The organism is Cellulomonas timonensis, from assembly GCF_900046455.1.
GTDB classification, from domain to species: Bacteria; Actinomycetota; Actinomycetes; order Actinomycetales; family Cellulomonadaceae; genus Cellulomonas_A; species Cellulomonas_A timonensis.
In genome coordinates, this window is the sequence record NZ_FCOT01000013.1 from 575,840 (window position 1) to 1,035,468 (window position 459,629).

General features: G+C 71.9%; 406 protein-coding genes, 10 tRNA genes, 4 pseudogenes and 1 riboswitch (2 of these 421 running past the window's edge). Of the genes and pseudogenes, 249 read left to right on the top strand and 171 right to left on the bottom strand.

Features of this window, described 5'->3' with window-relative positions; genetic code table 11:
- The 13 genes from BN3788_RS16045 to BN3788_RS16105 form a co-directional block, all read left to right on the top strand.
- On the top strand, positions 1–923 hold the 3' portion of the coding sequence (locus BN3788_RS16045; protein ID WP_082813001.1) for an MFS transporter. Its footprint begins 421 nt before the window's first position; the window shows 923 of its 1,344 coding nt (coding positions 422–1,344); the start codon falls outside the window, past its left edge; the stop codon is at positions 921–923.
- A 31-nt stretch (positions 924–954) separates the two neighbouring features.
- Positions 955–1,028: transfer RNA gene (locus tag BN3788_RS16050), tRNA-Pro, on the top strand.
- A 416-nt stretch (positions 1,029–1,444) separates the two neighbouring features.
- Positions 1,445–2,491 carry a LacI family DNA-binding transcriptional regulator gene (locus tag BN3788_RS16055; RefSeq protein ID WP_234346693.1) on the top strand — a complete coding sequence of 349 codons (1,047 nt, stop codon included), beginning with the start codon at positions 1,445–1,447 and terminating at the stop codon, positions 2,489–2,491.
- A gap of 448 nt (positions 2,492–2,939) precedes the next feature.
- A complete protein-coding gene (locus BN3788_RS16060) occupies positions 2,940–3,863 on the top strand; it encodes an ABC transporter permease (RefSeq protein ID WP_066588297.1) in 924 nt (307 codons plus the stop codon).
- Positions 3,860–4,753, top strand: coding sequence for an ABC transporter permease (locus BN3788_RS16065; RefSeq protein WP_108723871.1), 894 nt, complete (start codon positions 3,860–3,862; stop codon positions 4,751–4,753). The genes BN3788_RS16060 and BN3788_RS16065 overlap by 4 nt, the downstream gene beginning before the upstream one ends.
- On the top strand, positions 4,753–5,793 hold the full coding sequence (locus BN3788_RS16070) for an ABC transporter ATP-binding protein (protein ID WP_222705428.1): 1,041 nt from the start codon (positions 4,753–4,755) through the stop codon (positions 5,791–5,793). The genes BN3788_RS16065 and BN3788_RS16070 overlap by 1 nt, the downstream gene beginning before the upstream one ends.
- Complete coding sequence (locus tag BN3788_RS16075) at positions 5,786–6,613, top strand: ATP-binding cassette domain-containing protein (RefSeq protein WP_066588299.1); 828 nt, start codon at positions 5,786–5,788, stop codon at positions 6,611–6,613. The genes BN3788_RS16070 and BN3788_RS16075 overlap by 8 nt, the downstream gene beginning before the upstream one ends.
- A gap of 95 nt (positions 6,614–6,708) precedes the next feature.
- Positions 6,709–8,268, top strand: coding sequence for an ABC transporter substrate-binding protein (locus BN3788_RS16080; RefSeq protein WP_066588302.1), 1,560 nt, complete (start codon positions 6,709–6,711; stop codon positions 8,266–8,268).
- Positions 8,269–8,372: 104 nt separating this feature from the next.
- On the top strand, positions 8,373–9,737 hold the full coding sequence (locus BN3788_RS16085; RefSeq protein ID WP_082813004.1) for an FAD-dependent oxidoreductase: 1,365 nt from the start codon (positions 8,373–8,375) through the stop codon (positions 9,735–9,737).
- Positions 9,738–9,754: 17 nt separating this feature from the next.
- Positions 9,755–10,684, top strand: coding sequence for a DUF6772 family protein (locus BN3788_RS16090; protein ID WP_066588305.1), 930 nt, complete (start codon positions 9,755–9,757; stop codon positions 10,682–10,684).
- Positions 10,685–10,719: 35 nt separating this feature from the next.
- The gene (locus BN3788_RS16095; RefSeq protein ID WP_066588307.1) at positions 10,720–11,043 is read left to right on the top strand and encodes a DUF6385 domain-containing protein; all 324 of its coding nucleotides are present in this window, start codon (positions 10,720–10,722) and stop codon (positions 11,041–11,043) included.
- Between the two features lie 6 nt (positions 11,044–11,049).
- Positions 11,050–12,516: a mannitol dehydrogenase family protein gene (locus BN3788_RS16100; protein ID WP_066588309.1), complete on the top strand. Its 1,467-nt coding sequence runs from the start codon at positions 11,050–11,052 to the stop codon at positions 12,514–12,516.
- A gap of 4 nt (positions 12,517–12,520) precedes the next feature.
- Complete coding sequence (locus tag BN3788_RS16105) at positions 12,521–13,471, top strand: carbohydrate kinase family protein (protein WP_066588314.1); 951 nt, start codon at positions 12,521–12,523, stop codon at positions 13,469–13,471.
- A gap of 59 nt (positions 13,472–13,530) precedes the next feature.
- Here the strand turns inward: BN3788_RS16105 and BN3788_RS16110 are convergent, their stop codons facing one another.
- Entirely contained in the window at positions 13,531–14,445 is a 915-nt protein-coding gene (locus BN3788_RS16110; RefSeq protein ID WP_108723872.1) for a helix-turn-helix domain-containing protein, read from the bottom strand.
- Between the two features lie 181 nt (positions 14,446–14,626).
- On the opposite strand from BN3788_RS16110, the gene BN3788_RS16115 reads away from it, so the two are divergent.
- Positions 14,627–15,211, top strand: coding sequence for a zinc-dependent alcohol dehydrogenase (locus BN3788_RS16115; protein ID WP_066588320.1), 585 nt, complete (start codon positions 14,627–14,629; stop codon positions 15,209–15,211).
- The gene (locus BN3788_RS16120; protein ID WP_066588323.1) at positions 15,208–15,672 is read left to right on the top strand and encodes a zinc-binding dehydrogenase; all 465 of its coding nucleotides are present in this window, start codon (positions 15,208–15,210) and stop codon (positions 15,670–15,672) included. Before BN3788_RS16115 ends, BN3788_RS16120 begins: the two co-directional genes overlap by 4 nt.
- A 102-nt stretch (positions 15,673–15,774) precedes the next feature.
- Here the strand turns inward: BN3788_RS16120 and BN3788_RS19395 are convergent, their stop codons facing one another.
- Together BN3788_RS19395 and BN3788_RS16130 are read right to left on the bottom strand one after the other, a co-directional pair.
- Positions 15,775–16,101 carry a DUF6385 domain-containing protein gene (locus tag BN3788_RS19395; protein ID WP_066588325.1) on the bottom strand — a complete coding sequence of 109 codons (327 nt, stop codon included), beginning with the start codon at positions 16,099–16,101 and terminating at the stop codon, positions 15,775–15,777.
- Between the two features lie 12 nt (positions 16,102–16,113).
- Entirely contained in the window at positions 16,114–17,055 is a 942-nt protein-coding gene (locus tag BN3788_RS16130; RefSeq protein WP_066588327.1) for a DUF6772 family protein, read from the bottom strand.
- A 106-nt stretch (positions 17,056–17,161) separates the two neighbouring features.
- On the opposite strand from BN3788_RS16130, the gene BN3788_RS16135 reads away from it, so the two are divergent.
- The gene (locus tag BN3788_RS16135; RefSeq protein WP_066588329.1) at positions 17,162–18,223 is read left to right on the top strand and encodes a LacI family DNA-binding transcriptional regulator; all 1,062 of its coding nucleotides are present in this window, start codon (positions 17,162–17,164) and stop codon (positions 18,221–18,223) included.
- Positions 18,224–18,267: 44 nt separating this feature from the next.
- Here BN3788_RS16135 and BN3788_RS18805 read toward each other — a convergent pair.
- Together BN3788_RS18805 and BN3788_RS16140 are read right to left on the bottom strand one after the other, a co-directional pair.
- Positions 18,268–18,513 (bottom strand): annotated as a pseudogene (locus tag BN3788_RS18805) (CNNM domain-containing protein); the annotation flags it as partial.
- A 222-nt stretch (positions 18,514–18,735) separates the two neighbouring features.
- Positions 18,736–20,130 carry an MFS transporter gene (locus tag BN3788_RS16140; RefSeq protein WP_066588332.1) on the bottom strand — a complete coding sequence of 465 codons (1,395 nt, stop codon included), beginning with the start codon at positions 20,128–20,130 and terminating at the stop codon, positions 18,736–18,738.
- Positions 20,131–20,230: 100 nt separating this feature from the next.
- Here BN3788_RS16140 and BN3788_RS16145 point away from each other — a divergent pair, with 100 nt between their 5' ends.
- A complete protein-coding gene (locus tag BN3788_RS16145) occupies positions 20,231–20,821 on the top strand; it encodes a DUF6518 family protein (protein ID WP_147525150.1) in 591 nt (196 codons plus the stop codon).
- A gap of 69 nt (positions 20,822–20,890) precedes the next feature.
- On the opposite strand, the gene BN3788_RS16150 is transcribed toward BN3788_RS16145, so the two are convergent.
- The 5 genes from BN3788_RS16150 to BN3788_RS19400 form a co-directional block, all read right to left on the bottom strand.
- Positions 20,891–21,382, bottom strand: a complete 492-nt coding sequence (locus tag BN3788_RS16150) for a nucleoside deaminase (RefSeq protein ID WP_066588334.1) — start codon at positions 21,380–21,382, stop codon at positions 20,891–20,893.
- 61 nt (positions 21,383–21,443) lie between these two features.
- Positions 21,444–22,631, bottom strand: a complete 1,188-nt coding sequence (locus BN3788_RS16155) for an ABC transporter permease (protein WP_066588336.1) — start codon at positions 22,629–22,631, stop codon at positions 21,444–21,446.
- Positions 22,628–23,317 carry an ABC transporter ATP-binding protein gene (locus BN3788_RS16160; RefSeq protein ID WP_199824799.1) on the bottom strand — a complete coding sequence of 230 codons (690 nt, stop codon included), beginning with the start codon at positions 23,315–23,317 and terminating at the stop codon, positions 22,628–22,630. Before BN3788_RS16160 ends, BN3788_RS16155 begins: the two co-directional genes overlap by 4 nt.
- Entirely contained in the window at positions 23,314–24,405 is a 1,092-nt protein-coding gene (locus BN3788_RS16165) for a peptidoglycan-binding protein (protein ID WP_066588338.1), read from the bottom strand. The genes BN3788_RS16160 and BN3788_RS16165 overlap by 4 nt, the downstream gene beginning before the upstream one ends.
- Entirely contained in the window at positions 24,402–24,863 is a 462-nt protein-coding gene (locus tag BN3788_RS19400) for a hypothetical protein (protein ID WP_147525151.1), read from the bottom strand. The genes BN3788_RS16165 and BN3788_RS19400 overlap by 4 nt, the downstream gene beginning before the upstream one ends.
- Positions 24,864–25,095: 232 nt before the next feature.
- Between BN3788_RS19400 and BN3788_RS16175 the strand changes: the two genes are divergently transcribed.
- The 3 genes from BN3788_RS16175 (at position 25,096) to BN3788_RS16185 (ending at position 28,159) form a co-directional block, all read left to right on the top strand.
- Positions 25,096–25,761 carry a response regulator transcription factor gene (locus tag BN3788_RS16175; protein ID WP_066588342.1) on the top strand — a complete coding sequence of 222 codons (666 nt, stop codon included), beginning with the start codon at positions 25,096–25,098 and terminating at the stop codon, positions 25,759–25,761.
- Between the two features lie 19 nt (positions 25,762–25,780).
- Positions 25,781–26,986 (top strand): sensor histidine kinase, encoded by a 1,206-nt coding sequence (locus tag BN3788_RS16180; RefSeq protein ID WP_147525152.1) that lies wholly within the window; start codon positions 25,781–25,783, stop codon positions 26,984–26,986.
- A gap of 261 nt (positions 26,987–27,247) precedes the next feature.
- Positions 27,248–28,159, top strand: a complete 912-nt coding sequence (locus BN3788_RS16185; RefSeq protein ID WP_082813007.1) for an enoyl-CoA hydratase/isomerase family protein — start codon at positions 27,248–27,250, stop codon at positions 28,157–28,159.
- A gap of 55 nt (positions 28,160–28,214) precedes the next feature.
- Here the strand turns inward: BN3788_RS16185 and BN3788_RS16190 are convergent, their stop codons facing one another.
- Positions 28,215–29,078 (bottom strand): LysR family transcriptional regulator, encoded by an 864-nt coding sequence (locus tag BN3788_RS16190; protein ID WP_066588351.1) that lies wholly within the window; start codon positions 29,076–29,078, stop codon positions 28,215–28,217.
- An 89-nt stretch (positions 29,079–29,167) separates the two neighbouring features.
- Here BN3788_RS16190 and buk point away from each other — a divergent pair, with 89 nt between their 5' ends.
- From buk to BN3788_RS16235, 9 genes are all read left to right on the top strand, one after another.
- Entirely contained in the window at positions 29,168–30,292 is a 1,125-nt protein-coding gene (gene buk / locus BN3788_RS16195; protein WP_066588354.1) for a butyrate kinase, read from the top strand.
- 62 nt (positions 30,293–30,354) lie between these two features.
- Positions 30,355–31,218: a BKACE family enzyme gene (locus tag BN3788_RS16200; RefSeq protein ID WP_066588356.1), complete on the top strand. Its 864-nt coding sequence runs from the start codon at positions 30,355–30,357 to the stop codon at positions 31,216–31,218.
- A 2-nt stretch (positions 31,219–31,220) separates the two neighbouring features.
- The gene (locus BN3788_RS16205) at positions 31,221–32,147 is read left to right on the top strand and encodes a phosphate acyltransferase (protein ID WP_066588359.1); all 927 of its coding nucleotides are present in this window, start codon (positions 31,221–31,223) and stop codon (positions 32,145–32,147) included.
- A gap of 1 nt (position 32,148) precedes the next feature.
- Entirely contained in the window at positions 32,149–33,354 is a 1,206-nt protein-coding gene (locus BN3788_RS16210; RefSeq protein ID WP_066588363.1) for an acetyl-CoA C-acyltransferase, read from the top strand.
- The gene (locus BN3788_RS16215) at positions 33,351–34,007 is read left to right on the top strand and encodes a CoA transferase subunit A (RefSeq protein ID WP_066588367.1); all 657 of its coding nucleotides are present in this window, start codon (positions 33,351–33,353) and stop codon (positions 34,005–34,007) included. Before BN3788_RS16210 ends, BN3788_RS16215 begins: the two co-directional genes overlap by 4 nt.
- Positions 34,008–34,018: 11 nt before the next feature.
- Complete coding sequence (locus BN3788_RS16220) at positions 34,019–34,675, top strand: 3-oxoacid CoA-transferase subunit B (protein ID WP_066589608.1); 657 nt, start codon at positions 34,019–34,021, stop codon at positions 34,673–34,675.
- An 89-nt stretch (positions 34,676–34,764) separates the two neighbouring features.
- Positions 34,765–36,096, top strand: coding sequence for an MFS transporter (locus tag BN3788_RS16225; RefSeq protein WP_066588369.1), 1,332 nt, complete (start codon positions 34,765–34,767; stop codon positions 36,094–36,096).
- Positions 36,097–36,180: 84 nt separating this feature from the next.
- A complete protein-coding gene (locus BN3788_RS16230; protein ID WP_066588371.1) occupies positions 36,181–38,073 on the top strand; it encodes an ATP-binding protein in 1,893 nt (630 codons plus the stop codon).
- Between the two features lie 8 nt (positions 38,074–38,081).
- On the top strand, positions 38,082–39,233 hold the full coding sequence (locus BN3788_RS16235; RefSeq protein ID WP_199824800.1) for a thiolase family protein: 1,152 nt from the start codon (positions 38,082–38,084) through the stop codon (positions 39,231–39,233).
- Positions 39,234–39,355: 122 nt separating this feature from the next.
- Here BN3788_RS16235 and BN3788_RS16240 read toward each other — a convergent pair whose 3' ends face one another.
- Positions 39,356–41,284, bottom strand: a complete 1,929-nt coding sequence (locus tag BN3788_RS16240) for an oxidoreductase (RefSeq protein ID WP_066588381.1) — start codon at positions 41,282–41,284, stop codon at positions 39,356–39,358.
- Positions 41,285–41,426: 142 nt separating this feature from the next.
- Here BN3788_RS16240 and BN3788_RS16245 point away from each other — a divergent pair, with 142 nt between their 5' ends.
- The 3 genes from BN3788_RS16245 (at position 41,427) to BN3788_RS16255 (ending at position 44,067) form a co-directional block, all read left to right on the top strand.
- Positions 41,427–42,281: an MmyB family transcriptional regulator gene (locus BN3788_RS16245; protein WP_066588384.1), complete on the top strand. Its 855-nt coding sequence runs from the start codon at positions 41,427–41,429 to the stop codon at positions 42,279–42,281.
- Positions 42,282–42,416: 135 nt separating this feature from the next.
- Entirely contained in the window at positions 42,417–42,707 is a 291-nt protein-coding gene (locus tag BN3788_RS16250; protein ID WP_066588387.1) for an Atu4866 domain-containing protein, read from the top strand.
- Positions 42,688–44,067, top strand: a complete 1,380-nt coding sequence (locus BN3788_RS16255) for an amidohydrolase family protein (RefSeq protein ID WP_066588389.1) — start codon at positions 42,688–42,690, stop codon at positions 44,065–44,067. The genes BN3788_RS16250 and BN3788_RS16255 overlap by 20 nt, the downstream gene beginning before the upstream one ends.
- A 115-nt stretch (positions 44,068–44,182) precedes the next feature.
- On the opposite strand, the gene BN3788_RS18810 is transcribed toward BN3788_RS16255, so the two are convergent.
- From BN3788_RS18810 to BN3788_RS16290, 8 genes are all read right to left on the bottom strand, one after another.
- Entirely contained in the window at positions 44,183–46,267 is a 2,085-nt protein-coding gene (locus BN3788_RS18810; protein ID WP_082813009.1) for an ATP-binding protein, read from the bottom strand.
- A 446-nt stretch (positions 46,268–46,713) separates the two neighbouring features.
- Positions 46,714–47,166 (bottom strand): hypothetical protein, encoded by a 453-nt coding sequence (locus BN3788_RS16265; RefSeq protein WP_066588395.1) that lies wholly within the window; start codon positions 47,164–47,166, stop codon positions 46,714–46,716.
- 161 nt (positions 47,167–47,327) lie between these two features.
- A complete protein-coding gene (locus tag BN3788_RS16270; protein ID WP_066588397.1) occupies positions 47,328–48,326 on the bottom strand; it encodes an NAD-dependent epimerase/dehydratase family protein in 999 nt (332 codons plus the stop codon).
- A 179-nt stretch (positions 48,327–48,505) separates the two neighbouring features.
- Positions 48,506–49,663 (bottom strand): N(5)-(carboxyethyl)ornithine synthase, encoded by a 1,158-nt coding sequence (locus BN3788_RS16275; RefSeq protein WP_066588398.1) that lies wholly within the window; start codon positions 49,661–49,663, stop codon positions 48,506–48,508.
- Positions 49,664–49,766: 103 nt separating this feature from the next.
- Positions 49,767–50,162: an HNH endonuclease gene (locus BN3788_RS16280; RefSeq protein WP_199824801.1), complete on the bottom strand. Its 396-nt coding sequence runs from the start codon at positions 50,160–50,162 to the stop codon at positions 49,767–49,769.
- Between the two features lie 9 nt (positions 50,163–50,171).
- A complete protein-coding gene (locus tag BN3788_RS16285) occupies positions 50,172–50,687 on the bottom strand; it encodes a cellulose binding domain-containing protein (RefSeq protein ID WP_066588400.1) in 516 nt (171 codons plus the stop codon).
- 101 nt (positions 50,688–50,788) lie between these two features.
- Positions 50,789–51,382, bottom strand: coding sequence for a hypothetical protein (locus tag BN3788_RS19405; protein WP_147525153.1), 594 nt, complete (start codon positions 51,380–51,382; stop codon positions 50,789–50,791).
- Positions 51,383–51,397: 15 nt separating this feature from the next.
- Positions 51,398–51,667 (bottom strand): hypothetical protein, encoded by a 270-nt coding sequence (locus tag BN3788_RS16290; protein ID WP_066588403.1) that lies wholly within the window; start codon positions 51,665–51,667, stop codon positions 51,398–51,400.
- A gap of 204 nt (positions 51,668–51,871) precedes the next feature.
- Between BN3788_RS16290 and BN3788_RS16295 the strand changes: the two genes are divergently transcribed.
- Both BN3788_RS16295 and BN3788_RS16300 read left to right on the top strand, forming a co-directional pair.
- Complete coding sequence (locus BN3788_RS16295) at positions 51,872–52,900, top strand: zinc-dependent alcohol dehydrogenase (RefSeq protein ID WP_066588404.1); 1,029 nt, start codon at positions 51,872–51,874, stop codon at positions 52,898–52,900.
- The gene (locus BN3788_RS16300) at positions 52,897–54,393 is read left to right on the top strand and encodes a xylulokinase (protein ID WP_066588405.1); all 1,497 of its coding nucleotides are present in this window, start codon (positions 52,897–52,899) and stop codon (positions 54,391–54,393) included. The genes BN3788_RS16295 and BN3788_RS16300 overlap by 4 nt, the downstream gene beginning before the upstream one ends.
- Before the next feature lie 11 nt (positions 54,394–54,404).
- Here the strand turns inward: BN3788_RS16300 and BN3788_RS16305 are convergent, their stop codons facing one another.
- Positions 54,405–54,896, bottom strand: coding sequence for a beta-class carbonic anhydrase (locus tag BN3788_RS16305; RefSeq protein WP_066588406.1), 492 nt, complete (start codon positions 54,894–54,896; stop codon positions 54,405–54,407).
- A gap of 82 nt (positions 54,897–54,978) precedes the next feature.
- Positions 54,979–55,140 (bottom strand): hypothetical protein, encoded by a 162-nt coding sequence (locus tag BN3788_RS19410; protein WP_159066913.1) that lies wholly within the window; start codon positions 55,138–55,140, stop codon positions 54,979–54,981.
- Between the two features lie 376 nt (positions 55,141–55,516).
- On the opposite strand from BN3788_RS19410, the gene BN3788_RS16310 reads away from it, so the two are divergent.
- Positions 55,517–57,205 (top strand): ribonuclease J, encoded by a 1,689-nt coding sequence (locus BN3788_RS16310; protein ID WP_066589615.1) that lies wholly within the window; start codon positions 55,517–55,519, stop codon positions 57,203–57,205.
- A 50-nt stretch (positions 57,206–57,255) separates the two neighbouring features.
- On the opposite strand, the gene BN3788_RS16315 is transcribed toward BN3788_RS16310, so the two are convergent.
- Positions 57,256–59,061 carry an ABC transporter ATP-binding protein gene (locus BN3788_RS16315; protein ID WP_187138396.1) on the bottom strand — a complete coding sequence of 602 codons (1,806 nt, stop codon included), beginning with the start codon at positions 59,059–59,061 and terminating at the stop codon, positions 57,256–57,258.
- A 440-nt stretch (positions 59,062–59,501) separates the two neighbouring features.
- Here BN3788_RS16315 and BN3788_RS16320 point away from each other — a divergent pair.
- A pseudogene (locus BN3788_RS16320) lies at positions 59,502–60,575 on the top strand (RNA polymerase sigma factor); the annotation flags it as partial.
- A 70-nt stretch (positions 60,576–60,645) separates the two neighbouring features.
- Complete coding sequence (locus BN3788_RS16325; RefSeq protein ID WP_066588410.1) at positions 60,646–61,539, top strand: SDR family oxidoreductase; 894 nt, start codon at positions 60,646–60,648, stop codon at positions 61,537–61,539.
- A 15-nt stretch (positions 61,540–61,554) separates the two neighbouring features.
- Here the strand turns inward: BN3788_RS16325 and BN3788_RS16330 are convergent, their stop codons facing one another.
- From BN3788_RS16330 to BN3788_RS16340, 3 genes are all read right to left on the bottom strand, one after another.
- A complete protein-coding gene (locus BN3788_RS16330) occupies positions 61,555–61,905 on the bottom strand; it encodes a VOC family protein (protein ID WP_066588413.1) in 351 nt (116 codons plus the stop codon).
- A gap of 125 nt (positions 61,906–62,030) precedes the next feature.
- Complete coding sequence (idi, locus tag BN3788_RS16335) at positions 62,031–62,603, bottom strand: isopentenyl-diphosphate Delta-isomerase (protein ID WP_066588415.1); 573 nt, start codon at positions 62,601–62,603, stop codon at positions 62,031–62,033.
- Between the two features lie 69 nt (positions 62,604–62,672).
- Positions 62,673–63,083 carry a TIGR03668 family PPOX class F420-dependent oxidoreductase gene (locus BN3788_RS16340; protein WP_066589618.1) on the bottom strand — a complete coding sequence of 137 codons (411 nt, stop codon included), beginning with the start codon at positions 63,081–63,083 and terminating at the stop codon, positions 62,673–62,675.
- A gap of 45 nt (positions 63,084–63,128) precedes the next feature.
- Here BN3788_RS16340 and BN3788_RS16345 point away from each other — a divergent pair, with 45 nt between their 5' ends.
- Both BN3788_RS16345 and hrpB read left to right on the top strand, forming a co-directional pair.
- On the top strand, positions 63,129–64,091 hold the full coding sequence (locus BN3788_RS16345; RefSeq protein WP_147525154.1) for a hypothetical protein: 963 nt from the start codon (positions 63,129–63,131) through the stop codon (positions 64,089–64,091).
- A 44-nt stretch (positions 64,092–64,135) separates the two neighbouring features.
- On the top strand, positions 64,136–66,676 hold the full coding sequence (hrpB, locus tag BN3788_RS16350) for an ATP-dependent helicase HrpB (RefSeq protein WP_199824802.1): 2,541 nt from the start codon (positions 64,136–64,138) through the stop codon (positions 66,674–66,676).
- A gap of 23 nt (positions 66,677–66,699) precedes the next feature.
- Here the strand turns inward: hrpB and BN3788_RS16355 are convergent, their stop codons facing one another.
- From BN3788_RS16355 to BN3788_RS16370, 4 genes are all read right to left on the bottom strand, one after another.
- Entirely contained in the window at positions 66,700–67,614 is a 915-nt protein-coding gene (locus BN3788_RS16355; protein WP_066588423.1) for a universal stress protein, read from the bottom strand.
- A 93-nt stretch (positions 67,615–67,707) separates the two neighbouring features.
- Positions 67,708–68,310 (bottom strand): class I SAM-dependent methyltransferase, encoded by a 603-nt coding sequence (locus BN3788_RS16360; protein WP_066588426.1) that lies wholly within the window; start codon positions 68,308–68,310, stop codon positions 67,708–67,710.
- On the bottom strand, positions 68,297–69,301 hold the full coding sequence (locus BN3788_RS16365) for a GGDEF domain-containing protein (RefSeq protein ID WP_159066914.1): 1,005 nt from the start codon (positions 69,299–69,301) through the stop codon (positions 68,297–68,299). Before BN3788_RS16365 ends, BN3788_RS16360 begins: the two co-directional genes overlap by 14 nt.
- A 272-nt stretch (positions 69,302–69,573) precedes the next feature.
- Positions 69,574–69,789: a hypothetical protein gene (locus BN3788_RS16370; protein ID WP_147525155.1), complete on the bottom strand. Its 216-nt coding sequence runs from the start codon at positions 69,787–69,789 to the stop codon at positions 69,574–69,576.
- Positions 69,790–69,963: 174 nt separating this feature from the next.
- On the opposite strand from BN3788_RS16370, the gene BN3788_RS16375 reads away from it, so the two are divergent.
- A complete protein-coding gene (locus BN3788_RS16375; protein ID WP_066588433.1) occupies positions 69,964–70,872 on the top strand; it encodes a hypothetical protein in 909 nt (302 codons plus the stop codon).
- 75 nt (positions 70,873–70,947) lie between these two features.
- The gene (locus tag BN3788_RS19130) at positions 70,948–71,862 is read left to right on the top strand and encodes a DNA-3-methyladenine glycosylase family protein (RefSeq protein WP_199824803.1); all 915 of its coding nucleotides are present in this window, start codon (positions 70,948–70,950) and stop codon (positions 71,860–71,862) included.
- A 27-nt stretch (positions 71,863–71,889) separates the two neighbouring features.
- Here BN3788_RS19130 and BN3788_RS16385 read toward each other — a convergent pair whose 3' ends face one another.
- Positions 71,890–73,269, bottom strand: coding sequence for an NAD(P)/FAD-dependent oxidoreductase (locus BN3788_RS16385; protein ID WP_066588436.1), 1,380 nt, complete (start codon positions 73,267–73,269; stop codon positions 71,890–71,892).
- A gap of 157 nt (positions 73,270–73,426) precedes the next feature.
- Here BN3788_RS16385 and BN3788_RS16390 point away from each other — a divergent pair, with 157 nt between their 5' ends.
- The 3 genes from BN3788_RS16390 (at position 73,427) to gtfA (ending at position 76,370) form a co-directional block, all read left to right on the top strand.
- Positions 73,427–73,810, top strand: a complete 384-nt coding sequence (locus tag BN3788_RS16390; RefSeq protein WP_066588441.1) for a DUF1622 domain-containing protein — start codon at positions 73,427–73,429, stop codon at positions 73,808–73,810.
- On the top strand, positions 73,807–74,760 hold the full coding sequence (locus tag BN3788_RS16395; protein WP_082813012.1) for a DUF72 domain-containing protein: 954 nt from the start codon (positions 73,807–73,809) through the stop codon (positions 74,758–74,760). Before BN3788_RS16390 ends, BN3788_RS16395 begins: the two co-directional genes overlap by 4 nt.
- Positions 74,761–74,834: 74 nt before the next feature.
- Complete coding sequence (gene gtfA, locus BN3788_RS16400; RefSeq protein WP_066588444.1) at positions 74,835–76,370, top strand: sucrose phosphorylase; 1,536 nt, start codon at positions 74,835–74,837, stop codon at positions 76,368–76,370.
- On the opposite strand, the gene BN3788_RS16405 is transcribed toward gtfA, so the two are convergent.
- The 3 genes from BN3788_RS16405 to BN3788_RS16415 form a co-directional block, all read right to left on the bottom strand.
- Positions 76,362–77,897 (bottom strand): APC family permease, encoded by a 1,536-nt coding sequence (locus tag BN3788_RS16405; protein WP_066588447.1) that lies wholly within the window; start codon positions 77,895–77,897, stop codon positions 76,362–76,364. The two genes, gtfA and BN3788_RS16405, sit on opposite strands and share 9 nt — an antisense overlap.
- Positions 77,898–77,906: 9 nt before the next feature.
- Positions 77,907–79,295 carry a glutamate decarboxylase gene (locus BN3788_RS16410; RefSeq protein WP_066588450.1) on the bottom strand — a complete coding sequence of 463 codons (1,389 nt, stop codon included), beginning with the start codon at positions 79,293–79,295 and terminating at the stop codon, positions 77,907–77,909.
- Positions 79,296–79,609: 314 nt separating this feature from the next.
- A complete protein-coding gene (locus BN3788_RS16415; RefSeq protein ID WP_066588457.1) occupies positions 79,610–80,626 on the bottom strand; it encodes a magnesium and cobalt transport protein CorA in 1,017 nt (338 codons plus the stop codon).
- Positions 80,627–80,768: 142 nt separating this feature from the next.
- Between BN3788_RS16415 and BN3788_RS16420 the strand changes: the two genes are divergently transcribed.
- Complete coding sequence (locus tag BN3788_RS16420) at positions 80,769–81,281, top strand: mycothiol transferase (protein ID WP_108723895.1); 513 nt, start codon at positions 80,769–80,771, stop codon at positions 81,279–81,281.
- A 4-nt stretch (positions 81,282–81,285) separates the two neighbouring features.
- On the opposite strand, the gene BN3788_RS16425 is transcribed toward BN3788_RS16420, so the two are convergent.
- From BN3788_RS16425 to BN3788_RS16440, 4 genes are all read right to left on the bottom strand, one after another.
- Positions 81,286–81,759, bottom strand: coding sequence for a YbjN domain-containing protein (locus BN3788_RS16425; protein ID WP_066588458.1), 474 nt, complete (start codon positions 81,757–81,759; stop codon positions 81,286–81,288).
- 2 nt (positions 81,760–81,761) lie between these two features.
- Entirely contained in the window at positions 81,762–84,110 is a 2,349-nt protein-coding gene (locus BN3788_RS16430; protein ID WP_066588459.1) for an eCIS core domain-containing protein, read from the bottom strand.
- Between the two features lie 121 nt (positions 84,111–84,231).
- On the bottom strand, positions 84,232–86,238 hold the full coding sequence (locus BN3788_RS16435; protein WP_066588461.1) for an ATP-binding protein: 2,007 nt from the start codon (positions 86,236–86,238) through the stop codon (positions 84,232–84,234).
- Between the two features lie 138 nt (positions 86,239–86,376).
- A complete protein-coding gene (locus BN3788_RS16440; RefSeq protein ID WP_066588464.1) occupies positions 86,377–87,861 on the bottom strand; it encodes an SDR family oxidoreductase in 1,485 nt (494 codons plus the stop codon).
- 169 nt (positions 87,862–88,030) lie between these two features.
- On the opposite strand from BN3788_RS16440, the gene BN3788_RS16445 reads away from it, so the two are divergent.
- The 5 genes from BN3788_RS16445 (at position 88,031) to BN3788_RS16465 (ending at position 91,206) form a co-directional block, all read left to right on the top strand.
- The gene (locus BN3788_RS16445) at positions 88,031–88,414 is read left to right on the top strand and encodes a VOC family protein (protein ID WP_066588467.1); all 384 of its coding nucleotides are present in this window, start codon (positions 88,031–88,033) and stop codon (positions 88,412–88,414) included.
- 34 nt (positions 88,415–88,448) lie between these two features.
- Positions 88,449–89,075 carry a nucleoside/nucleotide kinase family protein gene (locus BN3788_RS16450; protein WP_066588470.1) on the top strand — a complete coding sequence of 209 codons (627 nt, stop codon included), beginning with the start codon at positions 88,449–88,451 and terminating at the stop codon, positions 89,073–89,075.
- Between the two features lie 51 nt (positions 89,076–89,126).
- Positions 89,127–89,594, top strand: a complete 468-nt coding sequence (locus BN3788_RS16455; RefSeq protein ID WP_066588473.1) for an NUDIX domain-containing protein — start codon at positions 89,127–89,129, stop codon at positions 89,592–89,594.
- A 204-nt stretch (positions 89,595–89,798) separates the two neighbouring features.
- Positions 89,799–90,386 carry a DoxX family membrane protein gene (locus tag BN3788_RS16460; RefSeq protein WP_066588480.1) on the top strand — a complete coding sequence of 196 codons (588 nt, stop codon included), beginning with the start codon at positions 89,799–89,801 and terminating at the stop codon, positions 90,384–90,386.
- Between the two features lie 61 nt (positions 90,387–90,447).
- Positions 90,448–91,206 carry a YqjF family protein gene (locus BN3788_RS16465; protein WP_108723877.1) on the top strand — a complete coding sequence of 253 codons (759 nt, stop codon included), beginning with the start codon at positions 90,448–90,450 and terminating at the stop codon, positions 91,204–91,206.
- A 44-nt stretch (positions 91,207–91,250) separates the two neighbouring features.
- Here the strand turns inward: BN3788_RS16465 and BN3788_RS19415 are convergent.
- From BN3788_RS19415 to BN3788_RS16480, 4 genes and pseudogenes are all read right to left on the bottom strand, one after another.
- Positions 91,251–91,354 (bottom strand) — tRNA-Val (locus BN3788_RS19415).
- 425 nt (positions 91,355–91,779) lie between these two features.
- Positions 91,780–95,571 (bottom strand): YobI family P-loop NTPase, encoded by a 3,792-nt coding sequence (locus BN3788_RS16470; RefSeq protein WP_147525156.1) that lies wholly within the window; start codon positions 95,569–95,571, stop codon positions 91,780–91,782.
- 164 nt (positions 95,572–95,735) lie between these two features.
- A pseudogene (locus tag BN3788_RS20260) lies at positions 95,736–96,098 on the bottom strand (IS1634 family transposase); the annotation flags it as partial.
- A 294-nt stretch (positions 96,099–96,392) separates the two neighbouring features.
- Positions 96,393–97,280, bottom strand: a complete 888-nt coding sequence (locus tag BN3788_RS16480) for a hypothetical protein (protein WP_147525157.1) — start codon at positions 97,278–97,280, stop codon at positions 96,393–96,395.
- Between the two features lie 721 nt (positions 97,281–98,001).
- Between BN3788_RS16480 and BN3788_RS16485 the strand changes: the two genes are divergently transcribed.
- On the top strand, positions 98,002–100,743 hold the full coding sequence (locus BN3788_RS16485; protein WP_066588508.1) for an ATP-dependent DNA helicase: 2,742 nt from the start codon (positions 98,002–98,004) through the stop codon (positions 100,741–100,743).
- Between the two features lie 234 nt (positions 100,744–100,977).
- Here the strand turns inward: BN3788_RS16485 and BN3788_RS16490 are convergent, their stop codons facing one another.
- From BN3788_RS16490 to BN3788_RS16520, 8 genes are all read right to left on the bottom strand, one after another.
- Entirely contained in the window at positions 100,978–101,736 is a 759-nt protein-coding gene (locus BN3788_RS16490; RefSeq protein ID WP_066588510.1) for a hypothetical protein, read from the bottom strand.
- Positions 101,737–102,386: 650 nt separating this feature from the next.
- Positions 102,387–102,710, bottom strand: coding sequence for a hypothetical protein (locus BN3788_RS19420; RefSeq protein WP_147525158.1), 324 nt, complete (start codon positions 102,708–102,710; stop codon positions 102,387–102,389).
- Between the two features lie 261 nt (positions 102,711–102,971).
- Entirely contained in the window at positions 102,972–103,745 is a 774-nt protein-coding gene (locus BN3788_RS19425; RefSeq protein ID WP_147525159.1) for a hypothetical protein, read from the bottom strand.
- A gap of 328 nt (positions 103,746–104,073) precedes the next feature.
- Positions 104,074–104,430 (bottom strand): hypothetical protein, encoded by a 357-nt coding sequence (locus BN3788_RS16500; RefSeq protein WP_066588516.1) that lies wholly within the window; start codon positions 104,428–104,430, stop codon positions 104,074–104,076.
- A 75-nt stretch (positions 104,431–104,505) separates the two neighbouring features.
- The gene (locus tag BN3788_RS16505; protein ID WP_066588518.1) at positions 104,506–105,987 is read right to left on the bottom strand and encodes a type I restriction-modification system subunit M; all 1,482 of its coding nucleotides are present in this window, start codon (positions 105,985–105,987) and stop codon (positions 104,506–104,508) included.
- A 40-nt stretch (positions 105,988–106,027) separates the two neighbouring features.
- A complete protein-coding gene (locus tag BN3788_RS16510) occupies positions 106,028–106,993 on the bottom strand; it encodes a restriction endonuclease (RefSeq protein ID WP_066588521.1) in 966 nt (321 codons plus the stop codon).
- On the bottom strand, positions 106,990–108,324 hold the full coding sequence (locus BN3788_RS16515) for a restriction endonuclease subunit S (RefSeq protein ID WP_066588524.1): 1,335 nt from the start codon (positions 108,322–108,324) through the stop codon (positions 106,990–106,992). Before BN3788_RS16515 ends, BN3788_RS16510 begins: the two co-directional genes overlap by 4 nt.
- Positions 108,321–111,080 carry a type I restriction endonuclease subunit R gene (locus tag BN3788_RS16520; protein WP_066588527.1) on the bottom strand — a complete coding sequence of 920 codons (2,760 nt, stop codon included), beginning with the start codon at positions 111,078–111,080 and terminating at the stop codon, positions 108,321–108,323. Before BN3788_RS16520 ends, BN3788_RS16515 begins: the two co-directional genes overlap by 4 nt.
- Positions 111,081–112,170: 1,090 nt before the next feature.
- Here BN3788_RS16520 and BN3788_RS16530 point away from each other — a divergent pair.
- From BN3788_RS16530 to BN3788_RS16545, 5 genes are all read left to right on the top strand, one after another.
- Positions 112,171–113,886 (top strand): site-specific integrase, encoded by a 1,716-nt coding sequence (locus tag BN3788_RS16530; protein ID WP_066588533.1) that lies wholly within the window; start codon positions 112,171–112,173, stop codon positions 113,884–113,886.
- 671 nt (positions 113,887–114,557) lie between these two features.
- Positions 114,558–115,817 (top strand): hypothetical protein, encoded by a 1,260-nt coding sequence (locus BN3788_RS16535; protein ID WP_066588535.1) that lies wholly within the window; start codon positions 114,558–114,560, stop codon positions 115,815–115,817.
- A 142-nt stretch (positions 115,818–115,959) separates the two neighbouring features.
- Positions 115,960–116,283, top strand: coding sequence for a transposase (locus BN3788_RS18815; RefSeq protein ID WP_082813013.1), 324 nt, complete (start codon positions 115,960–115,962; stop codon positions 116,281–116,283).
- A 334-nt stretch (positions 116,284–116,617) separates the two neighbouring features.
- Positions 116,618–117,181 carry a DUF4365 domain-containing protein gene (locus BN3788_RS16540; RefSeq protein WP_066588536.1) on the top strand — a complete coding sequence of 188 codons (564 nt, stop codon included), beginning with the start codon at positions 116,618–116,620 and terminating at the stop codon, positions 117,179–117,181.
- Complete coding sequence (locus BN3788_RS16545) at positions 117,181–118,521, top strand: hypothetical protein (RefSeq protein WP_066588538.1); 1,341 nt, start codon at positions 117,181–117,183, stop codon at positions 118,519–118,521. Before BN3788_RS16540 ends, BN3788_RS16545 begins: the two co-directional genes overlap by 1 nt.
- Before the next feature lie 56 nt (positions 118,522–118,577).
- Here BN3788_RS16545 and BN3788_RS16550 read toward each other — a convergent pair whose 3' ends face one another.
- From BN3788_RS16550 to BN3788_RS18820, 3 genes are all read right to left on the bottom strand, one after another.
- Positions 118,578–119,855 (bottom strand): tyrosine-type recombinase/integrase, encoded by a 1,278-nt coding sequence (locus BN3788_RS16550; RefSeq protein ID WP_066588543.1) that lies wholly within the window; start codon positions 119,853–119,855, stop codon positions 118,578–118,580.
- Complete coding sequence (locus tag BN3788_RS16555) at positions 119,852–121,333, bottom strand: site-specific integrase (protein ID WP_066588545.1); 1,482 nt, start codon at positions 121,331–121,333, stop codon at positions 119,852–119,854. The genes BN3788_RS16550 and BN3788_RS16555 overlap by 4 nt, the downstream gene beginning before the upstream one ends.
- 276 nt (positions 121,334–121,609) lie before the next feature.
- Positions 121,610–121,954, bottom strand: a complete 345-nt coding sequence (locus BN3788_RS18820) for a helix-turn-helix domain-containing protein (protein ID WP_082813015.1) — start codon at positions 121,952–121,954, stop codon at positions 121,610–121,612.
- 115 nt (positions 121,955–122,069) lie between these two features.
- Here BN3788_RS18820 and BN3788_RS16560 point away from each other — a divergent pair, with 115 nt between their 5' ends.
- From BN3788_RS16560 to BN3788_RS16585, 5 genes are all read left to right on the top strand, one after another.
- Complete coding sequence (locus tag BN3788_RS16560) at positions 122,070–123,512, top strand: tyrosine-type recombinase/integrase (RefSeq protein WP_159066915.1); 1,443 nt, start codon at positions 122,070–122,072, stop codon at positions 123,510–123,512.
- A gap of 185 nt (positions 123,513–123,697) precedes the next feature.
- Positions 123,698–123,955, top strand: a complete 258-nt coding sequence (locus BN3788_RS16565) for a hypothetical protein (RefSeq protein WP_147525160.1) — start codon at positions 123,698–123,700, stop codon at positions 123,953–123,955.
- Between the two features lie 102 nt (positions 123,956–124,057).
- Positions 124,058–125,310 (top strand): IS3 family transposase gene (locus BN3788_RS16575; protein ID WP_108723879.1). Its coding sequence is split into 2 segments (ribosomal slippage): positions 124,058–124,340 and positions 124,340–125,310, totalling 1,254 coding nucleotides; the frame shifts between segments, so codons are not numbered across the junction.
- A gap of 196 nt (positions 125,311–125,506) precedes the next feature.
- A complete protein-coding gene (locus BN3788_RS16580) occupies positions 125,507–126,313 on the top strand; it encodes a leucine-rich repeat domain-containing protein (RefSeq protein ID WP_147525161.1) in 807 nt (268 codons plus the stop codon).
- A gap of 261 nt (positions 126,314–126,574) precedes the next feature.
- A complete protein-coding gene (locus BN3788_RS16585; protein ID WP_066588555.1) occupies positions 126,575–126,775 on the top strand; it encodes a hypothetical protein in 201 nt (66 codons plus the stop codon).
- A 789-nt stretch (positions 126,776–127,564) separates the two neighbouring features.
- On the opposite strand, the gene BN3788_RS16590 is transcribed toward BN3788_RS16585, so the two are convergent.
- The 3 genes from BN3788_RS16590 to BN3788_RS16600 form a co-directional block, all read right to left on the bottom strand.
- A tRNA-Val gene (locus tag BN3788_RS16590) sits at positions 127,565–127,639 on the bottom strand.
- 12 nt (positions 127,640–127,651) lie between these two features.
- Positions 127,652–127,722 (bottom strand) — tRNA-Cys (locus BN3788_RS16595).
- 44 nt (positions 127,723–127,766) lie between these two features.
- Positions 127,767–127,838: transfer RNA gene (locus BN3788_RS16600), tRNA-Gly, on the bottom strand.
- 166 nt (positions 127,839–128,004) lie between these two features.
- Between BN3788_RS16600 and BN3788_RS16605 the strand changes: the two genes are divergently transcribed.
- Together BN3788_RS16605 and BN3788_RS16610 are read left to right on the top strand one after the other, a co-directional pair.
- Positions 128,005–128,325, top strand: coding sequence for a hypothetical protein (locus tag BN3788_RS16605; RefSeq protein ID WP_066588558.1), 321 nt, complete (start codon positions 128,005–128,007; stop codon positions 128,323–128,325).
- 58 nt (positions 128,326–128,383) lie between these two features.
- Positions 128,384–129,076: a DsbA family oxidoreductase gene (locus BN3788_RS16610; RefSeq protein WP_066588560.1), complete on the top strand. Its 693-nt coding sequence runs from the start codon at positions 128,384–128,386 to the stop codon at positions 129,074–129,076.
- A gap of 216 nt (positions 129,077–129,292) precedes the next feature.
- Here BN3788_RS16610 and ilvD read toward each other — a convergent pair whose 3' ends face one another.
- On the bottom strand, positions 129,293–131,170 hold the full coding sequence (ilvD, locus tag BN3788_RS16615) for a dihydroxy-acid dehydratase (protein ID WP_066588562.1): 1,878 nt from the start codon (positions 131,168–131,170) through the stop codon (positions 129,293–129,295).
- 216 nt (positions 131,171–131,386) lie between these two features.
- Here ilvD and BN3788_RS16620 point away from each other — a divergent pair, with 216 nt between their 5' ends.
- Entirely contained in the window at positions 131,387–131,920 is a 534-nt protein-coding gene (locus tag BN3788_RS16620) for a flavodoxin domain-containing protein (protein WP_066588565.1), read from the top strand.
- A 65-nt stretch (positions 131,921–131,985) separates the two neighbouring features.
- On the opposite strand, the gene BN3788_RS16625 is transcribed toward BN3788_RS16620, so the two are convergent.
- The 3 genes from BN3788_RS16625 to BN3788_RS16635 all read right to left on the bottom strand — a co-directional run bounded on the left by BN3788_RS16625 (position 131,986) and on the right by BN3788_RS16635 (position 132,276).
- A tRNA-Val gene (locus BN3788_RS16625) sits at positions 131,986–132,060 on the bottom strand.
- A 17-nt stretch (positions 132,061–132,077) separates the two neighbouring features.
- Positions 132,078–132,148 (bottom strand) — tRNA-Cys (locus BN3788_RS16630).
- 56 nt (positions 132,149–132,204) lie between these two features.
- A tRNA-Gly gene (locus BN3788_RS16635) sits at positions 132,205–132,276 on the bottom strand.
- Positions 132,277–132,446: 170 nt separating this feature from the next.
- Here BN3788_RS16635 and BN3788_RS16640 point away from each other — a divergent pair.
- The gene (locus BN3788_RS16640) at positions 132,447–133,535 is read left to right on the top strand and encodes a chorismate-binding protein (RefSeq protein ID WP_066589626.1); all 1,089 of its coding nucleotides are present in this window, start codon (positions 132,447–132,449) and stop codon (positions 133,533–133,535) included.
- Positions 133,536–133,580: 45 nt separating this feature from the next.
- Positions 133,581–134,456: an aminotransferase class IV gene (locus BN3788_RS16645; RefSeq protein WP_066588566.1), complete on the top strand. Its 876-nt coding sequence runs from the start codon at positions 133,581–133,583 to the stop codon at positions 134,454–134,456.
- Between the two features lie 13 nt (positions 134,457–134,469).
- Here BN3788_RS16645 and BN3788_RS16650 read toward each other — a convergent pair whose 3' ends face one another.
- Both BN3788_RS16650 and BN3788_RS16655 read right to left on the bottom strand, forming a co-directional pair.
- Positions 134,470–134,772, bottom strand: coding sequence for a DUF1905 domain-containing protein (locus BN3788_RS16650; protein WP_066588569.1), 303 nt, complete (start codon positions 134,770–134,772; stop codon positions 134,470–134,472).
- Positions 134,773–134,800: 28 nt separating this feature from the next.
- The gene (locus tag BN3788_RS16655; RefSeq protein WP_066588571.1) at positions 134,801–135,229 is read right to left on the bottom strand and encodes an SsgA family sporulation/cell division regulator; all 429 of its coding nucleotides are present in this window, start codon (positions 135,227–135,229) and stop codon (positions 134,801–134,803) included.
- A gap of 193 nt (positions 135,230–135,422) precedes the next feature.
- Between BN3788_RS16655 and BN3788_RS16660 the strand changes: the two genes are divergently transcribed.
- A tRNA-Val gene (locus BN3788_RS16660) sits at positions 135,423–135,497 on the top strand.
- 13 nt (positions 135,498–135,510) lie between these two features.
- On the opposite strand, the gene BN3788_RS16665 is transcribed toward BN3788_RS16660, so the two are convergent.
- Complete coding sequence (locus BN3788_RS16665; RefSeq protein WP_066588573.1) at positions 135,511–136,392, bottom strand: helix-turn-helix transcriptional regulator; 882 nt, start codon at positions 136,390–136,392, stop codon at positions 135,511–135,513.
- A gap of 101 nt (positions 136,393–136,493) precedes the next feature.
- Here BN3788_RS16665 and BN3788_RS16670 point away from each other — a divergent pair, with 101 nt between their 5' ends.
- Complete coding sequence (locus tag BN3788_RS16670; protein ID WP_066588576.1) at positions 136,494–137,366, top strand: oxidoreductase; 873 nt, start codon at positions 136,494–136,496, stop codon at positions 137,364–137,366.
- 11 nt (positions 137,367–137,377) lie between these two features.
- On the opposite strand, the gene BN3788_RS19915 is transcribed toward BN3788_RS16670, so the two are convergent.
- Positions 137,378–137,530: a hypothetical protein gene (locus BN3788_RS19915; RefSeq protein ID WP_187138409.1), complete on the bottom strand. Its 153-nt coding sequence runs from the start codon at positions 137,528–137,530 to the stop codon at positions 137,378–137,380.
- On the opposite strand from BN3788_RS19915, the gene BN3788_RS18825 reads away from it, so the two are divergent.
- From BN3788_RS18825 to BN3788_RS16770, 20 genes are all read left to right on the top strand, one after another.
- Positions 137,465–137,830, top strand: coding sequence for an SDR family NAD(P)-dependent oxidoreductase (locus BN3788_RS18825; protein WP_234346694.1), 366 nt, complete (start codon positions 137,465–137,467; stop codon positions 137,828–137,830). The two genes, BN3788_RS19915 and BN3788_RS18825, sit on opposite strands and share 66 nt — an antisense overlap.
- Before the next feature lie 79 nt (positions 137,831–137,909).
- Positions 137,910–139,913 (top strand): threonine--tRNA ligase, encoded by a 2,004-nt coding sequence (gene thrS, locus BN3788_RS16680; RefSeq protein WP_066588580.1) that lies wholly within the window; start codon positions 137,910–137,912, stop codon positions 139,911–139,913.
- Between the two features lie 7 nt (positions 139,914–139,920).
- Positions 139,921–140,505, top strand: coding sequence for an HIT family protein (locus BN3788_RS16685; RefSeq protein ID WP_066588581.1), 585 nt, complete (start codon positions 139,921–139,923; stop codon positions 140,503–140,505).
- A gap of 7 nt (positions 140,506–140,512) precedes the next feature.
- The gene (pgsA, locus tag BN3788_RS16690; RefSeq protein ID WP_066588583.1) at positions 140,513–141,124 is read left to right on the top strand and encodes a phosphatidylinositol phosphate synthase; all 612 of its coding nucleotides are present in this window, start codon (positions 140,513–140,515) and stop codon (positions 141,122–141,124) included.
- A complete protein-coding gene (locus tag BN3788_RS16695; RefSeq protein WP_066588585.1) occupies positions 141,121–142,119 on the top strand; it encodes a phosphatidylinositol mannoside acyltransferase in 999 nt (332 codons plus the stop codon). Before pgsA ends, BN3788_RS16695 begins: the two co-directional genes overlap by 4 nt.
- Positions 142,120–142,154: 35 nt before the next feature.
- Positions 142,155–143,354: a glycosyltransferase family 4 protein gene (locus tag BN3788_RS16700; RefSeq protein ID WP_187138404.1), complete on the top strand. Its 1,200-nt coding sequence runs from the start codon at positions 142,155–142,157 to the stop codon at positions 143,352–143,354.
- On the top strand, positions 143,351–144,022 hold the full coding sequence (locus BN3788_RS16705; protein WP_066588590.1) for a hypothetical protein: 672 nt from the start codon (positions 143,351–143,353) through the stop codon (positions 144,020–144,022). Before BN3788_RS16700 ends, BN3788_RS16705 begins: the two co-directional genes overlap by 4 nt.
- Before the next feature lie 78 nt (positions 144,023–144,100).
- Entirely contained in the window at positions 144,101–145,024 is a 924-nt protein-coding gene (gene pdxS, locus BN3788_RS16710) for a pyridoxal 5'-phosphate synthase lyase subunit PdxS (RefSeq protein WP_082813018.1), read from the top strand.
- Positions 145,018–145,590, top strand: a complete 573-nt coding sequence (locus BN3788_RS16715; RefSeq protein WP_066588593.1) for an NUDIX hydrolase — start codon at positions 145,018–145,020, stop codon at positions 145,588–145,590. The genes pdxS and BN3788_RS16715 overlap by 7 nt, the downstream gene beginning before the upstream one ends.
- Before the next feature lie 79 nt (positions 145,591–145,669).
- Complete coding sequence (locus BN3788_RS16720) at positions 145,670–146,869, top strand: pyridoxal phosphate-dependent aminotransferase (RefSeq protein ID WP_234346695.1); 1,200 nt, start codon at positions 145,670–145,672, stop codon at positions 146,867–146,869.
- Between the two features lie 23 nt (positions 146,870–146,892).
- Positions 146,893–147,504, top strand: a complete 612-nt coding sequence (gene pdxT / locus BN3788_RS16725) for a pyridoxal 5'-phosphate synthase glutaminase subunit PdxT (protein WP_066588603.1) — start codon at positions 146,893–146,895, stop codon at positions 147,502–147,504.
- 53 nt (positions 147,505–147,557) lie between these two features.
- A complete protein-coding gene (locus BN3788_RS16730) occupies positions 147,558–148,313 on the top strand; it encodes a YebC/PmpR family DNA-binding transcriptional regulator (protein ID WP_066588606.1) in 756 nt (251 codons plus the stop codon).
- A gap of 63 nt (positions 148,314–148,376) precedes the next feature.
- Positions 148,377–148,946 carry a crossover junction endodeoxyribonuclease RuvC gene (gene ruvC / locus BN3788_RS16735; protein WP_066589635.1) on the top strand — a complete coding sequence of 190 codons (570 nt, stop codon included), beginning with the start codon at positions 148,377–148,379 and terminating at the stop codon, positions 148,944–148,946.
- A gap of 91 nt (positions 148,947–149,037) precedes the next feature.
- Complete coding sequence (ruvA, locus tag BN3788_RS16740; RefSeq protein ID WP_066588609.1) at positions 149,038–149,646, top strand: Holliday junction branch migration protein RuvA; 609 nt, start codon at positions 149,038–149,040, stop codon at positions 149,644–149,646.
- Between the two features lie 22 nt (positions 149,647–149,668).
- Positions 149,669–150,691 carry a Holliday junction branch migration DNA helicase RuvB gene (gene ruvB / locus BN3788_RS16745; RefSeq protein ID WP_066589640.1) on the top strand — a complete coding sequence of 341 codons (1,023 nt, stop codon included), beginning with the start codon at positions 149,669–149,671 and terminating at the stop codon, positions 150,689–150,691.
- 171 nt (positions 150,692–150,862) lie between these two features.
- Positions 150,863–151,285 (top strand): preprotein translocase subunit YajC, encoded by a 423-nt coding sequence (gene yajC, locus BN3788_RS16750; protein ID WP_066588612.1) that lies wholly within the window; start codon positions 150,863–150,865, stop codon positions 151,283–151,285.
- Positions 151,286–151,427: 142 nt separating this feature from the next.
- Entirely contained in the window at positions 151,428–153,308 is a 1,881-nt protein-coding gene (secD, locus tag BN3788_RS16755; protein ID WP_066588615.1) for a protein translocase subunit SecD, read from the top strand.
- Complete coding sequence (gene secF / locus BN3788_RS16760) at positions 153,308–154,408, top strand: protein translocase subunit SecF (RefSeq protein ID WP_066588618.1); 1,101 nt, start codon at positions 153,308–153,310, stop codon at positions 154,406–154,408. Before secD ends, secF begins: the two co-directional genes overlap by 1 nt.
- Before the next feature lie 7 nt (positions 154,409–154,415).
- On the top strand, positions 154,416–154,964 hold the full coding sequence (locus BN3788_RS16765) for an adenine phosphoribosyltransferase (RefSeq protein ID WP_066588620.1): 549 nt from the start codon (positions 154,416–154,418) through the stop codon (positions 154,962–154,964).
- Positions 154,965–155,016: 52 nt separating this feature from the next.
- A complete protein-coding gene (locus BN3788_RS16770; protein WP_066588623.1) occupies positions 155,017–157,344 on the top strand; it encodes a RelA/SpoT family protein in 2,328 nt (775 codons plus the stop codon).
- Here BN3788_RS16770 and BN3788_RS16775 read toward each other — a convergent pair.
- The 3 genes from BN3788_RS16775 to BN3788_RS16785 form a co-directional block, all read right to left on the bottom strand.
- Positions 157,331–157,921 (bottom strand): hypothetical protein, encoded by a 591-nt coding sequence (locus tag BN3788_RS16775; RefSeq protein WP_147525162.1) that lies wholly within the window; start codon positions 157,919–157,921, stop codon positions 157,331–157,333. The genes BN3788_RS16770 and BN3788_RS16775 overlap by 14 nt on opposite strands.
- 144 nt (positions 157,922–158,065) lie before the next feature.
- Complete coding sequence (locus BN3788_RS16780) at positions 158,066–159,349, bottom strand: DUF349 domain-containing protein (protein ID WP_234346696.1); 1,284 nt, start codon at positions 159,347–159,349, stop codon at positions 158,066–158,068.
- Positions 159,350–159,754: 405 nt separating this feature from the next.
- Positions 159,755–160,495 carry a peptidylprolyl isomerase gene (locus BN3788_RS16785; RefSeq protein WP_066588629.1) on the bottom strand — a complete coding sequence of 247 codons (741 nt, stop codon included), beginning with the start codon at positions 160,493–160,495 and terminating at the stop codon, positions 159,755–159,757.
- Positions 160,496–160,662: 167 nt separating this feature from the next.
- On the opposite strand from BN3788_RS16785, the gene BN3788_RS16790 reads away from it, so the two are divergent.
- The 4 genes from BN3788_RS16790 (at position 160,663) to BN3788_RS16805 (ending at position 164,984) form a co-directional block, all read left to right on the top strand.
- A complete protein-coding gene (locus tag BN3788_RS16790; RefSeq protein ID WP_066588631.1) occupies positions 160,663–161,379 on the top strand; it encodes an MBL fold metallo-hydrolase in 717 nt (238 codons plus the stop codon).
- A 6-nt stretch (positions 161,380–161,385) separates the two neighbouring features.
- Positions 161,386–162,765, top strand: a complete 1,380-nt coding sequence (hisS, locus tag BN3788_RS16795; protein ID WP_066588633.1) for a histidine--tRNA ligase — start codon at positions 161,386–161,388, stop codon at positions 162,763–162,765.
- A 57-nt stretch (positions 162,766–162,822) separates the two neighbouring features.
- Positions 162,823–163,917: an Rv2578c family radical SAM protein gene (locus BN3788_RS16800; RefSeq protein ID WP_066588636.1), complete on the top strand. Its 1,095-nt coding sequence runs from the start codon at positions 162,823–162,825 to the stop codon at positions 163,915–163,917.
- A 161-nt stretch (positions 163,918–164,078) separates the two neighbouring features.
- On the top strand, positions 164,079–164,984 hold the full coding sequence (locus tag BN3788_RS16805; protein WP_147525164.1) for a hypothetical protein: 906 nt from the start codon (positions 164,079–164,081) through the stop codon (positions 164,982–164,984).
- Here BN3788_RS16805 and BN3788_RS16810 read toward each other — a convergent pair.
- On the bottom strand, positions 164,920–165,387 hold the full coding sequence (locus BN3788_RS16810) for a PPOX class F420-dependent oxidoreductase (RefSeq protein WP_066588640.1): 468 nt from the start codon (positions 165,385–165,387) through the stop codon (positions 164,920–164,922). The genes BN3788_RS16805 and BN3788_RS16810 overlap by 65 nt on opposite strands.
- A gap of 86 nt (positions 165,388–165,473) precedes the next feature.
- Here BN3788_RS16810 and BN3788_RS16815 point away from each other — a divergent pair, with 86 nt between their 5' ends.
- Together BN3788_RS16815 and aspS are read left to right on the top strand one after the other, a co-directional pair.
- Complete coding sequence (locus BN3788_RS16815) at positions 165,474–167,117, top strand: MFS transporter (RefSeq protein WP_066588642.1); 1,644 nt, start codon at positions 165,474–165,476, stop codon at positions 167,115–167,117.
- A gap of 90 nt (positions 167,118–167,207) precedes the next feature.
- The gene (aspS, locus tag BN3788_RS16820) at positions 167,208–168,983 is read left to right on the top strand and encodes an aspartate--tRNA ligase (RefSeq protein ID WP_066588645.1); all 1,776 of its coding nucleotides are present in this window, start codon (positions 167,208–167,210) and stop codon (positions 168,981–168,983) included.
- A 111-nt stretch (positions 168,984–169,094) separates the two neighbouring features.
- On the opposite strand, the gene BN3788_RS16825 is transcribed toward aspS, so the two are convergent.
- Positions 169,095–170,243, bottom strand: coding sequence for a 5'-3' exonuclease (locus BN3788_RS16825; protein WP_066588658.1), 1,149 nt, complete (start codon positions 170,241–170,243; stop codon positions 169,095–169,097).
- A gap of 22 nt (positions 170,244–170,265) precedes the next feature.
- A complete protein-coding gene (locus BN3788_RS16830) occupies positions 170,266–172,560 on the bottom strand; it encodes an MMPL family transporter (protein ID WP_066588661.1) in 2,295 nt (764 codons plus the stop codon).
- A 77-nt stretch (positions 172,561–172,637) separates the two neighbouring features.
- On the opposite strand from BN3788_RS16830, the gene BN3788_RS16835 reads away from it, so the two are divergent.
- The 27 genes from BN3788_RS16835 to nusB all read left to right on the top strand — a co-directional run bounded on the left by BN3788_RS16835 (position 172,638) and on the right by nusB (position 199,471).
- Complete coding sequence (locus BN3788_RS16835) at positions 172,638–174,068, top strand: replication-associated recombination protein A (RefSeq protein WP_066588662.1); 1,431 nt, start codon at positions 172,638–172,640, stop codon at positions 174,066–174,068.
- Positions 174,069–174,309: 241 nt separating this feature from the next.
- On the top strand, positions 174,310–174,936 hold the full coding sequence (gene rpsD, locus BN3788_RS16840) for a 30S ribosomal protein S4 (protein ID WP_066588665.1): 627 nt from the start codon (positions 174,310–174,312) through the stop codon (positions 174,934–174,936).
- 149 nt (positions 174,937–175,085) lie between these two features.
- A complete protein-coding gene (locus BN3788_RS16845; RefSeq protein WP_066588668.1) occupies positions 175,086–175,454 on the top strand; it encodes a DUF948 domain-containing protein in 369 nt (122 codons plus the stop codon).
- Complete coding sequence (locus tag BN3788_RS16850) at positions 175,451–175,819, top strand: hypothetical protein (RefSeq protein ID WP_066588670.1); 369 nt, start codon at positions 175,451–175,453, stop codon at positions 175,817–175,819. Before BN3788_RS16845 ends, BN3788_RS16850 begins: the two co-directional genes overlap by 4 nt.
- Positions 175,820–175,916: 97 nt before the next feature.
- Entirely contained in the window at positions 175,917–178,622 is a 2,706-nt protein-coding gene (gene alaS, locus BN3788_RS16855) for an alanine--tRNA ligase (protein WP_066589643.1), read from the top strand.
- Positions 178,609–179,238: a Holliday junction resolvase RuvX gene (ruvX, locus tag BN3788_RS16860; RefSeq protein WP_066588671.1), complete on the top strand. Its 630-nt coding sequence runs from the start codon at positions 178,609–178,611 to the stop codon at positions 179,236–179,238. The genes alaS and ruvX overlap by 14 nt, the downstream gene beginning before the upstream one ends.
- Complete coding sequence (mltG, locus tag BN3788_RS16865; RefSeq protein ID WP_066588674.1) at positions 179,231–180,403, top strand: endolytic transglycosylase MltG; 1,173 nt, start codon at positions 179,231–179,233, stop codon at positions 180,401–180,403. The genes ruvX and mltG overlap by 8 nt, the downstream gene beginning before the upstream one ends.
- Positions 180,404–180,429: 26 nt before the next feature.
- The gene (locus tag BN3788_RS16870) at positions 180,430–181,278 is read left to right on the top strand and encodes a shikimate dehydrogenase (protein WP_234346697.1); all 849 of its coding nucleotides are present in this window, start codon (positions 180,430–180,432) and stop codon (positions 181,276–181,278) included.
- A 117-nt stretch (positions 181,279–181,395) separates the two neighbouring features.
- On the top strand, positions 181,396–183,075 hold the full coding sequence (locus tag BN3788_RS16875; protein ID WP_066588679.1) for a GspE/PulE family protein: 1,680 nt from the start codon (positions 181,396–181,398) through the stop codon (positions 183,073–183,075).
- 255 nt (positions 183,076–183,330) lie between these two features.
- The gene (locus tag BN3788_RS16880; RefSeq protein ID WP_234346698.1) at positions 183,331–184,530 is read left to right on the top strand and encodes a type IV pilus twitching motility protein PilT; all 1,200 of its coding nucleotides are present in this window, start codon (positions 183,331–183,333) and stop codon (positions 184,528–184,530) included.
- Positions 184,530–185,753, top strand: a complete 1,224-nt coding sequence (locus BN3788_RS16885; protein WP_066588681.1) for a type II secretion system F family protein — start codon at positions 184,530–184,532, stop codon at positions 185,751–185,753. The genes BN3788_RS16880 and BN3788_RS16885 overlap by 1 nt, the downstream gene beginning before the upstream one ends.
- Before the next feature lie 169 nt (positions 185,754–185,922).
- The gene (locus tag BN3788_RS19920; RefSeq protein WP_082813021.1) at positions 185,923–186,381 is read left to right on the top strand and encodes a prepilin-type N-terminal cleavage/methylation domain-containing protein; all 459 of its coding nucleotides are present in this window, start codon (positions 185,923–185,925) and stop codon (positions 186,379–186,381) included.
- Between the two features lie 115 nt (positions 186,382–186,496).
- Positions 186,497–187,576 carry a type II secretion system protein gene (locus BN3788_RS16895; protein WP_108723898.1) on the top strand — a complete coding sequence of 360 codons (1,080 nt, stop codon included), beginning with the start codon at positions 186,497–186,499 and terminating at the stop codon, positions 187,574–187,576.
- Positions 187,573–188,325 carry a PilW family protein gene (locus tag BN3788_RS16900; protein WP_234346699.1) on the top strand — a complete coding sequence of 251 codons (753 nt, stop codon included), beginning with the start codon at positions 187,573–187,575 and terminating at the stop codon, positions 188,323–188,325. The genes BN3788_RS16895 and BN3788_RS16900 overlap by 4 nt, the downstream gene beginning before the upstream one ends.
- Complete coding sequence (locus BN3788_RS16905; RefSeq protein WP_066588688.1) at positions 188,322–190,235, top strand: hypothetical protein; 1,914 nt, start codon at positions 188,322–188,324, stop codon at positions 190,233–190,235. The genes BN3788_RS16900 and BN3788_RS16905 overlap by 4 nt, the downstream gene beginning before the upstream one ends.
- 43 nt (positions 190,236–190,278) lie before the next feature.
- Positions 190,279–191,082: a prepilin peptidase gene (locus tag BN3788_RS16910; RefSeq protein WP_066588692.1), complete on the top strand. Its 804-nt coding sequence runs from the start codon at positions 190,279–190,281 to the stop codon at positions 191,080–191,082.
- Between the two features lie 89 nt (positions 191,083–191,171).
- Positions 191,172–192,236, top strand: a complete 1,065-nt coding sequence (pilM, locus tag BN3788_RS16915; RefSeq protein WP_066588695.1) for a type IV pilus assembly protein PilM — start codon at positions 191,172–191,174, stop codon at positions 192,234–192,236.
- A 53-nt stretch (positions 192,237–192,289) separates the two neighbouring features.
- Entirely contained in the window at positions 192,290–192,928 is a 639-nt protein-coding gene (locus BN3788_RS16920; protein WP_234346700.1) for a fimbrial assembly protein, read from the top strand.
- 1 nt (position 192,929) lies between these two features.
- Positions 192,930–193,718, top strand: coding sequence for a hypothetical protein (locus tag BN3788_RS16925; protein WP_066588703.1), 789 nt, complete (start codon positions 192,930–192,932; stop codon positions 193,716–193,718).
- A gap of 121 nt (positions 193,719–193,839) precedes the next feature.
- Positions 193,840–195,030, top strand: a complete 1,191-nt coding sequence (gene aroC / locus BN3788_RS16930) for a chorismate synthase (RefSeq protein WP_066588706.1) — start codon at positions 193,840–193,842, stop codon at positions 195,028–195,030.
- Positions 195,030–195,590: a shikimate kinase gene (locus tag BN3788_RS16935; protein WP_066588709.1), complete on the top strand. Its 561-nt coding sequence runs from the start codon at positions 195,030–195,032 to the stop codon at positions 195,588–195,590. Before aroC ends, BN3788_RS16935 begins: the two co-directional genes overlap by 1 nt.
- Positions 195,587–196,720 carry a 3-dehydroquinate synthase gene (aroB, locus tag BN3788_RS16940; protein WP_066588712.1) on the top strand — a complete coding sequence of 378 codons (1,134 nt, stop codon included), beginning with the start codon at positions 195,587–195,589 and terminating at the stop codon, positions 196,718–196,720. Before BN3788_RS16935 ends, aroB begins: the two co-directional genes overlap by 4 nt.
- A 25-nt stretch (positions 196,721–196,745) precedes the next feature.
- On the top strand, positions 196,746–197,201 hold the full coding sequence (locus BN3788_RS16945) for a type II 3-dehydroquinate dehydratase (protein ID WP_066588715.1): 456 nt from the start codon (positions 196,746–196,748) through the stop codon (positions 197,199–197,201).
- Positions 197,202–197,253: 52 nt separating this feature from the next.
- A complete protein-coding gene (locus tag BN3788_RS16950; protein WP_066588718.1) occupies positions 197,254–197,889 on the top strand; it encodes a hypothetical protein in 636 nt (211 codons plus the stop codon).
- Between the two features lie 44 nt (positions 197,890–197,933).
- Positions 197,934–198,374: a hypothetical protein gene (locus tag BN3788_RS16955; protein ID WP_234346701.1), complete on the top strand. Its 441-nt coding sequence runs from the start codon at positions 197,934–197,936 to the stop codon at positions 198,372–198,374.
- Positions 198,375–198,489: 115 nt separating this feature from the next.
- A complete protein-coding gene (gene efp, locus BN3788_RS16960; protein WP_066588726.1) occupies positions 198,490–199,053 on the top strand; it encodes an elongation factor P in 564 nt (187 codons plus the stop codon).
- Between the two features lies 1 nt (position 199,054).
- The gene (nusB, locus tag BN3788_RS16965) at positions 199,055–199,471 is read left to right on the top strand and encodes a transcription antitermination factor NusB (protein WP_066588729.1); all 417 of its coding nucleotides are present in this window, start codon (positions 199,055–199,057) and stop codon (positions 199,469–199,471) included.
- A gap of 66 nt (positions 199,472–199,537) precedes the next feature.
- Here the strand turns inward: nusB and BN3788_RS16970 are convergent, their stop codons facing one another.
- On the bottom strand, positions 199,538–201,751 hold the full coding sequence (locus BN3788_RS16970; RefSeq protein ID WP_066588732.1) for a putative bifunctional diguanylate cyclase/phosphodiesterase: 2,214 nt from the start codon (positions 201,749–201,751) through the stop codon (positions 199,538–199,540).
- Positions 201,752–201,937: 186 nt separating this feature from the next.
- Between BN3788_RS16970 and pyrR the strand changes: the two genes are divergently transcribed.
- The 24 genes from pyrR (at position 201,938) to BN3788_RS17090 (ending at position 226,437) form a co-directional block, all read left to right on the top strand.
- Positions 201,938–202,546: a bifunctional pyr operon transcriptional regulator/uracil phosphoribosyltransferase PyrR gene (gene pyrR / locus BN3788_RS16975; RefSeq protein WP_066588734.1), complete on the top strand. Its 609-nt coding sequence runs from the start codon at positions 201,938–201,940 to the stop codon at positions 202,544–202,546.
- Positions 202,543–203,535 (top strand): aspartate carbamoyltransferase catalytic subunit, encoded by a 993-nt coding sequence (locus BN3788_RS16980; protein ID WP_066588736.1) that lies wholly within the window; start codon positions 202,543–202,545, stop codon positions 203,533–203,535. The genes pyrR and BN3788_RS16980 overlap by 4 nt, the downstream gene beginning before the upstream one ends.
- The gene (locus tag BN3788_RS16985; RefSeq protein ID WP_066588739.1) at positions 203,532–204,875 is read left to right on the top strand and encodes a dihydroorotase; all 1,344 of its coding nucleotides are present in this window, start codon (positions 203,532–203,534) and stop codon (positions 204,873–204,875) included. Before BN3788_RS16980 ends, BN3788_RS16985 begins: the two co-directional genes overlap by 4 nt.
- An 11-nt stretch (positions 204,876–204,886) precedes the next feature.
- Positions 204,887–205,411: a PH-like domain-containing protein gene (locus BN3788_RS16990; protein ID WP_234346702.1), complete on the top strand. Its 525-nt coding sequence runs from the start codon at positions 204,887–204,889 to the stop codon at positions 205,409–205,411.
- Positions 205,408–206,598, top strand: a complete 1,191-nt coding sequence (gene carA / locus BN3788_RS16995) for a glutamine-hydrolyzing carbamoyl-phosphate synthase small subunit (protein WP_066588748.1) — start codon at positions 205,408–205,410, stop codon at positions 206,596–206,598. The genes BN3788_RS16990 and carA overlap by 4 nt, the downstream gene beginning before the upstream one ends.
- Entirely contained in the window at positions 206,598–209,930 is a 3,333-nt protein-coding gene (gene carB / locus BN3788_RS17000) for a carbamoyl-phosphate synthase large subunit (protein WP_066588751.1), read from the top strand. Before carA ends, carB begins: the two co-directional genes overlap by 1 nt.
- Complete coding sequence (gene pyrF, locus BN3788_RS17005; RefSeq protein ID WP_066588754.1) at positions 209,930–210,790, top strand: orotidine-5'-phosphate decarboxylase; 861 nt, start codon at positions 209,930–209,932, stop codon at positions 210,788–210,790. Before carB ends, pyrF begins: the two co-directional genes overlap by 1 nt.
- A gap of 78 nt (positions 210,791–210,868) precedes the next feature.
- Entirely contained in the window at positions 210,869–211,180 is a 312-nt protein-coding gene (mihF, locus tag BN3788_RS17010) for an integration host factor, actinobacterial type (protein WP_066588755.1), read from the top strand.
- Between the two features lie 50 nt (positions 211,181–211,230).
- A complete protein-coding gene (gmk, locus tag BN3788_RS17015) occupies positions 211,231–211,800 on the top strand; it encodes a guanylate kinase (protein WP_066588758.1) in 570 nt (189 codons plus the stop codon).
- A 40-nt stretch (positions 211,801–211,840) separates the two neighbouring features.
- Positions 211,841–212,107 carry a DNA-directed RNA polymerase subunit omega gene (rpoZ, locus tag BN3788_RS17020; RefSeq protein ID WP_066589652.1) on the top strand — a complete coding sequence of 89 codons (267 nt, stop codon included), beginning with the start codon at positions 211,841–211,843 and terminating at the stop codon, positions 212,105–212,107.
- A gap of 40 nt (positions 212,108–212,147) precedes the next feature.
- Positions 212,148–213,353, top strand: a complete 1,206-nt coding sequence (coaBC, locus tag BN3788_RS17025) for a bifunctional phosphopantothenoylcysteine decarboxylase/phosphopantothenate--cysteine ligase CoaBC (protein ID WP_066588760.1) — start codon at positions 212,148–212,150, stop codon at positions 213,351–213,353.
- 26 nt (positions 213,354–213,379) lie between these two features.
- Positions 213,380–214,588 carry a methionine adenosyltransferase gene (gene metK, locus BN3788_RS17030; RefSeq protein WP_066588763.1) on the top strand — a complete coding sequence of 403 codons (1,209 nt, stop codon included), beginning with the start codon at positions 213,380–213,382 and terminating at the stop codon, positions 214,586–214,588.
- An 89-nt stretch (positions 214,589–214,677) separates the two neighbouring features.
- The gene (locus BN3788_RS17035; protein WP_234346703.1) at positions 214,678–216,903 is read left to right on the top strand and encodes a primosomal protein N'; all 2,226 of its coding nucleotides are present in this window, start codon (positions 214,678–214,680) and stop codon (positions 216,901–216,903) included.
- Complete coding sequence (locus BN3788_RS17040) at positions 216,900–217,550, top strand: HAD family hydrolase (RefSeq protein WP_234346704.1); 651 nt, start codon at positions 216,900–216,902, stop codon at positions 217,548–217,550. Before BN3788_RS17035 ends, BN3788_RS17040 begins: the two co-directional genes overlap by 4 nt.
- 83 nt (positions 217,551–217,633) lie before the next feature.
- Positions 217,634–218,644 carry a methionyl-tRNA formyltransferase gene (locus tag BN3788_RS17045; RefSeq protein ID WP_066588766.1) on the top strand — a complete coding sequence of 337 codons (1,011 nt, stop codon included), beginning with the start codon at positions 217,634–217,636 and terminating at the stop codon, positions 218,642–218,644.
- Positions 218,641–220,167 carry an RsmB/NOP family class I SAM-dependent RNA methyltransferase gene (locus tag BN3788_RS17050; RefSeq protein ID WP_066588768.1) on the top strand — a complete coding sequence of 509 codons (1,527 nt, stop codon included), beginning with the start codon at positions 218,641–218,643 and terminating at the stop codon, positions 220,165–220,167. Before BN3788_RS17045 ends, BN3788_RS17050 begins: the two co-directional genes overlap by 4 nt.
- A gap of 55 nt (positions 220,168–220,222) precedes the next feature.
- Positions 220,223–220,897: a ribulose-phosphate 3-epimerase gene (rpe, locus tag BN3788_RS17055; RefSeq protein WP_066588770.1), complete on the top strand. Its 675-nt coding sequence runs from the start codon at positions 220,223–220,225 to the stop codon at positions 220,895–220,897.
- A 69-nt stretch (positions 220,898–220,966) separates the two neighbouring features.
- Positions 220,967–221,100: riboswitch (FMN riboswitch) on the top strand.
- A gap of 101 nt (positions 221,101–221,201) precedes the next feature.
- Positions 221,202–222,299, top strand: coding sequence for a bifunctional diaminohydroxyphosphoribosylaminopyrimidine deaminase/5-amino-6-(5-phosphoribosylamino)uracil reductase RibD (gene ribD, locus BN3788_RS17060; RefSeq protein ID WP_066588772.1), 1,098 nt, complete (start codon positions 221,202–221,204; stop codon positions 222,297–222,299).
- Positions 222,299–222,910: a riboflavin synthase gene (locus BN3788_RS17065; RefSeq protein ID WP_066588774.1), complete on the top strand. Its 612-nt coding sequence runs from the start codon at positions 222,299–222,301 to the stop codon at positions 222,908–222,910. Before ribD ends, BN3788_RS17065 begins: the two co-directional genes overlap by 1 nt.
- Positions 222,907–224,304, top strand: coding sequence for a GTP cyclohydrolase II (ribA, locus tag BN3788_RS17070; RefSeq protein WP_066588777.1), 1,398 nt, complete (start codon positions 222,907–222,909; stop codon positions 224,302–224,304). Before BN3788_RS17065 ends, ribA begins: the two co-directional genes overlap by 4 nt.
- Positions 224,301–224,777 carry a 6,7-dimethyl-8-ribityllumazine synthase gene (gene ribH, locus BN3788_RS17075; RefSeq protein ID WP_066588779.1) on the top strand — a complete coding sequence of 159 codons (477 nt, stop codon included), beginning with the start codon at positions 224,301–224,303 and terminating at the stop codon, positions 224,775–224,777. The genes ribA and ribH overlap by 4 nt, the downstream gene beginning before the upstream one ends.
- Complete coding sequence (locus tag BN3788_RS17080; protein ID WP_066588781.1) at positions 224,774–225,037, top strand: phosphoribosyl-ATP diphosphatase; 264 nt, start codon at positions 224,774–224,776, stop codon at positions 225,035–225,037. The genes ribH and BN3788_RS17080 overlap by 4 nt, the downstream gene beginning before the upstream one ends.
- Positions 225,038–225,091: 54 nt before the next feature.
- Positions 225,092–225,943, top strand: a complete 852-nt coding sequence (hisG, locus tag BN3788_RS17085) for an ATP phosphoribosyltransferase (protein ID WP_066588783.1) — start codon at positions 225,092–225,094, stop codon at positions 225,941–225,943.
- A complete protein-coding gene (locus BN3788_RS17090) occupies positions 225,940–226,437 on the top strand; it encodes a PH domain-containing protein (RefSeq protein ID WP_082813022.1) in 498 nt (165 codons plus the stop codon). The genes hisG and BN3788_RS17090 overlap by 4 nt, the downstream gene beginning before the upstream one ends.
- A 15-nt stretch (positions 226,438–226,452) precedes the next feature.
- Here BN3788_RS17090 and BN3788_RS17095 read toward each other — a convergent pair whose 3' ends face one another.
- The gene (locus BN3788_RS17095) at positions 226,453–227,628 is read right to left on the bottom strand and encodes a DUF3866 family protein (RefSeq protein ID WP_066588786.1); all 1,176 of its coding nucleotides are present in this window, start codon (positions 227,626–227,628) and stop codon (positions 226,453–226,455) included.
- Between the two features lie 33 nt (positions 227,629–227,661).
- Between BN3788_RS17095 and BN3788_RS17100 the strand changes: the two genes are divergently transcribed.
- The 10 genes from BN3788_RS17100 (at position 227,662) to BN3788_RS17145 (ending at position 239,486) form a co-directional block, all read left to right on the top strand.
- Positions 227,662–228,690, top strand: coding sequence for a helix-turn-helix transcriptional regulator (locus BN3788_RS17100; protein ID WP_066589665.1), 1,029 nt, complete (start codon positions 227,662–227,664; stop codon positions 228,688–228,690).
- Complete coding sequence (locus tag BN3788_RS17105; protein WP_066588789.1) at positions 228,683–229,666, top strand: helix-turn-helix transcriptional regulator; 984 nt, start codon at positions 228,683–228,685, stop codon at positions 229,664–229,666. Before BN3788_RS17100 ends, BN3788_RS17105 begins: the two co-directional genes overlap by 8 nt.
- A 54-nt stretch (positions 229,667–229,720) precedes the next feature.
- Positions 229,721–230,047, top strand: coding sequence for a hypothetical protein (locus BN3788_RS17110; protein WP_066588792.1), 327 nt, complete (start codon positions 229,721–229,723; stop codon positions 230,045–230,047).
- 88 nt (positions 230,048–230,135) lie between these two features.
- Complete coding sequence (tatA, locus tag BN3788_RS18835) at positions 230,136–230,435, top strand: Sec-independent protein translocase subunit TatA (RefSeq protein WP_082813023.1); 300 nt, start codon at positions 230,136–230,138, stop codon at positions 230,433–230,435.
- A gap of 44 nt (positions 230,436–230,479) precedes the next feature.
- Positions 230,480–231,304: a twin-arginine translocase subunit TatC gene (tatC, locus tag BN3788_RS17120; protein WP_066589667.1), complete on the top strand. Its 825-nt coding sequence runs from the start codon at positions 230,480–230,482 to the stop codon at positions 231,302–231,304.
- Positions 231,301–232,215, top strand: coding sequence for a diacylglycerol/lipid kinase family protein (locus tag BN3788_RS17125; RefSeq protein ID WP_066588794.1), 915 nt, complete (start codon positions 231,301–231,303; stop codon positions 232,213–232,215). The genes tatC and BN3788_RS17125 overlap by 4 nt, the downstream gene beginning before the upstream one ends.
- A 22-nt stretch (positions 232,216–232,237) precedes the next feature.
- A complete protein-coding gene (locus BN3788_RS17130) occupies positions 232,238–235,084 on the top strand; it encodes a DEAD/DEAH box helicase (RefSeq protein ID WP_066588797.1) in 2,847 nt (948 codons plus the stop codon).
- Between the two features lie 20 nt (positions 235,085–235,104).
- Positions 235,105–236,748: an amidohydrolase gene (locus tag BN3788_RS17135; RefSeq protein WP_066588799.1), complete on the top strand. Its 1,644-nt coding sequence runs from the start codon at positions 235,105–235,107 to the stop codon at positions 236,746–236,748.
- 366 nt (positions 236,749–237,114) lie between these two features.
- The gene (gene lnt / locus BN3788_RS17140; protein ID WP_066588801.1) at positions 237,115–238,680 is read left to right on the top strand and encodes an apolipoprotein N-acyltransferase; all 1,566 of its coding nucleotides are present in this window, start codon (positions 237,115–237,117) and stop codon (positions 238,678–238,680) included.
- On the top strand, positions 238,677–239,486 hold the full coding sequence (locus BN3788_RS17145; protein WP_066588803.1) for a polyprenol monophosphomannose synthase: 810 nt from the start codon (positions 238,677–238,679) through the stop codon (positions 239,484–239,486). Before lnt ends, BN3788_RS17145 begins: the two co-directional genes overlap by 4 nt.
- Before the next feature lie 84 nt (positions 239,487–239,570).
- Here BN3788_RS17145 and BN3788_RS17150 read toward each other — a convergent pair whose 3' ends face one another.
- The 4 genes from BN3788_RS17150 to BN3788_RS17165 form a co-directional block, all read right to left on the bottom strand.
- Complete coding sequence (locus BN3788_RS17150) at positions 239,571–239,915, bottom strand: RNA polymerase-binding protein RbpA (RefSeq protein ID WP_066588806.1); 345 nt, start codon at positions 239,913–239,915, stop codon at positions 239,571–239,573.
- Between the two features lie 204 nt (positions 239,916–240,119).
- A complete protein-coding gene (locus tag BN3788_RS17155) occupies positions 240,120–240,665 on the bottom strand; it encodes a hypothetical protein (RefSeq protein ID WP_147525165.1) in 546 nt (181 codons plus the stop codon).
- Positions 240,666–240,774: 109 nt separating this feature from the next.
- Positions 240,775–242,925, bottom strand: coding sequence for an ABC transporter ATP-binding protein (locus tag BN3788_RS17160; protein ID WP_082813076.1), 2,151 nt, complete (start codon positions 242,923–242,925; stop codon positions 240,775–240,777).
- Positions 242,926–243,041: 116 nt separating this feature from the next.
- The gene (locus BN3788_RS17165; protein WP_066588815.1) at positions 243,042–243,788 is read right to left on the bottom strand and encodes an alpha/beta fold hydrolase; all 747 of its coding nucleotides are present in this window, start codon (positions 243,786–243,788) and stop codon (positions 243,042–243,044) included.
- Between the two features lie 73 nt (positions 243,789–243,861).
- Between BN3788_RS17165 and BN3788_RS17170 the strand changes: the two genes are divergently transcribed.
- On the top strand, positions 243,862–244,560 hold the full coding sequence (locus BN3788_RS17170; RefSeq protein WP_066588818.1) for a helix-turn-helix transcriptional regulator: 699 nt from the start codon (positions 243,862–243,864) through the stop codon (positions 244,558–244,560).
- 33 nt (positions 244,561–244,593) lie between these two features.
- On the opposite strand, the gene BN3788_RS17175 is transcribed toward BN3788_RS17170, so the two are convergent.
- From BN3788_RS17175 to BN3788_RS17185, 3 genes are all read right to left on the bottom strand, one after another.
- Positions 244,594–245,460, bottom strand: a complete 867-nt coding sequence (locus tag BN3788_RS17175; RefSeq protein WP_066589672.1) for a putative protein N(5)-glutamine methyltransferase — start codon at positions 245,458–245,460, stop codon at positions 244,594–244,596.
- A 13-nt stretch (positions 245,461–245,473) separates the two neighbouring features.
- Positions 245,474–246,586 carry a carboxylate-amine ligase gene (locus tag BN3788_RS17180; protein WP_234346706.1) on the bottom strand — a complete coding sequence of 371 codons (1,113 nt, stop codon included), beginning with the start codon at positions 246,584–246,586 and terminating at the stop codon, positions 245,474–245,476.
- Positions 246,587–246,781: 195 nt separating this feature from the next.
- The gene (locus BN3788_RS17185; RefSeq protein ID WP_066588821.1) at positions 246,782–247,264 is read right to left on the bottom strand and encodes a heme-degrading domain-containing protein; all 483 of its coding nucleotides are present in this window, start codon (positions 247,262–247,264) and stop codon (positions 246,782–246,784) included.
- 187 nt (positions 247,265–247,451) lie between these two features.
- On the opposite strand from BN3788_RS17185, the gene BN3788_RS17190 reads away from it, so the two are divergent.
- The 3 genes from BN3788_RS17190 to BN3788_RS17200 all read left to right on the top strand — a co-directional run bounded on the left by BN3788_RS17190 (position 247,452) and on the right by BN3788_RS17200 (position 251,200).
- Positions 247,452–249,842, top strand: a complete 2,391-nt coding sequence (locus tag BN3788_RS17190) for an ATP-binding cassette domain-containing protein (RefSeq protein WP_066588824.1) — start codon at positions 247,452–247,454, stop codon at positions 249,840–249,842.
- 111 nt (positions 249,843–249,953) lie between these two features.
- Positions 249,954–250,259 (top strand): RNA polymerase sigma factor, encoded by a 306-nt coding sequence (locus BN3788_RS17195; protein WP_066588825.1) that lies wholly within the window; start codon positions 249,954–249,956, stop codon positions 250,257–250,259.
- Positions 250,256–251,200, top strand: coding sequence for a CU044_5270 family protein (locus tag BN3788_RS17200; RefSeq protein ID WP_066588827.1), 945 nt, complete (start codon positions 250,256–250,258; stop codon positions 251,198–251,200). The genes BN3788_RS17195 and BN3788_RS17200 overlap by 4 nt, the downstream gene beginning before the upstream one ends.
- 133 nt (positions 251,201–251,333) lie before the next feature.
- Here BN3788_RS17200 and BN3788_RS20135 read toward each other — a convergent pair whose 3' ends face one another.
- A complete protein-coding gene (locus BN3788_RS20135) occupies positions 251,334–251,573 on the bottom strand; it encodes a cellulose binding domain-containing protein (RefSeq protein WP_315969772.1) in 240 nt (79 codons plus the stop codon).
- Positions 251,574–251,589: 16 nt separating this feature from the next.
- Positions 251,590–252,699 (bottom strand): endo-1,4-beta-xylanase, encoded by a 1,110-nt coding sequence (locus BN3788_RS17205; RefSeq protein WP_315969773.1) that lies wholly within the window; start codon positions 252,697–252,699, stop codon positions 251,590–251,592.
- A 1,193-nt stretch (positions 252,700–253,892) separates the two neighbouring features.
- Between BN3788_RS17205 and BN3788_RS17210 the strand changes: the two genes are divergently transcribed.
- Both BN3788_RS17210 and BN3788_RS17215 read left to right on the top strand, forming a co-directional pair.
- Positions 253,893–255,035 carry an aminotransferase class III-fold pyridoxal phosphate-dependent enzyme gene (locus BN3788_RS17210; protein WP_066588829.1) on the top strand — a complete coding sequence of 381 codons (1,143 nt, stop codon included), beginning with the start codon at positions 253,893–253,895 and terminating at the stop codon, positions 255,033–255,035.
- 137 nt (positions 255,036–255,172) lie between these two features.
- Positions 255,173–255,904, top strand: coding sequence for a class I SAM-dependent methyltransferase (locus BN3788_RS17215; protein WP_066588832.1), 732 nt, complete (start codon positions 255,173–255,175; stop codon positions 255,902–255,904).
- Positions 255,905–255,984: 80 nt separating this feature from the next.
- On the opposite strand, the gene BN3788_RS17220 is transcribed toward BN3788_RS17215, so the two are convergent.
- The 5 genes from BN3788_RS17220 to BN3788_RS17240 form a co-directional block, all read right to left on the bottom strand.
- Positions 255,985–256,497: a hypothetical protein gene (locus BN3788_RS17220; RefSeq protein WP_066588834.1), complete on the bottom strand. Its 513-nt coding sequence runs from the start codon at positions 256,495–256,497 to the stop codon at positions 255,985–255,987.
- A 16-nt stretch (positions 256,498–256,513) separates the two neighbouring features.
- Positions 256,514–257,011 carry a GNAT family N-acetyltransferase gene (locus BN3788_RS17225; RefSeq protein ID WP_066588838.1) on the bottom strand — a complete coding sequence of 166 codons (498 nt, stop codon included), beginning with the start codon at positions 257,009–257,011 and terminating at the stop codon, positions 256,514–256,516.
- 72 nt (positions 257,012–257,083) lie between these two features.
- Positions 257,084–257,305 carry a hypothetical protein gene (locus tag BN3788_RS17230; RefSeq protein WP_066588846.1) on the bottom strand — a complete coding sequence of 74 codons (222 nt, stop codon included), beginning with the start codon at positions 257,303–257,305 and terminating at the stop codon, positions 257,084–257,086.
- A gap of 92 nt (positions 257,306–257,397) precedes the next feature.
- Positions 257,398–258,051 carry an MBL fold metallo-hydrolase gene (locus BN3788_RS17235; protein WP_066588848.1) on the bottom strand — a complete coding sequence of 218 codons (654 nt, stop codon included), beginning with the start codon at positions 258,049–258,051 and terminating at the stop codon, positions 257,398–257,400.
- A 73-nt stretch (positions 258,052–258,124) separates the two neighbouring features.
- Positions 258,125–261,526 (bottom strand): pyruvate carboxylase, encoded by a 3,402-nt coding sequence (locus BN3788_RS17240; protein WP_066588850.1) that lies wholly within the window; start codon positions 261,524–261,526, stop codon positions 258,125–258,127.
- 167 nt (positions 261,527–261,693) lie between these two features.
- Here BN3788_RS17240 and BN3788_RS17245 point away from each other — a divergent pair, with 167 nt between their 5' ends.
- Positions 261,694–262,470, top strand: coding sequence for a ParA family protein (locus tag BN3788_RS17245; protein WP_066588851.1), 777 nt, complete (start codon positions 261,694–261,696; stop codon positions 262,468–262,470).
- Between the two features lie 30 nt (positions 262,471–262,500).
- Here the strand turns inward: BN3788_RS17245 and BN3788_RS17250 are convergent, their stop codons facing one another.
- The 8 genes from BN3788_RS17250 to BN3788_RS17285 all read right to left on the bottom strand — a co-directional run bounded on the left by BN3788_RS17250 (position 262,501) and on the right by BN3788_RS17285 (position 268,131).
- Positions 262,501–263,091 (bottom strand): MerR family transcriptional regulator, encoded by a 591-nt coding sequence (locus BN3788_RS17250; protein WP_066588853.1) that lies wholly within the window; start codon positions 263,089–263,091, stop codon positions 262,501–262,503.
- A gap of 187 nt (positions 263,092–263,278) precedes the next feature.
- Entirely contained in the window at positions 263,279–263,791 is a 513-nt protein-coding gene (locus tag BN3788_RS17255) for a bifunctional nuclease family protein (protein ID WP_066588856.1), read from the bottom strand.
- Between the two features lie 77 nt (positions 263,792–263,868).
- Positions 263,869–264,672: a transcriptional regulator FtsR gene (gene ftsR, locus BN3788_RS17260; protein ID WP_082813027.1), complete on the bottom strand. Its 804-nt coding sequence runs from the start codon at positions 264,670–264,672 to the stop codon at positions 263,869–263,871.
- A 14-nt stretch (positions 264,673–264,686) separates the two neighbouring features.
- Positions 264,687–265,208: an FHA domain-containing protein gene (locus BN3788_RS17265; protein WP_066588859.1), complete on the bottom strand. Its 522-nt coding sequence runs from the start codon at positions 265,206–265,208 to the stop codon at positions 264,687–264,689.
- Positions 265,209–265,329: 121 nt separating this feature from the next.
- Positions 265,330–266,163, bottom strand: coding sequence for a DUF881 domain-containing protein (locus BN3788_RS17270; RefSeq protein ID WP_066588861.1), 834 nt, complete (start codon positions 266,161–266,163; stop codon positions 265,330–265,332).
- The gene (locus BN3788_RS17275) at positions 266,160–266,492 is read right to left on the bottom strand and encodes a small basic family protein (protein ID WP_066589682.1); all 333 of its coding nucleotides are present in this window, start codon (positions 266,490–266,492) and stop codon (positions 266,160–266,162) included. The genes BN3788_RS17270 and BN3788_RS17275 overlap by 4 nt, the downstream gene beginning before the upstream one ends.
- Entirely contained in the window at positions 266,489–267,529 is a 1,041-nt protein-coding gene (locus tag BN3788_RS17280) for a DUF881 domain-containing protein (RefSeq protein ID WP_066588863.1), read from the bottom strand. The genes BN3788_RS17275 and BN3788_RS17280 overlap by 4 nt, the downstream gene beginning before the upstream one ends.
- The gene (locus tag BN3788_RS17285; RefSeq protein ID WP_066588865.1) at positions 267,526–268,131 is read right to left on the bottom strand and encodes a CDP-alcohol phosphatidyltransferase family protein; all 606 of its coding nucleotides are present in this window, start codon (positions 268,129–268,131) and stop codon (positions 267,526–267,528) included. Before BN3788_RS17285 ends, BN3788_RS17280 begins: the two co-directional genes overlap by 4 nt.
- 147 nt (positions 268,132–268,278) lie before the next feature.
- Here BN3788_RS17285 and BN3788_RS17290 point away from each other — a divergent pair, with 147 nt between their 5' ends.
- The 3 genes from BN3788_RS17290 to BN3788_RS17300 all read left to right on the top strand — a co-directional run bounded on the left by BN3788_RS17290 (position 268,279) and on the right by BN3788_RS17300 (position 270,971).
- Positions 268,279–268,452, top strand: a complete 174-nt coding sequence (locus BN3788_RS17290; RefSeq protein WP_066588867.1) for a CsbD family protein — start codon at positions 268,279–268,281, stop codon at positions 268,450–268,452.
- Between the two features lie 32 nt (positions 268,453–268,484).
- Positions 268,485–268,904, top strand: coding sequence for a CoA-binding protein (locus BN3788_RS17295; RefSeq protein ID WP_066589688.1), 420 nt, complete (start codon positions 268,485–268,487; stop codon positions 268,902–268,904).
- Positions 268,905–269,129: 225 nt separating this feature from the next.
- Positions 269,130–270,971, top strand: coding sequence for a DEAD/DEAH box helicase (locus tag BN3788_RS17300; RefSeq protein WP_066588869.1), 1,842 nt, complete (start codon positions 269,130–269,132; stop codon positions 270,969–270,971).
- 77 nt (positions 270,972–271,048) lie between these two features.
- Here BN3788_RS17300 and BN3788_RS17305 read toward each other — a convergent pair.
- A pseudogene (locus BN3788_RS17305) lies at positions 271,049–271,969 on the bottom strand (PAS domain-containing protein); the annotation flags it as partial.
- Positions 271,970–272,076: 107 nt separating this feature from the next.
- Positions 272,077–273,693 (bottom strand): substrate-binding domain-containing protein, encoded by a 1,617-nt coding sequence (locus BN3788_RS17310; RefSeq protein ID WP_234346707.1) that lies wholly within the window; start codon positions 273,691–273,693, stop codon positions 272,077–272,079.
- A gap of 130 nt (positions 273,694–273,823) precedes the next feature.
- On the opposite strand from BN3788_RS17310, the gene BN3788_RS17315 reads away from it, so the two are divergent.
- The 3 genes from BN3788_RS17315 (at position 273,824) to BN3788_RS20265 (ending at position 276,803) form a co-directional block, all read left to right on the top strand.
- Positions 273,824–274,870, top strand: a complete 1,047-nt coding sequence (locus tag BN3788_RS17315; protein WP_066589691.1) for a LacI family DNA-binding transcriptional regulator — start codon at positions 273,824–273,826, stop codon at positions 274,868–274,870.
- Positions 274,871–275,076: 206 nt separating this feature from the next.
- Positions 275,077–276,591, top strand: a complete 1,515-nt coding sequence (locus BN3788_RS17320) for a glycoside hydrolase family 6 protein (protein WP_199824804.1) — start codon at positions 275,077–275,079, stop codon at positions 276,589–276,591.
- Positions 276,543–276,803 (top strand): cellulose binding domain-containing protein, encoded by a 261-nt coding sequence (locus BN3788_RS20265; protein WP_187138405.1) that lies wholly within the window; start codon positions 276,543–276,545, stop codon positions 276,801–276,803. The genes BN3788_RS17320 and BN3788_RS20265 overlap by 49 nt, the downstream gene beginning before the upstream one ends.
- 226 nt (positions 276,804–277,029) lie before the next feature.
- Here BN3788_RS20265 and BN3788_RS17325 read toward each other — a convergent pair whose 3' ends face one another.
- From BN3788_RS17325 to ku, 5 genes are all read right to left on the bottom strand, one after another.
- Positions 277,030–278,082 carry a threonine aldolase family protein gene (locus BN3788_RS17325; protein ID WP_066588872.1) on the bottom strand — a complete coding sequence of 351 codons (1,053 nt, stop codon included), beginning with the start codon at positions 278,080–278,082 and terminating at the stop codon, positions 277,030–277,032.
- Positions 278,083–278,120: 38 nt separating this feature from the next.
- Entirely contained in the window at positions 278,121–278,570 is a 450-nt protein-coding gene (locus BN3788_RS17330; RefSeq protein WP_066588873.1) for a Fur family transcriptional regulator, read from the bottom strand.
- A 188-nt stretch (positions 278,571–278,758) separates the two neighbouring features.
- On the bottom strand, positions 278,759–279,043 hold the full coding sequence (locus tag BN3788_RS17335) for an HU family DNA-binding protein (protein ID WP_066588874.1): 285 nt from the start codon (positions 279,041–279,043) through the stop codon (positions 278,759–278,761).
- Positions 279,044–279,209: 166 nt separating this feature from the next.
- Positions 279,210–280,259, bottom strand: a complete 1,050-nt coding sequence (locus BN3788_RS17340; RefSeq protein WP_066588876.1) for a PHP domain-containing protein — start codon at positions 280,257–280,259, stop codon at positions 279,210–279,212.
- A 6-nt stretch (positions 280,260–280,265) separates the two neighbouring features.
- On the bottom strand, positions 280,266–281,315 hold the full coding sequence (gene ku, locus BN3788_RS17345) for a non-homologous end joining protein Ku (protein ID WP_066588880.1): 1,050 nt from the start codon (positions 281,313–281,315) through the stop codon (positions 280,266–280,268).
- 99 nt (positions 281,316–281,414) lie between these two features.
- Here ku and BN3788_RS17350 point away from each other — a divergent pair, with 99 nt between their 5' ends.
- The 4 genes from BN3788_RS17350 to BN3788_RS17365 are packed head-to-tail and all read left to right on the top strand — an operon-like array spanning position 281,415 to position 284,539.
- Entirely contained in the window at positions 281,415–282,341 is a 927-nt protein-coding gene (locus tag BN3788_RS17350; RefSeq protein WP_066589692.1) for an ATP-dependent DNA ligase, read from the top strand.
- Positions 282,338–283,222 carry a non-homologous end-joining DNA ligase gene (ligD, locus tag BN3788_RS17355; protein WP_066588883.1) on the top strand — a complete coding sequence of 295 codons (885 nt, stop codon included), beginning with the start codon at positions 282,338–282,340 and terminating at the stop codon, positions 283,220–283,222. The genes BN3788_RS17350 and ligD overlap by 4 nt, the downstream gene beginning before the upstream one ends.
- Positions 283,223–283,274: 52 nt before the next feature.
- Complete coding sequence (locus BN3788_RS17360; RefSeq protein WP_082813078.1) at positions 283,275–283,967, top strand: DUF4126 domain-containing protein; 693 nt, start codon at positions 283,275–283,277, stop codon at positions 283,965–283,967.
- Positions 283,967–284,539, top strand: a complete 573-nt coding sequence (locus tag BN3788_RS17365; protein ID WP_066588886.1) for a Dps family protein — start codon at positions 283,967–283,969, stop codon at positions 284,537–284,539. Before BN3788_RS17360 ends, BN3788_RS17365 begins: the two co-directional genes overlap by 1 nt.
- 133 nt (positions 284,540–284,672) lie before the next feature.
- Here the strand turns inward: BN3788_RS17365 and BN3788_RS17370 are convergent, their stop codons facing one another.
- A complete protein-coding gene (locus BN3788_RS17370; RefSeq protein WP_066588888.1) occupies positions 284,673–284,882 on the bottom strand; it encodes a hypothetical protein in 210 nt (69 codons plus the stop codon).
- A gap of 173 nt (positions 284,883–285,055) precedes the next feature.
- Here BN3788_RS17370 and BN3788_RS17375 point away from each other — a divergent pair, with 173 nt between their 5' ends.
- Together BN3788_RS17375 and BN3788_RS17380 are read left to right on the top strand one after the other, a co-directional pair.
- Positions 285,056–287,800, top strand: a complete 2,745-nt coding sequence (locus BN3788_RS17375) for a cellulose binding domain-containing protein (RefSeq protein ID WP_082813028.1) — start codon at positions 285,056–285,058, stop codon at positions 287,798–287,800.
- A 134-nt stretch (positions 287,801–287,934) separates the two neighbouring features.
- The gene (locus BN3788_RS17380) at positions 287,935–288,900 is read left to right on the top strand and encodes a pirin family protein (protein WP_066588891.1); all 966 of its coding nucleotides are present in this window, start codon (positions 287,935–287,937) and stop codon (positions 288,898–288,900) included.
- Between the two features lie 16 nt (positions 288,901–288,916).
- On the opposite strand, the gene BN3788_RS17385 is transcribed toward BN3788_RS17380, so the two are convergent.
- The 4 genes from BN3788_RS17385 to BN3788_RS17400 all read right to left on the bottom strand — a co-directional run bounded on the left by BN3788_RS17385 (position 288,917) and on the right by BN3788_RS17400 (position 292,980).
- Positions 288,917–289,993 carry a sulfate/molybdate ABC transporter ATP-binding protein gene (locus BN3788_RS17385; RefSeq protein WP_066588894.1) on the bottom strand — a complete coding sequence of 359 codons (1,077 nt, stop codon included), beginning with the start codon at positions 289,991–289,993 and terminating at the stop codon, positions 288,917–288,919.
- Entirely contained in the window at positions 289,990–290,856 is an 867-nt protein-coding gene (locus BN3788_RS17390) for an ABC transporter permease (RefSeq protein ID WP_082813029.1), read from the bottom strand. Before BN3788_RS17390 ends, BN3788_RS17385 begins: the two co-directional genes overlap by 4 nt.
- Positions 290,853–291,716, bottom strand: a complete 864-nt coding sequence (modA, locus tag BN3788_RS17395) for a molybdate ABC transporter substrate-binding protein (protein ID WP_082813030.1) — start codon at positions 291,714–291,716, stop codon at positions 290,853–290,855. Before modA ends, BN3788_RS17390 begins: the two co-directional genes overlap by 4 nt.
- Positions 291,717–291,831: 115 nt before the next feature.
- Entirely contained in the window at positions 291,832–292,980 is a 1,149-nt protein-coding gene (locus tag BN3788_RS17400) for a glycosyltransferase family 4 protein (RefSeq protein WP_234346708.1), read from the bottom strand.
- A gap of 170 nt (positions 292,981–293,150) precedes the next feature.
- Here BN3788_RS17400 and glgX point away from each other — a divergent pair, with 170 nt between their 5' ends.
- From glgX to treZ, 3 genes are read left to right on the top strand one after another with little or no spacing between them, the layout of a single operon-like run.
- Complete coding sequence (glgX, locus tag BN3788_RS17405) at positions 293,151–295,343, top strand: glycogen debranching protein GlgX (RefSeq protein WP_066588897.1); 2,193 nt, start codon at positions 293,151–293,153, stop codon at positions 295,341–295,343.
- On the top strand, positions 295,340–297,889 hold the full coding sequence (gene treY / locus BN3788_RS17410) for a malto-oligosyltrehalose synthase (RefSeq protein WP_082813032.1): 2,550 nt from the start codon (positions 295,340–295,342) through the stop codon (positions 297,887–297,889). Before glgX ends, treY begins: the two co-directional genes overlap by 4 nt.
- Positions 297,889–299,682: a malto-oligosyltrehalose trehalohydrolase gene (gene treZ, locus BN3788_RS17415; RefSeq protein ID WP_066588899.1), complete on the top strand. Its 1,794-nt coding sequence runs from the start codon at positions 297,889–297,891 to the stop codon at positions 299,680–299,682. The genes treY and treZ overlap by 1 nt, the downstream gene beginning before the upstream one ends.
- A gap of 16 nt (positions 299,683–299,698) precedes the next feature.
- Here treZ and zapE read toward each other — a convergent pair whose 3' ends face one another.
- On the bottom strand, positions 299,699–300,733 hold the full coding sequence (gene zapE / locus BN3788_RS17420) for a cell division protein ZapE (protein WP_066588900.1): 1,035 nt from the start codon (positions 300,731–300,733) through the stop codon (positions 299,699–299,701).
- A 372-nt stretch (positions 300,734–301,105) separates the two neighbouring features.
- Here zapE and BN3788_RS17425 point away from each other — a divergent pair, with 372 nt between their 5' ends.
- The 11 genes from BN3788_RS17425 to BN3788_RS17470 all read left to right on the top strand — a co-directional run bounded on the left by BN3788_RS17425 (position 301,106) and on the right by BN3788_RS17470 (position 311,395).
- Positions 301,106–302,764, top strand: a complete 1,659-nt coding sequence (locus tag BN3788_RS17425) for a nitrite/sulfite reductase (RefSeq protein WP_066588901.1) — start codon at positions 301,106–301,108, stop codon at positions 302,762–302,764.
- Positions 302,761–302,925: a hypothetical protein gene (locus BN3788_RS19565; RefSeq protein ID WP_187138397.1), complete on the top strand. Its 165-nt coding sequence runs from the start codon at positions 302,761–302,763 to the stop codon at positions 302,923–302,925. Before BN3788_RS17425 ends, BN3788_RS19565 begins: the two co-directional genes overlap by 4 nt.
- Entirely contained in the window at positions 302,922–303,614 is a 693-nt protein-coding gene (locus tag BN3788_RS17430) for a phosphoadenylyl-sulfate reductase (protein WP_066588902.1), read from the top strand. Before BN3788_RS19565 ends, BN3788_RS17430 begins: the two co-directional genes overlap by 4 nt.
- Entirely contained in the window at positions 303,611–304,564 is a 954-nt protein-coding gene (gene cysD / locus BN3788_RS17435) for a sulfate adenylyltransferase subunit CysD (RefSeq protein WP_066588904.1), read from the top strand. Before BN3788_RS17430 ends, cysD begins: the two co-directional genes overlap by 4 nt.
- On the top strand, positions 304,564–305,922 hold the full coding sequence (locus BN3788_RS17440; RefSeq protein ID WP_082813033.1) for a sulfate adenylyltransferase subunit 1: 1,359 nt from the start codon (positions 304,564–304,566) through the stop codon (positions 305,920–305,922). The genes cysD and BN3788_RS17440 overlap by 1 nt, the downstream gene beginning before the upstream one ends.
- Positions 305,923–305,958: 36 nt before the next feature.
- Positions 305,959–307,077 (top strand): ABC transporter substrate-binding protein, encoded by a 1,119-nt coding sequence (locus BN3788_RS17445; protein ID WP_066588906.1) that lies wholly within the window; start codon positions 305,959–305,961, stop codon positions 307,075–307,077.
- 71 nt (positions 307,078–307,148) lie between these two features.
- Positions 307,149–307,880 carry an ABC transporter ATP-binding protein gene (locus BN3788_RS17450; protein ID WP_390620167.1) on the top strand — a complete coding sequence of 244 codons (732 nt, stop codon included), beginning with the start codon at positions 307,149–307,151 and terminating at the stop codon, positions 307,878–307,880.
- Positions 307,870–308,790 (top strand): ABC transporter permease, encoded by a 921-nt coding sequence (locus BN3788_RS17455; protein WP_066588908.1) that lies wholly within the window; start codon positions 307,870–307,872, stop codon positions 308,788–308,790. Before BN3788_RS17450 ends, BN3788_RS17455 begins: the two co-directional genes overlap by 11 nt.
- Before the next feature lie 29 nt (positions 308,791–308,819).
- Positions 308,820–310,082 carry a uroporphyrinogen-III C-methyltransferase gene (gene cobA, locus BN3788_RS17460; RefSeq protein ID WP_234346709.1) on the top strand — a complete coding sequence of 421 codons (1,263 nt, stop codon included), beginning with the start codon at positions 308,820–308,822 and terminating at the stop codon, positions 310,080–310,082.
- Between the two features lie 9 nt (positions 310,083–310,091).
- Positions 310,092–310,910, top strand: coding sequence for a dihydrofolate reductase family protein (locus BN3788_RS17465; RefSeq protein WP_066588912.1), 819 nt, complete (start codon positions 310,092–310,094; stop codon positions 310,908–310,910).
- A complete protein-coding gene (locus tag BN3788_RS17470) occupies positions 310,907–311,395 on the top strand; it encodes a hypothetical protein (protein WP_066588915.1) in 489 nt (162 codons plus the stop codon). Before BN3788_RS17465 ends, BN3788_RS17470 begins: the two co-directional genes overlap by 4 nt.
- Before the next feature lie 66 nt (positions 311,396–311,461).
- On the opposite strand, the gene BN3788_RS17475 is transcribed toward BN3788_RS17470, so the two are convergent.
- Complete coding sequence (locus BN3788_RS17475) at positions 311,462–312,700, bottom strand: carboxylate--amine ligase (RefSeq protein ID WP_108723882.1); 1,239 nt, start codon at positions 312,698–312,700, stop codon at positions 311,462–311,464.
- Positions 312,697–314,154 carry an NADP-dependent phosphogluconate dehydrogenase gene (gene gndA, locus BN3788_RS17480; protein ID WP_066588921.1) on the bottom strand — a complete coding sequence of 486 codons (1,458 nt, stop codon included), beginning with the start codon at positions 314,152–314,154 and terminating at the stop codon, positions 312,697–312,699. The genes BN3788_RS17475 and gndA overlap by 4 nt, the downstream gene beginning before the upstream one ends.
- A 152-nt stretch (positions 314,155–314,306) precedes the next feature.
- Between gndA and BN3788_RS17485 the strand changes: the two genes are divergently transcribed.
- The 5 genes from BN3788_RS17485 to BN3788_RS17505 all read left to right on the top strand — a co-directional run bounded on the left by BN3788_RS17485 (position 314,307) and on the right by BN3788_RS17505 (position 320,472).
- Entirely contained in the window at positions 314,307–314,891 is a 585-nt protein-coding gene (locus BN3788_RS17485) for a DUF3000 domain-containing protein (RefSeq protein WP_066588924.1), read from the top strand.
- Positions 314,892–315,042: 151 nt separating this feature from the next.
- Complete coding sequence (locus BN3788_RS20020) at positions 315,043–315,570, top strand: helix-turn-helix transcriptional regulator (RefSeq protein ID WP_261797947.1); 528 nt, start codon at positions 315,043–315,045, stop codon at positions 315,568–315,570.
- A gap of 92 nt (positions 315,571–315,662) precedes the next feature.
- Positions 315,663–316,979, top strand: coding sequence for an HRDC domain-containing protein (locus tag BN3788_RS17495; RefSeq protein WP_082813034.1), 1,317 nt, complete (start codon positions 315,663–315,665; stop codon positions 316,977–316,979).
- Between the two features lie 128 nt (positions 316,980–317,107).
- Complete coding sequence (locus BN3788_RS17500; RefSeq protein ID WP_066588927.1) at positions 317,108–318,355, top strand: thiolase family protein; 1,248 nt, start codon at positions 317,108–317,110, stop codon at positions 318,353–318,355.
- A complete protein-coding gene (locus BN3788_RS17505) occupies positions 318,352–320,472 on the top strand; it encodes a 3-hydroxyacyl-CoA dehydrogenase NAD-binding domain-containing protein (protein ID WP_066588930.1) in 2,121 nt (706 codons plus the stop codon). Before BN3788_RS17500 ends, BN3788_RS17505 begins: the two co-directional genes overlap by 4 nt.
- Positions 320,473–320,547: 75 nt before the next feature.
- Here BN3788_RS17505 and pflA read toward each other — a convergent pair whose 3' ends face one another.
- The 3 genes from pflA to dxs all read right to left on the bottom strand — a co-directional run bounded on the left by pflA (position 320,548) and on the right by dxs (position 325,845).
- Positions 320,548–321,444 carry a pyruvate formate-lyase-activating protein gene (gene pflA, locus BN3788_RS17510; RefSeq protein WP_066588932.1) on the bottom strand — a complete coding sequence of 299 codons (897 nt, stop codon included), beginning with the start codon at positions 321,442–321,444 and terminating at the stop codon, positions 320,548–320,550.
- 90 nt (positions 321,445–321,534) lie between these two features.
- Entirely contained in the window at positions 321,535–323,802 is a 2,268-nt protein-coding gene (gene pflB, locus BN3788_RS17515; RefSeq protein ID WP_066588934.1) for a formate C-acetyltransferase, read from the bottom strand.
- Positions 323,803–323,961: 159 nt separating this feature from the next.
- Positions 323,962–325,845, bottom strand: a complete 1,884-nt coding sequence (dxs, locus tag BN3788_RS17520) for a 1-deoxy-D-xylulose-5-phosphate synthase (RefSeq protein WP_066588936.1) — start codon at positions 325,843–325,845, stop codon at positions 323,962–323,964.
- 171 nt (positions 325,846–326,016) lie between these two features.
- On the opposite strand from dxs, the gene BN3788_RS17525 reads away from it, so the two are divergent.
- The 6 genes from BN3788_RS17525 to BN3788_RS17550 all read left to right on the top strand — a co-directional run bounded on the left by BN3788_RS17525 (position 326,017) and on the right by BN3788_RS17550 (position 332,830).
- The gene (locus tag BN3788_RS17525; protein ID WP_066589706.1) at positions 326,017–327,471 is read left to right on the top strand and encodes a GuaB1 family IMP dehydrogenase-related protein; all 1,455 of its coding nucleotides are present in this window, start codon (positions 326,017–326,019) and stop codon (positions 327,469–327,471) included.
- 38 nt (positions 327,472–327,509) lie between these two features.
- Positions 327,510–328,190 carry an NUDIX hydrolase gene (locus tag BN3788_RS17530; RefSeq protein ID WP_066588939.1) on the top strand — a complete coding sequence of 227 codons (681 nt, stop codon included), beginning with the start codon at positions 327,510–327,512 and terminating at the stop codon, positions 328,188–328,190.
- Between the two features lie 78 nt (positions 328,191–328,268).
- Positions 328,269–329,165, top strand: coding sequence for an aminoglycoside phosphotransferase family protein (locus BN3788_RS17535; RefSeq protein WP_066588941.1), 897 nt, complete (start codon positions 328,269–328,271; stop codon positions 329,163–329,165).
- Between the two features lie 164 nt (positions 329,166–329,329).
- Complete coding sequence (locus BN3788_RS17540) at positions 329,330–330,421, top strand: NADH:flavin oxidoreductase/NADH oxidase (protein WP_066588945.1); 1,092 nt, start codon at positions 329,330–329,332, stop codon at positions 330,419–330,421.
- A gap of 296 nt (positions 330,422–330,717) precedes the next feature.
- Positions 330,718–331,608 carry a site-specific integrase gene (locus tag BN3788_RS17545; RefSeq protein ID WP_066588947.1) on the top strand — a complete coding sequence of 297 codons (891 nt, stop codon included), beginning with the start codon at positions 330,718–330,720 and terminating at the stop codon, positions 331,606–331,608.
- Positions 331,609–331,651: 43 nt separating this feature from the next.
- On the top strand, positions 331,652–332,830 hold the full coding sequence (locus BN3788_RS17550) for an RtcB family protein (protein WP_066588949.1): 1,179 nt from the start codon (positions 331,652–331,654) through the stop codon (positions 332,828–332,830).
- A gap of 56 nt (positions 332,831–332,886) precedes the next feature.
- Here BN3788_RS17550 and BN3788_RS17555 read toward each other — a convergent pair whose 3' ends face one another.
- Together BN3788_RS17555 and BN3788_RS17560 are read right to left on the bottom strand one after the other, a co-directional pair.
- Entirely contained in the window at positions 332,887–335,706 is a 2,820-nt protein-coding gene (locus BN3788_RS17555; protein WP_066588952.1) for an aconitate hydratase, read from the bottom strand.
- A 167-nt stretch (positions 335,707–335,873) separates the two neighbouring features.
- Positions 335,874–336,053, bottom strand: a complete 180-nt coding sequence (locus BN3788_RS17560) for a translation initiation factor 2 (protein ID WP_066588954.1) — start codon at positions 336,051–336,053, stop codon at positions 335,874–335,876.
- Positions 336,054–336,270: 217 nt separating this feature from the next.
- On the opposite strand from BN3788_RS17560, the gene BN3788_RS17565 reads away from it, so the two are divergent.
- Together BN3788_RS17565 and BN3788_RS17570 are read left to right on the top strand one after the other, a co-directional pair.
- A complete protein-coding gene (locus BN3788_RS17565; RefSeq protein ID WP_066588955.1) occupies positions 336,271–337,191 on the top strand; it encodes a DUF4349 domain-containing protein in 921 nt (306 codons plus the stop codon).
- A gap of 95 nt (positions 337,192–337,286) precedes the next feature.
- Entirely contained in the window at positions 337,287–339,218 is a 1,932-nt protein-coding gene (locus BN3788_RS17570) for a glycoside hydrolase family 127 protein (protein ID WP_066588956.1), read from the top strand.
- A gap of 6 nt (positions 339,219–339,224) precedes the next feature.
- Here the strand turns inward: BN3788_RS17570 and BN3788_RS17575 are convergent, their stop codons facing one another.
- Positions 339,225–339,920 carry a helix-turn-helix transcriptional regulator gene (locus tag BN3788_RS17575; protein WP_066588958.1) on the bottom strand — a complete coding sequence of 232 codons (696 nt, stop codon included), beginning with the start codon at positions 339,918–339,920 and terminating at the stop codon, positions 339,225–339,227.
- 186 nt (positions 339,921–340,106) lie between these two features.
- Between BN3788_RS17575 and BN3788_RS17580 the strand changes: the two genes are divergently transcribed.
- The 3 genes from BN3788_RS17580 (at position 340,107) to BN3788_RS17590 (ending at position 343,660) form a co-directional block, all read left to right on the top strand.
- Positions 340,107–341,483 (top strand): tryptophanase, encoded by a 1,377-nt coding sequence (locus tag BN3788_RS17580; RefSeq protein WP_066588960.1) that lies wholly within the window; start codon positions 340,107–340,109, stop codon positions 341,481–341,483.
- 110 nt (positions 341,484–341,593) lie between these two features.
- Entirely contained in the window at positions 341,594–343,039 is a 1,446-nt protein-coding gene (locus BN3788_RS17585; protein ID WP_082813037.1) for an amino acid permease, read from the top strand.
- A gap of 105 nt (positions 343,040–343,144) precedes the next feature.
- Complete coding sequence (locus BN3788_RS17590) at positions 343,145–343,660, top strand: RidA family protein (protein ID WP_066588962.1); 516 nt, start codon at positions 343,145–343,147, stop codon at positions 343,658–343,660.
- A gap of 70 nt (positions 343,661–343,730) precedes the next feature.
- Here BN3788_RS17590 and BN3788_RS17595 read toward each other — a convergent pair whose 3' ends face one another.
- The gene (locus BN3788_RS17595; protein WP_066588963.1) at positions 343,731–344,978 is read right to left on the bottom strand and encodes a class I SAM-dependent RNA methyltransferase; all 1,248 of its coding nucleotides are present in this window, start codon (positions 344,976–344,978) and stop codon (positions 343,731–343,733) included.
- A gap of 10 nt (positions 344,979–344,988) precedes the next feature.
- Positions 344,989–346,992 (bottom strand): APC family permease, encoded by a 2,004-nt coding sequence (locus BN3788_RS17600; RefSeq protein ID WP_066588964.1) that lies wholly within the window; start codon positions 346,990–346,992, stop codon positions 344,989–344,991.
- A gap of 137 nt (positions 346,993–347,129) precedes the next feature.
- Here BN3788_RS17600 and BN3788_RS17605 point away from each other — a divergent pair, with 137 nt between their 5' ends.
- Both BN3788_RS17605 and BN3788_RS17610 read left to right on the top strand, forming a co-directional pair.
- Positions 347,130–347,780, top strand: a complete 651-nt coding sequence (locus tag BN3788_RS17605; protein WP_066589712.1) for a potassium channel family protein — start codon at positions 347,130–347,132, stop codon at positions 347,778–347,780.
- Positions 347,777–348,451, top strand: coding sequence for a potassium channel family protein (locus BN3788_RS17610; RefSeq protein ID WP_066588965.1), 675 nt, complete (start codon positions 347,777–347,779; stop codon positions 348,449–348,451). The genes BN3788_RS17605 and BN3788_RS17610 overlap by 4 nt, the downstream gene beginning before the upstream one ends.
- Here BN3788_RS17610 and BN3788_RS17615 read toward each other — a convergent pair.
- From BN3788_RS17615 to dut, 4 genes are all read right to left on the bottom strand, one after another.
- Positions 348,384–349,133 (bottom strand): DUF3159 domain-containing protein, encoded by a 750-nt coding sequence (locus BN3788_RS17615; protein ID WP_066588966.1) that lies wholly within the window; start codon positions 349,131–349,133, stop codon positions 348,384–348,386. The two genes, BN3788_RS17610 and BN3788_RS17615, sit on opposite strands and share 68 nt — an antisense overlap.
- Positions 349,126–349,494, bottom strand: coding sequence for an OB-fold nucleic acid binding domain-containing protein (locus BN3788_RS17620; RefSeq protein ID WP_066588971.1), 369 nt, complete (start codon positions 349,492–349,494; stop codon positions 349,126–349,128). Before BN3788_RS17620 ends, BN3788_RS17615 begins: the two co-directional genes overlap by 8 nt.
- Positions 349,491–350,213, bottom strand: coding sequence for a DUF3710 domain-containing protein (locus BN3788_RS17625; protein ID WP_066588973.1), 723 nt, complete (start codon positions 350,211–350,213; stop codon positions 349,491–349,493). Before BN3788_RS17625 ends, BN3788_RS17620 begins: the two co-directional genes overlap by 4 nt.
- Positions 350,214–350,306: 93 nt before the next feature.
- Positions 350,307–350,783 carry a dUTP diphosphatase gene (gene dut, locus BN3788_RS17630; RefSeq protein WP_066588974.1) on the bottom strand — a complete coding sequence of 159 codons (477 nt, stop codon included), beginning with the start codon at positions 350,781–350,783 and terminating at the stop codon, positions 350,307–350,309.
- A 69-nt stretch (positions 350,784–350,852) separates the two neighbouring features.
- Between dut and BN3788_RS17635 the strand changes: the two genes are divergently transcribed.
- Positions 350,853–351,320 carry a DUF3093 domain-containing protein gene (locus BN3788_RS17635; protein WP_066588976.1) on the top strand — a complete coding sequence of 156 codons (468 nt, stop codon included), beginning with the start codon at positions 350,853–350,855 and terminating at the stop codon, positions 351,318–351,320.
- A 125-nt stretch (positions 351,321–351,445) separates the two neighbouring features.
- On the opposite strand, the gene BN3788_RS17640 is transcribed toward BN3788_RS17635, so the two are convergent.
- The 3 genes from BN3788_RS17640 to BN3788_RS17650 all read right to left on the bottom strand — a co-directional run bounded on the left by BN3788_RS17640 (position 351,446) and on the right by BN3788_RS17650 (position 353,447).
- Positions 351,446–351,745 carry a DUF4193 domain-containing protein gene (locus tag BN3788_RS17640; protein WP_066589715.1) on the bottom strand — a complete coding sequence of 100 codons (300 nt, stop codon included), beginning with the start codon at positions 351,743–351,745 and terminating at the stop codon, positions 351,446–351,448.
- A 160-nt stretch (positions 351,746–351,905) separates the two neighbouring features.
- Positions 351,906–352,766 carry an inositol monophosphatase family protein gene (locus BN3788_RS17645; RefSeq protein WP_234346710.1) on the bottom strand — a complete coding sequence of 287 codons (861 nt, stop codon included), beginning with the start codon at positions 352,764–352,766 and terminating at the stop codon, positions 351,906–351,908.
- A 42-nt stretch (positions 352,767–352,808) separates the two neighbouring features.
- Complete coding sequence (locus BN3788_RS17650; protein ID WP_066588983.1) at positions 352,809–353,447, bottom strand: trimeric intracellular cation channel family protein; 639 nt, start codon at positions 353,445–353,447, stop codon at positions 352,809–352,811.
- A 110-nt stretch (positions 353,448–353,557) separates the two neighbouring features.
- On the opposite strand from BN3788_RS17650, the gene sepH reads away from it, so the two are divergent.
- Entirely contained in the window at positions 353,558–354,727 is a 1,170-nt protein-coding gene (gene sepH / locus BN3788_RS17655; protein ID WP_066588986.1) for a septation protein SepH, read from the top strand.
- Positions 354,728–354,755: 28 nt separating this feature from the next.
- Here the strand turns inward: sepH and BN3788_RS17660 are convergent, their stop codons facing one another.
- The 4 genes from BN3788_RS17660 to BN3788_RS17675 form a co-directional block, all read right to left on the bottom strand.
- The gene (locus tag BN3788_RS17660; RefSeq protein ID WP_066588988.1) at positions 354,756–355,433 is read right to left on the bottom strand and encodes a thymidine kinase; all 678 of its coding nucleotides are present in this window, start codon (positions 355,431–355,433) and stop codon (positions 354,756–354,758) included.
- A gap of 19 nt (positions 355,434–355,452) precedes the next feature.
- Positions 355,453–356,592, bottom strand: coding sequence for an alkaline phosphatase family protein (locus tag BN3788_RS17665; RefSeq protein WP_234346711.1), 1,140 nt, complete (start codon positions 356,590–356,592; stop codon positions 355,453–355,455).
- A gap of 109 nt (positions 356,593–356,701) precedes the next feature.
- A complete protein-coding gene (locus BN3788_RS17670) occupies positions 356,702–357,277 on the bottom strand; it encodes a DUF5998 family protein (protein WP_066588991.1) in 576 nt (191 codons plus the stop codon).
- 29 nt (positions 357,278–357,306) lie between these two features.
- The gene (locus tag BN3788_RS17675; RefSeq protein WP_066589003.1) at positions 357,307–360,033 is read right to left on the bottom strand and encodes a bifunctional acetate--CoA ligase family protein/GNAT family N-acetyltransferase; all 2,727 of its coding nucleotides are present in this window, start codon (positions 360,031–360,033) and stop codon (positions 357,307–357,309) included.
- 180 nt (positions 360,034–360,213) lie between these two features.
- Here BN3788_RS17675 and BN3788_RS17680 point away from each other — a divergent pair, with 180 nt between their 5' ends.
- Positions 360,214–362,679, top strand: a complete 2,466-nt coding sequence (locus BN3788_RS17680; RefSeq protein ID WP_066589005.1) for a DNA gyrase/topoisomerase IV subunit A — start codon at positions 360,214–360,216, stop codon at positions 362,677–362,679.
- Positions 362,680–362,698: 19 nt separating this feature from the next.
- Here the strand turns inward: BN3788_RS17680 and BN3788_RS17685 are convergent, their stop codons facing one another.
- The 3 genes from BN3788_RS17685 to BN3788_RS17695 all read right to left on the bottom strand — a co-directional run bounded on the left by BN3788_RS17685 (position 362,699) and on the right by BN3788_RS17695 (position 366,779).
- Positions 362,699–363,445, bottom strand: a complete 747-nt coding sequence (locus tag BN3788_RS17685) for a lysoplasmalogenase (RefSeq protein ID WP_199824806.1) — start codon at positions 363,443–363,445, stop codon at positions 362,699–362,701.
- 119 nt (positions 363,446–363,564) lie between these two features.
- Positions 363,565–364,596 carry a GNAT family N-acetyltransferase gene (locus tag BN3788_RS17690; protein WP_066589007.1) on the bottom strand — a complete coding sequence of 344 codons (1,032 nt, stop codon included), beginning with the start codon at positions 364,594–364,596 and terminating at the stop codon, positions 363,565–363,567.
- A gap of 56 nt (positions 364,597–364,652) precedes the next feature.
- Positions 364,653–366,779 (bottom strand): DNA gyrase/topoisomerase IV subunit B, encoded by a 2,127-nt coding sequence (locus tag BN3788_RS17695; RefSeq protein WP_066589009.1) that lies wholly within the window; start codon positions 366,777–366,779, stop codon positions 364,653–364,655.
- 141 nt (positions 366,780–366,920) lie between these two features.
- On the opposite strand from BN3788_RS17695, the gene BN3788_RS17700 reads away from it, so the two are divergent.
- Entirely contained in the window at positions 366,921–367,142 is a 222-nt protein-coding gene (locus tag BN3788_RS17700; RefSeq protein WP_066589011.1) for a DUF7455 domain-containing protein, read from the top strand.
- 82 nt (positions 367,143–367,224) lie between these two features.
- Here the strand turns inward: BN3788_RS17700 and BN3788_RS17705 are convergent, their stop codons facing one another.
- From BN3788_RS17705 to BN3788_RS17720, 4 genes are all read right to left on the bottom strand, one after another.
- Positions 367,225–367,572, bottom strand: coding sequence for a hypothetical protein (locus tag BN3788_RS17705; protein WP_066589014.1), 348 nt, complete (start codon positions 367,570–367,572; stop codon positions 367,225–367,227).
- A gap of 165 nt (positions 367,573–367,737) precedes the next feature.
- Positions 367,738–369,249: an RNA polymerase sigma factor gene (locus BN3788_RS17710; protein WP_066589017.1), complete on the bottom strand. Its 1,512-nt coding sequence runs from the start codon at positions 369,247–369,249 to the stop codon at positions 367,738–367,740.
- A gap of 254 nt (positions 369,250–369,503) precedes the next feature.
- The gene (locus tag BN3788_RS17715) at positions 369,504–369,902 is read right to left on the bottom strand and encodes a universal stress protein (RefSeq protein ID WP_066589024.1); all 399 of its coding nucleotides are present in this window, start codon (positions 369,900–369,902) and stop codon (positions 369,504–369,506) included.
- Between the two features lie 169 nt (positions 369,903–370,071).
- Positions 370,072–371,205, bottom strand: coding sequence for a DUF4192 domain-containing protein (locus BN3788_RS17720; protein ID WP_066589026.1), 1,134 nt, complete (start codon positions 371,203–371,205; stop codon positions 370,072–370,074).
- Positions 371,206–371,338: 133 nt separating this feature from the next.
- On the opposite strand from BN3788_RS17720, the gene BN3788_RS17725 reads away from it, so the two are divergent.
- Both BN3788_RS17725 and BN3788_RS17730 read left to right on the top strand, forming a co-directional pair.
- Complete coding sequence (locus BN3788_RS17725; RefSeq protein WP_147525166.1) at positions 371,339–371,923, top strand: hypothetical protein; 585 nt, start codon at positions 371,339–371,341, stop codon at positions 371,921–371,923.
- Between the two features lie 21 nt (positions 371,924–371,944).
- Positions 371,945–373,060, top strand: a complete 1,116-nt coding sequence (locus tag BN3788_RS17730; protein WP_066589040.1) for a polyprenyl synthetase family protein — start codon at positions 371,945–371,947, stop codon at positions 373,058–373,060.
- Between the two features lie 58 nt (positions 373,061–373,118).
- Here BN3788_RS17730 and BN3788_RS17735 read toward each other — a convergent pair whose 3' ends face one another.
- Complete coding sequence (locus BN3788_RS17735) at positions 373,119–373,532, bottom strand: Rv2175c family DNA-binding protein (RefSeq protein ID WP_066589043.1); 414 nt, start codon at positions 373,530–373,532, stop codon at positions 373,119–373,121.
- Positions 373,533–373,696: 164 nt separating this feature from the next.
- Here BN3788_RS17735 and BN3788_RS17740 point away from each other — a divergent pair, with 164 nt between their 5' ends.
- Positions 373,697–374,914, top strand: coding sequence for a LysM peptidoglycan-binding domain-containing protein (locus BN3788_RS17740; RefSeq protein ID WP_066589046.1), 1,218 nt, complete (start codon positions 373,697–373,699; stop codon positions 374,912–374,914).
- Positions 374,915–374,962: 48 nt separating this feature from the next.
- The gene (pknB, locus tag BN3788_RS17745) at positions 374,963–376,924 is read left to right on the top strand and encodes a Stk1 family PASTA domain-containing Ser/Thr kinase (protein ID WP_066589055.1); all 1,962 of its coding nucleotides are present in this window, start codon (positions 374,963–374,965) and stop codon (positions 376,922–376,924) included.
- A gap of 87 nt (positions 376,925–377,011) precedes the next feature.
- On the opposite strand, the gene BN3788_RS17750 is transcribed toward pknB, so the two are convergent.
- The 3 genes from BN3788_RS17750 to BN3788_RS17760 form a co-directional block, all read right to left on the bottom strand.
- Entirely contained in the window at positions 377,012–378,364 is a 1,353-nt protein-coding gene (locus tag BN3788_RS17750; RefSeq protein WP_066589058.1) for a class II 3-deoxy-7-phosphoheptulonate synthase, read from the bottom strand.
- A complete protein-coding gene (locus tag BN3788_RS17755) occupies positions 378,361–379,581 on the bottom strand; it encodes a pyrophosphate--fructose-6-phosphate 1-phosphotransferase (protein WP_066589061.1) in 1,221 nt (406 codons plus the stop codon). The genes BN3788_RS17750 and BN3788_RS17755 overlap by 4 nt, the downstream gene beginning before the upstream one ends.
- Before the next feature lie 114 nt (positions 379,582–379,695).
- Positions 379,696–380,496: a lysophospholipid acyltransferase family protein gene (locus tag BN3788_RS17760; RefSeq protein WP_234346712.1), complete on the bottom strand. Its 801-nt coding sequence runs from the start codon at positions 380,494–380,496 to the stop codon at positions 379,696–379,698.
- Positions 380,497–380,571: 75 nt separating this feature from the next.
- Here BN3788_RS17760 and BN3788_RS17765 point away from each other — a divergent pair, with 75 nt between their 5' ends.
- The gene (locus BN3788_RS17765; protein ID WP_066589065.1) at positions 380,572–381,120 is read left to right on the top strand and encodes a hypothetical protein; all 549 of its coding nucleotides are present in this window, start codon (positions 380,572–380,574) and stop codon (positions 381,118–381,120) included.
- Positions 381,121–381,175: 55 nt separating this feature from the next.
- Here BN3788_RS17765 and BN3788_RS17770 read toward each other — a convergent pair whose 3' ends face one another.
- The gene (locus tag BN3788_RS17770) at positions 381,176–382,120 is read right to left on the bottom strand and encodes an ROK family glucokinase (RefSeq protein ID WP_066589067.1); all 945 of its coding nucleotides are present in this window, start codon (positions 382,118–382,120) and stop codon (positions 381,176–381,178) included.
- 241 nt (positions 382,121–382,361) lie between these two features.
- On the opposite strand from BN3788_RS17770, the gene BN3788_RS17775 reads away from it, so the two are divergent.
- Complete coding sequence (locus tag BN3788_RS17775; protein WP_066589070.1) at positions 382,362–384,182, top strand: AMP-dependent synthetase/ligase; 1,821 nt, start codon at positions 382,362–382,364, stop codon at positions 384,180–384,182.
- A gap of 127 nt (positions 384,183–384,309) precedes the next feature.
- On the opposite strand, the gene BN3788_RS17780 is transcribed toward BN3788_RS17775, so the two are convergent.
- The gene (locus BN3788_RS17780; protein ID WP_066589072.1) at positions 384,310–385,725 is read right to left on the bottom strand and encodes an NYN domain-containing protein; all 1,416 of its coding nucleotides are present in this window, start codon (positions 385,723–385,725) and stop codon (positions 384,310–384,312) included.
- Between the two features lie 83 nt (positions 385,726–385,808).
- Here BN3788_RS17780 and BN3788_RS17785 point away from each other — a divergent pair, with 83 nt between their 5' ends.
- Together BN3788_RS17785 and BN3788_RS17790 are read left to right on the top strand one after the other, a co-directional pair.
- A complete protein-coding gene (locus BN3788_RS17785) occupies positions 385,809–387,665 on the top strand; it encodes a DEDD exonuclease domain-containing protein (RefSeq protein WP_066589073.1) in 1,857 nt (618 codons plus the stop codon).
- A gap of 7 nt (positions 387,666–387,672) precedes the next feature.
- Positions 387,673–387,954 (top strand): Lrp/AsnC family transcriptional regulator, encoded by a 282-nt coding sequence (locus tag BN3788_RS17790; protein WP_066589722.1) that lies wholly within the window; start codon positions 387,673–387,675, stop codon positions 387,952–387,954.
- Between the two features lie 56 nt (positions 387,955–388,010).
- Here the strand turns inward: BN3788_RS17790 and trpD are convergent, their stop codons facing one another.
- A complete protein-coding gene (gene trpD / locus BN3788_RS17795; RefSeq protein ID WP_066589076.1) occupies positions 388,011–389,063 on the bottom strand; it encodes an anthranilate phosphoribosyltransferase in 1,053 nt (350 codons plus the stop codon).
- Positions 389,060–389,497: a response regulator gene (locus BN3788_RS17800; RefSeq protein ID WP_066589078.1), complete on the bottom strand. Its 438-nt coding sequence runs from the start codon at positions 389,495–389,497 to the stop codon at positions 389,060–389,062. The genes trpD and BN3788_RS17800 overlap by 4 nt, the downstream gene beginning before the upstream one ends.
- 172 nt (positions 389,498–389,669) lie before the next feature.
- On the opposite strand from BN3788_RS17800, the gene ctaE reads away from it, so the two are divergent.
- The 5 genes from ctaE (at position 389,670) to BN3788_RS17825 (ending at position 394,674) form a co-directional block, all read left to right on the top strand.
- Positions 389,670–390,317 (top strand): aa3-type cytochrome oxidase subunit III, encoded by a 648-nt coding sequence (ctaE, locus tag BN3788_RS17805; RefSeq protein ID WP_082813038.1) that lies wholly within the window; start codon positions 389,670–389,672, stop codon positions 390,315–390,317.
- Positions 390,318–390,384: 67 nt separating this feature from the next.
- The gene (gene qcrC, locus BN3788_RS17810; protein ID WP_066589082.1) at positions 390,385–391,170 is read left to right on the top strand and encodes a cytochrome bc1 complex diheme cytochrome c subunit; all 786 of its coding nucleotides are present in this window, start codon (positions 390,385–390,387) and stop codon (positions 391,168–391,170) included.
- Positions 391,167–392,207 (top strand): cytochrome bc1 complex Rieske iron-sulfur subunit, encoded by a 1,041-nt coding sequence (gene qcrA, locus BN3788_RS17815; RefSeq protein WP_082813039.1) that lies wholly within the window; start codon positions 391,167–391,169, stop codon positions 392,205–392,207. Before qcrC ends, qcrA begins: the two co-directional genes overlap by 4 nt.
- Positions 392,204–393,919: a cytochrome bc1 complex cytochrome b subunit gene (gene qcrB / locus BN3788_RS17820; RefSeq protein ID WP_066589085.1), complete on the top strand. Its 1,716-nt coding sequence runs from the start codon at positions 392,204–392,206 to the stop codon at positions 393,917–393,919. The genes qcrA and qcrB overlap by 4 nt, the downstream gene beginning before the upstream one ends.
- 128 nt (positions 393,920–394,047) lie before the next feature.
- Entirely contained in the window at positions 394,048–394,674 is a 627-nt protein-coding gene (locus tag BN3788_RS17825) for a superoxide dismutase (RefSeq protein WP_066589088.1), read from the top strand.
- Positions 394,675–394,786: 112 nt separating this feature from the next.
- Here the strand turns inward: BN3788_RS17825 and BN3788_RS17830 are convergent, their stop codons facing one another.
- Positions 394,787–397,447 carry a helix-turn-helix domain-containing protein gene (locus BN3788_RS17830; RefSeq protein ID WP_066589091.1) on the bottom strand — a complete coding sequence of 887 codons (2,661 nt, stop codon included), beginning with the start codon at positions 397,445–397,447 and terminating at the stop codon, positions 394,787–394,789.
- 225 nt (positions 397,448–397,672) lie between these two features.
- Here BN3788_RS17830 and BN3788_RS17835 point away from each other — a divergent pair, with 225 nt between their 5' ends.
- The 5 genes from BN3788_RS17835 (at position 397,673) to BN3788_RS17855 (ending at position 400,932) form a co-directional block, all read left to right on the top strand.
- A complete protein-coding gene (locus BN3788_RS17835; RefSeq protein WP_066589725.1) occupies positions 397,673–399,241 on the top strand; it encodes a phage tail sheath family protein in 1,569 nt (522 codons plus the stop codon).
- A gap of 62 nt (positions 399,242–399,303) precedes the next feature.
- A complete protein-coding gene (locus tag BN3788_RS17840; protein WP_066589093.1) occupies positions 399,304–399,783 on the top strand; it encodes a phage tail protein in 480 nt (159 codons plus the stop codon).
- A 2-nt stretch (positions 399,784–399,785) separates the two neighbouring features.
- Entirely contained in the window at positions 399,786–400,295 is a 510-nt protein-coding gene (locus tag BN3788_RS17845) for a hypothetical protein (RefSeq protein WP_066589095.1), read from the top strand.
- Between the two features lie 3 nt (positions 400,296–400,298).
- The gene (locus tag BN3788_RS17850) at positions 400,299–400,478 is read left to right on the top strand and encodes a DUF6760 family protein (RefSeq protein ID WP_066589098.1); all 180 of its coding nucleotides are present in this window, start codon (positions 400,299–400,301) and stop codon (positions 400,476–400,478) included.
- Positions 400,465–400,932: a phage tail protein gene (locus BN3788_RS17855; RefSeq protein WP_066589100.1), complete on the top strand. Its 468-nt coding sequence runs from the start codon at positions 400,465–400,467 to the stop codon at positions 400,930–400,932. Before BN3788_RS17850 ends, BN3788_RS17855 begins: the two co-directional genes overlap by 14 nt.
- Positions 400,933–401,911: 979 nt before the next feature.
- Here the strand turns inward: BN3788_RS17855 and BN3788_RS17860 are convergent.
- Positions 401,912–402,508 (bottom strand): hypothetical protein, encoded by a 597-nt coding sequence (locus tag BN3788_RS17860; protein WP_066589102.1) that lies wholly within the window; start codon positions 402,506–402,508, stop codon positions 401,912–401,914.
- A gap of 142 nt (positions 402,509–402,650) precedes the next feature.
- Between BN3788_RS17860 and BN3788_RS17865 the strand changes: the two genes are divergently transcribed.
- Genes BN3788_RS17865 through BN3788_RS17895 form a run of 7 tightly spaced genes read left to right on the top strand, consistent with a single transcriptional unit; the run spans position 402,651 to position 409,812 of the window.
- Positions 402,651–403,874, top strand: coding sequence for a hypothetical protein (locus tag BN3788_RS17865; protein ID WP_066589105.1), 1,224 nt, complete (start codon positions 402,651–402,653; stop codon positions 403,872–403,874).
- The gene (locus tag BN3788_RS17870; RefSeq protein WP_066589108.1) at positions 403,874–404,530 is read left to right on the top strand and encodes a CIS tube protein; all 657 of its coding nucleotides are present in this window, start codon (positions 403,874–403,876) and stop codon (positions 404,528–404,530) included. Before BN3788_RS17865 ends, BN3788_RS17870 begins: the two co-directional genes overlap by 1 nt.
- Positions 404,527–406,344, top strand: coding sequence for a phage baseplate assembly protein V (locus tag BN3788_RS17875; protein ID WP_066589115.1), 1,818 nt, complete (start codon positions 404,527–404,529; stop codon positions 406,342–406,344). The genes BN3788_RS17870 and BN3788_RS17875 overlap by 4 nt, the downstream gene beginning before the upstream one ends.
- Positions 406,344–406,781, top strand: a complete 438-nt coding sequence (locus BN3788_RS17880; RefSeq protein ID WP_066589117.1) for a GPW/gp25 family protein — start codon at positions 406,344–406,346, stop codon at positions 406,779–406,781. Before BN3788_RS17875 ends, BN3788_RS17880 begins: the two co-directional genes overlap by 1 nt.
- Positions 406,781–408,727, top strand: a complete 1,947-nt coding sequence (locus BN3788_RS17885; protein WP_066589118.1) for a putative baseplate assembly protein — start codon at positions 406,781–406,783, stop codon at positions 408,725–408,727. Before BN3788_RS17880 ends, BN3788_RS17885 begins: the two co-directional genes overlap by 1 nt.
- Positions 408,728–408,736: 9 nt before the next feature.
- Entirely contained in the window at positions 408,737–409,297 is a 561-nt protein-coding gene (locus tag BN3788_RS17890; protein WP_066589120.1) for a phage tail protein, read from the top strand.
- On the top strand, positions 409,294–409,812 hold the full coding sequence (locus tag BN3788_RS17895; RefSeq protein ID WP_066589124.1) for a hypothetical protein: 519 nt from the start codon (positions 409,294–409,296) through the stop codon (positions 409,810–409,812). The genes BN3788_RS17890 and BN3788_RS17895 overlap by 4 nt, the downstream gene beginning before the upstream one ends.
- Before the next feature lie 27 nt (positions 409,813–409,839).
- Here the strand turns inward: BN3788_RS17895 and BN3788_RS17900 are convergent, their stop codons facing one another.
- The 9 genes from BN3788_RS17900 to ctaC all read right to left on the bottom strand — a co-directional run bounded on the left by BN3788_RS17900 (position 409,840) and on the right by ctaC (position 425,662).
- Positions 409,840–414,762, bottom strand: coding sequence for a carboxypeptidase regulatory-like domain-containing protein (locus tag BN3788_RS17900; RefSeq protein ID WP_159066916.1), 4,923 nt, complete (start codon positions 414,760–414,762; stop codon positions 409,840–409,842).
- Between the two features lie 289 nt (positions 414,763–415,051).
- Positions 415,052–418,567, bottom strand: coding sequence for a carboxypeptidase-like regulatory domain-containing protein (locus BN3788_RS17905; protein ID WP_066589128.1), 3,516 nt, complete (start codon positions 418,565–418,567; stop codon positions 415,052–415,054).
- 1 nt (position 418,568) lies between these two features.
- The gene (locus BN3788_RS17910) at positions 418,569–420,758 is read right to left on the bottom strand and encodes a carboxypeptidase regulatory-like domain-containing protein (RefSeq protein WP_147525167.1); all 2,190 of its coding nucleotides are present in this window, start codon (positions 420,756–420,758) and stop codon (positions 418,569–418,571) included.
- 7 nt (positions 420,759–420,765) lie between these two features.
- Positions 420,766–421,431 (bottom strand): DUF4255 domain-containing protein, encoded by a 666-nt coding sequence (locus BN3788_RS17915; protein ID WP_066589135.1) that lies wholly within the window; start codon positions 421,429–421,431, stop codon positions 420,766–420,768.
- Between the two features lie 158 nt (positions 421,432–421,589).
- Entirely contained in the window at positions 421,590–421,961 is a 372-nt protein-coding gene (locus tag BN3788_RS17920; protein WP_234346713.1) for a DUF4280 domain-containing protein, read from the bottom strand.
- Between the two features lie 21 nt (positions 421,962–421,982).
- Positions 421,983–422,471, bottom strand: a complete 489-nt coding sequence (locus BN3788_RS17925) for a septum formation family protein (protein ID WP_147525168.1) — start codon at positions 422,469–422,471, stop codon at positions 421,983–421,985.
- A gap of 91 nt (positions 422,472–422,562) precedes the next feature.
- A complete protein-coding gene (locus BN3788_RS17930; protein ID WP_066589145.1) occupies positions 422,563–422,961 on the bottom strand; it encodes a cytochrome c oxidase subunit 4 in 399 nt (132 codons plus the stop codon).
- Positions 422,958–424,769, bottom strand: coding sequence for an aa3-type cytochrome oxidase subunit I (ctaD, locus tag BN3788_RS17935; protein WP_066589148.1), 1,812 nt, complete (start codon positions 424,767–424,769; stop codon positions 422,958–422,960). The genes BN3788_RS17930 and ctaD overlap by 4 nt, the downstream gene beginning before the upstream one ends.
- Positions 424,769–425,662: an aa3-type cytochrome oxidase subunit II gene (gene ctaC, locus BN3788_RS17940; RefSeq protein WP_066589154.1), complete on the bottom strand. Its 894-nt coding sequence runs from the start codon at positions 425,660–425,662 to the stop codon at positions 424,769–424,771. Before ctaC ends, ctaD begins: the two co-directional genes overlap by 1 nt.
- Positions 425,663–425,976: 314 nt before the next feature.
- On the opposite strand from ctaC, the gene BN3788_RS17945 reads away from it, so the two are divergent.
- A complete protein-coding gene (locus BN3788_RS17945) occupies positions 425,977–427,149 on the top strand; it encodes a cysteine desulfurase family protein (RefSeq protein ID WP_082813041.1) in 1,173 nt (390 codons plus the stop codon).
- The gene (locus BN3788_RS17950; protein WP_066589157.1) at positions 427,146–427,391 is read left to right on the top strand and encodes a sulfurtransferase TusA family protein; all 246 of its coding nucleotides are present in this window, start codon (positions 427,146–427,148) and stop codon (positions 427,389–427,391) included. Before BN3788_RS17945 ends, BN3788_RS17950 begins: the two co-directional genes overlap by 4 nt.
- A 152-nt stretch (positions 427,392–427,543) precedes the next feature.
- On the opposite strand, the gene erpA is transcribed toward BN3788_RS17950, so the two are convergent.
- Both erpA and BN3788_RS17960 read right to left on the bottom strand, forming a co-directional pair.
- Entirely contained in the window at positions 427,544–427,894 is a 351-nt protein-coding gene (gene erpA / locus BN3788_RS17955) for an iron-sulfur cluster insertion protein ErpA (RefSeq protein WP_066589160.1), read from the bottom strand.
- Positions 427,895–428,018: 124 nt separating this feature from the next.
- Positions 428,019–429,215, bottom strand: a complete 1,197-nt coding sequence (locus tag BN3788_RS17960; RefSeq protein WP_066589162.1) for a glycerate kinase family protein — start codon at positions 429,213–429,215, stop codon at positions 428,019–428,021.
- A 76-nt stretch (positions 429,216–429,291) separates the two neighbouring features.
- On the opposite strand from BN3788_RS17960, the gene nadA reads away from it, so the two are divergent.
- The 3 genes from nadA to BN3788_RS17975 all read left to right on the top strand — a co-directional run bounded on the left by nadA (position 429,292) and on the right by BN3788_RS17975 (position 431,885).
- Entirely contained in the window at positions 429,292–430,497 is a 1,206-nt protein-coding gene (gene nadA / locus BN3788_RS17965; RefSeq protein ID WP_066589164.1) for a quinolinate synthase NadA, read from the top strand.
- A gap of 35 nt (positions 430,498–430,532) precedes the next feature.
- On the top strand, positions 430,533–431,132 hold the full coding sequence (locus tag BN3788_RS17970) for a DJ-1/PfpI family protein (RefSeq protein WP_066589168.1): 600 nt from the start codon (positions 430,533–430,535) through the stop codon (positions 431,130–431,132).
- 120 nt (positions 431,133–431,252) lie between these two features.
- Positions 431,253–431,885 (top strand): acyl-CoA thioesterase, encoded by a 633-nt coding sequence (locus BN3788_RS17975; RefSeq protein ID WP_082813042.1) that lies wholly within the window; start codon positions 431,253–431,255, stop codon positions 431,883–431,885.
- Here BN3788_RS17975 and BN3788_RS17980 read toward each other — a convergent pair.
- A complete protein-coding gene (locus BN3788_RS17980; protein WP_234346715.1) occupies positions 431,859–433,202 on the bottom strand; it encodes a dipeptidase in 1,344 nt (447 codons plus the stop codon). The two genes, BN3788_RS17975 and BN3788_RS17980, sit on opposite strands and share 27 nt — an antisense overlap.
- 73 nt (positions 433,203–433,275) lie before the next feature.
- On the opposite strand from BN3788_RS17980, the gene BN3788_RS17985 reads away from it, so the two are divergent.
- Positions 433,276–433,881 carry a DUF3043 domain-containing protein gene (locus BN3788_RS17985; RefSeq protein ID WP_066589173.1) on the top strand — a complete coding sequence of 202 codons (606 nt, stop codon included), beginning with the start codon at positions 433,276–433,278 and terminating at the stop codon, positions 433,879–433,881.
- Between the two features lie 20 nt (positions 433,882–433,901).
- Positions 433,902–434,912, top strand: coding sequence for an aldo/keto reductase family protein (locus tag BN3788_RS17990; protein ID WP_066589176.1), 1,011 nt, complete (start codon positions 433,902–433,904; stop codon positions 434,910–434,912).
- Between the two features lie 75 nt (positions 434,913–434,987).
- Here the strand turns inward: BN3788_RS17990 and yczE are convergent, their stop codons facing one another.
- Genes yczE through BN3788_RS18010 form a run of 4 tightly spaced genes read right to left on the bottom strand, consistent with a single transcriptional unit; the run spans position 434,988 to position 437,564 of the window.
- On the bottom strand, positions 434,988–435,638 hold the full coding sequence (gene yczE, locus BN3788_RS17995) for a membrane protein YczE (protein WP_066589177.1): 651 nt from the start codon (positions 435,636–435,638) through the stop codon (positions 434,988–434,990).
- Complete coding sequence (locus tag BN3788_RS18000; RefSeq protein ID WP_066589728.1) at positions 435,635–435,841, bottom strand: hypothetical protein; 207 nt, start codon at positions 435,839–435,841, stop codon at positions 435,635–435,637. Before BN3788_RS18000 ends, yczE begins: the two co-directional genes overlap by 4 nt.
- A gap of 10 nt (positions 435,842–435,851) precedes the next feature.
- Entirely contained in the window at positions 435,852–436,937 is a 1,086-nt protein-coding gene (locus BN3788_RS18005; protein ID WP_066589180.1) for a quinone-dependent dihydroorotate dehydrogenase, read from the bottom strand.
- Positions 436,938–436,961: 24 nt separating this feature from the next.
- On the bottom strand, positions 436,962–437,564 hold the full coding sequence (locus BN3788_RS18010) for a YdeI/OmpD-associated family protein (RefSeq protein ID WP_066589732.1): 603 nt from the start codon (positions 437,562–437,564) through the stop codon (positions 436,962–436,964).
- Positions 437,565–437,869: 305 nt separating this feature from the next.
- Between BN3788_RS18010 and BN3788_RS18015 the strand changes: the two genes are divergently transcribed.
- The 3 genes from BN3788_RS18015 to BN3788_RS18025 all read left to right on the top strand — a co-directional run bounded on the left by BN3788_RS18015 (position 437,870) and on the right by BN3788_RS18025 (position 439,820).
- Positions 437,870–438,907: a LacI family DNA-binding transcriptional regulator gene (locus BN3788_RS18015; protein WP_066589182.1), complete on the top strand. Its 1,038-nt coding sequence runs from the start codon at positions 437,870–437,872 to the stop codon at positions 438,905–438,907.
- 145 nt (positions 438,908–439,052) lie between these two features.
- The gene (locus tag BN3788_RS18020) at positions 439,053–439,256 is read left to right on the top strand and encodes a hypothetical protein (RefSeq protein ID WP_066589184.1); all 204 of its coding nucleotides are present in this window, start codon (positions 439,053–439,055) and stop codon (positions 439,254–439,256) included.
- A gap of 132 nt (positions 439,257–439,388) precedes the next feature.
- A complete protein-coding gene (locus BN3788_RS18025; RefSeq protein ID WP_066589735.1) occupies positions 439,389–439,820 on the top strand; it encodes a VOC family protein in 432 nt (143 codons plus the stop codon).
- 111 nt (positions 439,821–439,931) lie between these two features.
- On the opposite strand, the gene BN3788_RS18030 is transcribed toward BN3788_RS18025, so the two are convergent.
- The 3 genes from BN3788_RS18030 to BN3788_RS18040 form a co-directional block, all read right to left on the bottom strand.
- Entirely contained in the window at positions 439,932–441,500 is a 1,569-nt protein-coding gene (locus BN3788_RS18030; RefSeq protein ID WP_066589186.1) for a pectate lyase family protein, read from the bottom strand.
- 421 nt (positions 441,501–441,921) lie between these two features.
- The gene (locus BN3788_RS18035; protein WP_108723886.1) at positions 441,922–442,776 is read right to left on the bottom strand and encodes an alpha/beta fold hydrolase; all 855 of its coding nucleotides are present in this window, start codon (positions 442,774–442,776) and stop codon (positions 441,922–441,924) included.
- Between the two features lie 52 nt (positions 442,777–442,828).
- The gene (locus BN3788_RS18040) at positions 442,829–443,251 is read right to left on the bottom strand and encodes a GNAT family N-acetyltransferase (RefSeq protein WP_066589196.1); all 423 of its coding nucleotides are present in this window, start codon (positions 443,249–443,251) and stop codon (positions 442,829–442,831) included.
- A 174-nt stretch (positions 443,252–443,425) separates the two neighbouring features.
- On the opposite strand from BN3788_RS18040, the gene BN3788_RS18045 reads away from it, so the two are divergent.
- Entirely contained in the window at positions 443,426–443,794 is a 369-nt protein-coding gene (locus BN3788_RS18045; protein WP_066589198.1) for a cupin domain-containing protein, read from the top strand.
- Between the two features lie 267 nt (positions 443,795–444,061).
- Here the strand turns inward: BN3788_RS18045 and BN3788_RS18050 are convergent, their stop codons facing one another.
- On the bottom strand, positions 444,062–445,024 hold the full coding sequence (locus BN3788_RS18050) for a HEPN domain-containing protein (RefSeq protein WP_147525169.1): 963 nt from the start codon (positions 445,022–445,024) through the stop codon (positions 444,062–444,064).
- Positions 445,025–445,074: 50 nt separating this feature from the next.
- Entirely contained in the window at positions 445,075–446,343 is a 1,269-nt protein-coding gene (locus tag BN3788_RS18055; protein WP_147525170.1) for a DUF262 domain-containing protein, read from the bottom strand.
- A 314-nt stretch (positions 446,344–446,657) separates the two neighbouring features.
- Here BN3788_RS18055 and BN3788_RS18060 point away from each other — a divergent pair, with 314 nt between their 5' ends.
- Positions 446,658–449,864: a hypothetical protein gene (locus tag BN3788_RS18060; protein WP_066589214.1), complete on the top strand. Its 3,207-nt coding sequence runs from the start codon at positions 446,658–446,660 to the stop codon at positions 449,862–449,864.
- Positions 449,865–450,198: 334 nt separating this feature from the next.
- A complete protein-coding gene (locus tag BN3788_RS18065; RefSeq protein WP_066589216.1) occupies positions 450,199–451,044 on the top strand; it encodes a DUF5677 domain-containing protein in 846 nt (281 codons plus the stop codon).
- A gap of 710 nt (positions 451,045–451,754) precedes the next feature.
- Here the strand turns inward: BN3788_RS18065 and BN3788_RS18070 are convergent.
- Positions 451,755–451,837 (bottom strand) — tRNA-Leu (locus BN3788_RS18070).
- A gap of 238 nt (positions 451,838–452,075) precedes the next feature.
- On the opposite strand from BN3788_RS18070, the gene BN3788_RS18075 reads away from it, so the two are divergent.
- Positions 452,076–453,245 (top strand): AI-2E family transporter, encoded by a 1,170-nt coding sequence (locus BN3788_RS18075; RefSeq protein ID WP_234346716.1) that lies wholly within the window; start codon positions 452,076–452,078, stop codon positions 453,243–453,245.
- 48 nt (positions 453,246–453,293) lie between these two features.
- On the opposite strand, the gene BN3788_RS18080 is transcribed toward BN3788_RS18075, so the two are convergent.
- The 4 genes from BN3788_RS18080 to BN3788_RS18095 form a co-directional block, all read right to left on the bottom strand.
- Positions 453,294–454,187 (bottom strand): dihydrodipicolinate synthase family protein, encoded by an 894-nt coding sequence (locus tag BN3788_RS18080; RefSeq protein WP_066589222.1) that lies wholly within the window; start codon positions 454,185–454,187, stop codon positions 453,294–453,296.
- 44 nt (positions 454,188–454,231) lie between these two features.
- Complete coding sequence (dnaE, locus tag BN3788_RS18085) at positions 454,232–457,753, bottom strand: DNA polymerase III subunit alpha (RefSeq protein WP_082813043.1); 3,522 nt, start codon at positions 457,751–457,753, stop codon at positions 454,232–454,234.
- A gap of 142 nt (positions 457,754–457,895) precedes the next feature.
- Positions 457,896–459,113: an endo-1,4-beta-xylanase gene (locus BN3788_RS18090; RefSeq protein ID WP_066589225.1), complete on the bottom strand. Its 1,218-nt coding sequence runs from the start codon at positions 459,111–459,113 to the stop codon at positions 457,896–457,898.
- Between the two features lie 138 nt (positions 459,114–459,251).
- Positions 459,252–459,629, bottom strand: partial view of a DNA polymerase Y family protein gene (locus tag BN3788_RS18095; protein ID WP_066589229.1) — the 3' end only. 1,227 nt of this gene lie beyond the right edge of the window; the window shows 378 of its 1,605 coding nt (coding positions 1,228–1,605); its start codon lies off the right edge, out of view; it ends in the stop codon at positions 459,252–459,254.

Consider the following 459,629-nt stretch of genomic DNA (forward strand, 5'->3'; position numbering starts at 1 on the left):
CCGACAAGGCCGGTGACGACCCGCGTGCGGGCGCCCGGCGCGCGTCGCTCGCCCTGACCCTCGGGTTCCTCGTGGGCGCCGGTGTCGCGAGCGTGCTCGCCCAGTGGGGCCCGTGGCCCGCCCACACCGCCTACGTGCTGCACGCCCTGCTGACCCTCGCCTCCGGCGCCTGGCTCCTGAGGGCGCCCGAGACCCGGCCGGCGGCGGACGCCGCACGAAGGCCGCTGCGGGACGACCTGCGCATCCCCGCGGCCGGCCACCGCCGGTTCCTCCGAGTCGTGCTGCCGCTCGCCCCGTGGGTCTTCGGCTGCGCCGGCTCCGCCTACGCCGTGCTGCCCAGCCTCATGCGGGAGCACTCCGGGGGGATGCCCATCGCGTTCTCCGGGCTGCTCACCGTGCTCACGCTCGGCTGCGGCATCGGCATCCAAGTGCTCGGGCGGGCCATCGACAGCGAGCACAGCGCCCGCGCCTCGGTGGTCGCCCTGGCGATCATCGCCGTCGGGATGGGGCTCGGCGCCTACGCCAGCGCCCGGCTCACCCTGGTGGGCACACTCCTCGCCGCCGCCGTCCTCGGCATGGGGTACGGGCTCGCGCTCGTGGCGGGGCTCAACGAGGTGCGCCGCATCGCCGGCCCCGACGATCTGGCCGGGCTCACCGCCGTCTACTACTCCGTCGCCTACGTGGGCTTCTTCATCCCCGCGGCCCTGGCCGTCCTGGCCGGGTGGTGGAGCTACCCGCAGATGTTCGCCGGGGGATTGGCCATCGCGCTCGGCTGCCTCGCCGTGGTCGCCACCGCGTGGCGGGCCCACCTGCCCGCCGCAGCCCCCGTGACGCTGGCCACACCCGACGTCGTGACCAGCATGGGGATCAGCGGGGGAGACGCCCACAGCACGGGCGGCGGACGAGAGACACCCGTTCGGTGAGGTAGAGTCTCCGTGTTCCCACGGGAACGTTCGGGCTGTGGCGCAGCTTGGTAGCGCACTTGACTGGGGGTCAAGGGGTCGCAGGTTCAAATCCTGTCAGCCCGACAGAGAAAGTCCAGGCCAGCGGCTCCTCGGAGGTATCCGAGGAGCCGCTGGCCTTTTGTCGTTGATGACCTCCGCGCGCGGTCGCCCGTCGGCGGCATCGTGGCCGAGGCGGCTCTCGCTGGGCCCATGCGCGGACCGGACGCGCGGCGCCCCACCGACGGGGACGGGCGTGCGGTCGCGCCGACCACCGGGTCTCTCGCCCAGGGCTCTCGGGGCCCTGCTGGACTGGTCGCGCGTCGGCGCCGAGTGCCAGGGGCGCTGGGAATGCGCTTCCACCGGGGTGATACCGGTGTCATACTGGCGGGCCTCGAACGGCGTCCCGCCCACCAGGGTCCACCGATACCATCGGGGCGTGGCCGGAGTTGGCACCGCTCGGCTTGTGCTGCTAACAGGGCTCGACAGGAGGTCGGACACCGATGTCAGAAGCGTCTCGTGAACCGCGCTACGCGACGATGCGCGACGTGGCGGCGGTGGCCGGAGTCGGCGTCAAGACGGTCTCGCGCGTGCTCAACGGCGAGCCCAATGTCTCGGACGAGCTGAGGGAGCGCGTGAAGCGTGCCGCGGAGGCGCTCAACTACGAGCTCAACGTCTATGCGGGGGGGCTGCGCCGTTCGGGTGCTCGCACCAACGCGATCGGGCTCATGCTCGAGAGCGTGGACGACGCGTTCTCCGCCGCGATCCACCGCGGTGTCGAGACGGTGATGCGGCGGCACTCGATCATCGTGCTCGCGCAGAGCTTCGAGGAGGACGCGGACCGCGAGCGCACCGTGGTCAAGGAGTTCTTGCGGCGGCGTGTCGACGGGCTCATCCTCACCACCGTCTCCCGTGACCAGGCGTACCTGTCGGCGGAGGCGGCGCGGGGCACGTCGATCGTCTTCGTCGACCGGCCGGCCGTGTCCGTCGCCTTCGACTCGGTGGTGTCGTGCAACTACGACGGCGCCGTCGCGGCGACGCGCCACCTGTTGCAGCACGGGCACCGCCGGCTCGCCTACGTGGGCGGTGATCACGAGATCTGGACCCTGCGGGAGCGTCAGCGCGGCTTCTTCGCCGAGCTCGACCGGTGGGGCGTGCCCCCGACGGAGGCCATCGGACTCACCGGCGTCCTCGGCGAGGAGGGCGCGCGGATGGCCGTGCACAGGATGCTCGACGGCGCGCAGCCGCCGACGGCGATCTTCGCGGCACACAACCGCATGATCGTCGGGACCCTGCGCGCGCTCCATGAGCGCGGAGCGCAGCACGAGGTGGCGTTGGTCGGGTTCGACGACGTCCAGCTGTTCGACCTGCTCGAGCCTGGCGTGAGCGTCGTGGCGCAGGATCCTCATCGGCTGGGCGAGCTCGCTGCGGAACGGCTCCTGGCGCGGATGGCGCGGAACCAGCTCGAGCTCGCGACGCTGACTGTCCCGACCACGCTGATTGAGCGCGGTTCGGGCGAGATCCCGGGGCCGTTCGCCCCCGACGCCTGAGCACCTGACCGCCCGCATGTGAGCCTCGCGCTCGCCGGGCATGCGCGTCAGCCCTCGGGAGCCGGCGTCCGGCGCGGGGGTCCCCTCGCGGCCGCGTCCGCCTTCGCGTCGCTTTGGCGCCCGTGCGCGCCCGTGTCGCTCGCTCGCGCGAACGCCGTCGCGGCAGCGTGGCCTCGTCCTCATCGCGCCCGGGCCCCTGCTCTGACACCGCTGTCAATGGGTAAGTCACGGTTGGCATGCTTTGCGATGAAATGCCGTGCCTCTGAGTTCGGAAGTTTGACATGCGAGCCTCGCGGGGTAATCTCGCTCCTGCATGACACCGTTGTCAGTCCCACGGTCGCGAGGTTGCGGCTTCGGCGGGATGGCGATCTATGAGGCGTCCTGCGGTCAGTGAAGACCCGAAGGACTCGGGGATCGATGCGGATCCCGGGAGGAGAGGTGACGTTTCATGGTCGGCTATCTCGTCAGGCGGCTGTTCTTAGCCGTCTTCGTGTTGTGGGGCGTCGCCACGGTGGTCTTCCTCATCGTCCGGGTCGTCCCCGCCGACCCGGCGCTGCTCATCGCCGGCTCGGACGCGCCAGCTGAGCAGCTGGCCCAGATCCGTCAGGACCTCGGCCTCGACCAGTCGCTGCTCGTGCAGTACGGCAGGTTCCTGGGCGGCGCCGTCACCGGCGACCTCGGCCAGTCGTACTCCATGAAGCAGCCGGCGGTGAGCCTCATCGGGCAGGTGCTGCCGAACACCGCGCTGCTCGCGGTCCTGGCCTGTGCGGTGGCCCTGCTGCTCGCGTTCCCGCTGGGCCTGATCGCGGCGCTCCGCGCGAACCGCGCCGTCGATCGCGTGGTGACCACGGGCTCGCTCTTCACCCAGGCGCTGCCGAACTTCTGGATCGGCGTGGTGCTGCTGCTGGTGTTCTCCCGGACGCTCAAGTGGCTGCCCAGCGTCGGGCTCGACGGGCCGAAGAGCTTGATCCTGCCGACGATCGTGCTGGCCCTGCCGTTCGTCTCAGTCCTCACCCGGATGATCCGCAACGGCCTGCTCGAGGTGATGGGCGAGAGCTACATCCAGACCGCACGCGCCAAGGGCCTGCCGGAGCGGATCGTGATCTTCCGGCACGCCGTCCGCAACGCCGCGATCCCCGTCATCACGATCGTCGGCCTCCAGTTCGGCACCCTGCTCGGCGGAGCAGTCGTCACCGAGTCGGTGTTCTCGTTCCCGGGCATCGGCCGGCTCCTCGTGACGTCCATCCAGCTGCGTGACTACAACGTCGTGCAGGCCTGCGTCCTGGTGATCGCCGCCGTCTTCGTCATCATCAACCTCGTCGTGGACCTGATGTACGGGTTCCTCGACCCTCGAGTGAGGCTCGCCAAGTGACCGCCGCCGCACCTGTCCTCGCCGTCAACGCGACGATGCGCCGGGCCCGTCGGGCCCGGCGGGGCGTCAAGACCCGGATCATCGCGCCGCTCGTCGTGATCGGCCTGATCATCGTCGGCGCCATCGCGGTGCCGATCGCCTTCGCCTTCGACCCCTTGCAGGCGGACCTTCTGGCGCGTCTGGCGCCACCCGGGGCCGTGATGTCGGACGGCAGCACCGCCCTGCTCGGCACCGACCAGATCGGGTCAGACCTGTTCGCGCAGATCATGGCCGGAGCCCGCGTCTCGCTCCTCGTCGGCGTCGCGACGCTCGCCATCTCGGGCCTGGTCGGCGTCGCCCTGGGGCTGCTCGCCGGCCACTTCGGCGGATGGATCGACGCGACGCTGATGCGAGTCGCCGACATCCAGCTGGCGTTCCCGTCCATCCTGCTCGCGATCCTCATCGCCTCGGTGCTCGGCCAGGGCGTCGGGAACATCATCATCGTCCTGTCGATCTCCAACTGGGTCGTTTTCGCCCGGGTGGCCCGCAGCCAGGTTCTCTCGCTGAAGAACCGCGAGTACGTCGAGGCGGCGCGCACCCTCGGCGCCGGCAATTGGCACCTGATGTTCCGCACGTTGCTGCCGGGGTGCATGGCGCCCGTGATCGTCGTGGCGACCACCCAGTTCGCCCAAGTGATCCTCACGGAGGCGTCCCTGTCGTTCCTCGGCGTCGGCGTCCCGCTCGGCACCCCGAGCCTGGGCAGCACGATCTTCAACGGCACGCAGTACCTCTCCACCGCCTGGTGGATCTCCACCCTCCCCGGCGTCGTGCTCGTGATCCTCATGCTGGCCTTCGGGATCCTCGGCGATGCCCTCCGCGACAAGTACGACCCGACGCTCCGGAGCGCATGATGACGACCACACAGACAGGCCCCCTCAACCCCAGCACGTCCATGAGCGGCGCCCCGCTACTGAGCGTCCAGGACCTGACGGTCGAGTTCTCCACCGCCGCGGGCGTGGCCCGCGCCCTGGACGGGGTCAGCTTCGAGGTCAGCGCGGGGGAGACCCTCGCCATCCTCGGCGAGTCCGGCAGCGGCAAGTCGACGACCGCGCAGGCGATCATGGCGCTGCTGCCCAAGCCGGCCGGCGCGATCACCGGCGGGAAGATCCTCTACGCCGGACGCGACCTCGCCGCCGAGCCGGCGTCCAAGGTGCGCGAGGTGTGCGGCACCGAGATCGCGATGATCTTCCAGGACCCGCTGTCCTCGCTGAACCCGGTGTTCCGGGTCGGCGCCCAGGTGGCTGAGCCCTTCCGCCGGCGTCGCGGCATGGGTCGCCGTGATGCCTGGGCGCGGGCGCTCGACCTGCTCAAGCGCGTGGGCATCCCAGACGCGGAGACGCGGATCAACGACTACCCGCACCAGTTCTCCGGCGGGCAGCGGCAGCGGATCATGATCGCGATGGCGCTCGCGCTCGACCCGAAGGTGCTCATCGCCGACGAGCCGACCACAGCCCTGGACGTCACCGTGCAGAAGCAGGTGATGAACCTCCTGGCGGACCTGCAGGCCGAGACCGGGATGGCGATGGTCCTCATCAGCCACGACCTCGGCGTGGTCGCGGAGGTCGCCAAGCGCGCCGCCATCATGTACGCCGGCCGGATCGTCGAGACCGGCCCGATCCGGGACATGTACGACCACCCGGCGCACCCGTACACGAGCGGCCTGCTGGATTCGATCCCGAGCCAGAGCAGCGTCGGCGGGCGGTTGAAGCCCATCGTCGGCTCGCCGCCGAACCTGCTGAACCTGCCGAGCGGCTGCGCCTTCAACCCGCGCTGCCCGTTCGCGATCGACCGGTGCCGGGAGCTGGCGCCCACGCTGCGCACGCCGGAGGGGTGGTCGGAAGGCCACCAGGCAGCGTGCCACCTGTCCGAGGAGATGCTCGCCCATGTCTAGCGCCGGGACCACGCCCCTGTTGAGGGTCACGAACCTGAAGGTCGCCTACCCCATCCGCTCGTCGCTGCTGCAGCGGAAGATCGGGGAGAACGTCGCCGTCGACGACGTGACGTTCGACATCAACCCGGGGGAGACGGTCGGCCTCGTCGGCGAGTCGGGCTCCGGCAAGTCGACAGTCGCGCGCGCCGTGATCGGGCTGGTGAAGAGCGACGGCGGCCGGATCGAGTTCGAGGGGAATGACATCACCCGTCACTCCCCGCGGCAGCTCAAGCCCGTGCGCCGGGAGATGCAGATGGTCTTCCAAGACCCGTACGCGTCGCTCAACCCGCGGCTGACGGTCCGGGACCTGATCGCCGAGGCCTGGCGCGTGCACAGCGACGTCGTGCCGCGCGACCGGTGGACGGCCGAGGTCAAGGAGCTGATGGAGCGCGTCGGACTCAACCCCGACTACTCCGACCGCTACCCCCACCAGTTCTCCGGCGGGCAGCGCCAGCGCATCGGGATCGCCCGGGCGCTCGCGCTGCGACCGAAGCTGATCATCTGCGACGAGCCCGTCTCCGCACTCGACGTGTCGGTCCAGGCGCAGGTCCTCAACCTGCTCGACGACCTGCAGGACGACCTCGGCCTCGCTTACCTGTTCATCTCGCACGACCTGTCGGTCGTCGAGCACCTGTGCGACCGGGTGCTGGTCCTGCACCACGGCGTCGTCGCCGAGGAGGGCTCCGCGCGAGAGGTCTTCGACCACCCGCGCGACGACTACACCCGCGCGCTGCTAGCCGCCGTGCCCGTGGCCCGCCCCTGGCTGGAGCCCTCGTCCTGAAGCAGTGCCCGAGTTCGAGCGAGCTGTGAGGGACGGCTTCACCAACGCACTTTCAACGCATGTCAACAGATGTCACAGAGTCAAAGGAGATGGGAATGACATCCTTCCGCAGAGGGTGGGGCTCAGTCGCAGGCGTTGCGGCCGTCCTCGCCCTGGTTCTCACGGGGTGCGGCACGGACGGCTCCGGGAGCACTGGCGATGCCAGTGGCCCCGGCGCCGTCGGCGCGGCGCTGCCCGATGACCAGCAGCACCTCACGTATGTCCTGAACTATGGCTGCACCTCCCTGGACCCCACGGAGAACTTCGACAACTGCCGCATGCAGGTCGACAGCAACGTCCTGCAGGGCCTGGTGTCGCTGGACAGCGACTCCCAGCCGCAGCCGTTGCTCGCGAGCTCCTGGGAGTGGACCGACGACACGACGCTCGTCTTCACGCTCCGCGATGACGTGACATTCAGCGACGGCACGCCCTTCACCTCGGCGGATGTCGCGGCCTCCTTCGACCGCTACATCGCGATGCAGTCGGTGCTCGCGACCCAGCTGGCGGTCATCGAGTCCTACACCGCCGATGACCCGACCACCTTCACGATCAAGACGAAGAACCCGACGGGGACCCTGATCGGCGTGCTGTCGATGATCTTCATCGGCCAGGCGGACAACGCCGCCGACGACGCCTACTGGGCCAAGCCGATCGGCACCGGTCCGTTCGCAGTCACCGAGTTCGTGACGAACTCCCACGTCACCCTCACCCGGAACGACACCTACTGGGGTGAGCCGGCGAAGCTGCAGACGGTGACGTTCAAGCAGATCACCGACACGAACGGCAAGGTCACGGCGCTCGCCAACGGCGAGGCCCACGTGATCGCGGGCGTGCCGAGCGACCAGATCTCGACCGTCCAGAACCTGTCGGGCGTCTCGCTCGAGCAGATCCCCAGCTTCACCTACACGTTCCTGTGGTTCCAGAACAGCCGCGAGCCGTTCACGGACCCGAAGGTGCGCGAAGCCATGTGGGCGGCCCTCGACCTCGACACGATCGTCACGTCGCTGCTGGGCGAAACGGCCGAGACGATGACCTCGCTCTGCCCTGAGGCGGCCTTCGGGTGCCTCCCGGCGACAGGCGCGCCCTCATATGACCCGGAGCGCGCCAAGACCCTGCTCGCTGAGGCTGGCTACGCCAAGGGCTTCACCACCACGATCGACTACAGCACGGCCAACCCGGGCTACGACCAGATCGTGTCCGCGATGGTCTCGTACTGGAAGGCCGTCGGCATCACCGTGGAGCCGAAGTCCGACGACCAGGCGACCTTCCTGGCCGCCATCGCCAAGCCGGGCAACTACGACATGATCGTCAACTCGAACCTGACGAGCACCGGTGACGCCGACTTCACACTCAACCGCCTGTACACCTGCGCCGCAGACCGTCTCGGCTACTGCAACGAGGACCTCGACGGCCTCCTGGCCCAGGCTCAGCAGACGGTCGACGCGACCGAGCGCTTGGCCGTCTACCAGGAGATCTCCGACCTCCTGGCAACCGACGTCCCCGCCATCGGGCTGTTCCAGCAGAACACCAACCTGGCGTTTGCCAACACCGTGCAGGGCCTCACGCTCATCCCCAGTGAGAACTACGACTGGAGCACGGTCTACCTGACCGAGTAGGCCCGGTCGACGGGCGTGGGGACTGTCGCGTCAGCCGGCGTCCCCACGCCCGGGACCGGACGCAGGCAGTGCATCCCCGCTGGTCGAGCAAAGGAAGTCGCAGCGTGTTCGTGTCAGAACCCGGCCGTCAGGCGCCGGTGGTAGGAAGCTACGACGTCATCGTGTGCGGTGGCGGTCCGGCCGGCCTCGTCGCGGCGACAGCCGCTGCCCGGAACGGGGCCAGAACACTGCTCATCGAGCGGTACGGGTTCGTCGGCGGCATGGCGACGAGCGCCCTGGTCACCCCGATCAGCGAGTTCCGCCACTACGGCAAGCAGCACATCGGGGGGATCCCCTTCGAGCTGATGGTCGCGGCGGCCGAGCTAGGCGGCGCCGAGGTCTCCCGCGAGAGCGGGAACTACCCGGTGAACGACGAGATCCTCAAGTTGGCCGCGCAGCGCATGCTGCTCGACAGCGGCGTGACGCTCCTCTACCACTCGTGGTTCTCCGACTGCGTGACACAGGACGGCAAGGTGACGCACGTCATCGTGCAGAACAAGGCGGGCCGTGTCGCGTACGAGGGCAAGGTCTTCATCGACTGCACCGGCGACGCCGACCTGGTGCGCGCGGCGGGCTACGAGACGGTCAAGGGCGATGTGCTGCAGCCGGCGTCGCTCTGGTTCCAGTTGGGCGGGGTGGACACCGACGCGTTGGAGTACCTGTTCGGTGACGCGGTCGACGCGATGCTGCCGGTCTCCGCGGTGATCCGAGACCGGCTCACCGAGCTCCATGGGCAGGGCGTCATCCCGATCTTCGGGGGCCCGTGGATCAACAGGTTCTTCCATGACGGCATGGTCAGCATCAACCTGCTGCGCGAGGCGACGGACGCGAGCGACCCCGAGTGGTTCACCCGCACCGAGTGCAGCATGCGCGAGACCCTGCACCTGATCATCGAGGTGCTGCGAGAGAACTTCCCCGAGTTCAAGGACTGCTGGCTCGCGAAGTCCGGCATCCAGACCGGGGTGCGCGAGACGTACCACATCGTCGGCGAGTACACGCTGGTGAAGGACGACATCGTGACGCCGAAGGCGTTCCCGGACACGATCGCCAAGGGCGCCCACGTCATCGACATCCACGCCACCGACAGCACCGAGCAGAACGACATGGTGATCCCGCGGCAGGAGTACAACGTGCCGCTCCGGTGCCTGGTGCCGCGGGGGAGCGTCAACCTCGTGACGGCAGGGCGATGCCTGAGCGCCGACGGCCCGGGCTTCGGCTCGGTACGCGTCATGGCGACGTGCATGGCCATGGGCCAGGGCGCGGGAACTGCCGCGGCACTGAGCGTGCGGCACGGCTACAGCATGTCCGCGATGGACGACGCGCTGCTGCGGGAGACGCTCGTCGCGCAGGGAGCCATCGTCGATTTCGACAACACAGTCAACCCCGGGCAGCCCGTCGCGGTGACGGTCTACCCGGGCGTGCAGAACTAGTCAAGGAGAGAGCAAAGATGCAGAAGTTCCTCAGCTACGACCGCGGCCTCGAGCGGTTCAACCCGCTCGCCCGGGTCATCTGCTACGACGACTTCGACACGGGGTTCAACGGCTGGCTCGACCTCACGCCGAACTACGTCGAGGAGAACTACGAGTCCTTCGACAGCGTCGTCGACCTGTCGAGCTGGGCGCCGAACCAGCTGAGCTCCGCCTCGATGCGCTTCGCGTCGTCGCACGGCTCGATGGAGGGCACCTACTCGCTGAAGGTCACGACGGCGCCGACGGGCGGCCCGCACACCGAGCCGCCGCGCAACGGGTCCATGGGGCACGCGATCAAGCGGCTGTCGCGGTTCGGCAACCCCAAGCTCATCCAGATCGAGGCCTGGTATTCCTACACCCCGGTGCAGGACCGCGAGGGCAAGGGCGAGGAGGACATCCGCGCGATCGGGTTCTTCTTCGACGTGCAGGACTCCGAGTACCGCTACATGCCGGGCGTGCGCTACGTGAACTCCCTGGGCGGCAAGCTCGTCAAGAAGTGGCAGTACTACCAGGTCGCCGAGGGGGTCACCCCCGAGGACTGGAACTTCGGCGTCAAGGACGGCTGGTGCGTCCCAGGCGTCGACAACCAGTGGTACGGCCGGCGGTTCGAGGACGGCTCGGGCGACGGCTACCAGTGGCTGCCGGGCGGTGAGCAGGACCTCGTCTACAACGAGAGCCCCGACAAGATCAACTGGATGTACCTGCGCCTGACGGTCGACATCGAGAAGCGCGAGTACGTCGAGCTGCAGAGCGGCGACCAGGTCTTCGACATGCGGGGCATCAAGCCGACCCTCACGGAGGGCTACGCCTCGATCGACAACCTCATCAACCCCATCTTCTTCATCGAGACCGACTCCGAGCGCTCCGTGAACCTCTACCTCGACTCCGTCGTGTACTCGGTCGAGTGACGACGCACCCCTGACGACACCTGAGAGACGAAGACATGCAGACAACGAACACCTCCGTCATCGCACGACGGGTCAAGATCTCCGACGACTACGCGACCCTTCCCTACGAGGCCGGCTGGGCGAGCGAGGCGGTGACCTTCATTCAGGCCGAGGGCGACCACCCCGACCTGGCCATCGCGGTCGAGGTCTCGCCCGACGGCATCAACTGGGTCCGACGCACCGGCGCGACGCTGTCCGCCTCGCAGCAGATCGTCGACCTGCCGCTGGCGCAGTTCGGCAACTGGCTCCGGGTCGTCATCACCGGCGCGACGAGCGAGCAGCCCGCGCGGGTGCTCGTCCACCTCAACCTCAAGGGCTGAGCGGCCATGGAACGTCTGGGAGCCCGGGCGCTCGGCTCCCTTCCGCCCGCGGTGGAGGTTCCGGGCTATCTCGACGAGGACTTGCGGATCGGGATCGTGCACTTCGGGGTGGGGAACTTCCACCGCTCGCACCAGGCGATGTACGTCGAGCGGCTGCTCAATGCCGGGACCGCCCGCGACTGGGCGATCTGCGGGGTCGGGCTGCTGGACCGCGACGCCCGGATGCGTGACGCGCTCGCCGCGCAGGACGGCCTCTACACGCTGACGCTGCGCGAGCCGGATGGCTCCAACCGGTTCAGTGTCATCGGGGCGATCCGGCGCTTCATCTACGCGCCCGACGACCCGGCGGCCCTGCTTGAGCAGCTCGCGTCACCGGACGTGCGCATCGTGTCGTTGACGGTCACCGAGGGCGGCTATGTCAGCGACCCGACGACGGGGCGGTCGCCCCAGGACGACCCCCTGGTGATCGAGGAGGTCGCGGGCGGGCTCGCGCAGCCCCGCACGGCGTTCGGGTGGATCGTCGCAGCGCTGCGCGAGCGCCGGCGACGGGGCACCGCCCCGTTCACGGTGATGTCCTGCGACAACATCCAGGGCAACGGCCGCGTCGCGCGGCTGAGCGTCGAGGGCGTGGCACGTCTCGTGGACGCGGAGCTGGCCGACTGGATCGCCGCCGAGGTGTCGTTCCCGTCCACGATGGTGGACAGGATCACACCGGTGACGACGCAGGCGGACATCGACCGCATCGCGACCGAGCTGGGCGTCGAGGACGCCTGGCCGGTGTCGAGCGAGCCGTTCACGCAGTGGGTGATCGAGGACGTGTTCGCCCACGGGCGGCCGCCTTTCGAGCAGGCGGGCGCCGTGCTGGTCTCCGACATCGACCCCTACGAGGCGATCAAGCTCCGGCTGCTCAACGCGTCGCACCAGGCGCTCGCGTACATCGGGCAGCTGCTCGGCTACGAGTACGTCCACGAGGCTGTGGCGGACCCGCGCATCGCCGGGTTCGTGCGGGCCTACATGGAGCAAGAGGCAGTCCCGACGCTCGTGGTGCCCGAGGGCTTCGAGATGGAGGCGTACATCGACGAGCTGTTCGTGCGTTTCGGGAACCCCCATGTGCAGGACTTCCTCGCGCGGCTGTCCGTCGACTCGTCGAACCGGATTCCGAAGTTCCTGGTCCCCGTGCTCGCCGATGCCGTGGCGGCGGGCGCGGCGAGCGGGGTCGGCGCGTCGATCATCGCCACGTGGCGCGCATGGTGCCGCGGCGTCGGTGCGGGGCAGTTCGCTATCGACGACGTGGACGGGGAGGTGCTGGTCTCGGCCGCCGCGCAGGAGCCCCTCGGCTTCCTCCGGGGCGTCCCGACGCTCACCCCGTTCCTGGACTCGCCCGGCTTTGTCGACGCGTATGCGCGCGCCGCCAACGCGCTGGAGCAGGAGGGTCCCGGGGCTTTCCTCGGAGCCGTCCTGGTGCAGGAGTAGGGCGATGGTCAGCGGCAGAGACGCGAGGATCCCCGGGCTGGCGCAGGCCGTCTTCGTGGTCGGCGAGGCGCTCGTCGACGTGACCGTCGACGCTGACGGCGTCGAGCGTCGACAGCCGGGCGGCAGCCCGATGAACGTCGCCTTCGGGCTGGCGCGGCTGGGCGTGCCCGCGCGGCTGTTGAGCTCCATCGGCGACGGCCTCGACGGCCAGCGCATCGCCGCGCACCTGCGGTCGGCCGGGGTCAAGCTCGACGACGTGTCGGTGGAGCCCGGAGCGGTGACGTCCACGGCCTCCGCGACGCTGGACGCAGAGGGCATCGCGTCGTATTCGTTCGATCTGCGGTGGGACCTTCCCACCGGCGGCAGCGTGCCGACCGAGTGCGGTGTGATCCACACGGGGTCGATCGGAGCGGTGCTCGCGCCAGGCGCCGATCGCGTGCTGGAGCTCTTCAGGTCGGCGTGCGCCGATGTGATCCGCTCGTTCGACCCCAACGTCCGCGCGGCCATCACTCCGGATCGCGTGGCGGTGCTGGAGCGCGTCGAGCAGTTCGTCAGCATCACCGACGTGCTCAAGCTCAGCGACGAGGACGCGCAATGGCTCCACCCCGGCAAGGACGAGGAGTTCGTCGCGGACTGGGCTCTCGGCCTGGGAGTCAAGCTCGTCGTCATGACGCGGGGCGCGCGGGGGTGCACCGTCTCCACCCCGTCGCACCGGATCACGCAGGACGCCATCCCCACCCAGGTGGTGGACACCATCGGGGCAGGCGACGCGTTCATGTCGGGGCTCTTGGCCGGGCTGTCCCGGTGGGGCTTGTTCGACGCGCTGCGTGGCGACGGCGTCAGCGTCGGCGACCTCAGCAGGCTCGCCGAGCTCGCCACGCGAGTCGCGTCGCTGACGGTCGCGCAGGCAGGCGCGCAGCCGCCGACCTGGGCTGAGGTCCGCTCGGCTGCCTGAGCACGCGCACGACGCCGCGTCGTCCCCGAGGGCGGTGCGGCGTCGTGCTGTCGTGGCGCCTACGCGCGGGCCGACGCGCGGTGCTGGCGGGGCGTGACGCCGTACGCCTGGAGGAACTGCCGGTTGAAGTTCGACAGGTTGCTGTACCCGACGGCTCCCGCGATCGCGGCGACTGTGTCGTCGGTCCGCTCGAGCAGCCGGCAAGCCTGGGTGAGCCGCAGCTGACGGACCATGTCGGTGAACGTCTGACCGCTGCCCGCCTTGAAATAGCGAGAGAACGCGGACTCGCTCATCGCGGCCCGCCTCGCGGCCTCGTGCAGGCTCACTCCGCTGGTGAGGTTGTCGAGGATGTAGTCGATCGCGCGGCTGATGAGCTCCGAGTCGGCTCCTCCCAGGGGCGGCAGCCAGCCGCGGACGACAGGCTTCTGCTCGCCCGCCGGGCCTGCGGCGAGGATGCGGAGCATGTCGAGCACGCGCACGACGCGTTCCATTCCAGGATCGGCGTCGCGGACCGCCAGGAGGGCTGTGGCTCCACGCGCGGCCGTGTCGCCCTGGAACTCGATGCCGTGCGCGGATCGGCTGAGCAGCGAGTCGAGTGTCCGCAGCTCGGGCATGGCGGCCTGGCATCCCCGGATCCACGTGTCGCTGAAATGCAGCACGGCGTGCGTGTCGTCCAGCACCTCGTTCTCGCCGTGGTCGGCGATCCAGTGGTGCGGCAGGTTCGGGCCGACGAGCACGAGCTGCCCGGGGTGGTAAGCGTCGACGACGTCGCCGAGGACGTAACGACCACTCGACCGCAGGATGAGGTGGAGCTCGTACTCGGGGTGGAAGTGCCAGCCCGCGAAGGGGTGCGGGTCTTCGTGGACATAGAAGCGGAACGACGCGACGGGGTCGCCAGCGATCACCTCGCGCACAGCCCTGCGGCGCAGCGTTCCCACGGCGCGTGACTCGAGGGCCGTTGCGGTGGCATTCATGGTGCGATTCTTCACTGATGCCGTCTCGCCAGCAGCGACGACTGGCCGCAACGGCGCAAGAGAGTATCGGAAGCGCGCATCGTGGAGCGATGCGCGGTAGCGCCCACGCAGCCACGATGTGAGGACAGGCCCTCAGAGATGTGGGCGGGTCGTGTCACAGCGAGAACAGGTTGGGTGAGATATGAGCGCGACGATGCGCCAGGTGCTGGTCGCACGGTTGAACGAGGTCACGGTGATCGACTCCGCGATCCCCGAGCCGGGCCCGGGCGAGGTGCGGGTGGCGGTCGCGCTCGCGGGCATCTGCGGCTCCGACACCCACGCGGTCGCGGGGCACCACCCGCTGCTGGGCCCGCCGTACCTGCCGGGCCACGAGCTCGTCGGGAGGGTCGAGGAGGCCGGCGCCGGCGCGGACGCCTCGCTCGTCGGCAGTCGCGTGGTCGTCAAGCCCAACGTCGACTGCGGGGAGTGCGTCAACTGCCGTGCCGGGCGCAGCAACGCCTGCCAGGAGCTCCAGTGGATCGGCTGCGACCCCTCGGGCGCCCTGCCCGGCGGGATGGCCCAGTATGTGGTGGTCCCGGAGCGCAACGTCTTCCCGGTGCCGGACGAGGTCTCTGACGTGGACGCCGTGCTCGTCGAGTGCCTCGCGACGCCCGTCCACGCCGCGCGCATTGCGGGCGACCTCACCGGCGCGAAGGTCGTCGTGATCGGCGCGGGACCATCGGGCTCTTCTCGGTCATCGCGGCGCGTCGTGCTGGCGCGGGCGTGATCGTCGTCTCTGACCCCGTGCCCGCCAAGCGCGACCGCGCGTTGGGCCTCGGCGCGGACGCGTCCGTCGACGCGGCGGCGCCCGACTTCACCGCAGCGGTGCACGAGGCGCTCGGCGGGCTGGCAGATGTCGTCTTCGACTGCGTCGGCATCGAGGCGTCGATCCGGCAGTCGGTCGAGGTGCTGCGGCGCGCGGGCACGCTGCTCATCGTCGGCGTGCCGCCGCGGGACGGCGTCGTGCCGTTGCCACTCTTCCAGGACTGGGAGCTGCGGATCCAGGGGTGCGCCAACTACACGCCCGAGGACATCGAGACTGCTATCGCGATCGCCGTGGACGGCGGCCTGCCGGGCGATGACATGGTCAGCGCCACCTCCCCGGTCGAGGAGGCCGTGGCGGCCTTCGCGGCGGCTGCCCTCGGCCCCGCGGGCAGGGTCGTGATCGCGCCCGACCCCTCGTCCTGACGCGGCCCGCCCGGGCGCCCGCCGCGCCCGGGGTGCTCACACGCGACAGGGCCGTCTCGTCCGGACGAGACGGCCCTGTCGTCATGTGTGCGTGCTGGCGCGTCAGCCCTTGAGTTCTAGGCGGATCAGCACTGTCGCCGGCTCGTCCGGAGTGGCGCCCTCGAGGCGCAGGCGGATCCAGGTGCCGAACCGCGCCATCTCGACGTCGATGAGGTCCTGGTCGGCCCGGAGCGTCACAGGGTCGCCGCGGTCGAGCCAGTCGACGCCGTCCGGCGACACCTGCGGCTGGATGGCCAGCTGTGGGTGCGGTCCCTCCGTGCGGACGAAGAACAGCGCCTCGGACGCCCAGGCGGCCTCGTAGGGGTGGGTGCCGAACCCGGCGGTCAGGACTGCTCGGCGCTCGACGAGCGTGGTGGCGGAAGTCAGCATGGTGATCTCCTCTCAGGCGTGGGGCGCGCGACCGGTCGAGTACACGACGGAGTCGAGGTACATGAAGACGCGGCGGTCGGTGTCGGTCTCGATGAAGAAGACGGGGTTGATCAGGTTCGTGATGCCGTCGTACGGGGCCGCTGGCGTCGTCGGCACGCCGCGCATGTCGAAGGTGCGGCCCAGGCTCTGGAACTCGACGTACTCGCGCAGCTCGAGGTCGACGAGGAGCCGCATGTACAGCCAGTTGAGCTTGTCGGGGCTCTCGTTGTAGACCAGCTTCTGGTCGCCGTCGGGAACCCACCGGAACCCGTCCGCCGAGCCGTCCGGGTAGCGCCGGCCGCACCAGATGGCGTCGATTCCCGGGGCCTCCCACCCCTCGGGGCTGCCGGTCCACTGCTCACGGGTGACCTCGTCGGGGGTGTGGAAGTACTGCCACCGCTTGACCTTCGTCCCGTTGACGGAGTTGACGTAGCGGATGCCCGGCTGCCACCGGTGGCTCTCGTCCTGCACGTCGAACCACATCCCGAACGCGCGGATGTCCTCCTCGCCGGTTCCCCAGCGGTCCTGCTCGGGTGTGTAGGAGTACCAGGCCTCGAGCTGGATGTACCGATGGTCGTCGTCGGTCCGCGAGAGCCGCTTGATCACGGTGCTCATGGCGCCGTTGACCGGGGGCTGCTCGTACGGCCCGGCGCTCGGCCGGGTCGCGAGCTTGAGCGAGTAGTTGCCCTCCATCGAGCCGTGCCCGGCGGCGAACCGCATCGGGGCCGCGCTGATCATCGACGGCCCCCATGAGCCGAGGTCGAGCTGGGACGGCTGGGACTGGAATCCCTCGCGGACGAAGTTCGGCGTGAGGTCGAGCCAGCCGTTGAACCCGCGGTCGAAGTCGTCGTAGACCATGACCTTCTCCAGCGGCTTGAACTTCTCGAGTCCTCGTTCGTGGACGATGAGCGCCATCGCTCGGTCTCCATTGCTGTCGGTAAATGGATTTACTTGTCAAAGTACAGAGAGCCCGACAACAGTGTCAACCGCCGGGCCGCGGGCCTGGGGGAGCGGAGAGGCTATGACGTCGGTGCAGGGCAAGGACGGAATCGGCGAGGGCCGGCGTCCCGCGCGGATCCGGGATGTGGCGGCCCGCGCGGGGGTGTCCCCGGGGCTCGTGTCGCGCCTGCTGAACAACGACCCGACCCTCACCGTGCGGCCGGAGACGCGCGCGCAGGTGATGGAGGCGGTGCTGGAGCTCGACTACGTGGCCAGCTCGGCAGCGGCATCGCTCCGGCGCAACCGGGCCGACGCGCTCGGGCTCGTGCTGGACCGCGTCACCAACCCCGTCTTCGCCGACGTGGTCCATGGTGCGGAGGAGGCCGCCACCGAGCTCGGCTGCGGGCTGCTCATCCTCGACGCGGAGGAGGTCGCCCGCGATCCGGCCTTTCTGACAGAGGTCGTCAAGTCGCGCCGGGTCGACGGGCTCCTCCTCCAGGGCGGGTACGGCCCGGACGCCGGTCTCCTCGCGCGGTTCTCGGCCGAGATCCCCAGCGTCATCGTCAACAGCCCGGGGAACGACGCCGCGTCCGGCGTCAGCCTGGAGGACGAGGCGGCGACAAGGCTCGCCACCAGCCACCTGATCCAGCTCGGCCACGGGGAGATCGCCTTCGTCGCCGGCGCGCCGGGCGTCGCGTCCGACACCCGCCAGCATGGCTTCACGGAGGCGCTCCGGGATGCCGGTCTGGAGGCCCGACCGGACAGGATCCTCGGGGGCGGGTGGCATGCGGAGGACGGCCTCCAGGCCGTCAGGGCGTCGCTCACGTCCTCGAGCCCGGTGACCGCCTACGTCGCCGCCTCGCCAGTCGTCGCGCTCGGCGTCGTGTCCGCGCTGGTCGAGGCGCACGTCCGGGTGCCCGAGGACGCGTCAGTCGTCGGGATCCACGACCCGTGGTTCGCCCCGTACCTGATCCCGGCGATGACCACTGTCGCACTCCCGCTCTTCGAGCTCGGGCGGCGGTCGGTGCTGCAGCTGATGGCGCACCTGCAGTCCGGGAAGCCTCCGGAGGTCGTCATCACGGACCCGGCGCCACGGCTCGTCGTCCGTGGCTCCACGGCTCCTCCGAGATCTGCTCGGGCGTGATCACGGGGCGCGGCCAGCTCTTCTTCCGTCATCACCTCGGATGTCGCCGCGGGGTCCCCACCGAGCAGGCGGACGACGGCGTTGGTGGAGGCTGACAGGATCCAGACCACCGGGCGCATCAGGGTCGCGAAGCGGTCCATGGGCTGCCCGACCAGCAAGGCGACGATCTCGGAGTGTTGCAGCGCGAACCTCTTGGGCGCCAACTCGCCTAGGACCAGTGACAGATAGGCGATGACCAGGGTGAGGCCGATCAACGCGATCGGTTGCGCCGGCGGGGACGCCTCCGACAAGGATGAACACCAGGACCAGCCTGACGTTGAACAGCGTGTCCGCGTCCATCAGGCGTCCACCCGCGCACACCGCGGCTCGTGGTGGACGCGCGGACCGCTGGGGCCATCCATGGCATGCAGGTCAACGAGACGCGCAGCATGCCGTCAACCGAGTGGGGGAGCGGGCGGCGTGGCGCCGTGCGGATGCCCCAGGTGAACGGGTGGACTGGTCGCGCGGCTGGGTCAGGTGATGCGGGGAGGGCGCGGAACCGCGATGAGGGAGACTGCCGCCGCGACGGCGGCGGCCCCCGCGGCGAAGCCGAAGGCCTGCTGGAATCCGGTGTCGCCGCCTGCGACCAGGCTGAGCGCGGCGATGCTGGACACGGTGGCGACGCCGATGGAGGCGCCGAACTCGTGGAATGTGCTGAGCAGGCCTGAGGCGATCCCCGCCTCCTCGGGGCCGATCTGGCCGAGGGCCGTGGCCGACGCCACCACGAACAGTGCGCCGATGCCGAGGGCCCCGAAGCTGACCCCGAGGGTGATGGCCGCCGTGTGGGGCCAGATGGCTGGCACGAGCAGGCCGGCGGCGGCGATCACCATGCCGAGGGCCCCGAGTGCGCGGGCGCCCAGGCGGGCGATGAGGCGTCCGGCGAGACTCGCGCCCGCCATGGTGGCCACCGCGATGGGCAGGAACAGCGCGCCGGTCGCCAGCGGGCCGTGTCCGGCGGACTGCTGGAAGAAGAAGGTGCCGAGGAAGAACACGGCGACCCTCAGGGCGGTGGCGATGAGGATCACGAACACCCCCGCGGCCACGGGGCGGCGGGTCAGCAGGCCGAGGTCCATGAGCGGGGAGGCCGCGGTCTTCTGCCGCCAACCGAACAGCAGGTACAGCACCACTGCGGCGACAACCGCGAGGAGCGTCTGCGCGTCCGCCCATCCCGCCTCGCCCACGGTGGTCAACGCGTAGATCGCCGAGCCCGTCGCCCCGGTCACCAGCAGGGCGCCCAGGATGTCGAGCGCGGGCCGTGGGCCAGCGGCGCGCGGCAGCGGCGGGAGGACGCGGGGGAGCGCGGCCAGCACGAACAGGCCGAGGGGGATGTTGAGGAAGAACACCCACGGCCAGCCCGGGCCGGCAGTGATGAGCCCGCCCAGCAGCACGCCGACAGCCGCGCCGCCGCCGCCGAGGGCGGACCAGATGCCCAGGGCCCGGTTGCGCTCGTCACCAGAGAACAGCCGCACCACCACCGCGAGTGCGGCGGGCGAGAGCATCGCCGCGCCGAGGCCTTGGGCGACGCGGCCGGCGAGCAGCGCAGTGCCGTTGTCGGCGACTCCCGCCAGCAGCGAGCCAGCCGTGAAGGTGAGCAGCCCGGCGTAGACGATCGGCTTGGAGCCGAACAGGTCCGCGCTGCGCCCGCCCAGCAGCATGAGCCCGCCGAAGGTGAGGGTGTAGGCGGCGACCACCCATGTCGCCGCCTCGCGTGACAGGTCGAGGTCGGCGCTCATCTGCGGCAGGGCGATCGCCACGACTGTGACGTCCAGGATCAGCATGAACTGCGCGACGCCCAGCAGCGCGAGCGCCAGCCAGCGCTTGGGGTCAACCCCTTCGCGGGCCACCGCTTGCGTCCTCGTGGTCGCCATCGCTCCTCCTAAGCCGTACGGATGTGTCCGAGTTCCTCTCACCGTAACTCAGACACTGATGTACGGGAAGTGGTTGCGCGGCGGCCACTACACTCTCCGGATGCCACAGCGCCATGCCCTCGTCGCCGGTCTCGCGCCGATCGGAATCGGACTCGGGGTCGGGTCGCTCACCTCGCTACTCCAGACGAGTGCGGACTTCCCCTGGCTCGCCCTCGTCAACGCGGTCAGCCCGTGGCTGACGACGGCCTTCGCCGCCGGCGCCCTCCAGCGGAGGCTGTCCGCCGCGACGTGGGCCGGACTGGCCGCGACGGTCATGCAGGTGATCGGCTACTACGCCACCGCCGAGGCCCGGGGCTTCGGCGTCAATCTCGAGTGGGTGGCGATGTGGGCCGTGTGCGCCATCGTCGGCGGCCCGCTGTTCGGCGCAGCCGGGCACGCCTGGCGGCGTGGCCGCCCGTTCGGCCTCGGGGCCGCCGCCCTGGTCGCCGCATGGGCCAGCGAGGCGGTGATCGCGTACCAGCTCCGCCTGGGCTACACGTCGAGCGCCGTGCTGTTCGGCGTCATCGCCGTGGTCCTCGCGCTCGCGCTCGGGAGGCATCGGGCCCAGTACGGCCGCATGGCGGCGTGGCTCGTGCCCGCGCTCATGGCCGGCGCGGCCGGGCACGCGGTGCTGGGCGTTGTCGCGGGCTGAGTCTGAACTGGAGTAGGTGGTCGGTGGCGCGCGACGGCCGCCTCGGGAGGCCGACGCGGGCCGACCGGGTCAGGCGAGGTGCGGGAACCGTGCACGGTGCAGTGCCTTGACCTCCTCCGTGAGCTCGTCGGCCGGGCCGTCGACCACGGCGCCCGGGACCACCTGCGTGATCGGCAGCGGCGCCACGGGCCCGGCGCGGCAGCCCCACTCGGTGAGCCACTGGGTGAGCTGCTGGGAGGACGCCGCGTAGACGATCCTGCCGAGCCCGACCCAGCCGTGGCTCGCCGCGCACATCGGGCAGTGCTCACCGGAGGTGTAGACCGTGGCCGCCGCCCGCTCGGCGGGGGTCAGGTGGGCGGCGGCCCAGCGGGAGATCTCGAACTCGGGGTGGCGGGTCTCGTCGCCGCCCTTGACCCGGTTGCGGTCCTCGAAGAGGGTCTCGCCCGCGGCCGAGACGAGCACCGAGCCGAAGGGCTCGTCGCCGTCTTCGAGCGCCTCCCTGGCCAGCTCGACGCAGCGGCGCAAATTTCGCAGGTCATTCGTGTCGATGTTGATGCCCATCGGGCCATCCTCGCCTGAGCCGCGCCGCATCCCGGATTGGAATCGCTGGAGCGGGCGTCGCTCAGGCGCTGAGCGCCGCGGTGGGCGAGGTGCGGGCCGCCCGGACCGCCGGCAGGAGGCCGGCGATCGCCCCGACGGCGACCGTGACCGCGACGGCGGCGACGAGCACGGCAGGGGGGATCGCCACCCGCCAGCCGTTGGCCTGCGCCGCGACCAGCGTCACGACCCAGCCCAAGACGACTCCGGCCAGCCCGCCGTACGCCGACAGCAGGACCGCCTCGAGGAGGAACTGCAGCCGGATGTGCCGCCGGGTCGCGCCGAGCGAGCGTCGCAAGCCGATCTCGCGGCGGCGCTCCAGGACGGAGATGACCATCGTGTTCGCCACGCCGATCCCGCCGACGACCAGCGCGATCGAGCCGACGCCGATGAGCAGCCCGGTGAAGGCCTGATCGACGGTGTTCTTCGCGGCCAGCGCGTCGGAGGGGCGGCTGACCTTGACCTCGCTCGGAGAGCGCGGGCTGAGGGTCGGGGGCAGGAGCTCCCGCACCTCGGCGACGGAGGCGTCGAGCGACCGCTCATAGACCGTGGTCGGCTGGCCGGTGTGCCCGAAGAGCTCCCGGGCGATCGGCTCGCCGATGAGCGCCGTCGAGTCGAGCTCAGGAGCCAGGGGTGGCGAGTCGAGGATGCCGACGACGGCGAACCGGTGCTCGCCGAGCCAGACGAGCTGCCCGGGGCCCTGGACGCCGAGCCGCTCGGCGGTGGTCCGGCCGAGCACGGCAGTGGGGAACTGCGCCGTCGCCTCGTTGAACCATGCCCCGTTGAGGATCTGGGCGCCGGTCGCCTCGAGCAGGTCCAGATCCGCTGCCACGACGCTCAGGCCACCGGTGCGCGAGCGCTCGATGTGCTCACTCCGGTAGACGTTGACGGAGTCGAGGGTGGTGGTGGAGCCCGCGTGGAGCACGCCGGGAACTCGGCGGATCAGGGCGAGGGACGTCTCTGGCAGAGGCGCCTCCTGGCCGAGCAGGTCCGTTCCGCCCTGCACGGTGAGCAGGTTGGTGCCGAGCTCCGCCAGCTTGTCTTTGACGAGGGCCTGGCTGGACGTCGAGATGCCGATCACCGAGATCATCGCGGCGATCCCGATCGCGATCCCCAGCGACGAGAGCACGGCCCGCATGGGCCGCGCGCGCAGGCCATGGGAGCCCAGGGCGAGCAAGTCGCGCGGGCGCAGGCGAGAACGGGGGGCGCTCATGCGGCGACGCCCCTCTCGTCGGCGACGACCTCGCCATCGCGCAGGCGCACGCGACGTGGCATCCGCGCGGCGAGCGCCAGGTCGTGGGTGATCACCACGACAGTGGTGCCGGCGTCGGCGAGCTCGCCCAGCACCTGCATCACCGCGTCGCCTGATCTCGTGTCGAGGCTGCCGGTGGGCTCGTCGGCGAGAAGCAGCCGGGGGTCGCCGATCACCGCGCGCGCGATCGCCACCCTCTGGCGCTCGCCTCCGGAGAGCTGGTGCGGGTGGTGGTGCAACCTGTCGCCGAGGCCGACGCGCTCCAGCGCGGACGCGGCACGCCGCCGGCGCTCACGGCGCGGCGTCCCGGTGTACAGCAGCCCGGTGGCGACGTCGTCGAGCGCGGTGACGCCGTCCGAGAGGTGGAACTGCTGGAAGACGAAGCCGATGGTGTGGGCGCGCAGCGCTGACAGGTCGGCGTCGTCCATGCGTGTCACATCGTGGCCGGCGATCCGTGTGGTTCCCGACGTGGCCTGGTCGAGCGACCCGACGATGTTGAGCAGGGTGGTCTTGCCGGAGCCGCTCGGCCCGACGATCGCGAGGATCTCACCCTCCTCGACCATGAGGTCGACGCCGTTCAACGCCACAGTGGGCGGGGAGCCGTAGCTGCGGGTCACCCCGCGGAGCTCGACGATGGCGTCGCTCACTTCGCCACCACCACCGTGTCGCCCTCGGAGAGATCCCCGCCCACCACCGCGACGAGCCCGTCGGCGAAAGCCCCGAGCTCGATCGAGACCCGCCGGGAAGCCGTCCCGTCCTGGGACGCGTCGCCGCGTGTGACCTCTACGGCGAACCCGCCGCCCGGCTCGGCGAGGAGGGCGATGACGGGCACGAGCAGCAGGTCGGCACCCTTGTTCTGGGTGAGCAGGACGGTCACGGAGACGTTGTCGAGCCCGTCGGCGGCCTGTGGATCGTCGAGCGCGATGGTGAGCGGGATCTTCAGCGACGTCCCGGTGGCGCCGTCGCGCTCGACGGGCGCGCCCGCCGCGACGACCACGCCGGTGGCCGGCGCCCCGCCAGGAAGCGCGAGCGTCACCGCGGTCCCCAGCGGGGCCAGGGCCTGCTGCGACGTGTCGAGGAAGACCTGCACCTCTTTGACCGTCTTGGTGACGGCGAGGAGCTCGGGCCCGGCCTCGTCCCCGACCTGTGCCTTCGCCTCCTGGACCCGCACATCGGCGGGGGAGAAGACGACCTGGCCGACGTCGATCGTCCCGGTCTGCTCCAACCCGAGGGACTTCTGCCACCGCTTGACCGCTGTGGCCGTGGCGTGGGTGAATTTCTGGTCGGGCGACTGGCGGAGGAACCCGAGCGCGGACAGGTTCTCCTCGAGTTGGCGCACGTCCGCCCCGTCCTTCATCCCGCTGGCGAACGCCCGCCATGCGGGCTGCTCCCCACGCATGAGGACGACGGGCGCGTCGTTGACGCGGAAGAGCTCCCCGCCGGGGGCGACGGTCGTGCCGACGGCCGGCAGGGCGGTCACGACTCCGGTGAGCGACGTGCCCAGCTCGCGAGGGGAGCCATGTGCCAACGTGCCTGGCACGCGCACCTGCTCGACCAGGTCGCCGCGGGTGACGGTGGCGGTCTCGACGGCGATCGGCTCGGCGCGCGGCGGCGCGGCGGGTGTGCGGGCCATCATGGCGGCCGTCGTCACGGCGGCGACAGTCACGACGCCCACGACGACGAGGACGGGGGCACGCCGCGACCGACGTCGCGTCGGGGTGAGGTCGCGCGTCATCTGGACGAGTCCTGCGCATTCGCCTCAGCGGAGCATGCGTCGACGATCTCTGGGTCGACGTCGGAGGAGAACGCCGACGTCATGCCGGAGCCCTTGACCGGGTCGGGGAAGTCGATGCCGGCCTCGCGCATGCAGGAGGCGAAGACGAGCTGGGACTCGAACACCTCCTCCTCGGTCGGCAGGGTGTCGTCGACGGGCGCGTCGCCCACCTCCTCGACGCAGGCCGCGTACGCGAGGTCGAGTTCCGCCACGTCGAATTGTGAAATATCCACCGACGGGACGGAGCCGCCTTCTTCGGCGCCCTGTGTCAGATCGAATCCCGCGTCATTCATGCAATCGTCGAAATCCTCTCGCCATTCATTGATCGACATCTCGAAAGAGCCGCTATCGGTTTGCCCACCCGTCTCCTCAGCGGGGGAGCAGGCGGCCAGGCCCATGGCGAGGACCGCGCCAGACACGACTGCGAGAGAGCGGTCGATGGCACGGCGGCGGGACGGGGAGGGGCGGAATCTCATGGCGCGTGATCCTCGGGTAGAGGGAGCCGAGGCCGGTCGGCCAGGGCGGGCCCACTCCATCAGGCGCGCGGTTGCGGGAAGGTAAAGCGGGCGCTTTACCTTCCCTTAACCCCCTGCTTGTTAGAATTCGAGGCCGTCGGCGACCGCCGACGAGTCGTGAGCAAGGAGTCAATGCGTGCGGGTCCTGATCGTCGAGGACGAGGAGTTCCTCGCCGACGCGCTCCGCGCGCGCCTGGCGATGGACGCGATCGCCGCCGACGTGGTGGGCGACGGAGACGCCGCGCTGGCCGCCGTCGAGGTCAACGACTACGACGTGGTGCTGCTCGACCGCGACCTGCCGGGCGTGCACGGCGACGACGTCTGCCGCGCGCTCGCCGCCGACCCCCAGAGCCCGGCTGTCCTCATGCTCACCGCAGCGGGGCGGCTCGACGATCGCGTGGGAGGGCTCGAGATCGGCGCCGACGACTACCTGGCCAAACCGTTCGAGTTCGCCGAGCTCATCGCCCGGCTGCGCGCGCTCAACCGTCGCCAGTTCACCTCGCGCCCCCCAGCGCTCGAGCGGCGGGGTGTCCGGCTCGACCCCTTTCGGCGCGCGGTGGTGAGGGACGGCAGGCCCGTGCTGCTCACACCCAAGGAGTTCTCGGTGCTCGAGCTGCTGTTGCGCGCGGACGGCGGAGTCGTGAGCGCCGAGCGCCTCCTCGAGAAGGCCTGGGACGAGAACGCGAACCCGCTCACCCAGTCCGTCAAGGTGACGATCAGCACCCTGCGCCGCAAGCTCGGCGACCCCACGATCATCACGACAGTCCCGGGGGCCGGCTATGCCGTCGCCGACCACGACTGAGCCCCGGGGTGCGGCGCCGGTGACGCGCCGCTACCGGGCGACGGTGCGCACGCGGCTCGCGCTGACCTGCGCGGCGCTGCTCACCGGCGCCGGTGTCGTCATGCTGGCCATCGTCAACCTCTTCATGCGCGTCGTGCCCACCTACGACCTCGTCTCGGCGACATCGTCGACACCCGCGTTGACGGCCCCGCCCAGCGTGACGGAGCCGGTTCCCGACGGTGTGGAGCCGACGGCGGCGGCGATCGCGACACCGGCGAACGAGCTGGTCGTCACGTCGACCGACCAGCTCCTGAACGTGCTCCTCATCGCGTCCGTCGTGGTGCTCCTCGTGCTGGCGGTCATCGGCGTCGCGGTGGGCTGGGTCGTCGCCGGGCGGATGCTCAAGCCGCTGAAGCACATCAGCGGCGCCGTCCGCCAAGCAGCGCGCGGGGATCTGCGGCACCGCATCAGAATGACCGGGCCCCGCGACGAGATCTCCGAGTTGGCCGCGGACTTCGACGACATGCTCGCCCAACTCGAACGCTCATTCGCCGCGTCGACCAGGTTCGCCTCGAACGCCTCCCACGAGTTGCTCACACCGCTCGCCACCACGAGGGCGATGCTGGACGTCGCGATCGCGCAGCAACCGGCCGCCGCGGACGCGCAGCCCGACACGGGCGTCGACCGGGCGTTGCTCGGCCGGCTCAGGGCCATGAACGAGCGGAGCATCGAGACAGCCGAGGCGCTGCTCGACCTCGCCCAGATCGAGACGTCGACCGCGAAGGCCGAGCAGGTCGACCTCGCACAGGTGGCTGCGGAGGTCGCGCAGGCCTGCGCCCACGAGGCCGCCGCGAAGGGGATCACGGTCACCCTCGACCTCGGACCCGCACTGATCGACGGGGAGCCCGTCCTGGCGCGCCAGCTCCTCACCAACCTCCTGCAGAACGCGATCCGCCACAACGCGCCCGGGGGGTTCGCCAGCGTCACCACGGGACCCGCCGGGCCAGGCCTGGGCGCCAGCGTGCGCGTGGAGAACAGCGGCCCCCGCCTCGAGGCCGACGCCGTGGCGGCGCTGGCGGAGCCCTTCGCCCGCGCGGGACGACGCCCCTCGGCCTCGTCGACGCGCGGCCATGGGCTGGGCCTGTCGATCGTCTCCGCGATCGTCACCCGGTTCCAAGGGGACCTCGTGCTCGAGGCGCGATCTGCCGGAGGGTTGCTGGTCGTCGCGACCTTCCCGGCGCGCTGAGGCCCCACCGCCTGCGGGGCGCGTCGGTCCCAGATCGTCACCCGGCATTCCGGCCGCGCTCGGGATCGAGGCGCCGACTCATGCGCTTTCGGCATTTCCTCATGCCATTGCGCGGTTCCTAGATTCGAGCCAGCAGATCAGGCCGGGCATATCTCGGGTCCGGGCGCCCCGACGGCGGGGCGGTCGAATCGGGCAGAACAGCCTGATCGCGAAGTGGATGTCACCGCAGACGTCCGGATCGATTCGAGAGGAACCCGGCAGATGCCTAACACCAATTTCGTGAACTGGCCGAACTTCGCCCAGATCAAGGAGATGTTCAAGGAGCACTTCGTCATGGACCAGCGCGAGGACGGAGTCGTCACCGTGCGCATGCACGTGAATGACGGCCCGTTCATCTGGTCCATGGAGCTCCACGACGCGATCGGCAAGATGTGGCGGATGCTCGGCACCGACCGCTCGACGGAGATGATCATCTTCACGGGCACCGGCGACGTCTGGGTCACGGACTTCGAGAAGGAGAGCTGGCTCCCCGAGGGCAACGACACGGTCAACACGCGCTACGACCACATGTTCGTCGACGGCCGCCGGATGCTGATCGCGCAGATCCAGGACGTCGAGGTCCCGACGCTCGGCGTGCTGAGCGGCTCGGGCGGGCACACCGAGCTCGCGCTGTGCTGCGACCTCGCGATCGCCGCTGACGACATCACGATCCTCGACCCGCACATGCTGGTCGGGAACGTGCCCGGCGACGGCATCCACTCGTGCTTCTTCCAGCTCATGCCGTACCGCCAGGCCGTCTGGTACCTGCTCACCGGCGACAAGATGACCGCCGAGCAGGCGCTGCAGTTCGGGCTCGTCTCCGAGCTGGTGCCGCGTGAGCGCCTCATGGACCGCGCGTACGAGATCGCCGACATCCTCATGGCGCAGAACCGCTTCACGCGGCGGCTCGCCACGCAGGTCATGCGCCGCGGCTGGAAGCAGCGCATCGTCGACGACCTGGACATGACGTTCGGCACCGAGTGCTTCGGAATGTACTGCGACTCGCACGAGCACTCGAACATGCAGTCGATGAACGACTACATCGGCATCAAGCCGGATTACAAGGGCAATGTCGCCCTGCCGGCGGACGTGGACGTCGAGGCGATCGCCAAGCGGGCTCGCGAGGCCAACTGACCCGTGGCTCGGGGGCGGTCCTGCCACCGCCCCCGGGTCCCGAATCGGGCCACATTCATTGGCTGATCATTGTCAGGAAGTTGGCGAGCGTCTGCTGCTCGTTGTCCTTCCGGTAAATACCGACGATGTCGAACCTCGTGTCGGCGTCGGCCAGCTCGAACACGCGGAAACGGAAGTCGCGGTGGGAGGAGTCGATCATGACTTTGGGGACGATTGTCACCCCGGAGCCCAGGTCCACCCGCAGCACAGCCGTGTGGGTGTTCGGGACGAGCTCCACCGAGGTCGCCTGGCCCGCCGCCCGCAGCTTGGCCAAGACCGGGGGGTCGACGTGACGCGGCACGATCAGCGGCAGCCGCGCGAGCTCGGCGACGGGCATCGGGTCGGGTCCCGTGTACGGGTAGTCGTGGCTCATCACCACCACGAAGTGGTCGGTGCTGATGGTCCTCTGCACGATCAGGTCGTTGTGCGGGACGCCGAAGTCGAGCGTGATCGCGAGGTCGTAGACGCCGTGCACGATGCTGTCGCACAGGTCGTCGAACGGGATGTCGTCGATGCGCGTGTTGACGTTCGGGTAGGCGGCGGCGAACTTCTTCGCGACCGGCGCGAACGCCGGCCCGAAGTTCGCGACGGTGGCGATGCCGAGCTGTCCGACGGCCCCCGACTTGGCGGCCTCCATGAGCTGGCGGACGTTCTCGTGGTGGCGCAGCAGCAGGTCGCAGTGCTCGAACAGCAGGTTGCCGGCGTCGGTGAGGCTCACGTTGCGGGTGTCCCGGACGAAGAGCTGGACGCCGAGCGACCTCTCCAGGCTGGCGATCTGCCGGCTCAGCGCGGGCTGGCCGATGTAGAAGTGCTCCGCCGCGCGGCTGAAGTTCCGGTAGATCGCGACGAACTGGAAGTACCGCAGGGCCATCAGGTCCATCACTTGCTCCTTGCTCTCCCGCGATGCCGGGTCAGCTCTGTCCCCGGCAGCGCGCCGCGCGCCGCCACATCTGCCGGAAGGTTCCCCCGATGAGCCGGATCCTCACCATCAACTGCGGGTCCACGTCGACGAAGGTCGCCGCCTTTGACGACGACGTCCTGCTGGCGAAGACCTCCCTGGACGTCCCACTGGCCGATTTGGCGACGATGCCGAAGGTGCTCGACCAGACCGGGTACCGCACTGCCCAGGTCCGAGAGTTTCTCGCCGCCCACGACCTCGATCCCGGGACGATGGACCTGGTGGTGGCCCGTGCGGGCACGATCCAGCATGTCCGCCACGACGGGGCGTACGAGGTCAACGACCTCATGGTCGCCTCGCTGACGCACGCCCCCGCGGCGCAGCACGCCTCGACCCTGTCCTGCCTGATCGGCCGCGACCTGGTCGAGGGCACGGGCGTCCCGGTGATCGTCTACGACCCGACATGCGTGGACTCGGTGGACCCGATCGCCAAGGTCACCGGCGTCCCCGGCATCGTCAACCTGCCCGTCTACCACCTGCTCAACCCGAAGGCGGCGGGCCACACGTACGCCGCGTCGATCGGACGCTCCTACGCGGACCTCAACCTGGTCATCGTCCACCTCGGTGGCGGCGTGACGATGGCGTTCCACGACCACGGCCGCGTCGCGGACTGGATCTACGACGACGGCGGACCGATGTCCCCGACGCGGGCGGGCGCCATCCCCACCCGGCTGCTGGCCGACTTCGTGCACACGTCGGGCATGTCGCACTCCGAGCTGCGGATGTTCCTCGCCGGGCGCTCGGGACTCGCCGCGCACCTCGGCACGAACGACGTCCGCGAGGTCGAGGCCCGCATCGCCGCGGGGGACGCCGAGGCCGAGCTGGTCTACCGCGCGATGGCGTACGGCGTGGCCAAGGGCATCGGTCAGCTCTCCGTGATCCGGGCCGGGCAGGTCGACCAGGTCATCCTCACCGGCGGGATCGCCCACTCCGAGATGTTCACCGGCTGGGTCCGCGACCTCGTCTCCTGGATCGCCGGCGTCACCGTCCTACCGGGCGAGCAGGAGGCCGAGGCGCTGGCCGCCGGGGGGCTGCGGGTGCTGCGCGGCGAGGAGGACCTGCACCCCTACGACGTGTACCCGCCGGGCTACAGCTCCATCGAGGAGCTCGTGGCGCGCCCGACCTTCCTGGCCTAGCGCGCCGGCGCGCTCCCACCCCCACTCATCGCGCTACTCGAACTCACACTGAAGGAATCCCCGTGGACATCAGCGACAAGGTCGTCCTGACCGCAGCGCTCACCGGCGCCGTCACCCCCAAGGCCGTCAACGAGAACATCCCCATGACCCCGGAGGAGATCTCCGAGGACGCGTACCGCGTGTGGCAGGCGGGCGCCTCGGTCGTGCACTTCCACATGCGCGACGACGAGGGCCTGGGGACGATGGACAAGGAGCGCTTCAAGCGCACCCTCGACCTGCTCGCGACGAACCACCCCGACTGCGACGTCGTCGTCAACTGCACCACCGCGGGCGACAACCGCGCGGGCTACGCCGAGCGCCTCGCGCACCTGCCGTACGTGCTGCCGGAGATCGCGACGTTCGACGCCGGCTCGTTCAACTGGACGCCCGACGGCATCTTCGACAACGGGCCCGCGTTCCTCGACGAGCTGGGCCGGCTGACGAAGTCGCTCGGCATCAAGCCCGAGTACGAGATCTTCGACACGGGGATGATCGGCAACGTCGCCTACTACGCGAAGCAGGGGCGACTCGAGGCGCCGTTCCACTTCCAGTTCGTCCTCGGCGTGCTGGGCGCCATGAGCGCGACGGTGGAGAACCTCGTCTACCTCAAGGGCCTGCTGCCCGCGGACTCCACCTGGTCGGCTTTCGGCATCGGCCGCGACCACCTCAAGATCATGTACGCCACGCTCGCGCTCGGCGGGCATGTGCGGGTGGGCCTCGAGGACAACGTGTACTACTCGCGGGGCGTCAAGGCCACCAACGTGTCGCTCACCGAGCGGGCCGTGCGGGTCATCCGCGAGTTCGGCAAGGAGGTCGCCACCCCCGACGAGGCCCGCCAGATCCTCTCGCTGCCGCGGCCCGCGCTGCGCGACCAGCAGGCCCGCTGAGCATGTTCACGACCTTCGCCGAGCTCAAGGCCCACGCCCTCGCCACCCTGCCCGCGCAGCGGTGCGCGGTGGCGGGGGCCGCCGACGACCACGCCCTCGAAGCCGTCTTCGCGGCGGCGGGGGAGGGCTTCGTGTCGCCTGTCCTCATCGGGCCCGCCGACGAGGTCCGCGCGAAGGTCGAGGCGCTCAACCCCGCGTCCGAGCACCAGATCGTCGACTGCCCGGCCGACCAGAACCCGGCCGCCATCGCCGTGGAGCTCGTGCGGGCGGGACAGGCCGACTTCATCCTCAAGGGCAGGATGCAGACGCCTGACCTGCTGCGCCCGATCCTCCACAAGGCCACCGGGCTCAACGACCACGGGTTCATCACCCACTTCGGGCTCATGCAGATCGCCGGCTACCCGAAGTTGCTGGGGATGAGCGACAGCGCCGTCATCCCGCACCCCTCGCTCGCGGACAAGAAGCGGATCGTCGAGGTCGGCGTCGCGACGCTGCGCAGGCTCGGGGTCGCCCGGCCCGTGGTCGCGGCCCTCTGCGCGAGCGAGACGGTGTCCGAGAAGATGCCCGAGACCCTCGACGCGCGGGCGCTCGCGGACATGTCCGCGGCCGGCGAGTTCGGGGACGCGGTCGTGCTCGGGCCCATCTCGTACGACCTGGCCACGAGTGCCGCGTCGGCCGCCATCAAGGGCTATGACAGCCCGCACAGCGGCGACGTCGACATGCTCCTGGTTCCCCAGATGGTCGCGGGGAACATCATGAGCAAGATCTGGAACGCCGACGAGCGCAACGTCCTCGCCGGCTGCCTGGTGGGCGCCCGGGCGCCGGTGGGGCTCACGTCCCGCAGCGCCTCGATGGCCGAGAAGCTCGCCTCCCTCCTGCTGTGCAGCATCCTCGCGGCTGCCGGCCCCCTCCCGACATCGGAGTCGTGACATGACCCTGCCCGCACCCGACGACGTGGTCGTCGTCGGCGCCGCCCGCACCCCGAACGGACGCCTCAAGGGCGCGCTCGCCTCGGTCTCCGCCGTGGAGCTCGGCGCCGTGGCCATCCGCGCGGCCCTCGCGCGGGGCCGCGTCGAGCCGGACGAGGTCGACGCCGTGGTCATGGGCCACGTGCTCCAGGCCGGGCTCGGCCAGGCGCCCGCCCGGCAGGCGGCGATCGCCGCCGGGCTCGGCTGGGACGTGCCTGCCGTCACGGTGAACACCGTCTGCCTGAGCGGCCTCACCGCGATCATCGACGCCGTCCGCAGGATCCGGTGCGCCGACGCCGACGTGGTGGTGGCCGGTGGCATGGAGTCCATGAGCCAGGCGCCCCATCTGCTGATGGGATCGCGCGCCGGCTGGACCTTCGGGGACGTGACGGCCGTCGACTCGATGGCCAACGACGGGCTGTCCGACGCGTGGAGCCACGAGGCGATGGGCCTGGACACCGAGCGCCGTACCGCCGAGCACCCCGCGAGCCGCGAGGAGCAGGACGCGATCGCGGCCCGCTCCCACCGGCTCGCCGCCCAGGCATGGGCCGATGGGGTCTTCGACGCCGAGATCGCCCCCGTGGTGGTCGTGGGCCGCCGGGGGGACACGGTGGTCGACACCGACGAGGGCATCCGCCCGGACACCACCGTGGAGGCGTTGGCGCGGCTGCGCCCCGCGTTCGCGCCCGACGGCACGCTGACCGCCGGCAACTCGTCCACGATCAACGACGGGGGCGCCGCGGTGGTGCTCACCACCCGGGGGGTCGCCGCGGCGCGCGGCTGGGACGTGCTCGCGACGGTGCGGGCGCACGCGCAGGTCGCCGGGCCCTCGCCCGCGCTGGCCCCGCAGCCCGGGAACGCGATCCTGCGCGCGCTCGACCTCGAGGGCTGGACGCCACGGGACCTGGACCTGCTCGAGGTCAACGAGGCCTTCGCCGCCGTGGCGGTGCACGCCGTCCGGCAGCTCGGCGTGCCGCTCGAGAAGGGCAACGTGCACGGCGGCGCGATCGCCCTCGGCCACCCGCCCGGGCAGTCCGGTGCGCGCCTCGTCGTGCACCTTGCCCATGAGCTGGCGCGGCGCGGCGCGGGGCGCGGCGCGGTGGCGCTGTGCGGCGGCACCGGGCAGGGCGACGCGCTGCTGCTCGAGGCCTGTGGGGCCGGGCGATGACCAAGCAGATCTCGCGGGAGGGCGCGGTCGCGCTGCTCCACGACGGCATGACGGTGATGATCGGCGGGTTCATGGGCTGCGGCAACGCGCACCACCTGGTGCAGGCCATGGTCGACTCCGGCGTCGGCGACCTGACGCTCATCGCCAACGACGCCTCGATGCCCGGGTACGGCCTCGCGAAGCTCGTCGAGCACGGGCGGCTGCGCAAGCTCATCGCCTCCCATGTGGGGCTCAACCCGCAAGTCGCCCTGCTCATGAACTCCGGCGGCCTGGAGGTCGAGCTGGTGCCGCAGGGCACGCTCGCCGAGCGGATCCGCTCCGGGGGAGCCGGACTGGGCGGGGTGCTCACGCCCACCGGCCTCGGGACGCCGGTGGCCGAGGGCAAGCCCGTGGTCGAGGTGGACGGGCGCCAGTACCTCCTGGAGGCCCCGCTCCGCGCGGACGTCGCCCTCATCAACGGGTACCGCGTCGACCCGGTGGGCAACGTCTGGTACCGCGGCGACGCGCGCAACTTCAACCCCGTCATGGCGACGGCGGCAGACCTGGTCATCGTCGAGGCCGACCACCTCGTGGGGCTGGGCGACATCCCGCCAGAGGACGTCGTCACCCCCGGCGTGCTCGTCGACCACATCGTCGAAGGGGGCGCGCTGTGAGCGTCACGACCATGGACCGCACCGCCCTCAAGGAGTTCATCGCGCGCCGCGTGGCCCGCGAGCTGCGCGACGGCGACTTCGTGAACCTGGGCATCGGGCTGCCGACGCTCGTCCCGGACCACCTCCCGGCCGGGGTGCGGGTGACCTTGCAGGCCGAGGTCGGGATGGTCGGCGCCGGGCCCGCGCCCGCGACCGACGACGACAAGCGGTACGTCGTGGACGCCGGCGGGCAGCCCGCGTCCCTCAACATCGGCGGCGCGTACATCGACTCGGCGACCTCCTTCGGCCTCATCCGCGGCGGGCACGTCGACGCCACGGTGCTCGGGGCCCTGCAGGTGGACGCCGAGGGCAACCTCGCCAACTGGATCATCCCCGGGAAGATGGTCCCGGGGATGGGCGGCGCGATGGACCTGGTGGTCGGCGCCCGCCGCGTGATCGTGGCGATGGAGCACACCCAGCGCGGCGCCCCCAAGATCCTGCGGCGCTGCACGCTGCCGCTCACGGCCGTCGCCTGCGTCGACCTGATCGTCACCGAGCTGGGCGTCTTCGACGTGGGAGACGCGGGCTTGGCCCTCGTGGAGATCAACCCCGACGTGTCAGTCGACGACGTCAGAGCCGCCACCGCCGCCCCCTTCCGGGTGGCTGAGCCACTGGTCTCGATGGTGTGACCAGCCCGCCCTCGGGCAACCCAGCGCCGGGACCCCCATCCCGCAGACAACGCCAACGCCTCTACAACGAAGTGGAAAGGGAATCCCCCATGTCAGTAGCCCCTGCGACGAAGGCCCCGCCCTCGCGGGACACGTCACTGAGTTTCGGAGCGCGGCACTGGTCGATCATCGGCATCGAGGGCCTGCTCATCTGGCTCGCCGCCGGCGCCCAGGTGCACGGCCTGAACGTCATCACCCCGACGCTGTCGGCTGAGTACGGCATCGACAACAACACACTCCTCGCCTGGGCCACCCCCGCGGCCCTCGGCGGCGTCCTCGGCGGCTACGTCGTCGCCAAGACCTGCGAGCGCAAGGGCGCGAGGCTCAACATCCTCGCCTCGCTGCTCGTCTGCGGTCTCGCGTTCGGCCTCATCGGCGTGCTCGGCGGCACGATCCCAGGCTTCTTCGCGATGTTCTTCCTGGTGAACTTCTTCGGCTCGGGCTTCGGCTATGTCGGCGGGCTCAACCTCATCAGCAACTGGTTCCCGCGGAAGAAGAACCTCGCGCTGGGCTTCGTCACCATGGGCCAGACCATGTCGACGGCCATGTTCGTCCCGATCCTCGCGTGGGCGCTGGGCCTGTTCGGGGTCAAGGGCGGCTTCTGGTTCATGGCCGCGATCATGTTCGTGATGATCCCGATCGTCTACTTCTTCGTGCGGGACTACCCGGAGCAGTACGGCAGGACGCCGGACAACCTGCCGATGACCCCCGAGCAGATCGAGGCGTCCCGCACGTCCGTCACCACGGCCCGCCCGTCCTTCAGCACGCGCCAGCTCCTGAAGATGAAGGACGTGTGGCTCATCGCCCTGGGCTCCGGCGGCGTCTACATCATGCTCACCGGCATGCTCTCGCAGATGGTGCCGCGGCAGATCGCCATGGGCATCGAGCAGGGCCAGGCCATCACGAACCTGTCGATCGCGGCGTTCATCGGCGTCCCCGGCGCGTTCATCTGGGGCTGGCTCGGCCAGCGGTTCAGCTCGCGCAACATCCTGCTCGTCTACACGAGCTGGTGGATGACGGCGATCCTGATCAACACCTTCTTCGCGCTGAACCCCGTCACGCTGTGGATCTCGCTGATCATGATCGGCTTCAGCTTCGGCGGCGCCACGAGCCTGACCACGTCGATCGTGGCGGACAAGTTCAAGCGGAGCGACTTCGTGGGCGCCTTCGGCGTCATCCAGCCCCTGCAGGGCTGCCTGCGCTCGTGCTCGTTCGCGATCCTCGCCTTCGGCATCGCGAACCTGGGCGGCTACACCGGCGCCTACAGCCTGCTGCTGGGCATCGGCGTCCTCACGTTCATCTTGTTCTTCCTGGTCAAGCCCGCCCCGATCTCGCAGGACGAGCTGGAGACCGACGTGGCCGTCGAGGCCGCCGCGGTCTGACCGCACCTGGTCCGACCACAGCACCACCCGCTCGCCGGCGGCCCCTCGCGGCCGCCGGCGAGCGCCCCAGCAAGAGGAGCACCCATGACCTCCCACACCACCACCCTCGCCGCGCAGACCGGAACCCTCGCGGTGGACGGCGGCAACCTCTTCACGATCCTCAAGGAGTCCCTCTACGAGGAGAGCGACATCGTCTTCCGCGAGCTCGTCGCGAACGCCGCCGACGCCATCGCCAAGCGCCGGGCGGCCGGGGCCGACATCGCGGGCACGGTGGTCGTGGGCATCGACCCCGAGGCGGGGACGATCACCGTCGAGGACGACGGGATCGGGATGGACCGCGACGAGGTCGACAGGTACATCAACCAGATCGCCCTGTCCGGCACGCAGCAGTTCGTCGCCGAGAACCAGGGCGAGGCGGTCACCATCGGCCACTTCGGCGTGGGCTTCTACTCGGCCTTCATGCTCGCGGACACCGTGGAGATCCACTCCCGGCCCGCCAGCGGCGCCCCGGCGGTGCGCTGGACCGGCAAAGCCGACATGACGTGGCGGATCGACGCGGGCGAGCGCGCGGCCACGGGCACTGCCGTCGTCCTGCGCGCGGGGCCCGCGTCCCCGTACCTCGCCGACCCGCAGCGCGTCGTGGCGGCACTGGAGAAGTTCTTCCCGTTCCCGCACGTGACGATCCTGGTGCGCGGCCCCGGGCTGGAGGCGGTCGTCGGGGACGCCAGCCCGGTGTGGCGACGCCCCGCCGAGCTCGTCGCCGACGAGGAGATGCGGGCCTTCTACCGCGCGCACTTCGACGAGCCCGCCGACCCCGTGGGATGGGTCCGCGTGGAGTCCGTCGACCTGGGCCTGCGCGGCGTCGTGTTCTACCGGGACACGGCCGGCGGCGCCGAGGCCATCGACGGGCGCGCGAGCGTGCTCAGCCGCGGCGTGCGGATCGAGGCTCCCGCGGGGATGATCCCCAAGTTCGTCGGGCTCCAGCACCTCGTCCTCGAGTGCGACAGGCTGCCGCTGGTCGTGTCCCGCGCCCAGGTGCGCTCGGGCTCCGGCGATGACGACGTGCCCGCCCTGGTGAGCGAGTGCCTGAGCCAAGAGCTGGCGATCGCCCTGCACGACCTGTTCACCGGCGATCGCGCGCGGTACGAGGCGCAGTGGGACGAGCTCGCCCCCTTCGTGAAGTACGGGGTGCTCACCGACCGCGTCTTCGCCTCCGTGATGACCCGCAAGGTGCTGTTCACGACGCTCACCGGGCAGCGCGTCACCGTCGGGGAGTACCTCGACCGCGTGACGGAGCGGTTCACCGGGACGGTCTTCTACACGTCCGACCCCATCGGGCAGGCCCCCTACGTCAGCGCCTTCCGCTCCGCGGGCGTCCCCGCGCTCGTGCTCGACCACGTCATCGACTCCGCGATGATGCAGCGGCTCGAGCTCGTGACCAAGGACATCGTCTTCATGCGGCTCGACGCGGACGTCGCCCGGGTGCTCGCCACCGGGTCGCAGGTCGAGTCGCAGGCCGAGTCGCAGGCCGACGACCGGGCGGCCGCCGCGCGCGTCGTCGCGCTGTTCGAGGAGGTCGCCCAGCGGCGACTGCCCCAGGCGACGGTCACCGCCCTGCGCCTGCTGGCCCCGGAGCTGTCGGTGCTGCTCACCGTCGACGAGGTGCAGCGCCGCATGGACGAGCTCCGCCAGATGAACAGCCTGGTCACCGGGCGCCTGGGCGACGGCCCCGCCGCGCCGCGCACGCTGCTGGTGAACCTCGCCAGCCCGCTCGTCGGCGGGCTCGCCGCCGCTGACCCGGCACGCGCGGCGCTGGTCGCCGAGCACCTCGTCGACCTCGCGCTACTCGGGCAGGACGAGCTCACCTCCGACGACCTGCTGGCCTTCCTGGCCCGCAGCGAAGACCTGCTGGCGGGCCACCTGCGCGCGCCGGCCCTCGCACCCGCACCCGCCTCCGCCTCCGCAGAACAGGAATGAGAAGCACCATGAGAGACGCCGTCATCGTCGGCTACGGCCGGTCCGCCATCGCGAAGGCCGGCAAGGGCAGCCTCGCCGCGGTGCACCCCGTGGACTTCGGCGCCGAGGTGCTGCGCGCCGTGATCGAGCGGGTCGAGGGGCTCGACCCGGCGGACATCGACGACGTGGCCGTCGGCTGCGCCATCCCCGAGACCACCATGGGCCTCAACGCCGCGCGCCACATCGTGCTGCGGGCCGGGCTGCCGCACACGGTGTCCGGCTCCACCGTCAACCGGTTCTGCTCGTCCGGGCTGCAGGCCATCGCCCACGCGACGGCCCTGGTCCGCTCCGGCATGGCCGACGTCATCGTGGCCGGCGGCGTCGAGCACATGACCACGCCCGTGCTGAGCGACGCGCCCCAGTACGCCAACCCGTGGCTCGTGGAGAACACCGACGCCTACATGTCGATGGGGGAGACGGGCGAGAACGTCGCCGCGCGCTACCGGCAGTCCCGTGCCGAGCTCGACGCGCTCGCCGTGCAGAGCCACGCGCGCGCCGCCGCCGCGGTCGCCGACGGCCGCTTCGCCGAGCAGATCGTGCCGGTCACCGGGCGCCGCCCGGACGGCTCCGCGTTCGAGCTGACCACTGACGAGGGCATCCGCCCCACCACGAACCTGGAGTCCCTCGCCGGGCTGCGGCCCGCCTTCGCCGAGGACGGGCTCCTCACCGCGGCCACATCGTCACAACGCAGCGACGGCGCGGCCTTCGCCGTGGTCATGTCCGCGGAGCGCGCCGCGGCGCTCGGCATCCGCCCCATCGCGCAGATGACGGGGTTCGCGGTGGCCGGCCTCGACCCCGCGTACATGGGCATGGGGCCCGTCCACGCGATCCCCAAGGCCCTCGACCAGATCGGCCTGCGGACCACCCAGATGGACGTGATCGAGCTCAACGAGGCGTTCGCCTCGCAGGCGCTCGCGGTGGTCCGCGAGCTGGACCTGGACCCGGAGGTGGTCAACCCGAACGGCGGCGCGCTCGCGCTGGGCCACCCGCTGGGCGCCACGGGCGGGGTCCTCACCTGCAAGGCTCTGGCCGAGCTCGAGCGGACCGACGCGACGCATGCGCTGGTCACCATGTGCGTGGGCGGCGGGATGGGCGCCGCGGGGGTGTTCGAGCGGCTGTAGGGGCATGGCAGCCGGCGCGACCCGCCTCGGGTGTGCGGCCCGCACGTGCCCATGACGACGAGGCCCGGACCGATCGGCCCGGGCCTCGTCGTCATTCGGCGGCTCGCGCCGCGGTGATCACGTCAGATCGCCAGGCCCGCCTGGAAGCCCGTGTGCACGGCCTCGGCGACCTTCGCGGGCTGCACCGCGTCGCCGACGACGTGCAGCTCGGCGACCCGGCCGGCCAACGCGTCGGCGAGGGCTGTGTTCGAGCGCACCCCGAACGCGGTGATGACGGTGTCCGCCTCGATGCGCTCGTCGCCGTCCGGTCCCTTGACCTGCACGGCGCCCGGCTCGACAGCAGTGACCACGTGGCCGGTGAGGAGCCGCACGCCCTGCTCGGCGAGCTGGCGCAGCAGGGCGACCCGGTTGTAGACGACCATCGTGGGAGCGATCGCCTCGGCCATCTCGACGACCGTCACCTGGTGGCCGTCGCGGGCGAGCTCGAGCGCGGAGTCCACGCCGGAGAGGCCGCCGCCGCACACCACCACGCGCTTGCCCACGGGCGCCCCGCGGTGGAAGGCGAGCACGTCGACGACGCCCGGGGAGTCGATGCCGGGGATGCCGGGCGCCATGGGCGTCGAGCCGGAGCCGACCACGACGGCGTCCGCCTCCAGGATCTCGGGGGAGTCGGGGCCGAGCTCGCGCTCGAGGTGGACGCGCACGCCCAGCTCGTCGAGCTCGCCACGCCACCAGTCGATCATCCGGTGCAGCTCGCGCTTGAAGTCGGGCGTCGCGGCGGGCTCGAGCACCCCGCCGATGGCGTCGGTGCGCTCGTACACGTCGACGTCGTGGCCGCGGACGGCGGCCACCCGGGCGGCCTCGAGCCCGGCGGGGCCGGCCCCGACGACGGCGACCCTGCGCCGCGTGGGCGCCGGCAGCAGCACCCGGTCGGCCTCATGGCCGGCCTGTGGGTTCACCGCGCACTCGACGCCGCAGCCGCGCACGACGTTCCCGATGCACAGCTCGTTGCAGCGGATGCAGGGCCGCACCGTGGACGCGCGGCCGGCGCGCACCTTCGCGGGCAGGTCCGGGTCGGCGATGAGCATGCGGCCGAAGCCGATGAAGTCGGCGATGCCGTCCCGCAGCGCCTGCTCGCCGAGTTCCGGCGTGAGGTTGCCGCAGACCGCGACGGGGATGTCGAGGTCGGGCTTCACGGCGGCCGCGTCGGGCAGGTAGACGCCGTCGCCCATGTAGTACGACGGGAACGACCAGTCGACGGCCTCGTAGGAGCCGGCGTCGACCAGCAGCACGTCCAGGCCCGCGTCCTGCAGGATCCGGGCCATCTGGCGGGACTCCTCGACCTCGCGGCCGCCCGGGAACTGGTGCCTGACGGTGATGCGCATGGACAGCGGGAACGCGTCGCCCGCCTCCTCGCGCACGATCCGCATCATGTCCGTGGGGAACCGCAGGCGATTCTCCAGGCTGCCGCCGTACTCGTCGGTGCGGCGGTTCCACGTCGAGGACATGAACTGGTCGGTGAGGTAGCCGGTGTGGGCGTGCAAGTCGATCGCGTCGAACCCGCATTCCAGCGTGCGGCGCACCGCGGCGCGGAACTGCTCGAGGATCGCCCCGATCTGGTCAAGGCTCAACTCGCGGCAGCGCTGCGACGGGTCCGCCAGGATCGTGTTGTCCGACGCGGAGAACGACGGGCCGCCGTCGGGCCCCACGGGCATGACCCGGCCCATGCCCGGGGTGAGGTTGGCGGCGATGAGTGCGCCCGCCTTGTGCACCTGCGCCACCGCGTCGCGCAGAGGCGCCACCTGGTGGTCCGCCGAGATCGAGATCACCGACGGGTTGGCGATCTCCGAGACCGTCTGCGTCTGGATGGACTCGGTGATCAGCAGGCCGACGCCGCCCCGCGCCCGGGCCAGCCAGTAGGCCAGCCCCACGTCGGAGATGGTGCCGTCGGGGTGGGTGGTGTGCGTGCCCATCGGGGGCATGAACATGCGGTTCGGCAACTCGAGGGAGCCCCAGCGGGCCGGCTCGAGGAGCCGCGGGAAGTCAGACATCGTGTGCGCCTTTGCGAACGGGGACGTGATGCTCCTCATCGTGCTCGGCGTACGCCCAGGCCAGGCCGGACCTTCGTCCGTGCGGCGTGACTGGGTGTGCCGCACCCTCCCTTCCGCACGGGGATCGCCGTAGGTTGCTGCCATGACAGCGCCGACCCTCGCCGATTTCCTGCGTGCGCGACGCGACGCCACGACGCCCGCGAGCGTGGGCCTGCGCAGCGGCGAGCGGCGACGCGTCCCCGGCCTGCGCCGCGAAGAGGTGGCGATGCTCGCCGACATGAGCGTCGACTACTACATCCGCCTCGAGCAGGGCCGGGAGAGCGGTCCGTCCGGGCAGGTCCTCGACGCCCTCGCCGCAGCCCTCGACTTGGACGACGACGGACGCGGGCACCTCTACCGGCTTGCCGGGCTCGCGCCGCGCCCGCGGGCGGACCGCTTCGCCGAGCGCGTCGACCCCGAGCTGCTCCGCCTCATGGACTCCTGGACCGGGACGCCCGCCCTCGTCATCAACTCCGCCTACGACGTGATCGCGGGGAACCGGCTCGGCAACGCCCTGTTCGGCGGCTTCCCCGTGAGCCGCAACCTGATGGAGAAGGTGTTCCTGGACCCGGACTCCCGCAGCTTCTATGCCGACTGGGAGGCGGCAGCCGCGAACGCCGTCGCGGGATACCGGCTGGCGGAGGGCCGGTCACCGGACCATCCCCGGATCCGCGCGGTCGGCGACAGGCTGCTGGTGACGAGCCCCGACTTCGCCCGCCTGTGGACCGAGAACCGCGCTCGCGGCAAGCGGCTCGAGACCAAGCGGTTCGTCCATCCCGCCGTGGGGGAGATGACGCTCTCGATGCACACCTTCGACGTCGCGGCCGCGCCCGGGCAGCAGCTGCTGTGCTACCAGGCTGAGCCGGCCAGCCGCAGCGCCGACGCGCTCAGCCTGCTCGGCACGATCGCCGCCTCGGGCGCCCCCGGGTGGGCGGATGCCCGCTCGTCCGCCTCGTAGCGGCTACAGGCAGGCCGAGGGCGGTCCGGTCACCAGGGTGCGGCGCTCCTAGTCACGGGGCGGCCTTCATCGCCGGCCGGGGCTCGGTGACAGTGGAGGGGCACGACCTAGCCCACCACCAGCGAAGGAACGGACATGACCGCACATCCCTATCCAGGCCTCTGGTCGACCGACGACGGGCACATCCGCCACCGGTTGCTTCCGGACGGCCGCTACGACGAGGCGCGCGGCGACCGCGAGCACGCCTACCGGGGCCAGTACTGGATCGAGGGCGACCACATCGAGTACCTGGACGACACGGGGTTCACCGCCGACGGCGACTTCATCGACGGCGTGCTGCACCACGCCGGCATGGTGCTGCGCCGGCAGTCGGACCTCACCACGACCACCGACGAGGGGACCCGCCATGCCGGCACCGCTTCCTGACCTCACCGGGGCGCCGACTCCCACGCTCCTCTTCACCGGCGGCGCCGTGATCACCGGCTCAGCGACCGTCCCCGACCTCGAGCGCGGTGACGTGCTGGTGCACGACGGCGCCATCGTCGCCGTCGGAGAGGACCTGCGACGGCGGCCCGAACTAGCCGGCCTCGTCGGCGAGGCGCTGAGGGTCGACGCCCGCGGCCGGATCATCGCGCCCGGCTTCGTCGACACGCACCGCCACGCCTGGCAGGCGCAGATGCGCCGCAGCATCCCCGACGTCACCGACCTGATGTCCTACGTCACCACGACGCTGGCCCGTACCGCCCCGGCCTACACGCCTGAGGACATGCTCGTCGGGACGCGGCTGGCGGCGCTCAGCGCGATCGACTGCGGCATCACCACGCTGCTCGACTTCTCGCACAACTCCCGCAGCGCCGCCCACACCGACGCCGCGATCCAGGCGCTCGCCGACAGCGGCATCCGCGGGGTCCACGCGTCCATGGCCCCGCACTTCGGCGACTGGGACGAGCAGTGGCCCGGCGACCTGGAGCGGGTCGTCTCCCGGTACCAGGGCAGCGAGGGCGGCCGGCTCACGGTGCGGCTGGCGGCGTTGGCCACGGACGAGATCGCCGGGCAGCGCCTGGCGTACGGGTCCGCGCTCGGCGCTGTGGCGCGGAGCCTCGACATCGGGGTCAGCATCGACGCCGTCTTCGGGGACGCCTCGTCGGCCGCCATCCTGGACTGGGCCCGTGACGGCCTACTCGGTCCGTCCGTGACCCTGATCCACGCCACCGGGCTGAGCGACGACGCGTGGAAGGCCATGGGGGACCTCGGGGCCACGGTGTCGCTGGCCCCGACGTCCGAGCCGCAGATCGGCCTCGAGTCGGGCGTCCCGGCCATCGACGAGGCGCTGGCCGCGGGCATCCGGCCAGGGCTGAGCATCGACGTCGAGGTGGCGCTCTCCGGCGACATGTTCACGCAGATGCGCACGCTCCTGGCGATCCAGCGCATGCGGGCCGTCGAGAGCTCGATGGGCGCCCCCGCCCAGCGCATCACCACGCGTGACGTGCTCGACTTCGCCACGCTCCAGGGGGCACGCACCCTCGGGCTCGGCGACCTCACGGGCTCGATCGAGCCCGGCAAGCGCGCCGATCTCCTGCTGGTCAACGCCCAGTCGATCAGCATGATGCCGCTGAACGACGCGATCGGCGCCCTCGTGCTCGGGGCTGCCGCAGGGGACGTCGAGGCCGTGCTCGTCGACGGGATCCCCCGCAAGTGGGCCGGTCGGCTCGTCGGCGTCGACCTCGACGCGCTCGTCGAGGACGTCGAGGCCTCCCGCGACCGCATCGTCCGACGAGTCGGCTGACGGCGTGCGTCCGGTCGGGCCCCGGCTCGACCGGACCTCCGTTGCCGCCCACACACCTCCGCTAGTAGTGGGGCGATAAGCGCTCGTGCTCAGAGCCCAGCAATAACTAGTGATTTCAGCTCAAGTAGGTCGACAGGTAGTTTGTGAGGTCCTTTTCCACGAGGACACGCCAGTGCTCGACGATATCCTTGTCATAGTAGTCAGACAAGGTCTTTTTGAGGCGGCTCAACTCAACCTGCGACGGGACGTCCTTCCGCTCGAATAGTTCGATTGGCGAAGCGCCAGCGATCTCTCGGCCTCGGTTGAGGTGGCGTATCATGGGGTTCAGAACGCCTTCGATGATGTAGTTGTGCAGAGAAGCGGTCAGTTCGATAGTATTCGTCGATCCGAGCAGCGTCACTTCTGACTTGCCGTTCGTCAGGAACCTTGGGATGGACGCGAAATCCATATTCAGTTTGAGATACTCGCTCACTGAGCGGGTGGCCCATCCTGCGCCCCCCTCAAACAAGCAGAACTCGCTCTTAAGGAAGTTCTTGCTGGTCATGTAGAAGATTAGCGTGTTCGAGCTTGTAATGCTCTCTTTAATTACGCTACTCAACGATCGTTCGTCGAGCGATTGCTCGATGGCCCCGATGCGTGACGTAAAGAAGATCTCGTCCAAAGTCGCGCCGCGAGCACGTAACACTTCATCGATGAATTGCGCAAAGGCCTTGTCGGCGCTCGCGTGCGATATGAACACCCGAAAATCTTGTTTGACAGGCAGGTCTCCCTGGATTTTGTTCGTTATCACCACTTGGAGTTCATCCCTGGTCGCCTCGGGTATCTCCGGATGGTGCGCAAGGTCCTGTTGGAGTTGGTCCGAAAAGTGGCGCTTCGCTACTGACCCTTGGCGTGCCTTTTCCTCGGAGACCTCAGCCGATATCTTCGCTGCCAGGGCGGTTCTTCGTTGGATCAATGCCCGCACAATTGGCCGAACGAGGGCCTTTAGGAGTGTGATTCGACCGTCGGTTTCGTCGAAGTCCTGTCGGTTTGAGGTCGCTATGTCCGGCAATGAATCGTCGTCCAGCAAGTCGAAGGAAATCTCGCCCTCGATGTAGTTTGCGTATGTTCCAGTGATGCCCAACTGGGTGAGTAGTCGGTCGCTCGCGAGTTTACCCCGAACGTACACGCGAATCTGGGCGGGATTGTAGTACTTGTTCTTTGTGAAGCGCGGGTCGTTCCGCTTGGCGTCCTCGTTCTCAATGGTGGCGTGTACTCCGATCCATCCAGTGAGGGTGTATTTAACCTCGTCGTACGTCTGGTTTGACCGATCAACGAGTTGCGCAATCTCGCTCCACGCCTCATCATCGGGCGGGTCTGAAGGAAAACCGCTTAGCGATTGCCCGCACTCGTATAGCCCGCCGGGTAGCCCGCGTGCTGGTACCTGTACCGAGGCGGAGGTGCTTGAAAGTTCCGGTGGCCTGACCGTGGTGTCTGGGAAATGTCGCGCTATCTCTACAAGGTTGCCGTAAGCTACGCTCTTCTCAACAGCCTGATAGCCAGGCTTCGAATTGGCTGTGCGTACCCATAGAAGTATCTGCGGCAACGTATTCGAGGGTAGTAGAAACTGGTTTGCCAGACGTGAGCCTAGAGAACTCATAGACTGTGGGCCGTATCCCGTAAGGTCAACATCCAACATTAGTAGGCGGGTGCCAGACTTTAGGGAGAGCCAGAGGTCATCATTTTCGGTCGCTGGTGTCGTGGCGCTTGCCGTGAGTTTGGGGCTCTCGCTGTCACTGACCACCCCCTCGCGAGCGTCGAGTTCCCAAGAGCTTGAGCCGCCCTCCAGGTGTCGCGTCTGTAGATAGAACCGGCGAGACAAGAACAAGGCTGCGAGCTTTCCGATGCCTTTGCGCCCTTTAACTGTGCTAGCGCTCGTGTTCCCGCCCATCCTTGCGTGTTCGCGTTTGTTGAAGCCAACCTTCACGTAGTTTGAGATGTCCGCACGGCTCATCCCTGACCCGTCGTCGATCACCTCGACGATTGCTTTGGATTTGTCCCTAACGTCGATATAGACGTATACGTTCCGCGCTCCGGCGTCGAGTCCATTTGCAACGAGTTCAGATAACGCGCTCCATGGATTGGAGTAAAGTCCGCGTCCGAGCAGTTTGAGCGCGAGCCAACTGAACGTGAACGTGGCCTCGTCGTTGACACTCTCCACGGTTCCTCCTCGGTCTGTCCTATTCGGCCTTCGTCAGCCTACTGGCGTGCGTCGGCGTAGGGGCAAGGTTTGCGCGGTCGGGTTCGCACAAGGCGGGTCGGTGCTCGCGCCGGTTTCCGCTGCGATGGTGAGGAGTTCCGGTCGACGTCGTGCATTTGCTGCACGTCCCGACGCTCGTGAATCTCTGTGTGCGGCTCGACACGGCTTAGCCCTCGCAGCGCGGCCGACCGCGCTTTGGCCTACGCGCGCTGGCGAGGGTTGTGGAGTTCGAGTCCACGGCTGACGCAAAGGGAGATGGCAGGTTCCGTTGGTGTGAGGCGCAGAATCCCGCAGCCGCTGTCCAGGCGCCGGACTCGTCGCGCCCGCCGCGATTACGTCACGCTGTCGAGCCCAGCCCGGTAGTCCGGAATGGGCTGGGTGGCGAGGTGGGAAGGCTCGTGCCCGGCTCAGCCGGCGTCCCTCCGAGCGCTGGCCAGGGCCCGGGTGATGAGGCCGCTGATGGCGCCGATCGCCGCGCCTGTGACGGTGCCGCTCACCATGGCCGCGAACCGCGGGATGAGAGTCGAGCCGCCGACAACCGGGAGGGCGCCCTCGAACGCCGAGTCCCAGAGGAGTTGGTGGGTGACCGCCATCAGCAGGCCGCTCATGATCCCGATTGTCAGGACCGTCAGGAACGGGCGTGGCGAGCGGACACGGAGGGTCACGAAGATCCAGGCCGCGATGGGGATGAGGGCCAGCGGCCAGTTCGCCAGGGCGAACCCGCCGTCGATCAGCTGGAGGTCGTGGAGGACCACCCGGGGGAGGACCAGGGCCGCGAGCCCGACCATGGTGAGCAGCGGGATGCCGAAGTGCCGCTGCGAGGCGCGAGTGGGGTTCTGGGTTGCGATGTCTGGAGTCATGCCACCGACGCTAGGAAGCGCGAGGCCTTGGCCGCGTCGGCGTGGGGCGTGACCTGACGTCGCCGTCAGTCGACACGCGACATCGCCCCGCGGCAACCGTGCCGGTCCTGGCGGAGGCGCGGCGCCGGCGATCCCGCGCGGGCGGGATCGCCGGACTGCGGTCAGGCCGTGGCGGCTCGTGCCTCGATGTCGAGGCAGGCCTGGATCGTCTCGACGATCGCGGCCGGCACGTCGGCGTCGGCGTACCGCAGCGCGGGCTGGCTGAGCGCCGGGTCGGACACGGCGTCGCGGGCGTTGAACCGCGTGGAGTCGCTCACGTGGATCCCATGCTCCTTGCCCGCCGCCGCAGCTGCGGCGTCGTGCTGGGCGGCCACCGGCAACATCACCTCGAGCGGCACCACGCCGACCTCGTCGGGGTTGCGGCCGATCAGCTCGCAGATGGTGCGGTGGAACTCGACGTACGTCAGGTTGTAGCCGTTGATCGGGTACCTGCCCCCGTGCTCGCCGTGCTCGATGGCGCCCACGGCCGCCTGGGCGACCTGGTCGACGGTCACCGACGACGTCGAGCCCGCGCCGACGCCCACGAAGCCCGGCTGCGCGCGGATCAGGTCGATGAACATCTGCCACAGCGGTGTGCGGCCGGGCATCGTGCCGAAGATGTACGGCAGGCGCAGCGACATCACGTCCATCGCCCCGTCGCCCTCGAGGTACGCGATCTCCTCCTGCGCGAGCCGCGTGCGCGGGTAGCCGTTGTGGGTCCGGTAGCCCAGGTCCGGCCACTGCTCGGCGAACTCGGCGGTGTAGGAGTTGAACAGCACGAACTTCTTGACCCCGGCGGCCCGCGCGAGCCGCGCCACCCGCTGCACGGGGCGCACGTTCGCCTCGTAGAAGAAGTGGGCGGACGGGGCGTCCGGGGTGACGCGCTCATCGGCGCCCGCGGCGTAGACCACCGCGTGCCGTCCCGCGAGGAGCGTCCCGAGCTCGTCGTCGGACAGCGCGCTGACATCGGCCAGGACGTTCTCCACCTCGGCGGGGAACAGGTCCTCGACGGGCATGGGCGGCAGAGCCAGCGACGTCACGGCGTAGCCCCGCCGCAGCAGCTCGAGCGTGGTGTGGTAACCGAGGAGGCCGGTGCCTCCGATGACGAGGACCGAGTCCATGATGTGGCTCCCTACAGTGCTCCGGCGCCCCCGGCGCCGTGACGGCCCGTGCCGCCGTGACCAGTCTGTTCGGGGGCGTCCGAGGCCGATGAGGGCCTAGGTCCTGCGCAGGTCAGGCCCTAGGTCCTGCGAACGGGCTCGCGGCCGGGAGCCACTTGCGGAGCGGTGCCGCACCCGCCCTAAGCCGCGCGGACGTGCGGGTACTGCGCGGCCCGGCCCTGGAAGTCGAGGATCGCCGGGTTGACCACGGACCCGTCCCGCACCTCGATGGCCCGGCCGATCGTCTGGTCCTGGTCCCACGCCGCGGGGCCCGCCATGACCGTGGGCAGGAAGGGGAGCAGCGCCTCGCTGATCTCCCAGGTGGCCGACGCCCACAGGTAGGTCGGGCTGTGGTCGACCCCGTAGTAGTGCACGCGGTCCCCGACATCGAACGTCGGCGACGCGAACGTGGTGGTGCGCGCCCACGTGAACCCCATGCCCTCGTCGCACGAGACGTCCACGACCAGGCTGCCCGGTCGGAACCCGCCCAGCTGGGCCTCGCTGAGGTAGGTGAGCGGGGCGGCGGGATCCTGCAGTGTGCAGTTGACGACGATGTCGAACGTCGCGAGGAACGGCGCGAGCGGCTCGCGCCCGGTCTCGGTGAGGACGTGGCTCACGAACGGCGCGACCTCGTCATGGTCGAGCTGCGAGATGCGCACCGAGTGGATCGGGGACCCGACGGCCGCGACGCCCCGCTGCGTGAGGACATGGACGTCGTGCACGCCGTGCGCGTTGAGCGCCGTCACCGCACCGCGCGCGGTCGCGCCGAAGCCGATCACCACTGCGCGCAGTCGCCGCCCGTAGTCGCCGGTCGCCCCGTTCAGCTCGAGGGCGTGCAGCACCGAGCAGTACCCCGCGAGCTCGTTGTTCTTGTGGAACACGTGCAGCCCGAATCCGCCGTCGTGGCCCCAGTGGTTCATGGCCTCGAAGGCGATCAGCGTGAGCCGCCGGTCCACGGCCACCTGGGTCAGCGCGGCGTCTTGCACGCAGTGCGGCCAGCCCCACAGCACCTGGCCCTCGCGCAGCTCGGCGAGGTCGGCCGCCTGCGGCTTGGGCAGCAATACGACGTCGGAGCGCGCCAGCAGCTCGTCGCGCGAGCACACGTCGCCCACCAGGCTGCGCAGGTGGTCGTCGGTGGCCCCGAAGGCGGCGCCGTAGCCGTGCTCGAGGATGATGCGGGCGCGGAGGCCGGGGTCGATCCGCTCGAGATGCTCGGGGTGGATCGGGAGCCGGCGCTCGTCCTGCTTGCGGGACGTGGCCGGCACTCCGAGGTGGATAGCGCCGGACCTGGCGGTCATCGTGGCTCCCTCGTGCGGACCACGTGGTCCGCGCCTCGACAGTACGGCATCGGGTCGGGGGCACTCCCGGGGCCGCCGCGCGCGGGACCGTGGCGGCGCGGCGCTAGGCCGGGTCGACGGGCGCCGAGGCGGAGGCGGGATCCGGCTCGGCGGGGAACTGCCCCGCGAGCGCGGTCTGGATCTCCAGGTGGCGCACGAGGAATGCCCGCTCGTCGAGCCGCTTGCGCCGCAGCCACGCGGTGACCTCGTCATTGCACTTGCTGGCGTTGCACGAACGACATGCCGGTGCGATGTTGTCCAGCGTGTAGCGCCCGCCGCGGGAGATCGGCAGCACGCAGTCACGTTGGAGCGGCTTGTCCGTGGCGCCGCAGTAGGCACAGCCGCCCCAGAGCTCCTGGAGCGCCGTCCACTGCTCACCGCTGAGGTCGTGCTCGACGTTGTCCATGCGGCGCTTGCGCTTGCGGGCCGCCCTGGCCTTGCGGCTTCGGATGACGGCCATCGGCCCAGGCTACGTCCCCCAGTCTGCGGTGCTCGGGAGGTGCCTGGGCCGATGTGCTGGGCGTGGCGGCCGCTCAGCCGGTGGCGCAGGTCGCGAAGAGGGCTCCCGCGGAGCCAGTGGCCTGGAGCCGAACTCCGTGGCCTGCCCGGCGGCCTGCGAGCCGTTGTAGGCCACGTTCGTGAGCTGCACCGGCCCGCTGCTCGCGCTGCGGGTCACGCTCCACGAGTTCGTGATCGTGGCGCCGGGCGGCAGCGTCAGGCCGACGTTCCAGCGGTTGATCGCGGCGGCCCCCGCGGTCACCCGCACCGCCGCGACGAATCCGCCATTCCACTGGCTGACGGTCACCGTCGCGGAGCAGGCGCCGGCTGGCGGTGTCGTCGGCGTCTGCCAGTCGCGCCACTCCGAGAGCTGGCCCTGCGCCCAGCTCGAGATGCGGATCGCGCCGGGCGCGTCGGCCGTGCCCAGCAGGAGATTCTGGATGCTCTGTCGCAGGGGCGCGCGCCATTCGGAGCTGGCCGGCGCCAAGTGCCTTGTACACCTCGGCGCCGCCCAGGGCCGCCACGCAACTGTCGAGCGCCACGCAACTGTCGAGCAGAGCCCGGGGCGGCGTCACCTGATGAATCACTTCAGCCACGGCGGCCCGATCGGCCCCCCTCCCGCGCCGGGGGAGCCGCCCGCCGGTCGTCGCCGTCCTGGCCCAGCCCCCGGGCCCCGAACGGTCGTGGCTCGTCGCCGTCCGCGCGCGTGAGCCCGGGCGGGTGGGCGCGCGGATCAGGCGCGTCGCCCGAGGGGCTGTGGCCGAGTGGCTCGACAGCCTCGCCTCCGGTGAGCGGTCCGGCGTCGGGGTGGGCGCGTGGGTCGCCCTCCTCGTCAGGGCGGACGTCTGCGCCCAGTGGCGCGCCGTCCGAACCCTCGGAGCCTTCTTGCCCTCCCGCGCGGGAGGAGCCCGCATCCCCGTCCGGAAGAGCGCGGTCGGTTCCGTCGTGCTCATCCGCGGGATCGGCGCCCCAGGGGGCGACAGCCTCGTCAGCGCGCTCGAACGGCCCTCCCGGGACGGCCGGCTCGTCGTGGCCCGCAGCTTCGACGCGCGCCCCGACGGGCTGCTCGGCTTCCCCGGCGCCGCCCGTGCCCCGACTTGGATCGCCGGGACGGGCGCGAGCGTCGCCCAACGACTCGTCCACAGGGGCGTCGAACGGCGCTCCCACCAGTGGCTCAGTCATGGTCGAGCCCTCCCGTCACTTCGTCTGGATGGCGGTGATCTCCGCGAGGCCGCCAGGCCCGCTGCGCAGCGTCGCCCGGAGGCGGACCGCCCACCGGTTCGCCTTCGCGGCCGTCGCCACCCCCAGCAGCTGCACGAGCTGGTGCTGGTCGTCCACGCGCAGCCGACGCCACCCCACGTACCAGATCGAGTACCGGTACTCGATCCACGCGTGGGTCCCCGAGCTGAACACGTTGATGATCTCGGCGTCGTAGTCGATCCACTGGCTCTCGTCCCACGCAGACATGGCATCCCCCCGCGGCCTCGGGCCGCCATCGCTGCGGCGGCGCTCAGTCCTATCGGACACCCGCTGCGCCGAGTGCGACACCGGACAGCCCGGCCCTGGCGCCACCGCCGCTGACCGACGTCCCGCTGGGCCGCCAGGACGGATCGATACGATCGAGCCGGCCCGGGGCGTCCCGGGCCGGGAGACGAAGGTGGTGGCGCACCGATGAAGGTCGCGCGGTTGCACGGAGTCGGCGACATCCGGCTCACGGACGAGCCGGACCCGGTCCCCTCCGAGGGCGAGAGCCTCGTACGGGTGACCGCTGTGGGGTTGTGCGGCTCCGACCTGCACTGGTTCACCGACGGGGGCATCGGCGACGCCGGGCTGACGAGCCCGCTGGTGCTGGGCCACGAGATGGCCGGGGTGGTGGTCGGCGGACCGGATGACGGCCAGCGGGTGGCGATCGACCCCGCGGACCCGTGCGGCGTGTGCGAGCACTGCCTGGAGGGCAACCGCAACCTGTGCCCGACTGTCAGGTTCGCCGGGCATGGGAAGACCGACGGCGGGCTGCGCGAGCTCATGGCGTGGCCGAGCCACCTGCTCCACCCCGTGCCGGACACGCTGTCCGCCGCGGACACGGCGGTGCTCGAGCCGCTCGGCGTCGCGCTGCACGCGATGGACCTGGGCAAGCCCCGCCTGGGCGCCACCGTCGTGGTGGTCGGCTGCGGCCCCATCGGCCTGTGCCTGGTGCAGCTCGCCCGGGTTGCCGGCGCGGGGCGGGTGATCGCTGTGGAGCCGCTGGCCCACCGCCGAGCCGCCGCCGACGCGCTGGGCGCCGACCAGTCGCTCGACCCGCGCGACCCCCAGATCCTCGACCTGGTCAGCGCGGCCACCGGCGGCGGGGGAGCGCACCTCGTCATCGAGGTCGCCGGAACCGACGACGCGGTCGACCTCGCGATGCACGCCGCCCGGCCCGGCGCCCGGGTCGTCCTCGCGGGCATCCCGTCGGAGGACAGCACGACGTTCCCCGCGTCCGTCGCCCGCCGCAAGGGGCTGACGATCCTGATGTCGCGCCGCATGAAGGAGATGTACCCGCGCACCATCGCCCTGGTGGAGCGCGGACTCGTCGACGTGGCATCGCTGGTCAGCCACACGTATGAGCTGGCCGACGCCGCCGAGGCCTTCCGCGTCGCGGACGACCGCACCGGGCTCAAGGTGGTCGTCGAGCCGACCGGGGACGTGGCCACCGCATGAGCGAGCCACTCGTCATCGCCGTCGACTGCTCCACCACCGCGGCGAAGGCCGTCATCTCCACCGCCGACGGCCAGGTGGCGGCCTCGGCGTCGCGCCCCCTGCTGACCGTCCAGCCGCAGGCGTCCTGGCATGAGCAGGACGCCACTGAGTGGTGGACGGCCACCCGGGACGCGATCGCCGCGGCAGTCGGCATGCTTGACGAGCCCGGGCGGGTGGCCGCGCTGAGCCTGACCCACCAGCGGGAGACGTTCGTGTGCCTGGGCGCCGACGACCAGCCGCTGCGGCCCGCGATCCTGTGGCTCGACGGCCGCGCGCACGCCGAGATCGCCGAGCACGGATCCGCCCGCGTGCACGAGCTGTCCGGGAAGCCGGGCGACACCACCCCCGCGATCTACAAGCTCGCCTGGCTGGCCCGGCACGAGCCGGACACGCTGCGCGGAGCCACCCGCGTCGGAGACGTGCAGGCGGTCCTCAGCCTGCGCCTCACCGGACGGTGGGCGACGAGCCCGGCGTCCGCCGACACCCTCGGGCTGTTCGACCTGCCCCGGCGGACCTGGTCCAACGAGCTCCTGGACATCGCCGGGGTCCGCTCCGAGCAGTTGCCGGACCTCGTCCCGGCGGGCGAGGCGATCGGCATGCTCCTGCCCGACGTCGCCACCGCCCTCGGGCTGCCCGCGCCGGTCCCGCTGGTCTCCGGCATCGGGGACGGGCAGGCCGCCGGTCTCGCGCTCGGGGCCTCGGAGCCGGGCATCGCCTACCTCAACCTGGGCACCTCGATGGTGCTGGGCGTCGCCTCCGACGACTACCGGTGGGACCCCGCGTTCCGCACCCTCGCCGGCGTCGGACCGCACGACCACACCCTCGAGACGGTCCTCAACGCGGCCGCCTACGTCGCGACCTGGTGCCGCGAGCAGCTCGCCGGGGACGCCGACCTCGAGCGGGCCGCCGCCGCGCTCCCGCCCGGCGCCGAGGGGCTGCTCACGCTTCCTTACTGGAACGCCGCGCAGACCCCCTACTGGGACCCGTTGGCCCGGGGAGCCGTCATCGGCTGGCACGGACGCCACACCGCCGCGCACCTGTACCGGTCGATCCTCGAAGGCGTCGCCTACGAGCTGCGGCTGCACCTGGAGCGCCTCGAGGCGGCCACCGGGACGCCCGTCACGCAGATCCGTGCCGTGGGCGGCGGGGCGCGCAGCCCGCTGTGGGTGCGCATCGTCAGCGACGTCACGCAGCGCCCGGTGCACGTCTGCTCGGCCGGCGAGGCGAGCGCCGCCGGGGCCGCCGCGTTGGCCTGGTCGCACCTGACGGGCATGACCCCGCAGCAGGCCGCCGCACAGGCGTCCGGACCATTGCTGGACGGCCACGACGTGCCTCCCGATCCGACGACAGCGGCGCGCCACAGTGCGCTGTACGACGTCCAGCAGCGGCTGTACCCGCAGCTGCGGGAAGTGTTCTCAGCGCTCGCGGACGCGCGCGACGTGCCGATCGGATGAGGCGCTAGGCCTCACTCGACCTCGCGCAGGCCCCCGGTGGCGACGTCGTACACGAAGCCGCGCACCGCGTCCCGGTGCGGGATCGCGGACTCGGCGCGGATGCGGGCGATGTTCTGCCGCACGTCCGCGTCGAGGTCGCTGAACGCCTCCGACGCCCAGGTCGGCTTGATGCCCGTCTCGGCTTGGATGGCGAGCCGGAACGCGTCGTCCTCGAACGTCAGCATCCCGCAGTCCGTGTGGTGGACCAGCACGATCTCGCGGGTGCCCAGCAGCCGTTGGCTGATGGCCAGCGACCGGAGCTCGTCCTGTGTGACCACGCCACCGGCGTTGCGGATGACATGCGCGTCGCCCTCGGAGAGGCCGAACAGCCCGTAGACGTTCAGGCGCGCGTCCATGCACGCGACGATCGCCACGTGCCGGGCCGGCGGCAGGGGCAGCGACCCCTTGTCGAACGACTCGGCGTAGCGCTGGGCGTTGCGGAGGAGGTCGTCGGTGACTGTCATCTCGGCCTTTCCGGAGGTGGCGGGGCCCGCGGGGACGCGACGCCAGATGAGCGAGGTTCGTCCTGAAGCGCCGGTGTGCGTCTCATCCTGCCGTGGGGACGAGGACCTCACGCGAGATGGCGGTGGCGATGTCGGCGACCAGCCTGCCGTCGGTGGGGATGCGGAGCACCCAGTCGCCGGCGCGCTCGTCGAGGTGGGCGGCCATCGTCGCGCTGCGCCGCACGTGGCGGCGTAGTTCCCCCACGCGGCCCACCTGATTTCGCGCCAGCATGGCCGTCCCGTCGGGCGCCTCGGCCCGGCGAGGTCTGGGATCTCACACTGAATGGGTACCGTAGGGCGACACACCCCGGCTCGCATGGTCGAGCTGGGCCCCCTCACGTACGTCAGGTCCTCTCTCACCACGACATGGGTCACGACGCCAGAGCCAGAACGCCGCGTGCACGTGCTGCACCTCGCGGGCGGTCGGCTCTCCGTCCAGCCCTGTGGGCCTGGCAGGCCTCGATGGCGCGACATCCGCGCCGCCCCGGCCGCACCTGCACATCCGGCTCCGCCCCTCGTCGCGGAGCCACCTCGACCTGAACGATCCGAGGGCGAACGCCCTCCTGCTCTGGAGTCACTACATGCAATCTGCACACACCAAGAAGTTGGCCTCCCCGCCGCCCGTCCCGCGTGGCGCCCTGCGCATCACGCCGCTGGGCGGCGTCGGCGAGGTGGGCCGCAACATGACGACCTTCGAGTTCGGGGGCAAGATCCTCGTGCTCGACTGCGGCGTCCTGTTCCCTGAGGAGACCCAGCCGGGGATCGACGTGATCCTCCCGGACTTCTCCTCCATCCGGCACCGCCTGAAGGACATCGTCGGCATCGTCCTGACGCACGGCCACGAGGACCACATCGGCGGGGTCCCGTACCTGCTGCGCGAACGGCCCGACATCCCCGTCATCGGCTCCGAGCTCACGCTGGCGTTCATCAACGCCAAGCTGCAGGAGCACAAGATCAAGGCGAACACGGTGCGCGTCGAGGCCGGGGACACGCACAAGTCCGGGCCGTTCGACCTGGAGTTCATCGCCGTCAACCACTCGATCCCCGACGGCCTGGCCGTGGCGATCCGCACGCCCGCCGGCCTGGTGATGGCCACGGGCGACTTCAAGATGGACCAGTTCCCGCTGGACGGCCGCCTCACCGACCTGCGCGCGTTCGGCCGCCTCGGCGAGGAGGGGCTCGACCTCGTCCTGACCGACTCGACGAACGCCGAGGTCCCGGGCTTCATGATGTCCGAGCGCGACCTGGCGCCGGCCATCGACAACGTGTTCGCGACGGCGCCCAAGCGGATCATCGTCTCGAGCTTCGCGAGCCACGTGCACCGCATCCAGCAGGTGCTGGACGCCTCGCACCGCTCGGGCCGCAAGGTCGCGTTCGTCGGGCGCTCGATGGTCCGCAACATGGGCATCGCCAGCGAGCTCGGGTACCTGAACATCCCGCAGGGGCTGGTCGTGGACTTCAAGAAGCTCAGCTCCATGCCGGACGACAAGGTCACCCTGATCTGCACCGGGTCGCAGGGCGAGCCGATGGCGGCGCTGTCGCGCATGGCCAACGGCGACCACCAGATCCGCCTCAACGCGGGCGACACGGTGCTGCTCGCGAGCTCGCTGATCCCCGGCAACGAGAACGCCATCTACGGGATCATCAACAAGCTCACCGACCTGGGCGCGAACGTGGTCCACAAGGGCAACGCGAAGGTCCACGTCTCCGGCCACGCCAGCGCGGGCGAGCTCGTGTACTGCTACAACATCCTCAAGCCGAAGAACGTCGTGCCGTACCACGGCGAGTCCAAGCACCTGCAGGCCAACGCCGAGCTGGCGATCCGCACAGGCGTCGACCCCGAGCGCGTGATCATCGCCCGCGACGGGTCCACGATCGACCTCGTCAAGGGCAAGGCGACGCTGTCCGGTCAGGTCCAGGCGGATTTGGTCTACGTGGACGGCGACACTGTCGGCCGGGCCACCGAGGACACGCTGAAGGAGCGCCGCCGGCTCAGCGACGGCGGCCTCGTCACCGTGCTGGCCATCGTCGACCCGGCCACGAACACGCTGGCCGAGCCGCTCGAGTACGTCACGCGCGGATTCGTCCACGACGAGATCCACCTGGAGAACGCCTCCGCCGAGGTGGAGCGCGCGCTGGCCAAGGCCGCCGCGCAGGGCATCGACGACCTGGAGAAGGTCGAGCACGTGATCTCCGGCGCCGTGTCGAACTATCTGAAGCGCAAGTCGCGCCGCGAGCCGGTCGTCGTGGCCATCGCCGTCGACGCGTAGGCACACCGCATGAGCGGCCCGTCCACACTCGTGGGCGGGCCGCTCGTCGTTCAGGCGTGGATGTCGAACTCCTGCAGCCGCTTGCGGTCCCGCTTGGTCGCCGACGCCTGCAGGGCGAGCAGCTGCGCGTAGATGCCGCCGGTGGCGGCCAGCTCCTCGGGGGTCCCGATCTCGTCGACACGGCCGTCCTGGAGCGTGACGATCCGGTCCACGGCGGAGATGGTGGACAGCCGGTGCGCGATGATCAGCGTCGTCCGGTCCGCCATGAGGCGCTCCAGGCCCTGCTGGACGAGGCGTTCCGAGCGGGAGTCGAGCGAGCTGGTCGCCTCGTCGAGCACCAGGATCGGCGCGTCCTTGAGCATCGCGCGCGCCACCGCGATGCGCTGCTTCTGGCCGCCGGAGAGCTTGAGCCCGCGCTCGCCGATGGGGGAGTCGTAGCCCTGGGGGAACGCGCTGATGAAGTCATGGGCGTTGGCGGAGCGCGCGGCCGCGACCACCTCGTCGTCGGTGGCGTCCGGGCGGCCGTAGGCGATGTTCTCCCGGACCGTGCCCGAGAACAGCGAGGGGTCCTGGAAGACGACGCCGATGCCCGCCCGCAGCTCCTCGAGCGGCAGGTCCGCGACGTCCTTCCCACCGATGCGGATGGACCCGGCGGTCGGGGCGTACAGGCGCATCAGCAGGCTGACCAGCGTCGTCTTGCCTCCGCCGCTCTCGCCGACGAAGGCGATGTGCTCCCCGGGGCGGATCGTGAAGCCGAGGTCGCGCAGCACCTCCGCGCCGCCCGGGTACCCGAACGACACCCCGTCCAACTCGATCTCCGCCGAGCGGCGGTCGATGACGGCGCCGGTGTCCGCGCGGGCGCGGGGCAGCATCGGCAGGGCGTCGGCCTCGGACAGCTCGTCCATCGCGCGGAAGTAGTCACGGCTGCCCGCGATGGCGCGCTGGGAGGCGTCGACCACGTGGCTCATGGAGAACACGGGCTGCCGGGCCATGGTGACGAGCTGGATCAGCAGCACCATCACGCCGATGGTGAACGCCCCGCGCGCGGTCTGCACGAACAGGATCGTGAAGATGCCGAAGAACAGCACGTTGAGCGCGGCGCGCCGGGCAGCGTCCATGCGGTGCCAGTAGCGCGACTGGGCCCGCGTGGTCTCGACGGTGCTGTCGTAGTGGCGGGTGAAGCCGGCCAGCTCGCGACGCTCCTGGACGAAGCTCTTGACGACCCGGATCTGCCCGATGACCTCCGCGAAGCGGCCGCCCGCGAGGTCGAGCTCGCGGTTCTTCTCCGTCTCGAGGGCCTGCCAGCGCGTGCTCGTCTTGGTCGTGAGCCACATGAACAAGGGGTAGATCGACGCGAGCAGCACCGCCATCGGCCACGAGTAGTAGGCCGTCACCGCGAGCACCGCCACGACGGTCAGGACCATCTGGAAGAACATGTTCGCGAACATGTTGAGGAAGCCGGTGACCTCGGTGATGGAGCGCGACAGCCGGTTGATCACGGCGCCGGTCAGCTCGTCGTCGAAGTAGCGCTGCGGCAGGGACAACAGCTTCGCGAAGTACCTGCCCGACAGGGTCGCCCGCAGCCGCGCGGCCATCGTGTCGCCCAGGTAGCCGCCGATATTGCTCAGCAGGGTGGTCGCGAGCTCGGCGGCGAGCAGCGCGGCCGCGAGCCACACCACCGTGGCGACCCCGGACGCCGCGCCCTGGCTGACCGCCACGACGTGGTCGGTGGCGGCTTTGATGACGAACGGCGTCAGGAGGGCGGTGCCGGTGACCGCCACCGAGCACACGATGATCCCGAGGTAGAAGGGCCACAGCTCTCGGGTGGAGCTGAGGACCCGGATGATGCTGCGCACGGTGGCGGGGGCTCCTTGCTGGTGTGGGGCGCGCGAGGGCGCGGCGGGAACAGCCATTCTGCGGCGTCCGGCCGACACGCCGGACCAGCCCTGTGCGCCGCGTCCGGCATCGGCGGCAACGGCTGGCGCGGCCGGCCCGCAACGGCGGCCCGCGACACTAACGCCATGGCGCGCCTTTGTTATCGGGTTGGATGAATGTCCCGCCAGTGCGGGGATCAATGCCGCCTGTTGATATCCGCGGGCGATGTGGGAAGTGGCAGCAATAAAATGCCGAACTCAACTGCTGTTTTCTGCTGTGTTATCATGAACACGCATTGCGGCCCGTCCCCACGACGAGGATCTGCGCACCCGGTGACGTTCTTCGCGGACGCCGCCGTTGGCCACAGGCGCGTGCACGCCGCTCGTCGCGGCGGTGATTCTCTTCGAGAGGGGACTGGTCCACCATGAGGGTCGCGCTGGCAGAGGCGGACGTCGCAGAGGTCGACGCCACGGAGGTGGTGGGCGCCCCGGAGGCAGACGCCGCCGATCTCGAGGGCACGCACGGGTTTGTGCTCTCGGACGCGTCCGTGGAGGACGACCCCGCCCCGATCGTGCACACCGCCGGGGCCTCGGCTGATCCTGTGAAGGACTATCTGCGGCTGATCGGCCGGGTCAAGCTGCTCGACGCCGCACAGGAAGTCGACCTGGGCGGGCGCGTCGAGGTCGGGATGTACGCCACCCACCTGCTGGAGAACGCGGACATCCCCACCCGCGCGACCCGCCGCGAGCTCGAATGGCTCGCCCAGGACGGCCGCCGCGCCAAGAACCACCTCCTCGAGGCCAACCTCCGGCTCGTCGTGTCCATCGCCAAGCGCTATACCGGGCGCGGCATGCCATTCCTCGACCTCATCCAGGAGGGGAATGGCGGTCTGATTCGCGCGGTCGAGAAGTTCGACTACAGCAAGGGCTTCAAGTTCTCGACGTATGCGACGTGGTGGATTCGCCAGTCGATCACCCGGGCGATGGCCGACCAGTCCCGCACCATCCGGATCCCGGTGCACATGGTCGAGCTCATCAACAAGCTCACGCGGTGGCAGAAGCAGATGATCCAGGAACTCGGCCGGGAGCCGAGCACCGAGGAGACCGCCGCCGAGTTCGACCTCACGCCGGAGAAGGTGGAGGCGGCCCTCAAGCACGCCCGCGACCCGATCTCGCTGCAGGCTCCGCTGGGAGAGACGGGGGACTCGGAGTTCGGGGACCTCATCGAGGACTCCGAGGCGATCGCCCCGGCCGACGTGGTCCAGTTCCGGCTGCTCCGCGAACAGCTCAACGGGATCCTCGACACACTCTCCGAGCGCGAGGCGGGCGTGGTGTCGCTGCGCTACGGGCTGTCCGACGGCCGCGTGCGGACCCTGGAGGAGATCGGCGCGGTCTACGGCGTGACCCGCGAGCGCATCCGGCAGATCGAGTCCAAGACCATGTCGAAGCTGCGCCACCCGTCACGCTCCCAGGTGCTGCGCGACTACCTGGACTGAGCCGCGGTCCAGGGTGGGCGCGTCCTGCTCCCCGGTGGTGGGCCTCACGTCGTCGGGATAGGAAGGTCGCATGACAGACCAGACCACCCCCCAGGACCCGACCACCCAGCACCCGCGCCCCGAGCAGGCCCCGGAGCAGATCGCGCACCCCGGTCATACCGCGGACATGAGCCAGCAGCCTGACCACGGCGAGGACACCTACCGTGGATCGGGGCGGCTCGAGGGCCGTCGCGCGCTGATCACCGGCGGGGACTCCGGCATCGGGCGGGCCGTGGCGATCGCCTTCGCCCGTGAGGGCGCGGACGTCGCGATCTCCTACCTGCCCGAGGAGGAGCAGGACGCCCAGGAGACGGTGCGGCTCGTCGAGGCCGCGGGGCGGCGCGCGCTGGCAGTGCCGGGCGACATCCGGGAGGAGGCGCACTGCGTCGACCTCGTGGAGCGCGTGGCGCGCGAGTTCGCCGGCCTGGACATCCTGGTGAACAACGCCGCCTATCAGATGTCGCAGGACGGGGGCCTGCGGGACATCACCACCGAGCAGCTCGACCGGGTGCTCAAGACGAACCTCTACGCGATGTTCTGGATCACCAAGGCAGCCCTGGCACATCTGGGCGCCGGCGCGTCGATCATCAACACCACCTCGATCCAGGCCTACGACCCGAGCCCGCAGCTCCTCGACTACGCCACCACGAAGGCCGGCATCCTCAACTTCACGCGGGGCCTCGCCCAGCAGCTCGCCGACGAGGGCATCCGGGTCAACGCCGTCGCCCCCGGGCCCATCTGGACGCCGCTGATCCCCTCGACGATGCCACCGGAGAAGGTGGAGCAGTTCGGCGCGGACACGCCGATGGGCCGCGCCGGGCAGCCCGCCGAGCTCGCGCCCCTGTACGTGTTCTTCGCCTCGCAGGAGTCGAGCTACGTCACCGGGGACGTGCTGGGAGCCACCGGGGGACGGCTGCTGTCGTGACCCTGTGGCGGCGGGTCAACTGGCCACCTGCAAGAACGTGACCTCTCGCCCGTCCGGGTCCTGCACGACGAACATCCCCGACGTCTCCCCGAGGGTGACCACCTCGGAGTGCGCGATGCCCAAGGCCTCCACGTGGGCCACGGCGTCGACGAGGTCGGGCACTCGCATGCTCAGGTCGCAGCCCGGCGCGGTGCTGGTGACCTCGTCCTCCTCGCGGAGCTGCAGCGCGGTGCTGGGCGTCAGCATGAACACCGACGTGCCGTCGTCGGGCTCCATCGGCTCCACCTCGAGCATCCGCTGGTACCACAGCGTCGACGTGGGCAGGTCGGTGACCACGATGCGCAGGATCACGTGGGACAGGTCCACAGGGCTCCGTTCGCCGGGCGCGGGCATCGGGGATCGCTGGCGGGACGGCTTCCCTGACGTTCCGATTCTGCGACCGCGGGCCGCGGCCGACAAGGGGGCGCGGCGAGGTGTCCGTGAGGGCGGGGCTAGAGGTCCCACCGGGCGGCGTCGGCGACCTGGAGGGTGGCCCACGGGCTGATCCGGCCGGGCTCCTGGGCGAGGCGGCGGAACTCGGCGAACGCGACCCACCGGTGCTCCTCGACCTCGGCGGGGTCGGGGAGGACGACTGTGCCCGCGGGGACCACCGCGGCGTACACGGGGCAGATCTCGTTCTCCACGATCCCGTTGTCCATCACCGCGCGGTAGCGGAACTCGGGGATCACGGGCCGCAGGCCCTCGACCTGGGTGATCCCCAACTCGGTGTCCAGCCGGCGTGTGATGGCCGACTCGACCGACTCGCCGGGGCCGGGGTGGCCGCAGCACGAGTTGGTCCACACGCCGGGGAACGTCTTCTTGTCCAGCGCGCGGCGGGTCATCAGCAACAGGCCGTCGGTGTCGAACACGTAGCAGGAGAAGGCCAGGTGCAGGGGCGTGTCGGCGGTGTGCACCGTCGCCTTGGGCGCGGAGCCGATCGGGCTCCCCGCCTCGTCGAGCAGGACCACGCGCTCCTCGGGCTCAGCGGGGGGCGTGGGGGAGTGATCGACAGGGACGTTCGCCATGTGACGACCATGCCATGGGATGCGCGCCGACGTGGCGCCGGCGCCCCCAGGCGGGCCACTGCTCGCGGGCTAGGCGGCGGACCAGCCCGTCCACCGGTCCACGTGGGCGACGATCGCGGGCCCCGTAGGCGGGCGCCCTTGGTACTGCGGATACCGCGCCGAGAGCTCGGCGACCACCCAGTCATGCGCCGGGCCGTGTGTGACGACCTCGGCGCGCGCGTCGGCCCGCACCCACCACAGGAGCTCCCAGTCGTCCCGGTAGTGGTCGACGAGCAGGCTCACGCGGGGGTTCTCGGCGATGTTGCGCAAGCGCCTCAGGGCTGGGGTGCGCTTGGGCTTGTGGTCGACGGCGAGCAGCACCTGGTCGTCGACGAGCGCGTGCGTCACGGGCACCAGGTGCGGCATCGCGTCGGTGCCAGTGGTCGCCAGGTAGGCATGGTCCGCGGCGGCGAACCTCCGCCGGCACTCGTCAGGGTCCATGCGGCCAGGATGCCCGCCGACGCGTGGCACGGCACGATGCCCGACATGAGCGTGATGCCGGAGGGGGCCGTCGCCGCGATCGGCGCGGTCGTGGCCGGCGCGGGCCTTGTCGCGGTCCTGGCCGGCTGCACGCCACCGTCGTCGCCCCCGCCCACGCCCACGAGCGTCCTCACCTCTCCTCCTGACGTCCCCCGCACCGAGCCGACGCCGCAGCCCCAGCCCTTGCCGCCCGGCGTCACCGTGGAGGTCCGGCAGGCGCGCGTGGAATGGGGGGACCGGATCGTGCGGGTGCGCGTGGCCAACGACACCGCCGAGCCCCTGGTGTTGTCCTCCGCCGAGATCGCCGGGCCACGCTGGACGACCCCTGCGCGGTCGCTGGACCCCGTGGCGGCGGGCGCGGGCGGCGCGGCGGAGATCCGGGTCCGGCTGGGCGAGCCCCGATGCGAGCAGGCGGACGCCGTCGACGTCCTCACGCTCGCCGTCGGGGACGCGGACGACTCCGAGGGCCCGACGGCCGCCGTCCTCGTCCATGCCCTCGACGCCGTGGCCGACCCCCGAGGCGTCCTCACCGCTCGGTGGGCCGAGGACTGCGCCGCCGCAGCGGTGGCCGCCGGCGCGCGCCTGACGTGGTCGCCCGGCCTGGAGGTCGTCGAGGACCCCGCGGGGCTGCGGGCACGGCTCACCCTGCGACTCGAGCCCGTGCCCGGCGGGCCGCGCGTGGAGGTGGCCACGATCGACGCGACGACGCTGCTGTCGCCCGCCAGCGGGACCCAGTGGCATCCGGCGCTGGCCAGCGCCGACGGAGGGCCAGCGACGGCGACGGTCGACGCCATCCCGGCCCGCTGCGACCCGCACGCCGTCGCCGAGGACAAGCGCGGATGGCAGATGCCCGTGCGGGCGAGCGTCGACGGCGTGGCGCAGGAGGTCTTCTACCTGCCGCTGCCCGACGACGGCCGGGCGGCGCTGCACGCCTTCATCGGCCAGGCGTGCGCGTGGCCCCCTGACTGACCGCGCCGAGCGGGGCGCCCGGCGCGAGGAGGCAGACTTCCCCTGTGCCCACCGACCCGATCGCGCGCCTGCTCGCGTCCCCGCCGGACCTCCCGGTCCTCGCGAGCCTGCCCGCGCTCATCGACGCCGTCCGCGCACGCGGCACGGCAGTGGTCCAGGCGCCGCCCGGCACCGGCAAGACGACACTGGCGCCGCCGGCCCTCGCCCTCGCCGTCAGCGGGCGCGTCGTGGTGGCCCAGCCGCGCCGCCTCGCCGCCCGAGCCGCCGCCCACCGGCTCGCGGGGCTGCTCGGGGAGCCCGTCGGCCAGACGGTCGGATACGCGGTGCGCGGTGAGCGCCGCAGCGGCCCGGCCACGCGGGTGGAGGTGGTGACCACCGGCGTGCTGCTGCGCCGCCTGCAGCGCGACCCCGAGCTCGCCGGGGTGGGCGCGGTGGTGCTCGACGAGTGCCATGAGCGGAACCTCGACGCGGACCTCACGCAGGCACTGCTCGTGGACGTGCGCGCGAACCTCCGCGAGGACCTGGTGCTCGTCGCGATGTCCGCGACGGTGGAGGCGTCCCGCACCGCGGCGCTCATCGGGGACGGCTCCCCGGCGCCTGTCATCGAGACCCCGGCGGCCTTGCACCCCGTCGACGAGTTGTGGCGCCCGCCGCCGCCCCGCATCCGACGCGTCGACGAGCGGGGGGTCACGCCGGCCTTCCTCGACCATGTGGCCGCAAGCGTGCGGCAGGCGCTCGCCGAGCGCGAGGGCGACGTGCTGGTCTTCGTGCCGGGCGCGGGCGAGGTGAACGGCGTCGCCCGACGGCTGGCAGGCGTCGAGGCCGACGTCCGCCCGCTGCACGGCAGGCTGCCGCACCGCGAGCAGGACCTCGCGCTGGCCCGGGGGCCCCGCCGCCGGGTGGTGGTGTCGACGGCGGTGGCCGAGTCGTCGCTCACGGGGCCGGGGGTCCGGATCGTCGTCGACGCGGGGCTCGCACGACAGCCCCGCACGGACCACCGGCGGGGCCTGGCCGGACTGGTCACGGTCAACGTCAGCCGGGCGGGCGCCGAGCAGCGCGCCGGGAGGGCGGGGCGCGAGGGGCCGGGCGCCGTGTACCGGTGCTGGTCGCAGGCCGAGCACGCGCAGCTTGCCGAGCACCCGGAGCCCGAGATCATGACGGCCGACCTCACGGCGTTCGCCCTGGAGCTGGCCTGCTGGGGCTCGGCCGACGGCGCCGGGCTCGCGCTGATGGACGCCCCGCCGCCCGCCGCGATGTCCGTGGCGCACAGCACCCTGCGCGCCCTCGGCGCGGTGGGCCCGGACGGGCGGGTGACCGATCGAGGGCGTGCCATCGCGCGGGTGGGCGCCGACCCCCGGCTGGCGCGCGCGCTGATCGACGCCGCCGGGACCGTGGGGGCGCGGCGCGCGGCCGAGGTCGTGGCGATGCTCTCCGCCGACGTCCGGGCGCCTGGGGGCGACCTCGTGGCGGCGCTGCGGTCGTTGCGCCGCGGTGGGCCGGAAGCCCGTGGCAGTGGGTGGCTGGACGAGGTCCGCCGGCTGGAGCGCGCGCTTCCCGGCGCCGGCGCGCGGGCGGTGGCGGCCGAGGGCCACGCGGCGCCGCAAGGGCTCACCGACGACGTCGCCGTCGGGCTGGTCGTCGCCCTCGCGCACCCGGACCGGGTCGCCCGGCTGCGCCCCGGCGGGTCCGCGTACCTGATGGCCTCGGGCACCGGCGCCACGCTGCCCGCCGAGCACTCCCCGCTGCACGGCATCGAGTGGCTCGCCGTGGCCGACGCGGATCGTGGCGCGGGGCGCCGCGACGCGACGATCCGCTCGGCGGCCCCGATCGACGAGGACCTCGCGATCCGGGCCGCGCAGGCGCTGCGACGCGACGAGGAGACGGTGGCGTGGTCGGACGGGCAGGTCGTCGCGCGGCGCACCTCCCGGCTGGGCGCGATCGAGCTGCGCTCGGCGCGGCTCGTCGACCCGCCGGCCGACCTGGTGGTGGCGGCGGTGCGCGAGGGCCTCGACCGGGAGGGCCTGGCGATGCTGCCGTGGACTGACGCGGCGGTGGGGCTGCGCCAACGGCTGGCCTTCCTGCGGTCCGCGCTGGGCGAGCCGTGGCCGGACGTCGGCGACGACGCGCTGCTCGCGCGCGTCGACGACTGGCTGGGACCGGACCTGGCGCGGGTGCGGGGCGCGCGGGACCTGCAGCGCCTCGACATACGCGGCGCGCTGCGCAGGCTGCTGCCCTGGCCTGCTGCCGCACGCCTCGACGAGCTGGCGCCCGAGCGGTTGGAGGCGCCAAGCGGCTCGCAGGTGCGGCTCGACTACTCGGGCGACCAGCCCGTGCTCGCCGTGCGGCTGCAGGAGGCCTTCGGGTGGCGGCGCACGCCCCGCGTCGCCGACGGCCGCGTGCCCGTGCTGCTGCACCTGCTCTCCCCGGCGCGGCGCCCGGCCGCCGTGACCGCCGACCTGGAGTCGTTCTGGCGCACGGGCTATCCGCAGGTCCGCGCCGAGTTGCGCGGGCGCTACCCCAAGCACGCATGGCCGCAGGACCCGTGGACGGCCGAGCCGTCCCGCGGAGTGCGCCGCGGCGGCTGACCGCGGGCCCCCAGCCCGGGCCCTCAACCGCCCGCGGCGCCCGGCGTCGAGGCAGGCACAGCACCCCGGGAGACCAGCACGGTGGTCGCCGCTCGGCGCACCACCTCGTTGCTCACCGAGCCGAGGAGCATGCCGCGGAAGCTGCCGAGCCCGCGGGATCCCACGACCACGAGCTGGGCCTCCGGCGCCGCGGAGAGGAGCGCATGGGCCGGGGCGTCGTCCAGCAGCACGACCTCCACCCTCAGCGCCGGCTGGGCCGCGCGCAGGTCGTCCGCGACCTGTGACACGCGCCGGTGGGCGGGATCGTCGGGCACGGCCTCGTCGCCCGTCACCGGTGGCGGGCGCACACCGCGCCCGTAGGGCTCGGCGATCGGGGGCCGGGCGTGCACCACCACCAGGGGCACACCGCGCGGGGCGGCCTCCCGGGAGGCCGTCGAGGCGGCGGCGAGGGACGCCCGCGAGCCGTCGACGCCCACCACGACGGGGCCGCTCGCGTCGTCCGGCGCCGCGCCGCGCACCACGGCCACCGGGCACTCGGCATGTGCGGTGACGTGGCTGACGACCGAGCCCAGCGGCAGGCGTGGCCCGCGCTCGCCTCCGCCCACCACCAGGAGCTGCGCCTCGGCGCTGACCCCGAGCAGGGTGGGCACCGTCGGCCCGTGCAGCAGGCGGCCCTCGACGTCCAGGCCGGGGCGCCGCTCACGCGCGACTCGCACGGCTCCTGCGAGGCTCTCCCTCGCCTCGGCGTCGAACGAGACGCCGTCCGGCACGTACGGGTACCACCCCCAGCCGGTCAGCTCCTGAGGCTCCTGGTAGGCGCAGACGACCAGGGCCGCCGCGCCGCGCAGCGCCGCCTCGTCCGCGCCCCAGGCCAGCGTGCGCGCACTGTGCGGCGATCCGTCGACCGCGATGACCACAGGACCGGTGGCGTCGTCCATCAGCGCTCCCTCGGGCGTGGGACCAGACCTTCCCACGATGCGCCGCGACGGCGGTTGGCGCACCCGCACACGCAGGGCGTCGCCCGAGCAGGCTCAGGCGTGGCGCAGGACGCTCACCGCGAAGTCCGCGTCGTCGTGCCACGCGCCGAGCTGCCAGGTCGCGAAGCGGTGCTCGACCCGCAGCCCCGCATCGGCCACCGCGGCGTCGAACAGCTCCAGGGGCAGCCTGCCGACCTGGTAGCCGACGACCACGAAGCCGTCGGCGGACACGGCCGCGCCCACCCGGCGCAGCGCCTCGGACTCCGTGCCCCGCACGAGGAAGGGCATCACGTTGCCGGCCAGCACCGCGGCGTCGAAGGGCTCGCCCTCGCCCATCGCGTCCAGGTCGAGGGCAGCGAGGTCCGAGACCAGCCAGCGCGGCCCCGGATGGTCCTGCCGCGCGGCCTCGATGAGGATCGGGTCCACGTCGACGCCGACCACGCGGTGCCCGCGCGCGTGCAGCTCGCCGCCGACCCGGCCCGGCCCGCAGCCCGCGTCGAGGATGCGCGCGCCGCGCTCCACCATCGCGTCGACGAGCCGCGCCTCGCCGGCGAGGTCCTGGCCGGCGGCGGCCATCGCGCGGAATCGCTCGATGTACCAGTGGGAGTGCTCAGGGTTGGTGAGTCCGGGCCAGCCGGCTCCGTCAGACGTGGACATCCCCGTAGTCTCTGCCGCCGTCGGGCCCCTGGCCACTTGCGACACCCGGGCGCCCGTCGAGCGGGGGAACGTCACAGTCCCACTCCGAGAGGCGCACGCAGTCGCGGCCCTCGTGCTTCGCCCGGTACATGGCCGCGTCGGCTGCCGCCAGGACCTCCGCGGCGCTCCTGTCGCCCCGGTGCGAGGCCACCCCCGCCGAGAATGTCGTGTCCGAGAGCTCCGCCCACTCGGCGCGCAGCGTCGCCAGCAGCGTCAGCGCCTGCCCGGGCCGGGTCCGCGTGAGCACCAGCACGAACTCCTCGCCGCCGAACCGGGCCGCGTAGTCCCTGCCGCGGGCCAGCGCCGACAGCGTGTGGCCGAACCGCTCGAGCATGACGTCGCCCGCGGCGTGGCCGAGCGTGTCGTTCACGCGCTTGAAGTGGTCGAGGTCGCAGATCACCACGCAATCCCCGGGGGCGAGCCGGGTGAGCCGCTCGTCGAGGCCGCGTCGGTTGCCGAGCAGGGTGAGGGAGTCCGTCGTGGTGGCGGACCGCAGCAGCTCGGTGGCCTTGCGATGCCGTGACGTGCTCGCCGCCAGCGTGAGGCTGATCGCGAGCCACGCCGCGCAGTAGATGCCCACCCGCAGCCATGCCGAGACGGTGAAGGTCGAGAGGGTGGCGATGTAGGTGATCGTCGCCACGGGCAGGATCGCGACGCCGACCCAGGCACGGTGGAAGAGCCCCACGTAGACGAAGCACACGGGGATGAGGCCGACGTACGCATGGGCGAGGCCCTCGGTCCCCACAGCGATGACCAGCAGGGCGCCAAGGCTCGCCATCGGGAAAACCACTGTGGACACGGCGGGCAGGCTCCGCCACGGTGCCCACAGGCTGGCGGCGAGGAGTGCCAGCGCGGCCACGGCTGTCGACACCCACACCCCCGGCGACCGCTCGTCGACCTGGAGCAGTGGAGCGGTCACTGTGATGACCACCACCTGGAACAGGAGCATCATCCTGCCGACAACCGCCGCCTGGCCCCCGGAACGGGACCATGCGGGTGTGTGGCGCAGGAGCCAGCGCACCGCCGACGAGTCGAGCGCCGTGGAGGCGCTGTCTCTTATACACATACGACGCGGCCGCCGAGCTTACGCGGTCAGAGGTGTATGAGAGACAGGGGCGCACACCGCACCGATCGGCTCCCCGGGCGCGGGCCTGCGGGGTTCGCGACGAGACGTTGGTCACGTCACCCGGTCGGGTGCCGTCGACGGCCCCGTGGGCCCGGCGCTCAGGTCCCCTCGCGGCTGCCCAGCCTGATCGGGATGAAGAACGCGAGGGTGCAGCTCAGGATCCCGGCGGCGAACACCCAGCCGTTGGATCGCGCGAATCCGAGCGAGAACAGCCAGAACCCGAGCATCAGCAGCAGGAAGCAGAGCGCGAACAACGCCGGGCGGGCCTCGGGGGGTGTGGGCCGCGGGGTCTCGTCGTCATCGGAGGATGTCACGTCGCGCTCCCTCACCTGGTCGGCGTCGCGCTGTCCACCCAGGATGCGGCGCCACCCCAACGGGTGCGAGCGTTCGCCCCCGCGGCCAGCGTCAACCTGTCAGCATTGACCCGTGGAGTGCCGGGGATATCTCCTGCGAGCGCCACCCATAGAGGACGGACCGACGCCCCCGCCATGACCACGACCCTGCCCCAGCACATCGACTACCAGCCCCTGCGCGCGGATCCCACCGCCGAGGAGCTCGCGCAGCTCCGGAGCGCCATGGGGGCCGGCGAGTTCGGGCGCCCCTCGCGTGACCGCTACGCCAAGAAGTCGCGCGTGGGCATCGCCATGGCGGCGACGGTCGGTGGGTTCCTCGGGCTCATCTTCGGGATCATGGCGCTCGTGGCCTTCGTCAAGGGCGACAAGGAGGACGCGCTGATCGGCCTGTGGTTCACGGCAGGGGTCGCGGCCATCGGCCTGGTGTGCGGGTGGCTCGCCGACCGCAGCGAGCGCCGTGGATTCGCCGCCATCTGGCGACTGGTGGGCTTCGCGAGGGCCAACGGGCTCCATGTCGAGCCCGAGGCGAAGGTCAAGCTCCTGCCGGGGAGCATCTTCACCACCAAGAGCCACGCCTCCACCAGCGAGAAGGTCAGCTGGACGGCAGGCGGGCACGCTGTGCAGGCCGCTGTCCACCACCGCGCGAGCGGCGGAGCCCAGGCGCGCTCCTTCACCTCCCGCTACCTGGCGGTCCAGCTGGGAGACGTCCCGCGGCTCACCTTCGTCACAGTCGGCCGGCGCGGCGCCGCACGGCCCGCCGCCATCGCCGGCCCTGAGACCACCCTCACGGGCGACCGGGGCGGCCGGGGAACGCTCACGGCCCTCGCCGCCACCACGCCCGCCGCCCGCGCGTTCCTCACGGAGGAGCTCGCCGGGCTGCTGACCGACCCAGACCACCCGTGTCACGCAGAGGCCAAGGGCGGGTGGTTCTTCGCGTACTACCCCGCGAACCAGAAGATGGACGAGGCCTATTGGCGCCACGCGTTCGCGCTCGCGGACGCCGTCGCCCGCGCCCACGAGTCGAGCACGCACAGCATTCCCTGACGTCCGAACGCCTCGACGCGAGGGGAGGGCCAGCGCATGTCCGATGGCCCCAGCCGCGCGTGTGAGCATGGGAAGGTGGAGTGCCACGAGACCTCGCTGGAGTTGCCCGGGCCGGTGGACGCGCGCCTGACGCTGGCCCCGCTGGCACGCGGCCGGTTCGACCCGACGTTCCAGCGCACCGCAGACGGCGCGCTGTGGCGCACCACCCGCATGCCGGACGGCCCCGCCACCTGCCGCATCGTGCAGGCCACGCCCTGGCATGCGCGCCTCACCGCGTGGGGACCGGGGGCGGAGCAGGCGCTCGCGGCCGCGCCGGCGCTGTTGGGCGCGCAGGACGACCTGAGCGACTTCGACCCCCCGCATGAGCTGGTCCGGTCCGCGCACCGCCGCCATCCCGGCCTGCGAATGCTGCGCACCGGGCGCGTGCTCGAGTCGCTCGTCCCGGCGATCCTCGAGCAGCGGGTCATCGTGAGGACCGCGCACGACGCGTGGCGGTGGCTGCTGCTGCGCCACGGGACGGCGGCGCCGGGCCCCGCGCCCGAGGGCATGCGGGTGGCCCCCGACGCGCAGGGGTGGCTCGCGGTGCCGTCATGGGACTTCCACCGCGCCGGCGTCGACCCCCGCCGGGCGCGGACGGTGCGCGAGTGCGCGAGTGTGGCCGCCAGGCTCGAGGAGGCGGCGACGATGCCGCACGCCCTCGCCCGAGCGAGGCTGCGCCTGGTGCCCGGGGTGGGCGTGTGGACGGCCGCGGAGACCGCGCAGCGCGCGTTCGGCGACCCCGACGCGATCTCCGTCGGCGACTACCACCTGGCCGCGCAGGTCGGCTGGGCGCTGACCGGGCAACGCGTCGACGACGATCGGATGCTCGAGCTGCTGGAGCCGTTCCGGCCGCATCGGCAGCGGGTGGTGCGCCTGCTGCTCCTGTCCGGGGCCGCCCGCGTGCCGAGGCGGGGCCCGCGCCTGTCGGTGCAGGACCACCGGCGGAATTGAGCGGGCGGCCGATCGAGCCCGCCGCGCTCAGGGCGTGGTCGGCGGGCTCGTGCCCGGCCCGTCCGTCTCCCGCTCGAGCATCGCCGTGCGCGCGATCACCTGCTGGTGGGTGGCGGTCCGCTCCGAGCGCCCGCTGCCCACGAAGCTCACGGCCCAGTGCAGCAGCGTGGTCAGGCGGTTCTTGAACCCGATGAGGTAGACCAGGTGCACGCCGAGCCACAGCACCCAGGCGGGCACCCCCCACACCTTGCGGTCGCCCAGCTCGGCGACCGCGTAGAAGCGGGAGACGATCGCCATGCTGCCCTTGTCGTGGTAGCGGAACGGCTGGCCGGTGGGCTCGCCGCGCAGCCGGCGGCCGATCTGGCCGGCCGCGTGCTCGGCGCTCTGCATCGCCGCCTGTGCGAGTCCGGGCACCCCGTCGATGGACATCATGTCGCCCACCACGAAGACCTCGGGATGCCCGGGCAGCGTGCAGTCGGGCTCCACGCGGATCCGGCCCGCGCGGTCGGTCTGGGCGCCGGACTGCTCCGCGAGCGTGGCGCCCAGCGGCGAGGCCTGCACGCCTGCCGCCCAGATCTTGGTCCGGGTGTCGATGCGGGTGACCGACCCGTCGGGTCCTTCGAGGTCCACTCCGTCCCGGTCGACCCCCACGACCCGCCGGCCGAGCTGCAGCTCGACGCCCATCGACTCCAGGTGGGCGGCCGCCCGGTCGCGCAGCCGCGGGTCGAAGGGCCCCAGCACCGCGTCCGCGAAGTCGGCGAGGACGATGCGCACGCGCGCGGGGTTGATGCTGCGGAAGTTGTCGCGCAGCGCCCGGTGGGCCAGCTCGGCGATCTGCCCGGCCATCTCCACGCCGGTGGGCCCCGCGCCCACCACCACGAACGTGAGGAGCGCGCTGAGCTCCTCCACCGTGGCGTCGGGGTCTTGCGCGCGCACCTCCGCGAGCTCGAACGCTCCGAAGATGCGGCCGCGCAACTCCAGCGCGTCGTCGACGCTCTTCATCCCGGGGGCGAACTCGGCGAACTCGTCGTGGCCGAAATACGACTGGCCGGACCCCGCCGCCACGATGAGCGAGTCGTAGGAGGTGCGCAGCGTGCCCGCCGGCGACTCGGAGACCACGGTGCGCGCGGCCAGGTCGATCTCGGTGACGGTGCCCAGCAGCACGCGGGCGTTGCGCTGCCGGCGCAGCACCTCGCGGGTCGCGGGAGCCACCTCGCCGACGGACAGCACCCCGGTGGCCACCTGGTAGAGCAGCGGCTGGAACAGGTGGTATCCGGTGCTGGCCAGCACCGTGACCAGCACGTGTTGATGCGCCAGGGCCTTGGTGGCGAAGAGGCCGCCGAAGCCCGACCCGATCACCAGCACGTGGGGGCGCGGCCCCCGGGTCGAGTCCTGGCTCGTCTGCATGGTCCCCCCGCTCGTCGCACGGTCGGCTCGCCATCGACGCTAGGCCCGCGCCCCGCCTCCCGCGCGGCGAGCCGGCGCCCGCCGGGGGTGCGGAGACGCGGGAGGAGCGCGACGCTGGACCGGCCACATCCCGGCACCAGCGACGAGGAGGGCAGCCGTGGGCTTCCAGGGGGTCGTCGAGACGGTGGGGCAGTGCGTGGACGCCGCCGGGGTCGCGGCGATCGTGCTGGGGGCCATCGCGGCGGGCGTCCAAGCGCTGCGCAGGGCCCGGGCGGGCTCGGGCCCGGTCTACCAGCCGTTCCGCCAGCAGCTCGGCCGGTCGATCCTGCTGGGCCTGGAACTGCTCGTCGCGGCCGACATCATCCGCACGGTGGCCGTGAGCCCCACATTCGAGAGCGTGGGCGTCCTGGCCGGCATCGTGCTCATCCGCACGTTCCTCAGCTTCTCCCTCGAGCTGGAGATCACCGGGCGGTGGCCGTGGCAGCCCGCCCCCGACCTGGCCTCCAGCACGGTCCCCGGCACGTCCCACGGCCCCGGATGAGCCGGGCGCGCGTCGGGATCAGCGGATGGGACTCCCCGCCGTGGCGGGGCTCCTTCTACCCGCCCGGCCTGCGGCGGCGCGACGAGCTCGCCTACGCGGCGCGGCGGCTGGGGACCATCGAGGTCAACGGGTCCTTCTACGCCCTGCAACGCCCCGCGAGCTACGAGGCCTGGGCCGCCGCGACGCCCGACGACTTCCTCCTGTCGGTCAAGGGCAGCCGGTTCATCACGCACATCAGGCGCCTCGCGGACGTCGAGGCCCCGTTGGCGAACTTCTTCGCGTCGGGCGTGCTCGCGCTCGGGCGCCGCCTGGGACCAGTGCTGTGGCAGCTCCCGCCGAGCCTCCCGTACGAGCCGGACCGACTGGAGGCGTTCCTCCGCCTGCTGCCGCGCACCACCGCCCAGGCCGCCGACCTCGCGGCCCGCCATGACAAGCGCGTGGACGGCCGGGCGCTCACCACCACGGACGCCGACCGGCCGATGCGGCACGCGTTGGAGGCCCGCCACCCGTCGTACGCGGCGCCGGGCCTCGTCGAGCTGCTGCGCCGCCACGACGTGGCGCTGGTGGCCGCCGACAGCCCCGGGCGCTGGCCGGCACTTGCCGACGTCACCGCCGACTTCGTGTACGTGCGCCTGCACGGCGACACCGAGCTGTACGCCAGCGGGTACACCGACGCCGCGCTCGACCGGTGGGCGCGGCGCGTCCGGGGCCCTGTCCCTTATTCCCCCCTGACCCTGCCGGCCATCTTACGCCTCTGTTCTTCTACTTTTCCTCAACGTCGGCGAGCCGCTCCTCGCCCCCGTCCCGCCCCCGCGCCCCGTCGGGCGCGACGTGCTCGTGTACTTCGACAACGACGCCAAGGCCCACGCCCCGCACGACGCCATGGCGCTGGCCGCGCGCCTCGACGCCAGCGCGCCAGCCTGAGGCCCGCACACCGGTGGCGGGCCTGATCACGATGGGTATCGTCGGATTTGGACCCGAGATTCCCGGGGACCAGGCTGGCCGGACTGGGGAGGGCGGGCACATGGGCCCTGCGTCGAGCCCGCGGTCCCGGTTGGGTCGGGGAGTCCAGCTCATCGTCTACCCGAACAGGTTCGGCGCGACGCTCGCGGGCCTGCAGCGGCTCCTCGACGGCCCGATCCTGCGGGACGTCTTCACCGGCGTGCACCTGCTGCCGTTCTACGTCCCCTTCGACGGCGCGGACGGCGGGTTCGACCCGATCGACCACACCCAGGTCGACCCGCGCCTCGGCGACTGGGACGACGTGCGGGCGCTCGCGGACAGGTACTCGCTGGTGGCCGACGTCATCGTCAACCACATGTCGTCCGCGGCACCGCAGTTCCTGGACGTGATGGAGCGCGGCGACGACGCGGAGCACCCGGGCATGTTCCTGATGATGGGCGACGTGTTCACGCGGGGCGCCACCGAGGAGGACCTGCTGCGCATCTTCCGGCCGCGGCCGGGGCCGCCGTTCACCGTGGTGCCGTGGGGCGCGCGGCGCCGGTTGGCGTGGACCACCTTCACCGCGGACCAGATCGACCTTGATCACTCCGATCCGGAGACCCAGGCCTACCTCGAGCGGGTGCTGCAGGCCCTCGCCCGGGCGGGGGTGCGCATGGTGCGGCTCGACGCGGCCGGCTATGCGGTGAAGACCGCTGGCACCACTTGCTTCCTGACGCCGGCGACCTTCGAGTTCATCCGCCGGTTGACGGGGCGGGCGCACGAGCTGGGCATGGAGGTGCTCGTGGAGGCGCACACCCACTACGCCAAGCAGGTGGCGCTGGCGTCGACCGCGGACTGGGTCTACGACTTCGCGCTGCCGCCCCTGGTCCTCTACAGCCTGTACACCGGCGACGGGGACCCGCTGCGCCGCTGGCTGGGGGTGCGCCCGTCGAACTCCGTGACCGTGCTGGACACCCATGATGGGATCGGCGTGATGGACATCGGGCCGTCCCAGCTCGACGGCCACCAGCCGGGCCTGCTGGCCGTCGAGCAGATCGACCGGATCGTCGAGGGCATCCACGAGCACACCGACCAGGAGTCGCGCGCGTCGACGGGGGCGGGCGCGTCGAACGTGGACGCCTACCAGGTGAACACCACGTACTACGAGGCGGTGGGGCGTGACGACCAGCGGTACCTGCTGGCCCGGGCGCTGCAGTTCTTCATCCCCGGCCTGCCCCAGGTGTACTACGTGGGGCTGCTCGCGGGGCACAACGACCTGGCGCTGCTCGCCCAGACCGGCGTGGGCCGGGACATCAACCGGCGCAAGTTCCTGACGTCGGACCTGGAGGAGCATCTGGCGCGTCCCGTGGTCGCCGCGCTCTTCGAGCTGATCCGGTTCCGCAACGCCCACCCCGCGTTCGATGGCGAGTTCAGCCACGCCGGCGCCCCCGGGGTGATCCAGATGACCTGGGCGCATGGCGGGCACCGGGCCACACTGACCGCGAACCTCATGGCGGGCCGCGCGTCCGTCGCGTGGACCGACGCGCAGGGGCGGCAGCGCCACACGCCCGATCTGCTGGAGCCGGACTGGCACAGCGCAGGCGGCACGTCAGCCTGAGGGGCTCACCAGCACCTCGCCCCCGGCAGCGGCCCGCTCGCCCGTGGAGCGGCGGTCCCAGCCCGGGCGGCGCAGGGCGGAGAGCACGAAGGGCGGCGCCCCCACCACCACGACCAGGGCGGCGATGAGCCACGGGTAGGACTCGACGCCGACCAGCGCGTCGGTCGGCGGGATGAACGCCACCAGGAACCCGGCCAACGACGCGAGGAACCCGATGCCGGCCACGACGGGGAGCGCGGGGACCCGGAACCCGCGGGGGACGCCGGGCTGGGTGCGGCGCAGGATCACCGCTGCCGCGAACAGCATCATGTACATCACCAAGTAGAGCGCCGCGGCCATCGCCAGCAGCACGACGAGCACCGCAGACGCGTCCGGGGTGAGGGCGAACAGCGCGGCGAGCACCGTGACCACCGCGCCCTGCGCGAGCAGGATGCCGTGCGGCGCGCCCGTCGGCCCCACGCGTTGCAGCAGCGGCGGCAGCAGCCCGGACTGGCCCGCCAGCGCGAGGCCGCGGCTGGGCCCGGCGGCCCAGGCGATCGCCGAGCCGACAGCGCCGACCGCGAGGAGCGCCAAGACCACCGGCACGGCCCACGCCGCGCCCCAGTGGTCCAGGTAGCGGTGCAGGGCGAGGTTGACGGCGCTCAGGCCCGTGTCATCCCGCTCCACGGCGAGGGAGATCGCGACGGCGGGCAGCACGAGGACCCCGACCACCAGGGCCGCGGCGGCCGCCATCGCACGCGGCACGCTCCGCGCCGGCTGCCGCGCCTGGTCGACGTGCGCGGCGCCCACCTCGAGGCCGGTGAACGACAGCACCCCGGACACGAGCAGCACGATCGAGGCGGCCCCCGTGTACGGGGGCACGAGCTCGGTGGCGTCCAGGCTCACCTCGGACTGCTGGCCGGTGGCGACCCACCCCAGGCCGAGGCACACGAGCAGCGCGGCGGGCAGCAGGACGCCCAGCGCGCCCGCCCAGGCCGCCACCCGGGCGAACATCGTCCCCCCGCGCGCGACGAGCAGCGTGGACCCCCAGAACAGCACCAGGATCACCAGCGCGGCGCCCAGGCCCGAGGAGGTCGCCCCAGGCCCGGTGAACGCCAGGGCGAGGCACGCCGCCGCGAAGGCGAGGAGCACGGGGATGCGGACCACGCCCTGGACCCACTGGAGCCAGGCCGCCGCCAGCCCCCAGCGCGGCCCCAGGCCCTCGCGCGCCCACACCGCCACACCACCCCGCCACGAGCTGCCGAGCTCGGCGGCCACGAGCGCGACCGGGACCAGGAACAGCGCGGCCGGCACGAGCAGGAACGGCACGGCGCCCAGCCCGTACGCGGCCATCGTCGGCACGGTGCTCATCGAGACGACGCCGACCACCGCGAGCAGGGCCAGCTCGGACGTCCCCAGCAGACCCCGCCCGCCGCGCGCCCACGGGCCCGGGCGCCGGCGCGCCCGGGCCCGGATCGGCTGGACCGGCTCCGACTCCTCGATGGCGGGCGCGTCGTCGCCCGCAGACGAGGCCCGCCCGCTCGCCACCGGTGACGCTCAGTGGTGGAACGCCGACTGCGGGGCCTCCTGCGGGACGGCGCCCTCGAGGCCGTCCAGGTACTGCGTCTGCGTCTTGATGTCGTTGAGCAGCAGCGCGGCCAGGTCCATGCTCAGCCCGTTGCGCACCACGATCCGCTGCACCGTCACGTTCGACAGGTCGTCCGGCAACGGGTACGCCGGGACGAGCCAGCCGCGTGTGCGCAACCGGTCCTGCAGGTTGTAGAGGGTCCACTTGTCCGTGTAGCCCTCCTTGATCCGCCAGGCGAACACCGGGATGTCGCTGCCGTCGTTCCACAGCTCGAACGGCCCGAGCTCGGAGATCCCCTTGGACAGGAACAGCGCGACGTCCTGCGAGGCCTTCTGGACCTCGAAGTACCCCTTCCGGCCCAGGCGGAGGAACAGGTAGTACTGCAGCAGCACCTGCGCGCCCGGCCGGGAGAAGTTCAGCGCGAACGTGGGCATGTCGCCGCCGAGGTAGCTCACGTAGAAGATCAGCGACTCCGGCAGGTACTCCTTGTCACGCCACACCACCCAGCCGAGCCCCGGGTACACCAGGCCGTACTTGTGCCCGGACGTGGAGATCGAGTGCACCCGGTCGACCCGGAAGTCCCAGGCGAGCTCGGGCTGCAGGAACGGGGCGACCATCGCGCCCGAGGCGCCGTCCACATGGATCGCGATGTCCAGGCCGGTCTTCTCCTGGATGCGGTCGAGCGCCTCGGCGACCTGCTGCACCGGCTCGTACATGCCGGGGTACGTGACGCCCCGGATCGACACCACGCCGATCGTGTTCTCGTCGACGTACTTGTCCAGGTCGTGCCCGTCGAGCGTCTTGTGCTCCTCGGGGATCGGCACCAGGCGCGGCTCGATGTCCCAGTAGTTGCAGAACTTCTCCCAGCAGACCTGCACGGCCGAGCTCATCACCAGGTTGGGGTGATCAGTGGACTTGCCGTCCTTGCGCCGGGCCTCCTGCCAGCGCCGCTTGAGGGCCAGGCCCCCGAGCATGCACGCCTCCGAGGAGCCGATCGTCGAGCACCCGATGGTCTTCGAGATGTCCGGGGCGTGCCACAGGTCGCCGAGCATCTTCCAGCAGGTCTGCTCGATGGCGGCGGTCTGGGGGTACTCGTCCTTGTCGATCATGTTCTTCTGGAACGCGTCGTTGTAGAGCTTGATCGCGTGCTCGTCCATCCAGGTGCCCACGAAGGTCGCCAGGTTGAGCCGCGCGTTGCCGTCGAGCATCGTCTCGTCATGGACGATCTGGTACGCGGTGGCGGGCAGCATCGACTCCTCGTCGATGGACGTCCGTGAGGAGACGGTGCCCTCGCCGCGTCGGGCGAAGATCGGGTCCGCGGCGTTCAGGCTCTCGTTCAGGCTCTCGTTGGTCGACATCTCTCATCCTCCTGTGGCCCCGTGGCCGGGCCTCGTTCGAACGGTCGCCCGTGACGTCGCCGCCGCGGCCGGTGATCAGCAGGGGGTGGGGCGCAGGGACGCCAAGGCGCCCGGCCAGGGCTATGCCCGGCCGGTTCGAGGGGCGCCGGTCACAGGGAGGGTGGGCGCCACCCGCGGACGCGTGCCCGCGTCAGGGGGGCGGAGTCCGAGAGGTCGTCGTGGGTGGTGTCATGTCTGCCCCCTTACTTCCACCCTGCGTCAAGCCAGGCTACGTCCGACCACGACGACCGGCGCGCCCAGCCCGCGGCGCCCGCTCACAGCCACTTGCGGTTGCGGAAGACGGCGAACAAGACCACCGAGCAGGTCGCCATGAGGCCCAGCGCCATCGGGTAGCCGAGCGGCCAGTCGAGCTCGGGCATGTTCGCGAAGTTCATGCCGTAGACCCCGCCGACGAGGCTGGGGGCGAACAGGATCGCCGCCCACGCGGAGATCTTCTTGACCTCCTCGTTCTGGACCAGGCTCGCGCTCGTCATCGCGCGCATCTCCTCGTTCTGCCGCTCGGTCACCACCGTCGCATTGAGGGTCAGCGCGTTCTCCAACAGCGCCCGGTAGTAGTCCACCTTCTCCACGATGCGCTCCACGTGGTCCTCGACGTCGCGCAGGTGGCGGCGCAGATCTGCGTCGACGCCGTACTTGTCGAAGCCGCCCCGCAACGCGGCGAGCATCCGGAGCAGGGGATGGGTGGCCCGCTGGAACAGCATCACCTCGCGGTAGAGCTGGTAGATGCGCCGGGACACGTCCGGCTTGCCGGCGAACACGTCGTCCTCGATCTCATCGATGTCATTGCGCAGCCCGTCCACCACCGGCGCGTACTCGTCGACGATCTGGTCGAGGATCGCGTACAGCACCGCCTCGGGGCCCAGGCGCAGCAGCTCGGGGGAGGCCTCCATGCGCCGGCGCACCTTCGCCAAGTCCGGCGACTCGGCGTGGCGCACGGTCACCACGAAGTCCGCGCCCGTGAACACGTGGAGCTCTCCGAACTCCACCCGCTCGTCCTCGTCGACATACCGCGCCGGCCGCAGCACGGTGAACAGCACATCGCCGTACCGCTCCAGCTTGGGGCGCTGATGCGCGCTGATGGTGTCATCGACCGCCAACGGGTGGATATCGAACTCGTGGGCGATCGAGTGGATCTCCGCGTCGTCCGGCCGGTACAGCCCGATCCACGCCATGCCGCCCTCGCTCGCGAGCAGCTCGTACGTCACGTCGAGCGACTCCGGCTCGGCCCGGCGCCGGCCGTCCACGTAGATGGCGTTGTCGATCACTGTCATGGGCGAAGACCTCCAAGTGCGGGCCGCACGGCGCATGCCGGCCGTCGGCCAGACCATCATGTCCCGCCCTCCCGCGCTCGGGACCCACCCCGTCACGCCCGGTGTGTTGCCCCGAGCAACGGACGGTGGCAGCGTGCACGCCATGGCTGAGCCGCGCGATGTGCTGGTGGACGGGTTCGGACGCGTGCGGGAGGTGGTCCACGCCGCGCTGCGGAGACAGACTCCCGACGACCTCGCGTGGCGCCCGGCGCCCGGCGCCAACACCATCGGCTGGCTCGTGTGGCACCTCACCCGCGTGCAGGACGACCACGTCGCCGACGCGTTCGACCTGCCGCAGGTGTGGACAGCACACGGCTGGGCGGAGCGCCTCGACCTCCCCCGGCCCCCCGGCGACACCGGGTACGGGGACACGGCGGAGCAGGTGGGCGCCCTGAGGGCAAGCGCCGACGCGCTCGCGGGCTACCACGACGCCGTGCACGCCAGGACGGTGGAACTCCTGGCCGGGGTCGACGCCGCCGATCTGGACCGCATCGTCGACACGTCCTGGGACCCGCCGGTCACCCTCGGGGTCCGCCTGGTCAGCGTCCTCTCCGACGACCTGCAGCATGCCGGCCAGGCGGCTTACGTGCGGGGCCTCGCCCGCGCTCGCGGATAGACGGTCAGAAGTCGATCTGGTCTGCCGCCGACGCCGCGTCGAGACGCCCGGCGGCGACGTCGTGCAGCGCGTCCCAGCACGTGTCCATCAGCGCGAGGTTCGTGACGAGGGCCGCCTCGAGCAGCGCGTCGAAGGCGGGGCCGTCGAGCTCCGCCTCGCCGATCTCGATGCCCGTGCGCGCGCGCACCTCGCCGTCCTCCAGGTCGATCTCCACGGCGCCGGACAGCAGGCCGTAGTTGATCCGGGCGAGCAGCTCGACGACGTCCGCGCGGTGCTCGGCGGGCACGTCGTCGGGCAGCACGGAGAAGATCCGCACGCCCGCGGGCTCGTCGTTGACGTGCACGAGCACCGGCCAGGGCTGGGCCTCGTCGTCGGTCGTGTGCAGCAGCATCAGGCTCGGGTCCTCGGCCGCCTCGACGACCCACTCCCGTGCCTCGAAGAAGGAGGCGACCCGGGCCCGCAGATCAGTCGTGGACATGCTCAACCGCCGATCCCGTGGAGCTGTCGCTCCACGATGTTGTGAATGCTCTGCCGGTGCTTCTGGTAGAGCGCCGTGTCGTCCGCTGACGCGGATCCGCCCGCAACGGCTTGGGACACCCTACGGAACTCCGCCAGGTCGCTCGCGTCGATCTTGGCGAAGAAGCCGGCCAGGTTCGTCTCGGCGATGATGTGCAGGATCTTGGAGGCGCGCGCGAAGACCTGCGGGTTGGTGCTGCCGAGGCAGCGCACCAGGTCGTCGATGCGCCGGAAGACCTGCCGGGTGACCCGCTTGGCCAGTGCGGCCTTCTGCTCGGCGGTGGCGGTCGACAGCAGCGTGGCGCCCTTGCGCCCTTGGGCGATGTCCTGGGTGGGGTCGGCGATGGCGGCGCGCACGTTCGCCTGCGAGGCGTCGACCTTCCCGCCGAAGAACTGCTTGGCCCCCCACCAGGCGCCGCGGTCGGTCGTGCCCCCGTAGCCGATCTCGTTCTTCACGGTGCGCAGGTGGTGGATCCGCTTGGCCCGCTTGACGCCCGACTTGAGCGTGGAGTAGCCGGCGGCCGCGGCCTTGAGCGCCTTGCCGGTGATCTTCGTGGCGCCGAAGTCGCCGGCGGCGGACACCGTCCCGGCGGCGTCCATCACGTTGCCCGCGGCCTCGACGGCGTTCACGGCCGCTGTCTCCGCCTTGCGCCGGGTGCCGAAGGAGGCGAGCTTGCCCAGGCTCCGCGTGTCGGTGTAGTCCGCGCTGAAGCCCGTCGGGGCGGTGGCGTACTCCAGCTCCGCGCGCTTGCGGTGCTCGGTGCCGTAGCCGAACTCCTTGTGGTCCTGGTCGCGGCAGTGGTTGAGGAAGGCCAGGACTGTCGCGTCGTCGGCGCCTGCGACGGAAGGGTCCGATCCCGTGTACCCGGCCAGCACGGTCCCGAAGCGGGTGATGTCCTCGGCCTTGGTGGTCTTCTTCGCGGCGGACGCGGCCTTCTGGCGCAGCTTGCGCTCGGCCTTCTTCTCGGCGGTCTCGCCGACGACGGCGGCCGCGGCGGCGGTCTCGGCCTGGTAGCCCCGGTAGGCGGTGGCGAACTCGCGGAACCTGGCCAGCCGGTGCGGGTTGGGCAGGTGGTGGTCCTGCTCGCGCTTGACCCTGATCTTCTGGTTGTGCAGCCGTCCGGCGGTCGCTCCGTCCTCCAGGGCCTGCTTGCCCTTGGCGATGCCGGTGTAGACGTTGGCGATGTCCCCGAAGACGGGGATGTCCTGGCCGCCGAATCCCTTGGCCGCCCCGGCCATGGAGTCCATCGTGCCGGTGGCGTCGCCGAGGAAGTCCCACAGGCCGCCCTCGAGCTCCACTCCCTTGTCGTTGCGCGCCAGTGAGTCCCCGCCGGGCTGACGGGCGGCATGCAGGTCGCCCGCGGCGCCGAACACGTCCTTGGCGCCCATGCCCAGCTTGATCAGGCCCATGCCCGATCCGTAGAGGCCGGCCGCCGCGTCGCCGCCGTCCATGTCGCCGAGCACGTGCTTCTCCTCCTTCGTCACCGTCGCGTCCTTGATCGCGAGGATGGCGTCGGCGATGTCGGCCAGCTGGTCGAGCGCCGACGGGTCGTCCGTCTCGGCCTCGTGCACGCCGCGCTCGCGGACGCCCAGGGTCGGCGCGGGAGGCGCGGGCGGCGCCGCGGGCGTCCTGCTGAACAGATTGGTGAGGAAGTTGCGGCGGATCGTCATGTCGTGGCCGCAGCCCGACCCGTGCTGGTGCTCGATGGCCACGGGCGCGGCAGTGGCAGCGGCGGCGGGGGAGCGGCGCAGCGCCTGCACCACGCGCGCGGCGTTGCGCTCGGCCTCGACCTCGGCCGGGTCGTCCGCGCGGCCCACGGTCATCGCGGAGCGCTGCACTGCCCCGGCCCCCGGGGCGGACTGCTGGACGACGTGCGTCAGCTCATGGGCGAGCAGGTGCTGGCCCTCGGCGCTGCGCGGGTTGTACGAGCCGGCCGTGAAGTACACGTCGGAGCCCAGCGTGAACGCGCGCGCCTGCACGGACCGGCTGAGCGTGTCGGCCTCCGAGTCGGCGTGCACGCGCACGTCCGACATGTCGCGCTGGAGCTGCTCGCCCATGGACCGGGCGACGTCGGCGGGCAGCGGGGCGCCCTGGCCCCGGCGGCGGCGCAGCGTGGCCACCACGTCGGCGTCCACGTCGGAGCCGCCGAGGAGGTCGGCCCCCGCGGCAGCGCGGCGCAGGCGCTCGTCGCTCGCGTGCACCAGGCCAGGGGCGGCAAGCCGTCGCGCGTTGCTGGGCGCGGCGCCGTCGGGCGCGGACGACTCGCTCCGCTGGTGTCCGGCTCGGGCGGCAGGACGGGTGCGCTCGCTCACGGCAGGCTCCTCAGGCGGGGTGCATGGTCCCCGCCACAGTACGAGCGGGGTGCGGGCGCATGGGAGCGGTCCTGGGGAAACTCCGTAGTGATTGCGCAGGCAGGAGCGGTGTCGCGGCCTCTCAGCCGCGCGCGGAGGGCAGGGCGGGCGCGGGCGGCGGGATGTCGGCGAACCCGCCCGGGGGCATCCGGCGGCCCAGCTTGGCGTACTCGCGCCGGGCCGCTGCCGCCAGGGTGCGCATCCCGATCCGCCCGCCCGCGGCGGCCGCGTCGTAGGCCGCCGCCATGACGATGTTGCGGATGTCGCCGCCGGCCAGCTCGACGCCCTCCGCGAGCAGGTCGAAGTCCACCGGGTCGGAGGCGTCCAGCGGCTCCAGGTGGGTCAGGTGCTGGCGCCACAGGCTCCGGCGGGTGGGCACGTCCGGGTCGGGGAAGTGGATGACGAAGTGCAGGCGCCGGGAGAACGCGGCGTCCAAGTTGGCGCGCAGGTTCGTGGCCAGCAGCACGATCCCGTCGAACTGCTCCATGCGCTGCAGCAGGTAGGACACCTCGAGGTTGGCGTACCTGTCCCGCGAGTCGCGCACCTCGGAGCGGCTGCCGAACAGCGAGTCCGCCTCGTCGAAGAACAGGACCACATTGAGGCTCTCGGCCTCGTGGAACACCCGCTCGAGGTTCTTCTCGGTCTCCCCGACGTACTTGTCCACCACGCTCGACAGGTCTACCGGGTACAGGTCCAGGCCGAGCGCGTCGCTGACGACGTGCGCGGCCAGCGTCTTGCCGGTGCCCGGGCCGCCGCTGAACAGCGCCGCGAGGCCCGAGCCCTTGCCCCCCTGGCCGTGCACCGGGCCCTGCGCGAGCACGGCGTCGCGGTGCTGGGCCCAGCTGATGAGCTGGGCGACCTGCTGGCGGGCGGTGTCGGGGAGCACCAGGTCGGAGAGTGTGGCGCTGGTGCGCCCGGGCAGCCTGCCGCCCGCGCCCCCGCCCAGCCGCCGTGCCGCCTCGCGGACCAGCGCCGGGCCGACGGGCTCCTCGCGCACAGCGCCGAGCATCCGCGCGTACCGGACCGTCGAGGCCACGTCGCCGGGCTCCAGGCGCAGCCCGATCACGTCCCGCCACTCGGCGGCGGCGAGGTCGGCGCCCGGCAGCTCGCGGTCCCACACCTGGCCGCGCACGGCCGGCGGCAGCCTCGTCGCCTCGACGCACAGCGGGAGGTCGCGGGACCAGCCCCGGTCCCACCCCCGGTGCCCGACGCCGACGACGGGCACTGCCGCGTCGCCCAGCGCCTCGACCACGGCGAGGTCTGCGGGCTGGTCGGGGGCCGCCATGATCGCGTCGTCGACGCCCAGCACCACGAGCCCGGCCCCGATCATGCCCGCCTCACGCGCGGCCACAGCGACAGCCCCGGCGCCACTCGTCCCCGCCGGGCGTCGTCGCAGGTCCACGACCAGGGGCCGGATGCCGAGCGCGCTGAACGCCCCGGCCGCCACCGCGGCCCCAGGCGCGCCCAGGGGGGAGCGCACGTACACCAGCCGCACGCCGAGCTCCACGGCCCGCGCCACGCTCTGCGCCTCGGGCAGGTCCACGCCCTCGGCGGGCACGGTCATCGTCGCGACGAGCGGGTCGGGGGTGTCGTCGCCCACCAGGTGGCCGACCACGCGGTCCGGCGCCTGCAGGGTGCGCCCCAGCCATGGGCCGTCGCCGTGCACCAGGAGCAGGCGGCGCCGGCGCAGCGGGGCCGAGGGGTGCAGCCGGGCGCGCGCCTCGGCGGAGCCGCTGCCGAGCCCGCACAGCTCCAGGGCAGTGCCGAGGGTGACGTGGCCGCCCGTGGCCGTCAGGCCCGACCCGCCCAGCAGGTCGAGCGCCGTGCCGAGGTTCGCGTCGACGTCGGGGGCGACAGCCACCATCAGCAGTCGCACGTCCAACGCGTCCAGGCCGAAGATCTCCGCCAGGGCGGCGACCCGGTCCGCGCCGGCGTCCGCCTCGGCGTCCGCCTCGGGGTGGTCGGCACGCAGCACGGCGACGAGCTCGCGCAGCCGGTCCAACGCCTCATCGTGCGCCTGCGGCGCCCGCGCCCGGTGGTCGACGGCGCCCGCGACCTGGGTCACGACGTGGGCGAGGTGGCGGCGCATGGCACTCCTGGCGGTGGCGGGGCGGGCTGGGCCCGGCGCCCAGCAGGAGCGCACGTTACTGGCGCGCGCGCCCGACGACGGGCCCGCCACGCTCGTCAGGGCAGTCGAGCCCGCACTCGAGCCCCCACTGTCACCCGGTCACCAGGCGGAGCGCGCGTAGTCCTTCAAGAAGCACCCGTACAGGTCCTCGCCCGCCTCGCCCCGCACGATCGGGTCATACACGCGCGCGGCGCCGTCCACCAGGTCCAGCGGCGCGTGGAAGCCCTCCTCGGCGAGTCGCACCTTCGTCGGGTGCGGCCGCTCGTCGGTGATCCACCCCGTGTCGACGGCCGTCATGAAGATGCCGTCCTGCGCCATCTCCTCCGCGCTGGTGCGCGTGAGCATGTTGAGCGCCGCCTTGGACATGTTCGTGTGCGGGTGCCCCGGCCCCTTGTACCCGCGGGAGAACACGCCCTCCATCGCGGACACGTTCACCACGTAGGTGCGGCGTGCGGGGGACGCCTTCATCGCCGGGCGCAGCCGGCTGATGAGGATGAACGGCGCCGTCTGGTTGCACAGCTGCACCTCGAGCAGCTCCATCGCGTCGACCTGGTCCACCGTCGCCACCCAGGAGTTCGTCTCCCCGGTGTCCGGCACCAGGCCGCCCGCGTCGATGGACGTCCCGGCGACCAGCCGCTCGAGCGACGCCGCCTCCGCCGTCAGCGCCATGGACGCCACATCCTGGCGCGTCGCCAGCTCGAACGCGGGGCTGGTGAGCTCCGTGACCGCGCCGGCCAGCGCTCGCGGATGCGCGTCACTGGTGTGGCCCAGGGTGCGGATCTCGGGCATGGGCCCCGCGGGCAGCGGCTCCAACTCGGCGTCCGCCAGCGGCGAGTAGGCGCCGGGGGAGCGGCGCACGGTCTGCGCCGCGTTGTTGATGAGGATGTCGAGCGGACCCGCAGCGGCCACCGAGTCGGCCAACGACACCACCTGCGCCGGGTCACGCAGGTCGATGCCCACGATCGACAGCCGGTGCAGCCATTCGGCGCTGTCCTCCATCGCCGCGAACCGGCGGGCAGCGTCCCGGGGGAACCGGGTCGTGATGGTCAGGTGCGCCCCGTCGCGCAGCAGGCGCAGCGCGATGTACATCCCGATCTTCGCGCGCCCGCCCGTCAGCAGCGCACGGCGCCCGGTCAGGTCGGTGCGCGCGTCACGCTTCGCATGGTTCAGCCGCGCGCACGACGGGCACAGCTGGTGGTAGAACGCGTCGACGGTGGTGTACGCCTCCTTGCAGATGTAGCACGGCCGCGCGCGCAGCAGCGTCCCCGCGATCGCGCCCTGCGCATTCGACGTGATCGGCAGGCCGCGCGTCTCGTCGTCGATGCGCCCCGGGCTGCCCGTGGCCGTCGCCGCGACCACGGCGCGGTCCGCCTCGCTGATCGCCGTGCGCTTCTCGGTGCGGCGCTGCTTCTTCGCCGCCTTGAACAGCGCCGCGGTCGCCCGTCGCGCCACCGCCAGGTGGGGGTGGTCCGAGGGCAGGTCGCCGATCTGGTCGATCACCCGCAAGAACACCTCGAGGTCCGCGGGGTCCACGCCCTCGGCGGCCCCCGCCGCGCGCACGTCAGAGGAGTCCGTCGCCGTCATGTTGCTGTGCCGTCCTACGTCCTTTGGGGCCGGTCAACCGGCCACCCCGAGATGAGCCGCGCTTACTGTACGGGCCGCGCCTGGCGATCCTTGACCCCGCAGCACGGCCGACTTACGTTCGAAGGAGGCCGACCGGGCGACGGTCGCGCGGTCCGCCGCTGGAGGAGCCATGCTTTCCGACTACGCGCCCTGCCCCACACTGGCAGTCGCGGACCTCGACCGGGCACGCGCGTTCTACGAGGGGACGCTCGGATTCGTCGCCACTGACGGAGAGGCTCCCGAAGGGGTCTTCTACAACGCCGGGGGCGATCGCTTCCTCGTCTACCCGTCTGCCTTCGCCGGCACGAACCAGTCGACCGCCATGTCCTTCCAGGTCGACGACACCGACTTCGACGACGAGATCGCGAACCTGCGCCAGCACGGGATCGCGTTCGAGACGTTCGAGGCCGAGGGGATCGTCTGGTCCGACGGGATCGGCACGATGGGCGACCTCCGATCCGTGTGGTTCTCCGACCCGGACGGCAACATCCTCAACGTGGAGTCCTCGGTCTGAGGCCACGCTGAACACCCTCGCGCAGAATGGCCCGGTGCGCGCACGCCCGATGACACCCGACGCGGTGGTCCACCACCTCGTCCAGCAGATCGGCGCGCGCCCCACCGGGCGGCTGCGCGTGGCGGTCGACGGCCATCCCGGCGCCGATCCGGGCAGGCTCGCCGACGCGCTCGTGGACCCGCTGCGGGCTGCTGGACGGCCTGTGGTGCGCGTCCACGCGCACGACTTCCTGCGGCCGGCCTCGGTGCGCCTGCAGCACGGCCGGCACGATCCCGACGCCTACTTCGAGGACTGGGTCGACCACGGGGCCCTGGCCCGCGAGGTCCTCGACCCGCTGGCCGCCGCCGGCGACGGGCGGTACCTCCCGACCCTCTGGGACGCGGACCGCGACCGCGCCACCCGCGCCGCCTACGAGCGCGCCCCTGACGGCGCCGTCCTGGTCCTCGACGGGGCCCTGCTGCTCGGCCGGTGGCTGGACCTCGACCTGACCGTCCATCTCGCCCTGCGGCCCGACACCCGACGGCGCCGCACCCCGCCGGAGGAGGCCTGGACGCTCCCCGCCTACGACCGATATGACGCCGAGACCCAGCCCGAGGACGTGGCCGACATCGTGGTCCGGCTCGATGATCCGAGGCGCCCGGCACTGGTCGTCGAACGATGACGCGGGGCCTCCGGGCGGCCACCAGATGAGACAGTCCAGAACGTGGGACACATGACGACCAGCGCCGGACTGCTCCTCTACCGGGGGAGCGCCCCCGAGATCGAGGTCCTCCTCGGGCATATGGGCGGCCCGTTCTGGGCCGCGAAGGACGCACGGGCCTGGACCATCCCCAAGGGCGAACACCCGCCGGATGAGGACGCCCACGCCGCCGCGGTGCGCGAGTTCACGGAGGAGATCGGGCGCCCACCCCCGCCCGGCCCCGAGCTGTTCCTCGGCACGGTGCGCCAACGCGGTGGCAAGACCGTCACCGCCTGGGCGCGACGCGCTGACCTGGACGTCAGCACCATCACCAGCAACACCTTCGAGCTCGAATGGCCACCACGCTCCGGACGCCGCCAACGGTTCCCCGAACTCGACCGCGCCCGCTGGCTGCCGCTCGACGACGCCGTCCTCGCGGTTGTGGCGGGCCAGGCCGAGCTGCTCGAGCGGCTCCGGGCCGCCCTCGCCGACGTGCCGTGACGACGCCCGCCACGTAGGGGAGGACCCCACGCCCACGGGCGTCCCGCCGGAGCCGATGACGGTGGCCGTCGGCGGGCCGGAACCCCGGCGCACGGACGTCCGTCCTGCATGACGTCCTTGTGGCCCGCGGAAACAGCCCGGCATCGTGGCGGCGTCCGTCCCAGCACCACGCAGCGTCGCGTCGTCAACCACGGAGAAGCCACCATGGCCAGCACCCAATTCGCCCGCCCGTCCACCGAGGCGCCGAGCACGGAGCCCTCGCAGCTCGACGTCGTCACCACCCGCCGCGGGCGCCGCGTGCTCGCCTGCCTGCGCATCGCCACCGGGTTCGTCTTCCTCTGGGCGTTCCTCGACAAGACCTTCGGCCTGCGGCACAGCACCGGCGCCCCACGCCCGGACGGGTCCGTGGCGCCGTCCTGGCTCGACGGCGGCACGCCCAGCCAGGGCTACCTGCAGAACGGCGCCGTGGGACCCGCGAAAGAGCTCTTCGCCTCGATCGCCAGCCCGGTCACCGACTGGCTGTTCATGCTGGGCATGCTGGGGGTCGGCCTCGCGGTGGTGCTCGGCATCGGGCTGCGCCTGGCCGCCTGCGCGGGCTCGCTGCTCATGATGACGCTGTGGGTGACCCAGTGGCCGCCACAGGACGGCTCGATGAACCCGATCGTCGACCAGCACCTGGTCTACACGCTCGTGCTGGTCGTGTGCGCGCTGCTGCTGGCGGGCGACACGTGGGGGCTCGGTCGGCGCTGGGCGGCCCTGCGACTCGTGCGGCGGGCCCCGCTGCTCCGGTGACCGCGCTCGCCCGCGTGACAGGCGCCCACGCGGGGGAGCCCGTCCGTGTCACCCTGCTCGCATGGACCTTCCTCCGCCCACCGTGAGCAGGCGGCACCCCGAGCGCCACATCGCGTGGCCGGTCAACGCCCAGCGGTGGACGGAGCTGACGTTCGCGCACTGGCGCTACGACCCGGACGTCGTCCAGCGGCTCCTGCCCGCCGGGCTGGAGGCGCAGGTCCTGGACGGCTCGGCTTGGGTGGGCCTGGTGCCCTTCCGGATGGGCGGGGTGCGGACGCCGCCGCTGCCGCCGATCCCCGTCTGGTCGGCCTTCCCCGAGGTGAACGTCCGCACCTACGTGCGCGGGCCGGACGGCCGCGAGGGCGTGTGGTTCTTCTCCCTCGCCTGCCCACGCCGGGCGTTCGTCGCCGCCATGCGGTGCGTGGGGCTGCATTACGTCCACGCCGACGCGCAGGTGTCCCGCACCACCTCGGAGGCCGGTGACTCCGTCCAGTACCGGTTCGCGGGCCGCATCGGGCGGAGCGGGAGTCCTTGGCGACTCGACGCGCGGACTGCCATCGGGCCGCCGATCGGCGACGCCGCGCGCACACCGTTGCTGGACTCGCTCACCGGGCGTTGGGCGGCGTACGGCCGCGCCGGTGGCAGGTGGTGGCGCATCCCCATCAGCCACGAGCCGTGGCCGCTGCATGACGCGACGCTCGAGGGCGACCTGCACGGACCGCTCCTCGCCGTCGGGCTCCCGCGCCCCGACGGCACGCCAATGGCGCACTACTCGCCCGGCGTTGACTCCCGCATCGGGCTGCCCGGGCTCAGCCGGTGACCGCATGAACGAAGCCCCAGGTCAGATGACCTGGGGCTTCGTTGTGGTGGGCGATACTGGGATCGAACCAGTGACCTCTTCCGTGTCAGGGAAGAGTTCAAGAGTCCACCTGCGCGTTTGTCAGCGTTACAGGGAACTGCTAACGCCCTGCTCAGGGGACCGTAAGAAACGATAAGGAACAGTAGGGAACGTCTGGCTATCAGGGATTTTCAAGGGAATCCCTTCGGCCTCACAGGTTGAGAACCGCTGTCGGATGGACCGCCCGGCAGATGGCCCACCTGCCCACTGCGCATGCGTCGCCCCCCTTGCTCACCCGTCTTGAGGTCGACGCGGCCGGCTGCGGGAGTGCCGCGGAGGTCCAGCGGGACGGCTCGACCGACAAGAACGGGAACTGCATGGGTACTGACGGCCGCCCACGTTCGTGCGCGGCCCCGCCGACTCCACTGGTGTGAGCGCCTAGTAAGCGGTCGTCGAGCTAGTTCGCCGGTGGCAGTCATAGGTCGAGGCGTGCCGTCGGACTGCCGACGCCGTCTGCGCTGTCGGGGTCGGGGTCGTGAAGCCCGGATTCGCGCCTCAGCCTGGTGGGTTCACCTTGCGTCGGATCGTGAACTCATCCCGACCAAGGGGCTCGTCGAAACTCGTGACCCGCTCCAGGGACTCGAGTCGCCGGAGCAGTTGGCGGAGCCCATCACTGGCGGGCAACGGTAGCCACTTGTGTACGCCGGTGACCATCAACTCGTCGTAGGGGCTGCCCAGTGCGGTGAGCACGGGGACGATCTCGTTCCAATCGAGGACACCAACAATGGGGGCGAGGACGTCCAGGACACTGGTCGCGCTGGCACCGTTCTCGGCGAGCAGGACCACGCCCGGCAGGCCGACCTCATGGTCGTGCGCGTGAGCCCACTGTGCGAGCGACGTCGCAGAGGGTGCGTCGAGAACGTCCTCGAACGTGGCGAGGTCGGCCAAGAGCTTCGCCTTCACCGATGCCGGGACGTCGCTCTGGGTGGCCAGGGCGTGGAACTCCTCCTGGTCAAGGTCCAGCTCGGTGAGGTAGCCGGCGAAAGTCTCAGACGCGATGACGAGTTCGTGGCGAGCCGCCCAAGGGTACGTCCGGAGGAACTGGTAAGCCCGGGCGTCGTCCGGCAGAAGGCCGGCGGCGACCAGAAGGGGTACTGAGGGTGCTGCGTCTGCGGTCAGGTCGCTGATGCCGAGCGGTGTCGGCTTGAGGCGCTGCACGAGGGGCACGAGCCGATGCGGTGGTAAGGGAGCGGAGTTGACCAGGGTGAGTGCGAGCGCCGAGGTCTCGGGCTCCACGAGATCCAGCTCCACGTCGTCGTTCACGAGTGTGAGGTAGGTGGTGAGGTCTTCGTCGGCTGACCAGGCCTGGAGGTAGTGGGTGAGGTTGGAAGCAGTGGGCTCGAAGCGGCCGGTCCTGGCCAGCACGCCCCACGCGCTCTCGTCGACCTCACTCAGCGACGCGACTCGTACGTCCGCCGCGCTCCGCTCCACCGCGTCCTGGAGAAGGCTCGGCTGGTGCGTAGCGAGGTCGTTCACGACGTCGCGCCACGGGCCGCCCGGGAGTAGGGAGAACTCGTCCGTGGGGAGCGCTTCGAGGTACGTCTGGAGGTGCGCTCGCGCGTGCTGGTAGACATCTGGGTCGGCCCACAGGGTGTCGAGGCTGATGGAGTCAGCCCCGATTGCGGTGCGCAGGTTAATCGCGGTGATCGGGTACAGGCGTTGTCGCACGGATTCCTCGCGAACGATGTCTGCGAGCGGTCGCAGATCAGCTATCTCAATTTCGAACTGGTGCAGGAGCGAGACGAGCACGTCGAGATCGCGCGGGGTGTCGGGGTCGACGAAGACCGAACCGTGCGCGGTGAGTGCGCGGAGCAGGTCGCTCGCGTGGGTGCTCGTCTTGTAAGTGATCTGCGCGGACGCTGCCTGTATCGCGATGTCCGAGAGGTGGAGCGCGACGTCGGGTGCGAGGCGGCCCTCGGTCGCCAGGTAGGTGAAGATGCCCGGCCACTGCGGTGCCAGCAGCCGCACCAGGGCCTCGATGTGGTCACGGGTGAGGTAGGCGTCGAGGAACGCGGTGCTCTCCTCGGAGTCGTCGGCGAGCCGGGTGAGTGCCACGGACAGCCGCTGCGGCGCGGTTGCCAGGAGGTGGTCGAACGCCTCGAGGTTGAAAATGGCCTCTCCCTCGAGGAAGCGATCGCGCTCCTCCTCGATCACCGCGTCGATGTTGACGGTCCCGAGGAACTCGAACGTCACGTCGCGCCGGTTGTGCTGCACGTTGTGCAGGATGAAGTTCATCGCGCGCAGGGTGAGCTTCCCTACGTGGAACCGCGCCACGTACAAGGCGTAGTTCTCCTCGAGCAGGTACCCGCGGAGGACCAGCGCGAGCGTGAGGTCGTCTAGCGCCTTCTCGGCGAACTGGAGAAGCGACGCACCGGGACCGGTCTCCTGGGGCACCAAGAGTGAGTCGTCCGCGAGGACGTCTTGAAGCGTCATGCGCGCGATGTCGCGGGCACGCTTGGAAGCACTGTGCTCCTCCTGCTCAAGTGTCGCGCGTTGGCTCTCGTCCCATCGGTCGGCATCCAGGGTCATACCGAAGATGGCGGGCACATCCTCGGCTGTGATCCTCGCAGTGACGTTGTTGTACCGATCGAGCAGGTGGAGCTCGGCTCCCGACTGTGACCAGGCGCGCCAGAAGCTCGTCTCGCCGAGCTCGTCGGGGCTGTATGTGATGGCCCCGAGCCGGGCACCGGTCGAGGGCTTGTTGTGGCTTACCGCGAGGCCGGCGATAGTCCTGAGCCGCGCACCGAACTCGATTGCGCGCTGAGGTCCGGCGTTGAGCGTGTTGATCGCGGTTCGGACGCGGCTTCCTTCTTGCTGCGCGTTGAGCGAGCCCTCGGTCACCGCGTCGCGGTACTTCCGGTACAGGTCGTCCAGAACGCTCTCACCCTCGCGGATAGCCTCGAAGTCGGTGAGGTGCAGGTTCTTGTAGACGATCATCGCGAAGAGCTGGTCTTTGCCGAGACCCTCTGGGCCGCGCGGTGGCAGGATTTGAGCGGCGAAGACGTCGAACTCGTTGCGGATGTTGCGTACGAGACGCATGTCGGTGAGGTACGGCGCGACGAGGTCCACCAGCGGCTCACCAACCTCGGTCCCCTTCATCTCGCGTCGGACGAGCTCCCTGGCGTTGCGGTGGGAGATGAACGGGACGATCGGCACCACGAGGTCGAAGAACTTCGTGCGGTTGCGTGTGGCCTCCCGGCGCACCGTCTCGTCGACGGGGGGCTCAGCCGGGGTTGGTTCGGGTTCGATGACCGGCTCGGGGGTTCGCCGCCCGGGGGAGCTTCGACGCGCGGCGGTGACCAGCTCGGGTGTCGGTGCGGGTTCCGCTGCTTCCCGCTCCTGGTCGTTGTTGGGCTCTGTGACGGTTTCGAAGATCGAGTCCTTGATCGCGTACACGAACCGTACGGGGCGGTAGCGGATTTGCTCGGCATTGCTGAGGACGGTGTTCAGCTCACGCAGAGACTCGAAGATGTGTGGATCATCGAAGCGGTCTAGGTCCTCGAAGATCACGACTGACGTGCGGGATGCCTGGAAGAAGTAGACCAACTCGTCGAGGTAGGCATCGAAGAACGAGGACGAATCGTCCTTCAGCGACACCTTGACCGGGCCGGCCGAAGCGTCGCCAATCCGCACCCGGTTGTGCAAGGTTCGTGCGGCGCTCCATCCCAGCGCTGCGCCGAGTACGACCAGGGCGCCGACGGCTGCCCATGGTGCCCACAGGACGGCTTCGACCCAGTTGGGCGGCAACGCGTCGGACACACGGTCGAGCAGTCCGAATAGCAGGCCGATCGCCGCGATGCTTGCGGACAGGATTAGCGCCCAGAGCGCGACAGGGAATGGATGGAAGACGTCCAGGCGCCGGAAGCGGGACCCGCGCATGCGGCGGGGTCGCGCACGGTACAGCAGCTGCTTGACGATCTCCTTCTGGATCAGGTTCGTCAAAGCGGGTGGGGCACCGTCACCTCCGATGCGCCCAGCTGGCGGCTCGTCCGTCCCGAGGCTTGACAGGGACACGTTGACGGCTTTCCCGCGTTGGCGCCGCAGGAAACGTCGCTTCGCGTTGATGCGACGGTGAACTTCGAGGAGAACGCTGCTCTTCCCGCTCCCGTAGTGGCCCGTGAGCGCGATGTTGCGTGGAGCACTCGACCCGAGGCGCACTAGCTGGGCGACCAAAGCGGCAACGTAGTAGGAGTGCTCCTCCTTCTCGTACTGAGGGCTCAAAGCCCGCAGGCTCGCCGCCGTCTCGTGACGGCCGAGAGTCTGAAGCCAGCGGCGCACGGTATCCATGGTCGGATGGTAGGGGGGCGTGCCCACAGAGCTGCCGAGCGTCGACTCGCGACATCATGCGGTGGCACTCGCCGTCGACGCAGCGTTGCGCTGGCGCGAGGATCATCGGCCGTGCGGTTTCCGGTCGGCGCGGTTCGAGCTCAAGCCTGAGTCGTGCCAATCGCTTAGTGACCCTCGTCGAGACTGGTGAGGATGGCGCGGGTGGCGTCGGTGAGCTCGGGGTCGAGAGTGAGTCTTCGACCGTTGACCTTGATGATTGCGGAGCGTGCCGCGCGTAGGGTCTGGACGAACTTCTTGGTGCTGACTCCGGTGGCGTCTTGCAGGTCGCGGGCCACGGCCAGGGCGGCGAACACGACGGTCAGGTGCTCTTCGAGCGCGTCGCGCTGGTGGTGGAACACGGGCCGGGCGCGTAGGTCGGACTACGTCATCCGAAACGACTGATCGACCCTCCACAGGTCGTGGTAGGCAGCGATGACGGCCGCACCTTCCATCGTCGTGGTCGGCGGGTTGGTGACGTACCCCTTGAGGGGCACCCTAGGTCGGCAGGGTGTCGCACCGTGGTACCCCGTCCGAGACGGGTCGCCAAGACCCACGACTACTACATTGGGCCCGGCCCGACTCGACGCTCCGAGCCTTGCCGACGCCTGTGCAAGTCCGGGCGTCACGTCCGCCCTTCACTCTGCTCCCACAGCGGCATGATCAACCAACCGCAACTGTCCGGGAAACCGGGTCAGGCTCTGACAGACCGCGGGGCTGACCGTCCCGCGGACGCGGCGACCTTCCTGGGTGTGAGCGCTCCGGCGGCGCGCAGACTGACGTGCCTAGCCGAACGACTGGGGACCGCGGGGGTCGCGACGTCGTGGGACCTGCTGGCTGGTGCCGATCGGGACGTGAAGCTGTCCGGGGTTCCCGGCGAGGTGCTCGCGGTGCTCGTTGTCCGGCTCGCGGCTCTGTGGGGCCCGTGGGCCGCTTCTGTACACGCCGTCGACGTGACCGGTGGGGGAGTTCCGGGGCCCTCTGGACGGTCGAAGTACCCGTCGCGTGACGTCCAACATTTCCACCCCGAGCGCGACCGCTGCCCCTGCAAACAGCGCTATGGCGCCGAGCGCAGCGGCTGTGCCGAACACGGTGATGTTGTGCCCACCGTCCTGGTCCGCGAAGGCGAGCAGTCCGAAGATGGCGAACAGCGCCGCACCCAGGCACCCGCCCAAAGTAGCGAGCTCGCACACGAATGCGAAGACCTTGAGGACCTGCTCGGCGGTCTTCTCGAGGATCTTCTGCCGCCCGATCAGGGCCGCGTCGAACGCCGCCACGACCCCGAGGGCCACCCAGGCTGCCACGGCCGGCCAGGCGATGTTCTCGTGCGGCGCGGTGAGCACCGTCGCGCCGAACGGTTGCCAGTCGCCGCCGGGTTCCCAGATGTAGGGCACGCGAGGCAACGCATAGGCGACCTGGAGCGAGGCGTAGAAGAGCGCTACAGCCACCGTCTGCCCTACGAGCAGCAGGGCCATCGTGATGAGCCGGCGGGCGAGGGGACCCAGTGCCTTCCAGCCATCCTGGGACAGGCGTGCGATCCAGCGTGAGGCGGCCGAGGTGGTTCGTGCGGCGCCAAGCAGACCGCGCACCCACCCAGCCAGGTTGACCAGGGTGACGATCGCCGCCAAGGCGGCCGCGTGCACCCCGAGCTGCCTAAGGATCTCGATGAGCACCTCGAGCCCGCTCGGGAGCGCCTCAAAGGTCATGACCGGACGTTACCGGGGCGCAGGGAGCAAATGGACGGTTCTGGACCGATTTGGCTGTGTGCGAGTCTGATGCCCGCGAGCCTCTCAGGCGCGCCCGGGCCTTGAGGCCCACGGCCAGCCCGCTAGTTCGCGGCTGCAGTTCAGGCAGGAACCGGAGCCACTTCGCCCACCTACCGGAACCGCGTCCGCAACCTGTTGTCGCCGACGCCTGACGACTGATCAGGGATCGACAGTGGCAGGGGGTGAACTTTCGCCCGGCGTTGACACTGGGGACAACCGCTCATGGATCCGCCTCGCCCAGAGCCTTATCAGGCCAAAGCCGCTGACTCGTTGGATGGTCGAACAAGGCCGCACCACGAAGTCCTAGGCGCGACCGCCGCTCGAGCGCCTCGCGGTGACGTGTTGCGCGCAGGCGACCGCGCTCTCGTCAACGCAGGGAGATGCCGGCATCCCAGAGGAATGCAGGCGAAGTCGCCTGCGCCGCCGCGGGGTGTGCCGGCAATCGCCGAAGCGTTCAGGCTGGACACCGCGGACGTCCGGAATCTCCTAGGCGAGGTCGAGAGTCGGCGACTGATGCGACTGATGCGGCTGATCGATGGCGCCACGGCTTAGCGCGTTCCGTATGCCGCGTACATTGTTCGCGACAGGGAGTGCTCGAGCAGGTTCGCCGTGTAGAACAGGTTGAGCGATGGCGTCAGTGGAGCAACAGGTTCGGGGCGCGGACAGCGTCATCTCCCAGAACATCGCCAACTCAGTCGATGACCGAGGTTTCCTCTCTCAGAACGTGCTCGCCCAACTCCGGAACCTTGTCGAAGGGCTCACGGTCTGGGTGCACCTTAACGACAGCGCCGCGGAGTTCCGCTACGACCAGGTTGGGCCTGCGTTGGATGCGATCAGGGCGACGGCGAAGTTCCGGCTGCTGAGCAGGTTCCACAACCTGCTCCAGGCCAGCGCGTCGCACTACACGCTGGATCGCGATCCGTCTGAGCGGTTAATGCTCAAGTATTTTGAGTTCCTGCTCCGCACTCGCGATCTCGCACTGAAACAGCTCGGCATCGCGATCCTCGAGAACATCGACGAGTTCCCGATCGATCTCGATCCGTCGCTCCGTGAATACCACGAGAAGATCGCCGCCCGCGTTGACGCTGTCCGTGCGACGCCCGCGGCACCTCGTCGCGAGCGCTACTACGTTCACACGTCGCGGCCGTTCTTTGTCGGCGGCCGGATCTACTACGAGGTCACCTTCTCGCTCGCTCACAACTGGACGAGCAAGTTTGACCGCACGATCGCGTTCACCGACATCGACATGACCGACAAGTACGCCGCGTACCTGGACCTGTCGAGTGAGTCGATTGCTGTCCTGGGTCGGACCATGCCAGTTCTGATCATTAGGGCGTGGGAAGTCTCGATCCGGCCGTGCGAGTTCGACAACTTCGCTCGGTTCTTCGGCCAAGCATCGCGAGTCCAGTCCAGTCATACCGAGTACCGAAATCTGATGCGCTATCTGACGGAGACTCACTCGAGCCTCCTGGACCTCGTCGACATGTCGGATCAGGACTATGCCGGGATCCGCACCTGGGTGCTAAGTCAGACACAAGGAGCGGCGCAGATCTTTCCGGCGCTCGACGAAGCTCGAACGGTCATCCGCGCGAAGCGGCCAGGCTCCCGGGTGCTGCGGTACCTGCTGCTGCGGATGCGTAATCAGGTCATCAAGGCCCAGTACGACCCCACTCCGAACAGGTGGCTGTCCGGGCTCCGCCTCACATCTGCAAGCAGCCCGTTCGACACAATGCCATTTTGCACATCACCGCGCGGACACAATCCGCGCTTCTGGGACCTGGTTGACAGTATTGACACCGCAGGGCGTGCTCACGAACTGCTGGCGCGGCGCGTCCGAAGCAACGTCGAGCAGCACGGGGCGATCTACACGCCGACAGCCGAACTTGACGACCTCGGTGACGTCGACGAGCTGATCGCCCGCCATAACCAGCTGCTCCCGCCGACGGACCGCCACGCGCCTCGCAGACTCGAACACGCTAACGGGCACGTCTTCATCGTCGGCTACGAGGACGACACCGTCGCGATCATCGAGAGCTTGCAGGACGCCGTTGGCGAGGGTCTCGATGGGCATGCCGACGATGTGCAGACCTGGTTGGACGCGAACGCGGGGATGGTCGACGACGTCTCGAAGGCGGACGCCTTGAAGGCCCTGTTCGCACAATCGAACGTGGCTCTCGTCGTCGGCGCAGCCGGCACCGGAAAGTCGACGATGGTGAACCACATTGCCAACTACTTTTCTGACGAGCGCAAACTATTCCTCGCCCATACGAACCCGGCCGTCGACAACCTGAAGCGGCGCGTGAATGCACCAAACTCTGACTTCAGCACGATCGCGAGTCATATCAAGAGGAGCGACATCCTCGGCCCGAGGATCGACGTGCTCGTAATCGACGAGTGCAGCACTGTGGACAACGCAAGCCTGCTGAAAGTGCTCAATAGCACCACGTTTGACCTGCTCGTGCTCGTCGGCGACGTTTACCAGATCGAGTCGATCCAGTTCGGCAACTGGTTCAGTCTCGCCCGCTCCTACATCCCGAAGGACTCAACCTTCGAGCTCACGAAGCCATTTCGGACCGACGACGACGCTTTGCTGACGCTCTGGGACAGGGTGCGGAGCCTCGACGATCGCATCGAAGAGTCGCTCTCGAAGAACGGCTACTCGATGGTGCTGGGGGAGGGCCTCTTCGAGCGTCAGAGCGAAGATGAGATCGTACTCTGCCTGAACTACGACGGCCTCTACGGCATTAACAATGTCAACCGGTTCCTGCAGGCCAGTAACCCTGGCCAGGCGTTCAGTTGGGGCGAGTCGATCTACAAGGTTGGCGACCCCGTGCTCTTCAACGATGCCGACCGGTTCCGACCCGTCATCTTCAACAACATGAAGGGCACGATCGTCGCCCTCGACCGTTCGCCGGGCCGACTCACGTTCGACGTTGATCTGTACCGGGACCTCACCGCCGGCGACTTGTTCGGCACCGAGCTTCGCTGGGTTGGGGGCTCAGTCGTCCAGTTTGATGTCTTCGAACGAGCGAGCAGCGACGACGACGATGACATGGGCAACACGCTGGTGCCGTTTCAGATCGCGTACGCCGTGTCGATTCACAAGGCCCAAGGTCTTGAGTTCGACTCGGTGAAGGTCGTGATCACGGATGCCAGCGAAGAGCGGATCTCGCACAACATCTTCTACACGGCGATCACGCGAGCGCGCCGCCGGCTCGGCATCTTCTGGACGCCCGAGACGCAGCATCGAGTCCTGAGCAGGCTCGCGGTACGGGAGAACGTCAAGGACGAGGCCCTTCTGAAGGTGCGCCGCGGGGTGGCGCCTCTGGCTAGCCGGCCGAAGCGGCACAGGGCACGACCCCCCGCGTAGGTAACGGGATCCTTCGACAACCAAGCCCCGCCACCTTGAGCGTGGGGGGCCGCTGGGTTGCGTTGTTCGTCTGCGGAGACGGCCGGCGACGTCGTGCGGGACCGGGGGAGGCGCCGCAGATCGCAGCGCTGGGGCTGCGGCAGTCCGTCCACCGCTCTCGTCGAGTTGGACCTCCCTCCTGACGGGGTTCTGGTCACGTCAGGGGCCGGTCGCCGTTGCGGTCAGCGGACCTGCCTAGACGTCGATGCGCGAGCGACGTCGCGAATCCCAAGCATGGAGTGCCTCTAGGCGTTCGTCGGCGCGTCCATGGAACGCGTAGCGCGGATTCACGGTCATCTGGGAAGTGTTTGAGCAGCCAGTGCGGGCGATGAAGCCGCCGTCTTCCAGCGACCGAAGCGCGCTTGCCCAACCTGCCCTGCTCATGCGAATGGCGTTCGCGGCGGCCTGGGTCGGGCCGAGTGGAGGAGTGGTGCTGCTGCCGGCCGCGACCAGGGCGATGAGTTGCAGCATCACGCGCATCTGGCTGCCAGGCATGCGCGTGTCGATGAGTTGGACGATGGCGGGGACGAAGAGCTTGATCCATGGTCTGGCGGCGCGCGTTCCCGCGGAGCGCTCCAGGGTTGCGAGATGTCGCGAACTACTTCCTCGGAACGCGAGCTCAGGGTCTAGCTCCAGGTGCACGGCGCCGTGGACCCGACGCTTGCGGACCACGTCACCTCGCTGGAGCGCAGTCAGGCACGCGGAGATGGTGTCGGCGTCGCGGTTGAGCGTGGCTGCGACCGTGGCGTTGATCCACGGCGCGACGGTAGCGGACCCGAACTTGAGGCAAGTCATCTGGTAGAGGACGAGTTCGATCGCCGCTGGCGGCAGGGTTGACATGCCGACCAGTGCGGACAGCTTGTGCTGATGGACCCTGACCCAGGAGTGGTCCTTGATCACTCCGTCGTTGTCGATGCGTTGGGTGACGCGCATGGGCTTCTGGACATGGGACATGGGTGCCTCCGGCCGGGCCACGTCGGGTATGTGGCGCTGGGAGGCACGGTCCGCCCGGCGTCGTCGCGGTCAATTCCCGCACGCAAGTTGCGCGCGGCCTGCGCCCACGGCGGCTGGAGTTGCCCGGGGCGCAGGGCCTGTGGCGGATCTTCATCTGACCGGTTGCGGCCGGGGGTTCTGGGACGATGTCGGCGGCGGAGAGGCCCCTGACCTGCGGCGACGCACCTACGAACTCGATGCCCTCTTTGGTCTGGCTTTGGGTTGGCGCGACGCGGGGAGGATCCTGCTCGCGGCCAGCGAGACGGCTCGCGAGGTTGTGGCTGCTGCACGAGTAGGTTACACGCGATGCACCGCGTCGTGGGGGCGTGACGGAGTCGGCGGGTCCAGGGATTCCCTGGACCCGCCGTGGTCGTGCTACTGGAGGAATTGCGGCAGTGGCATGCCAGCTGCGGTGATGATGCTGCGGACAGCCTCTCGGGTCTCTGCGACCTGCTCTGGGCTTGATGGCGCCGTGGCGGCGTTCCATGTCGCGCCGCAGGGGCACTGCGGTGTGGTGCAGAGCATGATCCCGAGCATCCGGGACATGTCGAGGAGTAGTAGACGGTGTCCGTCGAGGTCGTGTGGGCAGTGACGGCACGCGGTCGCGTGGGTCATCGGATGCCGATCTGCCCCTGTGTTGGTTCGGGTTCGTCCTGGCACAGCGGGCAGGTGCCGTTTCTGCTGCCACGGGTGTGTGAGGCCGTGGGGCGGCGGGTGAGCCAGATGGCAAGCCAGTGGCTGTAGCTGCGGGGGTTCTCGACCTGAAGTCGATCTTCGAGCTGGACCATCGCCTGCCAGAGTTCGGCGGTCGGCAGGCCGTGGCTGCGGCGGTTCTCGATGAGCGCTTCGAGTTCTTCGTGCTTGCTGACGATGCGCTGTGCGGTGGTGAGGCGTGTTCGGTGCTGCCTCAGGAGTGGTGGGGCAAGAGTGCTCACTGCGTGCTCCCTGGGTTGGACGTGCCCGATCCGGGTTGGATCGGTTCACGCGGAGCCCTTTGTGGGCTCGCCGGGGACCGTGGACGCGACGCCCGCCGCCACAAGGCAGCGGAGCGACATGGGGGAGCGGAGCCTCTCTCGAGGGGGGTCACGTGGCGGCATCGTTGCCGTCCCGCCGCGGTCCGACGTTCGCCGAGCGTGGTGCCTGTGCGCTCTGAGTGGGGCGGTAGTGGCAGCGGCGTCGAATTTCTGCTGCGGTGCTCAGGAGGCCGCGTGTGTGGACGCGGCGTCGAGGTAGCGGGCGACTGCTGTCCGACGTGGGACGTGGTTGGGGTAGTAGAGGCATCTGCCTTTCAGGTGGGTGGAGAGCACGCGGGGCTGTCCGGCGTTGAGCCCGGCTTCGCGTTGGGTGAGGTCGCGTCGCACTGTCGCGCCGATGGAATTTCCGGTGTACCCCGGGCCTCCGAGCGCGGTGATGCGGCTTAGTACTTGGGTCGTGTCGAGGGCGGAGTTCGAGGCGAGGACTACGCGGATGGCTGTCTCGCGCAGGGTGCTGGCTGGGCTCAGAAGTGGGTTGGCCCGACCGCGGAGGGCGTGATGGCGTAGGACGATCGCGAGTAGTTGACCGAACGCGGCGTAGGTGTCGGCGGAGTCGCCGAGTGCGCGGCTGGGTGTGGGTGCGGCTGTGACGGTGTTGAGCATGTAAGTGGTGCGGTTGAGGTGTCGGATGACTGCGCACTCGATGACGCGCAGAGCGTCCGGGTCGGGCTCGGACCGCAGTGTCACGAGTGCGATGGTGTCGATGTCCAGGGCTGCCGCGTTGCGCACCCAGTGGGTTAGGGATGCCCATGGCCGGCCAGATGTTGGCGCCTCGGAGATGCCTGCGTATCCGGTGACCCGGTCGCGGCTACTGGGTTCGGTGCCGGTACCGGCCAGTAGATATAGGTGGCCGCCGAGCGTGGCGCGCCAGGAGTCATGAGTGCTGAGCGGCTCCGCGACGTCGGCTATGCGGATCTGGGCGTCGGGAAGGTTCACGGGCGGGCGCCAGGCCAGGGGGTTCTGCATGCGCCCTTTCTATCGAGGGACACGGACACTGATAGTGATCGCGTTGAACGCATTGAGCTGCTGATGGGGATCGCGGATCGGCAACTTTCGTGCCTGGGTGAGATCTGCACTCAGACGGTCCCGGGCCTGAGTTCTTGGCTGATACTCGCGGTCCGGGTCGAGAGATTCGACGAGACGTGGAAGTTCGGCTTGGAAGCGCTACCGGGTATGCGTGACATCTGTGGGCGTGGATCGGCTGTTGCCTTATCCCAAGGTGCTACGGACGGTCAGGGCTGGGCGTGATGCTCTGCGCGTCCGGTCATGCCGAGGGGGGCGTTGCGTTCTCGCTTGGAAGTTCGTGGATTTCGACCGGCTCGATTGCGGTGCACGTGCGCGGGATCCAGAACCGATAGTCGTGCGCGCCGCCCGCGGGGTCAGTCGTGAACTTGTGACGGTCGCCGACTCGGATGACGCCCACGTCGCCGTTCGTGGAAGAGACGCTGACTAGGGGTACCCACAGCCCGTCGTACGGCATGGGGGAGCTATCAGGACCGCGGTCGCGCAGGAGCCGCATGTAGTCAAGATCGAGGTAGCAGACGGTTGAGCTTGAGCTCCGGACGGCCCACAGGCCACGTTCGTCGAGTCGGAGTGCGGTCTTCTTCTTGTTTGTCGTCATGGACCTCAGGGTGCTTGCTTCGTGCGCTCTGACATTGAGGCCAGCATGGCCATCTTTCGCGTTGCAGAGGAGCCGTCAGGGGAGGCCTCGCGCCGACTCCAAGGCCGCGGCCACAGCCTCGAACTCCGCGAGGGCGGCAGTGAGGTCCTCGACGATCTCGCGGGCGATGATCTCCGGCGCGGGGAGGTTGTCGAGGTCCTCGAGTGATTCGTCGCGCAGCCAGGTGATGTCGAGGTTCGCCTTGTCGCGAGTGAGGAGCTCGTCGTAGCCGAAGGAGTGGAAGCGCTCGGTCTCGACCCGCTCTGAGCGCGGCTGGCCGGGGGCGTAGCTGGCGACGAACTCGTCGAGGTGGGCGCGAGTGAGCTGGTTCTGCTTGAGCGTGAAGTGCTGGTTAGTGCGCAGGTCGTACACCCACAGGCGCTCGGTCCACGGCTGCTCGGCGGCGGGCTTCTTGTCGAAGAACAGCACGTTTGCTTTAACGCCCTGCGCGTAAAAGATGCCCGTGGGTAGTCGCAGCATGGTGTGGAGGTCGAAGTCGCGCAGGAGCCGACGGCGCAGGGTCTCGCCGGCGCCGCCCTCGAACAGGACGTTGTCCGGCAGGACGACGGCGGCGCGACCGTTGATGTCGAGGATCGTGGCGATGTGCTGCAGGAAGTTGAGCTGCTTGTTGCTCGTGGTGACGACGAAGTCCTGGCGCTCGATCTCCAGGTCCTCGCGGGCCTCGCGCCCGTCGGCTCCGACCATGGTCAGCGAGGACTTGCGCCCGAACGGGGGGTTGGACAGCACCACGGACCAGCGTCGACCCGGGTCGGCGATGAGGGCGTCCTTGACCTCGATCAGCGAGTCGCCGTCTGCCTGCCCGATGCCGTGCAGGAGCAGGTTCATCGCGGCCAGTCGCGCGGTCCCGTCGACGAGCTCGACGCCGTGGGCGAAGTCGTCGCGCAGGTGGGCACGTTCCGGCGGGGTCATGTTGGCCGAGTCCCGGGACGCGAACTCGTGCGCTGCGAGAAGGAACCCGGCGGTGCCGCACGCCGGGTCGACCACGGAGTCATGCACGGTTGGCTGCACGCAGTCGACCATCGCCGAGATGATCGGTCGCGGCGTGAAGTACTGGCCCGCACCCGACTTGATGTCCTCGGCGCCCTTAGCCAGCAGCGACTCGTAGGCGTCGCCCTTGATGTCGGTGCCTGTCTGGGACCACTGCTCGGCGTCAATGAGGTCGTGGATCAGGCGCTTGAGCTTGGCCGGGTCCTGGATGCGGTTCTGGGCCTTGCGGAAGATCGTGCCCAGCGTGCCGGGCTCCTTGGCCAGGCCGATCAGGATGCGGGTGTACTCGACCTCGAGCTCGATGCCGTCCGCGTCGAGCAGCCGCTGCCAGGAGTACTCCTCGGGCAGAATCCGTTCGGCCTTGATCGGTCGGATCGCGCGTTCGTGGGCCATCTTGAGGAACAGCAGGTACGTGAGCTGCTCGGTGTACTCGATGGTGCCGACGCCGTCATCGCGCAGGACGTTGCAGTAGGACCAGAGCTTGTCGACCAGGCGACGGGCATCAGACACGCCGCGAGTGTAGGCCGCCGCCGGGCTGGGCGTACGCCTCCTAGAGCGCCTCGAAGAAGTCCTCGTCGAGCCGCTTGAGCGTGAAGGTCTGCTCGTCTTGCACTCCAACGTTGTTCAGCACCATCAAGTCCGCAAGACGGCGGCCGTCCACCAGAATGATGCGTTCGCGCAGGTAGCGCACGTACTCGAGCGCCTCGCGACTGAAGGAACTGGTGCTGATGAACACGCCACGGTCGGCCTGCTGGCCGTGCAGCGCGCCGACGAAGGCTTGGAGCGCCGGACGTCCAACGACGTTGTCGAACGCGTACCGCTTCGCTTGCATGTAGACCCGGTCCAGGCCCAGAGGGTCCTGCCGGATGATTCCGTCGATGCCGCCATCGCCGGTGCGGCCAGTCTGCTCGACCGCGCCAGAACGGCCGCCATAGCCCAGGGCCGTCAACACCTGCAACACCAGTCGCTCGAAGGCGACCGGATCGACAGTCAACAGTCGGTCGAGAAGCTGACCCGAAACCAGCGCGGCGTTCTCAGCTGTGGCACGCTCGAGCAACTCCTGCGGGTCAGTCGCGTCGCGTACCGCCCGTCCGATCGAAGGGGCCGGCATAGCGTTCTCGGGTGGCGTTGATGATGGCCCGTCGAACGTCCCGTCCTGCGGCTCTTCTCGGGACCTGCTGAGAAAGTCCTGGAACGCGTCAAACCTCTCAAGAACTCGCCTGTCGACCCGCTCAGGATTCGCTGCGAGGACTGCGCGACCAGCATTCGTGATGCGGGCAGTCGCACGGGCGGGACGTTCGATCGTGCCGGCCTGCGCGAGATAGGTGTTCGCCCAACCGATGCGGTTGTTCACCAGCCGAGCCTTCCCGCTTGGGAGGAGCAACGCCTTGTCCTCCTCAGTCAGGTCGAAGTACTCACACAGCGCCGTCGTGATGTCGCGGACAGCCCAGGTTCGTCCGTCCGAAAGCAGCGCGAGCATCGGGCGCATGAACGACTCGTAGTCGGGCACGGTCATCCGACGAGCTCCTCTGCGAGATCAAGGTCTGACTCGCGGCCGGTGAGTCGGCCGGAAAATGCAGCGACGAGTAGAGCGCGGCGCAGAGACGACGAGCGTTGCACATTAATCCTCAATGCGGCCCGCATGGCTTTCGCACCGTCGAGCACGTGGGCGATGCGCGCAAGCCCCGCTGTCTGCCTTTCCAGGCTGGGGAGCGGGATTGGCATCTTGCGAATCGTCGATAGGCTGATCGACGCAAGGTTCACGCTTTGCTTGCCGTGGCGCTGCGCCCATCGGGCGCCGTATGTGTTCGCGCTCCACGCGAGCCACTCCGGGTGGACGACATCACGGTTAGGGCGCGCGCGGAAGACGTGGTTCTGGTGGATGCAGTCGTCGATCTCGCCGGACCAGATCCACCCTCGAGCGAGCTTGTCGCGGTCTCCCCCCTCGTTCATGAGGACGTCGCCAGGCTCGAGGCGCAATTGGGCGGCCTTTTGCTGGCTCACGCGGATCGTGGTCACCGACTCAAGCGAGAGCCGCGCACGCTGAACGTTGGCCACGCGAAGATAGGGCACCTCAACAAACGAAGGATCACCTTGCCTTTTGGCATCCTTGGTGACCCCGCCCACGACCTCGGCGACTGAGCCAAGGGGCCTCCATTCCCACTCCTCGGCGAGTTTCGGGAGGTCGCCTGCCACAACGCGTGCAAGCGCAGTTCCAACATCCTCGTTAGCCACATCGAGCAGTTCCCGTACGACGGTCTGCTCATCGAGCAAATCGAGGCGTCGCAATGAGCGCACGATCGTTGCGTCGGCGGCGTCGAGGCGGGAGAGGTGGTCTTCGAGGATATCGACGATTCGTCGCTGCTCGTCGAGCGGTGGAATTGGAATGCGGAGCGCACTCAGATCGCGCTGGTTGATCTTGTAGATGCCAGCGGTCGTCCGGGCGGCGTTCTCGATCTGGGAGCGCAGGGCGGGTGACTTCCAGGCAAGAGCCAAGTACTGCGTGGAAACTACGTCCTCCTTCGTACGCACGCGAATCAGGGTGTCTGGGTAAGCGACCGGCGACGTGACAGGCCCGACGATTCCGGCCCTCCCGACGAGAGGCAGTGACCCATTTCCACGAACGACCAACAGGTCGCCGTCCTTGACGATGTACTGTCGCGCCTCCTCCGCGGTCCAATCGCCTGCCTTCGATTGCATGAGGTCGACACGTGATCCTCGAATGGCCGTGAGGCGGAGGACCGGGAACCCACCGGGGCGATCCTTGACGGAACGACCGTTGGCCAACGGAGCGGCCAGTAGTTCGTCGAGGCGCAGCAGTCTCCAGTCGGCGGGCAACGTGGTCACGCGGTGAGTTCCTCGTTCAGTTCGATGATTAGGCGTCCGGCGCTGTTGCCGAGGTCGCGGATGATGCCGTCGATGCCGCCGCGTTCGGTGAAGGGTGCGGCGTCGAGGTCGTCGTCGGTGAGGCCGGCGGAGGAGGCGATGACGTCGGCCATGCGGTCGAGCCACCATCGCTGCTCGGTGGTGTACGTCGCCCCCGCCTGGGTCTGCTGAAGGAGCCAGCCCTCGTACCGCGATCGTACGAGGTCGGCGTACGGGACGAGCTCGGAGTCCGTCCCGAGGGTGAAGCGCAGGAGGGACACGAGGTCCGTGAGACGGGTGCGGTCAGTGTGACGAACCCGCCCGACCTCGACCGCTTCGTAGGCGGCCCAGATGAGGTCGGTGGTCCAGTTGTGCGGGGGGCGGGCGATGCGGTCGCCGAGCTCCTTGATTGCTTCGAACGGGACGCGGCGGGACTTGGCTTCGCCGAGGATCTGGATGGCCGTGATCTCGTCGCGGTGCTCGGTCAGGTACGCGGTCCAGGATTCGACGATGGAGCGGGCACGGTCGGGGTCGATGACGCCGTGGGCGTCGAGCAGGACGTCCTTCGTGACTTCGTCGATGACGCGGTCGTGGGTCTGGCGCAGTTCGAGGATCCGGGCACGTAGCTCGGGGTTCGCGGCGAGCGGCGCGACCGCGGTCTCGACGAGGTCGGCGATGATGTCGGCGGGGGTACGGCCGGGCGCCGCTTCGATCGCCGCAGCGTGGCGGTCGGCGTCGACCGCGTCGATGAGGTCACGCACCACGTCCCGTAAGGGCTGGCCGGCGACGTGGTCCAACTCGACGCGCTCGTCCGGGGTGAGCTGTAGCTCCAGAGCCGCCAGGCGGGAGCCTAGGGTGGCTGCCTCGGACTCGGTGATGGTCAGGTTGGCGGCCTTGTCGAGCAGCTGCTTGAGGCTGATGCCCTTCTCGCGGTTGAGGGGCGGTTCGACGAAGTCGTGCTCGGTGACCCCGACAGCGTCGACGATGACGAACCGCGTCTTGGTCGTCGCGTCCGGGGTGACGGCCTGGAAGTCGGCGGGCGCGATGGTGCGCGCGCCACGGCCCTTCATCTGCTCGAAGTACTGAGCGGAGCGCACGTCGCGCATGAAGAAGACGCACTCCAGCGGCTTGACGTCCGTGCCGGTCGCGATCATGTCCACCGTCACCGCGACGCGCAGGGAGGCGGAGGTGCGGAACGCCTGAAGGTGGGCCTTGGGGTCTTTGGCGGCGTAGGTGATCTTGGCGGCGAAGTCGTTGCCCTTGCCGAAGACCTCGCGCACGGTGGTGACGACCTGCTCGGCGTGTGCGTCGTCCTTACAGAAGATCAGCGTCTTCGGGACGGTGCTGCGGCCGGGGAAGATCTCGGGCATGCGGTCGCGGTAGGTCTCCAGGACCAGGCGGATCTGCGAGAGGGACGTTACCGCGCGGTCGAGCTGGGTGGCGGTGTACTCCAAGTCCTCGTCGAGCGCCTCGAGGCGTTGGACGCGGGTGCGGCGGTCGATTTTCGGGACCACGGTGCCGGCCTCGATGGTGGAGCCGTCGGTGCTGACCTGGGTCGAGATGCGGTAGATGTCGAAGTCGACGTTCACGCCGTCGGCCACCGACTGCGGGTAGGTGTACTCCGAGACCAGGTTCTGGTGGAAGAACCCGAAGGTCTGCTTGCCGGGGGTGGCGGTCAGACCGACGATGTGCGCGTCGAAGTACTGGAGAACGCCGCGCCAGACCCCGTAGATGGATCGGTGGGCCTCGTCGACAATGATTAGGTCGAAGGTCTCGGGCGGCAGGTCGGGGCTGTACTGCACGGTGACGGGCGCGTCGGGCACGAAGTCGTCGATGCCCTGGTCGTCGCTGTCCGGGACGTCCTTGCCGGACAGGGCGCGGTGAACGCGCTGGATGGTGGAGATCACCACCGACGATGAGGCGAGCATCCCGGCCGAGGACAGTTTGTCGACGGTGTAGAGCTCGGTGAACCGGCGTCCGTCGTCGGGGGTGCGGTAGTTCTGGAACTCGGCGAGGGTCTGGTCGGCGAGGTTGTTGCGGTCCACCAGGAACAGGACGCGTCCGAACCCGCCGTGCTTGAGCAGGCGGTAGGACTGGGTCACGGCTGTGTAGGTCTTGCCGGCGCCGGTGGCCATCTGGATCAGGGAGCGCGAGTACCGCTGCTCGACCAAGGACCGCTCGACGCCGTGGATGGCGTCGATCTGCGCGGGCCGCAGGGGCGCCTCGTCCAGGTTGGGTAGGTGGCGGACCTTGGCTCGCCAGGTCGGGGACTCAGGCGTGGATTCGGCATCTCGAACTAGCCGTGCCAGCGTGCTCGGCTTGGGAAAGGCGAACAGGAGTCGAGCGCGAGGCTCCGGGTCGTAGCCGTTCGTGAAGTGGGTCTCCGAGCCCGAGGCTTCGAACACGAACGGCAACCGTCCATCGACGACGATCGCCCTCCGGAGGTGAGTCTCGGGCAGACCCGTCGCGTACATCGCGGACTGCCACTCGACACCAGAGAGCGTGGTGCCCTGCGGCTTAGCCTCGATCACCCCGACGACGCGCTTGTCGACGTACAGCAGGTAGTCGGCCCGACCATGCCCGGCAGCCATCGCAGCCTCGCGCAGGGCGACTCCGGAGCCGGCGAACAGGTTCAAAGCGCCCTTGTCCTGGACCTGCCATCCTGCGGCCGCCAGTTGGCCGTCGATGAGGAACCGGGCGCGCTGCTCCGCTGCGAGGCGTGCTTCGTCGGCGGGCATGGGCACAGCGTAGGGCGGTGGTCGACGGCATCCACTCTTCTTCGCGGCGGATGGCCGTGGTGTGTCCTGCACCGAACGGGTGATTCGCTTCTTGTCGCTCGTGGCCGCCCAGCTGGGTAGTTGTCCCGGCCGCAGGAAGCCGCCTCGCAGCGGCGTCGGCTGGCAATCGCCGCAGCGCAGACTGGAACCACGGACTTTCGGGACATCGTCCCGGAGCGGTGGCCGGTCGTTGCAGCCACCGCTCCGGGGTTGGGCGGTGTCAGAGGCAGCAGGCCCTTGTATTGGGCGGCATGTGTCGTCGGCATACCGTCGACGCGGACGACTGCCTCATCGCCGTGTGGGCGTCGTGGATGGAGGAGTTTCGGAGCGGGTCCAGGGGCTCGAGCGGTGTGGCTTCCTGCGTGTGGAGGAACGCGCAGTGGAGGACGGCAGGGCGCAGAGGCTGACCCGGTCGTCTGGCCAGAAGCGTGTCGTCAGGACCGGAGCATCCGCGGGTCGCGAGGATGAGCTGGCGGGCGAGCCAAGCGGGGACGGATGGCAGCGACCCCTGGTCGTACTTGTCGGGCCGTGCGCCTGCGTTGCCTCGAATAGCGACGGACACGTTGCCGCCACCGTCATACACCTCGTCCAGACGTAGTCCGGTAGAGCACATGAGCAGTACCGCGAGGCTGTAGTTGCTGCTCGTGTCCGCCGCGATCCTGGGGGTACGGGAGAGGCTCATGCAGGTCGTACGCCGGTCGGGCCTGGCGCCGTGGGTTGAGCAGAAGCGGGTGTGGTGCTTGTTCATCGTCGTTCCGTTCATCTTGAGTAGCCGGTGTTGGCTACTCCCTGGAACGTCCGGCGTGGAGTCGATCCGTCAGTCGCCGCACGGCGGGAGTGGACGGTGCCAGGAGCGCCGGCCTTGAGGTGCCCTGGGGAGAGGCATGCCTCAGTGCTCCTAGACGGCAGGACCGGACAGTCTTCAGCGTTCACTCCTGACCCTCGATAACCTCCCTTCTCGCGGGTTGAGGTTGTCGCTGTGAGGTCAATGCGCTGGTCACAGACGCAGGCACGGTTCGGGCGAGCGTCAACCGACCCCCTGGAGCCCGTCATGGATCAGCACACCACCTCATTCGATGTCGTTCGTTCTCTGAGCCTCTCCCCGGCGCCACCTGTTGCTGCCGCCGAGTGGACGTGTCAGACGGTCGCGGCGACGTTCCTGCGCCGCGGCGAACTGGTCCCGCCGGCGGAGTGGTCGATGATGCCCGGCGCGACTCTCCGCGAGATCGAAGTAGCTGGAGAGCTGGTCGCGGCGTCCAGAGCGCAGGCGACGCGGAAGGCCTACGGCCGCCACGTGATGCAGTGGCTCGGGTGGGCGCGCGAGCATGAGGTCTGCCCGCTACCAGCCACCCCTGGTGACCTTCAGCTCTTCCTGGTAGAACGCGCCATCGACCTTGACCAGTCTGAGGCGGAGGGTGGAACCGGTCGCGTCCGGGTGCATGGTCGACTCGTCATGGGCAGCGTCACCCAGATGATGGCGGCGATCTCCCGGCTGCACGGGCTTGCCGGACTGCCTTCGCCTGCGAAGGACCCTCGTGTCATGGAGTTCATGTCCGGCATGCGACGGACGCTGGTTCAGGCGCCACGAGGGGCCAAGGCCGCGCTCACATGGGACCTGCTGACCGAGGTGCTCGACGCACAGCGGGAAGCTCCGATGACCGACTCCCAGCTGCGGGCTCGCGTTGCTCAGGAGCTCTGTGCTGCGACGGGTGCGTCGGCGGGCCAGCTGGCACGGCTCTTGTGCAGCGACCTGACCTTCAAGACCGACGTCGTGGTCGTGGTCCTCGCGCCGGCACGACGTGGATGGCCCCGAACGCGTCATGAGGTGGACCTTCACGGGCCTGCCGGAACGCTGCTCTGCCGGTGGCTTCGCACGATGAAGGGCTGGCCTGGGACAGCCGTCCTTCGGGACCGCGAAGGAAACGCCCTCACGCGGCAAGGACTGCACAAGATCCTAGTGGTGCGCCGCGCTCCACTCGAGGGTGACCTCGCTGCTGATCGCGTGGTAACCCTTGCAGACGTTCGCGATAGGGCCTTGCTGCTGTCCGGCTGGATGAGTGCGTTGCGACGCTCGAACCTGGCCGCACTAACGTGGGACGAGCTCATGCGGACCTCCTCGGGGTGGGTTCTGTACGTGGCCCGCTCCAAGACCGACCAGGAGGGCCGCGGGAGAACTGTCGCGGTGCCGTCGGCACCGCCCGGTAGTGCGATCGCGGACCCGGCTGGTGCCATCGACGACTGGCTGTCGGTGGTGACCATGACCATGGGTTCGGACCCTCGTCGGCTCCTTGGAGTGCCTGTCTTCGTGCGGATCGACCGGCACGGGCACATGCGGCTCGTTGATGGCCGCCCGGTCGGGCTTTCGGGTGGAGCGATCTCCGAGATAGTGAAGAGACGGGTACGAGCCGCCGGGCTTGAGGACCGCACTCACCCGACCAGGGCGGGGCTGTGGAGCCACCCCGGTCGAGGGTTCTCCGCGCACTCCCTTCGCGCGGGGTTCGTCACGGAAGGCTTCAAGCGAAAGCTCACCGCGAACGAGATCAGCGCGGTGACCGGCCATACGAGCATGCGCACACTTGCGGACTACGACCGCCCCGAGAGCCCGGGCTTGATCGCGGCCACCGCAATGCTCGGAGCACTGAGTGATGCACAGCCGGGTACACCGTCCTCACCGGCCGCGGCACGGGCGACGCGCCGACGAGGCCCGGATTGGACGACACCGGTCGGTGTAGCCGCCGACGGCTCCGTGGCGGGCGCTCCACGCTGAGAATCCTGCCGGAGGTGTTGAGGTACGACGCTCGGGGCCGTGACCGGGGAGAAGTTCATGATCGTCTGCAGGCCCTCGGGCGTGGTGGCGAGCGGGATGAAGGCTGCGACCGGGATACGTGAACGCGCGGCGTGCCGCCTGCGACATCGGTGGGGCCGGGCCTGCGCGCTACGCCGGAGATGACGCGCACCGTGCGGTGCGACCGCTGCGGACTTGTCAACGCGTGCTCGGATGGCCGCAGCCCTACCCCTGCTGGCGACGACCAGGGTGAAGGCGACAGGGGCCAATACAACGCGAGGGCGGCTACGGAAGAAGTGCCTCACAGCGCACACGGTGCCTGCGCTAGCGGTCATGACGGTGCTCCGTCATCCGGTGGAGGGTCGATCGGTCCCCACCTCGAGGCTGCGTGGCAGGGCGCGCTCCTCCTGCGGGTCACGTCGGTCGGTGCCCGCATGACGTGAGCAGAACCCCTGGGGCACCGACCGCTGCTGGCCAGGTCTGGCAGGTTTGCCGTTGTTGGCGCGGCGATGACACGCGTGCCTCGACCAGCTCCGACGGGCGTTCATGCGAAGCCCGATGCAAGGCGAGAAAGGACACTCCTCGCCGTGTAATGCGACTAGGCCTCGATGGCGTTCGACCGACTTGCGCTTCCGACCTGGCACGATCTGCCAGTGACCTCAGGCAACTGGCAGCGCCCACCCGACGAGTACGTCCGCCCTTGCGCCGTTCTGAACCTCGAGGAGTACTGCCCGACCCTGGCCGATGCTGACGAGTGGTTCGCGAGCGCAACGTGGTTCCACCAGGAGAACCTGAGGCTTCACCCGCACGGGGCACAGGTAACCGTCGAGCTCGTGCCCGAGCCGAGCAACCGGTTCGACCGTCGCGCTGTTGCCCTCGACATCGACGGCCAGAGGTGTGGGTACCTGCCCAGCAGCACCGCTGAGCGGTGGCATGACGTCGTCGCGGGGTTGACGCGTTCAGGGTTCGCGGTCACAGTTGGCGGCGCCATCGACCACCGGTGGATCAAGACCTGGGCCGGTGGTGATGTGCCGGTGCTCGAGATTGGGCTCGTGATCTCCGTGCCCGAGCATGAGGACCGGATTGTGCTTGCCGAGCTCGTGGGACTTCGAGCACAGCACGACCTGGTTGTCGCTCATCTGACCGAGGACGAGCGGGCCGAGATGGCTGAGGATTGCTGGTCTGAGTACAGCGAGCGTCTGGCGCGACGCCTGCGCAAGCTCTCGGTCTTCGCGCCTGGCCTGAGGTGGGGTCCAAAGACGGATGAGCTCCCTGAGCGCGTGCCGTACTGGCATCACGCGTTCGTGCGTCATGACGTCACCGAGGCTCGCGACCGGGCCAAGGCGCTGCGTGCTGTTCGTCGTGCCGTCCGCCGGCGCATCAAGCTGATCGATGCTGCGCAGCGCGCCGAGGCGCGCGCTGCTGCTGAGGCGGCGCGGGCTCTAAAGCAAGCGGAGGCGAAGGAGTTGCTTCTGGCGGGTCTGGGCGCGTCGGAGGTTACTCGCCGCACCGGCGTCTCCTCGTCAACATTGAGCAGGTTGCGGCGCGAGGCGGGCTTCGCACCTGTCGACCCTGCGACGGTCAATGCAGGGGTCGCGGCCGCGCGCATCGAACGGGCGTACATCGCATACCAGTTTCGCCAGGAAGGGCTTGACCGTGCGTCCATCTGCCGCGAGCTCGGGCTGGACATCCAGGCGGTAAAGGAGCTGATCGCAGATGGGAAGTTCTACGGCGACCCGGCCGGCAACCCGGAACGTCTGGCACTCGCGCTCCGCGCTGCAGAGCTGCGCGCGTCGGGCATCGTGAAGGAGGAGGTACTGGCTGCCATGGAGGTGTCGCGGAACAGCGCCCTGCGCGCGTTCCGGGACTGCCAGGTGCCGGGGCGTGGCCACGTCGGCTGTGCGACGCGTTGACCGGGCCCAGAAGGCGGCCCAACGCGCGTCGCCGAAGAACCTGAAGGACGTTGACCCAGTTTCCCGGACACCATGATCTTGTCCCGGTTCAGTGGACATGCGTGTGAGGTCGTGACGGGTGATTCGTCCGAGAGGATGGGCCATGCCCGGGCCGTATCCGCCGGAGTTCCGGCGTCGAGCAGTGGACCTGGCCCGTAGCGGTAAGCAGCCGGGCGCGATGGGCGCGTCCGATCTGGGGATCAGCGAGTCGTGCCTGCGCCGATGGATGGCCCAGGACGACGTCGATACCGGCCGCCGGGAGGGGATCAGTACCGATGAGCAACTGGGCCAGCCGCGAGGTGGCCTTGGCAATCTTCGGTTGGATCGAAGGCTTCTAGGACCCAGTCGACGCCACTCCGACTTCGGCTACCGGTCCCCGAACGACTTCGAGGATCAACACATCGCAGCGACCGCGGCGGCGGCATGATCACCACAACGCAACTGTCCGGGAAACCGGATCACGCTGCGCCCTCTGCGCGCCGTTTGCTGCGGCGTCCGTGTACGGGACGGCTCGGAAGTGCCTGGATGAGGCGGCGCAGGCGGGTTGGTCTCGCGTCCCACCCCTGCAGGCGCGGTCCCCGAGCGCGGCCCGGCGCGGTTCTCTCCGCAAAACGGCTGACATTGGCAGAGCCGGCAGCACGTGGTTCGGTCCACGAGGCAGGCACATGTCTCGCGGACGCGACGCGAAGACGGGGCTGGGCCAATCGGGTTCACCCCGTAGAACCGACCTAAACCCGCGGCGCGACGAGTACGTTCCATTCATGCCACCAGGGACGGCGGAGCGCACGGTTACGCACGAGCTCTACGACGATGACATACCCCTCTCGGCGATCAAGGAGCAGTGGAGCCGCGCCACCCTCGACGCGATCGCAGCGCCAGTGGCCCTCGACGTCTCCAGTTGGAAGACCGACTACGACGGCTTCGATGTCACCCTTCGCTCGGACCACGACTACGGACCAACCGGCGTCTACGGACCCAAGCTCGACATACAGCTCAAGTGCACGTCCCAGCAACGCGTGCTCAGGGATGACCACGTTGCGTGGCAGCTGGACGCGAGGACGGCCGGCAAGCTGTCCACGCCGAATCGCGGCACGATGGCGATCCTTTGCGTTGCAGTCACACCGGAGCACCCCGGGCACTGGCTGGAGTGGCCCGAGGGCGGCCTGCTTGCGTACTCACGCACCTACTTTCTCCGCGGCTCGGAGATCGCGGTCCCGGGCGTCGGACAGGAGAGTCAGGTCGTTCATCTGCCGTACGCAAACTTGCTCACCCCTATCAGTCTTCGCTCGCTGATGGAAGAAGCCGCAAACTGGGTGGCGAGCTGATGGACGTGCACGAAAGGGAGTTGTTGGAGTTCGCCGACATCTTCGTGCCGCGCAGGCTCTCCCAGTTCCTTGCCACAGAGCGGTGGGCACCCCGACCGAGCCGTCCCTACCAGCAGACGTGGCTCCACGACGCAGGTGATGGTTCGCGAGTCCGGGCGGTACACGTTCCGACCGACTCGGCACTAATCGACTATGCGAAGCGCCTCAACGAAGCGGTGTACGACATCGCCGCGATCTACGACTGGTCGTTGAGCGAGTTGGCGGAGCGAGTTGCCTCGATTCAAGCTGACCTGTACTTCGTCCGAGTGCGGGACGCCTCGCCAGACGGGACGATCCCGCTCCACCTGGCGGCGGACGTGCTCGATTCTGTGGAAAAACTCGTCAAGGCGGCCGCCAACCGCGCTAACAATCCGAAGGCAAGCGGCAAAGGGCGCACATCCGAGAGAGTCAAGGAGTTTCTCGAGGATGACCTACGCATGGGGCACACCAAGCGCGGGAGCTTCATCATCACTGTCGCCGCTCGACTGCAGGACGATCGCACTGCCGGAGCCCCCGAACTGCAGCAAGACGGCCCCGATCAAGACGCTCCACCGGAGCAGCTCGCGGGCTCTACGCCTGCCGAGGCTACGAGTCAAGACGTTGCTATCGAAGCGTCGAGTGACGATGTCGCGCCGGTTGTGGACGACACCGCCGCAAGCCTCGACTTCTCTCGGCGTGTGATGACAACGCTGTCTCGAGCGCTGAGCATCACGCAAAGACACCTCACGGAGGGCGACGACTACATCGGGTTCGACGAGGCTGTGGCCGACGGCATGCTGGCGCCCGTAGTCGAGGCTGTGGAGGAACTGTCGGCCATCGCCATGGGCGGAGGAGTAGAGATGTCCTTCCAATGGGCCCCGTCTCTGCCTCAGCAGGAAGACGTCCCAGACACCGTGGCGTTCTCTTCGGAGGCACTTGGTCGAGCGCCTCGGACGCTCGAACGATTCCGTCGTCAGGATGAAGGCGATGACCCGATCGACATCGCCGGATTCGTCGTGGCACTTGAACGCGAAGAGGGCGATGACGTCGACTCGGGTGAAGTAGTCATCCAGGCCGACGTCGGCGGCTCCGTTAAGAAGGTTCGCGCAGAGTTGTCCGGAACCGACTACGAGTGGGCGGTGGTCGCGCACCGACAGCGCCTTCCCTTCACTGTGAATGGCCGCCTCGGGAAGAAGGGCAACCGGTGGGCTGTGCTCGGGCCGGTCACCGTCGATACGTCGTTCCTGCAGGCGTGGCAACGCAGGCGAATCGAGGCTTTGGGTGGCGACGCGCCCGAGGACATCGGGCCCCCGGAGGTCTGAGCGACCGCGGGCTGCCCTAATCAGCCACGGTCCTCCGCTGTGCAGGCTGCTACTGCTCAGACAGCCGATCCGATGCGAAGCTGGAGGGTTGCGCCGGTGGCTCCGGTCTTGCGAATGTAGCCACGCGCTTGGGCCTCACTGTTGTGTCTTGTGAGCGTGCGGGCGATCTCTTGTACGCTCATCCCGCTTTCGTAGGCACTGGTGGCTGCGCCAGCACGCAGAGACCGGGTGCTGCCCCAGGGCCGGTCGTCGATGAGGCCGGTCATGGCCCGGATTCGGTGGCGTCCGTTCTGGCGGGTCATAGGCCGAAGATGGCCTCCGTAGTACGTGGCGAAGACGGGGTCAGTGTCTCGACTCTCTCCCCGGCGTGAACACGCGAGCAGTTGCTCCAGGGCGCATGCCGCGCAATCCGCCGGGCAAGGTGTTTCGGGGGTACCCCGGTGGGGTAGGTCATACCCGAGGTCGCGGCCCGACTTGCCGTCCAGGAATCGCACCCAGACTCCGTCAGCGTGACCCATGACGTCCTGGCGGGTGAGCTTCTTGAGCTCGGCGTGTCGGCGTGCCGTCGCCAGGCCTACGAGCAGGTACGCGCGATCGCGCAGATGCCGCCATCGATCGGGGTCCAGGGCTAGCCAGTACGAGTCCCACTGCGCATCGCTGAGTGTGGAGGCCGGCGCGGTGAGGTCGACGCCGACGCGCTCGGCGGCGGCGCGGATGCGAGTACGCACGCGGTTGCGATTGCTCAGGATGGTGAGGTGCCTCTCCCACACGGCCGCTGTGTCGGCGGTTAAGGAAATGCGATGGGGAGTATGAGGCAGATGAAGTTCGTGTCCGTCCGCGGTGGCCACCAGCTCAAGGGTCGTAATACTGGCCCAGCAATGTTCAAGCGGCATCGCTAGGTCGGCAATAGAACGCAGTTCGAACAAGCCGGCGCGGAGCGCGGCGACGGGTGCGGAGGCTGTGGCGTTCTCGAGCCCGGCGACGATTTGCTGGGCCTCTTGGATTCGGAGCGGTTCGACGAGTGCCAGCGGTGCGTGGCTGTTCAAGCGCATCCTCGTGAGCTGTCGCTTGACTAGTTCTCCGCCTAGGCGACTTCCAGAGGTTGTGAGGTAGAAGCGGTTAATCTTCTGCACCGTGGCGCGAGCGGTCGTCCACGACCAATGGCCGTTGTCGAGTAGGTAGGCCAGCAGGAGCGAGTCGTCGAGAGGTTTGAGTGGTGCTCGGTTGATGCGCCATCGCTCGAAAGCCCGTGCCGCGGTCAGGTCACTGTCATCGAGTCGGGGGGCGGTGAACTCTTCGATGACGGCGTTCGCAAGATCGGCGCGATCGTTCATCGGAGGTCCTCGGCGATCGACTCGAGGAGTCCATCGACGGTGCTGCTTTTCGGCTTGTCGAGGTAATTCTTGGTCGTGGTGTCTATGCGAGAGTGGCGCATTGCCTCAGAGATATCGTCGTCGCGGAATCCGTCCGCCTGCGCCTGGCTCGCGAACCCTTGGCGGGCGCTGTGCGGGGTGAGTGTCCGTCGAGTACGGGCGTCGAGACCCGTGACTTTGACGCCGCTGTTGAGAAGCCAGATCCGGGTGGCCTGGTACAGCGCCCGGCTGCCGGGCGCGCCTGCGGCGTCTACTGGCCTGGAACAGAACTCGCCGACAAGGGGTGGAGTCCAGCGGGTACGACTCGCAAGATAGGCGCGGGTCCACTCGTCGTAGTTGCGCATGGCGGCGACGGGGCACATCGGGCCGCCTTCGGGGACAAGGGTGAAACGACGCGGTCGGGCGGCGTCCTCGGTCTTGCCGGCCACGCTGATCGTGACATTTTCGGAGTGGAATGCGACGTCGGTGTGGTGTAAGCCGTCCATGTCGTCGAGCCGCAGCCCGACGGCGAACATGGGAAGCAAAGCTGCCCGCATGCGCATCCAATGGGCGGCGGTGTGATCGAGCCCGAGGGCGATCCTCGTCCAAAGGTGATCGTCTTCGACGGTGACGCGGTCACGGGCGAAATGGGCACGGGGGAGTCGCCGGGCGAGGCGCCTGGTGGCGTGCCGCAGGCTGTCGATCTCGCGAGGAAGAAGATATGGCGCATCTGGAGCTTCGCGGAGCCACGCGCGTATGTGGCAGTGCCCGCAAGCAGCTCCGGCCACGGGATCGTCGACACGCTCGCGCAAGCATCGCGTCGTGGTCGGCCCGTTCCCGATGTCCGCAACGATCACGCTGCGGTCGGACGAGAGTATCGAGCTGGGGTTGAGCCTCGTGAGGTGGGAGAGCGGAATCTTGAGCGCAACGGCGACGGCGCGGGCGCGGGCCTGGACCGTGCTGGGATTGGGAGTTGCGGCAGTGGGTTTGCTCTGGAAGAGGTGCTGGAGGTGGCTACGGGTGAGAGGAGCGGCCGAGATGGTGGTGTGAGACGCGGTCCTCACGTAGCCGCGGCGGAGGTCCTTGATGCGGTCTTGGTCGCCGGCCCATGGGAGGCCCGCGGAGCGGTGCTCGATGCGGAGTGCGGCGAGCACGCCTTCCAGGGTGATTGGTGCGAGCGGCTTGCCCAGTCGGGTCCGGTGCTGGTCGCCGTCGCGGGTGTGGGAGCGGGTTCGTCCAAGTTTGCTGGCGACGATGAAAGCGCTGAGCTCCTCCGCGGTGATGGCCCGGGCGTCGTGAGCGGCGAAGTCGATCGGGAGAGAGTTGGTCTGGGCGTAGGGGATCCAGTACGCGTGAAGCTTGCTGGCGTACTCGCGCTCGGAGGACGTCTTGAGCGCGCTTGGTCGGGCACGGAGTTCATCAGCGGTGGCTTGTGTGAGGCGGTAGAGGTCGGGGTCCATGCAGGGCACGGTGCGGTGTGGTCGCGGGCCCGCAAGGAGGCCACGGTGGCTCGCGTTCGCTTCTTGCTGTCGATGCTGTCGATGCTGTCGTGTGTGGACGTTCAAGGCCGGGTCACGAGGGGCACCCTGGTTCCGGCACCGCCGTGAGGTGAGCGTCGATCCCTGACCAGTCTTCAGCCGTCGGCGACACGCGCATCGCAACCCGGAAAGCCCTTGAGGTGCGTCGCTGACACTCGTTCATGCGCCCGGCAGTTTGGGGACGGCTGCGGTGCGCGATCACTCGTCGAGATTGAGCTGGACGGTGTCGCGTCCCCGGCGGCGTCGGCCCCGCGGGCTCGGTGTGCTGGCAGGGCGGCTGTCTGGGGTGGGAGAGCGGGTGTGCGGCGGATCAGAGACGAGCGGATCCTCGTGCGGTCCGCCGGGCGAGGAGGGTGTCGGCCGCCTCGCTTTCGGGAGTTCGTAGGCGGGCGCGGTCAGGGCCGACGGCGCGAAACGCCACTGGCGGCCGACGCGAACCGCAGGCAGCTCGCCTTGCTTAGCTAGGCGTCTGCAGGTGTTGAGATGAATGTGGAGGACGACCGCGGCAGCGGCCGCGTCGATGAGGTTCTCGTCGTTCTGCATGGCGGACCACGGTGAAGAGAACTTGGGGTGCCGCAATGTACGCACGCGGACCTACTCGGCAAGGCGCGTCGGTGCGGGCATTGCCCCGGGGCGTGGCCCGAGCACGGTGCTGGTCATGAGCAGAGGAATCGCGACCCCCCGTCCGTACATGGAGTTGCTGACCGTCACGGCGGCCAGCGTTCGAGCTGAGGACACAGTGCTCGAGAACAGGACCCCCGATGCTGTGAAGGTCAGGCGACAGAGGAGGGATGCGCTGGGCGCTCTCGGCTGGCGGCTGCGCTATAGCGATCCGCGTAGCGCGCGACAGCCCGAGCGAACGTTCTATGGCTCCTACGCCGACGCGGTCCGTGAGCTTGCTGACTTCGAACGAACGGCGACGGCTGCAACTGTTGCCCCGACGGTGCGGTTGAAGGCGATCACGCTGCAGGAGTGGGCGATCGAGTGGCTAAGGATGCGGCGGTGGAAGCACGCACCGTCGGGTGCGTTCGCCGGAGAACGTCGTCCGCACTCGACGTTCGCCAAGGAGCGCAGCATCGTCGAGGCCTACCTCCTCCCTGGACTTGGGCCGCAGACGAAGCTGCGGGCCATCACCCTCAGGGGACTCCGCGAGTGGATCGGCGGTCTGACGCTCCTGGACGACCGAGGAGTCCGGGGCGACCAGCCAATGGCACCGTCCTCCAAGACGACCGTGGCGAACGTGGTGAAGCTGTTCTTCCGTGACGCGACGCGGGAGCTCGGCTTGTCTCCAAATCCGGCCGCAGGCCTCCCTACCACGTGGGGCACGGACACCTCGGACCGACGGATCCTCGTACCGAACCTCGGGCGGGTCGAGGAGCTGGCATGTGCCCTGGACGAGGCCTGGCCTCTGCCTGGTTGGGCCGAAGGGCTGTACGGCCCGAACGGTGAAGGCCGAGGCGACATCGTTCGGCTCCTGGCCTTCTCGGGGATGCGGTGGGAGGAGTCGGCCGCGATGCCGTCGGGACTTGTTCACCGAGCAGACAAGCTCATGACCGTCAGGTACACCGCGACGGAGAGCGGCGGGAAGCGCGTGTGGGTCGACGGGACGAAGACGGGCGCCGGCGAGCGCCACATTGTCATCGTGCCGCAGTTGCACGACGTGATCGACCGGCTTGACGCCGTCCGTGCGCGGGGTCTGGAGCTCGAGGCTGAGAGAGCGGGCCGCCGCGAGGTCCGCGGGGGACGGAGTCCTGTGGCGCCGCCTACGGGCTCGTGGTCGCTGCTCGTGTCGGGCGAGCGGGGCGGCTTCGTCTCGTACGGACAGTGGCGCAAGCAGCTGGCCAAGGCGCGAGCGGCTTCCGGCGTGGACCTGACGGCGCACGAATTGCGGCACGTCGCCGCGAGCATCTTGTACGCGGCTTTGGGCGCCGACTGGAGCACGATCAAGGAGCAGATGGGCCACAAGAGCGCCCAGGAGACTGAACGAATCTACGTTCACGTGTTCCGGGGCGACCGCGCACGAGTAGCTCGAATGCTTGGTGCAAAGATCGAAGAGCTGCGTCAGGACGGTACGGAGTCGCCCAGCCCGCACCAGTGGTGAGCGCGGTGACCACAGGTCCCGCGGGGGCGGCCATCGGGGCGAACGGGTTGTGATGCGACCCTGCCTGTACCCGTTGCCTGGCTGCTCCGTGAAAGTGGGCAAGGGGCCTTCCATGCCGGGGATCGAGCACTTGGCCGTACCCACCGCACCGGGAAGCGGATCCTCACTGTTAGGAGGACGCCGTCATGTCCGACACAAGCCCAAATAGCGCAGCATCACCGCCAGGCATCGTGCTCGTCGTGTTGCTCGCCCTAGGCGCCACGATCTGGTTGAGCATCGCCGGCGCCGGCCCGCTGGACATCCACAGCGAGCACGTGATCGCGCACGCCGAAGGTCCGTGGTCAGTCGATACGGGCGTCGGTCCGCTCACCATCACGCGCATCGATCGCATGGCCGACGGCACGATCGAGATGGACGCGGCGATGACCGCCACAGACCCGTAAACCCGTGGGGTCGAGTTGAAAGTCGTCAACGAGTTCGGCACGGGGCTCAACTGAGTCGCCCCGGCGTGTCCGGAGACTGGATTCCTTGGAAGGATCTGTCTCATGGGACGTCCCAGTAAGTACCCGCGTGAGCTTCGTGAGCGGGCCGTGCGTATGGTCGCCGAGGTGCGGCCGGACTATCCGAGCGAGTACGCGGCGATGAGCGCGGTCGCCCAGATGCTCGGGGTCGGGTCGCCGGAGACCGTGCGCGGGTGGATCCGCCGCGGTCAGGTCGACACCGGCGTGCGGCCCGGTGTCACGAGCGAGGCGCAGGCGGAGATCAAGCGGTTGACCAGGGAGAACGCCGAGCTTCGGCGGGCGAATGAGATCTTGAAGGCCGCCTCGGCTTTCTTCGCGGCCGAGCTCGACCGGCCACACGCGAAGTAGCCGCGCTCATCGAGGCGCACAAGGACCGTACCGAGGCCTGGTTGCGATGGGGTGTCGAGCCGATCTGCGCAGTGCTCAGCGAGCACGGCGTCAAGATCGCCCCATCGACCTACTACGACGCCCGCGCACGTCGCCCGTCGCCGCGCGAGATCAGCGACGAGCAGTGGAAGTCGATCATCACCGCGACGTGGCATGCCCAGCGGCGGCTGCTCGGGGCGCGCAAGCTGTGGCTGCGGTTGCGCCGTGACGGGCACGACGTCGCTCGCTGCACCGTCGAACGCCTGATGCGTGAGCTGGGGCTGGTCGGCGTGCGTCGCGGCCAACGCAAGCGGCCCACGGATCTGGAGGTGCGCGAGACGCGGCCGGCTGACCTGGTCGACCGGCACTTCGCCCGGATGCGCACCGACCAACTGTGGGTCGCCGACTTCACCTACGTGTGGACGTGGTCCGGGTGGGTCTACGTCGCGTTCGTGTTCGACGTGCACTCCCGGCGGATCCTGGGCTGGCGGGCCGCCACATCAATGACCACCCCACTGGTCCTGGACTGCCTCGAGATGGCCCTGTGGACCCGGCGCCGAGAAGGCGCGCTGGACTTCACCGGGATTACGCACCACACCGATGCCGGGTCGGTCTACACGTCGATTGCGTTCACTGACCGGCTACTCGAGGAGCGCATCGACGCCTCGGTCGGGTCCGTCGGCGACGCTTACGACAACGCCCTGGCCGAATCGCAGATCGGGCTCTACAAGTCCGAGCTGATCCACCACGAAGGGCCCTGGCGCGACCTGGACCAGGTCGGGGCCGCGACCGCGTCCTGGGTGCTGTGGTTCAACACCGAGCGCACCCACTCCTCGATCGACGACCTGACCCCGATCGAGGCCGAACAGGTCGACTACTCTCGCGCCGAACCCCTCGAACGAGCGGGCTGACGCCACAAACCAGCCCTCCGGACACGCAGGGGCGACTCAACGCTGCGGTGGGGCAGTTGATTTGACTGCCCCCCTTGAGGCGACTCGCCGGGGACGCGGTGCAGTTCGGGCAGGTCACGGATCGTGGCGGTGGACGCCGATATCGTGCGGGGGCCGGAGCCCTCTCCGCGCACCGCCGGAAGAACGAGAGGACCCTGTGAACTTCTGCCCCGGCTGCGGCCACGCGCTGGCCAGGCCCGATGCGAACTTTTGTGACGAGTGCGGCGTGCTCCTGCGGGCGCAGGCGACAGCTGCCCGGCACCGGTTCGGGGTCGTGGAGGATCCGGCGCTTGCCAGGGTGGTCTGCGCCGCACTCGTGGTGCCGTTCGACGAGCGCACGACCATCACCGTCGAGCAGATGGCATCACTAACGGGCGCCCTCGATGTCGACTCGAGCGACATCCGTGACCTCGAGGGGCTGCAGCACGCGGTGAACGTCACTGAGCTCACCATCGGTGGCCCGCTCAGCTGGGGACTCACCTACCCGCCGGTGGTGGACCTCGGACCGTTGGCGGGACTGATCGCACTGACGAAGCTCACGCTGCGTGACCTGAAGTTCGTCGACGACCTGCGCCCCCTGTCGGGGTTGGCCAGCCTGAAGGAGTTACACCTGCACAACCTGACCAAGGTTGAGGACCTGCGCCCGCTGTCAGCGCTGACCGGCTTGAAGGAACTGCAAATGGTAGGCCTGACCAAAGTCGACGACCTGACCGCTCTGGACGGCTGGGCCGGTCTGACGGGCTTGACGTTGTTCGGCCTGCAACGCGGGCTGGATCTGACGCCGCTGGCGAGCCTGACCGGGCTCACGAACCTGGTGCTGCGCATCGAAGAAGCGGACGTGACACCGCTGGCGGACCTGGACCATCTGACGCTGCTGTTCCTGGCGAAGACAAAGTCGCCTGTCGCCGGGCTGGACGTGCTCGCTCGACGACGCGGCTCCGCCCTGCAGGTCTACCAACAGTAGGTGCCAACCCGGTCGCGGCGCCGCCGGCTAGGCAGGGGATTACCGCACCGGCGAACCGGACCGCTGTCCCGACGTATCCCGGCCGACGCCGTCTGGCACGACCCGCGACGGCGAGATGCCCGGCCTGGCCTGGTGGCGTCGGCGCGGGCCGGTCGGCGTGCCCACGGCGAAAGAACTGACGATCTGCCCGCTTCGGCCGGCGCTGCACCCCTACGATCGTGACTCCGGCGAGTCCAAGGGGGGCGAACGGCGTGGTGGCTGATGGGTAGCGGCATCCAGCCGTACGCGATCCCGGGGGCGGACTTCGACCCTGACGCGGTGCTCGCCGCGGCGAACGCGCTGCGCAGCGGTGGTGGCGCGGTGCGCGACGCGGGCGCGGACGTGGTCTCGACGGCCGCCCAGCCTCAGCAGGTCTCGGCCGGGTTGGAAGTCTCGGACTTCCGAGCTCCGGCGAACAGGTGAAATGTAGTACTCACGCATGCGACGGCCCTGCCGCGACCCCGGGGTCGGTGCGGGACGACGCGACGTTCGCCGAGAACCCGGCTGGCGGCGGCGACCCGACGTCGGAGGTTCCGGACCCGATTTGGAACGTCGTTCGTCTCGGCGTCTTGCCACCGGGGAGGGTGTCTGCCGGCAGGTGTACGCACGTCGCCCGACGCCGACGTGCCAGCTCCGCTGCTCATGGCGTTCCGCGACAACGCGGGGAAGTGGTGGATGGGGGGTTGGCGAGGCGTGCTTGTGGCGATGCAGAGGAGGTGGAGCCCCGGTGGGCGCCAGACCTCGCTCCGTGAGTGGCCTGCCCAACCGTGCCCTCCGGGCCGTCGTGTCAGAACCATCTGGGGACGGACCGAAGAATGGCGGTGGCCCCAGACCTAGCGTTTCCGCAGCTCCGGATCGATGTTGATCGGTTTCATCTCCAACGGGCGGTGGAGCAAGGAGCTCGCCGAGGCGGGAGCGATGTCAGCTGTAGATCTGACTGCGCATGAGCTGCGCAGCGTAGCTGCGCGCCTTCTCTACGCCGGTGGGGCCGACCGGAATCGCCCGCGGCGCGCGACCGTGCAACCCGAGTGCAGCGGTCACATGCGCGGGGCCTGGGAATAGTGAGCCGCAGGCGGCCAGCGGCGCGGGCCCCGCGCGACGGCCTCGCCGTCTCGCGAGGTCTGCCACATGCGCCACAGGGAAGACGAAGGGAACGGATACGCGCTTCCTCGGGTACGACGAAGGCCCCAGGTCGATGACCTGGGGCCTTGCTGGTGGGCGATACTGGGATCGAACCAGTGACCTCTTCCGTGTCAGGGAAGCGCGCTACCGCTGCGCCAATCGCCCAGATGTGCTGCGAGGTGGAGATGGGATTCGAACCCACGTGGACGGCTTTGCAGGCCGCTGCCTAGCCACTCGGCCACTCCACCATGAGAGCCGGTCCCGGCCGGCGTGCGACCAAGATCCATCTCCGAGCGGACGACGGGATTCGAACCCGCGACCCTCACCTTGGCAAGGTGATGCTCTACCACTGAGCCACGTCCGCACAACGGTCCCACCGGCTCTCACCGGCGTTTTCCCGTGCGTGAGAACAATAGCCGACTCTGCGGGTGGTGGTGTCACCCTGCTCGCCGTTGCCGCCGGGGCTGGGGGGTTCCATGCTGGTTCTCCCGGTCCGCACAGGCGGATTCCCCGGGAGCGGGAGGTGCGGCATGGCACGACGAGGTGTGGGGATCGCGGTGCTGGTCGTGGGGCTCGCCCTGGTGGCGACGGGGTGCGCTCCGGGGCCCAACTACGCGGCACAGGCGGGCGGCGGCGGCCCCCCCGGCTTCTGGCTCGGCCTCTGGCAGGGCCTCATCAGCCCGATCGTGTTCGTGATCTCGTTGTTCACGGACACGATCAACATCTACGAGGTCGACAACAACGGGAACTGGTACAACTTCGGCTTCATGCTCGGCGTGTCCTTCGCGTTCGGCGGCGCCGCCGGGTCACGTGGCGCAGGACGCCGGCGTCGGCGTCGCGGCCACGCCTGAGCCGCCCCGGGCTCCCGCAGGGCAGGAATAGCGCGGCGGTCGGGGTGATTGGGTGGACATGAGCTCACCTGTCACCGTGCACGTCTGGTCCGACATCGCCTGCCCGTGGTGCTTCGTCGGCAAGCGCCGCTTCGAGCGCGCCGTCGCTGACTTCGACGGCGAGGTCGCCGTGGAGTATCACTCGTTCGAGCTGGCGCCTGACACGCCGGTGGACTTCGACGGCAGCGAGGTGGACTTCCTCGCGCGGCACAAGGGCATGCCCGAGGCCCAGGTCGCCCAGATGCTCGGCCAGATGACCGAGCTCGCCGCAGCCGAGGGCCTGGCCTTCGACTTCACGTCAGTCCGCCACACCAAGACCCTGCTCGCCCACCAGGCGCTGCACCACGCCAAGTCGCAAGGCAAGCAGCTCGAGCTGGTGGAGCGGTTGTTCAGCGCCTACTTCGAGCAGGGCCGGCATGTCGGCCGCGCCGAGGAGCTCGCCGCGCTGGCGGCTGAGGTCGGGATCGACGAGGCGGGCCTGCTCGAGGCCCTCGCGGACGGTCGCCACGCCCCCGCGGTGGAGGCGGACATCGCCGCCGCCCGTCAGCTCGGCATCCAAGGGGTGCCGTTCTACGTCATCGACGACAGGTATGGGATCTCGGGCGCGCAGTCGCCCGACGTCTTCCGCTCGGCGCTGGAGCGGGCCGTGCAGGACCGTGCGGCGGTCGGCGAGGGCGAACCGGCCGACGCGGGCGCGGCGGGTGGACGATGAGCGCGCATGACGGCCAGCCGGCGTCGTCGCCCCGGCTCGCCCTGGGGGCGCTGGCGGGAACCTTGACGTCGGGGGGTGACGCCGACGCGGGGGCGTGCGTCGGCGGGGTCTGCGCGCTGCCAGGAGGCGCTGCCGCCACCCCGCAGCCCTGAAACCAGGACGCACGGCGCACCGGCGGCGAACGAGTGCCTGCCGGTGCGCCGTGCGTCCTGGTGACTACTTCCCAGCGCCCCGTGCGGCCGCGCGGGCCTCCAGCAGGCTCACGTCCCGCACAGCGCCCTTGTCGGCCGAGAGCGCCATGGCGGCGTAGGCGCGCAGAGCGGGGGAGACCACCCGGTCGCGGGTGCGCGGGTGGTAGCCGCCTTCCGCCTCGAGCCGCTCGCGTCGGGCGGCCAGCACCTCGTCCGGCACGTCGAGCCGGATGGACCGGTTCGGGATGTCGATGACGATGGTGTCGCCGTCCTCGACGAGCGCGATGGCGCCGCCGGCGGCGGCCTCGGGGGAGACGTGGCCGATGGAGAGCCCGGACGTCCCGCCGGAGAAGCGGCCGTCGGTGACCAGCGCGCAGGCCTTCCCGAGGCCGAGGCCCTTGAGGTACGACGTCGGGTAGAGCATCTCCTGCATGCCCGGCCCACCACGGGGGCCCTCGTAACGGATGACCACCACGTCGCCGGCCTTCACGCGCTTGGAGAGGATCGCCTCGACGGCGTCGTCCTGCGACTCGACGACGAGCGCCGGCCCGGAGAACGTCCAGATCGACTCGTCGACGCCTGCCGTCTTGACGATGCAGCCGTCCTCGGAGAGGTTCCCGCGCAGCACGGCCAGGCCGCCGTCCACGGAGTACGCGTGCTCGACATCGCGGATGCAGCCGTTCGCCGCGTCCACGTCGAGCTCGTCCCACCGCGAGGACTGCGAGAAGGCCTTCGCGGAGCGCTGCCGGCCCGGTCCCGCGTGGAACAGCTCGATGGCCTCCTCGGAGGCCGACCCGCCGCGCACGTCCCACTCCTTGAGCCACGACTCGAGCGAGGCGGAGTGCACCGAGTGGACGTCCTCGTGCAGCAGGCCGCCGCGGTGCAGCTCGCCGAGGATGGCGGGGATGCCGCCGGCGCGGTGCACGTCCTCCATCAGGTAGATGCCATTGGGCGCGACCTTCGACAGGCACGGCACCTGGCGTGAGCGCGCCTCGATGTCGGTGAGCGTGTAATCCAGCTCAGCCTCATGAGCCGCCGCGAGCAGGTGCAGCACCGTGTTCGTCGAGCCGCCCATCGCGATGTCCAGCGCCATGGCGTTGTCGAAGGCCGCGTGGGTGGCGATCGCGCGGGGCAGCACGCTCTCGTCGTCCTGCTCGTAGTACCGGCGGGTGATCTCCACGGCGGTGCGGCCGGCGTCCTCGTAGAGCGCGCGGCGGGCGGTGTGCGTGGCCAGCGTCGACCCGTTGCCGGGCAGGCCCAGGCCCAGCGCCTCGATGAGGCAGTTCATCGAGTTCGCGGTGAACATCCCGGAGCAGGAGCCACAGGTGGGGCACGCGGCCTCCTCGATGCGGTCGATGTCCGCGTCGGAGACCTTGTCGTCCACCGCCTCGGCGATCGCCGTGACGAGGTTGAGGCCGGTGCGCGTCGAGCCGTCCGTGAGGGTGGCCGAGCCGCCCTCCATCGGGCCGCCGGAGACGAACACCGTCGGGATGTTGAGCCGCAGCGCGGCCATGAGCATCCCGGGGGTGATCTTGTCGCAGTTGGAGATGCACACCAGGGCGTCGGCCCGGTGCGCCTCGACCATGTACTCCACCGAGTCGGCGATCAGGTCCCGTGAGGGCAGCGAGTAGAGCATCCCGGCGTGGCCCATCGCGATGCCGTCGTCGACGGCGATGGTGTTGAACTCGCGGGCCACGGCCCCGGCCTCGTGGATCGCCTCGGAGACGATGCGCCCCACGGGCTGGAGGTGGGTGTGGCCGGGCACGAACTCGGTGAAGCTGTTCGCGATGGCGACGATCGGCTTGCCGATGTCCTCGCGGGCCACGCCGGCGGCGCGCAGCAGCGCGCGGGCTCCGGCCATGTTCCTGCCGTGGGTGACTGTGCGTGAGCGGAGCTGGGGCATGTGCACATCTCATCACTCCGCCGTGAGTGGCGGCGGCATTGACCGGGCGATGGACACGTCGCGGGCGCCCGACGCCGGATTCTCCCGCAGCCCCCACGCATGGCCTTCGTCCCATGCCCGCGCGGATTCCGCGGTCTACGTTCGAGTCGGGCCCACGAGTCGCCCCGCGCGCGAGCCCCGAGAATCCTGCGGGACCGTGTGAACCGGAGGCCCTGCATGCCCGTCCTCGTCGCCTACGCCACCAAGTACGGCGCCACACGCGGGATCGCCGAGCACGTCGCCCACGAGCTCACCACCGCCGGGCGGCCCGCCGTGGCGCTGCCTGCCGCCACCGTGCACGACGTCTCCACCTACTCCGCCGTGATCATCGGCAGCGCTGTGTTCGTGGGGAAGTGGCATCGCGACGCCCGTCACTTCGTGCGCCGCCACGGCGAGCAGCTCCGCCAACGGCCGGTGTGGCTGTTCAGCAGCGGCCCCCTCGGCGAGGCGACGCACGACAAGGACGGCAAAGACCTGGTCGAGACCTCTCGGCCCCTCGACCTCGCCAAGCACGTCGAGGCGACAGGCGCCCGCGGCACGACGGTCTTCTTCGGCGCGCTCGACGCCGCGCGCCTCGACGCGCCCGGCCGGCTCATGATGCGCGTCCCCGCGGCGCGCGAGGTCATGGTCGAGGGCGACTTCCGAGACTGGGCCACCATCGGGGAGTGGGCTCAGGGGGTCGCGGCCCAGTTGGCGGACGATCCGGCCTGAGGGCGCGCCGCCACGCCACCAGCCAACAGAAGAAGCCCCAGGTCAGATGACCTGGGGCTTCGTGCTGGTGGGCGATACTGGGATCGAACCAGTGACCTCTTCCGTGTCAGGGAAGCGCGCTACCGCTGCGCCAATCGCCCAGATGGGTGGTGCTGCGAGGTGGAGATGGGATTCGAACCCACGTATACGGCTTTGCAGGCCGCTGCCTCGCCACTCGGCCACTCCACCCTGAGATCGTGACTCCTCAGCGGAACACAAGTGCGCCGATCAAGGATCCATCTCCGAGCGGACGACGGGATTCGAACCCGCGACCCTCACCTTGGCAAGGTGATGCTCTACCACTGAGCCACGTCCGCGCGACACTCCCGCTCGGCTCTCACCGGCGTTCCGTGTGCGTCCCAGACTCTAACTGACGAGTTCGGCGTGCGTCCAACCGGCCCAGCCGCGGTGCCCCCGCCGGGGTCGGTACGGTGGCGCTGTGCCTGTGACCAGCCGCGACATCCATCGCACGCCCGAGGGGCCCGCGATGGGCGCGGCGTGGTTCGCCGGCGTGCGCGCACGGGGCGTCCTCGAGCACGTGGACGTGCGGGCCACACCCGAGCGGTTGGCGACGCCCGGCTTCTGGGCGGTAGTGGGGGACTTCGACGGATCCGTGCGCGCGTGGCGGTTCGCGGAGGTGGACCGCCTGGCGGATGGCGGCACGGGCCAGCACGTGTCCTCGGGCCGCGGCTGGCGCGGTCCAGCGCCGGAGGCGTGGTCGTCATCGATGAGCCGTGAGCAGTACCAGGGCGCGGTCACGGCGACCCGGGCGGAGATCCGGCGGGGGAGGGTCTACCAGGCGAACATCTGCCGGGTGCTGTCCGCGCCCCTGCCGCCGGTGGGCGGCGCCGAGCCCGACGCGCAGGCGCTCTCGGCGGTGCTCGCGGCCGGCAACCCGGCGCCGTACGCGGGCGGCGTGCACGTTCCCGCGGGCGATGGCGGCGAGCCGGTCTGGGTGGTCACCGCCTCGCCGGAGCTGTTCCTGCGCGTCGACGGCGACGTCATCACCTCCGCGCCCATCAAGGGGACCGCCGAGCACCCGGACGCGCTCCAGGCCAAGGACCGCGCCGAGAACGTGATGATCACTGACTTGGTCCGCAACGACCTGCAGCGGGTCTGCGAGCCGGGAACCGTCGAGGTCGTCGACCTCCTGGCCGTTGAGCAGCACCCGGGGCTCGTCCACCTGGTCTCGACGGTGCAGGGCCGGCTGCTGCCGGAGGTGGCGGGCTCGCCGCGGCTGTGGGCGGAGGTGCTGGACGCCGCCTACCCGCCGGCGTCGGTGTCCGGGGCGCCGAAGAGCTCGGCGCTGCAGGTCATCTCCGAGTTCGAGCGGGCGGCGCGCGGGCCGTATTGCGGCACGGTCGGCTGGATCGACGTGGCGGAGGACGGACGCGTGCGCGCGGAGCTCGCGGTGGCCATCCGCTCGTTCTGGTGGACGCCCGACGCGCACGCCGGGGGTGTGTTGCGATTCGGCACCGGGGCGGGCATCACCTGGGGGAGCGACGCCGAGGGCGAGTGGGCGGAGACCGAGCTCAAGGCCCGCCGGCTCGTGGCCCTGGCGTCGGCCGAGCGCTGACCTGCTTCGCGCCCGTGCGCGGGGCCGCGGCGCCAGACTGGCGGCATGAGCGATCCTGCACGCCCGGTGATCTGGTCCGACGGCCGCCGGCGGTCCCCGGACGAGCCAGTGGCCACCGCTGTGGACCACGGCCTGACGGTCGGGGACGGGGTCTTCGAGACCTGCGGCGTCGTCGGCGGCCAGGCATTCGCGCTGAGCCGCCATCTGCGCCGGCTGGCCCGCTCCGCCCAGGGCCTCGGCCTGCCGGCGCCGGATGAGGACACCGTGCGGGCGGGCGTCTCGGCCGTGCTCACCGCCGCAGGCCCCGACGCCGGACGGGTGCGGATCACCCTCACGGGGGGTCCGGGACCCCTCGGCTCGCACAGGTTCGCACCCGAGGACGCGCATCCCACACTGATCGTCCTCGCGGGACCGGCGCCCCGCTCTCCGGTGGCGCGGGTGGCGCGCGTGCCGTGGGTCCGCAACGAGCGGTCCGCCGTCGCGGGCCTCAAGACGACCTCCTACGCCGAGAACGTCGTCGCTCTGGCCGAGGCGTACCGGCGAGGCGCCGATGAGGCGCTGCTGGCCAACACGGTCGGGGAACTGTGCGAGGGGACGGGCTCCAACGTCTTCGTCGAGCGCGGCGGCGAGCTGCTGACGCCCCCGCTGTCGAGCGGCTGCCTCGCCGGCATCACCCGCGAGCTGCTGCTGGAGTGGGCCGCGGAGGCCGGCCTGCCGGTCCGCGAGGCCGCTGCTGGCGAGCTCCCCTACACGGTGCTCGACGAGGCGGCGTCCGGTCGCGTCGGCCTGCTGCTCAGCGGGTCCGTCCGCAACGTCGCGCCGGTGGTCGCGCTCGACGGCCAGGATGTCGAGGTGGGCGAGGTCAGCGCCGCGGCCCGCACGCTCTTCGAGGCGCGCATGGCCCAGGACGTCGATCCCTGACAGTTCGCGCGGGTCAGGCGTCGACGAGCGTGACCCGCACCCGTGCCGTGTCGCCGATCGCGAGATGCTCCGCGGCGCGGACGGACTTCTTGACCGGCAGCACGTAGGTGCCGTGGGCCTTGTCGGGGAACACCGATGTGCGCCACTCCGTCTGCCCGATCGTCACGTCGACGCGCATCGAGCCGAATCCCCGGGCGCCGCGGTCGGCGACGTCGGCGATCTCGTCGGCTGCGGCGTCGGGCAAGCTGACGAACGTCCAGGTGTCCGTCTTCCGGGCGTCCCAGACCCAGATGACGGCCTCGAACTCGAAGGTCACACGCGTCCGATTCGCGGTGGTTGCGCTCTCAGGCGGTGAGGAGCGCGGCGATGAGCGCCGAGATCTCGCTCTCCATGCGGTCGCTCTCGGAGCCGAGCGGCACCAGGGTCTGCGTGGCGGCCAGGAAGCGCTCGAAGGGCTCGGCGGGGGTGGCGAGGAGCGCACTGCCCTCGACGCCGCTGAGCGACAGGAGCGCGTAGTCGGGATCCTCGTCCCGCCATACCTGCACGTCCCCGGTGCCGGCCGGCGCGTCGCTGCGGGCCAGCATCCCCTGCACGAGTAACTCGCGGCCGAGGAGCCAGGTCGACATGGTGTGAGGGCCAGTGAAGACAGCGCGGACCGTGTAGGGGTCGGCTATCCGGAACGAGATCTCTGCGGTCACCGGGATCACGCTCGCGTCGGAGCTGATCAGCTGCATGGTGACGACCTCGACGACGTCGTACGACTGCTGCGTCACCGGAGCCCTCCTGATTCGCACGGGACTGGAGATGCCATCATGACAGTGGGACGACTCTTCGTGGGGAAATTCGTCTCGGAGTTCACCCATCAGGCCGTGCGCGGGCTCAGTTCGGAATATCGGCGAACGTTCGGTAGCATCCTCCACGACGTCAACCACGGTTGGCGGCCTCCGGGCCGTGATTCGTGACGACGGGCGATTGGCTCAGTGGTAGAGCGCCTCGTTCACACCGAGGAGGTCACTGGTTCGAACCCAGTATCGCCCACCATCGTTTGTGCAGGTCAAAGGCCGGCTCCCGACTGAGGGAGCCGGCCTTTGCGCTCTGCCTGGTGAGCGGGGGCCATCGGGGCCGCGAGCGAGGCGAGCAGAGCCAACTTCTCCGCGTCCTTGGTGCCGGGGGCGGTGTGGTGCAGCGTCAGCGCGAGCCCGTTGGCTCCGCTGATGAGCAGTCGCTCCTTGTGGAGCGTCAGCTCGCCCACCTGGGGGTGGTGGATCACGGTCGCCCAGCTCTCCCGCGGGTGGACGTCGTGCCGGGCCCAGAGCTGGCGGAACCTCTCGCTCGCGAGAGAGAGCTCGCCGACGATCTGCACGAACCGGGGATCGTCGACGTCGGCGCCCGCCGATTCGCGGAATCCGGCGACCATGCCTGCCCTGGCCTGCTCGAAGTCGGGGCAGAGCGCCGCCTCGGCAGGGTCGAGGAAGATGGCGCGCAGCCGGTTCTGGCCGACCCGGATGTTCGGCGAGATGGCCGTGACCAGGTCGTTGGCGGCGAGCACGTCGTAGTGCCGGCTCTCCACGAACGCCGGTATCCCGATCGAGGCGACCAGCTGGCGGATGCCTGCGGGCACGGTCGTCGGGCGGTGGCGACGCGGACGCCGCCGCTGCTGATGGTGCGCGGCGAGCCCCAGGAGGTAGGCGGTGGCGGCGTCGTCCAGCCGCAGCACACGGGCCAGAGACTCCAGCACCTGCGCCGACGGGTTGTGGTTCCGGCCCTGCTCGAGGCGGAGGTAGTAGTCGGAGCTGATGCCCGCGAGCATGGCGACCTCCTCGCGGCGCAGCCCCTCGACCCGTCGCCGCCCCATCGTGGGCAGGCCGACGTCCTCGGGGCGGACGAGCTGGCGCCGTGCCCGGAGATAGGCGCCCAGGCTGCCGGGATCGGTCACCGAGCCACGCTAACGCGGTCGTCGCCCGGCTGGGTGTCCCTGGCACTCCCAGGAAGGCCAGGGCACTCGCACGGCCCGGCGTCGCCGCCCACGCTGGCCCCATGGCTCACACAGAACTCCCCGGTGGGACCTTCACCCTGGGTGCCGACCTGGTCGTCACCCGCACCGGCTACGGCGCGATGCAGCTCGCGGGCCCCCAGGTGATGGGGCCGCCCCGAGACCGCGACCAGGCCATCCGCGTGCTCCGAGCAGCGGTCGAGCTCGGGATCACCCACATCGACACCGCCGACGCCTACGGCCCCCACGTGACCAACGAGCTCATCAACGAGGCGCTGCACCCCTACCCGGACGCGGTGCACATCGTCACCAAGGTCGGGGCGCTCCGCGACGCCGACGGCGGATGGCCCTCCGCCCGCGCCCCACAGCAGCTGCGCGCCGCCGTGCACTCGAACCTGAAGACCCTGGGGCTGGACGTGCTCGACGTCGTCAACCTGCGCGCAGGAGGGCCGCTCGGCCCCGAGCCCGGATCCATCGCCGAGGCGTTCTCGACACTCGTCGAGCTGCAGCAGCAGGGCCTGATCCGGCGCCTGGGCGTCAGCAACACGACCACCGACCAGGTGGCCGAAGCGCGGGCGATCGCCCCCATCGTGTGCGTGCAGAACTTCTACAACGTGGCGAACCGCGGCGATGACGCGCTCATCGACTCGCTGGCCGCCGACGGGATCGCCTACGTGCCCTTCTTCCCCCTCGGAGGCTTCAGCCCGTTGCAATCGGATGTGCTGAGCGCCGTGGCCGCCCGGCGCGAGACGACGCCGATGTCGGTGGCGCTCGCCTGGCTGCTGCACCGGTCACCCAACATCCTGCTCATCCCCGGCACCTCCTCGGTGGCGCATCTGCGTGAGAACGTCGCCGGCGCCGGGCTCGTCCTGTCGGAAGCCGACCTGGCCGAGCTCGACGTCATCGGCGCGACCTGACCGCCCCCCAGTCACGGGGACGCGGCGTCGGGGGCATCGAGGAGCTGGGCGGAGTCGGCGGCCATGGACCAGCTGGCCAGCAGGTCCATGGCCCGCCCTTGCTCCAGTCGGGTGTCGTCGTCGGTCGAGACGCCTGCGAGCTCCACACGCAGCGCAGCGGCCACATCGTCAACGTCTCATCCGTCCTCGGCCTGACCGCCGTGCCCGGATGGGCGTTGTACTGCGCGGGCAAGTTCGCGCTCGAGGGACTCACCGAGGCGCTCGCGGGCGAGGTGGCCGAGTCCGGCATCGACGTCACGCTCGTCGAGCCCGGGTACTTCCGGACGTCGTTCCTGACCGAGGACTCGCTGACGCCGCCCTCGGGTGTGCTCGACGCCTACGCCACCGCGAAGGTCGAGGTCCTGCGCGACACGCTCGAGCAGGCCCGCGTGAGCGCCGGGGCCACGGACTTCACGACCGTGTAGATCAGGCGGGGGACCAGGCTCGGTAGCATCGTGGTGCGCCCGCCGCTCGTGGCAGGCCTGACCTGAGGAGATCGCACCCGTGCCCGAGGACATCACCCTGACCGTCGACGGAACGAGCACCACGGTCGAGGCGGGCACGACGGGGACCGACCTCTTCGGCTCCCGCCGCGAGGGCGGCGTGGGCCGCGTCGACGGCGAGCTGCGCGACCTGTCGCTGCCCCTGCCCGATGGCGCCGTCGTGGAGGCGGTGACCATCGACTCGCCCGACGGGCTGTCCGTGCTGCGCCACTCGGCCGCGCATGTGCTCGCGCAGGCCGTGCAGGAGGTCAACCCGCAGGCGAAGCTCGGCATCGGGCCGCCCATCACGGACGGCTTCTACTACGACTTCGACGTCGAGACCCCGTTCACGCCCGAGGACCTCAAGGCCCTCGAGAAGGTCATGCAGCGCATCGTCAAGGAGGGCCAGGCCTTCCGCCGCTGGGATGTCACCGAGGACGAGGCCCGTGAGGCGCTCGCGGACGAGCCCTACAAGCTTGAGCTCATCGGGCTCAAGGGCACGGCCGAGCAGGCCGGCGAGGGCGCGAGCGTCGAGGTGGGGCTCGGCGGCCTGAGCATCTACCAGAACGTCCGGCGCAACGGCGAGGTCGCGTGGCAGGACCTGTGCCGCGGCCCGCACCTGCCCAGCACCAAGCTCATCGCGAACGGCTTCCAGCTCACCCGGTCCGCCGCGGCGTACTGGCGTGGGTCGGAGAAGAACCCGCAGCTGCAGCGTGTGTACGGCACGGCGTGGCCCACCAAGGACGAGCTCAAGGCGTACCTGGAGCGGCTGGCCGAGGCCGAGCGCCGCGACCACCGCAAGATCGGCGCGGAGCTCGACCTGTTCTCGTTCCCGGACGAGCTCGGCTCGGGCCTGCCGGTGTTCCACCCCAAGGGCGGCGTCATCCGCAACGAGATGGAGGAGTACTCCCGCAAGCGCCACATCGAGGCCGGGTACTCGTTCGTCAACACCCCGCACATCACCAAGGGTCGCCTGTACGAGATCTCGGGCCACCTCGACTGGTACCGCGACGGCATGTTCCCCCCCATGCACATCGACGCCGAGCTCAACGACGACGGCAGTGTGCGCAAGCCGGGCCAGGACTACTACCTGAAGCCCATGAACTGCCCGATGCACAACCTGATCTTCCGGTCCCGTGGCCGCTCGTACCGCGAGCTGCCGCTGCGGCTCTTCGAGTTCGGCACCGTGTACCGGTACGAGAAGTCGGGCGTCGTGCACGGCCTGACGCGCGTGCGCGGCCTGACCCAGGACGACGCGCACATCTACTGCACGCGCGAGCAGATGAAGGACGAGCTCGCTACCACGCTGAGGTTCGTCCTCGACCTGCTCAAGGACTACGGCCTCGAGGACTTCTACCTCGAGCTCTCGACGCGCAACCCCGAGAAGTCGGTCGGCTCGGACGACGCGTGGGAGGAGGCGACGCGGACGCTCGCCGAGGTGGGCGAGGCCTCGGGCCTCGAGCTCGTCCCCGACCCGGGCGGCGCCGCGTTCTACGGCCCGAAGATCTCGGTGCAGGCGAAGGACGCCATCGGGCGGACGTGGCAGATGTCCACGATCCAGCTCGACTTCAACCTGCCCGAGCTTTTCGAGCTCGAGTACACCGCCGCCGACGGCTCGCGCCAGCGTCCCGTGATGATCCACCGTGCGCTGTTCGGCTCGATCGAGCGCTTCTTCGGCGTGCTCACCGAGCACTACGCGGGCGCGTTCCCGGCGTGGCTCGCGCCCGTGCAGGTGCTCGCCGTGCCGGTGGCCGAGCCGTTCAACGAGTACCTCGGCGGCGTGGTGGACCAGCTCCGCGCCCAGGGCATCCGCGCGGAGCTCGACACGGGTGACGAGCGGTTCGGCAAGAAGATCCGCAACGCCAGCACGCAGAAGATCCCGTTCGTGCTCATCGCGGGTGGCGACGACGTCGACGCGGGCGCCGTGTCGTTCCGCTACCGCGACGGACGACAGGACAACGGGGTGCCGGTGGCGGAGGCGATCGAGCGCATCGTGGCCGCGGTGCGCGATCGCGTCCAGGTCTGAGCGCGCGATGAGCGACGACGACCCGGTCGAGGTCGAGGTCGAGGTCGAGCAGGCGGGCGCGCGCCCGGGCGTCCCCGACGGCTTCGAGCGGTTGTGGACCCCGCACCGGATGGCGTACATCGGCGGCGAGAACAAGCCGTCCGACGACGCCGCCGGCGCGGGGTGCCCGTTCTGCCGGGCCCCCAGCCTGAGCGACGAGGACGCCCTCATCGTCGCTCGAGGTGACGCCGCCTACGTGGTGCTCAACCTGTACCCGTACAACTCGGGGCACCTGCTGGTGTGCCCGTACCGGCATGTCGCCGACTACACCGACCTCACGCCCGAGGAGGTGGCGGACGTCGCGGAGCTCACCCGCACCGCGATGCGCGTGGTCCGGGCGGCCTATGCGCCGGACGGCTTCAACCTCGGCATGAACCAGGGCCAGGTCGCCGGCGCCGGCATCGCCGCGCACCTGCACCAGCACATCGTGCCGAGGTGGGGCGGGGACTCGAACTTCCTGCCCATCGTCGCGCGCACCCGGGCGCTGCCCGAGTTGCTGAGCGACACCAGGGCGCGCCTCGCTGCCGCGTGGCCGACGGACCAGAAGGGATGATCGAGGCGTGCTGAACCGACTGCGGGGGCTCATGACGCGGGTCATGACGCCCCTGGCCGACGTGCTGCTCAAGCGCGGTGTCTCACCAGACGCCGTGACGATCGCGGGCACGCTCGCCGTCGTCGTGGCGGCGCTGTGGCTGTACCCCCCGGGGCCTCTGCTCGCCGGGACGCTGCTGATCGCGGCGTTCGCGCTGACGGACTCCCTCGACGGGGTGATGGCCCGGCGCGCCGGGCGCTCGAGCAGCTGGGGCGCGTTCCTCGACTCGACGCTGGACCGCTTCGGTGACGCCGCGATCTTCTCCGGGCTCGTGCTGTGGTTCTTCGGCCGTGGCGACGACACCCTGGCGGGCGGCCTGGCGCTGGCCTGCCTGGTGCTGGGCTCGGTGGTCCCGTACGCGCGAGCCCGCGCCGAGGGGCTGGGCATGACGGCCTCGGTGGGCATCGCCGAGCGGGCCGACCGGCTCGCGGCGGTCCTCACCGCGACGGCGCTCGTCGGGATCGGGCTGCCGTCCGCCATCCTCACCGTGGTGCTGGGCCTGCTCGCCATCGCGTCCGCGATCACGGTGGTGCAGCGCATGGCCACGGTGCGCGAGCAGGTCAGGGCGGCGGCGTCATGAGCAAGGATCTGACGGCCCCGCTGATCACGCTCTGCTGGCGCCTCGCGGGCAAGGTCCCCGAGGTCGTGCTGCGGGGGGCGAGCGTGATCGGCGCGGACGCCACCTGGCTGCTGCGCGGCGGCGGTGTGCGGCAGCTCGAGGCCAACCTGCGGCGGGTGCGGCCCACCGCGTCGCCGCGCGAGCTGCGCAGGCTGAGCCGGGCGGGCATGCGCTCGTACTTCCGCTACTTCGCGGAGGCGTTCGCGCTGAGCCGGCTGACGCCCGAGCAGGTCGCCGCGCGGGTCCGGCCTATCGCGCTCGAGGAGATCGAGGGCGCCCTGGCCGCCGACCAGCCCGTTGTCATGGCCCTGGGCCACATGGGCAACTGGGACCTCGCCGGCGCGTGGGGGACCGTGCGGCTGGCGCCGGTCACCACCGTGGCGGAGCGGCTCAAGCCCGAGGAGCTGTTCCAGGAGTTCCTGGACTTCCGGCGCGGAATCGGCCTGACGATCATCCCCCTGTCCGGCGACGGCAGCGTGTTCCGGCAGCTCTTGCGGGCGGCCCGCGGCCCGCGCGCGATCATCCCGTTGCTCGCGGACCGGGACCTGTCCGCCCGCGGTGGCATCGAGGTTGACCTGTTCGGCGCCCGCGCCCGGGTCGCCGCAGGCCCCGCCTCGCTGGCCATCGCCACCGGAGCGCCCTTGGTCGCGGTGACGATCTCCTACGAGCGGCTGCGCGGCGAGCGCCGCCGGGCCGCCGGGTCGCCGTGGGGCATCGCCATCGAGTTCCACCCGTTCGTCCCCGTGCCCCAGCAGGGCTCCAGCGCCGAGAAGGTGGCAGCGATGACGCAGGCCTGGGTCGACTCTCTCGCCGACGGCATCACACGGGCCCCCCAGGACTGGCACATGCTGCAGAAGGTCTTCGTCGACGACCTGGACCCGCAGCGGTACGCGGCGACCCTCTCCGCCGGGTCGACGACAGCCGACGGCGCGGCCGACGGGCAGGCGCAGGCATGAGCGCGCACGCCGAGCCCGCTGTGGGCGACCGCCCGCTGCGCATCGGGATCGTCTGCCCGTACTCCTTCGACGTGCCCGGCGGCGTCCAGTTCCACGTGCGCGACCTCGCCGAGGCGCTGATCGCCCGTGGGCACGAGGTCTCGGTGCTGGCGCCCGCCGATGACGAGACGCCCATCGCCCCGTACATGACCTCCGCCGGACGCGCGGTGCCGGTGCGCTACAACGGCGCCGTCGCGCGGCTCACCTTCGGCCCGGTGACGGCGGCGCGGGTGCGGCGCTGGCTCGCGGCCGGCGAGTTCGACGTCTTGCACCTGCACGAGCCCGTCACCCCCAGCCTCGGGATGCTCGCGCTGTGGATCGCCGACGGTCCCATCGTCGCGACCTTCCACACCGCGCTGCTCCGCTCGCGCCCCCTGCAGCTCGCCTACCCGCTGGTGCGGCAGTCGATGGAGAAGATCGGCGCGCGCATCGCCGTCTCCGAGGACGCCCGGCGCACGCTCGTCGAGCACTTGGGCGGGGACGCCGTCGTGATCCCCAACGGCGTGTACGTGGACACCTTCGCGGACGCCGAGCCGGACGCCCGCTGGGTCGGCACGCCCGAGGCTCCGACGGTGGCCTTCCTCGGCCGCCTCGACGAGGCCCGCAAGGGCCTCGCGGTGCTGCTCAGCGCGGTGCCGGAGATCCTGCGGCGGCAGCCCGGGACCCGCTTCCTCGTCGCGGGCCGCGGCGAGACCGGGCCTGAGGACGTGCGCGCGCTGATCGGCGAGGAGGCGGCGCGCGCCGTCGAGTTCCTCGGCGAGATCACCGACCAGGAGAAGGCGCAGCTGCTCTCCTCCGTGGATGTGTACTGCGCGCCTCAGACGGGTGGCGAGAGCTTCGGCATCGTGCTCGTGGAGGCGATGAGCGCCGGGGCGGCCGTGGTGGCGAGCGATCTCGGCGCGTTCCGGCGGGTCCTGGCCGAGGGGGAGGCCGGCGTCCTGTTCCGCACCGGCGACTCGCAGGACCTGGCGCGCACGCTGCTGCGCGTCCTCGACGACCATGACGAGCGGCGCGCGCTGGTGGCCAGGGCGGCCGAGGCGGTGCGGCGCTACGACTGGTCCTCGGTGACGCATGAGGTGCTCACCGTGTACGAGATGGTGGTCGAGGGGCGGGACACGCCCGTCGGCGAGGACCCGCTCTCCCGCCGGGGCGCCCGGATGCTCGAACGGCGACGTGGACGGGGTGAGGCGCAATGAGCTGGTCCGAGTCGGCGGTGCTGATCGCGGCGCTGATCGCGTTCAGTGTCTGGTGGGTGTGGGTGGCCGCGTCCCGGCTGGACCGCCTGCACCGCAAGGTCGCCGCCTCGCTCGCCGTCGTCGACGCGCAACTCCTGCGGCGCGCGTCGGCGGCCTCGCAGCTCGCGTCCTCGAGCCTGATGGACCCGGTGAGCTCGCTGCTGGTGGGCGAGGCCGCTTGGCGGGCCCTCGCGGCCGGCGGCCAGGACGTCCCGGCCCTCACCACGCTCCCGCTGGAGCTCGACGGCGGCGCGGCGGCGCAGGTCCGCGGCGCCGACCCCCACGCCCAGGCGGACCGGGGGATGGCGGAGAGCGAGCTGTCCGCGACGCTGCGCGCGGTGCTGGACGACCCGGACGAGGTCGCCGAGCTGCGCGCGGAGCCCGGTGGCGCCGAGCTGCTCGACGCGCTGGCCGCCGCTTGGTACCGGGTGCAGCTCGCCCGGCGCTTCCACAACGAGGCGGTCGCGCAGACCCAGCGCCTGCGCCGCGGGTGGTGGGTGCGGACGCTGCGACTGGCCGGAGGCGCCGCGCTGCCGCAGACGCTCGAGCTCGACGACGCCTGGCCTGACGCGCTGGGCAGGCCCGGCCTGCCTGCGGTGACTACAGGGCGGACAGGCCCTCCGGGCTGAGAAGGCCCCGGACTAGGATGTTCGCGAAGCGCTCACCCGCTCCCACACACATCCGCTCACCTGATCTGCGAGGCCAGCGTGACCACTGAATCCAGCACGTCCGCTCCGTCCGTCGCCGATGGCGCCGTGGGCACTGCCCGCGTCAAGCGCGGCATGGCCGAGATGCTCAAGGGCGGCGTGATCATGGACGTCGTCAACGCCGAGCAGGCGAAGATCGCCGAGGACGCGGGCGCCGTCGCCGTCATGGCGCTCGAGCGCGTCCCCGCGGACATCCGCTCGCAGGGCGGGGTGGCGCGCATGAGCGACCCCGACCTCATCGACGGCATCATCGCCGCCGTCTCGATCCCGGTGATGGCGAAGGCCCGCATCGGCCACTTCGTGGAGGCGCAGGTCCTGCAGAGCCTCGGCGTGGACTACGTCGACGAGTCCGAGGTGCTGACCCCCGCCGACTATGAGCACCACATCGACAAGTGGGCGTTCACCGTGCCGTTCGTGTGCGGGGCGACGAACCTGGGCGAGGCGCTGCGCCGCATCACCGAGGGCGCGGCCATGATCCGCTCCAAGGGCGAGGCCGGCACGGGCGACGTCTCGAACGCCACGACCCACATGCGCACGCTGCGCGACCAGATCCGCCGCCTGACGTCCCTGCCGGAGGACGAGCTCTTCGTCGCCGCCAAGGAGCTGCAGGCGCCGTACGACCTGGTCAAGGAGGTCGCCCGCACGGGCAAGCTCCCCGTCGGGCTGTTCACCGCCGGCGGCATCGCCACGCCGTCGGACGCCGCGATGATGATGCAGCTCGGCGCCGAGGGCGTGTTCGTCGGCTCCGGCATCTTCAAGTCCGGCAACCCGGCTGACCGCGCCGCCGCGATCGTCAAGGCTACGACGTTCTACGACGACCCGGGCGTCATCGCGAAGGTCTCGCGCGGGCTGGGCGAGGCCATGGTCGGCATCAACGTCGACGACGTGCCCGTGGGGCACCGGCTGGCCGAGCGGGGCTGGTGACCGACTCCGTCGACGGCCCGGTCCGCGCCCTCGGCCCCGAGTGGGTCATGGGCGCGGACGGGCTGCGGTTCCGCCGTGCCGCGCGCGTCATCCTGCTCGACCAGGACGACCGCGTGCTGTTGGTACGCGGCCATGACGCCGACCAGCCCAGCCGGAGCTGGTGGTTCACGGTGGGCGGCGGGATCGACGCGGGGGAGGACGCCCGCACCGCCGCGGTGCGCGAGGTCCGGGAGGAGACCGGCCTGCGGCTGCGCCCGGAGGATCTCGTCGGGCCGGTGTTCACGCGCTCGGCGGTCTTCGACTTCGTCGCCGAGCACTGCCGCCAAGACGAGGAGATCTTCGTGGCGCGGCTTGACGCGGACGCCGCCGCCGACGTCGCCGACCTGAGCCGGGCCGGGTGGACGGACCTCGAGCACGACGTCATCGACGAGCTGCGGTGGTGGGACCTCGACGACCTCGCGCACGAGGCGCTGGAGGTGTTCCCGGAAGGGCTCGCCGAGCTGGTGCGCAGCCTGTTGCCGGAGTGGGACGGCAAGACCCGCCACCTCGGGCTGGGCCGCGGCTGAGCACGCTGGGAGGCTGAGCCCGGGGCTCAGCCGCCGCATCGTTTCCGGGAGCGCGGACCGTGGGGTTACGGTGCGGTACGTGCCGACCACCACCTCGCCCGTCGTCCGGATGCACCGCAGCGGGATCAGGAAGCTCATGGAGCTCGCCATGCTCGACCCCGAGGCGATCAGGCTGGAACTCGGTGAGCCCGACACGCCCACGCCGCCGCACATCGTCGAGGCCGCCGCGAACGACGCGCGCTGCGGGCACACCGGCTACACCTCGAGCATCGGCTCGCTGGAGCTGCGCACCGCGTTGGCGCAGAAGGTGGGGGCAGTGAACGGGCTGACCGCCACGGCTGACGACGTGGTGGTCACGCACGGGGCGATGCACGGCCTGGCCATGGCTATCAACGCCACGATGGGCCCTGGCGACGAGCTGCTCGTCCCCGACCCCGAGTTCCCGAACTGGCGGATGGCCGCCACCGCCGCGGGGGCTGACGTGCGGACCTACCCGGCGTACGCCGCCGCGGGCTTCGTGCCGACGCTCGAGGACATCGAGGCCGCCCTCACGCCGCGCACCAAGGTCATCCTCGTGAACTCCCCGAACAACCCCACCGGCGCGATGTACCCGCCGGAGCTCCTGGCCGGCATCGTCGACATCGCCCGCCGGCACGACCTGTGGGTGTTCTCCGACGAGTGCTACGAGGCGATCACGTTCGGCCCCGCACACGTGAGCCCGGCCGCCTTCGACACCGATGGGCGGGTCGTCACGTTCTTCACCTTCTCGAAGACCTACTCGATGACGGGCTGGCGGCTCGGGTACGTCGTGACGCGCGACCCGTACGTGCACGACCTCCTGGGCCAGGTCGCGGAGGCCACCGTCGCGTGCCCGTCCACCGTGAGCCAGCGCGCGGCGTTGGCGGCCCTGCGCGGCCCGCAAGACGACGTGGCCCGTGCCGTCGAGGCCTACCGCCGCCGCCGGGACGCGGCAGTCGCGCTCCTCACGGCGCGAGGCGTGCCGTGTGTGCAGCCAGACGGGGCGTTCTACCTGATGGTCGACGTGTCACGGGCCACCGGGGACAGCGAGGAGTTCGCGCTGGCACTGCTCCGCGACCGCCATGTCGCGGTGTCGCCCGGATCGGCCTTCGGCGCCGGCGGCGAGGGGATGGTGCGGGTGTCGCTCGCATCCGACGAGGCCGCGATCCTCGCCGGGCTGAGCCGCCTCGCGGACCAGGTGGACGCATGGCAGACGGCGTCCGCGGCTCTCGCCACTGGGACGCCGTCCCCGGGCGTCTGACCTCGACCGTAGGATGCGCAGCCGTGACGGCGACCATCGGGATCCTGGCCCTGCAAGGCGACGTGCGCGAGCACGCGCGAGCGCTCGAGCACGTGGGGGCGCGGGCCGTTCCGGTCCGCCGGGTCGCCGAGTTGGACGCGATCGACGGCCTGGTGATCCCCGGCGGCGAGTCGACCACCATCGACAAGCTGCTGCGGGCCTTCGACCTGTTCGGGCCGCTGCAGGAGCGCCTGCGCGGCGGGCTGCCCGCCTACGGCTCATGCGCCGGGATGATCCTGCTCGCCGACCGGGTGATCGGCGGAACCGCCGACCAGCAGGTGCTCGGCGGGCTTGACCTCACGGTGCGCCGCAACGCCTTCGGGCGGCAGGTCGACTCGTTCGAGACAGACCTGGTCATCGACGGCATCGAGGACAGTGAGACGGCGCCGCTGCACGCCGTCTTCATCCGCGCGCCCTGGGTCGAGGAGATCGGGCCGAAGGCCGTGGCGCTCGCGCGCGTCCGCACAGGGCCCGCCGCCGGTAGGATCGTCGCGGTGCGCCAGGGCCCACTGCTCGCGACCTCCTTTCATCCGGAGGTCACCGGCGACGCGCGGGTGCATCGACTGTTCGTGCAGATCGTCCGCGACAGCCTCTGACCCGCCCGTCGCGGCGTTGCTCGGGCGTCGTGGGCGGAGACGAAGGGGTAGCGATGTGCGGTCACTCCAAATGGGCCACCACTAAGCACAAGAAGGCCGTCGTCGACGCCAAGCGGAGCAAGCTCTTCGCGAAGCTGATCAAGAACATCGAGGTGGCCGCCCGCACGGGCGGCGGTGATGTCGCGGGCAACCCGACGCTCTTCGATGCGATCCAGAAGGCCAAGCGGACGTCGGTCCCCATCGACAACATCAACCGCGCCGTCAAGCGCGGCTCCGGCCAGGAGGCCGGTGGCGCCGACTACGAGACGATCATGTACGAGGGCTACGGCCCCGGCGGCATCGCCGTGCTCGTGGAGTGCCTCACCGACAACCGCAACCGCGCCGCGTCTGACGTGCGCGTCGCGTTCACCCGCAACGGCGGCCAGATGGCCGACCCGGGGTCGGTGTCCTACCTGTTCTCGCGGCGCGGGGTCGTCATGGTGCCCAAGGAGGGCACGGACGAGGACTCCGTCATGGAGGCGGCGCTCGACGCGGGCGTCGAGGAGGTCAACGACTTCGGCGACTCGTTCGAGGTGCTCTCCGCCGCCACCGACCTGGTGCCGGTGCGCACCGCGCTGCAGGAGGCCGGCATCGAGTACGACTCCGCGGACGTGGTGTTCTACCCGTCGATGCAGGTCGAGGTCGACGTCGAGGGCGTCCGCAAGATCATGCGCCTGATCGACGCGCTCGAGGACTCCGACGACGTGCAGAACGTGTACGCGAACTTCGACGCCTCCGACGAGGTCATGGCGGAGCTCGAGTCCGAGTGACCCGGCTGGGCTCGCCGGGCGGTGCTGCCGCCCGGCGCGGCCCTGGGCTGGGAGACTGACCGGATGCGCGTGCTCGGAGTGGACCCCGGCCTCACCCGGTGCGGACTGGGCGTGGTCGACGGCCTGCCCGGGCGCGACGTCCGGATGGTGGCGGTCGGCGTCGCGCGCTCGGACCCCGCCCACGAGGTGGACCAGCGGCTGCTGGCCATCTCGCTGCAGCTCGAGGAGTGGCTCGACGAGCACGCCCCGGACACGGTGGCAGTGGAGCGGGTCTTCGCCCAGCACAACGTCAGCACCGTGATGGGCACCGCCCAGGTGGCGGGGCTGGCGATGCTCGCGGCCGCGCGGCGGCGGATCCCGGTCGCCCTGCACACCCCCAGCGAGGTCAAGGCGGCGGTCACGGGCAACGGCCGCGCGGACAAGCCCCAGGTGCAGGTGATGGTGCAGCGGCTCCTCGCGCTCGACGAGCTGCCGCGCCCCGCCGACGCGGCCGACGCGCTCGCCCTGGCGATCTGCCACCTGTGGCGTCCAGCCGGGGCGCTCGGCGCACCGCAACGGGCCCCCGGGTCGATGACCCCCGCACAGCGCGCCTGGGCTGCCGCCGAGCAAGCCGCGCGGGGCGCCCGGGCCTGAGGGCGCGTGTCGTTCGTACACCTGTTCGTGCGCATGGGATAGTGCTGTCGGATGCGCGCCGCTTGCGCTCCAGGACGAGGGAGGACCGCGGGTGATCGCGTCGGTACGGGGCACTGTGCAGGCTGTGCGGCTGGACGCCGCAGTGGTCGAGGTCGGCGGTGTCGGCATGCTCGTGCAGGCCACGCCCACGACCCTCGCCGCGTTGCGGGTGGGCGCCGAGGCACTGCTGTGGACCTCGCTCGTGGTGCGCGAGGACTCGTTGACGCTGTTCGGCTTCGCGGACGCCGACGAGCGCGAGGTCTTCGAGGTGTTGCAGACGGTCAGCGGCGTGGGGCCACGGCTCGCCCTCGCGATGCTCGCGGTGCACAGCCCCGACGGGCTGCGGCGCGCGGTGGCCGGGGAGGACCTGGCCGCGCTCAAGCGGGTGCCCGGCATCGGTCAGAAGGGCGCCCAGCGGCTCGTGCTCGAGCTCGGTGGTCGCCTCGGAGCGCCCGCGACGGTCGTCGAGGGGGGCTTCACGCCAGTGGCGGCCACCGACCGGCGCGAGCAGGTGGTGGAGGCGCTGATCGGCCTCGGTTGGAATGCCCGGGCCGCCGACGACGCCGTGGCGCAGGTCCTCGAGCAGGGCGACGTGGCGCCGGGTGACGTCGCGGCCGTGCTGCGCGCCGCGCTGCGCACGCTCGGCGGCGGCCGTGGCTGAGCTCGACGGCGAGTTGGCGGCGATGGACGAGGTCTCGTTGGTGCGCCCCGAGGCCTCCGACCTCGAGCGCGCGGCCGAGGCGGCGCTACGCCCCCGGCGGCTCGACGAGTTCGTCGGCCAGCACGTCGTGCGCGACCAGCTCTCCCTCGTCCTCGACGCTGCCGTCGGGCGCGGCAAGGCGCCCGACCACGTGCTCCTCTCCGGGCCGCCCGGGCTGGGCAAGACGACGCTGGCCATGATCATCGCGGCCGAGCTCGGCGCGTCGCTGCGGGTGACCAGCGGGCCCGCGATCCAGCACGCCGGCGACCTCGCCGCGGTGCTCTCCTCGCTCGAGGAGAACGAGGTGCTGTTCCTCGACGAGATCCACCGGCTGGCACGCCCGGCCGAGGAGCTGCTGTACGTGGCGATGGAGGACTTCCGCGTCGACGTCATCGTCGGCAAGGGCGCCGGGGCGAGTGCGATCCCGCTGTCGCTGCCGCCGTTCACCGTCGTGGGCGCCACCACGCGCGCCGGCTTGCTGCCCGCGCCGCTGCGGGACAGGTTCGGCTTCACCGCGCACCTCGACTTCTACTCCGCCGACGAGCTCGAGCAGGTGCTCACGCGTTCCGCCGGGCTGCTCGGAGTGCCGCTCGAGGCCACTGCCGCGGCGGAGATCGCCTCCCGGTCGCGGGGCACCCCCCGGATCGCGAACCGCCTGCTGCGCCGGGTCCGGGACTGGGCGCAGGTGCGCGGCGACGGGCGGCTGTCGCTCAGCGCGGCCCAGGCGGCGCTCGAGGTGTACGAGGTGGACGCGCTCGGGCTCGACCGGCTCGACCGCGCCGTGCTCACCGCGCTGTGCACCCGGTTCGGCGGCGGGCCGGTGGGCCTGACGACGCTCGCCGTGGCCGTGGGGGAGGAGCCCGAGACCGTCGAGACGGTGGCCGAGCCATTCCTGGTGCGCGAGGGGCTCGTCGGGCGGACGCCGCGCGGCCGGATCGCCATGCCCGCCGCCTGGGAGCATCTCGGCCTCACGGCCCCCACGCCGTCGGGAACGCTGTTCACCTGAGCCCGTGATTCTCGTAGGCTCGAAACCTCGGAACTGTTGGCGCGTGTGAAACGTTGTGCACGCCGTCATCTGCCCTCACTCCGCGGAGAAGTCCGCGGAGGGGTTAGGCGCGAGCAGGCTGGGCGCCTAGACTACGGCGGACATCTCGATCAGACCGGAGACTGACCTTCCATGGACTACTCGTTCCTCATCATCTTGGCGCTGGCTTTCGGCGCCATGTGGCTCATGACGAACCGCACCCGTAAGCAGCAGCGTCAGGCCGCTGATTTCCGGGCGAACCTCGAGGTCGGCCAGGAGGTCATGACGGGTTCTGGCCTGTTCGGGACCGTCGTGGACATCGAGGACGACATCATCACGCTCGAGTCGACGCCGGGCAATGAGTCCCGGTGGCTGCGCGCCGCGATCGCCAAGCTCGTCGAGCCGCCCGTCGAAGATGACGAGGACGAGGAGTACGACGAGGACGAGACGGACGACGACGAGGCGTACGGCTCCGAGGAGGAGCTGGCCGCGGACTCGATCGACGTCCCGGACGACCTGTCGTCGATGCCCCCGGCACGTCCTGCCCGCGACGAGGACGACCCCGAGAAGAAGTAGCTAGCCCCCAGGCCCGCGACGCAGAGCGCCGAGCGGGAACGGTCCCACCGCCCGGCGTCTGCCGGGCGGTGCGCGCACGAGAGAAGACACTCCGTTGGCTCAGCCACCCAGCCGCCGGCCCCGGCCGGTACGCACCCTCGCCGTGCTCGGCGCGATCATCGTCGCCCTCTTCGGCTCGCTCTTCGCCGGCACGCAGCTGTCAGACGCCACGTGGACGCCCAAGTTGGCGCTCGACCTCGAGGGCGGCACCCAGCTCATCCTGACGGCGGTGACGGAGAACAACGAGCCGATCACCTCGGAGACGATCTCGCAGGCGATCAACGTGATCCGCCAGCGCGTGGACTCCTCTGGCGTCGCCGAGGCCGAGATCACCAGCCAGGGTGGCCGCAACATCGTGGTCTCGCTGCCCGGGACTCCCGACGAGGAGACCATCGCGCTGGTGAGCAAGTCGGCGCAGATGACCTTCCGGCCGGTGCTGGCCATCGGGGCGCCGCAGGCGACGACCACGGACACGGCGACGGACGCTCCGACGGACGGCGCGACGGAGGGCACGGAGCCCACTGACGGCGCCACCGAGGAGGCCGCGCCCTCGGACACGCCGTCCAAGGCCGCGCCGGACAGCCCGAGCGACACGGAGTACTACGTCACGCCCAAGGTCGAGGCGGATTTCGACGCCCTTGACTGCACGAACCCGGAGAACCTCGTCGGCGGCGAGATCGCCGACCCCAACAAGGCGCTGGTGACCTGCGCCGACGACGGCACCGCCAAGTACCTGCTCGGACCCGTGGAGATCAAGGGCTCCGACGTCGCGTCGGCGACCTCCGGCCTGAAGCAGACGCAGAGCGGCGCCACCACCAACGAGTGGGTCGTCGACATCAAGTTCAACTCCGAGGGCACTGACCTCTTCCGCGAGACGACCACGCGTCTGCAGGGCCTGGCGGCCACGCCTCCGCAGAACCAGTTCGCGATGGTGCTCGACGGTCTGGTCATCTCGGCGCCGTCCCTCGACACGGGCGTCATCATCTCCAACGGCGAGGCGCAGATCTCCGGCAGCTTCAACCGGGAGAGCGCCGCGACGCTGGCCAACCAGCTCAACTTCGGCGCGCTGCCGCTGACCTTCGACCTGCAGAGCCAGGAGCAGATCTCCGCGACGCTCGGCACCGAGCAGCTGCAGAAGGGCCTCATCGCGGGCGCTATCGGGCTGCTCCTCGTGGTCATCTACTCGCTGTTCCAGTACCGCGCGCTCGGCCTGGTCACCGTCGCCTCGCTGCTCATCGCCGGCATCGTCACCTACGGCGTGATCTCGGTGCTGTCGTGGACGCAGGGCTACCGCCTGTCGCTGCCCGGCGTCGCGGGCCTGATCGTCGCGATCGGCATCACGGCGGACTCGTTCATCGTGTACTTCGAGCGCATCCGTGACGAGCTGCGCGACGGGCGGAGCCTGGGCCCGGCCGTCGACCGCGGCTGGGACCGCGCCCGGCGCACGATCCTCGCGTCGGACGCCGTGAACTTCCTCGCGGCAGTGGTGCTGTACTTCCTCGCCGTCGGCGGGGTGCGCGGCTTCGCCTTCACGCTTGGCCTCACCACTCTGATCGACCTGCTCGTGGTGTTCTTCTTCACGCACCCGCTGATGACGCTGCTGGCACGCACGCGGTTCTTCGCCTCGGGCCACCGGTTCTCGGGCCTCGACCCGCGCCGCCTCGGGGTGACGGCGGCACGCTATGTCGGGCGCGGCAAGGTTGTCGGGAGCCTGGCCCCCACGGGCAACGGGCACGCGTCCGAGAAGGCGGACTCCCGAGTGGCCGTCGGCGCGGGAGTGGGCGCCGCAGGTGTGGGCGCCGCGACGATGACGATCGCCGAGCGGCGCGCCGCCGAGCGCGCCGCGGCGCAGGATTCCGCCTCCCACGAGGCGCCTGACGACGAGCAGGACGCCAACGGCGTGCACGAGAGTCCAGGCGACACGACATCCCCGGACGTCTCCGGCGAGAACGGGTCTGACACGACCGAGGGGACTGAGCACTGATGGCTGTCGGATTCGCCCAGTGGGGCAACGACCTGTACACCGGTCGCCGCTCGTACGACATCGTCGGACGGCGCCGCGTCTGGTACACGATCTCAGCGGTGATCGTGCTGCTCTCCGCGATCCTGTTGGTCAAGCCCGGCCTGAATCCCGGCATCGAGTTCCGTGGCGGCTCGCAGTTCGTCGTCTCCGGTGTGACGACGGCCGACCAGTCGCTGGCCAGCGACGTCGTGCAGGAGGTCGCCCCGGAAGAGGTGCCCCGCGTGACGACGGTCGGCGGCTCGGCGCTTCGCATCCAGACCATCGCGCTGGACGAGGTGCGGCTCGCCGAGGCGCAGCAGAACCTCGCCGAGGCGTTCGACGTGCCGGTCGAGAACGTCGCCAGCTCGTTCGTCGGCCCGTCATGGGGCAAGGACGTCACGCAGAAGGCCGTGAACGGCCTGCTGGTGTTCCTCCTGCTGGTGACGGTCGTCATGACCGTGTACTTCCGCAACTGGCGGATGGCCGCGGCCGCGCTGATCGCGCTGTTCCACGACCTCATCATCACGGTGGGCATCTACGCCGCCGTCGGCTGGGAGGTGACCCCGGCCACGGTCATCGGATTCCTGACGATCCTGGGGTACTCCATCTACGACACGGTCGTGGTGTTCGACAAGGTGCGCGAGAACACCGCCGACGTGCTCGACCAGACGCGGTACACCTACGCCGAGAAGGCCAACCTGGCGGTCAACCAGACCCTGGTGCGGTCCATCAACACGTCGGTCGTGGCGTTGCTGCCGGTCAGCGCGATCCTGTTCATCGGGGCGTTCCTGCTCGGTGCCGGCACGCTGCGCGACATCGCCCTCGCGCTCTTCATCGGCATGGCCGTCGGCACGTTCTCCTCGATCTTCCTCGCCACGCCGGCCGAGGTGACGCTGCGCCAGCGTGAGCCGAAGATCATCGCGCACACCGCCAAGGTGCTCGCAGCCCGCACGGCGGCGGCTGAGGGGGCGCCCGAGGGCGCGCCCGGCGCGCCCGCTGTCATCCATGTCGGCCAGCTCCGGCCCGGCGCCCACCAGGGCACGGCCGCGCAGCCCAAGCGTCGCAAGTCTGGGAAGAAGTAGCAGCTCCATGTCCTCAGCAGCACTGCGCGGAGACGCGCTGATCCACCGCATCCACGAGCTCATCCGGGATGTGCCCGACTTCCCCTCGCCGGGCGTCGGTTTCAAGGACATCACGCCGCTGCTCGCGGACGCCGAGGCGTTCGCGGGCGTGGTCGCCGAGATCGCGGGGCGGGTCGACGGGCCCGTGGACCTCGTCGCCGGCACCGAGGCGCGGGGGTTCATCCTCGCCGCCCCGGTCGCCACGGCGCTGGGCGCGGGATTCGTGCCGGTGCGCAAGCACGGCAAGCTCCCCGGCCCGACGGCGGCGGAGGAGTACTCGCTCGAGTACGGCACCGCGACCGTGGAGGTGCACCCGTTCACCGTCCCGCGCGGCGCGCGTGTGCTGATCGTCGACGACGTGCTCGCGACCGGTGGCACCGCGGGAGCCACGATCCGGCTGTTCGAGCGCTGCGGCGCCGAGGTGGTGGGCCTGTCGTTCCTGGTGGAGCTCTCGTTCCTCCCCGGGCGCGAGGTGCTGGCCGGCCACCGTGTCGACTCGCTCATTGCGGTGGGCTGACAGGTCGGCGACGTAGACTCTTGCGGATCGGTGGACTCGCGGGAGGGGTGAGATGAGCGACAACGTACGGACGACCCGCTCGGACGTCCCCACGGTCTCGACGGACGGCCAGTCGGGCAGCAGGGTGCGGTCGCGGCTGGCGAGGTTCGGAGCGCGCGGTCCCGCGACGTCCCCGGCGCTGGAGCCATTGCTGCAGGCCATTCGCACGAACCACCCCAAGGCTGATCTCGCGGTGGTCGAGCAGGCCTACGTCGTCGCCGAGCGCGCGCACCGCGGGCAGCTCCGCAAGAGCGGCGACCCGTACATCACGCACCCGGTGGCGGTGGCCACGATCCTCGCCGAGCTCGGCATGACGCCTCCGACGCTCGCTGCGGCGCTGCTGCACGACACCGTGGAGGACACGGACTACTCGCTCGACCAACTCCGGGCCGAGTTCGGCCCCGAGATCGCGATGCTCGTCGACGGCGTGACGAAGCTCGACAAGGTCGCGTACGGCGACGCCGCGCAGGCCGAGACGGTCCGCAAGATGGTCGTGGCGATGTCGCGCGACATCCGCGTGCTCGTCATCAAGTTGGCCGACCGGTTGCACAACGCCCGCACCTGGAAGTTCGTCGCCGCGTCCTCGGCGGAGAAGAAGGCCCGCGAGACCCTGGAGATCTACGCCCCGCTGGCCCACCGGCTGGGCATGAACACGATCAAGTGGGAGCTCGAGGACCTGTCGTTCGCGACGCTGTACCCCAAGGTCTACGACGAGATCGTGCACCTGGTCGCGGAGCGCGCGCCTGCGCGCGAGGAGTACCTGGCAGTGGTGCGCGACCAGGTCGGCGCCGACCTGCGCTCCGCCAAGATCAAGGCCACCGTCACCGGACGGCCGAAGCACTACTACTCGATCTACCAGAAGATGATCGTGCGCGGCCGCGACTTCGCCGACATCTACGACCTCGTCGGCGTCCGGGTCCTGGTGGACTCGGTGCGCGACTGCTACGCGGCGCTCGGCGCCCTCCACGCGCGGTGGAACCCCGTCCCCGGACGGTTCAAGGACTACATCGCGATGCCGAAGTTCAACCTCTACCAGTCGCTGCACACCACGGTCATCGGGCCGGGCGGCAAGCCGGTGGAGATCCAGATCCGCACGCATGACATGCACCGCCGCGCGGAGTACGGCGTCGCGGCGCACTGGAAGTACAAGGAGTCCGCCAAGAACGCGGGCGCCGGCGCCACAGACCCGGCCGGCAACGACATGACGTGGCTGCGGCAGCTCGTGGACTGGCAGAAGGAGACCGCGGATCCCAGCGAGTTCCTCGACTCGCTGCGTTTCGAGATCGCGGGCGCCGAGGTCTATGTCTTCACCCCGAAGGGCGACGTCGTCGCGCTGCCCGCCGGATCCACCCCCGTGGACTTCGCGTACGCGGTGCACACCGAGGTGGGCCACCGGACGATGGGCGCGCGGGTCAACGGCCGGCTCGTCCCGCTCGACTCGGCGCTCGAGAACGGCGACGTGGTCGATGTGCTGACCTCGAAGTCGGAGACCGCGGGCCCGAGTCGTGACTGGCTCGGCTTCGTCAAGAGCCCCCGAGCCCGCAACAAGATCCGCCAGTGGTTCTCCAAGGAGCGCCGCGAGGAGGCCATCGAGCACGGCAAGGACGCGATCGCGAAGGCGATGCGCAAGCAGAACCTGCCGATCCAGCGCCTGCTGTCGCATGAGTCGCTCGTCGCGCTCGCCAACGAGATGCGCTACGCGGACGTCTCGGCGCTGTACGCCGCGATCGGCGAGGGGCAGGTCTCGGCTGCGACGGTGGTGCACCGCCTCGTGCAGTCGATGGGCGGGGAGCCGGGCGCCGAGGAGGACATCGCCGAGACGGCACGGCCCGGGAACACGGCCCGCCGGGTGCGCACCGGGGACCCGGGCGTGGTCGTCCGGGGCGTCGACGACATCTGGGTCAAGCTGGCCAAGTGCTGCACCCCGGTGCCGGGCGACGAGATCATCGGCTTCGTCACCCGTGGCCAGGGCGTGAGCGTGCACCGCACCGACTGCATCAACGTCGAGCAGTTGCGCGCGCAGCCCGAGCGGATCGTCGACGTGGAGTGGACGCAGGGGAGCAGCGCGCTGTTCCTCGTCCAGATCCAGGTCGAGGCACTCGACCGGAGCCGGCTGCTCTCGGACGTGACCCGCGTGCTGTCCGACCACCACGTGAACATCCTCTCCGCGTCGGTGTCGACGTCCCGCGACCGGGTGGCGATGTCACGGTTCGTCTTCGAGATGGCCGAACCGTCACACCTCGCGTCGGTCCTCTCGGCGGTGCGGAAGGTCGAGGGCGTCTTCGACGTCTACCGCATCACCGGCGCCAAGGCGGCAGAGGAGCCAGTCATCCGCGCCTGACCGCGGCTTGCGCCGGCGCGAGCAAGGCAGTCAGAGTCGTGCGGGCCTCCCGGACACCCGCGTGGCCGGAGATCGCCGCCAGTGCGTGGAGCGCCGCCGTCGGGTCGAACCCGACCCGGCAGAGCGTGAGCAGCATGTTGCGGGCGCTGTCGGCGCCGTGCCATCGGGCGATGTCGAGCCCGGTGCGCTGCACGGTGGTCACCCGGAGCCCCGCGAGCTCCACGGTGTCGCCCTCGGCGAGCACGCACTCGTGGGTGATCCGCAGCGGGTGCGGGTCTGGCCGCCGCCGCCGCGGCCCCACGAGCACCTGCACCCTGGCCGGCAGGTCCGCGCCGGTGTGCACCCAGGCTGCGGCGTCCCGCCCGACCGTCGCACGCTCGGGGACCAGCGCGCTGAGCGCGGCGGCACGGTGCGCCGGAGTGGCGGCCGCTCCTGTGGCGAGCGCGAGGTCGCCCCACACGCGCCGGGCATGCCCGTCACGGAGCAGGGCGTCGAACGCCACCGCGCCGACGGTGGCGGGGGAGACCACGTCGTCAGCGGGAGGGGTGGCGGTGCTGGGCATCCACGGCGCTGTCACCGGGCCAGCATGCCGCCACTGCGGCGCGGGATCACCGGCAGGCCGTTGGCCTGTGGACAGCGCGGCCTCGCAGCCGCAGCGGGCATGACGACGCCCGGGGCAGCGATCTGCTGCGCCCGGGCGTCGGTGAGGCCGGTGAGCCGGTCAGCCGCGCGCGTCCTGGGCGGCGCGTTGGACCTGCTCGAGCCAGGCACGGCGCGCGTCGAGGGCGGCCTGAGCCTCCTCGACCTTGCGCTTGTCGCCCTTGGCCTGCGCCTTCGCCAGGTCCTCCTCGAGCGCCGCGATGGCGCTTTCGAGTTGTGCGGCAGCGCCCTCGGCACGCGCGCGCGTCTCCGGGTTGCTCCGGCGCCACACGGCCTGCTCGGCGTCGCGCACGGCCGTCTCGACGGCGCGCATACGCCCCTCGACGCGCTGCACGTCGCCACGCGGAACCTTGCCGGCGGACTCCCAGCGGTCCTGCAACGTGCGCAGGGCGGCCTTCGCGGCGGCGAGGTCGGTCACCGGGACGAGGCGCTCCGCCTCGACGAGGATGGCCTCCTTGACCTCGAGGTTCGCCTGGTACTCGGTGTCGGTCGCGGCAGACTCGGCGTCCCGGGCCGCGAAGAACGCGTCCTGAGCGGCGCGGAAGCGGGCCCACAGCGCGTCGTCGTCGGCCCGGCTCGCGCGGCCAGCCGCCTTCCAGCGGGTCATGAGATCGCGGTAGGCGCCCGCCGTGTGACCCCAGTCGGTGCTGGTCGAGAGCTTCTCGGCCTCCTGGACGAGGGCTTCCTTGGCCTGCTTGGCTCCCGCGTTGCGGGACTCGAGCTCGGCGAAGAAGTGCCGGCGCTCACGGTCGAACGTGGTGCGCGCGTGGCTGAACCGCTTCCACAGGCTCTCCTCCGTCGGCCGATCAATGCGCGGTCCGGAACGCTGCGCGTCCTTCCACTGCTCGAGCAGCAGGCGCAACTGCTCGCCTGCCGGACGCCACTGGATCCGCTCGGGGTCCGTCGAGGCGATCTTCTCGGCCTGCTCCACGATCTGCGTGCGCGCCGCCACGGCGGCCTCGCGAGCCGCGGCGCGCTCGGCCTCGGCAGCGGCGCGGCGCTCGGCCGCCACCGACTTCAGGCCCTCCAGGCGGGCGCGCAGGCCGTCGAGGTCACCCACGGCGGCGGGCTCGGCGAGCTCCTCGGCGAGCCGTGCGAGCGTTTGGTCGATCTCCTTGATCGCCAGGTCGCGCGCCGTGAGCCGGGTCTCGAAGAGCACGACCTTGGCCTGCAGGTCGAGGTACCTGCGCACGTACAGGGCGAGGGCCTCGTCGGCCGTGGCGCCGGGGAACTGCCCGACGAGGCGTTCGCCTGCTGCCTCGACGACGAAGACCGAGCCCTCGTCGTCGACACGGCCGAAGGTCGCGGCGTGCGCGGCCTCGGCGGCGTCCACCGGGGGAGCCACGCGCGTCGGCGCCTCGGCGACGGCGGCGGGCGTCGGCTGGGCAGCCGGGCGAGGCCGGGGGATCGGGCGGGGCGCTGCCTCTTATACCCATCTCCGGCGTCTCGGTGGCGGCGGCCGCGTCGTCAGCGACAGGCGCCTCCTCGGCGGCAGGCGCCGCGCCGTCGGCGGGAGCCTCGTCAGCAGCGGGCGCCTCGTCGGCGGTGGTGGCCTCCGCCTGGCTCGCCTCGACGTCGCTGCCCGCCTCGACCTCGCTGCTCGGCGCGGTGGCGTCGGGTGTCACATCAGCTGTCTCGGCAGGCTGGACCGCGTCGCTGTCGATGGGCGCCGCCGGAGTGGCTTCGCCCTCTGGGACGGTGGACCCGGCGACCTCGTCGCGCTCGCGCTCCTGGGCGGCAAAGTTCTCGGTCACTGGGTCTCCACTCCCTCGATGATGACGTCGAGGGCGGGGGCGACTCCGTCGTCCCCGTTCCCCGCGTCAGCGATTGCCTGCACCACGTCCAGACCGGACGTGATGCGGCCGAACACCGTGTATCCACCAGCCGCGTCGGACTGGATGGTCGAGTCCTCGTAGACGAGGAAGAACTGGCTGCCCATCGACTCGCCATCGCCGCCGACACGGGCCATGGCGATGGTGCCGGCCGGGTAGAAGTCGTCGGCTGGCGCGTTCTCGATGGGGCCCCACGAGTACCCCGGGCCACCGGTGCCGGTGCCCGTCGGGTCGCCGCACTGCAGCACCTTGATCCCGGAGGTCACCAGGCGATGGCAAGCGGTCGAGTCGAAGTAGGAGTCGCGGGCGAGCGTCACGAAGTTCGCGACCGCCTGGGGGGCGTTCACCCCGTCGAGCTCGAGGCCGATGTCGCCCTGGCTGGTGCGCAGGGTCCCGGTCCAGGCGCGGCCCTCCGCCAGTGCGGCGTCGGGGACGAGCGCGTCGCTGGTGGGGGTCGTGGTGTCGGCGGCGGGCGGCGCCTCGTCGGAGTCGCCCAGTGTCACGAGGACAGCGGCCACGCCGACGCCCACGACGAGGACACCGGCGACGACGGCCGCGATGAGGGCGCGCTGGCGCCGACGACGCGCTTCACGCGCCGCCTGCCGCTGCTGCCACTTCTCGTACCGACGACGCTCGTACTCGCGCTTGCTCGGTGCCACGCACACTCCTCGACGACGGGCGGCCTGCTGACGCCGTGGCCAGCGGTCCCGCACTCCTGACCCCGACAGTCTAGGCAACGCAAGGGCCTTGGGCGCCACGCCACGACGGGAAACACCGGGAGCCGTCGCGGCGAGGGCGCCGGCGCGTGGCTGGGTACGGTGGGCGGATGCAGCTCATCACCGTCGTCGCGCCCGTCTTCGGAGCCAACTGCTACGTCCTCGCGGCAGACGACAGGACGTGCGTGATCGTCGACCCGGGGGGTGGCGCGGCCCCCGGGGTGCGGCGTGCCGCGCAGGAGAACGGCCTGGTCCCGGTGGCGGTGCTGGCGACGCATGGGCACGTGGACCACACCTGGGACGCCGCGGAGCTCGTCGAGGAGTACGGGATCCCGCTGCGGCTGCACCGCGCTGACGCCTACCGTCTCGCGGACCCGTTCGGCACGCTGGGCCTGGGGAGCGCGCACGATCCCGGTGGCCCGCTGGCGCAGTCGTTGGCGTCCGTGGGCGTCTCGCCAGCCGACTACCGCGTCCCGGCGAGGGTTGAGCCGTTCGGATCGGAGGCGGGCGCCGACGGCCGGTCCGCCGACGAGGTGCTCGAGTTGGGCGGACTGCGGCTCGTCGCCCGGCACGCCCCTGGCCACACCGAGGGCGCGACGCTGTACCTGCTGGACGTGGAGCCGTCGCCGGTGGCCTTCACCGGTGACGTGCTCTTCGCGGGGACCATCGGGCGCACCGACCTGCCCGGCGGTGACGACCCGGTCATGACCCGGACCCTCCGCGAGGTCGTGCGCGCGCTGCCCGGCGACACGGTGGTGCTGCCGGGCCACGGGCCGGGCACCACGATGGACGACGAGCTGGGGCGCAACCCATACCTGGCAAGATGAGGCCTCATGGCACGCCCCACCCCCTTGTCCGGATTCCCTGAGTGGCTGCCCGACGGCCGCATCGTCGAGCAGCACGTCCTGGACGCGCTGCGCCGCACGTTCGAGCTCCATGGCTTCGCCGGGATCGAGACCCGCGCGGTCGAGCCGCTCGACCAGCTGCTGCGCAAGGGGGAGACCTCCAAGGAGGTCTATGTGCTGCGTCGCCTGCAGGAGGACCCCGCCTCGACTGAGGAGGACCGCGCCGGCCAGCTCGGCCTGCACTTCGATCTGACGGTGCCGTTCGCCCGGTACGTGCTCGAGAACTCGGGCCACCTCGGCTTCCCGTTCCAGCGCTACCAGATCCAGAAAGTGTGGCGCGGCGAGCGGCCCCAGGACGGCAGGTTCCGCGAGTTCACGCAGGCGGACATCGACGTGGTCGGCGCGGGCGCGCTGCCCTACCACTACGAGGTCGAGCTCCCGTTGGTGATGGCCGAGGCGCTCGGCTCGCTACGTGACATCGGCGTCCCGCCCGTCCGGATCCTGGTGAACAACCGCAAGGTCGCCGAGGGGTTCTACCGCGGGCTCGGGCTTGAGGACGTCGAGGGCGTGCTGCGCTCCATCGACAAGCTGGAGAAGATCGGGGCGGACGCCGTGGCCGCGCTGCTGATCGCCGAGACCGGGGCCACAGAGGAGCAGGCGCGCGCATGCCTCGAGCTCGCGGCCATCTCCGGCTCGGACGACTCGGTGAGCACGCGCGTGCGCGATCTGGCGGAGTCGCACGCGGTGGTGTCGGAGCTGCTCGACGAAGGCCTCGAGGAGCTCGGCGCCCTGGTCCGCGCCGCTGCCGAGCGGGCGCCCGGGGTGGTCGTCGCCGATCTGAAGATCGCCCGTGGCCTCGACTATTACACGGGCTCCGTCTACGAGACGGTGCTGGTGGGCCACGAGCAGCTCGGGTCCATCTGCTCGGGTGGGCGGTACGACACGCTCGCGTCGGACGGCGCGAACACCTACCCGGGCGTCGGCCTGTCGATCGGCGTGACCCGGCTGGTCTCCCGGCTGCTGAGCGCCGGACTGGTGCGCGCCACCCGATCGGTGCCCAGTGCGGTGCTGATCGCTGTGACATCGGAGGAGACGCGGCAGGAGTCGGACGCTGTCGCGCGCAGCCTGCGGAGCCGGGGGATCCCCGTCGAGGTGGCGCCCGCCGCGGCTAAGTTCGGCAAGCAGATCCGGCACGCGGACCGCCGTGGCATCCCCTTCGTGTGGTTCCCGGGGGCCGTGGGCGAGGACGGCGTGCGTGGGGCGGACCAGGTGAAGGACATCCGCTCGGGCGAGCAGCAGGATGCCGACGCCGCGACGTGGCAGCCGTCCGCCGAGGACTGGTGGCCCCGGGTGGCGCCCGCGGTGTGACGGGAGGGCCTGGCCTGCGCTGTTGACAGTCTATCGAACAGATGTTCGACTCGTCCCATGCGATGGGACGGGCAGGCGGTCGTGGCGGGGGATGGCGGGGCGCTGCCCGGGCTGGCGCTGTCGGGCCTGCTGCGGAGCGGGCGCACGCCGGACCTCGCCGGGGGGACGTTCCACCAGGTCGCGGCCAAGAGCGCCCCCAACAAGGGGCCCGAGGCGTCGACGATGCCGTTCCGATGGACCGTCAACCCCATGCGCGGGTGCCTCCACGCATGCGCCTACTGCTACGCGCGGCCCACGCACGAGTACCTCGACCTGGACGCGGGGCGCGACTTCGAGACGCAGATCGTCGTGAAGACGAATGTGGTCGAGGTGCTGCGCGCCGAGCTGGCCCGCCCGTCCTGGCGGCGGGAGCACGTGGCACTGGGGACGAACACCGACCCGTACCAGCGCCCTGAGGGGCGCTACGGGTTGATGCCGGGCATCATCGACGCCCTCGCGTCGTCGGGCACGCCGTTCTCGATCACCACGAAGGGGCCGCTGCTGCGCCGCGACCTACCGGCGCTGGTGGCGGCCGCGCAGCAGGTCCCCCTCGGCATCGCGGTGTCGCTCGCGGTGCTCGATCCCGCGCTTCAGCAGTCCGTCGAGCCGGGCACGCCGTTGCCGCGGGCGCGGCTCGACCTGATCCGCGCGGTGCGTGACGCCGGCCTGCCCTGTGGGGTCTTCGTCGCGCCGGTCATGCCGTGGCTCACCGACTCAGAGGAGCACCTCGGCGAGTTGCTCGCCGCGCTGGCCGACGCCGGCGCCACGGGCGCGACGGTGCTCCCCATGCGCCTGCGAGGGTCGGTGAAGCCGTGGTTCCTGCGGTGGCTGGCCCAGGAGAGGCCTGACCTCGTCGCCCGCTACCGACGCCTCTACGGGCGTGGCGCGTACGTGCCCGTCGAGTACCAGAACTGGTTGTGGGCCCGGGTGCGGCCCTTGTTGGCGGCGCACGGGTTCGGTACGGGCGCGGAGCGGCTGGTGGGCGACGCGCGGCTGGCGATGGGGGAGCGGCCGGAGGGGGGCAGCTATCCAGCCGGCAGCATGCCGGAGTTGGCGCCGGGGGCGGGCGGGGGAGCGGCGACGTTCGAGGTGGACCAGCCCGTTCTCTTCTAGCCCGGCGCGCGCCGGGCGGCTTCGTGATCAGACGGGAGGCCGGGGCATCCTGGCTTCTGATAACGGAAGCATGCGCCTCGCGCAGCCCGTCGGGAGCCAGGGCGATCACGCGCTGCGCGCGGCCGGGGACACCAGAGGTTTGGTTCCGTTATCGTCAACGAATGAGCAGTTCAGAGGTGGCGCCCGACGCATTGGGCGACGTGATCCAGGCCTATCTCGCCCGGCTCGACGCTGCGCCGGCGACCGTGCGGCAGCGACGGTGGGCGCTCCGGGATCTAGAGGCGTTCGTCCATGAGCGCTCGCCACGGATCAGGACGGCGAGGCAGGCGCTCGATCCGGCGATCCTGGGGGACTGGTTGGCGGCTCACACCGAGTCCACCGTCTCGGCGCAACGGGCCCGGGCGAGCGCGGCCCGGGCACTCATGGCCTTCACCCGCGTCCATCTCGCGGCCCCGGATCTCACTGACGCGGGGGAGGCGCTCGCCCTGCCGGCCGCGCCCCGAGCGGAGCGTGACGCCGACCGGGGCAGGCGGCTCGTGGCCGCGACCACCTCAGGACGGCCCCGGACCGTACTCCCGCCGGTGTGGGCGCGCTTCGTCGCGCACGTGGGCCTGCTCGCGGCCACCGGCGCGGGGGAGGACGAGCTCGCGGCGCTGCGGGTGTCCGACGCCGCCGGGGCCCGCGTCCTGGACGCGGCGCTGCCCGAGGCCACGCGGCATGCCGTCCAGACGTGGCTCACCGCCCGGACCTGGGTGGTGCAGGGCCTGCAGGGCAGCGACCCCGGCGCGCTGTGGGTGCGCGTGCACGCCGGATCGGACCGACGCACCGGGCACATCGCCCCCGGGGGCCTGGCCATCAGCGCCCGCGGCCTCCGGCTGTCGTTCACGACTGTCCGCGACGCGTTGGCCGCGGAGGGCCATCGCGTCGGCGATGTCCATGTGCGCGATGTCCGAGCCGTCGCCGGCCGTCCGTCAAGGCGCGCGGTGAGCCGCCTCCGCTGGCTCAGTCCCCCGCGAGCCGCGCCGGGAACCCGCCCGTCGCGATCGGCCCCCACCGCTCTACCGTGACGCGGATGATCGACTTGCCCTGCTGCACCATCGCGGCCCGGTATTCGTCCCAGTCGGGGTGCTCGCCGGCGATGCACCGGAAGTACTCGACCAAGGGCTCGACGGAGTCCGGCAGGTCGAGCACCTCAGCCGTGCCATCGAGCTGCACGTACGGCCCGTTGAAGTCGTCCGACAGCACGCACAGCGACACCGCCGGGTTGCGCCGGGCGTTCACCGCCTTGGCGCGGTCCGGGTAGGTCGAGACGACGACGCGGCCGGCGTCGTCCACCCCGCACGTCACGGGCGACATCTGCGGGGCGCCCGAGGCTCGCTGGGTGACCAGCACCGCTTGGTGGCGCACCCGGACGAAGTCGAGCACCTCGTCTCGAGACACGCGGCGGGCTGTGGCGATGGCACGGGGCACGGGGACTCCTCGGGGACGTGGTCAGCGGGCCCCAGTATCGACCACGACCACGCGCGAACTGGCGAGGTCGCACCTACCGTGAGGACATGACGCACGAGGCGGGGGCCGGCGCGGAACGCCCTGTGGGGTGGACGGCGCTCGTCTTCATCGGGCTCGGGCTGTCGATGATCGTGATGGACGTGACGATCGTCAACGTCTCGTTGCCGCAGATCATCAAGGACCTGGACATCAGCTCCATCGACTCGGAGTGGATCCAGTCGATGTACTCGCTGGTCTTCGCCGCGCTGCTGATCACCTTCGGGCGCCTCGGCGACCGCATCGGGCGGCGCACGGTCTTCATCATGGGCGCCGTCGTGTTCGGCGTGGCCAGCTTCCTCGCCACCCAGGTCGACACCGGGGGCCAGCTCATCGCCGTGCGGGCCCTCCAGGGCGTCGGCGGGGCGATGCTGTCGCCCAACTCGCTGTCGCTGCTGAACTCGCTGTACCAGGGCAAGCGCCGCAACGTGGCGTTCGCCATCTACGGGGCGATCCTGGCGGGCATGGCCGGGATCGGCCCGCTGCTCGGCGGCTACCTGACGGAGTACTACTCGTGGCGGCACTCGTTCGGCGTCAACGTGCCGCTCGCCATCGTCGTCATCCTGGGCTGCCTGAGGTTCGTGCCGAACACGCGGGACGAGCAGGCGCTGGGCCGCGACCTCATTGGCATGGCCCTGTCCGCGATCGGGATCGGCGCGCTGGTGTTCGGGCTGATCGAGGGCCGCTCCGACGGCTGGTGGATCGCGATCCGCGACGTCCACCTGTTCGGCGTGACGTTCCCGAAGGGCGGCCTGTCCCCGGTGCCCATCGCGTTCGCCCTCGCGGTGGTGACCCTGGTGGGCCTGTGGTTCTTCGAGGAGGAACGCCGACGGCGCAAGGCGGCGCTGCTCATCGACATGACGCTGTTCAAGATCAGGTCGTTCGGCTTCGGCTCGCTCGTCGCCCTCATCGTCTCCCTTGGCGAGTTCGGCATCCTCTTCGCCCTGCCGCTCTTCGTGCAGAACGCGCTCGGCTACAGCCCTCTCCACTCGGGCGCCCACACCGCGTCGCTCGCGGCCGGCGCGCTGGTCGCCGGCGCGACGGCGGCGCCCATCGCCAACCGCACGAGCCCACGGACCGTCACGCGCATCGGCATGTCGCTCGAGGTGGTCGGCATCGTGTCGCTCGGCCTGGTGGTGTCCGCGCACGTCCCGGCCTGGCACATGGTCGTCTGCCTCGTCGTGTACGGGCTGGGGATCGGCCTCGCGCAGTCCCAGCTCGTCAACATCATCCTGGGCCAGGTGCCCGTGGAGGAGAGCGGGCAGGCGTCCGGCACCGAGGCGACGGCGCGACGCATCGGCACGGCGCTGGGCAGCGCCGTCATCGGCACGATCTTGTTCGTCGGGCTGCAGTCGGACACCGAGCAGAAGGTCGGCGAGGTCGAGGGGGTCACGTCGGAGCAGGCGTCCGAGATCGGCAAGACGGTCGAGAACACCGACGGCGTGGCCATCGACGAGATCGCGCAGCAGCCGGGCGGCGAGCCAGTCGCCGAGGCGTCACGCGAGGCGTTCGCCGAGGCGCTACGGCGCACCTCGTTCGTCGCGGGCGGCCTCGTGGCCATCGGCCTGGCCACCACCGCTGTGCTCCCGTCGGGCAGGCCGGAGGACACGACACGGCGCAAGCCCTCCGGCCCGCGCAAGGCCACGACCCCGTGACGACCCGGGACGGGGACCCGCCGGACCTTGACTAGGATCGGGGGTGCGTGGATCCCACGCGCTTCCCAGCCCGTCCCGGAAGGACTCTTCGTGCTCCGCACCCACACCGCCGGCTCGCTCCGAGCCGAGGACATCGGCTCCACCGTCACCCTCACGGGCTGGGTGGACCGGCGCCGTGATCACGGCGGGGTGGCGTTCATCGACCTGCGGGACGCCTCCGGCATCGCCCAGGTGGTCATCCGTGACGAGGCCGTGGCCCACGGCCTGCGCAACGAGTACGTGCTCCAGGTCACCGGCCAGGTCGGCCGCCGGCCCGCGGGCAACGAGAACGCCAACCTCGCCACCGGTGAGATCGAGGTCGTCGCCGACGAGGTCGTCGTGCTCAACGAGGCCGCGCCGCTCCCGTTCCAGGTGTCCTCCGCCCTCGACGAGACCGTCGGCGAGGAGGCCCGCCTCAAGCACCGCTACCTCGACCTGCGCCGTCCTGCGCCCGCCCACGCGATGCGGCTGCGCTCGAAGGCCAACCAGGCCGCTCGACGCGTGCTCGACGCGCACGAGTTCGTCGAGATCGAGACGCCCACCCTCACCCGGTCCACGCCCGAGGGCGCCCGCGACTTCGTGGTGCCCGCCCGCCTCGCGCCCGGCTCCTGGTATGCGCTGCCGCAGTCGCCGCAGCTCTTCAAGCAGCTGCTCATGGTGGCCGGCATGGAGCGCTACTACCAGATCGCCCGCTGCTACCGCGACGAGGACTTCCGCGCGGACCGCCAGCCGGAGTTCACCCAGCTCGACGTCGAGATGAGCTTCGTCGAGCAGGACGACGTGATCGCCCTCGGCGAGCAGATCCTCGTCGCGCTGTGGGACCTCATCGGGTACAAGATCCCGACCCCGATCCCGCGCATGACCTTCGCCGACGCAATGAACCGCTACGGCTCCGACAAGCCCGACCTGCGGTTCGGCCTCGAGCTCGTCGAGCTGACGGACTACTTCAAGGACACGCCGTTCCGCGTGTTCCAGGCGCCCTACGTGGGCGCCGTCGTCCAGCCGGGAGGCGCCTCGACGCCGCGCCGCGGGTTCGACGCCTGGCAGGAGTGGGCCAAGCAGCGCGGCGCCAAGGGCCTCGCGTACGTCACCATCTCGGAGGACGGCGAGCTGGCCGGCCCCGTCGCGAAGAACCTCTCCGACGCGGAGCGCGCGGGCCTGGTCGAGGCCGTCGGCGCCAAGCCTGGCGACGCGGTGTTCTTCGCGGCCGGGCGCCGCACCGACGCGCAGGCCCTGCTGGGCGCCGCGCGGCTCGAGATCGGCCGTCGCGCCGACCTCATCGACCCCGACGCCTGGGCGTTCGTGTGGATCGTCGACGCGCCGTTGTTCAAGCCGACCGGCGAGGACGACGACGTGGCCGTCGGCGAGGGCGCGTGGACCGCTGTGCACCACGCGTTCACCTCGCCCACCCCCGAGTGGATCGACACCTTCGAGCAGGACCCGGGCGCCGCCCTGGCGTACGCCTACGACATCGTCTGCAACGGCAACGAGATCGGTGGCGGCTCGATCCGTATCCACCGGCGGGACGTGCAGGAGCGCGTGTTCCGGGTCATGGGCATCGGCGAGGAGGAGGCCCAGGAGAAGTTCGGCTTCCTGCTCGACGCCTTCCAGTTCGGCGCCCCGCCGCATGGCGGGATCGCGTTCGGCTGGGACCGCATCGTGGCGCTGCTGACGCGCTCCGAGTCGATCCGCGACGTCATCGCCTTCCCGAAGTCGGGTGGCGGCTACGACCCGCTCACGGGCGCCCCGGCGCCGATCAGCGAGTCGCAGCGCCGCGAGGCGGGCGTCGACGCGAAGCCGAAGCCGGTGGCCGCCGCGGCGGAGTGACCTTCAGCCGTTGAATGACGATGGGGCGGGGATGCGCAGGAGCGCATCCCCGCCCCATCGTCGTTGTGCGCCCGTGCGCCGGTGTGGCCGCCCGAGAGCGGATGGAACGGCCTAGAAGAGGGTGTCGGCGGTCCAGGGGTCGGCCGGGGCGGGCTGCGGCGCCGGGGCGGCGGCGACGGCAGCGGCGGCAAGCGCTGAGTCATGCGGCGCGCGCTCCTCGTCTTCGCGCGACCCGGGCTCCGGCCCGTCGGGCACGTCCACGGCGTCCGCAACTGCCGCCCACGGCTCGCGAGCGGACGAGGCGGCGGGCTCGGCGGGCTCGGCGGGCTCGGCGGCGTCGCACAGCACGCGGCCCGCGTACCCGATGAGCGACGTGAGCTCCAATGCCGCGAGCGCGGACGTCACACGCCCCTGGTCGAGGGGCAGGCTCCCGGCTCCTGGTTCGTCCCAGCCCAGTCCGAGGGCGACGTCGGTGGACATCGTCATGATCTCGACGTTCTGCCAGAACGCCTCCCGGGCCTCCGCGCTGGAGAGCTTGGCCACGACGGCCTTGCCCACCTCGGACGCCACCCGGGCGCCGCCGTTCGTGTCGATGTCCGCGAGCGCCGCCTCGACGCTGCCGAACGCGTTGAGCAGTTTGGTGGCGGTCTTCTCGCCGATGCCGCGTACCCCGGTGAGGTTGTCGGAGGCGTCGCCGCGCATGGCGGCGTACTGGCGGTACTGCCCGGGCTCGATGCCGATCATGGTGGTGAGGCGTTCGGGGGTGAGCACGGGCGAGGCGTCGATGCCGCCGTTGATGACGCGCAGCACGGAGGTGCTGGTGTCGATGAGGCCGAAGGAGTCGCGGTCGGAGGTGACGACGACTGTCGACCAGCCGGCGGCGCGGGCCTGTGCGGCGGCGGACGCGACGACGTCGTCGGCTTCGAGCCCGTCGGGGACGACCACGGTGATCCCGGCGTCGCGGAGCAGGTCGGCGGTCATCTGGAGCTGCTGGACGAGCTCGGGCGCCTTGGGGCCGCGGGTGGCCTTGTAGTGCGGGTGGGCGGCTTTGCGGGCGCTGTGGGTGTGGTCGTCGAAGCCGACGACGAGCGCGTGGGCGCCGATCCGGTCGACGGCGCCGAGTAGCTGGGAGACGAACCCCTTGACGGCCCAGGTGGGCCGCCCGTCGCGGGTGGTGAGCTGGGTGCCGAGCAGGGCGTGGAAGGAGCGGTGGACGAGGGAGTTCCCGTCCACCGCGAGGAGGGTGCGCGTCGCGGTCATGTCTCGGCTCTGTCGGGGGCGGTCAGTGGGTGAGGGAGAGCTTGTCGTAGACGCGGCGCAGGAACTTCGGCGCCCACCAGTTGACGTTGCCGAGGATGGTCATGGTGGCGGGCACGAGCAGCATCCGGACGATCGTCGCGTCGATGATCACCGCGACGGCGAGCGCGAAGCCGACCTCCTTGATGACCAGCAGCTTCCCGGCGACGAAGCCGGCGAAGACGACGACGATGATCGCGGCGGCGGAGGTGATGATGCGGCCGGACCGTTGCAGGCCGAGGCGGACGGCGTCGTCGTTGGACAAGCCGGAGTCGTGGAGCTCCTTGATGCGGGAGAGCAGGAAGACCTCGTAGTCCATGGCCAGGCCGAACGCGAACGCGATGACGAGGGCTACGACGTACGTCTCGATGCCCCCCGTGGACGTGAAGCCGAGGACTCCCTCGAGGTGGCCGTCCTGGAAGGCCCAGACGAGGACTCCGAGGGAGGCGGCGAGGGACAGGGCGTTCGTGAGGAGCGCCTTGATGGGGATGGCCACGGAGCCCGTCATGAGGAACAGCAGCACGAGGGTGGCGAAGACGACGATGCCGATGGCCCAGGGGGCCCGGTCGGCGAGCGCGTCGATGAAGTCGATCTGCCCGGCGGCCTGGCCGGTGACCCACGTGCGGAACGGCGGGTCGAGGTCGCGGATCTCGTGCACGACGTTCTGGGAGGTGCTGTCCCCGGCGTCGCCGGAGTCGGGCCGCACGCCGATGACGACGTAGGAGCCGACCGGGGTGGGCGTGTCGACCGAGGCGACGTCGTCGAGCTGCGCGAGCTCCTGCGCCCAGGCGGTGGCCTCGTCGAGCGAGGTCTCGGCGATGACGGTGACCGCGGGGGAGGTTGCGGCGGGGTAGTCCTCGGTGAGCGTGGTGACGTAGTCGCGCTGGGCGCTGCCCGTGGGCAGGAGCTGGGTCGTGGAGTTGCGGAGCTCGATGTGGGCCAGCGGGGAGGCGAGGGCGCCGAGCAGGACGACGGTGCCGAGCACGACCCACCAGGGGTGGCGCTGGACCCTGGCGGTGAGGCGGGAGAAGAACCCCTCCTCGGACTGCACGTCGGCGGTGTGCACGAGGAGTCGGCGGATGCCGGGGATCTTGGAGAGCAGCCCGGGGCGCACGAGGCGGCGGCCGAACAGCACGAGGAGGGCGGGGACGAGGGTCAGGGCCGTGGCGACGGCGACCAGGACGATCACGACGCCCGCGGCGCCGAACGCGCGCAGGATGTCGGGCCGGAAGGCCAGCAGGCCGGCGATGGAGATGGCCACGGTCAGCGCGGAGAAAGCGACGGTGCGTCCGGCGGTGGCCATGGTGCGGGTCAGCGCGGTGACCACGGCGCCGTCGCCGCGCCGACGCCGTGCGCCCTCCCCGCCGTCCTCGGCGACGAGCGAGTGCAGCTCCTCACGGAAGCGCGAGACGATCAGCAGCCCGTAGTCGATGCAGAGGCCGAGCCCGAGCAGCGTGACGACGTTGACGACGGACGAGTCGAGGTCCATCAGGTAGGAGAAGCCGAGCAGCGTGCCGAGGCCGAACGCGATGGAGGCGATCGCCCCGATCATCGGCATGGACGCGGCGAGGAACCCGCCGAAGACCAGCACCATGATCAGGAGGGCCACTGGGAGCGCGATGGCCTCGCCGGTGGCGAGGTCCTTCTCGACCTGGCTGGTGATGGCCTCGAAGATCAGGCTGGTGCCGCCGACGATGCCGGTGGCGTCCGGAGCCACGGCCTGCAGGGTCTCCGGGACGGTGTCGAGCACCTGCTCCACCGAGTCGAGCGCCTCGGCCTCGGCGTCCTCGCCGAGCTCGGGCTCGAGGCTGACGACGATGAGGAATCCGTCGCCGTCGTCGGCGAGGAGGGGCGCGGCGGCCGGGTTGGCGACGCCGTCGGGCAGGGCGAAGGGGTCGATGACGGAGGCGACGCCGTCGATCTCGACGAGCTCCTGCCGCACGGGGGCCAGCGCGGGGCCGATCTCGGGGTCGGCGGGGTCGACACCGCTGACCAGCAGGCTGAGCGCGATCTCGGGGTCGGCGGGGTCGACACCGCTGACCAGCAGGCTGAGCGACGCGCCGGACCCGTTGGCCTCGGTCAGGATCTGGACGCCCTCGGAGCTCTCCGACCCGGGCACTGTCGGCTCGCCGGTGCTGAGCCGGTCGAACAGGCTCTCGCCGTGCACGCCGAAGATGGCCAGGCCGAACCCGAGGGCGGTTACGACGGCCCACACCAGGACCGTCAGTCGTGGATGGTGGGCTACGCGGCGACCGAGACTTTCGAACACGCGGGTCAGCATCGCAGCATCGAGGCGCTGCGCGCACGTTCGGGCCACTCGGATGCGGGGGTGTCGGCGGACATGCGTAGGCTCGCGCCATGGACCTGTTCGACTCCGTCATCGCGACGGGGCAGGGGATCCCCGCGCCTAGCGCCGGGTCGCCGCTCGCAGTGCGGATGCGCCCGCTCACCCTCGACGAGGTCGCCGGCCAGGGGCACCTCCTTGTTCCGGGCTCCCCGTTGCGCCGGCTCGTGGAGCCCGGCGAGGGCGCCGCGCGCCGCGCCGCGCCCAGCTCTGTGGTGCTGTGGGGCCCGCCCGGCACCGGCAAGACCACCCTCGCCTACCTGATCGCGAACACGTCGGGGCGCAAGTTCGTCGAGCTGTCCGCGGTGACGGCAGGCGTCAAGGACGTGCGCGCCGTCATCGAGGCCGCGCGCCGCCGGCTCGCCGCGGACGGCTCGGAGACCGTGCTGTTCATCGACGAGGTGCACCGCTTCACCAAGGCGCAGCAGGACGCCCTGCTGCCGAGCGTGGAGAACCGGTGGGTGACTCTCGTCGCCGCGACCACCGAGAACCCGAGCTTCTCGGTGAACTCCCCGCTGCTGTCCCGGTCGCTGCTGCTCACATTGCGCCCGCTGGAGGTCGAGCACGTGCGCGCCCTGGTGCGCCGCGCGGTGACGGATGAGCGCGGACTGGGCGGCGCCGTCGAGCTGGAGGCCGACGCCGAGGAGCACCTGCTGCGCCTGGCCGGTGGCGACGCCCGCAAGGCCCTGACCATCTTGGAGGCAGCGGCGGGCGCGGCGCTGTCCCATGCGCCGGCAGCCGGGGCTGCCGAGCCGGCGGCGCGCGGCGACGAGGACGCGGCGACGTCCGACGGCGCCGAGCCGCCTGCCCGCATCGACCTGGCGACGATGGAGCGGGCCATCGACGTCGCCGCCGTCCGGTACGACCGGGACGGCGACCAGCACTACGACGTCATCAGCGCCTTCATCAAGTCGATGCGCGGCTCGGACGTCGACGCGGCACTGCACTACCTCGCCCGGATGATCGCCGCGGGGGAGGACCCGCGCTTCATCGCGCGCCGGATCGTCATCGCCGCGGCGGAGGACGTCGGCATGGCCGACCCCAGCGCCCTGCAGACCGCCGTGGCCGCCGCCCAGGCCGTCGCGCTGATCGGGATGCCGGAGGCGTCGCTCATCCTCGCCGAGGCCGTGGTGCACCTGGCCACCGCGCCCAAGTCCAACGCGTCCTACCTGGCGATCAACGCCGCGTTGGCCGACGTGCGCGCCGGACGTATCGGCTCGGTGCCCGAGCACCTGCGCGACGCCCACTACCCCGGCGCGGGGTCGCTGGGCCACGGACGCGGCTACGTCTACTCCCACGACGAGCCGCATGCGGTGGCCTCGCAGCAGTACCTGCCCGACGAGCTCGTCGGCTCCCGCTACTACCAGCCCTCCGACCGGGGGTTCGAACGCTCCGTCACCGATCGCATGGAGCGGATCCGCGCGATCCTCGACGCCGGGTCCTGACGACCGGCGGCGCGGTGGCCACGCCCGGGATGCCGCCGATTGGGCTGCGCGCCCCCCACCCGGTAAGGTGGGCGGGTCGTCAGGCGCTTGTGCGCCTACGACCACCCTGGGGCCTCAGCCGCCACCACCAGGAACCTCCCCCAGCACGATCCGGGGGATGCCTGGCGTCCATGGTCGGCCCCACCCCGCGACACAGCTCCTGTGCGCGGGTGTGACGTCTACAACGACAGGAAGTACATCTGTGAGCAGTGTGACTCGCTCGCGTCGCCAGGTGCGCCTTTCGCGCGCCCTCGGCCTCGCGCTGACGCCCAAGGCCGTCAAGCACTTCGAGAAGCGTCCCTACCCCCCGGGCGAGCACGGCCGCGCCCGTCGCCGCACCGAGTCGGACTACGCGGTCCGTCTGCGTGAGAAGCAGCGTCTTCGCGCGCAGTACGCCCTGCGTGAGAAGCAGCTCGCCCGTGCGTACGAGGACGCCCGCAAGGCCCCGGGCCTGACCGGTGAGGCGCTCGTCGAGAACCTCGAGACCCGCCTGGACGCGCTCGTCCTGCGCGCCGGCTTCTCCCGCACGATCCTCCAGGCCCGCCAGACCGTCGTGCACCGTCACGTGCTCGTCGACGGCAAGATCGTGGACCGTCCCTCGTTCCGGGTGAAGCCCGGCCAGACGATCCAGATCAAGCCGAAGAGCCAGGCCACGGTGCCGTTCCAGGTCGCCGCCGCCGGTGCGCACCGCGACGTGCTGCCCACGCTCCCGGGTTACCTCGACGTCCAGCTCGAGAAGCTGACCGCCGTGCTCGTCCGCGCCCCCAAGCGCGCCGAGATCCCCGTGACCTGCGAGGTCCAGCTCGTCGTCGAGTACTACGCCCGCTGACGCGAGCCGCTCGACATCCGCAACGCCCCGTGCGCGCCGACCTCGGCGCACACGGGGCGTTCGGCTGTCCGGGTAGGGTTTCGCAAGGTCGGGCGCGCGCTCGACGCTGGAGGCAGACGAACCGGGCCCAGGCCCAGGGAGGACAGCACATGTCGCTCGGAGACGTGGCGAGCCTGATCGCCGCGGTCGCGTTCGTGCTGCTGGTCGGCGCGCTCGCCGTCCCGCTGGTCAAGCTCGGCAGGCTGTTCGACGAGACCCGGGTCTCAGTCAAGGAGCTCACCGACCACACGCTGCCCGTGATCGACGAGACGGCCTCCGCCGTGGCCTCGACCAACACGCAGATCGAGCGGGTCGACACCATCACGTCCTCGGCGGCGCAGGTCTCCGAGAACGTCTCCGCGCTGACCTCCCTGTTCGCCGCGACCGTCGGCTCGCCCATGATCAAGGTCGCCGCCTTCTCCTACGCCGCCCGGCGCATGTTCGCCGGCGCCGCCGACGGCCTGCGAGGCCGGCGATGAGGCGGCTCCTCTGGGTGGCCGTCGGCGTCGGCCTGACAGTCGTGGTGATCCGCAAGGCCGGCGACCTCGTCGACCGCTACGCCCCGCCGGGCGCACGCCAGGCCGCGGGCACGCTCACGCAGGCCACCACCGTCGCCCGCGGGGCCAAGGCCGAGTTCCTGGCCGCCATGCGCGAGCGCGAGGAGCAACTGCGCCACGACCTCGTCGGGAACGTGGACGTCGAGGCGCTGCGGGACGAGCGCGCCAAGCACCGCGCCGCGGCGCCCGCCCCGACCCGGAGGCAGCGCGCCGCCGCCCGCGGGTGGGCCGATCAGCCCACCGAGGACCCTGAGGACGACGCGAACGTGCCCTACTCGTTCTTCTGACGAGCAGGGCGGAACACTGCGGCCGCTTCGAGCGCTGCACCACATGGAGAACGACCGTCGGCCCCACGGCCGGCCCCACACGAACACCGAGGACATCATGCGCACCGCCGAGATCCGCAAGCGTTGGCTCGACCACTTCGAGGCCCGCGGCCACACCGTTGTGCCGTCCGCCTCGCTGATCTCCCCGGATCCCTCGACGCTGTTCGTCATCGCCGGCATGGTCCCGTTCATCCCGTACATGCTCGGTGAGCAGACCGCGCCGTGGCCGCGTGCGACGAGCGTGCAGAAGTGCGTGCGCACGCTGGACATCGAAGAGGTCGGCAAGACGACCCGGCACGGCACGTTCTTCCAGATGAACGGGAACTTCTCCTTCGGGGACTACTTCAAGGAGGAGGCCATCACCTTCGCCTGGGAGCTCATCACGAACCCCCAGGACCAGGGCGGCTACGGCTTCGACCCCGAGACGATCTGGGTCACCGTCTACCACGACGACGACGAGGCCGCCGAGCTGTGGAAGCGGATCGCCGGCATGCCCGACGAGCGCATCCAGCGCCGCGGCATGAAGGACAACTTCTGGTCGACGGGCGCGCGCGGCCCGGCCGGCCCGTGCTCCGAGATCTACGTCGACCGCGGTCCCGCCTACGGCGCCGAGGGCGGGCCGATCGTCGACGAGGACCGGTACATCGAGATCTGGAACCTCGTGTTCATGCAGTACGAGCGCGGCGACGGCGGCGGCAAGGAGGACTTCCCGATCCTCGGGGAGCTCAAGCAGAAGAACATCGACACCGGCATGGGCCTCGAGCGGGTCGCCTACCTGCTGCAGGGCGTCGACAACATGTACGAGATCGACGAGGTCTTCCCCGTCATCCAGGCCGCGCAGGAGCTCTCCGGCCGCCGTTACGGCGCCGACCACGAGGACGATGTGCGGATGCGCGTCGTCGCCGACCACGTGCGCAGCGGGCTCATGCTGATGGGCGACGGCGTGACGCCGTCGAACGAGGGCCGCGGCTACGTGCTGCGCCGCCTGCTGCGCCGTGCGGTGCGCGCGATGCGGCTGCTGGGCGTGGACGAGCCGGCGCTGCCGTCCCTGCTCCCCGTGAGCAAGGACGCGATGAGCGCCTCGTACCCCGAGCTCGCGGAGAACTTCGACAGGATCAGCCGAATCGCCTACGCCGAGGAGGACGCGTTCCGGCGCACCCTCGTCGCCGGCACCACGATCCTCGACACAGCCGTGCAGACGGTGAAGAGCACGCTGCCGCCGACCCCGGACGCGCGTCCCGTGCTGTCCGGCGCGCAGGCGTTCCAGCTGCACGACACCTACGGCTTCCCGATCGACCTGACCCTCGAGATGGCCGCCGAGCAGGGAGTCGCCGTCGACGAGACGGCGTTCCGCTCCCTCATGCAGGAGCAGCGCCAGCGCGCCCGCGCCGACGCCCTCGCCAAGCGCGCGGGCCGCGCGGACACCGCCGCGTACCAGGAGCTGCACTCCTCGCTGAGCTCCGGGCAAGGCGGGCCCGTGCAGTTCCTCGGCTACACCGACTCCACGGCCCGCTCGCGTGTCGTCGGGCTGCTCGTCGACGGTGTCCCGGCGCCGGTCGCCGTCGCGCCCGCGGACGTCGAGATCGTGCTCGACCGCACCCCGTTCTACGCCGAGGCGGGTGGCCAGCTCGCCGACCACGGGACGATCACGCTCGACGGCGGCGCCCGGGTCGAGGTGGACGACGTGCAGGCCCCGGTCAAGGGCCTGTCGGTGCACCACGGCCGGCTCGTCGACGGCATCCTGACAGTCGGCGAGGCCGGGACGGCGACGATCGACCTCGACCGTCGCAAGGCGATCAGCCGCGCGCACACCGCCACGCACATGGTGCACAAGGCGATCCGCGAGGCGCTGGGCGACACCGCCACCCAGGCCGGCTCCGAGAACGCGCCCAGCCGCATCCGGTTCGACTTCCGCTCCGGCGCGGCCGTGCCCGCCGGGGTCCTGTCCGAGGTGGAGGAGCGGGTCAACACCCAGCTCGCCGAGAACCTCGAGGTCACCGACCAGGTGATGCCGATCGCCGAGGCCCGCGCGCTCGGCGCGATGGCGCTGTTCGGCGAGAAGTACGGCGACCAGGTGCGCGTCGTGTCCATCGGCGGCGACTGGTCGCGCGAGCTCTGCGCCGGCACGCACGTGCGCAGCTCCGGCCAGCTCGGCCTCGTCACCCTGCTCGGCGAGGCGTCCATCGGCTCCGGCGTGCGGCGCATCGACGCCCTCGTGGGCGCCGGCGCGTACGGCTACCAGGCCAAGGAGCACGCCCTCGTGGGCCAGCTCAGCGGCCTGCTCGGCTCGCGGCCCGACGAGCTCGGCGACCGCGTCTCCTCGCTGCTGACCCGGCTCAAGGAGTCGGAGAAGGAGCTCGCGGCGCTGCGCCAGGCCCAGGTGCTCGCCGTCGCGGCCTCGCTCGTCGCCGGCGCCACGGACGTCGATGGCGTCCGGGTCGTCACGCACGACGCGGGGGAGGTCGGCTCGGCCGACGACCTGCGCACCCTCGTCCTGGACGTGCGCTCCCGGCTGGGCGACTCCACGCCCACTGTCGTGGCCGTCGGCGGCGTCAACAAGGACCGCCCGGTCGTCGTCATCGCGACCAACGCCCCGGCCCGTGAGCGCGGGATCCGCGCGGGCGCGCTCGTCAAGAGCGCCACCAGCGTGCTCGGCGGCGGGGGCGGCGGCAAGGACGACCTCGCCCAGGGCGGCGGATCCGACGCGTCCCGGCTGCCCGAGGCGCTGGACGCGGTCCGCTCCGGGGCGCGTGCGGCCGGCTGACGTGGGCGAGGAGCTCGTCGTCCGGGGCACGCGCCTGGCGGTCGACGTCGGCAGCGTGCGGGTCGGTGTGGCCGTCAGCGACCCGGACGGGCTGATCGCGACGCCTGTCGAGACGCTCGCCCGCGACAGCCGCCGCCCGGCGCCCGGTGCCCTGCCCACGGACCTCGCGCGCCTCGTCGACGAGGTGGGGGAGCGCAACGCCGCTGTCGTGTATGTCGGGCTCCCGCGACACTTGTCGGGGGACGAAGGCTCCGCATCGGCCGCCGCACGCGCGTACGCTGTCATGTTGGCGCAGGCGATCGCACCCGTACCGGTGCGGCTCGTCGACGAGCGGATGAGCACGGTATCCGCCCATCAGGCGTTGCGAGCGGCTGGCAGGTCGACTCGCCACCACCGGCAGGTCGTCGACCAGGCGGCCGCCGTGGTGATCTTGCAGACCGCGCTCGACGCGGAACGTGCCACGGGCCGTCGGCCCGGCGAACGGGTGCTCGTCTCGCTCGCAGGCGCCTCCGACGAGCGCGAGGGGGGCTGCGGGGTCGAGCAGGACCAGCAAGCAGAGAGTCTGCCTGCGCGGCACCACGCCGACGACGGACCGGAGGGTCGACCAAGTGAGTGACCTCTTCCTCGGGACGGTTTCCCAGCACGACGCCGGGCAGCCCACCCCGACGCGCAGGAGCCGTTCACGGCAGGACGGCAAGGCGCGCCGCAACCGGCAGCGCCGCAACCGCCGCCGTCGCTCGATCCTCGTGCTGATCATGGCCATCGGCTTGGTCGGCGGGGCCGGGTACGTCGTGACGAGCATCTTCAGCGACTTCTTCGGCGGCCTGTTCGGCGGGTCCTCGGAGAACGCCGAGGTCTCCGACTACGAGGGTCCAGGCCAGGGCGAGGCCACCGTGACCGTGGCCAGCGGCGACACGGGCGGCGCCATCGGCGAGAAGCTCGTGGAGGCCGGTGTGGTGGCCACCACGTCCGCTTTCACCAAGGCGTATGCGGCGAACCCCCTCGCCACGCAGATCCAGCCCGGCGCGTACAAGCTCCGCCTGCAGATGCGGGCCTCCGACGCCGTGGACGCCCTGCTGGACTCCGCGAACCGGGTCTCGCTCAAGGTCACCGTCACCGAGGGCCTGTCAGCGGCGCAGATCTACGAGAAGATCGCCAGCATCACGACGATCCCCGTCGCCGACCTGCAAGCCGCCGCGGCCGACCCCGCCGCCATCGGGCTGCCCGCCGAGGCGAACGGCCAAATCGAGGGGTGGCTCTTCCCGGCGACCTACAACGTCGATCCGGGCGCCACGGCCGCGTCCATGCTGAGCGCGATGGTGGGCAGGACCGTCGAAGTCCTCAACGCCAACGCGGTGCCGCAGGACCAGTGGGAGACCGTGCTGATCAAGGCGTCGCTCGTGGAGCGGGAGGGCAAGTCCGCCGAGGACCGCGCCAAGATCGCCCAGGCGATCGAGAACCGCCTTGACCGGGGCATGCGCCTCGAGATCGACGCCGTCCTCGCCTACGGCCTCGGCAAGTCCGGCACTGCGCTGTCGAACGGCGACAAGGAGGTCGACACCCCCTTCAACTCGTACCGGAAGATCGGGCTGCCGCCCACGCCAATCGCCTCGCCGGGCGAGGTGTCGATCCAGGCGGTGCTCAACCCGACGCCCGGGCCATGGATCTTCTGGGTCACCGTCAACCTGGAGACGGGTGAGACGAAGTTCGCCGAGACGTTCGACGAGCACCAGAAGAACGTCGCGGAGCTGCGGAAGTGGGAGGCCGAGAACTCCAAGTGACGGCCACACCGCCCGCACCGTCACCGGTGCGCCGAGCCGCCGTGCTCGGACACCCGATCGCGCACTCGCTCTCGCCGACGCTGCACCGCGCGGCCTACGCGGCACTCGGCCTGGCCGAGTGGCGGTACGACGCGGTGGATGTCACCGAGGAGCAGCTCGCGGCGTTCATGGCAGCGCTCGGCCCCGACTGGGCCGGGCTGTCTCTGACCATGCCGCTCAAACAGACGGTCCTGCCGTTGCTGGATCACGTCGAGCCGCTCGCCGAGGTGGTCGGGGCGGTCAACACGGTGCTCGTGCAGTCCAGCGGGGGAGAACGGCCGGTCCTGACCGGCGCGAACACCGACGTGCACGGACTCGTCGCAGCCCTCCAAGAAGGGCTTCCGGTCGACGCCCCGGCAGCAGCCCGCACCGCCGCCGTGCTCGGCGCTGGCGCCACGGCGGCGTCGGCGCTGGCCGCCCTCGCGCAGCTCGGCTGCACGAACCCCGTGGTCTACGTGCGCTCGCTCGCGCGCATCGGACCGCTCATGCGCTCAGCCCACCGGATGGGCGTCGAGCCGCGGTACGCGCTGCTCGCCACCGCGCCCGCGGAGGTCCCGGCGGCCGACCTCGTCGTGTCGACGCTGCCGCCGCGCGCGGCCGACGGCCTCGCCGCCGAGATCACTGCGAGAGCCGCGGACGTGCGGGGCGTGCTGCTCGACGTGGCGTACGACCCGCGGCCCACAGCGCTGTCCGTGGCCTGGGCCGCCGCGCGCGGGACCGTCGTCGCGGGGGAGCGGATGCTCCTGCACCAGGCGGGGGAGCAGGTGCGCCTCATGACCGGCCACCCGGCGCCCGTCGCCGCGATGGACGCCGCCCTCAGCGCCGAGCTCGCTTGAGTTCAGTGCTGGGCTGAGAGATCACCCCGTCGGCGCTCACGGCCACGGGCTGGCCTGCCGATCTACTCCACGGGCATTCGCGCGAACCCGGCGCGGACCCGGACGAGAGGACGATCGGTGAAGCAGCTCGGGGAGATCTTGCTGGACGAGGGCCTGGTCACCGAGGCCCAGCTCATCGCGGCGCTCGATGAGCAGAACAACCGCGGCCAGTCGATGGGCAGAACACTCGTCGAGATCGGCGTCCTGACCGAGGGCCAGCTCGTCTCCGCGCTCGCCCGGCAGGTCGGGATGGACTTCATCGACCTCGACGACTACCCCGTGGACCGCAGCGCTCTCGCGCTGGTGCCCGCGAGCCTGTGCCGGCGGTACACGGTCCTGCCGGTGCGCCTCGACAACGGCACCCTCATCCTGGCCACCGCCGACCCGGGCAACGTGATCGCCGTCGACGACGTGCGGACCGTCTCCGGGTTGCAGGTGCGGCCCGTGGTCGCCACCTATGACAACTTGGCCCGCGCCATCGACCGGTTCTGCCGTGCCGATGGTGAGATGGAAGACCTGTCGTCCGCGTTCGAGGAGGAGTCGCGGCAGTCGGCCGCGGAGGCCGACCTCTCCCGGATCGGCGACTCAGTCGACGACGACGCGCCGATCGTGCGCTACGTCAACCTGCTGGTCACGCAGGCCATCACCGACCGCGCCTCCGACATCCACATCGAGCCCACCGAGCACGACCTGCGCGTGCGGTACCGCATCGACGGGGTGCTGCATGAGATGCAGCGCTCGCCCAAGCAGATCCAGGGCGGGGTGATCAGCCGCGTCAAGATCCTCTCCGACATCGACATCGCCGAGCGGCGCAAGCCGCAGGACGGGCGCATGTCCGTCACCCACAACGGGCGCAAGATCGACCTGCGCGTGGCCACGCTGCCCACCGTGTGGGGCGAGAAGATCGTCATGCGCATCCTCGACAACTCCACCGCGAGCCTCGACCTGCGCGACCTGTCGTTCCTCGACGAGAACTACGCGACCTACCACGAGGCGTTCACCAAGCCCTACGGGATGATCCTCGTCACCGGCCCCACCGGCTCCGGCAAGTCGACGACCCTCTACGCGACGCTCAACGCGGTGTCCAAGCCCGAGATCAATGTCATCACCGTCGAGGACCCCGTCGAGTACCGGCTTGCCGGGATCAACCAGGTGCAGGTCAACCCCAAGGCCGGGCTCACGTTCGCCGGCGCCCTGCGCTCGATCCTGCGCTCCGACCCCGACGTGGTGCTGCTCGGCGAGATCCGCGACCACGAGACCGCGCAGATCGCCATCGAGGCAGCCCTCACCGGCCACCTCGTGCTCTCCACGCTGCACACCAACGACGCGCCGTCCGCCGTCACCCGGCTGGTCGAGATGGGCATCGAGCCGTTCCTCGTCGGCTCCGCGCTCGACGCCGTCGTGGCCCAGCGGCTCGCCCGGAAGCTCTGCGACAAGTGCAAGGAGCCCTACCTGCCCACCGAGGTGGAGATGGTGGGCGCGCGGTTCCCGTGGGTGCCGGGGGAGCAGATCCCCGAGCTCTGGCGGCCGGTGGGGTGCGTGACCTGCTCGAAGACCGGCTATCGGGGACGCATCGCGCTGCATGAGGTCATGCGGGTCACCGAGGAGATCGAGCGGTTGGCCGTGTCGCACGCGTCGGCGGCGGAGATCGGCGCCACCGCGCGGAAGCAGGGGATGATCGCGCTCCGTGACGACGGGTGGCAGAAGGTCGCGTTGGGCCAGACCTCCGTTGAGGAGATCCTCCGCGTCGTCGCGTGACGGTCCCTTTTGTCTCTCAAGCCGCACCAGCGCGCCGCCGATGAGACCCATGACGGCCGCGTAGGCCTCGCGCAGTGTGCGCTGAACGTGCCCAGAGGTGGAGGCAGTGCTGTGAACAATCCGTACTGGAGCCCGGCTGGCCAGCCAGCGGCGCCGCCTGCCTACATGCCAGCGGCGGCGCAGCCTGCTGCGCCGCCGTACCCGCAACAGCCGCCGACGTCCGTGGCGCCTCCCGCTCAGGCGCCGCGTTCGGACGTGCCCGCCCAGCAGGCGGCGCCGGCGCGGGACCGCAGCGCACGGGTCGGCATGGCACAAGCGCGCGAGACCGAGGATGTCGCGCTGAATGCGGCACTCATCGAGATGATCCGGATGGGCGCCTCGGATATGCACCTGACCGTCGGGGCGCCCCCGATGGTGCGCCTTGCGGGCTCACTGCGCCCCCTGGACAACTTCGAGCCGCTCGTGGGCGATTCCTTGCGCCGCACCATCTACAACATCCTGACGCAGAAGCAACGGGAGAAGTTCGAGGCCGAGCTCGAGCTCGACTTCGCGTACTCGGTGCGGGGGCATGCGCGGTTCCGCGTCAACCTGTACGTGCAGCGCGAGTCCATCGGCGCCGCGTTCCGCGTGATCCCCTATGAGATCAAGCCGCTCGAAGACCTCGGGGTGCCCAATGTCGTTGGCAACTTCGCCGGGCTGCCGCGCGGGTTGGTGCTCGTCACCGGTCCCACCGGCTCGGGGAAGTCGACCACCCTGGCTGCGATCGTCGACCTCGCGAACCGCACACGGGAAGACCACATTATGACGGTCGAGGACCCGATCGAGTTCCTGCACCGTCACAAGAAATCGCTCATCAACCAGCGCGAGGTCGGCGCCGACACGCACTCGTTCGCCAACGCGCTCAAGCACGTGCTGCGGCAGGACCCCGACATCATCCTCGTCGGCGAGATGCGCGACCTGGAGACCATCTCGGTGGCGCTGACCGCCGCCGAGACCGGCCACCTGGTCTTCGCAACCCTGCACACCCAGGACGCCGCGCAGACCATCGACCGCGTGATCGACGTGTTCCCCTCGCATCAGCAGGCGCAGGTCCGCACCCAGCTCGCGGGCGCTCTGCAGGCGGTCGTCTGCCAGACGCTGTGCAAGCGCTCGGACGCCCCTGGCAGGGCCGTCGCCACGGAGGTGCTCGTGGTCACGCCCGCGATCCGCAACCTGATCCGGGAGGGGAAGACCCACCAGATCTACTCGGCCATGCAGGCAGGCGCCCAGCAGGGCATGCACACCATGGACCAGCACCTCGCCGACCTCGTCAAGACCGGCAAGATCACCTACGAGGTCGGGCTGGAGAAATGCCACCACCTCGAGGACTTCAACCGACTGCTGGGACGCTCCGGCGGCCCCGCCCAGGGTGCGGCCGCGACTGCGGGCGCCGGCTACGGGGGGCAGGGGTTCTGATGGCAGCGAAGACGTATGAGTACGCGGTCCGCGACCGCGAGGGCAAGGTGGTCAAGGGTCGCATCGACGCGGCGAGCCAGGCCGCTGTGGCCAATCGGCTGCGCGACATGGGTCTGGCCGCGATCTCGATCCACGAGGTCAACACCAAGGGCCTGAACGCGGAGATCAACATCCCCGGCATGGGGAGCAAGATCAGCCTCAAGGACCTCGCCGTCATGTCGCGCCAACTCGCGACGATGATCGACTCGGGGCTGTCGCTGCTCCGGGCGCTGACGATCCTCGCCGACCAGACCGAGTCGAAGGCGCTCGCCAAGGTCGTCGGCCAGGTGCGCGGGGACGTCGAGGTCGGCACGGCGTTCTCGGTGGCCCTCGCGAAGCACTCGGACGTGTTCCCCCCGCTCATGATCAACATGGTCAAGGCAGGTGAGGTCGGAGGATTCCTCGACGAGGTGCTCGTGTCGGTCGCCGACAACTTCGAGAAGGAAGTGCGGCTGCGCGGCAAGATCAAGTCCGCGATGACGTACCCCGTGATCGTGTTGATCATCGCGATCCTCGCCACGGTCGGCATGCTCCTCTTCATCGTGCCGGTGTTCTCCGGGATGTTCGCCAGCCTGGGAGGGGAGCTCCCGTGGGCGACGCAGATCCTGGTGACACTGTCCGCCATCATGAAGTGGTCCGCGCTGCCCATGCTGGTCGTGGTGATCGCGTTCGCGGCGTGGTGGCGAAAGCACAAGAACGACCGCGCGGTGCGTGAGCGCCTCGACCCGTTCAAGTTGAAGGTGCCCGTATTCGGGCCGTTGTTCCGAAAGCTCGCAGTCGCCCGATTCACCCGGAATTTCGGCGCCATGATCCACGCCGGCGTGCCCATTCTCCAGGCCCTTGAGATTGTCGGGGAGACGAGCGGGAACCTGGTGATCGAGCGCGCTGCGAAATCGGTCCAGGAGTCGGTGCGCCGCGGCGAGTCCCTCGCGGGGCCACTGGCGCAGCATCCGGTCTTCCCGCCGATGGTGGTGCAAATGATGGCGGTCGGCGAGGACACCGGGGCGCTCGACACGATGCTGGGGAAGGTCGCCGATTTCTACGACGAAGAGGTCGAGGCGATGACCGACCAGCTCACGAGCCTCATCGAGCCGATCATGATCGTGGTCATCGGCTCGATCATCGGGTCGATGGTGATCGCCCTCTATATGCCCATCTTCAGTGTGTTCGACCTGATCGAGTAGCGCCGAAAAGCGGCATCGTGCGCCGTTCGGGTGATTGTGGAAGAAGCCGCCCGCCAATTGTTCAAGCCGCTCCCTCTGTGGGCCGATGACATTGCTGTACCACTGAACCGGCACCAGTGCCGGGTTGCTCGCTGAAAACAGACATTGGCCCTACCCACGGGAGCTGAACGTGATCGCACGGCTGCGCAAGTCCATCGAGGAGAAGGACAAGGGCTTCACCCTTGTCGAGCTGCTCGTCGTCATCATCATCATCGGGATCCTCGCGGCCATCGCGATCCCCGTGTTCCTCAACCAGCGCACCAAGGCGCAGGACGCCGCGACGAAGGCTGACATCTCCACCGTCGGCAAGGAGATCGCGACGTACTGGGTCGACGGGACGACCTCGCCGACGATTGCCGTCGACGGGGACACCTACACGCTGAACAGCGCCAAGATCGGCAACCGGTCGCCGGGCGTCTTCATCACGGTGTCTGGCAGCAACGCCACGGACTGGGTCGTGACGGGCGGAAACACGTTCTCCGGCACGAAGGTGTTCCAGTACTCGGCTGCGAACGGGCTGAAGGAAGCCCCCACGAGCACGACGAACCCGGCTGCCGGCCAGGGCGCCAACCCCGCGCCGACTCCCTGATCCATCGCAGTGAGTGGGGTGGGAGCCAGGCTCCCACCCCGCTTCTGCGACACGCCACCGACGCCGCGCTGCGCCCCGAATGGAGCTGGCGGAATATCTTGGGAGGACGGCGATGATGAGACCTGCGCCTCAACGGGGATGTCATCACGGCGATGATGGCGGGTTCAGCCTCATCGAGCTCGTCGTCGCGATGGTGGTCCTCGGCGCCATGTCGGTGGCCGTGATCGGCGTCATCCTCCACGCGCAGGCGCAGAGCGTGAACAACCGCTCGCGCATCGCCGCGGCCAACCTCGCGGCACGCGAGATCGACATCGTGCGTGAGGAGTTCACGCGGAGCTTCACCGCGCCGGCAACCCTCGCGGCGGCTGGCACTGTCGTGAACCCGCATCCGCTTCCCGGCCAGGTGTCGGGCACGCCGCTCGAGATCGACGGCAAGCAGTACACCGTCACACGCAGTGTCGCGTGGAACGCGACGGGAACGGGCGCCTCGGCCTGCGAGGGCGGGTCGCTGGTGAACCACCCCACGCTCCGCGTCACCGTCGATGTGACCTGGCCCAACATGGGCTCGACCCGTCCGGTCACCTCGAGCACCAACATGGCTCCGCCCAAGAGCTCGGGCGTGCTTGGCAACACCTCCTTCGTGGCCGTGGCGGTCACGGCGTCTGACGGGCTCCCGAACCCGGGTCGTGCCGTGCGGGTGTTCGCAGGCGGCGAGTCGCGCACGAGCAGCACCGACGCCGCAGGCTGCGCGGTCGTGCAAGTGGCGCCGGCGGCCGGGACCGGCACCAACTACAACGTCCAGGTCTCCGGCGCGAACCATGTCGATATCGCGGGCAACCCCGCGCCCCTGGTGAACGTCGGGCTGGTCGCCCGGGGCACGCTCAACAGCAACGTGAAGCTCTCCTACGACCGAGCGTCGACCCTCGTCCTGCGGTTCGTGGACTCGACAGGCGCCGAGGTCGACGCGACAGGCGAGGATGTGACGGTCAGCGCAGGGGGCGCGTCCGGCTCGACCGCGCTGCGGGTGCTGCCGGTGACCGGGTCGACGATGACCCTCGACAGCTTGTGGCCGACGCAGTACACGGCATTCCTCGGGACCGTCCCGCCAGCGGACGGAGCCGCGACGATCACCCTCGCACCGGGAAGCAGCCAGGTGCTCGAGGTCCCGCTGCCCGACATGGGCGTGGGCCCGTGAGGCGCCGGCTGGCGATGCTCGGCGACGCGGGGACGTCGCTTGTCGAGCTGATGGTCTCCATGCTCATTCTCGGTGTGATTCTCGCCTCGACGGTGACTCTCGCTATCGGGTTCGAGCGCACCACGGCGCAGAACACCGCTCGGCAAGACCAGCTCGAGTCTGCACGTGTCGCCAGCGAGCGGATGGCGAGGACGGTGCGGACTGCGGTGAAGCCCAGCCAGCTGACCTCGTGCAGCCTGACAGGGTGCGCTGTGGACGCCTTCATCTCCGGCTCGGGCCTCTCGATGTCGTTCTACGCGAACTTTGATAACCCGAGGAACAGCATCGGCCCACGACGCGTCTCCTACACAGTCGCGACGACAGGCGCCGATGCGGGCGTGCTGATCGAGAAGATGCAGGTTCCCGACTCGCCGATCCCCACGTCTTCGGGCTACGCCTACTGCAACGCGGACTCGCCGGGCGCCACTGCGGCGTGCCGGGCACGGGTGACCACCACGCGATTGGCCTCAGGTGTGCGGACCTCCGGGACGCGGGGCGTCTTCACCTACTACGACGACGCCGGGAGTGAGATCCCGCTCGCCTCAGGCACGTCGCTCACCTCGGCACAGCTCGCGCGTGTGCTCGCGCTCGAGTTGACGGTGGTGGTCCAGAGCGACAGCCCGACACGCCCGGGGCCAACGACGTACATCCAGCGTGTGACGCTGCCGAATGCGCAGGCAGTGATGCGGCTCGAAGGGACAGGACCATGACCGACACGTCGACACGGGAGCTGGGCGGCATGCTGAGGCGTCTGCGTTGGCGCGACGACGATTCCGGATCGGCGCTCGTGATGGTGGTCGGCACCATGACGGTGTTGGCCATGCTGTCGCTGACCGTGCTGGCGTACACCGCCAACAGCAGTCGCTTCGCGCGCTACAACCAAGACGTGACAGCGGCAATGGCCGCCGCTCAAGCCGGGATCGACGACTTCATCAGCCGCGTGAACAGGGATGACGACTACGGCAAGGTGGTCGATTGCTTGAACGGGGCATGGCGCGGCCCGACGTCTGTCGTGGGCCATCCGTGCGGTTGGTCGACGTCCACGCCTGTCGGGTGGGCCCCTGTCACCCCCGGTTTGGTGGACGCGAAGGACGCCGCGTTCCACTACTCGGTCGACAGCTCGTTGCGTCAGAGCCAGGGCGCGTTCTACCTGGTGGTGACGGGACGCGTCAACGGTGTCCACCGCAGCGTGGAGGCCCAGGTGGGCAAGGGCGGCTCCACGGACTATGTGTATTACACGGACTTCGAGTCCGCGGACCCGGACAACGTGCAGGCGTACGGCGCGAACGGCGCCAGCAGCGTGTTCTGCGGCAAGGGTGGCTTCAGGGACGCCAGCTACTGGCATTCGAGCAATGCCACAGACGGGAAGCAGAGCCGCAGCGGCAAGAGCTGCGTCGAGATCACTTTCGCCGCGAACGATGAGCTTGACGGCGAGGTCTTCACCAACGACACGATCTTCGCCACGCCATCAGGGTCCAACAAGACGCTGTTCAAGCAGCAGGTCTACACCGGCAACCCGGGCTGCGCGTCAGCCGGCGCGACCACGAACTCGTGGGACACGGCGTGCCTCCGCAGTGGCAGTAAGGCGAACTTCAACGAGATCAAGCCCCAGACCGCCGCCAAGAAGTACCTCGACGACACGTCCGCGGCCTTCGCCACTCATCCCGGTTGCCACTATGCGGGGTCGACACGCGTGGTGTTCTCAGCCGATGGCCGGATGAAGGTATGGAACAAGACGTCGGTCAACAACGGCGTGGAGCCGGTGGCGATCGCCGCCCCTGGCAAGTCGGCCCCGCGGTGCGGCACGCTCCCCGAGCTCGACTCGACGGCCGGGGCTGACTTGCCCGTCCCCGACGAGATGGTCATCTACGTCGGCGGCTCCACGGGCGCGATGCGTCAGTGCTACGCCGGCGAGCTCGGGGGGCCCTCGGGTCAGCTGCTGCCGGTCGGCACCTACTCCGCTGCGAAGGCCTCCGGACCCACCAGCTCGGGCGACACCTATCGGGCGGACGCCAACATGATGGAGACGACGAAGATGTGCGGCAGGGGCAACCTGTACGCCGAGGGTGTGCTCAACGGGCAGGTCACCATCTCGGCATCGGAGTCCGTGATCGCCACCGGTGACCTCGTTCTCGCCGGCGGCTGGAACGGTGACGATCTCCTCGGCCTCGTCGCGACCAACTCGGTCGAGGTCTTCCACCCCCGCATCGGCGACGTGAAGACCACGACAAGCGGCGGCCGGCGCGTGTGGAGCACGACGATCGATGGCACCGGAGCCGACGTGAGTGGTTGGCCGCGGCGCTACCGCGATCCGGAGACAGCGTCGAACCGGCCCAGTTCTGGCATCCAGATCGCCGGGTCGATCCAGACGTTGCAGCACTCGTTCCTGGTCCAGAAGTACGACGTCGGACCCGCCCAGGGCGACCTCCTGGTCAAGGGCTCGATCGCCCAGCGCTGGCGCGGGATCGTTGGACGAGGCACTGCGGGGTACATCAAGGATTACCGGTACGACACGCGCCTGACCCTGTCCGCGCCGCCGTACTTCCCCAAGTGGGCGGACTCCAAGTACGACCTGCGCTACAGCGGCGAGATCAAGACCCCCGACGAGGTGAAGGGGTGACCGCACGGGGTGGGACGCGCTCCGGTGGCATCCTGTCGATCCCATGACGACTGCTGAGCTCCCCGCCGCCCTGGTCCTCCCGCTCGCCGCAGTGCTCGGGCTGGTGATCGGCTCATTCCTCAACGTCGTCGTGTGGCGCGTGCCACGAGGCGAGTCGCTCGTCCAGCCACCGAGCTCCTGCCCGGGGTGCGGTCACCAGATCCGGGCCCGGGACAACGTGCCCGTGCTGTCCTGGCTCGTGCTGCGCGGGCGCTGCCGGGACTGCGGGGGGAGCATCAGCGCCCGCTACCCCTTGGTGGAGGCGGCGACGGCCGTGCTCTTCGTGGCGGTCGTGTCGTGGGCCGGCGTGACGTGGGCGTTGCCTGCACTCCTCTACCTCGCCGCCGTGGCGCTCGCCTTGGCGCTGATCGACATCGACACCAAGCGACTCCCGAACGCGATCGTGCTGCCCTCGTACCCGGTCGCGCTCGTGCTCCTCGCGTTGGCGAGCCTCAACCCCGGGGGGGCCTCCGACTGGGGCGCCTACCTGCGCGCCCTGATCGGCGGAGCTGCGCTCTACGTGCTGTACCTCGTGCTCGTGGTCGTGTACCCGGGTGGCATGGGATTCGGCGACGTCAAGCTCGCCGGAGTTCTGGGCCTCTACCTCGCGTGGTTCGGCTGGGCCGAGCTGGTCGTCGGGTGGTTCGCCGCGTTCCTCGTCGGGGGGGTGTTCGCGGTGGGGCTCCTCATCGCCGGCAAGGCCGGACGCAAGACAGGGATCCCGTTCGGGCCCTGGATGCTCGTCGGAGCCGGGCTCGGCCTCATCGCAGGCGAACCCCTCGCGCAGTGGTACCTCGGACTGCTCTGAGCGGTCGAACCACCCGTCCGCGTCGCTCAAGTACGCGGGCCTGCTGCCCGATAGCACAGACAACGCTAACGACGGACGGAAGGACTTTCGTGGCCAGCTCACGTGTCATCGGCCTCGACATCGGATCGTCGTGCGTGCGCGCCGCCGAGCTCGAGTTCGGCAGCGGTGGTCCGACGGGGAAGGCCGGGGCCACGTTGGTGCGGTTCGGCCAGTCGGCCCTCCCGCTCGGGGTAGTCCGGGACGGTGAGGTGACGCAGCCTGAGACCGTGTCAGCCGTGCTGCGCGAACTGTGGGCGCGTGCGCGCTTCGAGTCCAAGGACGTGGTGATCGGCGTCGGCAACCAGCGTGTGATCGTGCGTGAGCTCGACCTCCCGTGGATGCCGCTCGCGCAACTCAAGTCGTCGCTGCCGTACCAGGTGCAAGAGCTTCTGCCGATGTCCACCGACGACGCCCTGCTCGACTTCTTCCCGACCTCGGAGTACGACGGGCCGCAGGGCCGCGCCGTGCACGGCATGCTCGTCGCAGCGCAACGCGACACTGTGAACGCCAATGTCTCGGCCGTCGAGGGGGCGGGTCTGCGCCCGCAGATGGTCGACCTCAACGCCTTCGCGTTGGTCCGCTCGCTCGCCCGCGGCGACCTCGCCCAGGCGACGGCCGCCTTCGTCGACATCGGGGCCTCGATCACCACTGTCGTCGTCGCCGCGCAAGGCTCGCCGCGCATGGTGCGTTCGCTGCCCACCGGCGGTCACAGCGTGACGAATGCGCTGGCGAGCAACCTGGGAATCTCTGCCGCAGAGGCCGAAGCGCTCAAGCGCGAGGTCGGCATCGGGTACGCCGTGGGATCCGACCGGACCGACGCCGCTGAGGCGATCGCCGGGGTCGCGCGCGGGCTCGTCGAGTCAGTGCGCAACACGTTCACCTACTACACGGCGAACAACCAGGGGGCCGGGATCGATGTCGTGGTGCTGACGGGTGGAGGCTGCCATCTGCCGGGCCTCGGCCAGTACCTGTCGAGCGCGTCGCGGCTCCCCGTCGTCCTGGGCGACCCACTCTCGGGGGTGCGATCGGCCAAGACGGCCCAGCGGGACTCGCTCAATGGTCACGAGTCATTGATCGCCCTGTCCGTCGGACTCGCCTACGGAGTTGCCGCATGAGCGCCCTGCTCGAACGTACCCGGACGAAGCCAGCCAACGGCTCCGTCCTCCCCATGACGCTTCCCCAGGTCAACCTGCTGCCCCCGGAGGTTCGCGCCGCGCGCGACTTGCGGCGCACGAAGCGGTGGCTCCTCATCAGCCTGGTGCTGACCGTCGCGCTGTGCGTCGCTGCCTACGGGGCCGCGCTCATCTCCAGCGGAGCCGCACTGGCCCAGCTGAACGATGCGCAGGACGAGACTGCTCGGCTCAACGACGAGGCCGCGCAGTACTCGAAGGTGCCCATGGTGCTCGGGGCCATCGATCAGGCGGAGAGCGCCCGCGTGATCGGCATGGCCACCGACGTGCGGTGGCGGGAGTACGTGGAGGCAGCCTCCGCGGTGCTCCCCGAGGGCGTCAGCATCGACGACTACTCCGTGACGATCCCGACCCCGATGTCCGCCACGGCGGAGCCGGACCTCGCTGACCTGCTCTTCGCCGGCGAGATCGCGATGACCCTCCGCACGGAGGCCGTCCCCAACACCGCGCTGTGGCTCGACGGCTTCGCCTCGGTGCCGGGCTTCTTCTCCCCGTGGATCAGCTCGGCCACGCTCAATGAGGACGAGGACGGGATCTACTACACCGTCAGCGCCACAGTCACTGTGACCAAGGCCGCGCTCTCGCTCGACTTCGAACCGACTGAGGGGGAGGGCTGACATGGGAGGCGCGAAGCGCAGCACATGGATCGGCGGCGCCGTCTTCATCGCGCTGGTGATGGCCGCGGCGGCGTGGTTCCTGGCGATCTCGCCGCAGCTGACCGAGGCTTCCGAGACACGCGACGAGGCAGTGCTCGCGCGAGAGCAGAACGAGCTGATGGAGCTCAAGATCCTCAAACTCAAGGCCGACTTCGAGAAGCTCCCCGAGTACGAGGCTCAGCTCGCCACCCTCCAAGAGGGCATTCCCACAGACGCCCGGGTGGCCGACTACCTGCGAGAGCTCGACGCTATCGGCACCGCCCATGGTGTGACGATCACCGCGGTCTCGCCCTCGTCGCCCGAGCTCGTCGTGATCGCCCAGCCGGCTGCCGCGTCGGCGCCGGTCACCGACAGCGGGACGCAGGACGTCGCGACGGTGTCCACGGACGAGTCCGCCACCGATCCGGCCACTCCGAGCCCGATCGCACCCGACGGGTTCACGGCCATTCCCGTCTCGATCTCAGTGCTCGGTAGCTACGACGCGACCCTCTGGTTCCTCAATGACCTGCAGCGGGGCACGAAGCGCCTGTTCCTGGTCTCGGGGATCACTGGCTCCGCGCTTGATGAGCAGGAGGCCGGTGGGGGCAAGCCCGCCACGGTGGTGGGCGACCAGGAGCTCGTCATCACGGGATACATCTACGTGCTCCCCGATGGCCTGGGCCTGCCGGACGACACCGAGGAGCTCGTCGAGCCGCCGCTCCCGGCGCCGGTGCCGGGCAAGAACCCGTTGCTGCCGGCTGGGCGCAACTGACCACCACCCCACGGAAGGCGCGGACACTCATCGAGGTCCGCGCCTTCCGCGCGTGTGGCCTGGCATTCCGTCACCCGGACCGCGCCGAACAGGCCGGGCCAGACGTGGGAAGATCGCTGCCATGCTCCGTTGGTTGACCTCAGGTGAGTCGCATGGCCAGGCCCTCGTCGGCATCCTCGAAGGCCTCCCGGCCGGTGTCGAGGTGCAGAGCGCGGACATCCAGGCCGCTCTCGCGCGCCGTCGGCTCGGTTATGGCCGCGGCGCCCGGATGAAGTTCGAGCAGGACGAGGTGCGCGTCCTCGCGGGTGTGCGGCTCGGCCTGACGCAGGGCGGCCCCATCACCGTGGAGATCGGCAACACCGAGTGGCCCAAGTGGGTCGACGTGATGTCGTCCGACCCGGTGGACGACCCCGAGCTGCTGAACCGGGCCCGCAACGCCCCGCTGACGCGCCCGCGTCCGGGCCATGCCGACCTGGTCGGCATGCGCAAGTACGCGTTCGACGACGCCCGCCCGGTGCTGGAGCGCGCGTCTGCCCGGGAGACGGCCACCCGCGTCGCGCTGGGCACGCTGGCCGCGAAGTTCTTAGAGCAGGCGGCGGGCATCCGGCTCGTCTCGCATGTCGTGGGCATCGGGCCCGTCGCGGCCCCGGACGGCGCCGGCCTGCCGACCCCCGACGACGTGGCGGCGCTCGACGCCGACCCGGTGCGCTGCTTCGACGCGGCGACCTCGGCGGCGATGGTCGCGGAGATCGACGAGTGCCACAAGGACGGCGACACCCTGGGCGGCGTGGTCGAGGTGCTCGCCTACGGCGTGCCGTCGGGGCTCGGGTCGTACGTGCACGGGGACCGTCGCCTGGACGCGCGCCTGGCCGGCGCCCTGATGGGCATCCAGGCGATCAAGGGCGTCGAGGTCGGGGACGGCTTCCGCACGGCGACGCGCCGCGGCTCCCAGGCGCATGACGAGATGGAGCGGGACGCCTCCGGGCAGATCGTCCGGCGCTCGAACCGCGCGGGCGGTATTGAGGGCGGCATGACCAACGGCGAGATCCTGCGCGTGCGGGCCGCGATGAAGCCCATCTCGACGGTGCCGCGTGCGCTGGACACGGTGGACACCGCGTCGGGCGACCCGGCGAAGGCGCAGCACCAGCGCTCGGACGTGTGCGCGGTGCCGCCGGCGGCTGTTGTGGCGGAGGCCATGGTCGCCCTGGTGCTGGCGGACGCGCTGCTCGAGAAGACGGGCGGCGACTCCGTGGGCGAGGTGCGCCGGAACCTCGAGGGCTACGTGGCGGCGATCCCCGAGCTGCAGCGCTGATGCGCGCGCCGGTGGTGGTGTTGGTCGGGCCGCCCGGATCGGGGAAGTCGACAGTGGCCGCGCAGCTCGCGTCGCGGTGGGGCGTGGCGGCACGTGACACCGACGCCGACGTCGAGGTCGTGGCGGGCAAGTCCATCGGGGAGATCTTCGTCGAGGACGGCGAGCCGCATTTCCGCGCGCTCGAGCGCGATGCGGTGCTCCGCGCGCTCGGCGAGCATGACGGCGTGTTGGCCTTGGGCGGTGGCGCGGTGCTCGACGAGGTCACGCAGGACGCGCTGGCGGCGTACTCGGCGGGTGGCGGTGTCGTCGTCTTCCTCGACGTGAGCCTCGCGCACGCGGCGCCCCGAGTCGGCTTCAACACTGCGCGGCCGTTGCTGCTGGGCAACCCGCGCGCACAGTGGCAGGCACTGATGGAGGCCCGTCGGCCGGTCTACGAGCGGGTGTCGACGGTGCGGGTGTCGACCGACGCGCGGGGGCCGGCGCAGGTCGCCGAGGAGGTCGACCAGGCGGTCCGGCGGCTGTCGGCCGAGTCGTCGCAGGACGAGGGGAGCGGTTCGTGAGCAACCAGCAGGACAGGCGGGTCGTCAGGGTCGAGGGCGAGCAGCCGTACGACGTCATCATCGGCAGGCACCTACTCGGCGAGCTGCCCCGGATGCTGGGCGAGGGTGTCAAGCGCGTCCTGGTGATCCACCCGACGGCGCTCGCCACATCCGCCGAGGCGATGCGCGAGGACCTGCTGGGCAGCGGCTTCGAGGCGATCCTCGCGGAGGTGCCCGACGCGGAGGCGGCGAAGACGGCACAGGTGGCCGCGTTCTGCTGGCAGGTGCTCGGCCAGGCCGACTTCACGCGATCCGACGCGATCGTGTCGCTCGGCGGCGGCGCCACCACGGACCTGGCGGGATTCGTGGCCTCCACCTGGCTGCGCGGGATCAAGGTCGTGCACGTCGCCACGACGCTGCTCGGCATGGTCGACGCGGCAGTGGGCGGCAAGACGGGGATCAACACCGCCGAGGGCAAGAACCTCGTCGGGACGTTCTTCCCGCCGGCCGGGGTGCTGTGCGACCTGGCTGCTCTGGAGACGATGCCGCGCCACGACTACATCGCGGGCCTCGCCGAGGTCATCAAGGCGGGCTTCATCGCCGACACCCGCATCCTGGACCTGGTCGAGGCGGACCCGGAGCTGGTGTGCGACCCGGTGCTGGCCGCGCAGTCGTCGGTGCTGCTCGAGCTGGTGGAGCGGGCCATCGCCGTCAAGGCGCGGGTCGTCAGCGCGGACCTGCGCGAGGCGGGCGAGCGCGAGTTCCTGAACTACGGCCACACGTTCGCGCATGCGATCGAGCAGGTGGAGCGGTACTCCTGGCGGCATGGGGCTGCGGTGTCGGTGGGCATGGTGTTCGTCGCCGAGCTCGCCCGGCTCGCCGGCCGCCTCGACGACGCCGACGTGGACCGGCACCGTGCGATCCTCACGTCCGTGGGCCTGCCGGTGGCCTACCGCGGGGACCGCTGGGAGCAGCTCCTGTCGGCGATGCGGCGCGACAAGAAGACCCGCGGCGACCTGCTGCGTTTCGTGGTGCTCGACGGCATCGGCCGCCCGAGCCGCCTGGAGGGGCCCGACCCAGCGCTGCTCGCCGCCGCGTACGCCGAGGTCAGCGAGGGCGCCGCGCCGGTGGGCACGGCGATCCCGCTGTGATCGCCGCGTCCCCTAGGCTCGCGGCATGACGCGCGTCCTCCTGCTCAACGGTCCCAACCTCGGCCGCCTCGGCGTCCGCGAGCCGGACGTGTACGGCTCCGCGTCGTACACGGACCTCGTGGCCGCGGGGGAGCGGTGGGGCGCCGAGCGGGGCCTCGACGTGGTGGTGCGGCAGACGGATTCCGAGTCGGAGCTGGTCGGCTGGTTGCATGAGGCCGTCGACAGCGGCGCGCATGTCGTGCTGAACCCCGCCGCCTTCACGCACTACTCCTACGCGGTGCGCGATGCGGCGGCCCAGGTGACCAAGGCCGGGCTGGTGCTCGTCGAGGTGCACCTGTCGAACCCGTACGCCCGCGAGGAGTTCCGGCACACGTCCGTCATCGGCGCCGTCGCCACCGGGACGATCGCCGGGTTCGGCTTCGACTCCTACCGGCTGGCGCTGGACGCCGTCGCCGGGCGGGTCGGGCAGTCCTCGGTTTGATCAACAAGGCTCTAGCCTTGTAACAGGCGGAACAAGGCTCTAGCCTTGTGACATGTTCATCCTGACGATCGACCAGCAGGGCAGCCGCCGCGTCGGCGACCGGGTCGGCGAGCTCCTCGCCCACCTCCGGGCACGCGGCGACATGCATCGCGGGTCGGCAGGCGTGGTCGCCCCGTTCGAGCGGACCGTTGGAGACGAGGTGCAGTGCGTCCTCGACGACCCGGCCCTTGCGGTGGACGTGGCCCTGGCGGTGCTGCGGCTCACGGGCTGGAGCATCGGCATCGGCGCGGGCGACGTGGACGAGCCCCTGCCCGAGTCCTCCCGCGCCGGATCCGGACCCGCGTTCGTCATGGCACGCGACGCCGTCGAGCAGGCCAAGAGCCGCCTGAAGGTGGTGCCCCTGGTGGTGCACGGCGCCGACGAGGAGCGGGCGCGTGAGGCCGAGGCGGTGCTCGTGCTGCTCGGCGCCACGTTGCAGCGCCGCACCGCGGCCGGATGGGAGGTCGTGGACGCCGTCGAGCGCTCCGGCGAGACCCGGCAGGACCTGATCGCCAGCCGCGTCGGCGTCACCCAGCAGGCGGTGAGCCAACGGCTGCGGACCGCGCTCTGGCTCGAGGAGCAGGCAGCCCGGCCGGTGGCCGCCCGGCTGCTTGCCGAGGCGGCGGCGGGTTCTCGCGACGCGCCCTGATCCGCCAGACTCGTCCCGCCGCCGTCCGCATCGAAGGAGATCCCGTGCACCCCGTGCTCATGCTGCTCACCGTCCTGGCGATGCTGGCGGTGAGCGCCGTGGGCGGGGGGGTGCTGACCGCCGGCGTGCTGCACCTGGCCGGGCGGTCCTCCGACGCGGGGTCGGCGAAGGACGAGGCTGCGCCGCACGACGAGGGCGCCCCGCGGCCCACCGCCCTCTCCGACGGGCCTGACGGCGACCGGGCGCGCGCGGTGCTGCGCGGGGGGACGTGGATCGGGCTGCTCGAGCGGGTGGCGGTGACCGGGTGCCTGCTGGCGGGGGAGACGAGCGGGATCGCGATCGTCGTCGCCGTCAAGGGCCTGGGCCGTTACCCGGAGCTGCGGGAGAACCCCGGCGCGTCGGAGAGGTTCGTCATCGGGACGCTCACCTCGATGATCTGGGCAGCCCTGGTGGGGCTCGCCGGCCGCGCGATCCTGCTGGCCTGAGGTTGGGAAGCGTCGCGCGCTGTACGATGGTCGGCGGTCTGGTCGCCCCCTCCTGCAAGGCGAGGTGAGCGCGGCGACGACTCGCACATTCTCAACTCGACAGGAAGCAGCTCTCGTGGCCACCACCAACGACCTCAAGAACGGCACCGTGCTGAAGATCGACGGCCAGCTCTGGGCTGTCGTCGAGTTCCAGCACGTGAAGCCCGGCAAGGGTGGGGCGTTCGTCCGCACCAAGCTGAAGAACGTCCTCTCGGGCAAGGTCGTCGACAAGACGTTCAACGCCGGCCTGAAGGTCGAGACGGCGAACGTCGACAAGCGCGACATGCAGTACCTGTACAAGGACGGCTCGGACTACATCTTCATGGACACCGACACGTTCGACCAGATGCCCGTCGCGGAGACGGTCGTCGGCGACGCGGCGAACTTCCTGCTCGAGAACCAGAGCGCCATGGTCGCGACGAACGAGGGCGTGCCGCTGTACGTCGAGCTGCCCCCGTCGGTCGTGCTGGAGATCACCTACACCGAGCCGGGCCTGCAGGGCGACCGCTCCACGGGCGGCACCAAGCCCGCCACGGTGCAGACGGGCTATGAGATCCAGGTCCCGCTGTTCCTGGAGACTGGCACGAGGGTCAAGGTGGACACCCGCGACGGGAGCTACCTCGGCCGCGTGAACGACTGACGTGGGAGCTCGCACCAAGGCCCGCAAGCGGGCCATCGACGTCCTCTTCGAGGCCGAGCAGCGCCGCCTCGACCCGGTGACGCTGCTCGCGCAGCGCATCGCCGAGCCGGGCACGGAGTCGGCGTTGCCGCAGTACTCGGTGGACCTGGTCGAGGGCGTCGCCGCCCGCCAGGCGCGCATCGACGAGCTGATCTCGACGCACGCCCACGGCTGGACCATCGAGCGGATGCCCGCCGTGGACCGCGCCCTGGTCCGGCTGGGGATCTGGGAGGTCCTCTACAACGACGACGTCCCGGACGCGGTCGCCGTGGACGAGGCTGTCGAGCTGGCCCGCGCGCTGTCGACGGACGACTCGCCGACCTTCATCAACGGCCTGCTGGGCCGGATCGTCGACCTGAAGCCGACGCTGCTGGCCTGAGCGCGCAGCCGCCCACGTGTGCCCCGGAGCCCCACAGCCCCGGGGCACATGTGCGCCAGGGGGCGCCTACCGTGCGCCGAGCGCCCCATGCCGGCGCGGCCGCGGTCCGCGCACGGGCAGCCCGGGCGCGGCCCGGCCGAGCAGGTTTCCCTGCACCCGCGTGACACCCAGCTCGACCAGCGCGGTGAGCTGGGTGGCCTGCTCCACGCCCTCGGCGACGACCTCGAGGCCATGGGCCTCGGCGAGTCCCAGGATCGCGCGCAGCACCGCGATGCCGCGCGCGGTGCCGATCTCCCGCACGAAGGACTGGTCGATCTTCAGGATGTCCACGGGCAGTGACGCGAGGCGGGACAGCGAGCTGTAGCCGGTGCCGAAGTCGTCGAGCGCGATGCGCACGCCCCGCTCGCGCAACGCCTGCAATTTGATGGTCGCGGCGGCGTCGTCGGCGAGCAGCGCGCTCTCGGTGACCTCGATCGTCAGGCGCACCCACTCGCTGTCGCCCCAGGCGCGCTCCACCTGGTCGAGGAAGTCGGGCTCGGAGACCTGGCGCGCCGCGACGTTGACGGCCACGGGCAGTTGGAAGCGGTCGTAGCCCGTGCGGGCGCTGGCCATGAGCGCCTCGCCGATCGGGATGATCAGGCCTGACTCCTCGGCCAGGGGGAGCCACTCGGCGGGCTGGAGCATGGTGCCCCGGTGCGACCAGCGGGCGAGCGCCTCGAGCTCGACGACCTCCAAGGTGCGGGCGTCGACGATCGGCTGGAAGTGGGTGACGAACTCGTGGTCGGCGATGCCCTCGTCGAGAGCGCGGCGCAGGCGCGTCTCCGACTGGACCCGGCGGCGGAGCGGCCGGTCGAACAGGAGCACGCCGACGCGGGTGCGCTTCGCCTCGAGCATCGCGGTGTCGGCGTGGCGCAGCAGGGCCTCGGTGTCCAGCGGCTCGCCGGGCTCCCATGCGGCGATGCCCACCGTGAGGCGTGGGGCGTTGCTGACCGTCCCGGGTCCGGTGAAGCCGTTGCGCAGGCGGTGGCCGAGGTCGCGCAGCGCGTCATCCGACGGCGCCCGGGAGATCACCGCGACGAACTCGTCGCCGCCGAGCCGCGCGACGCTCGAGCCTGCGGGCACCTGCGAGCGCAGGTGGTCGGCGACCTGGACGAGCAGCGCGTCACCCCAGGCGTGGCCGTGGTGGTCGTTCGCCTGCTTGAAGTGGTCCAGGTCGCAGTAGACGACAGCGACGCGGGTGCGCTCCACCTCGGCCTGGTCCAGCGCCTCGGCGAGCTGCTTGTCGAGGGCGTGCCGATTGGGCAGCGAGGTGAGCGAGTCGGTGAACGCGGCCCGTCCGAGCCGGTCGGCGAGCTCGGTGCGCTCGGCGTGCGCCGAGACGAGCTGGGCGAGGTCCATCAAGAAGCCCCGCTCGCGGGGGTCGAGCGGCCGGCCCTCGAGGGGGAACAGCTCGGTGACGAACCTCCCGCGCGGCAGGTTGCGCAGCGAGCCCTCGATCTTCGGGTCGCCGAGCACGTGACGGGCCTCCTCGCGGGCGCGCAGCAGCAACGCCTCGGGGTCCTTGAGGAACCAGGCGGCGTTGGCGATGCGCGCGACCGCGTCGCGCATGCTGTTCTGCCGGTCGGCCTCCCACTGCGAGCGCCGGAGCCGGTGCAGCGCGAGCGCCTCCAGGCCGATGCACAGCGGGATCGCCCACGAGCTGGTGAGGATCTCCCGCAGGGCGGGGTCGGCCACGAGGAACGACGCGACGAGCACCAGGGTGGACAGCGACGAGACGGCGAGGAGGGCGGCGCCCATGGCCGTCAGGCGGGTCTTGCCGACGGCGACCACCACATAGACGCCCACGATCGTCACGGGGACGAGGAAGGTGATGGCGTCGACCGGGCCGCGGGCCGACGCGCCCCCTCCGTGGCGGACGACGAGGTCCGTGCCCAGCCACAGCACGGCGCGCAGGATGTACAGCGCGCTGGTGGCGAGGACGTAGGCGCGCACGGGCGGGCCGGAGGCGTAGGCACGGGTGGCGGGCAGTGCCAGGACGACGGCGGCCGCGAGGAGCTGTGCGCGCACGAAGGGCAGCACCTCGCCGGCCGGCAGGACGGCCAGGAGGCCGTTGACGAGGAACAGGAGCGCGAGCGCGGCGGACCACAGCAGCGTCCAGGCGGCGCCCGCCCGGCGGAGGCGTCCCCGCCACCACACCCAGTGCAGCATGCAGAAGCCGCCCACCAATCCGGCGGCGGAGAACTGCACGAGCGCCGCCCAGGTCGGCGCTGAGATCTCCATGTTCGCTCAATCGGTCCATTCGCCCGCGGCATTGAGTCGGCATCCGGGTGACGACGCCTCCGCGGCAGCCGGCGCGCGTCCAGTGTGTGGCGGTGCGTCAGGGCATTCGCCGCGGGGCGGTATTGTCGAGTCCTGACAGATATTCCTTTAAGGCCCGTCCAGAGAGGCGGGGAAGGAGGCTGCCAGATGAGCTCTGGCACTGGTGCGCCCATCGATGGCGCACGGCCCGCGGACCTGACCGCCGCTCCGGACACGACAGTCGTCCTGGGAGCCGCTGAGATCGGCCGGGCACTGACGCGCATCGCCCACGAGATCCTCGAGCGCAACAAGGGCGGCTCCGACCTAGTGCTGCTGGGCATCCCCACCCGTGGCCTGCCGCTCGCGCATCGCCTGGCGCAGCGCCTCGCCGACGTGGAGCCCGGACTCGAGGTCGCGGACCTGGTCGGCAGCCTGGACGTCACGATGCACCGCGACGACCTGGCCCTGCACCCCACCCGCGCGATCGGCCGGACGGCGCTGCCCGACGGCGGCATCGACGGCAAGGTCGTGGTGCTGGTGGACGACGTGCTCTACTCCGGCCGCACGATCCGCGCCGCCCTCGACGCCCTGAGCGACCTGGGCCGCCCCCGCGTGGTGCAGCTCGCCGCGCTGGTGGACCGGGGACACCGCGAGTTGCCGATCCGCGCGGACTTCGTCGGCAAGAACCTGCCGACCTCCACCTCGGAGCGGGTGCGCGTGCTGGTCGCCGAGATCGACGGCCAGGACGCCGTGCTCATCTCGGGAGGCGCGCGATGAGGCATCTGCTCTCCGCCCAGGACCTCGACCGCGACGCGGCGATCCGGGTGCTCGACACGGCTGGGCAGATGGCCGCCACGCAGGCGCGCGAGATCAAGAAGCTCCCCACGTTGCGCGGCCGCACCGTCGTCAACCTGTTCTTCGAGGACTCGACGCGCACCCGGATCTCCTTCGAGACGGCCGCCAAGCGGCTCTCGGCTGACGTGATCAACTTCTCGGCGAAGGGCTCGAGCGTGTCCAAGGGCGAGTCGCTCAAGGACACCGCGCAGACCCTGCAGGCGATGGGCGCGGACGCGGTGGTCATCCGCCACCAGGCCTCCGGCGCCCCGCACCGGCTGGCGCACTCGGGCTGGACGAACGGCGCCGTCGTCAACGCGGGCGACGGCACCCATCAGCACCCCACGCAGGCGCTGCTCGACGCGTACACGATCCGCCGCCACCTGGTGGGCGACGGCGGGCGCGCGGATGTCAGCGGCCGCGACCTGCAGGGGCTGCGGGTCGCGATCGTCGGGGACGTGCTGCACAGCCGGGTCGCCCGCTCCAACGTGCAGCTCCTGCACACCCTGGGCGCCGAGGTGACGCTCGTGGCGCCGCCCACGCTGGTCCCCGTCGGGGTCGAGGCGTGGCCCGCCCGAGTGTCCTACGACCTCGACGCGGTGCTGGCCGACGAGCAGCCGGACGCCGTGATGATGCTCCGCGTGCAGCGCGAGCGGATGTCGAACGCGGGCGGCGGGTTCTTCCCGAGCCCGGTCGAGTACTCGCGCGGCTACGGGCTTGACGGCCGCCGGCTGCGCAACCTGGCCGAGCACGCCATCGTCATGCACCCGGGCCCGATGAACCGCGGCCTGGAGATCTCGGCGGAGGCGGCGGACTCGCCCCGCGCCGTGATCGTGGAACAGGTCGCCAACGGGGTGGCCGTGCGGATGGCTGTGCTGTACATGCTCCTCGCGGGGGAGCAGACGACGAACGTGAAGGTGGACGCAGCGTGAGGACGACGTATCTGCTCCGGGCCGTGGCGCCCCTGGGCGGCGAGCCCGTGGACGTGCTGCTGGCCGACGGCGTGATCGCCGCGATGGGGCCCGACGCCGCCGCTCAGGCGGGTGACGACGCTGTCGTCGTCGACGGCGCGGGCCTGGTGCTGCTGCCCGGCCTGGTGGACCTGCACACGCATCTGCGCGAGCCGGGACGCGAGGACGCCGAGACGGTGCTGTCCGGGACGCGCGCGGCGGCCCTCGGCGGCTTCACGGCCGTGCACGCGATGGCCAACACCACGCCGACCCAGGACACCGCCGGCGTCGTCGAGCAGGTGTGGCGCCTGGGCCGTGACGCGGGCTGGGTCGACGTGCGCCCCGTCGGCGCGGTGAGCGTGGGCCTGGACGGCGAGCACCTCGCCGAGCTCGGCGCGATGGCCAGCTCCGCCGCCCGTGTGCGGGTGTTCTCCGACGACGGCAAGTGCGTGAGCGACCCGGTGCTGATGCGCCGCGCGCTCGAGTACACGAAGGCCTTCGACGGGGTGGTCTCCCAGCACTCGCAGGAGCCGCGCCTGACCGTCGGCGCCCAGATGCACGAGGGCGTCGTCTCCGCGGAGATCGGCCTCGCGGGCTGGCCCGCGGTCGCCGAGGAGGCGATCATCGCCCGCGACGTGCTGCTCGCCGAGCACGTCGGCTCGCGCCTGCACGTGTGCCACCTGTCCACGGCCGGCTCGGTGGAGATCATCCGCTGGGCGAAGTCGCGGGGCATCGACGTGACGGCCGAGGTCACCCCGCACCACCTCATGCTCACGGACGAGGAGGCCCGCGGCTACGACCCGGTGTTCAAGGTCACCCCGCCGCTGCGCACCGCCGCCGACGTCGAGGCCGTCCGGGCGGGCTTGGCGGACGGCACCATCGACATCGTCGCCACCGACCACGCGCCGCATCCGCGCGAGGACAAGGACTGCGAGTGGGCCGCCGCCGCCTTCGGCATGACGGGCCTGGAGACCGCGCTGTCGGTGGTGCAGGAGGCCATGGTCGACACCGGGCGCATGACCTGGGCGGACGTCGCCCGCGTGCTGTCCAGCACGCCCGCGGCGATCGGCCGCGTCGAGGACCAGGGGCGGCCGCTGGCGGTGGGGGAGGCCGCGAACCTCACGCTCGTCGACCCGTCGGCGCGCCGCACGGTGGTCCCCGAGGAGCAGGGCACCGCGAGCGCCAACTCCCCGTTCCGCGGCCGTGAGCTGCCGGGCGCGGTCGTGGCGACGTTCCTGCGCGGCCGGGCCACGGTGCTCGGTGGTCGGGCGCAGGACGGCCCGGACGGCAGCCGCCGTGCTGCCGGCCGCGAGGCCGTCTGATGCGGGCGGGCGTGACGATCGTCGTCCTGGTGGCCCTGGGCGCGCTGGTGCTGTGGTCGATGCGGCGCGGGTGGCGGAGCCGGGGCGTGAGCACGGCCGCCGTGGTCCCCGACCTGCCGGCGACGCCCGCGGAGGGGTTGCGCGGGGCGCCGGTGACCGAGCCGATGGAGGCCACGTACATCTCCTCGACGCGTGCCGGCGACTGGCTCGACCGGGTCGTGGCGCACGACTTGGGCGTGCGCAGTGCCGCGCAGGCGCAGGTGTTCGAGCGCGGTGTCCTGCTGACGCGGCGTGGCGCGGCGGACGTGTGGGTGCCGTCGCAGTCGTTGCGGTCGGTCGGCACGACGTCCGGCATGGCTGGCAAGTACGTCGGGGGCGACGGGATCGTCGTCCTCACCTGGGCGCTGGAAGGTGACGAGCGCGGGCTCGACACGGGTGTGCGCCCGCGTCGCTCCCAGGACCGCACGCGCCTGCTCGAGGCAGCCCGAGGCTTGATCGACCCGACGTCCCCCGTGGCGCAGAAGGAGCAGCAATGACCGACGCAGTCCTGATCCTGGAGGACGGGCGGACGTTCCGCGGGCGCGCCTACGGCGCCACCGGGGCCACTGTCGGCGAGATCGTCTTCAACACCGGCATGACTGGGTACCAGGAGACGCTCACCGACCCCAGCTATCACCGGCAGATCGTGGTGATGACGGCCCCGCACATCGGCAACACCGGTGTGAACGACGAGGACCCGGAGTCGGGCCGCATCTGGGTGGCCGGCTTCGTGGTGCGCGACCCTGCGCGCCGCCCGTCGAACTGGCGCTCCGAGCGGACGCTGGACGAGGAGCTCGCCGCGCAGGGCGTGGTCGGCATCTCGGACATCGACACCCGTGCGCTGACGCGCCACCTGCGTGAGCGGGGCGTGATGCGGGGTGGGATCTTCTCCGGCGAGGCGCTGCTCGGGGCTGACGGCTCGCGCCTGCCCGACGACGTGCTGCTCGCCGCGGTGCAGGCCGCCCCGGCGATGCAGGGCGCCGACCTGGCCGGCGAGGTCTCGACGTCGCAGGCGTACGTCGTGGAGCCCCTCGGGGCCGACGGCGCGCCGCTGGCCGAGCCGGTGGCCACCGTCGCCGCGGTGGACCTGGGCATCAAGTCCATGACGCCGCAGCGGATGGCGGAGCGGGGCATCCGGGTGCATGTGCTGCCCTCGGACGCGACCATCGACGATGTGCTGGCCACCGGCGCTGACGGGGTGTTCTTCTCGAACGGCCCCGGCGACCCGGCCGCCGCCACGCATGAGGTCGAGCTGCTGCGCGCGGTGCTCGACCGCCGTATCCCGTTCTTCGGGATCTGCTACGGCAACCAGCTGCTGGGCCGGGCGCTCGGCTACGGCACGTACAAGTTGGGCTACGGCCACCGTGGCGTGAACCAGCCGGTGGTGGACCGCCTGACCGGCAAGGTGGAGATCACCGCGCACAACCACGGCTTCGCTGTGGACGCCCCGCTGGACGGCGAGTCCACGGCGCCACATGACGGCGGCCGCTACGGCCGGGTCGTGGTGTCCCACGTGAATCTGAACGACGACGTCGTCGAGGGCCTGTCCGCCCTGGACCTGCCGGCCTTCTCGGTGCAGTACCACCCCGAGGCCGCGGCGGGCCCGCATGACGCCGCGTACCTCTTCGACCGTTTCCTCGAGCTCATGCACACCACGGGTGCGCAGAAGGGTGCCGACGACTGATGCCGCGTCGCACAGACATCTCCAGCGTCCTCGTCATCGGCTCCGGGCCGATCGTCATCGGGCAGGCGTGTGAGTTCGACTACTCGGGCACGCAGGCGTGCCGCGTGCTGCGGGACGAGGGCATCCGGGTCGTCCTGGTGAACTCGAACCCCGCCACGATCATGACGGACCCCGAGTTCGCCGACGCCACGTACGTGGAGCCCATCACCCGCGAGGTGCTGACCTCGATCATCGCCAAGGAGCGCCCGGACGCGGTGCTCGCGACTCTGGGCGGGCAGACGGCGCTGAACGCGGCCATCGAGCTCGACGAGGCGGGTGTGCTCGAGGAGTACGGCGTCGAGCTGATCGGCGCGAACATCGCCGCCATCCAGAAGGGCGAGGACCGCCAGCAGTTCAAGGAGGTCGTGGAGGTCTGCGGCGGGGAGAGCGCCCGCTCGGAGATCATCCACTCCGTCGAGGAGGCCGTCACCGCGGCCGACGTGCTGGGCTACCCGATGGTGGTGCGCCCGTCGTTCACGATGGGCGGCCTGGGCTCGGGCATGGCCTACGACGAGGCGGACCTGCGCCGCATCGTCGGGCAGGGCCTGCACTACTCGCCGACCACCGAGGTGCTCCTGGAGGAGTCGATCCTCGGCTGGAAGGAGTTCGAGCTCGAGCTCATGCGGGACAAGGCCGACAACGTCGTGGTCGTGTGCTCGATCGAGAACGTCGACCCGGTCGGCGTGCACACGGGCGACTCGGTCACCGTGGCGCCGGCTCTGACGCTCACGGACCGCGAGTTCCAGCGCATGCGCGACATCGGCATCGCGATCATCCGCGAGGTCGGCGTGGACACGGGCGGCTGCAACGTCCAGTTCGCGATCCACCCGGACACGGGCCGCATCATCGTCATCGAGATGAACCCGCGCGTGTCGCGCTCCTCGGCGCTGGCGTCCAAGGCCACGGGCTTCCCCATCGCGAAGATCGCGGCCCGCCTGGCCATCGGCTACACGCTCGACGAGATCCCCAACGACATCACCGGCTCCACCCCGGCGTCCTTCGAGCCCACGCTCGACTACGTCGTGGTCAAGGTGCCCCGCTTCGCCTTCGAGAAGTTCCCGGCAGCGGACGACACGCTGACCACCACCATGAAGTCGGTGGGCGAGGCGATGGCGCTGGGCCGCAACTACACCGAGGCCCTGGGCAAGGCCATGCGCTCGATCGACAAGAAGGGCTCGACGTTCCACTGGGACGGCGAGCCGCTCACGGGCGCCGATCTCGAGTCGCTCGTCGAGTCGCTCTCCCGCCCCACCGAGGGCCGCCACGTCGACGTGCAGCAGGCGCTGCGCGCCGGGGTGAGCGTCGAGGAGGTCTACGAGCGCACCGGCATCGACCCGTGGTTCCTCGACCAGGTCGTCCTGGTCAACGAGGTCGCGCAGGCCACCGCCGACGCCCCGGCGCTCACCGCCGACGTGCTCGCCCACGCCAAGCGGCACGGCCTGTCCGACCCGCAGATCGCGTCGTTGCGCGGCGTCACCGAGGACGAGGTGCGCCGCACCCGGCACGCCCTCGGGGTCCGCCCGGTCTACAAGACCGTCGACACCTGCGCCGCCGAGTTCGAGGCCCGCACCCCGTACCACTATTCGTCGTATGACGAGGAGACGGAGGTCGCCCCGCGCGACCGCCCGGCGGTGCTGATCCTCGGCTCGGGCCCCAACCGCATCGGCCAGGGCATCGAGTTCGACTACTCATGCGTGCATGCCGCGCTGGCCCTCAAGGGCGAGTACGAGACCGTCATGGTCAACTGCAACCCGGAGACCGTCTCGACCGACTACGACACCTCCGACCGGCTCTACTTCGAGCCGTTGACCTTCGAGGACGTCCTGGAGGTCTACGAGGCGGAGCTCGCCGCCGGGCCGGTGGCCGGCCTCATCGTGCAGCTCGGCGGCCAGACCCCGCTGTCGCTCGCGCAGCGCCTCGCCGACGCTGGTCTGCCGATCCTGGGCACGTCGCCCGCGGCCATCGACGCCGCCGAGGACCGCGGAGCCTTCGGCGCCGTCCTCGCCGAGGCGGGGCTCCCCGCGCCGGCCTTCGGCACCGCCACGACGCTCGAGGCGGCCCGCGAGATCGCCCGCGGCATCGGCTTCCCGGTGCTCGTCCGCCCGTCGTACGTGCTGGGCGGGCGCGGCATGGAGATCGTCTACGACGAGGTGCAGCTCACCGAGTACGTCGAGCGGGCCCTCGAGGCGGCGGTGGACCACACGGGCCGCGCCGGCGCCCTGCCGCCGCTGCTCATCGACCGCTTCCTCGACGACGCGATCGAGATCGACGTGGACGCGATCTACGACGGCCACGAGCTGTTCCTCGGCGGCGTCATGGAGCACATCGAGGAGGCGGGCATCCACTCCGGCGACTCGGCGTGCGTGCTGCCCCCGGTCACGCTCTCCACGGCTGAGCTGGAGCGCATCCGCCGCTCCACCGAGGCCATCGCGCGCGGCGTCGGGGTGCGCGGGCTGCTCAACATCCAGTTCGCGCTCGTCTCCGACGTGCTCTACGTGTTGGAGGCCAACCCGCGCGCGTCGCGCACCGCGCCGTTCGTCTCGAAGGCCACCGGCGTCTCGCTCGCGAAGGCCGCCGCGCTGGTCATGACGGGCCACACGATCGCCGACCTGCGCGCCTCGGGCGTGCTCCCGCAGACCGACGCCAGCGTGCTCGACCTGAACGCGCCCATCGCCGTGAAGGAGGCGGTGCTGCCGTTCAAGCGCTTCCGCACCGCCGACGGCACAGTCGTCGACACCGTGCTCGGGCCGGAGATGCGGTCCACGGGCGAGGTGATGGGCTTCGACGTGGACTTCCCCACGGCGTTCGCCAAGTCGCAGGCCGCGGCGTTCGGCGGCCTGCCGACCTCCGGGGCGGCGTTCATCTCGGTGGCCGACCGCGACAAGCGCTCGATCGTCTTCCCGGTGAAGCGCCTGGCCGAGCTCGGCTTCGAGATCCTCGCCACCGAGGGCACCGCCGCGGTGCTGCGCCGCAGCGGCATCGAGTCCCGGGTCGTGCGCAAGCACTCGGAGGGCCGGGGCGACGCGGGGGAGCCCACCATCGTCGACCTCATCACGCAGGGCCGGGTGGACATCGTGGTGAACACGCCCTCAGGGCAGGGCGCCCGTGCGGACGGCTACGAGATCCGCGCGGCGACCACCGCTGCCGACAAGGCGATTGTCACGACGGTGCAGCAGCTCGGCGCGGCCGTGCAGGGCATCGAGGCGGCCCTCGCCGGGCCGTTCCAGGTGACCAGCCTGCAGGAGCACGACGCCGCCCGCGGGGCACGTCGCGTCGCCGGGTCGGTGGCCTGATGGGCGCCACGTTCGGCGCGCGCCTGGCCGCGGCGATGGACGCCCACGGCCCGCTGTGCGTCGGGATCGCCCCGCACCCCGGCCTGCTGCGGGCGTGGGGGCTGCCCGACGACGCGTCCGGGCTGTCGGCGTTCGCGCGCGCCGTTACCGACGCCCTGGGCGGCCGCGTCGCGGCGCTCAAGCCCCAGTCGGCGCTCTTCGAGCGGCACGGCTCCGCCGGGGTCGCCGTGCTCGAGGAGGTCGTCGCGGCGGGACGCGACTCCGGGACGCTGGTGATCGTCGACGCGAAGCGCGGCGACATCGGCTCCACGATGGCCGCATACGCCGACGCCTACCTGCGGGACGGCTCGCCGCTCGCCGGCGACGCGCTGACGGTGTCGCCCTACCTGGGCTTCGGCTCGATCGCGCCCGCCGTCGAGGCCGCCCAGGCCACCGGGCGCGGCCTGTTCGTGCTGGCCCTGACGTCGAACCCCGAAGGCGCGTCCGTGCAGCATGCGCGCGACGCGCACGGGGTGTCGGTGGCGTCCCGGATGGCCCTGGAGGCGGGGGCCCTCAACGAGCGCGAGGTCGCCGCGTCCGGGGCCGAGCTGGGGTCGATCGGGCTCGTCGTGGGCGCCACGATCGGGGATGCGGCCGCCCGCACGGGCGTGGACCTGGCCGCCGTCCGGGGGCCGTTGCTGGCCCCCGGGGTGGGCGCCCAGGGGGCCGGCGCGGACGAGCTCGCAGCCGTGTTCGGGGCCGCTCGACGAGCTGTCCTCGCCTCCTCGTCACGTGGTGTGCTGGCCGCCGGGCCCGATCGCGACGCCCTGCGACGGGCTGCGGCCGCCGCCGCGGCGGAAGCCGCCGCCGCCCTGCGATGACGTTCGCGTTGCCGACCTGTGCGAATGCTCGCTAGGTTCGGTGGACGATCACGTCCCACTGACGAGAAGGTGACTCGAGTGGCTCTTCCACCGCTGACTCCAGAACAACGTTCCGCAGCTCTAGAGAAGGCCGCCGCAGCGCGGCAGGCACGCGCCGAGGTGAAGAACCGGCTGAAGTACTCCCAGGGGACTCTCTCGGAGGTGATCGCCCAAGGCCATGAGGACGACACCATCGGCAAGCTCAAGGTCGTCGCGCTCCTCGAGTCGCTCCCCGGAGTCGGCAAGGTCAAGGCGCGGGCCATCATGTCCGAGGTGGGCATCTCCGAGACGCGCCGCGTGCGCGGCCTGGGCCCCCACCAGATCAAGGCGCTGGTGGACAGGTTCGGGTGAGGTAGCGTCAGTGGGTCCCCCCACCACTGGCCCAGGAGTGCTGCACCCTCATGACGACGACGCCTGCCCGGCTCACCGTTCTCGCCGGACCGACCGCCGTTGGCAAGGGCACCGTGTCCGCCGACGTGCGGTCGCGGTATCCCGAGTTGTGGCTCTCGGTGTCGGCGACGACCCGGGCGCCGCGGCCCGGGGAGGTCGAGGGGGTGCATTACCACTTCGTCTCGGGCGCCGAGTTCGACGCGATGGTCGAGCGCGGCGAGATGCTCGAGTGGGCCGTGGTCCATGGCCGCAACCGCTACGGGACACCGCGTGGGCCGGTCGAGGCGCATCTCGCGGCCGGTGAGCCGGTGCTCCTCGAGCTCGACTTGCAGGGCGCGCGCCAGGTGCGCGCGTCCATGCCGGACGCTCAGTTCATCTTCCTCGCGCCGCCGAGCTGGGACGAGTTGGTGCGCCGGCTCGTGGGCCGGGGGACCGAGGACGCCGAGGAGCGCGAGCGCCGCCTGGAGACGGCGCGCGTCGAGCTCGCCGCCGAGTCGGAGTTCGACCACACCATCGTCAACGACGACGTCCGGCGGGCGACTGACGAGCTGGTCCACCTGATGGGACTTCCGACCGGGTAACATGGCCCCAGTCCCACCCCTGCAACGTGCGGAGTTCACCGTGTCCGGAACCGTCGCCGCCCCAGTCGGCATCACCGACCCGCCCATCGACCAGCTGCTCGAGCGCGCGGACTCCAAGTACGCGCTCGTCATCTACTCGGCCAAGCGCGCGCGTCAGATCAACGCCTACTACTCCCAGCTCAACGAGGGCCTGCTCGAGTACGTCGGCCCCCTCGTCGAGACCCGTCCGCAGGAGAAGCCCCTCTCGATCGCCATGCGCGAGATCGACGGCGGGCTCCTGACGGTCGAGTCGACGACCGAGGCCTGAGCCGCCTCGCCTCCGGGCAGGCGCCACCTCGGCGGACCCCATGCGCATCGTCCTCGGCGTCTCCGGCGGCATCGCCGCCTACAAGTCAGCCCTGCTGCTGCGCCTGCTCACCGAGGCCGGCCATGACGTCCGGGTGGTGCCCACGCGGGCGTCGCTCGAGTTCGTCGGGCTGGCCACCTGGGAGGCCTTGTCCGGGCATCCGGTGAGCACCGAGGTCTTCGAGGACGTGCCGCATGTGCCGCACGTCTCGCTGGGCAAGTCGGCCGACCTGGTCGTCGTCGCGCCCGCCACCGCCGACCTGCTCTCGCGCGCGGCCACCGGCCGCGCCGACGACCTGCTCACGGCCACGCTGCTCACCGCCCGATGCCCGGTGCTCGTCGCCCCCGCGATGCACACCGAGATGTGGGAGCACCCGGCCACCGTCGCGAACGTGCGCACACTGCGTGAGCGCGGGGTGCATGTGCTGGAGCCCGCCTCGGGGCGGCTCACCGGCGCGGACACGGGCCCCGGCCGGATGCCCGACCCGGAGGTCGTGGCCGCCGCTGCGCTGGCCCTCGTGGAGCCCGCCGAGCCGTCCCCGGCGCAGGACCTCGCCGGCATGCCCGTCGTGGTCTCCGCCGGTGGCCCCCGCGAGCCGCTCGACCCCGTGCGGTACCTGGGCAACCGGTCCTCCGGCCGCCAGGGATACGCCCTCGCCCGTGCGGCGCGCGCACGCGGCGCCCGGGTGACCCTGGTCACCGCCAACGTCGCCCTGCCTGTGCCTGAGGGCGTCGAGGCGCTCCCGGTCGAGACCACCGAGCAGCTGCGGGACGCGGTGCGCGCCGCGGCGAAGGACGCGGACGTGGTGGTCATGGCCGCAGCCGTCGCGGACTTCCGCCCGGCGTCCAGCGCCACGTCCAAGATCAAGAAGTCGGGGGGCGACCCGCTCGTCCTGCGGCTCGGGCAGAACCCCGACATCCTCGCCGAGCTGGCCGCCGAGCGGTTGCGGCCTGGGCAGGTCGTGGTGGGCTTCGCCGCGGAGACCGGCGACGACGGCGCGTCGGTGCTCGAGCACGGCCGGGCGAAGGCCCTGCGCAAGCGAGCCGACCTGCTCGTCGTCAACGCGGTGGGCGCCGGGCGCGGGTTCGGCACAGCCGACAACGACATCACCATCCTCGACCGCGACGCGGAGGTCGTGGCCACGGCCAGCGGCAGCAAAGACGTCGTCGCCGACCGAGTCTGGGATGCGGTACTCGCACATCTGTGAGCGTCGGCCGCATTAGGCTGTTCCGCATGACCGAGCCTGACATGCGACTGTTCACCTCCGAGTCCGTCACGGAAGGTCACCCGGACAAGATCTGTGATCAGATCTCCGACGCCATCCTCGACGCGATCCTCGAGCAGGACCCCGCCGCGCGGGTGGCAGTCGAGACCATGGTCACCACCGGTCTGGTGCATGTCGCGGGTGAGGTGACGACCAGCGCGTACGTCGAGATCCCGCAGGTCGTGCGCCAGGTGGTGCGCGGCATCGGCTACACGTCCTCCCACATTGGCTTCGACGGCGACTCGTGCGGCGTGTCCGTCTCCATCGGGCAGCAGTCGCCCGACATCGCGCAGGGCGTCGACAAGGCGCTCGAGGCGCGTCAGGACGACGCCGACCACGACCCGCCCGACCTGCAGGGCGCGGGCGACCAGGGCCTGATGTTCGGCTACGCCAGCAACGACACCGCCTCGCTCCTGCCGCTGCCGATCTTCCTGGCCCACCGCCTCGCCGAGCGGCTCGCCGAGGTCCGCAAGGCAGACGTGGTCCCCGGGCTGCGCCCCGACGGCAAGACGCAGGTGACGATCGGCTACGAGGGCGACCGCGCGGTGCGCCTCGACACCGTGGTGCTCTCCACCCAGCACGACCCCGACCTGAACCTCGAGGCCGTGCTCGCCCCGGCCATCGCCGAGCATGTCGTCGCCCCCGTCCTCGCCGAGCTCGACCTGGACCTCGACGTGCGCGGCCACCGCCTGCTCGTCAACCCGACCGGCACGTTCGTCGTCGGCGGCCCCCAGGGCGACGCCGGCCTCACCGGCCGCAAGATCATCGTCGACACGTACGGCGGCATGGCCCGCCACGGCGGCGGTGCGTTCTCCGGCAAGGACCCGTCGAAGGTGGACCGCTCCGCCGCGTACGCGCTGCGCTGGGTGGCCAAGAACGTCGTCGCCGCCGGGCTCGCGACGCGCTGCGAGGTGCAGGTCGCCTACGCCATCGGCAAGGCGCAGCCCGTGGGCCTGTACGTGGAGACGTTCGGCACCGAGACGGTCCCGCTGGAGCGCATCACGCGGGCCATCCGCGAGGTCTTCGACCTGCGCCCCGCCGCGATCATCCGGGACCTGGACCTGCTGCGGCCGATCTACCAGCGGACGGCCGCCTACGGGCACTTCGGCCGCGAGCTGCCCGAGTTCACCTGGGAGCGCACCGACCGCGCCGCCGACCTCCTCACAGCAGTCGGCTGACCCCGGCTTCGCCGTGGGGGATGGTCGCCGGGGTTGGCTGTCGGGTCATCGGCCGCACCCCGGATGATCAGCGCTCTGGAGGATGAGAGGTGCCGGTGGACGGGCCAGCGCAGGAGCAGGGTGAGCAGCTGACCCTGCTCGACCTGCCCGCCCCGGCGCCCGCGAAGGGTCGCCGGGCGCGGGCCCTCGCGCGCGACGGCGTGCATCCCGCCGCGGAGCTGCCTGTCGCCCGGGTGTGCGTCGCCCTCCCGCCGGCCCACCTTGACCGCTCGTTCGAGTACGTGGTGCCCGCCGCGATGAGCGACGCCGCGCAGCCAGGCACGCGGGTCAAGGTCCGATTCGGGGGCCAGGACGTCGACGGGTACCTGCTCGAGCGCACCGAGCACGCGGAGCACGACGGGACGCTGGCGCCGCTGCGCCGCGTGGTCTCGCCCGAGCAGGTGCTGACCCCCGAGGTGCATGCGCTCGCCCGGGCAGTCGCGGACCGCTACGCGGGCACCCTGGCCGATGTGCTGCGGCTGGCGATCCCCGCCCGGCACGCGCGGGTCGAGGGCGCGACCATGGCCGCGGCCGCCGCGGTGGATGAGCCGCACGGCGAGACCACGCCGAGTCCGGCCACCGCGGCCGAGACGCCACCTGCCGTGCCACCCGTCGAGCCTGCGCCGGCGCTCCTGTCGAGCGCATGGCAGCCCTACCGGGGCGGACCGGCCTTCCTGCAGCACCTGAGCGCTGGCGGGGCGCCGCGCGCGGTGCTGTCGGCGTTGCCCGGCCCTGCCGGGGAGCGTTGGCCCGACGCGATCGCGCAGGCGGCGGCAGCGTGCCTCGCGGGTGGGCGCGGCGTCCTGGTCGTCGTCCCGGACGCCCGCGACGTGGTGCGCGTGTGCGCGGCTCTCGACACGGCGGGCATCGGGCCGTGGTCCGGGACGTCCTCCGGGGGCTACGTGCGGCTCCTCGCGGATGACGGCCCCGCGCCGCGCTACCGCGCGTTCCTCGCCGCCCTGCGCGGCCAGGCGCACGTGGTCGTCGGCACGCGGGCTGCCGCGTTCGCCCCCGTGTCGCGGCTGGGCCTGGTGGCCTGCTGGGACGACGGCGACGACTTGCATGTCGAGCCACGCACCCCGCACCCCCACGTGCGCGAGGTGCTGGCCCTGCGCGCCGCCCAGCAGGGCGCGGCCTACCTGCTGGCCGCCCACGGCCGCACCGTCGAGGCGCAGGCGATGGTGGAGCGCGGCTGGGCACATGACGTGGCCGCCGACCGGGCCGTGGTGCGAGCCCGGACGCCGCAGGTCAGGGCGCTGACGAGCGTGGAGCTCGCCCGCGAGGGCGCGGCCGGGGCCGCCCGGCTGCCCGGCCCCGCGACGCGTCTCATCCGCGAGCGCCTGGCCCACGGGCCTGTGCTCGTGCAGGTGCCGCGTGCCGGGTACCTGCCGGTGGTGGCCTGCGACAGGTGCCGGGCCGTCGCACGGTGCGGCGCCTGCCATGGCGCCTTGGCGCTGGGCTCGGCGCAGGCGGTCCCGCAGTGCCAGTGGTGCGGGCGGCTCGCGACGGGCTGGCAGTGCGCGGAGTGCGGCGCCGGGTCGTTGCGCTCGGTGCGCGTCGGATCGGACCGCACCGCCGAGGAACTGGGCCGCGCGTTCCCGGGTGTGCCGGTGCGCTCGTCGGGCGCCCGTGCCGCGGCCGGCGTCATCGCGACGGTGCCGGACGCCCCCGCCCTGGTGGTGGCGACGACCGGCGCGGAGCCGGTGTGCGAGGCCGGGTACGCCGGGGCTGTGCTGCTCGACGCGGGCGTGGGGTCCATGTCGACGTCGCTGAGCGCGGGGGAGGACGCGGTGCGCCGCTGGCTGGCGGCGGCCGCCCTGGTCAGGCCGCACGGCGAAGGGGGCGTGGTCGCGCTCGTCGGAGACGGGGCGCCAGGGCCCACCCAGGCGTTGGTGCGCTGGGACCCGGCCGGGCTCGCGTCGCGGGACCTGGTCGAGCGCCAGACGCTGGCGCTGCCGCCCGTGGTGCGCGTGGCGGCGATCACGGGGACGCGCGACGCGGTGCAGGCCGTCGTGGACCGCCTGGAGCTGCCACCCGGCGGGGGAGTGCTGGGTCCGGTGCCGGTGACTGGCTCGTCGCAGATCGGCGTGGCGCGGCGGTCGACCCGCGCGCCCGCGCAGGAGACGTTGGACGCCGAGGTCAGGGTGCTGGTGCGGGCGCCGCTCGCGGAGGGGCACGCCCTGGTGCGCACCCTGGCGGCATCGCTCGCGGTGCGCAGCGCACGGCGTGAGGGCGGGACCGTGCGGGTGCAGGTCGACCCGGCGGAGATGCTGTGACGTCCGGCGACCTGGACGGCGCGCGGGTGGGCGGGGTCCGGACGTCGGTCCAGGCGGTGGTGTTCGACCTCGGCAACGTGTTGGTCCGATGGGATCCGCGTCTGCCGTTCGCCGGGAGCCTGACCCCCGCCGAGGTGGACGCCTTGTTCGAGGACGTCGACTTCGCCGCCTTCAACCACCTGCAGGACGCGGGCCGGCCGTGGGACGTCGCCCTGGCCGCGCTGCACGAGCTGCATCCGCGCCACGCGGCGGCCATGACGTTGTATCGCGACAACTTCGCGGCGTCGCTGCCGGGCCCGGTGCCGGGCTCCGCGCAGGTTGTCCAGGACGTGCGGGCTGCGGGAGTGCGGCTGCTGGGCCTGACGAACTGGTCGGCGGAGACCTTCCACCACGCCGCGCCGGCGGCTCCCGCGATCGAGCTGCTCGAGGACGTGCTGGTGTCAGGCGAGGTGGGCCTGGCGAAGCCGGACCCCCGGATCTTCCGGCTGCTCGCGCGACGCTTCGGGCTGGACCCGGCGGGCACGGTCTTCGTGGACGACTCGCCGGCGAACGTCGTCGCCGCGGCTGCCGAGGGTTTCGACGCGCTGCTGTTCACGGATGCGCGCCGGCTGCGCGCCGATCTCGTGGAACGCGGCCTTCCGGTCTGAGCCGATCGCGCGCTGGCCGGCCGGTGGCTGGGCGGCGTGCCCCCGCGGGGAGGCGGGCCCTCCGGGCCGCCTAGGATCGAGGGATGCGACTGCTCTTCGCCGGCACCCCCGAGGTGGCTGTTCCCGCTCTTGACGCCCTCCTCGACTCACGGCACGACGTGGTGGCGGTGCTGACCCGTCCGGACGCCCGCTCCGGGCGCGGCCGGACCCTGGCGCCGAGCCCCGTCAAGCGGCGGGCGCTCGAGGCCGGGATCGAGGTCCTCACTCCTGGCAGCCCCCGTGACGTGGAGTTCCAGGCGCGCCTGGCGGAGCTCGCCGTCCACGCGGCGCCGGTGGTGGCGTACGGAGCCCTGGTGCCCGCGGCGGCGCTCGGCATCCCCACACATGGCTGGGTGAACCTGCACTTCTCGGTGCTGCCCGCCTGGCGGGGCGCGGCCCCTGTCCAGCGGGCCATCATCTCCGGGGACGAGGTCACCGGCGCCAGCACGTTCCTCCTGGAGGAGGGCCTCGACACCGGGCCGGTGTTCGGGACCCTCACGGAGACGATCAGGCCCCGGGACACCGCCGGCGACCTGCTGGGGCGGCTGTCGGTGGCGGGCGCCGACCTGCTGGTGCGCACGCTCGACGGGATCGAGGACGGGATCCTCAGCCCTGTCCCGCAGCCCCATGACGGGGTCAGCATCGCGCCCCGGCTCGATGTCGAGGACGCGAGGGTGCGGTGGCGGCTCCCGGCCTACGCCGTGGACCGGCTGATCCGCGGCTGCACCCCCGCGCCGGGCGCCTGGACTCTGCTGCCGGACGGCGCGCGGCTCGGACTGGGCCCGGTGGCGCCCGACCCCGAGGTCGTCGACCTGGCTCCTGGTGAGGTGCGCCTGACGAAGCGGGACGTGCTGGTGGGCACCGCGACGTCGGCAGTGCGGTTGGGCGAGGGGACGCCCGCCGGGAAGCGGACGATGGACGCGGCGGCCTGGGCGCGCGGCGCGCGGCTTGCCGACGGCACACCCCGGCGGGACGGGCTGCGGCTCGGCGAGGAGGCCGGAGACGGGCCACAACCCGGCAGCGCACAGACGAGCGACTTGGCGGCAGACGCGTGAGCGGCGACGGCGGACGCGGCCCGGCCTCCTCGCGTCGGGACGCCCAGGGGCGTGAGCGTGGGGCCGCGCGCGCCGCCGGCCGCGGCGCGCGGACGGCCAGCGCCCCCTCCCAGCGACGACGCGAGGCCGACGTGGCCCGCACGGCCGCATTCGACGTGCTGCGGGCCGTGCGCGAGACGGACTCCTACGCGAACCTCGTGCTGCCGCCGCTGCTGCGCGAGCGGAGGATCAACGGCAGGGACGCGGGCTTCGCGACGGAGCTCGCCTATGGCGCGCTGCGCCTGCAGGGCCGCTACGACGCGATCATCGAGCAGTGCGCCGCCCGGCCCGTCGGGGCGATCGACGCCCCGGTGCTGGATGTGCTCCGGCTGGGCGCCCATCAGCTCCTCGGGATGCGGGTGCCCGCGCATGCCGCGGTCTCCGAGACGGTGGGCCTGGCCCGCCAGCAGGTGGGGACGGGCGCCGCGCAGTTCGTCAACGCGGTGCTGCGAGCCGTCAGCAAGGAGCCGTTGGACGTGTGGCTGCAGCGCATCGGGGACGCCGCCGACCCCGCGGGCGACGCGCCGCTGGAGCGGCTCGCGGTGGTGGAGAGCCACCCGACCTGGGTGGTGCGCGCGCTGCGCGAGGCGCTGGTGGCGCACGGGCGCCCCGCCGACGAGATCGACGCGCTGCTCCGCGCGGACAACGACGCGCCGCGGGTGACGTTGGTGGCCCGGCCCGGGCTGGCCACTGCCGAGGAGGTCGTCGCGGAGCTCCCCGAGAGCCGCATCGGCCAGTGGGCCCCGACCGCCGTGGTCCTGGACTCTGGCGACCCGGCCTCGCTCCCAGGCGTGCGCCGCGGCGCCGTGGGCGTGCAGGACGAGGGCAGCCAGCTGACCGCGCTGGCGCTGGCCGAGGCGCCCGTCGAGGGACGTGACGAGCGCTGGCTCGACCTGTGCGCGGGGCCTGGCGGCAAGGCGGCGCTGCTCGGCGCGCTGGCCGCGGGCCGTGGCGCCCGGCTGGTCGCCAACGAGGTGCAGCCGCACCGGGCCCGGCTCGTCGAGCGCGCCCTGGCCGCGCTGCCCGACGGCGCCGTCGAGGCAGTGCGGGTGGGCGATGGGCGCACGGTCGGCGAGCAGGAGCCCGCGGCCTACGACCGGGTGCTGGTCGACGCCCCGTGCACCGGCCTCGGGGCGCTGCGCAGGCGCCCGGAGGCTCGTTGGCGGCGTAGCCCGGCAGACCTCGCGGGCCTCGGCGAGCTGCAGCGCGCATTGCTCGGGTCGGCGCTCCAGGCGGTGCGGGTCGGCGGCGTCGTCGCCTATGTGACCTGCTCGCCGCACCTTGTGGAGACCCAGCTCGTGGTCAAGGACGCGGTGCGCGCCGCGGGCCGGGCCGGCCTGCAGGTGGAGGTCCTTGACGCGCGTGAGCCGATGCGCCGGCTCGCACCGGAGATCGACCTCGCGGACCGCGTGGACGTGCAGCTGTGGCCGCACGTCCACGGCACCGACGCGATGCACCTGACGCTCCTGCGCCGCGTGGGCTGAGCGCACCCCGCGTGCCCTCGCCAGCGCGGCGCGGGCGCGCGGATACCCTGGTCAGGTGGCCGCACTGATCAGTCCCAGCATCCTGTCCGCCGATTTCGCGAACCTCGAGCGCGACCTCGAGGTGATCCGCGACGCCGACTACGCGCATGTCGACGTGATGGACAACCACTTCGTCCCGAACCTCACCCTGGGCCTGCCGGTGGTGCGCCGCATCGTCGAAGTCTCACCCGTGCCGATCGACGCGCACCTGATGATCGAGGACGTGGACCGGTGGGCCCCGCTGTACGCCGAGGCGGGCGTCGCGTCGGTCACGTTCCACGCGGAGGCCTCCCAGGCCCCCGTGCGGCTGGCCCGCGAGCTCCGGTCGCAGGGCGTGCGCGCCTCCGTGGCGCTGCGGCCCGCCACGCCCGTGGAGCCGTTCCTGGACCTGCTCGACGAGCTCGACATGATCCTGGTGATGACCGTGGAGCCTGGGTTCGGGGGGCAGGCGTTCATCGAGGGCACCCTCGCGAAGATCCGCCGGGCGCGGGCCGCGATCGACGCCAGCGGCGCGGCGACGTGGATCCAGGTCGACGGCGGCGTCTCCCGCGGCACGATCGCTGCCATCGCCGCGGCCGGAGCCAACTGCTTCGTGGCGGGCTCGGCCGTGTACGGGGCGCCTGACCCGGCCGCCGAGATCGCCATCCTGCGCGATCTGGCCGACGCGGCTGCGCCCGGCAGCGGCGCCTGACGCCGCCCAGCGTGCGGGCGTCCTGACCGGGGGAATGCCCCGTGTGGCATCATCGTTGACAGAACGCACACACGTGCTCCGGGGTCGGTGTAATTCCGAGCCGGCGGTGACAGTCCGCGACCCGAACGCTCCTCACAGGGCGGCCGGTTGACCTGGTGGAACTCCAGGACCGACGGTGAAAGTCCGGATGGGAGGAGACGTGGCGGTGCGCGCCAGCATGGGCGCGCTCCGTGGGATCCGGACGCCTTGACGGGCGTCCCCCTCCCGCAAGCCCCCGGAGCCCTCAGCGGCACGGGAGGCGACGATGGACCAGGCGGATGAGGCACTGCGGCGCGCGATGGCGCGTGCCCTGGAGCTGGCCCGTCGCGGTCCTGCCCACGGCCCCAACCCGCGTGTCGGCTGCGTCCTGCTGAGCGCTGACGGGCGCACCCTGGGGGAGGGCTGGCATCGTGGCGCAGGGACCCCGCATGCCGAGGTCATGGCCCTGGACGACGCCCGCGAGCGCGGCGCCGACGTCCGGGGCGCGACAGCTGTGGTGACGTTGGAGCCGTGCGACCACACCGGTCGCACCGGCCCGTGCTCCCGTGCCCTCATCGACGCCGGCGTCGCCCGCGTGGCCATCGCTGTCGAGGACCCGAACCCTGTCGCGTCGGGTGGCGCCGCGCGACTGCGCGACGCGGGTGTGGACGTGCTCACCGGCATCGCCGCGGACGAGGGGCGCTTGGTGCTGGGACCGTGGTGGCATGCCGTGGCGCGGGGCCGCCCGTTCGTCACGCTCAAGCTCGCGACGTCCCTGGACGGCCGGGTGGCTGCCGCCGACGGGTCGAGCCGGTGGATCACCTCGCAGGAGTCCCGCCAGGACGCGCATGCGCTGCGCGCCGAGGTGGACGCGATCGCGGTGGGCGCGGGCACGGTGCAGGTCGACGATCCCGCGCTGACGGCTCGCGACGCGGACGGCGCCCTCGCGGCGCACCAGCCGTTGCGGGTGGTGGTGGGCCGACGGCCCGTGCCCCCGTCGGCGCGGCTGCGGGGCGAGGGCGGCGAGTTGGTGCACGTGTCGACGCATGACCCCCGCGAGGTGCTGGCGCTGCTGCACGAGCGGGAGGTCCGACACCTGCTGGTGGAGGGCGGCCCCACGTTGGCGGCGGCGTTCCTGCGCGCCGGGGTCGTGGACGAGGTGCGCGCCTACGTGGCGCCGGTGCTGCTGGGCGCGGGCCTGCCGGCCGTGTCGGACCTCGGCATCGAGTCCATCGACGGCGCGTTGCGCCTCGAGCCTCGGGAGGTGCGCCGGCTGGGGCCCGACGTGCTCGTCGTCAGCCGCCTCGGCCCACCCCGCACAGACCATTCGACCGGGCCGTCTGGCACGGCCCCCCTGATCCGCACGGCCAGCGAGGAGATCTGATGTTCACCGGAATCGTCGAAGAGGTCGGCGTCGTCACCGCGATCACCACAGAGGACGGCGGTGTCGACGCCCGTGTCTCGGTCAAGGGCCCGCTGGTGGTGTCCGACGCGGCGCTGGGCGACTCGATCAGCGTGTCCGGCGTGTGCCTGACCGTCACGGGCCTGCCGGGCGATGGGACGTTCACCGCCGACGTGATGCCGGAGACGCTGCGCCGCACCGCGCTGGGCGGCCTGGCGGCCGGCTCGTCGGTGAACCTGGAGCGGGCGCTGCGCGCCGACGCGCGACTGGGCGGGCACATCGTGCAGGGGCATGTGGACGGCGTGGGGGTGCTGCGCTCGCGCACCCCGGGCCCGCGATGGGACGACCTGGTGTTCGAGGTGGGTCCCGACCTGGCCCGGTACATCGCCGAGAAGGGGTCGGTGGCGGTCTCCGGGGTGTCGCTGACCGTGACGCAGGTGGCGCAGGACTCGTTCGGGGTGTCGCTGATCCCCACGACCCTCGCCGCGACGACGTTGGGCGGGCTCACCCCGGGCGCGCTCGTGAATGTGGAGGTCGATGTGCTGGCGAAGTACGTGGAGCGCCTACTGCAGGCGGGGGAGGTCGTCCGATGAGCGCCGAGATCCGACTGGGCACGATCGAGGAGGCCCTCGACGCCCTGCGCGCGGGCCGCCCAGTGCTCGTGGCCGACTCTCCCGACCGGGAGAACGAGGCCGACGTGATCCTCGCGGCCGCGTCCGCGACCCCCGAGTGGGTGGCCTGGACGATCCGGCACTCCTCGGGCTACCTGTGCGCGCCCATGCCGGCGGCGCGCGCGGACGCCCTGCAGCTCCCGCTGATGGTGCCGCACAGCCAGGACCCGCGACGCACCGCGTACACCGTGACTGTCGACGCCGCGACGGGTGTCACCACCGGGATCTCCGCCGCTGACCGCGCCCGCACCCTGCGGGTGCTGGCCGACCCCGCCTCCGGCGCCGAGAGCCTGATCCGCCCGGGCCACGTGCTGCCCCTGCGGGCGGTGCCGGGCGGCGTGCTGCACCGGGCCGGGCACACCGAGGCCGCGGTGGACCTGTGCCGCCTGGCCGGGCTGGAGCCGGTGGGCGCGATCGCGGAGCTGGTCCACGACGACGGCACGATGATGCGGCTGGACAGCGCCGCGCAGCTCGCCGCCGACGAGGGCCTGGTGCTCATCACCATCGCCGACCTGGTCGCTTGGCGCACCGAGCACGGCGACGTCGTCGAGCCCGCCGAGGCGTCGGCGCCCGAGGCCGTCCCCGCGCCCCGCGTCCACGCGACGCACACCGCGTACCTGCCGACCCGGCATGGCGAGTTCCGCATCCACGGGTACCGCGACGTCCGCACGGGCGCGGAGCATGTGGCCCTCGTCGCCTCCCAGGGCCTGTCGGAGCAGCCGGTGGTCCGCGTGCACTCCGAGTGCCTCACCGGCGACGCGTTCGGCTCCGCGCGCTGCGACTGCGGCCCCCAGCTCGACGCCGCGCTCGAGCTCGCGGCGCGCGAGGGCGGGGCCGTGGTGTACCTGCGCGGCCATGAGGGTCGCGGGATCGGCCTGCTGGCCAAGGTGGCGGCCTATGCGCTGCAGGACCAGGGCCGGGACACCGTCGAGGCGAACCTGGACCTGGGCTGGCCGGCGGACCGCCGCGAGTATGGCGCGGCCGCCGCGATCCTCGCCGACCTGGGGGTGCGGCGCCTCACGCTGCTGACCAACAACCCGGCGAAGGTCGCGGGACTGCGCGCGCACGGCATCGATGTGGACCAGGTGCAGGCGCTCGAGGTGGGGCGCACGCCCCATAACGAGGCGTACCTGCGCACCAAGGCGGCCTCGATGGGCCATGTGCTGACGTTCCCGCCCGGCACCGAGCAGACCGAGCCCCTGCGGCTCGAGCCGGTGGAGGCGGCCCCCGCGGCCCCCGGCACCGACACCAGCGACCACGTCCTGTCCGAGGACGACCTGAGCACCATCCCCACCACCGAGGAGATCACGTCATGAGCGGCGCCGGAGCACCTTCCCTGGACGTCGACGGCGCCGGCCTGCGGGTGACAGTCGTCGCCGCGAGCTGGCACACCGTCGTCATGGACGGGCTGATCGAGGGCGCGCGGCGCGCCCTGGCGGCCGCCCACGTGACGGACGTCACCTGGGTGCGCGTCCCGGGCACCTTCGAGCTGCCTGTGGCGGCCCGTCACGCGGCCGAGCACGCCGATGCCGTGGTGGCCCTGGGCGTCGTCATCCGAGGCGGCACCCCGCACTTCGACTACGTGTGCCAGGCGGCCACCATGGGCCTGACCGACGTGGCCGTGCGCACCGGGGTGCCCGTCGGCTTCGGGGTGCTCACGTGCGACGACGAGGCGCAGGCGCTCGACCGCGCGGGGCTGCCCGGCTCGCAGGAGGACAAGGGCGCCGAGGCCGCGGAGGCGGTCATCGCGACCGTCGCGGCGCTGCGTGCGTCTAGGCTCCTGCCGTGAAGACGTTCGACTCGCTGTTCGCCGAGCTGGCCGACAAGGCCGCCACCCGCCCCGCCGGTTCCCGCACCGTCGTCGAGATCGATGCCGGCGTCCATGCGATCGGGAAGAAGGTCGTCGAGGAGGCGGCCGAGGTGTGGATGGCCGCCGAGCATGAGGGCGACGCGCGCACCGCCGAGGAGATCTCGCAGCTGCTGTACCACCTGCAGGTGCTGATGCTCGCCAAGGGCCTGACCCTCGAGGACGTCTACACCCACCTGTGAGCCACACGGCCACACCATCTGCCTTCTTGCCGAACCACCCATCGTGAGGACCCCGTGCTGAGGATCGCCGTCCCCAATAAGGGCTCGTTGTCGGAGCCCGCCGCCGAGATGCTGCGCGAGGCGGGCTACCGCCAGCGCCGCGACTCCCGCGAGCTCGTGCTGCCCGACCCGGACAACGACGTCGAGTTCTTCTTCCTGCGCCCCCGCGACATCGCGGTGTACGTCGGCGCCGGCACTGTCGACGTCGGGATCACCGGGCGCGACCTGCTGCTCGACTCCGAGTCGGCGGCCACCGAGCACCTGCGGCTCGGCTTCGCGCGCTCCACGTTCCGGTTCGCCGCCCCGGCGGCCCAGTCCCTGGAGAACGCGTCGCAGATCGCGGGCCGCCGCGTCGCGACGTCGTACCCGGTGCTCGTGCGCGAGTACCTGGCCGAGCGCGGTGTGGCCGCCTCGGAGGTCGTCCGCCTCGACGGGGCCGTGGAGACCGCGATCCGGCTCGGCGTGGCCGACGTGATCGCCGACGTCGTCGAGACCGGCACGACGCTGCGCGCCGCCGGCCTGGAGATCTTCGGCGACCCGATCCTGCGCTCGGAGGCTGTGCTGATCAAGCGCACGGACGGCGAGGAGCCCGCAGGCCTCGACGTGCTGACCCGCCGCCTGCAGGGCGTGATGACGGCCCACGAGTACGTGCTAATGGACTACGACGTGCCGCTCGGACTGGTCGACGCGGCCGTGGCGATCACGCCCGGCCTGGAGTCCCCGACCGTCTCCCCGCTGCACAACCGGGAGTGGGCGGCCGTGCGGGCGATGGTGCGGCGCTCGGACACCAACAGGGTGATGGACACGCTGTACGACCTGGGGGCGCGGGCGATCCTCGTGACGTCGATCCACGCCTGTCGGCTGTGAGCACGCCCGGCGCCGACGAGGGCCGCGACCCGGCGGACGCCGGTCGCGCCGCGCTCTACGCGCCGTTCCGCCCGCGGTACGCGCGGATCGTGACACTCGCGTTCGCGGGGGTGGTGGCCGTCTTGACGGTCGTGCTCATCGTGACGTTCCCACAGCTCGCGCCGGACTCGGAGGTCCTGGGCGACCAGATCGGCTTCGGGCTGGTCGGCGCGGGCATCACGCTGTTCTGCTGGCGGCAGGCCACCGTCGCGGCGCGGGTCTCCCCGGAGGGGATCGCGGTCCGCAACCTGGTCTTCTCGCGTCGGCTGGGGTGGGCCGAGGTCGTGCTCGTGCGCTACGGCGAGGGCCGCCCGTGGGCGCAGCTCGACCGGGCCGACGGCACCACGCTCGCGGTGATGGGCGTGCAGCGGGCGGACGGCGCGCGAGCCGAGCGCGAGGCCCGCAGGCTGGCGACTCTGGTCGAGCTGCACACCCGCACCGAGCGCGACGACTGACGCCCGGCTGCCCGTTCAGCCCACGCGGTCGGCGGCCAGCCTGGCCGCGTGCACGCCCGCGACGGCTGCCGCGAGGAAGGCCGCCGGGTCGGCGTCGAGCCCGCGCCCCATTGTGGACAGCCTCCCCGGCGAGGCGCCGAGCGCCGCCGGCAGCCCCGCGTCGGCCGCGCCCCCCACGAGCCGGTGACGGCCGTGCGGGCTGACCAGCCCTGACGCCTGCGCCCGCACCCGCTGGCCGAGCTCGGCGAACGACGTCCCAGCCTCGTCGTCGGCCGGTCCGAGCGCGGGGTCGAAGACCGGGAGCACGATGTCGGCGGCCGCGAGCGCGACCCGCCCGTAGGCGGTGAGCGAGTGGTGCGACACGCCGAGATGCCGTTCGCGGGCGTCGGCGCCCGAGACGCGCAGCGAGGCCACAGGGGCGCCGTGCAGCGTCGCCGCGGCGTTGACCGCCTCGCCCGCCGCGACACCGGAGAACCCCCAGCGGGTGCCCGTGCCGAGGTTGCCCGGCCCCTGCGCGACGACCACGAGGTCCGCGCCGACGACGTGCCGTGCCGCGAGGAGCCCGGTGTGCACGGTGACCGCCTCGAGGTCGCCGCCGAAGGCCTGCCCGGTGGTGAGGCAGGCCTCGATCCAGCCCGCCGACCGCAGCCCCGCCACGGCCTGCGAGAACCACGCCGGCAGCGCGCCGCCGTCGGTCATCACGTACGCCACCCGCGGCGCGGGGCGACCGGCCTGGGCCGCCGCGTGGCGCGCGCCGGCGATGATCGCCGGGAGCGCGGAGTGCAGGTCGGCGACCACCACGGGAAGCCCGGCGAGGTCGTCCGCGTCGCGCAGCACGTCGTGGTGCGCGGACTCCTGGTCGTCGACGCCCAGCACCATCTCCTGCAGCGGGGTGTACCGGGCCTTGACCAGGTGGCCCGGGCCGGGCGCGGGGTCGTCGGGCAGTGTGTCGACGGGCGCCACGACCATCGCGTACCCACCGGTGCCCAGCCCGCGGGCCAGCGCCGTCACGTTGAGCAGCACGCGCTCACCGACCGCCGGCAGCCCCACCAGGCCCGGGTAGGCCAGCGCCCGCACGCTCGCGCCGGCGGCGATCTGGCCGACGCCCTCGTCAAGGGATGCCTCGAGCTCCGCCGCACCCGGCCAACGCCGACCGTGCGACACCACGACTGCTGAACGCCAGGTGATCACCGGATCACGCTACCGGCCACTAGCGTGGTGCTGATGCCAGAACAGATCCATCCCGCCGAGCGGCTGCTCAACCTGGTCATCGCGCTGGTCAACACCTCGGCGCGCATGACGAAGGACCAGATCCGCACGAGTGTCGCCGGCTACGGCGACGCTCCGTCCGACGACGCCTTCGAGCGCATGTTCGAGCGGGACAAGGACACGTTGCGCGAGCTCGGCATCCCGATCCTCACGGTGACGGGCGCGGGGCACGGTGACGACATCGGGTACCGGATCGACCAGGAGGCGTACGCGCTGCCGGCGATCGACCTGACGCCCGCCGAGCTGGGCGTGCTCTCGCTGGCCTCCCAGTTCTGGCAGGACCAGTCGGTGCGCACCGACACCACCCGGGCCCTGACGAAGCTGCGCGCGGTCGGCGACGCGCCCGAGGCCGCGGACCTGGTGGCGGGGCTGGCCCCCCGGGTGCGCGCGGCGGGGGACAGCTTCGGTCCGCTCCTCGAGGCCATCCAGGCACGGCGCGTCGTGACGTTCACCTACCGCGCGGCGAGCACCGGCGAGGTGCGCGCCCGCTCGGTGGAGCCGTGGCGGCTGCTGGCCCGGCGCGGCGGCTGGTTCCTCGTGGGCCATGACCGCGAGCGCGGGGAGGCCCGCTCGTTCCGGCTGAGCCGCATCGAGGGGCCAGTGCGTGCCACCGGCCCCGAGGGCGCGTTCGACGCGCCGGACGCTGACGTGCTCGAGGCCGCGATGCGGTCGTGGAGCGGGGGTTCCCAGCAGATCGCGGTGCTGGCGGTGCGGCCTGAGCGGGCCGAGGCGCTGCGGGCGCGCGCGCTGTCCTCGGCGGATGACATGGGCCCGGCCGAGCCGGGCGTCGCGGCGGCGCCCGCCGATCGTGACGTCGTGCGGGTGCCGTTCACGTCGCTCGGGGAGATGGCCGAGGAGGTGCTCGGCTACGGCGACGCGGTCGTCGTGCTGGCTCCCGCGGCGCTGCGCCAGGCGGTCGTGCGCCTGCTGCGGGTCGCCGCCGGGCTGCACCCCGCATCGTCGGGAGGGCCGTCGGATGGCTGAGCGCGCGAGCGAGCGCCTGCTGCGGCTGCTCGGCATGATCACCTACCTCGACCGTCACGCGGGGGTGCCCGTCGAGCAGGTCGCGGCGCACTTCGGGGTGAGCCCCCGGCAGGTCATCGACGACGTCGACACGCTGTGGATGACGGGGACTCCCGGCTACTACCCGCATGACCTCATCGACTTCGACGCGGCCTCCTACGAGGAGGGCGTGGTTCGCCTCACCGAGGCCCGCGGGATGACGCGGCCGCTGCGGCTCGGCACACGTGAGGCGGTGGCCCTGGTGGCCGCGCTGAGGGCCATGCGCGAGGCGCTGGACCCGAGCCTGGACGCCGAGCGGTCCCAGGTGCTGTCGTCGGCGCTGGAGAAGCTGACGGCTGCCACCGGCGAGGCCGCTGCCGGGGTCGACGTGCGCCTGGCGGTGGACGGCGCGCCGCAGGTGGTCGCGGCCATCGGGTCCGCGCTGCAGTCGGGCCGGCGCATGTGGCTGCGGTATGTGAACGCGTCCGACGTCGCGAGCGAGCGCGAGGTGGACCCGATCCGGCTGGTGACGTCCGACGAGCGGTCCTACCTGCTGGCCTGGTGCCTGCGGGCCGGCGGGGAGCGCCTGTTCCGGGTCGATCGCGTGGTCGCGGCCCGGGCTCTCGACGTGCCTGCCGAGCCGCATCCGGTGAGCGGGCGCGCGACGGACTTCCGCCCGGACGCGTCGGGCGGCCTGGTCACGCTGCGCCTGGCGAGCCGGGCGCGGTGGGTGGCCGAGAGCGTGCCCGTCGAGGCGGTGCGCAACGATCCGGACGGGTCGTTCGAGGTGGACCTGCGGGTCGCGAACCAGGCCTGGCTGCGCCACCTGGTGCTGAGCGTCGCGGAGGACGTGCTCGAGGTGCGCCCCTCGGAGGTCGCCGCCGCCGTCGCCGACTTCGCCCGTGACGCCCTCGAGGCGTATGGGCCGCTGGGGGAGCAGGCGGCGCCGACCTCCTGAGCCGCGCCCCACGCCTCACCGGGGCGGTGGACGTCGACGCACTAGGGTGGGCGCGTGCTCTGGTTCCTCGTGTGGACGGTCCTCATCCTGGGGACGCTCGTCGGCGCGTTCCTGCTCGGGCGCGACCTGTGGCGCAAAGGCCTGGCGCTGACGCGCGAGCTGGGCCGTGCGGCAGAGGCGCTGGGCGTGCTGGCCGAGCGGATGGCCGAGCTGGCCGACGCCGCCGACGCGATCCCCGCGGCACGACCGCAGCTCCTGGACGATCCGGGCGAGCACCGGGCCACCGTCGACCGGCTGCGCGAGGAGCGCGTGGAGCGCGCGTCGGCCCGTGCGGAGCGTCGCCAGTCCACCTACGCGCGCTGGCGGGCGTACAGCCGTTGAGCAGGCGTCGGGCGGGACTAAGGGGGTCGTCGAGCACCCCTGCCAGCCGGTTAGTATCGGGGCACCATAGGTTCGAGGGAGACATCCGATGAACGCGCTCAAGCCCATGCACATCCTGGTCCTGGTGATCATCGTGCTGCTCCTCTTCGGGGCGAAGCGGCTCCCTGATCTCGCCAAGAGCGTGGGTCAGTCATTGAAGATCTTCAAGAACGAGGTCAAGGACCTCACTGAGGACAACGACACCCCGCCGCCGGCAGCCACGCCCGCCACCGTGGTCGTGCCGCCCGTCGCCGCCCCGCAGGCCGTGGCCGACCCGCCCGCCGCCGCACCGCATCCTGAGCGGCCGGCGCAGGCGCCTGCGGCCGGGGGCGACCAGCCCTCGAGCTGACGCCCATGAGCGACAAGGCCCGCCGGCCAGCCGCCGGCGGCCGGATGCCGCTGCGCGAGCACCTCGTCGAGCTCCGCAAGCGGTTGTTCCTGGCCGCCTGCGGCCTCGTCGTGGGCGCGGTGGTCGGATGGCTGCTGTTCGACCCGGTGTTCCACGCGCTCCAAAAGCCGCTGCTCGACGCGGCGTCCGCGCGTGGCGCCACTGCCTCGGTGAACTTCGGAGGCCTGGCCACGGCGTTCGACATGCGCCTGAAGATCTCGCTGTTCCTCGGCGCGATCCTCACGAGCCCGTGGTGGCTGTTCCAGTTCTGGGCGTTCGTGACCCCGGGGCTCACCCGGCGTGAGCGCGGGTACGCCATCGGCTTCGTGGGGGCGGCGGCGCCGCTGTTCCTCGCCGGGTCGTACCTCGCGTGGACCACGATGCCCACGGCGGTGCGCGTCCTGACGGACTTCATCCCGCAGGAGGCCACCAACCTGATCGACGCGCAGACCTACCTCAGCTTCGTCATGCGCTTCGTCCTCGCGTTCGGCGTCGCGTTCGTGCTGCCGGTGGTGATGGTCGCAGTCAACATGGCCGGCCTCGTGCGGGCGTCCACCTGGGCCAAGGGCTGGCGGTGGGCGGTGCTGCTGGCCTTCGTGTTCGCGGCGGTCATGACCCCCACCCCCGACGCGATCACAATGGTGGTCATGGCGCTGCCGATCTGCGCCCTGTACTTCATCGCCGTGGGCATCTGCGTGCTGCACGACCGCCGCGTGAACAAGGCGCGGGTCGCCGCGGGCCTGCCGCGGCTCGACGGCACGATGGCGGACGAGGACGACGACGAGGCGCCGGCCGCGTCGGCGGACGCCGACGAGCCAGGGCGCGCGTGACTCAGATCGGCGTCGTGGTCAACCCCACCGCAGGGCGGGGCCGGGGCCACGGCGCAGGCGCCGCGACGGTCGACGCGCTGCGCCGTCGGGGGCACCACGTCGAGGACCTGTCCGCCACCGACCTGGAGGCAGCGAGCGCGCGAGCCCGCCACGCGGCCGTGCGCGGCCTCGACGCCCTGGTGATGGTGGGCGGCGACGGGATGGTCAACCTCGGCGCGAACGTCGTCGCGGAGACGGATCTGCCGCTCGGCATCGTGGCCGTGGGCACGGGCAACGACCTGGCGCGCGCCCTGGACCTGCCGCGCAGCGATGTGGACGCCTCGGTGCGCGCGATCGAGCATGGGCTCGCGCAGGGGCCGCGCGCCATCGACGCCGTCAGCGCCGGGCCGCCGCTGCACTCCACCCGCACCTGGTACCTGGGCGCGCTGTCCTGCGGCGTCGACGCGGCGGTGAACGCGCGGGCCAACACGATGCGCTGGCCCCGGGGCAGCGCCCGGTACGTGCGCGCCCTCATGGGCGAGCTGCGCGGCTTCGCCCCGTACGGGTACCGGGTGACCCTCGACGACGTCGTGTGGGAGTCCGCCGGCTGCGTGGTCGCGGTGGCGAACGCGCCGTGGATCGGCGGCGGCGTCAAGATCGCGCCCGACGCGAGGATCGACGACGGGCTGCTCGACGTGGTCGTGGCCGGCCCCTTCACGCGGTCCGGTGTCGTGCGGATCTTCCCGGGGATGTACACGGGCCGGCATGTGCGCCATCCCGCAGTCCAGGTGTTCCGCTCCCGCACCGCGCTGATCGAGCCGGTGGAGCGGTTGGGCTCCGTCCCGCCCGACGCCTTCGCGGACGGGGAGCGGCTCGGGCCCACACCGTTGCAGGCCCAGGTGCACCCGGGCGCGGTGCGGGTGCTCGCCTGACCGGTCGCCTAGGGTTGACGGTGTGGCAGGTCGTCTTGAGCAGTCCCCGGCAGAGCGTTATGCGGCAGCACGTCGGCGCGCGGCAGCCGCAGAGAGCGACCTGACCCGGTTCCGGGAGGTGCTGGACTTCCCGCTGGACGACTTCCAGGTCGAGGCGTGCGAGGCCGTCGAGCGGGGCAGCGGGGTGCTGGTCGCCGCGCCCACCGGCGCGGGCAAGACCGTGGTGGGGGAGTTCGCGGTGCACCTGGCGCTGGCCACGGGCCGCAAGGCGTTCTACACGACCCCCATCAAGGCGCTCTCCAACCAGAAGTACGGCGACCTGGTGGCCAGGCACGGCGCTGAGAACGTGGGCCTGCTGACCGGCGACACGTCCGTCAATGGCGATGCGCCGGTGGTGGTGATGACCACCGAGGTGCTGCGGAACATGCTCTACGCCGGGTCGGGCGCCCTGGCCGGGCTCGGGTACGTGGTCATGGACGAGGTCCACTACCTCGCCGACCGGTTCCGGGGGCCGGTGTGGGAGGAGGTCATCCTGCACCTGCCCGACGACGTGCAGCTCGTGTCCCTGTCCGCCACGGTGTCCAACGCCGAGGAGTTCGGCGACTGGCTCACCGCCGTGCGCGGCGACACGGCGGTGGTGGTGAGCGAGCACCGCCCGGTGCCCCTCGGCCAGCACGTCCTGGTCAAGGGCGCCCTGCACGACTTGTACGCGGGGCATGTGGATCCCACCGACCCCGGGGTGAACCCCCCGATCAACCCCGAGCTGGTCCGGATCGCGCAGCGCGACCGGGACAGCGGGCCCCCGCATCAGGGCCGTCGCGGCCCCGGCGACCGCGGGTACCGCGGCAGGGGCCAGGGCCCGGGACAGGGACGCGGCCGTCCCACCCCGCGGTTCATGGTGGTGGACCTGCTGGAGGAGGCGGGGCTGCTGCCCGCCATCGCGTTCATCTTCTCGAGGGCCGGATGCGAGGGAGCCGTCGCGCAGTGCGTCGCCGCAGGGCTGCGCCTCACCGACCGGGAGCAGGAGGCGGAGATCCGCCGCGTCGTCGAGCAGCGCTGCGCCTCCATCCCCCCGGAGGACCTGGACGTGCTCGGCTACTGGGGGTTCCTCGACGCCCTCTCGCGGGGCGTGGCGGCCCATCACGCCGGGATGCTCCCGCTGTTCAAGGAGACCGTCGAGGACCTGTTCGCCCGCGGCCTGATCCGCGTGGTGTTCGCCACCGAGACGCTGGCCCTGGGCATCAACATGCCGGCCCGGTCGGTGGTGCTCGAGAAGCTCGTGAAGTGGGACGGCTCGCGGCACGTCGAGATCACGCCGGGGGAGTACACCCAGCTCACCGGCCGCGCCGGGCGGCGCGGCATCGACGTCGAGGGCCACGCCGTGGTGGTCGACCATCCGGGGCTGGACCTGGTGGCCCTGGCGGGGCTGGCCTCCAAGCGGCTGTACCCGCTGCGCTCGAGCTTCCGGCCCACGTACAACATGGCCGTCAACCTCGTCTCCCAGGTGGGCCGTCCGCGAGCGCGGGAGGTGCTGGAGATGTCCTTCGCGCAGTTCCAGGCCGACCGTGGCGTGGTGGGCCTGGCCCGTGAGGCGCAGAGCCACTCGGAGGCGCTGGAGGGGTATGCCGAGGCCATGCAGTGCCACCTCGGCGACTTCCGCGAGTACGCGACGCTGCGGCGGGCGATCTCCGACCGGGAGCGGGTGTTGTCCAAGGAGGCCGCGGCGGAGCGCCGCAGGGACGTGGGACGCTCCCTCGAGGGCCTGCGCGTCGGGGATGTCATCGAGATCCGGGCGGGGCGGCGCTCGGGCCACGCCGTGGTGCTCGACCCCGGCACGGTGGCCGGATTCGAGGGCCCGCGCCCCACAGTCCTGACCACCGACCACCACGTGCGCCGCCTCGCCGTCGACGACGTGGGCGACGGCGTGCGCAAGCTCGGGTTCCTGCGGGTGCCGAAGTCCTTCAACGGCCGCACCGCCTCGGGCCGGCGCGACCTCGCGGCGACCCTGCGGCGGACACTGGCCGACCTCGACGTGGGCGACCCGCACCGCGAGCCGAAGGGCTCCGGGCGCCGGGCGGGCCGTCGTGGCCGGGCCCAGGGGCCGGAGGACTCGATCCTGCTCGACCTGCGGCGCCAGCTGCGGGCGCACCCGTGCCACCAGTGCCCCGAGCGCGAGGACCACGCCCGCTGGGCGGAGCGGTGGTCGCGCCTGAAGCGTGAGCACGACGCCCTGGTGGCGCGGATCGCTGGACGCACCGGGTCGATCGCCAAGGTCTTCGACCGCATCTGCGAGGTGCTGCTCCAACTCGGCTACCTGCGCACCGACACCGCGGACGACGGCAGCGCCCGCACGGTCGTCACCGAGGACGGCCGCTGGCTGCGCCGGATCTACGCGGAGAACGACCTGCTCGTCGCCGAGTGCCTGCGTCGTGGGGCGTGGCAGGGCCTCGACCCGGCGGGGCTGGCGGCGGCGGTCTCGACAGTGGTGTACTCCGCGCGCCGCGACGACCGCGAGGGCAGCCCGTCCATCCCCGGCGGCCCGCACGGCCCGTTGGGGCAGGCGCTCGACGAGACCGTGCGCATCTGGTCCGAGCTCGACGACCTGGAGGCGGGGCACCGCCTGGAGGCGACGGGGCCGATCGACCTGGGGCTGGTGCAGTCGGTGCACCGCTGGGCCCAGGGCCGCTCGCTCGACTCCGTGCTGCGGGGCAGCGAGCTCGCGGCGGGGGACTTCGTGCGGTGGTGCAAGCAGGTGATCGACCTGCTCGACCAGCTCGCCCAGGCGGCCCCGGACGCGCGCCTGCGGCAGACCGCGGGCCGTGCTGTGCAGGCGCTTCGCCGTGGGGTGGTCGCGTACTCCTCGCTGTGACGGCGATATGGTGAGCCCTCGTGAGCTCAACCTTGTATCGCCACGGCGTGGTGCATTCCCCCGCGGACCCTTTTGCCGAGGCGCTGGTCGTCGAGGACGGCGTGATCGCCTGGATCGGCGCCGACGACACCGCTGACGGCATGGCGGACCGCGCGGACGAGGTCGTGGACCTCAATGGCGCCCTGGTCGCCCCGGGATTCGTGGACGCCCACGCGCACCTCCTCGAGACCGGTTTCGCGCTCGACGGCATCGCGCTGACCCGTGAGGCGGGCGTGCGTTCGCTGGCTGACGCCCTCGCGGCCGTCCATGAGGCCGCGAGGAGCCGCGCCGGCTCGGAGCCGCTCCTGGGCCATGGCTGGGACGAGCAGGGGTGGCCCGAGGGGCGGGCTCCGCGCATCGAGGAGCTCGACCAGGCCGCTGGCGGCCGCCCGGTGTACCTCGCGCGGGTCGACGCCCACTCCGCCGTCGTCTCGTCGTCCTTCGCCGAGGCGGCCGGCCTGCGCGGGCTCCCCGGCTGGTCCGAGGACGGCCGGGTCGAGCGGGACGCGCACCATGCCGCCCGGGCGCTCGCCCGCGACGTCGGCGACGAGCGCCGCGAGGAGCTGGCCCTCCGGGCGATGCGCGCCGCCGCGGCCGTCGGGATCGTCTCGCTGCACGAGCAGAGCGCCCCGTTCATCGACACCCGCGAAGGGCTCGCCCAGCTCATCGCGGCCACGTCCGACGCCGCGAGCGGGCTCCCGCTGGTGGTCGGCTACCGCGGTGAGCTCTGCGTCACGAGCGACGACGCGCGCGAGCTGATGGCCGCCATCCCGGGACTGACGGGCATCGGCGGGGACCTGTCCGTGGACGGCTCGCTCGGCTCGCGCACCGCGGCCCTGCGCGCCCCGTACACCGACGCGCCCGCAGGCTCCGAGCACCCGAACGGCGCTCTCTACCTCAGCGCCGAGCAGATCTGCAACCACCTTGGCTCCGTGACCCGGGCCGGGCTCCAGGCCGGCTTCCACGTCATCGGCGACCGGGCGATGGACGAGCTGCTGATCGGGATGCGTGCGGCCGTCGACGTCGAGGGCGTCGACGCGATCCGTGGCGCGGGCCACCGCATCGAGCATGCCGAGATGATCGACGCGCACGCGCTGGCCACCCTTGTGCTGCTCGGGGTGCGCCTGAGCGTTCAGCCGGCGTTCGACGCGGCCTGGGGCGGCCCTGACGGCATGTACGCCGCCCGGCTCGGCGCAGGGCGTGCTGCCGCGCTCAACCCGCTCGCCGACCTCGCCGCCGCGGGGATCCCGCTGGCGTTCGGCTCTGACGCGCCGGTCACGCCGTTCGACCCGTGGGGCGCCGTCCGGGCGGCGATCAGCCACCAGGCCGCCGACCAGCGGATCTCGGCGCGTGCCGCGTTCCGGGCGCACACCCGGGGCGGGTGGCGCGCGGCAGGCCTCGACCACACCGGCGCGGGAGAGATCCGGGTCGGCGCGCCGGCACACCTCGCGATCTGGCGGGCGGAGCACCTCGCCGTCCAGGGCGCCGGCGGGCGTGTCGCGACTTGGAGCACGGACGCGCGTGCGGGCACCCCGCTCCTGCCGGATCTCGAGCCCGGGGCCGTCGCGCCGCAGTGCGTGCGGACCGTTCGATCCGGCGTCGTCCTGCACGACGAGCTGGCGTGATCCGCGTGGCCTAAATCACCCGGTCGGCGCAACACTCGGAGGGCTCGACGACACTCCGGGCGACACGCCGGACGCGCGTATCCGACAAGCCACAAAACAGGACAGACTGACCTGCACGTATGCGGCTGAGCAGTGCCGATCCTTGCTTGACACGTTCACGCCAGGCGGTAGGTTCTCCAGGTGTTCCGCATCTGCGGATGACCGGTCGGTCGGGTGCTTCCCGGCCCTCCGCCCGCGGACCAGGACCCGGCTGGGCCCGCGTGTTCAGTAGAAAACGGATGGCGTCGTCTCGGCGCCGACCGGCACGAAGGACACGCGGGCCGGTCGGCCCGGACCTGGGCTCCGGCGCTGACGTACCCTGCTCCGGTGCCCCTTCGCGAGCCCTCCCGCTGGTCGACGATCCTTCTCGCAGTCGTCGGCGGCATCCTCACCTGGGCCGCGTTCCCCGACGTCGGATGGTGGGGGACCGCCTACCTCGGCGTGGCAGTCCTCTTCCTCGCCATGCGGCGGGACAGCGCCTGGTGGAACGCGCTCGTCGGCCTCGTGTGGGGCGTCACGTTCTTCGCGCCGCACATCACCTGGGCGGATTTCGCGGTCGGACGCGTCCCCTGGCTGGCGCTGACGGTCTTCGAGGCCTGCTACATCGCGCTGCTCGGCGCGGCCTGGACGTGGGCCCGTCGAGGGAACTCCGTCTGGCGCAGCGCCGGGCTGCAGCTCGTCGTGTTCGTCGTGCTGTGGGTCGCGATGGAGGAGCTGCGCTCCGGGTGGCCGTTCGGCGGATTCCCCTGGGGCCGGCTGGCGTTCTCCCAGGCGTCCTCCCCGATGGTCGCGTTCGCGTGGATCGCGGGCGCGCCACTCGTCACCGCCGTCGTCGTCGCGGTCGGGGTGCTGCTGGCCCAGACCTGGACCGCGATCCGCACGGGCGCCGTCGGCCTCGCCGGACTGCGCGGCGCCGTCGCGGTCGTACTGGTCGTGGTGGGGGCGCTCATCCCGCTCGACAGCAGGGCGCAGACGGGGGACCTGCAGGTGGGCGCCGTCCAGGGCAATGTCCCCACTCCCGGCCTCGACGCCTTCGCCCAGCGCCGACAGGTGCTCGACAACCACCTCGCGGGCACGCACGCGCTGCTGGAACGGGTCGAGCGCGGCCAGCTCGACCTCGTGGTCTGGCCGGAGAACGGCAGCGACATCGACCCCCAGGTCGACGCCGAGGCGGCCGCCCTCATCGACGAGGCGGCGCGCGCGGTGGACGCCCCGGTGCTCGTCGGCACCGTCGAGTACCCGCCCACGGGCGGCCGCTACAACACCGCCGTGCTCTGGGAGCCCGGGCTCGGCGTCGTCGCCCAGTACTCCAAGCAGCACCCGGCGCCCTTCGCCGAGTACATCCCGATGCGCGATTTCTTCCGCAATTTCTCCTCGGCGGTCGACCTGGTCACCACGGACATGATCGCCGGCGACAAGGTGGGCGTCGTGCCCGTCGACGTGCCGAGACTGGGGCGCACAGTCATCGTGGGTGATGTGATCTGCTTCGAGGTCGCCTACGACAGCCTCGCCCGGGACGCGGTGCGGGCCGGCGCCGAGGTGCTCGTCGTCCAGACCAACAACGCGACGTTCGGCTACACGGCCGAGTCGACCCAGCAGCTCGCCATGTCGCGGCTGCGCGCGGTGGAGCTCGGGCGCGCCACAGTGCAGATCTCCACCGTGGGCGTCAGCGCGGTCATCGCGCCCAACGGCGCCGTCACCCAGGAGACAGGGCTCTTCACTGCGGAGCAGCTCATCGCTACGCTCCCTCTGCGCGACTCCCTCACGCCGGCCGCCCGGCTCGGCGGCTGGCCCGCGTGGATCGCTGACGCCCTGGCCGTCTGCGTCGTCGTCACCGGGATGGCCGGTGCGCGGCGCATCCGGCGTGACGACCGCCCCGAGGGAGCCCGATGACGTCCGACCTCCAGCCGCCCAGTGCCCTGCCCGGCCGCGTGCTCGTCGTGGTGCCGACCTATGACGAGCGCGCGAACCTGCCCGGCGCCCTGGAGCGGCTGCGCGCGAGCGTGCCCGCCGCCGACGTGCTGGTGGTCGACGACGGCTCGCCCGACGGCACCGGTGAGCTCGCCGAGGAGTTCGCCGCCGCGGACGCCGCGCGCCATGGGCGCACTGCCGTCCACGTGATGCACCGATCCGGCAAGCAGGGGCTCGGCACCGCCTACGTCGCCGGGTTCCGCTGGGGCCTGGAGCGCGACTACGACGTGATCGTCGAGATGGACGCTGACGGCTCCCACCGCGCCGAGGACCTGCCCTCGCTGCTCGCGGCGCTCAACGGCGCCGACCTGGTGCTCGGCTCGCGGTGGGTCCCGGGCGGCGCGGTCGTGAACTGGCCGCTGAGCCGCCAGCTGCTCTCCCGGGGCGGCAACACCTACACCCGGCTCGCGCTGGGCCTGCCGCTGCGCGACGCCACGGGCGGGTTCCGGGCGTACCGGGCGCAGATGCTGCGCAAGCTGGAGCTCGCGGACGTCGAGTCGCACGGGTACTGCTTCCAGGTCGATATGGCCTGGCGGGTGCTCCGCGCCGGCGGCACGGCCGTGGAGGTGCCGATCACGTTCGTGGAGCGTGCGCTGGGGGAGTCGAAGATGAGCCGCGACATCGTCGTCGAGGCGCTCACCAAGGTGACCGTGTGGGGGGCGCAGCATCGCCTCGGCCAACTGCGCGCCATGGCTCGGCGCGTGGTGGGCCGGTCGTCGAGCCGCTGATCGCGCTGGCGCGCACCGGTGCGCCAGGGACGACGACGGGCGCCGGTCCCAGAGGACCGGCGCCCGTTTCTCGTGCGAAACGCGTCAGGCGCTGCGACGCAGCTTGCCGGCGCGCAGCAGGTCGAGCCGCTCGTCGAGCAGCTCCTCGAGCTCCTTGACGGTGCGACGCTCGAGCAGCATGTCCCAGTGGGTGCGCGGCGGCTTGCCGCCCTTGGGCTCAGGCTTCGAGGCATCGCGCAGGAGCGCCTCCTCGCCGCAGCGGCACTCCCAGGTGACCGGGACGTCCGCCTCGACAGAGAAGGGCAGGATGATCGTGTGCCCGTTCGGGCAGTCGTAGTGCGCCTGAAGACGAGGGGCGAAGTCGACGCCGTCCTCTGTCTCCATGCTGTGTGAACCGATGCGCATTCCGCGCAGGGACCGGTTCGACATCTGGGACCTCCGTGCCGTTGCCGTATGAAACTCTTCCGCAGGGCACAACGACCGACCCGGCCCTGATGTTCCATAGTGCCGTGAAGGTCTCGTGAACGCGCGACGAGTCCATCGCGGTGAGACGCGGTGCTTTCCGCGTTTCCATCGCCCTCCGCGCCGCCTGCGCGCCCGGGGCTGTGACCAGCGACACAGGCTCAGCAGCCCTCATGCGCGGATCACTCCGGCGCGGTGCGGCCCGATCGCCACCTCGGCGCGGATGCGCAGCCCTGCCCGCGCGGCCATCGCGCGGAGCACACCCGACCATCCGCGCTCGAACGCGCCGTGGGCGCCCCCGCCCTCTCGCGTGTAGGCGATCAGCACCGACCCGCCGGGCGCCTCGTGCTGCACGACGGAGACCAGCACGCGGACGAGCAAGTCGGCGACGGTCTCAGACGGGGCCACGCTGGCATGCTCGACGGGCAGCACGACGGGCGCGGGGCGGTCGCCGCCGTCGAGCACGAGGAACCACAGCGTGGGCGCCCCGCCGCGCTGGCCGCCGATGGCGCGCAGCACCACCTCCACGAGGTCGGCCTCATGCGCGCTTCCCGGGTCGACGGCCGGGGCTGGTGGGGCTCCGTCCGGCCGTGGGCCGGCGTCGGGGACGCGCGGCGGTCGCGGCAGGCCGTAGTGGAAGGGATCGCCCCACCGGGCGCCCCAGTGCGGCGGAGAGGTGGGCTCTGGGCGGCTGGTCTCGTCAGGCTCGTTCGTCATGCGGCCACCGTCTGAGCCACCTCCCACGCGGCCCGGCGCGGCGGTCAGGGCAGTGTGCGAGGCCCGTCGGCGGAGGGGTCCTGTGGGTGGCGGGCCTGCCCGCCAGGGCTCATTCGCTCCGGGAGGGCTGGGTGAGGACCACCCCGTCGGTGAACATCACGCCATCGCTGAACCGGGCCTGGACCCGCCCGCCGCCGAACTGCTCCGCGTACAGCCGGGCGTACAGGCCGTCCGGGGCCGCGACGAGCTCCGCATGCGTGCCGCGCTCGACCACGCGGCCGTCCTCCACCACGAAGATCACGTCCGCGTCGATGATCGTCGACAGCCGGTGGGCGATGGCAAGCGTTGTGCGCCGCTGCAGCACCCGGGCCAGCGCATCCTGCACGAGGCGCTCCGAGGAGGTGTCGAGGGCCGAGGTGGCCTCGTCGAGGATCAGCACCCGCGGATCCTTGAGCAGCACGCGAGCGATCGCGACGCGCTGCTTCTCGCCACCCGACAGGCGGTAGCCCCGCTCGCCGACCACCGTGTCGTAGCCGCCCTCGAAGGACATGATCCGGTCGTGGATGTTGGCCGCGCGGCAGGCGTCCTCCAGCTCGGCGTCGGTCGCGTCCGGCCGGGCGTACCGCAGGTTCTGCGCGATGGTCGCGTGGAACAGGTAGGGGTCCTGAGTCACGACGCCCACGGTGTCCGCCAGGCTCGAGAGCGTGACGTCCCTGACGTCGTGCCCGTCGATGCGCACGGCCCCACGGTCCACCTCGTACAGCCGGGGCACGAGGTGGCTCAGTGTGGTCTTGCCCGCCCCGGACGGGCCCACGAACGCGGCGAGCTGCCCCGGCTCCACCTCGATCGACACATCGCGGACCGCCCAGGCCCGGCGGGTCGCGGTCGCGGCGCCCGCAGCGGTGCGACGTCCGCCGCCCGACGCCGGGCGGGGGAGCCCATGCGGCATCCCACCTCCGCCCGACCCCGAGCTGGGGACGCCGAAGCTCATCATCGCGCCACGCATCCCACCGCCCATCCCGGACCCCCGGCCCGGCGCCGCGACCGGCTCGGGCTCCTGCAGCGACGGGGGAGACGGGTAGCGGAACCAGACCTGGTCGAAGGACACGCTGCCCTGCGTGGTCGCCGGGTCGAGCACGACGGCGCCGGGGCGGTCCCGGATGGCGGGCTCCATGTCCAGGTACTCGAAGATCCGCCGGAACAACGCGAGCGACGTCTGCACGTCGAGCGCCACCCGCATCAACGACACGACGGGCATGAGCAGTCGCGCCTGCAGCGTGGAGAACGCGACGAGGGTCCCGGCCGTCAACGCGCCCACCCCGACGTCGCCCGAGATCATGTACCCGGCGGCGAGGTAGACCAGCGCCGGCGTGATCGCCATGAACGCGTTCACCACCCCGAAGAACCCCTGGCCGGCCATCGCCTGGCGCACCTGGAGGCCCACCTGGCGGTCGTTCTCCTCGCGGTACCTGGCGATCTCCGCGTCGGAGCGGTTGAACACCTTGGTCAGCAGCACGCCCGAGACGCTCAGGGCCTCCTCGGTGATCGCCGTCATGTCGGCGAGCGACTCCTGGGTGGCCCGCGCGATCACCTGGCGACGCGCGCCCACGCGACGCTGCATCACCACGAACACCGGCATCAGCGCGACGGCGACGATGGTCAGCTGCCAGCTGAGGAGCAGCATCGCGACGAGCGAGGCGATGACCGTCACCGCGTTCGACAGGATCGACGAGGCCGTCGTGGTCAGCACCGATCGCACGCCGCCCACGTCGTTGGCGAGCCGCGACTGGATCGAGCCGGTCTTGGTCGCGGTGAAGAACGCGAGCTCCATGCGCTCCAGGTGAGCGAACAGCCGCCCCCGCAGGTCGGCCATCGCGAGGTTGCCGACCTTGGTGGTCAGGTAGGTCTGCCCGACGCCGATCGCCGAGCTCAGCAACGGCACCAGGATCATCGCGCCGACGAGCCACAGCAGCAGGCGCAGGTCGACCCCGCCCGACGCGGGGAACAGCGCGTCGTCGAAGACCCGCTGGGTCAGGAACGGCGTGATGATCCCGAGCACGGCGCCCACGAGGATGGACAGCACCACCAGGATCAACTCGCTGCGGTACGGGGTCAGCAGGGCGCCGATGCGGCGCAGCAGCGCGCCCGACGAGCTCGGCGCGATGGTGCTGGCCGCTGCGGCGGCTGCGGTGGCATCAGCGCCGGACGGCTCCGACGGCTCCAGTGGGGCGGAGGGAGGCGGGGGAGTCGGACCGGTCATGCGCACAGTCTGGCCGTCGTCCCTGGCGCCCGCGAACATGCCACGCAGGACCCGCCCGGCGTGGCATGTTCGCGGCTTCCCCTCAGCCGAGCCGGAGTCGGGGTGCGAGGAACACGTCAGCTCGCGGTTCCGCTGTCCCGGGAAGTCGCTGCTGCGGCGACGAGCTGCGCGAGGTCGTCGGAGCGGCTCCACATGGGCCAGTGGCCGGTGGGGAGGTCGATGACGTCGACGTGCTGGAGGCGGGCGACCTCGGCGAACATGGGATGACCGGCGTGGGCCAGCTCCATCAGCTGTGCGCCCGGGATCGAGCAGCACACCAGCGTGGTCGGGACCTGCAGACGTGCGTCGTTGGCGAGCTCCACTGGCTGGCGAAGCACGGGACCCGGCTCCGGGACGGCCCGGGCCCGGAAGCGCGCGAGATCCTCGGTGCTCAAGCCCTCGAGGCTGGCCTGCTGCCCGAGCGCGTCGAAGGGCGGCAGGGGCAGCTCGCCCAGATCGTCCGGCAGGTCGGGGGCGAAGACGCTCCCGGGCGCCACCGGTCCGCTGTCAATCCAGACCACACGGCGGACGAGCTCGGGATGCTGATCGAGCACGAGGCTGACCGGGGCGTTGGCTCCGCTGTGCGCCACGATGACCACGGGCTGCTTTTCGGCGGCCGCGACCCGTTCGATCGCCGCTGCCTGGTCGTCGAGTGTCCTGGAAGCTCGCTCGCGGTCTGCCTCGTCGAGGCCGGGAAGGGTCATCGGGATGGCTCGCCGGCCGGCGGCGGTCAGGTGTTCCACCACCTCGTCCCATGCCCATGCCCCCAGCCAGTGGCCGGCGATCAGGAGGATGGTCGGTTCGCCCGTGTTGGTCGTCGTCATACCGCCATGCTCGCAAGCCCCGAGGACAACGGCGTGTCACCATTTCTGACATGAATCTTGGTGGGGCGCGGACGTGAGACGGGCAGAGCGGCTCCACGCATTGTCGGAGATGCTGCGCCGCAATGGCCCCCGCGGATGCACTGCTGAGCGGCTGGCGGCGGAGTTCGGCGTGTCGGTGCGGACGGTGAAGAGAGACCTCACCGCCCTCGAGAACAGCGGTGCGCCGATCTGGTCGCGCCCAGGGCCTGGCGGCGGCTACGGCCTCGCCACTCGGGCGAGCCTCCCGCCGGTCAGCCTGACCCCCGCGCAGGCGGTGGCGCTGCTCGCGGCCGTCTCCGCTGCCTCCGATGCCCCCTATGCCGACTTGGCCTCAGCCGGCGTCCAGAAGATCCTGGACGTCCTCGACCCCAGGACCCGGGCGAAAGCCGATGAGCTCGCGCGCCGCGTGTGGGTGGACACGCCGTCGTCTGCCGTTCGGGCGGTCAGATCGGCCCTCGAGGAAGCGATGGCCGAGCAACGCGTCGTGCGCATTCGCTACGTCTCGCGTGACGACAGCACGACGACCCGCGACGTCGAGCCGATCATCTTCGCCTCCGCCAACGGCCGTTGGTACCTGATCGGATGGTGCCGGCTACGCGGCGATATCCGGTGGTTCCTCATGACGCGCATCGAGCACGCCGCCGTGACCAAGGCTCCCTGTGGTCAGCACAGCATTCAGGAGGTGGGCATTCCCCCAGCGACGGCACGGTCCGTGCAGAGCCGAGGCGAGTGAGGCTTTCCATCGACGTCGCCGGCCCGATGCCGCTCAACCCCCCGGGTCCTCCCCGGCGCGGCTGCCGCTCACCACTGTCGCGTCCCGCTCGGCGTCCTGGACGACGGTGGGAGTCAGGCCCGCCGCGGTGAGGGCGGCGGCCAGCGCCACGCCCTGGGCGGCGCCTGCCTCCATCAGCACCGCGCCCCCGGGGGCGAGCCAGCGCGGCGCCAGGGCGATCACGCGGAACAGGAGGTCGAGGCCTTCGGGACCGCCGTCGAGCGCCGTGCGCGGCTCATGCTGGCGGGCCTCGGGAGGCATGAGACGTAAGGCGTGCGTCGGCACATACGGCGCGTTCGCGGTGAGGATGTCGACTCTGCCCCGCAGGCTCGACGGGAGCGGCTCGTCGAGGTCTCCCCGGTGCACCTGCCCGAGCGTCATGGGGATGTTCCGCCGTGCACAGCGCACGGCCACCGGGTCGATGTCCACCGCGTGGAGCTCCACGGGCTCCCGGGCAGTGGCGATGGCCACGCCCACGGCTCCCGACCCGCAGCACAGGTCGACGACGACGCTCTCCCGCCCGCCACGGCGCCGCCCGTCGGATCGCCGCCGCGGGCCGGGGCGATGAGCCTGCTCGTCGAGCACGCGACGGGCCGTGTCGACCAGGAGCTCGGTGCGGCGCCGGGGGACGAACACCCCCGGGGTGACGACGATCCGCAGCCCGCTGAACGCCACCCAGCCGAGGACGTGCTCGAGCGGGGCGCCCGAGACGCGTCGGGCGGTCAGCTCAGCGAGATGCTGCGGGGTCCGAGCCTCGGCGCGGAGCAGCGCGGCCTCGTCCTCGGCGAACACGCAGCCGGCCGACCTGAGCGCCGCGACGACGTCAGACAGCGCTGGCCACTCGCTGGAGGGCGTCGCCATCGCGGGGACGCTGTCAGGCATGGGTGCGGTCGACGGCTCGCTCGACCAGCTCCTGGTCGTCCGCGCCGTCGAGGCGCCACCTGCGCTGCTGCATCGCGCCGTTGCCGCGTTGCAGCACTCTCTGCACCTGCTCGCCCACCCACAGCCGGTCCCCGGACCTCTCCAGGGCGGGCGCCACATGCTCGAGCAGCGTCTGGAGCGCGTCAGATGCGGGCCGAGGGCGGAAGGTCAGCGGATCGAGCAGGTCTCCGGTGAGCCCCGACCTCGCGGCTCGCCAGGCGGCCACCCGGAGCGCCTCGGTGCGCGGTTCCGGGCCGAGCGGCGGCCCTCCGGCGAGGCTGATGTCGAGGGCGGTGTCGGCGAGGGCCCGGACCAGCACGCCCTGCAGGACGGCGTCGGCGGAGTCGAGGCAGACGTCGGGGACGCGGACCTCGACGGTCGGGTAGCGGGGCGAGAGCCGGGCGTCGAAGTAGACCATCCCGGGGTCGAGGATGGTGCCGCTCGCCACCAGGTCGTCGACCAGGCCGTGGTAGGTCGCGGCGTCGCCGAAGGGCGCCGTCGGGCCGGCCGTGGGCCAACGGCCCCAGACCAGGGACCGGTAGCTGGCGTAGGCGGTGTCCTCGCCGTGCCAGTACGGGCTGTTCGCGCTGAGCGCCAGCAGTAGGGGAGTCCACCGGCGCAGGTGGTCGATGATCCGCACGCCATCCTCGTCGTCGGTCACCTCGACATGGATGTGGCATCCGCAGGTGAGCTGCTCGCGGGCGATCTCCCCGAACTCGTCGCGGATGGCCTTGGCGCGCTGGTTGACGATGACGGTGGGGTCGCCACCGATGGGCGCGGTGCCGAGCGCGACGGCCCTGGCGCCGACGTGCTGGGCGGAGGAGTCGGCGCGGGACCGGCCGGCACGCACCTCTGCCAGGAGGTCGGCGACGGTGGAGCGTGGGCGTGTGGAGGTCTCGACCTGTTCCTGGGTGAACTCCTTCTCGAGCCTGCCACCAGGGGGGTCGTCGAGCATCTCGTCGGCCGCGTGAGCCGCCGCATGCTGCAGCGCGGGGGCTGCGACGGCTCGGAGCGTCCCGTCAGGAGACACGAGCAGGAACTCTTCTTCAATCCCGATGCGGCGCACCACCACAGTGTGGTGGGGGGTGGGGGCACTGTCTCGTCGAATGCACTTTTATTGACATATTGTACATTATTGGCGTTTTCTTTACCTTAGCGGCCGACAGTCGCTCACGTGTGCCGTTTCAGGCCCCATCTCTGGCCGCGCGCTCGAGGAGAAATGGGACAGAGCGGCATGGCAGCGGGGGAGTGGCCCCGGTCGTCAGGCGAGGAACGCGGTCACTGCCTCCACCACCAGGTCGTGGTCGTCGGCCTGCGGGAGCCCCGACACGGTCACCGTGCCCACCACGCCCACATCCGTGATCCGCACCGGGAAACACCCGCCGTGCGCCGCGTAGCGCTGCAACGGCAGGTCCTGCTGCTCGGCGAAGGTCGTCCCGTCCGCGCGGGCCCGCGCCCCGACCAGGTACGACGACGCGCCGAACCGCTCCGTGACCCGCACCTTGCGGTCGACCCAGGTGTCGTTGTCCGGGGTCGTTCCCGGCAACGCGGCATGGAAGAGCTGCTGGCGCCCGCGCCGCACGTCGATCGTCACCGGCAGCGAGCGCTCCTGGGCGATCTCGACCAGCACACAGCCCAACCGCCATGCGTCGTCGTTGTCGAAGCGGGTGAAGACGAGGGCGCGCTCCTGCTCCTCGAGCTTCGCGACCAGGTGGACCAGTTCGAGTTCGCTTGACGGGCTCATCTCTAGATCATGGCCGCGCCCGGTCCAGCCGTCGAGCGGACGCCGTGTCACCCCGCCATGGGACGGTGGGGGTCGTTGCCCCGGTCCGCGGCCACACTGTAGAACCGGATGTGGCGCCCAGGAGCCACGACGATCTCGACGTCCCCCAACAGGTCCCGCGATAGGTCCCGCGACAGATGGAGACACGATGAGCACGGCCACGAGCACGGACCCGCGTGTGCCCGCCCCGCATGTCGCGGACAGCCACGACCTGATCCGCGTGCACGGCGCCCGCGTCAACAACCTCAGGGACGTCGACGTGGTGATCCCGAAGCGCCGCCTGACGGTGTTCACCGGCGTGTCCGGCTCAGGCAAGAGCTCGCTGGTGTTCGGCACGATCGCCGCGGAGTCGCAGCGGATGATCAACGAGACCTACAGCACCTTTGTGCAGGGCTTCATGCCGACCCTCGCGCGGCCCGATGTGGACGTGCTGGACGGGCTGACCACCGCGATCATCGTCGACCAGGAGCGGATGGGCGCCAACGCGCGCTCCACTGTCGGCACTGCCACCGACGCCAACGCGATGCTGCGCATCCTCTTCAGCCGCCTCGGCCAGCCGCACATCGGCTCGTCCCAGGCGTTCTCCTTCAACGTGGCGTCCATCTCGGGCGCCGGCGCGGTGACGATGGAGAAGGGCGGCGTCACCACCAAGGAGCGCCGGAGCTTCTCCATCACCGGGGGCATGTGCCCGCGCTGCGAGGGACGGGGCTCCATCACCGACTTCGACCTGACGCAGCTCTACGACGACAGCAAGTCTTTGAACCAGGGCGCCCTCACCATCCCGGGCTACACCACCGAAGGCTGGTACAACCGCATCTTCACCGGCTGCGGCTACTTCGACCCCGACAAGCCCATCCGCGAATTCACGAAGCGCGAGCTCGACGACCTGCTCTACAAGGAGCCGACGAAGATCAAGGTCGACGGCATCAACCTCACCTATGAGGGGCTGATCCCGAAGATCCAGAAGTCGTTCCTCGCCAAGGACGTCGACGCGCTCCAGCCGCACATCCGGGCGTTCGTCGAGCGCGCCGTCGTCTTCACGACCTGCCCCGACTGCCACGGCACCCGCCTCAACGAGGGCGCCCGGTCCTCGCGGATCGGTGGCGTCAACATCGCCGACGCGTGTGCGATGCAGATCAGCGACCTGGCCGCTTGGGTGCGCGGGCTCGACGAGCCGTCCGTCGCGCCGCTGCTCACCACGCTGCGCAGAACCCTCGACTCCTTCGTCGACATCGGGCTCGGCTACCTGTCCCTGGACCGGTCGGCGGGCACCCTCTCGGGTGGGGAGTCGCAGCGGACCAAGATGATCCGCCACCTGGGCTCCTCGCTCACCGACGTCACCTACGTCTTCGACGAGCCGACCATCGGGCTGCACCCTCACGACATCCAGCGGATGAACGAGCTGCTGCTGGAGCTGCGAGACAAGGGGAACACCGTGCTCGTCGTCGAGCACAAGCCGGAGACGATCGCGATCGCCGACCACGTCGTCGACCTCGGACCCGGGGCGGGGTCCGCAGGCGGGACGATCTGCTTCGAGGGGACCGTCGAAGGGCTGCGCGCCAGTGACACGGTCACCGGGCGGCACCTCGACGACCGGGCGAGCCTCAAGGAGTCCGTGCGGACGCCCAGCGGCGCCCTGGAGATCCGCGGCGCGTCAGCCAACAACCTGCGCGACGTCGACGTCGACATCCCGTTGGGCGTCCTCGTCGTCGTCACCGGGGTGGCGGGCTCGGGCAAGAGCTCGCTCGTGCACGGCTCGATGCCCGCGGGCGCCGACATCGTCTCCATCGACCAGGGGGCCATCCGGGGCTCGCGGCGAAGCAACCCAGCCACCTACACCGGCCTGCTCGAGCCCATCCGCAAGGCCTTCGCCAAGGCCAACGGCGTGAAGCCCGCGCTGTTCAGCGCCAACTCCGAGGGCGCCTGCCCCACCTGCAACGGCGCCGGCGTCATCTACACGGACCTGGCGATGATGGCCGGCGTGGCCATCCCGTGCGAGGGGTGCGAGGGCAAGAGGTTCGACGCGTCGGTGCTCGAGTACCACCTCGGCGGCCGTGACATCAGCGAGGTGCTCGCCATGTCGGCCACCGAGGCGGAGCCGTTCTTCGCCACCGGCGAGGCGCGCACGCCGGCCGCGCACGCCATCCTCGACCGCCTGGTCAAGGTCGGGCTGGGCTACCTGACGCTCGGACAGCCGCTGACGACGCTCTCGGGCGGCGAGCGGCAGCGCCTCAAGCTCGCGAGCCACCTGGGCGAGAAGGGCGGCATCTACGTCCTCGACGAGCCGACCGCTGGGCTGCACCTCGCCGACGTGCAGCAGCTCTTGGGGCTGCTCGACCACCTGGTCGACACCGGCAAGTCCGTGATCGTCGTCGAGCACCACCAGGCGGTCATGGCGCATGCCGACTGGATCATCGACCTCGGACCCGGCGCCGGGCACGACGGTGGGTCGGTCGTCTTCGAGGGCACGCCCGCCGACCTCGTCGCCACCCGGTCGACCCTCACCGGGGAGCACCTCGCGGCGTACGTGGGCGCCTGACCCGCCCCGGTCCTGTCGTCGACGCGCTGGCCGCAGTGCTCCGCGGGCTGAGCGGGGGCGTCGCACAGGCCGGCGATGCAACGCTTCGCCCTCGGGGGGCATAGGAAGGGTATGGAGCACTCACCGAGCGACGCCGAGCTCTTGGCGCTCGCTCCCACCCGCCCCGAGGTGCTGGGCGTGCTGTACGAGCGGCATGCGCCGGCGGTCCATCGATATCTGAGCAGGCGGGTGGGCGCCGCCGTGGCAGACGACCTGCTCGGCGACGTGTTCGTCGCCGCAGTCGAGGGCCGGGTCCGAGTTCGGCCGCACGTCAGCGGCTCGGCCCTGCCCTGGCTGTACGGCATCCACCGCGCCCGTGCGCGCGCCCGGGCAGCGCTGACCGCCCTCATCCCGACCGCAGAGGAGTCCCTCCGATGAGCCTCGACCTGCTTCTCACCGCGACCGCGACCACCACCGAGCCGTCCTCCGCAGCGCTCGCGGCCGGCAGCGCCCGGCTGTCCTCTCGGATCGCCGAGGCCAACACCGTGGTGCTCGCGCACCGGCGTCGCGCGGTGCGCCGGCGCCGGCTGTCACTGTCCATCGTCGGCGCGGCGGCCGCTGCCGGGCTGGTGGTCCTCCCGTTGTCACCGTTCGGCGGCGCCGACCCGGACGTCGCGCAAGCAGCGGAGAAGCTGCTGATGGCGAGCGACTCGGCGGCCATGCAGCCCGACCTGGCTGCGGGAGCGTCGTACTGGCACACGGTGTCCGAGCACAGCCAGTCGAACGTGGATGGGGGGGCCGTCTATCGTCGTGAGAGTTGGTCGGCTCGATCGGGGCCGGGGTTGCTCATCGACGACGGGGTGAGCGCGAATCCCATCGGGCTGGGCACTGCCACCTACGACATCGGCGGCACACATGTGGATTGGGACGGGCTCAGCGCCCTCACGACCGACCCCGCTGAGTTGCGAGACCTCCTGCTGCGAGCTGACACAGCGGGGACCTCGCGGAGTGCGGACGACCGCTTGTTCATGGCGGTGGGCGACCTGTTGCGCGCGACTCCGGCCTCGCCAGCACTGCGCAGCGCGTTGTGGCGCGTCGCGGCGCAGATCCCGGACGTGAGGCTGGTCGGCGACGTCACCGACGCCGTCGGGCGCACCGGAACCGCTGTCGAGCAGGTGATCGACCATGGAGGGGTCACGGAGGTGCGGCGCCTCGTCTTCGACCCCGACACCGGCGTGCTGCTCGAGGAGACGCAAGTGGCGCGGGGCGGTGGGGCCGATCGGACCTACCGCAGCACCTATCTCGACCAGGGCCCTGCGGACGAGCTTCCTGTGCAGCCTCAACTCCGTGACGGCTGCACGTCCTTCGATGGGTGCTGACCGCCCGGTGGCAGTCGACGCGCGCCGCATGACGGAGCCAGCGGGGGGCCGAGGACGCCCGTGCCGGTGAGGGACGACGAGGGGGCGCGGCGCCGGCGCCGCGCCCCCTCGCACACAGAGCCCTCGTGAGGGATCAGGAAGCCGAGCAGGTCACCGACGGCCACGTCCAGTTGCCGTTGTGCGCGACAGTGAAGCCGAACGTCGTCGTCTGGCCCGCGGACAGCGTGCCGTTGCCGCTGGGGCGCATCGTCATGACGTTGCCGGAGCCGTCCCAGGTGGGCGACCCGCTCCACGTCGCGGTGATCTTCTGCGGCGAGCGAACCGTGACGGTGGACTGCCAGTTGCTGATGTTCGTGTTGGCGCGGATGGTCACCGTCCCGTTGAACCGGTCATTCCACTTCTGGCCCTCCGAGTAGGTCGCCGTGCAGCTGGCCCCACCCGTCGGCGGCGGGGTGGTGGGCGGGGTTCGTGGTGCCGCCCGCGTTCAACTGGTTGAGCACGCTGGTGTAGGCGGCCTTCTTGTTGCCCGACCCGTCGAACAGCAGCGGAGTGCCTGAGGCACGCCAGGAGTCGGTGTCGCGCACGCCCCACACCGTGATGCCAGTGCAACGGGCGACGGAGAGGCAGGCCTGGATGACGCCCTGGTACTGCTGCGCCTGCGAGCTCCCTGAGCCCTCGATGTCGAGCTCGGTGATCTGCACGTCGACGCCGAGGTCGGCGAAGTTCTGCAGTGTCGTGTGGTAATTCGACGGCACAGGGTTGCCGGAGTTGAAGTGCGCTTGGAAGCCGACGCAGTCGATCGGCACACCGCGCGCCTTGAAGTCGCGGACCATGTTGTAGACCCCTTGGGTCTTGGCGTGCGACCAGTTGTCGGTGTTGTAGTCGTTGTAGCAGAGCTTGGCGTTCGGGTCGGCGGCACGGGCGGCACGGAACGCGGCCTCGATCCAGTCGTTGCCGGTGCGCTGCAGGTTGGAGTCGCGGCGTCCGCCCGAGTTGCCGTCGGCGAATGCCTCGTTGACGACGTCCCACGAGTGGATCTTGCCGCGGTAGTACGTCGCCACCTGGGTGACGTGGTTGAGCATCGCGTTGCGCAGCGCGGTCCCCGACATGTTCTGCATCCAGCCGGGCTGCTGGGAGTGCCAGGCGAGGGCGTGGCCGCGCACCTGCTTGCCGTTCTGCCGCGCCCAGTTGACGATCCGGTCGCCATTCGCGTAGTTGAACTGGTTCTGGTTCGGCTCGAGCGCGTCCATCTTCATCTCGTTCTCGGCCGTGATCATGTTGAACTCGCGGTTCGCGATGGTCGTGTAGGCCGAGTCGCTCAGCCGGCTCGCCGCGATGGCGGTGCCGAAGTAGCGGCCGCTCTCGGCGGCGGCAGCCTGCAGCGTGCTGCCCGCCGCCAGGGCCGGCACGGCGAGCGTCACGGTCAGGACGGCTGCGGACAGACAGCCCGTAGCGGTGATGAGACGGCTGCGACTGCTCCTCGGACGTGGGGTCGTCATTGATCCCTCCTCAGGGTGGATGTACTGCCGGTCGTTGCCGGCACGCCACCCTCAAGCGGTCTGATGGCGGGCGTCAAGGGCAGACGCCGTCCTGATAGTTTCGAATGGCCAACTGAAGCGTTTCACCACCCTTTTGGGGTACTTCTATCGATAAAGTCGGCTCCACAACTGCCTGCGGAGCAGCGCCGATCGAACCTGCAGGCACCTTCGGCGCGACCGGCGCGCGAAACTTGCGAGAAGCTGATGGGCAGCCGCCGCAAGGCACACTCGTCACCTGACTGCGCTCGCGGCGACGCCCCGGTGACAGCTGGCGAGGCCCAGCGGCGCGGAGCCTCCGGGAGCAGAACGGCCCGGGAGGGGAGGGGCGCGGACAGGCCGGTCGAGAATGCTGGTGCGCTGACTCCACAACCGACGGAGACCGCGTCCCACAGCCAGGACTTCCAGTCGTCGACTTGATGAGGGATCACCTCGAGGCGCCGCTCGTGACGCGGGCTGCACTCGACGTCGATCACCGCCCATCCGGAACGCAGCGGCGCATGAGCGGGCCCCACACGTGCTGACGGACAGGTCGAACCACATGACGGAGCGTTCCAGGCGGGAATCAGAGCGGCTTCCGCCTCCCGGCGACCCGCCGATAATGTACATTATGTCATTCCGCGCTGGACGAGAGGTTGCGCGGACCCTCCCCACCCTTCCGGCGGGCATCGTCAACGCGGAGGGAGGGCGCGCATGCGCGCGGCCCACGCGGCGCGCTTCTCAGTGAACGGCGCCCGGCGTATTTTCCTGGCGACATGGCGATTCCACACCATCTCGTCCTCGGCGTCGACATCAGCGAATATCTATCCGAGATACGACATGTCGGATCTGTGCCCATCGCTCGTGGCAGACACGTCGGTCAGTCGGAACCTCTCCGGGACGTCGATCGTCACGGTGCCGCCGTCCAGGCGCTCCCCTGGCTCTCCCCTGCCTGCCTTCCGGCCGTGCGTCGGAACTCCACGACGACTCGTATCGCCGCAGGTGACAGGCGTGCGGGTGGGGACAGAGGTCCTCTGGCAAGCAGCCCTGGCCTCCCTATGGTGGCCGAGGGCGACTGAGCCCCTGCGCCGGTTGGTCTCCGGCCCCGATGCGGGAGGTATTCCGTGGTTCAGATCAGCGGGACGCACGCGCCGTCGGCCGTCGAGAGCGGGTGCGTCATGACGCGCGGCACATCGCTGCTGCCGTTGTCCGGCCTCGCAGTGGAGGTCCCCGACGTGGTCGCGGGATCCGGATGCGTGCTGCAGACGACGGCTGGGAGGGATCTGGTCGACTTCGAGTCGGGGGTCTGGTCCGCGAACCTCGGGCATGGGCACCCGGCCGTGACCGCTGCGCTGGTCAAGCAGGCCGTGGCGGTGATGCACGTGGGCTACCGGTGGTCGCATCCCATCGTCATGCGGGCTCGGGCGAGGCTGTGCGAGGTGGCCGGCGCGCCAGACGGCCAGGCGGTGCTGCTCGCCTCGGGCAGCGAGGCAGTCGAGCTGGGACTGCGAATCGCGGCCTCGGTGACCGGCCGGGACGGCGTGCTGCGGTTCTCCGGCCACTACCTTTCCGCCTACGGGGCGGCGGGTGCGCCGGGGACAGGCCGACAGGTGACCGTCGAGGAGTTCGACGCGATGGGCGGCGAGGAACGCCGGGACGCACTCGCGCGTGTGGGCGCAGTCGTGCTCGAGCCGGGCAACGCCTCCGGCCTGGTCCGCCTGCCCGATGCCAGGCAGGTCGCCCGTGTGGTCGACGAGGTGCGCGCCGCCGGCGGGCTGCTCGTCGTGGACGAGGTCACGACCGGCTTCGGCCGGACCGGGCGCTGGTTCGGGTTCCAGCACCTCGACGTGCGTCCGGACGTCGTCGCGGTCGGCAAGGGAGCCGGTAACGGCTACCCGGTCAGCGCCGTCGTGGTCACCCGGGAGATCGCCAACCGGGTTGAGTGCGCGGGACTGCGGTACGCGCAGTCGCATCAGGACGACCCGCTCGGCGCCGCCGTCATGCTCGCCGTCATCGAGGCCATCGAGGCCGAGGGCCTGCTGTCCGCCACAGTCGACCGCGGCGCGCAGCTCACGGCCGGGCTGGCCAGGCTCGCCGCGACGGGCCAGGGTGTGCGGGCGGTGCGCGGCCGTGGGCTGATGTGCGCGTTCGACGTCGCGCCGGGAACCGCCGCGCAGGCACAGGCATCGCTGCTCGACAGCGGCTACCTCGTCGGCGCCAACCTCGCGCACGACACGATCCGCGTGTACCCACCGCTGGTGGTCACCCCTGCGCAGATCGACGGGTTCGTGTCCGCGGTGCGGGCGTATCTGACTGCCTGACGGGTCGCGTCCGCCCACTCCCCCGGGCGCCTCTCCCCGACTCGTCCACGCAGCCGTTTCGGACCCCTCAGACCCTCCGCGACGGTAGGATGAGACATGCAAAACCGCAGGTCAGATGCCATTTTGAGGGCTGCGTCATGAACCGTTCGGTGCAGACGGTCGACGATGTGATGGAGCTGCTCGACCTCCTCTTCGCCGAGCAAGCCGATCGGTGGACGGCCCGCGCCGGGGCGGACTGGTGGGACCGGTTCTACGCAGACCGCGATCGTCCCGTGCCGTTCTTCCGCAGCGCCCCTGACGAGAGCCTCGTCGCATGGCACACCGAGGGCCGCCTGGCAGTCGGGCCAGGGACCAGGGTGCTCGAGCTCGGTTGCGGCCCTGGCCGCAACGCGGTCTGGTTCGCGCAGCAGGGCGCCGAGGTCGATGCCCTCGACCTGTCGGGCGCGGCGCTGGACTGGGCACGGGAGCGGGCCCAGGAGGCCGGCGTCAGCGTGCGCTTCGCGCAATCCGACATCTTCGCGTGGCCGGATGGACGCGAGCCCTACGACGTCGTGTACGACAGCGGGTGCTTCCACCACCTGCCACCGCATCGGCGGATCAGCTATCGCGCGCTCCTGGAGTCGATGGTGCGCCCCGGCGGGTCCTTCGCGCTGGCGTGCTTCGCCGCGGGGGCGATGGGCTCGGAGGCGCCGGACGCCGACCTCTACCGCGAGGGCGGCCTTGGCGGAGGCCTTGCCTACTCGGACGACGAGCTGCGCCACACCTTCGGCTGGCTCGACGAGGTCGAGCTCCGCCGGATGCGCGACTATCCCGACGACTCCCCCGTGTTCGGCGAGCCGTTCTTGTGGGCCGGCTTGTTCCGCCGCTGAGGCCCACGTCGCTCGACGTCGACGCCTGAACGACCAGGCTCACCTCGGCACGGCTCGTCCGATGCCCGAGGGAGGCGTGCCTACTCGGCGGCCGTCCAGGCCCCGTCATCGAGAAGTGTCCGCAGCGACACCATGAGCACCCCGTCGCCGACCAGCTGCCGGTGCCCTCCATCGAGTGGCAGCACAAGCGCCAACCGCACGCCCGCGCTCGTCAGCGACTCGCCGCGGCGGTGCAGCAGCGGCGCGTTCTGGGCGTTGGCGAGCAACGCGCCGCTGATGACCAGTTCGCGGTGGTCCCGGATCCACCCGTGCCCCGCGGCCACGTCCTCTGGGACCGCGAGCAGCTCGGGCAGCCATCCCGGGGACACCAGGGCGCCCGGCTGTCGCAACTGGCCCAGCATCTCGTCGTAGCACTGCCGCCAGCGGGCCTCCGCGTCGACCGGAGCCGGCCGTGGCGCCGGTGGCGACAGGATGGGCGGCACGTCGTCGAGGACGTCGAGGCCGAGCGCGGCACGCACGTACAGCAACTCGAGAACCGCCACCGGCACATCGAAGGCGAGGTGCGGCGATGACGCTGCCCTGGCCTTCCGCATGGCCCCTCCTCGGTGGTCAGACCCTCATGAGTGTGCACTCAAACCGCAGCTCCGAGCGTGCCGCGTCACGCGGATGCGGTTGGCTCGCGCCGGTGGCGACGAAGCCGAAGCCCTCGTACAGGGCGCGCGCCGCGTCGTTGTCGTCGGCCACCCACAGCGACAGCGTGGTGGCGCCCGCGTCGGACGCCTCGCCGGCGACACGATCGAGCAGCGCCCGGCCGATCCCCTGGCTCCGATGGTCGGGGTCGACCCACAAACTCACGACGTGCCGGTCGTCCACCGGCGAACCGGGCTCGGCGATCATGCAGACGAGCCCCACGGGTTCCTGGTCGCGCTCCACGCGGGCCACGAACCAGTGGCTGGAGCGGAGGCGCATCCGCCAGTGCTGCTCCTGGAAGCGCTGGTCCCGCGCGAGGGACGCGCCGAACGCCTGAGGGCTCTGCCACAGCGCGCGCAAACGAATGTCGCGCAGCACCTGCCACTCGTCCTCGGACACCTGCTCGACTCTGACCATCGAGTCAGCATGCCCGCGGCGGCGATGGCACGTCGCCCGACTCGCCGGGCCGTCCACCGCCTCCCCGCCCAGTCAGAGCCCGTCGCTCTCGAACGCCTGGGTGTCAGCGAGCGGGCGCCCGTCGGCCGCCAGGTCGGCGAGGTCCTCGGTGCGACTCCGGCCAGGTCCGGGCGTGTGCTGGTCGGGTGGCTCCGAGCCCGGCACTCCCTCGTCCGGCGTGCCCTCGTCAGGCGCAGGCGACTGGGCCGGGCGATCAGGCGCCGCATCCGGGTCGAGCGGCTCGGGAATGGTCACCTCGCACCTCCAACTGCCACAGGAGAACCCCTGCCGTGCGTCTCCCACCACCGTAGGCCGAGACCGCTCCCCGGTCACCCCACGCGGCCAGGTCAGGCCAAAGACAGCACGTCCGCGACGGGCAGCCGCAGATACTCCACGTCGGGGCACAGTTGCCGCATCAGGCGGTCCACCAGGGCCTTGCCGGGCAGGCTCAGCGTCGCGTCGTGAATGGGCAGCACGAGCCCGGGCGCGATCGCGTGGATGAAGTCGATGGTCTCAGCGAGCTTCAGCCACGGCCCCGAGATAGGCGCGAGCACGGTGTCCACCGAACGACGGGCGGGGACGGTGAACGAGTCTCCGGGATGCAGCAGAGCCCCGTCGATCAGGTACGCGACGTTCACTACCCGGGGGATCGCCGGGTAGACGAGGGCGTGCCACTCCCCCAGCACCTCGATGTCGAACCCGACGGCGTCGAACTGCTCGCCAGCCGTGACTCCGTGGAGGCGGTTGTCGCCCTTGGTGCCGTCCGAGAGCTCGATGATCACGGATGGCGGTCCCCAGACCTCGAGCTCGGGGTCCACGTCAAGCGCCTGGCGTAGCTGTGGGGCGTGGACGTGATCGGTGTGCTCATGCGTGACCAGGATCCCCGCGGCCCCGGTGAGCGCATCAGGGTCGCTGAGGATTCCCGGGTCGATGACCAGACGTCGGCCACCACGCTCGAGCCGCACGCACGAATGCCCCCAGGCCGTCAGATCGGTCGCCATCTCTCCAGCATCAGGGGGCGTCGACCGCCGCGCCAGTGCGCCGAGGCGTCCTGGCGCGGCGGTCCCCGAAAGGTCAGGAGATGACCATCACCAGGTCGCCGCCCTCGAGCTGCTGCACCGCGCCGATCGCGAGGCGCTGGACCTTCCCGGCGACGGGGGTCGTGATGGCGGCCTCCATCTTCATGGCCTCCACCGTCGCGACGGTCTGGCCGGCCTCGACGGACTGGCCCTCCTGGACGACGGGCGTCACAGCGCCGGCGAACGGCGCCGCGATCTGGCCGGGGTTGCCGGGGTCGGCCTTCTCGGCGGCCGCCACGTCGACCTCGACCGTCCGGTCGCGCACCTGGATCGGGCGGATCTGGCCGTTGAGCGTGAACATCACGGTCCGCATGCCCCGCACGTCCGGCTCGCCGACGGCCTCGAGGCCCACCAGCAGGCGCACGCCCTTGCCGAGCTCGATGTCCACCTCGTCGCCATTGGTCATGCCGTAGAGGTAGCGGGTGGTGTCGAGCACGCTCACGTCGCCGTAGGAGCCCCGGAACGTCTGGAACTCCTTGGTCGGGCCGGCGAACAGCAGGTGGTTCAGGCGGTCGCGACGCGTCGCCGAGTCGGCGCCGAGGTCCTGGAGGTCCTGCTCGGACAGCGGGGTGACGGGGTTCCGCACCGTGCGGCCCGCGAGGGCCTTGGAGCGGAACGGCTCCGGCCAGCCGCCGGGCGGGTCGCCCAGCTCGCCGGAGAGGAACCCGACCACGGAGTCCGGGATGTCGTAGGACTGCGGGTTCTCGGCGAAGTCCGCCGGGTCGGCCTGACGTGCGACAAGGTGCAGGGCGAGGTCCCCGACCACCTTGGACGATGGCGTGACCTTGACCAGGCGGCCGAGGATGCGGTCCGCGGCGGCGTAGGTCTCCTCGATCTGCTCGAACTGGCCGCCCAGGCCCAGCGCGATGGCCTGCTGGCGCAGGTTGGAGAGCTGACCGCCGGGGATCTCGTGGTCGTAGACGCGGCCCGTGGGGCCGGGAAGGCCCGACTCGAAGGGCCGGTACAGGCGGCGCACGGCCTCCCAGTACGGCTCGAGGTCGCAGACTGCCCGCAGGTCGAGGCCCGTGTCCCGTGGCGTGTGCTCGAGCCCGGCCACGAGGGCCGACATCGGCGGCTGGCTGGTGGTCCCGGCCATCGCGGCGCTCGCCACGTCGACCGCGTCGACCCCGGCCTCGACCGCGGCGAAGAGCGTCGCCATCTGGCCGCCGGTGGTGTCGTGCGTGTGCAGGTGCACCGGCAGGTCGAACCGCTCCCGCAGCGCGGTGACGAGCTTCGTCGCGGCAGCAGGCCGCAGCAGTCCCGCCATGTCCTTGATCGCCAGCACATGCGCGCCCGCCTCGACGATCTTGTCGGCGAGCCGCAGGTAGTAGTCGAGCGTGTACAGGTCCTCCGCAGGGTTCAGCAGGTTGCCCGTGTAGCACAGCGCGACCTCGGCGATCGGGGTGCCCGCCTCGCGGACGGCGTCGATCGCCGGGCGCATCTGCTCGACGTCGTTGAGCGCGTCGAAGATGCGGAAGATGTCGATGCCGGTGGCCGTCGCCTCGCGCACGAACGCCGCGGTGACCTCCGTGGGGTACGGGGTGTAGCCGACGGTGTTGCGCCCGCGCAGCAGCATCTGCAGCGCGAGGTTCGGCATCGCCTCGCGCAGCGACGCGAGCCGCTCCCACGGGTCCTCGCCGAGGAACCGGAGGGCCACGTCGTAGGTCGCGCCGCCCCATGCCTCCACTGAGAGGAGCTGCGGCAGCAGCCGCGCCTCGGTGGCGCTCACCGCCAGGAGGTCGTGCGTGCGGACGCGCGTGGCGAGCAGCGACTGGTGGGCGTCGCGGAACGTCGTGTCGGTGACGGCCACGGCCGTCTGCTCGCGCAGCGACCGGGCGAAGCCCTCGGGGCCGAGCTCGAGCAGCCGCTGGCGGCTGCCTGCCGGGGCCGGGCTGGCCAGGTCCGTTCGGGGCAGCTTGAGGCGCGGGTCGACGGCGTCGCCCGGGCGGACCCCATGCGGCCGGTTGACCGTGACGTCGCCGAGGTAGGACAGCAGCCGCGTCCCGCGGTCGGCGCTCTCGCGCGCGGCGAGCAGCTCGGGGCGCTCGTCGATGAACGAGGTGGAGATGTTCCCCGCCGCGAACTCCGGGTCGGCGAGCACAGCCTGCAGGAACGGGATGTTGGTGCGGATGCCGCGGATGCGGAACTCCGCGAGGGCGCGACGCGCACGGCGCACCGCCGTCGGGTAGTCCCGGCCACGGCAGGTGAGCTTCACCAGCATCGAGTCGAAGTGGCCCGAGATGTCCGAGCCCGCCGACGCGGTCGCGCCGTCGAGGCGCACCCCCGCGCCACCCGGCGAGCGGTACGCGATGATCCGGCCCGTGTCCGGGCGGAAGCCGTTGGACGGGTCCTCGGTGGTGATGCGGGTCTGCAGCGCCGAGCCGTTGATGCGGATCGAGTCCTGCTCGATGCCCAGGTCGGCGAGGGTCTCCCCTGCGGCGATGCGCATCTGGGAGGACACGAGGTCGATGTCGGTGACCTCCTCGGTCACCGTGTGCTCGACCTGGATGCGGGGGTTCATCTCGATGAACACGTGCTCGCCGGCGCGCTCGCCCACCGTGTCGAGCAGGAACTCGACGGTGCCGGCGTTCTGGTACCCGATGCTCTTCGCGAACTTCACCGCGTCACGGCACAGCGCGTCCCGGATCTCCGGGTCGAGGTTCGGTGCGGGCGCGATCTCGACGACCTTCTGGTGGCGGCGCTGCAACGAGCAGTCCCGCTCGTACAGGTGCACCACGTTGCCCTCGCCATCGGCGAGGATCTGCACCTCGATGTGGCGGGGGCGCAGCACGGCCCGCTCGAGGAACACGGTGGGGTCGCCGAACGCCGCGTCGGCCTCGCGCATCGCGGCGGACAGCGCCTCGGGCAGCTCGGCGGGTGTGGCCACGCGCCGCATGCCGCGCCCTCCACCGCCTGCGACAGCCTTGACGAAGATGGGGAATCCGACCTCGTCGGCGGCCGCGATCAGCTCGTCGACGTCCGAGGAGGGCGCCGAGGACGGCAGCACCGGGATGCCGGCGTCACGCGCGGCCCGCAAGGCGCGCACCTTGTTGCCGGCCAGCTCCAGGACCTCAGGCGGCGGGCCGATGAACGTCAGGCCCGCGTCGACTGCCGCCCGGGCGAAGTCCGGGTTCTCCGAGAGGAATCCGTAACCCGGGTAGATCGCGTCCGCGCCCGAGTCGAGGGCGACCCGGATGATCTCCGCGATGTCGAGGTACGCCCGCACCGGGTGTCCCGCGGTCCCGATCGGGTAGGCCTCGTCGGCCTTCAGCCGGTGCTCGGAGTTCCGGTCCTCTTGTGGGAAGACCGCGACCGTGCGGGCGCCCAGCTCGTAGGCAGCACGGAAAGCCCGCACCGCGATCTCAGCGCGGTTCGCGACGAGCACTTTCGAGAACACGACTCACCCCATCCGATTGATTCGGGAGCACGGTAGCGGCTGGCGTCCACGCAGGTCGTGGCCAACCGCATGCCGAACAGACCTCCCCGCTCCCCACCGCAGATCTTGCCATGCCGCGTTTGCGCGCCGCTTTTCGCGCTCGGGCGGCGTCCCGCTACCGTGAGCCCGTGCTGGTCCTGGGTGTGTGCAGTCTCAAGGGTGGCGTGGGCAAGACGTCGGTGACGCTGGGGTTGGCCTCAGCGGCTCTAGAACGCGGTCTACGCACGCTCGTCGTCGACCTCGACCCCCAGGGCGACAGCACACTCGCGCTGGGCGTGGCGCCGGGCGACCACCTCGACGTCGCCGCGGTGCTGGACGACCCCTCGGCCGAGACGGTGCGCGCCGCCACGGTGACGAGCGGATGGGCCGATGACGGGCTGGACGTCCTCGCGGGCTCGGACAGGTCGGCACGCCATGACGGGATCGACCCGACCGGTAGCGACGTGGACCGACTGCGCTTCGCCCTGTCCTGGGTGAGCGGCTACGACCTCGTGCTGCTCGACTGCCCGCCGTCGCTGGGCGGGCTGACCCGCGCCGGGCTGACCGCATGCGATCGGGCCATGGTGGTCACCGAGCCCGGCCTGTTCTCCGTCATGGCAGTGGGCCGCGCGATGCGCACCATCGACGAGCTGCGACGCGGGCCGGCCCCATCCCTGCAACCGCTCGGCGTGGTGGTCAACAGGGTGCGCGCGCGCTCCGTCGAGCAGGCGTTCCGGCTCGAGGAGCTGCGGTCGCTGTACGGCCCGTTGATCCTGAGCCCGATGCTCCCGGAGCGCGCTGCCCTACAGCAGGCGCAAGGCGCCGCCCAGCCGGTCCACGCGTGGCCTGGCGCCGCCGCCGGTGAGCTCGCGGACGCGTTCGACCTCCTGCTCGAGCGAGCGCTGCGGGCCCCGGCGACCCGCTGAGACGTGCCCCGCGGCCTCAGCGAGTGGCGCTCAGCCGGCGTTGCGGGCCCGTCGACGGGCCGCGAGCTCGTCGGAGCCCGTGCCGGCGTCGCCCTCTGCCCCGTCGTCGGCGCGCTCGGTGGGCAGCTGCGCGAGAGTGCCCTCCACCTCGCGCCAGACCCGGCCGACGGCGATGCCGAAGACTCCCTGACCACCCTGGACGAGGTCGATGACCTCGTCGGCTGAGGTGCACTCGTAGACGCTGGCGCCATCGGACATGAGCGTGATCTGGGCGAGGTCGTCGACCCCCCGCTCGCGCAGGTGGCTCACCGCGGTGCGGATCTGCTGGAGCGAGACCCCGGTGTCGAGCAGCCGCTTGACGACCTTGAGCACCAGGATGTCCCGGAAGCTGTAGAGCCGCTGCGTGCCGGAGCCCGTGGCCGGGCGGATGGTCGGCTCGACCAGTCCGGTGCGCGCCCAGTAGTCGAGCTGGCGGTAGGTGATCCCGGCCGCGCGGCAGGCCGTGGGCCCGCGGTAGCCGGTCGTGGTGTCGAGGTCGGGGAGCTCGTCCCCGAACAGCAGGCCTTGGGCTCGCTGGGGGACGCCACCAGCAGCCTCCACGCTGTCACCGGTGCCGCTCACAGGTCCTCCACTCGCTGTCTCATCCGCCGTGTCGGCGCCTTCGCCAGACGTGTGGCCTCGGGCTTTCGGATGTCCATCGGTCACGCTAGGCCTGGGGCCCCGGAGCGTCAACGACGTCGCCCGGCGCGCCGTCACGGAGTGTCGTGGCCGGCGAGTCTCACCCTCTACCTGACATCGAATCTCCTGCTCACCGGCCCTCCGGCCCTTGGTCGTGGCCAGTGTCGAAGTCCTCCGGGGTGACCTGCTCGAGGAACTCTCGGAAGCGCTCCACCTCCTGCTCGGCGGGGCCGCTGGACGCCTCGACGCCGGCGATCGCCACGACCTCGGCAGAGCACAGCACCGGGCAGCCCACCCGCACGGCCACCGCGATCGCGTCCGAGGCGCGCGAGTCGACGCGCCCGCCCGATCCGAGCACGAGCGCGGCATGGAACACCCCGTGCTCCAGGCTCGTGATCTCCACCTGTCGCAGGCTCGCGCCCACGGCGGTGATCACATCGCAGAGCAGGTCGTGGGTCATCGGCCGGCGCGGCACGATCCCGGCTTGCGCCGAGGCGATGGCACTGCCCTCGCTGGGCCCGATGACGATGGGCACGAACAACTCCGAGGCGGGGTCAAGCAGCAGGACGACGATCTCCTCGTCGACCAGGTGCTGTCGCACGCCGACCACCTCGACCGGAACTAGCTCTTCGTCCTCACCCACGTGACCACGCTACGTCGGGCACGCGCCGTCGGCTGCGTGAGAGCGACGGCTTCTCACCCGATCCGGGAACGCCGAGGTCAGGGCGCGAGCTCGGACACAGCGCCACGGACGAGCGCGGTGTGGAGCTGGGTGCACAACTCCCCCACCTCGGCGGCGAGCGTGCCCGCGCGAGCACGCGAGGAGGGCGCGTTGCGGCCTCGCCAGGGCGCGACGATCTGCTCGACGAGGTCCGCCTGCCGATCTGCCGCGGCACGGAAGACGCGCAGGTGGCGCGAGTCGATCCCATGCTCGCCGAGCGCCGCGGCGAGTTGCACGACATCGCGCGCCCAAGGATCGAAGTGCCCGGACGCCGTGGGCCGGAGCACGCCCGTTCCCACCAGGTCCGTCACCACCTCGACGTCGACGCCGGCCTCACGGGCCAGCGCGGCAGCGGTCAGCCGGGCGCCCGACGTCGGTGCCTGCCGCACGCCGTCGCGGGTCGCGAGCTGCGCGCGCGCGGCGGGCTCGTCCTCGACGCCCGAGTCGAGCGCCGCGAGCTGCTCCCCGATGACCTTGAGCGGGACGTACCGGTCCCGCTGCTGCCGCAGCACGTAGCGCAGCCGCTCGATGTCGGCGGGGCTGTACTGGCGGTAGCCGGCTGGCGTCCGCACCGGCAGCACCAGGCCCTGCTCCTCGAGGAAGCGCAACTTGGAGTTCGTCACCGCGGGGAACTCGATCTGCAGGGCCGCGAGCACATCGGAGATCCGCATCGTCGCCCGGCGGGAGATGCCCCGGGGCCACGGCTCGACGCCCTCCGGCTCGCCGTCGCGCGGCTCGTCGTCGGGCTCGACGACGTCCGCGGGCAGGCGCTCGACAGCGCGGGCGCTCGCCGACCCCCGCATCGAGTGCTCCGACCTCACGACAGGGGGTGGGCGGCCGGCTCGGCGCCCGCGGCACGCGCGGGGCTCGGGTGGAACGTCATCCGGTACTTGCCGATCTGCACCTCGTCGCCCGGGCGGAGCAGCGCGGCGTCGATCCGGTTCCGGTTCACGTATGTGCCGTTCAGCGAGCCGATGTCGCGCACCACGAAGTCGTCGCCCTCACGGACGAACTCCGCGTGCTTGCGGGACACGGTCACGTCGTCCAGGAAGATGTCCGCGTCGGGGCTGCGTCCAGCTATCGTCCGCTCGGCGTCGAGCAGGAACCTGGCGCCCACGCTGGGCCCGCGCTGCATGACCAGGAGCGCCGAGGTGCGCGGCAGTGCGTGGACCGCGGCGCGGACCTCCCCGCTCAGGCCTGCTGGCGCGACAATCTCCAGCTCGGTCGAGTCGATGCTGGTGAACACCGTGGTGTCAGACGCCGAGGGGGTGTACCCCGACTGTCCGTGCTCCTGCTGCGCGCTCCGCCCCTGCTCCGGTAGCTGCCGATCGTCGCTCATGCCGCCTCCCGGGCCTGCTGTGACTGCGACCCGCCTTCGAGGTCACGACTGTGACACCAGCCTATGCGGATGCGCGCCGATGTTGTAGCACCGCGCCGACGCGCCGTCGAGCTGTCGCCGCTCAACCTGTCGGCGCCGGCTGCGGAGTGGCGTACTGCGGGGCCGTCGGCTCGCGCGTCGCGGTGACCTCCACGAGAGCCTCGCTGGTCACGGCAGCCTTCCCTCCCCCGTTCCGGATCACCGCGAGGGCACCGCCATGCATGTCCAACGCGGTGGACATCGTCTCGGGGTTGCCGATGACGCGCCAGACGTACGGCGCCCGGATCAGCACGCCGTCGACGACCACGCCGTCGTCCGCCGGCGCGAAGTAGCTCGACGCGGTCAAGCGCTGGTCGTTGACCTGCACCGCCTCCGCGCCCGCGTTACGGAGCTCCTCCAGCATGTTGAGCATGTGCTCGTAGCGGATCGTGCCCGTCGCCTGAGTGAGCGTCACGATGATCCCCGGCCCCTCGGCGGGCAGGCGCCCGGTGAGGATGCCCTGCACGGCGGCGCTGCGCGTCGCGGCGTCCAGAGCCGCCTGGCGGCTGTCCGTGCCCGACTCCAGCTCGGCGCGTGTGCGCTCGAGCTCGGCGATCTCACGCTGCAGGTCGTCACCCTGGCGGGTGGTCTGGTCGAGGATCCCCACCAGCTCGGACTGCCGAAGATTGGTGAGGCCGTCGTCGCGGGTCTGCCGGAGCTGGGCCACGACCGCGAACCCGAGGAGCGCGCACAGCAGCGCGATCAGGATCTGCGAGCGGGTCGCGCGCGGTCGCAGCAGGCCGCGCAACGTCGACCACCCGCCACGGTGCTGCGATGCGGCGACTGCCGGCTCCGCGGGCTCGTCCGGCGTCGCATCGTCCGGCGTCGCATCGGGCGGGGTGACGTGCTCTGCGCGCTCGGCGTCGGGGGCGCTCATGCCTTGAACAGGTGCCGGCGGATGGACGCGGCGTTCGAGAAGATCCGGATGCCGAGCACGACCACCACGCCGGTGGAGAGCTGGCTGCCCACGCCGAGCTGGTCGCCCAGGAACACGATCAGCGCGGCCACGACGACGTTCGACAGGAACGAGACCAAGAAGACCCGGTCGTCGAAGATCCCGTCGAGCATGGCGCGCAGGCCGCCGAACAGCGCGTCGAGCGCGGCCACCACCGCGATCGGGAGGTACGGCTGAAGGAAGACGGGCACCACTGGCTGCACCAGCAGACCCGCGACGACACCGACCACCAGGCCGATCACTGCGATCACGTGCGACCACTCCTCCCGCTCACCGTCGGCCATGACCCTGCCACATGTCCGGCGGCCGCTCGGGCCCCGACGACCTCGCGCTGGTCGGACTGCTGGTCAGAGCCGCTCGGATCACCCGGACGGTGGACCGCGCCGGCGACGGACCGACGGTGGGGCGCCACCAGCGGCGTGCTGGCTGGAACGGTGGCCGAGTGGAGCGTGACGCGCGCTGCGGAGGGCAGTTCGAGGGCGGGCTGGGAGCTGGTGTCGACGCCGACGCCCGCGGAGTTGCGCAGCCACGTCATGTAGTCCCCGGCACGTGAGCGCGCCAGCCCGGTCTGCAGGCCCTGCCGGTCGCCGATCGCCTCGATCGTGTACGGGCCGATGATCGGGACCAGGTCGACGAGGATGGCGCTGCCAGCGCTGCGGATCGACGTCGTCGCTGTGAGCCGCTGGTCGTTGACCGACACCGCCTCGGCCCCCGCCTGCCACAGCCCGTTGACGATCATCTGCAGGTCGCTGTAGATCACCCGAGCCTCAGGGTCTTCGACTCCGCCCTCGGTGACGGGAGGGTCGGTCAGCGTGATGCGCAGGCCGGGTCCCGTCACGGCAGTGGCGCCGGACGCGATCGAGTCGGCCTCGAGCTGCTCGACGAGCGCGGAGTTGCTGGCGGCCAGGGCCGAGGCGTGGAGCTGGTCGATGTCGGCGTTGAGCGCCTGCGCCCTGTCGCGGAGGAGCTCGACATCGGCGGTGCGGTCCCGGATCTGCTCCTCGAGGAGCAGGCGCGCGGCCATGACGCTGGGCTGTGGGGCGCGCAGCGACAGGGTGGCGGCCGTGATGCCCAGCCCGAGGACCATCGCGGACAGGAGCACGAGGGCGGTGCGTCGTGCCGTGTGCGGCCGGGAGCCCTCGAGCGCCCGACGTTCCGCGGCGAGCCGGTAGCCGGGGTCCAGGGGCTTGCGGGTGACCTCGTTGAGCAGCGTCATCGAGGCGTCGAGGGCGCCGCGCGCGCGATCGGCGCCGGATGGCGCCTGGTCCGCGCGCCCGTCCGGGCTCACACCACGGCCGACGGGTGCGATGCCTGCGCGGCGTCGGCCTTGAGCACCTGGCGGGCCTGGAGCACGTAGAGCACACCGGCGAACCAGTAGAGCGCCACGCCCCACCAGGCGCAGGCCCAGCCGAGCACGAGGGCGACGGAGCCGATCGGATCGGGCCACTCCGCCAGGAGGAGCAGGGGGAAGGCGTAGAGCAGGGCGAAGGTGCCCGCCTTGCCGGCCAGGTGGACCGGCAGCGGGCCGTACCCCGGCCGGGCGAGGACGGCGAGCAGCCCGAGCAGCAGCAGGTCGCGCAGGACCAGCACGAGCACGAGCCACCAGGGCACCACGTCGCGCCATGCGAGCCCGAGGAGGGTCACCAGGATGAACAGGCGGTCGGCGGCGGGGTCGAGCATCTGCCCCAGCTTCGACACCTGACCGAGGCGGCGCGCGAGGACCCCGTCGAGCCAGTCGCTGGCTCCTGACACCGCGAGGACGAGCAGCGCCCAGCCGTCCTCGCCCACCCCGATGAGCACCGCGAAGACGGGCACCAGGAGGAGCCTCGCCAGGCTGATGACGTTCGGGACCGTGAGCACGCGGTCTGAGACGGCAACCTTCTCCGTCACGGCCTCCCCTGTCGTCGACTCTCTGCTGACCCTCGATCTTATGCGTCGTTCAGGCCTCCTGGGTTCCCCGCCGCGCAGGTCATGCCGGTCTGACGTACGGTCGAACGTCTACTGAGACCCGCTCAGGACAGGGAGAGGTGAGCCGAGATGGGCATTGACGACAAGGCGAAGAACTCCGCTGAGGACCTCACCGGCAAGGGCAAGGAGGCCGCTGGCAAGGCGACCGGCGACGAGCAGCTCGAGGCCGAGGGCCGCGGCGACCAGGTGAAGGCCGACCTCAAGAAGGCCGGCGAGAAGATCAAGGACGCCTTCAAGCACTGAGCAGGCTCGCGCGGGTGTGGTTCGCTGGACGGATGTCCCATGTGAACGACCCCGAGGTGATCCGCCGACTGCTGGTCACCCCCGCCCGATGGGCGGTGGTGGGGCTGTCGACGAACCGCGCCCGCGCGGCTTGGGGTGTCGCCGGGTACCTGCGTGACGCGCTCGGGCACGAGGTGGTGCCTGTGCACCCCCGGGCCGAGGCCGTCGCAGGCGTCTCGGGACACCCGGACCTGGCGTCGGCCCCGCAGCCGATCGATGTGGTCGACGTCTTCGTGAACGCGCAGCGCGCGGGCGCTGTGGTGGACGACGCCATCGCGGTGGGCGCACGTGCAGTGTGGCTGCAGCTCGGAGTGGTCGACGAGGACGCCGCAGAACGAGCCCGCGACGCGGGCCTGGACGTCGTGATGGACGCCTGCCCCGCCATCGAGGGCCGCCGCCTCGGCCTGCTGTGACCCGCGTCGCGCCGAGGCACGCGCCTGGGTGCTGTGTGCAGCGTCACCACGGGGCGACCCCGCGCACCCGGTAGACTCATCCCGAACCTGGAGTTCGTCGCGCCTCCCTCGTGCCTGTGTACCGGCGTCACCGCCGTGGATGTGTTCGGGACTGCGACCTTCGGGACGGCCCCCCTGGCCGGCCCGCACGCGACTCCTCAGCCATCCGAACGGTGCCATTCACATATGACGTCCTTGCCTTCTGCTGCCCTGCCCTCGACCGAGTCGACGGACGCGGCAACCCCCACCATCAAGTTCTCCGAGCTCGGCCTGCCCGAGGCGCTCGAGCGCGCGGTCGCCGACCTCGGCTTCGAGATCCCCTCGGCGATCCAGGCCGAGGCCATCCCCGCGCTGCTCGCGGGCCGCGACATCACCGGTGTCGCCCAGACCGGCACCGGCAAGACCGCCGCGTTCGGCCTCCCGCTGCTCGCCGCTGTCGACCCGTCGCTGCGCGAGGTCCAGGCCCTGGTCCTGACCCCCACCCGTGAGCTGGCCATGCAGGTCGCCGAGGCGATCGAGACGTTCGCCAAGCACCTGCCCGGCGTCGAGGTCATCGCGGTCTACGGCGGCTCGCCGTTCCTGCCGCAGCAGCGGGCGCTGGCCCGCGGCGCCCAGATCGTCGTCGGCACCCCGGGCCGCGTGATCGACCACCTCGAGCGGCGCACCCTGCGCCCCGACAACGTCCGCTTCCTCGTGCTCGACGAGGCCGACGAGATGCTGCGGATGGGCTTCGCCGAGGACGTCGACAAGATCTTCAACACGACGCCCACCGACCGCCAGGTCGCGCTGTTCTCCGCGACCATGCCCCCGGCGATCCGCCGGGTGGCCGGCCAGCACCTGAACAACCCGGTCGAGGTCGCGGTCTCGCGGCAGTCGTCCACCGTCACGAGCGTGAACCAGACCTACGCCGTGGTGCCGTACCGGCACAAGGCCGGCGCCCTGGCCCGCGTGCTCGCGGTCTCCGACGCCGATGCGGCAATCGTCTTCGTCCGCACCCGTGGCGCGGCGGAGGAGGTCGGCAGCGCGCTGATCGAGCGCGGCATCTCAGCCGCCTACATCTCCGGCGACGTGGCCCAGGGCGAGCGCGAGAAGATCGTCGAGCGCCTGCGCAGTGGCGCCCTCAACGTGCTGGTCGCCACCGATGTCGCGGCCCGTGGCCTGGACGTGGACCGGATCGGCCTGGTCGTGAACTTCGACGCGCCGAGCGAGCCCGAGGCCTACGTGCACCGCATCGGCCGCACCGGCCGCGCGGGCCGCTCGGGCGAGGCGCTGACGTTCGTCACGCCGAGCGAGCAGCACCGACTGCGCGCGATCGAGCGCACCACGCGCCAGAAGCTCGAGGAGATCTCGATCCCCTCCCCCGCCGACGTCTCAGCGCACCGCGTGCAGAAGCTGCTGCGCGACGTCGCCGCGCGGACCGAGGCCGGCCGCCTCGACCTGTACCGCACGGCCGTCACGGCCTACCTCGCCGAGAACCCGTCGGTCGACCCCGTCGAGCTCGCCGCCGTGATGGCCGCGCTCGCCGTCGGCGACACCGGCCCCACGGCGCGTCCCACGCACGGTGACGACATGGACGACGCGCTGAGCCGCGCGCGCCTGTCGGACCGCGGCGACCGGAACGAGCGCTCGGCCCGGCCGCCCCCGGACGGCCCCCGCCGCGCCACGCACCGCACCGAGGGCGCGCTCCGGTACCGCGTCGCCGTAGGCCACACGCATGGCGCCCAGGCCGGCGCCATCGTGGGCGCGCTGACGAACGAGGGCGGCCTGACCGGCAAGGACCTGGGAAAGATCGAGATCTTCCCCAGCTTCTCCCTGGTGGAGATCCCCGCCGGGCTGAGCCCCGACGCCTTCGACCGCATCGGCCGGGCTCGCGTCGCGGGTCGCCCGCTGCGCATCCGGATCGACGAGGGCCCCGGCCCCCGCACCGGCCAGGGCGCGTCGCGTCCCACCGGCGCGCACCGTCCCGAGGGTCGCGACCGCGTGGACACGCGGGACCGTCGGCCCCGCCACACCCCCGTGGGTCGCTGACCCACTGCACTGACTGACGCGCGCAGCAGGGCGATGTCCGCCTCGCGCAACGCGTCGTCGGCGTCGTGGTAGCGCTGCACACTGGGCAGCACACCGGTCGCCAAGTCCGCGCCCAAGTCGATCTGCAGGTGCGTGAGGAGCTCGTCGACCCGGAGCGGGTCGCCGCCCGCCCCCACGTCGTCCAGCAGCACCGCGAACTCGTCCTGGCCGAGCCGCGCGGCGGTGTCCCCCTCGCGCACTGCCCGGCGCAGCCGGCGGACGACCTCGCCGCGGGCCAGGGTGTCGTCGTCTGCCGACTCCTCGCCACGCGACGCGTGACCGCTCGCGAACTCGAGCCGCAGCAGCACCACCGAGCAGTCGTACTCCTCGGAGCGCCGCGCCCGCTTGACGGCCGCGCCGAGCCGCTCCATGAACAGCATGCGGTTCGCCAGGCCCGTCTCCGGGTCGCGCAAGGCGTTGCGCCGCAGCGCCAGCTCCTGCTCCTTGCGCTCGGTCATGTCGACGAGGGCGCCGACCAGCCGCGCGGGGCAGCCCGCGTCGTCGAGCACCGTGACGGCTCGGCACATCATCCACCGGTAGTCGCCGGTCGAGGTGCGGACGCGATGCTCGAGCTCGAGCGGCACGCGCGCCCCGCCGAGCTGTGCCGCGATGGCGGCGGAGAGCTCGTCCCGGTCGTCGGGGTGGACGCGCTCGAGCCACTCGGTGGGCGAGGAGCTGATGTCGTCGTCCTGGTACCCGAGGACCTGCTTCCAGCGCGGCGAGTAGTAGACGGTGCCCGCGCTGACGTCCCAGTCCCAGGTGCCGTCCTGCGCGGCCATCGACGCGAGGGCGTACCGCTCCTCGCTGGCGCGGACCTTGTCGGCGAGGGCGCGCTCGCGGGCGGCCGCCTGCTCAAGGGCTCGGCGTTGCTCGCGCAGGGAGCCGAGCAGCCGCTCCTGGTCGAGGGCGACGGCGAGCAGCGCCGCCCAGTGGTTGTACTTGTCCCGTGCGCTGGTCATGCGCGCCTCGACGACCCCGTCGATCGCCAACAGGCCCCAGTCGCTGCCGGCGAAGGTCACCGGGACCACGAACGTCAGGTCGCTGCCCCCGACCCCGCTCGAGCGGGTCAGGGCGGGCGGGGGGAACTGGCTCGCGGGCGCCGCGGCAGGTCGCCGGCAGCGTCGGTTGTGTAGAAGGGACGGTCGCTGCCCCCGACCCCGCTCGAGCGGGTCAGGGCGGGCGGGGGGAACTGGCTCGCGGGGCTGCGCGAGCCGATCAGGCGGGTCAGGGTGCCGCTGGTGTCGTACACCCCCACGATCTCGACCTCCCGGTCGCCCGGGGCACGCTCGCGGCCGACCCACAGCCCCAGGCACGCCGGGCCGCGCACCGCCCTGGGCAGCCAGGTCAGTGCCCGCGGGCTCGCGCCCTTGCCCCGGAGCAGGTCCATGTCGACCTCGTACTGGTCGGCGATCGTGCGCTCGAGGCTCCCGCTGCGCGCGAGCAGCGGACGCACACAACCCTTGGTGAGCGCCAACAGCAGCTCGGTGGCGACCCTGCGCACCGCGGCCGGGTGCGGCGAGTCCGGGGCCAGGGCGTCCAGCGTCTCGGCCTCGAGGTCGCGCACCACGCCCACGAGCTGCTCCAGGGCCTCCGGATGCGGTTGCAGCGCGGACGACAGGTCCGCGAGACGGGTCAGCGTGGTCGGCGTCGGGATCGCGCCGCGCTCGGCGGCCGCCAGGAGTGGGTCCAGGACGCCGTGGCACCACGTGGTGCGGGCGTCATCCGTCGGCCGGCGCCCACTCCCTGAGACGGGTGAGCCGCCGAACGCGACGTCGGCGAGCAGGCGCAGCCGGTTGCGTGCCGCGCTGGCGCCGAGGTGCGGGGCTGCCGCCTCCTCGGGCGCCACGGCGGCCGTCTCCCCGCAGCCGCACGACTCGCGGGTCAGCAGGGTGGCGGGGGTGCGGTGCACGGCGGGCTCCACCTCCTCGCCCCGCATCTTCGCCAGGAGCAGCGCCACGGCGAGCTCGCCCAACCGGTCGTGGTGGGGGTCGACGGTCGACAGCCGGGGTGACAGCCGCGCCCCGCTGTCGGTGTGGTCGAAGCCGATGACTGCCTGGTCGCGTGGGAGCACGAGCCCACTGGCCCGCAACGTGCGGGTGAAACCGATCGCGTTGCGGTCGGTCACGGCGAACATCGCCGTGGTCGGCGACCCAGCGGCCAGGAACCGTCCGGCCGCGTCGGCGCCGCCCTGCTCATGGTTGTCGGCGGTGTCGAAGAACCACTCGGGCCGTGGCTCGATGCCGTGCTCGGTCAGGGTCTCGCGGTACGCCGCATAGCGTTCGCGCAGGTCACGCTGCATGACATTGCCGACGAAGCCGATCTTTGTGTGGCCGTGCTCGATCAAGTGCGTCACAGCGGCACGCACCCCGCCGGCGTTGTCCGGCACCACCACGGGGACGGGCATGCTCGTCTCGTCCTCGCTGATCAGCACCAGCGGCCGCCCCCATCCCTGCACCGACGCCAGCCGGTCGTGCCGCACGGCCTTGGCGATCACCACGATCCCGTCGACCGCGCCGAGCGCGACGGGGACCTCCAGCAACGGCTCGTCCGGGTACCGCTCGCGGTCGAGCCCTGCGGGGTACGTCTGCACCGCGACCACCCGGTGCCCGGCGTTGCGTGCCGCGCGGACGACGCCCGCGATGAGGCCGCCGAAGTAGAAGCCCCCCACGACCGGCGACAGCACACCGATCGTGCGTCGTGCGCTGAGCGGTACATGACCGCGCCGGATGGTGGCCACCATTGCCCACACCTCGCCTACGTCGTCGGAGCCGAGACGATACGTTTGCACGCATCGGGCGACAGACTAGGTGATCATGGACATACCCGCAGCAGACGGTCTCGGATCCATCACACGCCGACCGACGATCTCCGACGTCGCCAGAGCCGCCGGCGTCTCGATCGCGGTCGTCTCCTACGCGCTCAACGGCAGGCCAGGCGTCTCCGCCGCGACCCGTGAGCGGGTGCTGCGGGTGGCCGACGAGTTCGGGTGGCGCCCGAGTGCGGCCGCCCGCTCGATGCGCACCGGCCCGCGGGCCGTGGGCCTGGTGCTGGGCCGTGACGCCGACGCGACCGCCCACGCCACGTCGTTCCTCGACTTCGTCATGGCGACGCAGGAGGTCGTCGCGGCGCGCGGCCTCGCGCTGGTGCTGCAGATCGTGGGCTCGGCGGAGGAGGCGGTGTCCACCTACCGCACGTGGTGGGCGGAGCGGCGGTTCGACGTGATGGTGGTCGCGGATCCGCTGCCCCAGGATCCGCGCGTGGAGGCCCTGGCCCGGATGCGCGCCCCGGCGGTGGTGCTCGGCCCGCCGCAGGTGGCGCAAGGCCTGGCGACCGTGTGGCTCGACGACCAGGAGTCGTTCACGCGCGTCGGGACGTACCTGCTCGAGCTGGGGCACCGCGAGGTGGCGCTGGTGACCGGGCCGGCTGCCCTGCACCGCTCCCGAGTCCGGCTCGACGCGCTGGGCGCCGCCCTGGGGCGCGCCGGGGGGAACGTGGTCCACGAGCCGACGAGCGCCACGGCCGAGGAGGCCGCGGCGGCGACCCGCCGGCTCCTGACCTCCCCCGTGCCGCCGTCGGCGATCGTCTACGACTCGGATCAGATGGCCGTCGCGGCGCTGGACGTGGCGCGGCGCACGGGCCTCGAGGTGCCGTGGGACCTGTCGATCCTGGCGGGGGGCGACTCCGCCCTGTGCCGATTGGCCACCCCGTCCATCACGACGTTGCCGTCTCCGTTGACAGCGCTCGGGACCGCCGTCGGCGAGGCCGTCCTGGCCGTTCTGGACGGGGACCAGGATGCGAGCCGCATGGTTCCGGTAGGTGGGATCGCGGTGCGCGGAAGTACCGGCCCACGTGCGAGATGACCGATCAGCACGCCTGTGGCGGCGCGGCTCGGCGGCTCGCCCCATGATCACGATCAGGTAACGGGGGCGGGCCTAAAGGTTTCGCGGCGTCCCTGCGGCAGGCAGCGCCGTGCCACCTTCCCCGGTAGTCGCCGCGGACTGAGTGCAGGCGACTGTCGCCTGGGCGGATCGGCCGGGCGGCGTGCCGAACCCACCCGGAGGACCGTGTGTCCAGGATCCCCAAGCGGCTGAAAGCAGCTGCCGCAGCCGCGACGGCGACAGCGCTCGTCGCCCTTCCCCTGACCTTGATGTCGACGGGGGCCAGCGCCGCCCCCACCCACGTCGACAACCCGTACGCCGGCGCGACGCAGTACGTGAACCCGACCTGGTCGGCGTCGGTCGAGGCCGCCGCCGGCCGTGCGGGCGACGCGACCCTCGCCGCGAAGATGCGCGCGATCAAGAACCAGCCCACAGCGGTGTGGATGGACCGGATCAGCGCGATCGCCGGCAACGCCGACGGCAACGGCCTCAAGTACCACCTGGACCAGGCCCTCGCGCAGAAGCAGGGCAGCACGCCCATCGTCTTCAACGTCGTGATCTACGACCTGCCGGGACGCGACTGCTACGCCCTGGCGTCCAACGGCGAGCTCCCGGCCACCGACGCGGGCATGGCCCGCTACAAGTCCGAGTACATCGACCCGATCGCCGCCCTGCTCGGCGACCCGAAGTACCAGGACATCCGGATCTCGGCGACGATCGAGCCCGACTCGCTGCCCAACCTCATCACCAACTCCTCCGAGGCCGCGTGCCAGCAGGCCGCGCCCTACTACCGCGAGGGTGTGAAGTACGCGCTCGACAAGCTGCACGCCATCCCGAACGTGTACACGTACATCGACGCCGCGCACGGCGGCTGGCTGGGGTGGCCGTCGAACGCCGCTCCCGCGGCCAAGCTCTTCGCCGACGTCGCGCGCACCACGTCCGCAGGACTCGCGTCGGTCGACGGCTTCGTCACCAACACCGCGAACTCCACGCCGCTCGTCGAGCCCTTCCTGACGAGCCCGACCCTCCAGGTCGGCGGCAACCCGGTGAAGTCGAGCAGCTTCTACGAGTGGAACGACGACTTCGACGAGATCGACTGGACCGCCCACCTGCACTCGCTGCTCGTGGCCGAGGGCTTCCCGGCCAGCACCGGCATGCTCATCGACACGTCGCGCAATGGCTGGGGCGGCTCCGCCCGGCCCACGGCCGCCTCGACCAGCACGACCCTCAACACCTACGTCGACCAGTCCCGCGTCGACAAGCGCGTGCACCGCGGCGCTTGGTGCAACCCGCTGGGCGCCGGCATCGGCGAGCGGCCGCAGGCCACCCCGTCGGGCTACGCGAGCTCCCACCTTGACGCGTTCGTCTGGATCAAGCCCCCGGGCGAGTCCGACGGCGCGTCCTCAGAGATCCCCAACGACCAGGGCAAGCGATTCGACCGGATGTGCGACCCCACGTTCGTCTCGCCGAAGCTGGCGAACCAGCTCACCGGCGCCACCCCGAACGCGCCGCTCGCCGGCCAGTGGTTCGAGGCGCAGTTCCGCACCCTGGTGCAGAACGCCTACCCGGTGATCTCCACCACCAACCCGACGACGCCGCCGCCCACGACGTCAAGTACACGGCGAACAGCTGGAACACGGGCTTCACCGGCTCCATCCGCGTCACCAACTCGGGTAGCTCAGCGCTCAGCAGCTGGCGCCTGACGTTCTCCTTCCCCTCGGGCCAGCAGGTCACGCAGGGCTGGAGCGCCACCTGGTCGCAGTCGGGATCCGCGGTGACCGCGGCGAACGCGGCCTGGAACGGCACGCTGGCGGCTGGCGCCAGTGTGGACATCGGCTTCAACGGCTCCCACTCGGGGACCAATACGGCGCCGGCGGCTTTCTCGCTCAACGGGCAGGCCTGCTCGGTGAGCTGACCCACCGCACGACCACCGGTGGCCCCTGCTCGGGTGAGCAGAGGCCATCGGCCTGGTCGGCTGAATCAACCCCCAGCACAGGTGCGGGGAGTGCGACTGAGCGCTCCCCGCACCTGTTTCCACGTCTGGCCGTCGCCACGCGCCGGGCTGTCGCGCCAGCACAGCACCACCGCCTAGCCCAGCGCCACCGCCCAGCCCAGGCCCGCTCCGCGTCTGAGTACGGCTCTCAGCCGGCCGCGACAGCACCCCGCAGCGCCTCGACGAACTCGTCGACGTCGTGCGGGGTGGTGTCGAACGCGCACATCCAGCGGACCTCGCCAGTGGCGGGGTTCCAGTCGTAGAAGCGCCGGTGCTCGCGCAGCCGGTCGGCCACGCCGGGCGGCAGCGCGGCGAACACCGCGTTGGCCTGCGTCGGCTGGGTGATCCGCACGCCCTCGACGGACTCGGCGCCAGCGCGCAGCCGCGCGGCCATCGCGTTCGCGTGCGCCGCTGAGCGCCGCCACAGGTCTCCCTCGAACAGGGCCACGAGCTGCGCGGAGACGAACCGCATCTTGGAGGCGAGCTGCATGTCGACCTTGCGCAGGTAGTCGATCCCCGCGACGGCGTCAGGGTCGAGCACCACGACGGCCTCGCCCATCATCAGCCCGTTCTTGGTGCCGCCCAGCGACAGCAGGTCGACGCCCACGTCGGTGGTCAGCGCGCGCAGCGGCGCGTCGAGCGAGGCGGCCGCGTTGGACAGCCGCGACCCGTCGAGGTGCAGGCGCATCCCGAGCCCGTGCGCCTGGTCGGCGAGCTCGCGGATCTCCTGCGGGGTGTACACCGTGCCGAGCTCGGTGGCCTGGGTGATCGAGACGACACCTGGCTGTGCCCGGTGGGTGTCCCCCCATCCCCACGCCTGCCGAGCCACGAGCTCGGGGGTGAGCTTGCCGTCAGGTGACGGCGTGGTGAGGAGCTTGAGCCCGCCGACGCGCTCGGGGGCGCCATTCTCATCGGTGTTGATGTGGGCGCTGTCCGCGCAGATGACGGCGCCCCATCGCGGCAGCATCGACTGCAGGGCGAGCACGTTCGCGCCGGTGCCGTTGAAGACGGGGTATCCGAAGGCCGTCGGGCCGAACTGCTGCCGGAGCACGTCCTGGAGGCGCGCCGTCCAGCGGTCCTCGCCATAGGCCACCTCGTGGCCGCCGTTGGCCTCCGCCAGCGCGGCCAGCACCTCGGGGTGCACCCCCGCGTAGTTATCGGAGGCGAAGTCGCGTCGGGCGGTGTCGTGGGTCGCGGTCACCGGGTCATTCTGCCGGACATCAGACCCGGCGAGGAGCGTCAGCCCTGGCCGTCTGCCGCCAGGCGCCGCGCGGCCTCCGCGCGCGCCTCGGCCTCCGCCGCACGGCAGTCCGCGCAGGTGCCGACGAGCTCGATGGTGTGCTCCACGTCGGCGAAGTCGTGCGACGCGGCGACCTGGTCGGCCCACGCCTCGGTGCCCGGGCCGTCGATCTCCACGGCTCGGCCGCAGTGCCGGCAGACCAGGTGGTGGTGGTGGCTGCGCCGCTCGCACCGCCGGTAGACGGCCTCGCCGTCCGCAGACCTCAGGACGTCGACCTCGCCGCTCTCGCTCAACGTCTGCACCGCGCGGTAGACGGTCGCCAGGCCGACGCTCGAGCCGCGGGCCCGCAAGAGCTCGTGGAGCTGCTGCGCGCTGCGGAACTCGTCGAGCCCGTCGAGAAGTGCGATCACCTCGGCGCGCTGCCGCGTGTTGCGCTGCACCACCGCCATCAGTCCTCCGCTCCCCCACTGCACCCGTGCACCAGAACCGCTCAACTCACAACCGATCAGCGCGCCCGCGCATGCCCGCCCAGTCTAGGCGACGGCCCACACGGGGCGGTCGGGCGGACCCGGGTGACGGGGCGGGCATGACGAAGCCCCCCACCGCTGCTGCGGCCGGGGGCTTCGTCAGGTGCTGCCTACTTGGCGGCGACGGCGCGCTTGAGAGCGCTGCCCGCGGTGAGCTTCACGCGGAAGCCGGCGGGGATCTCGAGCTTCTCACCCGTCTGCGGGTTGATGCCCGTGCGCGCGGCACGGTCGGCACGCGAGACCGCGAGCAGGCCGGGGATCGTGACGCTCTCGCCGGCGGCAAGCTGCTCGACCAGGACCTCCTGGAAGGCCTTGAGCGCCGCGTCGGCGGCGGTGTTGGTCAGGCCGGCCTTGGCGGCGATGGCCTGGACGAGCTCGGTGCGGTTGACGCTCACGGGATTGTGCTCCTTGTCGGTCGGGACGTGCGTGCCCGGGTGAGTGCCCCGGGCGACGGCGGAGACGGAAGGTCGACGAGTCCGAAGCCTCGTTGACGCGTGTCCACCGCGGATGACCCTAGTGGCCCGCAGCCTGTGCTCGCTGCCACGGCGCGCCTGGGAATCCTCACATCCGCGCGTCGAGCCTGGCCAGGAGGTCGTCGATCGGCCACGCGTCGATGACCCGATCGACGTCCACGCCGTGTGCGACAGCACGGTCGCAGCCCGCGATCTGCCAGTCGAGCTGGCCGGGCGCGTGCGCGTCGGAGTCCACCGAGAACACGCACCCCAGGTCGACGGCCACGTCGAACAGCGCATGCGGCGGGTCGAGGCGGTCGGGCCGGCAGTTGACCTCGACGGCCACGCCATTCTCGGCGCACGCGCCCAGGACGGCGTCGGCGTCGAACTCGCTCGGCGGGCGCTGGCGGCGGCCGGTGAGCTGACGGCCGGTGAGGTGCCCGAGCACGTCGACATGCGGATTGCGCACGGCGGCGAGCATCCGTCGGGTCATCGCCGCCCGGTCCATCCGCAGCTTCGAGTGGACAGACGCGACGACCACGTCGAGCTCGGCGAGCAGTTCGGCCTCCTGGTCGAGCGAGCCGTCGTCGAGGATGTCGACCTCGATGCCGGTGAGGACCCGGAACGGCGCCACCGCGCGGTTGAGGGCGGCGATCTGGTCGATCTGCGCCCGCAGCCGCGCGGCGGACAGGCCGTTCGCGACGGTCAAGCGGGGCGAGTGGTCGGTGACGGCCATGTACTCATGGCCGATCTCGATCGCGGCCAGCACCATCTCCTGCAGCGGGCTGCCGCCGTCGCTCGCGTCGGTGTGCGTGTGCAGGTCGCCACGCAGCCTCGCCCGCAGGTCGTCGCCGGGGCGTGGCTCGCGGCTCGCGGCGTCCTCGGCCTCCAGCCGGTCGAGGTACTCCTGCGGCTCGTCGCGCACGGCGGCGGCGGCGATCGAGGCTGTGCGCTCCCCGACGCCGGGCAGGTCGGTGAGCGACTGCGCGTCCACCCGGGCCAGCAACTCGTCGGCGTCCAACCGCTCGATGGCGCGAGCCGCATGCCGGAACGCGTCGCTGCGGTACGCGCTCGCCTGCGCGCGCTCGAGCAGGAACGCGACGCGGCGCAGCGTGTTCACCGCGTCGATCTGCGCGGTGGCCGCGCGTGAGGACGTCATGGCTGGTCAGGAGGCCCGGCGGCGCGGGCGGCGCGTCGTGCCGGAGGCGCTCGATTCCTCGTCCTCGTGCTGGGCCTTGGCCTGGGACTTGGCCTGGGACTTGGCCTGGGTGGACGCCTTCCTTCCCCGGGCGCTCGGGGCCGGCGCCGCGTCGTCCGTGCCGGTGCGCTGCCCGGCCTCCGCGTCCGCCTTCGGTGGTGCGCTGGACGCCTTCGACGGGCGCTTCGTGCGGCCTCCCTGCTTCGGCGCCCCAGCCGCCTGCTGGCCCCGGGCCTTCTCCACGCTGCGCTGCAGCGCAGCGAGCAAGTCGACGACCTCGGCGCCCTCGCTCTCGCGGCCACCGGCGCCCTCGAGCCGCTCGGCGATCCCCTGGGTGCTGCCTGCCGCGACCTTCGCCTCGATCAGGCTCTCCAGGGCCCCCTGGTAGGAGTCCTCGAAGCCCGACGGGTCGAAGTCGGCCGCCAGGGACTCCACCAGCGACGACGCCATCGCCAGCTCCTGAGGCCGGACTTGCACCTCGGTGTCCAAGATGGGGAAGTCGGCGGCGCGGACCTCGTCAGGCCACAGCAGCGTCTGCAGGCAGATGACGTCGTCGCGCACCCGCAGCACCGCCATGGACTCCCGCTGCCGCAGCGCGACCTTGACCACGGCCATGCGCTCGGACGTCGCCAGGGCCTCCCGCAGCAGCGCGTAGGGCTTCACCGCGGTGCGCTCCGGCTCCAGGTAGTAGGTCTTGGCCAGCAGGATCGGGTCGACCTGGTCCTGCGGCACGAACTCCACGACCTCGATCTCCCGCTCGGTGGCCAGGGGAAGCTGCGCCATGTCCTCGTCGGTGAGGATCACCAGCTCGCCGTCGGCCGTCTCGTACCCCTTGGCGATGTCCGCCATCTCCACCGACTCGCCGCACACGCTGCACGTCTTGCGGTAGCGGATGCGTCCGCCATCGGTGCGGTGCACCTGGTGCAGGGGCACCTCGTGCTCGCCCGTGGCCGCGTACAGCTTGACCGGGACGTTGACCAGCCCGAAGGCGACTGCGCCCTTCCAAATCGCCCGCACGGACGACCACCTCCCCTCGCACCGCCAGGCGGCCGCGCCCTCGAGGGCCCGAACGCGCGGCGTTCCGGGTCATCTGGGCAGGATGGACCCGTGCAGCCCATGCTCGCCACCGGAGCCGACCCCCACGTCGGGCTGCCCACAGGTCCCGGGTGGGCGTTCGAGGTGAAATGGGACGGCGTGCGGGTGCTCGCGGACACCACCCGCGGCGGCCTCCGGCTGCTGAGCCGCAACGGACGGGATGTCACTGTCGCCTACCCGGAGCTGGGCGCGCTCGCGGACGTCCAGGGGGCCGTGCTGGACGGCGAGGTGGTCGCGATGTCGGGCGGGAAGCCGTCCTTCGAGGCGCTCGCCGAGCGCATGCATGTGCGCGACCCAGCCCGGGCGCAGCGACTGGCGCAGGAGTCTCCCGTGTCCTACCTCGTCTTCGACGTGCTGACGCTCTATGGCGTGGACGTGACCCGCCGGTCTTTCGACGAGCGCCGCGCGACGCTGGAACGGCTCACCCTCCCGCCACCGGCGCAGCTCTCCCCCGTGTACACCGACGGCGCCGAGTTGTGGCAGGTCACACGCGAGCATGGCCTCGAGGGCGTCATCGCCAAGCGTCGCGCGTCGACCTACCAAGCCGGGCGCCGGTCGCACGACTGGGTGAAGGCGGCGCACCGCACCACCCGCACCGCCCTCGTCGGCGGGTGGCGCCCCCCGACGGCCGGCACCGGGATCATCGGCGCCGTGCTGCTCGGGGCCCCCGACGTGGACGCCCGGCTGCGCTATCTGGGCCGCGCCGGCAGCGGGATCACGGGCCCGCTCGAACGCGACCTCGCCCGGTTGCTCGGGCCGAAGCGCAGGAGCACATGCCCATTCGACGACGAGGTCCCACCGTTCGACGCCCGCGGCGCCACATGGTGCGATCCGGTGGTGGCCCTCGACGTCGCCTACCTGCACCGCACAGGCGCCGGGCGCCTGCGCCATCCCGTTGTCCGGGGCATCCGGGACGACACCGACATCGACCTCTGGGAGGACCTGTGAGCCCCGACGACGAGGCGCAGACCGTCGACGTCGACGGCCGGCGAGTCCGCCTGACGCACCTCGACCGTGTGATGTACCCGTCGATCGGGATGACGAAGGCCGAGGTCATCCACTACGTCACCCAGGTCTCGTCAGCGCTCCTCGCCCAACTCCGCGACCGCCCGGTCACGCGCATCCGCTTCCCGGAGGGGGTCGGCGGGGAGCGCTTCTTCGAGAAGAACATCCCCGCAGGAGCCCCGGCGTGGGGGCGCCGGCGCACGCTCCCGGCCGCCCCCGGCGCCGAGGACGAGGGCAAGGAGCTGACCTACCCGTTCCTCGACGACCTGGCCGGCCTCGTCTGGTCGGCGAACCAGGGCGCCCTGGAGCTGCACACCCCGCAATGGCGCGTCGGGCCGCGCGGCGCGATCCACCGGCCCGACCGGCTGGTCATCGATCTCGACCCCGGGGCCCCCGCCGGACTGGACGAGTGCGCCCGCGTGGCGCACCTCGTCGCCGACCGGCTCGCCGACGACGGCCTCCCGACCGTCCCGGTCACATCGGGCAGCAAGGGGATGCAGCTCTACGCCCCGCTCCCCGGACGTCGCACCGCGATGGAGGTGCGCGAGTACGCCCAAGCCCTCGCCCACGAGCTCGCCGCCGCCCACCCCGCCCTGCTCGTGGCCGTCCAGCGCAAGGACCTGCGCGGCGGCAAGGTGCTCCTCGACTGGTCACAGAACCACCCGGCCAAGACCACCATCACCCCCTACTCGCTACGCGGCCGGGAGCAGCCTGCGGTCGCGGCGCCGCGGCACTGGGACGAGATCGCGCCCGGGCTCACACAGCTCGGACCCGCCGAGGTCGCGCGGCGGCTCGAGCAGGCCGGCGACCTCTTCCACCCGTGAGCGCCCCGGCGGCTCCCCCCCTGGACGACCGCCGCCTGCCATGCTGGCCGCCATGTTCGAGATCCTGGCCGGAACCGGCCTCGCCGCCGCGGCGGGCCTCAACGCCTATGTCCCGCTCCTGGCCCTCGGCGCGCTCGCGCGGTGGACGGACCTCATCTCCACGCCGGCGGGCTGGGAGTGGCTCACCGACGGGTGGGTGCTCACCGTGCTGGGCGTGCTGCTCCTGCTCGAGGTCGTCGCCGACAAGATCCCCGGCGTCGACCACGTCAACGACATCGTGCAGACGATCGTGCGACCCGGGGCCGGGGGCATCGCCTTCGGGGCCGGGGTCGGCACCCAGGACCCGGGCGCCGCGCACACAGTGGTGACGGACCCGGCGGCCTTCGTGAGCTCCGGCCAGTGGGCGCCGGTGCTGGTCGGGGTGCTGCTGGCGCTCGCGGTCCACGCGGCCAAGGCGCTGCTGCGCCCGGTGGTGAACGCCGCGACGTTCGGCCTCGGGGCGCCGGTGCTCAGCGCCGCCGAGGACGCCACCAGCGTGACGCTGTCCCTGGCCGCGCTGCTGGCCCCGCTGCTCGTGGTGGGAGTGCTCATCGTCGTGGGCGCGGTGTGGTGGAGGTGGCGGCGGGGTCGTCGGCGCGGCCCCGCGGCGCCTGCGGATGCGGTATCTGCGCAGGTGCGGCAACGTGGAGGCCGCACGAGGCCGCCATTGGCGGACACCGAGAACGCGAAGGAAGGAACTTCATGATGGCCCGCGCAGAGCTGCCGAAGTACACAGTCCCCGGTCTCACGCCCGAGCAGGGCTCGAAGGTGGCCGCGATCTTGCAGGAGCGGCTCAACTCGTTGAACGACTTGGCGCTGACGCTCAAGCACATCCACTGGAACGTGGTGGGGCCGCAGTTCATCGCCGTGCACGAGATGCTCGACCCGCAGGTGGACGCGGTGCGCGAGATGGTCGACGAGGCTGCCGAGCGGATCGCCACGCTCGGAGTCGCTCCGTACGGCACTCCCGGGTACATCGTGAAGCAGCGCACCTGGGATGACTACGGGATCGGCCGCGCCGGCGCCATCGACCACCTGGGCGCCCTCGACGAGGTGTACGACGGGGTCATCGAGGCGCACCGCAAGGCGATGAAGGACACCGAGGAGCTCGACGACGTCACCAACGACCTCATCATCGGGCAGCTGCGCCAGCTCGAGCTGTTCCAGTGGTTCGTGCGCGCCCACCTGGAGTCCGCCGGAGGGCGCCTGAGCACGCAGGGCGCCGAGACCGAGAAGCAGGCGGCGAGCAAGGCCGGGGCCGCCGCGAAGAAGGCCTGACCTCGTACTGACGACGGAGGCCCGGCGCCTCAGGGGCACACCTCACGGGTGGCCGCCTGAGGCGCCGGGCCTTCGTCATGCCCCCGGCCGTCATGCCCTCGCCTCTCGAGGCGGGCGGCGCTGAGCCCGCGGGTCAGAGGCGCTCGGGGTCGTCCCAGTCGTCGTTGCTGGAGATCGCCTCGTCGTCGGGGAGCAGCTCCACCGCGTGCAGCGACCGCGGAGCCGCGGCGGCGTCCCCGCCGGAGCGGGCGTCCTCGGCCCGGACCTCGTCATCCGACAGGCGGCGCGCCGCGATCAGCTCGGCGGCGGGGTCGGACGTCAGGTCCCTCTGCTCACGCGTCATGCACCGGTTCTACCGCGTGCGCCGGGTGGTCGCATCCGGGCGGGCCACCGCGCGTGCGGCCCCATGAAACGTTTTGCCCCCTGGTTCGACGTCGAAGCGCTTCGATACGGTCGGCTGCCGCTCAGCGAGACGACCCGCGGCGACCCCACCGTTCCCACAAAGGAGTGAAGCGGATGCGCGTCCTACCAGTGATGGCTCCCCTGACCGCGATCGGGCTGCTCGCCGCGATCACCGTCGGGGTGAGCACCGCAGCCGTCTCGACAGCACCCGAGGCCGCTGCGGCGGAGACCGGGTACACCTGGAAGAACGTCGAGATCGTCGGCGGCGGGTTCGTGCCGGCCATCATCTTCAACCAGAAGGAGAAGAACCTCGTCTACGCCCGCACCGACATCGGCGGCGCGTACCGGCTCGACGCCGCGACCAACAGGTGGGCGCCGCTGCTCGACCACGTCGGCTGGGACGACTGGAGCCACAGCGGCGTGCTCAGCCTCGCCACCGATCCCGTGCAGACCAACCGCGTGTACGTGGCGGCTGGCACCTACACCAACAGCTGGGACCCGCAGAACGGCGCCATCCTGCGATCTGCGGACAAGGGCGCCACCTGGCAGAAGACCGTCCTGCCCTTCAAGGTCGGCGGCAACATGCCGGGCCGCGGCATGGGCGAGCGCCTGCAGATCGACCCGAACAAGAACTCCGTCCTGTACTACGGCGCCGAGAGCGGCAACGGGCTGTGGCGCAGCACCGACTACGGCGTCACGTGGGCCAAGGTGACCAGCTTCCCCAACGCCGGCAACTACGTGCAGGACCCGAGCTACGACTACACCGCCGACAACCAGGGCGTCGTGTGGGTCACCTTCGACCCGACCAGCTCGACCGCGGGGCAGGCGACGAAGACGATCTACGTGGGCGTCGCGGACAAGGCGAACTCCGTCTACCGCTCCACCGACGCCGGTGTCACCTGGCAGCGCGTGGCAGGGCAGCCCACCGGGTTCCTGCCGCACAAGGGCGTGTTCGACGCGGTGGGCAAGCAGCTCTACATCGCGACCTCCGACACGGGCGGCCCCTACGACGGCGCCGCCGGGGAGATCTGGCGGCTCGACGCCGCCACGGGGGCCTGGACGAACATCACCCCCGACCGCGGCGGCGACTTCGCCTACGGCTTCAGCGGGCTGACCATCGACCGGCAGGACCCGGACACCCTCATGGCCACCTCGCAGATGTCCTGGTGGCCCGACGCGCAGATCTTCCGCAGCACGGACCGTGGCGCCACCTGGACCCGGGCCTGGGACTTCACCAGCTACCCCGAGCGGAGCCTGCGCTACAACCTCGACATCACCGGCGCCCCGTGGCTGACCTTCGGCAAGGCGGCCAACCCGCCCGAGCCGAGCCCCAAGCTGGGCTGGATGATGGAGTCCCTCGAGATCGACCCGTTCAACTCCAACCGGGCGTTCTACGGCACCGGCGCCACCGTCTACGGCACGGACAACCTCACCCAGTGGGATGCCGGCGGCAAGATCGACCTCAAGGTCCGCGCCCAGGGCATCGAGGAGACCGCGGTGCTCGACCTCGCGGCGCCCCCGGGATCGGTGCAGCTCGTCTCCGGGCTCGGTGACATCGGCGGGTTCGTGCACACGGACATCACCAAGGTCCCGTCCCAGATGTTCACGCAGCCGTACCAGGGCTCGGTGCGCGGGGTGGACTTCGCGGAGAAGTCGCCCGCGACGATGGTCCGCGTCGGCGAGGCCGTCGACGGCACCGTCGAGTCGCACATCGGCATCTCCACCAGCTCGGGCAGCTCGTGGTGGGCGGGCCAGCAGCCCGCTGGCGTGACCGGGGCCGGCACGGTGGCCATGTCCGCCGACGGATCGCGGATCGTCTGGAGCCCGGCAGGGGCCGGCGTGCACGTCTCCACGACCCTCGGCTCCTCCTGGACGGCGTCCACGGGCATCCCCGCAGGCGCCCAGGTGGAGGCCGACCGGGTCAACCCACTGAAGTTCTACGCGTTCGCCGCGGGGACCTTCTACGTCTCCACCAACGGCGGATCCTCCTTCACAGCGGCGGCCACCGGGCTTCCGGCCACCGGCAACGTCCGCTTCGCCGCGGCGCCCGGCGCCGAGGGCGACGTGTGGCTGGCAGGCGGCGCCACCGGGTCGGCCTACGGCATGTGGCGGTCGACGAACTCGGGGGCGTCGTTCACCAAGCTGGCGGCGGTCACCGAGGGCGACAGCATCGGCTTCGGCAAGGCGGCCCCCGGCAAGACGTACCCGACCGTCTACACCTCGTCCAAGGTGAACGGCGTCCGGGGAGTCTTCCGCTCGGAGGACGCGGGGGCGACGTGGATCCGCGTCAACGACAACCAGCACCAGTGGGCGTGGACGGGATCGACCATCACCGGCGACCCCGACGTGTACGGGCGGGTGTACGTCGGCACCAACGGGCGCGGCGTCATCGTGGGCGACGTGACCGGGACGGTCCCGACGACCACGCCCACGGCGACTCCCACACCGACGCCCACGGTCACGGCGACGCCGACTGTCACCCCGACGCCCACCGTCACGCCGACGCCCACGACAAGCCCCACGCCGACGTCGAACCCGGTCGGGACATGTGCGGTCAAGTACACGACCAACGACTGGAACACCGGCTTCACAGCCTCGGTGCGGATCACGAACACCAGCGCCCAACCGCTCACATCCTGGCGGCTCGGGTTCGCGTTCCCCGCCGGGCAGACGGTGACCAACGGGTGGTCGGCCGCCTTCAGCCAGACCGGCGCCAGCGTGACGGCGGCCAACGCCGCGTGGAACGGCACGCTCGCGGCGGGGGCCAGCACGGACATCGGCTTCAACGGCTCCCACACGGGCGTCAACACGCGGCCGAGCGCGTTCACGCTGAACGGCGCGGCCTGCGCGGTCTCCTGACCTGCGACGAGGCGCACGCGGCCCGCTCGTCTCACGACGGGCGGGCCGCACTCGCGTCCCGTGCGCCGCCGTGCGCCCATGCCGGGCCGGGGCGCTGTCTCGGCCGGCCCGAGGCGGGGTGGCACAGTGGTCGGGTGACGAATCTCGAGACGCGGCCCCAGGAGGCCGAGCTCCACCCCGAGCCGCACGGTGGCGACTCAGCCACGCGCGGCCTGCTCCTGGAACCGCGGGACGTGCCGCTCGGCGGGCTGCGTGCGATGCACGTGCGCCGGACCCTCCCGCAGCGCGGCCTGCCGATGGTCGGCGCCTGGTGCTTCCTCGACGAGTTCGGGCCCGCCGACGTGGACATGCGCGTCCTGCCCCACCCGCACACCGGGCTGCAGACCGTCACGTGGCCCCTCGTCGGGGAGATCCACCACCGTGACAGCGTCGGGAGCGATGTGGTGGTGCGGCCCGGCCAGCCCAACCTGATGACCGCGGGCCGCGGGGTCGCGCACTCCGAGATGTCGCTCGGCGACGGGCCACTGCTGCACGGCGTCCAGCTCTGGGTGGCACTGCCCGCCGGCGCCGCGGACATCGACCCCCGGTTCGAGCAGCACACCGACCTGCCGGTGATGGAGCGCGACGGCCTGCGCGCGACGGTGCTGGTCGGCGAGCTCGAGGGCGCGCGCTCGGCGGCGCAGGCGCACAGCCCGCTGCTCGGCGCCGAGCTGGCCCTCGAGGCGGGGACATCCACCACGCTGCCGTTGCGGCCCGAGTTCGAGCATGCGCTGCTCGTGCTCGACGGCGCCATCGAGGTGGGCGGGACGCCGCAGCAGCCGGGCCCGCTCCGCTACCTGGCGCCCGGGCCCGATCGGCTCTCGCTGCGCAGCGCCCACGGCGCCAGGGCGCTGCTCATCGGCGGCGAGCCCTTCGCCGAGGACCTCGTGATGTGGTGGAACTTCCTGGGCCGCAGCCACGCCGACATCCTGCAGGCGAGGGACGACTGGGAGCACCACCGCGAGGACAGGTTCGGCGTGGTGGCCGGCCACGGCGACGCCCGCATCCCGGCGCCCGAGCTGCCCAACGTCCGCCTCACACCGCGCCGCCGCCGCTCCTGAACCCCGCCGCTCGCGCTCAGCGGCGGTGCAGCCCGACTTCCGTCGCCTTCACCGACAGCCACACCTCAGTGCCCTCGCCCAAGCCCAGCTCGGCCACCGCGGCGGGGGCGAGGGCGGCCACGAGCTCCGGGCGGCCGGCCGTGCGCACCCGGATCACCGCCTGACCGGGCTCGAGCGCGACCACGTGGGTGCGCCACACGTTGCGAGGGCTGCCCCCGGCGGGCGGGCGGGTGTGCACGGCCACAGCCGATGGCGCGAAGACGGCGGCGGCCTGGCCACCCGGCTCGAGGGCCTCACGTCCGACGACGTGCCGCCCGTCCGGGGCCCGCACCCCGCCGTCCCGCGCCTCGCCGACCACGAGGTTCACTCCGGCCATCGTCGCGGTGAACGGGTCGCGGGGCGCCGCGAGGACCTGCGCGGTGGGCCCCTCATCGACCACGGCTCCCCCGTCGAGCACGAGCACGCGGTCCGCGAGGACCACCGCGTCGAGCACATCGTGGGTGACCAGGACGGTGGTGGTGCCGGTGCGGGCGACCTGCTCGCGCAGGAGCTGGCGCAGTTGCGGGGCCACGCCGACGTCGAGGGCGGCCAGTGGCTCGTCGAGCAGCAGCACCTGGGGCTCGGCGGCCAGGGCCCGCGCCAGGGCGACGCGCTGGCGCTGCCCGCCGGACAGCTCGGCGGGCCGGCGCGCCGCGAGGTCGGCGAGGCCCACCGCCTCGAGCCACCCTGCGGCGTGGCGGGGCGCATCGCCCCGGCGCATGCCCACGGAGCGCGGGCCGAAGGCGACGTTCTCCAAGGCCGTGAGGTGCGGGAAGACGAGCCCATCCTGGCCCAGGAGCCCCACGGCCCGATGCTCGGGCGCCACGAGCCGGGGCTTACCCCGCACTGGAACGTCAGTCAGCAGGCGATCGCCCACCCGCACGAACCCCGAGCTGGGACGCAGCAAGCCCGCGAGAACTGCGAGGAGGGTCGACTTCCCGGCGCCGTTGGGGCCGAGCACAGCGAGCACCTCGCCCTGCGCGGCGGCGAAGCCCAGGTCCAGCTCGAACCCGTCGCGCCGCACGGCGAAGCGCGCCTCCAGGAAGTCGCTCATCCGCGACCACCCGGCCTCCAGGCGCGTGAGAGCACGAGGATCACCACGGCCACCGCGACCAGCAGCAGTGACAGGGCCACCGCGGAGTCCTGGGTGACGCCCGCGCCGTTGAACGCGGTGTAGATCGCCAGCGGCATGGTCCGTGTCACCCCTGCGCTGTTGCCCGCGAAGAGCGCCGTGGCGCCGAACTCCCCGAGCGCCCGCGCGAAGCACAGCACAGTGCCGCTGACGAGGCCGGGGCCCACCAGCGGGAGCGTGATACGCCGCAGCACAGTCCACCGCCCGGCGCCCAGGGTCGCGGCGACGACCTCGTACCGGTCGCCCGCGCTGCGCAGGGCCCCCTCGACGGCGATCACCAGGAACGGCAGCGCGACGAATGCCTGGGCGATCACCACGGCGGACGTGGTGAAGGGGATGCGGAGGCCGAACAGCAGGTCGAGCTGCTCCCCCACCAGCCCGCGCCTGCCGAGCAGGTAGAGGAGCGCGATGCCGCCCACGGTGGGCGGCAGCACGAGCGGCAGCGTCACGAGCGCGCGGACCACGTCGGCGACCCGCGAGGACGTCCGCGCGAGCACCACCGCCAGCGGCACCCCCAGCAGCAGGCACAGCAACGTGGCCGCGAGGGCGGTGCGCAACGACAGCCCCAGGGCGGACAGCGCCTCGGGCGAGGTGATGGCCGCGGGGACACCCGGCCAGTCGGCCCGGACGAGCAGCGCGAGCACCGGCAGCGTCAGCAGGCCGAGGCCGATGACGGCGAAGACGTACAGCAGGCGCGGCACGCCGACGGCGACCGGCCGCGGCGCTGCGGTGGTGCGCGGAGCGGCGGCTGCGTCGATCGTGGCGCGGCGCTCCGTGAGGGTCATGCCGGGCCGAACCCGTATGCCGCCAGGACCTTCTGGCCGGTCGGGGACAGGACGAAGTCGACGAAGGCCTGCGCGGCCGGGCTCGACGTGCCGTCGAGGGCGCCGATGACGTAGCTGTTGACCGCGGCCGCCGACTCGGCGAACGTGACGCCGTCCACCCCGCCGTCCGAGACTTGCACGTCGGTGGCGTAGACGAGCCCGGCGTCGGCCTCGCCCAGTGTGACCTTCTTCAGCACGGCGGTGACGTTCTGCTCCTCGCTCACCGGCGTCACGCTCACCCCGGCGGCGGTGAGGGCCTTGCCGGACGCGGCGCCGCAGGGGACCTCGGGAGCGCACAGCACCACCTGCAGCGCGGGGTCGGCGAGGTCGGCGAGGGACGTGATCCCCGCCGGGTTGCCCGGCTCCACGGCGATCTGCAGCACGTTCGTCGCGAAGACCTGCGGCGTGCCGCGCATGAGCCCCGCGTCGACGGCCTTGGTCATGTTCGCCTGGTCCGCGGAGGCGAAGACCTCGGCCTCGGCGCCCTCGGCGAGCTGGGTGACCAGCGTGGACGAGCCGTCGTAGGTGACGACGGGCGCGTCGACGTCCGGGTTCTCCGCGACGAACAGCTCCACCAGCTCGTCGAAGGTGGCCGCCAGCGAGGCCGCCGCCATGATGCGCAGCTCGCCGGTGGCGCCTGTCGCCTCCTGGGTGGCCTCGGAGGTCGGCTCAGGGGCGACGTCGGCCGGCGCGGCCGGCTGGCCCGCGCAGCCGGCCAGGGCCAGGGCCAGGGCTCCGATCACGACGACTCCGCGCCCGCGCTGTCGCGTCCGGCCTGGGAGGGCGGTGGCGCGGACAGTGCTGGGAGTCGTCTTTCGCATGGATCGGACGCTAGCAGCCGCCCCCGGGGCGAGCGCGGGACGATGAGCCCACCGAAGGCGTCCGCGCAGGTGGCACTGCGCCCGCCGCGCCCGGTCGGACGGCGCCAGGCCCGGGTCAGCGCGCCGGGCGTGCGGGCTCGGCGCCCGACGGCGAGCGGCGCCCCGCGGCGTCCAGCGCCCGCGTGTAGTGCGCGAGCACCGCCTGGCCGACGACCTCGACGTCGAACTGCTCGGCCGCCGCCGCCTGGCGCTCGCTCGCCATGCGGCGCAGCGCGGGGTCGGCCAGGTGCGCGGCCAGGGCCGCGGCGAACGCCGGGGCGTCCCGCGGGTCGACGAGCTGGTCCGTCAGCCCGGACATCACCGAGCGGTACCCGGGGTTGTCCCCCGCGAGCACGACGCCGCGGCTGGCCGCGAGGGCCTCCACGACGCTGATGCCGAAGCTCTCGCCACCCAGCGAGGGCAGCGCGACGATGTCGGCGGAGGCCAGCAGCGCCGCCTTGTCCTCCTCTGCGACGAATCCGGGGAACGCGACGACGTCGCCGAGCCCGAGCTCCACCGCGGAGCGCATCAGCCGCTCGCGCTGCGGACCCGTGCCCGCGAGGACCACCTCGAGGCCCGAGGGCAGCGCGCCCTGGCCCGCGAGCAGCCCGAGCGCGTCGAGGAGGGCGCCGGCGCCCTTGCGCTCGACAAGCCTGCCGAGGAAGACCACGCGCGGCCCGTCGCTCGGGCTGTGGGCGGCGAGGGCGGCCCGCCGGGCGGCGCGGAACGGCTCCAGGGCCACCGGGTTCGGCACGACCTGGCCGGCGACGCCGAACGCGCCGCGCATGAACTCCTCGGCTGCGCTCGAGACGGCGAGCACCGCGTCGAGGCGGCGCATCTGCCGGCGCTGGACGAGGCCCAGCACGTGGGTCGCGGCGCGCGCGGCGAACGTCAACGGCAGGATGTGGAACGTCACGACCACGGCGCTGCGCGCCGGCGCCCGGCGGATCACCCGCCCCGCGAGGAGCGGGCTGTACGGCATCTGCACGTGCACCACGTCGAGGTCCAGCGCGAGGGCGGCGTCGACTGCCCGCGCGGACGCCCACCCGGGGGTGCTCAGCCGGTTGCCGTTGAAGCGGACGCTCACGTTCCGCGCCAGGTTGTGCACCTGGGCGAGGTCGGGGCGAGTCGTCGTGGACGTCAGGTAGTGGACGTCATGCCCCTGCGCGGCGAGCCAGCGGCCGAGGGTCAGGACGTTCTGCTGCACCCCGTCGGGCCGGTCCAAGGAGTCGTCGATGACCAGGCCGACGCGCAGCGGGCGCGGCAGCGGGACGGGGAGCGAGGGCGAATCGGCGATGCGCTGATGCTAGCAACAGGGCCGCGACGGGCAGATCCGCGCGGGCGAACACCCACGTCATCCTGCGCATCGGATCGTGCGCTGGCACTCTTGGGCGCATGCAGATCTGGCCGGGGCGCCCCTACCCCCTCGGGGCGACCTTCGACGGCACGGGGACGAATTTCGCGCTGTTCTCCGAGGTGGCCGACCGGGTGGAGTTGTGCCTTGTCGACGCCGACGGGGTCGAGACACGGGTGGACCTCCCCGAGGTCGACGCGTTCGTGTGGCACGGGTACGTCCCCGCGCTGCAACCCGGCCAGCGCTACGGCTTCCGGGTGCACGGCCCGTACGAGCCCGCCGAGGGCCACCGCTGCAACGCGGCGAAGCTCCTGCTGGACCCGTACGCCAAGGCGATCGACGGGCAGGTCGACGGCGACCCGTCACTGTTCTCCTACCGGTTCGGCGCGGAGGACGAGCGCAACGACGACGACTCGGCCGCCCACACGATGACGTCGGTGGTGGTCAACCCGTTCTTCGACTGGGGCCACGACCGCCCGCCGCGGCACGAGTACCACGACAGCGTGATCTACGAGGCGCATGTGCGGGGGCTGACCCAGCAGCACCCCGCGGTGCCGCCCGAGCTGCGCGGCACGTACAGCGCGATAGGCCACCCGGCCATCGTCGAGCACCTCACCACCCTGGGCGTCACGGCCGTGGAGCTGATGCCGGTGCACCAGTTCGTCGTGGACCCCGGCCTGGTCGACAAGGGGCTGAGCAACTACTGGGGCTACAACACCATCGGGTTCTTCGCCCCGCACAACGGCTACGCCGCCTACCCCGAGGCCGGACAGCAGGTGCAGGAGTTCAAGCAGATGGTCAAGGCGCTGCACGAGGCGGGCATCGAGGTGATCCTCGACGTGGTGTACAACCACACCGCCGAGGGCAACCACCTGGGCCCGACCCTGAGCTTCCGCGGCATCGACAACGCCAACTACTACCGCCTGGTCGACGACGACCCGACCCACTACTTCGACACCACCGGCACGGGCAACTCCCTGCTGATGCGCTCCCCGCATGTGCTGCAGCTCGTCATGGACTCGCTGCGGTACTGGGTGCAGGAGATGCACGTCGACGGGTTCCGCTTCGACCTCGCCGCGACCCTGGCCCGCCAGTTCCACGAGGTCGACCGGCTCTCGGCGTTCTTCGACATCGTGCAGCAGGACCCGGTCATCTCCCAGGTCAAGCTCATCGCCGAGCCGTGGGACCTGGGCGACGGCGGCTACCAGGTGGGCGGGTTCCCGCCGCTGTGGTCGGAGTGGAACGGCAAGTACCGCGACACCGTCCGCGACTTCTGGCGCGGCGAGCCGTCCACCCTCGGGGAGTTCGCGAGCCGCCTGTCCGGGTCCTCCGACCTGTACGAGCACACCGGTCGCCGGCCCATCGCGTCGGTGAACTTCATCACCGCCCACGACGGGTTCACCCTCGCCGACCTCGTCTCCTACAACGAGAAGCACAACGAGGCGAACGGCGAGGGCAACCGCGACGGGGAGAGCCACAACCGCTCCTGGAACTGCGGCGCCGAGGGCCCCACGTCCGACAAGGAGATCCTGGACCTGCGCGCCCGGCAGCAGCGCAACTTCCTCACCACGCTGCTGCTGTCCCAGGGCGTGCCGATGATCTCCCACGGGGACGAGCTCGGGCGCACCCAGCAGGGCAACAACAACGTGTACTGCCAGGACTCCCCGCTGTCCTGGGTGGACTGGGACCTCGACCCAGGGCGCACCGCGCTGCTCGACTTCACCCGCCAACTCGTCAAGTTGCGCCGCGAGCACCCCGTGCTGCGCCGTAGGAGGTTCTTCGCGGGCGCGGCCGAGCATGGCGGCGAGTCCGACCTGCGGGACATCGCCTGGCTCACGCCCTCCGGCGGGCACATGGAGGAGTCCGCGTGGCAGGCGGACCAGGCGCGGGCCGTGACGGTGTTCCTCAACGGCGAGGCCATCGCCGAGCCTGACGCGCGCGGCGAGGAGATCATCGACGACAGCTTCCTGGTGCTGTTCAACGCCCAAGCCCAGCCGATGACGTTCACGCTGCCACCCGACGAGTACGGCCCCACCTGGACTGTGGTCGTCAACACCGGCGGCCGATCCGACGAGGAGGCCGCGGTCGCGGCGGGCACGAGCCTGGAGGTGGCGGCCCGCTCCGTCGTGCTGCTCCCCCGCCCGCCAGTCGCCGCGACGCTCAGCGCCGAGGGCCAGGGCTCAGCCGCCCAGGCGAGCGCCGACGCCCGGACCGCGCGGAGGCGGCGCGCATGAGCGGGGAGGCGGCACGGGTGGCGGCCACGCCCGACGCGGAGCCCTGGGCCGGCACCCCAGCACGCCACATCCCCGGGCCGGGGCGGCCCGTCCCCGTCTCGACGTACCGCCTGCAGCTCGGGCCCGCCCTCACCTTCGCCGACGCCGCCGAGCAGGTCCCGTACCTCGCGTCCCTCGGCGTCACCCACGTGTACCTGTCGCCCGTGCTGGCCGCCGCGCCGGGCTCCGCGCACGGCTACGACGTGGTGGACCACAGCACCGTCTCCGAGGTGCTCGGCGGGATCGACGGGCTGCGGGCGCTCGCGGCCACCGCGCGCGCCGCCGGCCTGGGCCTGGTGCTGGACATCGTGCCCAACCACATGGCGGTGCCCACCCCCGCGTGGCACAACTCCGCCCTGTGGTCGGTGCTGGCCCAGGGGCCCGCCTCGCCGTTCGCGCGCTGGTTCGACGTGGACTGGACGGCCGGCGAGGGCGCGCTGCTGATGCCCGTGCTGGGCGACCGGATCGGCGCCGTGATCACCCGTGGCGAGCTGGCCCTCGACGAGATCGACGTGCCCGGCGCGGGCCCGCAACGGGTGTTGCGCTACTACGACCATGTCTTCCCGCTGCGGCCCGGCACCGAGCATCTGCCGCTGGCCGAGCTGGTCGAGCGCCAGCACTACCGCCTGGCGTACTGGCGGGTCGCGGACGAGGAGCTGAACTACCGGCGCTTCTTCGACATCGACACCCTCGCGGCAGTGCGCGTCGAGGACCCGGAGGTCTTCGACGCCACGCACGCGCTGATCCTGGAACTGGTGCGGGACGGGACTGTCGACGGGCTCCGGGTGGACCACCCCGACGGCCTGGCCGACCCGGCCGGCTACCTGGAGCGGCTGCGGGAGCGCACCGACGGCGCCTGGGTGGTCGTCGAGAAGATCCTGGAGGGCGACGAGGAGCTCCCGGCGGGGTGGGCGACGGCCGGGTCCACCGGCTACGACACGCTGTGGCGCGTCCAGCAGGCCTTCGTCGACCCTGGCGGCGCCGCCGAGCTGGGCGCGCTCATGCACCGCCTGACGGGCGACACGTCCGACGCGCTGCCCGCGATCATCGAGGAGTCCAAGCGCGAGGTCGTCGCCGGCCCCCTGTACGCCGAGGTGCACCGCATCACGGACCTCGCGGCGGACATCTGCCACGACGACCTGCGACTGCGGGACCACACCTGGCGCGCGCTGCACGACTGCCTCGCCGAGCTGCTGGTCGCGTTCGACAGGTACCGGGCCTACGTGGTCCCCGGGCAGCCGCCGGACGACGCGTCGCTCCAGGCGATGCAGGCCGCCCAGCGCCGCGCGGCCGAGAGGCTGCCCGCGGAACGGGCGCCCACCCTCGAGGTGGTGGTCGAGCTCCTGCTCGGACGGGAGGCCGGCAGTGCGGGCCGCACCCGGGAGGCGCAGCGGGACGAGCTCGTCGTGCGGTTCCAGCAGACCTGCGGGGCGGTGATGGCCAAGGGCGTGGAGGACACCGCGTACTACCGCTGGACGCAGCTCGTGTCGCTGTGCGAGGTCGGCGGGGAGCCTGAGCGCTTCTCGCTGGCGCCCTCCGAGCTCGCGTCGTGGGCGGCGCGCGCCGGGCGCTGGACCCCGCTGGGCATGACGGCCTCGACGACGCACGACACCAAGCGGACCGAGGACACCCGCACCCGCATCGACGTGCTGTCGGAGCTGCCGCATGAGTGGGCGGCCCTCGTCGAGGAGCTCAGGGAGCGGTCCGCGCCCTACCGCAGCGCGCTGCTCGATGGGCGCACCGAGAACCTGCTGTGGCAGACGCTCGCGGGCACGTGGACCGAGGACGGCCCCATCGCCGTCGACAGGCTCACGGACTACCTGCTCAAGGCGGTGCGGGAGGCCAAGACGCACACGTCGTGGGTGGACCCGGACGCCGAGTACGAGGACGCCGTGGTGGTGACGGCCCGCGCGGCGCGCGCCGACCCCGCCGTGGGGGTGCTGCTCGCCGGGTGGGAGGAGCGCACTCGGCCGGCGGTACGGGCCGCCACCCTCGGCGCGAAGCTCGTGCAGTTGACACTGCCGGGCGTCGCGGACGTCTACCAGGGCACCGAGGCGCCCGTCGTGGCGCTCGTCGACCCCGACAACCGCCGACCGGTGCCCGCCGCCGAGCTCGCCGAACGGCTGCGCCGGCTCGACGCGGGTGCGGGCGCGCGGGACCTCGCCGACGAGAAGCTGTGGGTGACCGCCCAGGCCCTGCGCACCCGACGCGACCTGGCCGACGCGTTCACCGGGCCGCACGCCGGCTTCGTGCCGCTCGCGCACTCCTCCGACCACGCCCTGACGTTCGCGCGCACCACTGCCGGGCAGGCCCGTGTGGTCGTGGTCGCCACCAGGCTCGCGGCCTCCCTGGACCGCCTCGGCGGCTGGGGCGAGCACACCGTGGCACTTCCCGAGGGCCGGTGGCGCGACGTCCTCACCGACCGGCGCACCGAGGGCGGACTGCGCCGAGTCGCCGACCTGCTGCAGAAGCTGCCCCTCGCCCTGCTGGTCCGGGCGGAGGACTAGTGCGGCCGCGCGTGTGGGCGCCCCGGGCGCGGGAGGTCGCGCTCGACCTGCCGCGTGAGGGCCGCCGCGTCCCGCTGCGGCAGGCCGGCGACGGCTGGTGGGAGGCCGATCTGGACCTCGCCCCGGGCGTCCGCCACGCCTACGCGGTGGACGGCGCTCCCCCGCATGCCGATCCCCGCGCCGAGCGGCTCCCCGAGGGCGTGCACGGCCCCGCCGAGGCCTTCGACGCGACGGCGTTCGCCTGGACCGACACCGGATGGCTGGGCCTCGACGCGCGCGGCGCGATCCTCTACGAGCTGCATGTCGGCACGTTCACCGAGCGGGGCACGCTCGACGCGGCGATCGAGCATCTCGACGACCTCGTCGCCCTGGGCGTCGACATGGTGGAGCTCATGCCGCTCGCCTCCTTCAACGGCGAGCACGGCTGGGGCTACGACGGCGTGTCCCTGTACTCGGTGCACGAGCCCTACGGCGGCCCGCGCGCGCTGCAGCGCTTCGTGGACGCCGCGCACGCCCACGGCATGGGCGTGTGCCTCGACGTGGTCCACAACCACCTGGGCCCGTCCGGCAACTACCTCGGCGCTTTTGGGCCCTACCTCACCGACGCCCACCACACGCCGTGGGGAGCCGCGGTCAACCTCGACCAAGACGGCTCCCACGAGGTGCGCCGATGGATCTGCGACAGCGCGCTGCGGTGGCTGCGCGACTTCCACGTCGACGCGCTGCGGCTCGACGCCGTGCACGCCCTGGTGGACGACTCCCCCCAGCACCTGCTCGCCCAGCTCTCCGTGGAGGTCGCCGACCTCGCCGCCGAGCTGGGCCGCCCGCTGTCGCTCATCGCCGAGAGCGACCTCAACGACCCCGTCGCGATCCTGCCCGTCGCACAGGGCGGCTGGGGGATGACAGCGCAGTGGGCCGACGACGTGCACCACGCCATCCACGCGCTCGTCACCGGCGAGCGGCACGGCTACTACGTCGACTTCGGCTCCCCGCAGACGCTCCGCAAGGCCCTCACCCAGGTCTTCGTGCATGACGGCGGCTGGTCGGCCTTCCGCGGGCGGCATTGGGGGCGGCCGCTGCCACCGGGAACCGACGGCCACCAGTTCGTCGTGTCCGCCTCCAACCACGACCAGGTCGGCAACCGCGCTCTCGGCGACCGGCCCTCCGCGCGGCTGGATCCGGGGGCGCTCGCGGTCGAGGCCGCGCTCGTGCTGCTGTCCCCGTTCACGCCCATGCTCTTCATGGGCGAGGAGTGGGGCGCGCGCACGCCGTGGCTGTACTTCACCGACCACCCCGAGCCCGAGCTCGCCGACGCCGTCCGCTCGGGGCGCCGCGGGGAGTTCGGCGGCCACGGGTGGGAGGAGCTGTACGGGGGTGTGGTGGAGCCGCCCGACCCGCAGGCCCGATCGACCTTCGAGGCGAGCCGCCTCGACCGCGGGGAGCTGCGCGACGCCGGCCACGCGCGCCTGCTGGACTGGCACCGGCAGCTCATCGCGCTGCGCCGCGCGGAGCCGGAGCTGTCCGCGGGGGATCTCACGGCCACCCGGGTGCGGTTCGAGGACGCTCCGGCGGACCAGGCATCGTCGGGCTGGCAGGGCTGGCTGGTCGTCGAGCGCGGCGGCGCGCGCGTCGTGGTGAACCTGGCCGAGGAGGAGCGGCGCGTCCCGCTCCAGTCGAGCCGTCCGCTCGAGGTGCGCGCGGCGTGGTCGCCGGTGCGCGTGGAGCCGCCAGCGGCCGATGACGAGTCTGGCCATGTCGTCCTGCCCGGGCGCAGCGTCGTCGTCCTGGCGTGAGCCCGGCGTCCTCCGGCTACAGCAGCGCGCGGCCGGCCTCGGCGAGGGAGCCAAGCCGTGACAGCGCACGGTGGTACTTCTTGCGGTAGCCGCCGCGGAGCATCTCCGGGGTGAACAGGTGCTCGGCTCCCCCACCGCCGAGCAGCACCGGCACGTCCCGGTCGTAGAGGCGGTCCACCAGCACCACGAGGCGCAGCGCCACGTCCTGCGCCTGCACGGGGCCGACGCCCGTGACGGCGACCAGCCGCACGCCGTCGAGCAGCGCGCCGTAACGGCTGGGGTGCACGGTGGCGAGATGGGCGACGAGGTCGGCGAAGGAGTCGAGCGTGGCCCCGGGCGCCGAGGCGGCGGCCCGCCGGACGGCGTCGTCGTCGAGGCCGGCGCCACCTGTCGACAGCGCGCGGTGGCGGTAGTCCTCGCCGTCGACCCGCAGCACCTCGAAGCGGTCGGCCAGTGCCTGGATCTCGCGGAGGAAGTCGTCTGCGGCGAAGCGCCCCTCCCCCAATGAGCCCGGGAGCGTGTTCGAGGTGGCCGCCAGGGCGACGCCCCTGTCGGCGAGCTCGCGCAGCAGCCGGGCCATGAGCACCGTGTCGCCCGGGTCGTCGAGCTCGAACTCGTCGATGCACACCAGGCGGCGCGCGGCGAGGGCCTCGACCGTGGGCAGGAAGCCCAGCGCCCCGACCAGGTTCGTGTACTCCACGAACGTGCCGTACGCGGTCGGCCCGCCCACGGCATGAGCCAGCGAGGCCAGCAGGCGGGTCTTGCCGACGCCGAACCCCCCGTCCAGGTAGATCGCCGGCGGGGCGCCCGCTCGCCGTCGCCGCCACCAGGAGCCGGAGCGCCCGCCGGTCAGCTCGCCGGCGACCGCGCGCAGCCGGTCGAGCACCGCCTGCTGGCTGGGGTAGGAGGCGTCGGGGCGGTAGGTGGCGAAGGACTCGTCCGCGAAGTGGCGCGGGGGCACGAGCTCGGCCAGGAGCCTGTCGACGGGGACCTGGGGCCGCCGTGCCGCGAGGCTCGCCGGCTGGGTGGCGGGGGCGTCCGTCGATGTCACGAGCGCTGAGCCTACGGGGCGCCGCACGGGGCGAGGGTCACGAGCGCTGAGCCTACGGGGCGCCGCACGGGGCGAGGGCGGGTGGCCACGCGGGCCGTCCCGGTTGTCGGGCACCGAGTCTCACCATGCGGGCACGGGCTGCCATCTGCCACCTGGCTCTGTCAGCCTCATATGGTGCATTCGTCCCCGTGTGTCCCGCAGCGCCACCTTCGTGGTGACGCCGCGGCGTGCTGTCGGGCCCTGTGCTGTCTGGGCGCCTGTCCTCGGAGCGCGTGACTCGCTCGTCCCAGTTGTCGGGCGCGCGGCGCCCGCACCGCCGCCCACGGGTGGCTGACGAGCCCGCACGTCCCCGAACCCCGGAGGTGGCGCCAGATGGCGCAGACACGGATCGCCCCACCGGCGACCAGAGACGAGGGCCAGTGGGCCTTCGGCTCGCATGAGCCCCAGAACGCCAACGAGCGGTTCAAGCAGGAGGACGACGGGCTGAACGTCCGCCGCCGCATCGAGCAGGTCTACTCCCAGCAGGGCTTCGCCTCCATCTCCCCCGACGACCTGCGCGGACGGATGCGTTGGTGGGGCCTGTACACCCAGCGCCGCCCCGGCATCGACGGCGGCCGCACCGCGACCCTGGAGCCGCATGAGCTCGACGACGAGTACTTCATGCTGCGCGTCCGGTGCGACGGCGGCGCGCTGACCACCCAGCAGCTGCGGACCATCGCCGAGATCTCCCTCGAGCACGCGCGCGGCACCGCGGACATCACCGACCGGCAGAACCTGCAGCTGCACTGGGTGCGCATCGAGGACGTGCCCGCCATCTGGCGCCGCCTCGAGGCCGTCGGTCTCAGCACCCAAGAGGCGTGCGGGGACACCCCCCGCGTGATCCTCGGCTCGCCCGTGGCCGGTGTCGCCGCCGACGAGATCATCGACGGCACCCCCGCGGTCGAGGCCGTGAGCGCCAGGTTCGTGGGCAACCCCGACTTCTCCAACCTGCCGCGCAAGTTCAAGACGGCCATCAGTGGCTCCCCGCACCAGGACGTCGCCCATGAGATCAACGACGTGTCGTTCGTCGGCGTGCTCCACCCCGAGCTCGGCCCCGGCTTCGACCTGTGGGTGGGCGGCGGCCTGTCCACCAACCCCCGGCTCGCCGTCCGCCTGGGCGCCTTCGTCACGCTGGAGCAGATCCCCGACGTGTGGGCCGGCGTCGCCGGGATCTTCCGCGACTACGGCTACCGCCGCCTGCGCTCGCGGGCGCGCCTGAAGTTCCTCGTCGCCGACTGGGGCCCCGAGGTGTTCCGCCAGGTGCTCGAGGGCGAGTACCTGGAATACGCGCTGCCCGACGGCCCGGCGCCACCGCCGCCGCCGTTCGCGCGCCGCGACCACGTGGGCGTGCATCCGCAGACGGACGGCCGGTTCTACGTCGGCGCCGCGCCCCTCGTCGGGCGGACCCCCGGAGCCATGCTCGCCGCCGTGGCCGATCTCGCCGAGCTCTGCGGATCGACGCGGGTGCGGCTGACCTCCGAGCAGAAGATCGTCGTGCTCGACGTCGCCGCCGACCAGGTCGACACGCTGGTCGACGGCCTCGAGCGGCTCGGACTCCCCGTGCGCGACGCCTCCACCTTCCGGCGCGGCACCATGGCGTGCACCGGCATCGAGTTCTGCAAGCTCGCGATCGTCGAGACGAAGGCCCGGGGCGCCGAGCTCGTCGCCGCCCTCGACGAGCGGCTGCCCACGTTCGACCACCCCCTGACCATCAACCTCAACGGCTGCCCCAACTCCTGCGCGCGCATCCAGGTGGCCGACATCGGCCTCAAAGGCGCGCTCGCAGGCGGCGAGGACGGCTACCAGGTGCACCTCGGCGGCGGGCTGGGGCTCACCAGCGGCATGGGCCGCACGCTGCGCGGCCTCCGGGTGCCCGCCGAGCAGCTCGCCGACTACGTCGAGCGCGTCGCCCGCCGGTTCGACGCCCAACGCCACGAGGACGAGCTGTTCGCGCACTGGGCCCTGCGCGCGGACGACGAGGACCTGCGGTGAGCGCCGGCGTGGACGCCGGCCAGCGGGCCGTGCCGTACTACTGCCCGTTCTGCGCCGGGGAGGACCTGCGCCCGGCTGGCGAACGGCATGGCGAGTGGGAGTGCCGCACCTGCGCGCGCGTCTTCGCGGTGCGCTTCGTCGCCCTGGCGGCGCCCCGATGAGCGCGACAGCCGACCTGCGGGACACGGCCCTCGCCGCAGGAGCCGAGCTCGAGTCCGCGCACCCCCTCGACGTGCTCGCCTGGGCGCACGAGGCCTTCGGCGACGGGCTGGTCGTCGCGTCGTCGATGGCCGACGAGATCCTCGTGCACCTGGCGTCGCGCGCCGCGCCCGGCGTGGACGTGCTGTTCATCGACACGGGCTACCACTTCGCCGAGACGATCGGCACCCGTGACGCGTTCGCGGCGACCACGCCGATCACGGTCCGCACCGTCCTGCCGCAGCAGACCGTCGCCGAGCAGGACGCCGAGCACGGCGCCCGCCTACACGCCCGGCGCCCCGACCTGTGCTGCGCGCTGCGCAAGGTGGAGCCGCTCGAACGCGGCCTCGGCCCGTACCAGGCGTGGGTCACCGGCATGCGCCGCGAGGACGCGCCGACCCGCACCGACATCCCGGTGGTCGGCTGGGACGAGCGCCGCTCCAAGGTGAAACTCAACCCGCTCGCCGCCTGGACGCAGGACGACGTCGACGCCTACGCCGCCGAGCACCAGGTGCTGCTCAACCCCCTGCGGCAGATCGGGTACACGTCCATCGGCTGCGCGCCGTGCACCCGGGCGGTGGCGCCCGGCGAGGACGCCCGCGCCGGGCGATGGTCAGGCCAGGAGAAGACGGAATGCGGGTTGCACCTATGACGTCCACGACATCCATCCCGACGGCCCCCGCGCCACCGGCTACGGCGGGAGCCCCGCATGCGCTGAGCCAACTCGACGTGCTCGAGTCCGAGGCCGTGCACATCTTCCGCGAGGTCGCCGGCGAGCTCGAGCGCCCGGTCCTGCTGTTCAGCGGCGGCAAGGACTCCATCGTCATGCTGCACCTGGCCCGGAAGGCGTTCTGGCCGGCGCCCGTGCCCTTCCCCGTCATGCACGTCGACACCGGCCACAACTTCCCCGAGGTCATCGCCTACCGCGACGACACCGTCGCCCAGCACCGCCTGCGGCTGGTCGTCGCGAGCGTGCAGGAGTCGATCGACACCGGCCGGGTGCGCGAGCTGCCCAGCGGGTCCCGCAACCCCCTGCAGACCGTCCCGCTGCTCGACGCCATCACCGCCCACCGCTTCGACGCGGTCTTCGGCGGCGGCCGCCGCGACGAGGAGAAGGCCCGCGCCAAGGAGCGCGTGTTCAGCCTGCGCGACGCGCTCGGCCAATGGGACCCCCGCCGCCAGAGGCCCGAGCTGTGGGACCTGTACAACGGCCGCCACAGCCCCGGCGAGCACGTGCGGGTGTTCCCGCTGTCGAACTGGACCGAGCTCGACGTGTGGCGGTACATCGAGCGCGAGCGAATCGAACTGCCGTCCATCTACTACGCGCATGAGCGCGACGTGTTCGCCCGGGACGGCATGTGGCTCACCGCCGGGGACTGGGGCGGGCCCCGGCCCGACGAGCCCGTGGAGCGGCGCACCATCCGCTACCGCACCGTCGGCGACATGAGCTGCACCGGCGCCGTCGACTCCACGGCCCGCACGGTGGCGGACGTGATCGTCGAGGTCGCCGCCAGCCGGCTCACCGAACGCGGCGCCACCCGGGCCGACGACCGCGCCTCGGAGGCCGCCATGGAGGACCGCAAACGCGAGGGGTACTTCTGATGGGCACGCAGACGACCACACCGCAGGCCAGCGGGCTCCCCGGCGCGACCGGCGCCCATCGGCAGCGCGACCTGCTGCGGCTGGCCACCGCCGGCTCGGTGGACGACGGCAAGAGCACGCTCATCGGGCGGCTGCTCTACGACACCAAGTCGGTGCTCGCCGACCAGCTCGCGGCCGTCCAGAAGGCCAGTCACGCCCGGGGCGGCGAGGCCGTCGACCTGGCGCTCCTCACCGACGGGCTGCGCGCCGAGCGCGAGCAGGGCATCACCATCGACGTGGCCTACCGGTACTTCTCCACCGCCACCCGCGCGTTCGTCCTGGCCGACACCCCCGGACACGTGCAGTACACGCGCAACATGGTGACCGGCGCCTCCACAGCCGAGCTCGCCGTCGTGCTCGTCGACGCACGCCGCGGCGTGCTCGAGCAGACCCGCCGGCACGCCGCCCTCGCCGCGCTGCTCCGGGTGCCGCACATCGTCTTGGCCGTCAACAAGATGGACCTGGTCGACTACGCGGAGGACGTCTTCACCGAGATCGCCGACGAGTTCGCCGCCTACGCCGCGCGCCTGGGCGTCCTCGGCGTGCGGGCCATCCCGGTCTCGGCGCTCGCTGGCGACAACGTCGTCGAGCGCTCGGCCCGGATGCCGTGGCACACCGGCCCCACGCTGCTCGAGCACCTGGAGCAGGTCCCGGTGCTCCGCGACCCGGCCACCGAGCAACTGCGCTTCCCCGTGCAGTACGTGATCCGGCCGCGCACCCCGGAGCATCCCGACTACCGGGGCTACGCGGGCCGCGTCAGCTCGGGGGTGGTGGCGGTCGGCGACGAGGTCGCCACCGTGCCGGGCGGCGGCCGCAGCAGGGTGGTGGGCATCGACACGTTCGACGGCCCGCTGGGTCTGGCGCACGCCCCGCAGTCGGTGACGCTGCGGCTCGAGGACGACCTGGACGTGGCACGCGGCGACGTGCTGGTGACGGCCGGGACGCCCGCGACGGTGGGCACGGACCTGCGCGGGACGGTGTGCTGGCTGGCGCAGACCCCGGGAGCGCCGGGCCAGCGGGTTTTGGTCCGCACCGGGACGCGCACAGTGCGCGGGGTGGTGCAGGAGGTCGGCGCCCGGCTCGACGTGGACACGCTCGAGCTGGAGCCCTCCTCCGGGTCGTTGACCCTCAACGCGATCGGGACGGTGCGGGTGCTCCTCGCCGAGCCGGTGCTGCTGGACGATTTCGCCGAGCACCGCCGCACCGGCACGTTCCTGCTGGTCGACCCGTTCGACGGCACGACGCTCGCGGCGGGCATGGTGGGCCGCTCGCCGTTGGCGGACGCCGTCGAGCTGTCGGGGCGATGTCGGGAGCAGTGACCTGCTCCCACATCCATGCCCTCGAGAGGAACTGACATGCCCACGACCCCGCACGCCCGCACCCGCACCCGCACCCGAGCCCGCCGCGCCGCGCTCTCCGCAGTCCTGATCGGCGCGGCCGCCGCGCTGGCCACCGCCTGCGCGGCGCTCGACACCCCCGCCGCCCAGGAGGCCGACGCCACGGGCGGCGGCGAGGCCGCCGAGCTGCGCCTCGGCTACTTCGCGAACATCACCCACGCGATCCCGCTGATCGGGGTGGCCGACGGGACGTACGCCGAGGCCCTGGGCGACACCACGCTCACCACCGAGATCTTCAGCGCCGGCCCGGCGGCGGTGGAGGCGCTGTTCGCCGACGGGCTGGACGCGACGTACATCGGCCCGAACCCGGCCATCAACGCGTTCGCCAAGTCCGACGGGGAGGCGGTGCGGATCATCGCCGGGGCGACCTCCGGCGGCGCCCAACTGGTGGTGCGGGAGGGCATCGACTCCGTGGAGGACCTGCGCGGCGCCACCCTGGCCACCCCGCAGGTGGGCAACACCCAGGATGTGGCGCTGCGCGCCTGGCTGCTGGACAACGACCTGCGCACGTCGGTGACCGGTGGTGAGAACGACGTGCTCATCGCCCCGCAGGAGAACGCCCAGACCCTCGACCTGTTCAAGCAGGGGTCGCTCGACGGCGCCTGGCTGCCGGAGCCGTGGGCGTCGCGCCTGGTCGTCGAGGGCGGCGCGAAGGTGCTGCTGGACGAGAAGGACCTGTGGCCGGACGGCGACTTCGTCACCACGCACCTCATCGTGCGCACCGAGTTCCTGGAGAAGTACCCCGAGACGGTCGCCCAGCTGCTCGAGGCGCATGTGTCCACCGGCGAGTGGATCGCCGAGCACGACCAGGAGGCAGCGCAGGCGGCCAACACCGCCATCGAGGGCCTCACCAGCAAGAAGCTCGGCGACGACGTGCTGCTGCGCGCCTGGTCGAACCTGCGCCCCACGAACGACCCGGTGGCGGGTTCGCTGCAGACGTCAGCCGACCACGCGGCCGAGGTCGGGGTCTCGGACAAGGTCGACCTGAAGGGCATCTACGTCCTCGGACCGCTCAACGCGATCCTCGCCGAGCGCGGGCACGAGCCCGTCTCGGCCGCAGGGCTCGGGACGGAATGAGCGTGCGCGAGGTCCCGGCGCCCACCCTCGCCCCGGCGCGTCCTGCGCCGGGGCGCCCGGCCCGGCCCCCGGTGCGGCTCACGCAGGTGAGCCACCACTTCGGCGACACGACCAGGCCCCCGGTGCTCGACCGCATCGACCTGGTCGTGGAGCCCGGCGAGTTCGTGTGCCTGCTCGGGGCGTCCGGCTGCGGGAAGTCCACGCTGCTCTCCCTGATCGCGGGGCTCGACTCCCCCACCTCGGGGACGGTGGAGGTGGGCGCCCGCCGCCCGGCGCTGATGTTCCAGGAGCCGGCGCTCTACCCGTGGCTCAGCGCGGGGCGGAACATCGAGCTCGCCCTGCGGCTGCGCGGCGTGCCACGCGCCGCGCGGCGGGCGGAGGCCGAGCGGCTGCTGAGCCTCGTGCACCTCGATGGGGCCCACGCGCGTCGCGTCCACGAGCTCTCCGGGGGCATGCGGCAGCGCGTGGCCCTCGCCCGGGCACTGGCCCAGGAGGGCGAGGTACTGCTCATGGACGAGCCTTTCGCCGCCCTCGACGCCATCACCCGCGACGTCATGCACTCCGAGCTCACCCGGATCTGGCAGGAGACGGGCCGGTCGGTCGTCTTCGTCACCCACAACGTGCGCGAGGCCGTGCGGCTCGGGCAGCGCGTCGTGCTGCTGTCCTCGCGTCCCGGCCGGATCGTGCGCGAGTGGACGGTGCCGATCCCGCAGCCGCGCCGCATCGAGGACCAGGCCGTGGCCGAGCTGTCCGTGGAGATCACCGACCACCTGCGAGCGGAGATCGCCAGCCATGCCCGCTGACCCGTCCACCACCACATCCGCGCCGCCGGCGCCGGGCGCGCCGTCCACCGTCGCGCGCGATCTCGAAGCTGGCCTCGACGCCCTGGAGACCGCCGTCGAGGCGACCCGCACACCCTGGTGGGCGGCGACCTGGCGCGCCTTCTGGCCCACAGCCGCCGCCCTGCTCGTGTTGCTGGGCCTGTGGCAGGTCCTCGCGGCGTCGGGCATCAAACCGTCCTACGCGCTGCCGCGACCCCTCGACGTGTGGCACACCCTGGTGGAGGCGACCCAGGACGGGTCCGCGCTGCGAGCGGCCACGCTGAGCCTGCAGCGCGGCGGCCTCGGCTTCCTGGCCTCCGTGGTCGTCGGCGTGGCCCTCGGCACCGCGATGGCCACCCTGCCGCTGCTGCGCCGCGCGCTCGGCCCCCTCGTCACCGGCCTGCAGTCGCTGCCGTCCATCGCGTGGGTGCCGGCCGCGATCATCTGGTTCCAGCTCAGCAACGCCGCGATCTTCACGGTGGTGCTGCTGGGCGCCGTGCCGTCCATCGTCAACGGCCTGCTCGCGGGGGTCGACCAGGTGCCGCCGCTGTACCTGCGCGTGGGCCGGGTGCTGGGCGCCAGCGGGTGGAGCCGCATCCGCCACGTCCTGCTCCCCGCCGCCCTGCCGGGCTTCCTGGGCGGCCTCAAACAGGGCTGGGCCTTCGCATGGCGCTCGCTCATGGCCGCCGAGCTCATCACCAACACCCCGCGCCTGGGCGCCGGGCTCGGCCAGCTCCTCAACCTGGGCCGCGACACCAGTGACATGTCACTGGTCATCGCTGCCATCCTGTTGATCTTCGCGGTGGGCATCCTCATCGAGCTCGCCGTGTTCACCCCACTGGAGCGGCGCATCCTGCACGCCCGCGGCCTGACCGGTCTGAGCGGAGGCTGATCCCGATGCCCGCACCCGAGGATCCCCCCATGCGCCACGCGGTACTGCTGGACCTGCGCGGCCGCGACGTGCTGGTGGTGGGGGGCGGCCCCGTGGCCGCGCGCCGCACGGCCGCCCTGGTGCAGGAGGGCGCCCGGGTGCGGGTCGTCGCCCCGCAGCTCTGCGAGGACCTCGAGGCCCTGGCCGCAACGGGCGCCGTGCGCCACGAACGCCGCGGCTACCAGCCCGGCGACGTCGCCGGCGCCTGGTTCGTGCACACCGCCACCGGCGACCGCGCCACCGACGCGGCCGTCGCCGCCGAGGCCGCGGCGGCCCGCGTGTGGTGCGTGCACGCGGGCGACGCCGCCCGCTCCACCGCCTGGACCCCCGCCGTCGCCCGCGCGGGGGATGTCACAGTGGCCGTCAGCGCCGGCGGCGACCCCCGCCGCGCCGCCGCCCTGCGCTCCGCCATCTCCACCCTCCTCGACACCGGCGGCCTGCCGTTGCGCCGCCATCGCCCCAGCCCTGGCCACGTCGCGCTCATCGGCGGCGGCCCCGGCGACCCCGACCTCATCACCGTGCGCGGACGCCGACTGCTCGCCGAGGCCGACGTCGTCGTCGCCGACCGCCTCGGCCCCCGCGCCCTGCTCGACGGGCTCCCCCACGACGTCGAGGGCATCGAGGCCGGCAAGTCCCCCCACGCGCACCCCCTCACCCAAGCGCAGATCAACGAGGTGCTCGTCGAGCGCGCCACCGCGGGCCAGCGCGTCGTGCGCCTCAAGGGAGGCGACCCGTACCTGCTCGGCCGCGGCGGAGAGGAGGCCCTCGCCTGCCGCGACGCCGGCATCTCCGTCGAGGTCGTCCCGGGAGTCACCAGCGCGTTCGCCGTCCCCGCCGCCGCCGGCATCCCCGTCACGCACCGCGGCCTCGCCCGGCAGGTGACCGTCGTCTCCGCCCACGACGACGCCACCGACTGGGGCGCCCTCGCCCGCCTCGACGGCACCCTCGTGCTGCTGATGGGCGTCGCCCACCTCGCCGAGCACACCGCCGCGCTCATCAGCCACGGCCGCTCGCCGCGCACACCCGTGGCCGTCGTCGAGCGCGGCACCCTCGCCGAGCAGCGCACCACGCTGGGCACGCTCGCCGACATCGCGGGACTGGCCGCCGCCCGCGGCGTGACCTCCCCCGCCGTGGTGGTGGTCGGCGAGGTGGTCGCGCTCGCGGTTGAGCTGGGCAGTGTCGATGGCTCATCCGCCAAGGAGCCCGGGAAGGCCGCGGACGAGCCCGCTGGCGGCCCGCCGCCACGTCGCTAGCCTGGCCAGATGCCCGATCCCACGCCCACGCTCGACGTCCTGCTCCCGCTCGACCGCGCAGGCGAGCGCCTCGCGCCCGAGGGCGACGAGGCGAGACTGAGCGGGTTGTACGCCCACCCGCTGCCGTCGTCCGGCAGGGACGCGTATGTGCGCGCCAACATGGTCTCCACGCTGGACGGCTCGGCCACCGGCGCGGACCACGTCTCCGGGTCGATCAACAACCCCGCCGACTACCGCGCGTTCACCGTGCAGCGCGCCTGGGCCGATGTCGTGCTGATCGGCGCGGGCACCGCCCGAGCCGAGCGGTACCGGGCGCTGTCGGTCCCGGCAGGCCTGGCGTCAGCCCGCGCGGCCCGGGGCCAGCGTCCCGGCCTGGAGCTCGCCGTGGTGACCGCGTTCGGGGAGCTGCCCGAGGCCTTGTTCGACTCCCCGCAGGCTCCCCTGATCGTCACCGTGGCGGATCGACCTGGGCTCGACGACCTTCGGGGACGCGTGGGCGCCGACAGGGTGATCGTCGCCGGGACCGGCCGGGTCGATCCCGCTGCCGTGGTCACGCAGCTCGCCGATCGGGGCCTGCGCCGGGTGCTCGCCGAGGGCGGCCCGCATCTCCTCGCCGAGCTGGTCGCCCGGGGCGTCGTGGACGAGCTCTGCCTGACGACGAGCCCGTTGCTGGTGGGCGGGGACGCCCCCCGGGTGCTGGCCGGCGCGCCCTGGCTGGCGCCCCCTGTCGACGCCGTGCCTGCGCATCTGCTGCATGCCGACGGGACGCTGCTCGGCCGGTGGTTGCTGAGCGCGCCGTCGGGGCCGCCACTAGGCTCGCAGCCGTGACAGACACCGTTCTCGTCCTCACGGAGGACTCCCTCGCTCCCGTCGACGTGGAGCACATCCTGCAACTGCACCAGGGCCAGGAGCTCGCCTACCGGGTGCTCGTGCCCGCGGACACGGAGCGCAACCTGCTGGTGTCCCTGGTGGACAACCTGAGCATGGGCGAGCTGCGCGAGGCGCTCGACGTGGTGCTCGGCCGGGAGCCGTCGCCCACGCAGGCGAAGGCCACGGCCGCCGAGCAGCTCGCCACGAGTCTGGCGGCGTTCGCCGACGCAGGCCGCGACGCCACCGGCACGGTCGTCGACGACGACCCGCTGCCGGCGCTGCGCGCGGCCGTGAGCGCCGGCGGCGTGCGGGAGATCGTCGTCGTCACGTACCCGCACGCGCTGGAGGACACGTTCCGCCGCGACTGGGCCTCCCGGGCCCGCGAGGAGCTGAAGGTGCCGGTCCTGCACCTGTACTCGGGCACCAGCGAGATCGTCGACTGACGCAGACAAGGGCCGGGTCGCCTGTCGCGACCCGGCCCTTGTCACGCCTCGGTGGGAGGCGTGTCATCAGAAGCCGGTGCCCGTGACCTCCGGGTAGTACCGGCGGAACTTGCGCACCTGGTTGAGCAGCGCGGCCGCGACGTACGCGAGTCGGCGCGGCGATCCATCCTTGGCGTAGCGCAGCGGATGCACGACCTTGCCGGCGCGGATCAGCCCCTGCACCTTCGCCCGCAGCGCGGGGTCCAGCACGTACTTCAGCAGGAGGCTGTTCGGCAGGATCGAGTACAGCACCTCCTCGTCGACGATCATCGGCTCGACGGCGCGGCCGTCGACCCGGTCCGCGACGAGGAAGCGCATGGGGTTGGCCCCCGCGGCCGTCACGTAGTAGTTGTTCCGGCCGATGCGGGGGTTCACCTCGAAGAAACGGAACGAGCCGTCACGCGGGTCGACCTTGACGTCGAAGTTCGCGAACCCGATGTAGCCGGTGGACTTCAGGAAGTGCCGGGCCTGGTCGAGCATCGGCTCGATCCGGGTGGTGACCATCGCGGCGGGGTTCCCGAGCCCGGACGGCGTGTGCTCCTCCAGCAGGACGTGCGCCGAGCACAGCAGGGTCGTCGATCCACGGCTGTCGACGTAGGCGGTGATGGACCGCATCTGCGTGTCGTCGCCAGGGATGAGCTCCTGCACCACGAACCGTCCCCGGAACCCGGCTGCGCGCAGCGAGGCCCACAGCTCGTCGAGCTCGGCGGCCGTCTGGATCTCGAAGACCTTCTTCTTGCCGGCGAACTCGACATCCTGGTAGTCGGCGCTGCTCGCTGCCTTGGCGATGAGCGGGTAGGCGATGTCCACCGGCTCCGGCTGCCAGCCGTCCTCCCCCGCGCCCGCGAAGTCCTGCACCAGGGTGCGGGGCACGCTGATGCCGAGGTCCTGGCAGATCTCCGCGAACGTCGCCTTGTCGGAGATGCGCTCGAGCAGGTCCGCGGAGAGGAAGGGCACGACGTAGTGCGGCTCGAGCTCGGCCCGGTGCTGCACCACGACGCGGACCAGCCAGTCCGAGTTGGCCATGAGCACCAGGCGCTTGTCGGGGTGCTCGGCGGCCACGCTCAGCAGCCGGTCGACGAGCTGCCGCGGGTCGTGCCCGTCCTCGACGAGGACGTTGTCGATGATCTGCGAGTGCGCGACGGGGCCGAGCGCGGCCCCGCTCACGACGATGGACCGCACGCCGTAGGCCTCGTGGAAGGACCGCGCGAGCGCGTAGACGCCGATGTCGGCGCCCAGGATGACGGGCTGGACCTGCTCGCTCACGCGGTGTGCTCGGCGCGGTCGCCGGACCACTCGGTGTGGAACGTGCCGTCCTTGTCGGTGCGCCGGTAGGTGTGCGCCCCGAAGAAGTCGCGCTGCGCCTGGATGAGCGAGGCAGGCAGCCGCTCGGCGCGCACCCCGTCGTAGTAGGCCAGCGAGGACGAGAACGCGGGGGTCGGCACCCCGGCCAGTGCGGCCTGGGACACCACCCGACGCCAGGCGCCCACGCCGTTGCCGACGGCGCCCGCGAAGTACGGGTCGGCGAGCAGCAGCGGCAGCTCGGCGTCGCGCTCGTACGCCTCGGTGATGCGGTTGAGGAACCGGGCGCGGATGATGCAGCCGCCGCGCCAGATGCGGGCCATGGCGCCGCGGTCGATGTCCCAGCCGAACTCGGCGCTGGCGGCCGCGATCTGGTCGAAGCCCTGCGAGTACGCGACGACCTTCGAGGCGTACAGCGCGAGGCGCACGTCCTCGATGAACGCGTCGCGGTCCGTCACCTCGAACGGCGTGGTCTCGGCGGGCAGCACGCCGGCGGCGGCGGCGCGCTGCGGCACGGAGCCGGACAGGGCGCGCGCGAACGTCGCCTCGGCGATGCCGGTGATCGGCACGCCCAGGTCGAGGGCGTTCTGCACCGTCCAGCGGCCGGTGCCCTTCTGCTCGGCCTGGTCGAGCACGATGTCGACGAACGCCTGCCCGGTCTCGGCGTCGACATGGCTCAGCACGTCCGCCGTGATCTCGATGAGGAAGGACTCGAGGTCGCCCTCGTTCCAGGTGCGGAAGATCTCGCCGATCTCGGCGGCGGAGGCCCCCAGCCCCTGCTTGAGCAGGTCGTAGGCCTCGGCGATGAGCTGCATGTCGGCGTACTCGATGCCGTTGTGCACCATCTTGACGAAGTGGCCGGCGCCGTCGGGGCCGACGTAGGTGCAGCACGGCGTGCCGTCGACCTTCGCGGAGATGTCCTCGAGGATCGGGCCGAGCACCTCGTAGGAGTCACGCGAGCCGCCGGGCATGATCGACGGGCCGAGCAGTGCGCCCTCCTCGCCGCCGGAGACGCCGGTGCCGACGAAGTGCAGCCCGTGCTCCTTGAGCTCGGCCTCGCGGCGGCGCGTGTCGGGGAAGTGCGCGTTGCCGGCGTCGATGACGATGTCACCCTCGTCGAGCAGCGGGATCAGCTCGGAGATGACGGCGTCGGTGGGGCCGCCGGCCTTGACCATGATGACGACCTTGCGGGGACGCTCGAGGGACGCGACGAAGTCGGCCATCGACTCCGACGGCACGAAGGCGCCCTCGTCGCCGTTCTCCTCGATCAGCGACTGGGTCTTCGCGTAGGAGCGGTTGTGCACGGCGACCGTGTAGCCGTGCCGCGCGAAGTTCCGCGCGAGGTTGCGCCCCATCACTGCCAGCCCGGTCACACCGATCTGGGCTGTTCCTGCGGGGGCGGTTCCTGCTGCCGTCATGCGCGGTTGCTCCACTTCGTCGCTTGCCGCCCGGCTTGTCGGGCGGCGCGTTGGGGGGTTCCTACCGAGCGCAAGCCTAGCCGCGTGCCAAGTGGCACGACGCGGCGTGCCGTACCGCAAGACCACGAGGGCGCGCCCGTACGCTCGCAGGCGTGATCCCCCCCAGTCCGGATGAGGTCCCCGTCGAGTTCGTCCGAGCGTTGAGGTCCTTGCGCGGCGTGCGGATGCGCCCCGAGATCGAGCTCGACGAGGTTCCCGGCCCCGCGCGCGTCGCGCCGTTCAGCGCCGCGCTGACCGCAGAGGTCCGCTCGGCGCGACGCGACCCTGAGGCGGCGGAGCTCGCCACCGGCCGGTTCGTCGTGCTGCACGACCCGGAGGGCCAGGAGGCGTGGGACGGCCAGTTCCGCCTGGTGACGCTGGTGCGCGCCTCGCTCGAGGCCGAGGTCGGGTCCGATCCGTTGCTCGCGGAGGTGGCGTGGAGCTGGTTCCGCGAGTCGTTCACGGGAGTCGGGGCCCGTGCGCACGCTGCGGGCGGCACCGTGACCCGGGTGCTGTCGCAGAGCTTCGGGGCCCTGTCCGAGCGCCCCGACCAGGTCGACCTGGAGCTCCGGTTCAGCTGGACCGCCCAGGAGGACGATCTGGCCCCGCACCTGCGCGCGTGGAGCGCGTTGCTGTGCAGCGCCGCAGGGCTGCCGCCGCTGCCCGCCGGGGTCGTGCCGCTGCCGCGGCGCCGCTGAACGGCACTCCCCCGGCGCGTGCGACGACTGGTCGCACGTGCCAGCACCGCAGTGACGACTTCCTGTGACGAGCTGCGTCTGAGGGCTCAAGGTCCGCCTGCGCGGCGCCGATGGCTGGGTTACGTCCCACTCTCGTCGCCAGGAGACACACGTGAGCATCGAGCCGTTGCGCAGGACCTCGACCGTCGTGCGCGGTGCGCCGCCGGTTGCGCGCCGGTCGCCCGTGGCCGCGCCCGAGCAGCCCCAGGGCCGCCGCGGCTTCGGCCAGATGTGCGTGGTCGTCACCGACCTCGCGGACGGCGACGGGCAGATCTTGGTGCGCAACGTGCGCCGCCGCGGCTCCGGGCGCGTGATCTTGCTCGCACGACGGGCGGCGCGGCGTGAGCTCGTCGGGCTGCTGTCCGGCGGCCTGCGCGGCGCTGTGGCCGGCGAGGCGCATCCGTCGGTGCCCCAGCCCGCCCCCGTGGTGGCCGCGCCCGTGCGCGCGGACCTCACGGCGCGTGAGCTCGGCGTCCTGGCGCTGGTCGCGGACGGCTGCAGCAACCGCCGGATCGGGGAGCACCTCGGCCTGTCGGCCCTGACCGTCAAGAGCCACCTCGCGCGTATCTCCCGCAAGCTCGGCACGGGCGACCGCGCCGCCCTGGTGGCCCTCGCGATCCGCTCGGGCCTCATCCCCTGAGCGCCGGATCCGACCCTTCTCAGGACCCGCTCAACCCCAGGTCACGCGCGGCGTGCGCCGCGCGACCTCGCAAAGCGCCTACGGTGGAGGTCATGCTCCCCGATCCACCAGGCGCCGGCGGCGCCACGCACGACCCCGCACAGTCCGAGCCGGCGGAGGGCATCCTCCCGGAGCTGGCCCTGGATCAGGACGTGCCCGCCCCGCTCGAGGTCGTCCCCCTCACCGAGCCGGCCGAGGGCATCCCTCCCGTGATCGACACCCCGCAGGCCCTGGCCCGTGCGGTGGAGGCATTCGGCGCGGGCACCGGACCTGTCGCCGTGGACGCGGAGCGTGCCTCGGGCTACCGGTACGGGCAGCGCACCTACCTGGTGCAGCTGCGCCGCGAGGGCGCCGGCACCGCGCTGATCGACCCCATCGCGCTCCCCGACCTCTCAGCGCTCTCCGAGGCGCTCGTCGGTGTGGAGTGGGTACTGCACGCGGCCTCCCAGGATCTGCCCGGGCTCGCTGAGCAGGGACTTCGCCCGTCGCGGATCTTCGACACCGAGCTGGCTGCGAGGCTGTTGGGCCTCGAGCGCGTGGGCCTGGCGGCCGTCGTCGCGGAGCTCCTCGGGTTGGGGCTCGCGAAGGAGCACTCGGCGGTGGACTGGTCGACGCGCCCGCTGCCCGAGCAGTGGCTGCGGTACGCGGCCCTCGACGTCGAGGTGCTCGTCGAGCTGCGCGAGATCTTGGCCGAGCGGCTCGCCGTGGCGGGCAAGGCGGAGTGGGCCGCCCAGGAGTTCGAGGCGGTGCGACTCGCGCCACCGCCGGCGCCGCGCGTCGAGCCGTGGCGCCGGGTCTCCGGCCTGCACGCCATCCGCGACGCCCGGCGCCTCGCAGTGGTGCGCGAGATGTGGGGGACCCGCGACGAGAACGCCCGCCAGCGGGACATCTCGCCGGGACGGGTGCTCCCCGACCACGCGATCGTGGCAGCCGCCCAGGCGCTGCCGAGGTCGGTCCCCCAACTCGTCGCGCTGCCGGCGTTCTCCGGCAAGGGGACCCGTCGGCGCGCCGCGCTGTGGCAGCACGCGATCGACCGGGGCCTGGCGCTGCCTGACTCGGCGCTCCCCTCCGTGCGGGGCCCGAAGTCCGACGGGCCGCCGCCGCCGCGCGCGTGGGCCGACCGCGACCCGGTCGCGGCCGCCCGCCTGGCGGTGGCGCGCGATGTCGTCGGGGCGCTGTCGCAGGAGCACTCGCTGCCGACGGAGAACCTGCTGCAGCCCGATCTGCTGCGCCGGCTGTGCTGGACGCCGCCGGAGCCGCTGGACGAGCAGCACATCGCGGAGTTCCTCGCCGCTGGCGGGGCGCGCGAGTGGCAGGTGTCGCTCGTGGCGCCGCCGTTGGCCGCGGCGTTCGCGGCGGCGGAGGGCTGAGTTCGCCCCTCAGGTGTTACTCACGAGTAACTTGGGGCTAGTGCGGGACCTTCGTCCCGGGTACGGTCGGTTGTGGCGTGTCTGTCCAGACCGCCGCCCGGACAACGCCGTCCCCGCCTGGAGGTTCGATGCCCAGCGCATCCGCCCGTGCCGTTCGCCCTGTCGTCTTCGTCGAAGGCGTGCGCACGCCGTTCGGGCGCGCCCGAGATGACGGCATGTACGCCCACACCCGCGCAGACGACCTCGCGGTCAAGACAATCCGCGAGATCCTCCGCCGCCACCCCGAGCTCCCGCCGGAACGCGTCGACGAGGTGGCCATCGCCGCGACCACCCAGCGGGGCGACCAGGGGCTGACCCTCGGGCGCACCGTCGCGATGCTCGCGGGCCTGCCGCGCACGGTCCCGGGCTACGCGATCGACCGCATGTGCGCCGGCGCGATGACAGCCGTGACGTCCACCGCCGCCGCGATCGGGTTCGGGGCGCAGGACGTGGCCATCGCCGGCGGCGTGGAGCACATGGGACGGCATCCCATGGGCTTCGACGCCGACCCGAACCCGCGCTTCCTGGCCGAGAGGCTGGTCAGCACCGACGCGCTCAACATGGGCGTCACCGCCGAGAACCTCCACGACCGGTTCCCGGCCCTGACGCGCGAGCGCGCCGACGCCTATGGGGTGGCCAGCCAGGCCAAGTACGCCGCCGCTCTGGCCGCCGGGAAGATCACCCCGGACCTCGTGTACGTCGCGTTGCGCGACCCAGAGAACGGCTGGGGCCTCGCCACCGCCGACGAGCCGCCCCGGCCCGGCACGACCCTCGAGGGCGTCGCGAGCCTGGCGACGCCGTTCCGCGCCGGCGGCCGCGTGTCCGCTGGCACCTCGGCGCCGCTGACCGATGGCGCCGCCTCCTGCCTGCTCGCGGCGGAGGGCACGGCCGCCGAGCTCGGCATGTCCGTCCGGATGCGCATGGTCACGTTCGCCTACGCGGGCGTCGAGCCCGAGGTGATGGGCATCGGGCCCGTCCCGGCGACGCACAAGGCCCTGGAGCGGGCCGGCCTGAGCATCGACGACATCGGCCTGTTCGAGGTCAACGAGGCGTTCGCGGTGCAGGTCCTCGCGTTCCTCGACGCCTTCGACATCAAGGACGACGACCCGCGCGTCAACCCGTACGGCGGCGCCATCGCCGTGGGGCATCCCCTGGCCTCGTCCGGGGTGCGGCTCATGACCCAGCTCGCGCGGCAGTTCGCCGAGCGGCCGGACGTCCGGTACGGGCTCACCACCATGTGCGTGGGCCTGGGCCAGGGGGGCACGGTGGTCTGGGAGAACCCGCACCACCCCGACTACGAGCCCACCGCCACGACCACTGACGGGAGCGACCGATGACCGCCACCACCGCTGCGCCCCGCCCGGAGCGCGTCACGCATGCCCACGTGCGGGACATCCCGCTGCCCGATGGCGTCGGCACGCTCGCGCTGGTCACCGTCGACAACGGCTTCGACCACACCAAGCCGACCACGCTGGGCCCCCTGGGCCTCACCGAGTTGCACGTCGCGCTGGCCGGGCTCAAGGAGCGTGCCGCAGCTGGTGAGATCGTCGCCGTCGGCGTCACCGGCAAGCCGTACTACCTGGCCGCCGGCGCGGACCTGACAGCGGTGACGCACATCGCCGACGAGGCGGACGCGCGGCGCATCGCCGAGCTCGGGCATGCGACGTACCGGATGCTCGGCGAGATGGCCGTGCCGACGTTCGCGTACGTGAACGGCGCGGCGCTGGGCGGCGGCTTCGAGTTGGCGCTGAACTGCACGTACCGCACCGTCGCCGGGGATGTGACGGCCCTGGCGCTGCCGGAGGCGTTCCTGGGCCTGGTGCCCGGCTGGGGCGGCTGCTACCTGCTGCCGCAGCTCGTGGGGGTCCAGGGCGCGCTCGAGATCATCCTCACCCGTCCGCTGGCCAACAACCGGATGACCAAGGCCGCCGAGGCGGTGCGCCTGGGGCTGATGGACGCGCTGTTCGAGCCTGCCGACTTCCTCGAGCGGTCGCTGGTGTGGACCGCCGACGTGCTCACCGGCAAGGTCGTCGTGGAGCGGCGCGAGATCGAGGGCGCCGACGAGTGGGCCGCGGTCGTCGCGGGCGCCCGGCGGCAGCTCGACCAGCGGCTGCACGGCGCGCGACAGGCGCCGTACCGCGCGCTCGACCTGGTCGCGGCCGCGCGGGACGCCGATCGGGATGCGGCCTTCGCGGCCGAGGACGACGCGCTGACCGACCTGATCATGTCCGACGAGCTGCGCGCGGGCCTCTACGCGTTCGACTTGACCACCCGCAAGGCCCGCAAGCCCGCGGGGGCTCCGGACCCCTCGCTCGCGCGACCGGTCCGCACGGTGGGGATCGTGGGCGCCGGGCTGATGGCCGGACAGCTCGCGGTGCTCATCGCGCGGCGCCTCAAGGTCCCGGTGGTGATGCGTGAGATTGACGAGGAGCGCGCCGCGGCGGGCCTGGCGGGCATCCGCTCGATGGTCGAGTCGCTGGCGGCCAAGGGGCGCCTGGGCGCGGACGAGGCGAACCGCGTGCTCAGCTCGATCAGCGTGAGCACCGACCTGGGGACCCTCGCGGGCGCCGACCTGGTCATCGAGGCCGTCACCGAGGTGATGTCGCTCAAGCAGCGGGTCTTCGCCGAGCTGGAGGACGTCATCGCGCCGGACGCGGTGCTCGCGACGAACACGTCGGCGCTGTCGGTCACCGAGATGTCGGCGCATCTGCGCCACCCCGAGCGGGTGGTGGGGATCCACTTCTTCAACCCGGTGGCGCAGATGCCCCTCATCGAGGTGGTGCGCACGCAGGCGTCCGACGACGCGGCCGTCGCCACGGCGTTCGCCCTCGCGAAGAATCTCGGCAAGACGGCCGTGGGCGTCGCGGACCGGCCGGGCTTCGTGGTGAACCGGCTGCTGCTGCGGATGCTCGCCGAGGTCGCCGCGGCCGTCGAGGGCGGGACGCCGGTGCAGGTCGCCGACGCCGCGCTGCGGCCGCTCGGCCTGCCGATGGGCTCGTTCGCGCTCATCCAGCTCGTGGGGCTGCCCGTCGCGTTGCACGTCCTTCGCTCGCTGCATGCCGACTTGGGCGAGCGCTACCCGCTCTCCCCCGGGCTCGAGCGCCTGGCGGCCGACGGGCGGCGCATGGTCCCCGAGCCCGATGGCCGGGGCGCCGAGCTGGACGTGGACCCGGCGATCCAGGACGCCTTCGAGGCGCCTTCCGGCGGGTCGCCGCTTGACGGGGCCGGTGTGCTCGACGCCGTGCTGTCGGGCCTCACCGAGGAGATCGGGCTGATGCTCGACGAGGGCGTCGTCGACGGCCCCGAGCAGATCGACCTGTGCATGATCCTCGGCGCCGGATGGCCGTTCCACCTGGGCGGCATCACCCCGTACCTGGACCGCACGGGGTACTCCGCGAGGGTCCTGGGACGCAGGCTGCTGGCCGACGGGGTGGCGAACGTGCCGGGTCGCTGACATCCGCAGGGGCATGGCGAGGGCCGCAGCACATCTGGTGTGCTGCGGCCCTTGCTGTGCGTGGGGAGGCGCCGCCTAGTAGACGGTGAGCCCGCGGTCGCGGAACTGCTCGCGCACCCGGGCGACGAGCTCGGGCGACGGCGGCTGAGTCTCCTCGAGCTCGTACTTGAGCCCCAGCGACTCCCACTTGTCGCGCCCCATCTGGTGGAACGGGAGCACCTCGACGCGGCTGACGGTGGACAGCGAGGCCACGTAGTCGGCGACGGCCTCGACGTTCTCGGGCGCGTCCGTCAGGCCGGGGACCAGCACGAACCGCACCCAGATCTCGGTGCCGCGCGCGGCCAACCGCCGCCCGAAGTCGAGGGTGGGCTGCAGGTCGCGGCCGGTGACCTTGCGGTAGGTGTCGGGGATGCCGGACTTCACGTCCAGGAGCACCAGGTCGATGTCGTCGAGCATCTCGTCGGTGCAGTGCGCGCCGAGGTAGCCGGACGTGTCGACGGCGGTGCGGATGCCCATCTCCTTGGCGCCGCGGAGCAGGCGGGCCACGAAGGCGGGCTGCATGAGGGGCTCTCCGCCGGAGATGGTGAGGCCGCCGCCGGTCACCTCGAAGATGGGCCGGTACCGGGCGACCCGGGCGAGGAGCTCGTCGGCGCTGATCGGCTCGCCGCGCCGCATCTCCATGGTGTCGGGGTTGTGGCAGTAGAGGCAGCGCAGTGGGCAGCCGGAGAGGAAGGCGGTGAGGCGGGTGCCCGGGCCGTCGACGGCCGTGACGAGCTCCCAGGAGTGCAGGGAGCCCAGCTCTCCGGCGCGCATCGCCGCGAAGCGCTCGCTGCGGCTGGCGTCGGTGGTGTCGAGGCCGGCCGGGCCCGCGGAGGAGCGCTGGTGCGGCCCGCCGATGAGCGGCACCCCGAGCTCGACGACCGGCGCGCCGCAGTCGACGACGTCGTGCGGTGCGGTGCTGGTCGCGTTCATGGCGTGCTCCTCAGGGCTGAGAGGCTGATGAGACGGCGGGTGGGGCCGCGACGGACGGAGCTGGGATCCATCCGTCGCGGCCCGTGCCGGTCAGAGGCTGCCGTGGAAGGTCCGCGAGAGCACGTCGAGCTGCTGCTCGCGCGTCAGGCGGGTGAAGTTCACGGCGTAGCCCGAGACCCGGATGGTGAGCTGCGGGTAGTTCTCGGGGTGCTCCATGGCGTCCTCGAGGGTCTCCCGGTTCAGCACGTTGATGTTGACGTGGAAGCCGGAGGAGACGTTGTACCCGTCGAGCAGGCCGACCAGGTTGGCGATCTGCTCCTCACGCGTGCGGCCGAGGCCCGAGGGCACGACCGTCGAGGTGAGCGAGATGCCGTCCATCGACTCGGAGTACGGCAGCTTGGCCACCGACAGCGCCGAGGCGAGCATGCCGTGGGTGTCGCGCCCGTTCATGGGGTTGGCGCCCGGTGCGAACGGCTCGCCCTGGCGGCGGCCGTCGGGGGTGTTGCCCGTGGCCTTGCCGTAGACGACGTTCGACGTGATGGTCAGCACCGACTGGGTGTGCAGCGAGTCGCGGTAGGTCTTCTGCGCGCGGATCTTCTCCATGAAGGAGCGCACGATGGCCACGGCGATCTCGTCGGCGCGGTCGTCGTCGTTGCCGTAGGTCGGGAAGTCGCCCTCGGTCACGTAGTCCGTCACGAGGCCGGTCTCGTCGCGCACGGGGCGGACGGTCGCGTACTTGATGGCGGAGAGCGAGTCGGCGACGACCGACAGGCCGGCGATGCCGCACGCCATGGTCCGCAGGATGGCCTGGTCGTGCAGGGCCATCTCGAGGCGCTCGTAGGCGTACTTGTCGTGCATGTAGTGCACGCAGTTGAGCGCGTCGACGTAGGTCTCGGCGAGCCAGTCGAGCAGCGTGTCGAACTTGGCGCTGACGTCGTCGTAGTCGAGGACGTCGCCCTCGACGGGGGCGCTGACGGGTGCGATCTGCTTGCCGGTGACCTCGTCGCGGCCGCCGTTGATCGCGTAGAGCAGCGACTTGGCGAGGTTGACGCGGGCGCCGAAGAACTGCATCTGCTTGCCGACCCGCATCGCGGAGACGCAGCACGCGATGGCCGCGTCGTCGCCCCAGGCCTGGCGGATGAGCTCGTCGGACTCGTACTGGATCGCGGAGGTGTCGATGGACACCTGCGAGCAGAACTTCTTGAAGCCGTCGGGCAGGCGGTTGCTCCACAGGACGGTCAGGTTCGGCTCGGGGGCCGGGCCCAGGTTGTAGAGCGTCTGGAGGAAGCGGAACGACGTCTTGGTGACGAGCGGGCGGCCGTCCTCGCCGATGCCGCCGATCGACTCGGTGACCCAGGTGGGGTCGCCGGAGAAGAGGGCGTCGTACTCGGGGGTGCGCAGGAAGCGGACGATGCGGAGCTTGATGACGAGGTCGTCGATGAGCTCCTGGGCCTGCTCCTCGGTGATGACGCCCTCGGCGAGGTCGCGCTCGAGGTAGACGTCGAGGAACGTGGAGGTGCGGCCCAGCGACATGGCCGCGCCGTTCTGCTCCTTCACGGCGCCCAGGTAGGCGAAGTAGAGCCACTGCACGGCCTCGCGGGCGTTGGCCGCGGGGCGGGAGATGTCGTACCCGTAGGAGGCGGCCATGGCCTTGAGCTCCTGCAGGGCGCGGATCTGCTCGGAGTTCTCCTCGCGGTCGCGGATGACGTCCTCGGTGGAGCGGTCCATGTCGAGGCCGGCGCGCTCGAGCTTCTTGGCGGCGACCAGGGCGTCGATGCCGTAGAGCGCGACGCGGCGGTAGTCGCCGATGATGCGGCCGCGGCCGTAGGCGTCGGGCAGGCCGGTGATGATGTGCGAGGAGCGGGCCGCGCGGACGTTCGGCGGGTACACGTCGAAGACGCCCTGGTTGTGGGTCTTGCGGTACTCCGTGAAGATCTTCTTGACGTTCTCGTCGGGCTCGTAGCCGTAGGTCTTGAGGGCGCCCTCGACCATGCGCCATCCGCCGTTGGGGATGATCGCGCGCTTGAGGGGGGCGTCGGTCTGCAGGCCGACGATCAGCTCGTTGGCCTGGTCGATGTAGCCGGGGGCGTGCGACGTGATGGTCGACGGCGTCGAGGGGTCGACGTCGTAGATGCCGCGCTCGCGCTCCTCGGGGAACATCTGGGTGAGCTTCGTCCACACGCCGGTGGTCCGCTCGGTGGGACCCGCGAGGAACGACGCGTCACCCGTGTACGGGGTGTAGTTGCGCTGGATGAAGTCTCGGACGTCGATGGCGTCGCTCCAGGGTCCGGCGACGAACTCGCGCCAGGCGGACGCTGTGGCGTCGACGGCCGGCTGCGGGACAGCTGTGGTGGACATCGTGTGCTCCTCGGTGAGGTCTGATATCAGTGACGCTACGGACCAAGTCATGGGATGTCTTGGGACCTTGGGCCTTCCCGGGCAATACGGGACGTGAGCCTCGTCACGCCCCGCGGGTCCGTCCGTCCGCGCCCCCGCGGCTGTGCGGGGCGCGGACGGTCATGGACGGGTGTCGAACCAGGTCAGGACGTCTCGTGCGATGTCCTGCGCGCGCAGCCGCAGGGTGGTGACGAGCTGGTCGCGGCTTGCGTGGTCGAGGAACGCCAGCGGGATGCCGACGGGCTGCACGGTGGTGGTCAGGCCGGCCTCCTGGGCGCGCTGGGCGATGGCGGATCCGATGCCGCCGTCGGCCACGCCGTCCTCGAGGGTGACGACGTGGTCGTGCTCCCCCACGAGCTTGGTGATCGCCGCCGGGACGGGCAGCGCCCACAGGGGGTCCACGACTGTGACGCGCAGGCCGTGCGCGGCGAGCAGCTCGCCGGTCTCCAGCGCGGTGGTCGCCATCGCGCCCACGGCGACGACGAGCACGGACCGCTCGGCGCCGTCCGGGTCGTGCCGGGCGAGCACGTCGACGCCGTCCACCTCGTCCGCCGCGGGGATCGGGTCGCTGACGGCGCCCTTCGGGTAGCGGACCACGCTCGGGGCGTCGTCGATGTCCACGGCCGCGCGCAGCGCCGCGCGCAACGTGGGCTCGTCACGTGGGGCGGCCAGGCGCAGGCCCGGCACGCCGCGCAGCATCGCCAGGTCCCACATGCCGTTGTGGCTGGCGCCGTCGTCGCCGGTGAGCCCGGCGCGGTCCAGCACGAACGTGACGCCCGCGCGGTGCAGGGCCACGTCCATGAGCACCTGGTCGAAGGCGCGGTTGAGGAACGTCGCGTAGACGGCCACGACGGGGTGCAGCCCGGCGAAGGCCATGCCGGCGGCCGACGTGGCCGCGTGCTGCTCGGCGATGCCGACGTCGAAGGTGCGCTCGGGGAACTCCTGCGCGAACGGCGCCAGGCCCACGGGCGCGAGCATCGCGGCGGTGATGGCCACGACGTCGGGCCGGCGGCGGCCGATCCGCACGATCTCGTCGGCGAACACACTGGTCCAGCCGAACCGCGACGGGGCGAGCGGCAGGCCCGTCTCCGGGTGGATCTTGCCGACCGCGTGGAAGCGGTCCGCGACGTCCTGCTCGGCCGGGGTGTACCCACGGCCCTTCTCGGTGATCACGTGCACCAGCACGGGGCCGCCGAAGGCCTTGGCCCGGGCCAGGGCGCGCTCCACCGCCGGGGCGTCATGGCCGTCGACGGGGCCGACGTACTTCAGGCCCAGGTCCTCGAACAGGCCCTGGGGGGCCACGACGTCCTTGATGCCCTTCTTCAAGCCGTGCAGCGCCTCGTAGGCGAAGCGCCCGGGCGGCCCGGACCGGTGCAGCGTGCGCTTGCCCCAGCTCAGCACCGTCTCGTAGCCCTGCGTCGTGCGCAGCACGTCCAGGTGGTGCGCGAGCCCGCCGATGGTGGGCGCGTACGAGCGGCCGTTGTCGTTGACCACGATCACCAGGCGCCGGTCGCGGCCCGCCGCGATGTTGTTGAGGGCCTCCCACGCCATGCCGCCGGTCAGGGCGCCGTCGCCGATGACGGCGACCACGTGCCGGTCGTCGTGGCCGCGCACCTGGTTCGCCTTCGCGATGCCGTCCGCCCAGCTGAGCGCTGTGGACGCGTGGGAGTTCTCCACCACGTCGTGCTCCGACTCGGCGCGGCTCGGGTACCCGGACATGCCGCCGCGCTTGCGCAGGTCGGAGAAGTCCTGGCGGCCGGTGAGCAGCTTGTGCACGTACGCCTGGTGTCCGGTGTCGAACACGATCGTGTCGCGCGGCGACTCGAAGACGCGATGGATCGCGATGGTCAGCTCGACGACGCCCAGGTTGGGCCCTAGGTGGCCCCCGGTCCGCGAGACCGACTGCACGAGGAACTCACGGATCTCCGCGGCCAACGACGCCACCTGCCGGTGGGTGAGCCGTCGCACGTCCGCTGGCGTCTTGATGCGAGCGAGCAGACCCACGCGACACCGTCCTCCTCCGCTGTGTGCGCACGGCGGAGACGCCGCGCATCGGGGATCACTCTAGGCGGCGCAGCCCATGTGCGCCCTCGCGTCCAGGCGCCCGACCTGTGCGGGATCCGGGGTCCCGCTGTGACGGCCCCGACGCCTACGATGAGGAGGAAAGGGGTGATCATGCGCTTCCTCCCAGGTCAGAGTCCTGCCCACGACCTCACGTACGGCGATGTGTTCCTCGTCCCGGCACGGTCCGACGTCACCTCGCGGTTCGACGTCGACCTCTCCACCGACGACGGCACGGGCACCACGATCCCGATCGTCGTCGCCAACATGACAGCCGTCGCCGGGCGTCGCATGGCCGAGACGGTGGCCCGCCGCGGCGGGCTCGCGGTCCTCCCGCAGGACGTGCCCACCGACGTCGTCGCCGACGTCGTCAGCTCCGTCAAGGCCCGCCACCCGGTGATCGAGAGCGCCGTCGTCGTCACCCCGCACGACACCGTGCACACGGCCCTCACCCTGATCGGCAAACGCGCCCACGGCGCCGCCGTGGTCGTCGAGGGCAACCGGCCCGTCGGCGTCGTCACCGAGGCCGACTGCAGCGGAGTCGACAGGTTCACACAGGTCGGAGCGGTGATGACCGCCGACCCGACCGTCGTGCCCCTCGACGTCGTCACCGGCGCCGGGCCCCGTGGCCTCGGAGCGGCCTTCGAGGCCCTGCACCGCACCCGCCGCAAGTTCTCACCCGTGGTCCGCGGCGACGAGCTCGTGGGCGTCATCACCCAGGCGGGCGCCCTGCGCTCCTCCATCTACGCCCCCGCCCTCGACGACCAGGGCCGCCTGCGCGTCGGCGCCGCCGTCGGCATCAACGGCGACGTCAAAGCCAAGGCCGCCGACCTGCTCGCCGCCGGCGTGGACGTCCTCGTCGTCGACACCGCCCACGGCCACCAGCGCAAGATGCTCGAAGCCCTCGCCGCCGTCCGCGCCCTCGACCCCCAGGTGCCCGTCGTCGCCGGGAACGTCGTCACCGCCGAGGGGGTCCGCAACCTCGTCGAGGCCGGGGCCGACATCGTCAAGGTCGGCGTCGGCCCCGGCGCCATGTGCACCACGCGGATGATGACCGCCGTCGGGCGGCCCCAGCTCTCCGCCGTCCTCGAGTGCGCGGCCGAGGCACGGCGGCTCGGCGCCCACGTCTGGGCCGATGGCGGCGTCCGCCACCCCCGCGACGTGGCGCTCGCGCTCGCGGCCGGAGCGTCCCAGGTGATGGTGGGCTCCTGGTTCGCCGGAACCCACGAGTCGCCCGGCGATCTGCACGACGACGGCACCGGACGGCTGTACAAGGAGAGCTTCGGCATGGCCTCCGCCCGGGCCGTCGCCGCCCGCACCGCCAGCGGCTCCGCCTACGAGCGCGCCCGCAAGGCCCTGTACGAGGAGGGGATCTCCTCCTCGCGGATGTACCTGGACCCCCGCAGGCCCGGGGTCGAGGACCTCATCGATCACATCACCGCGGGCGTGCGCTCCGCCTGCGCCTACGTGGGGGCCACCACGATCAGCGAGCTCGCCGAGCGCGCCGTGATGGGCATCCAGTCCGCCGCGGGCTACGACGAGGGACGCCCGCTCCCCGACGGATGGTGAGCCGCGACCCCCATGGACAGGCGCCTAGGGTGGGGCGCATGAGCGAACCCGAGGCCAGGAGGCAGCTCGCCGCGCTGTGCGCCACCGGCGGGGAGCGGTGGGCGCAGGCCGGTGTCCGCGCGTTGCGGCAGACGCCTCCGACGGGGCGGCCCGCCGCGGTGCTCGTGCTCTTCGGCGTGCTGGACCACGTTCCCGCGCACGAGCCGGCGCCGGCGGTGGGCAGCGACCTCGACGTCCTGCTGACCCGCCGCTCCGCGACGCTCGGCCACCACGCTGGCCAGGTCTCCTTTCCCGGGGGGCGCCTGGACCCCGGAGACCGCAGCCCTGCCGAGGCCGCGCTGCGGGAGGCCCGCGAGGAGACCGGGCTCGATCCCGCGGGGGTCGACATCCTCGGGACCCTGCCCCAGGTGCCCGTCACCGTGAGCCGCCACCTCGTCACACCTGTCGTGGGCTGGTGGACCCGCCCGTCGCCCGTCGTCGCCGTCGACCACGCCGAGACCGCCGACGTGTTCCGGGTCCCCGTCGCGGACCTCCTGCACCCCGCGAACCGCCGCACGGCCACCGTCACCCGAGGATCCCGCACGTACAACTCCCCCGCATTCCTCGCCGGCGAGCACGTCGTGTGGGGGTTCACCGCCCTGGTGCTGGACGCGATGTTCGACACCTTGGGCTGGAACGTGCCGTGGGACGCCACCCGGACGGTCCCCGCGCCCGTCTAGCGCGCCGCGGCCCGCCCGCCGCCCGCCATGTCGCTCGAAGCCCCCGTCCCCGTTTCCGTTGAGCCCCCAGGAGCATCCGTGGCCGTCCGCCCCGTCGCCGAGCTCGACATCACGCCCGCGCTCGCGGCCCGGCTCGTCGCCGAGCAGTACCCCGACCTCGCAGGCCTCCCCCTGCGGCTCGTGACGAGCGGCTGGGACAACGCCGTGCTGCGCCTCGGGGACGACCTCGCCATCCGGATGCCGCGCCGAGCCCGCGCCGCCCAGCTCGTCCTGAACGAGCAGCGCTGGCTGCCGAGCCTGGCGCGGGTGCTCGCGGGCGCCGGGCACGTCGGCCTGCCCCTGCCCGCGCGGATCGGCGTCCCGTCGTCGGAGTACCCGTGGGCATGGAGCATCGTCCCGTGGTTCGCCGGCCGGTCGGCAGTCACGATGTCCCCTCACGATCGGGCCCCGTTGGCGGAGCCGCTCGCCGACGCGCTCGCCCGCCTGCACGTCCCGGCGCCTGACGACGCGCCAGTGAACGCCGTCCGCGGCGTCCCGCTGGCCACCCGCGACGCCGCGGTGCGTGAACGCCTCGCCACCGGCCTGATCCCCGACGCCGACCGACTGGCGGCGCTCTGGGACACGCTGTCCAGCACACCGAGCTGGCCCGGTCCCCCGCTCTGGCTCCACGGCGACGTGCACCCCGGGAACTTGGTCGTCGACGACCACGGCCTCCGCGCCCTCGTCGACTTCGGCGATGTCACCTCAGGCGACCCCGCCACCGACCTGGCGACCGCCTGGCTCACCTTCGACGCCGAGGGACGCAGGCGCTTCCGCCACCGCATGGACGCGCTCCGGGGCCATGACGACGACACGTGGCGCCGCGCTCGCGGGTGGGCGCTCTGCATGGGCACCTCACTGGCCGCGCACTCGGATGACTCCCCTGAGTACGCGGAACTCGGATCGCACACCCTGCGCCAGGTCCTCAAAGGGTGACCTGCGCCACCCGCGCACGCCGCGCGGGTTGTTCTGGCGGACCATGGCTGAGCCGTCCGCGCCACGTCGGGCATAAGCGCGCCTCCACGGCGTTGGACTCGGCGGGAGGCAATCGATCCGGGCTCTGCTGACCTCCCTCCCCCGAGAGATAGGACCGACCGTCAGTGACCAGCTTGTTCGCTCCCCTCATCTTGCGTGAGCTTCAGATTCCGAACCGGGTGTGGATGTCCCCGATGTGCACCTACAGCGCTGAGCCCACCGGGCCCCTGACCGGCGCCCCGACCGACTTCCACCTCGCGCACTACACCGCCCGTGCGGCCGGTGGGGTCGGCCTGGTGATGGTCGAGGCCACCGGGGTGCGCCCCGAGGGGCGCATCTCCCCGTGGGACCTGGGGCTCTGGAGTGACGCGCAGGAGCGGGAGCTCGGCCGCCTCGCGGCGTCGATAGCCGCCGCCGGCGCTGTCCCCGCCATCCAGCTCGCGCATGCCGGTCGCAAGGCGTCGGTGAACAAGCCATGGCTGGGCGACAACGCCCTGGGCCTCGACGAGCACGGATGGACCCCGGTCGGGCCGAGCCCCATTGCCTTCCCCGGCCTTCCCGTCCCCCATGAGCTCACGCGCGACGAGATCGCCGAGGTCGTCCAGGCCTTCGCCGCATCTGCTCGTCGCGCCCTCGCCGCAGGGTTCCAGGCAGTGGAGATCCACGCCGCGCACGGGTACCTGCTGCACTCGTTCCTCTCACCGCTGTCGAACCAGCGCACGGACGAGTACGGAGGCGATCTGGCCGGACGCGCCAGGATCGTGCTGGAGACGATCGACGCGGTGCGCGCCGTCTGGCCCGACGGGCTGCCGGTCATGTTGCGGGTCTCGACGACCGACTGGGTGGCCGAGGACCCCGAGGACGACCGCGCTGCCTGGACCGTCGAGGACACGATCGAGCTCACCCGGCTGGCCACCGCGCGCGGCGTGGACCTGATCGACGCCTCCAGCGGCGGCCTGGTCCGGGCGCGCATCCCCCACGACCGCGACTACCAGACTCGCCACGCCGGCCGGATCCGTCGCGCGACAGGCGCCACGGTGGCCGCTGTCGGGCGCATCGACGACCCGGCATGGGCCACGCGGCTCCTCGAGGACGGGGAGGCCGACGCCGTCTTCCTCGGGCGGGCGCTGCTGCGCGACCCGTCGTGGGCGAACGCGGCGGCTGTCGCGGTCGGTGGCAAGCCCAGGTACCTCGAGCAGTACGCCTACGCGGTGTGACCGCATGGCTCGGTGGCCCCGCGGGTCCCCCCCGCGCCGCCCCGCCCGCGGCAGTCTCGGGGCCGCCCCGCCCCCCACCCGGGGCCCCAGGGGGGGCATCGGGCGCGGCCCTCCGCGGCCCCCCCGGGCCCGACCCCCACCCCCCCGGCTCTTATACACATCTCCCCGCCCCCCAGACAGGCAGAAAACTCCTATGCCGCCCTCTTCCTGGAAACTTGGCCACGACGCGTAGCGCCCCTGGCGTGTGGGCCTGTTATCTCATCACTGCGAGGTGAACGCCGTGCTAGACCTAGCCCGTGGACTATCGCGAGGACCTTGACGACCTAGACGGTCGACTGCGCGCCCTCGCCGGGCGCGCGGCCGAAGGGCGCTCCCCCGCACGCACGCGCCAGCTCGTGTGGGTCGCTGGCGAGCTGGCTCGGTACGCGGCACACCGCACTCCCCCGCCGGCGCTTGCCGACCTGTTAGGCGCCGAAGTCGGGCTCCAGTACCTCGAGCTCGCCGCCGCCGGCGCCCTGCGCGCCCGCGGCGGCGCCGCCCGGGCCTCCACAGCCGCGAGCAACCGGACCCGCCGGGCCTGCCTGCTCCTGCTCGCGCAAGCGGCAGGCCTCCCCGAGCCCGACCTCGACCGGCTACCGCTCCCGCCGCTCGCGAGCCGGATCAGCGCGGCCAGCACCCGGCAGGCGGGCGCCGAGCTCGCCACAGAGTCGCTGCGCGGCAGGCAACTGCCCATCTGGGTGCGGCACACCCTCGTGGTCGAGCTCATCGCCGACACCGGCATGCGGGTCGGGGAGCTCGCCGCGCTCGAGGTCGGCGACGTGGACCTCACCGCGAAGACGGTCACCTACATCCCGCGGCCGCCAGCCGCTCGCAACCCCCAGGCGCCGCGCACCGTCGCGCTGTCACCCGCAGCCCTGCGCGCCGTGCGGGCATGGCTGCCGGTGCGGACGCGCCTCACCGAGCTGACGCCCCGCACCTCGGCCCTGCTCGTTTCGGTGCATGGCAACCACGACGGCGAAGGGCTGCGCCGCCCTCCGGGGCTCCCGTTGCAGCCACGCGGACTCGCCCGCGCCCACCGCCGGGCCGTCGCGACGCTCAATGCCCGCCGGGCCACCGCAGAGCTGGTCCCCGGCACACTCGGCCTGCTGCGACCCGCAGATCAACGCCCGCCCGGCACAGAGCCGTAAAGCCCGTGCCCTCGACCCTCGCCGCCTGCCAGGATCGCCGACCATGACCAGAGAGCACCTGTCCAAGCGGCTGATCAACTGGGCGTCCGTCCTGGACGATCGCGCCCGCGAGCAGGCCATCGCGACGTCGACCCTGCCGTTCGTCTACCCCCACGTCGCCCTGATGCCCGACGCGCACCTCGGGAAGGGCGCCACCGTCGGATCCGTGATCCCGACGCTCGGCGCGATCATCCCCGCAGCGGTGGGCGTCGACATCGGCTGCGGCATGATCGCGGTGCGGACGGGGTGGGATGAGGAACAGGTCCGCGCCGCCGGACCGCTGCCCGGCCTGCGTGAGTCCATCGAGGAGCGCATCCCGCTGTCGGTCGGCGCGTACAACACACGCCTCACCGACACGGCCGCCGCCCGGGTCGCCGACCTCGAGGCCAAGGCCCAGCGCGCCGGGTTCGACCCCGACCGCTACGGGCCGAACTGGCGGTTGCAGCTCGGCAGCCTGGGCTCGGGGAACCACTTCATCGAGGTGTCGGTCGACGAGCTCGGCCGCGTGTGGCTGTTCCTGCACTCGGGCTCGCGGGGCGTGGGCAACAAGATCGCCCAGCGGCACATCGCCATCGCCGCCGACTTGTGCAAGCGGTGGTGGATCGACCTGCCGGACCCGGACCTCGCGTACCTGGCCGAGGGCACCGACGAGTTCTGGGCTTATATCCGCGAACTGCGGTGGGCGCAGGACTTCGCCGCCGCGAACCGCGAGGAGATGATGGACCGCGTCGCCTCCGCCATCGGCGAGCACATGGGCGCCCCGGTCGAGGAGGCCCAGCGCGTCAACTGCCACCACAACTTCACGGAGCAGGAGACCCACTTCGGCAAGAAGGTGTGGGTGTCCCGCAAGGGCGCCATCCGCGCCGGCGCCGGAGACCCGGGGCTCATCCCCGGGTCGATGGGCACGGCGTCCTACGTGGTGACCGGCAAGGGCGATCCGCTCTCGCTGTGCTCCTCGCCGCATGGCGCGGGCCGCAGCCTCTCGCGGTCGGCGGCGAGGCGGCAGTACACGGTCGACCAGCTCCGTGCGGCGATGGCGGGCATCGAGTACCGGGACACGGACGCGTTCATCGACGAGATCCCCGCGGCGTACAAGGACATCGACCAGGTCATGGCCGACGCCGACGACCTGGTCGAGATCCGCCACGTGCTGCGGCAGATCGTCAACGTGAAGGGCGACTGACATGACGAGGGCCGGTGTCCCGCAGCAGCGGGACACCGGCCTCGTCAACAGCCTCGTCAGCTCGCGACGAGTGAGCGCAGCACGTACTGCAAGATGCCGCCGTTGCGGTAGTAGTCCGCCTCGCCGGGGGTGTCGATGCGCAGCACCGCGTCGAACTCGACGACGGAGCCGTCGCCCTTGGTCGCGGTGACCTTGAGCGTGCGGGGCGTGATGCCCTCGTTGAGCCCGGTGACGCCGGCGATGTCGAACGTCTCCGTGCCGTCCAGGCCCAGCGACTCGGCGGTCTCGCCTGCGGGGAACTGCAGCGGCAGCACGCCCATCCCGATGAGGTTGGAGCGGTGGATCCGCTCGAAGCTCTCCGTGATGACGGCCGTGACGCCCAGCAGCGCGGTGCCCTTGGCAGCCCAGTCGCGTGAGGACCCGGAGCCGTACTCCTTGCCGCCCAGGATCACGAGCGGGATGCCCGCGGCGGCGTAGGACTGCGCGGCGTCGTAGATCGTCGTCTGCTCGCCGGTGAGGTGGTCCACGGTGAAGCCGCCCTCGACGCCGGGCACGAGCTGGTTGCGCAGGCGGATGTTCGCGAACGTTCCGCGGATCATCACCTCGTGGTTCCCGCGGCGCGAGCCGTAGGAGTTGAAGTCGCGGCGCTCGATGCCGTGCTCGGCGAGGTACCGGCCCGCGGGGCTGTCGGGCTTGATGGCGCCCGCAGGGCTGATGTGGTCGGTGGTGACTGAGTCGCCCAGCTTCGCGAGCACCCGGGCGCCGGTGACGTCCTGCACCGGGGCGGGCTCGTGGGTCATGCCTTCGAAGTACGGGGGCTTGCGCACGTACGTCGAGTCGGCGTCCCACTCGAAGGTGTCGCCCACCGGCGTGGGCAGGCCCTGCCAGCGCTCGTCGCCCGCGAAGACGTCGGCGTAGTCCTTGGTGAACATGCCGCGGTCGATGGCCTGGTCGATGGTCGCCTGGACCTCCTCCGGGGAGGGCCAGATGTCCGCGAGGAAGACCGGCGTGCCGTCCTCGGAGTGCCCGAGGGCCTCGTTGACGAAGTCGAAGTCCATCGTCCCGGCGAGGGCGTACGCGATGACCAGCGGCGGGGAGGCCAGGTAGTTCATCTTGACGTCGGGGTTGATGCGGCCCTCGAAGTTCCGGTTGCCCGAGAGCACGGAGACGACCGACAGGTCATGCTCGTTGACGGCCTCGGAGACCTCCTCGGGCAGCGGGCCCGAGTTGCCGATACAAGTGGCGCAGCCGTAGCCGACGAGGTGGAAGCCGAGCTTCTCGAGGTAGGGCCAGAGCTGGGCCTTCTCGTAGTAGTCGGTGACGACCTTCGAGCCCGGGGCCATGGACGTCTTGACCCACGGCTTCGCGGACAGGCCCTTCTCGACGGCCTTCTTGGCGACGAGGGCGGCGGCGAGCATCACCGAGGGGTTCGAGGTGTTGGTGCACGACGTGATCGAGGCGATCACGACGGAGCCGTGGTCGATCTCCGTCTGGGTGCCGTCAGCCAGGGTCACCGGGACGCGCTTGTGGGGGCGCGCGGCGGTGTTGTCGTAGGCGACGTGCGTCGGGCGGCCCGAGGCGTCGTCGTGGTCGGCCGCGATGGGGTCGGACGCCGGGAACGTCTCGTCAACGGACTCGTCGAGCGCGGTCAGCGGCGCGACGTACGGCGCCGCCTCGTTCTCGGGGACGTAGTCGAGGATCGTCGTCGCGAAGGACCGCTTGGCCTCCGTCAGCTCGATGCGGTCCTGCGGGCGCTTCGGCCCGGCGATGGACGGGACCACGGTGCCGAGGTCCAGCTCGAGGTACTCGGAGAACACCGGCTCCTGGGCCGGGTCGTGCCACAGGCCCTGCTCCTTGGCGTACGCCTCGACGAGCGCGACCTGCTCGTCGGCGCGGCCGGTGAGGCGCAGGTAGTCGAGGGTGACGTCGTCGATCGGGAAGATCGCGCAGGTGGAGCCGAACTCGGGGCTCATATTGCCGATGGTGGCGCGGTTCGCGAGCGGCACGGCGGCGACGCCGTCGCCGTAGAACTCGACGAACTTGCCGACCACGCCGTGCTCGCGCAGCTGCTGCGTGATGGTCAGGACGATGTCGGTGGCGGTCACACCGGAGGGGATCGAGCCTGAGAGCTTGAAGCCGACGACGCGCGGGATGAGCATCGAGACGGGCTGGCCCAGCATGGCCGCCTCGGCCTCGATGCCGCCGACGCCCCAGCCCAGCACGCCCAGGCCGTTGACCATCGTGGTGTGCGAGTCGGTGCCGACGCAGGTGTCGGGGTACGCGCGCAGCACGCCACCGACCTCGCGGGTCATCACGGTGCGCGCCAGGTACTCGATGTTGACCTGGTGCACGATGCCGGTGCCGGGCGGGACGACCTTGAAGTCGTCGAAGGCCGTCTGGCCCCAGCGCAGGAACTGGTAGCGCTCGAAGTTGCGCTCGTACTCGAACGCGACGTTGCGCTCGAAGGCGTCGGGGCGGCCGGCGACGTCGATCTGCACGGAGTGGTCGATGACCAGCTCGGCGGGCGCCAGGGGGTTGATCCGGCTGGGGTCTCCCCCGAGCTCGGCGACGGCCTCGCGCATGGTGGCCAGGTCGACGATGCACGGGACGCCGGTGAAGTCCTGCATGATCGCGCGGGCGGGCGTGAACTGGATCTCGGTGTCGGGCTGCGCCTGGGGGTCCCAGTCCGCGAGCGCGCGCACGTGGTCGGCGGTGATGTTCGCGCCGTCCTCGGTGCGCAGCAGGTTCTCGGCGAGCACCTTCAGGCTGTACGGCAGGCGCTCGACGCCGGGCACCGCGGCGAGCCGATAGATCTCGTAGGAGGCGTCACCGACCTCGAGGGTGCCTTTCGACCTAAAGCTGTCGACGCTGCTCACTGGGGCTCCTTCGCTGGGCGGTCTTGCGGCGGCTGTGGCCGTTCGCGGTGGTCCTGGGGCTGCCACCAGCCTAGCGGCGGGGCGAGCCCGGATATCTCGACGTCAAGATACATCCTAGCGCCCCGATCTCCGCCCAGCGACACTCCCGCCGGCGCCGCGCCGCAGGCTCAGCGCTGGGCCTCGCGCTCCGCCGCGACCGCCTCCGCCGCCTTGCGCTCCGCCTCGACTGCGCGCTCGTGCGCGCGCTGGTCGTATTCGGGCGTGCCCTGCTTGTGCAGCTCGATCGTGGCAGCCCGGCTCGCCTCGGCCAGCCGACGCGCGGCTGCGCTCTCCCCTGCACCCGTCATCGGTTCCTCTCCCCTCCCGGCCCCCACAGGCCGGCGACATCCCCCTCCCGGCCCCCACAGGCCGGCGACATCCCAGGCTATGACTCCCCCGCCCTGCGCGCGAGGGAGTCGACGAGCCCACGCCGGCGGCACGATCGGATGACGACAGGGTCACGTTCGCGTCACTTCGCCGCCGAGCCCCCGATAGGCGGCCTAGGTTGCCGACATGAGGCCTGACATGCGACGACGCGTCCTGATCACGAGCTCGATGCTGCTGGTCGCCCTGCTCGCCGCATGCTCGGCGAGCGGCGACTCCATGGCAGGGGCCGGCTCCATGGCAGAGGGCGGCTCGGCCGTGACGATGGCACAGGAGCCGGGCGGCGACGGAGACGCCGGAGGGGCCGCCGACGAGTCGCTCGCCCTGGGCTCCGCCGCGAGCGACGCGGCAGCCAGCCGCGAGGTGATCACCCGGGGCGATGTCGCGCTCGCCGTCGACGACCCGCGCGCCGCGACTGCCGCTGTGGTGGCGCTGGTCGAGCGGGACGGTGGGCGGGTGGACGCGCGCTCGGAGAGCGCGGGCACGGACGGGCGGGACGCAGTCGCCTGGCTGACGGTGCGCATCCCGTCGGGCGACATGACGTCGACCTTGACGGCACTGGAGGAGATCGGCGAGGTCCGTCAGGTGGACCTCACCGCCGAGGACGTCACGGGCGACGTCCAGGACCTCGACGCGCGGATCCGCGCGATGCGGCTCTCGGTGGCGCGGATGGAGGAGCTGCTGTCCCGCGCCACGACGAACTCCGACATCATCTCCGCCGAGAGCGCGCTGGCCGAGCGGCAGGCGACGCTCGAGAGCATGCAGACGCAGCGCGCCCGGATCGCCGAGGAGGTCGCGCTGTCCACGCTGACGATCCAGATCTCCACGACGCCGCTGATCGAGGCGGCGCCGCCGTCCACCGGCGGTTTCCTGGGCGGCCTCCAGGCCGGGTGGGGCGCGCTCGTGAGCGTCCTCGGCGGATTGCTGGTGGTGCTCGGCGCCCTGCTCCCCTGGGCCGTGCTGGGCGGGGTCGTCGCGGCCACGGCAGTCGCCGCGGTGCGGCTCACCCGTCGGCGGCGCGCGAGCCCGCCGCCAGCCGAGGACGCCGCCACGAGCGTGTGACCGTCCGGGGCGGGGTGCGCGGCACGCATTGACAACGTTGTAGATGGCGGCGAGGGTACGTCGACGACGTTGTCCCTGGCACGGCAAGGAAGCCCATGCGCACTCCCTCCCCCCACTCCGGCCCGGTGGCCCCGCGCGCCACCGAGCGGCTCGCACAGCGGCCGCTGCCGTCCGGGTCCGTCCGCCTCGACCCCGCTGGCCATCTGGGCGCCTGGCAGCGCCTCAACGCCACGGCGACCCTCCCGCACTGTGTCGAGATGCTGGAGCGCAGCGGCGCCCTCGACAATCTGCGACGCGTCGCAGGCCGCTTCGAGGGCCCCTACGTCGGCTACAACTTCGCCGACTCGGACGTGTACAAGGTGCTCGAGGCGATCGGCTGGGAGATCGGCCGCACGGGCACAACGGAGTGGGACGGCTTCCTGGCCGACACGCTCGAGCTGCTCTGCGCGGCCCAGGACTCCGACGGGTACCTCGACTCGTGGGTGCAGGGGACGCGGCCAGGCGAGCGGTTCGCCGACCTGCGCTGGTCCCATGAGCTGTATTGCGCGGGCCATCTGGTGCAGGCGGCGATCGCACTGCACCGCGGCGCCGGGCGCGAGGACTTCCTCGCCCTCGCGCGCCGCACAGCCGACCTTGTGGTGCGCCGGTTCGGCCCGGACGGCCAGATCGGGGTGTGCGGCCACCCGGAGATCGAGACGGCGCTCGTCGAGCTGTACCGCACCACAGGGCACGGCCCCTACCTCGACCTGGCCCGCAGCATGGTCGACGCGCGCGGTCAGGGCCTGCTCGGACCCGACCGGCTCGGCCCGCACTACTTCCAGGACCACGCCCCCGTGCGCGAGTCGCTCGAGGCGACCGGGCACGCGGTCCGCCAGTTGTACCTCAACGCCGGCGTCACGGACGTCTACACAGAGCAGGGCGACCCGAGCCTGCTGCGCGCCATGCGCGAGCAGTGGGAGTCCGCGCACGAGCAGAAGATGCATGTGACGGGCGCCCTGGGGTCGCGGCACTTCGACGAGTCCTTCGGCGACCCATACGAGCTGCCGCCGGACCGCGCCTACGCCGAGACCTGTGCGGCGATCGCCGATGTGATGTGGGGCCACCGCATGCTCCTCGTCGAGGGCTCCTCGCGCCACGCCGACGCGATCGAGCGCGCCCTGCTCAACGCGGTCGAGGCCGCCGTCGGGCGGGACGGGCGCACGTTCTTCTACTCGAACCCGCTCCACCTGCGCGCCGGGCACCGCGAGGAGGAGAACGCCCCGTCTCGCCGCACCCCCTGGTACAGCTGCGCCTGCTGCCCTCCCAACATCGCCCGGCTGGCCGCGTCGCTGCACACGTACGTGGGCACGTGCGATGACGACACGCTCTACGTGCACCTGCTCACCGCCGCCGAGATCGACCTGCCGGCCCATCTCGGCGAGGGGACGCTGCGCGTCACCACCGACTACCCCGCCAGCGGCAGCGTCCACATCGAGGTCGACGGCCGGCTCCGGGACGGCGCGGCGATCGCCCTGCGGGTCCCCGGGTGGGCGACGCAGTGGCGCCTCGCCGTCGACGCCGCGTCGGTGGAGGCGCCCGACGTCCGCGACGGCTACGCGGTGACGCGCCCGGGCGCAGCGGGCCACCTGAGCGTCGAGCTCGAGCTGGCGATGCCCGCTCGGCTGGTGGCGGCACATCCCCGGGTCGACGCGGTGCGCGGCACGCGGGCCGTGCTGCGCGGCCCCGTCGTCTACTGCGTCGAGCAGGCCGACCACCGCGGCACGGGCTCGATCGAGGACCTCGCGCTACTGCCGGACGCGGAGATCTCCGTGCTCGCCGCCGAGCCGGGCGACCTCCCGACGCTGCGGCTGACGGCACTGGCCAGGCCGGCCTCCCAGGGGCTGTACGCGTCCGCGAGCGCCGACGAGCCCACGGCTCCTGGCCCGGCGTCGCCGGAGGGCGTGCGGGTGGACGTCACGGCGATCCCGTACGCCCGATGGGGCAACCGCGCGCCCGGCCCGATGCGCGTGTGGCTGCCCTTGGCCTGAGGGGCCCTACGCCCCGCCCTCCTCGTTGCCGAGCTCGTTGAGGTAGTTGTAGATCGTGAACCGGGTGACTTGGAGCGCCTGCGCGGCGATCTCCACGCTCTCCTTGAGCAGGAAGAAGCCCCGGTCCTTGAGGTCGCTGACCACGGTGAGCTTGTGCTTCTTCTGCATGAGCTCGACGGGCACCCCGCAGGCGCCGATGGCCTCGGTGAGCAGGTGCTGGGCGAGCTCGTCGATGTCGCGGACGAAGTTCTCCCCCGCGGGCTCGGCAAGCGGCTCGGCGCCCGCGCTGGCGCCGGGGAGCATCGCCTCGGCGATCGCCTTGACGGCCTGCCAGATCATGACGTCGGCGTTGACGCAGAGCGCGGCGACGGGGGTGTCGTTGCTGTCGCGGATGACGATGGTGGTCGAGCGCAGCACGCGGCCGTCGGGCAGGCGCGTCTCGTAGCCGACGGTGGTCGCGAGCGTTCCCTCGGCGGCCTTGCGCAGCAGCATGTCGGTGGAGGGGCTCCCGACGCTGCGGCCCGTGACGTCACCGGCGATGGCGACGATCGAGTTGGGCAACCGGCGCAGGTCGTGCAGGACGACCTCGGCGTCTCCGGGCAGCGTGGCCGCCAGCGGCTCGACGAGGGCCGAGAGCACCGCGAGCACCTGCTCCGCCTCGGGTGTCGAAGGTCCTGCGTCGGGTGCGGTTCGCTTTGTCATCCTCTGACCCTCTCAACTATGTGAAGACCATCATGACACGATGTTGATTAACTCAAATGCCTGTTGAAGTCTTCAAAGGTTGCCGCTACGCTCCCGACATGCGTTGAGGCTCTCAACACACAGTTGAAGTTCTGACGCACCTGGAGCCGGAGCCCCCCGCCCGGCTGCGACATGAGGAGAGGCGCCATGCGGTACATGCCCGAGCCGTTCAAGATCAAGATGGTCGAACCGATCAAGATGACCACCCGCGAGGAGCGGAAGGCCTTCATCCGGGACGCCCACTACAACGCGTTCTCGCTCTCCGCCGAGGACGTTTACATCGACCTCCAGACGGACAGCGGCACGGGCTCCATGAGCGACTCCCAGTGGGGCGCGATCATGCGGGGCGACGAGTCGTACTCCGGCGGCCGCAGCTACTACCGGCTCATCGAGGCCGGCAAGGAGATCTTCGGCTACGACTACATCCAGCCCGTCCACCAGGGCCGTGCCGCCGAGAAGGTCCTCTTCCCGCTGATCGTCACGCCCGGCCAGTACGTCATCTCCAACATGTTCTTCGACACCACGCGGGCCCACGTCGGCCTCGCCGGCGGCCGCGCGATCGACTGCGTGTGCCCCGAGGGCCTCGACTCCGGCGCCTACTTCGACTTCAAGGGCAACATGGACGTGCCCCGCCTGCGGTCGCTCATCGCCGAGCACGGCGCCGAGAACATCGCCGCGATCGTCATGACGATCACCAACAACAGCGTCGGCGGCCAGCCCGTCTCGATGGCCAACATGCGCGAGACCGCCGCGCTGGCCAAGGAGCACGGCATCCTCGTCGTCATCGACGCGGCGCGGTACGCCGAGAACGCGTTCTTCATCAAGGAGCGCGAGGCCGAGTTCGCCGACGCGACGCCGCTGGAGATCACGCGCGAGATGTTCAGCCACGGCGACGTCTTCACCATGAGCGCCAAGAAGGACGCGCTGGTCAACATGGGCGGCATGCTCGCCGTGCGCGAGGACGGACCGCTCGTCGACGCCATCAAGACGCGCGTCATCTCCTTCGAGGGCTACCTCACTTACGGCGGGCTCGCGGGCCGCGACCTCGAGGCCATGACCACTGGCCTCTACGAGGGCCTGGACTACGACTACCTGCGCTACCGCATCGGCCAGATGCAGTACCTCGGGGCACGGCTCGAGGAGGCGGGGATCCCGTTCCAGAACCCCGTCGGCGGCCACGCGGTCTTCATCGACGCCGGCAAGCTCCTCCCGCACATCCCGTACGACGAGTTCCCCGGCCAGGCCCTCACCATCGAGCTGTACATCGAGGCGGGCATCCGCGGCTGCGACATCGGCTCCTACATGATGGACAGGGACCCCGAGACGGGCGAGCAGCAGCGCGCGCCGTTCGAGTTCACCCGGCTGGCCATCCCGCGCCGCGTCTACACCCAGGCCCACCTCGACGTGGTCGCCGACGCCCTCATCGCCATCAGGGACCGCGCCGCCGACATCAAGGGCTACCAGATCACCTGGGAGCCCAAGGTCCTGCGCCACTTCACCTCGCACCTCAAGCCGGTCGACTGACCGCATCCCCCCACCACCGGACACCGGTGGCGGACGAGGGCCGTCGTCACGAGCGCCGGCCCTCGTCCTGGCCTCGGCCGCCTTTCAACGACGAAGGGACCTGAACGATCATGAGCACAGAGGCACGCGAGGGAACGGCGAGCGCCGATCCGTCCGTCGCTCCGACCGGCGGTGAGGATGCCCCCACCACAGAGGGCGGCCTGCGCAGAGGGCTGAAGAACCGCCATATCCAGATGATCGCGCTGGGCGGCGCGATCGGCACCGGGCTGTTCTACGGCTCGGCGTCCAGCATTGGCATGGCCGGCCCGTCCATCACGCTGGCGTACCTGATCGGCGGCGCGGTGATCTTCCTGATCATGCGCGCGCTCGGCGAGATGTCGTGGCACACCCCGGTCTCCGGGGCGTTCAGCCACTACGCCTTCACCAACTGGGGACGCTTCGCCGGGTTCTTCTCCGGCTGGAACTACTGGTTCAACTACATCGCCGTGAGCATGGCCGAGCTGGCCGTGGTGGGGATCTACGTCAACTTCTGGCTCCCCGACGTCCCGACCTGGGTCTCGGCCGCGATCTTCCTGCTGATCGTGACGTGCGTGAACCTCGTCAGCGTCAAGGCCTACGGCGAGTTCGAGTTCTGGTTCGCGATCGTCAAGGTCGTCGCGATCATCGCGATGATCGCCCTCGGCGCCGTGATCGTGTTCTTCGGCGTCGGGCAGACGAGCTCCACCGGGATCTCCAACCTCTGGGAGCACGGCGGCTACTTCCCGAACGGCCTGTGGGGCATGGCCACCGCGCTCGTCGTGGTGATGTTCTCCTTCGGGGGCGTCGAGCTCATCGGCATCACCGCCGGCGAGGCGGAGAACCCGCGCCGCAGCATCCCCAAGGCGATCAACCAGGTCGTCTACCGGATCCTCATCTTCTACGTCGGCGCGATCCTCGTGATGCTCTGCATCTTCCCGTGGGACCAGATCGGCGAGGGCGGCAGCCCGTTCGTCATCATCTTCGACAACATCGGCATCGCGGGTGCCGCGGCGCTGCTCAACGTGGTGGTGCTCACCGCGGCGGTGTCCGCGTACAACAGCGGCCTCTACAGCAACGGGCGCATGCTCTACAGCCTCGCGCAGCAGGGCAACGCCCCGAAGTACCTGGGCAAGCTCAACCGCAACGGCTCCCCGATGGCCGGGGTGCTCACCTCGTCGGCCGTCACGGCCGTGGCCGTGGTCCTCAACTTCCTCGTCCCGGGCAAGGTGTTCCTCTACACGATGGCTGTCGCGCTCATCGCCGGGATCTTCAACTGGACGATGGTGGTCATCACCCAGATGAAGTTCCGCAAGCGCATCGGCGCCGCCGAGGTCGAGAAGCTCGGCTTCAAGATGCCGTTCTACCCGGTGTCGAACTACATCGTGCTGGTGTTCCTGGCGGGGGTGGTCGTCCTCATGGCCTTCCTGCCGGACTTCCGGTACGCGCTGTACGTCGGGCCCATCTGGGTCGGCATCCTGTACGTCGCGTTCCGGTTCAAGACGAGGTCCGAGCGCCGGCCCGCCGCCGTCGAGAGCTGACAGGCCGGGCGGCTCCCGTCAGCGACGCTGCTGGCGGGGGCCGCCCCCACACCCCACACCCGGCGGACGTCGTCCACGACCGCCGCCGCACCCCCAGGAGCACCCATGCGCACCACCACACCGCCCGCCGAGCCCGACGCGAGCGCCACCCACTCGGCCCGGCTCGCCCACCCCGGCCTGGCCCTCCCGGTCGTCGCCTCGCCAGTCGCCGCCTACGAGCCCGCAGTCCGCTCCGGGTCCTGGATCTGGACGTCAGGCCAACTGCCCCTGGTCGACGGCCAGCTGCAGGCCCGCGGCAAGGTGGGCGACACGCCAGGCTGCGTCACGCCCGAGGCCGCCACGCTGCTCGCCCGGCCGGCGGCCCTCCACGCGATCGCCGCCGCGGCGGCGCAAGCCGGCGGCCTCGACCGCATCCGGCGCGTCGTGAAGCTCGTGGGCTTCGTGGCGAGCGACCCGGCCTTCACCGGCCAGCCCGCCGTGGTCAACGGCGCCAGCGACGTGCTCCACGCCGTCTTCGGGGCCGCCGGCGCTCATGCGCGCGGCGCGGTGGGCGGCGCGGCGCTCCCCCTCGACGCGCCCGTCGAGATCGAGCTCGTCGTCGAGCTCGAGGCGGGCGCGTAACCGACAGAGGCTGCCCGAGCCGGGCGGGAGGACGGGGGCGACCCCGTCCTCCCGCTGACGGCGGCGATGGCTACCGCGTCAGGACCGCCACGGCCTCGACGTGGTGCGTCATCGGGAACAGGTCGAACGCGCGCAACCCGTCGAGCTGGTACCCGTGCTCGGCGAAGTACGCCAGGTCGCGGGCCAGCGCCGCGGGGTCGCAGGCGACGTAGACGACGCGCTCGGGCCGCAGCCCGGCGATCGCCTCGACGACCTTGCGCCCGGCGCCGACGCGCGGCGGGTCCAGCACGACCGCGTCGGCGTGCACGATGCTGCCCTCGGCGTCCTCGAGCATGACCCGCGCCACGTCGCCGGCGTGCAGCTCCACGTTGGACTTGTCGTGCAGGTTGCGCCGCGCGTCGCGCAGCGCCTGCGCGTCGCCCTCGACGGCCACGACCGCGCCGGTGGGACCGACGGCGTCGGACAGCGGAGCCGTGAACAGCCCGGCGCCCGCGTACAGGTCCAGCACCGTCCAGCCGTCGACGTCGCCCAGGCCGTCGAGCACCGCCTGCGCGAGCAGCACCGGGGCCTCGCGGTGCACCTGCCAGAACCCGGACGCCGCCACGCGGTACGTGTAGTCCTTCCCGGCGACATGCACGTTCTCGCGGACCGAGGTGCGCGCGTTCGGGCGCGCGTCGACGCGGCCGCGGCGCAGGTCGAAGGGCTCGCCGTCGACGAGCACCACAGGGGTGTCGCCGCCCGCGGGGGCGACGACCTCGATGCGGGACCCGGCCTTCCAGGTCCGCTCGAACAGCCCCAGCTCGGCGATCGCCTCATTCGCCAGCGGCATCGAGTCCAGCGCGTGCACGTCATGCGAGCGAAAGCCCGACATGCCGGCGCGCCCGCTGCCGTCCGCCACCAGGTCCATGCGCGTGCGCCAGCCCAGGCCGCCGCGCTCGTCGTCGCCGGGGGCGGCCTCGACCTCCACCTCGCGCTCCAGGTGCGCGAGCCGCTGCAGCTGCTCGGCCAGCACCGCCGCCTTCCAGGCCCGCTGGCCGGCCAGCGACACGTGCGCCAGCTCGCCGCCGCCCACACCGCCCGGTCCCGCCTCGGGCCACGCCGACGGCACGCGGTCCGCGGAGGCCACCAGGACCTCGACGGCGTCGGCCCGCCAGAACGACGCGGTCTCCCCCGTCTCCGTCAGGCGCGCGCGCACCCGCTCGCCGGGCAGCGTGTGCCGGACGAAGACGACCCGGCCCCCGCGGCCGTCCGCGTCGGCCCCGATCCGCGCGACGCAGTGGCCGCCATGGGCCACCGGCCCGATCTCGAGCTCGACCATGTCGCCGACGTCAGTAACCACGCGTCACCGTTCCTCGCACTGTGTCCTCCATGCCTGTCTGTCCGTGAGTGGAGGCCAGCTGCCACGGCACGGACGCCACGACGACGCCAGGTGTGAACAGCAGCCTTCCCTTGAGCCGCAGCGCGCTCTGGTTGTGCAGCAGCTGCTCCCACCAGTGTCCGACGACGTACTCGGGGATGTAGACCACCACGATGTCTCGTGGGCTCTCCCGACGGATCGATCGGACGTACGTGAGCACGGGCCGGGTGATCTCGCGGAAGGGCGAGTCGAGCACCTTCAGCGGCACCGGTAGGTCCAGAGCCTCCCATGTCTCGCGCAGCCGTGCGACATCCTCGGCGTCCACCCCCACCGTCACGGCCTCCAGCACCTGCGGCCGCGCGGCCCGCGCGTAGGCGATCGCGCGCATCGCGGGCCGGTGCAGCTGGGACACCAGGACGATGGCGTGCACGCGGCTGGGCAGGGCGCGAGCCTCGTCAGCGTCGTCGCCCAGGGCGAGCTCGGCGCGCACCCGGTCGTAGTGCGCCCGGATGCCGCGCATCAGCACGAACACCACGCCCATCGCCAGGATCGCAATCCAGGCGCCATGGGTGAACTTCGTCACCAACACGATCACCAGCACCGTGGACGTCATGGCCAGGCCCACCCCGTTGACGACCCGCGAGCGCCGCATCCGGCGGCGGGCCGCCGGATCGGCGGCGGTGCGCAGCTCGCGCGTCCAGTGCTTGACCATGCCGAGCTGGCTCAGGGTGAAGGAGACGAACACCCCGACGATGTAGAGCTGGATGAGCCGGGTGACCTGGGCGTCGAAGGCCCAGATCAGGGCGGCGGCGGCCGCGGCGAGGGTGAGGATGCCGTTGGAGAACGCGAGCCGGTCCCCGCGGGTGTGCAGCTGGCGGGGCAGGTAGCCGTCCCGCGCGAGGATCGAGCCCAGCACCGGGAACCCGTTGAACGCCGTGTTGGCGGCGAGCACCAGGATGAGCCCTGTGACGACGGAGACGCCGATGAACAGCGCGGGCACGCCATCGAAGACGGTCTCGGCGAGCTGGCCGATCACGGGGTGCTGCACGTACTCCTCGCCGACGGGCACGCCGTCGCGCAGCAACTGGGTCGTGGGGTCCTCGACGTAGTGCACCCCGGTGGCGCGGGCGAGCAGCAGGATCGACAGCAGCGACGCGCCGGAGATGCCGCCGAGCAGGGCGAGCGTGGTGGCGGCGTTCTTCGACTTGGGCTTGCGGAACGCGGGCACGCCGTTGCTGATGGCCTCGACGCCGGTGAGGGCGGCCGACCCGGAGGCGAAGGCCCGCAGCACCAAGAACACCCCCGCGATGCCCATCAGGCCCTGGTCGAGGTCGGACTGCGGGACGATCTCCAGGGCCGAGCTCGCGGCCTGCGGCAGGTTGCCGCTGAGGTACCGCACCAGCCCGGTGACGGCGATGCCGCCGATGGCGAGCATGTACAAGTACACGGGGACGGCGAACGCCCGCCCGGACTCCTTCACGCCGCGCAGGTTCGCGATGGTCAGCAGCGTCACCAGCCCCACCGCGAACGTCGCCTCATGGCCGCGCAGCTCGGGCAGCGCCGACGCGGCGTACTGCGCGCCGGCGGAGATGGACACGGCGACGGTGAGCACGTAGTCCACGAGCAGGGCGCTGGCGACCGTGAGCCCGGCACGTGGCCCCAGGTTGACGGTGGCGACCTCGTAGTCACCGCCGCCCGACGGGTACGCGTGCACGTTCTGCCGGTAGGACGCGATGACGGTCAGCATGACCACCACCACGGCCACGCCCACCCACGGCGAGATGACCGTGGCGGCCAGGCCCGCCGCGGCGAGGGTCAGGAGCACCTCGTCAGGCGCGTAGGCGACGGAGGAGAGGGCGTCCGAGGCGAAGACCGGGAGTGCGATCCGCTTCGGGAGGAGGGTATGGCCAAGCCGGTCGCTGCGGACGGGTCGTCCGAGCACCAGGCGTTTGGCGGCATCCGCGATGTCCGACACGGGAGCCCATGCTAGGCCTGTCGGCTTCCCGGCGTGGACCGTCCTGTCCTGCCACCTGCCATGCGGATCCCACCGCCGGGGACGGCGGCGCCCACGTCGCCGGGGGTATAGCGTGGCCGGTTGTGCACTTCGTGATCATGGGCTGCGGCCGGGTCGGCGCGACCCTCGCCCAGTCGCTCGAGAACCGCGGCCACTCCGTCGCCGTCATCGACCAGAACCCCGACGCGTTCCGACGCCTCGAGGCCGACTTCGGGGGCAAGAAGGTCACCGGCCTCGGCTTCGACCGCGACACGCTCACCCAGGCGGGCATCGACGACGCCTACGGCTTCGCGGCGGTGTCGGACGGCGACAACTCCAACATCCTCGCCGCCCGCGTGGTGCGCGAGACGTACGGCGTCGGCACCGTCGTGGCGCGCATCTACGACCCGCACCGCGCCGAGATCTACCAGCGCCTCGGCATCCCCACCGTGGCGACTGTGCGGTGGACGTCCGACCAGGTGCTGCGCCGGCTGCTGCCCATGGGCGCCACCAGCGAGTACCACGACGCGTCGGGCCAGATCGTGCTCGCCGAGGTCGACGTGCACCCCGGCTGGGTCGGCCGGCCGGTGCGGAGCCTGGAGCTGCTCAGCGGGGCCCGCGTCGCCTACCTGACCCGCTACGGCGACGGCATGCTGCCCACCGACGACAGCGTGCTCCAGGAGGACGACACGGTGCACGTGCTCGCACGCGCCGACGACCTCGCCGACGTGGAGCGCACCCTCACCACCGCCCCCCAGGAGACAGCATGAGGGTCGTCATCGCCGGAGCCGGCTCCGTGGGCCGCTCGATCGCCCGCGAGCTCCTGGGGCACGGCCACGAGGTCACCCTGGTGGACCGCCAGCCCTCCGCGATGCGGGTCGCGCAGGTCTCCGAGGCGGACTGGCTGCTCGCCGACGCGTGCGAGCTGTCCACGCTCACCGAGGCGAAGGTCGACGAGTGCGACGTGGTGGTCGCCGCCACCGGCGACGACAAGGCCAACCTGGTCATCTCGCTGCTCGCCAAGACGGAGTACGGCGTCCCGCGCACGGTCGCCCGGGTGAACAACCCGAAGAACGAGTGGATGTTCGACGAGGCGTGGGGCGTGGACGTCGCCGTCTCGACCCCGCGCATCATGACGGCGATGGTCGAGGAGGCCGTGGCCGTCGGGGACCTGGTCCGGATCTTCACGTTCCACCAGTCGGGCGCCGGCATCCTGGGCCTCACCCTGCCCGCCGACTCCCCGCTGGTCGGCAGCCGCGTCGGTCAGGTCGTGTGGCCCACCGACACCGTGCTGGCGTGCATCGTGCGCGACGACCGGCCCATCACCCCGAGCCCGGACGACACCATCGAGGGCCGCGACGAGCTGCTCTTCGTCACGAGCCGGGATGCGGACGAGCAGGAGCTGGAGCGGATCCTGAACCGCGGACCAGGAGCCAGCTGAACCACAGCACGAGCGCCGTCAGCGGGATGCCCATCGCGAGCTTCGCGGTGCCCAGCCATGCCACCTGCCCGGCGAGGTAGAGCGGCACCTGCACGGCGAGCCGGGCGGCGAACATGGCCACCCAGGCCCACGTCGCCCAGGTGTACCGCCGGCGCAGGGCGCGATCGGAGCGCCAGGCCCCGACCTTCGACCACGCGCCGCCGCCCAGTGGCCCGTCGGAGCTCAGCAGGCCCACCACGACTCCGACCACGGGCCAGCCCGCGACCACCGAGGCGAGGCACCCGACGAAGTACACGACGTTGGTCAGGATCCCGTACACGAAGTAGTCCTCGGCCTGGCCGGAGCGCCACGCCCAGAACACGCCGATGCCGACGCCGAGCAGCCCCGAGAACGCCTGGGTGGCGGGGGTGCGCTGCAGCAGCCGCGCCAGCACCGCGACGACAGCGGCCCCGCCCGCGGCCACCAGCGCCGGGGTGAGCTCCTGCCCCGCCACGAGGTAGACCACGACGAACAGCAGGCCGGGCGCCACGGACTCGATGAGGCCGCGCACCCCTCCCACCGCCTCGGAGAGCGAGAACTGCTCGGCGGTGATCACACGCAGCCCGCGCGCGCCGCCCTCCTCGGGCTGGGCCACATCGTCGAGCGCGGCGACCTCGTCGTCCGGCTCCCGTGGCTCACTCACCGGACAGCGGCCGCAACTCGTAGCGGGGGTTGTAGATCGTCGGGCGGCCCTCGAGGGAGCACACCAGGCCCTCGGCCCGCAGCCGGCGCCCGGGCTCCACTCCGCCGATGGACCGCCGGCCCAGCCACACGAGGTCGACGGTGCCGCTGCCGTCGTAGAGCTCGGCCTCCAGCGCGGGCACGCCCTCGCGGGGCCGGAGGGTCACGGAGCGCAGCACCCCGGAGACGCTGGCACGGCGCCGGTCGGCCACCGACGCCACTGGGACGCACCCGCTGGAGCGCAGGGCGTGCTCGCGCTCCTCATCCGCCTCGACCTGCTCCTGCGAGGCGACAGCCTTGTGCAGGGCATCGCGAAGGCTCATCGGATCTCCGTGATCTCGGGCCCGCGCTTCGGCGGCTCGAACTTCTGCGCCTCCGGCGCGGGGACCACGTTCTGGTCCTGGCCGGGCAGGCGCAGCGCGAGCAGGTCGCGCGGGGGCCGGGCCTCGTCGCCGCGCACGACGACGATGTCGGCGAACACCTGCTCGAGGGTCTGTGCCGCCTCGGGGTCGACGGCGGCCTTGCCGGTGAGGACCCCGCGCAGGAACCAGCGCGGCCCGTCCCAGCCGATGAACCGGGCCGGGCGGTGCCCGGTGCGGCCCTCGGCGGTGCGGACGGGCAGCCGGGCCAGCAACTCGCGGCCGAACGGCCCGGGCAGGTCGTCGGCCGAGCCGCCCTGCTTGGTCACGGACTCGGCGATCTCCTCGCGGATCTCATCCCAGATGCCCTCGGTGCGCGGCGCGGCGAAGGCCTGCACCTGCAGCGAGGAGCCGTCCAGGTTGACCTGCGCGGCGGAGACCACGGACGTCGACTTGTCGATCTCCATCCGCAGCTCCATGCCGGGCACGCCCGGCAGCAGGATCGCGCCAAGGTCGACGCGCGGACCGGACTCTGGCGCCTCGGCGGCGTCCCAGGGGCCCCGCTCACGGTCAGTCGCGCTGGTGTCGTCCACGTCGCTCGAGGCGTCCGGGGCCGCCGTCACGTCGTCGGTCACCGCATCCTCGGTGTCGCTCGAACGTGCGTCACGCCGGAAAAGGCCCACCGGAACTTCCCTTCTCATCTGAGGCCACCAGAGGCCTCCACCTCGACACTAATCCGCTCGGGGCGTCCGACCTAGCGTCCGCCGCGCGGCATGTCACACGGAGGGGGCAGCCGCCGCGAGCCATCCGCCGCTCGAGCCGAATCCGCCCTCGCCACGGTCGGAGCCAGGCAGTCGCTCGACCTCGACGAAACGGGCCCGCTCGACGCGCTGGATCACGAGCTGCGCGATGCGGTCGCCGCGCCGCAGCTCGACCGGCTCGCTGACGTCGGTGTTCAGCAGGGTCACGGCGATCTCGCCGCGGTATCCGGCGTCCACTGTCCCCGGCGCGTTGACGATCGTCAGACCGTGCCGGGCGGCGAGGCCCGAGCGCGGGTGCACGAATGCCGCGTAGCCGTCGGGCAGGGCGATCGCGACCCCGGTGGGGACCGTGACCCGGCCCTGCGGGGGAATGGTCACGTCCTCGCGGGTCACGAGGTCGGCGCCCGCGTCGCCCGGGTGCGCGTAGGCGGGCGCGGGCAGGGCGTCGTCGAGCCGGAGCAGGAGGACCTCGAGGGGGGTGTCAGCCGTCACGGTGGCAGACCCTACCGCCCCCGCCTCGGACCGGGACGCCGCGCCGCGTGGGGATGGGATGCTGGTCGCATGCACGACGACGTCTCCCGCCCTGTCCGCAGCGCCTACTCCGAGAGGGTGCTGCCCGGGCCCCTCGGCTGGCTCCTCACCGTGGCCGCCGGTGGCGTGATGGCCGCCGTCTTCTACCCGGTGAGCACCACCCTCGCCGTCGTGGCGGGCGTGGCGACCTTCGCCGCCGCCGTGGTGTTCGCCCTGCGGACCTCTCCCCTGGTGCTGGTCACCGACGACGAGCTGAGGGTGGGCGACGCGCACATCCCCCTCGCGCTGCTCACCGCGCCGCGGCCGCTGGACCGCGAGCAGACCCGCCACGAGACGGGCCAGGGCTACGACCCCCGGGCGCACGTCGTGCTGCGGGCGTGGGCGGGCACGGCCGTGCGGGTCGAGGTCGACGACCCGCTCGACCCGACGCCCTACTGGCTCATCTCGACCCGGCGGCCCGCGCAGCTCGCTGCGGCGATCGGCTCTGCCGGCCGCTGAGCCGGGGCACGTCCGCGGGCATGCGGAAGGCCGGCAGGGCCGGGTTGACCCCGGGCCTGCCGGCCTTCGCGCATCAAGCGCCTGTCAGGCGCTGCGGGGCGCTGTCGAGGCGCGCCGAGCAGAGGTCAGGCAGCGCACTCCGAGCAGACGGGCTGGCCGTTCTTCTCGAACGCCAGCTGGCTGCGGTGGTGCACGAGGAAGCAGCGCGTGCACGTGAACTCGTCCGCCTGCCGCGGGAGCACGCGCACCGAGAGCTCTTCTGAGGAGAGGTCGGCGCCCGGGAGCTCGAAACCTTCCGCAGCCTCGGTCTCGTCCTCATCCACCACGCCCGAGTTCTTGTCGGAGCGCCGAGCCTGGAGCTCCTGCAGCGAGTCTTCGCTGAGGTCCTCCTCGGTCTTGCGCGGGGCGTCGTAGTCGGTTGCCATGAGCTGGGTCACACTCCGTGTCGTCGGCGGATCGTCCTATGCGGGCTCAATGCGTCAGCCTCGACGTTTGTTCCCGTAGCGCTGCGGATTCTGCACTATTTCTCTGGGCTGTGCACACACGGACAAATGACCAACTTCGGACAGTTGGTGGAAGACGCTTTCATAAGTCACTCGCGGCGCCGAGCCGTTCCAAGATCTCCACAAGCTCCGCCACCGTCCCCGCCGGCCCGGCCACTGTCATCTCGGCGCCCGCCTTTCGCCCGTCCAGGCCGGTCAACACGGCCCCCGCCTCCTCCGCGACCAGCCCGCCCGCAGCCAGGTCCCACGGGTTGAGACCACGCTCGTAGTACAGGTCCAGACCACCGGAGGCGATCGAGCAGAGGTCCAACGCGGCGGACCCGATGCGACGAATATCACGCACCTGAGGAAGGACTTCTGCGACGATACGCGCCTGTGCGCGGCGCCGCTGGGCGACGTATCCGAATCCCGTGCCGAGCAACGACGTCGCCAGGTCGGGCGCCGCATTGATCCGCAGCTGCCGCCCGTCGAGGCGCGCGCCCAGGCCCCGGCCCGCCGTGTAGGTGCGCCCGTCCGCGACCGAGTGCACACAGCCGGCCACCGCGGTCCACTCCTGCGGGTCGGGCTCCCCCGCGACCACCGCCACCGAGATCGCGTACGCGGGGATGCCGTAGAGGTAGTTCACCGTGCCGTCGATGGGGTCCAGGACCCACGTCAGCCCCGTCGAGCCCGGGACGTAGCCCTCCTCCTCGCCCAGGACGCCATCGCCCGGCCGGTGCTCGGCGAGCATCTCGCGCAGCATCGCCTCGGACGCGAGGTCCATCTCGGTGACGACGTCGATCGGGCTAGACTTCGTGGCCGCGACGTCCACCCGATCAGGCCGGCCGTCGTGGACGAGCCGGCCGGCGGCCCGCGCCAGCTTCTCCGCGAAGGCGACGAGCTCTTGGGTCAGTGCGGCGTCAGGCAGCGCTGCGTCAGGCAGGGCATCCGGTGTCGTGTTCACCCGTCCATCGTGCCCGACGGGGCCCGTAGGCCGCGCCGCGGCTCACACGGCCCTGCGGAAGCCCTCCCACGGCCCGGGCGCGTTGAGGTGGAAGCGCATCGCCAGCAGCCGCAGCACGAAGACCACGGCGACCACGAGCGCCGCGGTGACGCTCGTGAGCACTCCCGTCCCCCAGAGGACAGCCGTCGAGGCGGCGCCCACGAGCGCGGGGACCGCGTACAGCTCGCGATGATGGAGCACGGCGGGGACCTCGGCGGTCAGCAGGTCGCGCAGCACGCCGCCCCCGACGCCCGTGATCGTCCCCACGAAGACGGCGGCGACCACGCCCACGTCGAACTGCAGCCCCTTGACGGTCCCGACGACGGCGAACAGCGCGAGGGCTCCCGCGTCGAGCACCGCGATCGTGCGCCGCGCGCGGACCAGTCGCGGATGGAAGAAGTACATCGCCACGCCGCCGGCGAGCGCGGTGACGATGAACCGCCAATCCGCGATCGCGACCGGGGGGATGGCGCCGATGAGGACGTCGCGCATCAGGCCGCCGCCAAGGCCCGCGGCCCAGGCGAGGACGAGCACCCCGAACAGGTCGAATCTCTTGCGAACGGCGGCGAGGCCTCCGGAGAGCGCGCCCACGAAGATCCCGACCAGCTCCATGACAGGCTCGAAGGGCAGCTCGGGCAGCATGCGACGATCATCGCAGGGCGCAGGGCGTCCGCCGCGCGGCGCACCGGGCAGCTTGCCGCCGAACGGGCGACATCGGTGGGAGGCTCTTCCCTGAGCTACAGGGAGGTCTTATGGGTGAGCTCGAGCTGGTGGGCCTGCACGACGACGGCGAGCACCTGGTGCTCGCCACGTCCGACGGGCAGCGCTTCCGCCTGCGCATCGACGAGCCGTTGCGCGCCGCCGTGCGCCGCGATCGGCCACAGCTCGAGCAGCTGCGCTCCACGCAGGCCGGAGCCCTGACCCCACGCGAGATCCAGCGGAGCATCCGCGCCGGGCGCACCGCCCAGGAGGTCGCGGACGAGGCGGGCCTCCCGGTGGAGCACGTGCGGCGCTACGAGGGCCCGGTGCTGGCCGAGCGCGCGTTCATCGCCGACCAGGCGCGAGCCACCCGGGTCGGCCGCGACGCGGGCGCGCCGGAGCTCGGGGACCTCGTCACCGACCGGCTCGCCGCGCGGGGCGTCGCCCTGGCCACGCTGGCCTGGGACGCGCACCGCGACCAGTCCGGCCCGTGGGTCGTGGTCGCCCGCTTCACCGTGGGCGACGGCCCCCGTGAGGCCCGGTGGACGTTCGACCCGGCCAAGCGCGTGGTCCAGGCCGACGAGGACGAGGCGCGCTGGCTCTCCGAGACGGAGATCGCCGACGAGCCCATCGCCCGACGCCACCTGGCCGCCGTGCGCGACGTCGTCTTCGACGTCGAGGCCGACGGCACGCTGCGCCCGGCGGCGGGCGCCGCTGCCGAGCCCGAGCCCGAGGACAAGACCGCCGCGCTGCTCGACGACCTCAGCTCCCGACGCGGAGTGCGCCAGCAACTCGACCTCGAGGACGACGAGGAGGAGTGGGAGGGCTTCGGCCCGCCGCACGCCTTCGACTTCGAGGCGAGCGTGCCCGGCGCGCACCCGGTGGACGCCGAGCCGGCCGCCGAGGCCAAGGTGCTGGCCCCCGTGCCGGTCCCCGCCGGCGACGTGCCCGCACTGCCCGCGCTCACCTCCGGCGCGGCCGGACAGGAGCGCTCTGCCCGCCCGGGCCGGTCCGCTGGGACGCCGGCGGCCGAGCGCGCCTCGAGCGCGACCTCCTCGGAGCGCGACGCGCACCCCGCCGGCAGCCGTCGAACGACCCCCGAGGCGCCGCCGGCCGCCCTCGCGCAGGACGATGCGCCAGTGGCTGAGCGGCCGAGGGCGCGCAAGGGCCGCGCCAAGGTCCCGAGCTGGGACGAGATCGTCTTCGGGGCCAAGCCGGAGTAGGCGCCCGTCGCAGGCCCTCGGCCGCAGGTCAGCTGGCTGAGGGCTCAGACGGCTCCGGGAGCATCCCCAGCGTCTGGGGCGAGGGCGCCGCCGCCTGCGCGGTGCGCGCCGTCTGCCGCCGCACATGGTGCCGCCGGCAGAGCACCTCGTAGCCCACCTCGTCAGCCTCGGGCGCCGCGTCGACATCGCCGACCACGACCTGCTCCCCCTCGACGACCATGACGCCGCCCACCGTCCGGGCGTTGTGCGTGGCCCGGGCGCCGCACCAGCACAGCGCCTGCACCTGCAGCACCTCGACCCGGTCGGCCATCGCGAGCAACCGGGCGGACCCGGGGAACAGCCTGGCGCGGAAGTCGGTGGCGATGCCAAACGCGAACACGTCCGCGCCGAGGTCGTCCACCACCCGGGCCAGCTGGTCGACCTGCTCGGCCGTGTAGAACTGGGCCTCGTCGCAGATGAGGTAGTCCACCGCCCGGCCGCGGGTCCGCCGCTCGACGACCTCGGCCCAGAAGTCGGTGGCCGGGCTCACCTCCTGCGCCGGGACGCTGAGCCCCAGGCGCGAGGACAGGCGGGCCTCGCCCGAGCGGTCGTGCGACGTGAACAGCAGGCCGTCACGGCCACGCGCGGCGTGGTTGTGGTGCATCTGCAACGCCAGCGTCGATTTGCCGGAGTCCATCGTGCCTGAGAAGAAGGCCAGCTCAGCCATGCGGGTGGTCCTCCGGTGATCAGGCGTGGACGGCCAGGAACGGCACGGACATCTCCATGGGCGTGAGCGAGCCGTGCACCCCCACCAGGTCCATCGATCCCTGGCTCTGGGTGCGCGAGTCCACCACAGTGGCCCGTCCGCGCATCGCGACCACGACGTCCCCGATGAGGGGCCGCACGTGCTCGGCGACGGGCCCGAACCAGCCCGCCTCGACCGCGTGGTCGCCGAGCGTCACGAACGCCGCGTCGCCGAGGGTCTCGCGCCAGCGCAGCGCCACGGCCTCGGCCCGCTCCCGGGCGTCGGCGCCGGGCTCCACGTGCACGTGCACCGCACGGGGCTCGCCGGCGACGAGCTGCACGCCGTCTGCGAGCGCCGGCGTCTTCGCGACGTCCCAGCGGCGCGAGCGGTCCACGTCCACCATCCCGTGGTCCGCCGTGACGATCAGCGAGGTGCCGGTGGGCAGCGAGCGGGCCAGCCGCCCGAGCTCGCGGTCCAATGCCGAGAGCGCGTCGCCCCACTGCCGCGAGCCCCAGCCGTGGTGGTGGCCGACCTTGTCGACGTCACCCCAGTACAGGTACACGAGGGCCGGGCCCATGAGCTCGAAGAGTGCCACGTCGACCCGGTCGGCGAGCGGCTCGGCCGCCCGGTAGGAGCCGCCGCGCAGAGCGGCCTCGGTGAGGCCCGAGCCGGCGAACCGGGCGGGTCCCACGCTGGTGACGGGCACGCCCGCTGCCGTGACGCGCTCGAAGACTGTCGTCTCGCGCTGCCATTCGCGCGCGGGGCCGGCGCCGTCCCAGGAGACGAGGTTGGCGAGCGACCCGGTGCGCGGGTTGCGGGCGGTGTAGCCGACCAGCCCGGTGCGCCCGGGCGCCGCGCCCGTGCCGAACGAGCCGAGCGACGCGGCGGTGGTCGACGGGTAGCCGACGCTCAACGGCGCGGAGTCGGCGAGCAGCGAGCGCAGGAACGGGGCGTGCCCGGCGCGCTCGGCGAGGTTGTGCTGCCCGAGGCCGTCGACCAGCACGACGCATGCGCGCTGCTGGCGGGGCAGGCCGAGGCGGGCGCGCGCCTGGGCGCCGCCGGGCACGTCCGGCACGCCGAGGGCGTCCGCCACGGCCGGCAGCACGCCTCCGAGGTAGCGGCCGGCGTAGTCGGGGACCACGAGGCCCGCGTCCGCGAGCTCGCCGTCAGTCGGCGGGGCCAGTGCCGGACGAGCTCGCCGTCAGTCGGCGGGGCCAGTGCCGGACGGGCGGGGGTCAGGGGGTCGGTGCTCATCGTCCGCGAGCACTCGCGGCGGAGAGCTGACGGGCGAAAGACGCGGCGGCCCGCACGGCGTCCTGTCCCTCGGCGACGGCGCTGACCCGCACCACGACGTCATCGGGCGTCAGGGTTCCGGTCAGGCCGTGGTCGGCGTCGCAGTTCGGGTCGGCGCAGGACGCGGGCTCGAGGTCCACGCGCGAGACGGCGCCCCATCCGACGGCGAGCGTGAGCTCGGCTGCGAGATCGCCGGCGCGGTGCTGCTCGGGGCTCGCCATGACGTGCGTGAGGGCCACCGAGCGGAGCTCGGCGAGCGGCACGGACTCCGTGGTGGCGGCCGCGCTGGCGGACGGGTTCTCGCTGTCGGCGGGATGGGCGTCGACGTGCGCGACGACCAGCCGCGTCGGGGGGAGCACCAGGACGGTCACGTGGCGGCGCACCTCGGCGGCGTCGAAGGTCGTCTCTGGGTGGACCAGGTGGGCGACGACCGGCTCGTCGGCGACAGCGATGTCGAGGACGTCGGCGACCAGCTCGGGGTAGTAGCCCGCCCGGTGGAGGTCCTGGCGGAGGTCGGTGAAAGCAGGGGGCACCCGACCATCCTCCCACCTCTGGGCTGGGCTCAGGTCGGCAGCGCCCGGCGCGTCCCGTCGGCTCGATCGGCCGCGGCCAGCTGGGCGCGCACGCCGAGCACGACGGCGCCGCGCTCGGAGACCACGATCGGGTTGAGCTCGAGGCTCCGCAGCTCGGGCAGGTCGTCGGCGAGCACCGACACCCGCGCGATGACGTCCTCGAGGGCGGCGACGTCGAGGGCGGGCAGGCCGCGGTAGCCGAACAGGCGCGGGGCGGAGCGGGCGGAGCGGACGAGCTCGGCGACGTCGACATCCGTCAGCGGGGGCACGCCGTAGCTCACGTCGCCGAGGAGGTCGGAGGCGTCGCCCGAGAGCCCGAAGCTGATCACGGGGCCGAACAGCGGGTCCTCCACCGTCCGCACGACGCAGGACGCGCCGCGCGGGACCATCGCCTGCACCTCGAGAGGCGCCCGGCCCGGCTCGGGGGCGTGGCCCGCGGCGAGCTCGAGCACCTGGGCGGCGTCCGCGCGCAGCTCGGCCTCGTCGTGCACGTCGAGCCGGACCCCGCCCAGGTCCGCGCGGTGCCGCAGCGTCGGCGCCGTGGTCTTCAGCGCGACAGGCCAGCCGATGCGGCGGGCGGCGTCGACGGCCTCCTGGGGGGTGGACACGGGGGTCGACTCGAGCACGTCGATGCCCACGCAGCCGAGCAGCGCCGTGGTGCGCTCCTGGTCGAGCACCACGTTCGTCCCGGGAGCGGCGTCGGCGAGCCAGCCGGCGACGAGGCGGCGGGCCGCGCGGGTGTCGGCCCGCGCGGGGTGCACGGGCGTCCCCCGCTCGGCGGCGCGCCACGCGGAGTACCGCGCGGCCTGCCCGAGGGCGAGCACCGCGTCCTCCGGGGTCGTGTACGCCGGCACCGTCCAGGTGCGGCCGTCGGCGTCCTGTGCCGTGAGGTCGGCGGTGGCGCCGTGCAGCCCGGCGACGCAGGCGACAGTCGCCCGCCCTGACCCGGCGGCGGCACGGGCCACGGCGCGCGCGACCCGCGCCTCGGAGCTGCCCACGGTCGGGACGTGCACCACCACGACCACGTCGGTGTCGGGGTCGGCGTAGAGCCCGGCGAGCGCCTGCTCCACCGTCGCGTCGTCGGCGTCCTCGCCCAAGATGACCGCCTGCCCGCCCACGGCGAGCCCGGCCGCGGCCCCGGCCTCCGCCACCAGCACGGCCATCGGGGCGGAGCTGGCCACGATCGCGGCGCGCCGGCCGCTGGGCAGCGGCTGCAGGGCCAGGAGCTGGGCGACCTCCAGGAGCTGGTGGGTGTTCTCGACCCGGATCACCCCCGACTGGCGCATGACCTCCTCGAGGGTGCGGCGGGGCGCGTGTGTGGCCCGGACGGCGTGGCCTGGCGGGACGACCTGGCCGGAGCGCCCGGCGGTGACCACGACGACGGGCTTGACCGCGGCGAGCCTGCGGGCCACCCGGGAGAACTTGCGGGGGTTGCCAATGGACTCCAGGTACAGGCACGCGACGTCGGTGGCGTCGTCGTCGTGCCAGAACTGCATGAGGTCGTTGCCCGAGACGTCCGCGCGGTGGCCCGCCGAGACGAAGCACGACAGGCCCAGGTCGCGGCGCCGCACCGAGCCGAGCAGCGCCACCGCCATGGGCGCCGACTGGCAGAACAGCCCGATCCGGCCCGGGGCCGGCGGCTCGAGGGCCAGCGTCGCGTTGAGCGTGCGCCCGTCGGCATGCGACAGGACGCCGTAGGAGCCGGGGCCGACGACGCGCATCCCGGCGGCGTGCGCGGTGCGCAGCAGGGCCCGCTGTCGAGCGGGCCCTTCGGGGCCCGTCTCGGCGAACCCGGCGGAGAGGACGCCCACCCCCCGCACGCCGAGCGGCGCGAGCGCGCGGACGGCCGCCACGGACTCCTCTGCCGGGACGGTGAGCACCGCGAGGTCGACGGCGCCGGCGGCCGCGCCCAGCTCGGCCAGCCCGGCCCAGCCGCGAGCGCCGGCCGGGACGTCATCCCCGACGCCCACGGCATGCACCTCGACGCCGCGGCTCGTGCGCGCGAGGTCGTCGAGCACGCGGCGGGTCAGCAGGTCGTCGAGCGATCCCGGCGCCGTCCGCTCGGAGGCCACCACGACCACCGATCGCGCGCTGAGGAGCCCCCGCACGCTCTGCGCCTCGGCACGGTGCTCGCGGTCGGCCATCACCGCGAGCGAGCGGTCGGTGGGGTCGAGGTCGAAGGCGACGGTCACGACGCCGTCCTCGATGGACTGCCGCACCGCGTAGCCCGCCTCGCGGAACACGCCGATCATCTTGCCGTTCTGCGGCAGCACGTCGGCGGTGAAGCGGCGCACGCCGCGCTCCCGCGCCGCGGCTGCCAGGTGCTCGAGCAGCACCGAGCCGAGCCCGCGCCCGTGGTGCGCGTCCGCGATGTTGAAGGCGACCTCGGCCTCGTCGGACCCCACCCGGTCGTAGCGGGCCACCCCGATGATCTGCTCGTCGGCGGTCACGGCGACCAGGGCGACGCGGTCGTCGTGGTCGACGTGGGTGAACCGGGCGAGGTCGCGATCGGGCAGGCGCGTGAGGGTCGCGAAGAACCTCAGGTAGGTGGAACGCTCGGACTGCGCCACGTGGAAGGCCTGCAGCGCGTCGGCGTCGGTGGGGCGGATGGGGCGCACATGCGTGGTCGACCCGTCCCGCAGGACGACGTCCGCCTCCCAGCCGGCCGGGTACGGCACAGGCTGGTCCCCTGATGCGTCGTCGGTGACCTCGGCCATCTGGCCAGGCTAGTGTGCCGCCGTCCACGCTCCGGCCAACCGGGCCCCGCGGCGGGCGAGAAGCCGCGCGCCGTGCACCGGGCAGCCGGGCACGCGCGCGACAATGACCCTGCACGGGAGTCCGTGCGCCCACTGAGCAAGCCCCGCGCGGGCCGTAAGCACCGAGGAGCCGCATCCCCCATGGCGCGCCGCACCGCGACCCCTGACGTCCCGCCCGAGGACGTCGTCGAGCGCATCGTCGATATCGACGTCGCCACCGAGATGGAGGGCTCGTTCCTCGAGTACGCCTACTCGGTCATCTACTCCCGCGCCCTGCCGGACGCCCGCGACGGCCTGAAGCCGGTGCAGCGGCGCATCCTGTTCCAGATGGCCGAGATGGGCCTGCGCCCCGACCGCGCGCACGTGAAGTCCTCGCGCGTCGTCGGCGACGTGATGGGCAAGCTGCACCCGCACGGCGACACCGCCATCTACGACGCGATGGTGCGCATGGCGCAGCCGTTCGCGCTGCGACTGCCCCTCGTGGACGGCCACGGCAACTTCGGCTCGCTGGACGACGGTCCCGCCGCCCCCCGGTACACCGAGGCCCGCCAGGCTCCGGCCGCCGCGCAGATGACCGCGGGACTCGACGAGGACGTCGTCGACTTCGTCCCCAACTACGACAACAAGCTCACCCAGCCAGAGGTGCTGCCGGCCGCGATCCCGAACCTCCTGGTCAACGGCGCCACAGGTATCGCCGTCGGCATGGCCACGAACATGGCGCCGCACAACCTCGTCGAGGTCGTCGCCGCCGCGCGCCACCTGGTCGCGCACCCGGACGCCACGCTCGAGGACCTCATGCGCTTCGTGCCCGGCCCCGACCTGCCCACGGGCGGCAAGATCGTCGGGCTGGACGGGGTGCGGGACGCGTACCGCACGGGGCGCGGCGCCTTCCGCACGCGCGCCACGACGCGGATCGAGAACGTCACGGCGCGCCGCAAGGGGATCGTCGTCACCGAGCTGCCCTACGGCGTCGGCCCGGAGAAGGTGATCGAGAAGATCAAGGAGGGCGTGCAGTCCAAGAAGCTCGCCGGGATCTCCAACGCCGTCGACCTGACCGACCGTTCGCACGGCCTGCAGCTCGTCATCGAGATCAAGACGGGCTTCAACCCCGAGGCGGTGCTCGAGCAGCTCTACCGCTACACGCCGCTCGAGGACTCGTTCTCGATCAACAACGTCGCGCTCGTCGAGGGGCAGCCGCGCACCCTGGGCCTGCGCGAGCTGCTCAAGGTGTGGGTGGACCACCGCATCGACGTGGTGCGCCGCCGCAGCCGCCACCGGCTCGCGAAGCGCCTCGAGCGCTTGCACCTGGTCGAGGGCCTGCTCATCGCGATCGTCGACATCGACGAGGTCATCCAGGTCATCCGCACCTCGGATGACTCGGAGGCGGCCAGGGCGCGCCTGCGCACCGTCTTCGACCTGTCCGACCCGCAGGCCGAGTACATCCTCGAGCTGCGCCTGCGCCGCCTCACCAAGTTCTCCCGGATCGAGCTCGAGAAGGAGCAGCAGCAGCTGGCCCTGGAGATCGCGGAGCTGCAGGGGCTCCTCGCCGACGAGTCCCTGCTGCGCCTGGTGGTGTCCGACGAGATGGCCGAGGTGGCCGCGACGTACGGAACGCCCCGCCGCACGATCCTGCTCGAGTCCTCCGGCGGCGCCAGCGTCACCGGCGCCGCGGCGGCTGCCCGGTCCGCGACGCCGCTGGAGATCGAGGACACGCCCTGCTGGGCGCTGATGTCCGCCACGGGACTGCTGGCCCGCACGGCGGGCGAGGAGGCCCCGCCGCGACCCGATGAGCGACGCGCGAAGCATGACGTGTTGCTGGGCGCGGTCGCCACCACGGCGCGCGGTGAGATCGGCGTCGTCACCTCGCGCGGCCGCCTGGTGCGGCTGGCGGTGCTCGACCTGCCCTCGCTGCCGCCCACCGACGGCGCCCCCGCGCTGTCGGGCGGCGTGCCGCTCAGCGAGGTCGTGAGCCTCGCGCCGGGCGAGCGGGCCGTGGGCCTGGCCTCCCTGGACGCCGACGCCGCGCCCCTCGCCCTCGGCTCGGCGAGCGGCACCGTGAAGCGCGTCGCGCCCGGCGACGCGCCCGGCAACAAGGACTCGTGGGACGTCATCTCCCTCAAGGACGGCGACGAGATCGTCGGCTGCGCGCACGCCGGCGATGACGACGAGGTCGTCTTCGTGAGCTCGGACGCCGCGCTGCTGCACTTCCCGGCGTCGGCCGTCCGCCCCCAGGGGCGCACCGCCGGCGGCATGGCCGGCATCAAGCTCGCCGCGGGCCAGCGCGCGGTGTGGTTCGGCGTGGTGCCCGCCGGGTCCGACGCGGCAGTCGTCACGATCGCCGGCTCGTCCACCGCGCTGCCCGGCACGCAGGCGGGCTCGGCGAAGACCACGCCGTTCGAGCTCTACCCCGGCAAGGGCCGCGCCACCGGAGGCGTGCGCGCCCACCGGTTCCTGCGCGGCGAGGACACGCTGATCCTCGCGTGGGCCGGCGCCGCTCCCCCGCGCGCCACCGGGTCGGCCGGCCAGCCGGTGGACCTGCCCGCGCCCGATCCGCGGCGGGACGGGTCCGGGGTGGCGCTCGCGGCGCCGGTGCTCGCGATCGGCTGACCGCGGCTCGTCCCACAGGTCAGGATGCGGGGCGCCCGTCAGGCTCGGGCACGCCCCGCATCCTGGCGCCGCCGCCCGAGGGCTCGGCTCCCCGCCTCCGCGCCGCGGCCACGCCGACGACGAGCAGCGTCTGCGCCGCGATGTAGGCAGCCATGACCCACAGCCCCTGGCGTGGCAGCGCGAGGCCGGCGAACTCGCCGAGGGCGATGAGCGCGTCTGAGACGAAGAAGAGCGCCCCGCCGATCCCGGCGGCGCGGCTGACGCCGCTGGACAGCACGGACATGGCCAGCAGCAGCAGCCCGTAGACGACCACGGGGGCCAGCAGCGTCCCGGCGGCCGGCGCGCACGCGGCGACCAGGCTGACGAAGAGCAGCGCGTACGGGGCCAGGAGCCACGGCCTGCGCAGCAGCGGCGACCCACGCCAGTCCGGTGCGAAGGCCACGACGTACGCGACCTGGGCGAGCATGAAGAACGCCACCATGACGAGGAACGCCGTGGAGCCGTCCGCCAGGTCCGGGGCCGAGTCGCCCAGCCAGGACAGGCCGAGCCCGACGAGCACCAGCCTGACGCGGCGCTCATGCGGCGCGGGGGCGAGGACCACGAGCACCGGCACGAGCGCGGGCACGAGCAGCCACTGCGTGACGTTCGCGACCCCGGCGGCCCCGACCACGTGGCTCATGAGGTGGACGGCCACCACAGCCCCGTACACCAGCACGGCGGCCCGGAGGCGCCCGCCCCAGCGGTCCTGCGTGATCCTCGTGCGCACCTGGGACACCCGTCACCGACTCCCCACCCGCCCGGGCGCCGTCGCCCGAGGTCCCGGCGATGTTAGTGGCCGGCGCGGCGGCCCCGCACCCGGGCACGCCCGCCACCTGCCGTCGGAGGTCAGATCTCGATCGAGTACATCACCGATCCGTCGTCCACCTCGTAGCCGAGGGCCGCGTACAGGCCGTGCGCGCCCGACGGGTTCGCGGTGTCGACGCCGAGCCGCGCGAACTCCATGCCGTCCGCCCGGTAGGCGGCCATCGCCCACGCGAGGAGTGCCACCGCCAGGCCCCGGCCCCGCCAGGGCCGCCGCACCCCGAGCATGCTGGTGTAGCCGAACGAGTGGCCCAGCACCGGCCAGTCCTGCTCGTAGCGCGTGGACAGCAGGTATCCGGCGACCTCCCCGGTGGCGTCCTCGACGGCCACCCTGCTCCAGTCGCGCACGTAGGACCCGGTGCGCAGCGCCCACGTCTCGGCAGTCATCGGCTCGCTCCCCCAGTGGTCGGCGAACGCCTCGTTGTGCGCGCGCCGCACGGCGTCGTCGAGCTCCGGCGTCCACGGTACGAGCGAGAACCCGTCCACGGCCCGCACAGCGGGCAGCTCGACGTCGAGCGGGCGCCGCATCTCGGTGTAGTAGCGCATCGGCGTGAAGCCGGACTCGGCGTACAGCGCCCTCGCGCCGTCATGCACCGCCTCGAGGTACGTCAGGAGGCGCGCGGGGAGCTCCTTGCCCGACTCCGCCAAGAGCTGGCGCCCGCGGCCGTCCATCCAGGCGACGAGCGCGCGCCCCACGCCCCGGCCCCGCGCGTCGGGGTGCACCCCGCCCTCGAGGAAGACCCGCACGGTCCCCTCATCCCCGGGGTTCGTGGTGACCTGCCCGAACGCCACCATCCGCCCCGTCGCGTCGACACCGGCCAAGGTGTCCAGCTCGTGCCGCTTCCACGTGCCCTCGAACCGCTCGGCGGTCTCCTCGAGGGTCGTCCGGAACGGCGCGGCGTCCGCCGCCTCCACCGCGCAGCACAGGGCGGCGAGCTCCGCGACGTCGGCGGGGGTCAACGGGCGCCAGGTCAGCCCGAGCGAGGCCGGCGGCATCGGCGGGGTCAGTGGCGCTGGGGCGCGCTCGGCGGGGGGGCGCAGCAGTTCGCTCGTCATGGCGCCAACTCTCCCCCGCGCCGCAGGCCGCCGTCGAGGGAAATGACCGCCGCGGGTCACATGTCGATCCGGCTCCGGTCCAGCCCCTCGGCGCCGGCGATGATGAAGTCCTTGCGCGGCGCCACATCGGACCCCATGAGCAGCTCGAAGATCTCCTCGGCCCGCTGCGCGCCCTCGACGGTGACCCGGCGCAGCGTGCGGTGGCGCGGGTCCATCGTCGTCTCGGCCAGCTGGTCGGCGTCCATCTCGCCCAAGCCCTTGTAGCGCTGGATGTCGTCCTTGTAGCGCTTGCCGGCCTTGTCGAGCTTCTTCAGCGTCGCCGTGAGCTCCGCCTCGGAGTACGTGTACACGTACTCGTTCTTGCGGCTGCCCGCGCCGATCACCTCGATGCGGTGCAGGGGCGGGACGGCGGCGAACACCCGGCCGGCCTCGACCATCGGGCGCATGTACCGGAAGAACAGCGTGAGCAGCAGCGTGCGGATGTGCGCGCCGTCCACGTCGGCGTCCGTCATCAGCACGATCTTCCCGTAGCGCGCGGCCTCGAGGTCGAACGTGCGCCCGGACCCGGCGCCGAGCACCTGGATGATCGCGGCGCACTCGACGTTCTTCAGCATGTCCGTGATGGACGCCTTCTGGACGTTGAGGATCTTGCCGCGGATCGGCAGCAGCGCCTGGAAGTCCGACGAGCGCGCGAGCTTCGCGGTGCCGAGCGCCGAGTCCCCCTCCACGATGAACAACTCGCTGCGTGCCACGTCGTCGCTGCGGCAGTCCGCCAGCTTGGCCGGCAGCGTCGAGTTCTCCAGGGCGTTCTTGCGCCGGGAGATCTCCTTCTGCTTGCGGGCCGACAGGCGGGCGCGCATCTCGCCCACGACCTTGTCGAGCAGCAGCGCCGACTGGGCCTTGTGCTCGCGCTTCGTCGAGTTGAGGATCGCCGCCAGCTCGGTGTCGACGACCTTCGCGACGATGCCGCGCACGGGCGCCGTGCCGAGCACCTCCTTGGTCTGCCCCTCGAACTGTGGCTCGGCGAGGCGGACCGTCAGCACGGCGGTGAGGCCCGCGAGCACGTCCTCCTTCTCGATGCGCTCGCCGCCGTCCTTGGTGGACACCTTGAGCCGGCGCGCGTTCGCCTCGACGGCCTTGCGCAGCGTGCGCAGCAGGGCGGCCTCGAAGCCGGCGAGGTGGGCGCCGCCCTTGGGAGTGGCGATGATGTTGACGAACGTGCGCACCTCGGTGTCGTACCCGGTGCCCCAGCGCAGCGCGATGTCGACCTCGCACTCGCGCTCCACGACCTTCGGCTCGAGGTGGCCGCGCTCGTCGAGCACCGGGACGGTCTCGGTGAAGGAGCCTGTGCCGGTCAGCTTCCAGGTGTCGGTCACCGCGGGGTCGGGCGCCAGGTGGTCGACGAAGTCGACGGTGCCGCCCTCGTGCAGGAAGGTCTCCTCATGCGGGCCGTCCGCGCCGGGGGTTCCGGGGATGCCGCGCTCATCGCGCACGGTGATCGCCAGGCCCGGCACCAGGAAGCTGGTCTGGCGGGCGCGGGTCACCAGCTCGTCGTACGAGAACACGGCCGTCTTGGGGAAGACCTGCCGGTCCGCCCAGTAGCGCACCCGCGAGCCCGTGCGGCCCCGCGCCACCTTGCCGACCACCGTCAGCTCGGAGTTGTCGATGAACGGTGTGAACGGCGAGTCCGGGCCGCGCACGGCGCTGTCGTCGAAGACGCCGGGCTCGCCGCGGTGGAACGTCATGCGGTGCGTCTTGCCGCCGCGGTCCACCTCGACGTCGAGACGGGCCGAGAGCGCGTTCACCACGGACGCGCCCACGCCATGCAGGCCGCCAGACGCGGCATAGGAGCCCCCGCCGAACTTGCCGCCCGCGTGCAGCTTGGTGAAGACGACCTCGACGCCCGTCAGGCCCGTCTTCGGCTCCACGTCCACCGGGATGCCGCGCCCGTTGTCGCGGACCTCGACCGAGGAGTCGGCGTGCAGGATGATCTCGATCCGGTCGCCGTGGCCGCCGAGCGCCTCGTCGACAGAGTTGTCGATGATCTCCCACATGCAGTGCATGAGCCCACGGGAGTCCGTGGAGCCGATGTACATGCCGGGGCGCTTGCGGACGGCCTCCAGGCCCTCCAGCACCGAGAGATGCCGGGCGGTGTAGCTGGACTCTGCTGATGCTGTCGACACGAGGCCTGAGCGTAATCGCTCTGACCGACAGGGCCGCGCAGGCCGGGCACGCGTCACGCGCCCGGGTGGGAGAGGTACGCGCGGAGCGAACCTGGCCGTTCTGAGCGGATGGTTCTCAGCCTCCGATGGTTTGATGGCTAGGTGACTGGGACGACGACTGAACCACTGACCGCAGCCGACCGCTGTGACCGCTGCAACGCGCAGGCTTACGTGCGCGTGCTCCTGCCTGTGGGTGAGCTCCTCTTCTGCGCCCACCACGCGCGTGAGCACGGCCCGAAGCTCTCCGAGATGGCCACGCACGTCCAGGACGAGACCGATCGGCTCCTGGCCGAGCACGGCGCTGGAGCAGGCGCAGCGCGCTGAGACCCGACTCCCACATGCCGGCCACCGTCTTGGTGGCCGGCATGTGGCGTCTCTGGGGTGGCGTGGGCGCTGGGTGGGCCGCTCAGGCGCGCGGCCGGGTGCTGACGCCGAGCGCGGTCCGCAGCGCGAAGATCAGCTCGCGGGTGGCCGCAGTCGCCGCCGGAGGGGCCAGGCTCGCGTCGAACTGCTGCGCGAGCCGGTAGAACTCCTCCGCGGCGTCGAGCTCCGCTATCACCCGCACCACTGCCGACTCGGCGTCGGGCTCGAGCGCGATCGCGCGCCGCAGGCCCATGACCATCTGCCGGACCGCCTCGGAGACGTCGCCCATCGAGGAGTTCACCCGGTCGAGCATGCCGACCGCACGGGTGGCGAAGTCCAGCTCGTCACTCACACGCGCCAACGCGGCGCGGGCCGCGGCCTCGCTCATCATCGACGTTCGTCCTCTCCGCTCGCTCTTCCTCCGCGCGCCCCCTCGGGGCGGAGCACGCGCGGCGAACGGTAACGCGACCCGCTGGGAGCGCTCGCGGGGGCACGGAACGCGCGAACGCCCGGCAGTCAGATGACTGCCGGGCGTTCGACGCGGTTGCTGCTGTGCTCAGTCCAGGTAGTCGCGCAGCACCTGGGAACGCGACGGGTGGCGCAGCTTGGACATCGTCTTCGACTCGATCTGACGGATCCGCTCGCGCGTGACGCCGTAGACCTTGCCGATCTCGTCCAGCGTCTTGGGCTGGCCGTCCGTGAGCCCGAAGCGCATGGACACCACACCGGCCTCCCGCTCGGAGAGCGTGTCGAGCACCTGGTGGAGCTGCTCCTGCAGGAGCGTGAAGCTGACGGCGTCAGCCGGCACGACCGCCTCGGAGTCCTCGATGAGGTCGCCGAACTCGCTGTCGCCGTCCTCGCCGAGCGGGGTGTGCAGCGAGATGGGCTCGCGTCCGTACTTCTGGACCTCGACGACCTTCTCCGGGGTCATGTCGAGCTCCTTGGCGAGCTCCTCGGGCGTGGGCTCGCGGCCCAGGTCCTGGAGCATCTGCCGCTGGACGCGGGCGAGCTTGTTGATGACCTCGACCATGTGCACCGGGATGCGGATGGTGCGGGCCTGGTCGGCCATGGCGCGTGTGATCGCCTGGCGGATCCACCAGGTGGCGTACGTCGAGAACTTGTAGCCCTTGGTGTAGTCGAACTTCTCGACCGCGCGGATCAGGCCGAGGTTGCCCTCCTGGATCAGGTCCAGGAACAGCATGCCGCGACCGGTGTACCGCTTGGCGAGGGACACGACGAGGCGCAGGTTGGCCTCGAGCAGGTGGTTCTTGGCCCGGCGGCCGTCGCCGGCGATCCACTCGAGCTCGCGACGGGCCTTGGGCTCCATCGTGACTCCGGAGTTCAGCCGCTCCTCGGCGAACAGGCCGGCCTCGATGCGCTTGGCGAGCTCGACCTCCTGCTCGGCGTTGAGGAGGGCGACCTTGCCGATCTGCTTGAGGTAATCCTTGACCGGGTCGGCCGTGGCGCCCGCCGTGACGACCTGCTGCGCGGGGGCGTCGTCGTCGTCGGCGTCGGAGTACACGAAGCCGACGGTCTCCTCGGCCTCCTCCTCCTTGCCGTCCTTCTTGGCGGTGTCGCCCTCGGCGGTGTCCGAGGCGACGTCGTCGTCGACGACGATGTCCTCGATCTCGACCTCTTCGAGCTCGACGGCGTCGTCGCCCGCGGCGGCGGCCTTCGCGGCCTTCGCCTGCGCGGCCTTCGTCATGGGCTTGGCGGCGGCGGCCTTGGCGGGCGCCTTGGCCTTGGCGGCGGCGCGGGGAGCCCGTGCGGGCTTCTCGGCGGCCTCGTCGGCGCCGACCACTGCCTTGGACGCGGGACGCGTCTTGGCGCGGGTGGCGGCGACGGCCCGGGCGGGGATGGCGGGCTGCTCGACCGTGATGCCAGCGGTGGCCAGGCCGCGCACGACGGCCTTCAGACGCTTGGCGTCTTGCACGTCGGCCTGCTCACACGCGTTGCGCAGGGCCACTGCATTGACACTGCCGTGAGTCCGGCCATGACGGACGAGCTCCTGCAGGGCAGGGTGCTCGAACTCACGCGGGAGCGCGGGGTGCGAAGACTGGGACGACACAAACGACCTTTCGGCAGCGAGAGACCCGGATGAAGCACGGGTAGAGCAATATTGTACCGGGCAGATTCCGGGTTGGACCGTGATCAGCGCGCAGGGCACGACGCTCACGCCCTGTCATGCCCCCTGCGCGTGCGAGCGCCCGAGGGCGCACTCCTCGTGGAACGGCTGGCGAGCGCGGAAGATTCCCGCTTCCCGTGTCTCCGGCCGGCTTCCCGCGTCTCCGGCCGGCGTCGTGGCGATGTCAGCCGGTGTCGTCAGACCGCGTCGGGCTTGACCGCCATCACCGGGCAGGGCGCGTCGAGCAGGATGCGCTGCGCGTTCGCGCCGAGGATGAGCTTGCCGACCGGGCTGCGCCGGCGCAGGCCGATCACGATGAGGCTGGCCCCGATCTCCTCCGCGGTGCCGATGAGGTCCTCGGCGACGTCGCGGCCCCGCGTGAGCAGCCGCACCTCATGCGGGATGTCGCGCGCGTCCAGGTCGCGCCGGACGTCGTCGAGCGCCGCCTCCAGCTCGTCGCGCGCCGCGTCCGCGGCATCGCCCCGGTCGCTGACCACCACGACGAGGCGCTCCTTGCGCGCCTGCGCCTCGATGGCGGCGGCCTCGAGCGCCTTGCGCCCTTCGGGTGTCGCCAGATAGCCCACCACTATGCCCATCGGGACTCCTCCTGCGTGCTGTCGCGGATGTCGCGAGCAGGACGCTACCCGAGCCCACCTCGCGCAGCACCCTCCGCGCGCCGCGGCTGCGGCCAACGAGCCAACAAGGCGGCCGGACGGGCCCTGACGTGCGGCGACCCAGGTCAGCGACGCGGGGCGGCGGCGCCCGTCACCGGCTGGCCGCCCACCCGGGCGGCATCGCCGCAGTGAGCACATCGTCGAGCAGCATCGCCAGCCGGTAGCCGGAGTCGTGCGCGCGGGCCCGCTCGACGAGGACGCTCGCGCGGACGCCGTCGCCCTGCCACCACGCGAGGAGCGCGAGCAGCGTCAGGGCAGGAGCCTGGGACCCGCGGCGGCCGTGGGCCACCACTCTCTCCAGGGCCCGCACATGCTCCGCGGTGGGGCCCTCGGGCGGCGGCACGGCATACGCCGGGTCGACGATGGCGGCGATGGCACCGGCCATCTCGCGCCCGGTGACGGACTCGTCCTCACACAGTGACCGTGCCGCCAGGTCCCCCGTGCCGGGCACCAGGGTGACGAGCACGGCGTCGCGCACACGCCGGTCCGCCAGGCCCGCCTCGAGCCGGCCCAGCACCGCGGGGCACACATCCCCGTCCTGAAAGGGCTCGCGCACCGCGGCCACGCACTGCGACCACGCCTCGAGCGACCTCGCCCGCCAGGCCGCCATCGCCGCGTCACCCGCCCGCTCCGCGTCCTCCCGCCGCCGGAGCCACCGCTGCGCGACACGGGCGACAGACCGCCGTGCCGAGGCGGGCGCGGGAGGCACGCGCGCCACGGCGTCGCGGGAGCCGGCCACGCAGGAGCCCGCCAACACCATGTGCGCGCCGACGGCTGTCGACTCGATCTCGCTCGCCGGCCGGCCGCCGGCCGGGCAGCACCCCAGGTCGTCGCAGTCGAGCCTGAGGTACCCGGTCGCGGTCACGACCCACACGGCCACGTCGCCGAAGGCCGCGGCGGCCGCCTCCCGGTAGTGCCCGGCGGCGGCGTGGGCGAGGGCGCCGGACGGGCCGGGACGACGCGGGTCCTGGGCGGTGTAGAGCACCAGGACGGTCCCCGAGGCGCGATCCGCCCCGAGGTGGGCGACCAGTCCGCGTGCGACCTGGGGCCCGGTGGACTCGTCGCCCAGGTCGTCGAGGTCGACGCGCGCGACGAGGCCGATCCGCCCTCGGGGGGCCCGCAGGCTCACCGCGACCGCGCTGTCATGCGGGTGGAAGCCAAGTTGGTGGGGAAGGTAGGCGAGAAGCTCGCGCGGCTCGCGGACGCGCAACGTGGTGGTGTCCATGGGCACAGACCACCGCGTCGCCGAGGCCCGCGCGCGGGCCCCGGCGCTGGGCTGTGGACGCCGATGCGCCGCCACACCCTGGGGGCGGTCGGCGCGGGCGTGCCCGTGGGCGGCGTCGCGTTACGGTACGCACGTGCGCCCCCCTGCCTTCGCCTCCCCCGCCACCGGACACACCGCCCGCGCCACCCGCCGGTGGCCGCGCGTGGCTCCTGGCCTGCTGCTCGCGGCAGTGGTCGCGCTCGGTGGGTGCACCGCCTCCGGGCCGTCAGCGCAGGACGCCACCCCCGCGGTGGCGTCCGCGAAGGCCTCCGCGCCGCAGCCGACTGAGACGCTCCTCGAGGTGGACGGCGACGAGCACTCCGCCGTCGGATCGCTCCCGGAGGGCTTCCCGAGCGACCTCCTGCCCGTCCCCGAGGACGCCGAGATCCTGGTCTCGACGCTGCAGCCGGCCGAGGGCGCGGAGCCGAGCACGCTCAGCCTGACCACGCTCAGCCTGAACCTGCGATCGACCCTGGACGCCGCCGCCCTCGTCGAGAGCCTGCGCGAGCCGCTGCTCGCCGGCGGGTTCGCCGAGGCGACGCCGACGCAGGCCCAGCCCGGGCTGGCGGCGCCGACGACGTTCACCCGCGGCGGCGGCGAGATGCTCGTGGTCGGGGGGCTCGACCGCGACGGCGTGCGCACCCTCACCGTCGGCGGCAGGCTCAGCCTCGGCGGCTGACAGTCGACGTAGGCTGACCGCGTGAGTGCCACCCCCCTGGTCGACGCCGAGAACGTCCGCAGCCGAGTCGATGCCGTCCTGGCCACGCATGTCGAGGCCCTGCGCGAGCGCCTGGCGGGGATCAGCCCCGACGCGGCCCCGCTCGGGGATGCCGTGGAGCAGATGCTCTCGGGCGGCAAGCGCCTGCGCGCCGCGTTCTGCTACTGGGCCTGGCGGGCCCACGGTGGCGAGGACGGCTCCCCCGCCGCCGAGATGGTCGTGCGCGTCGGCGCGGCGCTCGAGCTCTTCCAGGCGGCGGCGCTGTTCCACGACGACGTGATGGACGACTCCGACACCCGCCGAGGGCTCCCCGCCGCGCACCGGGTGTTCGCCGCGCGCCATGAGTCCGAGGGCTGGGCCGGCGGCGCGCGACGCTTCGGCGACTCCGCCGCCATCCTGCTCGGCGACCTCGCGCTCGTCCTCAGCGAGGAGGCCTTCGCCGCGGCGCTCGCCGCGGAGGGCCCCGACCTCGCCGCCCGCGCCCGGGCGGTGTTCGACGTCATGCGCGCCGAGGTCACCATCGGGCAGTACCTCGACGTGCTGGCCCAGGCGCTGCCCTGGGGCGAGGACCCGGCCGCGGACGAGGCTCGCGCCCGGGAGGTCGTCCGGGCCAAGTCGGCGCGCTACAGCGTGGAGCACCCGCTCGCCCTGGGCGCGACGCTCGCGGGCGCAGAGCCCGCCGAGGTCGCCGCCGTCCGTGCCGTCGGCCTGCCGCTCGGCGAGGCCTTCCAGCTGCGCGACGACCTGCTCGGCGTCTTCGGCGACCCGAGCGCCACAGGGAAGCCCGCCGGGGACGACCTGCTCGAGGGCAAGCGCACAGTGCTCGTGGCCCGGGCGGTGGCCCGTGCCCGCGCCAGCGGCGACGACGCGACGGCGCAGCTCGTGCTCGCCCAGCTGGGCCGACGCGACCTCGGGCTGGACGCGGTGCGCGACCTGGCCAGCGCGATCGACGCGACCGGCGCGCCCAAGGACGTCGAGGAGCTCATCAGCGCGCTCAGCGACCAGGCGTTCGCCGGGCTCGACGCGCTGGCGGTCACGGAGCAGGGCCGCGAGATGCTCGTCGCGCTGGGGCACGCCGCCGTCGACCGGCGGTTCTGAGCCCGGCCCGGCGCGCGCCTCGCGGACACGCGCCGGCCATCAGGTCAGCGCGACGCGATCAGAGCAGCGCCTGGGCGACGCGGCGCCCCGCAGTCTTCCCGCCGCTGCGCAGGGCGTCGATGGGTCGAGCGGCCAGCGACTCGTCCTCGGTGAACAGCCACTGGATCATCTCGGCCTCGTTGAAGCCCGCGTCGCCCAGCACGGTGAACGTGCCCTGCAGTGACGCCAGCACCGTCCACGCGGCGCCGTCGTCGTCCGGGCGGGTCGGCGCGGAGGGGTTCGCCAGGTGGGCCGGCACGAGGAATGCCTCGGGGACGGACAGCACGCGCGGGTCCCCACGGCGCACCCCCGCCAGGCGGCCCTCCTGCAGCAGGCGGCGCACCTTGCCCACGTCGATGCCGAGTCGTTCTGCGACGTCGGGGACCGTGAGCCACGCGTCGACGATGTTGTCCAGGTTTGCACTGTCAGTCACGACGACAAGCGTACGCACCCGCGCGCGTCACCCGTTCGCCAGGAAACGACACGGGGCAATTGCGGCGCTGCGCTTTCACATCACCCGTGCCTCGGATACGTTCGCATTCTGTCACTTGAGTCACTCCGGCACCATCCATCACTTCAGCATCATGAGGTACGACGATGACGCAGTCCGCCACCGGTCAGCAGCGCGCACAGGCCGCCGCACCCTCCCAGGCCGAGCTGGGCCGCGCCCTGCGCCGGGGTACCAGCGCGGGAGCCACCCTCGCCCTCGCCGCCGTCGCCGCCGTGTCCTCGGCCGCGACAGCCCATGCGGATGAGGCGTACACCGTCCGCCAGGGCGACACCGTGAGCCACATCGCCGCGCGCAGCGGGGTGAGCGTGCAGGCGATCACGCGCGCCAACTCCCTCGCTGACGCCTCCCGGATCCGCGTGGGCCAGCAGCTGACCATCCCGTCGGCCAGCACGCCGGCCCCCGTGGCCAGCGCGCCCGCGCCAGCCGCTCCCGCCAGCACCACGCATGCCGTCGTCGCCGGGGACACCGTCTCCGGCATCGCCAAGCGCTACGGCACGACTGTCGCGGCCATCGTCAGCGCGAACAGCCTCGACTCCCGCGCGCTGATCCGCATCGGCCAGTCGCTCACGATCCCGGGCGCCGCAGCAGCCGCCCCGGCCGCGGCCGCCACCGCGACGGCGCCGGTCGCCCCCACATCGACAGCCACGCACACCGTCGTTGCCGGGGACACCGTCTCCAGCGTCGCCAAGCGCCACGGCACCACTGTCGCGGCCATCGTCAGCGCGAACAGCCTCGACTCCCGCGCGCTGATCCGCATCGGCCAGACCCTCGCCATCCCCGGGACCACGGCCACGAGCGCCCCGACCACCACCACCCAGCTCGTCGGCAACACCTTCGCGGGGCGCACGTACGCCGACGCGGTCGTCTCGGCCGCCAACGCCAACAAGGCCACGCTGCTGGCCGCCGGAGTCCCGTCGAAGGCGGAGATGCAGTCCAAGGTGGCCGCGACGGCGCGCGAGATGGGCGTGGACCCCGCCCTCGCCCTCGCCGTGGCGTTCCAGGAGTCCGGCTTCAACCACACCGCCGTGTCCCCCGCGAACGCGATCGGCACCATGCAGGTCATCCCCAGCTCGGGCGAGTGGGCCGCGCAGCTCGTGGGCCGCCCGATCAACCTGCTCGACCCCAACGACAACGTCGTGGCCGGTGTCGCGATCCTGCGGGCGCTGGTCAAGAACGCGGACGACCTGCCGACGGCGATCGCCGGCTACTACCAGGGCGCCAGCTCGGTCAAGCGCAACGGCATGTACGCGGACACCCGTCGCTACGTCGCCAACATCCAGACGCACATGGCGCGGTTCCGCTGACGCCGCGCCTGCCGCTCCCCACCCTCACGCGACCGTAGACTTCCGGCCGTGGGTGCAACCGTCGCAGATCCGCTCGTGGGCCGCTTGGTCGACGGGCGTTACGAGGTCGTCTCCCGAATCGCCCGCGGGGGCATGGCCACGGTGTACCTGGCGATCGACCGCCGGCTCGACCGCGACGTCGCGCTGAAGGTCATGCACGCGCACCTCGCCGAGGGCGCGAGCGGAGCGGCCTTCATCGCGCGGTTCCGCCGCGAGGCGCGCGCGGCCGCCCGACTCACCCATCCCGGCCTCGTCGCGGTGCTCGACCAGGGCGTCGACGGCGACATGAGCTACCTGACGATGGAGCACGTCGACGGGTCCACCCTGCGGCGGCACCTCGAGGACCAGGGCTCGTTGAGCGTGGGCGCGGCGCTCCGGATGCTCGAGCAGGTGCTCGACGCCCTGGCGGCCGCGCACCGCACCGACCTGGTGCACCGGGACATCAAGCCCGAGAACGTCCTCATCGCCTCGGACTCGCGCGTCAAGGTCGCCGACTTCGGCCTCGCGCGCGCGGTCACCGAGGTCACGTCGACCACCACGGGCACGGTGCTCGGCACCGTCGCCTATCTCGCCCCCGAGCTCATCTCCCGGGGTGTGAGCGACACCCGCACCGACGTCTACGCCTGCGGGATCCTGCTCTACGAGATGCTCACCGGGCGCCAGCCGTTCACCGGCGAGACCCCGATCCAGGTCGCGTTCCAGCACGTCAACACCGATGTGCCCGCGCCATCCGAGCAGGTCGCCTGGCTGCCCGCCGAGGTCGACGAGCTGGTCACCGCACTGGCCGCGCGCGACCCGGACGACCGGCCCGTGCACGCCGCCGCGGCGCTCGCGCTCGTGCGGCGCACCCGCGAGAGCCTCGACGAGGCGACGCTCGACCGCCGGGCCGATGTGGCGCCAGCTCCCCCGGCCTCCCAGGACACCTACGCCGACACCGGCGACCTGCTAGGCGGCGGCGTCCCGTCGGACGACTCGATGACCGCCCGCATCGAGCCGATCCCCGCCGGCGGCACCGTCGCGCTGCCCATCGGGGCCGGCGTGCGTCCCGGCTCGGCGCCAGCACAGGATGCCCCCGGTCGCCGCCGCTGGCTCCGCTGGGGTGTGTCCGCAGCCGTGCTGGTCCTGCTCGCCACCGTCGGCGCCTGGTGGTACCTCGCTCTGGGCCCTGGCGCCTACACGACCGTGCCGAGGCTGATCGGCGCCACCGCGTCCGAGGCCGCTGAGATCCTCGACACCGCGGGGCTAGGCGCCGATCCCCGCGAGGCGTTCTCGGACGACGCCGCCCTCGGCGCCGTCTTCGAGACCTCCCCCGGCGAGGGCGAGAGGGTCCGCAAGGACGGGACGGTGTCGTTCACCGTCTCGCTCGGCCCTGACCTCGTGGTGGTTCCCGAAGGCCTCGTCGGCGCCATGCAGGCCGATGCCGCAGCCGCACTCGAGGGCGCGGACCTGGTCGCCGAGTACGTCGAGGGCGACCACTACTCCGACGACGCGCCCAGCGGCATGGTCCTGGACGCCTCGGCGGAGCCCGCGTCACAGGTCAACCGCGGCTCGTCGGTGCTGCTGACGATCTCGGACGGCCCCGCGCCGCTGAACTTCTTCCAGGTGGTCGGCCTCACCGCCGAGTCCGCCACCACGGAGCTCGAGGCCGCCGGCCTGCGCGTCGCCACGACGCCGGGGTTCTCCGACACCGTGGCGAAGGGGCGCGTCATCGCGCAGAGCCCTGAGGGTGGCGCAGCAGGGCATCGCGGGGACACCGTGACGCTGACGATCTCCGAGGGGCCCGAGCTCTTCGAGGTGCCCGACGTCTTCGGTCTGCAGTATGAGAAGGCCAAGGAGGCGCTCGAGGCCGCCGGGTTCAAGGTGGCCCGCGAGAACGTCCTGGGCGGCCTGTTCGGCACCGTGCGGGAGCAGAGCGTGGCGAAGGGCGAGAAGGCCCCCAAGGGGACGACGATCACCCTCAAGGTCGTGTGAGGGCGCTCAGCCCTGCGAAGCCCGTGAGTACGACGATGGCCGGCCCCCGTGCGGGGGCCGGCCATCGTCGTGTTCAGCGCACGCCGCTCAGGACCTGCGGAGCAGCTCCACGACCTGGAACGCCATCTCCAGCGACTGCTGGTGGTTGAGGCGCGGGTCCACGAGGGTCTCGTACCGCTTGGCGAGGCCCGCGTCGTCGATCTCCTCCGAGCCGCCCAGCACCTCGGTCACGTCATCGCCCGTGAGCTCGATGTGCAGCCCGCCGGGCACGGTGCCCAGCGCGCGGTGCACCTCGAAGAACCCGGCGACCTCGTCCATCACGTCGGAGAAGCGGCGCGTCTTGTACCCGCTCGCCGAGGTGATGCCGTTGCCGTGCATCGGGTCGCACACCCAGGTCACCGGGCGCCCGTCGGCCGCGACCTTCTCCACGATCGCCGGGAGCTTGTCGCGGATCTTGCCGGCGCCCATGCGCGTGATGAAGGTGATGCGGCCGGGCTCGGCGTTCGGGTTGAGCTTGTCGATCAGGGCGAGCGCGTCATCCCCGGTCGTGCTCGGGCCCAACTTGATGCCCAGCGGGTTCTGCACACGCGAGAAGTAGTCGACGTGCGCGCCGTCGAGCTGACGCGTCCGCTCCCCGATCCACAGGAAGTGGGCCGAGCAGTCGTACGGCAGCCCGTTGCGCGAGTCGATGCGCGTCAGCGGGCGCTCGTAGTCGAGCAGCAGCCCCTCATGGCTCGAGAAGAACTCCACGGTCCGCAGCGCGTCGAAGTCGGCGCCGCACGCCGCCATGAAGCGGATGGCCCGGTCGATCTCCGAGGCGATCTCCTCGTAGCGCGAGTACGCCGGGTTCGCCGTGAACCCGCGGTTCCACTCGTGCGCACGCAGCAGCGAGGCGAACCCGCCGGTGGTGAACGCCCGGATGAGGTTCAGCGTGGAGGCGGACGTGTGGTACGCCTCGAGCAGCCGCTGCGGGTCGGGCTGACGGGCCTCGGGGGTGAAGTCGAAGCCGTTGATGATGTCGCCGCGGAAGGCGGGCAGCGTCACGTCGCCACGCGTCTCGGAGTCCGAGCTGCGGGGCTTCGCGTACTGCCCGGCCATCCGGCCCATCTTGATGACCGGCAGGCTCGCGCCGTAGGTCAGCACGACGGCCATCTGCAAGATCGTCTTGATCTTGTTGCGGATGTTGTCGGCTGTGGCGGTGTCGAACGTCTCGGCGCAGTCCCCGCCCTGGAGCAGGAACGCCTCGCCGCGCCCCGCCGCCGCGAGGCGGGCGCGCAACGCGTCCGCCTCGCCGGCGAAGACCAGGGGCGGCAGCCCCGCGAGCCTCGTGGTGACGCGCTCGAGCTCGGCGGCATCCGGCCAGCTCGGCTGCTGCACGGGGTTCAGCGTGCGCCAGTGGTCGAGGCCGCGCAGGACCTCCGGGTCCGCCTCGAAGCTCATGAGTGGTCTGCCGGGACGAATTCCTGGCCGATCTCGGAGAGCATCGCCGTGAACCACGGCTGCTGGACGTCGAACGCCTTGCCACCGGCGATGCGCGGGAACGCGATGGCCTTGAGCCGGTCGCCGTCCTCCTCGTCATGGCCGATCACGCCGGCCTCGCCCTTGAGCGAGCACTCGACGGCCAGGTCCGTCATCGACTTGATGAGGCGCAGGTCCTCCGGGTTGGCCGCGGCGGCGCGCGAGTAGTACCCGGACTTCTGCACCATCGTCTTCTCGGCGCCGAGCTTCTCCGCGAACTGCTTGGCGAACCAGGCGCCCGGGTTGATCGTGTCGAGCTTGACGTGGCCGAACGGGTCGCGCGGCACCTCGGCGCCGGAGGCCTCGAGCTGCTCGACGATCTCGTGCATGCCGGCGCCCTCGGACAGGAAGATGTTGACGTTGCCGAGCTCGTCCATGACGCCGCGCAGACGCGCCGCCTCAGCGTCGATGTCGAGCTTCAGCTCGGGGACGAAGACGGCGTGGATGTCCCAGCGCTCACGCGACTCGCCGATGCTCGGCACCCACTCGCGCCCGTCGAGCCGCTTGCGGTACTCCGCGGCGGCGGCGGCCGTGAGCCAGCCGCAGTGGCGGCCCATGACCTCGTGCACGATGAGCATGCGCGGGCCCGAGCGGTGCTCGCCGATGATGTTCTCGGCGAACTTCGCGGTCTCCTCGGCGGCGGTCCACGCGCCCAGCGACTGGCGGATCGGGATCACGTCGTTGTCGATCGTCTTCGGCAGCCCGACGACGGTCAGGTGGTAGCCGTGCTCCTCCAGGTACGCGGCGAGGTCGGCCGCCGTGGTGTTCGTGTCGTCGCCACCGATGGTGTGCAACACGTCCACGCCGTCCTTCTGGAGCTGCTCGGCGGCGACCTGCAGCGGGTCCTGGCCCTCCTGGACCAGGCCGCGCTTGACGCAGTCGGCGGCGTTGGTGAGCTTGACCCGCGAGTTCCCGATCGGCGACCCGCCGAAGCCGTGCAGCAGGCCCGCGCGCGAGCGGGTCTCGTCGTCCACGACGATCGAGTTGCCCGTCAGCAGGCCGTGGTACCCGTACTGGTAGGCGATGATCTCGATCTCCGGCGCGATCTCGGTGTAGCGCTCGATGAGGCCACCGACGGCGGAGGACAGGCACGGGGCGAAGCCGCCTGCGGTCAGGAGCGCGACGCGACGAACCGACATGAGACACACCTCTCGTTGTTCAACACAGCTGGCCCCCTGATGTTCGGGCCTCGCTGCGGGCCTCTATCGGGCCCTTGGTCCGGAGGACCACCACCGTCCATGACGGTGACCAGGTCATCCTACTGACGTGCGGGGCTCATCCTCGGGCGGTCCCGGAACCTGGACGTCCGGCGCGGGGCGCCCGCCAGGTGCGGTGGGCAGGTGCTCGGCCGGGTCGGCGGCCACGGCGGGGTGCCCGGTGGCGATACGCGCCTTCTGGGTGGCCGCGTACACGTCGACGTACTCCTGGCCGGACAGGCTCATGATCGCGTACATGATCTCGTCGGTGACCGAGCGCAGGATGAACCGGTCGTCCTCCATGCCCGCGTAACGGCTGAAGTCCAGCGGCTTGCCGAAGACGACGCCGAGGCGCTGGGGACGCGGCACCCGGCGCCCGATGGGCTGCGCCTTGTCGGTGCCGATCATGATCACGGGGATGACCGGGGCCCCGGACTCGAGCGCGAGGCGCGCGACGCCGGTCTTGCCCCGGTAGAGCCGCCCGTCGGGGCTGCGCGTGCCCTCGGGGTAGATCCCGAACAGGTCGCCGTTGCGCAGCACCTGCAGGCCGGTGTTGAGCGCGGCCTCACTGGCCTTGCCGCCCCCGCGGTCGACGGGGATGGTGCCGACGCCCCGCATGAACCCCGCGGTGAGCCGGCCCTTGATGCCCGGGCCGGTGAAGTACTCGGACTTGCCGATGAACACGATCTTGCGGTCGAGCACGAGCGGCAGCACGAACGAGTCGATGACGGCGAGATGGTTGCCCGCGAGGATCGCGCCGCCCTCGGCGGGCACGTTCTCCGCCCCGCGCACCCACGGACGGAACACGAGGTGCAGCAGCGGGCCCACCAGCACCCGCTTCATCAACCAGTAGAACAACCTGCCACCTCTCGACCTTGGCGCCCGGGGACGTGCTGCGCCCGTTGCCCTCGTGTCCGACTCTAGAGTGCTCACATGGGACCTGGCCCCGACGAACCTGACGACTCCGCCGCCGAGAACGGCCCCGACACCCCTGCGGGCGACGCGGCGCCCGCCCCGACGGATGACGAGCGCTGGGCCGCCATCGTGGCGGACCTGGCGGACATCGACGAGCGGGGCGGAGCCGATCCCGCCGTAACGTACCCCGTCGCGCCCTGGGTCTCCGACCCGCGCGTGGTGCGCGCCGCCGGCCCGGAGCCCGCTGACGAGCTCGTGGGCGCCGGGCGCGACTGGGACGGCACGAGCCAGATCGACGCCGCGGAGGCCGCCGTCGACGCCGACGAGCACTTCGTCCCGCCCGACCCCGGGCCCGTCCTCGGCGGGGACCCGCTGCTCACCATGGCCTGGTTCGCGGCGGGTGGGATGCCCGTCTTCCTGCTCGTGGTGGTGCTCGCCTGGCCGCATCCGCCGGCTGCGCTCATCCAGGCCGCCGCGGTGGTGTTCGTGCTCGGCGTGGGCGCGCTGGTCTGGCGGATGCCGCACCGCCGGGACGACGCGGACGACGACACCGGCGCGGTGGTCTGAGCAGACCACACGCGGCCGACGCGCTGGGCGTGTCGGCCGCGTGTCGGCCCTGCTGTCAGACGCGCGAGAGGTCTGCGGCGCCGACGATCCCGGCGTCGTTGCCCATCGCGGCGAGCTCGATGCGCGCCTCGGGCCGGTAGCCGCGCCCCGAGAGCTGCTCGGAGAACGCGTGCCGCACCGGGCTGAGGAGCAGGTCGCCAGCTGCGCCGACCCCGCCGCCGATCACGATGAGGCCGGGGTCGATGAGCGCGGCGACCGACGCCGCGCCCTCCCCGATCCACCGGCCGAGGTTCGCGAGCAGCTCGATGGCGAGCTCGTCGCCGGCCTGCGCCGCCTCCGTGACATCAGGGCCCGTGAGGTCGCCGACCTTGCCGCCGACGCGCTCGAGCAGGCGCTCGGCGCGGTCCGGCTGGGTGATGAGGGCCGCCTGGGCGTCCCGGACCAGCGCGCTGCCCGAGGCGTACTGCTCCCAGCACCCCTCATGGCCGCAGCCGCAGTAGTGGCCGCCGGGGACGACGCGCATGTGGCCGACCTCGGCCGCGACGCCCCAGGCGCCCCGCACGAGCTTCCCGTCGGCGACGAGGGCGCCACCGAGGCCGGTTCCGACGGTCAGCATGAGCATGTCGTCGACGTCGCGGCCCACGCCGAACCGGAACTCGGCCCAGCCGGCGGCGTTCGCGTCGTTCTCCACGACGATGCGCACGTCGTCACCGATCAGCGCGCCCACCCGCTCGTCGAGCGGGTAGTTGCGCCAGGCCAGGTTCGGGGCGAAGAGCACGCCCGAACGGTCGGAGGAGACGAAGCCCGCGGCGGCCAGGCCGATCGAGCCGATCTCGTAGGAAGCAGAGAACTCGCCGTAGATCTCGGCGATCGCCTGGTCGATCGAGCCGGCGTCGTCGGGCTCGGTGACCCGGCGCGTCTTGGCCAGGATCGTGCCGTCCTCGTCGATCACCCCCGCGGCGATCTTGGTTCCGCCGATGTCCACACCGATGGCGTGCATGTCCGTCCCTGCTCCTGGAGGCCCCAGGTGATGCGGCTGTGAGTCGGGCGGGACTCGCGCCCCCGCCCTGGATGTGGCTTCACGCTAGCGTGCGCGCGTCGTCGAATGCGCCCGCGGGCCAGCAGAGCTCCGGCCCGGGGAGGCGGGCGCACATTAGCGGGTGGAAGATGTAACCGGGCGGTACCAAGGTCCCGGTAGTGTGCGATCCGTAGCATCGCGCCCAACTGCCACTGGAGTCAGCATGGACGAGTTCCACTCCCCCGCCCTCGTCGAGGTCGAACCCGACGAGAACATCAACAACCTGCTGGCGGCGCGCGTCGCCGCCTCGCCGGACGGTGTGATGATCGAGCGCAAACTCGACGCCGACGGCCCCGGCCCGTGGGTGCAGGTCACGGCGCGGCAGTTCGACGCGGACGTGATCGCGATCGCCAAGGGCCTGGTCGCGCACGGGATCGAGCCGGGCGACCGGGTCGGGATCATGTCGCGCACGCGCTATGAGTGGACGCTGCTGGACTGGGCGATGTGGGCGGTCGGCGCCGTCGTCGTCCCGGTCTATGAGACGTCCTCGGCGGAGCAGGTGATGTGGATCGCGACCGACGCGGACGTCTCATTCCTCGTCGTCGAGTCCGACCACCACGCCGCGACGGTCGCGGAGGTCCGCGCGGACCTGCCGAGCCTGCGCGAGGTCTTGGTGATCGACGACGGCGCCGTGGAGGCGCTGCGCAAGGCGGGCGCCGGCGTGGACGACGCCGAGATCGCGCGCCGACGCGGGCTGGCCTCGCTGGCGGATGTCGCCACGATCATCTACACGTCCGGCACCACCGGCCGTCCCAAGGGGGCCGAGCTCACGCACGGCAACTTCGTGGTCCTCACGCGGAACTCGGTCGAGGGCCTCGGCGAGGTCGTGCACACGCCCGGCGCCCGCACCCTGCTCTTCATGCCGCTCGCGCACGTCTTCGCGCGCTTCGTCGAGGTGCTGTGCGTGCCCGCGGGCTGCGTGCTCGCGCACACCCCCGACACCAAGAACCTGCTCCCGGACCTCGCGTCGTTCAAGCCCACGTTCATCCTCTCGGTGCCGCGCGTGTTCGAGAAGGTCTACAACTCCACCGAGCAGAAGGCCGCCGCCGGCGGCAAGCAGAAGATCTTCCTGTGGGCCGCAGCGACGTCGATCGCGTACTCCCGCGCGCTCGACACTCCGAAGGGCCCGAGCCTCGGGCTGCGGCTGCAGCACAAGGTCGCGGGCGTGCTCGTGTACTCGAAGCTGCGCACCGCCCTCGGCGGCCAAGTCGAGTGGGCCATCTCCGGCGGCGCGGCGCTCGGCGAGCGCCTGGGCCACTTCTACCGCGGCATCGGGCTCAAGGTGCTCGAGGGCTACGGCCTGACGGAGACCACCGCGCCGTCCACGGTGAACCGGCCCGGCGCCACCAAGATCGGCAGCGTCGGCATCCCCCTCCCGGGCACGTCCGTGCGGATAGCTCCTGACGGCGAGGTCGAGGTGAGGGGCCCGCACGTCTTCCTCGGCTACCACCACAACGAGGCCGCGACCGCCGAGGCGTTCAACGACGGCTGGTTCCGCACTGGCGACCTCGGGGCCCTGGACGACGACGGCTTCCTGCGGATCACCGGGCGCAAGAAGGAGATCATCGTCACCGCCGCGGGCAAGAACGTCGCCCCGGCCGTGCTCGAGGACCGCCTCCGCAGCCACCCGCTGATCAGCCAGGTGGTCGTGGTCGGCGACGCGCGGCCGTTCATCGGCGCGCTGGTGACCATCGACCCCGAGGGCCTGCCGGGCTGGCTGCTCGCGCACGGCCGCACCGAGATGACGGTCGCGGAGGCGTCGGTGGACCCCGAGGTCCTGGCGTCCATCCAGAAGGGCGTGGACCGGGCCAACCGGGCCGTCTCGCGTGCGGAGTCGATCCGCAAGTACCGCATCCTCGCCACGGACCTGACGATCGCGAATGGCTACCTCACGCCGAAGCTGAGCGTGCGCCGGGCGCAGGTCGTCAAGGACTTCTCCGGGGAGATCGACGCGCTGTACGACGGGGCGGTGGTCGGCGGCTAGCGACCGCCGCGCCGGCGCAGCCCGGCGCCGACCCCTGGCCAGGGCCTCGCGTCAGCATCGGCGCGAGGCCCTCGTCATGCCCGATCGGCTCATGCCGGCTCGGCGCCATGCGGGCGCGCTGGGCGCCTCAGAGCCGCGCGAGACGGGCCAGCAGCGTCTGGGACGGCACCGCCCATGCCCCAGCCGCTTGGACGTCCGAGGCGACCTCCTGGTCGCTGGTGACCACCACGACCACGCGGCCCGGCGGCTCGGCGCGCACGATCTGGCGGATCAAGTCGTCCGCGATCTCACCGACCGAGAACAGCACCCGCACGTTCCGCGGCGCCGCCGCGGCGCCCGTGTGGCCCGGCTGGCCGTCGAAGCAGCAGGTGACCTCCACGCCGGTCCGCGCCGCGATGTTCGCGAGCGCGTCGAGCAGCCGGCGGCGCTGCTCGGCGAGCGCGAGCTGCGGGTACGCCGCCTTCGACACGTTGTAGCCGTCGACCACCAGATGCGCGTGCGGCAGCCCCAGGAGGTCGTCGAGCAGCGCGGGATCGTGCACCTCGCGACCGCGTGAGGTCGGACGCCGCGCAGGCGCCTCCGCGCGCGAGGCGACGGTGTCCGCAGGACGCACCTCGACAGGCGGCAGCCCGAGCTCGTGCCGGAGCGCGGCCCCCGCGTCGACGACAGTGTCGAGCAGCAGCCGGGCGCGCGAGGTGGCGACGCCCTGCGCGAGGCGCGCCTCGCCGCGCATCGCCGCACGCTCGGCCTCCGCAGCCCGCCGGTCCGCCGCGGCGTCCGCGAGCTCGGCAGCCGCCTGGTCGCGCAGCGACTGGGCCTCGGCACGCGCCGCCTGCGCCTCGGCGAGCGCCTGCCGCGCCTCGCTGCGCGCCCGATCCGCGTCAGAGCGCAACCGGCGCTGCTCGCGCCGCAGCACCGCCGCCTCGTCCTGAGCAGCGGAGGCCTCGAGCCGCGCGGCGCCGAGGCTCGCGGACAGGCGGGCGGCCTCCTGCTCGGCGCGCTCCGCGCGGCGGGCCATCGCGTCGAGCGCGGTCTGGACGGGCTGGTCGGAAGGGTCGCCGTCAGCGGCGAGGCCGGCGGCCGCCTCGCGCACGAGCGCCTCCCATCCCTCGGGGCGCAGCAGCCACGCGCCGATCGCCACGTCAGCGGCGGCCGGCTCCGCGTGCGCTGTCGAGACGGCCTGCTCGCTGTCGGTCGCGGCAGTGGCGTCGGGCTCCGCAGTGGGACTGTCGGGCTCCGCAGTGGGACTGTCGGGCGACGTGGGCAGGCCGGCGGCGACCGCGTCGGCGAGCTCGGGCCGCGCGTGGCTCCACACCCGCGCGACGCGCCCACGGAACGCGTCGTCGTGCTGCAGGGCGTGCCACAACGGCGCCGCCCCCGCGGTGGCCCTCCGCCGCGGCGCGAACCTCTGGACCTGGCGCAGCGCGACCGGGACGTCCTTCGGCTCCATCTGGCCGAGCACCTCGGCGGCGGTGCGCACGAGCGCCGCCCGCACCGGTTCAGGCAGGTCAGCGCCCTGCTGGCCGGTCACGTCGTCGCTCATGCGCCCACCCTAGGCGCGCCTGTGCCCACCTGCGCCGCCCGGCGGGACGTGGCCTGTCAGTGCTGGCGGATACCGTGCGCAGCATGCCGCCCCTCCCGCCCGTTGGCCCGGCGCGCGCCGACTTCGCACTCCCCCGGCCGGGACGCCCGGTCCAGCTCGCGCTCGACGAGTTGGGCGTCCCCTTGTCGGAGGTCACGTTCGTGGTCGTCGACCTCGAGACCACGGGCGGCACACCGCAGAGCTCGGCCATCACGGAGATCGGCGCGGTCAAGGTCCGCGGCGGCGAGGTGCTCGGCGAGTTCCAGACCCTGGTGAACCCCGGCGGCCCGATCCCCGCGTTCATCTCGGTGCTGACGGGCATCACCACGGCGATGGTCGTGGAGGCTCCGCGGATCGAGGAAGTGCTGCCGAGCTTCCTGGAGTTCGCGCGCGGGGCGGTGCTCGTGGCCCACAACGCGCCCTTCGACATCGGGTTCCTCAAGGCGGCCGCTGCCGAGACCCACCACCCGTGGCCGGCGCCGCAGGTCGTCGACACGGTGCGGCTCGCGCGCGCGGTGGTGACTCGTGACGAGGCGCCCAACCACAAGCTCGGCACGCTGGCCGCCCTCTTCCACGCCACCGTCACCCCCGACCACCGCGCGTTGGCCGACGCCCGAGCCACCGTCGATGTGCTGCACGCCCTGCTCGGGCGGCTGGCGCCCCTCGGGGTGACCCATCTGGAGGACCTGGCGACGGCCGCAGATCCGGTGCCGCCCGCCGTCCGCCGCAAGCGCCACCTGGCCGACGGCCTCCCCGACGAGCCCGGCGTCTACATGTTCCGCGGCCCGGGCGACGAGGTGCTGTACGTCGGCACGTCGACCACCTCGCTGCGCGCCCGCGTGCGGACCTACTTCACCGCGTCGGAGAAGCGCCGCCGGATGGCCGAGATGGTCCAGATCGCGCACGCCGTCACACCCGTGGTCTGCGCGACGCCATTGGAGGCGCGGGTGCGCGAGCTGCGCCTCATCGCCGAGCACTCCCCGCGCTACAACCGGCGGTCGAGGTTCCCCGAGCGCATGCCGTGGGTGCGGCTGACCGCCGAGGCCTACCCCCGGCTCACCGTCGTGCGCGAGGTGCGCCCGGACGTGCCGCAGGCGACGCCGGCCAGCCACATCGGGCCCTTCCCCTCCCGAGCCGCCGCGCAGGCCGCCATCGACGCCCTGCACGAGTCGTTCCCGATCCGCCAGTGCGCGCGCCGCCTGCCCCGGGCTCCCGCCACGGGCGCCAGCTCATGCGCACTGGCGGGGATGGGCCGGGGCGGCGCTCCCTGCGGCGGCGGCCCGACGCCTGTGGGCTACGCCGCGGGCGTGGCCGGGGGGAGCGCGGCGGTGCTCGGCGACCCCGAGGCCGGGGTGCGGGCGCATGCCACGCGCATCGCGCACCTCGTGGCGCAGGAGCGCTTCGAGGAGGCGGCCGGGGTGCGCGATCAACTCACGACGTTCTTGCGGGGCGCCAGCCGAGCCCAGCAGTTCGCGCCCCTCGCGCGGTGCCCCGAGCTCGTCGCCGCCCGGCCCCGTGACACGGGCGGGTGGGAGATCGTGCTCGTGCGCCACGGGCGGCTCGCCGGGACGACCACCACCACCCGGGGCGCCGACCCCTGGCCGGCGATCCACGCGCTCCGGCTCACCGGCGAGCAGGTCCAGCCTCCGGTGCCGCCGGCGCCCGCGGCGCACCCCGAGGAGGCCGACCTGATACTCGGCTGGCTCGAGTCGCCCGGCGTGCGCCTGGTGCGGGTCGAGGCGGAGTGGGCATGCCCGGTGCGGGGCGCCCAGTCACTCGTGGACGAGCCCGCCACCGTCGCCGGGCTCGTCGCGAGCCTCGCCCGCGCGTCCGCGTCCTGCGACGACGCCGCCGAGGCGCCGGGCGAGGCGGCGCCCGTCGACGGCGCCGACGCGGCATGATGTGGACATGCTGACTGCGATCGTCCACATCGACACCGAGGCCGCTCGAATCCCGGAGGTCGCCGCGGCGATCGCCGAGGTGCCGGGGGTGAGCGAGGTCTACTCCGTCACCGGCGGCGTCGACCTCATCGCGGTCGTCCGGGTGCGCGAGCACGAGCAGCTCGCCGACGTCATCGCCGACCAGGTGAGCAAGGTCAAGGGCGTGCTGCGGACGCAGACGTTCATCGCGTTCCGCACGTACTCGCAGCACGACCTGTCGCAGGCCTTCGCCCTCGGCATCGAGGACTGATCACCGCCTGACGGCGGGTCCAGGCCGCTCCGCGAGCCGGACCCGCCGCCGCGGCGTCATCCCTGGGACGACGCGGCCCGCCAGCGCGTCAGCGCGTCGGCTGCCGCCCCGGTGTCGATCGACGCGGTCGCCAGCCCGATGGCCGCCGCGAACCGCTCGACGAGCGTGCCCTCCGCCACCCCGGGCAGGGTGCCGTCCGCGACCAGCGCCGCGGCGGCGTTCAGCAGCACTGTCTCGCGCGCCGGGACCTTGTCGCCGGCCAGGACCTCGCGGAACACTCCCGCGTTGAACGCCGAGTCCCCGCCCCGCAGGTCCTCGACCCGCACGGGCGTCAGGCCGAGGTCCGCCACGGCGTCGAGCGTGTGCTCGGACACCGCGCCGTCGCGCACCTCCCACACCTGGGACATGCCGGTGGGCGCCAGCTCGTCGAGGCCGTTCGGCCCCCGGAACACCAGCGCGCTGGTCCCCCGCCCGGCGAGCACGCCGGCGACGAGGCCGGCCATCCGCGCGTCGGTGACGCCGATCGCCGTGACCGCGGGACGCGCGGGGTTGGTGAGCGGGCCCAGGAAGTTGAACGCGGTGGCGATGCCGAGCTCACGGCGTGGGACCGCCGCATGCCGCATGGCCGGGTGGAACACCTGCGCGAACAAGAACGTGATGCCGACCTCGGCGGCCAGCTCCTGGACGCGGGCGACGGGCAGGTCCAGCCGGATGCCCAACTCCTCCAGGACGTCGGCGGTGCCGGTGGACGAGGAGGCGGCGCGGTTCCCGTGCTTGACCACCCGCAGCCCGGCGCCCGCGATCACGAGGGCCGCCATCGAGGAGATGTTCACCGTGTGCGCGCGGTCCCCGCCGGTGCCGACGATGTCGACGCAGCGGCCAGGCACCTCGATGAGCTGGGCGTGCGCCAGCATCGTGTCGGCCAGGGCCGTGAGCTCGTCGACCGTCTCGCCCTTGGCGCGCAACGCGACGAGGAAGCCGGCCACGCGGGCCGGGGACGCCTCGCCGCCCATGATCTCGCTCATCGCCCAGGAGGTCTGCTCGCGATCGAGGTCATGCCCGGCGACCAGGCTCGTGAGGAGGTCGGACCACGTCGCGGCGACACTCATCCGGCGACGGCCTGCTGATCGACGAGGCTCGCCACGGCGCGCTGGAGGTCCTCGGGGTCGAGGGGCCGGCTGAGCACCGCGTCGGCGTTCGACCAGGACGCGAGCCACGCGTCCTGCGGGCGCCCGGTCAGCAGCAGCACCGGCGGGCAGTTGTAGACCTCGTCCTTGAGCTGCCGCGAGACGCCCATGCCGCCCGTCTTGGCGGCCTCGCCGTCGAGCACGAGCAGGTCGTACCGGCCCGTGGACGCCTCGGAGATCACGGCGGCGGGGGATGCGACCTCAACCCACTCGATGTCGGGGGCGCCGCGCCCCAGACGGCGACCGACGGCCAGGAGGACCTCCTGGCGGGCGTCGACGTCGTCGCTGTAGAGGAGGATGCGAGGCGCGTGGCCCTGCTCCTCGCTGTGCGGTTCCAGCGGCTCGACCGTGCTCATGGTGCTTCCTCATTCGTCTCGACGTGCCTGCAGGGGCATCTTGGCATGTCCGACCGCGCTGACGCGCAGGCCACAAGCATCCGCGCCGAATGGGCTCGGAAACTGACGGTGTGACATTTAACGCGCGCCGCGCCTAGGTCTAACGGCCCATGCGGACGTGGTCTAGGCCATAATGGCGGACGTGTCGACTGCAACGGCTGCCCCCAGCACCTCAGCTCACCTGAGCGTCAACCGCCCGAATCCCGTTTCAGTCGGGACCATCGTGTGGCTCGCCAGCGAGCTCATGTTCTTCGCGGGCCTCTTCGCCATGTACTTCACGATCCGGGCAGCGGTGCCCGACGAGTGGGCGGTGCAGACCGAGCTGCTCTCGCTGCCGTACGCCCTGGCCAACACCACGATCCTGGTGCTCTCCTCGGTCACCTGCCAGATGGGCGTCTGGGCCGCCGAGCGCTTCCAGCCCGTGCGCACGGGCAGCCTGCTCCAGGTGAACCGCTGGGGAATGAACGAGTGGATGACGCTGACATTCGTCATGGGCTCGGTCTTCGTCGCGGGCCAGGTGCTCGAATACGCCGAGCTCGTCGAGCACGGGCTGACGATCTCCTCGAGCCCGTACGGCTCCGTCTTCTACCTCGCGACCGGCTTCCACGGCCTGCACGTGGTGGGCGGGCTGATCGCGTTCCTCTTCCTGCTCGGCCGCTCGTTCTCCGCGAAGCGGTTCGGCCACCACGAGGCGACGACGGCGATCGTCACCTCGTACTACTGGCACTTCGTCGACGTCGTGTGGATCGCGCTGTTCGCGGTCATCTACATGCTGCAGTGACCAGTGGCGCCTGGCGCCGCCCCCGCTTTGTGAACCCTGACCCACCGTTCGAGACGAGGAACGATCCGTGAAAGCACTTGCAGCCCGCAGGCACCACCGGCATGCGCCGGTCGTGCTGCTCCTGCTGGCGCTGCTGGCAACCGGCGCGCTGTACGCCGTGCTGGCGCCGACGTCGGCTGACGCAGCCGACTCGGCGGCCAGCGCGAACGACATCGAGGCCGGCGACAAGCTCTTCCAGGCCAACTGCGCCACGTGCCATGGCCCGACCGGCGAGGGGTCGGGCAGCGCCCCGTCCCTGATCGGCGTCGGCGCCGCGTCCGTCGACTTCCAGGTCGGCACCGGCCGGATGCCGATGGCGATCTCCGGCCCGCAGGCCGAGGCGAAGCCGGCTCAGTTCAACGCCGAGCAGACCGCGCAGCTCGCCGCCTACGTGGCCTCCCTGGGCGCCGGGCCCGGCATCCCGGTCGCCGAGCAGGTCGACCCGAGCAAGGGCGACGCCGCGAACGGCATGGCCCTGTTCCGCACCAACTGCGCCATGTGCCACAACGCGGTCGGCGCCGGCGGCGCCCTCTCCGAGGGCAAATACGCGCCGTCGCTGCTGGAGACCACCAACACGCACATCTACGAGGCCATGGCCACGGGCCCGCAGTCGATGCCCGTGTTCAGCGACGCGAACCTCACGTCCGAGGAGAAGCGCGACATCATCGCGTACATCGACGCGCAGCGTGAGCCCTCCCCCGGCGGCATCAACCTCGGCTCGCTCGGACCTGTCAGTGAAGGCCTGTGGGTGTGGGTCGTCGGAATGGGGCTGCTCATCGGCGCAGCCGTCTGGATCGGAGCCAAGTCCTCGTGAGCACGCAGCAGAACCCCGGCCACGGCGACGAGGTCGTGGCGCATGAGGGCTCCGCCCCTGTCACCCACTTCCAGAACCCCGGCCTCCCCCCGCACAAGCCGCGGCAGGGCGACCTTCACCCGTCGGCGGCCAAGCGCGCCGAGCGCCAGGTCGTCATCCTCTTCACCATCTCGATCATCGGCACCATCGGCGCTGTCGTCGCGTGGGCGCTGGTGCCTCCGGGCGACACGCCCTCCAGCATGCGGCTGTCGAACTTCCTCATCGGGTTCGGGCTGTTCCTCAGCCTGATGGGCATCGGCACGGCGGCCGTGCACTGGGCGAAGGCGCTCATGAACGACCACGAGAAGGTCGAGATGCGCCACCCGCAGCGCAGCTCGGACGAGAACCGCGCCGCAGCGGTCGAGGTGCTCAAGGAAGGCGCCGCCGACTCCGGCATCGGGCGCCGTGGCGTCCTCAAGGGCGCGGCCGTGACCTCGCTCGCGCTGTTCCCCCTCGCCATCGCCGTGCCGCTCATCGGCGACATCGGCGGCAACTGGGACGTCTCGCAGCTCAAGCACACGATCTGGCGCAAGGGCGTCAAGTTGACGACCGACCCCGCCGGGCGGCCCATCAAGGCGGCCGACGTGACCATCGGCTCGGTCTTCCACGTGATCCCCGAGAACCTCGAGGAGGTCCCGGCCGAGGACCGCCTCAACCAGAAGGCCAAGGCCGTGGTGCTCCTCGTGCGCCTCGACCCGAAGGACCTGAAGGAGTCCGAGGAGCGCAAGGGCTGGTCGTATGACGGCATCGTCGCGTACTCGAAGATCTGCACGCACGTCGGATGCCCCGTAGCGTTGTACGAGCAGCAGACGCACCATCTGCTGTGCCCGTGCCACCAGTCGACGTTCGACGTCGCCGACGGCGCCAAGGTCGTGTTCGGCCCCGCGAAGCGCGCGCTGCCCCAGCTTCCCATCGAGGTCGACGACGAGGGCTACCTGGTGGCGCAGTCCGACTTCCTCGAACCTGTCGGCCCGAGCTTCTGGGAGCGCCTCAAGTGAGCACCACCTCTCCGACCCGTGGAGCGCGGGCGGCCTCCGGCACGGCCGACTACCTCGACCAGCGGACCGGCGTCGGCACCGCGGTCAAGGAGTTCGCGCGGAAGATCTTCCCCGACCACTGGTCGTTCCTGCTCGGCGAGATCGCGCTCTACAGCTTCGTCGTGCTGCTGATCTCCGGCGTGTTCCTGACGATGTTCTTCGTCCCGAGCATGGGCGAGACGCACTATCACGGCCCGTGGGCGGCGATGGACGGCGTCGAGATGTCCCAGGCCTTCGCCTCGACGCTTCGGCTGTCCTTCGAGGTGCGCGGTGGGCTGCTCATGCGGCAGATCCACCACTGGGCGGCCTTGCTGTTCATGGCCTCGATCGTCACGCACATGATGCGCGTGTTCTTCACGGGCGCGTTCCGCAAGCCGCGCGAGGTCAACTGGGTGGTCGGCTTCGTGCTGATGATCCTGGGCCTGGCCGCCGGGTTCTCCGGCTACTCGCTGCCGGACGACGTGCTGTCCGGCAACGGCCTGCGCATCACCGACGGCGTCGTCAAGGCGATCCCGATCATCGGCAGCTACATGTCGTTCTTCCTCTTCGGGGGCGAGTTCCCGGGGACCGACATCATCCCGCGCCTGTTCACGGTGCACATCCTGCTGGTGCCAGGGCTGATCCTTGCCCTGATCGGGCTGCACCTCTTCTTCGTCGTGCTGCACAAGCACACGCAGTACCCCGGGCCGGGCCGCACCGACAAGAACGTGGTCGGCTACCCGCTGTTCCCGGTGTACACCGCGAAGGCCGGCGGCTTCTTCTTCATCGTCTTCGGCGTGATCGCCCTCATGGCGGCCACGATGACGATCAACCCCGTGTGGAACTACGGCCCCTACGACCCCTCACCGGTGTCCGCGGGAGCCCAGCCCGACTGGTACATGCTGTTCCTGGAAGGCGCCCTACGGCTCATGCCCGGGCAGACCGAGTACGTGATCGGCGGCTACACGCTGTCCCTCAACGTGCTCATCCCCGCCATGGTGGTGCCGGGCATCCTGTTCGTGGCTATTGCCGCCTATCCGTTCATCGAAGCGGCCGTCACCAAGGACAAGCGCGAGCACCACGTGCTCGACCGCCCGCGCAACGCCCCGTTCCGCACGGCCTTCGGCGTGGCCTTCCTGACGGCGTTCGTCGTGCTGGTGCTCGCCGGCTCGAACGACCTCATCGCGACCCAGTTCAAGATGTCGCTCAACGACATCACCTGGGCGTTCCGCGTGCTCCTGTTCGTCGGGCCCGCATTCGCCTTCTGGGTGACGAAGCGCATCTGCCTCAGCCTGCAGCGCAAGGACCGCGAGCTGGTGCTGCACGGGCACGAGACCGGACGCATCGTGCGCTTCGCGCACGGTGAGTACATCGAGGTGCACCGCCCGCTCGACGAGTACGAGCAGTGGCTGCTCGTCAGCTACGACTCCCCGCGCCCGCTCGAGATCGAGCCGGCCGAGGACTCGCGCGGCGTGCGCCGCAAGGGATACCGCCTCGACCGGTTCAAGCAGCGCGTGTCGCGGATCTTCTTCGAGGACCGCGTCGAGCCCGTCACGCCCGCCGAGCTCGCCGCCGCGCACTCGCACGGCGAGCACGACGCGCTCACCGGACCGGAGAGCGCGAACGCCCAGGTCACGTCCGAGGTCGGCTCCCGTCCGGCCGCTGAGACGGAGATCGACGGGCGGAATCACTGAGGCTGGTCCAGAGTTGTCCTGTCTGAGCGGGCGCACCCTGCCGGGGTGCGCCCGCTCGGCATATATCGACGGTTCACCCCCGACGTCTCGCAGCGCTGCTGCGACCTGAGGTAGGAGAGGCATCACGCATGGCTGACTACACACTCCCGGATCTGCCCTACGACTACGCGGACCTCGAGCCGCACATCTCCGGGCGCATCATGGAGCTGCACCACGACAAGCACCACGCCGCCTATGTCGCAGGGGCGAACACCGCGCTCCAGAAGCTCGCGGAGGCCCGCGACTCGGGCGACCTCTCCTCGGTGAACCTGCACGAGAAGAACCTGGCCTTCAACCTGGGTGGGCACGTCAACCACTCCGCGTTCTGGCTGAACCTCTCCCCGAACGGGGGCGACCGCCCCACCGGCGAGCTGGCCGCCGCCATCGACGAGTTCTTCGGCTCGTTCGACGCGTTCCAGAAGCACTTCGCGGCGAACGCGGCGGGCATCCAGGGCTCCGGCTGGTCGATCCTCGCGTGGGACTCGATCGGTGAGCGGCTCATCGTCGTGCAGCTCTACGACCAGCAGAGCAACATCGCCCTCGGCCTGGTCCCGATCGTGCTGCTCGACATGTGGGAGCACGCCTTCTACCTCGACTACGTCAACGTCAAGGCCGACTACATCAAGGCGTGGTGGAACATCGTCAACTGGGAGGACGCCGCGGCCCGGTTCGACCGCGCGCGGACCCAGACCGCTGGTCTGATCATCCCCCGCTGACCGAGCACGTCCGCGACGGGCGCCGGTGGCCACATGGCCGCCGGCGCCCTTTGTGCGTGCGCTGCGTGCGCTGCGTGCGCTGGGTCCGCGAAGTGCCCTGGGCGCGCTGGGATCAGCCCAGGTGCTGCGCGAGCTCGGCCCTGCTGTGCAGACCCAGCTTGGCGAAGACCCGCGCGAGGTGGCTGTCGACGGTGCGCACCGACAGGAAGAGCCGCTCGGCGATGACCTTGCTGCTCAGCCCCGCGGCGGCCAGGCCCGCGATCTCCCGCTCCCGTCGGGTCAGCTCGACCTTCTGGCTCGCGCTCGGGAGCCACAGTCCGACGTTGCCGAGCGCGGCAGCCCTCGCCAGCACGAGCGGCGCGTCCCCCGAGACCATCGCCTCGGCGTGGTCCAGCATCGCCAATGCGCGCTCACTGCCGATGCCCGCCGTGAGCTCACGAAGCCGCCCCAGGGCGCGCGCCGTGTCCGTGGTGCTCGAGCCCGGGAGCGCGCCGCGCTGACTGCGCGCGCGGATCGCGCGATGCAGGGACTCGGCCTCCACCCGGTGCATGCCTTGGCTGGCCGCCCAGGAGGCCAGTGCCACCGCCTGCGCCTCCAAGTCCGGGGCATGCGACCACGCGGCAGCGTCCAGCAGCACCAACCGGATCTCGGCCTGCATGGCACGGGCCCTGCGCAGCGGGGTGCGCCGGATGCGCTCGATGAGGTCCCGGGTCGCCGGGGCGTCGCCCACCGCGGCACTCGCCAGGGCCTCGTAGGCCAGGGTGAGGGCGGTGAGACTCCCGTCGTCGCGCAGTGGCGACCGCGCGTTCGCAGTGCGCAACTCGTTGCGGGCCACCGACCAGCGTCCATCCGCGGCCGCGACCATCCCCTCCGCCAGGTGGTCCAGGCAACGGTCCATGCGGAGCAGCCCAGCGCCGGACCTGATCTGGGCGAGGTGCTCGCGCGCGCTGGACAGCTCGCCCGCCCACACCGCCAGCAGGGTCCGCCAACCGAGCAGCTCGGCGCGGGCCCACGGGTACACGCGGCCGGCGGCGCCGACGACAGCCGCGTAGCGCATGTCGACTGCGCGCGCGACGGCGAACTGCCCCGCCTGCCCCAGGCCGAGCATCACGGGGGTGACGAGGGGGAAGCGGGCGACGTCTCCACTCTTGCCCGCCAACAGCATCTCGGTGGCAGGACTGAGCTGCTCCGTGAAGCGCCCGCCGTATCCGAGCATGACGAGCCGCTCGGCGGCCAGCTCCCTGCGCCCCTCCACTGCGGCGGGAACGCCCTCGAGGCGGGCCAGGTCTGCCGTGGCCACGTCGATGGCGGCCACCGCCGCGTCGACCGAGTCGGCGTAGACGAGCTCGAGGTTCGCGAGCCGGCGGGCCAGGTCCACCCGGTGCTCGGACCAGTCGCCGTCCTTCACCTCCGCGCGGGTGAGCTCGCGCAGCGCCGCCTCGAGGTCGACCCGGGCGAGATCCGCCACCCCCTGGAAGGCGAGGGCGCTCGACCGGGTGCGCAGCAGGCGGACACGATCCAGCGTCTCCATGTCGGTGACGGCGTCGAGGCCGACAGTGGTCAAGCGCACCACCGACTCATGCACACCGCCGTGCGCGGCGAGCTCAGCGGCTGCCCTCAGGCGGGACACCGCGACCCGCTCGCCGCACTCAAGCGACCAGGTGGCCCACTGGATGATCCCCTCACCCGCCAGGTCGGGGTCATAAGAGGTGCGCCCCAGCGCCCTGAGGTGCTCCTGGCGCTGCGGCCAGGGCACCAGCTCCCGCACTGCCGCCGCGGCGATCGGGGCGCGCCACCGCACGACCGGCACGAGGCGTCCCATGCCCTCGGCCTCGGGCACGAGCTCCAGCACCCCGTCGAGCAGCAGGCCGGCGACCGGATCGGAGGCGCCGAGCTCGCCGAGCACGTCGAGCCCGACGGCGCCCGCCAGTGCCGTGACCTCGAGGGCGCGTCGCTCCCGCGGGCCAACCTGCTCCAGCCCGCCATGCACGACGTCCAGCAGCCGGGGGCCGGGCTGCACGCTGCCGATCCACTGCCAGGCGCCACCGCTGGAGACCATGCGCCCGGCGTCGACCTCATGGGTCACGAGCTCGTGCACCAGGAACACCGAGCCGCGCGTGAGCTGCCACACGCGCATGACCAGATCGGCGGAGACCGGGCCGCCCAGCGTCTGGACCAGGTAGTCGGCGGTCTCGGTGCGATCGAACGGCTGCACGTCGACACGCTGGACGCAGCCGTCCTTCCACAGCTCCCGCCACGGCGAGAGCCGGGCTGTGGAGGGTCGCGCGGTGGCGACGAGTGTGATCGTCCGCTGCCGTGCCATCCAGGCGAGCATGCGCGATGTGGCGGTGTCCAGCAGGTGCAGGTCCTCGACTCTGACGACCGGGGCCGCCCGGCCGACGTCGGCGCGGGCCGTGAGCGCCTGGGCGATCTCACGGGCCGCCGCGGCGTCGTCGGCAGCGCCGGCGAGGTCGACGCCGAACAGGGTGGCGAGGGGCGCGAGGGCGGACTCGCCGACGGCCGGCGAGCCCTGGAGCACGAACGCGTCGCCTGGACGGCCGGACGAGACCAGGCCCTCGACTGCCTTCCGCGCGAGGAAGGTCGCGCCCATGCCGGGCGCGCTCACCAGGAGGACGCTGCGCCCCTGCCGGGCAGTCGCCTGGACCTGCTCGACCAGCTCGCCGCGCACCGCGCGCGACTCTGGCGCGGGCGTTGAGCGCTGCGTCGGGATGAGGGTTGTCCGCGGTGCCTGAACCGGGGCGCCGTAGACCATGTTCGAACTCCTTGGAACGTTGCGAAGACCAGTACTCCCCCATCGGAACCATCGGTGCTCCGAGGGCCCGACTTGAGTCCTTGACGCTCATCTCTTCGAACTGCGTAGCGATTACCGATGTGAGGGCAGCGCCCCGCTGCCTAACGTCCATTCCTGAACCATGAGCCCAACCTGCCCGACGCCGCGCCGCGCCCGTGCAGACCACCCGATCGTGAGGGAGTGTCCGTGCCCACCTACACCGCACCTGGCGTGTATGTCGAGGAGGTGCCCTCGTCGCAGAAGGTGCTGGCCTCGGCGCCCACCGCCGTCGCCGCCTTCGTCGGCTTCACCGAGCGCGCCCCGAGCGATGACCCGAACGACCCGCAGGGCCTGGCGCCCCGGCTCGTGACGAGCTGGACCCAGTACGAGAACCTGTACGGCGGCTTCGTCGACGGGGCAGTGCTGCCGCTGTCGGTGTACGGCTTCTTCCTCAACGGCGGCTCGATGGCGTACATCGTGCGCGTCCCGAACGTCGACCCGGCCGGCGAGCCCTCCCGGCGTGCGCTGCCCGCGGCGGACCGCGCGCTGGGCCTGCCCGTCGCCGTGGAGAGCATCGAGCCTGACGCCGACCTCACCGTCGTCGTCGAGTCGGTGGACGGCGGCGCCGACGCCGAGGGGCCCTCGGCCTTCACGATCTCCATCGTGCAGGGCGACGAGACCGTCGAGTCGTACCCCGGCCTGTCCCTGGGCGGCCCGCGGGACGCCGCGACGGTGATCAACGCGACGTCGACGCGCGTCAAGGTCAGCGTCAAGCTCGACGAGGCCGTGGACCTGCAGAGCCAGCTCGAGCTGCTCAAGCCGGGCGCCTACGCACTGGAGAAGGCCGCGCCCGTGCCGGTCCCCGTCACCGGCCGCAAGTTCGCCGGCTCGGAGTCGGCGCGCACGGGCATCAACGGCCTCGCCGTGGCCGACGACGTGACGATGGTCATCGTCCCCGACCTCGTCACCGCCGCCACGCGGGCCGACGGCACGCTCGACCTGAGCCTGTGGAAGGCCGTGCAGACGGCCCTGATCGCGCACTGCGAGCAGCACCCCAACCGCATGGCGATCCTCGACGCCCCTCCCGGCATGGGCCCGCAGCAGATCAAGGAGTGGCGCTCCGAGGAGGCCATGTACGACTCGCAGTTCGCGACGCTCTACTACCCGTGGATCAAGGTGGAGAACCCCGCGGCGACCAGCGGCGACGCCGAGGTGCTCATCCCGCCGTCCGGCCACGTGGCCGGTGTGTGGGCCCGCACTGACGACACGCGCGGCGTGTGGAAGGCCCCGGCCAACGACACGATCCGCGGCGTCCTGGACGTCGAGCGCTCCATCACGCAGAACGAGCAGTCGCTGCTCAACCCTGTCGGGATCAACTGCATCCGCCCGTTCGGCACGCGGGGCATCCGCATCTGGGGCGCCCGCACCCTCACGTCGGACACCGACTGGTCGTACATCAACGTGCGCCGCCTGTTCAACATGGTCGAGTCGACCATCATGGAGGGCACCCAGTGGGCGGTCTTCGAGCCGAACGACGTCAAGCTCTGGGAGGGCATCAACCGCACCCTCAGCGGCTACCTGCACGGCCTGTGGCAGGCCGGCGCGCTGTTCGGGTCGAGCGCCAACGAGGCGTACTACGTCAAGTGCGATGCCTCGATCAACACCCCCGAGTCGATCGACGCCGGGAAGCTCGTGGTGGAGGTGGGCCTGGCGCCCGTCAAGCCGGCCGAGTTCGTCGTCTTCCGGATCAGCCAGAACAAGCAGTCGGCCAACTGACCGACACCCCGCGGGCCCGGACCACCGGGCCCGCGGCCCCCATCTCAACCTGAGGAGCAACAGTGGTCGACGGACTGTTCACCAATGACCCGATCGTGGCGCAGAACTTCTTCCTGGAGATCGACGGCGAGGTCATCTCGACGCTCATCAGCGTCGCGGGCCTGGACATCGAGGTGAGCGTGAGCCGCTCCAAGCAGTCCGGATCGGGCGGTGTGCTGCAGGAGGTCAAGGGCCTCGGCAGCGCCACCCAGACTTCCGACCTGCAGCTCTCGCGCGTGGCGCCGCTGGACTCGACGTCCGACAAGCTGTGGACCTGGTTCAACGAGATCCGCGGCACCGGCCTGGTCGCCACCGACCGCGCCGGCCAGCGCAAGAACGGCTCGATCGTGCTGTACGACACGGCCCGCAACGAGGTCGCCCGGTTCAACTTCTTCAACTCCTGGCCGAGCAAGATCTCCACGGACCAGCTCAACGTCGAGAGCACCGACGTCGTCAAGGAGAGCATCACGCTCGTCATCGAACGGCTCGAGCGCGTCAAGTGACCATGCAGACCAAGTACGACTTCACGCTCCCCCGCGGGTACGTCGACGCGCACGGGACGGTGCACCGCACCGGCACGATGCGCCTGGCGACCGCGCGGGACGAGCTGGAGCCGCTGCGCGACCCGATGATCGACGGCCCGGACGACCCGCGACTGACGGTCGTGGTGCTCGCGCGCGTCGTCGAGCGCCTCGGCACGATGGAGCTCGTCACCGCGCGGGACATCGAGGGCCTGTTCGCCGTCGACCTGGCGTTCCTGCAGGACTTCTACGGCGTCATCAACTTCGGCTCCCAGGCGGAGTACGAGGAGCTGATGGCGGCGCAGGGCGCGAGCTCGGGCCCCGTCAGCGGTCCTGTGGCCCCTGTGGCCGCCGCGGAGCCTGTCGAGGCGGAGCCCGCGCCCGTGGAGCCGGTGGCCGACGCCTTCGGCGGCGCTGGCCGGGTGAGCTCCGACGTCGCCTACGTCCGTCAAGGACGTGCGGCGATCGAGGAGATCCCCGCAGACGGTCGGTGACAGATGCTGCGCTACCCGTCGGAGGCGCTGTGGCAGGAGATCGCGTACCTCGCGTACCACCTGCACTGGCCCCTCGGTGACCTGCTCGACCTCGAGCACCTCGACAGGGTCCGGATGGTCCGGGCCGTGTCATCTCTGAACGAACGAGCGTGGGAGGCGGTGCGCGACCATGCCGGCAGCTGAGGTGCTAGGCGGTGAGCCGACCAGCAGCGCGTTGTTCCTCTTCGAGGTGGACGGCGTCGAGATCGGCACGTTCCGCTCGCTGCGCGGCCTCGAGCTGACAGTGGGCGTCGAGGAGTACGTCGAGGGCGGTCAGAACGGGTACGCCCACAAGCTGCCCGGGGTGCTGCGCTGGCCCAACCTCGTGTTCGAGCGCGGGCTCATCGAGTCCGACGCGCTGTTCACCTGGGTCGCGAACTCCGCGGGCGAGAACTTCGCCGCGCGGGGGAACAAGCTGACCCGGAGCACGGGCGCCGTGACCGCCATCAGCTACACCGGGGAGCGGCTGCGCGCCTGGGAGCTGCAGGGCGTCTTCGCGGTGCGCTGGGAGGGCCCCGCCTTCGACGTGGACCGTGAGGAGCAGCTCGTCGAGCGCCTCGAGGTCGCGCACAACGGCTTCCGGGCGAAGACGACATGACCGAGGCATCCCCTCACATGGGCGAGTCGGCCGCCCTGGACCCCGCGCAGGCGGGACCGGGCACGTCCGACCCGCGGACCGTGCTGGGCCGGGCGATCGCCGGGCGGATGCGCCGTCCGGGTCCACGGGGCGGACGCCGTCGCACCCCGCTCGTGGGCGGCCTCGCGGCCTCGTCCACGCGGTTCGTCGGCGCCATGCAGCAGACCGCGACGGTGCGACGCGCACTGGCGGGCCCCACGACCCTGCGTGCCCCGCGCCTGGCCGACGGGATGGCCCCGCCGCGATGGTGGACCCCGCAAGCGCAGGCCACCGGCCTGGATCCGCGCAGGGTCGAGCAGCACGCCCCCAATCCGGTCCGCAGGGCTCCCGGCCGCACGCCGACCACGGCGCGGCCCACCACGCTGCCCGTCCGACTGCCCGCAGAGGTCACTGCCGCGGGCCCGATGGTCGTCTCCCAGGACACCCGGCGGCGCTCCGTGCCGCCCAGGGCCGCCGGACCGTCCGGACCGTCGGGACCGGGTCGACCGCCTGGCGGCGAGGGCTCAGCGCCGGGGCGGCACTCGGGGACCGGGCACGGGCAGCCCGCGGCGAGCCACGCCGCTGGGCCCAGGTCCCCCGCCGCGCTCCCCCGCCCCCAGGCCTCACCGGCGGTCGGCACGGCTGCGCGTCCTGTGGTTGTAGGTCGATTGCACCGCGTGACGGCGGTTCGTTGGCTAGATGTCGGGGAGTGAGTGGTGACGGAAGGGGGTAGGAACGAGGGCGCGGGAAGAGGTATATAAACGAGCGCCGGCGTCGTGCGGCGGAGTCCCGCCACAGGACGCGCAGCCGTGCCGACCGCCCGGCAAGGGGCAGCCGGCTCACCCCGCGCGGCCACGGGTGTGCTGGGCCGCGGGGCGCTGCTGGCGCGTCGCGCCCAGGTGCGTGACGTCCTCAGCCCAACTCGCCAGGTCACGGCAGCCGCTCAGGCCCCGCAGGCTGCTCAGACTGCCCGATCCGGCGCAGTCCTCGGGCCGTCTGCGTCGAGCGGCGCCGCGGCGATGCCCGGCTCGATCGAGGCCATGCGGCCCTCCGCCGTGTCCGCGACGACGTCGATCCCGAGCGCGCCCGCAGGCGGCTCCCCGGCCGCCGAGGCCGCGGGCAGCCAGGCGCCGGCCTCCGCCCACGACGCGGCGCCCGCCGTCTCCGCCGCTGCGGCGCCCTCACCGCAGATGCCCTCAGCGCAGAGGCCCTCACCGCTGAGGCTGCGGCGTCGACTCGCCCCCGCCCGCCCGCTCACACATGTCCGACGCTTGTGGTCGCCTGTCGCGCGCCCTGCCGTCGAGCTTCGACCCACCGTTCCGACAGGGGTGGCCCCGACCGCCTCGACCGCCCCCGGCGTCGCCGTCGCCGACCGCCTGCGCCCGAGGTCCGCCGCCGAGCACGCCATGACACCGGGCATACCCGCTCGGGCGTCGAGCGTTGCCGCTGCGGCGGCGTCCACCACGACGCCCGCGGCGTCACGCACGGCGATGTCACGCGCGGCGGTCGCGGGCATCGCCACGCCGAGCCCTGCCTTGATCTCCCGCTCACCGCTCACCGCGAACGCGGCGCCGCCACCACACGCCGCCGCCTCCGCTGGGCCGACTGCACCCGCTGGGCCAGCCGCACACGCCGGGCGTGCCGCACCCGCTGGGCCAGCCGCATCCGCTCAGCCCGTCCTCGCAACTCAGCCCGTCGCCTTGGCGAGCCCGGGCTCCGAGGCGGGCGCCGGGTTGGCGGCGGCCGCCCTCCCCCGGGCGAGCGCGTCGACCCTGACGGCCGCGGTGGCACGGCCGACCCCCAGCCTCGGCACCGCGACGCCACCGATGCGCTTGCTGCGCGCCGCCGCCCCGCTCGGCGGTTCCCCTGTCGTCGCGCAGCACCCCGCGGAGCCGGCAGTCCGCACGGCCGGAGCCCGGGTCGCGGGCCGGTCCGTCCAGCGGGCGTTCCTCCCAGCCGCGCTCGACGGGCGCCGGATCGGCAATGGCCGGGTCGGCCACGCCGTCGGGAACGGCCCCGCGGCGCCCGGCGGCGCACCGGTCGGCACAGCGCCCCTCGGGGTCGCGACGCGCGGAGCCGGGGCGAGCGAGCGCGGGGTGCTGCGCCGCCGGATCGGCGCCGCGGGCCCGCTGCGCTCGTTCGCGGGCGCTCCGGGGCAGCATGTGGCGGCTCCGGCGTCGGGCCCCCGACCCAGGACGCAGGCCCCTCGGCGGCCGACCGCCCCCGGATGGCCGATCGGCCCCACTGACGCCCGCGCCACGGGAACGCCCGCTGCGTTGGCCGAGTCGCCCGCGACCCGAGACGCGCAGGGCCCGGCGTGGGCGGCCAAGCCCCGCGCCAGCCGTGCGACCCTCGCCAGCGTCACCGGCGTTCCGGACGCCACTCACCACCACGTGGCCGCCGGGCGGCCCGGTCGCGCACGGCACGCCGAGCAGGGGCCGCTGCGCCGGTCGCCGCTCCTGGGCGGCCTGCTGGCGTCGTCCGCTGTCGCCCCGCCGCGCGGCTCCGCCCCAGCCCGTACGGCCACCACGGCCCGTGTCGGCAGCGCGCTCCGCACCGGCGCGGGCAACGCGCTCCCCACCGGCGCCGACAACGCGCCCCCTCCCGTCCCCGCGATCGCGCGGGCGTCCGCCGGCGGCTCGCCCGGCACGAGCGCCACTGTGCGCCGGTCCCTGGACCGGGCGGCGATGGCCTGGCTGATGGACGCACCCACCTCGACCCCCGAGAGGCAGGCCCCGATGTCGCACGCCCTGGCCGACGCACCTCCGCTCCCCCGGTCCGCGGCCCCCGCGCCCGCGTCCGCCGCCGGGCTGGACGAGGCGACGATGGCGCGGATCGTCGACGCCGTCGTCGACCGGGTCGAGGCCCGGCTGTCCGACGAGGTCGAGCGGCGCGCCCACCGCGCCGGGCGGGGGGTGTTCTGATGGCCGGGCCCGAGAAGGCGTTCCTGGAGATCGAGAACGGCGACCGGCTGCCGTGCCTGTTCAACCCGGCGCAGCTGGAGATCACGCGGAGCAACGACTGGCATGCGCACCGGATGCCGGGCCGTGGCGTGCCCCGGCTGCAGTACGCGGGGGCCAACCCGGGGTGGATGCGCGTCGAGCTGTTCTTCGACACCACTGACGATGGCGCCCCGGTGACGCGGTACACCGGCAAGATCCTCGAGCTGATGGAGGTCGACCCGTCGCTGCCCGGCACCGATGAGGCCTCCCGCAACGCGCGTCCGCCGTATGTGACGTTCCACTGGGGCGAGCTGCACTCGTTCCGCGCGGTGATCTCCGACCTGGCGCTGACGTTCACCTACTTCTCCTCGACGGGCACGCCGCTGCGGGCGACCCTCGACCTGACGATGCGGCAGTACGAGCCGTCGCGCGCCTTCGGGCCGCAGAACCCGACGTCGGGCACCCCGCAGCCGCACCGTGTGCACCGGGTGCAGGCCGGGGAGACCCTCGACCGCATCTCGGCCCGCTACTACGGCGACTCGACGCGCTGGCGGCTGCTGGCCTCCGCGAACGGCATCGCCGACCCGCTCGAGCTGCGCGCGGGCACGCTGCTGTCCGTCCCCCGGATGGACGCATGAGCGCCGTCGACGACCTCCCCGCCGAGACGGGCACGCGGCTGGCGCCGCACGTCAAGGTCGACGGGTCCCTCCTGCCGGACGACTGGGCGGCGGCGCTCACCGAGCTGCGCGTGCAGGTGGGCGTGCGCACCGTCGGGCGCTGCACGCTGCGCTTCGCCGACCGCGGCTATGCGCTGTCCTCGAAGCCGCGGCTCCTGCTGGGCAGCACCGTCGACGTCCTGGCGGCGACGCGCGGCAGCAGCAGCCTGGTGCGGGTGTTCACCGGGAAGGTGAGCGGCGTCAGCGTCGAGCAGCGGGGGGCAGGCGCCTCCGAGCTCAAGGTCGTGGTCGAGGACGTTGCCGCGTCGCTCGGGCGGTCGACCTCCGCGGCGACGTACTTGGAGATGACGTACGACGACATCATCCGCAAGGTCGTGTCCCCGCAGGCCAAGGTCTCGCTCACGCGCGACGGCGCCGGCGACACGCAGGCGTACGTGTTGCAGACCGACTCCGACCTGGCGTTCGTGGACGAGCTGACGCGCCGCACCGGGCAGGACTGGGTCGTGGACGACGGCGTCTTCCACGTCTGGCCCCGCACGTCAGGCTCGGGCGCGGCGAGGCCGGGCGGCGGCGACGTGGAGGTGCGGCTCGGCGCGACGCTGAGCGACTTCACCGTGCAGCTCACCGCTGGCGCACCGTCGAGCGTGCGGGTGCGTGGGTGGGATCCGCTCGAGCAGCAGCCCGTGGAGTCGGTGGAGCGGGCGGACGGCGCAGCCGGGTCGAGCCGCATCGGGAAGAAGTTCAGTCTCTCCTCCGTCCAGGGTGGCGAGATCCTGGACGCGTCCGGCGCCCCCGCCAGCGCCACCGAGGCCGCCGCGCTGGCCAAGGCGCGGCTGCGCGCGGCTGGCAGCGTGCTGGCGCGGGGCCGCGGCCCGGTGCAGGCGGCGCTGCGGCCGGGCGGCTCGGTCACGGTGGTCGACGCGGGCCCGTCGTCGGGCACTTACCAGGTGCAGGAGGTCGTGCACGCCTACGACGCCCGCGGCTTCACCACGCAGTTCACGGCGGGCGACCAGCCCGCCGGCCAGGTGTACGACTCCCTCGCATCCCTCGCAGGCGCGGGATCGGCCGGGCTCGGCAGCTTCGCGCACGCCGGGCTGGCCGTTGGCCGCGTCACCGACATCAACGACCCGGAGAGGCTGGGGCGGGTGCGCGTGCAGCTCGTGGGGCTCTCGGCGACTGTCGAGTCGACGTGGGCGCGGGTGGCGGCGATCGGAGGCGGCGCCGTGCGCGGGCTCGTGTCCATCCCCGAGGTCGGCGACGAGGTGCTGGTGGGGTTCGAGTCGGGCGACGTCCGCCGGCCCGTGGTGTTGGGCGGGCTGTTCGGCAACGGCGTGCGCGGGCCGGAGAGCGCCGTCGAGGACGGCAAGGTGGTCGCGCGGCGGCTGACCTCACGCCTGGGCCATGTCGTCGAGCTGGGCGACGGCGCGCAGGACGCCGCGCAGCATGTGCTCCTCGAGCTCGCGGGCAAGAAGCACAGCCTGCGGCTCGGCAAGGACAAGGCCCACCTGAGGCTGCCTGACGGCGTCCCGCTGACGGTCGCCGTGGGCTCGTCGACGATCACCCTCGATGGGAAGGGCGCGATCGCCCTCCAGGGCACGTCGGTGGCCGTCAAGGCGAAGGAGAAGCTGTCGCTGTCGGGCGCCACGGTGGAGATCGCGGCGTCGGGCGGCCTCAAGGCGTCGGGCGCCACCGTCGACATCAAGGGCTCGGGCAAGGTCGCGATGGAGTCCGGCGGCCCGGCAGTGATCAAGGGAGCGATGGTGCAGATCAACTGATGGACGCCACCACATCCCCCGGCGGCGCCGTCGACCAGGCCGCGTCGTTCATCGGGCGTGGGTTCAGCTGGCCGCTGCAGGTGGACCACGCGGGCTCGATCAAGCTCACGCACGGCCCCGAGGACATCGACCGCTCGATCCGCCTCATCCTGCTCACGGCGCCCGGGGAGCGGCTCATGCGGCCGCAGTTCGGCTGCCGTATCTGGGACCTGCTCTTCGAGCCCGTCACCGCGAACCTGCTCGGCCTGATCAGCGAGGCCGTGCGCGACGCGCTGGCCCAGTGGGAGCCGCGCGCCATCGTCGAGGACGTCCAGCCCGTGCAAGACGAGGACGTGCCGTCGCTCGTCCACGTCCGCATCACGTACCGCGTGGTGTCCACGAACAGCCGGCGCAACCTCGTGTACCCGTTCTACGTCATCCCGCACGAGGAGCACTGATGCCGCTTCCCCCGCCCCACCTCGACGACAGGTCCTTCCAGGACATCGTCGACGAGACGAAGCGGCTCATCCCGCGCTTCACCCCGGAGTGGACCAACCACAACGTGTCCGATCCGGGCGTGGCGCTCATCGAGCTGTTCGCCTGGATGAGCGAGATGGTGCTGTTCCGCGTCAACCAGGTGCCGGAGCGGCTGTACGTGCACTTCCTCAACCTCGTGGGCGTCGAGCCGTTCCCCGCGTCGGTGGCGGGCGCCGACCTGACCTTCTGGCTGTCGGCGGTCTCCGACCGGCCCGTGGTGGTGCCCGCCGGGACGCAGGTGGCCACCGGGGCCGACGGCGCCCAGGAGCCCATCGTGTTCGCCACCGTCGCGGAGGCCGTCGTCAGCCCCCCCACCCTCGTCGCGGCGCACACCGCGCAAGCGCACACGGGCGAGGCCCTCGACGCGCTGGGCGACCTGCGCTACCCCGGGCACGCCGTGGTGGTCTTCCCGTCGGCGCCGCTGACCCCCGGAGACAGCCTGCTGCTCGGTTTCGCGGAGTCGCTGGCCGGCCTCGTGCTGCGCATGGACGTCGAGGCGGACGCCGAGGGCATCGGCGTCGACCCCCGCACCCCGCCGCTCGCCTGGGAAGTGTGGTCCGGTGAGGGCTGGGTCGCGGCCCAGGTCCACGAGGACACCACCGGCGGGCTCAACCGGGACGGCTCGATCACACTCGTCATCCCCGCCGTCCACCAGTCGCTCACCCTGGCCGGAGTGGGCGCGTTCTGGCTGCGCGCCCGTCTGACGCACCCGGCGCCGGGGCAGCCCACGTACGAGGCCTCGCCGCGGCTGCACTCGCTCAACGCGCACGCCGTGGGCGTCACCACACCGGCCGAGCACGCGGCGGCGGCGCCCGCCGAGCACCTCGGCCGCTCCGACGGATCCCCCGACCAGCGCTTCACCGTCTCCCGCCGGCCCGTCGCCCGCCGCCGGGACGGCGAGGCGGTGCGCGTCATCACCCACGACACCGCGACGGTGTGGCAGGAGGGGCCCGACTTCGCCGCGTCGGGGCCCGGGGACCTGCACGTCGTGTGGGACTCGTCCACCGGCGAGGTGCGCTTCGGCCCCCGCGTGCGCTACCCCGACGGGACGGTGCGCCAGCACGGCGCCATCCCGGCGGACGGCGCGGAGATCGCCGTCACGGGCTACCGACACGGCGGCGGCGCCCTCGGCAACGTCGGATCGGGCACCCTCACCGCGCTGCGCTCCACCGTGCCGATGGTCGCGTCCGTGACGAACCTGCGCCCGGCGACGGGCGGCGTGGACCCCGAGTCCGTGGACGAGGCGAAGGTGCGCGGCCCGTTGATGCTGCGCACCGGGATGCGCGCCGTGACGGCGAGCGACTACGAGCGGATCACCCACGAGACGTCCACCGAGGTCGCGCGGGCGCGCTGCCTGCCGTCGTCCGACGGGCGCCAGCCGGTGCGGGTGCTCGTCGTCCCGCGCGTCGCCGGCGACCCGCGCGGGCACGCCATCGACGACTTCGCACTGCCGGACCACCTCCTCGACCGGGTCTGCTCGGTGCTCGACGAGCGGCGGCCCGTGGGGGTGGCGGTGGAGGTCGGCACGCCGTTCTACCAGGGCGTCAGCATCGCCGCGCTGGTCCGCGCCCTACCGGGGCGCCCACTGCCGCTGGTGCGCGACCGCGTGCTGGGCGTGCTGCACCGCTACGTGCACCCGCTCACCGGCGGGCCCGACGGCTCAGGCTGGCCGTTCGAGGCCGACCTGACCGCCGCCGTCGTGGCGCAGCTCATCGAGGCGGTCGAGGGCGTGGAGCGCGTGGACGAGGTCCAGCTGTTCGCGTACGACCTGCGCAACGGTCGCCGGGTGGGCCTGGGCCGTGACGCGCTGCGGCTCGAGCCGCATGCGCTGTTCCTCTCGGCGGCGCACCAGGTCGTGGTCAAGTGAGGCCGCGGCATGGCTGACGACTGGATGCTGCGCCAGCTCCCCCCGGCGATGCTCGACGACGACTTCTTCGTGCGGTTCCTGTCGATCTTCCAGACGCAGGCGAGCACGCTCCTCGCCCACGCCGAGAACCTCGGGCACCTCGCCGACCCGGGCGTCACCCCGCCCTCGATGGCGCGCTGGCTCGGGACGTGGATCGGGCTCGACGGCGTCGACGCCGGGCTCCCCGAGCAGTTGCAGCGCGACCTGGTGCGCACAGCCGCGCGGTCGCTGCCGTGGCGCGGCACCCGGCGGGGCCTGGTGGCCCTGCTCGAGGTGCTGAGCGGCGGCCCCGTCGAGGCGCGCGAGGGGGGCGGCGCTTTCCCCGAGGGCGGCGCGGGGGCAGACCCCGGCTGGGGGGTCATGACCGTCACGTCGACGGGCGCGCTGGGCGACGCCGACTTCGCGGCCCGCGTGGTCGACGAGCTCCCCGCGCATGTGCGCGCCGAGCTGTGGGTCGCCGGACGACAGGTCCCGCTCACCGGAAGCGTCCCCTGGGACGAGTCGGCCGGGCGCCCGATCGGCGTCGCATGACCACGCGGAGCGACATGGACCGCGGGCTCGACGACGGCCGGGCGGCCGCAGGCGATCCGGCGCGCCCCACGGTGATGCCCACGGCCCGCGCCTGCCCCCAGTGCGGGCTGCCGGGGTCCGTGGTGGGCAGCCGCCGCAGCGCCGAGGACTTCTGCCGGCGCTGCGACTTCCCGCTCTTCTGGGCGGGCGACAGGGTTGAGCGCGCCCTCGTCGACGAGGGCGTCCAGGACAGCCTGCGCCGGAGCCCTGGCACTGTGGGATCCGCCGCCCTGGCGAGCACCCCGTGCCCGGCCTGCGCCGAGCTGAACCTCCCGTCGGCCACGACGTGTGTGCGGTGCGGCTCGGGTATGGAGCCCCCGCCGCCCGTCGTCGTCATCGCGCCCGTGCCCGAGCCCTTCGTGCTCCCGCCGCTGGCCGTGCTGGCCGGATGGCGGGTGCTGCCGTGGCGCGTGATCGGGTCCGGGGCCGCCCTCGCCCTCCTGGTGGCGGTCGTGGCGGCCTGGCTCCTGCCCTGACGGGCCCCCGGGCGGCACCCCGTCAGCTCAGCTGACGGCCACCTGCGCCGCGCCCCTCGACCCGGCGGTCTCGGCGTTGCCTGCCGCCGGGGTGAACGTCGCCGTGTACTCCCGGCTCGGCGGGCCGGCCGCCGGGGGCGTGCACGTGAGCACGGCCTGCCCGGCGGTGACGGTGACGCTGGCCGGCGCGGCGCAACCCGAGCCGGTGAACGCCACGGTCCCGGCGGTGCTCCCCTGGCTCGTCACCGTGGCCGTCAACGTCACGGCGCCGCCGCCCGCCACAGTGGTGGGACTGGCGGAGAGCGCCGTGGCGCTGGGGGCCCGCAGCGTCGGCTGCGTGGACGCCGACGAGCCCACGTACGCCGCCGTGCCGCTGTACGACGCCCCCAGTGCCACCGACCCGAGCGGCAGGTCAGCGCCCGGCACGTAGCCGGACAGCACCGCCGCCCCGCTGCCCGTCGACACCGGCACGGTCCCCACCGCGACGCCGTTCACGGTGAACGTGACAGTGCCGCCGTCCGGCGCCGGTGTCACAGTCGCCCGCAGGTCGGCCGCCTCGCCGACGACGAGCGCAGTCGGGGCGGTGATGGCGATCGACGTCGCGGCCAGCGCCCGCTCCACCTCGAAGGCGGCGAGCACGTCCGTGGCGCCCGCGCCGATGGCCCGGCTCGTCGGGCTGACCGTCCACGGCCCGCTCGGCGCCACGGCCGTCACCGTGCCCGCCCCCTGGCGGAAGTACACGGTCACGACGCCGCCGTTGACGGGGGCCTGCTCGGTCAGCGTGCCGCCATGGGCTGCCGCCACGGTGAGCGTCACCGCCTGCGGCGGGTTCGCGTCGGCGCTCGTGACGCGCAGGCGCACGCGGACCTCGTCCACCGGGATCGTCACCGAGTCGGCGGACGCCCCCACCTGCGCAGACCACACCCCGTGGTGCCCTGACGGCCCGCTAGCATGCGCCGTCCACTGCCCCTCGGGCACCTGGTTGAACGTGGTGGTGTAGGAGGTCGTCGAGCCGACGCGCACCACGGGCTGTGCCGCGAGGGCGAGCTGGCCACTGCCGGCGTCAGGCTCGAGCGAGACGAGCGCGCCGGTCAGGTCGAAGCCGTTGACGGCCTCCACCGTGACCTTCACCTGGCGCGCGTCGGCGTACAGCGTGAGGTCCACGGAGACGGACTGCCCGCCGCGCACCGTCAACGCCCGGTTCGTGGCTCCGTAGCCCGCGCGCTCCACCGACAGCACATAGGAGCCGTCGGCGACGGTGAGGAAGACGAAGGCGCCGCTGCTGGTGGCGGTGCTGGCCATGGGGGCGCCGTCCCGCAGCAGCGTGACGGTGGCGCCGGTGAGCGGCGTGGCCGCCGACGACCCCGACTGCCCGGAGACCATGCCCTGCACCGTGTTGGCGCGGGCCGCGACCGGCACGCTCACCTGTGTGGTGACCCCTGCGCCCACCGTCACCGTCACGGTGAGCGGCGCGAAGTTCCCGCCCGCCACGTCCAGCGTGTAGGCGCCCGGCTCCAACTGGGTGAAGCCATAGCGCCCCGGCACCTGGGAGCACAGCGAGCTGCTCGGGGACGACGCCTCACAGGAGGTGCTCACGATGGTGCTGGAGTGCAGCAGCCGCACCGTCAGCCCGTCGACGCCCGCGCCGGTGACGGGGTCGTAGACGTCGACGAGCAGCGCGACGCGATCAGCCGACATCGTCACGTCGAGTGTGACGGGCGACAGCGCGCCCGCGGTGATCGTCACGGGCACGCTGGCGCCGGAGTACGTCGGGGTGTACCCGGTGAGCGCGGCGGTGACCCGCCACGTCCCGGCGCTCAGGCCCTGCACCACTGTGGTGCCGGTGAGCCGGTAGGCGCCCGTGGCGTCGGTGGTGGTGGTGAACACCTGATCAGACGCGGCCGACGTGGCGGTGATGACGACGCCGGGCAGCGCCCGCAAGGACCCGCCGATCGAGACCTGCACCGTTCCGGCGATGGCGCCCAGCCGGGCCACCTGCACCTCGGCCGGCGTCGCCGTCGTCTGCCCGGGGCCCACCTGCACCACGCCGGTGGTGAACGCGTGCCCGGCGGCCCGCACGTTCACGGAGTACCTGCCGCTGGGCAGCTCGCCGAAGTCGGCCCAATGCGTGCCCGGCGACGCGGTGACGGTGACGTCAGTGGCGCCGGGCCGGGTGAGGGTCACGACGGGGTCGATCACCGGGTCGCTCGACCCGGCGCGGACCACGGCGACGCGCAGCTCGCCCTGGCGCACCAACGGCATCGTCAGCACCGCCGGCTGGCCGGGCCGGAACTCGACGGTGGCGGTGTGCGTGTCATAGCCGGGCAGCGACACCTGGACCCGGTACTCCCCGGGCCGTGCCAGGGTGGCGCTGCCCCCGGTGGCCGTGTCCGCGGGCTGGTTCAGGTCCCGCCACACCAGCACCCCAGCGCTGTTCGACGTCAGGCGCACGCTGCCGACGCCGGGCGGCGTGGACAGGACCTCGAGGGTCGCGGCGCTGAGGTCCACGGAGCCGTCGACACCCGTGAGCGTCCCCGAGAAGCGCTGGCCGCTCGGCTGCACCTCGAGCGGGACGGCCACCACGTCGTCGATCGTCGTGGAGGCGCGGCTGAGCCCCTGGTACGCGCCGGCGGGGTCGACGACCTCCACGGAGATGGTGTCCGCGACGAGCGGCAGCTCGGCGGTGGGCACCGCATGCGGCGTGGTGTCCGGCACGGCCACGATGCGGAACTCGCCCGTGGGACCGGTGGTGACGGTCGCCGAGGAGCGCTGCGGCACCAGCCCGGCGTAGCCGACGATGCCGGTGACCTTCACCTGGACGCCGCGGACCGGGCTGGCGCTGCCGACGGCGAGCTGTGCGATCACCCGGCCCTGGAACTCGCGGCCGCTGCGCGTCAGCACCATCTGGGAGGCGAGCTCCTGGTTGTGGTTGACGGAGATCTGCACGGTGGAGCCGGACACAGCCGTGCCGCCGGACCCATTCGACCAGGTCACGTCGAACCGGTAGGACCCGGGTTCGAGCGCCCGCGCCAGCACCTGCCCCTGGGCGTCCGTGGCCAGCGGGGCCAGCGGCGTCGACGGGCCCGAGGGGGTCGCCGAGAAGTGCGGCACGACTGTCGCGGCGTCGGCGGCGACCAGCGCGCCCGCGCCCTCGTCCGCCAGCACCGACAGCAGGACCCGGCCCAGCCGGTCGAGGGTGTGGTCGAGGCGCCGCACCTCGCCCGCCGCGAGCACCACAGCAGTGGGCGCGGGCGCGCGGTACTCGGCGTCGGCGGACTCCACCCACACCGAGTAGCCGCCGCTGACCAGGCGCGCGACCTCATAGGCCCCGTTCAGCCCGATCGCCGCGCAGCGCGCCGACGCGCCGGCCACCGGGGAGGTGATGACGCAGGTCGGCGTGCCGTCGGGCGCGGAGCCGAAGCCGCAGTGGGCGACGTCGACGTCGGCGGGGGTGAGCCCGGCCGACGCGACGATGACGCATGACCCCGCGGGGACCGCGCCGACCCGCGCCTGCACGGCGCCGATGACGGACGGCGACGGCAGCAGGGCGGCCTGCGCGGCGCGGACCGTCTGGCCCATCGGCGCCTCCACGTCCACGCGCTGCGGCTCGTAGCCGGGCGCCGAGACGGTGAGGGTGTACAGCCCGGGGAGCAGCCCCTCGCTCCCCGCCGGGGGGATCGTGTACTCGAGGCTGGGCGCCGACGTCGCGGTGACCGTCTCGGTGGTCCCGTCCAGGCGTTGGCGCTGCAGCTCGACAGTGACCACGCAGTCCGCGACGGGCAGGTCGGGGCACGTGACGACGCTGCCCGTGCGGGCGTCGCTGACGCGCCCGCGCACGAACGTGGACGCCTCGAGGCCGTCGCCGTCCACCGGGGTGAGCACCAGGTCGGCGTCGCTGGCCTGGCCAGCGGTGACAGTCACCTGGGCGTGCCCGGTGACGTGGCCGAACAGCTCGGCGCTGACCACGTAGTCGCCCGGCTCGACGCCGTTGAGCCGGAACGAGCCATGCGCGTCCGACGTGCTCATCGTCTTGTAGGTGTGCGTGCCGTTGCTGACCGTGATCCCGGCGCCTGCGAGGCCGCCGCCCGCCGGGTCGACGAGAGTGCCCTGCACCACCCCGCTGGACAGGGTCAGCTGGGCGTCGAGGCTGGCCTGTGACACGCCCTCCGCCAGGGTGACCTCCTGGGACTGGCGGGTGTGCCCCGGCCCCTCGAACGTCACGGTGTACACGCCAGGCGACGGCAGGTCGGCCAGGGTGTAGGCGCCGACGGGGCCGTCGGTGACGGTGGACGCCACGCGCACGATGCCGCCGCCGTCGGTCGCGGTGACCGTCACGCCCCCGAGCCCGCCGACGGCGCCGAGCACGTCGGGTCCGGTCACCGTGCCGCCCAGGGCCGCGACGCCGCTCAGCAGCCCGAGGTCCACCACCGCCGCGCCATCCGGGTCGAGGCGCACGAGGGCGGACTGCGCACCGAGCCCGTCCGCGGTGACGGTGACGAGGTACGCGCTCGGGGTGGAGAGCCCCTCGACGCTCCACCGCCCGACCGCGCCGGTGGTGCTCGTGCTCGTGGAGACCGTCGTGACGCCATCGGTGATGGTGACCTGCGCGCCGCCCGTGGGGCCGCCCGGGCCCGTCACCAGGCCCTCGAGCCGCCCGGATCCGGCCACGAGCTCGATCTCCAGCGCCCGCGCGGCAGCCTCTGCGCCCGTCATGACCAGGCGCTGCGTCTGGTAGCCCGCCTTGGCGAAGGTGATGAGGTAGTACGCGTCGGCGGACAGGTCCGCGAACGCCCAGGTGCCGTCATCCGCCGAGCGGGTGGTCCGCGCGTCCGCGAGGGCGCCCGTCCGGCTCAGCGACAGGGCCTGGGCGGGGGTCTTGCCGACCGCGCCCGACACGCCCGACGACCCACCGCCGCCGCGGCCCGCCTCTGCGGGAGCCGTTCGCGCCACAGGGGACGCCACCGCACGCCCGAGGCCCGACGACACACGCCCGCGCCTCTTCTACCCACCTGACCCTCCCCACCACCCTACGCGGCCTGACACGCGAGACGGCGTGCCCTGCATTCCAAGCAAAAGGCGGCATACGAGATTTCTGCCTGTCTCGTGGGCTCGGGGGTGTTTATAAGAGACGGGCCCTGACGGCCCCGACTCGGCGGTCACGCCCGCCCCGCCACCGCCGGATGCGGAGCCCGCGAGCACACTGATCGGTCGGATGCCGATCTGCACGCCGGACGGCGCGTCACCCCGCACCACGCCGCCGACCCGGATGCCGCTCGACACGGAGCCCGCGCCCGCGCCTGGCTGCTCCCCGCCGGTCCCGGCGTCGCCGCCGGAGCCGCCGGTGCCGCCCCCCGCGCCAGGCGCGCCCGCGGCTGGCGCGTCGCCCTCGCCCGCGACGACCTGCTCGGCGGCGGCGGGCTGCCGATCGCTCTCGCGCGAGGTCAGCCACGGCACGGCCGTGACTAGGCCGCCGGCCCACAGCGCCACGACGAGCAGCAGGGACAACGCCCGGATCAGCCCGCCGGACAGCAGCGGCCGCGAGGTGAGCGTGCCGTGGAAGCGCGCGGGCGCCTGCCGGCCGCGGCCCTCGACCGCGTAGGCGATCTGGTTGCGGTGCCCCACGACGCTGGGGCGGCCCACCACGAGCCGCCCGGCGACCCGGGCCGTGCGATGCGGGCCGACGGTGAGGGACGAGCTCGGCAGCACGAACCGCATGCCCTTGCCCGCCCGGGCGCTCAGGCCCACGTCGACGGCGCGGTCGCCCGTGTTGGTGACGACGACGCTCACACGTCGGGAGAACACCGCGCGAGCGGACGCGGGCTCGACGGACAGCACGAGCTCGCCAGGCGCGTCCACCTCGAGGTCGGCGTCCGTGGCGACCTGCCCGGGCCGCGAGCCATCGGCGGCCTCGACCACGACGACGAACGGGTACCTGCCGGGGACGGCGCCCGGGGTGGGCACAGCCACGAGCTCGACGCTCACCGTCTCGTCGGGCCCGGCGGGCGGTGTCGTGACCGGATCGGGCAGCCAGCCGGCGTCGAGCCCGACGGCGCGCACCACCATCGTCAGCGGGGCCGCCGTCAGGTTGCGCACGTGCACCGTGACCACTGCCGGGCCGCCTGCGGGCGCATGCGCGCCGGGCTCGACGAGCACGCTCATGGGCGCGCTCGGGCGCGGGGCTCGGGAGGGCGATGTCGACGACGAGGGCCTGGCTGTTGAGCACTGTGGTGACGGCGGAGGTCGCGGCGGGCGGACCCGACGCGCTCATCCGCACCTCGACGAGGTAGTGCTGCGGGGCCTCCACCTCGGCGAAGGCGTAGGTCCCGCCCGTGCCGGTGGTGGTGCTGGCGACCGGCCCAGCGGCGGTGCCGTAGTCGGTCGCCCGGTACAGGTTGACGACGACGCCCACCGCGCCGACACCGGCCTGGGTGACCTTGCCGCGCACGCTCGCGGGGCTGGCCAAGGTGGCGTCGAGCACCGCGGACTGGCCCGCGACCAGCGTCACGATGCTCGAGGTGGAGGCCGTCGACGACCGGGAGAACGTGACGGTGTAGGTGCCGGGAGGCAACGCGTCCACCGCGTACCGGCCCCGCATGGCAGCGGGGGTCGAGGCGGTGGTGACCTGGTACTGCGCGCTCCCTGAGGACAGCGTCACCGTGACGTTGGGCGCGGGCCCGGTCACCACGCCCTGCTCGTCGGTCTGCGAGGCCGTGCCGGTGAGCTGGGCGGTGGAGGCCCGCATCGTGGCGTTCACCTGGTCCGCTCGCGGGGCTCCCGAGGCGACGCCCCCGTGGGCGTCGAGGCTCACCGAGACGACCTGCGACGCGAGGTCCGCGCGGGTGAACGTCACGGTGTACGAGCCGGGGATCGCGAGGCCGGAGACGGACCACGCGCCCACGTCGGCAGTCGACTGGCTCACCGTCTGCCAGGTGCGCGACCCGTCGCTAACGGTCACGCCCACCCCGCCGCCACGCAGGCTGGCCGGGGTGGCGCTGACGGTGCCGCCGAGCCGCCCCGAGTCGACCCCGAGGCTCGCCGAGACGCCGGTGAGCGCCTGGCCGGCGGCCAGGTCGAGGCTGAGGGTGGCGGACGAGTGGCCCGCCGCCGCGACCACCACGGTGAACGTCGCCGGGGTCGGCAGGTTGCGCAGGGTGAAGGAGCCGACGTCGCCGTCGGTGAGCGTCACGGTGCGCACCGTGACGTCCCCGGCCGTCGCGATCACCGTGGCATCGCCGATCGGCCCCTGGGACCCGACCACCGTCCCGGAGATCGTGCCGTCGCCCTCCAGCAGCCGGATCTCGATGCCGGAGCGCAACTCGCCGGCCGCGACGTCGACGCGCTGCACCTGGGTGCTGAAGCCTGCCTTCGAGACCACGATGTCGTAGACGTTGGGCGAGGGGACGTCCTCGAGCTGGAACGTGCCGTCCGCTCCGACGGGAGCCGTGCGGACGATCGCGCCGGTGGTGGTCCCTGGCGCCGCGCCAGCCAGGTCCTCGGCCTCGATCGGCAGCTCGAGCTGCACAGTGGCGCCCGCCACGTCGGAGCCGATCACCGTGCCGGAGAGCGTCGCGGGCACCCCGCCGAGCAGCACCACGAGGCCGCCCACCGACTCCCCGGCGCCGAGCTGGACGGCTGCGGCGTCCTCGGGCGACGGCGAGGACGGGTACCAGACCTCGCTGAACCCCGCGCCCCGGAACCTGAGCTTGTACTCCCCGGCGGGCAGCTTCGACACCTGGAACGAGCCGTCGTCCCCGGTCGCCGTCGTCGCGAGCGCCTGGGTGAGGTCCGCGGCGTCGAACGCCTCGACCGCGACGCCGGACACCACCCCCTCGGAGGACAGCAGCCGCACCGCGCCCCCGATCGACGACGTCCCGACGGTGGCGCCCTGCTCGCGCGCCTGCGCCACCTGCAGCGCGAGGTCCCGGTCGGCCGCGGACCGGTTCACCACGCTGGTCAGCGCCACGGCGATGACCACGGCGAACACGCTGACCGCCACGAGCAGGCCGAGCAGGGACATGAGCCCGCGGTTGAATCGGGGACGCTGGACCAGCACCCCGATGGCCGCCGGCGGCGTGGCGTCGGACACCACGCCCGGCCCCTGCGCGCGGGCGTCCGCGCCGCCGTCAGGCGCGCCGCCGCGTCCACGACGGCCCGTGGCGACATCGCCGCGCGGATCCGTGACCCGCAGCTCGAACGGGCGCACCGCGGGGCTGCCGAACCAGGGCCGCCGGCCGCGGGCACGCAGCTCTGTGGTGACCTGCTCCCCCGGCGCCAGGGCGAAGGTGTCGGGGGTGAACGCGAATCTGACCTTGCCCTCGGCGTCGGCGCCGATCAGCGAGGACGTCTCCGTGGTGTTGCCGCTGTTCTCGACCACCACGCCGAAGACGCCGCCCCGCCCGCCGGTGACCGTGGCCGGCTCGAGCCGCACCTCCACGCGCGGCGCCCGCGGCACCTCGAGGGTGATGTCCTCGACGTGCGTGAGGCCGCCCTCGCCGAGGGCTGTGACCTGGACGGCCATCTGCCGCTCCCCGGCGGGCACGCCCTCGGGCAGCAGCACCCGCACCTCGGTCTGCTCGGTGGCTCCCGGGAACAGCCGCAGCGTGGGCGCCTCGACAGTCACCCAGCTCGCGTCGGCGCCCAGGAAGCGCACCGTCGCGCCGGCGATCACCTCGGAGGTGTTCGTCACGGCGACCGTCAGGACGGTCTCCTGGCCGGGGTGCGCCACCGCCCTGCGCGGCTCCGTCACCACACGCATGTCAGCTCCCCGCCACGAGGTCGAGGTCTTGGGAGGCGACGCCGCCGGCGGTGACCGTGACCAGCGACGTGGCGACCACCTGCGCTCCCTGCAGCACGCGCACCGTGTAGCGGCGCGGCTCGAGCGAGCCCACGGTGTACACGCCGGTGCCGCTGGCCGACGTGGTGCGCCACGTCTGCCTCCCGTCGGTCACCTCGACGCTGGCGCCGCCCACTGCCGCGCCGCCGCTCAGCACGCGGCCGGAGACCGCGCCCACCGCCGACGTCAGGGTGACGCGCACCGGCGCCGATCCCCCATCGGCGCCCACCACGACCGGCGCCGTCACCGCGGCGTGCCCAGCGAGCTCGACGGTCACCGTGTAAGAGCCGGCGCCTGCCAGGCCGGTCAACTGGAACGCGCCCACATCGCCCTGGGTGAGCGTCGTGACGACCGCCGCCGTCGCGGATCCGCCGAGTCGCACGGTGGCGCCGCCCAGCCCAGCCCCCGCCGCGTCGGTGACCTTGCCGGTGATCGTCCCCGCGCCCGCGCGCAGCACGACGTCCGCCCCGGTGCGCTGCTCCCCTGGGCCGAGGTCGACGACGAGGGTGCGGGAGGCGTGGCCGTCCTTCGCGAACGTGAGCACGTAGGTTCCGGGGGTGGGCAGCCCCGTCAAGACGTATGCGCCCACCGTGCCCGTGGTCGGGGTGCCCACCTCGAGCGTCTTGCCGTCGACGGTGGTGCTCACCGCGACGCCACCCAGCCCGCCGCGTCCGTCCGTGACCCGGCCGGCGATCTGCCCGGAGCCCGCCCCGAGCCGCACGTCCATCACGAACCGCTCCTGGCCGCCGAGCACGCGCTCGGCGAGCGTGGTCGGCGCGTATCCCTCGGCGCTGAACGTCACCTCGTAGGAGCCCGGCGCGGGCAGGCCCGCGAGCACGTAGGAGCCGTCGGCGCCTGCCGTGGCCTCCCACGGCGACAGCGCCTCGCCGCCCGCCCACGTGGGCCGGGCGGTCACGGTGACGACCTCGTCGTCGTCCGCGAGGGTGACGGTGCCCCGCAGCACCGCCTCATGTCCCGCGATCACGGCGTCCACGCCCTCGGTCACCTCGCCCGCCCTGGCGCGCACTGCGTCGGAGCCCTCCAGCGCGGCGGCCTGCGGGTACCAGACGTCGTCATAGCCCTCGGCGCTGAACCGCAGGTGGTAGGAGCCGGGCAGCAGCCCCGCCACGCTGTAGCCGCCGTCCGCCTGCGTGGCGGCCGAGCTGACCACCACGGGCCCGTCCCGCCCTTGGCGGACCACCTCGACGGTGATCCGCCCGACGCCCGTGGGGTCGACAGCGCCCCGCACCTGCCCGCTCAGCACTCCCCCGACGCCCGCGGCCACGGCCCCGTCCTTCGGCACAGCGCCTGCCACGCCTCCCGCGGAGCCCTCGGCGGGGCCGGACGCGGCGAAGAACGACGCTGGCGCGACCCGGGTCAGCGGGTCCTGGCCGAGCACCGCCCGGATGCCCAGCAGTGACACCGCCGCCCACATGCCGACGATCGCGACGAGGGTGAGCGTCGTCAGCAGGCCCCGGCCGATCAACGGGCGCTGGCGCAGCACGAGCGGCACCGTCGCCTGCTGCTCGGCCGCCGTCGCCTCCAACCGCAACGCCCGGTCGCGGTCGGATCCCACCAGGTGGCGCGGCCCGCGCACCTCCACCGTGCAGCGGGCCCGCTCACCGGGCGCCACCGAGACGCTCGATGGCGTGACCTTCGCCCGCAGGCTGCGGTCCGCGTCGTCCGCCCGCAGCGCCACGTCGAGCAGGACGTTGCCCTTGTTGACCACGTCGACGGCGAACTCGGCCGTGCGCCACGCCCGCGCGACCGCGGGGTCGGCCTCCATCGCCAGAACCGGGCGGACCCCGACCACCACGAGGACCTCATGGGCCCCCGCCACGACGGCCGCGTCGTTGCCGGTGACGAGCAGCGCGAGGGGGTGGGCGCCCGCCGGGAAGTCAGCGGGCACGTCCACCACGGCGGTGACTGTCCCGGACGCGTCAGGGAAGAGCGCGACCCGCTCGGGGCGCGCGTGGGCGAACGCCTCCAGGGAGCCGCGCGCGCGAAGGCCGACGCCCTCGATCACCCGGCCGGTGTTGACCACGTCCAGCGGGATCTCGGCGCTCGACCCAGGCGCGACCTCGACCCGGTCGACAGCACACAGCACCCTCATCCGACGGTCACGTGGTCCCGGTGCCGTCGGCGTCCCGCACCAGGCCGGAGCCCTCCCGGCGGATGCCGGAGCCCATGCGCGCGGCAGCGGCGGGCGCGGCGGGCGCGGCGGCCCCGCCCCGCGGGGTGGCGACCGCGGAGCCGGCCACCGACGTGACGGCCGGAGGCGCCGCCTCCCAGTCGAAGGCGTCGCCCGCGACGGTGACCATCAGCAGGAAGCTCGCCCGCAGCTGCCCGCCGAGCGAGCCCCACAGGTCACGCGGCCGGTTGCCCTGGTCCTGCACGACGGCGAGCTGCACCCCCGAGGCCAACGGGGCTGGCAGGTACTGCGGCGGCAGCACCTGGTGGGCGAGCACCCGCGACATCACGTCGCCGAGCAACTGGTGCTCATCACGGACCACGCTCGCCCAGGCGCTCACCAAGTAGTCGAGCTGCACCATCGGCAGTGGGGCCCGCTGCTGCGCACCAGATCCGGTGGCCCGGGCGGCGGCGGGTCGCGGCGGTTGCGCGCTCCGGCTGATCCCGTAGAGGAACGCGTTGACGGTGATGCGGTTCACCTGCGACGACCAGCTCGACGCCGGCGTCTCGAAGGACACGTCGCCCACCTCGCGCGGCAGCGGCAGCGTGGCGCGCCAGAACGCCTCCAAGCCGTCCTCGACCGTGGGGATCAGCAACAGACTTCTCCTCCATCGAGCCATGACCAGGTGGGCGCTCCTGCCCGCGGTGGCTGCGGGCACACGGGGGCGCACGGGCTTGCCGAGGCTATGCGGCGGGTCCGCCGCCGCTCTTCGGTAATCGCTACGCAACTTGCCCGGGGCGCTGCCGGCGGCCCTCAGGTCGTGGTGCGGACCGATCCCGGCATCACGATCTGGATGCCCCCGCCGAACGCGCAGGCGCAGGTGGTCCCGGCCACGAGCGCAGGCGAGCCGCCGATCAGCACCGTCGGCGAGCCCCCGGCCCAGGGGGTGGTCACGGGCGTGCAGGGCATGGGGGTGAGCACGCCCAGCGCCGCGCTGGTGGCCGCGGCCACGGCGGGGTTGGCCAGGCTCATGCACATCGCGAACGGCGGGATGTTGACGAAGGGCGTCGCGTCGATGATCGTCGCCGCCGGCTTCCCCTCGACCATGACGCGCTTGACGGGCAGCACCTGCATCGTCGCGGGGGCCACGCCGAACGAGCACATGAGCATCGCTGTCGACGCCACCTGGGGCCTGCCCACGGCGCGTCAGGCCTGCGTGCCGCGCACGGACGCGGTCAGCTGGGCGCCCGTGGTGGTCACCAGGCAGGTGATGTCGCGGTCCTCGCCCTGGGACCACCCGCGCGCGGAGGGCAGCAGGTAGGTGAAGAACAGGTCGGAGTCGCGATAGTCGACGCCGATGTACCCCTCGAACTCCGCGACGCAGGCGCCGTCCGCGTAGGCGGCCAGTTGCGCGTCGCCGGGGAAGTCGGCATCGGCCGGCTCGTAGCCGGCCACCGCGAACACCTCGAGGGTGTGCTCGCGCTCGCAGGACACCCGCTCGACCTCGGTCAGCTCGGCGGTGACCTCGGCGGGTGTGCGCAGGCAGTCGCCCACCGCCAGGTCGAACACCTCGACCATGTCGCCGGTGTCCTCGTCCCCGCCGAACCAGGCGCAGCCGCCGAGCAGTGGGAGCACGAGCGCTCCCGCGAGGGCGGCGACACCTCCCCGCCGACCTGCCCGCCTGTCGAGTCCCACGTCCACACCCTCGCTCTGATCCACCACGAGCCCCCACGCTAGGCGCGTGGGGGCTCGTGGGTCTTGCGTAGTCGTTGCTGAGATCGGCAGGTCAGTGGGCGTGCTGGCCGCGGGAGAACTCGAACACCCAGCCCACCAGTCCGATGACGGCGAACGCGGCGCCGATGTAGGCGATCCACCAACCGGCGGCCATGCCCAGGAAGACCAGCGCGGCGGCGCCGGCGATGACCAGCGGCCACCAGCTCCAGGGGCTGAACACGCCCTGGTCACCGGCGCCCTGCTCGATCTCGGCCTCGGGGTCGTCCTCGGGGCGGGGGTCAATGCGGCGCGACAGCAGCAGGAAGTAGCCGCCGATCATCCCGACGAGGGCCGCCACCAGCGGGATGCCGAGCGATCCGATGGGCTCCCAGCCGCTCCACAGCCCGTAGATCAGACCGACGGGAAGGAAGAACGCCACCCCGTAGAGGAAGAGCTTGTACTCGATCTTCATCGCTGGTCCTCCGGCTCGTCGCCCTGGTCCTTCACCTGGGTCGCGGACTGCTCAGGCTCGCTCGCCCCGCGCGCCAGGCGCTCGTCGACGAGCTCGTTCTCCCCGCGCCGGTCGGCGTCGCCCAGGAGCTGGTCGAGAATCCCCGTGTCCGGCTGCGCGCGGTCGAGGGCGGCGATCTCGGGGTGGTGCAGGTCGAACGCGGGGCGCTCGGACCGGATGCGCGGCAACGACGTGAAGTTGTGGCGCGGCGGCGGGCAGCTGGTGGCCCACTCGAGCGAGGCCCCGTAGCCCCACGGGTCGTCCACGGTGACCTTGGGCGCCCGGCGCCAGGTGATGTACACGTTCCACAGGAACGGCAGCGTCGACGCGGCGAGCAGCACCGAGCCCACCGTGGAGAGCTGGTTCATCCAAGTGAACCCGTCCTGCGGGGAGTAGTCGGCATACCGGCGCGGCATGCCCGCCACCCCGAGCCAGTGCTGCACCAGGAACGTCGCGTGGAAGCCGATGAACAGCGTCCAGAAGTGGATCTTGCCGAGGCGCTCGTTGAGCATGCGCCCGGTGAACTTCGGCCACCAGAAGTACAGGCCGGCGAACATCATGAACACCACGGTGCCGAAGACCACATAGTGGAAGTGCGCCACCACGAAGTACGAGTCGGACAGGTGGAAGTCGAGCGCCGGGCTGGACAGGATGATGCCGGTCAGGCCGCCGAAGAGGAACGTCACCATGAACCCGAGGGTCCACAGCATCGGCGTCTCGAAGGTGATCTTCCCCCGCCACATCGTGCCGATCCAGTTGAAGAACTTCACCCCTGTCGGCACCGCGATCAACATGGTCATGAGCGCGAAGAACGGCAGCAGGACCGCGCCGGTGACGTACATGTGGTGCGCCCACACCGTCATCGACAGCGCGGCGATCGCGATGATCGCGTAGACCAGGCCCTTGTAGCCGAACAGCGGCTTGCGGCTGAAGACCGGGATGATCTCCGACGCGATGCCGAAGAACGGCAGGGCGATGATGTAGACCTCGGGATGCCCGAAGAACCAGAACAGGTGCTGCCAGAGCAGCGCTCCCCCATTGTCCGGGTTGAAGACCTGCGCGCCGAGCCGGCGGTCAGCGCCGAGCGCGAACAGTGCCGAGGCCAGGGGCGGGAACGCCATGAGGATCATCAGCGCGGTGATGAGCGTGCCCCAGGTGAACACCGGCATCCGGAACATCGTCATGCCGGGCGCGCGCATCGTGACGATCGTGGTGATGAAGTTGACGGCGCCCAGGATGGTGCCGAAGCCGGTCAGCGCGAGCCCGAACACCCACAGGTCTCCACCGAGCCCTGGCGAGTAGACGGCGTTGGACAGCGGCGCGTAGGCGAACCAGCCGAAGGACGCGGCCCCCTGCGGGGTCACGAAGCCGGCGCACGCGATGACGCCGCCGAACAGGTACAGCCAGTACGCGAACATGTTCAGCCGCGGGAACGCGACGTCGGGCGCGCCGATCTGCAGCGGCATGATGACGTTCGCGAAGCCCGCGAACAGCGGCGTCGCGAACAGCAGCAGCATGATCGTGCCGTGCATCGTGAAGAGCTGGTTGTACTGCTCCTTCGACTGCACGATCTGGATGCCCGGCTCGAAGAGCTCGGCCCGGATCAGCAGCGCGAGCACGCCGCCGAAGCAGAAGAAGAGGAACGACGTGATCAGGTACAGGTACCCGATCGTCTTGTGATCGGTGGAGGTGATCCACTTGACCACGGTCCGCCCGAGTGTCTGGCGGTTCGGGGCCAGGCCGGGGATCGCCTCGGTTGCGGTGGCCATCAGTTGTCAACCTCTTCCGTGGCGCGGGCGGTGTTCGCCACACCGTTCAGGTCCTGCAGGCGGCTGTACTCGAGCCCGAGAGCGCCCGTCTGGCCGGCCTCACGCAGCTCGGCCATGTGCGCGTCGTACTCGTCGCGCTCCACGACCTTGACGTTGAAGAGCATCGAGGAGTGCTCCTCGCCGCACAGCTCGGCGCACTTGCCGACGTACTCGCCGACGCGGGTCGGCACGATCTGGAACAGGTTGGTCCGCCCGGGGAACATGTCCTGCTTGTAGAGGAACGCGGGCACCCAGAAGGAGTGGATGACGTCGCGGGAGTTGAGGACGAACTGCACGCGCTCGTCGACGGGCAGCCACAGCGTCGGCTGCTCGGTGAGGACGCCGTCCAGGCCGATCTCCTGGGCGTGCTGCCCGGTGTCGTAGACGTCGTCGGTGAGGTAGTTGAAGTCCCAGCTCCACTGCTTGCCGACCACCTGCACGGTGAGATCGGACTCCGCCTCGTTGGACTGGATCTCCGACTGGTCGCGCGCGGTGAAGTAGTAGAGGACGCCGACCATGATGATCGGCATGATCACGTACATGACCTCGAGCGGGACGTGGTAGCGCAGCTGCACAGGCAGCCGCTCGTCGTCCTTGCGCTTCCGGTACACGGTGACGCACCACAGGATCAGGCCCCAGGTGATCACCCCGACGGCCAGCGCGGCGATCCACGAGCCGACCCACAGGTTGGTGATCCGCCCGGTCTGGTTCGTCACCTGCCCGTCGGTGTAGCCGGGCAGGAAGCCCCGCTGGGCCTCCGCGGAGCACCCCGCGAGGGCTAGGACGGCGACGGTCACCAGGGCTCCCCACTTCACAGCGGGGCGCCGGTTCCGGCTGGGGTTCTGCGAGCGCACTGGGGACCTCTCACTCACGTCCCGGCCTGGGCCACCACCTCTTCGGGCGGCCTCCACCTGGGACCTTCGTCCTCGACTTGTGCAGCCTAGCGGCAACAATCGCGTTCAGCGTGACCACGGCGCGCTGAAGACGACAACCTGTCAGCACCCGTGGAGGCCCGTCGTCACCGCCTGACGAGGGCTGTGCGGCGCATGCCGAACGGGCAGACCGCGCTACCGTGCCCACGTGACCCCCCACCGCGCGCTCCCCCCGCCCTCTTATACACATCTCCGAGCCCACGAGACAGGCACCAATTTCTCATGCCGATTCTTGCTTGAAAATTAAACTGTCTCTTATACCCCTCTCCTCCCCCCCGCTACTCGGCCTTCTCACCTCTTCCTTCGTCTCCTTTCCCCACCACACCACCTCTACTCCCTTCTTCTGGGCGGATCCCCGGCGGCTGCATTCGGAGGGCCGCCGAGCGCGCCTGCTGCTCGAGGGCGCCCGGGAGGCCATCGCCGGAGCCGTCGGCGCGCGGACCGAGGAGGTGGACCTGTTCGGGTCGCCCACCCTGGCGCTGCACGCGGCGGTGCGCGGGGTGGCGCGCGGTCGGCGGCGGGCGGGCCGCGACGTCGTCGTCTCGGCGGTGGAGCGGGGGGCTGTGCTCGAGGCCGCGACGTTCGCCGCCGCCCAGCCGTGGGGCGCCCCGGGCCGTCGCGTGGACGTGCCGGTGGACCGGCTCGGCCGGGTCGACCTCGACGCGTGGGCCGCGGCGGTCACGGCGCCCGGGGCCGCGCCCGCGGCGCGGCAGCCCGCGAACGGCGAGGTCGGCTCCACGCAGCCGACCGCCGCCGCGCATGAGCTCGCCCGCCGGGCCGGGGTCCCGTTGCTCGTGGACGCCGGCGCCAGCCTCGGCCACCTGCCCGTCGGCGACGCGTGGGACGTGCTCGCGGCAGATCCCGGCGACTGGGGCGCGCCGGGCGGCCTCGGGGGGCTCGTCACCCGCGCGGGCGTGCGCCGGGCGCCCGACTGGCCCGAGGACGAGGACCGCTGGTCCCCCGGGGGCGTCTTCGTCCCCGCTGCCCTCGCCGCCGCGGTGGCGCTGCAGGACGCGCTGCGCACCCGAGCGGAGGCCGACGCGCGCCGCCGCGAGCTGGTGCGGCTCATCCGGGATCGAGTCGCCGCGCAGACGCCGGACGTCGAGGTGGTGGGAGACGCCGAGGACCGGCTCCCGCACGTCGTGACTTTCTCGTGCCTGTACGTGGACGGCGAGGCGCTGGTCGGCGAGCTCGACCGGCTGGGCTTCGCCGTCGGCTCCGGCTCGGCCTGCGCGTCGAGCGCCCTCGAGCCGAGCCACGTGCTGGCCGCGATGGGCGTGCTGACCCACGGGAACGTGCGCCTGGCGCTCCCCCGCGATGTGCGCGCGGACGAGGTGGAGCGGTTCTGCGATGTGCTCCCCGACGCGGTGGCGCGGGTCAGGGAGATGCTCGGGGTGCAGGGGCTGTGAGCGAGCCGGTCACGGTGGACGCGCGCGGACTGCGCTGCCCGCTGCCGGTCATCCGGCTGGCCCGGGTCGCCCGCGACCTGCCCGACGGCGCCACTGTCACCGTGCTGGCCACGGATCCGGCGGCCCGCCACGACGTGCCCGCCTGGGCGCGGATGCGCGGGCACACGATCCTCGCCGTCGAGGACGCCGACGACGGGGTCACCGCCATCTCGGTGCGCCTCGGCGCCGCGCCGACGCCCTGACCGACGCAGAGCTGACCGACACAGCGCCGTGGCGGCCCGACCTTGCCCAACGTCCCGGGCGCACGGAGAGCCCGGCGCCGTGAGGGCGCCGGGCTCTTCGTGGTTCGTGCAAGGCCCCCGCGTCGACAGTCTCGTCGGCGAGGGCGGTGGGCTCAGCCGAACGAGCCGCCGCAGGCGCAGGAGCTGCCGGCGTTCGGGTTGTCGATCGTGAAGCCCTGCTTCTCGATCGTGTCGGCGAAGTCGATCGTCGCGCCGTCCAGGTACGGGACGCTCATCCGGTCGACGACGACCTCGACGCCGTCGTAGTCGCGCAGCGCGTCCCCGTCGAGCACCCGCTCGTCGAAGTAGAGCTGGTAGATCAGGCCCGAGCAGCCGCCGGGCTGCACGGCCACGCGCAGGCGCAGGTCGTCACGGCCCTCCTGCTCGAGCAGGCTGCGGACCTTGTCCGCTGCGACGTCGGTGAGGTTGACGCCGTGCGTCGCGGTCTCGGTGGTCTCGCTCATGGTCTCTCCAGGCCTCGATGAAAGGGTCGAGTGGTCAGGCACTTCCGTCGTGTCGTCAACAGCGCCCTGCGGCAAGTTGTTCCCACCCTACGCCGCACGCCCTAGGACCTTCGTCGCCACGGCGTCACCGCGACCAGGTCTGCGCCACCCGCGCGGCCCGGCGACGGAGCATGCCCGCAGGGTCCGCGAGCGACTCGGCGACCTGGGCGGGGCTCTGCGCCACGGCGTAGGCGCCGGCGATGCCCGCGGCGCCCCACTCCCGGCGGGTGGCGTCCACCTGGCCGGCGATCACGATGGCGGGGACGGCTACCGCCAGGGCGCGCTCGGCGACGGCGGCGACCACCTTGCCGTGCAGCGACTGCCAGTCGAACCGGCCCTCTCCGGTCACCACCACGTCGACGTCGGCGATCTGCTGCGCGAGGCCCACCACGTCGGCGACAAGCGCCGATCCGGGGACCAGGCGCGCGCCGAGCAGCGACAGGCCGAAGCCGAGCCCGCCCGCCGCGCCGGCGCCGGGAGCCGCGGTGAGCCGCGCTGCCTGCGTCCCAGGCCGTGCGGCAGGCGTCCCAGGCCGTGCGAGCAGGTCGGGCCGCAGCGCGTCGCCCAGCTCCCCGACTGCCAGGTGCGCGAAGTGCCCCAGCGCGCGCTCGAGCTCCTGCGCCTGCAGGTCGGTGGCGCCCTTCTGCGCGGCGAATCCCGCGCTCGCGCCGTGCAGGCCCAGCAGGGGCACGTCCACATCGCAGGCGGCCAGGATCTCCACCTCGCGCAGCGCGGAGCGCACGTCCGCCAGGCCCGCAAGGTCCTCGGGGACGGCCTCGCCCAACGCGCCTCCGCCGCCGCCCAGCCGCGAGCCGGCGGGCCCGACGCCGAGCGCCGCGAGCATCCCGGCGCCCGCGTCGTTCGTCGCCGATCCGCCCAGCCCCACCACGACCCGCCGGGCGCCGGCCTCGACAGCCGCGCGGAGCAGCTCGCCGACCCCGGCGGAGGACGTGCGGGTGGGGTCCCGGCGCTCCGGCGGCACCAGGTGCAGGCCCGTGGCGTGCGCCGACTCGACGTAGGCGGTGCGGCCGCCGGGGCCGTCCACCACGAGGATGGCGGCGGGGACGGGCTCGCCCAGCGGGGATCCGACGGTCACCGACAGCAGCTCGCCGCCCAGGTGGGCGCGGAGCGTGTCGAGGAAGCCGGGGCCGCCGTCGGCGAGCGGGCAGCGGATGAGCGTGTCGCCCGGGGCGGCCTGCGCCCAGCCCTCGCTGATCGCGTCGACGGCCTGCTCCGCCGTCAGGGTGTCGCCGAAGCCGTCCGGGGCGATGAGCACGCGCATCGGGCGATGATGGCACGCCGGGCCGCCCGAGCCCGCTCCCGGACCCGCCCTCCGGCCTTGTGGGAAGATCAGGCACGTGAGCCTCATCGACTCCCCGCCGTCCACCTTCTCCGAGCCCGCGCCGTCGGCGTTGCTGCTGCTCGGACGTGGCGCCGACCTGGCCTCCGAGCGGGGCGTCGAGTGCCCCGGGGACCTCCCGTCGGCCAGCGACCCCGACCTCGTCGAGCGCGCCCGCGCCGCCCGAGCCGCGCTCGGCGACCGGGCGTTCGTGCTGGGCCACCACTACCAGCGCGACGAGGTGATCGACTTCGCCGACGTCACGGGCGACTCGTTCAAGCTGGCGCGCGAGGCGGCCGCGCGGCCCGACGCGGAGTTCATCATCTTCTGCGGCGTGCACTTCATGGCCGAGTCCGCGGACATCCTCACGTCCGACGCGCAGCAGGTCGTGCTGCCCGACCTGGCGGCCGGCTGCTCGATGGCCGACATGGCCGCGATCCACCAGGTCGAGGACGCGTGGGACGTGCTCGCGGACGCCGGCGTCGTCGAGCAGACCGTGCCCGTCACGTACATGAACTCCTCCGCGGCGATCAAGGCCTTCACGGGCCGCCACGGCGGGACGGTGTGCACGTCGTCGAATGCGCACGTCGCGCTGCGGTGGGCCTTCGACAAGGTCGGCGGGGTGGACGGCACGGGCAAGGTGCTCTTCATGCCGGACCAGCACCTGGGCCGCAACACCGCGGTGCGCCTGCTCGGCCTCTCCCTGGACGACTGCGTGGTCTACGACCCGCGCAAGCCCGGCGGCGGGCTCACCGCCCAGGAGCTGCGCGACGCGCGGATGATCCTGTGGCGCGGGCACTGCTCGGTGCACGGGCGCTTCACCGAGCGGAACGTGGCCGAGGCCCGGGCGGCCGTCCCGGGGATCAACGTGATCGTGCACCCCGAGTGCCGCCACGAGGTGGTCGCCGCCGCCGATCAGGTCGGCTCCACCGAGCACATCATCAAGGCGCTGGACGCCGCCGAGCCCGGCTCCGCATGGGCGATCGGCACCGAGTTGAACCTCGTCAGGCGCCTCGCGAAGGCCCACCCCGACAAGCAGGTGCACTACCTCGACTCGACGGTGTGCTTCTGCTCCACGATGAACCGCATCGACCTGCCGCACCTGGTCTGGGCGATGGAGTCCCTCGTGGCCGGGCGCGTCGTCAACCGCATCGTCGTCGACGACGACGACGCCCGCTGGGCGCGCGCCGCCCTCGACCAGATGCTGGCGCTGCCCGGGATCTGACCTGCCTGCGAGCCCCCCACCGCGAGAGGACAGTCATGCCGACCGGACGACAGCTGCGGGTGGGAATCCTCGTGTTCGACGATTGCGAGGAGCTCGACGTCGTCGGGCCGTACGAGGTGCTGGCGGCCTGGGCGCGCCGCTCCGCGCTCCGGCCCGAGGTCGTGACCTTCTCGCCCGACGGCGGCGGCATACGGTGCGCGAAGGGGCTGCGGCTCGTCCCGGACCATTCCTCCGCCAGCGTCGGGCCGCTGCACGTCCTGGTGTACCCCGGCGGGTCCGGGACCCGGGCGCTGGCCCGGGACCGCGCCCATCTCGACTGGCTGCGGCGGGTCCGCGCGACGACCCCGCTCCTCGCGAGCGTGTGCACCGGCGCCCTGGTGCTCGCCGCCGCCGGGCTGTTGTCCGGCCGCCCCGCGACGACCCACTGGCGGGCGTTCGACGAGCTCGCGGCGCTGGACCCGACGGTGCTGCGGGACACCGAGTCCCGGTTCGTCGACGACGGCGACGTGGTGACCTCCGCCGGGGTCTCGGCGGGCATCGACATGGCCCTGCACCTCGTCGCGCGCCTCGACTCCCCCGAGGAGGCCAGCCTGGTGCGCCTCGACCTCCAGTACGACCCCGCCCCCACTGTCTAGGCGTCGAGCCCGCCCGGACGACTGCCCTGCCGGCCACCGCACCCACAAGGACGTGACCATGCCGATGATCGACGCCTCCGGGCCGGAGCCCACGCCGTCCGCACCCGCCGGCGCCGCCGCATGAACCGCCTGGTGCGGCTCCTGCTCGTGTGGCTCGCGGCGCGGAGGGCGGTGCGCCGCACTCCCCCGCAGGACCGGCCCTCCGGCTTCGACGAGTACCGCACACCGATGCGCGTCATGCCCAACGACCTCGACCTGCTGCGGCACATGAACAACGGCGTGTTCTTCACGCTGCTGGACATCGGGCGGGTGGACCTGCTGGTCCGCAGCGGCGCGCAGCGCGCCGTGAGCCAGGAGGGCTGGTACCCCGTGGTGGTCGGCGAGTCGATGAGGTTCCGGCGCTCGCTCGTGCTGTGGGAGCGGTTCGAGATCGTCACGCGCGTGCTCGGCTGGGACGAGCGCGTGGTGTACCTGGAGCAGCGCTTCGAGCGGCGCGCCCGGGGCGGCGGATCCGAGGTGGTCGCCGAGGCGTGGATCGTCGCGCGCTTCCTGCGGCGTGCGGGGGGCCCCGTGCCCTCGACCGACGTGGCTGCCGCGTTCGGGCTCGACGGTCCGAGCCCTGCGGTCCCCGAGCCGGTGCTGGCCTGGTCGCGGGCGCTCGACCTCGCGCACCGCGAGGTCGAGCCCGACGGACCCGCGCTCGCCCCCTCCGCCGACGAGTCGAGCTCAGCCGTTCGCGAGCCGCTCCAGTAGCAGCGCCTCGGCGAGGACCACGCGCTCGAGCTCGCCCAGGTGCTGCGACTCGTTCGCGCCGTGCGCGCGGCTGTCCGGGTCCTCGACGCCCGTCACCAGGATCGCGGCGTCGGGGAAGACCCCGAGCAGGTCGGCGATGAACGGGATGGAGCCCCCCAGCCCGATGTCGACCGACGGCGTCCCCCACGCCTCGGCGAACGCCCAGCGGGCCGTCCGCATCGCGTCGGAGTCCACCGGAGCCTGGAACGGCTGGCCCCGCTCGCCGTCCCGCACTGTCACGCGCGCCCCGAACGGCGCGTGGCCCTCCAGGTGGGCGCGCAGCGCGGCCTGCGCGGCGGCGGGGTCCTGGCCCGGGGGGATGCGCAGCGACAGCCGCGCCGTCGCGCTCGGCGCCAGGGTGTTCGAGGAGTGCGCGACGCTCGTGGCGTCGATGCCGATGACGGACAGCGCGGGCTTGGTCCACAGCCGCGAGGTGATCGAGCCGGTGCCGACCAGCTCGGCGCCCGGCAGCACCGACGCGTCGGCGCGGAAGTCCGCCTCGTCGTAGTCGACCTCGGGCGGCGTGCCGGTGACCAGTCCCGCGACTGCCACATCGCCGTGCTCGTCATGCAACGTGGCGATGAGCCGCGCGAGCAGCGTCACGGCGTCCAGCACCGGGCCGCCGAACATGCCGGAGTGCACGGCGTGCTCGAGCACCGCCACCTCGACGTCCAGGTCGACCAGGCCGCGCAGCGACGTCGTGAGCCCGGGCGTGCCGACCTTCCAGTTCGAGGAGTCGGCCACGACGATCACGTCCGCCTCGAGCTCGTCGCGGTGTGCCGCGAGGAACTGGGCGAACGTCGGCGAGCCGATCTCCTCCTCGCCCTCGATGAACAGCGTGACGCCGACGCCGAGCTCGTCGCCGAGCACGCGCAGGGCTCCGACGTGGGCGATGATCCCGGCCTTGTCGTCGGAGGCGCCGCGGCCGTAGAGGCGGCCATCGCGCTCGACGGGCTCGAACGGCGGGGTGAGCCACGCGGCGGCGTCGCCGGGGGGCTGCACGTCATGGTGCGCGTAGAGCAGCACCGTCGGCGCGCCCTGCGGACCGGGCTTGCGGGCCACGACCGCCGGGCGCCCGGGGGCGCCGTCGGGGCCGTCCACCGACAGGATGCGCACGTCGTCCACACCCGCGCCGCGCAGCAGCTCCGCCACGGCCTCCGCGCTGGCCTGGACGTGCGCCTGGTCGAACGCGGGGCTCGACACGCTGGGGATCCGGACCAGCGCCTCGAGGTCGGAGCGCAGCCCGGCGAACGCCTCAGAGGTGCGTTCGCGCAGCACAGCGACACGGTCAGGGGAAGGAGCAGGTGGGATCGTCACAAGAGCCCACCGTACTCTCGACTACTCTGGTGGGGTGTTCGGACGCAGCAAGGACGACCAGGCCCTGACCGGCGACATCACCCCTGAGCCCGTGAGCCCCGCCGCCTCGGTGGAGCCCGGCAAGGGGCGGCCCACGCCCAAGCGGAAGCAGGCTGAGGCCGCGAACAAGCGACCCCTGGTGCCGGCCGACCGCAAGGCCGCGGCGCGCAACGCCAAGGCGAAGGCGCGGGTGCAGCGCGAGCGCGAGTTCGCCGCGATGCAGTCCGGCGACGAGCGCTACATGCCGGCCAAGGACCGCGGCCCGGTCCGCCGCTACATCCGTGACTACGTGGACGCGCGGTGGAGCCTCGGCGAGTTCTTCCTGCCGGCGGCGCTGGGCCTGATCGTGCTGCAGATGGTCCTCGCGAGCGTCAGCGCCGAGGCGGCGGTCCTCGCCCTCGTGCTGCTCTACGTCTTCGTGCTCGCCATGATCGTGGACGGCTTCATCATGTGGCGCGGGCTCAAGAAGCGCCTCAAGGCCAAGTTCGGCGAGGAGGCGATCCCGAAGGGCGCCACCATGTACGCGGTGCTGCGCGTCTTCCAGCTCCGCCCATCGCGTCTGCCGAAGCCGCAGGTCAAGCACGGTCAGCGCCCCTCCTGAGCCGCCGATAAGGTGGCGGGATGGTCAACTACCGCTACCTGGGCAACTCGGGCCTCAAGGTCACCGAGATCACTTACGGCAACTGGCTCACGCACGGCTCGCAGGTCGAGAACCACACCGCGAAGGCATGCGTCCAGGCTGCCCTCGACGTCGGCATCACCTCGTTCGACACCGCTGACGTCTACGCGAACACCAAGGCCGAGACGGTGCTGGGCGAGGCGCTGAAGGGCCAGCGCCGGCAGTCCCTGGAGATCTTCACGAAGGTCTACTGGCCGACGGGGCCGGGCGGGGCGAACGACAGCGGCCTCTCGCGCAAGCACATCATGGAGTCGATCCACGGCTCGCTGGAACGGCTGCAGACGGACTACGTCGACCTGTACCAGGCGCACCGCTACGACCACGACACGCCGCTGGAAGAGACGATGCAGGCGTTCGCCGACATCGTCCGCCAGGGCAAGGCCCTGTACATCGGCGTCAGCGAGTGGACGGCGGACCAGATCCGCGCCGGGCACGCGCTGGCCCAGGACCTCGGCTTCCAGCTCATCTCCAACCAGCCGCAGTACTCGGCGCTGTGGCGGGTCATCGAGGAGGAGGTCGTTCCCACCTCGAAGGAGCTGGGCCTCTCGCAGATCGTCTGGTCCCCGGTGGCGCAGGGCGTGCTGACCGGCAAGTACAAGCCGGGCGCGCCTGCCCCCGCCGGGTCGCGGGCCACGGACGAGAAGGGCGGCGCGCGGATGATCTCGCGCTTCCTGGGCAACGACGAGCTGCTCGCGCGCGTGCAGAGGCTGCAGCCGATCGCCGACGAGCTCGGCCTGTCGATGGCGCAGCTCGCCGTCGCCTGGGTGCTGCAGAACGACAACGTCGCCGCGGCGCTGATCGGCGCCAGCCGGCCCGAGCAGGTCGCGGAGAACGTCAAGGCGTCGGGCGTCGTCATCCCGCCGGAGCTGCTCACGCAGATCGACGACGCGCTGGGCGACTCCGTCGTCCGCGACCCCGCCGAGACGGCGAAGAACTCGCCCGCCTCGCGCTAAGCCGCCCGGCCGGCCACTCGGCCGGCTAGATGCGAGAAGCAGCCGTCCTCCTCCGGGAGGGCGGCTGCTCGCGTCTCAGGCCTCGGAGGCCGTCCGCCGCTCGGGAACCGTCAGGCGTGGCAGCAGCACATGCACCAACGGCCCGATGGCCAGGGCGTAGGCGAGGGTCGCGAAGCCGACGGTGCCGCCGAGCGCCCAGCCGACGGCCACGACCAGCACCTCGATGCTGGTGCGGACCAGGTTGACCGGGCGCCCGGTGCGCCGCACCAAGCCGGTCATGAGCCCGTCGCGCGGCCCGGGGCCGAGGCGCGCGCCGATGTACAGGCCGCTGGCGACGGCGTTGAGCACGATCCCGCCGACCACGAGCCCGATGGCGGCCGGCCAGTCGAGGTCGTCCGGCAGCAGGCCCAGCAGCAGGAGGAACGGGTCCACCAGGAGGCCGATCACCAACACGTTGGCCACCGTGCCGGCTCCGGGCCGTTGCCGCAGCGGGAACCAGCACGCGAGCACGAGCACGCTGAGCATCAACGTGGCGGCGCCCAGCGTCCAGCCGAGCCGGAGTGCGACCCCTTGGCCGAGCACATCCCACGGCATGTTGCCGAGCCCCGAGCGCACGAGCATCGCAAGCGACGCCGCGAACAGGACCAGGCCGACCATCAGCCGGGCGTACCGCTGGGGCAGCCGAGCGTCGTCGCCCCACGCCGCGCCGGACGGCGGCTGCGTCACGGGATGCGCAGCACGAGCGTGGGGGTGACCTGGTGGCCGTCGTGCAGCAGGCGCGCGGAGTGGACGCCCTGCTCGGCGAGGGTGCGCCACTGCTCGCCGATCCACTGCTCGGCGTCGAACTGGGTGGTGAAGACCGGGCTGATCGGGCGGTCGAGCGCACGACCGTCCACGTCGTCGAGCTCCCACGCCCACCGCGGTCGCATCACCACGGGGTCAGCGTCCCGCGCCGTCACGTGCGGTGGCGGGCGCTGGTGCGGCGCCGGTGGCCCGGGCCGCGTCGGCGGCCAGCGCCTTGCTGATGCCGGCGGCCCAGAACGGGCCCTCGTAGATGAAGCCGGTGTAGCCCTGCACCAGGGTGGCCCCCACGGCCAGGTACTCGCGGGCGTCGGCGGCTGTGGTGACGCCGCCCACGCCGATGATCACGGCGTCCGGGCCGAGCCGCCCGCGCAAGCGGGCCACCACGTCCAACCCGCGCGGAAGCAGCGGCGGGCCGGAGAGGCCGCCCTCGCCGAGCTGATGCGCGATGGTCGTGTTCACGGCGACCACCCCGTCGAGGCCCAGCTCGATGGCGAGCTCGGCGACGGCGTCGACATCCTCGTCGGACAGGTCGGGGGCGATCTTCACCAGCAGCGGCACCCGCGGGCGGCCGACCGCCGCAGTGGCCTCGTCGGCGGCGGCGCGCGTCGCCTGAAGGATGGGCCGCAGCGACTCGACGGACTGCAGGTCCCGCAGCCCGGGGGTGTTCGGGGAGGACACGTTGACCACCAGGTAGTCCGCGTACGCGCCGAGCCGGCGGGCGCTGATCGCGTAGTCCTGCGCGGCGTCGCTCGCGGGGGTGACCTTCGTCTTGCCGATGTTCACGCCGATGACCAGGGCCCGCCCGGCGGCGGTGCTGCGCAGGCGGTGGAGCCGACGTGCGACCTCTGCCGACCCCTCGTTGTTGAAGCCCATCCGGTTGCGCAGCGCGCGCTGGTCGAGCACGCGCCACAGCCGCGGCGGCTCGTTGCCGGGCTGCGGGTGGGCCGTCACGGTGCCGATCTCCACGAAGCCGAAGCCGAGCATCCGCAGGCCCGCGACGCCCTGCGCGTTCTTGTCGAAGCCGGCGGCCACCCCGAACGGCGAGGGGAACGTGCGGCCCAGCGTGCGCACCGCCCCACTGGGCGGGGCCGCGCTCAGGCGGGCGATCGCGGAGCCGAGCACGGGGACCGCCGCCACGAAGCGGATGAAGCGGAACGCGAGCTCATGCGCCCGCTCGGGGTCCATGCGGCGAAAGACCAGGTTGAAGAGGAGGCGGTACACAGGCCCAACTTACCGGCTGGGCGCTCACCGGCGTCGCTGCTGGTGGGCGGCCTGACCCTCGGCGGCCATCCGCGCGGTCTCCTCGACGCGCGCGCTGCGGGTCGGGGCTCGGCGCGCATCCGCGACCCAGGCGAGGATCGAGCGGCGCACCGACGGGGTGAAGTCCTCCCAGCTCTCCCAGGCTCCCTGACGGGCGTCGAGGGCCCCGGCCAGGTCGCGGGGGACGACGAGGTCCTCCACACCGTCCAGGCGCGTCCACGAGCCGTCCGCCTGGGCGGAGGCGACGCATGCGGCACCCGCCTCGGCCATCCGGCCCTGAGCCTCCAGGCGGGCGACGCGCTCCTTGTTCGAGCGCGACCAGCCGCTGCCGGGCCGGCGCCGCGTGAACCAGATCGCGGAGCGCTCGTCGTCGAGGCGGACAGCTGTGGAGTCGATCCAGCCGTAGGCGAGCGCCTCCTCGATCGCGGCCTCGTAGCCCACGACGGGGAGCCCGGTGGGGGTGCGCCAGGACACGAGCCACACCCCAGGCGGCTCGTCCGCATGGTGGCCGTCGAGCCAGGCGCGCCACTGCGCCGCAGTGGTGGGGTGCACGCGGGGGCCATCGCGTCGGCGGTCGTCGACAGGCATGCCGGCCTCCCTGCTGGCGTCGGCGCGGCGCGGACGGTCCGCACGGCGTCCGGCGACGCGGGCGCACAGGGCCCGGGCCACCCTTGTCCAGGGTCGCCTCCCACGCGGGCCCGCGCAATCAGCCGGCCCTCCGCCAGCGGGCGTCGGGCGTCGAAATTCTCGGGGCGCGCCAGAGGGGCGCACCCGAGCGGAGGCACCTCAGATCACCCCTCCGGCCCACACCGACACTCCATGCCAGATGTCCCGAAGTGCTACGTTTCGGAGCGAAACTTGCGGAGCGCAGCAGAGATGGGACCGAAGCCCGGATGAGCAGCATGGACGACGACGCGAGCGTCAGCCCGACCCCCACGATCGCGACTATCGCCGCCGAGGCGGGGGTCTCCGTCCCCACGGTGTCGAAGGTGCTCAACGGCCGCCCCGACGTCGCCGCCTCGACCCGAGCCCGGGTTGAGGCCGCCCTCGCGCACCACCGGTACCAACGCCGACGCAGCCGCACACCGTCCGGGCCCCGGCTGCTCGACCTCGTGTTCCACGAGCTCGACTCGGCCTGGGCAGTCGAGATCATCAAGGGCGTCGAGCAGGTCGCCGGACCCGCCCGGGTCGGTGTGGTGCTCTCCGACCTGGGCGGCGCGCACCGCCCGCGCCAGGAGTGGCTCGACGACCTGCTCGCCCGACGCCCGCTCGGGGTGATCCTGGTCATGTCCGACCTCGAGCCCGCCCAGCGCCGCCAGCTCGAGTCCCGCGCCATCCCCTTCGTCGTGGTCGACACCGCCGGAGAGCCGCCCGCGGGCATCCCCACCGTCGGCTCGCAGAACTGGAACGGCGGCCTCGCCGCGACCCGGCACCTGCTCGGCCTCGGCCACCGCCGCATCGCCGTCATCGCCGGGCCCAGCGACGTGCTCTGCAGCCGCGCCCGCATCGACGGCTACCGCACCGCGCTCGACGAGGTGGGGGCGCCCGTCGACCCCGAGCTCGTGCGCCACGGCGACTTCTTCGTCCAAGGCGGATACCAGCACGGCCTCGACCTGCTCAAGCGCCCGGACCGCCCCACCGCCATCTTCGCGGGCTCCGACCTGCAGGCGCTCGGCGTCATCCGCGCCGCCCGCGAGCTCGGCCTGCGGGTGCCCGAGGACTTGTCAGTGGTGGGCTACGACGACCTGCCCCTCACCGAGTGGATCGGGCCGCCGCTGACCACCATCCGCCAGCCCCTCCGCGAGATGGCCGGCACCGCGACCCGCATGGTGCTGAGCCTCGCGCGCGGGGAGACGCCGACGAACCAGCGGATCGACCTGGCCACCGAGCTCATCGTCCGGGAGAGCACGTCCCGGCTGCGCGACGCCTGACGCGTCCACCCACGGCAATCCGGACGTCGCCATGCCGAACGCCCAGCGTGGGCCGTCCGCGCGGCGGGGGCATCGGAGCCCGCGGCAGCGGCACGCCGCCAGACCCCGGAAGCAGGCCCTCTCCGCCCTCGGCCATCCGGGGATAATGCGGACGTCAGAGGGCGAGAACGCGACCGTCGAGATCGCGTCGGCAGGCGACTACGGCTGCCTCGACGCCGATGCGCCGAAGGGCTCCCCCGCGCTCGAGTACGCCGTGGCGCCCACCCAGCCGGGATGCGACCGCAGCGCTGTCTGCCCCGAGGTCGCGGACGCCTGCGCGACGACGACCCCGATCGGCGTCGAGCAGTAGCCACCCGACGCGCGGCGAGGACTCCGCTGTCGTCGACGTCCTCCGCGTGCGGCCCTCACCCGCCCGGGTCACGATGGCGGCTGGCCGAGCGGCCGCCCGGCCAGCCATGACCCGACACGAGGGATGCAGCCGATGAGCGAGACCAACCCGCTGCGCGGGCTCACCACCATCAGCTTCTGGGCTCAGGACGTCTCGGCAGCCGCCGACTGGTACAGCCAGCTGCTGGGCGTCGAGCCGTACTACGTCATGCCCGACCCTCCCGCTCCCCCGCGGTATATGGAGTTCCGCATCGGCGACTACCAGCACGAGCTCGGCATCATCGACGCCTCCTTCGCGCCGCCCCGCTCCAGCGACGACCCGGGTGGCGCCATCGCCTACTGGCACGTCGACGACCCGCAGCAGGCCTACGAAGACCTGCTGGCACGGGGGGCCACACCCTTCGAGGAGCCGACGCCCCGGGGAGAGGGCTACGTCACCGCAGCGGTGGTGGACCCGTTCGGGAACGTGTTGGGCGTCATGTCGAACCCGCACTACCTGGAGGTGCTGGAGCGGCGCTCCGAGTGATCGCGCGTCGAAGGCCCCGGACCTTGTGCCCCGGGGCCTTCGATGTCGCTGCCTCACCGCGCGGACAGCCCCTCACGTCACCGCGAGACGGGTCCGGCGACGCGGCGAGTGCTACTTGTATGTCTCGAACTCCGCGATGCGCGGCGTGCCCGACGCGCTGGTGATCTCGAAGTTGATCTTCTTCAGCGAAGTCGCCGTGAAGGAGATCACCCCGGCGCCGTTGCCCGTGGCCAGCGTCGCGCCGGTGTCGTTGTTGACGACCTTCCACGCCCCGATGTTGCCGACGGCGCCGGACGCCTCACGGATGTTGATCTTGGACACCGAGGTGGCCGACCCCCACTTGATCGAGATCCGCCCGGTGGTTCCCGAGGGCGACCAGTAGGTGCTCGTCGAGCCGTCGTGGGCATTGCCGTAGCTCGTCCCGCTCGCCTTGCTCGATCCGTCAGAGCTGGCGCCGATGCTCAGGTTGGTCCCGCTCGGCGTCGGGTTGGAGGTCGGGCTCGTCGTCGGGTTCGACGTCGGGTTGGTGGTCGGGCTCGTCGTCGGGTTGGTCGTCGGGCTCGGCGTCTGCGGTGTGCACGAGCCATCCGACACGCGCAGCCCGGTGTTGGCTCCCGCCGTCTGGCGGACGACGTCGGGCACGCAGCTCGCGCCGTCCAGGCGGTAGGAGTACGGGACGCTGACCGTCGTGTTGGAGGTCGGGTTGGGGCCGGCGGGCTGGTTGTCGCCGCTGCGGCTCGACCACGTCACGTTGTCGAAGATGTTGCCGGCGACCTGCCAGTAGCCGGCCTGGTCCGTGTAGAAGGTGCCGAGGACGTCCTTGGAGTCCTCGAAGTAGTTGTTCTCCACCTTCGCCTTGGCGCCCGCCCGCGAGTTGATCCCCGACTCGTTGAGGCTCACGTAGTGGTTATTGAAGATGTGGGCGATGCCGCCTCGCAGCAAGGGCGCCCGGGAGTCGATGTTCTCGTAGCGGTTGTGGTGGAACGTGACGAAGCCGTTCGTGGTGTCGCTCTCGCTGGAGCCGATGAGCCCGCCACGGCCGGAGTTGCGCAGGATGCTGTAGGAGAGCGTCACGTACTGGGTGTTGTTCTTCATGTCGAACAGGCCGTCGAAGCCCTCCGACTCACCACCCGAGGCCTCCAGGGTGACGTGGTCCACCCACACGTTGCGGACGCCGTCCTCCATGCCGATGGCGTCGCCGCCGTTGGATGTGGGCGAGCCCGACTTCTTGACGTTCTTGACCGTCACGTTCTGGATGATGATGTTGCGGGAGTCCCGGATGTGGATGCCGACCTGGTCGAAGGTGGCGCCGCTGCCGACGCCGACGATCGTGACGTTGCTGATCCCCTTGAGCTCGATCACACCGTCCGCGGTGCTGCAGGAGGAGCCCGACGCCTTGGACGTGTTGCCGTGGTTGATGGTCCCCACGACCTCGATGGTGATCGGGGTGCTGGCGCTGGCCCGGCTGCACAGAGCCGTGTGGATCGCGGTGCCCGTGGTGGCGCGCACGGTCTGGCCGCCGGCGCCGCCGGTGGTCCCGCCGTTGCTGCTCGCGAAGCCGGTGGCGCTGCCGGTCGCCGCCTGGGCGGCGGGCATGGCCAGGGCGGTCAGGCCGATCGTGGCCGCCAGGGCTGTCGCGGCGCCTGCCGCGAGGGCGCGTCGTGCGACTGGTCGTCTCATCGTTGCCTCACATTCGTCATTGAAACGGGGGCGTAGTCGTGCGCATGCGGCGCGCTTTGGCGCGCTGCCTGAGCCTCGGAGGCTGGCCGTCGGGTCGGTCGGGTGGTGGTGGGGCAGCGTCGACCGCGTCGCGCGGACGCCCCTCGAGAGCAGGTGCGCGCACCTCTGGTCACCGGCGGCGCCGTCGGATGTGGCCGATGCCGTCGTCCCGGCACTCGAGGCGAGCAGCGCCCGGATCAGGCGCAGCACCGCGAGGAACCGGTTTCCCGATCGTAGGAGACCGCTTTCCCGACGCACAAGTGCCTAAACCCTTAGCCTCGCGGCGCCCCTGGCGGTGTGGCTCCTGCCGCCGTCCAGCGACCACCACCGGCCAACGACCACCGCGTGCCAACGACCACGAGCCGACGACCGGGCGGGCGCGTCAGGGACGACGACCGGACGTGTGCTCCAGGAGCCGGTCCACGAGCACCGGCCAGGCCCGGCGGGGTGGGACGCCGTGGCCGGCATCCGGCACGACGAGCAGGCTGGCGCCCGGGATCTCGGCAGCCAGGGCGCGGGCGTGCGGGAGGGGGAACACCGGGTCGTCGGCGCCGTGGACGACGAGGGTCGGCACGTCGATCCCGCCGAGCCGATCCCGCCAGCCCGGGCCGCCGTCCACGACGTAGTGGTTCGTGCGCGCCCGCAGGTCCGTCGACCGCGCGACAGCGCGCTCGGCGACGGCCCGCTGCACGTCGACCTCGAAGCCACCGCGCAGATAGGCCCGCTCGGATTCCACGAGGTACGCGACGGCCTCAGCTGGATCAGACCAGTCGGGCTCGGGGGGCGCGGACGAGAACGCCGCCTGATCTGGCCCCGGGAGGTCGCCGGCCTCGCGGCCCGGGGCGCCCGGCGTGCAGCTCATGAGCGTCAGCGTCAGCACCCGCTCGGGATGCCAGAGTGCGGCCAGTTGCGCCGCGGCACCGCCCATCGACAGCCCGACGAGGTGCGCGCTGGCCACACCCTCGGCGTCGAGGACGCCGAACAGGTCCGCGGCGAGATCAGGCAGGCCGTAGCCCGGCCGGCCCAACGGCCAGGTGGTGGACCGCCCGGTGTCCCGCCAGTCGAAGCGGATCACCCGCCGATCCTGCGCGAGCCAGTCGACCAGCTCATCCGGCCACGCGTCGAGCGAGCACGCGGCGCCGTGCGCGAGCAACAGGACGGGCGCGTCGGGCGGCCCCGAGGCATCGACGCACAACGACGCCCCGCTGACGTCGACCATCCGCTCGGCACGGCTCACTGCGCCAGGCTGGCGCCCGTCGACGTCACCCGCGAACGGGCTGCGCCGCGCGTCACGGCCGGAGCCGCACGAGCCCGGCGCTCGTCGGAGCGAACCCGCACGCGTCGAGGTAGAACTCCCGCAGCTCCTCGTCGAAGTCGACATGCAGCCACTCGCACCCCGCCGCTGCGGCGTGGTCGCGCGCCACCTCGACCAACCCGGCGCCAATCCCCTGCCGTCGCGCGCGCAACGCCACCGAGGTGTCCACGACGAACGCGTGGGCCAGCCCGTCCCACAAGACGTTGACGAAGCCCACGAGCCCCGCGTCGTCGCGGGCGGCGACCCAGCCCAGGCTCAGGCGCGCGACCCGGTCGTTCCAGTCGTCGTCGACGGGCTGGTGGCCGAACGCCTCGGCGTGCAGGGCGTTGACCTCCTCGTTCGAGAAGGGCTCACGCCACCCGTAGGCGACCGGTGCTGCGACAGGCTGGCTGGTCATGGCGCCACTCTGCCGCGCACGACGACCCTGGTCGCGGGAATTGTCGACGGCAGCCCAGCGACCAGCCCCGAGGCGCCGCCTGATCGAGCCGGGCGCCGTCCAGGATGGCGCGGGGCTCCACGATGACGGGCAGCGGCGTAGCGTCGAATGATCACTCGATCGAGGAGGGTTCTGATGGCTGGAGTGGAGTCGAAGAGCTTCGACGCGCCTGACGACGTTCGACCATTCACGGGCAATGGCCAGGCGCAGGTCGTGGAGCTGGCTGGCAACACGGTGGTCAAGGCGACGTTCGAACCCGGCTGGCGGTGGTCGGAGAACGTCCGCCCGATCGCGGGCACGGACAGCTGCCAGTCGCCGCACTTCTTCTACGTGATCTCTGGGCGGCTGAAGGTGGTGATGGACGACGGCGCCGAGGTGGAGGCCGCGCCCAACGACATCGTGCGCGTCGAGCCGGGTCACGACGCCTGGGTGGTCGGTGACGAGCCATGCGTCTCCGTCGACTTCGGGGCGTCTCCCGCCTACGCCCGCAGGAGCGACGCCTGAGCGCTGCCCCAGCTGTTGGGGGGAGCGGACGCTAGCCGCGTCGCACAGGTGAGCGTCCGCCGAATGGGACGCGAGTCACGACGCGGCAGTTCGCGGAGGCGCCAACGACGGCACCAAACGCGGCACAGGCTTGAGCAGTCGAGGCGTGCCAGGTGCTCCTGCCGGCGGATGCCACGGCCCGCCGTACGACTCCAAGGCGCAGGCGGTGCTCACCATCGGCGGCACACTGAAACTGCATCTCGCGATTCCCGATCGGCAACGCGCGGATCACGCGCCCTGCGCCGGGACTAGGTCCGCCAGGCCCTCGGGCAGCATCAATGCCACTGACCCAACGACCGGCAGCGGCGACGAGTCTGCGAAGCCGACCCCAACCCGCAATTGCCTTCCGTCGGGCCCGCCGTCGACTCGCTCGAGCAGAGCATCGTTCAGCATCAGGCTCGCTACCTCGCGAGCGATGTACTGGCCGCCCTTGCGCCGGAACACGAGCGGCTCACCGATCACGAGCGGCCCTGCCTTCGCGTCAAGGCCAATATGCCCGGACCATCGCTGAGCAACCGTCCCGACTACGATGGCAGCCCCCGAACGTTCGCACTCAGCAAGCAGGCGAGCGTTGGCCGCCTCTTCCACGATGCCGAGGTATGCCTCGACGACATTGACCAGCGCAACAATTTGATCGACTGCCAGGATGTCATCCGGCACTGCGTAGGCATGCGCTAACTCGTTACGTCGCTCCACGAGGTCGAGGAGGGCAGACTCCATCGAGGATTTTCCAAGTACGTCAAGATCCGAACTTGCGATCGGAGTATCCGGACTATCAACCGAGACGTCCAGGCGAAGGAGCATTTCGTGAACCAGCGGATGCCGATAATTGGCTTGGGACCGCGTGAATACTTGCGGCACCAGCTTGCGAAGCGCGGGCGCCGTCGAGGAGCTTAGCGAGTCAAGAACTGTCGCCTCATCGATCGGCACCCGCAAACGGGCGCGATCGCCGTCGATAACCGCCTGGAGCGCGAGTCTCCGGAATTCGAGCCGGACCCTGTCCGGTAAATCATCATAGGATGCATGAATTTGCCCGTAGGCTTCGGCGGTGCGCATGATAATGCGGTCGACCGATTGCTCAAGCAGTCCGTAGCACTGCACAACTCCTGAGACATACGCCGTTCTACGAATGCGGCTCAAAGCCGAACGGTCAGGCCCGCCATCGGAAATGTCGCCCTGGAGTCGCTTCATGTCTCCGCGTAGCGTCTCGGAATCTGACGATATGGACGAAAGCAGTTCTCTCATTTGGCGGACGTGGCAATTACGTCGTCAAGTAGTGACAGGATAAGTTCGTCGCGCCGCAGAAAGTCCTTGGGGTCAGTCTTTCGCCCGTCGAAGTCCGCCGCATGCTCGTCGTACAGATGTTCGAGCCTGTCTAGAACCATTTGCTTGCGATCGATCAGGGTCGCGGCGCCGTCCAGTCGCTGGCTGAAGGCGGACATAACAGAGTCGTAGGCCAACAGAGTAGGGCGGGGAACCCAGCCGCGGCTGCCCCCGCGTTCACGCCGGATGTAGAAAGCCCTCTCATCCAGAACGGCGAAAACGAGCCTGATCGTCGCCGTGAACACTCGCCCGATTGCTTCAATGGTGCCGGCGGACAGCTGCTCATTTGCGGCTGACCAGTATTGATCCAAAAATGCCTTCAGTCTCCGTGGCGCACCCTCAAGTCCTCGTTGCCGGTGGGCGAAGAACCGGAGAACCATTTCAACATCGTCCATGCTCTGGACCCGTGGATCACTGAGCACCTCGTCGCGGTCGAGGTCGTCCACTCCCTCGATCGGCTCCGGGATGCCCCATGCGCGGCAGAATTCGGGGGTGCGCGCAAGTCGCGGAAGCCCCGCATTCAGAGGGCCCGAGCTTAGAGCATTCCTCGATTCCTGCGCACTTAGGGAGACCCCGCCACTGTTGATGCGCTCGAAAACCAACTCTTTCAGGTGTTGGGCGACCGCGCTGTCGTTCGCCGTCTCGTATAACAGCACAATGCTCGAAATATGGCGCCGATCAATGGCTTGACGCAACTGTAACGGGAGCGTTGAGTAGCGCCGGCCGTTTAGTTCGGGCCAGAATTCTAGTTCGACGAGGTCGAACTTGTCCTGGTAGAAATCCCAGAGGGCGGTGAGTCGCTGAAGGCCGTCCATTACTTCGTACTTTGAGTACTCGTACTCGTAGACGAAGATCGGCGGGACCGGGACGTTCATGATAAAAGATTCGATCAGCCGTGACTTTTTGGCCACGTTCCAGCGATGTCGACGCTGGTACTCGGGTTGCAGTTTATATCGGCCGCTTGCGAGGACGAGTGGGAGCTCGGCGAGTTGTGTTCGGGCCTGGTCCGTGACGATCCGAACCTCGCCGCGCACATAGCGATCGACGATTTGAGACTCCGACATCTGCTGCTGCGACGCGTCCGTCGGTTGATTGAGCGTAATCGCTTCTTCGGGAAGCAGGTCAGACACCGGCACGGCTACCACCTTTGGCTGGCTACGGCACTCGTGCACCGCCAGGAGGTGCACGCCTACACCGTATCGGTCGCGTATCGCCTCCCGAGGGGACCGACACCGATCGACGAGTCAGCTGGCGCGGATACGGTGCGTGGCGACGGCCAGCACGCCCGGCGGGGACCTGCAGTGGGCCTCAGGGAGCCTCTTGCGACAGGGCATGCATCGAAGATTGCGGCCTCGGACAAGGCGAAGCAGCGCATGGCCCCACCCCACGTGCAGGGTGCAGTGTGCTTCACGCGGAGTCCGGGGCGGTAGTTTCTAGCGCATGGCCGATCTGATTACCCGCCGAGCTTCCTTCGCGTCGTCTCGGTTCGGCGCGTGAGTCGATGAGCCTCACCGACCACCTGAGCGACTCGCATTCCCCGGTTCGCGCGTTCGTCGATGGGCTCTCACCGATCTTCACCGGCGTGCCAGGCACCTCGAAGGCGACGCAGGCGATGGTGCGGGCGCTCGGCCTCCAGACGCTCGTGCTGAGCAGGTCAGTAGTTCCTCCGCCGCCTGGAGCCGTGGCGGCACTCGTCGGCACCGCCATCGACTTTCGCACCCGCATCGCTCTTAGTGACTTCAGTCCTCATCACTCCGTCGCGGCTTTGGGCGTTGCCCGAGTTGCCGGTCATGAAAGCCAGATCAAGAACGGCACGCACCGGGTGCGGGTACTGACCGAAGCGTTCGAAGTCGCGAACGGGATAATTGAGAGCGCTTCGGAAGAGATCGAGCTTGACCGTGCTGCGCTTCTGCTGGCCTACTGCGAACAGGCCTACCGAGGCGGTCACGCGGCGCTGGGCGGCTCACTCGGAGACGACCTGGACCGCGTCGATGACGGGCACGCATTCGCGCTGCGGGTGGGCGCGCGCTCGCTCGGCGACCTCCGCTCGCTCATGGAAGCCAACGAGACCCAGATCAACCAGTGGCGCGGGCAGATCGCTCAGGGCGAGAGGTTCGAACCTAATCCGGTCTTCGCTGGTTCTGCGCTTGTCGGAGGCGCTGACGGCGACTGGATGGTTGGTAGAACTCTGTTCGACTCCAAGGCGTACGGGAAGCTCTCCTACCCAGCACTGCGTGGCTTCCTTCGCCAGCTGCTCGGCTACGTGATGCTCGACCTCGATGACGCGCTCGGAATCCGCAGCGTGGCTGTCTGGCTTCCCCGGCAAGGTATGACGAAGTCGTGGCCACTTCACCTTCTCCTCGGTGGCGACCCCGAAGAGTTGTTGCCGATGCTGCGCGTTGAGTTCCAGATTGCCGCAGATGGAAGGCGGTTGGCCGTTAGGGAGCCGGTGACCCAGCGCCGAAAGCACCAGCTCCTCGCCGACAACGCGAACACCCCGCGAGAGATGCTCTCGGCCCTGGCACTGTGCGAGGACATCGACCTCCGATTCCGTGTCGCGCGCAACGCTGCGACTCCGGAGCTGACCGTGAGAGACCTCGCGCGTGACCGTTATGCCAGAGTCCGGGAGGGGGCGGCACGGAACCCGCAGGCACCGCCAGACCTGCTCGAGGTGCTATCACGCGACACCAGCCTCATGGTGCGGAGGGCAGCTCACGCGAACCCGCGCACACCGAGAACCAGCCCGAGAGCGCTGGAATCCGGTCGGCGCCCGCGGTCGGCGCCCGACGCGCCAGCGATCGAGCAGGCTCGTATGGCCCCCGGCGGCGTGCGCCCCGGCGCATCGCTGGCTGGACACGGCCGCGACGACTTGTCGGTGGACGCCGCATGGTTCACTGCGTTTCTCGCTGCCACTCGCGGCGGCACACCAACCGGTCCGGGACCGTGGCTCCCCCTGCCTGCCGCTAGCCATCGCTGGGCGGCGATAACCGGGCGGGAGCTCGACATCCCTTGTTGGCTGAAGTCTGGTCTACCGCACGAGGTCAAAGAGGACCTCCTGCGCCAGGGGCGCCCCGCATGGATGCGACGCGCCGTGGCCGCCGACCTGTCTGTCGCGGACGCCGGGGTGCGCAATCGGTTGCTGTCCGATCTCGACCCCGAGATCCGTTGGTCAGCGCTACGCCGCACCGCGGACGCACCGGACGACAGCCTCGGCGATCTGCTCGCGAGACTCGCGTCTGACCGGGCAGAGCGCACCCACTTCCGGAAGGCCGGCGACGATCAGCCACGAGGAGCGGGCCTCCGCAGCCCCGGTGAGCTCGACACGGAGATGCTGGAACTCGTGGCCGCGCACCCGTCCACGCCGGTCACGGCACTCCGCGAGCTCATGGGCACCAAAGTGCCGCGTGTTCTGGTCGCCCTGGCCGGGAACCCCTCGCTCCCGGCTGCCAACCTCGATGCGCTCCTGCCTCGGTTGCGCTCGATGCGATCCACCGAGAGTCGCGTGCAACTCGCGGCTTCGACACTAATCCCCGCAGCCGTCGCGGGGGCGCTCATCGAAGACCGCGATGTCGGGGTGCGCGCCTCGCTATCACGGAACCCCGAGGTTCCCACGCAGGTCCTGGCACGCCTGGCACTGGATGCCGAGATGTCCGTCCGCCTTGGTGTGCTCGCGAACCCGAGCACACCGCCCGATCTCGCCAGCCGCATCGCACGACCGCTGCTGCTGTCGACGACCGATGAGACGCTTCTCGGTGTCCTCGCTGCGACTCGCCAGCGCAACGACCTCGCGCAGCCCGAGGGCCTGGTCGAGCAGGCGCTCGACAAGCTCGCCAGCAACCGTCTAGCCCACCCGAACCTGCGCCAGATCGCCGCTGGCGATAGCCGCACCGCGCCCCGAACGCTGGTGCGCCTCGCCCGAAGCGTCGACGCGTCCGTCCGCCGGGAGGTCGCCGAGAACCCCCGCACGCCGCCCGGAACGCTTGCAGCCCTCGCGGGAGACCCTGAGCCACAGGTCCGCGCGGCAGCGGGCAGAAGCCGGACCCTTGACCTCGATCGGCTCCAGACTCTGAGCCGCGATGAGGAGGCGGACGTTCGCGAGAGTGCCGCGGGCAACCCGGGACTTGACGGTGCCCGGCTCGCTGAGATGCTCCTCGACCAGCATGGGGCCGTGAGGTCTGCCGCATTCAAGAACCTTGTCACGAGCGCCGAGGACAGGGCCCGCGCCAAGACCGAGTGGGACAAGCGCTGGCGGGACGCTGCTCCCAGCAGAGCAGACCTGGAGGAGAGAGCCGCGAACGCGCTCGCGCAGGTGCGGGTACAGGTGGCGCGCGACCCACGGACCCCGCCCGACATACTCGTCTTCCTAGCCGGCGAACGCCGCAGTGCCTTGGTCCGTCGAGCCGTCGCCGCGAACTCGAACACGCCACCGGAGGCTCTCGCATCTCTCTCTCAGGACGCCGACATCGAGGTGCGACGAGCAGTCGCGTTCAACAGCGCGACCTCGCCGGCGACCCTCATCGAGCTCGCTGACCGCAGCGTCGATCTTGCTGTTCTCGTCACGCTCAACCCGGACGCCCCGCCCGCGATCATCGAAGCGCTCGTCAACGACAGCGATCAGCTCGTGCACTTCATCGCAGACCAGGTCCGCGCCCACCGCTCGCTGCCGCGGGGAAGTTCGAGCGCCACCACTCCAGAACTCGACGTCTAGATCAGGCTTCTGCCCTGCTCGCTCTGACGTGACCAGTTCCGCGAGTGCGCGTTGACGTCCGGTTCCGCGCCGATCCGCGTCTGGTTACCACTAGCACTTCTCCGGCCAGAGCCTCGCGGATGGGGCGTGCGCGGCGCGGCGCACACACACGCCCTGCAGCAGCGCGCGCCCATCGGGCGTATCGCGAGCGGTGGCCGCACGGCTGCCGTGGGGACCCGCGCGGGCGGAAGCGCACGGGTTCGCGGCGCTCGCGGGCAGGGCGCCGTGGCGGTGCGGCGCGGAGGGTGGTAGGTCAATCCACCCTGCCAGCGATTACTCGCCCTACCGTGAGGTCATGGCGGACATCGAGCTTCAGAGCGCTCTGCGGTCACTCATCGCTGACTGGAACTCGGCGACGACGACGGGCTCCATCGGGATGGGCCGACGCGATCACATGCTCATCGGGTTGACGGTCTATGGGCTGACCGCGCAGGTGTACCACCTCGCTGAGGCCGCACTCGTTCTCGACGAACATGGCCTGGACCAGGCTGCGATCCCCCTAGTGCGCCAGGCCATCGAGTGTGCGATCACAGCGGTCTGGCTCGAACGCAGCGGCTACCCAGAGGTGCTCTCCCTGATTCGGGAACAGACCCGGCAGCAGCGGAACGCGATCGAGGAGTTCGTCAAGGTTGGCGCGAAGTTCGATGACCCGACGGCGCAGCAACGGGTGGCCGCGGAACTCGACGGTCTGTTGCGCACTCAGACACCAGCCGGTGAGAAGTTCGCTGCCCGATGCGATGAGCTCGCCGGTGCCAATGCCTACTACGCGCTCTACCGCGTCGCCTCGAGTACCAGCCACGCCAGCACAGCAGTAGTCGATCGGTACCTCGAGGGCGCTCACCTCGACGAGGACGCACCGGCGGGGATCGCGTTGCTGGGTCGGCCTGAAGTGGCCGAGGACGAGACTCTCGGGGGGGTGAGCAACATGCTCGACATGGGGGTCTTGGCTACGAGCGCGTGGAGCCGTATAGACAAGCGGCACACTGCGCGGACCGCGATGAAGCACCTATGCCGAGTGTTGGAGATCCCGTACCGGATGGAACTCACCGCCCACGGCCTCGCCCAGCAGCGCGAACGGGAGATCGAGTACAAGGTGTGGTCCCAAGAGCAGCGTTCCAAGGCCGCAGGGGCGGCAGACTGACGGCACCGCTGCAGAACCCTCCAAATGGGTGACTCTGACCTGCACATTCGCGTTTGGCGCCCGCGTTGCCCCGATTTCTGACGTAGTTATGCGCGCACAACTGTCCGATTCTTCCCCCGCCGTTGTGACATGTCACACCGTGGCACCGATCCCCACGAGCGAACAGCCGCTCTTGCTCGAGCAGGATCGCTCCCCCGATCGCGTCGTAGACTGTTCCTGTTCGCGGGGTCTGCTGATCCCGCTTAAGACTGTTGAGACAGCAGGTACGGCGCCTCCGGTATGGACCCGGGGGCGTTCGTGCGTCCAGAACCGCGTGCGCCCGCCCTGACCACGCCGTGCACGTTGGATCACCCCGCTTCACCCGCGCTTGACGTCGATCTACCGGGTTTGCGCTATCTGACCGTGAACTCGTACGACCACCCCGACGTGTTCGCTGCGGCCTCGGACGAGGCGACGCAAGGGCCTCACGTGACCTACATGTTCGACACGCTCTGGGACAACGCCATGGGCTCGAGCGGGTGGCAGCCCACGGCCTCACAGCCAGACCCGTCAGCACCTATCCAGATGAGATCACCGGCACTTGGGACGTTGGCTTCGGCCATGCGGTGGACGCCGAGCAGAGCCGGCCGGTTGTGACGCGTGTTGTGACATGGGCAAAGAAGAGGACCCCCTGACCCGGTGTTTTCCCAGGTCAGGGGGCCACAATGTTGTGTCCGGAGGGGGACTTGAACCCCCACGCCCTTTCGGGCACTAGCACCTCAAGCTAGCGCGTCTGCCATTCCGCCACCCGGACAGGTGGACCGTCAGAACCCCTCGCGGGCTCCCTCAGGTGCGGCAGAAACATAGCATGGCGAGCCGGTCGAGCATGAATCGCGGCTGCGGGGCAGACTGTCCTGGGACAGCATCACCGCAGCGTACGGGGCTAGATCACCCGATCTCGGAGTGATCCCCGCCACATCGGAGGAGGGCTGATGGCGGATCAGGGCGCATCGGGCGAACGGGCCTCGGCCTCGCCCCGGCACCCTGTGGGCGTGACGTCCTCGACGCGGCGCCTCGCGGGCTCCCGCCGCGCCTCCCCCGTCGCCATCCCGGAGCCCACGGCCCCGCGCTGGCTGATGAACCTGGCCGGGGTCTCCTGGCGCCTCCTGGTGGTGACGGCGGCCATCGCCCTGGTCTTCTACGCCACGTCCCGCGTGCAGCTGCTGTTCATCTCCCTGTTCCTGGCCCTGGTGTTCACGGCGGTGCTGCGACCGGCGGTGGAGCTGTTCGCCCGGGTGATGCCGCGTCCGCTGGCCACGGCCCTCGCACTGCTGGGCGGGGTGCTGATCCTGCTGGGAATGCTCACGTACGTGGGGGTGTCGGTCGCGGGCCAGTGGTCCAAGCTGTCCGACCAATTCGCCAGCGGCATCCAGGACATCATCGACTTCCTCGAGGACGGCTCGCCGTTCCGGATCACCACCGACCAGATCAACCAGTGGATCGAGAACGGCCGCACGTGGGTGGAGGAGCACGCCAGCGAGCTCGCCTCCGAGGCCGCAGCGGGCGCGGGCAGCGTGGTGGAGGTCCTGACGGCGCTCGCGCTGGCGACGTTCTGCGCGGTGTTCTTCCTCACCAGCGGGCGGTCGATGTGGGAGTGGTTCCTGGCGCAGCTCCCCCTGAGCGCGCGGAGGTCGTGGAGCATCGCGGGCGCCGCCGGGTGGTACACGTTCTCCGGCTACACGCGCGGCATCCTGATCATCGCGTTCTCCGACGGCCTGCTGGCGTTCATCCTGCTGTCGATCATCGGGGTGCCACTTGCGGCGCCCCTGGCGGTGCTGGTGCTGATCGGCGCGTTCATCCCGCTCGTGGGCGCCCCCGCGGCGATGGTCATCGCGATGATCGTGGCGCTGGCGGCGAACGGGCCGGTGCAGGCGGCGATCGTCGGCATCGGGATCGCGCTGATCGGCCAGTTCGAGGGGCATGTGCTGCAGCCGCTGGTGATGGGCAAGCAAGTCGCGCTGCACCCCGTCGTCATCGCCGTGGTGGTGCTGGGCGGCACGTTGACGGCCGGCATCCTGGGCGCGGTCATCGCGGTGCCGCTGGTGGCGGTCGCGTGGACGGTGTTCTCCCGGCTACGGGAGCCCGAGCCGGAGCTGGAGCCCGGGGACGTGCGCGAGCCGTATGAGGCCTACGAGGGCACTGAAGTTGACGAAGAGCGCTGAGCTTGACGAAGAGCGCTGAGGCAGACGAGGCGTAGGGCCTCTCGACCGCTAGGCGGGGTCGTGGAGGCCCGCGAGCGCCCGGTCGATCTCTCGGAGCACGCCCGGCCCGGGTCGCCGCAGCGGGGCCGGCAGCGGGCCCACCGCCACGCCGAGCGCCTCTCCCACGGCGTGCACGACGCGCGCGCCGCCGGTCGCGGCAAGGTCGGCGAGCGGCTGGAGCCCAGCCATCAGGGCGAGGGCGCGCTCGGCGTGTCCGGCGGCGGCCATGTCGGCGACCTCGGCGTAGCGGGCCGGCAGCACGCCCGCGAGCCCGGAGTGCCAGGTGCGGGCGCCGCCGAGCAGGCCGTGCACGCCCAGGCCGTCGCCGCTGAAGCCGATCTCGACGTCGGCGGGGAGCTTGTGATGCAGCTCCCGGGCCCGGCCGCGCACCGCATCCGGGCTGGTCCCGCGGTCCTTGACGCCCTGGACGCCGGGCAGCCGGGTCACGCGCCGCAGCTGCTCGACGCTGAAGTCGTACCGGGTGGCGACGGGGTTGTGGTACGCCCACACCGGGATGCCGACCACCTGGGTCACACACCGGTACAGCTCATGCACCTCGTCGTCGGTGAGCGGCAGGTACGCCATCGTCGGCACGAGCAGCGCGTCGGCCCCCGCCTGCTCGGCGTCGCGCGCAAGGTCGAGGACGTCGCGGGTGGTCAGGGCGCCGACGCCGACCAGCACCGGGACGCGCCCGGCCGCGGCCTCCACGGCCGCCTCGCACACCCGCCGCCGCTGGGCCCGGTCCAGGTACGCGAAGCCGCCCGTGCTGCCGAGCACCGCGACACCGCTGGCGCCGCCGGCCACAGCCCGGTCGACGAGCTGGGCGAGCACACCCTCGGCGACCTCCTCCGTGACGGTGCGCGGGGTGGGGAGGTACGCGACCAGCGAGCCGAAGAGGGGCATCTAGGCAGCGTAGCCACCGGGTCCGGCTCGGGTGTGGCTGCCTGTCAACGGAAGTCGCGCGACGTGGTCCGCACCCGCAGCGACAGCGGGGCCAGGTGCTCGGCGATGAGGTTCGTGGCGCCGTCGGCCCGTTCCAGCCGGCCGCGCACCACCAGCGCGGCCGACGTGCGGGCCGCCTTACGGAACTTCTGCCAGAGCCCCGGCGAGCAGACCACGTTGAGCAGGCCCGTCTCGTCCTCGAGCGACAGGAACGTGACCCCGCCGGCTGTCCCCGGACGCTGCCGGTGCGTCACGACCCCCGCCACCGCGACGCGCCTGCCGGCCTCGTGGCGGTAGGCCTGCTCGACGCGCAGCACACCCGCGGCGTCGAGGCCCTCGCGCACATGCTGCGTGGGGTAGGAGTCCACCGAGACGCCGGTGGCCCACACGTCGGCCACCGCCAGCTCGACGTCCGTCATGCCGGGCAGCGTCGGGGCGCTGACGCCCACCGCGACGCCGGGCAGCGTGTCGGGCCCCTCCAGGGCGAGGGCTCCAGCCGCCCACAGCGCCTCCCGTCGGGTGGCCCCCAACGCGCCCAGGGCGCCGCCGGTGGCGAGCGCCTCGAGCTGCGCGGTGGTCAGGCTCACCCGGCGGGCCAGATCGCGCAGGTCCGCGTACGGCCCATGCGCGGCGCGCTCGGCGACCACGCGCTCGGCGACGTCCTCCCCCACGCCCCGCACCGAGGCGAGCCCCATCCGCACCGCGAGCGCCCGGCCGTTCTCGGCTGTCGCGTGCTCGTCCACCGGGGCCGTCCCCGAGGGCGTCGGCACGAGGCGCGGCTCACCGCCCGGTGGCGTCGGGCCCAGCCGCTCCACCTGTGCCTGCACGCCCGAGGCCTGCACGCACGGGCGCAGCACCTGCAGGCCGTGACGACGGGCGTCGGCGACAAGGGACTGCGGGGAGTAGAAGCCCATCGGCTGCGCGGCCAGCAGCCCGGCGTAGAACGCGGCCGGGTGGTGCACCTTGAGCCAGGCGCTGGCGTACACGAGGAACGCGAACGAGTACGCGTGGGACTCGGGGAACCCGAAGTCGGCGAAGGCCTTGAGCTTGTCGAAGATCTGCTCGCCGGTCTCCCGGTCGATGCCGTTCGCGGCCATCCCGGCGAGCAGGCGGGCGTGCAGGGCCTCCATCCGCTCGGTGGACCGCTTGGAGCCCATCGCCCGGCGCAGCTGGTCGGCCTCGGCGGGGGTGAAGTCCGCGACGTCGATGGCCATCTGCATGAGCTGCTCCTGGAAGAGCGGCACCCCGAGGGTCTTCGCGAGCGACTTCTCGAGCTTGGGGTGCAGGTAGGTGACCTTCTCCCGGCCGTGGTACCGGTTGATGTACGGGTGCACCGAGCCGCCCTGGATGGGCCCGGGGCGGATGAGCGCGACCTCCACGACGATGTCGTAGAACCGGCGCGGCTGCAGGCGCGGCAACGTGCCCATCTGGGCGCGCGACTCCACCTGGAACACGCCCACCGTGTCGGCGGCGCTGAGCAGGTCGTACACGAGCGGGTCCTCGTACGGCAGGGCGTGCAGGTCGAGCTCGACGCCCTCGTGCTCGCGCACCAGGTCGAACGCGATCCGCAGGGCGGTGAGCATGCCCAGGCCCAGCAGGTCGAACTTCACCAGCCCCGCGTCGGCGCAGTCCTCCTTGTCCCACTGCAGCACGGTGCGCCCCGGCATCCGGGCCCACTCCACCGGGCAGACTTCGATGACGGGCCTGTCGCACATCACCATGCCGCCCGAGTGGATGCCCAGGTGGCGGGGCAGGCGCAGGAACCGCTCCGCCAGGTCGATCACCTGCTCGGGGATCTCGTCGAGCTCGGACGCCGCCGGGGGGCGGGTGCGCGGGACCACGTCGTGCCGGTCGGCGGAGGGCTCGAACGTCGTCCCCCACACCGCGTCATGCGGGTCGCGGCCCCGACCGGTCCGGGCGGGCGGCGCGTCACGCGCGGGCGCGGCGTCGCGGCCGTCGGGCGTCACCGGGTCGGCGCCGCGCAGGCTGCCCCAGCGCTCAATGGACTTGCTCCACGCGTCCTGCTGCCCGGCGTCGTAGCCGAGCGCGCGCGCCGCGTCGCGCACCGCCGAGCGCGGCCGGTAGGTGATGACGTTCGCGACCTGCGCGGCGTGCGTGCGCCCATGCGTGGCGTAGACGTACTGGATGACCTCCTCGCGGCGGCCCGACTCGATGTCCACGTCGATGTCCGGCGGGCCGTCCCGCTCGGGCGCCAGGAAGCGCTCGAACAGCAGCCCGTGGGCCACCGCGTCCACCGCCGTGACCCGCAGCACGTAGCAGACCGCGGAGTTGGCGGCCGAGCCGCGGCCCTGCGCCATGATGCCGTTGCGGCGGCAGAAGTCGACCAGGTCGTAGACGACCAGGAAGTACCCCGGGAAGCCCAGGTCCTCGATGACGCGCAGCTCGTGCTCGAGCTGCGCGTACGCCCCGGGCACCCGCTCGGCCTCCGGCGGCCCGTACAGCTCCAGGGCGCCGCGGCGCACCAGCTCGCGCAGCCAGCTCGCCTCCGTGTGGCCGGGCGGCACGGGGTAGGGCGGCAGTTGAGGGGCGACCAGCGCGAGGTCAAACGCGCACTCGGCGGCCAGGCGCGCGGCGGTGGCCACGGCCTGCGGGGGGCGCCGGTGCAGGGCCAGCATCTCCGCCGCCGAGCGCAGGTGGGCGGTGGGAGCGCCGGGCAGCCACCCGTCGAGGTCGTCGAGCGAGGATCGGGCGCGCACGGCCGCGAGCGCCGCCGCGAGGTCGGCGTCCCGAGGTGTGGCGTAGTGGACGTTGCCGGTGGCGACGAGCGGCAGGCCGGCGGCGGCCGCGAGCGCCGCGAGGGCGTCGTTGCGCTCGGCGTCGCTGTGGTCGCCGTGGTCGGTGACCTCGACGGCGACGTTCTCGTGGCCGAACAGCCCGACGAGCCGGTCGAGCTCGGCGCGGGCGGCGAGGAACCCCTCCGGCGTCACCTCGCCCGCCGCGCCGCCGCCTCCGCTGGCGAGCGCCTGGCGCACGGAGCCCTTGCGGCAACCGGTGAGGATGAGCCACTGCCCGGCGGCCTGCTCGGCGAGCCCCTCCCAGGTGTGCTGCGCGGCGCCCTTGGCCCCGGCGGCCAGGTGTCCCGTGGCGATGGCCCTCGACAGCGCGCGGTAGCCGTCAGGCCCGCGGGCCAGCACGAGCAGGTGGGTGGCGCGGGGGTCGGGGACGCCGGTGGGCGCGTCGAGCACGTCGGGGCCGCTGACGCGCTGCGCGCCCCATCCACCGCCGGAGACGGGCAGGTGCAGCTCGGAGCCGAACACGGTGGGCAGCCCGACGGCGCGCGCGGCCTGGGCGAAGCGCACCACGCCGTAGAGGCCGTCGTGGTCGGTGAGCGCGAGGGCGTCCAGGCCGAGCCGCACAGCCTCGGCGGCGAGCTCCTCAGGCTGGCTCGCCCCGTCGAGGAAGCTGAACGCCGAGTGGGCGTGCAGCTCGGCGTACCGGCCGTCCGTCGTCCGCGGCACGACGAGCCTCCCGTCCACTGGCTGCTCGGCGCGCCCGAGGCGCGCCATCGAACACCTGTTCGATCACACCAGTACACGCTGCCGGATGCCGGGACGTCAAACCCCCAGGCGACGCCCGCCGAGCGTTCGCCTCAGCCCTGCGCGCGCCCGCGCGCCCGACCCTGCCCCCGACCCTGCGGCGACCCGCGGGTCAGCCCAGCCGGACCTCCGCGTCAGCGACCCCCGCCCGGTCGAGAGTGACCGTCGCACTGCCCTGGCCTGCGGTGATGCTGTAGTCGCCGAGGAATCCCCGCACACTCACACGTCCATGGGCATCGGTGGCCAGAGTGCGCGGCTCATGCCACCACTCCCCCTTCACGAGCCCGTGCAGGGCGTCATACGCCGGCTTCGGCGTGCCGTCGGCCCGCACCAGGCCGCCGGGCGCCCCCAGCCACATCCCCGCGTCGCTCAGCCCCCAGTAGGTGGCAGCCTCCACCGACGGGTGCGACAGCAGCGTCCGGTAGTAGCTCGCCACCTCGCGCGCCTGGCGCTCCTCGCCCTCCGGAGTGGACGGCCACTCGTCGACCTGGTGGTCGTTGAGGTCCTCGAGGTGGGCGGGCATGAGCTCGCCGGACAGGAGGGTCGTCTCGGTCAGGTGCAGCGGCAGGCCGTAGCGGGAGAACCTGTCGAGCACCTCCAGGGTGCGGTCCTCGCCCCAGGCCCCCTGGTGCATGTGGCTCTGCAGCCCGATGGCGTCGATCTCGATGCCCGCCTCGAGGCAGCCCTCGATGAGGCACTCGAAGGCCGTGGACATGTCGAAGTCGTTGAGCAGCAGGGTCGCCGCGGGGTTCGTCTGGCGGGCGGCGTCGACGGCGAGCCGGATGGTCGGGATGCGCCCGCGCTCGCGGCACAGCCGGGTCAGCGCGTTGGGGACCTTGTCGAACACCGGCATGATGACGACTTCGTTGATCGCGTCCCAGGTGTCGACCACCCCGGCGAAGTCGGCGACGTCGCGCCGGATGCGGGCGTCCAACACGTCCGCGACCTCGGCGGAAGGCAGGTCGAGCAGCCAGTCGGCGCATTCGGAGTGCCAGGCCAGCGGGTGGCCCTTGACGACACATCCCCGATCGGCGAACCAGCGGGCCGCGCGGAGCAGCCGTGCGGTGTCGGGTCGGCCCCGCACGGGCTCGAACTGCCCCCAGTAGAACGGCAGCGTGGCGGCGTTGAAGAGCCCGAGCCACTGGTCGGCCAACCGCAGGTCCGCCTCGGATCCCTCGCCGTCGCTGTTCGCGAGGTCGATCAGGTCGAACCCGATGCAGCCGAACAGGAAGCGGTGCGCGGCCTGGGCGACCACCACCGGCGCGTCCGCCAGCGGCTGCCCCTGGGCGTCGCGCACCGTCACGGTGACGTCGGCGATCCGATGCGACATGGCCGGGTCCGGCCGGGGGCTCGTTCCCAGGGCGTTTCCCTGGTCGGTCAGGTGGGGCAGCACAGCGATGACCTCCTCGTCACGTCACTCGATGCCCACACTGCCAGGCCACGGGCAGGATGAGGCGCTCGCCACGGCTCAGTCGTAGGCGCCCTCGCACATCCAGCTCCCCTGCCAGGAGAGCAGCAGCGCGCCGCCGTCGGCGAGGCTGACCTGCAGGTGGGCCCGGCGCCGGGCCCCCGGCGCCCACCACCGCTCGACCAGGGGCCACGGGCCAGCCCAGCCCACGACGGCCCGCCCCCTCCCACCGCCCCGGGCATCCCGAACGGTCGCGGGGGCGCCGCTCATCGCGAACCGGTCGTCGAGGCGCACCGGCTCCCCGGCGGCGGTGCGCACCTCCACCGGCTCAGGCTCGACCAGCACCGTGGCGGGAGCCGGCTCGGGGAGCCGCCCGGGCCACGGCCGGTCGGCGGGCCTCGGCGGCGCCGTCTGGTCACCCCAGGGCCGCACGCTCAC

Excerpts from the sequence above, each read along its gene's own strand:
- BN3788_RS16925 (WP_066588703.1), top strand. The coding sequence starts at position 192,930 with ATGGGAGGCGCGAAGCGCAGCACATGGATCGGCGGCGCCGTCTTCATC.
- BN3788_RS16345 (WP_147525154.1), top strand. The coding sequence starts at position 63,129 with ATGAGCGTGATGCCGGAGGGGGCCGTCGCCGCGATCGGCGCGGTCGTG.
- BN3788_RS16075 (WP_066588299.1), top strand. The coding sequence starts at position 5,786 with ATGTCTAGCGCCGGGACCACGCCCCTGTTGAGGGTCACGAACCTGAAG.
- BN3788_RS16135 (WP_066588329.1), top strand. The coding sequence starts at position 17,162 with ATGACGTCGGTGCAGGGCAAGGACGGAATCGGCGAGGGCCGGCGTCCC.
- BN3788_RS18015 (WP_066589182.1), top strand. The coding sequence starts at position 437,870 with ATGAGCAGCATGGACGACGACGCGAGCGTCAGCCCGACCCCCACGATC.
- BN3788_RS17620 (WP_066588971.1), bottom strand. The coding sequence starts at position 349,494 with ATGAGCCTTCGCGATGCCCTGCACAAGGCTGTCGCCTCGCAGGAGCAG.
- BN3788_RS17635 (WP_066588976.1), top strand. The coding sequence starts at position 350,853 with ATGCACGACGACGTCTCCCGCCCTGTCCGCAGCGCCTACTCCGAGAGG.
- BN3788_RS17720 (WP_066589026.1), bottom strand. The coding sequence starts at position 371,205 with ATGGACACCACCACGTTGCGCGTCCGCGAGCCGCGCGAGCTTCTCGCC.
- BN3788_RS18000 (WP_066589728.1), bottom strand. The coding sequence starts at position 435,841 with ATGCGACCGCGGTGGGCGTGGGAGCTCGACGACGTGGACGGTCGTGCG.
- BN3788_RS16520 (WP_066588527.1), bottom strand. The coding sequence starts at position 111,080 with ATGCCCGCCGACGAAGCACGCCTCGCAGCGGAGCAGCGCGCCCGGTTC.
- BN3788_RS16415 (WP_066588457.1), bottom strand. The coding sequence starts at position 80,626 with ATGACAGTGATCGACAACGCCATCTACGTGGACGGCCGGCGCCGGGCC.
- BN3788_RS17885 (WP_066589118.1), top strand. The coding sequence starts at position 406,781 with ATGCCGCTTCCCCCGCCCCACCTCGACGACAGGTCCTTCCAGGACATC.
- treY (WP_082813032.1), top strand. The coding sequence starts at position 295,340 with ATGAGCGGGGAGGCGGCACGGGTGGCGGCCACGCCCGACGCGGAGCCC.
- BN3788_RS16445 (WP_066588467.1), top strand. The coding sequence starts at position 88,031 with ATGCTTTCCGACTACGCGCCCTGCCCCACACTGGCAGTCGCGGACCTC.
- BN3788_RS17365 (WP_066588886.1), top strand. The coding sequence starts at position 283,967 with ATGGCCCGCGCAGAGCTGCCGAAGTACACAGTCCCCGGTCTCACGCCC.
- BN3788_RS16530 (WP_066588533.1), top strand. The coding sequence starts at position 112,171 with ATGGATCAGCACACCACCTCATTCGATGTCGTTCGTTCTCTGAGCCTC.
- BN3788_RS16060 (WP_066588297.1), top strand. The coding sequence starts at position 2,940 with ATGGTCGGCTATCTCGTCAGGCGGCTGTTCTTAGCCGTCTTCGTGTTG.
- BN3788_RS18090 (WP_066589225.1), bottom strand. The coding sequence starts at position 459,113 with ATGTCGCATCGGATCGCCGACGTCACCGTGACGGTGCGCGACGCCCAG.
- BN3788_RS17895 (WP_066589124.1), top strand. The coding sequence starts at position 409,294 with ATGACCACGCGGAGCGACATGGACCGCGGGCTCGACGACGGCCGGGCG.
- BN3788_RS17175 (WP_066589672.1), bottom strand. The coding sequence starts at position 245,460 with ATGGCGACGCCCTCCAGCGAGTGGCCAGCGCTGTCTGACGTCGTCGCG.
- BN3788_RS16490 (WP_066588510.1), bottom strand. The coding sequence starts at position 101,736 with ATGTCCCATGTCCAGAAGCCCATGCGCGTCACCCAACGCATCGACAAC.
- BN3788_RS17800 (WP_066589078.1), bottom strand. The coding sequence starts at position 389,497 with ATGAGCACGGTCGAGCCGCTGGAACCGCACAGCGAGGAGCAGGGCCAC.
- BN3788_RS16895 (WP_108723898.1), top strand. The coding sequence starts at position 186,497 with ATGAGACCTGCGCCTCAACGGGGATGTCATCACGGCGATGATGGCGGG.
- BN3788_RS16265 (WP_066588395.1), bottom strand. The coding sequence starts at position 47,166 with ATGACTCCAGACATCGCAACCCAGAACCCCACTCGCGCCTCGCAGCGG.
- BN3788_RS16230 (WP_066588371.1), top strand. The coding sequence starts at position 36,181 with ATGACCTCCCACACCACCACCCTCGCCGCGCAGACCGGAACCCTCGCG.
- BN3788_RS16790 (WP_066588631.1), top strand. The coding sequence starts at position 160,663 with ATGCAGCTCATCACCGTCGTCGCGCCCGTCTTCGGAGCCAACTGCTAC.
- BN3788_RS17290 (WP_066588867.1), top strand. The coding sequence starts at position 268,279 with ATGGGCATTGACGACAAGGCGAAGAACTCCGCTGAGGACCTCACCGGC.
- secF (WP_066588618.1), top strand. The coding sequence starts at position 153,308 with ATGGCTGTCGGATTCGCCCAGTGGGGCAACGACCTGTACACCGGTCGC.
- BN3788_RS17880 (WP_066589117.1), top strand. The coding sequence starts at position 406,344 with ATGGACGCCACCACATCCCCCGGCGGCGCCGTCGACCAGGCCGCGTCG.
- BN3788_RS18045 (WP_066589198.1), top strand. The coding sequence starts at position 443,426 with ATGGCTGGAGTGGAGTCGAAGAGCTTCGACGCGCCTGACGACGTTCGA.
- BN3788_RS17440 (WP_082813033.1), top strand. The coding sequence starts at position 304,564 with ATGGGCACGCAGACGACCACACCGCAGGCCAGCGGGCTCCCCGGCGCG.
- BN3788_RS16255 (WP_066588389.1), top strand. The coding sequence starts at position 42,688 with ATGCCGGCACCGCTTCCTGACCTCACCGGGGCGCCGACTCCCACGCTC.
- BN3788_RS17930 (WP_066589145.1), bottom strand. The coding sequence starts at position 422,961 with ATGAAGATCGAGTACAAGCTCTTCCTCTACGGGGTGGCGTTCTTCCTT.
- BN3788_RS16550 (WP_066588543.1), bottom strand. The coding sequence starts at position 119,855 with ATGAACGATCGCGCCGATCTTGCGAACGCCGTCATCGAAGAGTTCACC.
- carA (WP_066588748.1), top strand. The coding sequence starts at position 205,408 with ATGACCGACGCAGTCCTGATCCTGGAGGACGGGCGGACGTTCCGCGGG.
- BN3788_RS17775 (WP_066589070.1), top strand. The coding sequence starts at position 382,362 with ATGGACGAGTTCCACTCCCCCGCCCTCGTCGAGGTCGAACCCGACGAG.
- erpA (WP_066589160.1), bottom strand. The coding sequence starts at position 427,894 with ATGAGCGAGACCACCGAGACCGCGACGCACGGCGTCAACCTCACCGAC.
- BN3788_RS18080 (WP_066589222.1), bottom strand. The coding sequence starts at position 454,187 with ATGCCCCTCTTCGGCTCGCTGGTCGCGTACCTCCCCACCCCGCGCACC.
- BN3788_RS17360 (WP_082813078.1), top strand. The coding sequence starts at position 283,275 with ATGTTCGAGATCCTGGCCGGAACCGGCCTCGCCGCCGCGGCGGGCCTC.
- BN3788_RS16365 (WP_159066914.1), bottom strand. The coding sequence starts at position 69,301 with ATGATGCTCCTGTTCCAGGTGGTGGTCATCACAGTGACCGCTCCACTG.
- BN3788_RS17265 (WP_066588859.1), bottom strand. The coding sequence starts at position 265,208 with ATGAGCGACGATCGGCAGCTACCGGAGCAGGGGCGGAGCGCGCAGCAG.
- BN3788_RS16250 (WP_066588387.1), top strand. The coding sequence starts at position 42,417 with ATGACCGCACATCCCTATCCAGGCCTCTGGTCGACCGACGACGGGCAC.
- BN3788_RS17100 (WP_066589665.1), top strand. The coding sequence starts at position 227,662 with ATGCCAGAACAGATCCATCCCGCCGAGCGGCTGCTCAACCTGGTCATC.
- alaS (WP_066589643.1), top strand. The coding sequence starts at position 175,917 with ATGCGCACCGCCGAGATCCGCAAGCGTTGGCTCGACCACTTCGAGGCC.
- cysD (WP_066588904.1), top strand. The coding sequence starts at position 303,611 with ATGACGTCCACGACATCCATCCCGACGGCCCCCGCGCCACCGGCTACG.
- BN3788_RS16770 (WP_066588623.1), top strand. The coding sequence starts at position 155,017 with ATGAGCGACAACGTACGGACGACCCGCTCGGACGTCCCCACGGTCTCG.
- BN3788_RS17105 (WP_066588789.1), top strand. The coding sequence starts at position 228,683 with ATGGCTGAGCGCGCGAGCGAGCGCCTGCTGCGGCTGCTCGGCATGATC.
- BN3788_RS16395 (WP_082813012.1), top strand. The coding sequence starts at position 73,807 with ATGAGCCGGGCGCGCGTCGGGATCAGCGGATGGGACTCCCCGCCGTGG.
- BN3788_RS16385 (WP_066588436.1), bottom strand. The coding sequence starts at position 73,269 with ATGCAGACGAGCCAGGACTCGACCCGGGGGCCGCGCCCCCACGTGCTG.
- BN3788_RS16100 (WP_066588309.1), top strand. The coding sequence starts at position 11,050 with ATGGAACGTCTGGGAGCCCGGGCGCTCGGCTCCCTTCCGCCCGCGGTG.
- BN3788_RS17225 (WP_066588838.1), bottom strand. The coding sequence starts at position 257,011 with ATGGTCAGAGTCGAGCAGGTGTCCGAGGACGAGTGGCAGGTGCTGCGC.
- BN3788_RS17845 (WP_066589095.1), top strand. The coding sequence starts at position 399,786 with ATGCAGACCAAGTACGACTTCACGCTCCCCCGCGGGTACGTCGACGCG.
- BN3788_RS16340 (WP_066589618.1), bottom strand. The coding sequence starts at position 63,083 with ATGGACCCTGACGAGTGCCGGCGGAGGTTCGCCGCCGCGGACCATGCC.
- BN3788_RS17690 (WP_066589007.1), bottom strand. The coding sequence starts at position 364,596 with ATGACGAGCGAACTGCTGCGCCCCCCCGCCGAGCGCGCCCCAGCGCCA.
- BN3788_RS17850 (WP_066589098.1), top strand. The coding sequence starts at position 400,299 with ATGCTGCGCTACCCGTCGGAGGCGCTGTGGCAGGAGATCGCGTACCTC.
- tatC (WP_066589667.1), top strand. The coding sequence starts at position 230,480 with ATGCCGCTGCGCGAGCACCTCGTCGAGCTCCGCAAGCGGTTGTTCCTG.
- carB (WP_066588751.1), top strand. The coding sequence starts at position 206,598 with ATGCCGCGTCGCACAGACATCTCCAGCGTCCTCGTCATCGGCTCCGGG.
- BN3788_RS18010 (WP_066589732.1), bottom strand. The coding sequence starts at position 437,564 with ATGCCTGTCGACGACCGCCGACGCGATGGCCCCCGCGTGCACCCCACC.
- BN3788_RS17570 (WP_066588956.1), top strand. The coding sequence starts at position 337,287 with ATGCGCACTCCCTCCCCCCACTCCGGCCCGGTGGCCCCGCGCGCCACC.
- BN3788_RS17430 (WP_066588902.1), top strand. The coding sequence starts at position 302,922 with ATGAGCGCGACAGCCGACCTGCGGGACACGGCCCTCGCCGCAGGAGCC.
- BN3788_RS16155 (WP_066588336.1), bottom strand. The coding sequence starts at position 22,631 with ATGAGCGCCCCCCGTTCTCGCCTGCGCCCGCGCGACTTGCTCGCCCTG.
- BN3788_RS16210 (WP_066588363.1), top strand. The coding sequence starts at position 32,149 with ATGACCCTGCCCGCACCCGACGACGTGGTCGTCGTCGGCGCCGCCCGC.
- BN3788_RS16110 (WP_108723872.1), bottom strand. The coding sequence starts at position 14,445 with ATGAATGCCACCGCAACGGCCCTCGAGTCACGCGCCGTGGGAACGCTG.
- BN3788_RS17530 (WP_066588939.1), top strand. The coding sequence starts at position 327,510 with ATGAGCGAACCCGAGGCCAGGAGGCAGCTCGCCGCGCTGTGCGCCACC.
- BN3788_RS16645 (WP_066588566.1), top strand. The coding sequence starts at position 133,581 with ATGAGCGATCCTGCACGCCCGGTGATCTGGTCCGACGGCCGCCGGCGG.
- BN3788_RS16130 (WP_066588327.1), bottom strand. The coding sequence starts at position 17,055 with ATGGCGCTCATCGTCCACGAACGAGGACTCGAGAAGTTCAAGCCGCTG.
- BN3788_RS16980 (WP_066588736.1), top strand. The coding sequence starts at position 202,543 with ATGAGGCATCTGCTCTCCGCCCAGGACCTCGACCGCGACGCGGCGATC.
- BN3788_RS17495 (WP_082813034.1), top strand. The coding sequence starts at position 315,663 with ATGCTCCCCGATCCACCAGGCGCCGGCGGCGCCACGCACGACCCCGCA.
- BN3788_RS16295 (WP_066588404.1), top strand. The coding sequence starts at position 51,872 with ATGAAGGTCGCGCGGTTGCACGGAGTCGGCGACATCCGGCTCACGGAC.
- BN3788_RS17390 (WP_082813029.1), bottom strand. The coding sequence starts at position 290,856 with ATGACCCTCACGGAGCGCCGCGCCACGATCGACGCAGCCGCCGCTCCG.
- BN3788_RS16470 (WP_147525156.1), bottom strand. The coding sequence starts at position 95,571 with ATGGATACCGTGCGCCGCTGGCTTCAGACTCTCGGCCGTCACGAGACG.
- BN3788_RS16970 (WP_066588732.1), bottom strand. The coding sequence starts at position 201,751 with ATGGAGATCTCAGCGCCGACCTGGGCGGCGCTCGTGCAGTTCTCCGCC.
- BN3788_RS17045 (WP_066588766.1), top strand. The coding sequence starts at position 217,634 with ATGCGACTGCTCTTCGCCGGCACCCCCGAGGTGGCTGTTCCCGCTCTT.
- BN3788_RS16460 (WP_066588480.1), top strand. The coding sequence starts at position 89,799 with ATGGCCAGCACCCAATTCGCCCGCCCGTCCACCGAGGCGCCGAGCACG.
- BN3788_RS18020 (WP_066589184.1), top strand. The coding sequence starts at position 439,053 with ATGCGGACGTCAGAGGGCGAGAACGCGACCGTCGAGATCGCGTCGGCA.
- BN3788_RS16565 (WP_147525160.1), top strand. The coding sequence starts at position 123,698 with ATGTCCGACACAAGCCCAAATAGCGCAGCATCACCGCCAGGCATCGTG.
- BN3788_RS16950 (WP_066588718.1), top strand. The coding sequence starts at position 197,254 with ATGTTCATCCTGACGATCGACCAGCAGGGCAGCCGCCGCGTCGGCGAC.
- BN3788_RS16140 (WP_066588332.1), bottom strand. The coding sequence starts at position 20,130 with ATGGCGACCACGAGGACGCAAGCGGTGGCCCGCGAAGGGGTTGACCCC.
- gmk (WP_066588758.1), top strand. The coding sequence starts at position 211,231 with ATGACGACGACGCCTGCCCGGCTCACCGTTCTCGCCGGACCGACCGCC.
- BN3788_RS16070 (WP_222705428.1), top strand. The coding sequence starts at position 4,753 with ATGACGACCACACAGACAGGCCCCCTCAACCCCAGCACGTCCATGAGC.
- BN3788_RS16165 (WP_066588338.1), bottom strand. The coding sequence starts at position 24,405 with ATGACGCGCGACCTCACCCCGACGCGACGTCGGTCGCGGCGTGCCCCC.
- BN3788_RS17640 (WP_066589715.1), bottom strand. The coding sequence starts at position 351,745 with ATGGCAACCGACTACGACGCCCCGCGCAAGACCGAGGAGGACCTCAGC.
- BN3788_RS17830 (WP_066589091.1), bottom strand. The coding sequence starts at position 397,447 with ATGGTCTACGGCGCCCCGGTTCAGGCACCGCGGACAACCCTCATCCCG.
- BN3788_RS17505 (WP_066588930.1), top strand. The coding sequence starts at position 318,352 with ATGACCGCCACCACCGCTGCGCCCCGCCCGGAGCGCGTCACGCATGCC.
- ctaE (WP_082813038.1), top strand. The coding sequence starts at position 389,670 with ATGGCGGACGTGTCGACTGCAACGGCTGCCCCCAGCACCTCAGCTCAC.
- glgX (WP_066588897.1), top strand. The coding sequence starts at position 293,151 with ATGCAGATCTGGCCGGGGCGCCCCTACCCCCTCGGGGCGACCTTCGAC.
- BN3788_RS17215 (WP_066588832.1), top strand. The coding sequence starts at position 255,173 with ATGAACCGTTCGGTGCAGACGGTCGACGATGTGATGGAGCTGCTCGAC.
- BN3788_RS17150 (WP_066588806.1), bottom strand. The coding sequence starts at position 239,915 with ATGTCGAACCGGTCCCTGCGCGGAATGCGCATCGGTTCACACAGCATG.
- BN3788_RS16435 (WP_066588461.1), bottom strand. The coding sequence starts at position 86,238 with ATGCGCCGCCACCTCGCCCACGTCGTGACCCAGGTCGCGGGCGCCGTC.
- BN3788_RS16885 (WP_066588681.1), top strand. The coding sequence starts at position 184,530 with ATGGCAGCGAAGACGTATGAGTACGCGGTCCGCGACCGCGAGGGCAAG.
- ribH (WP_066588779.1), top strand. The coding sequence starts at position 224,301 with ATGAGCGGCGCCGGAGCACCTTCCCTGGACGTCGACGGCGCCGGCCTG.
- BN3788_RS17715 (WP_066589024.1), bottom strand. The coding sequence starts at position 369,902 with ATGGGCATAGTGGTGGGCTATCTGGCGACACCCGAAGGGCGCAAGGCG.
- BN3788_RS17385 (WP_066588894.1), bottom strand. The coding sequence starts at position 289,993 with ATGAGCGACTTCCTGGAGGCGCGCTTCGCCGTGCGGCGCGACGGGTTC.
- BN3788_RS16850 (WP_066588670.1), top strand. The coding sequence starts at position 175,451 with ATGAGGCGGCTCCTCTGGGTGGCCGTCGGCGTCGGCCTGACAGTCGTG.
- BN3788_RS17575 (WP_066588958.1), bottom strand. The coding sequence starts at position 339,920 with ATGACAAAGCGAACCGCACCCGACGCAGGACCTTCGACACCCGAGGCG.
- BN3788_RS17565 (WP_066588955.1), top strand. The coding sequence starts at position 336,271 with ATGCGACGACGCGTCCTGATCACGAGCTCGATGCTGCTGGTCGCCCTG.
- BN3788_RS17185 (WP_066588821.1), bottom strand. The coding sequence starts at position 247,264 with ATGAGCCCGTCAAGCGAACTCGAACTGGTCCACCTGGTCGCGAAGCTC.
- BN3788_RS17790 (WP_066589722.1), top strand. The coding sequence starts at position 387,673 with ATGCTGACTGCGATCGTCCACATCGACACCGAGGCCGCTCGAATCCCG.
- pyrF (WP_066588754.1), top strand. The coding sequence starts at position 209,930 with ATGGGCGCCACGTTCGGCGCGCGCCTGGCCGCGGCGATGGACGCCCAC.
- BN3788_RS17145 (WP_066588803.1), top strand. The coding sequence starts at position 238,677 with ATGACGTCCGACCTCCAGCCGCCCAGTGCCCTGCCCGGCCGCGTGCTC.
- BN3788_RS17155 (WP_147525165.1), bottom strand. The coding sequence starts at position 240,665 with ATGACGAACGAGCCTGACGAGACCAGCCGCCCAGAGCCCACCTCTCCG.
- BN3788_RS16275 (WP_066588398.1), bottom strand. The coding sequence starts at position 49,663 with ATGACCGCCAGGTCCGGCGCTATCCACCTCGGAGTGCCGGCCACGTCC.
- BN3788_RS16410 (WP_066588450.1), bottom strand. The coding sequence starts at position 79,295 with ATGTCGACCAACGAGAGCCTGAACGAGAGCCTGAACGCCGCGGACCCG.
- BN3788_RS16935 (WP_066588709.1), top strand. The coding sequence starts at position 195,030 with ATGCGCGCGCCGGTGGTGGTGTTGGTCGGGCCGCCCGGATCGGGGAAG.
- BN3788_RS16235 (WP_199824800.1), top strand. The coding sequence starts at position 38,082 with ATGAGAGACGCCGTCATCGTCGGCTACGGCCGGTCCGCCATCGCGAAG.
- hisS (WP_066588633.1), top strand. The coding sequence starts at position 161,386 with ATGGCACGCCCCACCCCCTTGTCCGGATTCCCTGAGTGGCTGCCCGAC.
- BN3788_RS18030 (WP_066589186.1), bottom strand. The coding sequence starts at position 441,500 with ATGAGACGACCAGTCGCACGACGCGCCCTCGCGGCAGGCGCCGCGACA.
- BN3788_RS17680 (WP_066589005.1), top strand. The coding sequence starts at position 360,214 with ATGGCGCGCCGCACCGCGACCCCTGACGTCCCGCCCGAGGACGTCGTC.
- yajC (WP_066588612.1), top strand. The coding sequence starts at position 150,863 with ATGGACTACTCGTTCCTCATCATCTTGGCGCTGGCTTTCGGCGCCATG.
- BN3788_RS17270 (WP_066588861.1), bottom strand. The coding sequence starts at position 266,163 with ATGAGCGCCCCCGACGCCGAGCGCGCAGAGCACGTCACCCCGCCCGAT.
- BN3788_RS16375 (WP_066588433.1), top strand. The coding sequence starts at position 69,964 with ATGACCACGACCCTGCCCCAGCACATCGACTACCAGCCCCTGCGCGCG.
- idi (WP_066588415.1), bottom strand. The coding sequence starts at position 62,603 with ATGGCGAACGTCCCTGTCGATCACTCCCCCACGCCCCCCGCTGAGCCC.
- BN3788_RS17975 (WP_082813042.1), top strand. The coding sequence starts at position 431,253 with ATGAACCGCCTGGTGCGGCTCCTGCTCGTGTGGCTCGCGGCGCGGAGG.
- BN3788_RS17340 (WP_066588876.1), bottom strand. The coding sequence starts at position 280,259 with ATGACGTCCTCACGCGCGGCCACCGCGCAGATCGACGCGGTGAACACG.
- cobA (WP_234346709.1), top strand. The coding sequence starts at position 308,820 with ATGCGCCACGCGGTACTGCTGGACCTGCGCGGCCGCGACGTGCTGGTG.
- BN3788_RS18820 (WP_082813015.1), bottom strand. The coding sequence starts at position 121,954 with ATGCAGAACGACGAGAACCTCATCGACGCGGCCGCTGCCGCGGTCGTC.
- BN3788_RS17785 (WP_066589073.1), top strand. The coding sequence starts at position 385,809 with ATGCCGCCCCTCCCGCCCGTTGGCCCGGCGCGCGCCGACTTCGCACTC.
- BN3788_RS16455 (WP_066588473.1), top strand. The coding sequence starts at position 89,127 with ATGACGACCAGCGCCGGACTGCTCCTCTACCGGGGGAGCGCCCCCGAG.
- BN3788_RS17065 (WP_066588774.1), top strand. The coding sequence starts at position 222,299 with ATGTTCACCGGAATCGTCGAAGAGGTCGGCGTCGTCACCGCGATCACC.
- BN3788_RS19405 (WP_147525153.1), bottom strand. The coding sequence starts at position 51,382 with ATGACTGAGCCACTGGTGGGAGCGCCGTTCGACGCCCCTGTGGACGAG.
- BN3788_RS17890 (WP_066589120.1), top strand. The coding sequence starts at position 408,737 with ATGGCTGACGACTGGATGCTGCGCCAGCTCCCCCCGGCGATGCTCGAC.
- BN3788_RS16620 (WP_066588565.1), top strand. The coding sequence starts at position 131,387 with ATGCCCGTCCTCGTCGCCTACGCCACCAAGTACGGCGCCACACGCGGG.
- sepH (WP_066588986.1), top strand. The coding sequence starts at position 353,558 with ATGGGTGAGCTCGAGCTGGTGGGCCTGCACGACGACGGCGAGCACCTG.
- BN3788_RS16150 (WP_066588334.1), bottom strand. The coding sequence starts at position 21,382 with ATGGGCATCAACATCGACACGAATGACCTGCGAAATTTGCGCCGCTGC.
- aroC (WP_066588706.1), top strand. The coding sequence starts at position 193,840 with ATGCTCCGTTGGTTGACCTCAGGTGAGTCGCATGGCCAGGCCCTCGTC.
- BN3788_RS17205 (WP_315969773.1), bottom strand. The coding sequence starts at position 252,699 with ATGACGACCCCACGTCCGAGGAGCAGTCGCAGCCGTCTCATCACCGCT.
- BN3788_RS17210 (WP_066588829.1), top strand. The coding sequence starts at position 253,893 with ATGACGCGCGGCACATCGCTGCTGCCGTTGTCCGGCCTCGCAGTGGAG.
- BN3788_RS17525 (WP_066589706.1), top strand. The coding sequence starts at position 326,017 with ATGCGCTTCCTCCCAGGTCAGAGTCCTGCCCACGACCTCACGTACGGC.
- BN3788_RS16080 (WP_066588302.1), top strand. The coding sequence starts at position 6,709 with ATGACATCCTTCCGCAGAGGGTGGGGCTCAGTCGCAGGCGTTGCGGCC.
- BN3788_RS17560 (WP_066588954.1), bottom strand. The coding sequence starts at position 336,053 with ATGACGGGTGCAGGGGAGAGCGCAGCCGCGCGTCGGCTGGCCGAGGCG.
- BN3788_RS17650 (WP_066588983.1), bottom strand. The coding sequence starts at position 353,447 with ATGCTGCCCGAGCTGCCCTTCGAGCCTGTCATGGAGCTGGTCGGGATC.
- BN3788_RS17445 (WP_066588906.1), top strand. The coding sequence starts at position 305,959 with ATGCCCACGACCCCGCACGCCCGCACCCGCACCCGCACCCGAGCCCGC.
- BN3788_RS16115 (WP_066588320.1), top strand. The coding sequence starts at position 14,627 with ATGAGCGCGACGATGCGCCAGGTGCTGGTCGCACGGTTGAACGAGGTC.
- trpD (WP_066589076.1), bottom strand. The coding sequence starts at position 389,063 with ATGAGTGTCGCCGCGACGTGGTCCGACCTCCTCACGAGCCTGGTCGCC.
- BN3788_RS17370 (WP_066588888.1), bottom strand. The coding sequence starts at position 284,882 with ATGACGCGTGAGCAGAGGGACCTGACGTCCGACCCCGCCGCCGAGCTG.
- BN3788_RS18050 (WP_147525169.1), bottom strand. The coding sequence starts at position 445,024 with ATGAAGCGACTCCAGGGCGACATTTCCGATGGCGGGCCTGACCGTTCG.
- BN3788_RS16185 (WP_082813007.1), top strand. The coding sequence starts at position 27,248 with ATGCCTAACACCAATTTCGTGAACTGGCCGAACTTCGCCCAGATCAAG.
- BN3788_RS18815 (WP_082813013.1), top strand. The coding sequence starts at position 115,960 with ATGCCCGGGCCGTATCCGCCGGAGTTCCGGCGTCGAGCAGTGGACCTG.
- gndA (WP_066588921.1), bottom strand. The coding sequence starts at position 314,154 with ATGACGGCAGCAGGAACCGCCCCCGCAGGAACAGCCCAGATCGGTGTG.
- BN3788_RS16905 (WP_066588688.1), top strand. The coding sequence starts at position 188,322 with ATGACCGACACGTCGACACGGGAGCTGGGCGGCATGCTGAGGCGTCTG.
- BN3788_RS18060 (WP_066589214.1), top strand. The coding sequence starts at position 446,658 with ATGAGCCTCACCGACCACCTGAGCGACTCGCATTCCCCGGTTCGCGCG.
- BN3788_RS16910 (WP_066588692.1), top strand. The coding sequence starts at position 190,279 with ATGACGACTGCTGAGCTCCCCGCCGCCCTGGTCCTCCCGCTCGCCGCA.
- BN3788_RS16225 (WP_066588369.1), top strand. The coding sequence starts at position 34,765 with ATGTCAGTAGCCCCTGCGACGAAGGCCCCGCCCTCGCGGGACACGTCA.
- BN3788_RS16845 (WP_066588668.1), top strand. The coding sequence starts at position 175,086 with ATGTCGCTCGGAGACGTGGCGAGCCTGATCGCCGCGGTCGCGTTCGTG.
- BN3788_RS17610 (WP_066588965.1), top strand. The coding sequence starts at position 347,777 with ATGAGGGTCGTCATCGCCGGAGCCGGCTCCGTGGGCCGCTCGATCGCC.
- BN3788_RS17960 (WP_066589162.1), bottom strand. The coding sequence starts at position 429,215 with ATGCGCGTGCTCATCGCCCCGGACGGCTTCGGCGACACCCTGACGGCG.
- BN3788_RS17910 (WP_147525167.1), bottom strand. The coding sequence starts at position 420,758 with ATGAGGGTGCTGTGTGCTGTCGACCGGGTCGAGGTCGCGCCTGGGTCG.
- BN3788_RS17550 (WP_066588949.1), top strand. The coding sequence starts at position 331,652 with ATGACCAGAGAGCACCTGTCCAAGCGGCTGATCAACTGGGCGTCCGTC.
- BN3788_RS16215 (WP_066588367.1), top strand. The coding sequence starts at position 33,351 with ATGACCAAGCAGATCTCGCGGGAGGGCGCGGTCGCGCTGCTCCACGAC.
- BN3788_RS16920 (WP_234346700.1), top strand. The coding sequence starts at position 192,290 with ATGACGCTTCCCCAGGTCAACCTGCTGCCCCCGGAGGTTCGCGCCGCG.
- BN3788_RS17580 (WP_066588960.1), top strand. The coding sequence starts at position 340,107 with ATGCGGTACATGCCCGAGCCGTTCAAGATCAAGATGGTCGAACCGATC.
- pflB (WP_066588934.1), bottom strand. The coding sequence starts at position 323,802 with ATGTCCACCACAGCTGTCCCGCAGCCGGCCGTCGACGCCACAGCGTCC.
- BN3788_RS16800 (WP_066588636.1), top strand. The coding sequence starts at position 162,823 with ATGCGATGGGACGGGCAGGCGGTCGTGGCGGGGGATGGCGGGGCGCTG.
- BN3788_RS16090 (WP_066588305.1), top strand. The coding sequence starts at position 9,755 with ATGCAGAAGTTCCTCAGCTACGACCGCGGCCTCGAGCGGTTCAACCCG.
- BN3788_RS17970 (WP_066589168.1), top strand. The coding sequence starts at position 430,533 with ATGCCGACCGGACGACAGCTGCGGGTGGGAATCCTCGTGTTCGACGAT.
- BN3788_RS17870 (WP_066589108.1), top strand. The coding sequence starts at position 403,874 with ATGGCCGGGCCCGAGAAGGCGTTCCTGGAGATCGAGAACGGCGACCGG.
- BN3788_RS16695 (WP_066588585.1), top strand. The coding sequence starts at position 141,121 with ATGAGCAAGGATCTGACGGCCCCGCTGATCACGCTCTGCTGGCGCCTC.
- BN3788_RS16310 (WP_066589615.1), top strand. The coding sequence starts at position 55,517 with ATGCAATCTGCACACACCAAGAAGTTGGCCTCCCCGCCGCCCGTCCCG.
- BN3788_RS17740 (WP_066589046.1), top strand. The coding sequence starts at position 373,697 with ATGACGCAGTCCGCCACCGGTCAGCAGCGCGCACAGGCCGCCGCACCC.
- BN3788_RS17295 (WP_066589688.1), top strand. The coding sequence starts at position 268,485 with ATGTCCCATGTGAACGACCCCGAGGTGATCCGCCGACTGCTGGTCACC.
- BN3788_RS16440 (WP_066588464.1), bottom strand. The coding sequence starts at position 87,861 with ATGACGGCGACGGACTCCTCTGACGTGCGCGCGGCGGGGGCCGCCGAG.
- BN3788_RS16560 (WP_159066915.1), top strand. The coding sequence starts at position 122,070 with ATGAGCAGAGGAATCGCGACCCCCCGTCCGTACATGGAGTTGCTGACC.
- BN3788_RS16190 (WP_066588351.1), bottom strand. The coding sequence starts at position 29,078 with ATGGACCTGATGGCCCTGCGGTACTTCCAGTTCGTCGCGATCTACCGG.
- BN3788_RS16605 (WP_066588558.1), top strand. The coding sequence starts at position 128,005 with ATGGCACGACGAGGTGTGGGGATCGCGGTGCTGGTCGTGGGGCTCGCC.
- tatA (WP_082813023.1), top strand. The coding sequence starts at position 230,136 with ATGAACGCGCTCAAGCCCATGCACATCCTGGTCCTGGTGATCATCGTG.
- BN3788_RS16825 (WP_066588658.1), bottom strand. The coding sequence starts at position 170,243 with ATGACCGCGACGCGCACCCTCCTCGCGGTGGACGGGAACTCCCTCGTC.
- BN3788_RS16270 (WP_066588397.1), bottom strand. The coding sequence starts at position 48,326 with ATGGACTCGGTCCTCGTCATCGGAGGCACCGGCCTCCTCGGTTACCAC.
- buk (WP_066588354.1), top strand. The coding sequence starts at position 29,168 with ATGAGCCGGATCCTCACCATCAACTGCGGGTCCACGTCGACGAAGGTC.
- BN3788_RS16730 (WP_066588606.1), top strand. The coding sequence starts at position 147,558 with ATGTGCGGTCACTCCAAATGGGCCACCACTAAGCACAAGAAGGCCGTC.
- BN3788_RS18025 (WP_066589735.1), top strand. The coding sequence starts at position 439,389 with ATGAGCGAGACCAACCCGCTGCGCGGGCTCACCACCATCAGCTTCTGG.
- BN3788_RS16815 (WP_066588642.1), top strand. The coding sequence starts at position 165,474 with ATGACGCACGAGGCGGGGGCCGGCGCGGAACGCCCTGTGGGGTGGACG.
- BN3788_RS17765 (WP_066589065.1), top strand. The coding sequence starts at position 380,572 with ATGGGACCTGGCCCCGACGAACCTGACGACTCCGCCGCCGAGAACGGC.
- BN3788_RS17235 (WP_066588848.1), bottom strand. The coding sequence starts at position 258,051 with ATGGCGACCGATCTGACGGCCTGGGGGCATTCGTGCGTGCGGCTCGAG.
- BN3788_RS16280 (WP_199824801.1), bottom strand. The coding sequence starts at position 50,162 with ATGGCCGTCATCCGAAGCCGCAAGGCCAGGGCGGCCCGCAAGCGCAAG.
- BN3788_RS17300 (WP_066588869.1), top strand. The coding sequence starts at position 269,130 with ATGACGTCCTTGCCTTCTGCTGCCCTGCCCTCGACCGAGTCGACGGAC.
- ribD (WP_066588772.1), top strand. The coding sequence starts at position 221,202 with ATGGACCAGGCGGATGAGGCACTGCGGCGCGCGATGGCGCGTGCCCTG.
- BN3788_RS19395 (WP_066588325.1), bottom strand. The coding sequence starts at position 16,101 with ATGCTGACTTCCGCCACCACGCTCGTCGAGCGCCGAGCAGTCCTGACC.
- BN3788_RS16420 (WP_108723895.1), top strand. The coding sequence starts at position 80,769 with ATGGCTGAGCCGCGCGATGTGCTGGTGGACGGGTTCGGACGCGTGCGG.
- modA (WP_082813030.1), bottom strand. The coding sequence starts at position 291,716 with ATGCGAAAGACGACTCCCAGCACTGTCCGCGCCACCGCCCTCCCAGGC.
- BN3788_RS17755 (WP_066589061.1), bottom strand. The coding sequence starts at position 379,581 with ATGTCGGTTCGTCGCGTCGCGCTCCTGACCGCAGGCGGCTTCGCCCCG.
- BN3788_RS16205 (WP_066588359.1), top strand. The coding sequence starts at position 31,221 with ATGTTCACGACCTTCGCCGAGCTCAAGGCCCACGCCCTCGCCACCCTG.
- BN3788_RS17315 (WP_066589691.1), top strand. The coding sequence starts at position 273,824 with ATGGACATACCCGCAGCAGACGGTCTCGGATCCATCACACGCCGACCG.
- BN3788_RS17465 (WP_066588912.1), top strand. The coding sequence starts at position 310,092 with ATGCCCGATCCCACGCCCACGCTCGACGTCCTGCTCCCGCTCGACCGC.
- BN3788_RS16300 (WP_066588405.1), top strand. The coding sequence starts at position 52,897 with ATGAGCGAGCCACTCGTCATCGCCGTCGACTGCTCCACCACCGCGGCG.
- BN3788_RS16805 (WP_147525164.1), top strand. The coding sequence starts at position 164,079 with ATGAGCAGTTCAGAGGTGGCGCCCGACGCATTGGGCGACGTGATCCAG.
- BN3788_RS17160 (WP_082813076.1), bottom strand. The coding sequence starts at position 242,925 with ATGACCGGTCCGACTCCCCCGCCTCCCTCCGCCCCACTGGAGCCGTCG.
- BN3788_RS16545 (WP_066588538.1), top strand. The coding sequence starts at position 117,181 with ATGGACGTGCACGAAAGGGAGTTGTTGGAGTTCGCCGACATCTTCGTG.
- BN3788_RS17705 (WP_066589014.1), bottom strand. The coding sequence starts at position 367,572 with ATGATGAGCGAGGCCGCGGCCCGCGCCGCGTTGGCGCGTGTGAGTGAC.
- BN3788_RS16465 (WP_108723877.1), top strand. The coding sequence starts at position 90,448 with ATGGACCTTCCTCCGCCCACCGTGAGCAGGCGGCACCCCGAGCGCCAC.
- BN3788_RS17780 (WP_066589072.1), bottom strand. The coding sequence starts at position 385,725 with ATGAGCGACGACGTGACCGGCCAGCAGGGCGCTGACCTGCCTGAACCG.
- metK (WP_066588763.1), top strand. The coding sequence starts at position 213,380 with ATGACCGAGCCTGACATGCGACTGTTCACCTCCGAGTCCGTCACGGAA.
- BN3788_RS16485 (WP_066588508.1), top strand. The coding sequence starts at position 98,002 with ATGGCGTCAGTGGAGCAACAGGTTCGGGGCGCGGACAGCGTCATCTCC.
- pflA (WP_066588932.1), bottom strand. The coding sequence starts at position 321,444 with ATGAACGCGACCAGCACCGCACCGCACGACGTCGTCGACTGCGGCGCG.
- BN3788_RS16325 (WP_066588410.1), top strand. The coding sequence starts at position 60,646 with ATGACAGACCAGACCACCCCCCAGGACCCGACCACCCAGCACCCGCGC.
- ilvD (WP_066588562.1), bottom strand. The coding sequence starts at position 131,170 with ATGCCCCAGCTCCGCTCACGCACAGTCACCCACGGCAGGAACATGGCC.
- BN3788_RS17220 (WP_066588834.1), bottom strand. The coding sequence starts at position 256,497 with ATGCGGAAGGCCAGGGCAGCGTCATCGCCGCACCTCGCCTTCGATGTG.
- BN3788_RS17190 (WP_066588824.1), top strand. The coding sequence starts at position 247,452 with ATGAGCACGGCCACGAGCACGGACCCGCGTGTGCCCGCCCCGCATGTC.
- BN3788_RS17375 (WP_082813028.1), top strand. The coding sequence starts at position 285,056 with ATGCGCGTCCTACCAGTGATGGCTCCCCTGACCGCGATCGGGCTGCTC.
- BN3788_RS17675 (WP_066589003.1), bottom strand. The coding sequence starts at position 360,033 with ATGGCCGAGGTCACCGACGACGCATCAGGGGACCAGCCTGTGCCGTAC.
- gtfA (WP_066588444.1), top strand. The coding sequence starts at position 74,835 with ATGGGCCCTGCGTCGAGCCCGCGGTCCCGGTTGGGTCGGGGAGTCCAG.
- BN3788_RS16555 (WP_066588545.1), bottom strand. The coding sequence starts at position 121,333 with ATGGACCCCGACCTCTACCGCCTCACACAAGCCACCGCTGATGAACTC.
- BN3788_RS17750 (WP_066589058.1), bottom strand. The coding sequence starts at position 378,364 with ATGAGCTTCGAGGCGGACCCGGAGGTCCTGCGCGGCCTCGACCACTGG.
- BN3788_RS17905 (WP_066589128.1), bottom strand. The coding sequence starts at position 418,567 with ATGCGTGTGGTGACGGAGCCGCGCAGGGCGGTGGCGCACCCCGGCCAG.
- BN3788_RS16220 (WP_066589608.1), top strand. The coding sequence starts at position 34,019 with ATGGACCGCACCGCCCTCAAGGAGTTCATCGCGCGCCGCGTGGCCCGC.
- BN3788_RS17990 (WP_066589176.1), top strand. The coding sequence starts at position 433,902 with ATGGTCAACTACCGCTACCTGGGCAACTCGGGCCTCAAGGTCACCGAG.
- BN3788_RS16610 (WP_066588560.1), top strand. The coding sequence starts at position 128,384 with ATGAGCTCACCTGTCACCGTGCACGTCTGGTCCGACATCGCCTGCCCG.
- BN3788_RS16145 (WP_147525150.1), top strand. The coding sequence starts at position 20,231 with ATGCCACAGCGCCATGCCCTCGTCGCCGGTCTCGCGCCGATCGGAATC.
- BN3788_RS17195 (WP_066588825.1), top strand. The coding sequence starts at position 249,954 with ATGGAGCACTCACCGAGCGACGCCGAGCTCTTGGCGCTCGCTCCCACC.
- BN3788_RS17350 (WP_066589692.1), top strand. The coding sequence starts at position 281,415 with ATGCTCGCCACCGGAGCCGACCCCCACGTCGGGCTGCCCACAGGTCCC.
- BN3788_RS16360 (WP_066588426.1), bottom strand. The coding sequence starts at position 68,310 with ATGTCCACGTCTGACGGAGCCGGCTGGCCCGGACTCACCAACCCTGAG.
- BN3788_RS17590 (WP_066588962.1), top strand. The coding sequence starts at position 343,145 with ATGCGCACCACCACACCGCCCGCCGAGCCCGACGCGAGCGCCACCCAC.
- BN3788_RS16670 (WP_066588576.1), top strand. The coding sequence starts at position 136,494 with ATGGCTCACACAGAACTCCCCGGTGGGACCTTCACCCTGGGTGCCGAC.
- BN3788_RS16585 (WP_066588555.1), top strand. The coding sequence starts at position 126,575 with ATGGGTAGCGGCATCCAGCCGTACGCGATCCCGGGGGCGGACTTCGAC.
- BN3788_RS17855 (WP_066589100.1), top strand. The coding sequence starts at position 400,465 with ATGCCGGCAGCTGAGGTGCTAGGCGGTGAGCCGACCAGCAGCGCGTTG.
- ctaD (WP_066589148.1), bottom strand. The coding sequence starts at position 424,769 with ATGGCCACCGCAACCGAGGCGATCCCCGGCCTGGCCCCGAACCGCCAG.
- ruvC (WP_066589635.1), top strand. The coding sequence starts at position 148,377 with ATGCGCGTGCTCGGAGTGGACCCCGGCCTCACCCGGTGCGGACTGGGC.
- BN3788_RS17770 (WP_066589067.1), bottom strand. The coding sequence starts at position 382,120 with ATGCACGCCATCGGTGTGGACATCGGCGGAACCAAGATCGCCGCGGGG.
- BN3788_RS17425 (WP_066588901.1), top strand. The coding sequence starts at position 301,106 with ATGGCGCAGACACGGATCGCCCCACCGGCGACCAGAGACGAGGGCCAG.
- BN3788_RS16835 (WP_066588662.1), top strand. The coding sequence starts at position 172,638 with ATGGACCTGTTCGACTCCGTCATCGCGACGGGGCAGGGGATCCCCGCG.
- ftsR (WP_082813027.1), bottom strand. The coding sequence starts at position 264,672 with ATGCGGGGGTCGGCGAGCGCCCGCGCTGTCGAGCGCCTGCCCGCGGAC.
- BN3788_RS16290 (WP_066588403.1), bottom strand. The coding sequence starts at position 51,667 with ATGTCTGCGTGGGACGAGAGCCAGTGGATCGACTACGACGCCGAGATC.
- BN3788_RS16055 (WP_234346693.1), top strand. The coding sequence starts at position 1,445 with ATGTCAGAAGCGTCTCGTGAACCGCGCTACGCGACGATGCGCGACGTG.
- BN3788_RS16355 (WP_066588423.1), bottom strand. The coding sequence starts at position 67,614 with ATGGACGACGCCACCGGTCCTGTGGTCATCGCGGTCGACGGATCGCCG.
- BN3788_RS17165 (WP_066588815.1), bottom strand. The coding sequence starts at position 243,788 with ATGACGACGACCAACACGGGCGAACCGACCATCCTCCTGATCGCCGGC.
- BN3788_RS17500 (WP_066588927.1), top strand. The coding sequence starts at position 317,108 with ATGCCCAGCGCATCCGCCCGTGCCGTTCGCCCTGTCGTCTTCGTCGAA.
- BN3788_RS18040 (WP_066589196.1), bottom strand. The coding sequence starts at position 443,251 with ATGACCAGCCAGCCTGTCGCAGCACCGGTCGCCTACGGGTGGCGTGAG.
- BN3788_RS16765 (WP_066588620.1), top strand. The coding sequence starts at position 154,416 with ATGTCCTCAGCAGCACTGCGCGGAGACGCGCTGATCCACCGCATCCAC.
- BN3788_RS16540 (WP_066588536.1), top strand. The coding sequence starts at position 116,618 with ATGCCACCAGGGACGGCGGAGCGCACGGTTACGCACGAGCTCTACGAC.
- BN3788_RS17875 (WP_066589115.1), top strand. The coding sequence starts at position 404,527 with ATGAGCGCCGTCGACGACCTCCCCGCCGAGACGGGCACGCGGCTGGCG.
- BN3788_RS17595 (WP_066588963.1), bottom strand. The coding sequence starts at position 344,978 with ATGGTCGAGCTCGAGATCGGGCCGGTGGCCCATGGCGGCCACTGCGTC.
- BN3788_RS16095 (WP_066588307.1), top strand. The coding sequence starts at position 10,720 with ATGCAGACAACGAACACCTCCGTCATCGCACGACGGGTCAAGATCTCC.
- BN3788_RS16105 (WP_066588314.1), top strand. The coding sequence starts at position 12,521 with ATGGTCAGCGGCAGAGACGCGAGGATCCCCGGGCTGGCGCAGGCCGTC.
- BN3788_RS17585 (WP_082813037.1), top strand. The coding sequence starts at position 341,594 with ATGAGCACAGAGGCACGCGAGGGAACGGCGAGCGCCGATCCGTCCGTC.
- BN3788_RS16705 (WP_066588590.1), top strand. The coding sequence starts at position 143,351 with ATGAGCTGGTCCGAGTCGGCGGTGCTGATCGCGGCGCTGATCGCGTTC.
- BN3788_RS17455 (WP_066588908.1), top strand. The coding sequence starts at position 307,870 with ATGCCCGCTGACCCGTCCACCACCACATCCGCGCCGCCGGCGCCGGGC.
- BN3788_RS16830 (WP_066588661.1), bottom strand. The coding sequence starts at position 172,560 with ATGCTGACCCGCGTGTTCGAAAGTCTCGGTCGCCGCGTAGCCCACCAT.
- BN3788_RS16500 (WP_066588516.1), bottom strand. The coding sequence starts at position 104,430 with ATGACGACAAACAAGAAGAAGACCGCACTCCGACTCGACGAACGTGGC.
- BN3788_RS17200 (WP_066588827.1), top strand. The coding sequence starts at position 250,256 with ATGAGCCTCGACCTGCTTCTCACCGCGACCGCGACCACCACCGAGCCG.
- BN3788_RS16425 (WP_066588458.1), bottom strand. The coding sequence starts at position 81,759 with ATGTCCACGACTGATCTGCGGGCCCGGGTCGCCTCCTTCTTCGAGGCA.
- BN3788_RS18065 (WP_066589216.1), top strand. The coding sequence starts at position 450,199 with ATGGCGGACATCGAGCTTCAGAGCGCTCTGCGGTCACTCATCGCTGAC.
- BN3788_RS17330 (WP_066588873.1), bottom strand. The coding sequence starts at position 278,570 with ATGGCGGTGGTGCAGCGCAACACGCGGCAGCGCGCCGAGGTGATCGCA.
- pyrR (WP_066588734.1), top strand. The coding sequence starts at position 201,938 with ATGAGCTCTGGCACTGGTGCGCCCATCGATGGCGCACGGCCCGCGGAC.
- BN3788_RS17605 (WP_066589712.1), top strand. The coding sequence starts at position 347,130 with ATGGGCTGCGGCCGGGTCGGCGCGACCCTCGCCCAGTCGCTCGAGAAC.
- BN3788_RS16240 (WP_066588381.1), bottom strand. The coding sequence starts at position 41,284 with ATGTCTGACTTCCCGCGGCTCCTCGAGCCGGCCCGCTGGGGCTCCCTC.
- BN3788_RS17660 (WP_066588988.1), bottom strand. The coding sequence starts at position 355,433 with ATGGCTGAGCTGGCCTTCTTCTCAGGCACGATGGACTCCGGCAAATCG.
- BN3788_RS16945 (WP_066588715.1), top strand. The coding sequence starts at position 196,746 with ATGACGCGCGTCCTCCTGCTCAACGGTCCCAACCTCGGCCGCCTCGGC.
- BN3788_RS16510 (WP_066588521.1), bottom strand. The coding sequence starts at position 106,993 with ATGACCGTGCCCGACTACGAGTCGTTCATGCGCCCGATGCTCGCGCTG.
- BN3788_RS16640 (WP_066589626.1), top strand. The coding sequence starts at position 132,447 with ATGGGCGCGGCGTGGTTCGCCGGCGTGCGCGCACGGGGCGTCCTCGAG.
- BN3788_RS16685 (WP_066588581.1), top strand. The coding sequence starts at position 139,921 with ATGAGCGACGACGACCCGGTCGAGGTCGAGGTCGAGGTCGAGCAGGCG.
- ruvB (WP_066589640.1), top strand. The coding sequence starts at position 149,669 with ATGGACGAGGTCTCGTTGGTGCGCCCCGAGGCCTCCGACCTCGAGCGC.
- coaBC (WP_066588760.1), top strand. The coding sequence starts at position 212,148 with ATGCGCATCGTCCTCGGCGTCTCCGGCGGCATCGCCGCCTACAAGTCA.
- BN3788_RS16245 (WP_066588384.1), top strand. The coding sequence starts at position 41,427 with ATGACAGCGCCGACCCTCGCCGATTTCCTGCGTGCGCGACGCGACGCC.
- dnaE (WP_082813043.1), bottom strand. The coding sequence starts at position 457,753 with ATGGCGCGCCTCGGGCGCGCCGAGCAGCCAGTGGACGGGAGGCTCGTC.
- BN3788_RS17825 (WP_066589088.1), top strand. The coding sequence starts at position 394,048 with ATGGCTGACTACACACTCCCGGATCTGCCCTACGACTACGCGGACCTC.
- ribA (WP_066588777.1), top strand. The coding sequence starts at position 222,907 with ATGAGCGCCGAGATCCGACTGGGCACGATCGAGGAGGCCCTCGACGCC.
- BN3788_RS16305 (WP_066588406.1), bottom strand. The coding sequence starts at position 54,896 with ATGACAGTCACCGACGACCTCCTCCGCAACGCCCAGCGCTACGCCGAG.